The 459,313-nt window shown below is 45.0% G+C and carries 443 protein-coding genes, 4 tRNA genes, 1 other RNA gene, 2 pseudogenes, 5 riboswitches and 5 other annotated features (1 of these 460 cut by a window edge); of the genes and pseudogenes, 315 read left to right on the forward strand and 135 right to left on the reverse strand.

Annotation, left to right across the window (positions count from 1 at the left end; all coding sequences use genetic code 11):
* Window positions 1–115 precede the first annotated feature (115 nt).
* Window positions 116–811 carry an adaptor protein MecA gene (locus ACSYSL_RS00005; protein WP_491708655.1) on the forward strand — a complete coding sequence of 232 codons (696 nt, stop codon included), beginning with the start codon at window positions 116–118 and terminating at the stop codon, window positions 809–811.
* Between the two features lie 61 nt (window positions 812–872).
* On the forward strand, window positions 873–1,274 hold the full coding sequence (locus ACSYSL_RS00010) for a rhodanese-like domain-containing protein (protein ID WP_010691640.1): 402 nt from the start codon (window positions 873–875) through the stop codon (window positions 1,272–1,274).
* A 39-nt stretch (window positions 1,275–1,313) separates the two neighbouring features.
* Here ACSYSL_RS00010 and ACSYSL_RS00015 read toward each other — a convergent pair whose 3' ends face one another.
* Window positions 1,314–1,499: a DUF3042 family protein gene (locus ACSYSL_RS00015; protein WP_491708656.1), complete on the reverse strand. Its 186-nt coding sequence runs from the start codon at window positions 1,497–1,499 to the stop codon at window positions 1,314–1,316.
* An 82-nt stretch (window positions 1,500–1,581) separates the two neighbouring features.
* On the opposite strand from ACSYSL_RS00015, the gene miaA reads away from it, so the two are divergent.
* From miaA to lepA (ACSYSL_RS00140), 25 genes are all read left to right on the forward strand, one after another.
* Window positions 1,582–2,481, forward strand: coding sequence for a tRNA (adenosine(37)-N6)-dimethylallyltransferase MiaA (gene miaA, locus ACSYSL_RS00020; RefSeq protein WP_010691638.1), 900 nt, complete (start codon window positions 1,582–1,584; stop codon window positions 2,479–2,481).
* Between the two features lie 8 nt (window positions 2,482–2,489).
* On the forward strand, window positions 2,490–2,663 hold the full coding sequence (gene ykzS / locus ACSYSL_RS00025) for a protein YkzS (RefSeq protein WP_010691637.1): 174 nt from the start codon (window positions 2,490–2,492) through the stop codon (window positions 2,661–2,663).
* Between the two features lie 96 nt (window positions 2,664–2,759).
* Complete coding sequence (locus ACSYSL_RS00030) at window positions 2,760–3,767, forward strand: rod shape-determining protein (RefSeq protein WP_010691636.1); 1,008 nt, start codon at window positions 2,760–2,762, stop codon at window positions 3,765–3,767.
* 65 nt (window positions 3,768–3,832) lie between these two features.
* Window positions 3,833–4,687, forward strand: a complete 855-nt coding sequence (mreC, locus tag ACSYSL_RS00035) for a rod shape-determining protein MreC (protein WP_491708657.1) — start codon at window positions 3,833–3,835, stop codon at window positions 4,685–4,687.
* Entirely contained in the window at window positions 4,688–5,212 is a 525-nt protein-coding gene (mreD, locus tag ACSYSL_RS00040) for a rod shape-determining protein MreD (RefSeq protein ID WP_010691634.1), read from the forward strand.
* A 40-nt stretch (window positions 5,213–5,252) separates the two neighbouring features.
* Window positions 5,253–5,481 (forward strand) — a binding site (T-box leader).
* 48 nt (window positions 5,482–5,529) lie between these two features.
* Window positions 5,530–6,171: an amino acid ABC transporter permease gene (locus ACSYSL_RS00045; protein ID WP_187753162.1), complete on the forward strand. Its 642-nt coding sequence runs from the start codon at window positions 5,530–5,532 to the stop codon at window positions 6,169–6,171.
* Window positions 6,172–6,173: 2 nt separating this feature from the next.
* The gene (locus tag ACSYSL_RS00050; RefSeq protein WP_187753163.1) at window positions 6,174–6,812 is read left to right on the forward strand and encodes an amino acid ABC transporter ATP-binding protein; all 639 of its coding nucleotides are present in this window, start codon (window positions 6,174–6,176) and stop codon (window positions 6,810–6,812) included.
* On the forward strand, window positions 6,809–7,666 hold the full coding sequence (locus tag ACSYSL_RS00055; RefSeq protein WP_056994988.1) for an amino acid ABC transporter substrate-binding protein: 858 nt from the start codon (window positions 6,809–6,811) through the stop codon (window positions 7,664–7,666). The genes ACSYSL_RS00050 and ACSYSL_RS00055 overlap by 4 nt, the downstream gene beginning before the upstream one ends.
* Before the next feature lie 29 nt (window positions 7,667–7,695).
* Window positions 7,696–9,018 (forward strand): M16 family metallopeptidase, encoded by a 1,323-nt coding sequence (locus tag ACSYSL_RS00060; protein WP_491708658.1) that lies wholly within the window; start codon window positions 7,696–7,698, stop codon window positions 9,016–9,018.
* Complete coding sequence (yfmH, locus tag ACSYSL_RS00065) at window positions 9,015–10,295, forward strand: EF-P 5-aminopentanol modification-associated protein YfmH (protein ID WP_491708659.1); 1,281 nt, start codon at window positions 9,015–9,017, stop codon at window positions 10,293–10,295. The genes ACSYSL_RS00060 and yfmH overlap by 4 nt, the downstream gene beginning before the upstream one ends.
* The gene (locus tag ACSYSL_RS00070; RefSeq protein WP_010691628.1) at window positions 10,288–11,136 is read left to right on the forward strand and encodes a helix-turn-helix domain-containing protein; all 849 of its coding nucleotides are present in this window, start codon (window positions 10,288–10,290) and stop codon (window positions 11,134–11,136) included. The genes yfmH and ACSYSL_RS00070 overlap by 8 nt, the downstream gene beginning before the upstream one ends.
* 11 nt (window positions 11,137–11,147) lie before the next feature.
* Window positions 11,148–11,723, forward strand: coding sequence for a CDP-diacylglycerol--glycerol-3-phosphate 3-phosphatidyltransferase (gene pgsA, locus ACSYSL_RS00075; RefSeq protein WP_010691627.1), 576 nt, complete (start codon window positions 11,148–11,150; stop codon window positions 11,721–11,723).
* A 125-nt stretch (window positions 11,724–11,848) separates the two neighbouring features.
* Window positions 11,849–12,961, forward strand: a complete 1,113-nt coding sequence (gene recA, locus ACSYSL_RS00080) for a recombinase RecA (protein WP_491708660.1) — start codon at window positions 11,849–11,851, stop codon at window positions 12,959–12,961.
* Between the two features lie 180 nt (window positions 12,962–13,141).
* Entirely contained in the window at window positions 13,142–14,023 is an 882-nt protein-coding gene (locus ACSYSL_RS00085; protein WP_010691625.1) for a phosphate ABC transporter substrate-binding protein PstS family protein, read from the forward strand.
* A 16-nt stretch (window positions 14,024–14,039) separates the two neighbouring features.
* Entirely contained in the window at window positions 14,040–14,963 is a 924-nt protein-coding gene (gene pstC / locus ACSYSL_RS00090; protein ID WP_010691624.1) for a phosphate ABC transporter permease subunit PstC, read from the forward strand.
* On the forward strand, window positions 14,963–15,847 hold the full coding sequence (gene pstA / locus ACSYSL_RS00095) for a phosphate ABC transporter permease PstA (RefSeq protein ID WP_010691623.1): 885 nt from the start codon (window positions 14,963–14,965) through the stop codon (window positions 15,845–15,847). The genes pstC and pstA overlap by 1 nt, the downstream gene beginning before the upstream one ends.
* 85 nt (window positions 15,848–15,932) lie before the next feature.
* The gene (pstB, locus tag ACSYSL_RS00100; RefSeq protein ID WP_420889344.1) at window positions 15,933–16,697 is read left to right on the forward strand and encodes a phosphate ABC transporter ATP-binding protein PstB; all 765 of its coding nucleotides are present in this window, start codon (window positions 15,933–15,935) and stop codon (window positions 16,695–16,697) included.
* Entirely contained in the window at window positions 16,694–17,461 is a 768-nt protein-coding gene (pstB, locus tag ACSYSL_RS00105; protein WP_010691621.1) for a phosphate ABC transporter ATP-binding protein PstB, read from the forward strand. The genes pstB (ACSYSL_RS00100) and pstB (ACSYSL_RS00105) overlap by 4 nt, the downstream gene beginning before the upstream one ends.
* A 46-nt stretch (window positions 17,462–17,507) precedes the next feature.
* Window positions 17,508–18,182: a phosphate signaling complex protein PhoU gene (gene phoU, locus ACSYSL_RS00110; protein WP_010691620.1), complete on the forward strand. Its 675-nt coding sequence runs from the start codon at window positions 17,508–17,510 to the stop codon at window positions 18,180–18,182.
* A 103-nt stretch (window positions 18,183–18,285) separates the two neighbouring features.
* A complete protein-coding gene (locus ACSYSL_RS00115) occupies window positions 18,286–18,639 on the forward strand; it encodes a phage holin family protein (protein ID WP_491708661.1) in 354 nt (117 codons plus the stop codon).
* A gap of 4 nt (window positions 18,640–18,643) precedes the next feature.
* Entirely contained in the window at window positions 18,644–19,609 is a 966-nt protein-coding gene (hprK, locus tag ACSYSL_RS00120; protein ID WP_010691618.1) for an HPr(Ser) kinase/phosphatase, read from the forward strand.
* Window positions 19,602–20,612, forward strand: coding sequence for an NAD(P)H-dependent glycerol-3-phosphate dehydrogenase (locus ACSYSL_RS00125; protein WP_491708662.1), 1,011 nt, complete (start codon window positions 19,602–19,604; stop codon window positions 20,610–20,612). The genes hprK and ACSYSL_RS00125 overlap by 8 nt, the downstream gene beginning before the upstream one ends.
* Before the next feature lie 69 nt (window positions 20,613–20,681).
* Window positions 20,682–21,557 (forward strand): UTP--glucose-1-phosphate uridylyltransferase GalU, encoded by an 876-nt coding sequence (gene galU, locus ACSYSL_RS00130; RefSeq protein WP_010691616.1) that lies wholly within the window; start codon window positions 20,682–20,684, stop codon window positions 21,555–21,557.
* 95 nt (window positions 21,558–21,652) lie between these two features.
* Window positions 21,653–22,582, forward strand: a complete 930-nt coding sequence (gene trxB, locus ACSYSL_RS00135; RefSeq protein ID WP_491708663.1) for a thioredoxin-disulfide reductase — start codon at window positions 21,653–21,655, stop codon at window positions 22,580–22,582.
* Between the two features lie 152 nt (window positions 22,583–22,734).
* Window positions 22,735–24,528: a translation elongation factor 4 gene (gene lepA, locus ACSYSL_RS00140; RefSeq protein WP_491708664.1), complete on the forward strand. Its 1,794-nt coding sequence runs from the start codon at window positions 22,735–22,737 to the stop codon at window positions 24,526–24,528.
* A 98-nt stretch (window positions 24,529–24,626) separates the two neighbouring features.
* Here lepA (ACSYSL_RS00140) and ACSYSL_RS00145 read toward each other — a convergent pair whose 3' ends face one another.
* From ACSYSL_RS00145 to ACSYSL_RS00155, 3 genes are read right to left on the reverse strand one after another with little or no spacing between them, the layout of a single operon-like run.
* Window positions 24,627–25,010 carry a VOC family protein gene (locus ACSYSL_RS00145; protein ID WP_010691613.1) on the reverse strand — a complete coding sequence of 128 codons (384 nt, stop codon included), beginning with the start codon at window positions 25,008–25,010 and terminating at the stop codon, window positions 24,627–24,629.
* A 37-nt stretch (window positions 25,011–25,047) separates the two neighbouring features.
* Window positions 25,048–25,770, reverse strand: a complete 723-nt coding sequence (locus ACSYSL_RS00150) for a DUF6198 family protein (protein ID WP_010691612.1) — start codon at window positions 25,768–25,770, stop codon at window positions 25,048–25,050.
* 3 nt (window positions 25,771–25,773) lie between these two features.
* A complete protein-coding gene (locus ACSYSL_RS00155; RefSeq protein ID WP_010691611.1) occupies window positions 25,774–26,790 on the reverse strand; it encodes a zinc-dependent alcohol dehydrogenase family protein in 1,017 nt (338 codons plus the stop codon).
* A 385-nt stretch (window positions 26,791–27,175) separates the two neighbouring features.
* Here ACSYSL_RS00155 and ACSYSL_RS00160 point away from each other — a divergent pair, with 385 nt between their 5' ends.
* The 6 genes from ACSYSL_RS00160 to ACSYSL_RS00185 all read left to right on the forward strand — a co-directional run bounded on the left by ACSYSL_RS00160 (window position 27,176) and on the right by ACSYSL_RS00185 (window position 33,634).
* Window positions 27,176–27,832: a DedA family protein gene (locus tag ACSYSL_RS00160; protein WP_491708665.1), complete on the forward strand. Its 657-nt coding sequence runs from the start codon at window positions 27,176–27,178 to the stop codon at window positions 27,830–27,832.
* A 1-nt stretch (window position 27,833) separates the two neighbouring features.
* Window positions 27,834–29,540 (forward strand): phospho-sugar mutase, encoded by a 1,707-nt coding sequence (locus tag ACSYSL_RS00165; RefSeq protein ID WP_491708666.1) that lies wholly within the window; start codon window positions 27,834–27,836, stop codon window positions 29,538–29,540.
* A gap of 121 nt (window positions 29,541–29,661) precedes the next feature.
* Window positions 29,662–30,021, forward strand: a complete 360-nt coding sequence (rplS, locus tag ACSYSL_RS00170; protein WP_010691607.1) for a 50S ribosomal protein L19 — start codon at window positions 29,662–29,664, stop codon at window positions 30,019–30,021.
* A gap of 74 nt (window positions 30,022–30,095) precedes the next feature.
* The gene (gene dinB / locus ACSYSL_RS00175; RefSeq protein ID WP_491708667.1) at window positions 30,096–31,190 is read left to right on the forward strand and encodes a DNA polymerase IV; all 1,095 of its coding nucleotides are present in this window, start codon (window positions 30,096–30,098) and stop codon (window positions 31,188–31,190) included.
* A 69-nt stretch (window positions 31,191–31,259) separates the two neighbouring features.
* The gene (locus ACSYSL_RS00180; RefSeq protein ID WP_491708668.1) at window positions 31,260–32,222 is read left to right on the forward strand and encodes a DHH family phosphoesterase; all 963 of its coding nucleotides are present in this window, start codon (window positions 31,260–31,262) and stop codon (window positions 32,220–32,222) included.
* A gap of 53 nt (window positions 32,223–32,275) precedes the next feature.
* Window positions 32,276–33,634: a DEAD/DEAH box helicase gene (locus ACSYSL_RS00185; RefSeq protein ID WP_010691604.1), complete on the forward strand. Its 1,359-nt coding sequence runs from the start codon at window positions 32,276–32,278 to the stop codon at window positions 33,632–33,634.
* A gap of 55 nt (window positions 33,635–33,689) precedes the next feature.
* On the opposite strand, the gene ACSYSL_RS00190 is transcribed toward ACSYSL_RS00185, so the two are convergent.
* Window positions 33,690–34,517 (reverse strand): YslB family protein, encoded by an 828-nt coding sequence (locus ACSYSL_RS00190; protein ID WP_491708669.1) that lies wholly within the window; start codon window positions 34,515–34,517, stop codon window positions 33,690–33,692.
* A 96-nt stretch (window positions 34,518–34,613) separates the two neighbouring features.
* Here ACSYSL_RS00190 and murI point away from each other — a divergent pair, with 96 nt between their 5' ends.
* The 11 genes from murI (at window position 34,614) to ACSYSL_RS00245 (ending at window position 44,061) form a co-directional block, all read left to right on the forward strand.
* Window positions 34,614–35,441, forward strand: coding sequence for a glutamate racemase (murI, locus tag ACSYSL_RS00195; RefSeq protein ID WP_491708670.1), 828 nt, complete (start codon window positions 34,614–34,616; stop codon window positions 35,439–35,441).
* Window positions 35,442–35,451: 10 nt separating this feature from the next.
* A complete protein-coding gene (gene rdgB / locus ACSYSL_RS00200) occupies window positions 35,452–36,057 on the forward strand; it encodes an RdgB/HAM1 family non-canonical purine NTP pyrophosphatase (RefSeq protein ID WP_010691601.1) in 606 nt (201 codons plus the stop codon).
* Window positions 36,058–36,141: 84 nt separating this feature from the next.
* Window positions 36,142–37,197 (forward strand): Holliday junction branch migration DNA helicase RuvB, encoded by a 1,056-nt coding sequence (gene ruvB, locus ACSYSL_RS00205; RefSeq protein ID WP_010691600.1) that lies wholly within the window; start codon window positions 36,142–36,144, stop codon window positions 37,195–37,197.
* A 15-nt stretch (window positions 37,198–37,212) separates the two neighbouring features.
* The gene (gene queA, locus ACSYSL_RS00210; RefSeq protein ID WP_187753179.1) at window positions 37,213–38,274 is read left to right on the forward strand and encodes a tRNA preQ1(34) S-adenosylmethionine ribosyltransferase-isomerase QueA; all 1,062 of its coding nucleotides are present in this window, start codon (window positions 37,213–37,215) and stop codon (window positions 38,272–38,274) included.
* A gap of 143 nt (window positions 38,275–38,417) precedes the next feature.
* Entirely contained in the window at window positions 38,418–38,732 is a 315-nt protein-coding gene (locus ACSYSL_RS00215; RefSeq protein WP_491708671.1) for a hypothetical protein, read from the forward strand.
* A gap of 76 nt (window positions 38,733–38,808) precedes the next feature.
* On the forward strand, window positions 38,809–39,264 hold the full coding sequence (gene tsaE / locus ACSYSL_RS00220; RefSeq protein ID WP_010691597.1) for a tRNA (adenosine(37)-N6)-threonylcarbamoyltransferase complex ATPase subunit type 1 TsaE: 456 nt from the start codon (window positions 38,809–38,811) through the stop codon (window positions 39,262–39,264).
* Window positions 39,261–39,818, forward strand: a complete 558-nt coding sequence (locus tag ACSYSL_RS00225) for a GNAT family N-acetyltransferase (RefSeq protein WP_491708672.1) — start codon at window positions 39,261–39,263, stop codon at window positions 39,816–39,818. The genes tsaE and ACSYSL_RS00225 overlap by 4 nt, the downstream gene beginning before the upstream one ends.
* Window positions 39,815–40,348, forward strand: coding sequence for a 3'-5' exonuclease (locus ACSYSL_RS00230; RefSeq protein WP_491708673.1), 534 nt, complete (start codon window positions 39,815–39,817; stop codon window positions 40,346–40,348). Before ACSYSL_RS00225 ends, ACSYSL_RS00230 begins: the two co-directional genes overlap by 4 nt.
* Window positions 40,349–40,365: 17 nt before the next feature.
* Entirely contained in the window at window positions 40,366–40,554 is a 189-nt protein-coding gene (locus tag ACSYSL_RS00235) for a hypothetical protein (protein WP_491708674.1), read from the forward strand.
* Window positions 40,555–40,777: 223 nt separating this feature from the next.
* Window positions 40,778–42,943 carry a peptide cleavage/export ABC transporter gene (locus ACSYSL_RS00240; protein WP_491708675.1) on the forward strand — a complete coding sequence of 722 codons (2,166 nt, stop codon included), beginning with the start codon at window positions 40,778–40,780 and terminating at the stop codon, window positions 42,941–42,943.
* A 14-nt stretch (window positions 42,944–42,957) separates the two neighbouring features.
* The gene (locus ACSYSL_RS00245) at window positions 42,958–44,061 is read left to right on the forward strand and encodes a hypothetical protein (protein ID WP_491708676.1); all 1,104 of its coding nucleotides are present in this window, start codon (window positions 42,958–42,960) and stop codon (window positions 44,059–44,061) included.
* 47 nt (window positions 44,062–44,108) lie between these two features.
* Here ACSYSL_RS00245 and ACSYSL_RS00250 read toward each other — a convergent pair whose 3' ends face one another.
* Both ACSYSL_RS00250 and ACSYSL_RS00255 read right to left on the reverse strand, forming a co-directional pair.
* Window positions 44,109–44,927, reverse strand: a complete 819-nt coding sequence (locus ACSYSL_RS00250; RefSeq protein ID WP_491708677.1) for an exodeoxyribonuclease III — start codon at window positions 44,925–44,927, stop codon at window positions 44,109–44,111.
* A gap of 26 nt (window positions 44,928–44,953) precedes the next feature.
* Window positions 44,954–45,814: an NAD(P)H-hydrate dehydratase gene (locus ACSYSL_RS00255; protein WP_491708678.1), complete on the reverse strand. Its 861-nt coding sequence runs from the start codon at window positions 45,812–45,814 to the stop codon at window positions 44,954–44,956.
* Window positions 45,815–45,937: 123 nt separating this feature from the next.
* Between ACSYSL_RS00255 and pepV the strand changes: the two genes are divergently transcribed.
* Window positions 45,938–47,353, forward strand: a complete 1,416-nt coding sequence (gene pepV, locus ACSYSL_RS00260; RefSeq protein WP_491708679.1) for a dipeptidase PepV — start codon at window positions 45,938–45,940, stop codon at window positions 47,351–47,353.
* Window positions 47,354–47,431: 78 nt separating this feature from the next.
* On the opposite strand, the gene ACSYSL_RS00265 is transcribed toward pepV, so the two are convergent.
* Window positions 47,432–47,854, reverse strand: a complete 423-nt coding sequence (locus ACSYSL_RS00265; protein WP_010691588.1) for a GtrA family protein — start codon at window positions 47,852–47,854, stop codon at window positions 47,432–47,434.
* Window positions 47,855–48,033: 179 nt separating this feature from the next.
* Between ACSYSL_RS00265 and tig the strand changes: the two genes are divergently transcribed.
* The 21 genes from tig (at window position 48,034) to ACSYSL_RS00370 (ending at window position 68,081) form a co-directional block, all read left to right on the forward strand.
* On the forward strand, window positions 48,034–49,326 hold the full coding sequence (tig, locus tag ACSYSL_RS00270; protein WP_491708680.1) for a trigger factor: 1,293 nt from the start codon (window positions 48,034–48,036) through the stop codon (window positions 49,324–49,326).
* A 100-nt stretch (window positions 49,327–49,426) separates the two neighbouring features.
* The gene (clpX, locus tag ACSYSL_RS00275) at window positions 49,427–50,671 is read left to right on the forward strand and encodes an ATP-dependent Clp protease ATP-binding subunit ClpX (protein ID WP_491708681.1); all 1,245 of its coding nucleotides are present in this window, start codon (window positions 49,427–49,429) and stop codon (window positions 50,669–50,671) included.
* Between the two features lie 5 nt (window positions 50,672–50,676).
* Window positions 50,677–51,261 (forward strand): ribosome biogenesis GTP-binding protein YihA/YsxC, encoded by a 585-nt coding sequence (gene yihA, locus ACSYSL_RS00280; RefSeq protein WP_010691585.1) that lies wholly within the window; start codon window positions 50,677–50,679, stop codon window positions 51,259–51,261.
* Between the two features lie 103 nt (window positions 51,262–51,364).
* Window positions 51,365–51,901 (forward strand): peptide-methionine (S)-S-oxide reductase MsrA, encoded by a 537-nt coding sequence (msrA, locus tag ACSYSL_RS00285; RefSeq protein ID WP_010691584.1) that lies wholly within the window; start codon window positions 51,365–51,367, stop codon window positions 51,899–51,901.
* Complete coding sequence (gene msrB / locus ACSYSL_RS00290) at window positions 51,888–52,328, forward strand: peptide-methionine (R)-S-oxide reductase MsrB (protein WP_010691583.1); 441 nt, start codon at window positions 51,888–51,890, stop codon at window positions 52,326–52,328. Before msrA ends, msrB begins: the two co-directional genes overlap by 14 nt.
* Window positions 52,329–52,429: 101 nt before the next feature.
* Window positions 52,430–52,738, forward strand: a complete 309-nt coding sequence (locus ACSYSL_RS00295) for a PadR family transcriptional regulator (RefSeq protein ID WP_491708682.1) — start codon at window positions 52,430–52,432, stop codon at window positions 52,736–52,738.
* Window position 52,739: 1 nt separating this feature from the next.
* Window positions 52,740–53,306, forward strand: a complete 567-nt coding sequence (locus ACSYSL_RS00300) for a DUF1700 domain-containing protein (RefSeq protein WP_491708683.1) — start codon at window positions 52,740–52,742, stop codon at window positions 53,304–53,306.
* On the forward strand, window positions 53,299–54,006 hold the full coding sequence (locus ACSYSL_RS00305) for a DUF4097 family beta strand repeat-containing protein (protein WP_338344752.1): 708 nt from the start codon (window positions 53,299–53,301) through the stop codon (window positions 54,004–54,006). The genes ACSYSL_RS00300 and ACSYSL_RS00305 overlap by 8 nt, the downstream gene beginning before the upstream one ends.
* Window positions 54,007–54,105: 99 nt before the next feature.
* Complete coding sequence (locus ACSYSL_RS00310) at window positions 54,106–55,221, forward strand: AAA family ATPase (protein WP_491708684.1); 1,116 nt, start codon at window positions 54,106–54,108, stop codon at window positions 55,219–55,221.
* A 95-nt stretch (window positions 55,222–55,316) separates the two neighbouring features.
* Complete coding sequence (gene priA, locus ACSYSL_RS00315; RefSeq protein ID WP_491708685.1) at window positions 55,317–57,740, forward strand: primosomal protein N'; 2,424 nt, start codon at window positions 55,317–55,319, stop codon at window positions 57,738–57,740.
* A gap of 109 nt (window positions 57,741–57,849) precedes the next feature.
* Window positions 57,850–58,821 carry a methionyl-tRNA formyltransferase gene (gene fmt / locus ACSYSL_RS00320; protein ID WP_491708686.1) on the forward strand — a complete coding sequence of 324 codons (972 nt, stop codon included), beginning with the start codon at window positions 57,850–57,852 and terminating at the stop codon, window positions 58,819–58,821.
* The gene (gene rsmB, locus ACSYSL_RS00325; protein ID WP_491708687.1) at window positions 58,814–60,160 is read left to right on the forward strand and encodes a 16S rRNA (cytosine(967)-C(5))-methyltransferase RsmB; all 1,347 of its coding nucleotides are present in this window, start codon (window positions 58,814–58,816) and stop codon (window positions 60,158–60,160) included. Before fmt ends, rsmB begins: the two co-directional genes overlap by 8 nt.
* A 5-nt stretch (window positions 60,161–60,165) precedes the next feature.
* Entirely contained in the window at window positions 60,166–61,035 is an 870-nt protein-coding gene (locus ACSYSL_RS00330) for a PP2C family protein-serine/threonine phosphatase (RefSeq protein ID WP_491708688.1), read from the forward strand.
* Window positions 61,035–62,870, forward strand: coding sequence for a Stk1 family PASTA domain-containing Ser/Thr kinase (gene pknB / locus ACSYSL_RS00335; RefSeq protein ID WP_491708689.1), 1,836 nt, complete (start codon window positions 61,035–61,037; stop codon window positions 62,868–62,870). The genes ACSYSL_RS00330 and pknB overlap by 1 nt, the downstream gene beginning before the upstream one ends.
* Before the next feature lie 74 nt (window positions 62,871–62,944).
* The gene (gene rsgA / locus ACSYSL_RS00340; protein ID WP_491709088.1) at window positions 62,945–63,862 is read left to right on the forward strand and encodes a ribosome small subunit-dependent GTPase A; all 918 of its coding nucleotides are present in this window, start codon (window positions 62,945–62,947) and stop codon (window positions 63,860–63,862) included.
* Window positions 63,863–63,886: 24 nt separating this feature from the next.
* Window positions 63,887–64,543 (forward strand): ribulose-phosphate 3-epimerase, encoded by a 657-nt coding sequence (gene rpe, locus ACSYSL_RS00345; RefSeq protein ID WP_338342363.1) that lies wholly within the window; start codon window positions 63,887–63,889, stop codon window positions 64,541–64,543.
* A gap of 59 nt (window positions 64,544–64,602) precedes the next feature.
* The gene (locus tag ACSYSL_RS00350) at window positions 64,603–65,250 is read left to right on the forward strand and encodes a thiamine diphosphokinase (protein WP_491708690.1); all 648 of its coding nucleotides are present in this window, start codon (window positions 64,603–64,605) and stop codon (window positions 65,248–65,250) included.
* Window positions 65,251–65,253: 3 nt separating this feature from the next.
* Window positions 65,254–65,571, forward strand: a complete 318-nt coding sequence (trxA, locus tag ACSYSL_RS00355) for a thioredoxin (RefSeq protein WP_010691570.1) — start codon at window positions 65,254–65,256, stop codon at window positions 65,569–65,571.
* Between the two features lie 91 nt (window positions 65,572–65,662).
* Window positions 65,663–65,863 (forward strand): 50S ribosomal protein L28, encoded by a 201-nt coding sequence (rpmB, locus tag ACSYSL_RS00360; RefSeq protein WP_010691569.1) that lies wholly within the window; start codon window positions 65,663–65,665, stop codon window positions 65,861–65,863.
* 154 nt (window positions 65,864–66,017) lie between these two features.
* Window positions 66,018–66,377, forward strand: coding sequence for an Asp23/Gls24 family envelope stress response protein (locus tag ACSYSL_RS00365; RefSeq protein WP_029489887.1), 360 nt, complete (start codon window positions 66,018–66,020; stop codon window positions 66,375–66,377).
* 3 nt (window positions 66,378–66,380) lie between these two features.
* Entirely contained in the window at window positions 66,381–68,081 is a 1,701-nt protein-coding gene (locus tag ACSYSL_RS00370; protein ID WP_491708691.1) for a DAK2 domain-containing protein, read from the forward strand.
* Between the two features lie 49 nt (window positions 68,082–68,130).
* Here ACSYSL_RS00370 and ACSYSL_RS00375 read toward each other — a convergent pair whose 3' ends face one another.
* Window positions 68,131–68,358 carry a DUF4044 domain-containing protein gene (locus ACSYSL_RS00375; RefSeq protein ID WP_010691565.1) on the reverse strand — a complete coding sequence of 76 codons (228 nt, stop codon included), beginning with the start codon at window positions 68,356–68,358 and terminating at the stop codon, window positions 68,131–68,133.
* A 104-nt stretch (window positions 68,359–68,462) separates the two neighbouring features.
* On the opposite strand from ACSYSL_RS00375, the gene ACSYSL_RS00380 reads away from it, so the two are divergent.
* From ACSYSL_RS00380 to cls, 23 genes are all read left to right on the forward strand, one after another.
* Window positions 68,463–68,807, forward strand: coding sequence for a hypothetical protein (locus ACSYSL_RS00380; protein ID WP_491708692.1), 345 nt, complete (start codon window positions 68,463–68,465; stop codon window positions 68,805–68,807).
* Between the two features lie 163 nt (window positions 68,808–68,970).
* A complete protein-coding gene (mraZ, locus tag ACSYSL_RS00385) occupies window positions 68,971–69,402 on the forward strand; it encodes a division/cell wall cluster transcriptional repressor MraZ (RefSeq protein WP_187753201.1) in 432 nt (143 codons plus the stop codon).
* A 51-nt stretch (window positions 69,403–69,453) separates the two neighbouring features.
* Window positions 69,454–70,401 carry a 16S rRNA (cytosine(1402)-N(4))-methyltransferase RsmH gene (gene rsmH / locus ACSYSL_RS00390; protein WP_010691560.1) on the forward strand — a complete coding sequence of 316 codons (948 nt, stop codon included), beginning with the start codon at window positions 69,454–69,456 and terminating at the stop codon, window positions 70,399–70,401.
* Between the two features lie 59 nt (window positions 70,402–70,460).
* Window positions 70,461–70,829, forward strand: coding sequence for a cell division protein FtsL (locus ACSYSL_RS00395; protein WP_187753202.1), 369 nt, complete (start codon window positions 70,461–70,463; stop codon window positions 70,827–70,829).
* An 86-nt stretch (window positions 70,830–70,915) separates the two neighbouring features.
* Window positions 70,916–72,973 carry a penicillin-binding transpeptidase domain-containing protein gene (locus ACSYSL_RS00400; protein WP_491708693.1) on the forward strand — a complete coding sequence of 686 codons (2,058 nt, stop codon included), beginning with the start codon at window positions 70,916–70,918 and terminating at the stop codon, window positions 72,971–72,973.
* A 3-nt stretch (window positions 72,974–72,976) separates the two neighbouring features.
* Complete coding sequence (gene mraY / locus ACSYSL_RS00405) at window positions 72,977–73,930, forward strand: phospho-N-acetylmuramoyl-pentapeptide-transferase (protein WP_010691557.1); 954 nt, start codon at window positions 72,977–72,979, stop codon at window positions 73,928–73,930.
* A 55-nt stretch (window positions 73,931–73,985) separates the two neighbouring features.
* Window positions 73,986–75,344, forward strand: a complete 1,359-nt coding sequence (murD, locus tag ACSYSL_RS00410) for a UDP-N-acetylmuramoyl-L-alanine--D-glutamate ligase (RefSeq protein WP_338345719.1) — start codon at window positions 73,986–73,988, stop codon at window positions 75,342–75,344.
* Between the two features lie 3 nt (window positions 75,345–75,347).
* Window positions 75,348–76,445 carry an undecaprenyldiphospho-muramoylpentapeptide beta-N-acetylglucosaminyltransferase gene (murG, locus tag ACSYSL_RS00415; RefSeq protein ID WP_491708694.1) on the forward strand — a complete coding sequence of 366 codons (1,098 nt, stop codon included), beginning with the start codon at window positions 75,348–75,350 and terminating at the stop codon, window positions 76,443–76,445.
* A 9-nt stretch (window positions 76,446–76,454) separates the two neighbouring features.
* On the forward strand, window positions 76,455–77,156 hold the full coding sequence (locus ACSYSL_RS00420; protein ID WP_338342354.1) for a cell division protein FtsQ/DivIB: 702 nt from the start codon (window positions 76,455–76,457) through the stop codon (window positions 77,154–77,156).
* A 111-nt stretch (window positions 77,157–77,267) separates the two neighbouring features.
* A complete protein-coding gene (gene ftsA, locus ACSYSL_RS00425) occupies window positions 77,268–78,611 on the forward strand; it encodes a cell division protein FtsA (protein ID WP_491708695.1) in 1,344 nt (447 codons plus the stop codon).
* A gap of 21 nt (window positions 78,612–78,632) precedes the next feature.
* A complete protein-coding gene (gene ftsZ, locus ACSYSL_RS00430; protein ID WP_056994985.1) occupies window positions 78,633–79,901 on the forward strand; it encodes a cell division protein FtsZ in 1,269 nt (422 codons plus the stop codon).
* Between the two features lie 13 nt (window positions 79,902–79,914).
* Window positions 79,915–80,352: a cell division protein SepF gene (locus ACSYSL_RS00435; protein WP_010691550.1), complete on the forward strand. Its 438-nt coding sequence runs from the start codon at window positions 79,915–79,917 to the stop codon at window positions 80,350–80,352.
* Between the two features lies 1 nt (window position 80,353).
* On the forward strand, window positions 80,354–80,620 hold the full coding sequence (locus ACSYSL_RS00440) for a YggT family protein (protein WP_010691549.1): 267 nt from the start codon (window positions 80,354–80,356) through the stop codon (window positions 80,618–80,620).
* A 1-nt stretch (window position 80,621) separates the two neighbouring features.
* Complete coding sequence (locus tag ACSYSL_RS00445) at window positions 80,622–81,416, forward strand: YlmH family RNA-binding protein (protein ID WP_491708696.1); 795 nt, start codon at window positions 80,622–80,624, stop codon at window positions 81,414–81,416.
* 27 nt (window positions 81,417–81,443) lie between these two features.
* Window positions 81,444–82,157, forward strand: a complete 714-nt coding sequence (locus ACSYSL_RS00450; RefSeq protein ID WP_491708697.1) for a DivIVA domain-containing protein — start codon at window positions 81,444–81,446, stop codon at window positions 82,155–82,157.
* 264 nt (window positions 82,158–82,421) lie between these two features.
* A complete protein-coding gene (ileS, locus tag ACSYSL_RS00455; protein ID WP_491708698.1) occupies window positions 82,422–85,220 on the forward strand; it encodes an isoleucine--tRNA ligase in 2,799 nt (932 codons plus the stop codon).
* Between the two features lie 122 nt (window positions 85,221–85,342).
* Complete coding sequence (gene rpsP, locus ACSYSL_RS00460; RefSeq protein WP_187753209.1) at window positions 85,343–85,786, forward strand: 30S ribosomal protein S16; 444 nt, start codon at window positions 85,343–85,345, stop codon at window positions 85,784–85,786.
* A gap of 120 nt (window positions 85,787–85,906) precedes the next feature.
* Entirely contained in the window at window positions 85,907–86,425 is a 519-nt protein-coding gene (gene rimM, locus ACSYSL_RS00465; protein WP_010691544.1) for a ribosome maturation factor RimM, read from the forward strand.
* A complete protein-coding gene (gene trmD / locus ACSYSL_RS00470; RefSeq protein ID WP_010691543.1) occupies window positions 86,425–87,168 on the forward strand; it encodes a tRNA (guanosine(37)-N1)-methyltransferase TrmD in 744 nt (247 codons plus the stop codon). The genes rimM and trmD overlap by 1 nt, the downstream gene beginning before the upstream one ends.
* A 27-nt stretch (window positions 87,169–87,195) precedes the next feature.
* Window positions 87,196–88,146 (forward strand): ribonuclease Z, encoded by a 951-nt coding sequence (gene rnz / locus ACSYSL_RS00475; protein ID WP_491708699.1) that lies wholly within the window; start codon window positions 87,196–87,198, stop codon window positions 88,144–88,146.
* The gene (recJ, locus tag ACSYSL_RS00480) at window positions 88,139–90,169 is read left to right on the forward strand and encodes a single-stranded-DNA-specific exonuclease RecJ (RefSeq protein ID WP_491708700.1); all 2,031 of its coding nucleotides are present in this window, start codon (window positions 88,139–88,141) and stop codon (window positions 90,167–90,169) included. Before rnz ends, recJ begins: the two co-directional genes overlap by 8 nt.
* 19 nt (window positions 90,170–90,188) lie before the next feature.
* A complete protein-coding gene (locus ACSYSL_RS00485) occupies window positions 90,189–90,722 on the forward strand; it encodes an adenine phosphoribosyltransferase (protein WP_010691539.1) in 534 nt (177 codons plus the stop codon).
* A gap of 31 nt (window positions 90,723–90,753) precedes the next feature.
* Complete coding sequence (gene cls, locus ACSYSL_RS00490) at window positions 90,754–92,205, forward strand: cardiolipin synthase (protein WP_491708701.1); 1,452 nt, start codon at window positions 90,754–90,756, stop codon at window positions 92,203–92,205.
* 30 nt (window positions 92,206–92,235) lie between these two features.
* Here the strand turns inward: cls and ACSYSL_RS00495 are convergent, their stop codons facing one another.
* Window positions 92,236–92,970: a hypothetical protein gene (locus ACSYSL_RS00495; RefSeq protein ID WP_248656972.1), complete on the reverse strand. Its 735-nt coding sequence runs from the start codon at window positions 92,968–92,970 to the stop codon at window positions 92,236–92,238.
* Between the two features lie 73 nt (window positions 92,971–93,043).
* Here ACSYSL_RS00495 and ACSYSL_RS00500 point away from each other — a divergent pair, with 73 nt between their 5' ends.
* The 7 genes from ACSYSL_RS00500 (at window position 93,044) to asp3 (ending at window position 101,211) form a co-directional block, all read left to right on the forward strand.
* Window positions 93,044–93,718, forward strand: a complete 675-nt coding sequence (locus tag ACSYSL_RS00500; protein WP_010691536.1) for a uracil-DNA glycosylase — start codon at window positions 93,044–93,046, stop codon at window positions 93,716–93,718.
* A 61-nt stretch (window positions 93,719–93,779) separates the two neighbouring features.
* Complete coding sequence (gene pta, locus ACSYSL_RS00505; protein WP_491708702.1) at window positions 93,780–94,769, forward strand: phosphate acetyltransferase; 990 nt, start codon at window positions 93,780–93,782, stop codon at window positions 94,767–94,769.
* 25 nt (window positions 94,770–94,794) lie between these two features.
* Window positions 94,795–96,279, forward strand: coding sequence for a glycosyltransferase (locus ACSYSL_RS00510; protein ID WP_491708703.1), 1,485 nt, complete (start codon window positions 94,795–94,797; stop codon window positions 96,277–96,279).
* A complete protein-coding gene (locus tag ACSYSL_RS00515; RefSeq protein WP_491708704.1) occupies window positions 96,269–96,940 on the forward strand; it encodes a hypothetical protein in 672 nt (223 codons plus the stop codon). Before ACSYSL_RS00510 ends, ACSYSL_RS00515 begins: the two co-directional genes overlap by 11 nt.
* A 56-nt stretch (window positions 96,941–96,996) precedes the next feature.
* A complete protein-coding gene (gene asp1 / locus ACSYSL_RS00520) occupies window positions 96,997–98,415 on the forward strand; it encodes an accessory Sec system glycosyltransferase Asp1 (RefSeq protein WP_491708705.1) in 1,419 nt (472 codons plus the stop codon).
* Window positions 98,416–98,425: 10 nt separating this feature from the next.
* Entirely contained in the window at window positions 98,426–99,964 is a 1,539-nt protein-coding gene (gene asp2 / locus ACSYSL_RS00525) for an accessory Sec system protein Asp2 (RefSeq protein ID WP_491708706.1), read from the forward strand.
* The gene (gene asp3 / locus ACSYSL_RS00530) at window positions 99,964–101,211 is read left to right on the forward strand and encodes an accessory Sec system protein Asp3 (protein WP_491708707.1); all 1,248 of its coding nucleotides are present in this window, start codon (window positions 99,964–99,966) and stop codon (window positions 101,209–101,211) included. Before asp2 ends, asp3 begins: the two co-directional genes overlap by 1 nt.
* Window positions 101,212–101,248: 37 nt before the next feature.
* On the opposite strand, the gene ACSYSL_RS00535 is transcribed toward asp3, so the two are convergent.
* From ACSYSL_RS00535 to ACSYSL_RS00545, 3 genes are all read right to left on the reverse strand, one after another.
* Window positions 101,249–102,043 (reverse strand): sulfite exporter TauE/SafE family protein, encoded by a 795-nt coding sequence (locus tag ACSYSL_RS00535; RefSeq protein WP_491708708.1) that lies wholly within the window; start codon window positions 102,041–102,043, stop codon window positions 101,249–101,251.
* Between the two features lie 282 nt (window positions 102,044–102,325).
* Window positions 102,326–102,520: a hypothetical protein gene (locus ACSYSL_RS00540; protein ID WP_187753222.1), complete on the reverse strand. Its 195-nt coding sequence runs from the start codon at window positions 102,518–102,520 to the stop codon at window positions 102,326–102,328.
* A 168-nt stretch (window positions 102,521–102,688) separates the two neighbouring features.
* Window positions 102,689–102,772 (reverse strand) — tRNA-Leu (locus ACSYSL_RS00545).
* A 197-nt stretch (window positions 102,773–102,969) separates the two neighbouring features.
* On the opposite strand from ACSYSL_RS00545, the gene ACSYSL_RS00550 reads away from it, so the two are divergent.
* On the forward strand, window positions 102,970–103,932 hold the full coding sequence (locus ACSYSL_RS00550) for a phosphatase PAP2 family protein (RefSeq protein ID WP_491708709.1): 963 nt from the start codon (window positions 102,970–102,972) through the stop codon (window positions 103,930–103,932).
* A 112-nt stretch (window positions 103,933–104,044) separates the two neighbouring features.
* Window positions 104,045–104,767: a YebC/PmpR family DNA-binding transcriptional regulator gene (locus ACSYSL_RS00555; RefSeq protein ID WP_010691526.1), complete on the forward strand. Its 723-nt coding sequence runs from the start codon at window positions 104,045–104,047 to the stop codon at window positions 104,765–104,767.
* 52 nt (window positions 104,768–104,819) lie between these two features.
* Here ACSYSL_RS00555 and ACSYSL_RS00560 read toward each other — a convergent pair whose 3' ends face one another.
* Window positions 104,820–105,281 (reverse strand): flavodoxin domain-containing protein, encoded by a 462-nt coding sequence (locus ACSYSL_RS00560; protein WP_010691525.1) that lies wholly within the window; start codon window positions 105,279–105,281, stop codon window positions 104,820–104,822.
* Between the two features lie 587 nt (window positions 105,282–105,868).
* Between ACSYSL_RS00560 and thrS the strand changes: the two genes are divergently transcribed.
* From thrS to ACSYSL_RS00595, 7 genes are all read left to right on the forward strand, one after another.
* Window positions 105,869–107,833: a threonine--tRNA ligase gene (gene thrS, locus ACSYSL_RS00565; RefSeq protein ID WP_187753224.1), complete on the forward strand. Its 1,965-nt coding sequence runs from the start codon at window positions 105,869–105,871 to the stop codon at window positions 107,831–107,833.
* 69 nt (window positions 107,834–107,902) lie between these two features.
* Complete coding sequence (locus ACSYSL_RS00570) at window positions 107,903–109,285, forward strand: amino acid permease (protein ID WP_491708710.1); 1,383 nt, start codon at window positions 107,903–107,905, stop codon at window positions 109,283–109,285.
* A gap of 61 nt (window positions 109,286–109,346) precedes the next feature.
* Window positions 109,347–110,003, forward strand: coding sequence for a VTT domain-containing protein (locus ACSYSL_RS00575; RefSeq protein ID WP_491708711.1), 657 nt, complete (start codon window positions 109,347–109,349; stop codon window positions 110,001–110,003).
* A gap of 200 nt (window positions 110,004–110,203) precedes the next feature.
* Window positions 110,204–110,995 carry a nicotinamide mononucleotide transporter gene (locus ACSYSL_RS00580; protein ID WP_010691520.1) on the forward strand — a complete coding sequence of 264 codons (792 nt, stop codon included), beginning with the start codon at window positions 110,204–110,206 and terminating at the stop codon, window positions 110,993–110,995.
* Window positions 110,995–112,413: a nicotinate phosphoribosyltransferase gene (locus tag ACSYSL_RS00585; protein ID WP_187753363.1), complete on the forward strand. Its 1,419-nt coding sequence runs from the start codon at window positions 110,995–110,997 to the stop codon at window positions 112,411–112,413. The genes ACSYSL_RS00580 and ACSYSL_RS00585 overlap by 1 nt, the downstream gene beginning before the upstream one ends.
* Before the next feature lie 212 nt (window positions 112,414–112,625).
* Entirely contained in the window at window positions 112,626–113,489 is an 864-nt protein-coding gene (locus ACSYSL_RS00590; protein ID WP_010691518.1) for a fructosamine kinase family protein, read from the forward strand.
* Window positions 113,490–113,616: 127 nt separating this feature from the next.
* Window positions 113,617–114,216: an ECF transporter S component gene (locus tag ACSYSL_RS00595; RefSeq protein WP_491708712.1), complete on the forward strand. Its 600-nt coding sequence runs from the start codon at window positions 113,617–113,619 to the stop codon at window positions 114,214–114,216.
* 119 nt (window positions 114,217–114,335) lie between these two features.
* Here ACSYSL_RS00595 and ACSYSL_RS00600 read toward each other — a convergent pair.
* Window positions 114,336–114,408 (reverse strand) — tRNA-Arg (locus tag ACSYSL_RS00600).
* 137 nt (window positions 114,409–114,545) lie between these two features.
* Here ACSYSL_RS00600 and upp point away from each other — a divergent pair.
* Both upp and ACSYSL_RS00610 read left to right on the forward strand, forming a co-directional pair.
* On the forward strand, window positions 114,546–115,175 hold the full coding sequence (gene upp / locus ACSYSL_RS00605) for a uracil phosphoribosyltransferase (RefSeq protein WP_491708713.1): 630 nt from the start codon (window positions 114,546–114,548) through the stop codon (window positions 115,173–115,175).
* A gap of 62 nt (window positions 115,176–115,237) precedes the next feature.
* Entirely contained in the window at window positions 115,238–116,614 is a 1,377-nt protein-coding gene (locus ACSYSL_RS00610; protein ID WP_491708714.1) for a D-alanyl-D-alanine carboxypeptidase family protein, read from the forward strand.
* A 57-nt stretch (window positions 116,615–116,671) separates the two neighbouring features.
* On the opposite strand, the gene ACSYSL_RS00615 is transcribed toward ACSYSL_RS00610, so the two are convergent.
* Window positions 116,672–117,010, reverse strand: coding sequence for a hypothetical protein (locus ACSYSL_RS00615; RefSeq protein ID WP_187753228.1), 339 nt, complete (start codon window positions 117,008–117,010; stop codon window positions 116,672–116,674).
* 178 nt (window positions 117,011–117,188) lie between these two features.
* Between ACSYSL_RS00615 and map the strand changes: the two genes are divergently transcribed.
* The 9 genes from map to ACSYSL_RS00660 all read left to right on the forward strand — a co-directional run bounded on the left by map (window position 117,189) and on the right by ACSYSL_RS00660 (window position 126,265).
* On the forward strand, window positions 117,189–117,977 hold the full coding sequence (gene map, locus ACSYSL_RS00620; RefSeq protein WP_491708715.1) for a type I methionyl aminopeptidase: 789 nt from the start codon (window positions 117,189–117,191) through the stop codon (window positions 117,975–117,977).
* A gap of 27 nt (window positions 117,978–118,004) precedes the next feature.
* Complete coding sequence (locus ACSYSL_RS00625) at window positions 118,005–119,366, forward strand: RsmF rRNA methyltransferase first C-terminal domain-containing protein (protein ID WP_187753229.1); 1,362 nt, start codon at window positions 118,005–118,007, stop codon at window positions 119,364–119,366.
* Window positions 119,367–119,407: 41 nt separating this feature from the next.
* Entirely contained in the window at window positions 119,408–119,746 is a 339-nt protein-coding gene (locus ACSYSL_RS00630; protein WP_187753230.1) for a cysteine desulfurase, read from the forward strand.
* Complete coding sequence (locus ACSYSL_RS00635) at window positions 119,743–120,399, forward strand: histidine phosphatase family protein (RefSeq protein ID WP_491708716.1); 657 nt, start codon at window positions 119,743–119,745, stop codon at window positions 120,397–120,399. Before ACSYSL_RS00630 ends, ACSYSL_RS00635 begins: the two co-directional genes overlap by 4 nt.
* Window positions 120,400–120,449: 50 nt before the next feature.
* The gene (gene recD2 / locus ACSYSL_RS00640) at window positions 120,450–122,960 is read left to right on the forward strand and encodes an SF1B family DNA helicase RecD2 (protein ID WP_491708717.1); all 2,511 of its coding nucleotides are present in this window, start codon (window positions 120,450–120,452) and stop codon (window positions 122,958–122,960) included.
* A 78-nt stretch (window positions 122,961–123,038) separates the two neighbouring features.
* A complete protein-coding gene (locus ACSYSL_RS00645) occupies window positions 123,039–124,001 on the forward strand; it encodes a ribose-phosphate diphosphokinase (RefSeq protein WP_248656964.1) in 963 nt (320 codons plus the stop codon).
* Window positions 124,002–124,003: 2 nt separating this feature from the next.
* The gene (locus tag ACSYSL_RS00650; RefSeq protein WP_491708718.1) at window positions 124,004–124,936 is read left to right on the forward strand and encodes an SGNH/GDSL hydrolase family protein; all 933 of its coding nucleotides are present in this window, start codon (window positions 124,004–124,006) and stop codon (window positions 124,934–124,936) included.
* Window positions 124,937–124,948: 12 nt separating this feature from the next.
* Window positions 124,949–125,941: an aldo/keto reductase gene (locus tag ACSYSL_RS00655; protein WP_491708719.1), complete on the forward strand. Its 993-nt coding sequence runs from the start codon at window positions 124,949–124,951 to the stop codon at window positions 125,939–125,941.
* A 96-nt stretch (window positions 125,942–126,037) separates the two neighbouring features.
* On the forward strand, window positions 126,038–126,265 hold the full coding sequence (locus ACSYSL_RS00660) for a glutaredoxin family protein (RefSeq protein WP_010691506.1): 228 nt from the start codon (window positions 126,038–126,040) through the stop codon (window positions 126,263–126,265).
* 26 nt (window positions 126,266–126,291) lie between these two features.
* Here the strand turns inward: ACSYSL_RS00660 and ACSYSL_RS00665 are convergent, their stop codons facing one another.
* Complete coding sequence (locus tag ACSYSL_RS00665) at window positions 126,292–126,864, reverse strand: YiiX/YebB-like N1pC/P60 family cysteine hydrolase (protein ID WP_491708720.1); 573 nt, start codon at window positions 126,862–126,864, stop codon at window positions 126,292–126,294.
* A 138-nt stretch (window positions 126,865–127,002) separates the two neighbouring features.
* On the opposite strand from ACSYSL_RS00665, the gene brnQ (ACSYSL_RS00670) reads away from it, so the two are divergent.
* Window positions 127,003–128,373, forward strand: a complete 1,371-nt coding sequence (gene brnQ / locus ACSYSL_RS00670; protein ID WP_010692014.1) for a branched-chain amino acid transport system II carrier protein — start codon at window positions 127,003–127,005, stop codon at window positions 128,371–128,373.
* Window positions 128,374–128,410: 37 nt separating this feature from the next.
* Here brnQ (ACSYSL_RS00670) and ACSYSL_RS00675 read toward each other — a convergent pair whose 3' ends face one another.
* The gene (locus ACSYSL_RS00675; RefSeq protein WP_010692015.1) at window positions 128,411–129,361 is read right to left on the reverse strand and encodes a sugar-binding transcriptional regulator; all 951 of its coding nucleotides are present in this window, start codon (window positions 129,359–129,361) and stop codon (window positions 128,411–128,413) included.
* 288 nt (window positions 129,362–129,649) lie between these two features.
* Here ACSYSL_RS00675 and ACSYSL_RS00680 point away from each other — a divergent pair, with 288 nt between their 5' ends.
* From ACSYSL_RS00680 to ACSYSL_RS00735, 12 genes are all read left to right on the forward strand, one after another.
* A complete protein-coding gene (locus ACSYSL_RS00680; RefSeq protein ID WP_491708721.1) occupies window positions 129,650–130,798 on the forward strand; it encodes an NAD(P)-dependent malic enzyme in 1,149 nt (382 codons plus the stop codon).
* A 2-nt stretch (window positions 130,799–130,800) separates the two neighbouring features.
* A complete protein-coding gene (citC, locus tag ACSYSL_RS00685; protein ID WP_010692017.1) occupies window positions 130,801–131,865 on the forward strand; it encodes a [citrate (pro-3S)-lyase] ligase in 1,065 nt (354 codons plus the stop codon).
* Window positions 131,855–132,148: a citrate lyase acyl carrier protein gene (gene citD, locus ACSYSL_RS00690; protein WP_491708722.1), complete on the forward strand. Its 294-nt coding sequence runs from the start codon at window positions 131,855–131,857 to the stop codon at window positions 132,146–132,148. Before citC ends, citD begins: the two co-directional genes overlap by 11 nt.
* Window positions 132,148–133,059, forward strand: coding sequence for a citrate (pro-3S)-lyase subunit beta (gene citE, locus ACSYSL_RS00695; protein WP_248656963.1), 912 nt, complete (start codon window positions 132,148–132,150; stop codon window positions 133,057–133,059). Before citD ends, citE begins: the two co-directional genes overlap by 1 nt.
* Window positions 133,049–134,587: a citrate lyase subunit alpha gene (gene citF, locus ACSYSL_RS00700; protein WP_010692020.1), complete on the forward strand. Its 1,539-nt coding sequence runs from the start codon at window positions 133,049–133,051 to the stop codon at window positions 134,585–134,587. Before citE ends, citF begins: the two co-directional genes overlap by 11 nt.
* Before the next feature lie 151 nt (window positions 134,588–134,738).
* Window positions 134,739–136,151, forward strand: a complete 1,413-nt coding sequence (gene citX, locus ACSYSL_RS00705) for a citrate lyase holo-[acyl-carrier protein] synthase (RefSeq protein WP_491708723.1) — start codon at window positions 134,739–134,741, stop codon at window positions 136,149–136,151.
* A gap of 33 nt (window positions 136,152–136,184) precedes the next feature.
* Window positions 136,185–136,973, forward strand: a complete 789-nt coding sequence (locus tag ACSYSL_RS00710) for an alpha/beta fold hydrolase (RefSeq protein WP_491708724.1) — start codon at window positions 136,185–136,187, stop codon at window positions 136,971–136,973.
* 71 nt (window positions 136,974–137,044) lie between these two features.
* A complete protein-coding gene (locus ACSYSL_RS00715) occupies window positions 137,045–138,361 on the forward strand; it encodes a 2-hydroxycarboxylate transporter family protein (protein ID WP_010692023.1) in 1,317 nt (438 codons plus the stop codon).
* 181 nt (window positions 138,362–138,542) lie between these two features.
* The gene (locus ACSYSL_RS00720; RefSeq protein ID WP_010692024.1) at window positions 138,543–139,856 is read left to right on the forward strand and encodes a 2-hydroxycarboxylate transporter family protein; all 1,314 of its coding nucleotides are present in this window, start codon (window positions 138,543–138,545) and stop codon (window positions 139,854–139,856) included.
* A gap of 401 nt (window positions 139,857–140,257) precedes the next feature.
* The gene (gene dnaG, locus ACSYSL_RS00725; protein ID WP_491708725.1) at window positions 140,258–142,177 is read left to right on the forward strand and encodes a DNA primase; all 1,920 of its coding nucleotides are present in this window, start codon (window positions 140,258–140,260) and stop codon (window positions 142,175–142,177) included.
* A gap of 8 nt (window positions 142,178–142,185) precedes the next feature.
* Window positions 142,186–143,478: an RNA polymerase sigma factor RpoD gene (rpoD, locus tag ACSYSL_RS00730; protein WP_010692026.1), complete on the forward strand. Its 1,293-nt coding sequence runs from the start codon at window positions 142,186–142,188 to the stop codon at window positions 143,476–143,478.
* A gap of 131 nt (window positions 143,479–143,609) precedes the next feature.
* Window positions 143,610–144,164 (forward strand): QueT transporter family protein, encoded by a 555-nt coding sequence (locus ACSYSL_RS00735; RefSeq protein WP_010692027.1) that lies wholly within the window; start codon window positions 143,610–143,612, stop codon window positions 144,162–144,164.
* 98 nt (window positions 144,165–144,262) lie between these two features.
* On the opposite strand, the gene ACSYSL_RS00740 is transcribed toward ACSYSL_RS00735, so the two are convergent.
* On the reverse strand, window positions 144,263–145,297 hold the full coding sequence (locus tag ACSYSL_RS00740) for a branched-chain amino acid aminotransferase (RefSeq protein WP_491708726.1): 1,035 nt from the start codon (window positions 145,295–145,297) through the stop codon (window positions 144,263–144,265).
* 148 nt (window positions 145,298–145,445) lie between these two features.
* Here ACSYSL_RS00740 and recU point away from each other — a divergent pair, with 148 nt between their 5' ends.
* From recU to ACSYSL_RS00765, 5 genes are all read left to right on the forward strand, one after another.
* On the forward strand, window positions 145,446–146,105 hold the full coding sequence (gene recU / locus ACSYSL_RS00745) for a Holliday junction resolvase RecU (RefSeq protein WP_491708727.1): 660 nt from the start codon (window positions 145,446–145,448) through the stop codon (window positions 146,103–146,105).
* Window positions 146,102–146,671, forward strand: coding sequence for an SLOG family protein (locus ACSYSL_RS00750; RefSeq protein WP_010692030.1), 570 nt, complete (start codon window positions 146,102–146,104; stop codon window positions 146,669–146,671). The genes recU and ACSYSL_RS00750 overlap by 4 nt, the downstream gene beginning before the upstream one ends.
* Window positions 146,672–146,798: 127 nt before the next feature.
* Window positions 146,799–147,170: a cell division regulator GpsB gene (locus tag ACSYSL_RS00755; protein ID WP_010692031.1), complete on the forward strand. Its 372-nt coding sequence runs from the start codon at window positions 146,799–146,801 to the stop codon at window positions 147,168–147,170.
* A 38-nt stretch (window positions 147,171–147,208) separates the two neighbouring features.
* An RNA gene (gene rnpB, locus ACSYSL_RS00760) (RNase P RNA component class B) lies at window positions 147,209–147,573 on the forward strand.
* A gap of 134 nt (window positions 147,574–147,707) precedes the next feature.
* A complete protein-coding gene (locus ACSYSL_RS00765) occupies window positions 147,708–149,183 on the forward strand; it encodes an ABC transporter substrate-binding protein/permease (RefSeq protein ID WP_010692032.1) in 1,476 nt (491 codons plus the stop codon).
* A gap of 96 nt (window positions 149,184–149,279) precedes the next feature.
* Here ACSYSL_RS00765 and ACSYSL_RS00770 read toward each other — a convergent pair whose 3' ends face one another.
* Entirely contained in the window at window positions 149,280–150,311 is a 1,032-nt protein-coding gene (locus tag ACSYSL_RS00770; RefSeq protein WP_010692033.1) for a lactonase family protein, read from the reverse strand.
* Between the two features lie 128 nt (window positions 150,312–150,439).
* Here ACSYSL_RS00770 and ACSYSL_RS00775 point away from each other — a divergent pair, with 128 nt between their 5' ends.
* Together ACSYSL_RS00775 and ACSYSL_RS00780 are read left to right on the forward strand one after the other, a co-directional pair.
* Window positions 150,440–150,958 carry a tRNA (cytidine(34)-2'-O)-methyltransferase gene (locus tag ACSYSL_RS00775; RefSeq protein ID WP_491708728.1) on the forward strand — a complete coding sequence of 173 codons (519 nt, stop codon included), beginning with the start codon at window positions 150,440–150,442 and terminating at the stop codon, window positions 150,956–150,958.
* Window positions 150,959–151,090: 132 nt separating this feature from the next.
* A tRNA-Glu gene (locus tag ACSYSL_RS00780) sits at window positions 151,091–151,162 on the forward strand.
* A 346-nt stretch (window positions 151,163–151,508) separates the two neighbouring features.
* On the opposite strand, the gene ACSYSL_RS00785 is transcribed toward ACSYSL_RS00780, so the two are convergent.
* Window positions 151,509–152,204, reverse strand: a complete 696-nt coding sequence (locus ACSYSL_RS00785) for an ion transporter (protein WP_491708729.1) — start codon at window positions 152,202–152,204, stop codon at window positions 151,509–151,511.
* A gap of 228 nt (window positions 152,205–152,432) precedes the next feature.
* On the opposite strand from ACSYSL_RS00785, the gene ACSYSL_RS00790 reads away from it, so the two are divergent.
* Window positions 152,433–154,844: an FtsK/SpoIIIE family DNA translocase gene (locus tag ACSYSL_RS00790; RefSeq protein WP_491708730.1), complete on the forward strand. Its 2,412-nt coding sequence runs from the start codon at window positions 152,433–152,435 to the stop codon at window positions 154,842–154,844.
* 45 nt (window positions 154,845–154,889) lie between these two features.
* Here ACSYSL_RS00790 and ACSYSL_RS00795 read toward each other — a convergent pair whose 3' ends face one another.
* Complete coding sequence (locus ACSYSL_RS00795) at window positions 154,890–155,393, reverse strand: hypothetical protein (protein WP_010692036.1); 504 nt, start codon at window positions 155,391–155,393, stop codon at window positions 154,890–154,892.
* A 9-nt stretch (window positions 155,394–155,402) separates the two neighbouring features.
* On the reverse strand, window positions 155,403–157,061 hold the full coding sequence (gene ade / locus ACSYSL_RS00800; RefSeq protein ID WP_491708731.1) for an adenine deaminase: 1,659 nt from the start codon (window positions 157,059–157,061) through the stop codon (window positions 155,403–155,405).
* A 230-nt stretch (window positions 157,062–157,291) separates the two neighbouring features.
* On the opposite strand from ade, the gene glmS reads away from it, so the two are divergent.
* From glmS to glnA, 17 genes are all read left to right on the forward strand, one after another.
* Entirely contained in the window at window positions 157,292–159,100 is a 1,809-nt protein-coding gene (gene glmS / locus ACSYSL_RS00805) for a glutamine--fructose-6-phosphate transaminase (isomerizing) (protein WP_491708732.1), read from the forward strand.
* Window positions 159,101–159,235: 135 nt separating this feature from the next.
* A complete protein-coding gene (gene uppS / locus ACSYSL_RS00810) occupies window positions 159,236–160,027 on the forward strand; it encodes an undecaprenyl pyrophosphate synthase (protein ID WP_338344687.1) in 792 nt (263 codons plus the stop codon).
* A gap of 22 nt (window positions 160,028–160,049) precedes the next feature.
* A complete protein-coding gene (locus ACSYSL_RS00815) occupies window positions 160,050–160,853 on the forward strand; it encodes a phosphatidate cytidylyltransferase (protein ID WP_248656954.1) in 804 nt (267 codons plus the stop codon).
* Window positions 160,854–160,889: 36 nt separating this feature from the next.
* Window positions 160,890–162,146 (forward strand): M50 family metallopeptidase, encoded by a 1,257-nt coding sequence (locus tag ACSYSL_RS00820; protein WP_491708733.1) that lies wholly within the window; start codon window positions 160,890–160,892, stop codon window positions 162,144–162,146.
* 53 nt (window positions 162,147–162,199) lie between these two features.
* On the forward strand, window positions 162,200–163,915 hold the full coding sequence (locus ACSYSL_RS00825; RefSeq protein ID WP_491708734.1) for a proline--tRNA ligase: 1,716 nt from the start codon (window positions 162,200–162,202) through the stop codon (window positions 163,913–163,915).
* A 54-nt stretch (window positions 163,916–163,969) separates the two neighbouring features.
* Entirely contained in the window at window positions 163,970–168,283 is a 4,314-nt protein-coding gene (locus ACSYSL_RS00830) for a PolC-type DNA polymerase III (RefSeq protein WP_491708735.1), read from the forward strand.
* Window positions 168,284–168,389: 106 nt separating this feature from the next.
* The gene (locus ACSYSL_RS00835) at window positions 168,390–169,841 is read left to right on the forward strand and encodes an NCS2 family permease (protein WP_010692044.1); all 1,452 of its coding nucleotides are present in this window, start codon (window positions 168,390–168,392) and stop codon (window positions 169,839–169,841) included.
* Between the two features lie 107 nt (window positions 169,842–169,948).
* On the forward strand, window positions 169,949–170,164 hold the full coding sequence (locus tag ACSYSL_RS00840) for a cold-shock protein (RefSeq protein ID WP_010692045.1): 216 nt from the start codon (window positions 169,949–169,951) through the stop codon (window positions 170,162–170,164).
* A gap of 2 nt (window positions 170,165–170,166) precedes the next feature.
* Window positions 170,167–170,742: an NUDIX hydrolase gene (locus ACSYSL_RS00845; protein ID WP_338344680.1), complete on the forward strand. Its 576-nt coding sequence runs from the start codon at window positions 170,167–170,169 to the stop codon at window positions 170,740–170,742.
* The gene (locus ACSYSL_RS00850) at window positions 170,732–171,031 is read left to right on the forward strand and encodes a membrane protein (protein ID WP_010692047.1); all 300 of its coding nucleotides are present in this window, start codon (window positions 170,732–170,734) and stop codon (window positions 171,029–171,031) included. The genes ACSYSL_RS00845 and ACSYSL_RS00850 overlap by 11 nt, the downstream gene beginning before the upstream one ends.
* A gap of 9 nt (window positions 171,032–171,040) precedes the next feature.
* Entirely contained in the window at window positions 171,041–171,718 is a 678-nt protein-coding gene (locus tag ACSYSL_RS00855; protein WP_491708736.1) for a 5'-methylthioadenosine/adenosylhomocysteine nucleosidase, read from the forward strand.
* A 28-nt stretch (window positions 171,719–171,746) separates the two neighbouring features.
* Window positions 171,747–172,406: a YtpR family tRNA-binding protein gene (gene ytpR, locus ACSYSL_RS00860; protein ID WP_491708737.1), complete on the forward strand. Its 660-nt coding sequence runs from the start codon at window positions 171,747–171,749 to the stop codon at window positions 172,404–172,406.
* 11 nt (window positions 172,407–172,417) lie between these two features.
* Complete coding sequence (gene murC / locus ACSYSL_RS00865; protein ID WP_491708738.1) at window positions 172,418–173,752, forward strand: UDP-N-acetylmuramate--L-alanine ligase; 1,335 nt, start codon at window positions 172,418–172,420, stop codon at window positions 173,750–173,752.
* A 73-nt stretch (window positions 173,753–173,825) separates the two neighbouring features.
* Complete coding sequence (locus ACSYSL_RS00870; protein ID WP_010692051.1) at window positions 173,826–174,551, forward strand: Bax inhibitor-1/YccA family protein; 726 nt, start codon at window positions 173,826–173,828, stop codon at window positions 174,549–174,551.
* A gap of 76 nt (window positions 174,552–174,627) precedes the next feature.
* Window positions 174,628–177,318: a DNA polymerase I gene (gene polA / locus ACSYSL_RS00875; RefSeq protein WP_491708739.1), complete on the forward strand. Its 2,691-nt coding sequence runs from the start codon at window positions 174,628–174,630 to the stop codon at window positions 177,316–177,318.
* A 199-nt stretch (window positions 177,319–177,517) separates the two neighbouring features.
* On the forward strand, window positions 177,518–177,859 hold the full coding sequence (locus ACSYSL_RS00880; protein WP_010692053.1) for a MerR family transcriptional regulator: 342 nt from the start codon (window positions 177,518–177,520) through the stop codon (window positions 177,857–177,859).
* A 44-nt stretch (window positions 177,860–177,903) separates the two neighbouring features.
* The gene (gene glnA / locus ACSYSL_RS00885; protein WP_187753265.1) at window positions 177,904–179,253 is read left to right on the forward strand and encodes a type I glutamate--ammonia ligase; all 1,350 of its coding nucleotides are present in this window, start codon (window positions 177,904–177,906) and stop codon (window positions 179,251–179,253) included.
* A gap of 55 nt (window positions 179,254–179,308) precedes the next feature.
* On the opposite strand, the gene ACSYSL_RS00890 is transcribed toward glnA, so the two are convergent.
* Window positions 179,309–180,526 carry an MFS transporter gene (locus ACSYSL_RS00890; protein ID WP_010692055.1) on the reverse strand — a complete coding sequence of 406 codons (1,218 nt, stop codon included), beginning with the start codon at window positions 180,524–180,526 and terminating at the stop codon, window positions 179,309–179,311.
* A 266-nt stretch (window positions 180,527–180,792) separates the two neighbouring features.
* Between ACSYSL_RS00890 and ACSYSL_RS00895 the strand changes: the two genes are divergently transcribed.
* Window positions 180,793–183,030, forward strand: coding sequence for a RelA/SpoT family protein (locus ACSYSL_RS00895; RefSeq protein ID WP_491708740.1), 2,238 nt, complete (start codon window positions 180,793–180,795; stop codon window positions 183,028–183,030).
* A 22-nt stretch (window positions 183,031–183,052) separates the two neighbouring features.
* Window positions 183,053–183,625 carry a hypothetical protein gene (locus tag ACSYSL_RS00900; RefSeq protein WP_187753267.1) on the forward strand — a complete coding sequence of 191 codons (573 nt, stop codon included), beginning with the start codon at window positions 183,053–183,055 and terminating at the stop codon, window positions 183,623–183,625.
* A gap of 48 nt (window positions 183,626–183,673) precedes the next feature.
* Here the strand turns inward: ACSYSL_RS00900 and plsY are convergent, their stop codons facing one another.
* A complete protein-coding gene (gene plsY / locus ACSYSL_RS00905; protein WP_491708741.1) occupies window positions 183,674–184,282 on the reverse strand; it encodes a glycerol-3-phosphate 1-O-acyltransferase PlsY in 609 nt (202 codons plus the stop codon).
* A gap of 232 nt (window positions 184,283–184,514) precedes the next feature.
* Here plsY and parE point away from each other — a divergent pair, with 232 nt between their 5' ends.
* The 19 genes from parE (at window position 184,515) to ACSYSL_RS01000 (ending at window position 205,354) form a co-directional block, all read left to right on the forward strand.
* Entirely contained in the window at window positions 184,515–186,698 is a 2,184-nt protein-coding gene (gene parE, locus ACSYSL_RS00910; RefSeq protein ID WP_491708742.1) for a DNA topoisomerase IV subunit B, read from the forward strand.
* 34 nt (window positions 186,699–186,732) lie between these two features.
* Window positions 186,733–189,165: a DNA topoisomerase IV subunit A gene (gene parC / locus ACSYSL_RS00915; protein ID WP_491708743.1), complete on the forward strand. Its 2,433-nt coding sequence runs from the start codon at window positions 186,733–186,735 to the stop codon at window positions 189,163–189,165.
* Between the two features lie 72 nt (window positions 189,166–189,237).
* Window positions 189,238–190,143, forward strand: coding sequence for a manganese-dependent inorganic pyrophosphatase (locus ACSYSL_RS00920; RefSeq protein WP_338344663.1), 906 nt, complete (start codon window positions 189,238–189,240; stop codon window positions 190,141–190,143).
* 139 nt (window positions 190,144–190,282) lie between these two features.
* Entirely contained in the window at window positions 190,283–190,432 is a 150-nt protein-coding gene (rpmG, locus tag ACSYSL_RS00925) for a 50S ribosomal protein L33 (RefSeq protein WP_002815032.1), read from the forward strand.
* Complete coding sequence (rpsN, locus tag ACSYSL_RS00930; protein WP_010692065.1) at window positions 190,432–190,701, forward strand: 30S ribosomal protein S14; 270 nt, start codon at window positions 190,432–190,434, stop codon at window positions 190,699–190,701. The genes rpmG and rpsN overlap by 1 nt, the downstream gene beginning before the upstream one ends.
* Before the next feature lie 136 nt (window positions 190,702–190,837).
* Entirely contained in the window at window positions 190,838–191,335 is a 498-nt protein-coding gene (gene rimP, locus ACSYSL_RS00935) for a ribosome maturation factor RimP (protein WP_491708744.1), read from the forward strand.
* A gap of 29 nt (window positions 191,336–191,364) precedes the next feature.
* The gene (gene nusA, locus ACSYSL_RS00940) at window positions 191,365–192,537 is read left to right on the forward strand and encodes a transcription termination factor NusA (protein WP_010692067.1); all 1,173 of its coding nucleotides are present in this window, start codon (window positions 191,365–191,367) and stop codon (window positions 192,535–192,537) included.
* A 16-nt stretch (window positions 192,538–192,553) separates the two neighbouring features.
* Window positions 192,554–192,856 carry an RNase P modulator RnpM gene (gene rnpM / locus ACSYSL_RS00945; RefSeq protein ID WP_010692068.1) on the forward strand — a complete coding sequence of 101 codons (303 nt, stop codon included), beginning with the start codon at window positions 192,554–192,556 and terminating at the stop codon, window positions 192,854–192,856.
* Window positions 192,843–193,160: a L7Ae/L30e/S12e/Gadd45 family ribosomal protein gene (locus tag ACSYSL_RS00950; RefSeq protein ID WP_248656944.1), complete on the forward strand. Its 318-nt coding sequence runs from the start codon at window positions 192,843–192,845 to the stop codon at window positions 193,158–193,160. The genes rnpM and ACSYSL_RS00950 overlap by 14 nt, the downstream gene beginning before the upstream one ends.
* Entirely contained in the window at window positions 193,160–195,628 is a 2,469-nt protein-coding gene (gene infB, locus ACSYSL_RS00955; RefSeq protein ID WP_010692070.1) for a translation initiation factor IF-2, read from the forward strand. The genes ACSYSL_RS00950 and infB overlap by 1 nt, the downstream gene beginning before the upstream one ends.
* Window positions 195,629–195,645: 17 nt before the next feature.
* Window positions 195,646–196,005, forward strand: a complete 360-nt coding sequence (gene rbfA / locus ACSYSL_RS00960; protein ID WP_010692071.1) for a 30S ribosome-binding factor RbfA — start codon at window positions 195,646–195,648, stop codon at window positions 196,003–196,005.
* Window positions 196,006–196,176: 171 nt separating this feature from the next.
* Complete coding sequence (locus ACSYSL_RS00965) at window positions 196,177–197,349, forward strand: aminotransferase class I/II-fold pyridoxal phosphate-dependent enzyme (protein WP_491708745.1); 1,173 nt, start codon at window positions 196,177–196,179, stop codon at window positions 197,347–197,349.
* A gap of 118 nt (window positions 197,350–197,467) precedes the next feature.
* A complete protein-coding gene (locus ACSYSL_RS00970; RefSeq protein WP_491708746.1) occupies window positions 197,468–198,655 on the forward strand; it encodes an aminotransferase class I/II-fold pyridoxal phosphate-dependent enzyme in 1,188 nt (395 codons plus the stop codon).
* Window positions 198,656–198,718: 63 nt separating this feature from the next.
* On the forward strand, window positions 198,719–199,633 hold the full coding sequence (gene truB, locus ACSYSL_RS00975) for a tRNA pseudouridine(55) synthase TruB (RefSeq protein WP_491708747.1): 915 nt from the start codon (window positions 198,719–198,721) through the stop codon (window positions 199,631–199,633).
* 22 nt (window positions 199,634–199,655) lie between these two features.
* Complete coding sequence (gene ribF / locus ACSYSL_RS00980; RefSeq protein ID WP_491708748.1) at window positions 199,656–200,606, forward strand: riboflavin biosynthesis protein RibF; 951 nt, start codon at window positions 199,656–199,658, stop codon at window positions 200,604–200,606.
* Window positions 200,607–200,777: 171 nt separating this feature from the next.
* The gene (gene hrcA, locus ACSYSL_RS00985) at window positions 200,778–201,812 is read left to right on the forward strand and encodes a heat-inducible transcriptional repressor HrcA (protein ID WP_491708749.1); all 1,035 of its coding nucleotides are present in this window, start codon (window positions 200,778–200,780) and stop codon (window positions 201,810–201,812) included.
* A 12-nt stretch (window positions 201,813–201,824) separates the two neighbouring features.
* Window positions 201,825–202,403, forward strand: a complete 579-nt coding sequence (gene grpE / locus ACSYSL_RS00990; RefSeq protein WP_010692078.1) for a nucleotide exchange factor GrpE — start codon at window positions 201,825–201,827, stop codon at window positions 202,401–202,403.
* 98 nt (window positions 202,404–202,501) lie between these two features.
* Window positions 202,502–204,358, forward strand: coding sequence for a molecular chaperone DnaK (dnaK, locus tag ACSYSL_RS00995; RefSeq protein ID WP_491708750.1), 1,857 nt, complete (start codon window positions 202,502–202,504; stop codon window positions 204,356–204,358).
* An 87-nt stretch (window positions 204,359–204,445) separates the two neighbouring features.
* Window positions 204,446–205,354 carry a DnaJ C-terminal domain-containing protein gene (locus ACSYSL_RS01000; RefSeq protein ID WP_010692080.1) on the forward strand — a complete coding sequence of 303 codons (909 nt, stop codon included), beginning with the start codon at window positions 204,446–204,448 and terminating at the stop codon, window positions 205,352–205,354.
* A 74-nt stretch (window positions 205,355–205,428) separates the two neighbouring features.
* Here the strand turns inward: ACSYSL_RS01000 and ACSYSL_RS01005 are convergent, their stop codons facing one another.
* A complete protein-coding gene (locus ACSYSL_RS01005) occupies window positions 205,429–206,268 on the reverse strand; it encodes a MetQ/NlpA family ABC transporter substrate-binding protein (RefSeq protein WP_010692081.1) in 840 nt (279 codons plus the stop codon).
* Window positions 206,269–206,402: 134 nt separating this feature from the next.
* Window positions 206,403–206,653, reverse strand: a binding site (T-box leader).
* 108 nt (window positions 206,654–206,761) lie between these two features.
* Window positions 206,762–207,337, reverse strand: a complete 576-nt coding sequence (def, locus tag ACSYSL_RS01010) for a peptide deformylase (protein WP_491708751.1) — start codon at window positions 207,335–207,337, stop codon at window positions 206,762–206,764.
* Window positions 207,338–207,494: 157 nt separating this feature from the next.
* Between def and ACSYSL_RS01015 the strand changes: the two genes are divergently transcribed.
* The 4 genes from ACSYSL_RS01015 (at window position 207,495) to ACSYSL_RS01030 (ending at window position 210,605) form a co-directional block, all read left to right on the forward strand.
* Window positions 207,495–207,770, forward strand: a complete 276-nt coding sequence (locus ACSYSL_RS01015) for a UPF0223 family protein (RefSeq protein ID WP_010692083.1) — start codon at window positions 207,495–207,497, stop codon at window positions 207,768–207,770.
* Window positions 207,763–208,560 carry an inositol monophosphatase family protein gene (locus ACSYSL_RS01020; protein ID WP_491708752.1) on the forward strand — a complete coding sequence of 266 codons (798 nt, stop codon included), beginning with the start codon at window positions 207,763–207,765 and terminating at the stop codon, window positions 208,558–208,560. Before ACSYSL_RS01015 ends, ACSYSL_RS01020 begins: the two co-directional genes overlap by 8 nt.
* Before the next feature lie 54 nt (window positions 208,561–208,614).
* Window positions 208,615–210,456 carry a translational GTPase TypA gene (typA, locus tag ACSYSL_RS01025; RefSeq protein WP_491708753.1) on the forward strand — a complete coding sequence of 614 codons (1,842 nt, stop codon included), beginning with the start codon at window positions 208,615–208,617 and terminating at the stop codon, window positions 210,454–210,456.
* A 59-nt stretch (window positions 210,457–210,515) separates the two neighbouring features.
* Window positions 210,516–210,605: transfer RNA gene (locus ACSYSL_RS01030), tRNA-Ser, on the forward strand.
* Between the two features lie 638 nt (window positions 210,606–211,243).
* On the opposite strand, the gene ACSYSL_RS01035 is transcribed toward ACSYSL_RS01030, so the two are convergent.
* The 4 genes from ACSYSL_RS01035 to ACSYSL_RS01050 all read right to left on the reverse strand — a co-directional run bounded on the left by ACSYSL_RS01035 (window position 211,244) and on the right by ACSYSL_RS01050 (window position 213,754).
* Window positions 211,244–212,263, reverse strand: a complete 1,020-nt coding sequence (locus ACSYSL_RS01035) for a virulence RhuM family protein (RefSeq protein ID WP_491708754.1) — start codon at window positions 212,261–212,263, stop codon at window positions 211,244–211,246.
* 118 nt (window positions 212,264–212,381) lie between these two features.
* A complete protein-coding gene (locus tag ACSYSL_RS01040; RefSeq protein WP_491708755.1) occupies window positions 212,382–212,594 on the reverse strand; it encodes a hypothetical protein in 213 nt (70 codons plus the stop codon).
* 108 nt (window positions 212,595–212,702) lie between these two features.
* Window positions 212,703–212,966 carry a hypothetical protein gene (locus tag ACSYSL_RS01045; protein ID WP_491708756.1) on the reverse strand — a complete coding sequence of 88 codons (264 nt, stop codon included), beginning with the start codon at window positions 212,964–212,966 and terminating at the stop codon, window positions 212,703–212,705.
* 134 nt (window positions 212,967–213,100) lie between these two features.
* Entirely contained in the window at window positions 213,101–213,754 is a 654-nt protein-coding gene (locus ACSYSL_RS01050; protein ID WP_491708757.1) for a helix-turn-helix domain-containing protein, read from the reverse strand.
* Window positions 213,755–214,629: 875 nt separating this feature from the next.
* Here ACSYSL_RS01050 and ACSYSL_RS01055 point away from each other — a divergent pair.
* The 10 genes from ACSYSL_RS01055 (at window position 214,630) to ACSYSL_RS01100 (ending at window position 220,291) form a co-directional block, all read left to right on the forward strand.
* Window positions 214,630–214,875, forward strand: coding sequence for a hypothetical protein (locus ACSYSL_RS01055; RefSeq protein WP_491708758.1), 246 nt, complete (start codon window positions 214,630–214,632; stop codon window positions 214,873–214,875).
* Window positions 214,872–215,141: a hypothetical protein gene (locus ACSYSL_RS01060; protein ID WP_491708759.1), complete on the forward strand. Its 270-nt coding sequence runs from the start codon at window positions 214,872–214,874 to the stop codon at window positions 215,139–215,141. Before ACSYSL_RS01055 ends, ACSYSL_RS01060 begins: the two co-directional genes overlap by 4 nt.
* 258 nt (window positions 215,142–215,399) lie before the next feature.
* Entirely contained in the window at window positions 215,400–215,630 is a 231-nt protein-coding gene (locus tag ACSYSL_RS01065; protein WP_491708760.1) for a tyrosine-type recombinase/integrase, read from the forward strand.
* A gap of 167 nt (window positions 215,631–215,797) precedes the next feature.
* Complete coding sequence (locus ACSYSL_RS01070) at window positions 215,798–216,463, forward strand: hypothetical protein (RefSeq protein WP_491708761.1); 666 nt, start codon at window positions 215,798–215,800, stop codon at window positions 216,461–216,463.
* Window positions 216,464–216,706: 243 nt separating this feature from the next.
* Window positions 216,707–217,399, forward strand: a complete 693-nt coding sequence (locus tag ACSYSL_RS01075; RefSeq protein WP_010690932.1) for an AzlC family ABC transporter permease — start codon at window positions 216,707–216,709, stop codon at window positions 217,397–217,399.
* A complete protein-coding gene (locus tag ACSYSL_RS01080) occupies window positions 217,383–217,706 on the forward strand; it encodes a branched-chain amino acid transporter permease (protein ID WP_491708762.1) in 324 nt (107 codons plus the stop codon). The genes ACSYSL_RS01075 and ACSYSL_RS01080 overlap by 17 nt, the downstream gene beginning before the upstream one ends.
* 139 nt (window positions 217,707–217,845) lie before the next feature.
* Window positions 217,846–218,346 carry a YbhB/YbcL family Raf kinase inhibitor-like protein gene (locus ACSYSL_RS01085; protein ID WP_338342282.1) on the forward strand — a complete coding sequence of 167 codons (501 nt, stop codon included), beginning with the start codon at window positions 217,846–217,848 and terminating at the stop codon, window positions 218,344–218,346.
* A 50-nt stretch (window positions 218,347–218,396) separates the two neighbouring features.
* The gene (locus ACSYSL_RS01090; protein WP_010690928.1) at window positions 218,397–218,576 is read left to right on the forward strand and encodes a hypothetical protein; all 180 of its coding nucleotides are present in this window, start codon (window positions 218,397–218,399) and stop codon (window positions 218,574–218,576) included.
* Window positions 218,577–218,705: 129 nt separating this feature from the next.
* Entirely contained in the window at window positions 218,706–219,704 is a 999-nt protein-coding gene (locus tag ACSYSL_RS01095) for an amidohydrolase family protein (RefSeq protein WP_491708763.1), read from the forward strand.
* Window positions 219,704–220,291, forward strand: coding sequence for a uracil-DNA glycosylase family protein (locus ACSYSL_RS01100; protein WP_010690926.1), 588 nt, complete (start codon window positions 219,704–219,706; stop codon window positions 220,289–220,291). Before ACSYSL_RS01095 ends, ACSYSL_RS01100 begins: the two co-directional genes overlap by 1 nt.
* A 44-nt stretch (window positions 220,292–220,335) precedes the next feature.
* Here ACSYSL_RS01100 and ACSYSL_RS01105 read toward each other — a convergent pair whose 3' ends face one another.
* A complete protein-coding gene (locus tag ACSYSL_RS01105) occupies window positions 220,336–221,451 on the reverse strand; it encodes an SLC13 family permease (protein WP_491708764.1) in 1,116 nt (371 codons plus the stop codon).
* Between the two features lie 389 nt (window positions 221,452–221,840).
* On the opposite strand from ACSYSL_RS01105, the gene hisS reads away from it, so the two are divergent.
* The 3 genes from hisS to ACSYSL_RS01120 all read left to right on the forward strand — a co-directional run bounded on the left by hisS (window position 221,841) and on the right by ACSYSL_RS01120 (window position 226,061).
* Complete coding sequence (gene hisS / locus ACSYSL_RS01110; RefSeq protein WP_491708765.1) at window positions 221,841–223,148, forward strand: histidine--tRNA ligase; 1,308 nt, start codon at window positions 221,841–221,843, stop codon at window positions 223,146–223,148.
* On the forward strand, window positions 223,148–224,932 hold the full coding sequence (gene aspS, locus ACSYSL_RS01115) for an aspartate--tRNA ligase (protein ID WP_491708766.1): 1,785 nt from the start codon (window positions 223,148–223,150) through the stop codon (window positions 224,930–224,932). Before hisS ends, aspS begins: the two co-directional genes overlap by 1 nt.
* A gap of 262 nt (window positions 224,933–225,194) precedes the next feature.
* Window positions 225,195–226,061: a YitT family protein gene (locus ACSYSL_RS01120; protein WP_010690921.1), complete on the forward strand. Its 867-nt coding sequence runs from the start codon at window positions 225,195–225,197 to the stop codon at window positions 226,059–226,061.
* A gap of 42 nt (window positions 226,062–226,103) precedes the next feature.
* Here ACSYSL_RS01120 and ACSYSL_RS01125 read toward each other — a convergent pair whose 3' ends face one another.
* The gene (locus ACSYSL_RS01125; RefSeq protein WP_491708767.1) at window positions 226,104–226,532 is read right to left on the reverse strand and encodes a GNAT family N-acetyltransferase; all 429 of its coding nucleotides are present in this window, start codon (window positions 226,530–226,532) and stop codon (window positions 226,104–226,106) included.
* Window positions 226,533–226,592: 60 nt separating this feature from the next.
* On the opposite strand from ACSYSL_RS01125, the gene ACSYSL_RS01130 reads away from it, so the two are divergent.
* From ACSYSL_RS01130 to ACSYSL_RS01220, 19 genes are all read left to right on the forward strand, one after another.
* Window positions 226,593–227,000, forward strand: coding sequence for a MarR family winged helix-turn-helix transcriptional regulator (locus ACSYSL_RS01130; RefSeq protein WP_338342275.1), 408 nt, complete (start codon window positions 226,593–226,595; stop codon window positions 226,998–227,000).
* A gap of 81 nt (window positions 227,001–227,081) precedes the next feature.
* A complete protein-coding gene (locus tag ACSYSL_RS01135; RefSeq protein WP_491708768.1) occupies window positions 227,082–227,723 on the forward strand; it encodes a DUF6198 family protein in 642 nt (213 codons plus the stop codon).
* Between the two features lie 78 nt (window positions 227,724–227,801).
* Complete coding sequence (locus tag ACSYSL_RS01140) at window positions 227,802–228,989, forward strand: MFS transporter (protein WP_491708769.1); 1,188 nt, start codon at window positions 227,802–227,804, stop codon at window positions 228,987–228,989.
* A gap of 126 nt (window positions 228,990–229,115) precedes the next feature.
* Window positions 229,116–229,304, forward strand: a complete 189-nt coding sequence (gene rpsU / locus ACSYSL_RS01145) for a 30S ribosomal protein S21 (RefSeq protein WP_010690912.1) — start codon at window positions 229,116–229,118, stop codon at window positions 229,302–229,304.
* A gap of 89 nt (window positions 229,305–229,393) precedes the next feature.
* A complete protein-coding gene (locus ACSYSL_RS01150; RefSeq protein ID WP_491708770.1) occupies window positions 229,394–229,840 on the forward strand; it encodes a GatB/YqeY domain-containing protein in 447 nt (148 codons plus the stop codon).
* Window positions 229,841–229,921: 81 nt separating this feature from the next.
* Entirely contained in the window at window positions 229,922–230,809 is an 888-nt protein-coding gene (locus tag ACSYSL_RS01155; RefSeq protein ID WP_491708771.1) for a CvfB family protein, read from the forward strand.
* Complete coding sequence (gene xerD / locus ACSYSL_RS01160) at window positions 230,809–231,696, forward strand: site-specific tyrosine recombinase XerD (protein ID WP_187753298.1); 888 nt, start codon at window positions 230,809–230,811, stop codon at window positions 231,694–231,696. The genes ACSYSL_RS01155 and xerD overlap by 1 nt, the downstream gene beginning before the upstream one ends.
* Before the next feature lie 8 nt (window positions 231,697–231,704).
* On the forward strand, window positions 231,705–232,061 hold the full coding sequence (locus ACSYSL_RS01165) for a riboflavin biosynthesis protein RibT (protein WP_338342271.1): 357 nt from the start codon (window positions 231,705–231,707) through the stop codon (window positions 232,059–232,061).
* A gap of 61 nt (window positions 232,062–232,122) precedes the next feature.
* Window positions 232,123–232,833, forward strand: a complete 711-nt coding sequence (locus ACSYSL_RS01170) for a segregation and condensation protein A (protein WP_491708772.1) — start codon at window positions 232,123–232,125, stop codon at window positions 232,831–232,833.
* Window positions 232,811–233,434 (forward strand): SMC-Scp complex subunit ScpB, encoded by a 624-nt coding sequence (gene scpB / locus ACSYSL_RS01175; protein WP_187753300.1) that lies wholly within the window; start codon window positions 232,811–232,813, stop codon window positions 233,432–233,434. The genes ACSYSL_RS01170 and scpB overlap by 23 nt, the downstream gene beginning before the upstream one ends.
* Window positions 233,435–233,467: 33 nt before the next feature.
* Complete coding sequence (locus tag ACSYSL_RS01180; RefSeq protein ID WP_010690899.1) at window positions 233,468–234,217, forward strand: pseudouridine synthase; 750 nt, start codon at window positions 233,468–233,470, stop codon at window positions 234,215–234,217.
* Window positions 234,218–234,326: 109 nt separating this feature from the next.
* Window positions 234,327–234,460: riboswitch (FMN riboswitch) on the forward strand.
* Window positions 234,461–234,540: 80 nt separating this feature from the next.
* Window positions 234,541–235,128: an ECF transporter S component gene (locus ACSYSL_RS01185; protein ID WP_187753302.1), complete on the forward strand. Its 588-nt coding sequence runs from the start codon at window positions 234,541–234,543 to the stop codon at window positions 235,126–235,128.
* Window positions 235,129–235,199: 71 nt separating this feature from the next.
* On the forward strand, window positions 235,200–235,727 hold the full coding sequence (locus tag ACSYSL_RS01190; RefSeq protein ID WP_010690897.1) for a LysM peptidoglycan-binding domain-containing protein: 528 nt from the start codon (window positions 235,200–235,202) through the stop codon (window positions 235,725–235,727).
* 19 nt (window positions 235,728–235,746) lie between these two features.
* Window positions 235,747–236,427, forward strand: a complete 681-nt coding sequence (cmk, locus tag ACSYSL_RS01195; protein WP_491708773.1) for a (d)CMP kinase — start codon at window positions 235,747–235,749, stop codon at window positions 236,425–236,427.
* A gap of 187 nt (window positions 236,428–236,614) precedes the next feature.
* On the forward strand, window positions 236,615–237,805 hold the full coding sequence (rpsA, locus tag ACSYSL_RS01200; protein ID WP_056995005.1) for a 30S ribosomal protein S1: 1,191 nt from the start codon (window positions 236,615–236,617) through the stop codon (window positions 237,803–237,805).
* A 58-nt stretch (window positions 237,806–237,863) separates the two neighbouring features.
* Entirely contained in the window at window positions 237,864–239,174 is a 1,311-nt protein-coding gene (der, locus tag ACSYSL_RS01205; protein ID WP_491708774.1) for a ribosome biogenesis GTPase Der, read from the forward strand.
* 181 nt (window positions 239,175–239,355) lie between these two features.
* Window positions 239,356–239,631 carry an HU family DNA-binding protein gene (locus ACSYSL_RS01210; protein ID WP_010690891.1) on the forward strand — a complete coding sequence of 92 codons (276 nt, stop codon included), beginning with the start codon at window positions 239,356–239,358 and terminating at the stop codon, window positions 239,629–239,631.
* 149 nt (window positions 239,632–239,780) lie between these two features.
* The gene (locus tag ACSYSL_RS01215; protein ID WP_491708775.1) at window positions 239,781–241,124 is read left to right on the forward strand and encodes an FAD-dependent oxidoreductase; all 1,344 of its coding nucleotides are present in this window, start codon (window positions 239,781–239,783) and stop codon (window positions 241,122–241,124) included.
* A 147-nt stretch (window positions 241,125–241,271) separates the two neighbouring features.
* The gene (locus tag ACSYSL_RS01220; protein ID WP_491708776.1) at window positions 241,272–241,793 is read left to right on the forward strand and encodes an HdeD family acid-resistance protein; all 522 of its coding nucleotides are present in this window, start codon (window positions 241,272–241,274) and stop codon (window positions 241,791–241,793) included.
* Between the two features lie 55 nt (window positions 241,794–241,848).
* On the opposite strand, the gene ACSYSL_RS01225 is transcribed toward ACSYSL_RS01220, so the two are convergent.
* On the reverse strand, window positions 241,849–242,718 hold the full coding sequence (locus ACSYSL_RS01225; RefSeq protein WP_491708777.1) for a LysR family transcriptional regulator: 870 nt from the start codon (window positions 242,716–242,718) through the stop codon (window positions 241,849–241,851).
* Window positions 242,719–242,833: 115 nt separating this feature from the next.
* On the opposite strand from ACSYSL_RS01225, the gene ACSYSL_RS01230 reads away from it, so the two are divergent.
* From ACSYSL_RS01230 to ACSYSL_RS01245, 4 genes are all read left to right on the forward strand, one after another.
* Complete coding sequence (locus ACSYSL_RS01230; RefSeq protein WP_010690883.1) at window positions 242,834–244,174, forward strand: amino acid permease; 1,341 nt, start codon at window positions 242,834–242,836, stop codon at window positions 244,172–244,174.
* Window positions 244,175–244,273: 99 nt separating this feature from the next.
* Entirely contained in the window at window positions 244,274–245,044 is a 771-nt protein-coding gene (locus tag ACSYSL_RS01235) for a pyrroline-5-carboxylate reductase family protein (protein WP_491708778.1), read from the forward strand.
* A gap of 313 nt (window positions 245,045–245,357) precedes the next feature.
* Window positions 245,358–246,731: an MFS transporter gene (locus ACSYSL_RS01240; protein WP_491708779.1), complete on the forward strand. Its 1,374-nt coding sequence runs from the start codon at window positions 245,358–245,360 to the stop codon at window positions 246,729–246,731.
* 150 nt (window positions 246,732–246,881) lie between these two features.
* On the forward strand, window positions 246,882–248,225 hold the full coding sequence (locus ACSYSL_RS01245; RefSeq protein WP_338342265.1) for an MFS transporter: 1,344 nt from the start codon (window positions 246,882–246,884) through the stop codon (window positions 248,223–248,225).
* Between the two features lie 36 nt (window positions 248,226–248,261).
* On the opposite strand, the gene ACSYSL_RS01250 is transcribed toward ACSYSL_RS01245, so the two are convergent.
* Window positions 248,262–248,699: a MarR family winged helix-turn-helix transcriptional regulator gene (locus ACSYSL_RS01250; RefSeq protein ID WP_187753310.1), complete on the reverse strand. Its 438-nt coding sequence runs from the start codon at window positions 248,697–248,699 to the stop codon at window positions 248,262–248,264.
* A gap of 142 nt (window positions 248,700–248,841) precedes the next feature.
* A riboswitch (TPP riboswitch) is annotated at window positions 248,842–248,930 on the forward strand.
* Window positions 248,931–249,021: 91 nt separating this feature from the next.
* On the opposite strand from ACSYSL_RS01250, the gene ACSYSL_RS01255 reads away from it, so the two are divergent.
* From ACSYSL_RS01255 to ACSYSL_RS01340, 18 genes are all read left to right on the forward strand, one after another.
* Window positions 249,022–249,588, forward strand: a complete 567-nt coding sequence (locus ACSYSL_RS01255; protein WP_187753311.1) for an ECF transporter S component — start codon at window positions 249,022–249,024, stop codon at window positions 249,586–249,588.
* Between the two features lie 10 nt (window positions 249,589–249,598).
* Window positions 249,599–250,993, forward strand: coding sequence for an ATP-binding cassette domain-containing protein (locus tag ACSYSL_RS01260; RefSeq protein ID WP_491708780.1), 1,395 nt, complete (start codon window positions 249,599–249,601; stop codon window positions 250,991–250,993).
* A complete protein-coding gene (locus ACSYSL_RS01265; protein WP_491708781.1) occupies window positions 250,990–251,658 on the forward strand; it encodes an energy-coupling factor transporter transmembrane component T family protein in 669 nt (222 codons plus the stop codon). The genes ACSYSL_RS01260 and ACSYSL_RS01265 overlap by 4 nt, the downstream gene beginning before the upstream one ends.
* A 76-nt stretch (window positions 251,659–251,734) precedes the next feature.
* Window positions 251,735–252,382: a TenA family protein gene (locus tag ACSYSL_RS01270; protein ID WP_491708782.1), complete on the forward strand. Its 648-nt coding sequence runs from the start codon at window positions 251,735–251,737 to the stop codon at window positions 252,380–252,382.
* Window positions 252,379–253,836 carry a bifunctional hydroxymethylpyrimidine kinase/phosphomethylpyrimidine kinase gene (gene thiD, locus ACSYSL_RS01275; protein ID WP_491708783.1) on the forward strand — a complete coding sequence of 486 codons (1,458 nt, stop codon included), beginning with the start codon at window positions 252,379–252,381 and terminating at the stop codon, window positions 253,834–253,836. Before ACSYSL_RS01270 ends, thiD begins: the two co-directional genes overlap by 4 nt.
* Before the next feature lie 12 nt (window positions 253,837–253,848).
* Window positions 253,849–254,640, forward strand: coding sequence for a hydroxyethylthiazole kinase (gene thiM / locus ACSYSL_RS01280; protein ID WP_491708784.1), 792 nt, complete (start codon window positions 253,849–253,851; stop codon window positions 254,638–254,640).
* A gap of 71 nt (window positions 254,641–254,711) precedes the next feature.
* On the forward strand, window positions 254,712–255,104 hold the full coding sequence (locus ACSYSL_RS01285) for a tautomerase family protein (protein ID WP_010690866.1): 393 nt from the start codon (window positions 254,712–254,714) through the stop codon (window positions 255,102–255,104).
* A gap of 104 nt (window positions 255,105–255,208) precedes the next feature.
* Window positions 255,209–256,066 carry an alpha/beta hydrolase gene (locus ACSYSL_RS01290; protein ID WP_491708785.1) on the forward strand — a complete coding sequence of 286 codons (858 nt, stop codon included), beginning with the start codon at window positions 255,209–255,211 and terminating at the stop codon, window positions 256,064–256,066.
* Window positions 256,067–256,167: 101 nt separating this feature from the next.
* Window positions 256,168–256,890, forward strand: coding sequence for an ABC transporter ATP-binding protein (locus tag ACSYSL_RS01295; RefSeq protein WP_491708786.1), 723 nt, complete (start codon window positions 256,168–256,170; stop codon window positions 256,888–256,890).
* Complete coding sequence (locus ACSYSL_RS01300; RefSeq protein WP_491708787.1) at window positions 256,887–257,984, forward strand: ABC transporter permease; 1,098 nt, start codon at window positions 256,887–256,889, stop codon at window positions 257,982–257,984. The genes ACSYSL_RS01295 and ACSYSL_RS01300 overlap by 4 nt, the downstream gene beginning before the upstream one ends.
* A gap of 29 nt (window positions 257,985–258,013) precedes the next feature.
* A complete protein-coding gene (locus ACSYSL_RS01305) occupies window positions 258,014–258,658 on the forward strand; it encodes a TetR/AcrR family transcriptional regulator (RefSeq protein WP_491708788.1) in 645 nt (214 codons plus the stop codon).
* A 94-nt stretch (window positions 258,659–258,752) separates the two neighbouring features.
* A riboswitch (TPP riboswitch) is annotated at window positions 258,753–258,851 on the forward strand.
* 73 nt (window positions 258,852–258,924) lie between these two features.
* Window positions 258,925–259,494 carry an energy-coupled thiamine transporter ThiT gene (gene thiT / locus ACSYSL_RS01310; protein WP_491708789.1) on the forward strand — a complete coding sequence of 190 codons (570 nt, stop codon included), beginning with the start codon at window positions 258,925–258,927 and terminating at the stop codon, window positions 259,492–259,494.
* Window positions 259,495–259,788: 294 nt separating this feature from the next.
* The gene (gene brnQ / locus ACSYSL_RS01315) at window positions 259,789–261,129 is read left to right on the forward strand and encodes a branched-chain amino acid transport system II carrier protein (RefSeq protein ID WP_491708790.1); all 1,341 of its coding nucleotides are present in this window, start codon (window positions 259,789–259,791) and stop codon (window positions 261,127–261,129) included.
* A gap of 260 nt (window positions 261,130–261,389) precedes the next feature.
* Window positions 261,390–262,733, forward strand: a complete 1,344-nt coding sequence (brnQ, locus tag ACSYSL_RS01320) for a branched-chain amino acid transport system II carrier protein (RefSeq protein ID WP_491708791.1) — start codon at window positions 261,390–261,392, stop codon at window positions 262,731–262,733.
* Window positions 262,734–263,065: 332 nt separating this feature from the next.
* Window positions 263,066–264,205 carry an amidohydrolase gene (locus ACSYSL_RS01325; RefSeq protein ID WP_491708792.1) on the forward strand — a complete coding sequence of 380 codons (1,140 nt, stop codon included), beginning with the start codon at window positions 263,066–263,068 and terminating at the stop codon, window positions 264,203–264,205.
* 27 nt (window positions 264,206–264,232) lie between these two features.
* Window positions 264,233–265,057, forward strand: coding sequence for a MetQ/NlpA family ABC transporter substrate-binding protein (locus ACSYSL_RS01330; RefSeq protein ID WP_491708793.1), 825 nt, complete (start codon window positions 264,233–264,235; stop codon window positions 265,055–265,057).
* A gap of 111 nt (window positions 265,058–265,168) precedes the next feature.
* Window positions 265,169–265,510, forward strand: coding sequence for a PadR family transcriptional regulator (locus ACSYSL_RS01335; protein ID WP_491708794.1), 342 nt, complete (start codon window positions 265,169–265,171; stop codon window positions 265,508–265,510).
* Window positions 265,500–266,339 carry a DUF1129 domain-containing protein gene (locus ACSYSL_RS01340; RefSeq protein WP_491708795.1) on the forward strand — a complete coding sequence of 280 codons (840 nt, stop codon included), beginning with the start codon at window positions 265,500–265,502 and terminating at the stop codon, window positions 266,337–266,339. Before ACSYSL_RS01335 ends, ACSYSL_RS01340 begins: the two co-directional genes overlap by 11 nt.
* A 44-nt stretch (window positions 266,340–266,383) precedes the next feature.
* Here ACSYSL_RS01340 and ACSYSL_RS01345 read toward each other — a convergent pair whose 3' ends face one another.
* Complete coding sequence (locus ACSYSL_RS01345; RefSeq protein ID WP_491708796.1) at window positions 266,384–266,719, reverse strand: hypothetical protein; 336 nt, start codon at window positions 266,717–266,719, stop codon at window positions 266,384–266,386.
* A 162-nt stretch (window positions 266,720–266,881) separates the two neighbouring features.
* On the opposite strand from ACSYSL_RS01345, the gene ACSYSL_RS01350 reads away from it, so the two are divergent.
* The 3 genes from ACSYSL_RS01350 (at window position 266,882) to ACSYSL_RS01360 (ending at window position 268,707) form a co-directional block, all read left to right on the forward strand.
* Window positions 266,882–267,199: a carboxymuconolactone decarboxylase family protein gene (locus tag ACSYSL_RS01350; RefSeq protein ID WP_491708797.1), complete on the forward strand. Its 318-nt coding sequence runs from the start codon at window positions 266,882–266,884 to the stop codon at window positions 267,197–267,199.
* A 2-nt stretch (window positions 267,200–267,201) separates the two neighbouring features.
* A complete protein-coding gene (locus ACSYSL_RS01355) occupies window positions 267,202–267,606 on the forward strand; it encodes a cupin domain-containing protein (protein ID WP_491708798.1) in 405 nt (134 codons plus the stop codon).
* Between the two features lie 69 nt (window positions 267,607–267,675).
* Complete coding sequence (locus tag ACSYSL_RS01360; protein WP_491708799.1) at window positions 267,676–268,707, forward strand: zinc-binding dehydrogenase; 1,032 nt, start codon at window positions 267,676–267,678, stop codon at window positions 268,705–268,707.
* Between the two features lie 41 nt (window positions 268,708–268,748).
* Here ACSYSL_RS01360 and ACSYSL_RS01365 read toward each other — a convergent pair whose 3' ends face one another.
* A complete protein-coding gene (locus ACSYSL_RS01365; protein WP_491708800.1) occupies window positions 268,749–269,588 on the reverse strand; it encodes an SDR family NAD(P)-dependent oxidoreductase in 840 nt (279 codons plus the stop codon).
* A gap of 135 nt (window positions 269,589–269,723) precedes the next feature.
* On the opposite strand from ACSYSL_RS01365, the gene ACSYSL_RS01370 reads away from it, so the two are divergent.
* On the forward strand, window positions 269,724–270,380 hold the full coding sequence (locus ACSYSL_RS01370; protein WP_491708801.1) for a TetR/AcrR family transcriptional regulator: 657 nt from the start codon (window positions 269,724–269,726) through the stop codon (window positions 270,378–270,380).
* 58 nt (window positions 270,381–270,438) lie between these two features.
* On the opposite strand, the gene ACSYSL_RS01375 is transcribed toward ACSYSL_RS01370, so the two are convergent.
* Window positions 270,439–270,876: a MerR family transcriptional regulator gene (locus tag ACSYSL_RS01375; protein WP_491708802.1), complete on the reverse strand. Its 438-nt coding sequence runs from the start codon at window positions 270,874–270,876 to the stop codon at window positions 270,439–270,441.
* 92 nt (window positions 270,877–270,968) lie between these two features.
* Between ACSYSL_RS01375 and ACSYSL_RS01380 the strand changes: the two are divergent.
* From ACSYSL_RS01380 to ACSYSL_RS01400, 5 genes and pseudogenes are all read left to right on the forward strand, one after another.
* Window positions 270,969–271,721 (forward strand): annotated as a pseudogene (locus ACSYSL_RS01380) (SDR family oxidoreductase).
* 37 nt (window positions 271,722–271,758) lie between these two features.
* Window positions 271,759–272,631: an aldo/keto reductase gene (locus ACSYSL_RS01385; protein WP_491708803.1), complete on the forward strand. Its 873-nt coding sequence runs from the start codon at window positions 271,759–271,761 to the stop codon at window positions 272,629–272,631.
* Window positions 272,632–272,643: 12 nt separating this feature from the next.
* Entirely contained in the window at window positions 272,644–273,018 is a 375-nt protein-coding gene (locus ACSYSL_RS01390) for a DUF2255 family protein (protein WP_338344578.1), read from the forward strand.
* Window positions 273,018–273,872 carry an alpha/beta hydrolase gene (locus tag ACSYSL_RS01395; protein WP_491708804.1) on the forward strand — a complete coding sequence of 285 codons (855 nt, stop codon included), beginning with the start codon at window positions 273,018–273,020 and terminating at the stop codon, window positions 273,870–273,872. Before ACSYSL_RS01390 ends, ACSYSL_RS01395 begins: the two co-directional genes overlap by 1 nt.
* A 57-nt stretch (window positions 273,873–273,929) precedes the next feature.
* Window positions 273,930–274,133, forward strand: coding sequence for a hypothetical protein (locus ACSYSL_RS01400; protein WP_491708805.1), 204 nt, complete (start codon window positions 273,930–273,932; stop codon window positions 274,131–274,133).
* 25 nt (window positions 274,134–274,158) lie between these two features.
* On the opposite strand, the gene ACSYSL_RS01405 is transcribed toward ACSYSL_RS01400, so the two are convergent.
* Window positions 274,159–274,899, reverse strand: coding sequence for a DUF1003 domain-containing protein (locus ACSYSL_RS01405; protein WP_187753335.1), 741 nt, complete (start codon window positions 274,897–274,899; stop codon window positions 274,159–274,161).
* 50 nt (window positions 274,900–274,949) lie between these two features.
* On the reverse strand, window positions 274,950–277,520 hold the full coding sequence (locus ACSYSL_RS01410) for an AAA family ATPase (RefSeq protein WP_491708806.1): 2,571 nt from the start codon (window positions 277,518–277,520) through the stop codon (window positions 274,950–274,952).
* A 79-nt stretch (window positions 277,521–277,599) separates the two neighbouring features.
* Between ACSYSL_RS01410 and ACSYSL_RS01415 the strand changes: the two genes are divergently transcribed.
* Together ACSYSL_RS01415 and ACSYSL_RS01420 are read left to right on the forward strand one after the other, a co-directional pair.
* On the forward strand, window positions 277,600–278,571 hold the full coding sequence (locus ACSYSL_RS01415) for a S66 family peptidase (protein ID WP_491708807.1): 972 nt from the start codon (window positions 277,600–277,602) through the stop codon (window positions 278,569–278,571).
* Window positions 278,572–278,646: 75 nt separating this feature from the next.
* The gene (locus ACSYSL_RS01420; protein WP_491708808.1) at window positions 278,647–279,705 is read left to right on the forward strand and encodes a YdcF family protein; all 1,059 of its coding nucleotides are present in this window, start codon (window positions 278,647–278,649) and stop codon (window positions 279,703–279,705) included.
* A gap of 383 nt (window positions 279,706–280,088) precedes the next feature.
* Here ACSYSL_RS01420 and ACSYSL_RS01425 read toward each other — a convergent pair whose 3' ends face one another.
* Window positions 280,089–281,639 carry a multicopper oxidase family protein gene (locus ACSYSL_RS01425; RefSeq protein ID WP_491708809.1) on the reverse strand — a complete coding sequence of 517 codons (1,551 nt, stop codon included), beginning with the start codon at window positions 281,637–281,639 and terminating at the stop codon, window positions 280,089–280,091.
* Window positions 281,640–281,753: 114 nt separating this feature from the next.
* Here ACSYSL_RS01425 and ACSYSL_RS01430 point away from each other — a divergent pair, with 114 nt between their 5' ends.
* The 8 genes from ACSYSL_RS01430 (at window position 281,754) to ACSYSL_RS01465 (ending at window position 292,348) form a co-directional block, all read left to right on the forward strand.
* Complete coding sequence (locus ACSYSL_RS01430) at window positions 281,754–281,915, forward strand: hypothetical protein (RefSeq protein ID WP_010690826.1); 162 nt, start codon at window positions 281,754–281,756, stop codon at window positions 281,913–281,915.
* A gap of 111 nt (window positions 281,916–282,026) precedes the next feature.
* Window positions 282,027–284,804, forward strand: a complete 2,778-nt coding sequence (locus tag ACSYSL_RS01435; RefSeq protein ID WP_491708810.1) for a cation-translocating P-type ATPase — start codon at window positions 282,027–282,029, stop codon at window positions 284,802–284,804.
* 310 nt (window positions 284,805–285,114) lie between these two features.
* The gene (locus tag ACSYSL_RS01440; RefSeq protein WP_187753342.1) at window positions 285,115–285,531 is read left to right on the forward strand and encodes a MarR family winged helix-turn-helix transcriptional regulator; all 417 of its coding nucleotides are present in this window, start codon (window positions 285,115–285,117) and stop codon (window positions 285,529–285,531) included.
* Window positions 285,532–285,634: 103 nt separating this feature from the next.
* On the forward strand, window positions 285,635–286,342 hold the full coding sequence (gene budA, locus ACSYSL_RS01445; protein WP_338344556.1) for an acetolactate decarboxylase: 708 nt from the start codon (window positions 285,635–285,637) through the stop codon (window positions 286,340–286,342).
* A gap of 82 nt (window positions 286,343–286,424) precedes the next feature.
* Window positions 286,425–288,107, forward strand: coding sequence for an acetolactate synthase AlsS (gene alsS / locus ACSYSL_RS01450; protein WP_338342237.1), 1,683 nt, complete (start codon window positions 286,425–286,427; stop codon window positions 288,105–288,107).
* Between the two features lie 249 nt (window positions 288,108–288,356).
* Window positions 288,357–289,862 carry an FRG domain-containing protein gene (locus tag ACSYSL_RS01455; RefSeq protein WP_491708811.1) on the forward strand — a complete coding sequence of 502 codons (1,506 nt, stop codon included), beginning with the start codon at window positions 288,357–288,359 and terminating at the stop codon, window positions 289,860–289,862.
* A gap of 197 nt (window positions 289,863–290,059) precedes the next feature.
* Complete coding sequence (locus tag ACSYSL_RS01460) at window positions 290,060–290,968, forward strand: ROK family protein (protein ID WP_491708812.1); 909 nt, start codon at window positions 290,060–290,062, stop codon at window positions 290,966–290,968.
* Between the two features lie 27 nt (window positions 290,969–290,995).
* Window positions 290,996–292,348: a glucose-6-phosphate isomerase gene (locus ACSYSL_RS01465; protein ID WP_491708813.1), complete on the forward strand. Its 1,353-nt coding sequence runs from the start codon at window positions 290,996–290,998 to the stop codon at window positions 292,346–292,348.
* Between the two features lie 61 nt (window positions 292,349–292,409).
* Here the strand turns inward: ACSYSL_RS01465 and ACSYSL_RS01470 are convergent, their stop codons facing one another.
* From ACSYSL_RS01470 to ACSYSL_RS01480, 3 genes are all read right to left on the reverse strand, one after another.
* Window positions 292,410–293,009 (reverse strand): xanthine phosphoribosyltransferase, encoded by a 600-nt coding sequence (locus tag ACSYSL_RS01470; protein ID WP_491708814.1) that lies wholly within the window; start codon window positions 293,007–293,009, stop codon window positions 292,410–292,412.
* A gap of 41 nt (window positions 293,010–293,050) precedes the next feature.
* Complete coding sequence (locus ACSYSL_RS01475; RefSeq protein ID WP_491708815.1) at window positions 293,051–294,364, reverse strand: nucleobase:cation symporter-2 family protein; 1,314 nt, start codon at window positions 294,362–294,364, stop codon at window positions 293,051–293,053.
* A 302-nt stretch (window positions 294,365–294,666) separates the two neighbouring features.
* Window positions 294,667–295,947, reverse strand: coding sequence for an adenylosuccinate synthase (locus tag ACSYSL_RS01480; protein WP_491708816.1), 1,281 nt, complete (start codon window positions 295,945–295,947; stop codon window positions 294,667–294,669).
* 203 nt (window positions 295,948–296,150) lie between these two features.
* Here ACSYSL_RS01480 and purB point away from each other — a divergent pair, with 203 nt between their 5' ends.
* Complete coding sequence (gene purB, locus ACSYSL_RS01485) at window positions 296,151–297,446, forward strand: adenylosuccinate lyase (protein WP_491708817.1); 1,296 nt, start codon at window positions 296,151–296,153, stop codon at window positions 297,444–297,446.
* Between the two features lie 44 nt (window positions 297,447–297,490).
* Here purB and ACSYSL_RS01490 read toward each other — a convergent pair whose 3' ends face one another.
* Entirely contained in the window at window positions 297,491–298,447 is a 957-nt protein-coding gene (locus ACSYSL_RS01490; RefSeq protein WP_010690796.1) for a GMP reductase, read from the reverse strand.
* A gap of 413 nt (window positions 298,448–298,860) precedes the next feature.
* Window positions 298,861–299,107 (forward strand) — a binding site (T-box leader).
* A 64-nt stretch (window positions 299,108–299,171) separates the two neighbouring features.
* Between ACSYSL_RS01490 and ACSYSL_RS01495 the strand changes: the two genes are divergently transcribed.
* The 35 genes and pseudogenes from ACSYSL_RS01495 (at window position 299,172) to ACSYSL_RS01665 (ending at window position 334,322) form a co-directional block, all read left to right on the forward strand.
* Complete coding sequence (locus ACSYSL_RS01495; protein WP_491708818.1) at window positions 299,172–299,885, forward strand: aspartate/glutamate racemase family protein; 714 nt, start codon at window positions 299,172–299,174, stop codon at window positions 299,883–299,885.
* Window positions 299,886–299,969: 84 nt separating this feature from the next.
* Complete coding sequence (locus tag ACSYSL_RS01500; RefSeq protein ID WP_491708819.1) at window positions 299,970–300,554, forward strand: hypothetical protein; 585 nt, start codon at window positions 299,970–299,972, stop codon at window positions 300,552–300,554.
* A complete protein-coding gene (locus tag ACSYSL_RS01505) occupies window positions 300,551–300,895 on the forward strand; it encodes an Imm59 family immunity protein (RefSeq protein WP_491708820.1) in 345 nt (114 codons plus the stop codon). The genes ACSYSL_RS01500 and ACSYSL_RS01505 overlap by 4 nt, the downstream gene beginning before the upstream one ends.
* 327 nt (window positions 300,896–301,222) lie before the next feature.
* Window positions 301,223–303,052, forward strand: coding sequence for an McrB family protein (locus ACSYSL_RS01510; protein WP_491708821.1), 1,830 nt, complete (start codon window positions 301,223–301,225; stop codon window positions 303,050–303,052).
* Window positions 303,033–303,341, forward strand: coding sequence for a hypothetical protein (locus ACSYSL_RS01515; protein ID WP_491708822.1), 309 nt, complete (start codon window positions 303,033–303,035; stop codon window positions 303,339–303,341). Before ACSYSL_RS01510 ends, ACSYSL_RS01515 begins: the two co-directional genes overlap by 20 nt.
* Window positions 303,342–303,347: 6 nt before the next feature.
* Window positions 303,348–304,358: a 5-methylcytosine restriction system specificity protein McrC gene (locus tag ACSYSL_RS01520; protein WP_491708823.1), complete on the forward strand. Its 1,011-nt coding sequence runs from the start codon at window positions 303,348–303,350 to the stop codon at window positions 304,356–304,358.
* Window positions 304,359–304,529: 171 nt separating this feature from the next.
* Window positions 304,530–304,862, forward strand: a complete 333-nt coding sequence (locus tag ACSYSL_RS01525; protein ID WP_491708824.1) for a hypothetical protein — start codon at window positions 304,530–304,532, stop codon at window positions 304,860–304,862.
* A gap of 195 nt (window positions 304,863–305,057) precedes the next feature.
* Entirely contained in the window at window positions 305,058–305,594 is a 537-nt protein-coding gene (locus tag ACSYSL_RS01530) for a hypothetical protein (RefSeq protein WP_491708825.1), read from the forward strand.
* A gap of 202 nt (window positions 305,595–305,796) precedes the next feature.
* Window positions 305,797–306,012 carry a helix-turn-helix transcriptional regulator gene (locus ACSYSL_RS01535; RefSeq protein WP_338345281.1) on the forward strand — a complete coding sequence of 72 codons (216 nt, stop codon included), beginning with the start codon at window positions 305,797–305,799 and terminating at the stop codon, window positions 306,010–306,012.
* A 17-nt stretch (window positions 306,013–306,029) separates the two neighbouring features.
* Window positions 306,030–306,836 (forward strand): replication initiator protein A, encoded by an 807-nt coding sequence (locus tag ACSYSL_RS01540; RefSeq protein WP_491708826.1) that lies wholly within the window; start codon window positions 306,030–306,032, stop codon window positions 306,834–306,836.
* 534 nt (window positions 306,837–307,370) lie between these two features.
* Entirely contained in the window at window positions 307,371–307,667 is a 297-nt protein-coding gene (locus ACSYSL_RS01545; protein WP_491708827.1) for a hypothetical protein, read from the forward strand.
* Window positions 307,667–308,392 (forward strand): ParA family protein, encoded by a 726-nt coding sequence (locus ACSYSL_RS01550; RefSeq protein ID WP_491708828.1) that lies wholly within the window; start codon window positions 307,667–307,669, stop codon window positions 308,390–308,392. The genes ACSYSL_RS01545 and ACSYSL_RS01550 overlap by 1 nt, the downstream gene beginning before the upstream one ends.
* Before the next feature lie 2 nt (window positions 308,393–308,394).
* Window positions 308,395–308,658, forward strand: a complete 264-nt coding sequence (locus ACSYSL_RS01555) for a hypothetical protein (protein WP_491708829.1) — start codon at window positions 308,395–308,397, stop codon at window positions 308,656–308,658.
* Window positions 308,642–308,935: a hypothetical protein gene (locus ACSYSL_RS01560; protein ID WP_491708830.1), complete on the forward strand. Its 294-nt coding sequence runs from the start codon at window positions 308,642–308,644 to the stop codon at window positions 308,933–308,935. The genes ACSYSL_RS01555 and ACSYSL_RS01560 overlap by 17 nt, the downstream gene beginning before the upstream one ends.
* Window positions 308,936–309,045: 110 nt before the next feature.
* Window positions 309,046–309,252: a hypothetical protein gene (locus tag ACSYSL_RS01565; protein ID WP_491708831.1), complete on the forward strand. Its 207-nt coding sequence runs from the start codon at window positions 309,046–309,048 to the stop codon at window positions 309,250–309,252.
* 4 nt (window positions 309,253–309,256) lie between these two features.
* A pseudogene (locus ACSYSL_RS01570) lies at window positions 309,257–309,466 on the forward strand (DnaJ domain-containing protein); the annotation flags it as partial.
* Between the two features lie 351 nt (window positions 309,467–309,817).
* Window positions 309,818–310,456 carry a protein adenylyltransferase Fic gene (gene fic / locus ACSYSL_RS01575; protein ID WP_491708832.1) on the forward strand — a complete coding sequence of 213 codons (639 nt, stop codon included), beginning with the start codon at window positions 309,818–309,820 and terminating at the stop codon, window positions 310,454–310,456.
* Window positions 310,453–311,430: a hypothetical protein gene (locus ACSYSL_RS01580; protein WP_491708833.1), complete on the forward strand. Its 978-nt coding sequence runs from the start codon at window positions 310,453–310,455 to the stop codon at window positions 311,428–311,430. Before fic ends, ACSYSL_RS01580 begins: the two co-directional genes overlap by 4 nt.
* A 59-nt stretch (window positions 311,431–311,489) precedes the next feature.
* Window positions 311,490–316,232 (forward strand): SpaA isopeptide-forming pilin-related protein, encoded by a 4,743-nt coding sequence (locus ACSYSL_RS01585; RefSeq protein ID WP_491708834.1) that lies wholly within the window; start codon window positions 311,490–311,492, stop codon window positions 316,230–316,232.
* An 81-nt stretch (window positions 316,233–316,313) separates the two neighbouring features.
* Complete coding sequence (locus ACSYSL_RS01590) at window positions 316,314–316,541, forward strand: hypothetical protein (protein ID WP_491708835.1); 228 nt, start codon at window positions 316,314–316,316, stop codon at window positions 316,539–316,541.
* Window positions 316,542–316,628: 87 nt separating this feature from the next.
* Window positions 316,629–317,432 (forward strand): hypothetical protein, encoded by an 804-nt coding sequence (locus tag ACSYSL_RS01595; protein ID WP_491708836.1) that lies wholly within the window; start codon window positions 316,629–316,631, stop codon window positions 317,430–317,432.
* A gap of 2 nt (window positions 317,433–317,434) precedes the next feature.
* Window positions 317,435–317,746, forward strand: a complete 312-nt coding sequence (locus ACSYSL_RS01600) for a hypothetical protein (RefSeq protein WP_491708837.1) — start codon at window positions 317,435–317,437, stop codon at window positions 317,744–317,746.
* Window positions 317,747–317,748: 2 nt separating this feature from the next.
* The gene (locus tag ACSYSL_RS01605) at window positions 317,749–320,115 is read left to right on the forward strand and encodes a VirB4-like conjugal transfer ATPase, CD1110 family (RefSeq protein WP_491708838.1); all 2,367 of its coding nucleotides are present in this window, start codon (window positions 317,749–317,751) and stop codon (window positions 320,113–320,115) included.
* Window positions 320,116–320,129: 14 nt separating this feature from the next.
* Window positions 320,130–320,753 (forward strand): hypothetical protein, encoded by a 624-nt coding sequence (locus ACSYSL_RS01610; RefSeq protein WP_491708839.1) that lies wholly within the window; start codon window positions 320,130–320,132, stop codon window positions 320,751–320,753.
* Window positions 320,754–320,796: 43 nt separating this feature from the next.
* Window positions 320,797–321,012, forward strand: coding sequence for a hypothetical protein (locus ACSYSL_RS01615; RefSeq protein WP_491708840.1), 216 nt, complete (start codon window positions 320,797–320,799; stop codon window positions 321,010–321,012).
* Window positions 320,999–322,300: a hypothetical protein gene (locus ACSYSL_RS01620; RefSeq protein WP_491708841.1), complete on the forward strand. Its 1,302-nt coding sequence runs from the start codon at window positions 320,999–321,001 to the stop codon at window positions 322,298–322,300. Before ACSYSL_RS01615 ends, ACSYSL_RS01620 begins: the two co-directional genes overlap by 14 nt.
* 62 nt (window positions 322,301–322,362) lie before the next feature.
* Window positions 322,363–324,699, forward strand: a complete 2,337-nt coding sequence (locus ACSYSL_RS01625; protein WP_491708842.1) for a phage tail tip lysozyme — start codon at window positions 322,363–322,365, stop codon at window positions 324,697–324,699.
* 27 nt (window positions 324,700–324,726) lie between these two features.
* Window positions 324,727–325,257, forward strand: coding sequence for a DUF3801 domain-containing protein (locus ACSYSL_RS01630; RefSeq protein ID WP_491708843.1), 531 nt, complete (start codon window positions 324,727–324,729; stop codon window positions 325,255–325,257).
* A gap of 1 nt (window position 325,258) precedes the next feature.
* Entirely contained in the window at window positions 325,259–327,082 is a 1,824-nt protein-coding gene (locus ACSYSL_RS01635) for a VirD4-like conjugal transfer protein, CD1115 family (protein WP_491708844.1), read from the forward strand.
* A gap of 12 nt (window positions 327,083–327,094) precedes the next feature.
* Window positions 327,095–330,223: a toprim domain-containing protein gene (locus tag ACSYSL_RS01640; protein WP_491708845.1), complete on the forward strand. Its 3,129-nt coding sequence runs from the start codon at window positions 327,095–327,097 to the stop codon at window positions 330,221–330,223.
* A gap of 90 nt (window positions 330,224–330,313) precedes the next feature.
* Window positions 330,314–331,348 (forward strand): ArdC-like ssDNA-binding domain-containing protein, encoded by a 1,035-nt coding sequence (locus tag ACSYSL_RS01645; RefSeq protein ID WP_491708846.1) that lies wholly within the window; start codon window positions 330,314–330,316, stop codon window positions 331,346–331,348.
* Between the two features lie 129 nt (window positions 331,349–331,477).
* Complete coding sequence (locus ACSYSL_RS01650; protein WP_491708847.1) at window positions 331,478–331,759, forward strand: hypothetical protein; 282 nt, start codon at window positions 331,478–331,480, stop codon at window positions 331,757–331,759.
* Between the two features lie 219 nt (window positions 331,760–331,978).
* Window positions 331,979–332,332: a MobC family plasmid mobilization relaxosome protein gene (locus tag ACSYSL_RS01655; RefSeq protein WP_491708848.1), complete on the forward strand. Its 354-nt coding sequence runs from the start codon at window positions 331,979–331,981 to the stop codon at window positions 332,330–332,332.
* A 3-nt stretch (window positions 332,333–332,335) separates the two neighbouring features.
* Window positions 332,336–334,003 (forward strand): relaxase/mobilization nuclease domain-containing protein, encoded by a 1,668-nt coding sequence (locus ACSYSL_RS01660; protein WP_491708849.1) that lies wholly within the window; start codon window positions 332,336–332,338, stop codon window positions 334,001–334,003.
* A 10-nt stretch (window positions 334,004–334,013) separates the two neighbouring features.
* Window positions 334,014–334,322 (forward strand): hypothetical protein, encoded by a 309-nt coding sequence (locus ACSYSL_RS01665; RefSeq protein WP_491708850.1) that lies wholly within the window; start codon window positions 334,014–334,016, stop codon window positions 334,320–334,322.
* Between the two features lie 29 nt (window positions 334,323–334,351).
* Here ACSYSL_RS01665 and ACSYSL_RS01670 read toward each other — a convergent pair whose 3' ends face one another.
* Window positions 334,352–334,525: a hypothetical protein gene (locus ACSYSL_RS01670; RefSeq protein ID WP_491708851.1), complete on the reverse strand. Its 174-nt coding sequence runs from the start codon at window positions 334,523–334,525 to the stop codon at window positions 334,352–334,354.
* A 74-nt stretch (window positions 334,526–334,599) separates the two neighbouring features.
* Here ACSYSL_RS01670 and ACSYSL_RS01675 point away from each other — a divergent pair, with 74 nt between their 5' ends.
* From ACSYSL_RS01675 to ACSYSL_RS01695, 5 genes are all read left to right on the forward strand, one after another.
* Window positions 334,600–336,663 (forward strand): DNA topoisomerase, encoded by a 2,064-nt coding sequence (locus ACSYSL_RS01675; RefSeq protein WP_491708852.1) that lies wholly within the window; start codon window positions 334,600–334,602, stop codon window positions 336,661–336,663.
* A 32-nt stretch (window positions 336,664–336,695) separates the two neighbouring features.
* Window positions 336,696–336,905 carry a hypothetical protein gene (locus ACSYSL_RS01680; RefSeq protein ID WP_491708853.1) on the forward strand — a complete coding sequence of 70 codons (210 nt, stop codon included), beginning with the start codon at window positions 336,696–336,698 and terminating at the stop codon, window positions 336,903–336,905.
* A 414-nt stretch (window positions 336,906–337,319) separates the two neighbouring features.
* Window positions 337,320–338,636, forward strand: coding sequence for a Y-family DNA polymerase (locus ACSYSL_RS01685; RefSeq protein ID WP_491708854.1), 1,317 nt, complete (start codon window positions 337,320–337,322; stop codon window positions 338,634–338,636).
* Window positions 338,629–338,994: a hypothetical protein gene (locus tag ACSYSL_RS01690; RefSeq protein WP_491708855.1), complete on the forward strand. Its 366-nt coding sequence runs from the start codon at window positions 338,629–338,631 to the stop codon at window positions 338,992–338,994. The genes ACSYSL_RS01685 and ACSYSL_RS01690 overlap by 8 nt, the downstream gene beginning before the upstream one ends.
* On the forward strand, window positions 338,991–339,254 hold the full coding sequence (locus tag ACSYSL_RS01695; RefSeq protein ID WP_491708856.1) for a hypothetical protein: 264 nt from the start codon (window positions 338,991–338,993) through the stop codon (window positions 339,252–339,254). Before ACSYSL_RS01690 ends, ACSYSL_RS01695 begins: the two co-directional genes overlap by 4 nt.
* 54 nt (window positions 339,255–339,308) lie before the next feature.
* Here ACSYSL_RS01695 and ACSYSL_RS01700 read toward each other — a convergent pair whose 3' ends face one another.
* Entirely contained in the window at window positions 339,309–339,881 is a 573-nt protein-coding gene (locus ACSYSL_RS01700) for a hypothetical protein (protein ID WP_491708857.1), read from the reverse strand.
* Between the two features lie 245 nt (window positions 339,882–340,126).
* Between ACSYSL_RS01700 and ACSYSL_RS01705 the strand changes: the two genes are divergently transcribed.
* Entirely contained in the window at window positions 340,127–341,188 is a 1,062-nt protein-coding gene (locus ACSYSL_RS01705; protein WP_491708858.1) for an IS30 family transposase, read from the forward strand.
* Between the two features lie 423 nt (window positions 341,189–341,611).
* Here the strand turns inward: ACSYSL_RS01705 and ACSYSL_RS01710 are convergent, their stop codons facing one another.
* The 3 genes from ACSYSL_RS01710 to ACSYSL_RS01720 form a co-directional block, all read right to left on the reverse strand.
* Window positions 341,612–342,403 carry a Fic family protein gene (locus ACSYSL_RS01710; RefSeq protein ID WP_491708859.1) on the reverse strand — a complete coding sequence of 264 codons (792 nt, stop codon included), beginning with the start codon at window positions 342,401–342,403 and terminating at the stop codon, window positions 341,612–341,614.
* A gap of 8 nt (window positions 342,404–342,411) precedes the next feature.
* On the reverse strand, window positions 342,412–344,475 hold the full coding sequence (locus ACSYSL_RS01715) for a DNA topoisomerase (protein ID WP_491708860.1): 2,064 nt from the start codon (window positions 344,473–344,475) through the stop codon (window positions 342,412–342,414).
* Between the two features lie 196 nt (window positions 344,476–344,671).
* Complete coding sequence (locus ACSYSL_RS01720) at window positions 344,672–345,391, reverse strand: 1,4-beta-N-acetylmuramidase (RefSeq protein ID WP_491708861.1); 720 nt, start codon at window positions 345,389–345,391, stop codon at window positions 344,672–344,674.
* Between the two features lie 282 nt (window positions 345,392–345,673).
* Here ACSYSL_RS01720 and ACSYSL_RS01725 point away from each other — a divergent pair, with 282 nt between their 5' ends.
* Both ACSYSL_RS01725 and ACSYSL_RS01730 read left to right on the forward strand, forming a co-directional pair.
* Window positions 345,674–346,717 (forward strand): lactonase family protein, encoded by a 1,044-nt coding sequence (locus tag ACSYSL_RS01725; RefSeq protein WP_491708862.1) that lies wholly within the window; start codon window positions 345,674–345,676, stop codon window positions 346,715–346,717.
* An 82-nt stretch (window positions 346,718–346,799) separates the two neighbouring features.
* Window positions 346,800–347,336 carry a GNAT family N-acetyltransferase gene (locus ACSYSL_RS01730; RefSeq protein WP_491708863.1) on the forward strand — a complete coding sequence of 179 codons (537 nt, stop codon included), beginning with the start codon at window positions 346,800–346,802 and terminating at the stop codon, window positions 347,334–347,336.
* Window positions 347,337–347,371: 35 nt separating this feature from the next.
* On the opposite strand, the gene ACSYSL_RS01735 is transcribed toward ACSYSL_RS01730, so the two are convergent.
* From ACSYSL_RS01735 to lysA, 12 genes are all read right to left on the reverse strand, one after another.
* Window positions 347,372–348,931: a bifunctional metallophosphatase/5'-nucleotidase gene (locus tag ACSYSL_RS01735; protein ID WP_491708864.1), complete on the reverse strand. Its 1,560-nt coding sequence runs from the start codon at window positions 348,929–348,931 to the stop codon at window positions 347,372–347,374.
* A gap of 39 nt (window positions 348,932–348,970) precedes the next feature.
* On the reverse strand, window positions 348,971–349,765 hold the full coding sequence (gene phnE / locus ACSYSL_RS01740; protein WP_491708865.1) for a phosphonate ABC transporter, permease protein PhnE: 795 nt from the start codon (window positions 349,763–349,765) through the stop codon (window positions 348,971–348,973).
* On the reverse strand, window positions 349,762–350,544 hold the full coding sequence (phnE, locus tag ACSYSL_RS01745; RefSeq protein WP_010691651.1) for a phosphonate ABC transporter, permease protein PhnE: 783 nt from the start codon (window positions 350,542–350,544) through the stop codon (window positions 349,762–349,764). The genes phnE (ACSYSL_RS01740) and phnE (ACSYSL_RS01745) overlap by 4 nt, the downstream gene beginning before the upstream one ends.
* Window positions 350,544–351,341 (reverse strand): phosphonate ABC transporter ATP-binding protein, encoded by a 798-nt coding sequence (gene phnC, locus ACSYSL_RS01750; RefSeq protein WP_187753637.1) that lies wholly within the window; start codon window positions 351,339–351,341, stop codon window positions 350,544–350,546. The genes phnE (ACSYSL_RS01745) and phnC overlap by 1 nt, the downstream gene beginning before the upstream one ends.
* A 91-nt stretch (window positions 351,342–351,432) precedes the next feature.
* Window positions 351,433–352,383 carry a phosphate/phosphite/phosphonate ABC transporter substrate-binding protein gene (locus ACSYSL_RS01755; protein ID WP_010691656.1) on the reverse strand — a complete coding sequence of 317 codons (951 nt, stop codon included), beginning with the start codon at window positions 352,381–352,383 and terminating at the stop codon, window positions 351,433–351,435.
* A gap of 255 nt (window positions 352,384–352,638) precedes the next feature.
* Window positions 352,639–353,694: an aspartate-semialdehyde dehydrogenase gene (locus ACSYSL_RS01760; RefSeq protein WP_491708866.1), complete on the reverse strand. Its 1,056-nt coding sequence runs from the start codon at window positions 353,692–353,694 to the stop codon at window positions 352,639–352,641.
* A 10-nt stretch (window positions 353,695–353,704) separates the two neighbouring features.
* Window positions 353,705–354,892 (reverse strand): aminotransferase class I/II-fold pyridoxal phosphate-dependent enzyme, encoded by a 1,188-nt coding sequence (locus tag ACSYSL_RS01765; RefSeq protein WP_491708867.1) that lies wholly within the window; start codon window positions 354,890–354,892, stop codon window positions 353,705–353,707.
* A 17-nt stretch (window positions 354,893–354,909) separates the two neighbouring features.
* Entirely contained in the window at window positions 354,910–355,680 is a 771-nt protein-coding gene (gene dapB / locus ACSYSL_RS01770; RefSeq protein ID WP_491708868.1) for a 4-hydroxy-tetrahydrodipicolinate reductase, read from the reverse strand.
* Window positions 355,677–356,561 (reverse strand): 4-hydroxy-tetrahydrodipicolinate synthase, encoded by an 885-nt coding sequence (gene dapA / locus ACSYSL_RS01775; RefSeq protein WP_491708869.1) that lies wholly within the window; start codon window positions 356,559–356,561, stop codon window positions 355,677–355,679. The genes dapB and dapA overlap by 4 nt, the downstream gene beginning before the upstream one ends.
* Before the next feature lies 1 nt (window position 356,562).
* Window positions 356,563–357,720 (reverse strand): N-acetyldiaminopimelate deacetylase, encoded by a 1,158-nt coding sequence (locus ACSYSL_RS01780; RefSeq protein ID WP_491708870.1) that lies wholly within the window; start codon window positions 357,718–357,720, stop codon window positions 356,563–356,565.
* A gap of 4 nt (window positions 357,721–357,724) precedes the next feature.
* Window positions 357,725–358,429, reverse strand: coding sequence for a 2,3,4,5-tetrahydropyridine-2,6-dicarboxylate N-acetyltransferase (gene dapD, locus ACSYSL_RS01785; protein ID WP_491708871.1), 705 nt, complete (start codon window positions 358,427–358,429; stop codon window positions 357,725–357,727).
* Window positions 358,430–358,466: 37 nt separating this feature from the next.
* Entirely contained in the window at window positions 358,467–359,789 is a 1,323-nt protein-coding gene (gene lysA, locus ACSYSL_RS01790) for a diaminopimelate decarboxylase (protein ID WP_491708872.1), read from the reverse strand.
* A gap of 102 nt (window positions 359,790–359,891) precedes the next feature.
* Window positions 359,892–360,070: riboswitch (Lysine riboswitch) on the reverse strand.
* Window positions 360,071–360,244: 174 nt separating this feature from the next.
* Here lysA and ACSYSL_RS01795 point away from each other — a divergent pair.
* Window positions 360,245–361,618, forward strand: coding sequence for an aspartate kinase (locus tag ACSYSL_RS01795; protein ID WP_491708873.1), 1,374 nt, complete (start codon window positions 360,245–360,247; stop codon window positions 361,616–361,618).
* Window positions 361,611–362,594: a diaminopimelate epimerase gene (gene dapF / locus ACSYSL_RS01800; protein WP_491708874.1), complete on the forward strand. Its 984-nt coding sequence runs from the start codon at window positions 361,611–361,613 to the stop codon at window positions 362,592–362,594. The genes ACSYSL_RS01795 and dapF overlap by 8 nt, the downstream gene beginning before the upstream one ends.
* 173 nt (window positions 362,595–362,767) lie before the next feature.
* On the opposite strand, the gene ACSYSL_RS01805 is transcribed toward dapF, so the two are convergent.
* Together ACSYSL_RS01805 and proB are read right to left on the reverse strand one after the other, a co-directional pair.
* The gene (locus ACSYSL_RS01805; RefSeq protein ID WP_491708875.1) at window positions 362,768–364,009 is read right to left on the reverse strand and encodes a glutamate-5-semialdehyde dehydrogenase; all 1,242 of its coding nucleotides are present in this window, start codon (window positions 364,007–364,009) and stop codon (window positions 362,768–362,770) included.
* A complete protein-coding gene (gene proB, locus ACSYSL_RS01810) occupies window positions 364,006–364,797 on the reverse strand; it encodes a glutamate 5-kinase (protein ID WP_491708876.1) in 792 nt (263 codons plus the stop codon). Before proB ends, ACSYSL_RS01805 begins: the two co-directional genes overlap by 4 nt.
* Before the next feature lie 267 nt (window positions 364,798–365,064).
* Between proB and ACSYSL_RS01815 the strand changes: the two genes are divergently transcribed.
* Window positions 365,065–366,240 (forward strand): ammonium transporter, encoded by a 1,176-nt coding sequence (locus tag ACSYSL_RS01815; protein ID WP_491708877.1) that lies wholly within the window; start codon window positions 365,065–365,067, stop codon window positions 366,238–366,240.
* Window positions 366,241–366,299: 59 nt separating this feature from the next.
* Here the strand turns inward: ACSYSL_RS01815 and ACSYSL_RS01820 are convergent, their stop codons facing one another.
* Together ACSYSL_RS01820 and ACSYSL_RS01825 are read right to left on the reverse strand one after the other, a co-directional pair.
* A complete protein-coding gene (locus ACSYSL_RS01820; protein WP_491708878.1) occupies window positions 366,300–366,866 on the reverse strand; it encodes an NAD(P)H-dependent oxidoreductase in 567 nt (188 codons plus the stop codon).
* The gene (locus tag ACSYSL_RS01825) at window positions 366,863–367,564 is read right to left on the reverse strand and encodes a type 1 glutamine amidotransferase (protein WP_491708879.1); all 702 of its coding nucleotides are present in this window, start codon (window positions 367,562–367,564) and stop codon (window positions 366,863–366,865) included. Before ACSYSL_RS01825 ends, ACSYSL_RS01820 begins: the two co-directional genes overlap by 4 nt.
* Window positions 367,565–367,726: 162 nt before the next feature.
* Between ACSYSL_RS01825 and ACSYSL_RS01830 the strand changes: the two genes are divergently transcribed.
* The gene (locus ACSYSL_RS01830) at window positions 367,727–368,422 is read left to right on the forward strand and encodes a YjjG family noncanonical pyrimidine nucleotidase (protein WP_248657055.1); all 696 of its coding nucleotides are present in this window, start codon (window positions 367,727–367,729) and stop codon (window positions 368,420–368,422) included.
* Between the two features lie 37 nt (window positions 368,423–368,459).
* On the opposite strand, the gene ACSYSL_RS01835 is transcribed toward ACSYSL_RS01830, so the two are convergent.
* From ACSYSL_RS01835 to thrC, 8 genes are all read right to left on the reverse strand, one after another.
* Window positions 368,460–369,113: an SDR family oxidoreductase gene (locus tag ACSYSL_RS01835; protein ID WP_187753652.1), complete on the reverse strand. Its 654-nt coding sequence runs from the start codon at window positions 369,111–369,113 to the stop codon at window positions 368,460–368,462.
* 29 nt (window positions 369,114–369,142) lie between these two features.
* Window positions 369,143–369,868, reverse strand: a complete 726-nt coding sequence (locus tag ACSYSL_RS01840) for a 2,3-bisphosphoglycerate-dependent phosphoglycerate mutase (protein ID WP_491708880.1) — start codon at window positions 369,866–369,868, stop codon at window positions 369,143–369,145.
* Window positions 369,869–369,967: 99 nt separating this feature from the next.
* On the reverse strand, window positions 369,968–371,785 hold the full coding sequence (gene spxB, locus ACSYSL_RS01845; protein ID WP_491708881.1) for a pyruvate oxidase: 1,818 nt from the start codon (window positions 371,783–371,785) through the stop codon (window positions 369,968–369,970).
* Window positions 371,786–371,878: 93 nt separating this feature from the next.
* A complete protein-coding gene (locus ACSYSL_RS01850; RefSeq protein ID WP_491708882.1) occupies window positions 371,879–372,142 on the reverse strand; it encodes a hypothetical protein in 264 nt (87 codons plus the stop codon).
* Complete coding sequence (locus tag ACSYSL_RS01855) at window positions 372,129–372,527, reverse strand: hypothetical protein (RefSeq protein ID WP_491708883.1); 399 nt, start codon at window positions 372,525–372,527, stop codon at window positions 372,129–372,131. The genes ACSYSL_RS01850 and ACSYSL_RS01855 overlap by 14 nt, the downstream gene beginning before the upstream one ends.
* Window positions 372,520–373,857: a Y-family DNA polymerase gene (locus tag ACSYSL_RS01860; protein ID WP_491708884.1), complete on the reverse strand. Its 1,338-nt coding sequence runs from the start codon at window positions 373,855–373,857 to the stop codon at window positions 372,520–372,522. The genes ACSYSL_RS01855 and ACSYSL_RS01860 overlap by 8 nt, the downstream gene beginning before the upstream one ends.
* A gap of 139 nt (window positions 373,858–373,996) precedes the next feature.
* Window positions 373,997–375,058: an aspartate-semialdehyde dehydrogenase gene (locus tag ACSYSL_RS01865; RefSeq protein WP_491708885.1), complete on the reverse strand. Its 1,062-nt coding sequence runs from the start codon at window positions 375,056–375,058 to the stop codon at window positions 373,997–373,999.
* 11 nt (window positions 375,059–375,069) lie between these two features.
* A complete protein-coding gene (gene thrC / locus ACSYSL_RS01870; RefSeq protein ID WP_491708886.1) occupies window positions 375,070–376,530 on the reverse strand; it encodes a threonine synthase in 1,461 nt (486 codons plus the stop codon).
* Between the two features lie 133 nt (window positions 376,531–376,663).
* Here thrC and ACSYSL_RS01875 point away from each other — a divergent pair, with 133 nt between their 5' ends.
* From ACSYSL_RS01875 to ACSYSL_RS01885, 3 genes are read left to right on the forward strand one after another with little or no spacing between them, the layout of a single operon-like run.
* The gene (locus tag ACSYSL_RS01875; protein ID WP_491708887.1) at window positions 376,664–377,893 is read left to right on the forward strand and encodes a homoserine dehydrogenase; all 1,230 of its coding nucleotides are present in this window, start codon (window positions 376,664–376,666) and stop codon (window positions 377,891–377,893) included.
* A complete protein-coding gene (gene thrB, locus ACSYSL_RS01880; RefSeq protein WP_491708888.1) occupies window positions 377,890–378,765 on the forward strand; it encodes a homoserine kinase in 876 nt (291 codons plus the stop codon). Before ACSYSL_RS01875 ends, thrB begins: the two co-directional genes overlap by 4 nt.
* A gap of 20 nt (window positions 378,766–378,785) precedes the next feature.
* A complete protein-coding gene (locus tag ACSYSL_RS01885) occupies window positions 378,786–380,141 on the forward strand; it encodes an aspartate kinase (RefSeq protein ID WP_491708889.1) in 1,356 nt (451 codons plus the stop codon).
* A 98-nt stretch (window positions 380,142–380,239) separates the two neighbouring features.
* On the opposite strand, the gene ACSYSL_RS01890 is transcribed toward ACSYSL_RS01885, so the two are convergent.
* Window positions 380,240–381,064 carry a MetQ/NlpA family ABC transporter substrate-binding protein gene (locus ACSYSL_RS01890; RefSeq protein ID WP_491708890.1) on the reverse strand — a complete coding sequence of 275 codons (825 nt, stop codon included), beginning with the start codon at window positions 381,062–381,064 and terminating at the stop codon, window positions 380,240–380,242.
* 11 nt (window positions 381,065–381,075) lie between these two features.
* Window positions 381,076–382,236 carry a trans-sulfuration enzyme family protein gene (locus tag ACSYSL_RS01895; protein WP_491708891.1) on the reverse strand — a complete coding sequence of 387 codons (1,161 nt, stop codon included), beginning with the start codon at window positions 382,234–382,236 and terminating at the stop codon, window positions 381,076–381,078.
* A 44-nt stretch (window positions 382,237–382,280) separates the two neighbouring features.
* Window positions 382,281–382,524, reverse strand: a binding site (T-box leader).
* 390 nt (window positions 382,525–382,914) lie between these two features.
* On the opposite strand from ACSYSL_RS01895, the gene ACSYSL_RS01900 reads away from it, so the two are divergent.
* The 5 genes from ACSYSL_RS01900 to ACSYSL_RS01920 all read left to right on the forward strand — a co-directional run bounded on the left by ACSYSL_RS01900 (window position 382,915) and on the right by ACSYSL_RS01920 (window position 389,724).
* Window positions 382,915–383,709, forward strand: a complete 795-nt coding sequence (locus tag ACSYSL_RS01900) for a homoserine O-acetyltransferase/O-succinyltransferase family protein (RefSeq protein ID WP_491708892.1) — start codon at window positions 382,915–382,917, stop codon at window positions 383,707–383,709.
* A 51-nt stretch (window positions 383,710–383,760) separates the two neighbouring features.
* Window positions 383,761–384,006, forward strand: a binding site (T-box leader).
* Between the two features lie 73 nt (window positions 384,007–384,079).
* On the forward strand, window positions 384,080–386,347 hold the full coding sequence (metE, locus tag ACSYSL_RS01905; protein ID WP_491708893.1) for a 5-methyltetrahydropteroyltriglutamate--homocysteine S-methyltransferase: 2,268 nt from the start codon (window positions 384,080–384,082) through the stop codon (window positions 386,345–386,347).
* Window positions 386,348–386,349: 2 nt separating this feature from the next.
* Window positions 386,350–387,267 (forward strand): methylenetetrahydrofolate reductase [NAD(P)H], encoded by a 918-nt coding sequence (gene metF / locus ACSYSL_RS01910; RefSeq protein ID WP_491708894.1) that lies wholly within the window; start codon window positions 386,350–386,352, stop codon window positions 387,265–387,267.
* 50 nt (window positions 387,268–387,317) lie between these two features.
* Window positions 387,318–388,712, forward strand: coding sequence for a cation:dicarboxylate symporter family transporter (locus ACSYSL_RS01915; RefSeq protein ID WP_491708895.1), 1,395 nt, complete (start codon window positions 387,318–387,320; stop codon window positions 388,710–388,712).
* A 134-nt stretch (window positions 388,713–388,846) separates the two neighbouring features.
* A riboswitch (TPP riboswitch) is annotated at window positions 388,847–388,939 on the forward strand.
* An 83-nt stretch (window positions 388,940–389,022) separates the two neighbouring features.
* Window positions 389,023–389,724: a TenA family protein gene (locus ACSYSL_RS01920; RefSeq protein WP_491708896.1), complete on the forward strand. Its 702-nt coding sequence runs from the start codon at window positions 389,023–389,025 to the stop codon at window positions 389,722–389,724.
* A 51-nt stretch (window positions 389,725–389,775) separates the two neighbouring features.
* On the opposite strand, the gene ACSYSL_RS01925 is transcribed toward ACSYSL_RS01920, so the two are convergent.
* The 10 genes from ACSYSL_RS01925 to ACSYSL_RS01970 all read right to left on the reverse strand — a co-directional run bounded on the left by ACSYSL_RS01925 (window position 389,776) and on the right by ACSYSL_RS01970 (window position 401,487).
* Window positions 389,776–390,327: a 5-formyltetrahydrofolate cyclo-ligase gene (locus ACSYSL_RS01925; protein ID WP_491708897.1), complete on the reverse strand. Its 552-nt coding sequence runs from the start codon at window positions 390,325–390,327 to the stop codon at window positions 389,776–389,778.
* A gap of 14 nt (window positions 390,328–390,341) precedes the next feature.
* Entirely contained in the window at window positions 390,342–391,574 is a 1,233-nt protein-coding gene (gene glyA / locus ACSYSL_RS01930) for a serine hydroxymethyltransferase (RefSeq protein WP_491708898.1), read from the reverse strand.
* Window positions 391,575–391,734: 160 nt separating this feature from the next.
* Window positions 391,735–392,700 carry an asparaginase gene (locus tag ACSYSL_RS01935; protein ID WP_491708899.1) on the reverse strand — a complete coding sequence of 322 codons (966 nt, stop codon included), beginning with the start codon at window positions 392,698–392,700 and terminating at the stop codon, window positions 391,735–391,737.
* On the reverse strand, window positions 392,697–393,488 hold the full coding sequence (gene recO, locus ACSYSL_RS01940) for a DNA repair protein RecO (protein ID WP_491708900.1): 792 nt from the start codon (window positions 393,486–393,488) through the stop codon (window positions 392,697–392,699). The genes ACSYSL_RS01935 and recO overlap by 4 nt, the downstream gene beginning before the upstream one ends.
* 76 nt (window positions 393,489–393,564) lie before the next feature.
* Window positions 393,565–394,476 carry a GTPase Era gene (era, locus tag ACSYSL_RS01945; RefSeq protein ID WP_010691717.1) on the reverse strand — a complete coding sequence of 304 codons (912 nt, stop codon included), beginning with the start codon at window positions 394,474–394,476 and terminating at the stop codon, window positions 393,565–393,567.
* A gap of 3 nt (window positions 394,477–394,479) precedes the next feature.
* Entirely contained in the window at window positions 394,480–395,034 is a 555-nt protein-coding gene (locus ACSYSL_RS01950) for a diacylglycerol kinase family protein (protein WP_491708901.1), read from the reverse strand.
* Window positions 395,012–395,494 carry an rRNA maturation RNase YbeY gene (ybeY, locus tag ACSYSL_RS01955; RefSeq protein WP_491708902.1) on the reverse strand — a complete coding sequence of 161 codons (483 nt, stop codon included), beginning with the start codon at window positions 395,492–395,494 and terminating at the stop codon, window positions 395,012–395,014. Before ybeY ends, ACSYSL_RS01950 begins: the two co-directional genes overlap by 23 nt.
* The gene (locus ACSYSL_RS01960; protein ID WP_491708903.1) at window positions 395,494–396,495 is read right to left on the reverse strand and encodes a PhoH family protein; all 1,002 of its coding nucleotides are present in this window, start codon (window positions 396,493–396,495) and stop codon (window positions 395,494–395,496) included. Before ACSYSL_RS01960 ends, ybeY begins: the two co-directional genes overlap by 1 nt.
* Before the next feature lie 92 nt (window positions 396,496–396,587).
* Entirely contained in the window at window positions 396,588–398,006 is a 1,419-nt protein-coding gene (gene pyk / locus ACSYSL_RS01965) for a pyruvate kinase (RefSeq protein ID WP_010691725.1), read from the reverse strand.
* A gap of 94 nt (window positions 398,007–398,100) precedes the next feature.
* On the reverse strand, window positions 398,101–401,487 hold the full coding sequence (locus ACSYSL_RS01970; RefSeq protein WP_491708904.1) for a DNA polymerase III subunit alpha: 3,387 nt from the start codon (window positions 401,485–401,487) through the stop codon (window positions 398,101–398,103).
* A 185-nt stretch (window positions 401,488–401,672) separates the two neighbouring features.
* Here ACSYSL_RS01970 and ACSYSL_RS01975 point away from each other — a divergent pair, with 185 nt between their 5' ends.
* The gene (locus ACSYSL_RS01975) at window positions 401,673–401,855 is read left to right on the forward strand and encodes a YjzD family protein (RefSeq protein ID WP_029489907.1); all 183 of its coding nucleotides are present in this window, start codon (window positions 401,673–401,675) and stop codon (window positions 401,853–401,855) included.
* A gap of 76 nt (window positions 401,856–401,931) precedes the next feature.
* Here ACSYSL_RS01975 and pepT read toward each other — a convergent pair whose 3' ends face one another.
* From pepT to ACSYSL_RS02030, 11 genes are all read right to left on the reverse strand, one after another.
* Window positions 401,932–403,170, reverse strand: a complete 1,239-nt coding sequence (pepT, locus tag ACSYSL_RS01980) for a peptidase T (RefSeq protein ID WP_491708905.1) — start codon at window positions 403,168–403,170, stop codon at window positions 401,932–401,934.
* A 6-nt stretch (window positions 403,171–403,176) separates the two neighbouring features.
* Entirely contained in the window at window positions 403,177–403,968 is a 792-nt protein-coding gene (locus ACSYSL_RS01985) for a Nif3-like dinuclear metal center hexameric protein (protein WP_491708906.1), read from the reverse strand.
* Window positions 403,968–404,654 (reverse strand): tRNA (adenine(22)-N(1))-methyltransferase, encoded by a 687-nt coding sequence (locus ACSYSL_RS01990; RefSeq protein WP_491708907.1) that lies wholly within the window; start codon window positions 404,652–404,654, stop codon window positions 403,968–403,970. The genes ACSYSL_RS01985 and ACSYSL_RS01990 overlap by 1 nt, the downstream gene beginning before the upstream one ends.
* Window positions 404,655–404,751: 97 nt before the next feature.
* Window positions 404,752–405,516 carry a ribonuclease HII gene (rnhB, locus tag ACSYSL_RS01995; RefSeq protein ID WP_491708908.1) on the reverse strand — a complete coding sequence of 255 codons (765 nt, stop codon included), beginning with the start codon at window positions 405,514–405,516 and terminating at the stop codon, window positions 404,752–404,754.
* Window positions 405,509–406,354 (reverse strand): ribosome biogenesis GTPase YlqF, encoded by an 846-nt coding sequence (gene ylqF, locus ACSYSL_RS02000; RefSeq protein ID WP_491708909.1) that lies wholly within the window; start codon window positions 406,352–406,354, stop codon window positions 405,509–405,511. Before ylqF ends, rnhB begins: the two co-directional genes overlap by 8 nt.
* Window positions 406,355–406,367: 13 nt before the next feature.
* The gene (locus ACSYSL_RS02005; protein WP_010691743.1) at window positions 406,368–406,595 is read right to left on the reverse strand and encodes a YozE family protein; all 228 of its coding nucleotides are present in this window, start codon (window positions 406,593–406,595) and stop codon (window positions 406,368–406,370) included.
* Entirely contained in the window at window positions 406,588–407,160 is a 573-nt protein-coding gene (locus ACSYSL_RS02010; protein WP_010691744.1) for a YpmS family protein, read from the reverse strand. The genes ACSYSL_RS02005 and ACSYSL_RS02010 overlap by 8 nt, the downstream gene beginning before the upstream one ends.
* Window positions 407,161–407,186: 26 nt before the next feature.
* On the reverse strand, window positions 407,187–408,038 hold the full coding sequence (locus ACSYSL_RS02015; protein WP_010691745.1) for a DegV family protein: 852 nt from the start codon (window positions 408,036–408,038) through the stop codon (window positions 407,187–407,189).
* A gap of 9 nt (window positions 408,039–408,047) precedes the next feature.
* On the reverse strand, window positions 408,048–408,548 hold the full coding sequence (locus ACSYSL_RS02020; protein WP_338349496.1) for a dihydrofolate reductase: 501 nt from the start codon (window positions 408,546–408,548) through the stop codon (window positions 408,048–408,050).
* Window position 408,549: 1 nt separating this feature from the next.
* Window positions 408,550–409,752 carry a CCA tRNA nucleotidyltransferase gene (locus ACSYSL_RS02025; protein WP_491708910.1) on the reverse strand — a complete coding sequence of 401 codons (1,203 nt, stop codon included), beginning with the start codon at window positions 409,750–409,752 and terminating at the stop codon, window positions 408,550–408,552.
* 90 nt (window positions 409,753–409,842) lie between these two features.
* Complete coding sequence (locus tag ACSYSL_RS02030) at window positions 409,843–411,141, reverse strand: tetratricopeptide repeat protein (protein ID WP_491708911.1); 1,299 nt, start codon at window positions 411,139–411,141, stop codon at window positions 409,843–409,845.
* A gap of 167 nt (window positions 411,142–411,308) precedes the next feature.
* Here ACSYSL_RS02030 and ACSYSL_RS02035 point away from each other — a divergent pair, with 167 nt between their 5' ends.
* The gene (locus tag ACSYSL_RS02035) at window positions 411,309–411,860 is read left to right on the forward strand and encodes a helix-turn-helix domain-containing protein (protein WP_248657034.1); all 552 of its coding nucleotides are present in this window, start codon (window positions 411,309–411,311) and stop codon (window positions 411,858–411,860) included.
* Window positions 411,861–411,895: 35 nt separating this feature from the next.
* Here ACSYSL_RS02035 and ACSYSL_RS02040 read toward each other — a convergent pair whose 3' ends face one another.
* The 6 genes from ACSYSL_RS02040 to ACSYSL_RS02065 form a co-directional block, all read right to left on the reverse strand.
* Window positions 411,896–412,705, reverse strand: a complete 810-nt coding sequence (locus ACSYSL_RS02040) for a hydroxymethylpyrimidine/phosphomethylpyrimidine kinase (protein ID WP_010691751.1) — start codon at window positions 412,703–412,705, stop codon at window positions 411,896–411,898.
* 75 nt (window positions 412,706–412,780) lie between these two features.
* Window positions 412,781–414,871, reverse strand: a complete 2,091-nt coding sequence (topA, locus tag ACSYSL_RS02045) for a type I DNA topoisomerase (RefSeq protein ID WP_491708912.1) — start codon at window positions 414,869–414,871, stop codon at window positions 412,781–412,783.
* A 180-nt stretch (window positions 414,872–415,051) separates the two neighbouring features.
* The gene (gene codA, locus ACSYSL_RS02050; protein ID WP_491708913.1) at window positions 415,052–416,284 is read right to left on the reverse strand and encodes a cytosine deaminase; all 1,233 of its coding nucleotides are present in this window, start codon (window positions 416,282–416,284) and stop codon (window positions 415,052–415,054) included.
* Complete coding sequence (locus ACSYSL_RS02055; protein WP_491708914.1) at window positions 416,281–417,645, reverse strand: cytosine permease; 1,365 nt, start codon at window positions 417,643–417,645, stop codon at window positions 416,281–416,283. Before ACSYSL_RS02055 ends, codA begins: the two co-directional genes overlap by 4 nt.
* Before the next feature lie 183 nt (window positions 417,646–417,828).
* Window positions 417,829–418,704, reverse strand: a complete 876-nt coding sequence (gene dprA, locus ACSYSL_RS02060; protein WP_491708915.1) for a DNA-processing protein DprA — start codon at window positions 418,702–418,704, stop codon at window positions 417,829–417,831.
* A 67-nt stretch (window positions 418,705–418,771) separates the two neighbouring features.
* On the reverse strand, window positions 418,772–420,667 hold the full coding sequence (locus ACSYSL_RS02065; protein WP_491708916.1) for an ABC-F family ATP-binding cassette domain-containing protein: 1,896 nt from the start codon (window positions 420,665–420,667) through the stop codon (window positions 418,772–418,774).
* An 86-nt stretch (window positions 420,668–420,753) separates the two neighbouring features.
* On the opposite strand from ACSYSL_RS02065, the gene ACSYSL_RS02070 reads away from it, so the two are divergent.
* Window positions 420,754–421,602: an N-acetylmuramoyl-L-alanine amidase gene (locus tag ACSYSL_RS02070; RefSeq protein WP_491708917.1), complete on the forward strand. Its 849-nt coding sequence runs from the start codon at window positions 420,754–420,756 to the stop codon at window positions 421,600–421,602.
* A gap of 38 nt (window positions 421,603–421,640) precedes the next feature.
* Here ACSYSL_RS02070 and ACSYSL_RS02075 read toward each other — a convergent pair whose 3' ends face one another.
* From ACSYSL_RS02075 to xerC, 5 genes are all read right to left on the reverse strand, one after another.
* Window positions 421,641–422,438: a CPBP family intramembrane glutamic endopeptidase gene (locus ACSYSL_RS02075; protein ID WP_491708918.1), complete on the reverse strand. Its 798-nt coding sequence runs from the start codon at window positions 422,436–422,438 to the stop codon at window positions 421,641–421,643.
* Window positions 422,439–422,638: 200 nt separating this feature from the next.
* A complete protein-coding gene (locus ACSYSL_RS02080; RefSeq protein WP_491708919.1) occupies window positions 422,639–424,606 on the reverse strand; it encodes a KUP/HAK/KT family potassium transporter in 1,968 nt (655 codons plus the stop codon).
* A 221-nt stretch (window positions 424,607–424,827) separates the two neighbouring features.
* Window positions 424,828–425,736 carry a type I 3-dehydroquinate dehydratase gene (locus ACSYSL_RS02085; RefSeq protein WP_491708920.1) on the reverse strand — a complete coding sequence of 303 codons (909 nt, stop codon included), beginning with the start codon at window positions 425,734–425,736 and terminating at the stop codon, window positions 424,828–424,830.
* Window positions 425,737–425,772: 36 nt separating this feature from the next.
* Window positions 425,773–426,648, reverse strand: a complete 876-nt coding sequence (locus ACSYSL_RS02090) for an aldose 1-epimerase family protein (protein WP_010691775.1) — start codon at window positions 426,646–426,648, stop codon at window positions 425,773–425,775.
* Window positions 426,649–426,719: 71 nt separating this feature from the next.
* Window positions 426,720–427,643 carry a tyrosine recombinase XerC gene (gene xerC / locus ACSYSL_RS02095; protein ID WP_491708921.1) on the reverse strand — a complete coding sequence of 308 codons (924 nt, stop codon included), beginning with the start codon at window positions 427,641–427,643 and terminating at the stop codon, window positions 426,720–426,722.
* Window positions 427,644–427,772: 129 nt separating this feature from the next.
* Between xerC and ACSYSL_RS02100 the strand changes: the two genes are divergently transcribed.
* Window positions 427,773–428,021, forward strand: a complete 249-nt coding sequence (locus tag ACSYSL_RS02100; RefSeq protein ID WP_010691777.1) for a hypothetical protein — start codon at window positions 427,773–427,775, stop codon at window positions 428,019–428,021.
* 100 nt (window positions 428,022–428,121) lie between these two features.
* Here ACSYSL_RS02100 and ACSYSL_RS02105 read toward each other — a convergent pair whose 3' ends face one another.
* The 10 genes from ACSYSL_RS02105 to lepA (ACSYSL_RS02150) form a co-directional block, all read right to left on the reverse strand.
* Window positions 428,122–429,465, reverse strand: coding sequence for a PFL family protein (locus ACSYSL_RS02105; protein WP_491708922.1), 1,344 nt, complete (start codon window positions 429,463–429,465; stop codon window positions 428,122–428,124).
* 30 nt (window positions 429,466–429,495) lie between these two features.
* Complete coding sequence (locus ACSYSL_RS02110) at window positions 429,496–429,762, reverse strand: ACT domain-containing protein (protein WP_187753685.1); 267 nt, start codon at window positions 429,760–429,762, stop codon at window positions 429,496–429,498.
* Between the two features lie 55 nt (window positions 429,763–429,817).
* Window positions 429,818–430,261 carry a nucleoside 2-deoxyribosyltransferase gene (locus ACSYSL_RS02115; protein WP_010691780.1) on the reverse strand — a complete coding sequence of 148 codons (444 nt, stop codon included), beginning with the start codon at window positions 430,259–430,261 and terminating at the stop codon, window positions 429,818–429,820.
* Window positions 430,262–430,377: 116 nt separating this feature from the next.
* A complete protein-coding gene (locus ACSYSL_RS02120) occupies window positions 430,378–431,547 on the reverse strand; it encodes a hydroxymethylglutaryl-CoA synthase (RefSeq protein WP_491708923.1) in 1,170 nt (389 codons plus the stop codon).
* 51 nt (window positions 431,548–431,598) lie between these two features.
* Window positions 431,599–433,224 (reverse strand): ABC-F family ATP-binding cassette domain-containing protein, encoded by a 1,626-nt coding sequence (locus ACSYSL_RS02125; RefSeq protein ID WP_010691788.1) that lies wholly within the window; start codon window positions 433,222–433,224, stop codon window positions 431,599–431,601.
* 94 nt (window positions 433,225–433,318) lie between these two features.
* Window positions 433,319–433,702 (reverse strand): hypothetical protein, encoded by a 384-nt coding sequence (locus ACSYSL_RS02130; RefSeq protein WP_491708924.1) that lies wholly within the window; start codon window positions 433,700–433,702, stop codon window positions 433,319–433,321.
* 97 nt (window positions 433,703–433,799) lie between these two features.
* Window positions 433,800–434,540 carry an RsmE family RNA methyltransferase gene (locus ACSYSL_RS02135; RefSeq protein WP_491708925.1) on the reverse strand — a complete coding sequence of 247 codons (741 nt, stop codon included), beginning with the start codon at window positions 434,538–434,540 and terminating at the stop codon, window positions 433,800–433,802.
* Between the two features lie 9 nt (window positions 434,541–434,549).
* On the reverse strand, window positions 434,550–435,443 hold the full coding sequence (gene prmA, locus ACSYSL_RS02140; protein ID WP_491708926.1) for a 50S ribosomal protein L11 methyltransferase: 894 nt from the start codon (window positions 435,441–435,443) through the stop codon (window positions 434,550–434,552).
* A gap of 55 nt (window positions 435,444–435,498) precedes the next feature.
* Window positions 435,499–436,596: a zinc-binding alcohol dehydrogenase family protein gene (locus ACSYSL_RS02145; RefSeq protein WP_491708927.1), complete on the reverse strand. Its 1,098-nt coding sequence runs from the start codon at window positions 436,594–436,596 to the stop codon at window positions 435,499–435,501.
* Between the two features lie 115 nt (window positions 436,597–436,711).
* The gene (lepA, locus tag ACSYSL_RS02150; protein ID WP_491708928.1) at window positions 436,712–438,565 is read right to left on the reverse strand and encodes a translation elongation factor 4; all 1,854 of its coding nucleotides are present in this window, start codon (window positions 438,563–438,565) and stop codon (window positions 436,712–436,714) included.
* A 183-nt stretch (window positions 438,566–438,748) separates the two neighbouring features.
* Between lepA (ACSYSL_RS02150) and ACSYSL_RS02155 the strand changes: the two genes are divergently transcribed.
* On the forward strand, window positions 438,749–440,707 hold the full coding sequence (locus ACSYSL_RS02155; RefSeq protein WP_491708929.1) for a prolyl oligopeptidase family serine peptidase: 1,959 nt from the start codon (window positions 438,749–438,751) through the stop codon (window positions 440,705–440,707).
* Between the two features lie 143 nt (window positions 440,708–440,850).
* Here the strand turns inward: ACSYSL_RS02155 and ACSYSL_RS02160 are convergent, their stop codons facing one another.
* The 13 genes from ACSYSL_RS02160 to ACSYSL_RS02220 form a co-directional block, all read right to left on the reverse strand.
* Window positions 440,851–442,053 carry an MrcB family domain-containing protein gene (locus ACSYSL_RS02160; RefSeq protein WP_491708930.1) on the reverse strand — a complete coding sequence of 401 codons (1,203 nt, stop codon included), beginning with the start codon at window positions 442,051–442,053 and terminating at the stop codon, window positions 440,851–440,853.
* 186 nt (window positions 442,054–442,239) lie between these two features.
* Window positions 442,240–444,297: a glycine--tRNA ligase subunit beta gene (gene glyS / locus ACSYSL_RS02165; RefSeq protein WP_491708931.1), complete on the reverse strand. Its 2,058-nt coding sequence runs from the start codon at window positions 444,295–444,297 to the stop codon at window positions 442,240–442,242.
* Window positions 444,297–445,244, reverse strand: a complete 948-nt coding sequence (gene glyQ / locus ACSYSL_RS02170) for a glycine--tRNA ligase subunit alpha (protein ID WP_491708932.1) — start codon at window positions 445,242–445,244, stop codon at window positions 444,297–444,299. The genes glyS and glyQ overlap by 1 nt, the downstream gene beginning before the upstream one ends.
* A 10-nt stretch (window positions 445,245–445,254) precedes the next feature.
* Window positions 445,255–446,670, reverse strand: a complete 1,416-nt coding sequence (locus ACSYSL_RS02175) for a DUF2130 domain-containing protein (protein WP_491708933.1) — start codon at window positions 446,668–446,670, stop codon at window positions 445,255–445,257.
* 254 nt (window positions 446,671–446,924) lie between these two features.
* A complete protein-coding gene (locus tag ACSYSL_RS02180) occupies window positions 446,925–448,415 on the reverse strand; it encodes a peptidoglycan amidohydrolase family protein (protein WP_491708934.1) in 1,491 nt (496 codons plus the stop codon).
* A gap of 189 nt (window positions 448,416–448,604) precedes the next feature.
* Window positions 448,605–449,150 carry a ribosome recycling factor gene (frr, locus tag ACSYSL_RS02185; protein WP_010690702.1) on the reverse strand — a complete coding sequence of 182 codons (546 nt, stop codon included), beginning with the start codon at window positions 449,148–449,150 and terminating at the stop codon, window positions 448,605–448,607.
* A 2-nt stretch (window positions 449,151–449,152) separates the two neighbouring features.
* Window positions 449,153–449,878, reverse strand: coding sequence for a UMP kinase (gene pyrH / locus ACSYSL_RS02190; protein ID WP_491708935.1), 726 nt, complete (start codon window positions 449,876–449,878; stop codon window positions 449,153–449,155).
* Window positions 449,879–449,969: 91 nt separating this feature from the next.
* Window positions 449,970–450,848, reverse strand: coding sequence for a translation elongation factor Ts (gene tsf, locus ACSYSL_RS02195; protein WP_010690698.1), 879 nt, complete (start codon window positions 450,846–450,848; stop codon window positions 449,970–449,972).
* 86 nt (window positions 450,849–450,934) lie between these two features.
* On the reverse strand, window positions 450,935–451,708 hold the full coding sequence (rpsB, locus tag ACSYSL_RS02200) for a 30S ribosomal protein S2 (RefSeq protein WP_010690696.1): 774 nt from the start codon (window positions 451,706–451,708) through the stop codon (window positions 450,935–450,937).
* A 196-nt stretch (window positions 451,709–451,904) separates the two neighbouring features.
* Window positions 451,905–452,732 (reverse strand): SPFH domain-containing protein, encoded by an 828-nt coding sequence (locus ACSYSL_RS02205; protein ID WP_029489768.1) that lies wholly within the window; start codon window positions 452,730–452,732, stop codon window positions 451,905–451,907.
* Between the two features lie 44 nt (window positions 452,733–452,776).
* Window positions 452,777–452,986 (reverse strand): hypothetical protein, encoded by a 210-nt coding sequence (locus ACSYSL_RS02210; RefSeq protein ID WP_010690692.1) that lies wholly within the window; start codon window positions 452,984–452,986, stop codon window positions 452,777–452,779.
* Window positions 452,987–453,040: 54 nt separating this feature from the next.
* The gene (locus tag ACSYSL_RS02215) at window positions 453,041–453,337 is read right to left on the reverse strand and encodes a GIY-YIG nuclease family protein (RefSeq protein ID WP_010690690.1); all 297 of its coding nucleotides are present in this window, start codon (window positions 453,335–453,337) and stop codon (window positions 453,041–453,043) included.
* 11 nt (window positions 453,338–453,348) lie between these two features.
* Entirely contained in the window at window positions 453,349–454,116 is a 768-nt protein-coding gene (locus ACSYSL_RS02220) for a tRNA1(Val) (adenine(37)-N6)-methyltransferase (RefSeq protein WP_010690689.1), read from the reverse strand.
* Window positions 454,117–454,177: 61 nt separating this feature from the next.
* Between ACSYSL_RS02220 and ACSYSL_RS02225 the strand changes: the two genes are divergently transcribed.
* Window positions 454,178–454,807, forward strand: a complete 630-nt coding sequence (locus ACSYSL_RS02225; RefSeq protein ID WP_491708936.1) for a lysophospholipid acyltransferase family protein — start codon at window positions 454,178–454,180, stop codon at window positions 454,805–454,807.
* Window positions 454,808–454,856: 49 nt separating this feature from the next.
* Here the strand turns inward: ACSYSL_RS02225 and ACSYSL_RS02230 are convergent, their stop codons facing one another.
* Window positions 454,857–455,078, reverse strand: coding sequence for a YneF family protein (locus ACSYSL_RS02230; protein ID WP_010690686.1), 222 nt, complete (start codon window positions 455,076–455,078; stop codon window positions 454,857–454,859).
* A 196-nt stretch (window positions 455,079–455,274) separates the two neighbouring features.
* Between ACSYSL_RS02230 and lexA the strand changes: the two genes are divergently transcribed.
* Window positions 455,275–455,907: a transcriptional repressor LexA gene (lexA, locus tag ACSYSL_RS02235; RefSeq protein ID WP_010690685.1), complete on the forward strand. Its 633-nt coding sequence runs from the start codon at window positions 455,275–455,277 to the stop codon at window positions 455,905–455,907.
* A gap of 96 nt (window positions 455,908–456,003) precedes the next feature.
* On the opposite strand, the gene ACSYSL_RS02240 is transcribed toward lexA, so the two are convergent.
* The 3 genes in view from ACSYSL_RS02240 to argS are tightly spaced (at most 59 nt apart) and all read right to left on the reverse strand, a layout consistent with a single transcriptional unit that may run on beyond the window.
* Complete coding sequence (locus tag ACSYSL_RS02240; protein ID WP_010690683.1) at window positions 456,004–456,360, reverse strand: YlbF family regulator; 357 nt, start codon at window positions 456,358–456,360, stop codon at window positions 456,004–456,006.
* 43 nt (window positions 456,361–456,403) lie between these two features.
* Window positions 456,404–458,473 (reverse strand): PBP1A family penicillin-binding protein, encoded by a 2,070-nt coding sequence (locus ACSYSL_RS02245; RefSeq protein ID WP_491708937.1) that lies wholly within the window; start codon window positions 458,471–458,473, stop codon window positions 456,404–456,406.
* Window positions 458,474–458,532: 59 nt separating this feature from the next.
* A protein-coding gene (gene argS / locus ACSYSL_RS02250; protein WP_338342118.1) for an arginine--tRNA ligase crosses the window boundary here: on the reverse strand, window positions 458,533–459,313 show its 3' portion. The gene runs 911 nt beyond the window's last position; the window shows 781 of its 1,692 coding nt (coding positions 912–1,692); its start codon lies off the right edge, out of view — the gene reads right to left on this strand; it ends in the stop codon at window positions 458,533–458,535.

A 459,313-nucleotide genomic window follows, 5' to 3' on the forward strand; every position in this document is an offset into this window, starting at 1 on the left:
CAACAGTAGCACTGTATTTAGTGTTACTGTTGTTTTTTTGTTTTGTTTTGTTAGAATATAGTAAATACTTAGATTGTATCTGAAATCTTCAGAGAACAGAGGTGATCTGATGGAAATGGAACGTATTAATGACAACACTATCCGTGTGATGGTGGAAAATGATGACTTAAAAGATCGTGGAACATCCGTAAGGGATCTTTTGTCCGATCGTAGTAAGATTGAGACTTTTTTTTATAACATTCTTGCTGAGCTAGATACTGATCAAGACTTTGTTGACAATGAGAAGGTTTCTTTTCAAGTTTTACCAAATCAGAATGGTTTAGAATTATTCATTTCAAGATTGGACGATGATGATGCTTTAGGTGCCTTTTTATCGACTCTTGGTCAGGATGAAGAAAGTGTTAGCGAAAAGGCTGCCGATGATATGGCGCCAATTGATGACTTATCACTTGAGAAGAAGCAAGCCCTTCAAGAACGGGACAAGGAGTCGACTGTTTTGCCTTCTTCTTCTGTGACGGGTCGAATTGAGGTTGTGGAGCTTTCTGATTTTGAGGGTCTACTGTCACTAGTTGCTTTGTTGAATGAATTTGGTGGACGCAGTTCTGTTTATCTTTATCAAGGTCGCTATTATTTATCACTCGATGCTCGTTATCTTGAAATGACAAGCAATGAGATGAATGCGTTGATGGCAACCCTTGTTGAGTACGGTCGTTTTTCAAAGCTAAGTGATTCTTTTCTTGCAGAACATGGTGAGGTTTTGTTTGAGGGGAATGGTATTCATTCTTTAAACCGTATCTTTACACAGTCCTAAAAACTCTGCATAGAAGGATAAAGTTAGGTATAATGAACGTATCAATTTTTGGAGAGTTTTCATGCAAATTTTAAGCTTTATTACCTTAATTTTGACTTTTTTCCTGATTTTTTATGCAGTTTCTGCTATTTCATCGAACGTTTTAGCTCGTCGGCGAGCGACAGTTTTGAAATCTGATGCTTTTATTGAGCGTCAGCAAGCGACCCATGGCCAATTAATCGATGTTCGTGAAAAGGAACCGTTTAAACGTTCACACCTTAAAGGGGCACGGAACATGCCGGCTTTGTCTTTAGCCCAAGGAAAGTCTGGATTGCGACAAGATATTCCTGTTTTTGTTTATGGAGATACTTTGGCGAATGCATTGGGTGTCGCGAAGCGGTTACGGAAGGAAGGCTTTAATCGGTCAAATCTTTTTCTTATGGCTGGTGGTTTTCGTCAGTTTGCTGCAAAACAAAAGCGTTAAAAAAAGAATCGCTCTTGGCGATTCTTTTTGTTTGAAATATTAGAAGCGTGATTGGTGAGCAGCCTTCGAGCGACGAACTGCTTGTCGTGATACTTCTTCATACTCTTCTTCTGCCTTTTCTTGCGGGGCAACGACCGTCTTCTTGTAGCCAAAAGCTGCAGCTGTTGCGGCCAATGCTGAGCCAAGAATTCCGGCAGCTAAGCCTGTTTTAAATCCCTTTGCCATCATTTTCTCCTTTTCTACTTTGCTTCCTATTATCGTTGATTAAGCGTGTTTTGTAAACGGCTACCTGATGAAAGACTGACTGATGAATAAAATAAAAATAATCGTAATTGCTGGTCCAACTGCATCTGGAAAATCCGAACTTGCGATGGACTTAGCTGAAAAATTTAATGGGGAACTCGTGTCTGCTGATTCACTGCAGGTTTACCAGCAGTTGGATATTGGTACTGCCAAGGCAACGAGTGAAGAACTACAGCGAGTGCCACAGTACCTTATTGATTTAGTACCATATACAGCAAATTTTTCAGTAATCGATTTTGTTTCTGCGGCTGATGATGCCATTCAAAAAATAGTAAAAAAGGGGCGTCTCCCAATCATTGTCGGGGGAACCGGCTTTTACGTAAAAGCATTACTCGGCCAGCAAAGTTTTGATTACGCTGAGTCAGATTCAGACGAAGTAGCTCGTGCCATGCAGCGACCGCTTGAAGAATTAGTGGATGAATTGAAGAAGACGGCTAATTCGGAAATTTTGCAGCGAACGGATTTAAACAATAAAACAAGAGTTGTTCGAGCTTTGCAAATTACTAAGCATGGTCAAAAAAAGATGGAATCGACTCGTCCCGCTTATGATTCATTGGTTTTAGCCATTGAGTGGCCCAGGGAACTTCTTTACGAACGAATTAATACTCGTGTGCACCGGATGGTTGAAAAAGGATTAGAAGACGAAGCAAGGCTCTTATTTGATTCTGGTGGGTTAAATCTGCAGGCCGGGCGTGGTATCGGCTATAAAGAATTTTACCCATATTTTGCGGGACAGGGTTCGTTGAAAGAAGTGATTTCAGCCATCCAACAAGATTCAAGAAGGTATGCGAAAAGGCAGTTAACTTATTGGCGGCACCAGATCGATGGCCTACAGTGGATTGATTGGCAAAACCGTCAACAAAGTGCCGAGACTAAGGTTGCTGACTTTATTAAAAAGGAGTGAAGATACGAATGGATTACGAAAAAGCACTACTTGATTTGAAAAATGGTGTTATCGATGAAATCAATGTGGAACCAACTGATTTTCCAAGATTTCAAAAGGCTTGGTCTGACTTTCCCTTTCAAAATACCGTTCGTGGCATTGCGCATCGTGCTGGAAAAGTTACATATCAACGTGCAAAATAAGGTGTTCGTTGATGGCATTTGTGCTACAATATTAGCAAGTAAAATAAACTTAAAAAATGGCTAAGTTCGGCTTGGCTTTAATTGAGAGGCAAGATTGTGGCATTATCATTTGGACAACATAACGTCGGTATTGATTTGGGAACCAGCAACACTTTTGTGTATGTTGAAGGCAAGGGAATCGTTTTGCGTGAACCTTCCGTAGTCGCACGAAATACCGAAACAAACGAAATCATTGCCGTTGGTGAAGAAGCGCGCGCAATGTTGGGACGCACACCGGCTTCCATTGCGGCAATTCGTCCAATGCGTGACGGAGTGATTGCCGATTACGATACAACGGTCGCGATGATTTCTTATTACTTGAAGAAAGCATTAGGTGGTCGCGTTGGAAAGCCCTTTGTGACACTGGGTGTTCCAGCCAAGATTACGGCTGTGGAACGTCGTGCTGTGATTGACGCAGCGCGTGTGGCCGGGGCTCGTGATGCTTATGTACTCGAAGAGCCGTTTGCCGCTGCTATTGGTGCAGGTTTGCCGGTAATGGAACCAACTGGTTCGATGGTGGTGGATTTCGGAGCAGGGACTACGGACGTTGCCACGATTTCACTTGGAGGCATTGTTTCATCACGTTCGACTCGCTTTGCAGGTGATAAATTGAACGATGCCATTGTGTCTTATGTTCGAAACAATAACAATTTGGCAATTGGTGAAGCGACAGCTGAACGGATTAAGATTGAAGTTGGTACCGTTTCATTAGAAGAAGCCGAGACCCTACCACCTTCAACGGCTCGTGGTCGTGATTTGTTGACAGGGTTGCCAAAGACCATTGATGTGGCTGCTATTGATATTGCTCAGGCTATCCAAGATCCGATTAACGAAATCGTGAATGCAATCCGTGAAACCCTTGAATCAACGCAACCAGAAATTGCGGCTGATATTATTGATCACGGCATGGTGCTGACTGGTGGTGGTGCCCAATTAAACGGTTTGCCAGCCATGATTGAAGCTGTTACGAAGGTTTCCGTCATTGTCGCTGAGGATCCAATGGATGCCGTTGTTAAGGGTGTCGGTGAATCACTAAAGTCACTTGAAATCTTGCGTCGAAGCTAATGATAAAAAAGCGTAGCGCTTGCGCTACGCTTTTATTTTGTTGGTAAAGAAGGGAATGATAGAACATGCGTAAAATCTTTTCATCACGTACCGTTGTCCTATTGATTATCGGATTCTTGGTGGTGGTCGGCCTGATTACCGGTTCGAATTGGTTCGCAAAACGGACAAACACGCCACCTTTTTTTCAACGGGTTGTTAATGATTTGACTGGTGGGGTTGCTAAAGTCATTTCAATTCCTACCAATGCGGTGGGAAATCGGGCCAATTCGTTGGCTAATCTTTTGAATACTTTTTCAGAGAATAAAGCATTGAAGTCAAAATTGGATGGTTATGCACAGAACAAAGTAAAGTTGCAAACTGTTGAAGAAGAAAATCAATCGCTAAAAAAGCAATTGCAATTAAAAAACACACTGACTGATTATCAAACCATTTCAGCAGTGACCATTTCGCGCTCACCAACTACTTGGAATTCCCAATTAGTGATTGATAAGGGAGCGAAGTCTGGCTTGAAAAAAGGCATGCCCGTTCTGGGTGATTCCGGTATTATTGGCTTAATTACAGAGGTCAACACCGTCAATTCCAAAGTTAGTCTGATTTCAGATACTTCGGAAGATACGAATCACATTGCCATTACGGTTAAAGATTCGGCGGGGGATACGAATGGTATTCTAACGGATTATGATGCGGATAAGAAGTTGTTAGTCATGGGATCTGTGGCTAACCAAGCGACAATGAATAAGGGCGATATGGTTGTGACTTCTGGTCTTGGTGGTCTGGTGCCCGCCGGTCTGCTGGTTGGTAAAATCGCTGATGTAACAACCGATTCGTATGGTTTATCAAAGAAAATTTATATTGAACCAGCATCTGATTTATCCAAAATTACGTCGGTTCTAGTTGCAAAAAGTAGCGTGGAGTCTTAAATGGCAGGTTGGCAATTTTTACGATTACAATTTATTTTCCCGGTCGTTTTGTTGGTGCTGTTCCTTGTGGATGGTAATTTAGCTGCGTCCCTGGGACTTTTGATGAAGGAACCCATCCATGCAATTCCAATGTTGACTTTTACTTGGCTGTTTTACGCTATTCAGTTTGGCGTTATCGATCGTTTACCTTTTTATGTCTACGTTGTTGTCTTTGGGGTTCTGTTTGATATCTTTTATACCGGTATTCTCGGCACCTACACTTTGGCCTTTCTACTGGGAACGATTGTGATGGAAAAGTTACGACCATTCTTTGATGAGCGCCTAATGTCGGGGTTGTTACTTCTCCTAATTGGACAATTAGTGTACTTGTTGGTGACGTTGTTTGCTGGGATTATGATTGGAGCAGACAACCTTACGTTGCTACCGTTTTTTGTTTATCTGGTATTACCGACTATTTTGTTTAATTTGATTCTGGCGACGATTTTTTATTTCCCTTCTTGGTCGTTATTTCAACGACTGGGCTAAACTTGCAATGTTGGTCGCTCACCGTTATAATTAAATTCAAGTTAAATCGTTGATTAGGCAGTAGCACTTGAAGACTTTTCAGGAAGCTTACGTTTATTGGAAGTAAGCAAGTTTTAAGTGTGAAACACCCCTAGGAGTGTGTTGGCGAATTTTGTAGTAGTCAGCATCGGTTGTGCCCGTTATGCACGGATGTTTTTTTAAACGTCTTGAGACAGCGCCAGTGATGGTGTTGTAGTAATGAGGTGGGACCGCGTCTATTCGCCCTCTAAGCGCTTTGCTTGGAGGGCTTTTTTTATGTTTTTATGTTGGAGATTGAGATGGAAAATGTGATGACTTTCTTACCTGGTATTCTAGCTGGGCTACAAATGACACTTGGTGTGTTCTTTATCACCATTATCGGGTCTGTTCCGCTGGGCATTTTGGCTTCTTTGGCAATGAAGTCACCATACTTTACGATTCGGTGGTTAGTGAATGGCTACATTTGGATCATGCGTGGAACGCCCCTGTTACTTCAATTGATTTTTATTTACTATGGCCTGGCCATGGTCGGCGTGTCTTTTACACGTTTTGAAGCGGCGGCCTTTGCCTTTATTATTAACTACGCTGCTTATCTGGCCGAAATCTTTCGTGGAGGACTCCAATCAATCCCTCAGGGACAGTTTGATGCGGCTAAGGTTCTGGGTTTGTCAAAGGGCCAGACTTTTTTCAAAGTCATTTTGCCACAGGTTGTTAAAATCGTTGTTCCTTCCTTTGGAAACGAAGTGGTGAACCTAGTAAAGGACACGTCGTTAATTTATGTCATTGGGTTGGGTGATATTCTTCGCGCAGGTTCCATTGCGGCTGCTCGGGACGTGACCTTAGTGCCTTACTTAATCGTTGGGGTTTTGTACCTCATCATGACGGCGGTTGTCACGATTACGCTTCGTGCAAGTGAAAAGCGTTTGAATGTTTGGAGGTAAGCATGATTGAAATCAAAGGATTATCCAAGCAATATGGGGAAAAGGTTATTTTTCGTGACCTTTCATTAACTTTGAAAGATGGCGAGGTTTTGGCTATTTTAGGTCCGTCGGGTATCGGTAAAACGACATTGATTAAGACGTTAACTGGATTAGAGGCAGCACAATCTGGTGAAATTGAAATGGATGGTCAGTCCTATTCAATCTCAGACCCAGCCGTTACGTCAAAAATAGGGTTGATTTTTCAAGACTTTAACCTTTTTCCTCACCTCACTGTGCGTGATAATATTATTCTGGCTCCAATGAGCGTCAAGAAAATGAGTAAGGATGAGGCTAATCAGAAAGCGAATGATTTGTTGGCTAAACTTGGATTAACCGAGCAAGCTGATCTTTATCCTTATCAACTTTCTGGTGGGCAAAAACAGCGTGTGGGCATTGCCCGTGCTTTGGCAATGGATCCACAGGTTATCGCCTACGATGAGCCAACATCAGGATTGGATGAAAAGGCAACAGAACAGGTAGTGGCCATCATGCTATCGCTAAAAGCGGAAGGCGTCTCGCAAATAGTCGTTACCCATGACTTGCCATTTGCTGAAAAGGTGGCCGATGAGACTTTCGATTTTGAAAAAGAGGTTCATCGATGATTTCAAAAAAGAAAAAAATCACAGTCAATACGATTGTGGCACTTGTTTTTTTCGCTTTAATTGCATGGGCTGTCGTAATATTGCTAAAACCTAGTAACGGTAATGTCCAAGCAAAGGAAGACCAGTGGTCGGAAATTAAGGAAAAGAAGTCCATCACCATTGGGTTAGATGACACATTTGTTCCAATGGGTTTTCGGGATAGTGCTGGTAAAATTGTTGGTTTTGATGTTGATTTGGCGGAAAAAGTCTTTTCTAACCTGGGGATTAAAGTCAATTGGCAGCCAATTGATTGGTCCATGAAGGAAACGGAATTAAATACCGGTAATATCGATGCTTTGTGGAATGGCTATACAAAAACGCCTGAGCGGGCCAAACAAGTTGCTTTTTCAACGACCTACCACCGTTCTCAATTGGCATTGGTTGTTAAAAAGAGTTCAGGGGTGAAGCACTTCTCCGATATGCAGGGGAAGGTTCTTGGTGTGCAGACCGGGTCATCAGGCGAAACAGCGTTGAACAGTCAACCCAGTGTATTGAAAAAGTATATTGCTGGTCAAAAGGCGGTAGGTTATGATACTTTCGATAAGGCCTTTACCGATTTGAACGCCAACCGATTGACGGGGCTACTCGTTGATGAAGACTATGCCCGTTACTACATTAAGCAACAGGCGAACCCCAATGATTACGGGATTATGACTGGTGGTTTTGCAGTATCTGACGACGTGGTGGCCTTCCGAAAGGGTGACAATGGGCTACGTCGTGCAGTAGATCGTGAATTGGCAAAACTTGAAAAGTCTGGTTACGTTCATGAACTAGAATTGCGCTGGTTTGGGCAAAGTAGTCAGAATTTAACCTAGATTATCACTAGTAACAGTACTGAAGTCGCGTGCTAAAAGTTAGCCGCGACTTTTTTGTAAGGAGTTGTATGGCAGAGCAAATTCAAAATAAGATTGTTAATTCTTGGCATATTCATCAAGTGGAATCACAACAGTTTAATAGTAATGTCTTAATGCTTGGTTTTGTAGCACCTGTCCGTTTGAAACATATCAACAGTCGTGCCTTACTCTCTTATCTCATGGCAGTACATGCAAAAAAATATCCGAACCAACAGGCTGTATCACGTCGATTAATGGCTCTTTATGGTGCGAGTTATGCTGTTCGTGTATTGACCTACGGTAATCTTGATGTTTTGTTATTTCGAATAACATTTGCAAAAGGGAGTCGATTGGGAAAGGATGCTTTGGAATCGGAGCAAATGATTGAAGAAATCATGACTTTCATGAAGGAAATGATTTTCGGCCTCGATTTCGATTTTCTTTCAATCAATCAGCAGTTGATTGAAAATGAAAAAAAGAATTTGATTCAAGCAATTTTGGCAAGAGAAGATGACAAAGTTGCGCAGGCAATTGACCGTTCAAGAGAGTATCTTTTTTTAGACGAAGGACAACAGGCTTCGATTTTAGGTGATCCAAAGCAGATTGAGCGATTAACAATCCCTGAACTCAGTGGCAGCTACCAAGAGATGCTCGAAGAGAATCAGCGGTTTCTTTTCGCACACGGCGAATGGCCTGAGGGATTAATTGAAAAAGTCGTTCGTGCTTGGCCGGCTAGCAACGCGCCTATTCCTTTTCGTGCTGCTGAACGACCAGCCCTACAAAAACCAAGTAACCAGGTCGAATCGTCGCTTAGTATTGAACAGGCAGTGGTCATTGTTCAATACGAGTTGCCTGAGGATGAGAACGGAAGCTTTGAGGTTCTCGGTGTACTAAATGCACTTTTCGGTGGTGGCCCTGCTTCTCTGCTCTTTACCGAAATTCGAGAGAAAGCATCGTTAGCGTACAATATTTCATCGCGTGCTCAGTTTAGTGTCGGCCTATTAACCGTTATCGCCGAATGTGAGCCAAAAGAAGCACAAGAACTTCTCAAAAAAATTGACGATCAGTTGCAACGAATCATTGCGGGGCAATTCACCGATGAACAGTTTTCTCAGGCCAGAAAAACGGTTTTAGGTGAACGCTTCCGGACAGCAGATGCTGTTGAAAGTCTTGCTTTAGAAAAATTTTTGCAGTTGCTTAGTAGAGAACCAGTGGATGACCAACTTTTTGAGCAAAAGCTACCCTTAGTTACCAGAAAAGAAGTGATGGCTTCAGCTAAGCAATTGAAACGGCAATCAACCTTTATTTTAACGAAGAAGGAGCAGCCTTTATGAAAAAGAATTGGCTCAGAACTGGACAAGACCCTGTCGTGTTTTTGACGCTGCAAAACGGCCTGACTGTGAATCTAATCAACAAACCAGGTTACAAACAGACGGTTGCTTCACTCACGGTCAAATTTGGTTCTCTGACGTCTACTTATCAGGATCGCAAGGGCAAAACGAAAACCATACCTGCGGGGACTGCCCATTTCTTAGAGCATAAACTGTTTGATAAACCCGAAGGCGATGTCCTAATTAAAATGGCTGACTTGGGCGCTGATGGGAATGCTTTTACATCAAATCAAGTGACCTGTTATTATCTTGCCACTCATGAAAATCTTCGTGAAAATATTGAGTTGCTGCTGGATTTTGTACAGACACCCGTTTTTTCTGAGGAATCTGTGAAGCGGGAACGGGGCATTATCGAAGAAGAAATTGCTAGCTATCAAGACGATCCCGATTCGAGACTCTATCAGGGAATGTTAAGAACAGCTTACCCGAACAGCCAATTGGCAAAAGATATTGCTGGTGATGCTTTTAGCCTCCAAAAAATATCTTCTGAAGTTCTCTATGACGTTTATCATAACTATTATCGACCGGATAACATGGTGTTGACGGTTGTTGGTGATTTGAATCAAGACCAACTTTGCCAGTGGATTCAATCGAATCAGCAAGCAGGCGTGTTAACAAAAGCACGAAAAATAAGTGTTGACTTTGCCAATGGTCGACCAGTACAGGTTCGTCAAGATGAAGAAAAGCTTAATGTCAGTTTAGAGAGAATTGCTTGGCTAGGTGGACTTGAAATGCGCCCCAATCGATGTCTTGCTGAACAAGAACTACTGGCCGAATTTGTTTTGGAGCTTGTTTTTGGTGAACAAACGGATTGGTATCAGTCGTGTTATCAAGAGGGCGTTTTGGGGGATGACTTTGATTTTGAAGTTTCGATGATGCCCGGCTACGCCTACGTCATGTTTTTTTCATCGGGTCCCCGTGCCGAGGAGCAAGAAAAAGTCATTCAGACAAGGTTGAATTTGGTTGAGCAAATTCTAAGCGAAGACTCAACGGATTTTTCATTATTGAAACGAAGTTTGATTGGTGAGAAAATTCAGCAACAAGATCAGCTAACCAGCCTTGCCCTAGACGAGGATTTAGCCTTGTACGGTTTGTCACTCTTTGATAAAATGAACCTGTTGAATCAGTTAGAACAAAGGGACTTGGCAGACTATGCCAGGGTCACTTTTAAACGGAGCCAGTTGGCTCAATTTATTGTAAAGAAGCAAGATAATGGTTGAAAGTTTAACAAGTGAAGTAAGGCAAGAATTAAAAGAGGCTCGATTGGCAAAGGGATATACCTTTGAACAATTGGCAGAGCTGACAAAGATTCAGCCTAAGTTTTTAAAAGCAATTGAAGAGGACAATGAGGATGAATTGCCTAGTCCATTCTATACGCGTGCTTTCGCAAAAAAGTTTGCCAAAGCCGTTGGTTTAAATCCTGACGACTTATTTGATGAGGTAGCTTTTGATCCTTACGTTTCGTCAGATTTGTCCTACGCTCACCGTGATGATGATGGTGTTGTTCGCGCGGGAATGGGCACAAGTGAAACGGCTAAGAACCGTTTTCGTGGATGGATTCCAAAGATTTGGATGGCCATCCTCGCTTTGGTTGTGCTGGCTGTTATCTGGTTTGCGATGACGAGGATGAATCAAAGTAATAACAGTTCTTCTGATGATACGGTACATGTTTCATCATCTTCGGTACCACAGTCGTCATCTGTTTCCTCTTCATCGGCTAACTCATTAAAGCTGGAGAATCCCCAGACTGACACAACGAATAAGAAGACTACTTATAACATTGCGAATTCATTAGCTCAGGATCACAAGTTAGTGGCTAAGGGACAAAATGGCGATACCACGTTGAAAGTGACGGACGGCACGGGTAAAGTGCTTTTCAACAAGACAGTGGCAAAGGATGCAGAAGAAACGATTGATCTCCCTGCCAATACGGCAACCGTGACGGTCTTGGTTGGTCAGGTTAGTCATGTTTCGTTAACTTTGAATAATAATCATGTGGATGTACCAAGCTTACCAACTGGTGCAACGACTTGGTCCGTTATGTTGAATTTTAGTAAGTGAGGGTTTAAAAAGTGAATTTACCTAATAAATTAACAGTGTTTCGGATTATTTTAATTCCAGTTTTTGTTCTGCTCCTTTCATGGCCAGGACAAGATGCGACGGTTTTGTTCGGTAATCCAAGCCTGAACTGGGTAATGGCAGCGATTGTCTTTGCTGTCGCTTGCTTAACTGACTTTTTAGATGGACAAATTGCTCGTCGGCGTCATCTCGTGACTAATTTTGGAAAGTTTTTCGATCCACTGGCTGACAAGTTGCTTGTGATGACCGCCTTGATTTACTTAACGGCTTTTGGCGATGTTCCAGCATGGGTTACAACGGTGATTGTGATTCGCGAGCTGGCAGTAACGGGATTACGTACGTTAGTCGTTGAAAACAATGGCACCGTACTTGCAGCAGCTTGGCCAGGCAAAATTAAGACTTTCTCCCAGATGTTTGCTATTTTCTTCCTCTATTTGAAGGATTGGCCGTTCTCGTTGGTCGGTTTACCGTTTGGTGAAGGTCTTCTCTACATTGCCGTTTTCTTTACGATTTATTCCGGCATTGATTATTTTTGGCAAAACCGTTCCGTTTTTGCTGACGGATTATAAGCGCTTTAGGCGCTTTTTTCGTTATAATAATTGAAGGGGAAATGATGCGAACAAATGTTCGAAAAACACTTGCTTTTTCAATCGTAAATCCGTAAACTAGTGGATAGACAATAAGGAGTTTTCAAATGGTTGCAAAGAAGACGAGTGAAAAAAAGAAGGATGGCCGTCAGGCTGCCTTAAATGAAGCGCTCAAAAAAATTGAAAAGAATTTTGGTAAAGGATCAATTATGACCCTTGCTGATAACCAGACCACACAGATTGCGACATCACCATCTGGTTCTGTTAAATTAGACATTGCCTTAGGCGTTGGTGGGTATCCAAAGGGCCGAATTGTGGAAGTTTATGGACCAGAATCATCTGGAAAAACGACCATTGCCTTGCACGCAGTCGCTGAAATTCAAAAGGCTGGCGGAACTGCGGCCTATATTGATGCTGAAAACGCGTTGGATGTTAAGTATGCCGAGGCACTAGGTGTTAAGAAGGACGAATTGCTTTTGTCACAACCAGATACAGGTGAGCAAGGATTGGAAATTGCCGATGCCTTGGTTCAATCTGGTGCTGTTGACATGGTCGTGGTCGATTCTGTTGCCGCCTTGGTTCCACGTGTCGAAATCGAGGGGGAAATGGGAGACGCCCACGTTGGGTTGCAGGCTCGTTTAATGTCCCAAGCGCTTCGAAAGTTAGCGGGAACCTTAAACCGAACGGGAACGATTGCGATTTTTATTAACCAGATTCGTGAAAAAGTTGGAGTGATGTTTGGAAACCCCGAAACAACACCAGGTGGTCGTGCTTTGAAGTTTTATTCAACTGTTCGTTTGGAAGTCCGCCGATCAACGCAGATCAAAGATGGTTCGGATGTGATGGGTAACTTAACGAAGGTTAAGGTTGTCAAGAACAAGGTGGCCCCACCATTTAAGGTTGCTGAGGTTGACATCATGTATGGAAAGGGAATTTCACAGACTGGTGAAATCCTGGATCTTGCAGTCGACCAAGATATTATCGATAAAGCGGGATCATGGTATGCTTATCAAGGTGAGCGCATTGGTCAGGGTCGAGAAAAAGCAAAAGAATATCTTGATGATCCAGAACATGCAGAACTTCGTGAAGACCTCTATCGTCAGGTCCGGAATGCTTATGGCATTGGTGATGAAGTGGCAACTGAAGAAGGACCTGATGAAACTGATCAAGTGACAAAACCTGCTGAAGGTGATGATTTGACTGACGAACCAATTATTTAATAAGATACAGTGACAGATTAAGTTACTTTTAAAAAGCGTTGTTCAACGCTTTTTTTTGTTATAATGTCTTTGTTCCTTACTCGTTGAACGCTTGTTGAAAAAGCAATGTTTTCATTCTTGTACCGGAACATTTTTTCTGTTGTTAATTAATCTTTTGCACACAGTGGGGGAAAAACGCACATGCAAAGATCGCATCGCGGAGGCATTATAGCGTCTCTTGTCGTTCTTGTTATTGCTGGATTGCTCGTCTTTGCTTATCAAACACGAGATAAAAATGGGAATAATGCACCAATTACTGCTGTCGGATCTACAGCCTTGCAACCATTAGTTGAGGCTGCTGGAGAAGATTATCAGAAGAGCCATCCTGGAACATCGGTTACGGTGCAAGGCGGTGGTTCTGGAACAGGCCTTTCACAGATTGCACAGGGAGCCGTTTCACTTGGAAACTCTGATTTGTATGCTCAGGAAAAAAAGGGCATTAATTCAAAGAATCTTGTGGACCACCGGGTTGCCGTTGTTGGGATTATGCCAATTGTTAATCAAGAAGTTGGTGTCGATAATTTGACATTGGAACAACTCACCGCCATTTTCACCGGTAAAATTACAAACTGGAAGGATGTCGGTGGTAATGATCAAAAGATTGTTTTGGTCAACCGTGCCGCAGGTTCTGGAACACGAGCTGCCTTTGAAAAATGGGCAATGAATGGCGCTACTTCGAAAGAAGCCCAGGAACAAGACTCATCTGGAATGGTGAAGTCAATTGTCAAGAACACGCCAGGTGCCATTTCTTACGTCGCCTTTGCCTACAAATCATCAGATGTTACGTCGGTTAAAGTTAACGGTATCATGCCGACTGATGAAAACGTTGAAAATGGTTCTTATCCAATTTGGTCTTATGAACACATTTATACAAAGGGACAGCCAACTGCTGATACAAAATCCTTCTTGGAGTACATGCAGTCAACGGCTTTCCAAAAGAAGTATGTTGAAAAACTCGGTTATATCGCAATGAATAAAATGCAAATTGACCGTGATATTAACGGCCATGTTACCCACAAATAAGGGGATTGCTTGAACAATGGATTTAATTACTGAAAAAATTAAAAAAACGTCGTTATCAACGAAACAAGATCGTTTCGGAAAGTTCATCTCAGTTTCTGCTTTGGTACTCATCGCGGCGATTGTTGTGTTAATTTTTGGTTTCGTTTTGACGCGTGGATTAGCAACCTTTACAACCAATAAAATTTCGGTGAGTGACTTTCTTTTCGGTACGAACTGGAACCCAAGTGTTGTGGATAAGAAGACTGGGATGCCGGGAGTTGGCGCACTGCCATTGATTTTGGGGTCACTTGCAGTAACTTTTCTAGCAGCCATCATTGCAACACCATTTGCCATTGGGACTGCCGTCTTTATGACTGAAATTGCCAAGAAACGTGGTGCTAAAATCATGCAGCCGGTAATTGAATTATTGGTTGGTATTCCATCCGTGGTTTATGGTGTCATTGGCTTAACGGTTGTTGTACCTGCCATCCGTTCAATATTTGGCGGTACGGGACTCGGAATTCTTTCCGGTACAATCGTTTTGTTTGTTATGATTTTGCCAACGATCACGTCGATGACAGTCGACACACTAAAGGGTGTTCCACGACACTATCGCGAATCTGCTTTGGCGATTGGGGCTACCCGTTGGCAGATGATTTATAAGGTGATTTTGCGAGCGGCAACACCGGGGATTTTGACGGCCATCGTCTTTGGAATGGCCCGTGCCTTTGGTGAGGCGCTTGCGGTTCAAATGGTGATTGGAAACTCCGCAACAATGCCGGATTCCTTAGTCTCACCGGCAGCGACTTTGACATCGGTGTTGACGATGGGGATTGGTAACACGGTGATGGGCTCACTCCAAAACAACGTCCTCTGGTCACTTGCCATGATTCTATTACTGATGTCGCTCATCTTTAACATTGTGATTCGCCTGATTGGTCGTAAAGGAGAGCTGAAATAATGAAAGCAAAGACTGCAGATAAAATCGCAACGGGCGTCATCTATGGAATTGCCGCTTCGGTGGCCTTCGTTTTGATTGCCATGCTGGCCTTTATTTTGGTCCGGGGACTTCCGCATCTTTCTTGGCACTTCTTGACCGCTGCTGCTCGTTCCTTTGAGGCTGGTGGTGGAATTGGCATCCAACTCTTTAACTCCTTTTACTTGTTAATTTTGGCCCTGTTGATTTCATTTCCAATTGCACTGGGTGCTGCCATTTATTTGAATGAATATGCGAAACCTAGTCTTTTTATTACGATTGTTCGGACAGCGATCGAAGTAATGTCGTCGTTGCCTTCTGTTGTGGTTGGACTATTTGGTTTTTTGATTTTCGTCGTGAAGTTTCATTTAGGTTTTTCGATTTTGTCAGGAGCCATTGCTCTGACAATCTTCAATTTGCCGATTTTAACTCGCTCGATTGAAACATCCTTGAGTCAGATTCCTAACCTTCAGCGTGAAGCAGGTGCTGCACTTGGTTTGTCACGATTTGAGACCGTGATTCATGTCATTTTACCTGCCTCAGTTCCATCAATTGTTACTGGGGTCGTCATTTCAGCAGGTCGTGTCTTTGGTGAAGCCGCAGCTTTGATTTACACGGCTGGGCAATCGGCTCCGACACTTGATTTCACTGATTGGAATCCCTTTAACTTAGCGTCGCCACTTTCGCCATTCCGGCCAGCTGAAACTTTGGCGGTTCATATTTGGAAGATTAATTCCGAGGGAATTATGCCCGACCTTTCTGCTGTATCGGCGGGGGCCTCGGCTGTCTTAATCATTGTGGTTCTTTTGTTCAACTTCTCTGCAAGGCGTCTAGGCAACTTGTTGTATAAGAAGTTAACGAATTCGTGAGGTTAGCATGACAAAAAGAAGTCAAGAATTGAAACCAGTTTCCGAGTTTATTTCGGACAGTCGTCCGGAACGGTTTGTCTACCAAATGGATGGGGACCGACATGAAATTGCTTTATCGACTGAAAATTTGCAGGTTCGATACGGGGATAAGTTGGCACTGTCGGAAGGTGATCTGTCCTTTGAGAGGTATAAAATTACCTCGTTAATTGGTGCGTCTGGATCTGGGAAATCAACGTTTCTCCGTTCCTTGAATCGAATGAATGATGATGTGGCCAACGTGACTGGTAAAATTATGTATCGTGGGTTGGATATTAATTCCAAAGACATCGATGTTTATGAAATGCGTCGTCACATTGGAATGGTTTTTCAACGGCCTAATCCATTTGCTAAATCGATTTACGATAACATTACTTTTCCACTGACTCGTCGGGGTAAGTACACCAAAGAGCAGTTGGATGAAATTGTGGAAACGACTTTGAAACAAGCAGCTCTTTGGGATCAAGTGAAGGATGAATTGAATAAGTCCGCTCTTGCTCTTTCTGGGGGACAGGCTCAACGACTGGTTATCGCGCGCGCACTTGCCTTAAAGCCCGACATTTTACTTCTTGACGAGCCCTCTTCTGCCTTGGATCCGATTTCGTCTGCTAAGTTTGAAGACACGTTATTGGAATTAAAGAAGTACTACACCATTATTATTGTGACGCACAACATGCAGCAGGCTGCTCGAATTTCGGACTATACGGCTTTCTTCCACCAAGGAAAAGTCATTGAATACGATTTGACACGTAAAATCTTCACGCGCCCTAAGGTCAAGTTGACCGACGATTATATTTCAGGTAATTTTGGATGACAAAAGAGAATGAAACAATCTTAGAAACTAGTAACGTTAAGCTCTGGTATGGCAACAAAGAGGCTTTGCATGGGATTGATTTGAACTTTCCTGAGAAGGGAATTACGGCTTTAATTGGTCCGTCAGGATCTGGAAAGTCGACCTATCTACGTGCGTTAAACCGGATGCACGATTTGGAAGATAACGTGACCGTTACCGGATCGTTTAACTTCAAAGGGCAAGATATCTATGCACCAACAACGGATACGGTTGATTTACGTAAAAAAATTGGAATGGTCTTTCAGCAACCAAACCCTTTCCCATTTTCGATCTATGATAATGTAGCTTTTGGGCTGCGTTTGGCTGGTGTGAAGGATAAGGAAACGCTAGACCGTGCGGTCGAGGAATCCTTAAAGGCTGCTTCCATTTGGGAAGAAGTTAAGGACAACTTGAATAAATCGGCTCTCGGACTATCTGGCGGTCAGCAACAGCGTGTGTCCATTGCCCGTGTTTTAGCTACACAGCCAGACTTGTTGTTGCTTGATGAACCAACTTCTGCCTTGGATCCGGTGTCAGCTCATAATATTGAAGATACTCTTCTGGAATTACGCGATCAGTATGCCATGATTATCGTGACACACTCCTTGTCGCAGGCATCACGAATTTCTGATCGAACGGCCTTCTTCATGAACGGTAATTTGGTTGAAGTAGGGGATACGCGTAAAATTTTTATCGATCCAGAAAAGCAGGAAACGGCCGATTATATTTCTGGTCGATTCGGATAAAAATCGAACATAGCCATTGGGCTGTTAATTTTGAAAGGAAAATGCGATGCGTCGACTATTTGATGATGAATTAGCTGATTTGGACTCATCTTTTACTGAAATGGGTGAATTGGTGGCCAAGACCATCAAGGCAGCCGTACAGTCTTTTATTAAACATGACCGTGACGGTGCTCGAGGAATCATTGATAATGACTATAAAATCAATGAACGCGAAGCGGCTTTGGAAAAGAAGACCTTTGAAATGATTGCGCTTTATCAACCGGTAACAACCGACTTGCGTGAAATTGTTACGATTTTAAAAGCGGTTTCTGTCCTCGAACGAATGGGTGATCAAGCACGAAATATTGCCACTTCAACCATTCGTGTGAAGGGAACGAAGCATATTTTGTCCATTGAGAAACAATTGGGTGAGATGGGCGAATTAGTCGCAACTATGGTGTCCGAAGTCATGTCTTATTATGTGAAGAACGATGCCCTTGGTTCAGAAGCAATCGCAGCCAAAAATCACCAGCTTTCCAACGCGGCCGCCCAGATTCGGACAGAAGCGGTAAAAGGCATGAAGGAAGATCCTGAATTGGTTGATTCAGCTGCTGATTACCTTGTGATTGCCGGATACATTAAGCGAATCGGAGACTACACAACGGATATTGCTGAATGGATTGTCTACAAGCGAACGGGAAAGATTATTGAATTAAATCCCGGTTACAATTACTTTATTTAAACAGTAAAAGAGGCGCGAAATAGCGCCTTTTTTGTTGCTTTTAATTTATGGTATAAGGAGATTTTGCTATAATGGAAGGAGAAAAAGGATTAAGGGAGTGCCTATGCGTTTGATTATGCAGACAGCCGTGAACATGGCTGTCTTCCTCGCCTGTGCGTTATTATTTCCATCGGGCTTTATTTTAGCAAATATGACCGTGGCCGCGATGGCTGCCGTTGTATTGGCGTTTTTAAATCGCTTGCTCAAACCATTACTCATCTTACTGTCACTACCACTGGTCATTATTAGTTTGGGAGCCTTTTCCCTAATTATTAATGCTGCCATGTTGGAATTAACTGCTTGGCTAATTCCAGGTTTCGGTTTTGAAAGTTTTTGGTGGGCTTTTCTGGTGGCACTTTTGCTCACCCTTGCAAACTTGATTTTTGTTGATCAAGGAAGTATTCAAATTAGGAGGTAGTAACATGGCGACAAAGGCAGTAACTGTAAATGATTTGGTGAACCATACTCGTTTAACGATTGTATCTGGGCAGGAGTATTTAAATCGCCCAATCACAACGGCGGATATTTCACGTCCTGGACTTGAAATGACAGGTTATTTTACCTATTATGCACCTGAACGTGTCCAGTTATTGGGGATTACTGAAACTTCCTTTTCAGACCGAATGTCTCACGATGAGCTGTTGATGGTGTACCGCAAAATGGCGGATAAGCAGACGCCCGCCTTTGTTGTTTCAACGAGTCTTCCAATTGCCGATGAATTGAAACAGGCGGCAGAAGAAGCTCATATTCCAATTTTGACCACTCATTTGACTTCTTCACAGATTTTATCGAACATGACTTATTACTTGGGTGGTGAGTTAACGCCACGTCAAGCAGTACACGGTGTCTTGATTGATGTTCATGGGCTTGGCGTCTTGATTACAGGGGATGCCGGTATTGGTAAAACTGAATCAGCTCTTGAGTTGATTCAACAAGGAAAGGCACGTTTGGTTGCTGATGACCGTGTTGATATTCATCAAGAGGATGAACAACGGTTGATTGGACAACCATCCGAAGTGTTGCGTAATTTGATGGAAGTTCGTGGCGTTGGAATTATTGACGTCCAACAGGTTTATGGTGCGGTTTCGGTTCGCTCGCACGCCTCCGTTCGTCTAAACATTCATTTATCGAATGGTAAGATTGGCGAAGAGAACTTCGATCGTTTGGGCAATGAGGATGATACCCTTGAGATTTTGGGCGTCAAGATTAAAAAGATGGTGGTGCCCGTTACGCCTGGTCGTAATACGGCATCGGTCATTGATGCCGCCGCGGTCAAGTTCCGTACACAGAGCATGGGCTATGATGCCCTAAAGACTTTGCAGGAGCGGATGGATAAGGCAATGGCCGAAAACGAAAAAGAGGATGCAGAGGGAAAGAAGCATGACTAAAATTGCGGTCTTAGGTGCTGGTTCATGGGGAACCGCCTTAGCTAATACGATGGCTAAAAATGAAAATCAAGTCATGATTTGGTCACACAAAGAAGCTCAGGCGCAAGAAATCAACGCTCAGCACGAAAATCCCCATTATTTGCCTGGTGCAAAGCTCGACAATGCACTGCAAGCAACGAACAACATGGAAGAGGCGGTTCAGGGCGCTAGCATTGTTTTGATTGTTGTGCCAACAAAAGCCATTCGAACTGTTTCAAAGCAACTGGCTGAAACGCTCGCGAAGTCCAAGCAACGCGTTATTTTAGCCCATGCAGCCAAGGGACTTGAACAAAAGACCCATTTGCGCATTTCACAAATGATTGCTGAAGAAATTCCAGATCAATTCTATAGTGGTTTGGCCGTTATTTCGGGCCCGTCCCATGCTGAAGACGTCGTAAAAGGAGATTTGACCGCTATCTCCATTGGTTCCAATGATGAATCAGCAGCCAAGGCCTTACAAGGGGCATTGGCTAACGAACATTTCCGCCCTTATACGAATAGTGATCTCATTGGATCGGAGCTTGGTGGTGCCCTGAAAAACATCATTGCGATTGGCTCAGGAATGTTAATTGGAAAAGGGTATGGCGCAAACGCACAGGCCGCTTTGTTAACACGTGGTTTGGTCGAAATTCGCCGTGTTGGTCGAGCACTGGGAGCAAAGTCTGAAACCTTCCTTGGCCTAGCTGGTATCGGTGATTTAATCGTCACTGGAATGTCACCTAATTCCCGGAATTACCGAGCCGGGGTTTCTCTGGCGTCCGGAAAACCACTTGCTCAAGTAGAGAAAGAAATGGGAATGGTGATTGAGGGGGTGAACACGATTAAAGCTGTGGTTGACTTTGAAAAAACCTATGGTTTGGATCTACCCATTACAAGAGCCCTTTACCAAGTGATTTATGAAGGAAAGTCCATCGATGAAGGTATTGAAGAATTGATGACTCGCCCGCTTAAAGCTGAAGATTAGCGGAAATTTTGTTATAATGGTATCAAAGACGGTAGGGCAACACGACTGCCGATTAGAAAGTAGGATAGAATGAAACCTGTACGTAAAGCTATTATCCCAGCCGCTGGGTTGGGAACGCGTTTTTTGCCAGCCACGAAAGCATTGGCTAAGGAAATGTTGCCAATCGTTGATACACCAACGATTGAATTCATTGTTCGGGAAGCAATGGCTTCTGGTATCGAGGACATTGTTGTTGTCGATGGAAAGTCAAAGCGGTCAATCGAAGATCACTTCGATTCGAATCCCGAATTGGAAAATAATTTACGTGAAAAGAACAAGCTCGAATTGTTGAAGCTGGTTGAAGAAACCACTGACATTAACATGTACTTCATTCGTCAGTCTCATCCTAAGGGACTTGGGGATGCTATTTTGACTGCTAAGGACTTTATCGGAGACGAACCCTTCGTTGTTTTGTTGGGTGATGATTTGATGCAAGATGAAGTGCCATTGACCAAGCAATTAATTGATCGCTATCATGAAACTGGTGAATCAACATTGGCCGTGATGGAAGTGCCTCACGAACAAGTTTCGGAATACGGTGTGATTGATCCAGCGGCTAAGGTAAAGGAAGATGGTCTTTACCGTGTGAAGTCCTTTGTCGAGAAGCCCAAGCCTGAAGATGCGCCTTCTGATTTGGCCATTATTGGACGTTACCTTTTGACGCCTGAGATTTTCGAAGAGTTGGAAAAGACTAAGCCTGGCAAGGGTGGCGAAATTCAATTGACTGATGCGATTGACACGTTGAACAATCGTCAACATGTTTATGCTCACAAGTTTATGGGCGATCGTTATGATATCGGTTCGAAGATTGGTTTCTTGGAAACCAATATTGAATTCGGATTGAAGCACCCACAAGTGAAGGACGAATTACGAGCTTACATTAAGGAATTGGCTGCTAAGTTGTAATTTTTTTGGAAGAGGTCTAGTCCCTCTTCTTTTTTTGTTCGACAAATGTATTTTTAAAATATACAATGGAGACACTTGGTATAAGGAGGAGACTTATGGCAGAAGTCACACAGTATGACGTAGTTATTATTGGTGCAGGTCCAGCTGGGATGACGGCCGCAACCTACGCTTCACGTGCGGAGCTCAAAACGGTGATGATTGACCAGGGAATTTATGGTGGCCAAATGAACAACACTGCTGAGATTGAAAATTATCCAGGGTATGAAAACATTATGGGCCCCGACTTGGCTGAAAAGATGTATGCGTCATCCACGCAGTTTGGTGCTGAATACAGTTTTGGATCTGTTACTGGAATTGACGTTCTAGATAATCATGACAAAGTCGTCCACACGGATATGGGTGATTTTCAGGCACCAGTGGTGATTATTGCAACTGGATCTGAGCATATTCACTTGGGTGTTCCCGGTGAAGAGGATTACCAAGGGAAGGGTGTCTCATACTGTGCTGTCTGTGATGCTGCTTTTTTCAAAGGTGAGTCTGTTTCTGTTGTTGGTGGCGGGGACTCTGCCGTCGAAGAAGGCCTTTACTTAGCCAACATCGTGAAAGATGTGACGATTTTCGTCCGTGGTGATCGACTAAAGGCACAACCGATTCTACAAGAACGTGCTAAGAAGCAGGAAAACATTCGCTTTGTCTACAATACTTCAGTTACTTCGATTGACGGTAATGAAGAGGCTGTGCAGTCTGTGGGGTTGATTAATAATCAAACTGGTGAGAAATCGACCTTTGAAACGGCTGGGGTTTTCATTTATATTGGTCTTAAGCCAAATACCGCCCATCTGACGAACTTGGGTATCACGAATGAACAGGGTTGGATTATGGCAGATCAAAAAATGGCAACGGCTATACCAGGAATATTTGCTGCTGGTGATGTCTTGGCCAAAGAGCTTCGCCAAATTACCACTGCTGTTGGTGATGGGGGGCTTGCTGGACAAGCGGCTTACAACTACATCGCTTCATTATAATAGTGTAAAATATGAACAAGTAGATGATGCTACTTGTTTTTTGTTAAGGAGAAAAAGATGCCAATTCAATTAGTCGGGATTTCATTCTAATCGCTGAATGGAATTGAAATAATTTGGTTCCATTCTTGTTTACTTAGGAATGGAGAACTGAAATGAAAGAAAAAAATATACGTAACTTTGCCATTATTTCCCATATTGACCACGGGAAATCAACCTTGTCTGATCGCTTAATGGAAATAATGGGAACTGTTAATCAACGTGAGTCAGCGCCACAGCTTTTAGATTCACTAGCTGTTGAACAAGAACATGGCGTAACGGTTAAAGCTCGAACGGTTCAAAATATTTACGAGGATTCTAACGGTGAAAAATATCAATTGAATCTGATTGATACCCCGGGGCACGTAGATTTTAATTATGAAGTCAGTAAGAGTTTGGCTGCCACGGATGGCGTTTTACTTTTGGTTGATGCGACCCAAGGTGTGCAAGCACAAACGGTTGCCAATTGGCGTTTAGCGCATGATTTGGGATTGCCCATGCTGCCTGTCATCAACAAGGTTGATTCACCAAATGCAAAGATTGCTGAGGTTAAGCAGGAACTGCTGGATTTGGATGCTTCTTTGTCACAAAGGCCTTTTTATGAGGTATCCGCCAAAACTGGTCAAGGTGTGGCTGCTTTGATTGAAGGAATTGTTAAATACTTACCGGCTCCGGAGGGAGACGAAAACGCTCCGCTCAAGGCATTGGTTTATGATTCGGAGTTTGATCCCTATTTAGGTGTCATTGTTCAGGTTCGGATTTTTGATGGTAAGTTAAATAAAAATTCTAAATTGGAACTGATGGCTTCTGGCCGCTCCTTTAAAGCCAAAGAGATTGGTGTTTACCAGCCTGCAAGGTTGCCAGTCAAAGAGCTGATTGCTGGTGAAGTAGGATACTTGATAACCGGCATTAAGGAAACCGCTGATGTAGGGGTAGGTGACACTATTACGACGGTTGCCGACGGAATTAAGCAAGCTTTACCAGGCTTTGAAAAGCAGCAACCTTTGGTTTATGCTGGATTCTTTCCACAAGATGATTATCAACTCCTGAAGGAAGCACTGCAGAAGATTGCTTTGAATGATAGTTCCTTGGCAATTAGCGAGGAAAATTCAACCGCAATGGGTCCCGGTTTTCGAATCGGCTTTCTGGGAATTTTCCACTTAAAGATTATTCAAGAGCGATTAGAAGAAGAATATGGCCTAAAAGTAACCGTTACTTCACCCAACGTACCTTATGAGGTGCGGTTGAAAGACTCACAAGAAACTAAAATCATCACGAATCCAGCTCATTTTCCTAGCTTTGAAAAAATAGAAAGCATTGCCGAACCAATGATGACAGCCGTCATTGATAGCCCAGCTGAAAATCTGGATCGTGTGATGCAGTTGGCCGAACAATATCGGGGAACTTTTCAAGACATGGATAATGAAGGCAATCGAGTACGCGTTAACTATCGTTTGCCTTTAGCTGAAATTGCCCATGACTTTTATAACCAATTGAAATCAATTTCGCATGGTTATGCATCGCTTCAAACAAAACCGGATGGTTATGAAGTTAGTGATTTAGTTAAAGTTGAGATCCACATTAATTATGCTAAGGTAGATGCCTTAAGCTTCATCACTCACCGTTCTAAAGCCGCTGTTCTAACGCAAAAACTGGTTCACGAATTAAAGATGACGATACCTAGGCGTCTTTATCCGATGCCAGTTCAGGCAGTTGTGGAAGGGAAGGTACTAGCTCGTATTGATGTGCCACCCCTTCGTAAGAATGCAGCAGTTAATGGCGAGCAGCGTAGTATTTCAAAGAAGCAGGCCTTATTAAGGCGCCAAAACGTCAACAAACGAAGTGCTGCACATTCTGATATTGCGTTGCCTCAAGCCGTTTTTAATACGCTTTTAGCGTTGAAGGACTAATTCTAATTTTAGAAGGGCATCGATTAAAATCGATGTCTTTTTTATGTACAAAAAGAGCACCGCCAATTGGCAGTGCTCTTTCTTTTGAAAAAGACAGATTACTTAACGATTTCGCAGAACTCAACGATTTCGGCATCTGGTCCTTTGATGTTAAAGAACTTAATACCCTTGTCCCAGAATGGCAAGTGTTGTACTTCTGAGTCAATCATATCGAAGCCAGCAGCCTTAGCTTCCTTGAAGGCAGCGTCAGCATCGGTCGTGTTCATTGAGATGTGGTTGATTGCACCTGGCTTACCAGTAGCACTTTCATCATGCCAAGTTTCAATGGTCAAGTGACCGCGATTCATGAAGATAACTTCGTTTGAAGGAAAGTCACCAATCTTTTTGAAACCAAGTGATTCCCAGAACTTCTCGGCCTTAGCCAAGTCCTTCGTAGGAATACCGATGTGTTGTACGTCATCAAAATAATCAGTAAATGCCATGATTTTAACGTCCTTTCTAAGACAGTCAATCCATTAATTAAACTTCAGTTGAAGCGCTAATCCCTTGGTGCTTTAACTTAGGGAAGATATGCTTGTCACCCCAACCTGTGATGCTTCCTTGGAAGAGGAAGGCAAAGACAGTTCCTAAACCATAGTTTGAGAAGTTTGGTAGTGCAATCAAAGCGACAACCCCAATAATCGTTGGTGGAATATAGGAAACCCACATCGCGATTCCAGCGTTACCCTTGAAGTACTTGAAACGTAAGATCTGCATTAAGTCATCGGCAGGGTGCAAAACAACGTTTGCTCGCTGGTAAATTGAGATGGCAACAGCAATTAAGGAAACACCCAAGAAGTTTAGGAAGACGTAGAAGATAATCATTCCGAAACCATGCGCTTCTGGCATGATGCTGTTGAACCAGGTTGAAAAAACATTAATCAAGAGTGAGAACGGCACCATGAAGGCAATGTTTCCAAAGAACTTCCAGAGGTTAATTTTGCGGTCTAAAATCATGTTCAAAACGGCGATTAAAACACCAACGATGAAGAAGACCCAAGAAAGACCAGATGCTGTGTTGCCCATGAAAGACATGTTCCAACCGTTTTCAGCAGCCGTCCAGTAGGCAGAACCTAGGAAGGCCGGGTGAATTTTTTGACTAGTCGCAATTGTCAAGACGTTTCCCATCGAGTTAATCACAAGGGAGAAGGCGAAGTAAGCAATCGCTGTACCCCAGCTGATGGTACGGTTACTCTTCTGCATGGGTTAGGCCTCTTCGCCACCGACTTTAACAACGGCCTTTGAAACAACACCGAGACGTCCATTAACAAAGTCGTCAACTTGGTTGAAGTCTAATTCGTGTGACATCAATGGCTTAACGTTAAGCTTACCTGATGACAACAATGCCAATGAATCTTCGAAGGCGTTAGGGTTGATGAATGAACCTTGAATCGTCAATTCCTTTTGGAAGACTTCGTAAGTGTTCATTTCGAACTTAGCATCGGGTCCACCAACACCGAACATCAAAACTTGACCACCACGGGCAGCTGATTCGATAGCTGATTCTTGAGTTTGTGGCATTCCTACGGCTTCGATGACAACGTCGTAAGTAGAAGCAGGAATCTTGTCACCGTTCTTTGTGTTGTAAGTATTCTTAACACCGAATTGTTCCTTGTTCATCTTCAACTTTTCGTCAACAATTCCGGCCAAGTCAACTTGGTGAATACCATAAGCTTGCAAGATTTGAACAAACAATTCACCCATGAAGCCATCACCGATAACCAAAGCCTTTTGGTAAGGTGATACCTTCAACAACTTGATACCGTGAACGGCACATGAGATTGGTTCAACGATTGAAGCAGACTTCAAGTCAACGTTATCAGGGATTGGGTAAACAACAGATGCAGGTGCAGTGAAGTATTCTTCAAAACCACCATCGCGTGTAACACCAACGGCTGACAAGTTTTCACACAATTCTGGACGATCTGTGTGGCAGTACTTACATTGACCACAGTAAATGTTAGGGTCAACAGAAACGCGATCGCCGACCTTCAAGTTGGTTACGGCTGAACCAACTTCTGCAACGACACCAGAGTTTTCGTGTCCCAAAACGATTGGAGGAACAGCGTCGGCTGAACCAGGCAATCCTGCGTACAATGCGTGGTCGGTTCCACAGATACCAGCGAAGGCTGTGTGAATCAAAACCTCATTAGGCTTAACTTCTGGCTTATCAATGTTCTTGATTTCCAATTGCTTCTTACCAGTTAATACAAGTGCTTCCATGACTTGTCCTCCAATATTCTTTGTTCTTCTTTACACAATGTATGATAAACCTTGAGCAAGTGACTGTCAAGCAAATTCGCTTTTTTATTTTTATTTTTTTAAAGATGTATTTTGAGATTTTTTCTTCTATAAATAGGGTGAAAAAAACACATTAATCTGGTGTTTTGTTTAAAACTTTGGCCGAAAAGAATTTAATTGTTTAATTTTCTTAAAAAGGCTTTTCAAAAGCAGACTTTCCTATGGGCATAGGGTATGATTAAAGAAAGTCGTGTATTTTATCTCAAGTTAATCTAGTCAAAATAAGATAAATTTGAGAATATTTTACATTATCGATAGTTGTAGTTAGCTTAAAAGGGAGAGTGTGATGGTCTTAGCCTTAGATTTTATGGCTGATTGGTTAGCGCATATTGGTCAAGCAGAAGCGAATTTTTCCGTGACGGAATTGTCGATTTTGTTCTTACTTATTTTAATCGAAACGGGGGCGATTATTGCCGGATTCATCCCTGGTGATGCCTTAGTCATGACAGCTGCTGGTTTTGCAGGTAGGCACCATTCTCCGACAGAATTCATTGTGTTAGTTATTTTATTCACAGTTGCTTCCGCTATCGGGGATTCGATTAATTATTGGCTGGGCGCCTGGATTGTGAAACAGGTTGATAAAATTCCGTGGGTCAAACGGCACCTTAATGAAGATTTGTCGGATAAAATTGCCCACAACCTCAATCCAAAGCGTTGGTTACTCTTCATCATTATGGGCCGCTTTATTCCATACATCAGAACCATTGTGCCATTGTCAGCCCACCGTTTGAAGTTGCCCTTTAAAACGTACTTCCATATGTCGGCGCTCGCTTCATTTCTATGGGCTTTGACCATGGTGACGATTGGCTACTTTTTTGGTCACTTGACTTTGCCAAAGGGTGTATTACCGACTATTATTATCGTGGGACTGGTGGCTGCCATCTTAATCCTGCGTTCAAAGCGTTTTCGCCAATCCATTATTCAATTGATTACAAAACCTACTCAAGAGAAAGAGGAAAAATAACATGACGGATTACAAAGAGACCTTTCAGACATGGCGATCGGCCGACTTACCTGTTGATTTAAAAAACGACCTGGCTAACATGTCGGAAGAGCAGATGGAAGAGGCTTTCTACCAAGATATGGCCTTTGGAACAGCAGGAATGCGTGGCCACATGGGGGCCGGCACCAACCATATCAACGTTGTGACGGTCGCTAAAGTCACGGAGGCGTTGGCTCGCTACATTGATGAGCAGGGCCAAGCTGCGAAAGATCGTGGTGTGGTGATTGCCTTTGATTCTCGTCATCACTCAACGGAATTTGCCATTGAAGCCTCCCAGGTGCTTTCGGCACATGGTATCAAAGTCTATCGTTTCTCTTCTTTGCGTCCTACGCCTGAATTGTCCTTTGCGGTTCGTTTTTTAAAGGCCTTTGCCGGCATTATGATTACTGCTTCACATAATCCGAAGGAGGACAACGGGTACAAAGTCTATGGTGAAGATGGCGGACAGATGATTCCCGAAGCCGTTCAGGCAGTTATCGATGCACGTGCGGCGATTGAGAATCCTTTTGCCATTCAAAAGGATGTGAACGAAGAAAACGTTCAAATCATTGATGACATGGTTGACAATGCATACTTAGCAGAAGTAAAAACCATCTCGGTTGATCATGAATTGATTGAACGAGAAGGTGCCGCACTCAAGTTTGTCTATACGCCACTCCATGGGACTGGACAATACATTGGCGAAAAAGCCCTGCAGCAGGCAGGCTTTACCAACTATACAATCGTCAAGGAGCAGGCCGAACTCGATGGTGATTTCCCAACGGTTAAGAAGCCAAATCCGGAAGACCCAGCAGCGATGGCACTTGGAATCGAATACGCCAAGAAGGAACAAGCTGACCTAGTTGTCGCGACCGATCCGGATGCCGATCGAATGGGCGCCGCGGTTCGTCTGGCAGATGGTTCTTACCAAGTGTTGACTGGGAACCAGATTGCGGCACTGATGGTTAATTACCTGTTAACGGCAAAGAAAAAGACGAATACATTGCCTGACAACGGTGCAATTGTGACTTCAATCGTTTCTTCTCGCTTTGCTTCAGAGATTGCTAAATCATTCGGCGTAACGACTTTTGATGTTCTAACCGGGTTTAAGTACATTGCGGCCATGATTGACCGTTTTGAAGAGAAGAAAGATTACACTTATCTCTTTGGTTTTGAAGAATCATATGGCTACTTAATTAAGCCCTTTGCCCATGATAAGGATGCGATTCAGGCGTTAGTGCTCTTTGCCGAAATGGCCGCCTACTATAAGGAAGCGGGTCGGTCCTTTGCGGATGGCTTGAATGACTTGTATGAACAATTTGGTTACTTTGAAGAAAAGACCATTGCTTATGAGTTCCCAGGCGTTTCTGGCCACCAAGAGATGGTGGACTTGATGACAAAGTTCCGTAATGAAAAGCTCGAAAAAGTCGCCGGACAACTGGTTCTGGCTACACAGGACTTTGCGAGTCAGACTCAGATTGATCGAGTTGGTGCTAAAAAGAAGATGCCACAGCCCAAGGCCAACGTTTTGAAATACTGGTTGGCTGATGGTTCTTGGATTGCCTTGCGTCCCTCCGGAACGGAGCCAAAGTTGAAACTCTACCTGGGTGTGGTGGCTGATTCAAAGAAGGAAGCCGATGAGAAGCTGGCTGCCTATGAAAAGGAAATGGCTGCTAAAGTGCAGGGATAATCCCATTGCATAGCAAAGCATCCTTTGCTATACTAGTAAAAGGCAATAAGCCATAATTAACGGTAATCCGCTGTGCGTGAGTCGGTTCGGCAAGCATACGATTGGCGATTAGGAGAATGACATGCGTCAAAACATTTTGTTAGAAAAAGTTACCTCAGCTCAATTGCGGAACGATATTCCTGAATTCCGCGCTGGTGACACGGTTCGTGTCCACGCCAAGATTGTTGAAGGAACTCGCGAACGTGTTCAGCTCTTTGAAGGAGTTGTCATCAAGCGTAAGGGAACTGGTATCCAGGCCACTTACACGGTTCGTAAGATTTCTTCTGGTGTTGGTGTTGAACGTACCTTCCCAGTACACTCACCACGTGTTGAAAAGATCGAAGTAACTCGCTTTGGTCAAGTTCGCCGTGCCAAGCTTTACTACTTGCGTGCATTGCAAGGTAAGGCAGCTCGTATCAAGGAACGTCGTCGCGACGTTTAAGTTCGAGTTCGAGTCTCCACTACTTAGTGGGGACTTTTTCTTTTGAAAAAATGTTATTGAAAGGAGCCGATGTTATGGCGGAATTCTTACAGGCTAAGGATAATCGACGGATTTTACACGTTGATATTGATGCTTTCTACGCTCAAGTTGAAATGCGTGATAATCCGGCTTTACGTAAGGTTCCCCTTGGTATTGGTCGCGATCCGGACCTACACCACGGACACGGGGTGATTGCAACAGCCAATTACATTGCTCGTCGGGCTGGCGTTCATTCAGCCATGGGGTCCATTGAAGCCAAGCGGGCCTGTCCGAACTTAGTTTTTGTGGCACCTGACTTTGAAAAGTATCGAGCAATTTCTGGACAAATTCATCAAATATTTCATGAATTTACGGATATGATTGAGCCGGTGGCTTTAGATGAGGCTTACCTGGACGTGACGGCCAATAAAATGGCCGCCCCGACATTAGCGGCTCAACTGCGTCATCGTATCTGGCAGGAAACCCAGTTAACTTGTTCCGTTGGCGTTTCCTATAACAAAGTTTTGGCAAAACTCGGCTCTGAGCACCATAAACCAAATGGTGTGACCGTCATTCCCCATGAATTGGCACAGGACTTTGTGTTAAGCCTCCCGATTAAGGACTTCAGAGGGGTGGGTAAAAAGACCTTGGAAAAGTTCGAAAAATTGGGGGTGACGGATGGTCGTGACCTATATGCCATGTCCTTAGATGAATTACGTGTCCAGTTTGGTTCGTTTGGGGATGTTTTATACTGGCAGGCGCGGGCGACCCACTTTAGTCCAGTTAAGGACCGGTCGGTACGCCAGTCCGTGGGGAAGGAATCGACTTTTGAATTAGCCTTACATGATCGCAGCGAGGTGGAAATGACTTTTAAAACCTTGGCTGAAAAAGTCGTTTTGAATATGAAAAAGAAAAAACTACTCGGTCGGACACTCACGGTGAAGATTCGCGATGACGACTTTAAGACACAGACGAAAGGCATGACGCAGGCCGTTCCCTTTGAACTTGATGCCGCCTTTTTGGCTCGCCAAGCCATGCTGATTTTTGACGAAGCCTATCCTGATAATTTTTCTATCCGTTTACTGGGATTAACCTTCTCGAACATTGTTGAACAAAAATATGAAGCTGTTTCTCTTTTTGATTCGCTCTAGAACTGCTCTTTCTTTGAGGTGCTTTTCTAGGGTATAATGAAAGGTAGAGAAAAAAGCAAGGATAATAACATGGCAAGCATCCAAGAAGATATTTTGGCACAAATTAAGCGGTATGATACCATCATCATTCACCGTCATCAACGACCTGATCCGGACGCCTATGGATCGCAACTGGGCTTACAGGCAATTTTGAAAGCTTCGTTTCCCGAAAAAAAGATTTATGCAGCCGGAAAAGCGATTCCTGGTCTCGCATGGATTGGTGACGGGAATCCCATTGCGGATGAAGTGCCGGATTCTGCTTATAAGAAAGCTTTGGTGATTGTCGTGGACACGGCTAACGATCCTCGTGTGGACGATCAGCGTTGGCGCAATGGAATGGAAGTGGTCAAGATTGATCATCATCCAAACGTGGAACCGTATGGTGACTGGCAATGGGTCGAAGATGATGCGTCGGCAACGGCTGTTTTAATTTATAAATTCTTCGACCTATTGAAGAATCAGGGACTAAGAATGACAAAGGAAGCGGCTCGCTACCTTTACATTGGCATTATCGGGGATACTGGTCGGTTCATGTATTCATTAAACGACGAGGTCTTTGAAGTTGCCGGTAAGTTGGTCTCTTACGGTTTTGATTACCAAAGCATGTATACGCAGATGACGACTTTACCGGAAGCAGCGGTGAAATTGTCCGGATGGGTCATGCAACACATCACGGTGCTCGATTCAGGATTTGCCTACGTGGTCTTGAACCGTGATTTGCTCGATTCTTTTCATTTGGGGGATGCCGGGACATCATACACGGTCTCGATTCCCTCACGAATTGATCGCGTGAAGGCCTGGGCCATTTTTGAAGAACAAGATAACGGCGATTATCGGGTGCGTTTGCGTTCCCGTTCCATCGTAATTAACCAAATTGCACAAGATTTTGATGGTGGGGGGCACCCACTTGCTTCAGGAGCTTGGGCATATGGTAAAGAGCAGATTCAAGAGGTCATTGATCGTGTGGATACTGCCCTTAAAAATGAAAAGTAAGCTCAGCATTTGGAAAAATTCAATCACAGCTGAGCCAGAAAGTAAGGACAAATATGTCAGAAGAAAACCAACAATTTGGCCAGTTTAATTTAAAACCGGCTGTACTTGCTGCGTTGAAAAAAATTGGGTTTGAACACCCGACACCGATTCAATCAAAATTGATTCCAACCGTTTTACGGGGTGGTGATGTAGTCGGTCAATCGCAAACCGGTTCGGGTAAAACGCACACTTTTTTGGTACCAATTTTTAATCAATTAAAACCAGAGTTACAACGCACACAGGTGGTGATTACAACCCCGTCCCGTGAATTGGCTGCTCAAATTGCTAAGGCTGCTAGGACGTTTGCTGAAGCAATGGCAATGGAAAAGGTTTCTATTGTGGAATATGTCGGTGGAACGGATAAAGCTCGCCAGGTTCGTCAATTAGAAAAGCACCAACCACAGTTAGTGGTTGGGACACCTGGCCGATTGGCTGATCTGGTGAAGACGGGTGCCTTGGTGGTGAACCAAGTGAAGACCCTTGTGGTCGATGAGGCCGACATGACCCTGGACATGGGATTTCTGCCGGACGTGGACTTTTTAGCTGCTGCGATGCCAAAGGATTTGCAAACACTCGTCTTTTCTGCAACAATGCCTGAGAAACTCAAGCCGTTTTTACGGAAATATCTTGAAAATCCTTCCTTTACAACCATTCCTACGTCAGCAACCATTGCGGATACCATTGATAATTGGTTAATCTCAACGCGTTCCAAGGATAAGGAAGAAGTGATTGATCAATTGCTCTCGATTTTCAATCCATACTTAGCGCTGATCTTTGCTAACACAAAGGAACGAGTAAAGGAATTAGCTAAACACCTTCGTCATCAAGGACTAAAGGTTGCTGAAATTCATGGTGATATTCCACCTCGTGAACGCCGTCGCGTCATGAAGGGAATTATGAACCTCGATTATCAATATGTTGTGGCGACTGATCTGGCTGCTCGAGGAATTGATATCGAAGGGGTTTCGCACGTGATTAATGACGGGGTCCCTGGAGAACTCGAATTTTTCGTTCACCGTGTTGGACGAACGGGGCGAAACGGTTTGTCTGGAACGGCTGTCACTTTGTATGGACCAGATGAAGAAAATAAGATTGCTGAACTAGAAAAACTTGGCATTGTTTTTCAAAATAAGCAAATTAAAAATGGTGACATTGTGGCTGTCAAAGACCGGAAAGCCCGTTACCAACGTCAGGCAACGACGAAGAAGCTTGATCCTGAAATGGTCGGCATGGTTAAGAAAAAGAAGAAAAAGGTCAAACCAGGCTATAAACGTCAGATTAAGAATAATTTGAAGCGTAAGCAACAGATGGACCGTCGAATTGAACAACGGCAGGAAAGAAGAAACACTCGCCGGGAAAATAAACAGGGTTAGTTAAACCAAAAAAAGCAAGCCAATTGGGCTTGCTTTTTTGATGAATCAAGATTTTTTAGAAATCAATGGACGATGTAGAATCACGGTTTTTACGTAATTTCGGATCGAATGCTAGTAGAGAATTAGTAATGGATTGTTCGACCGATAGTTCGTCTTCTTCGGATTCAAGTGCTTGATGATCTTCATCAAGTGAAGGCGTTTCGACTTCTTCTATATAGGAATGATTGTCAGCGACTGGTTCATCGACTTCGGAATCCTCGATAACGGTTGTTTCGTTCGTTTCGGCAATGTCTGGGTTGTTGATTTTCTTATCCACGAAAGTCGTTGTTTGTGGCGCTTCTGCAGCTTGTTCAACGACGGCCTGTGATTTTTCGTTCTTATCTGCCATTGTGTCAAAGTAGGCATCGCGTAAGCTGACTTGTTCGGCAGCGGTAAGTGAATGAATCTTATGTTCATTATCAACCATAATGGTGATGGTGACGGCGTTTTTCCGTGTAATAACCTGAAAATAACCTTCCGAAACTGCTTCGTTTTGTAATTCAACTTGCTGAGCTAGGAAGCCGGTTTCAAGAGAAAAGTCCGCTTGTCGGTTTAGTTTTAAACGGTCTGCTACCACCGGTCCAGATAGTACCCACTGTTGTTCTGATTCGCTTTGGTAAATGATTTCCACTTGACCAAAAGCAGCGGTTTCGAAAAATTCGCTAACTTCGGTAATTGATTCTAGTGGAAACTGACGGGCAAGTTCTTTTCCAGCCCAGTAAGTAATGGTAGCGTAGTCATCAGTTAATAAGTTTTGAAGCAAGCCATCCCGTAGTAGGAGGGAGGCAAAGGCGTTTTCAGACCGGTTTGAACCGATGGTTTGATTGGCGTGATCATTTGTCATGTGGCAAAAATCCTTTCTTCTAAACATTATAACAAAAGGAAACCCCTACGAGCGGTCCTCTCTTGCTTTTTTTCTTGAAACAACGATAATAAGGGTATGAAAAAACGACAAAATGCAATTGGAATGATGGATTCTGGTATTGGGGGGCTGACCGTCCTAAAAGCCACGAAGGAGTTGTTACCAAACGAATCAATCGTCTTTGTTGGTGACAACGCTCGCAACCCGTACGGGCCACGCAATTCCGAAGAAGTAATTGAGTTTAGCCGGCAAATTGCCCGTTTTCTTGTCAAAGAGCACGATATTAAGGTGTTGGCCATCGCCTGTAATACAGCGACAGCCTGCGCACTTCCGGTTCTGCAGTCTGAATTAGATATTCCAGTAATTGGTGTCATTGAATCCGGTGCGAAGGCGGCCGTTTCGGCCTCTAGGACGGGTCGAATTGGCTTGATTGCAACGGAAGGCACGGTGAAATCGAATCGCTATCAAGAAGATATCAATGAATTAGAACCATCCGCAAAAATTTTTGCACAAGCTGAACCCGATTTTGTCCAACTTGTTGAAAAAAACCACTACCACAGTACTGAAGCGGAACGGTTGGTTGCTAGTCATTTGAAACAATTGAAAAATGACCAGATTGATACGCTTATCCTCGGCTGTACCCACTTCCCACTCTTGACACCTGCTATTCAACTAGCCGTCGGGAAAGGCGTATCGTTAGTTGACGCTGGTGCTGCTACGGCAAAGGATTTGGCTGACCGTTTGCGTCAATTGAATTTATTAGATGATGAACAAAAGCATTCGGTAAAGTACGAACTTTACACGACTGGATCTGTTTCGAACTTTAAGACCATCGCCACCGACTGGCTCGGGGTTGGTGATTGGCAGTTTGAACACCTATCATTGCAAAAGCTCGAAAAGGAATAGGAGAAGGTGAATGGCTCGATTGATTATTGCTAGCAAAAATGCACATAAAATCCAAGAGATTAAGGCTGCCTTAGCAGCAGCTACCATCAACTTGACGGTACTTTCGCTGGCCGATTTACCTGATTTACCCGACATTGTCGAGGATGGCAAAACCTTTGTGGAAAATGCCAGTAAAAAAGCTGAGACCATTTCGGCTAAGTACCCAGATGATTTCGTTTTGGCCGATGATTCTGGTCTAACAATTCCCGCTTTAAATGGTGAGCCGGGGGTCTATTCAGCTCGTTACGCTGGTGACCATGATGATGCCGCAAATAACCGAAAAGTCCTGGCAAAATTAGCGGGTTGTCGCGGGATTGAACGAGAAGCTTTTTTCACGACCGTGATGGTTATGGTTGGTCCTAACCGACGCAATTTAGAAACAGTTGGTCGTGTTGATGGCTTCATTACAGAAAGCTGGGATGGGCAAGCGGGTTTTGGATATGATCCGATTTTTTACTATGCCCCGGCTGAAAAAACCTTTGCAGAAATGACGCTTTCGGAAAAGAACAGCCTTTCACACCGGGGGCGTGCCTTGCAAGAATTAGTGAACGAACTACCGGCCTGGTTGGCCGAATAAAGTCGGGAAACCGACTTTTTTAATTTAGTCACAATAACGAGTCGGCAGTCCCAATCAACCCATAAATAAGCTATAATAAACATAATGACTGATGAAAATCCACAATTTAATGCCTGGTTTGAAGGACAAAATCAAACAGATGAGTTACTAAAAGATGCCAAGGCAAACCAAGAAGAGCAGGAAAGTGAGCTCTCGTTACGTCCCAAAAAGTTGTCGGAATACATTGGACAACGAGCGCTGAAAGAAGAATTGGCTGTCTACCTTCAGGCGGCTAAAATGCGCGAGGAAGCGCTGGACCATGTCTTGTTGTTTGGACCTCCAGGTCTTGGAAAAACAACTTTGGCTATGATCATCGCGAATGAATTAGGGGTGCACCTAAAAACGGCCTCAGGACCCGCGATTGAAAAGGGCGGGGACTTGGTCGCCTTGCTAAACGGATTGGAGCCTGGGGACGTCCTCTTTATTGATGAAATTCATCGCTTACCGATGAACATTGAAGAGATGTTGTACTCAGCCATGGAAGATTTTTACATCGACATCATGGTTGGACAAGGACCAACGGCCCGGGCCGTTCACTTTCCCCTGCCACCCTTTACGTTGGTAGGAGCCACAACCCGGCCTGGTATGTTATCGAAGCCACTCCGCGACCGGTTTGGTATCATTAATTCGCTGGCCTATTACGAGCCGGAAGACCTAGCCGAAATTGTCAGCCGAACGGCCGCGATTTTTGAAGCCCCAATTACCAAAGAGGGGGCGTTGGCAGTGGCCCTTCGCTCGAGAGGAACGCCACGAATTGCGAACCGTTTGTTAAAGCGTGTCCGTGATTTTGCTCAGGTTGCCGGCCAGTCCGCGATTGAACCGGAATTAGTGGATATGGCCTTGAATAAGTTGCGAGTTGACCAAAAGGGTTTGGATGAAACCGACCACAAACTTTTACTAGCCATGATTGATCTCTATCATGGAGGCCCAGTCGGCTTAGCCACAATTGCCGCTAATATCGGTGAAGAACAAGATACGATTGAATCGATGGTCGAGCCCTACCTGTTGCAAATTGGTTTTTTGAAACGAACGCCACGTGGACGCGTTGTGACAGAAACGGCTTACCATCATTTGAATCGACCATATGAACATCAAGATTAAAAAGGGGAAACTTCCATGGGGGATGCGCCACATTACCAATTATCAGACTTTGATTATGATTTGCCGGAAGAGCTGATTGCACAAACACCGTTGAAAGACCGTTCTTCCTCGCGTTTGCTGGTTTTAAATGCCTTGACTGGTAACTATGAGGATAAGCACTTTTATGATATTTTGGAATATTTAAACCCGGGTGATGCCCTGGTGATGAATAATTCCCGCGTGTTACCAGCTCGCTTGCATGGTGTTCGGCCAAGCACGGGTGGCCATGCGGAAGTTTTGTTACTACGTCAAGACCATGATGACGTCTGGGAAGTTTTAGTTAAACCGGCTAAAAAGTCACCAGTTGGTTCAACCATTGTCTTTGGAGATGATTCAAAGCACCCCGTTATGACCGGAACAATTGTGAAGGAACTGGACCACGGTGGTCGCTATATCCAATTCGACTATCGAGGAATCTTTATGGAACGTCTGGAGGAACTGGGTGAAATGCCGTTACCTCCATACATTAAAGAAAAGTTGGACGATCAGGAACGTTACCAAACGGTGTATTCCAAAGTCGATGGTTCGGCCGCTGCTCCAACTGCTGGGCTCCATTGGACACCTGAGCTACTTCAAAAAGTCGCTGATAAAGGTGTCGAATTAGTCGAGCTGACTTTGCACGTGGGACTCGGAACCTTCCGTCCGGTTGATGAAGAAAACATTGAAGATCATCAGATGCACTCGGAGTTTTACCAGTTATCAGCCGAAGCTGCGGCCAAGCTGAACAAAGTTCGGTCAAATGGTGGTCGAATCGTTGCCACGGGAACCACTTCGATTCGTACCTTGGAAACCATTGGAACAAAGTTTAATGGAGAACTGCAGGCCGATTCTGGCTGGACGGACATTTTCATTAAGCCGGGTTATCACTGGCAGGTTGTGGATGCTTTCATTACTAACTTTCACTTACCAAAGTCGACGTTGGTTATGCTAGTGGCCGCTTTCACTGGTCGTGATAATATTTTAAAGGCGTACCAACACGCTGTTTTGGACAAGTACCGTTTCTTCTCGTTTGGGGATGCGATGTTTGTCCACAAGTAATGGAAAAAAGGCCCCTTGGCCTTTTTTTATTGTCAAAATGCATCGGTAACTTTTGGAAGAAATTTGTTATACTGCAAGATAATGGGATTTTTTGGTTTCAATAAATTTTTTAGGATTGCTTTCTTAAATACGGGAGGGTAGGGATGTTAACATTAATCTTAAGAGTAGTTATTTCGTTATACGCCGTGGTCGTTTTCGTGGCAACGGTACATGCAAGTATTGTTGATGAAGATAAGTATTGGTTATTTTATGCCATCAATATTGCCAGTAGTTTGACCATTCTGTTCTTTGTTAGTCATTCATGGTCAACTTTTCGCTGGGTTGGCGGTCTTGGTATCGTCATTTATCAACTGCAGGGAGCCTATCGTGGCTATTTATTGGATGATTTTCAATTTCATCAGCATATGATTCGTTTGGCCATTAGCATGGCTTTAGTCATTGCGATTGCCTTTACCTGATTAGGCTGTGTGGCGTCTGTTCATGCGGTGGGTGCTCCGCAGCTCTTAAAAATCGGTACATGGTATAATAGAGGGTATGAAAAGATTTAAAAGCACAAATCCAGCCCAAACAAAGGAGCTGGCAAAAAAAATGGCTGCTTTAGCCGATGCCGGCCTAGTTATCACGTTAAATGGTGATCTTGGTGCGGGGAAAACGACTTTTACCAAGGGGTTTGCGGAAGCACTCGGTGTACTCGATCGGGTCAAGAGCCCAACCTTTAACATTCTGAACACCTACGATAGTGGTCGGCTTCCTTTGTATCATTTTGATGCCTACCGCTTGGAAGAGTCGGGCGCGGCTGACCAGGGCTTTGAGGACTACCTTGGCACGGACGGGGTAACGCTGATTGAATGGCCACAGTTCATGGCTGATTTGCTGCCTAACGATCGTTTAGTCATGACGTTTGAACGCACTGGTAATGGCGAAGATGAGCGTTTAATCACCATCAAGGGTTTGGGAAAAGTTGCCGAACTTGAAGAGGAATTATCATGATGGCGGAAAACCCGGATGAGAACAAGGTGACGTTGTCTTACAGTTTAAAGGTCCTTGACTTGCAACAAGCTGCCTTCGCACAGGAACTACTATCGGTCTTGAAAAAAGAGTCGGATACTTTTTTGTTAGCGGATGAGTTAGCACGGCAACAGTCAACGAGTATTGACGAAGAAAAGTTGGATGCTGAGGCAACTTTGCCTGCCAAAACCTGGCTTATCTGGGCAGAGACTTCCAGCAATAATGATTCTGAGGACGATCCAGCTGTGGCCTACCCAGTTGGTATCGGCTCCATATCAGAAGGGGAAGTGGGCATTGCGGTTTTAAAAGACTATCAGAATCAGGGATTGGGCCGCTTAACAATACAAGCCATGGTTGATTGGTCCGAAAAAGTCGGCTATGAGCGATTGTGGCTAGATGTGGATGTCACGAATGCGGCCGCCCGTCATCTTTATGATGAACTTGGCTTTGCTATTCAACCTGGCGGTGAACAAACGGTTGTCTTACCGACGGGTCGAACTGCCACGCTTGAACGAAGGGAATTGGTGCTAAGATGAATTTTGTTGCCATTGATTTTGAAACAGCGTCTGGCCAGCGCCACTCGGCTGTCTCGCTGGCCTTAGTCGTTGTTCGTAACGATGAAATCGTGGATCAATTCTATACGCTATTGAAGCCCGATACACCGTTTTCCGCACGTAATTCGCAAATTCACGGCATTTATAAGAAAGATGTCGTGAACGCCCCGACTTTTAAAGAAATTTGGCCTACCATTGCGCCGTTTTTTACAGAGGAGAAAATGGTGGTTGCTCATAACGCGACGTTTGATGTGTCCGTTTTAAAGGCGTGCTTGGATTATTACGACTTGCCAGATGCTCATTTTCAGGTTTTGGACACCTTAAAAACTTCACGGAAATTAATGCTTGATTTGCCTAATCACAAATTGAACACCGTTTCTGCTGCTCTTGATATCTCCCTCAAAAACCACCACAATGCGCTCGCGGATGCCATTGCCTGTGCTGAAATTTTAATTCGTCAGGGACAGCTCTTTGGAACGGAACCGTTGAAAAAAGCGGTCCGGTATAAGTAGAAGGAAAGCTTTCACAGATGAACGGTTTGAAACGAAAAAAAATAGCGAGAAATGTTCCAGCACTATTCTTAGTGCTGATGGCCTTCCACACAATGCTGACAACCGATAAACCAATTGCGGCTTTCTTTGCCGGCTTGGGGGCTGTCATGATTTTGTATGGACTGTGGCGGAATTCATCGTCATCATTTCTAAATAAAAGGCGCTAACAACGAAACGTTGTTAGCGCCTTTTTTCATGTCCATGAGGGCAAGTAATGACAAGGTAAATTTTGGAATTTACGAGGTGTTAATGGGGAAAGATTGTTTTGTTCATCGTGATCATTTGCTTTTGAGTGAGTATCATCCTTTTTACGTAATACTAAGTGAAGAAAACATTGATGAATCTAAGCGCTTTTGAGCAATTCATAATCCTTATTTGGAGAAAGTACCTATGCAACATTTTCGATACAGAGCACAAGTTGATGAACGCGATTGTGGCACTGCTTGTCTGGCCATGGTTGCGAAGACATACGGCCATGACGTATCCATTGCAAAAATACGTCGCTTAGCGAAAACTAACTTAGAAGGATCAACGGCACTTGGTCTAAAAAAGGCGGCCGAAAGAATGAACTTTGATGTAAAGGCCATTCGAGCGGATATGACTCTATTTGAGAAAGATAATCAAATACCCTTTCCATTTATTGTGCATGTCCAAAAGCCCGATCATGGTCAGCTACTCGAACACTACTACGTCGTGTACGGGATAACCAAAAATAAAATTAAAATTGCTGACCCGGATCCAGACGTCAAAAAGAGAACCATGACCCATGCCGAATTTGAAGAACAGTGGACAGGCGTGGCCCTCTTTTTTGCCCCCAACCCAGAGTTCAAACCAGAAAAAGAGAGTCGGCGTGGTTTCAGCGGTCTCTCATCCGTGATTATAAAGCAAAAAGGGTTAGTGACCAATATTGTGGCGGCTTCGCTGTTTGTGACCTTGATTAGCATTGTTGGCTCTTATTTTCTGCAACTCTTAGTTGATGAGTACGTTCCCAACAGTATGATGAGCACCCTGGCCATTGTTAGTCTTGGCCTGATTTCAGCCTATCTTTTGCAACAGGTCATGGTCTATGTACAACAGTATTTGCTTATTATTCTGGGACAGCGATTATCAATTGACATCATTCTTTCCTATGTCCGACATTTGTTTAAATTACCAATGAGCTTCTTTTACACCAGACGGGTTGGCGAACTAACTTCTCGCTTTAATGATGCCAATTCCGTGATTGAAGCAGTTGCTTCATCCATTCTGTCTCTATTCATTGACATGGTCATTGTGATCATTATGGCTGTTGTTTTATTGAGCTATAATGCTCAGCTATTTTTAATCACGGCTTTATCGATTCCTGTTTACACTTTTGTTATCTTGGTCTTTGTTAAAGTCTTTTCACGTTTAAATCACGAAACCATGCGCGCGGGAGCTAATCTAGAAGCAGCGGTTATTGAACGATTAACTGGCATGGAAACAATTAAAGCGCTTGGTGCTGAACAGTCTGGTTATGATGAAATTGATCAAAACTATGTCCGTTTTTTAAAGCTTTCTTTTTCTAAAGCACGCTTAACAGCGATTCAAGAATCCTTAAAGGGGAGCTTGAAACTTGTTTTTCAAGTCTTTGTTTTATGGTATGGCGCCAATTTAGTCGTGCAAAATCGTCTGACCATTGGGGAATTAATGGCTTATAACGCTTTGCTTAGTTATTTTACGGAACCACTGCAAACCATCATTAACCTACAAAGTAAGATTCAGTCCGCCATTGTCGCCGCTCACCGCTTGCAAGAAATCTATGCCGTTTCGTCTGAGTTTGACGGTGAAGAAAACCTGCAACCAATAGAAAAGCAGGATTTAACCATTCGCTTTGAAAACATTTCCTTTGAGTATCAATACAATCAACCAATTTTCGATCGCTTAGATTTAACCATACAAAACAATGAAAAAATTGCGCTGGTTGGCGTTTCTGGATCTGGAAAATCAACCTTAGCAAAACTGTTGGTTCGTTTTTTTGACCTCGAAGCCAATCACGGGAAAATCTCGATTAACCACCATGATATTTGCCAGTTTAAAAAGGAAACCCTTCGTTCAAGCATTACCTATGTTCCTCAGGAGGCCCATCTTTTTACTGGAACCATCATTGAAAACTTACTCCTAGGGGTTAAAGAGCCAGTCCAACCAGAAGCAATTTATCGAGCAGTAGAAATCGCTGGCATTAAAGAAGATATCGAAAAAATGGCACAGGGTTTTCATACTGAAATTAACGATGCGGGGACACTTTCCGGCGGACAGCGACAACGCCTCTCGTTAGCCCGGGCACTTTTAACTGATTCCCAGGTCCTTATTTTGGATGAATCCACTAGTAATCTTGATTTGCTAACCGAAAAGAAAGTGATTGATAATCTACTAGCTCTAGAGGATAAAACCATTATTTTTGTCGCTCATCGTTTAACCGTTGCCGAACGAGCGGACCGGCTGGTCATGTTAGATAATGGAAGAATCGTAGCGGATGGAAAGCATGCGGCCTTACTCGGGACTAACGAGGCCTATACAAACCTGGTACAGCAGTAAAGTGAGGAGACCAATTGTTTAAAGAAAATCAACTCGAAAGTGCTGAATTTTATAATCGTCGTTACGGGACTTTTACGACAAAACTGATTTGGCCAATCATGATTGCTGTACTGTTGACTGTTCTTTTCTTATGCTTTACAAAAAAAGAAATCACGGTAAAAGCTGTCGGGCAAATCATACCCCAAAGTACCTTAACCACAATTCAATCAGCCAATAATTCGGTCATCACTCAAAACAACCTGAAGGAAAACAAAGTGGTCCACCGTGGTGAAACCCTCGTCGTCTTCAATAATCAAGACACTACCATCAGCCAGATTAATAATCAGCAAAAAATTGATCGAACGAATCGCCATTTACAAGCGCTGAACACCTTTAAGAAAAGTGTTGAACAAGGTAAAAATTTGTTTACAACAAATGACGATTACGGCTACTCAGATTATCTAACTGACTATCAAAGCCAGTTAGATAATCTGAATCGGTCCAATCAGGAAGGTATTGACGAAATCAATCAAAGCGACGCAGAACAAAAGAATAAAGAAAAAAAGATTAATCAAAGTCAACAAGAAGCGAATCAAAAAATCCAATCATTAAAAGCTAAAACCCTAGCTAGCATTAATCAAGAAATTCAGAGCTTAAAGGACAGCAAACTAGATTTAAACAGTAACCAAATTTCGCTGGTAAATGCCGCGAATAATGCTGTCTTGAAAGCTCCAACGGATGGCGTATTACATTTAAAAGGGGCGACGACAAACTCTCAATACCTGCCAAGTGGGACGGAGATTGCAGAAATCTATCCTGTTTTGAATGAGCAGACCAAGCTTGAAGTTAGTTTTGTCGTTCCTGCTAATCAAATGAACAGCTTGAAAATTAATCAAAAAATTCGCTTTCACGCTAATCAATCCGGACCTAAGCCTCTTTTACTTAATGGAACCATTAATCAGATTGATGAAGCACCAACTAATACAAAACAAGGTAATGTTTACACTATTCGGGCTAGATTGATGCCGACACAGTCTGAACTTGAAGAGATTCGATATGGCGTGGTGGGAACGGTGTCGATTATCACTGGAAAGAAGACATGGCTAAATTATTTAAGAGAATTAATACTGGCGAAATAATTAGCATGCATTGCGTAAAAAAAATTCGCCAATATTTGGCGAATTTTTTACATTTCAATATCTAATTTCAAGGGAGCGTGGTCTTGGCGGGCGCCGGTGTCCACGACTTGAATCTTTTGAACTTTATCGGCAATGCGGTTTGACACGAGGTAGTAGTCAATCCGCCAGCCGGAATTGTTGATTTTAGATGTCTTAGAACGCTGTGCCCACCAAGAATAAATACCAGCCTCATTAGGATGCATCGCCCGCAACGCGTCTGTGTAGCCAGCATCAAGCAACTTTGTGAAGTGTGAACGTTCTTCGTCCGTGAAGCCAGCCGAATGGTGGTTGGCACTTGGATGCTTCAAATCAATTTCTTCGTGAGCGACGTTAAAGTCACCGGAGAAGATAACTGGCTTCTGCTCGTTTAACCCGTTGATGTACTGACGGTAGGCATCGTCCCAAAGCTGACGATCATCTAAGCGGGCAAGTTCGCCACCGGCATTTGGTGTGTAGACGGTTGAAACGAAGCAATCGTTGAATTCAGCGGTGACAATACGACCTTCCTGATCCATTTCGCCTGGAGCTCCAATTGCGGGATAATCAACGTTGAGGGGTTCTTCCTTCGTCATTAACATGGTACCGGCGTAAGATTTACGGGCAGACGATGAATTCGTGTAGAAATGATAGTCGGGAAAAAGAGCTTCCAGTGCAGCCTTTTGCTTCTTAGTTAAACCATCGACTTTTAATTTCGTTTCTTGGATGGCGACGACGTCGGGTTTTGCTTCTGCGATCTTTTCGAGAACGCCCCAAGTCATCAAGCCACGGTCGGATTTGTGCTCAACAGCTGCATTAATGGAATCGATGTTCCAGGAAATCAGTTTCATTTGCCTTTTCTTCCTTTAGTCAAAGTCTATTCTTCTTGCTTGGTATCAACGGGGTCCTTGCTGATGCTTTCTTGCGCCAACCGTTGCATGTAGGCCGGAATGGCGGCGGCAATCGTGGATGGTAGGGTAACGTAGGCTGTTTTGCTTAGGTCCTCTGCAATAGCAGAATGGCAATAAACAGCGGCCAGGACAGCTGGCCCCAGTGGTTGAAATTGTGCAGCAAAACCCGCAACCATTCCGGCTAGGGTGTCACCCATCCCACCGGTGGCCTGATAAGGACCGCCGACGGTTAGTTGATACATGTCATCCTTCAAGTATACCTGGGTAGCAGAAGATTTCAAAACGAGAATGGGTTCAGTTTTGAAATTAATGAGGGCCTCCCAGTTAGCATCTTCCCGGGCTTGATCAGCAATGGTGACTTCGCCGAAGCGTTGCCATTCCATTTGGTGAGGAGTCAGCACGACTTTGGCATTAGGGAGGGAAAGGTTTTGCTCAGCCATCATCGTCAGCGCTGATCCGTCGATAATCAAAGTTTGTTTTGGTTGAATATGAGCCAAGACTTGGTTTAAAACCCCAATTTCTTCGCCCAATCCTGACCCGACAAGGACGACGTCAGCCTTTTTGATTGTTTGTGTGAGGTCAGACTGGTAATCCACCACCATGACTTCGGGTAAGCGGGCGTGGATGGCTGTTTTATTGGTTAAGTCGGTGGCCACAGTGACGAGGCCAGCGCCCGATTGGACCGCCGCTTGTGCGTTCATAATAACGGCTCCGCCAAGATTGGCGTTGCCACCAACAATTAAAACGTGTCCGTACGTCCCTTTGAAACTATCGCGATTTCTGGGGGTGATGACATTTGCTGCGAGTTCATGGGATAGATTTATCATAAAAAAATTCAACCTCCTGCACACATTTTACCGCGGACTTGTGTATAATTAAAATTAAATCATTAGAAAATTATGAAAAAGTCCCGTGTGACTTTTCCGGAAACAATTAACGGAGGTATTTTCATGGTCGATTGGCAGTTGAAAGCAAAGGAAGAGGAAAGTGCTTATTTGGCAGATTTGGCTGATTATTTAGCCATTCCTTCCGTCAGAGATGATAGTATGGCAACCAAAGAAGCGCCATTGGGACCTGGACCAAAGGGCGCCTTGGAACACATTTTGTCGTTGGCAGATCGTGATGGTTTTGTGACAAAAAACATCGATAACGTTGTCGGTTACATTGAAATTGGGCCCAAGGACAGCGAGGAATATGTCGCACTCTTGGCCCACGTTGATGTGATGCCAGCTGGTGAAGGATGGAATACGGATCCCTTCACGGCCGTGATTGAGGATGGTAAAGTCATTGCCCGCGGTGCTTCCGATGATAAGGGACCTGGTCTTGCCGCCTACTACGCTTTCAAGATGATTCGCGATATGAACTTGCCTTTGAAGCGTCGTGTTCGTTTGATTTTCGGAACGGATGAAGAAAACGACTGGACGGGCATGACGCGTTACTTCGAAGTTGAACCAGCTCCGGCATTTGGATTCTCACCCGATGCTGAGTACCCCATCATCAATGGGGAAAAGGGGAATGTACAGGTTAACGTCACGTCTGAAGGGACGAACGGAGACAAGGCACAATTGCTGAACTTTGAATCAGGCTTACGGACAAACATGGTACCAGGTGTTGCCCGTGCCACGGTTGCCGGCTTGACTTTTGACCAAGTGGACGATGATTTTTCAAACTACTTAGCTGACCATCCACAGGTATCAGGAAAAGTCGCCGAGGATGGCGATGAGATTCAGTTAGAAGTGATTGGAAAACAGGTGCACGGTTCATTACCCGAAACGGGGGAAAATGCTGGAACCTACTTGGCCAACTTTTTGAATCGCTACGAATTTGGTGGTAGTGCAGCTGGTTTCTTGACTTATCTTGGTACGTGGTCACACGATGACCCAACGGGTCGTCAATTAGGCGTGGCGTACAAAGACGAAGTCATGGGCGCTTTATCCATGAATGTTGGAATTATTCGGTTTGATGAAGAAAACGGCGTCTTCATTAACTATAACTTCCGTTATCCAAAGGGCATTACGCCGGACTTTATCCGTGAACAATTGGCGAAGGCGATGCCGGAGTGGCGTCACAAGGCCGAGATTGGTGGCCATGCTCAGGTACCGCACTATGTTTCACCTAAGGACCCAGTAGTTAAGAGTTTGTTGAACATTTACCATGATCAGACTGGTCTGAAGGCTTACGATCAGGTGATTGGTGGGGGGACATATGGACGTTTGATGGAACGCGGTGTTGCTTTTGGAGCGCTGTTCCCGGATTCACCTGAAACGATGCACCAAGTCAATGAATTTGCCCTAGTTGATGATTTAGTTCGTTCAATGGGAATTTACGGTCAAGCAATCGTTGAGTTGGCAAATCTGCCAGAATAATGGGCTTCAATCCCGAAATTATACAAAAAAGCATGAATCGACTACTTGCGATTCATGCTTTTTGTTGTTTTCTGTTGCTTATTTTGCTGTGTTATTTTTCTTTTGCTTGTCGCGAAAAACGTAAAGCTTGGAGAGGTAGTAGTTTGGAATTAACAACATGGCATTACGTGCAATGTTAACGTAAAAATCATTGAAGGAAAGGTGTTTGACCCCAATCCACATAATTCCAAGGCCGAGCCAAAAAGTCAGGGCACGTGATAAATAGTAGTTCACAATTTCGGGGATAATTTTCCACCCACGGACTTTGGAATCAAAGACCCATTGACGGTTGGTCACGTAGGCGAACAGGACGGCGATTCCCCAAGCTAAGGTGTAGGAAATGGAATAGTTGGCGAATTTAGAAATGAAGCCGTAGGACCACATGTTCACAAGGAAAGTACCGAATCCTAAAACTAAGTATCGGATGATTCGATCATATTTTTTTAGCAGTCTTTTTAACATTGGCATTCTCTCTAACCATTGATGTTTCCAATATGATAACAAAGATGAATCAATTGAGCATTAAATTTAGATAAAAACATTTAATCCGTGTCCTTTTCTAAATTTCGTGAGTCAAAACCTTGTGAAAATCTGGTATTTAGTCTAAAATTAGTAGGAAGAAATGACTTGGAGGATTTGATATGTCTAAATGGACAGCAGCTACGGATGCAAACCGTGGTACGTTAGAATTTTCAATCGCACAAGAAGATGTGCAAAAGGGCTTAAAGGCAGCCTTTGAAAAGAACAAGGACAAGATTGCGGTTCCTGGTTTCCGTAAGGGAAAGGTTCCAATGGCACTTTTCTTGCAAAAGTTTGGTGAAGAAGCCTTGTACCAAGACGTCATGGACATTGTTTTGCCAGCTGCTTACCAAGCAGCCGTTGCCGATGCCGGCATTACGGTTGTTGGACAGCCTGACATCGCTCCTGTTTCAATGGAAAAGGGTGCCGATTGGGAAATGAAGGCCGAAGTTGCCGTTGCGCCTGAAATCAAGTTGGGTGACTACACTGGTTTGACTGTTGAAAAGCAAGATGCCAAGGTATCAGACGAAGATGTTGATGCTGAAATCAAGCGTATGCAAGAAAACCAAGCGGAATTGGTTTTGCAACCTGAAGGCACAAAGGCTGAAAACGGTGACACGGTCGTTATCGACTTTGACGGTTCAATTGACGGTGACCACTTTGAAGGTGGTCAGTCAAAGGACTACTCACTTGAATTGGGCTCAGGTTCATTCATTCCTGGTTTCGAAGAACAATTGGTTGGTCATGTGGCCGGCGATGATGTTGATGTGAAGGTTACCTTCCCAGAAGATTACCAAGCCAAGGATTTGGCTGGTAAAGAAGCTTTGTTTGAAGTTAAGCTTCACGAAATCAAGCGCAAGTCTTTGCCAGAATTGGATGATGAATTTGCCAAGGATGTTGACGAAGACGTTGACACGCTTGACGAATTGAAGGCAAAGACCAAGAAGAACTTGGAAGAAGCTCGCCAGCAAGCAGCAGACGATGCATTCGAAGACGCAGCCGTTGAAGCTGCTGTTAAGAACGCCGAAGTTGTTGGTGGTGACATTCCACAAGAAATGATTGACGAAGATGTTCATCGCCAGATGCAACAGTACCTTGGTCAATTGCAGCAACAAGGTATCTCACCACAAATGTTCTTCCAAATCTCTGGTCAAACAGAAGATTCATTAGAGAAGCAGTTTGCTGAAGGTGCCGATACTCGTGTGAAGACGAACTTGGTGTTGGAAGCCATCGTTAAGAAGGAAGATTTCCAACCTTCAGATGAAGAAGTTGCCGCTGAAGTAAAGGACTTGGCTTCACAGTACAACATTTCTGAAGAGCAAGTTAAGCAGTCATTGTCAGATGCTTTGTTGAAGCATGATATTGCGATGAAGTCTGCTGTTGATAAGATTGTTTCGACTGCAAAGGCAAAGTAAACAAGATGAAGAGCCCCTTGCGGGCTTTTTTTCTTAGAAAGACTTTGACAAACGTCGTGCTAAAACGGCGTTAATTTGGATAAAGCTGAAAGGATGATCAATGACTGAAGAAAATCAAGGACCAATGATTCACTGCTCGTTCTGTGGAAAAGGCGCCGATGAGGTTAAAAAACTGGTCGCTGGGCCTGATGGTCTGTATATTTGTAATGAATGTACGGATTTGGCTGAGCAAATCATCAAAGAAGACTTAGCCCTAGATGCAGAGGGTGAACAATTGGAATTGCCGACGCCAAAGGAAATTGTTGAATCACTAGGTGACTATGTAATTGGTCAAGAAGATGCCAAGAAGACCTTGGCCGTCGCGGTCTACAACCATTACAAGCGCGTTAACGAAAACGCGTTGAAGACGACGGATGTGGAGCTTCAAAAGTCGAACATCGCCTTGCTTGGTCCAACTGGTTCGGGGAAGACTTATCTTGCGCAATCGCTTGCTAAGATTTTGCAGGTGCCTTTTGCCATTGCCGATGCCACGACTTTGACAGAAGCGGGCTATGTTGGTGAAGACGTAGAGAACATCTTGTTGAAGCTGTTGCAGGCAGCCAATTTTGATGTTGAGACTGCACAACGCGGCATTATCTACGTTGATGAAATTGATAAGATTGCGAAAAAGTCTGAAAACGTTTCGATTACACGAGACGTTTCAGGTGAAGGTGTTCAACAAGCCCTACTGAAGATGTTAGAAGGAACGATTGCTTCTGTACCACCTCAGGGTGGTCGTAAGCATCCGAACCAAGAGATGATTCAGATTGACACTACTAACATTCTCTTTATTGTCGGTGGGGCCTTTGCCGGTCTTGATACGATCATTAAAGAGCGTTTGGGTAAGCGGGTGATTGGCTTTGGTTCTGCTTCTTCGGACAATGCGGAAGCATTGAGTAAGAAGAATATTTTACAAAACGTGGAGCCGGAGGACTTGTCGAAATTCGGGCTAATTCCTGAATTTATCGGTCGGTTGCCAATCATTACGGTTTTGGATGAATTGACTGTGGAAGACTTGACCCACATCTTGACGAAGCCAAAAAACGCACTGGTTAAACAGTATAAGGCCCTGCTTGGCTTGGACGGCGTGGATCTTGAATTCCAGCCAACGGCTTTGAAGGCGATGGCTGACTTGGCTATTGCGCGTGGAACCGGAGCTCGTGGACTACGTTCCATTATTGAGCAAGTGATGAAGGACGTGATGTACGAAATTCCATCACGTGATGATGTTGAAAAAGTTGTCATTACAAAGGCAGCCGTTGAAAACGGTAAGGAACCGAAGTTGGTTCTGAAAAAGGAAGGGTAAGCATCATGGATGTGCATAACGTCGAAATGGTCATGTCGGCCGTTTCACCAAGCCAATACCCAGAAGACGGGCGGCCAGAATTTGCGCTGGTTGGGCGGTCAAACGTTGGGAAGTCATCGTTAACCAACACGCTAATTAACCGTAAAAACTTCGCCCGGACTTCCGGGCAGCCGGGTAAGACGCAAACATTGAACTTTTACTCAGTTGAGGATGCCTTGTACTTTGTCGATGTCCCTGGGTATGGCTACGCTAAGGTTTCAAAAAAGAAACGAGAAGCTTTCGGCCAAATGATTGAAACCTATATTAGTACCCGTAAACAGTTACGGGGTGTGATTTCCCTTGTGGATGCCCGTCATAAGCCAAGCCAAGAAGACATCATGATGTACCAGTGGTTGGCTTACTACAACATTCCGGTGCTGTTGGTGGCGACCAAGGCGGATAAAATCGCTCGTGGAAAACTAAACCAATCAGAATCAATCATCAAAAAAGCAGTTGATTTCGATCCAAGTAATTCCGACTTCTGTTTCTTTTCATCGGTAACGAAATCCGGTAAAGAAAAGGTCTGGGAGTGGATTGAAAGTAAAATGTAATGTCTGGTTACTATGGATTTTATCAATTTGTTTTGAAAAAAAGCAACTAGACCATTGACGAAAAAGACCTTCTGAGTACAATAGTACTTAGGAGGTCTTTTACATGGCAGAAGATACAGCAATTTTTGCAGGTGGTTGTTTTTGGTGCATGGTTGAACCGTTTGATTCCTTACCGGGAATTGAGAAGGTTCGTTCCGGTTATACCGGTGGGCATGTTGCCAATCCAACCTACGAAGAAGTTTGTTCCCACACAACGGGACATACGGAAGCCGTTAAAATCTGGTTTGATCCAGATGTGATTTCCTACAAGGAGCTGGTTGATTTGTATTGGCAGGTGGCAGACCCAACGGATGCCACCGGTCAGTTTGCGGATCGCGGAGATAGTTACCGGCCAGTCATCTTTGTTAATTCACCCGAACAACGGCGGATAGCGGAAGAGTCCAAGAAAGAACTCGAAGAATCCGGTCGTTTTGATCGACCAATTGTGACGTCTATTGAAGACGCCAAGCCTTTCTACGAGGCCGAGGAGTATCACCAAGACTTTTATAAGAAGGACCCCCTTCGCGAAGCGATGATGATGGTTCCCCGCAAACGTTATCAGGAAAAGTATTGGGAGGATAAAGCACATGACGAAGTATAACCAAGAAGAATTAAAGGCTCGCTTGACACCAGAACAGTATGAAGTTACTCAAAACGCCGCAACGGAGCGTCCCTTTACTGGAAAGTATGACCAGTGGTGGGATGATGGCATTTTTGTTGACGTGGTTTCGGGAGAACCGTTGTTTTCATCAACGGATAAGTATGATTCTGGCTGTGGTTGGCCAGCCTTCACAAAGGGAATCGATGATGCTGATTTGAAGGAAGACACGGACCATTCGTTCGGAATGACCCGTACTGAGGTGCGTTCGCGTGATGCTAATTCCCACCTGGGCCACGTCTTTCCAGATGGCCCTCAAGACAAGGGGGGCTTGCGTTACTGCATTAACTCAGCCGCTCTGCGTTTCATCCCAAAGGCTGATATGGAAAAAGAGGGGTACGGTAAGTACCTGAAGTTGTTCGATAAGTAATGAAATAAAATTTTTGGTCCCGGCTTTGGCTGGGACTTTTTTATTTAGAAAAATTTTGTCTTCTATACTATATGTTATATAATATTGCCTGGAGGGAAGGTATGGCGATTAGAATTCCGAATCGAGTGCTGGAGGCTGTTGTGCTTTCGGTATTAAAAGAAGAACCACTGTATGGGTACGCACTGACCAAAAAGATTCAGTTGCAGCTACCAATTTCAGATTCCACTACTTATCCGATTTTGAGGCGTCTTGAGAAAAAAGATCTGGTGACGACCCGTTCAAAAGTCTTTGCGGAAAGAGTGCGAAAGTATTATGAGTTAACGGATAGTGGCCAGCTTTATTTGAAAGAAGCCTGTGCTGATTGGCAGCTTTTTTCTAATCAAATTAATGCACTGTTGGGAGAACACTAGGATGACCTATTTGAATGAACTCGAGCAGGCCCTGGTTGGTCTGCCCAAAAACGAACAAGAAAACATTATTGAGTATTACCGGAACTATCTAGCGGATGGCGGGTTGTCGGATGAAGAGGCGCGAGTGAAGTTGGGCAAACCCGCTGTCTTAGCCGAAAAATTGAAAGCTGATTTTGACCAAGAAGATGGGGATGAGGTTACCACTCGGGCAAAGCAGACACAACCGTTGACCCGTGGTCAATTTATCCTGGTTATTTTGACTTCCCCAATTTGGCTACTGGTTACGTTAATTAGCTTTCTTGGTATTGCGTCATTACCATTGTTGGCTTGGGGTATTGCCTTATCGTTAATTATCGTATCGGCGTTCTCAGGGATTGCCGGTGCCGTCGTGTTAACTCAGAATTTCTGGGGTGGCCTTTTCTACATTGGCATGGCCGTGATTTCAATTGGTTTGTCCATTATGTTTTCCCCATGTGCGACTTGGCTGGTCATGAAGGCGACGGACTGGACGAAGGCTCTTTTGCTGAAAATTCAACACACGGCAAGGAGGGTGCTGAATCATGAATAGTAAAATAATGACTGGTTTTTTCCTCGTGTTTGTCGGTTTAGCCTTATCGGCTTTTTCAGTCTGGAAGGGGGGCTTACCGGGAGAAGTCTACTGGAACAATGGTCCTGTCTACATTTCAGATCAAGACGAGCGCGGTAGTTTGGACATTACACCAGACCAAATTAGTTCGGGCAAACAAGAGGTGAAGAACCTGGTTGTGGCCACTAAAGAGGCTGATGTGGTGGTGGAGCAGGGGACCCGTTTCTCGATTTTAACGGATCCGGTAGAAAAGTCCTCGGTAACGGTTTCATCAAATGATGGTTTGGTCACCGTGACGGCTGAAGAGAAAAATAATTGGTCGTTTGGAATTAAAAACCGTAATAAACATCGGATTATTATTACAGTTCCGGATAAAATGACATTGGATAAATTATCGTTATCCAATGTGAATGGTTCGCTAAAAGTCAAAAACCAACACGGCAACGTTTTCTCCCTGACAAATGTGAATGGGGCAGTGACGGTGTTCGATAGTAAGCTGGAAAAGTCAGGGCTGATTGATAGTCGCAATGGTGATGTGACGATTCGTAAATCGACCCTCCCTAAATTGGCCACCGTCAGTCGCCAAGGAAATGTTCAGATTGATAAAGACTACCAAAATGTTCATTTGAACAAAGCAGACTTTATTATTCGCACAATTAATGGAGACATCGCCTTAAGATAATGAATGAACGAGTCGACCGCTGGTCGACTTTTCGTTTTAGTTGGTATTTTTGGTATAATGGGGTCAATTCAATCTAGTAATCAAAACAAGCGGGAGAACATGGTTAAAGCAAACTTAGTCAAAGACAATTTGATGGGCGATAAAATTGGTGTTTTTTTTGGAACCCTCGCGCCCATGCATATTGGGCATCAGGCCGAAATTTACAAAGCGGCGGCTCTAAACGATGGGGTGGTCGTGATTACCTCTGGCTACACTGGTGATCGTGGGGACCAGATTGGTCTTCCAGTTGAGAAGCGCTTTCGCTACCTTCGGGAAGCCTTTAATGACGAAAAAAGCATCAAGGTCGATTACATCAACGAAGATGACATTCCCCAGATGCCGAATGGTTGGCAAGAGTGGACGGATCGTTTGGTCAAAACGATTAAACGAAACATTAAAAATCCCAATGCCCACATCACTCTCTACACGGGAGAAGCCGATTATAAGTCAATGCTAGAAAAACTATTACCGAATGATGGCCATTGGTCCGTTTCATTGATGGATCGAACGATTTTGAAAGTTTCGGCTACGGCCGTTCGAAAGGATCCGCTTGGCAATTGGGATTACATTAACCGTGTCTTTCGTCGACATTTTGCGAAGAAAATCTTGGTCGTCGGGGCTCCACAAACTGGGAAGTCTACGTTAACTCGGCGTTTGGCCAGAACGTCGAACTCGCCGTTTTCATTGGAGTTTTCGAGGGCTTACCAGGAAAAGTCGAACGTGTTTGATTCAGAGCTGTTGTTAAAGGACTACACCCGCATTATTCAGGGGCAGTACGATGCGAACTCGGCTGAAATCAATTCACCGGCCAACAACGGACTGACTTTTTTTGATACCGATGCCATGGTGACCATGGCCGAAACAAGGGCTTGGTTACCGGACGAGGATGCGGCGAAGTTGAAGGCCCTCTTTGATAACACCATCGGGGAAGAAGAGCTGGATTTGATCTTGGTCATTCCGCCAGCCGTTGCGGTCACGAACGGGGCCGATGAAGCCCGGACAAAACTGTTTGATCAACACCTGTGGCAGGTGATTGAAGACTATGGTTTTGATGACAAAGCCGTTTTGCTTGACCGTGTTGGTGGGGCTGATGACCCTGCTGGCTACTACGCACGTTACTTACAGGCGTTAGAAATTATTGAAAAAAGAGTTGGGGTAAACCTGACAAAGGTTTGAGAAAGGTCTGCCGTTTGGCAGGCTTTTTAGCAGGCTTTTTATAAGAAATGAACGAAGGGGATGGTGAGTCACTCCCTTCGGGAAAGGAGGAAGTAATGGTCAAAAAGTACGCACAAGTTATCGTTGATGTGCCCACCCAGCAGACGAATCAACCCTATAGTTACTTGATACCTGCTGAATTGGCGGAGCAAGTACAAGCGGGTGTTCGTGTACTTGTGGCTTTTGGCCACCGGTCCGTTTTGGGCTACGTGGTTGGGTTGTCGGATGAGCTACCCAAGGATTTAACGGTTGATCAGCTGAAGGATGTGCTCACCGTCTTAGATGAACAGCCCGTTTTGTCAAAGGAATTGCTGGCTCTAGCCAAGGACTTGGCTGAAAAGAACTTTTCTTTTTGGGTTTCCTTCTTGGCGTTGATGCTGCCAACGGCGCTCAAAGCTGATTATCGGAAAGAATTAACGGCCCTTCCTGGGCTTTCAGATACTGATCGGGTGACTTATTTAGATGGCCAAAGTCGTCGTTTGGTGAAGACGAAGGACTTTTCGGCCAAGGGTTGGCGGACCATCCTTCGTTTGCAAAAGGATGGGGTACTGGCCGTTCGAAACGTCATCGAAAACAAGGGAAAGGTTAAGACACAATTAGCCTTTAAGGTGATCGATAATGAGGCTGAGTTAGCCGAAAAGGCTGACCAGATGAAGAGCGGGGCGAAGCAGCAACGGGCAATCTTGGACTTTGCCCTTGCCCATCCGGGTCAGACTTTTTCAAAGCAGGAATGGGGCGAATTGGTCGATGTTTCGCCTTCTTCATTAAATACCGCCGTTGGGAAAGGCGTTTTAGACAAGGTTCAGGTAGAAGTGAAGCGGCGACCGCTGGGCGCTGTTACCAGCCAAAAAGAAAGCGCTAAGACCTTAAATGACGAGCAGGAAAGAGCCTACACAAGGATTACAAAAGCCATTGAAAAAGACGACAACAAGGTTTTTCTCCTGGAAGGAATCACCGGTTCGGGTAAAACCGAAGTCTACTTGCAAGCCGCGCAAAAGGCCATCGATGAGGGAAAACAGGTACTGTTTTTAGTGCCGGAAATCGCCCTAACACCACAGATGCAAAAGCGTGTCCAGGACCGCTTCGGCGATCAGACTGCCCTCTTGCATTCGGGTCTTTCGAACGGTGAACGTTATGATGAATGGCGGCGAATCCAAGAAGGGGCGGTCCAAGTTGTTGTCGGCGCCCGTTCCGCGGTTTTTGCGCCACTGAATCGTCTTGGGCTGATTATCGTTGATGAGGAGCATGAAAGTTCCTACAGTCAGAGTGAAAATCCACACTATTCTGCTCGCGATGTTGCTTTCTGGCGGGCGAGTTATCACAATGCTCCGGTTGTTCTTGGTTCGGCAACGCCCTCCTTGGAGAGTCGGGCCCGGGCACAAAAGGGTGTTTATGACTTGTTGTCCTTGACGAAGCGGGCAAACCCGGAGGCACAGCTTCCCAAAGTTGACGTTGTTGATATGCGGCAAGAATTGCTGGACAATGGTGACACCAATTTTTCAAAGGAGTTGCTGGACAAGTTGAAGGAACACCTTGCTCGGGGAGAACAGGCGGTGCTCTTATTGAACCGGCGCGGTTTTTCCTCCTTTGTCATGTGTCGGGACTGTGGCTATGTTCCGAGGGATCCCAACTGTAATTTAGCAATGACTTTGCACATGGATACGCACACGTTGAAGTGTCATTATTGCGACTACCAGGCGCCAATCCCGCAAGTCTGCCCTGTCTGTGGTTCCAAACGGATTCGCTACTATGGGACTGGAACCGAAAAAGTCGAGGCGGAACTGCAAAAGCGACTGCCCGAATACGGAGTGATTCGCCTCGACCAGGACACAACCCGTAAGAAGGGGGCCATGGCTAAGGCGCTGGCTGACTTTGGTCAGAAGAAGGCGCAGATTCTCTTGGGCACTCAAATGGTGGCGAAGGGACTCGACTTTCCAGATGTGACCCTCGTTGGTGTGCTGAATGCCGATACGGGACTGGGATTACCGGATTTTCGGGCATCAGAAAAGACCTTCCAACTACTGACGCAGGTGGCTGGTCGAGCCGGCCGATCCAAGGCGCGTGGCGAGGTGGTGATTCAGACCTTTAACCCTGACCACTATGCCTTGAAATTTGCCCAGCAGCACGATTATGAAGGGTTTTACCGGCAAGAAATGGCCATTCGACATGCCGCGGAGTTTCCACCTTACTTCTACACGGTGCAAATCCAATGTTCGGATCCGGATGAGGCCAAAGTCGCCCTACAAAGTGCTAAAATCGCTGCCTGGTTGAAAAAAAGATTACCGGAAGATGTCTTGATTCTCGGCCCATCACCCCGTTCGATTGCCAAGCTAAAGGGACGGTACTTCTTCCAAATGATTTTGAAGATGAAGAAGCCGGATGAAGCGGATGAACAGTTACGAGAACTCGTTGATCGTTCGCAACATGCCGAGAAAGACTTTCGCTTGGAAGTTCGGCGGGACCCGGTTTCCTTTATGTAAGCGAAGACCTAAGGCTAGTCATTGTGCTGCCTTTGGGTCTTTTCTTTTATTTTTGTTATAATAAGAGCAAGTAAAATACTTGTAGAAAGCGTAATGAGGTTTCAAATACATGGCATTATCAATCGTTTTTATGGGGACCCCCCAGTTTGCGGTTCCAACTTTGGAGGCTTTGGCGGCCGATGATTCTTTTGATGTCTTGGCCGTGGTGACTCAGCCGGACCGCCCATTTGGTCGGAAGCGGCAATTGAAGGCGAGTCCAGTTAAGGAAGCGGCCTCGAAGCTCGGCTTACCAGTTTTACAGCCTGAAAAGATTTCGGGTTCTGACGAGATGGCAAAAATCATTGAATTGGCTCCCGACTTTATCGTGACGGCGGCTTTTGGTCAGTTCCTACCGGAAAAGCTACTGCACGCTGCCAAGTACGGTGCGGTCAACGCCCACGCCTCCTTACTACCTAAGTACCGTGGCGGCGCACCCGTCCACTACGCCATTATGAATGGTGACCAGGAAACCGGTGTGTCGCTGATGTACATGGTTAAAAAGATGGATGCTGGTGATGTTTTAGCAGTGGTTAAGGTGCCTATCACAAAAGACGATAATGTTGGGACGATGTTTACGAAGTTGGGCCAGGCGGCAGTCCACTTAGTGACCGATAATTTATCAAAAATCGCTAAGGGGGAGCTGAAGGGAACGGCGCAAAACTCTGATGACGTGACTTTTTCACCAAACATTGCACGTGATCAGCAGATTCTGCACTTTGATCGAGAAACCGCTCAGGAAATCGATTGGCATATTCGCGGTTTGTACCCAACCCATCCGGCGCACGCAGTGGCTGCTGGTCAAACCGTTAAATTCATTAAAGTGGCGCCTTTACAAGAAAAGACCGATGCAAAACCAGGTGTCATTACGCAAAAGGATAAGAAGCATCTACACCTGGCAGCTGCTGATGGCAGTCAATTAGCCGTTTTGGAGATACAACCGGCTGGAAAGGCTGCCATGCCGATTGCCGCCTTCTTAAATGGCGCTGGGCAGCACTTGGCGGTTGGCAATGCCTGGATTGATTTAGGAGAGGCCGATGCCTAAGAAAACGTTACGTTCCGATAATCCCCGTTTATTAGCTGCTGTGACACTGGCTAAAGTCAAAAACGGGGCCTATTCAAACTTACAATTAAACCAAATTATTAAGCAAAATCCCTTGAAGGACCAAGACAAGGGGTTGTTGACCTCGCTTGTTTATGGAACCATTCAATACCGATTGCTTCTGGAATATTGGTTGGCTCCCTTCGTTAAGGGTAAGAAAATGGAGCCTTGGTTGAAGGAGCTTTTGCTGACGGCGCTTTACCAGTGGCAAAAGTTGGACAGGATTCCCAAGCACGCCCTCTTTAACGAAACAATCGAAGTGGCGAAAACACTTGGTAACGTTGGGGCAGCGAAGTTCGTGACAGCGATTTTGCACAACATGGACCGTCATGGCCTACCTGATCCTGAAAAAATTCAAGATGACCTGAAACGGCTGTCCATTATCTATTCGGTACCTGTTTGGCTTGTCGAAGAATTACAAGACCAGGTTGGGACCGAAAAGACAGCCAGCATCTTGCAGTCCTTGAATCACGCGCCGGAGCAGTCGGTTCGTGTTAACACAGTCCGTGCGACTAAGGCACTGGTTCGAAAACAACTGGAAGATGAGGGATACACCGTCAGGGATGGCCAGTTGGCAACCGATGCATTGATTGTTTCTGGGGGTCATGTGGCTTCTTCGAAGGCTTATCAAGAAGGATTGCTAACAGTGCAAGATGAGTCTGCGATGCTACCCGTTGAGGCCATGCACATTGACCAAGGTGTGCGGTCTGTCTTGGATGCCGCGGCGGCTCCGGGTGGCAAAACAACGCAAATCGCACAGGATTTGCCTGAGGGAGCTTTTGTGACGGCTTTGGATATTCACCGACACAAAGTGCAGTTAATCGCGCAAAACGCTGCTCGCCTTGGTCTGGCTGATCGAGTGAGGGCGATGGAAATGGATGCCCGTGAAATTCCAGAAAAGTTAGCAGAAGACTTTGACCGAATTCTCGTTGACGCGCCTTGTTCTGGTTTGGGGTTGCTGCGTCGTAAGCCCGAGATTCGTTACGATAAAACGATGGATGATGTGCGTCATCTATCGAAGTTGCAATTGGCGATTCTTGAAGCAGCAGCCACAAAGTTAAAGAAGGGTGGGTACTTAGTTTACTCAACTTGTACCATTCTGAATCAGGAAAACGATGAGGTGGTGGCTGCCTTTTTGGCTAAACACTCCGACTTTATTCAGGTCAAGACGGAAACGAGCCGGTCTATTAAGCCTGCTCGTGAAACGCTGGCATTGAAACTCTACCCTGATGATTTTCAAACCGATGGTTTTTATATTGCAACCTTTCAAAGAAAGGACTAATCGCTATGGCAATTGCCTACCAAAGTGACAAGGGGCCGAAGCGCTCTGACAATCAAGATGCCGTGGGCGCTTTCTATAACCGCTCTGGCGATCCCTTAGTGTTGGTCGCTGATGGTGTTGCTTCACAAAAGGGCTCCAAAAAAGCCGCTCAATTAGTGATTCAAACGTTAGGGCGCGCCTGGGAACAGGTTACCTTCAGCGAAGATGAGCGGGTCAAGGAGTGGTTGATTCATCAAGCTGATTTGGCTAACCAAGCGATTCTACTGGTTGGCGAACACGATGAAGGGCGTAGCCAAATGGCGACCACTCTCGTTGTTGCCGTTTGTCTACCAAACAGAATCTTGGTTGCTAATGCTGGCGATTCGCGCGCGTACCTTTTGCGCCGGCACGAAGCGAAGCAGTTGACTTTTGACCATACATTGAAAAATGAGTTAGAAAGACAGTCTGGGCAACGTGTTTCTGAAAACATTCCTGAGAGTGATTCATTGACCCGTTACCTCGGTGTTAATCGTCAGGTTGATTTGGAATGGACGGTTGTGACGCCACAGGTGGGCGACTGGCTTTACCTGACATCGGATGGTTTGTCCAAAGTCCTGACTTTAGATGAGCAGCTCCAGATACTCCAACCAGGCATTCGCCGTCCTGGTAATCAGCCAGCGCTAGGGTCGGCGCTAGATATTGCCGAACGGTTAGCTGCGCTGACCAAAGCGGCAATTATGCGAAACGTTCCAGATAACGTCACCTCCTTGCTTGTCACGAACTTAACTGAAGACGAGCAAGACGGTCGCAAGCAGCAGTTAACCAAGACGGTTGAGGTCCCAAAGAAAGCAACGGAAGTGTTTGTTAAGAATGGATTGAAAGGAAGGTTGGACTAATGGAAGCAGGAACCATCATTGATAACCGCTATCAAATTGTTCGCCCATTGGGTGAAGGCGGAATGGCTAATGTTTACCAAGCTTTCGATACCTATTTGAAGCGAGACGTCACGCTGAAAATGATTCGCTTAGCCATTCAAAATAATCCGGAGGCCCTTCTTCGTTTTCAAAAAGAAGCCAAGGCGGCAACGGCACTGATAAATGACCACATCGTGCAGCTATACGATGCCGGGGAATCTGATGGTTGTCCATACTTGGTGATGGAATATGTGGATGGGATGGATTTGAAAGCCTATACCAAAAGCCATTTTCCAATTCCTTACCAAGAAGTGGTCGACATTATGGAACAGGTTCTTGACGCGGTTACCGCAGCCCACCAAGCGGGCATCATCCACCGTGATTTGAAACCCCAGAATATTTTAATCGATCAAAAGGGGCACGTTAAGATCACGGACTTTGGAATTGCCTTAGCTCAAAAACGAACGGGTCGACAGCAGGGACAGGAGCCGATTATTGGCTCAATTCACTATTTAGCACCCGAATTGACGAGGGGGCAGAGTGCCTCGCAGAAGTCTGATATTTATTCGTTAGGGGTGATTTTATACGAATTGCTGACGAATAAGTTGCCTTATCAGGGGGATTCCGCTGACCGTATTGCTTATCAACACGCCGAGGTGCCGATGCCCTATGTGCGTGACTTTGATCCGCAGATTCCGCAACCCCTTGAAAACGTTGTGCTCCGGGCAACGACTAAGGATGCTAAGGACCGATATTTTTCAACGAAAGCGATGGCGGAGGATTTAAAGACCTCGCTTTCAAAACGTCGGGCTGGTGAAGGGCGCTTTGTTCCGGAAGCTTCGGACGAAACGAAACTCGTCACACCAGATTGGACGGCCCATCCCTTTGTTGAGGGAGATCCGGACGATGCTGAAGCTGACGATGAGCAAGCGAACCGCGATGTGAAAGAGCAAATTATCGATCTCGGGAAACAGGGTTATTCTGTCAAGAACATTGCTGTTCGAGTCGATCGGACACCAAAATATGTTCGCCAGATTTTGAGTGAGAACGGAATTAAGTTCCGTTCAAACAAGAAATGGTACGTGCTCGGCTTTGTTGTTTTCTTGTTACTGCTTGGTCTCGGTAGTTTTGCCTATGCCGAGAATAATTATGTGACGGTACCAGATGTCACTAACCAAGCCGAAAGCACTGCCAAGAGTAAGTTGGGTAGTGCTGGTTTAGATGTATCATCCACGACAACGGCTAGTTCCAAGTCAGTGGACAAGGGGGATGTCATCAAACTAAGCCCTGGCGCTGGTCGTCACGTTAAGAAAGGCAGTTCGGTTCAACTGGTGATCTCATCAGGAAGTGCCACTATCACGTTATCGGATTACACGGGTTGGACCTATTCAAGTGCGGCTAATCAGTTGAGCAATAAGGGGATTACCGTCAAGAAGAAGACCGAAAATTCCAACAGTGTTGCTTCCGGTCAAGTGATTTCCCAGTCAATTGCCGCTGGGTCGGCCATTGATCCATCGGATAGCACTGTCACGCTGACCGTTTCAGATGGACCGAAGACCATTACTTTACCCGACCTTACGGGGCAAAGTCAGCAGGCGGTTCTTGATTGGGCAAACGATAACCAGGTGTCGTTGAATTTTGATATACAAGATTCGAATAAAACGGCGGGGACTGTTATTTCACAGTCACCAGTGGCAGGTTCAAAGTTTGGACTCGATAAAACATTGAAAGTCGTGATTTCTTCAGGAAGTAGCTCAAACTCGACAACTACTTCAAGTAGTAGTGCAAGTAGTTCAATGAGTACAACCAATCGTTAATTTTAAAAAGGATTCCCCATGGGGAATCCTTTTTTATTAGAATGCCAACTCCAGACCCATGGTATAATGGGGCTATGAAAACAGGAAGAATTATTCGGTCTTTGGCCGGTTATTATGATTTGATGCTGTCCGATGGGTCCGTTGAACGAACACGGGCTCGGGGACAGTTTCGCAAAAATGGTCAAAAGCCTTTGGTTGGCGATTGGGCCGATTTCGAATCTGAAAACGGGGAGGGCTTAATCTGGTCTTTACATCCTCGGGAAAATAGCTTGGTGCGTCCGCCTATTGCGAACGTTGATTTGGCCATCGTGGTGACGTCTGTCATTGAGCCGGCTTTTTCACAGAACTTGTTGGACCGACAGTTGGTGGCGCTTGAAGCCGCCAAAGTTCACCCGGTTTTGTACTTTTCAAAGCTGGATTTACTATCGGAAACGGACCAAGTGGCCTTTCAAAAGCAAGTTCAACTGTATGAAACGATTGGCTATACAGTGATCTTTTCAACGGATGATTGGCGAAATACCTTTCAGTCCTTACTAAAAAATCAAGTGGTCGTTGTCATGGGTCAAACCGGGGCTGGGAAATCAACGTTCCTCAATGAATTAGCACCAAATTTGAAGTTAGCGGTTGGTGAAGTTTCCCAAGCACTATCACGGGGTAAGCACACGACGCGTCAGGTTTCGTTGATTCCGGTAAAGGTTTACCAAACCTTAATCGCTGATACGCCTGGCTTTTCGTCCTACGAGGTCTTTGATTTTCCGGCGGAAGAACTGGGGGATTATTTCCCAGAAATTCGCCGAGTGGCACCGAACTGCCGTTTTCGAACTTGTTCGCATTTAAATGAGCCTGGCTGTGCCGTGAAAGAAGCGGTCGAGCTTGGCAGCATTAGTGCAGCGCGCTATAATAGCTATGAATTGTTTTACCAGATTATTAAGGGCAAGCGGCCTGTCTACCAGAAGAATTCTTCAAAGTGGAAACAGGATCGCTTAAATTAACTTTTGAGAAGAAAGAGGAAAGATATGGCTGGAATTATTGCTCCATCAATTTTGAGTGCCGACGTGACCAAGCTTGGCGATGACGTGACTTTGGTCGAAAAGGCTGGTGCAAAGTATTTGCACATTGATTTAATGGACGGTTCTTTTGTCCCTTCGATGGCTTATGGACCTGCATGGGTCAAACAACTTCGTCCGATGACTAACCTATTCTTGGACGTTCATTTGATGGCTGTTCACCCAGAAAACCATGTGGAAGCACTAGCTGAAGCTGGCGCTGACCTCATTGGGGTTCACGTCGAGGCAACGCCACACATTCACCGTGTCCTTCAAATGATTAAGAAGGCTGGCGTAAAAGCGGAGGTTGTGATTAATCCGGGAACGCCGGTGTCCGCCATTGTTCCCGTTTTGTCGATGGTTGATCAGGTATTGGTCATGACGGTTAATCCTGGTTTTGGTGGACAAGCCTTCCTGCCTGAAATGGTTGATAAAATCAAGGAATTGATGGTTTACAAGAAGGAACTTGGCTTGGACTTCGATATCGAGGTTGATGGTGGTATTAACAATGAAACGGCTAAGCTAACTGCTGATGCAGGAGCGAACGTTTTTGTTGCGGGTTCATACGTTTATGATAAAAAAGACCCAGCTGCTAAGGTGCAGACATTGTTAGAGGTCACGAAATAAAGAGCGCCATAAGGCGTTAGCGAACTGACTTTCGGTTCGCTTTTTTTCTAGGAGGAGTTATGCGAATTAATGTCTTGGCTGGTGGGCCAAAAGAAAACCGTCCTGATGATTTGTTTCAGCAACCTGGTGAGTGGGTTGGTGCTGATCGCGGTGCTTATTTTTTAATGGAAGCTGGGATTCATCCCCTCTTTGCAGTGGGCGACTTTGATTCGCTTTCGGAAAAGGAACGGCTTGAGTTAGCGGACTACCAACGCAATCGCGGTTTTGAGTCTTATCCGGCTAGAAAAGATTACACTGACACTGCCTTAGCGGTTCAGTATGCCATGAAAGCCGGGGCGGATGAGATTGTCTTGTATGGTGCAACAGGAGGGCGGTTGGATCACGAGCTTTCAAACTTAACCATTCCGTTGTTGCCTGGATTTGCTGGCTTGGTCGGCCGTTTTTCAATTGTGGATGCACAAAACACCATCACTTATGTCGATCACAGCCACAATGCTGTCAAACGACTTCCTGGTCACCATTATCTTGGTTTTATGCCATTAGGTATAGTTGATAATTTTTCAATTATCGATGCGGAATACCCATTGACCTTAAAGGAAAATAGCGGTATCATGTACTCATCGAATGAATTTGTTGGGGGATTGGTACATGTTTCGATTGAACGAGGCATCGTACTGGCGACCCAATCAACTGATCGGAGGTACTGATAAATGGCAGTAACAGCATTAACAGACGCGAACTTTGAAGAAAAGACAAAGACCGGTGTTTCAATCACTGATTTTTGGGCGGTTTGGTGTGGTCCTTGCAAGATGCAATCACCTGTAATGGATGCATTGTCAGAGGATGATTCACTGAAGGACGTCGCTTTTTACAAAGTCGATGTCGACGCCAATAAGCAGGTACCAGCTGACTTTGGTATCCGTGCCATCCCAACAATGGTGGTCATGAAGGATGGCCAGGCGGTTGAACGTTTGACTGGCTTTCACAACAAGGAACAGTTGAGTGAAATTTTGCATAAATATGCTTAATATCTTGCCAAAGTGCAAATGCTCTGGTAAAATACTGTATTGTTGATAAGAAGAGCAGGCACATCGTGCGGCTCGGATAGGAGGGTCACACATGGCAAAAGATGCAATTAACGGTGCACGTACCCGTTTTGGTAACCAACGTTCACACGCCTTGAACTCAAGTCGTCGTAGCTGGAAGCCAAACTTGCAAAAGGTAACGGTTAAGATTAACGGTTCCGCACCTAAGAAAGTTTACTTGACTGCACGTACTTTGAAGGCCGGTTTGAAGAACGGCTCAATCGAACGTGTATAAAAACCACTCCACTGGGTGGTTTTTTTATTTTATAAGACACACTGTCCTTTATGCTCTTTCGTTTTGGGGCTTTTCCCTAATCATGTTAAAATAAGTAGTAAGTAATTTGAAAGGAAAAGTGGAGCATGCAACACAGCTTCACACGACAAATACGATGGCAATTAAAATTCGAACAAAGAACGGTGATGTCACGGTTGGAAACGACGTAATCGCATCTGTTGTTGGTGGGGCAACCATTGCTAACCCTGGTGTGGTTGGTATGGCTTCTCGTTCCGCTTTCAAAGATGGCGTTAACCAGATTCTAAACCGAGAGAACTATGGTCGTGGTGTTGTGGTTTCACAGCAACCACAGGGGCTGACGATTGATGTCTATATCGTTGTGCAACACGGCATGAAGTTGGCTGACATTGCGGCTTCGGTTCAAAGTCGCGTGAAGTATTATTTAAATGCCTACCTAGGCCTACAAGTACCTGAAGTGAACGTCATTGTTCAAGGGATTGAAACCGAGGATTAAAAAATGACTGAAAAAATCACCACCATTACGCCGCTCGTTTACGGTAAAATGGTTAATGCGGCGGCAGCTAGGTTGTCTGCTAATGCTGAAAACATTAACAAATTAAACGTTTTTCCTGTGCCGGATGGCGATACGGGGACGAACATGGCGCTTTCGATGGCTTCTGGTGCCGAATATGAACGAGCATCGCAAGACCAAAGTGTTGGATTGCTCTCAAAAGCAACGGCTAAGGGCTTGTTGATGGGGGCTCGTGGTAACTCTGGTGTCATCTTGTCTCAAATTTTCCGTGGGATGGCTACGGCGATGGCGGACAAGGAAACTTTGTCAGCACGAGACATGGCCGATGCCCTGATGGAAGCGGCCAAGGTAGCCTATAAGTCCGTGATGAAGCCAACCGAAGGAACCATCTTAACGGTCATTCGAATGGCGGCCACCGAGGCCGATCAGGCAGCCAGTGCTGGCGATGATCTACCAACTCTAATGACAAAGGTGAAAGAAGCTGCTCAAAAAGCTTTGGATTCCACACCCGACCTTCTTCCCGTGTTAAAGGAGGTTGGCGTTGTTGATTCTGGTGGACAAGGGCTGGTGATGGTTCTTTCAGCCTTTACGGACGTGGTGTTGGGGACGTTTGATGATAAGAATCTAACAACGCCCGATAATGCTGAATTAGACCAAATGGTTTCGAAACTGCATGCTGGTGCACAGGCTGACGAATCGTTGAACCCTGAAGATATTAAATATGGTTACTGTACAGAAATCATGGTTGATTTGGCTGAGGGGACGACTTGGGACCACAAGTTTGATTATGATACCTTCTACAACTTCATCGCCGATAAGGGGGATTCTCTCCTTGTCATCAACGATGATGATGTTGTTAAAGTGCACGTTCACACCGAAGATCCTGGAACAATCATTCATTGGGGAACTGAATTTGGTTCCCTTCGCAAGGTCAAAGTCGATAACATGCGTGATCAGCAACAAGCGGTGATTGATCGACAGGAAGAAGAGAAGCAAGAAGAACGGGCGGAGGCTAAGCCTAAGAAGGCTCCTAAGCTAGCTGTTTTTGCTGTTGCTTCAGGAAAGGGAATCGAAAAGCTGTTTGATTCGCTGGGTGTCTATCAGGTGATTACTGGCGGACAGACGATGAATCCTTCTACGAAGGATTTTGTGGATGCGATTACGGCGTCTGGTGCCGAACAAGCCATTATTTTGCCAAACAATTCAAACATTTTCCTGGCTGCTGATCAAGCCAAGGAAGTGGCGGGCGTGCCCGTTTCGGTTGTTAAATCTCGCTCGATTCAACAAGGTTTGACGGCCATGCTAGGTTACAATCCCGACGCCACTCTGCTTGACAACGAGCAGGATATGACGGCGGAATTGGACACCGTTGTATCGGGGGCTGTGACGCAAGCGGTGCGCGAAACGACTTTGAAGGGTCATGACATTAAGAAGGGTGACTGGCTCGGCATGAAAGACGGCGAGATTGTTGTCGTTGGCAAGAAATTGGTCGAAACGGCGAAATCCCTTTTGGAACAGATGTGTGATGATGATTCTGAAATCGTTACCATTATCTCTGGTGAAGGTGCTAAACCTAAGGATGAAAAGGCCTTAGAAGAAGCGGTTTCCGAAATTGATGATGACCTTGAAATTGAAGTTCATGATGGTGGTCAAGCACTGTATCCATTCCTCTTATCCGTTGAATAAATTTATAAAAAAACAGGACGCGCGTTTTGCACGTCCTGTTTTTATTTTTTTAAAAAATGGCTGAAATGGCCGCGTAAATGGCGGTTCCAACGAAGACGATGACCATAAAAAGAGCCATGAAAAGCGTCCAGCGCTGGTAGCGGGTTTTCTTTTTCTTTTCGACCTTTGGAAGTGGCTTTTTGGCAAGTTGGCGGTTCACTTCGTCCTCTAGTGCCTGATCAACAGTGGGGGAGACAGGGGCCTTTTCGGCTACCTGTTTCTTTTTCTTCTTTAGCATAGTTTCGCAACTCTCCTGAATTTACTAGGATTATCTTAACATAGCTCCTCCTAAAATTGAAATTTACCGAACGGCTTGGTAAAGTGTTTACGAGGTGAAAACAAATGGTTTGGTATTTTTGGGCTGGTCTTTGGCTGGCGGTGTTACTGTTATTAATGATTTGGCGCTTTTTGTACCGTGCCTTTCCGTGGCTGTCTTTTGTTGATTTGGCGACTTTACCAACGTGGTTGGCCCTTTATTTTGTTGAGGGGGCGGCTTTTAACCGTTCGGATATTTTGGCGGTGATTGTGGCCTACCTCGTTATCGGTGGCTTCTGGGTCTTTTTACGTTTGGGAAAGAACGGACTAACGGTGACTGGCTTTCTTCACCAATTCTGGCGCATCTCAGGCCTGGTGGCGATACTACTGTTGCTGATCACCGTTTTTGCTTCATTGATACTGGTACATTAATTAAAATAGGGAAACTTCCCCACCTGGACAAAAAGTTGATTTATCAACCTTTTGTCCTTTTTTGTTGCCTTAATTTAAAAAAGTCTTAAAGAAAAGTGGTGGAAAGTGGGGGAATGTGGTAAATTGTATTTAAGTAATCCACAGAAGGGAGGAGTGGGCCATTATGTTCATGGGCGAATCAACACATAACTTAGATCCCAAGGGCCGGCTCACGATTCCTGCGAAGTTTCGAAACCAACTGGGTGAGACTTTCGTCATTGCGAAGTGGATGGAACATTCACTTCGCGCCATGCCTCTGGATGTATGGAATAAGCTGGAAGAACAGTTGAATAATTTACCAATCGGGAAAAAAGACGCCCGAGCTTTTAAGCGCTTTGTGATGGCTGGTTCCATGCAGGCGGAATTTGATAAGCAAGGGCGAGTCATTATTGCCTCGAATTTAAAAGAGCATGCCAAACTTGAAAAAGAAGTTGTGGTGACCGGTGTTGGCGATTCTTTTGAAATTTGGTCAGCTGATAATTGGCAGGCTTATACGGAAGAAACCGCTGAAAACTTCGATGACATCGCCGAAGGATTGGTTGATTTTGACTTTTAATGGGCAGTTGTCCCGTGACACCTTGTGACTGACTTTGAAAGGAGGCCGGCAATGACATTTGAACATATTACCGTTCTTCAAAAAGAGGCGGTCGATTTACTTGATGTAAAACCTGATGGTATTTACGTTGACGCTACCTTAGGTGGGGGTGGGCACACCGGTGTTGTGCTGTCACGGTTAACAACTGGACGCCTGTACTCCTTTGATCAGGACGAAACGGCCATTGCCTACAACAAGGAACAGTACAAAGATGAGATTGCAGCCGGTAAGTTGGTGTTAATCTTTAATAACTTTCGTACGCTCCGTGCTTCACTCGCTGACGAAGGGGTTGAGTACGTTGATGGTGTCCTTTATGATTTGGGCGTTTCTTCTGTTCAATTTGATCAAGGAGACCGTGGCTTTTCATACAACCACGATGCGCCACTTGACATGCGGATGGACCAGCGGCAGGAGTTGACGGCGAAGACGATTGTCAATGACTGGCCTTTTAATGATTTGGTCCGTGTGTTGACTCGTTATGGCGAAGATCGTTTTGGTAAAGCCATTGCTCGAAAGATTGAGCAAGCTCGCGAACAGGCGCCAATTGAGACAACTTTTGACTTGGTGGAAATCATTAAGGAAGCCATTCCAGCACCAGCTCGGCGACATGGTGGACACCCAGCGAAGCGGTCTTTTCAGGCGTTACGCGTCGCGGTTAATGATGAACTGGGTGCTTTGGAAGATTCCCTTGGCCAGGCGTTGGATTTGCTGGATCAGGGTGGTCGTATTGCGGCCATTTCCTTCCAATCGCAAGAAGACCGGTTAATTAAGCAAATGTTTAAAGAAAAAACACAGCTACCAGACTTACCGCGCGGTTTGCCGATTATGCCGGATGAAATGGCGCCTGACTATAAGCTCCTAACACGCAAGGCAATTAAGCCAAGTGAGAAGGAACAACGAGAGAACCATCGTTCCGCATCTGCTCAATTACGTGGTATTGAACGCCTACGGGTTCAATGAACGGGTAACTTTTGAAACAGAGAATGGCAACGACTATTGATTAAAAAGGAGAGAAGCGAATGGCACAAAACGCCTATCATTACCAAGATGCAGCACGCACAGTTCCCAAGCGACCTGCGCAAGTAAAAACAAAGGCTAGAAAACGTTATCAACCGGCCGTTTGGACTAAGCAAGAACGTTCGCTGGTCATTGTGATGGCGGTAACGGTTCTCTTCATGATGTTAGCGACGGTTTGGACCACGGTATCGATGCAACGTGTTGAGGCTAAAAACCAAGCCGTTAGCCAGAAAATCGACAAGGTAAAGGAAGAAAACGATTCCTACCGTGGGGATATTCAGGCAAAGACGAACAAAGATAACTTGGAAAAGGTTGCGAAATCAGCTAACATGGAGCAGAGCACCACGAACGTTCGCAATGTTAATCAATAACCATGAAAAAAAATAAAAGACGACAACTCGGAAAACGAATCACAGGTAACGCAAAAAAATTTGGTCTATTTTTAGGCCTTTTTTCGTTGATTATTATTGTGATAATGGGTGGTCGTCTTTTTAAAATTGCTGCCATTAAAAACGTCAACAACCATGACTTATCAGCGGCAACCCGTTTGACTTTCATGCAAAAGTCGACGGTACCAGCTACGAGAGGACAGATTCTATCCTCGAATGGATCAGTGCTTGCTGATAATTCAACTGTCTACGATATGTATGCTGTCTTAAATAAAAAGCAAAAAGTGAATGGTAAACCCGACTACGTCACGGATGCTAAAAAAACGGCTGCTGCATTGGCACCCATTTTAGGGGCGGATGAAAATGATTTGTACCAACAACTTTCGTCTAATAAGTTGCAAGTTGAATTGGGAACAAAAGCCAAGAATCTTTCGGTTGACCAATACAACCAAATTAAGAAATTAAAGCTGTCTGGAATTAAATTTACTGCACAACCCGCCCGTTATTATCCAAACAATCGAATGGCTTCCCATATCATTGGCTTAACGAATTCGGTTTCAAATAACGTTGGTCAGAAAACGTTGAACGGCGTTTTGGGGATTGAAGCCTATAAAAATAAGTCGCTGCGAGGTAAAGATGGACTGACCACGACTTTGGGATCAGAGGTTCAGGATAGCAAAAAGAACCAGGTTAAGAATGGCGATAACGTCACGCTAACCATTGACGAAAAATTGCAAGCGACGCTTGAAAACCGGATGGATGTTTTGTATGCCGGTACCAAGGCCAAGTCTGCTGCGGCTTTCGTTATGGAGGCCAAGACAGGTAAAATTGTGGCGGCCACCCAGCGGCCAAACTTTGACCCGAATACGCAAGATGGTTTGTCGGATGCTTGGGAAAACATGCTAAACCAGGCAGCCTTTGAACCTGGTTCAACAATGAAAACCATTACGTTGGCAGCTGCTATCCAAGAGAAAAAGTGGCAACCAAATGCCACCTACCAATCCGGTACTTTAAACATCGATGGTCAGAAAGTCACCGATGCCTTCGGTAACAATGCTGGTGTACTCACTTATCGTCAGGCCTTTGAACGTTCTTCCAACGTTGGATTTGCTAAGATTGAGCAATCATTGGGAGCCAAAACCTGGAAATCCTATCTTGATCGCTTCCACTTCCTCAAAAAGACGGGAATGGAATTACCAAATGAGCAAAGCGGATCAATTTCATTTGAACAGCCAATTGATCAGGCAAACACTTCGTATGGACAGGCCATTCGAACGACACCTGCCCAAATGTTGCAGGCGTATTCAGCTTTTGCAAATAAGGGGACGATGGTCAAACCATACCTCGTGCAGAAAACGACGGATCCAACGACTGGTAAGACAGTGTCTGCTGGTAAGACTGAGAAGGTGGGCTCGCCTGTCTCAGCAGCGACAGCCAAGGAAGTGCTTTCAAACCTTGAAGGGGTGGTCAATGCTGATGACGGAACGGCCAAGCAGTACTCCCTTTCGGATGCTGGTTATCAAGTAGCGGCGAAAACCGGAACGGCGCAGATTGCTGAAAATGGAAAATATCTGGATGGTTTGACGAATGCTGTTCACTCCGTCATGGCGCTGGTTCCAGGTGATGACCCACGTTACATTATGTACATCGTTGTCCGTCAGCCACAGGTCTTTCCAGATGCGAACATTCAAATTACCCTAAATAATGTCTTCCGACCAGTGATGCTTCAAGCCCTCAATGATGAAGATTCCACAGTGAAATCGGCCACCAAGACCATTGAAATGCCGGACGTTCGGGGGCAATCCGTACAGGATGCCGAAAAATCATTGAGCGATTTGGGCATGAAAGTTGCCTCAATTGGAAACAGCGGAAAGGTGACCGCACAGTCGATTAAGGGCGGTCAATCAGCCGTGAAGGGGCAACTTGTGTTGTTGACAGCTTCTGGTCAGTCGACAGTGCCAGACTTTACCGGTTGGACAAAAAATGAAATTTTGTCATGGGGAAACCTTGCGGGTGTTAAAATGAACTTATCTGGTTCTGGTTTTGCGACAAAGCAGTCCGTTAAAGTTGGAACGGAGACATTTGATAATCAAACCATTGAAATTACGTTTAAAGAGAAGGGTTAGGCAATGCTTGTATTAGAGTTTCTTTTGGGGATGGTGCTCACCGCAGTCATCATGCCAACGGTTATTAAAAAGTTGAAACAGAGTAAGGAGCAGGCGGTTATTCGTGTGCTCGGACCGGATCATCAGCAAAAAGCCGGAACACCGTCACTTGGTGGAGCGGTTTTCGGTCTGGTGACCTTAATTATCGTCTTTTGTTTGCCAAGTACTTATCATGATAGTCGTTCGTTGACAACTATTTTGGCTTTGTCTGTTGGCTTTGCTTCCTACGGATTAATTGGGGCCGTTGATGATGTTTTGAAGTTGGTTAATCACGCTGACGATGGTTTTGCTTTTAAGCCCAAGTTATTGGCTCAGACTGTTTCGGCCTTCTTGGTGATGCTGTTACTCTGGGCAATGCACGTGCCGGCCGGGTTAAACTTACCTTTCGTTGGGGTTGTTTATCTTGGTGTCTTTTACTTGGTCTTTCTTTGGTTCTGGTTGGTCGGCTGGTCAAACGCCACCAACTTGACGGATGGATTGGATGGGTTATTGACCGGCTTGGCCTTGATTGCCTACGGTGCCTACACCCTCATGGCCGTCCGTGCCGAAAATTGGGCAATGGTTTCCTTCAACATCGTTTTAATGGGGTCCTTGGTTGGTTTCTTGCTTTTCAACAAGCCAAAAGCAAAGATCTTCATGGGTGATACGGGTTCCTTAGCCATTGGGGCAGGTTTAGCGGTTGAATCAATCCAATTGCACGCCGTCATTTCCCTACTAATCATTGGTTTGGTCTTTGTCATTGAGACACTGTCGGTCATTATTCAGACCATTTCATACCACTTCTTCAAAGTGCGTGTCTTTCCGATGGCACCCATTCACCACTCCTTTGAGAAATTTGGTTGGTCTGAATGGCAAATTGACACAGCCTTTTGGCTCTTTGGATTGGGCTGCGCTCTAATTGGGTTATGGCTCTTCTAACTATAAGGTGGCTCGCCACCGTACATAATTGAAATAAAAAATAAGGGGGAAGTACATGACAGCCTTAGCGTTTCATGGGAAAAAAGTATTGGTTCTAGGATGGGCCAAGTCGGGTCGTGCGGCAGCCAACCGTTTGGTTCAGCTCGGTGCGAAGGTGACGGTGGCTAATCGCGATGCCATCAAGGAAGACGACGATGTGTTGGCTTTGAAAAAAGCGGGCGTGACTTTTATTGAAAACGATGGGCCAGATGCGCTAGTGGCAAACACCGATTACGTCGTTAAGAACCCAGGTATCTTTTATAATCACCCCTTAGTTGAAAAGGCTGAATCCTTGGGAGTGCCTGTCTTAACAGAGGTAGCGGTCGCACTCTCGACTTTTACAGGTCGTTTGATTGTCGTGACGGGATCGAACGGGAAGACGACGACCACTTCGTTGCTTGGTTTGATGCTTCAACATGATGCCAAACAGGGAAAAGTCGTGATTGCAGGAAACATCGGAACGCCGGTTTGCGATGTTGTTGGGGACATGACAGAAGCGGATACGCTAGTGCTTGAATTGTCGACTTTCCAGTTAGTCGGGATTCCAGAAATTGCACCAGACATTGCGGTGATTACCAACGTCTTTGCTAACCACTTAGACTTTCACCATAATCGAACCAATTACTTAGCGGCAAAGGAACGGGTTGCCATTCATCAACGGGCGGATCAAACCTTGATTTTGAACGGTAACGGTAAAGATACAGCGGCGATTGCTCAAGTGACGAAGGCCCAGGTTTTGACCTTCAATCCCGAAGACCAATCCGCCTATGCGCATGAAACGGCTGGGGACTTAATTTTGAATGGTCAGGATCTGATGCCCTTTGACCAAGTCAAGTTAGTCGGCCGGCCAAACTTGGAAAACGCCTTGGCCGCCACGGCAGCGGCGACTGTTGCTGGTTGTGATTTCGAAGCGATGCGCGCTGTGTTGAAGACTTTTGCAGGTGTGAAGCACCGTTTGGAGTTTTTGTTTAAAGATAATGGTGTGATTTATTACAACGACTCCAAAGCAACGGACATTGAAGCCACGCAGGCGGCTTTGTCTGCTTTTAAGGAACCAACCATTCTATTGGCTGGTGGCTTGGATCGTGGCGATGATTTGAACCGGCTCGTGCCGGATTTGGGGAATGTGACCCAGGTCATTGCTTTTGGGCAAACTAAGGACAAAGTAGTTGAGATGGCCAAGCAGGCAAATTTGCCGGTAACCGTGGTCGAAAACGTAGAAGAGGCAGCACCACTTGCTGTTAAGATGGCTCAGCCGGGTGATGTCGTTTTGCTCTCACCTGCTGCTGCATCTTGGGACCAATATCCCAACTTTGAAATTCGCGGGGACAAGTACGTTGCCGCATTGAAAAAAGCTTTAGGAAAGAAGGATTAATCGATGAAAGTCATGCTATCAGGTGGCGGTACTGGCGGCCATATTTATCCAGCTTTGGCACTTGCCGACGTGATTAAGGAAAAGGAGCCGGAGACAGCGTTTCTCTATGTTGGCTCTTTTCGCGGTGTTGAAAAAAACATTGTTCCTAAGACGGGTATTCCATTCAAACAATTACACGTGCAAGGCTTTAAGCGGTCATTGTCACTCGATAACTTCAAAACCGTTTGGTTGTTTTTGAAGGCGGTCAAGCAAGCGAAAAACATCATCAAGGACTTTCAACCAGATGTTGTTGTGGGAACTGGTGGTTATGTTTCGGGTGCGGTGTTGAAGGCAGCTCAGGAACTACATATTCCAACGGTCATTCACGAACAAAATTCAGTGGCTGGTGTGACGAATAAGTTTTTGGCAAAGGGTGCCACGAAAATTGGCATTGCTTTTCCAGATGCCGAAGCTTTCTTTCCAGCAGGGAAAACCGAGTTGATTGGTAATCCACGGGCCCAGGAAGTAGCGAAGATGCAGTCTGATTTTTCGTGGAAGACTTATGGCTTGTCCGATGATAAAAAAACGCTCTTGATTTTTGGCGGCTCTCAGGGAGCGCCTGCCATTAATTTAGCAACCCTAGAAGCCATTCCAGCTTTTAACAAACGAGACTACCAAGTGGTTTTGGTTGCTGGTCCAAAGCGCATCGATAACTTCATGCGCATGCTGGATGAGCAGGGAAAGATTTTATCCGCTAACATTAAAGTCCTCCCATACATCGATAACATGCCGGCCGTGATGCAGAAGGCCTCCGTCTTGGTATCACGTGCTGGTGCTACCTCGATTGCAGAATTAACTGCCTTGGGTCTGCCCTCGATTTTGGTGCCGTCACCATTCGTCACAGGTGATCATCAAACCAAAAACGCCAAGTCGCTTGTCGATGCAGGCGCCGCACTGTCGATTAAGGAACCTGATTTGAACGGTGAAAGCCTCGTGAAGGCTGCCGATGCACTATTAACCAATGATGCGCAGGCTAAGGCTATGGAAGGTCAATCGAAAAAAGTCGGTATCCGAGACGCGGGGGACCGATTCTACCACTTGATTAAAGAAGTGATTGATTAGGAGAAGACCGTGCAAGAAAACGTCCGTGGGATAACAAAAGAAAATTTCTTAACCAGTGCCTGGTGGGCCCTGGCTTTTTTTGCCATGGCAGGGATTTTACTTCTTGTTTGGCGTCCGTGGGCCACGATTACAACGGTTACAGTTGATTCAGGTAATATCCCAACTGAAACCATTGAAAAACAAATCGGTCTTCACCAAGGAAGTAAGCGCTATGGCGTTTATCTACAAGAGGGTTTTCTCGAAAGAAAATTGCAAAAAGCAAATAGCAAAGTGTCAAAGGCTGATGTTTCACTGAAGGGACAAAAAGTCACCATCACGGTTGCTGAAAAGATTAATGCAGGCTTTATTAAGGAAAAAGGTCACTGGTACCAGTTAGATTCGAACGGTAATAAGCAGCAGGTTGCTAAGCCAGATGGTCGTGGACCGGTATACACAGGCTTTAAATCAGACAGTCAGGTGAAGAAAGTAGCGAAATCTGTTTCGTCACTTGATAAAGTCATTCGGGATGACATTGGCGAGATTCAGTTTGCTCCTGACAGCAACAACGACAGCAAACTGATTCTTGTGATGAACGACGGGAACACCGTGTATGCTAGTCAAAAAACAATGGCGGAAAAAATGCGTTATTACGGTGGAATTGCCCAGTCGATGACTCAGTCTGGAATCATCGATTTACAAGTTGGTTCGTATTCCTATGCATACGGGTCGTGAAGGTGAGAAAATATCCAAGGAATTCGCTTGAAATCCTACCAGACCGGCTGTCAATATGTTAAGATTATCTTTAGGTTTAGTTTAAAATTTTATTAAAAAAGGGGTAAGTGCATGACCCAAGATGGCATGATAGTTGGATTAGATATCGGAACAACCATGGTGAAAGTGGTTGTTGCCCAGAATAATGGTGGCCGATTCAACGTCATTGCAACGGGTTCGGCAGCCGGAGCAGGTTTGAAACGTGGTGTAATCGTTGATATTAACCAAACGGCAGAAGCGATTAAGCAAGCCGTTTCCCAAGCAGCAGCAAAGGCAAATGTTCGTATTGACGAGGTGGTCGTTGGACTGCCAGCTAACCAAGTGACGATTCAAAAAGTTTCCGGCTTGGTTTCAATCGAAAACCAAAACAAACAGATTACAGGACAAGATGTCGTGAATGTGACGACGCAGGCTTTGGATTCACTTTCATTAGCCGAACAAACGCCGGTTGAATTCATTCCAAGCCAATTTGTCGTGGACGGTTTTGACGGCATTAAGGACCCAACGGATATGATTGGTGTCCGGCTTGAAGTTCAGGGCTTGGTATACTTAGCACCAAACAAAGTGGTTGATGGTATTAAGACAGCTGTTAAAAAAGCTGGCTTACACATTACTGCCCTTGATTTGGCGCCGATGGCTCTGGCACCTGCTTTTCTTTCCGACGCTGAACAAAACTTTGGCGCGATTTTAATTGATTTAGCCGGTGGACAATCAACCGCCTCTGTCATTCACGATCACAAGGTCAAGTACATGACGGTTGATTATGAAGGTGGTGTCTCAGTTACTAAAGACATTTCAACCGTTTTGAGTATTTCACAAAACGAGGCCGAAGCAGTCAAGGTAAAGTATGGATCAGCTGATCCTGAGCAAGCTTCACCAGAACAGATTTTTTATGTTGATGCTGTCGGTCGTTCCGAAAAGAAGCCGGTTGACGAACAATATCTTTCTGAAATCATGGCTGCCCGTTTTGATCAGATTTTTGATCGTTTGGATCAACAACTTGATAATGTCGGTGCCGATGACTTGCCGGGGGGTTACATCATCACCGGTGGCTCTGCCGCCACGCCAGGGTTACTGGCAAAAGCTCGTGAACACTTCGGCGAAAATGTTCAGGTGGCCCGGCCCAACCAAATTGGCTTGCGCCACCCATCATTTGCACGCGCATTGGCCTTTGCTTCCTACGAAGCATTTCAGTCAGAATTACAACGAACAATTAAAGCGGTCGTGATGGGCAAAAAGGGTTATCAAGCAGTTGAAGCAAAACCCTACCATCAACCCAATAAGGGTGAAGAGCTCATTCAAACGACTGAAAAAGACGAAACATATATTGACGAAGAAGTTCCAAAGGAAGGCATCTTTAAACGGATGAAAAATTCTTTGAGTTCACTATTTGCCGAAACAGACGACGAAGACTAACCATTCCAAAGGAGTATTTTCATGGACTTTACAATCGACGAGACGCAGGCATCAACCGGCGCGGTAATTAAGGTCATCGGTGTCGGTGGTGGTGGTTCAAACGCCATTAACCACATGATTGAAGATGATATCCAGGGAGTGGACTTCATCGTTGCAAACACGGATGTTCAGGCACTTGACAAGTCCGCTGCTAAGCAAAAGATTCAAATTGGTCCTAAGTTGACCGGCGGCCTTGGAGCTGGCTCAAACCCTGAACGTGGGGCGAAAGCGGCTGAAGAGTCGACAGAAGAAATTGAGGCGGCCTTAAAGGGCGCCGACATGGTCATTATCACTGCTGGTATGGGTGGTGGAACTGGTAACGGTGCCGCACCAATCGTGGCAAAGATTGCCAAGGATATGGGGGCTTTGACCGTGGCCGTTGTGACTCGCCCATTCGCATGGGAAGGCCCTAAGCGTTCCAAGTATGCTACTGAAGGATTACAGGCACTCTCCGAACAAGTTGATTCCCTCGTCGTGATTACGAACGAACGTCTGAAGGATCAAATTGACTTGAAGCTACCAATTATTGAAGCTTTCCGCGTTGTTGATGACGTTGTCGCACAAGGTGTTCGAGGAATTTCAGAGTTGATTACGAACCCTGGTTTCATCAACTTGGACTTTGCTGATGTGAAGACTGTGATGGAAGATGCGGGACCAGCCCTCATGGGTGTTGGAACGGCCACCGGTGAATCACGTGCTGTTGACGCAACGCGCTCTGCTATTTCGTCACCGCTACTCGAAGTTGATATGACGGGTGCTTCTGAAGTGTTGTTGAACGTTACCGGTGGTGCTGATTTGTCCGTCTTCGAAGCCCAATCGGCTGCGGACGTGATTAACCAAGAAGCTGGACGTGACGTGAACGTTGTTTTCGGAACTTCTGTTGATATGGATATGAACGATGCCATTCGTGTCACAGTGATTGCCACTGGCTTGCAGGATGGTAAGAAGGGCCCCGTTATTCACCAAGCGGCAGCTAAGAAAGAAGCAACTGCTGCACCAAAGGATCAAGAAAATGCTCAATCCGGTTTATTTGCACGAACAGCCGGAAACGGTTCAGAAGCATCTGACGCTAAGAATGATCCGTTTGCTGATTGGGACATCACGACGAAGCAACAAGCCAAGCAAGATGATAAGCAATTTGATGGCGTTCAAAAGCAAGCTTTTGACCCCATTGAACCAAAGAATCAAAATATTGATCTTGACTTATCCTCAGAAGATGACGACCAGCCACCTTTCTTTAAGAAGCGCTAAGAAGGAGTAATCCATGGCTTTTGATAAAATTAAAACACTCTTTTCTGGTGATGATGATTATTACGATGAAGAGTATGAAGAAGTGCAAGAACAAGAACCTGTTGCCAAGCAAGCAAAGCCAATGACAGCGGTCAAAAAGCAAGCCAAAACGGTAGCTAACCAGGGAAACGTTGCCGGTTCATCCACACGCATTGCGCTGTTTGAACCAAAGGTTTACGCTGATTCTCGTGCCATTGCATCACAGGTAATCGAAGGGGACGCCGTGATTGTTAACTTCTCCCAACTGGAAGAAGAACCTGCACGCCGAATTTTGGATTATATTGGTGGTGCTGTATACGCTGTCGATGGTTCGATGGAACGAATTGGTGAAAAGATTTTTCTATTGACGCCTTCTACCTATGAGGTGGCTGGATCAATGAGTGAAAACTTGGATAACCAATCGCGGTATTAATATGGCTTTATCAATTATTTTTATCGTTTTAGGTTATGCGATTCAGATTTATTCTTACGCCTTGCTGGTTTATATTCTGATGTCTTGGTTCCCTGGTCTTTACCATACTTGGTTTGGAAGGGAGCTCGGTAAAATTATTGAACCTTACTTAGCTATTTTTTCATTTGTTAAACCACTTGGGATTTTTGATTTTCGTCCTTTAGTGGCCTGGTTTGGTCTGCAAGGTTTGCTCTATTTGCTGGCTTATGTCAGCAATCTGGTGAGCTAATATGTCAGAAAATCAAGCAGTGGCCCAGCACTTCGATGATGAAGAGCGGGCCTTTGTTGCACAAGTACTTGATTGGTTAACACAGGCTAGTCAGGATTATCAGCTTGTTTTGACACATTTTTTAAACCCACGAGAACGACACATCGTTTCAATCATTGTTGGCGACCGAACGGATATCCAAGTTCGCTCTTATGGTATTTTTGACCGGGCTGAAAAGAAACGACTGGTCATTGCACCCGAATTCTTCGAAGTTGGTCGTCAAGATTTTGAAGAACTGCTTTTACAGATTCGTTTTGCCAAGAAGTTCATTAACTTACGCCATAAGGATCTACTCGGGGCTTTATTAGCCGCAGGGATTAACCGAAGCGTGATTGGTGACATTGTCGTTGATCAGGACCTTGGGTTAGCTCAGCTCGCTGTGGAGAAAAGTCATCAAATTTTTTTGACACAGACTGTTGATCAGATTGGAAAGGCCAAGGTCCATTTTGAACAAGTGGCTGATTCAAAGGCACTTGTGCCCGCTGTCGACGAGGAGGAACGATTTGTTTTAATTCCTTCTTTACGTCTGGATGCTGTGATTGCTGCTTGCTTTGGTATTTCACGAACGCAAGTTAGTGAGATGATTAGCAGGGGGTTTGTTAGCGTTAATTGGGTCAAAAATGACGACGCTAGTCGTCTAATGCATCGTCAAGATGTTGTATCAGTTCGAAAATATGGTCGAATTCGTTTACAAAGCTTGGCAGGGCAGAGTAAAAGGGATAAAATAAAGGCAGTTTTTCAAATCATTCACCGTTGAGTAGAATGATATAGAGAGGGAGACAACATGGCATTAACACCTGATGAAATTTTGAATCATGAATTTACCCGAAAGGGATCACGCGCTTATGTCGCCCGTGAAGTCGACTCATTCCTTGATGAAGTCAATAATGATTACCGGGCAATGATTGTTGAAAACGAAGAGCTGAAAAAGCAGATTCGTCAGCAGCAAGAAAAAATTGACCAGTTAGAAGGACAAAAGGATCAAGTGAATGAATCCATTCTTTTTGCCCAATCCGCGGCCTCTCGACTTCGTTCTGAAACGGAAGAGGAAGTGAAGATTCAGCTTGAAAAGGCACAACAAGAAGCGAAGGAAATTGTTGAAATGGCCCGTAATGAGGCAGAAGCAGAGTCACGACGTTTGGCGCAAGAAAACGTTGATTTAATTGACGAACAAAACGAACTACGTTCACACGTTGATTCCTTTAAGCAGTCCTTCATCCAATTAATTGATGAGCAAAAGGCCCTTTTGGAAAAGGATGAATTGGCGAAAGCCGTTGAGTCCTTGCCTGCTTCTGCTTTGTCAAACAAGGTCCTCGAAGAAACCGAAGAGTCGTTAGACTTACCAACTGATTTAACGGACATTCCTGACTTTGCTAAGGGACCGATTGAACCAGCCGGCAACGAAACGGTTAGTATTAGCGCAGAAGAAGCCAATGCGAACTCTGAAAAGTCTGCGGACCCAACGGTTGTTGTCTTCCCAGAATCAGAAGAGAAATAATTATTAAAGCGTGAGACGCGCATCACCTTAACATTGTAAGCGAGCCATGTCTGGTGGAAGATGGCCAATCCCTTAAGGTGGGGTATCACTGACGCAATTCCAGATCTGAACGAAGTAGGTTCTGGCGAAGGGCAGCCCGTTAGAGCTGCGTTGAGCACTGGTTTCACCAGTGAAAGAATAGGTGGTACCACGTTCATTCGTCCTGTTTACCGATGAGGTAGACGGGGCTTTTTTATTACAATTGATTAATAAAGGAGAAAGTTCATGAAGTACAAAGAGACATTGAACCTTGGCAAGACCGCTTTCCCAATGCGTGGTTCGTTACCTAAAACGGAGCCAGAACGTGAAAAAGTTTGGTTTGACGAAGACCTATACGGTCAACGATTGGCGCAAAATGAAAAGAAGCCCCATTTTAACCTCCATGATGGCCCACCATACGCCAACGGAAACATTCATCTGGGACACGCTTTGAATAAGATCACAAAGGATATCATAGTTCGTTTCAAGAACATGTCTGGCTTCTACGCACCATACGTTCCTGGCTGGGATACACACGGCTTGCCAATTGAGCAACAATTGACGAAGGCAGGCTACGATCGCAAATCAATGCCAAAGGCAAAATGGCGTAACTTGGCCAAGGACTTTGCCTTGGAACAAGTGGCGAAGCAGAAGAAGGACTTCAAGCGTCTTGGGGTTTTGGCGGACTGGGACCATCCATACATTACTTTGCAGCCGGAATACGAAGCAGCGCAGTTGCGTGTCTTTGGTGAGATGGCTAAGAAGGGTTATATCTTTAAGGGAGCCAAGCCGGTTTACTGGTCATGGTCATCTGAATCTGCTCTGGCCGAAGCCGAAATTGAATACCATGATTTGAAGTCAACGTCACTCTTTTACGCAAACCGTGTTAAGGATGGTAAGGGTGTCTTGGACAACGATACCTATCTCGTGGTTTGGACGACAACGCCATTTACGGTGACCGCTTCACGGGGTGTGACGGTCGGACCTGACTTTGACTATGTAGTAGTTAAGCCAGCTGGTCAAGACAAGAAGTACGTAGTGGCGAAGGACTTGCTTGAAACAGTGGCGCCGAAGTTCGGTTGGGAAGACTACGAAGTGCTCGAAGAGCACAAGGGTTCTGAACTTGAAAACATCACGGCCTATCACCCATGGGACAAGGACGTCGACGAAGTCGTTATGGTGGGTGATCACGTTACCCTTGATTCTGGAACTGGCTTAGTCCACACGGCGCCTGGTTTTGGTGAAGACGATTACAACGTTTCTAAGCCATACGGCTTGGAAGTGGCCGTGACGGTTGATGAAAAGGGAATGATGACCAAGTCAGCAGGACCCGACTTTGAAGGCCGCTTTTACGATGACGTTACCGGAACGGTGATTACCAAGTTGCAGGAAGCTGGGCTTTTCTTGGCTAAGGAAAGCATTACCCACTCCTACCCATTTGACTGGCGAACAAAGAAGCCAATTATCTGGCGTGCCGTTCCCCAATGGTTTGCTTCCATCGATGGCTTCCGTCAAGAAATTTTGGACCAGTTGGATAACGTGAACTTCTATCCTGCATGGGGTCAGAAGCGTTTGCACAACATGATTGCCGGTCGTGGGGACTGGGTCATCTCACGGCAACGTGTTTGGGGTGTTCCATTGCCAATCTTCTACGCGGAAGATGGAACCGCCATTTTAGATGCCGATGTAATTGAACACGTCGCTCAATTAGTTGCAAAGCACGGATCAAACATTTGGTTTGAAAAGGAAGCTAAGGAACTCTTGCCAGAAGGGTACACAAACGTGCACTCACCAAACGGTGTTTTCAAGAAGGAAGAAGACATCATGGATGTTTGGTTTGACTCTGGTTCTTCTTGGAATGGTGTCTTGCGTCAACGTCCAAATTTGGATTTCCCAGCTGACCTATACTTGGAAGGGTCTGATCAGTACCGTGGTTGGTTTAACTCATCATTGATTACCTCTGTTGCCGTTACGGGGCAGGCACCTTACAAGAACTTACTTTCCCAAGGGTTTACGTTGGATGGTAAGGGGAACAAGATGTCAAAGTCACTCGGTAACACGATTTCTCCTGCAGAAGTCGGTGACCAGCTCGGGGTTGAAATCCTCCGTTTGTGGACCATTACCGTTGATACGTCACAGGACATGCCGGTTTCGCAAGAAATTTTGAAACAGGTGGCCGATTCATACCGCAAGATTCGTAACACGATGCGTTTCTTGTTGGCCAACACGTCGGATTTCAATTACGCTAAGGACGCGGTCCCATTTGAGAAGCGCGAAGCACACGACAAGTATGCAACGATTGTCTTGAACGACTTGATTAAGGGGATTGAAGAGGCGTACGCTAATTACCGCTTTAACGATGTTTTCTCAAAGTTGATTAACTTTATTAACGTTGATTTGTCAGCCTTCTACTTGGATGTGGCCAAGGATGTCGTTTATGTGGAAGCACCTGACTCTAAGCAACGTCGTTCAATGCAAACGGTTTTCTATGAAACCGTGCAGGCTTTGACGAAGTTGATTTTGCCAGTCTTGCCACACACTGCTGAAGAAATCTGGACGTACTTACCAGACGATTCGACAAAGTTTGCCTACTTGCAAGATATGCCAGAGGCCAAGGAATTCCCAGAAGCCGATGATATCAAGTCAAAGTGGCAAACAATCTTTGCCATCCGTTCAGCGGCCAACAAAGCCATTGAAATGGCTCGTGAGGCGAACTTGATTGGTAAAAATGCAGAAGCAGCGATGACTTTGTATTTGTCAGATGAACAGTTGGCGACCGTCGAAGCCCTTGGGTTGGATCTCCGTTTGATGTTGATGGTTTCGCAGTTAGATTTGAAAAAGTCGAGCGAAGCTCCTGCTGATGTACCAAGCTTTGATGGCGTTCAAATTCAAGTTGAAAAGGCTCGTGGTGGTTTGTCACCACGTGACCGTCGCTACCACGAAGATTTGGGAGCAGACAGTGCTTTCCCAGAATTGGCAGCATATGAAGCAAAGATTGTTCGTGACTTTTACCCAGAAGCTGTTGAAGAAGGTTTTGAAAAGTAAGTATTTTAACGTTTTTTGCTAAAATAAAACCAAAGTTAAAAGCATGTCAAGTAATTTTACTTGACATGCTTTTTAATGTCTGGCATACTATAACTTGTAAAGAAATACGGAGGAAATTATTCATGGCAGTTAAAATTCGTTTGAAGCGCATGGGTGCTAAGAAGCGTCCTTTCTATCGTGTAGTTATTGCAGACTCACGTTCACCTCGTGACGGCCGTTTCATTGAAACGGTTGGAACTTACAACCCAATTACGGTTCCAGCAGAAGTTAAGTTGGACGAAGAAAAGATTATGGGTTGGTTGCAAAACGGTGCACAACCTTCTGACACAGTTCGTAACTTGTTGTCAAAGGCCGGCATCATGACTAAGTACGCTGAATCAAAGGCTGGCAAGAAGCCTGCTACTAAGAAGGCCGCTGCTAAGCCAGCCGCAAAGAAGGAAGCCGCTGCTTCATCTTCAAAGCCAACGACTAAGAACACTGTTGCAGAAATCAAGGAATACTTGGATGCAGCCGGTGTTAAGTACCCATCATCAGCTAAGAAGGCTGACTTGTTGGAATTGGTATAATTAAGTGATAAAAGAACTACCTTTCGGTGGTTCTTTTTTCTTTTGTATGTACACTAGCAGAAGATAAGCTGAACTGCTTTTGACAGGAGGAGTGGCGAATAATTTGCTATAATAGACGGTATGGAAACTGAAAACTATTTTAAAATTGGAACCATTGTCAATACCCACGGGATTCGTGGCGAGCTAAAGGTAAAAGCCATTACTGACTTTGGCGAAACCCGTTTTGCAAAGGGAGCCAAGGTTTATCGCCTGGCAGATGGAAAATATCACGAAGAAACCATTGAGAAGGCCCGTGTCCATAAGGGGATGTGGTTGCTGACTTTTAAAGGGGTGACCAACATTAATGAGGTGGAAGCCTACAAGGGGCAAGATCTTTTCGTGGCGGCCGAAGACCGAGAAGACCTGGACGATGGGGAGTATTACTACTCTGATATTATCGACTGCACGGTTCAAGATGAAAGCGGTCAAGTGATTGGTCAGGTCAAAGAAATCATGGAGACCGGTGCTAATGATGTTTGGATTGTGAAACGACCAAAGGGCCCAGATGCCCTAATTCCGGTAATCGCTGATGTTGTGAAAGATGTGAATATAGCGGATCAGGTCATTACGATCGATGTTTTGGAAGGATTGTTAGATTAATGAAAATTGATGTCTTATCACTTTTTCCAAAGATGTTCGCCCCAATGCAAGAATCAATCATCGGGAAGGCCATTGAACGAGGAGCTTTGTCTTTCAACGTGACGGATTTTCGTGACTATACGACCAATAAGCACAACAACGTGGATGATTATCCATTTGGTGGTGGTGCGGGTATGCTCTTAACGGCCCAGCCGATTTTTGATGCCATTGCTTCAATTAAGGAGCGGGATGAGACGCAGTCTGCTGGCCACGTGATTCTATTGGATCCTGCAGGGGCTAAGTTTGATCATCAGGTAGCAGAACGTTTGGCTAAGCATGATCACTTGACTTTTATCTGTGGCCATTATGAAGGCTATGATGAGCGGATTAAAACACTTGTGGACGAGGAACTGTCGTTGGGCGACTATGTCTTGACTGGTGGCGAACTGGGCGCCATGGTAATGATTGATGCCACGGTTCGCTTCTTACCCGATGTCCTTGGTAATCGTGAATCAGCCAGTGGCGATTCTTTCCAAGATGGTCTCTTGGAATACCCACAATATACTCGTCCGGCCGATTTTCGTGGGATGCGGGTGCCGGATGTTTTGATTTCTGGTAATCATCAGAAGATTGCGGACTGGCGTTTAAAAGAATCTTTGAAAAAGACGTACTTACGCCGACCAGATTTGCTCGAAAATCGCCAATTAACCAAGGAAGAGCGTGATTTGCTCGACGATATTAAAACAGAGTTGGCGGAAGAGTAAAGCATTCGTCAATAGGGAGATTGAAAGATGGAATTAGAATTCTTAGGGACCGGATCCGGTCAGCCATCAAAATTTCGAAATGTTGCCAGTGTCGCCCTTCGCTTGCTAGATGAGCGAAATGCCGTCTGGCTCTTTGACGTGGGTGAAGCAACCCAACATCAGATATTAAAGACAACGATTCGACCACGGAAAATCGAAAAAATCTTTATTTCTCACCTACATGGGGACCATATTTTTGGGTTGCCTGGTTTACTTTCTTCCCGTTCGTTTCAAGGAGCAGACCGGAATGAACCCTTGACCATTTATGGCCCTAAGGGTCTTCGTTCCTTTATTTCTGCTGCCTTACGTGTTTCTGAAACGCACCTCTCTTACCCCATTCACTACGTGGAAATTGAAGAAGGGGTCATCTTCGAAGACGAAACTTTCAAAGTCATTGCGGCACCGCTGCGGCACCGCATGGAGTCGTGGGGATTTCGTGTGGAAGAAAAGCCCCATCAAGGCGAGCTACTGATTGATAAAGTCAAAGCGGATAAAATCCCGGCTGGTCCGGTCTACGGACAATTGAAAGCCGGTGAAACGGTTCAGTTAGCAGATGGTCGGGTGGTAAACGGGAAAGACTACTTGGGACCTGAACAACCCGGTCGAGTGATTACCATTATTTTTGACACCATGCCCTCAGACAGTGAGTTGGCATTAGCCAAGGGGGCTGACGTTCTCGTTCATGAAGCAACCTATGGCATGTCGAAGGAAGAAGGAAAAATGGCCCGGGCCCACGGGCACTCAACCTCAAGAGACGCTGCCAACCTTGCGGTGAAGGCTGGTGCAAAGAAACTTGTCTTAACGCATATTTCGGCGCGTTACATCGGCCCGCTTCTTCAACGCTTCATTGGGGATGTTCACCATGTGTTTGGTCAGGCCTACGTTGCTCGTGACCTGGACGTGATTGATGTGCCATTTGAAAAGGAGCAGCATGACTAGAGAGTGGCAGGTGCTGGCGCAGCCAGACGAAAAAAAACGCCAACAATTACAAGAAAAATTAGGATTAGCGCCAGTTACGGCTGGTTTTTTGGTTCAAAAGGGAATTGACACGGTCGAAAAAGCGGAAGCTTTTTTGCACCCAACTTTTTCCCAACTACATGATCCTGCCGAGTTTTACCAAATGGATCAAGCCGTTTCGCGTATCCAGGAGGCTGTTTTTTCGGGAGAGACCATTTTAGTTTATGGCGATTATGATGTGGATGGTCTGACCGCTACGACCATCATGACGGAGGCGCTAGTTTCCCTCGGTGCTGACGTCGTTCCCTACATTCCGAACCGGTTTACGGATGGCTACGGGCCTAATCAGGCAGCTTATGAACGCTTAATTGAAGAAACGGGTGCTAGCTTAATTATCACGGTGGACAATGGTGTTTCAGGTAAAGAACCGATTGCCTGGGCGAAGGAACAAGGGGTTGACGTGGTGGTCACCGATCACCACGCCTTACCAGAGGAACTACCAGATGCCGTTGCCGTGATTCATCCACGGCACCCGGAGGGTCAGTATCCCTTTGGTGACTTATCTGGCGCAGGGGTCGCTTTCAAAGTCGCCCAGGCCGTCTTGCAAGACGGTATGCCAGCCGAAAGCCTAGCGGATTTGCCAACTGAATTTTTTGACCTAGTGGCCATGGGGGCAATCGCCGATGTGGTGTCATTGACTGATGAAAACCGTGCCTTTGTCATTTGGGGATTGAAGGAAATTGAAAAAAATCCACGACCAGGCTTAAAGGCCCTCTTGAAGTCTGCTAAACAGGCCAATGGCGCAGCAGTTCTCTCAGAAACCGTTGGGTTTAAAATTGCGCCACGGCTTAACGCTGTAGGTCGTTTAGGGGATGGCTTTCTAGGCATGAAATTGCTGCAGACAAAGGATGAGTCTGAGGCAAAAGCCCTGGCCAAACAGATTGAAGAACTAAATGATCAACGAAGAGAATTAGCCGATCGTGTTTTTGACGAAGCAAAGAGCCAGGCCGAACAACCTGAAATGGCAAACCAACCGGTGTTGCTGATTGCTGGTGAAGACTGGCACCAAGGCGTATTGGGCATTGCTGCAGCACGCCTGACAGAGCTATTTGCCAAGCCAGTGGTGGTGATGACTAAGGTTGATGGCGTTTATAAGGGGTCTGGTCGTTCGTACGGTGACTTTGATTTGCATGCTTTTTTGGCAGCGTTTGCTGATGATTATGCTTCCTTTGGTGGTCATGCAGGGGCCTTAGGAATTGCGATTGCAGAGGATAAGCTCACCGAGGTTCGACAAAAGATTAAGCAGGCGGGGGCTGACTTGCGTTTTGAAGAGGCGCCGTTGCCAATCAACCTTGTCATGGAACCCAGCCTGTTAACCAAAAACTTTTACGATGATTTGGTTTTGCTAGAACCGTTTGGTCAAGGCAATTCACAGCCCGTGATTGGCTTGAAAAACGTACCCTTAACAGGGGTGCAAGCCTTAGGATCTGAAAAAAAGCACCTAAAGTTAGCCTTTAATGGGGGCCGTGGTCCCGTGGAGGCCTTGGCTTTTAATCGTCCTAAACTCGTGGCGCAGGCAACTGATGTAAAACGTGCAACGATGGCGGGAACAGTTGGTTTGAATCATTTTGCTGGTCGAACAAGGCTACAATTAATGCTTGAAGATGTGACCTTTGAGGAGCAAAAACCTGAGTCTGAACCGGCTGTCGTACCCAAAAGAGCAGCTGTTAATAATCGGGCTAAGACGACTTTTAACGCGACAAAAGCGGATTTTACTCGCATCTATAAGTATTTGTATGGACATCAAGAGGAAAACTTGGTCGAAGGTCTTGATCAGGTCCTGATTGATGTGACCATGCAGGAAAAAGAATTTAAATTAATGATTCAGGTCTTTTTGGACCTCGGTTTTGTTAAAATGGAGACGGGCCGGATTCTTTGCGTGAAGCAAGAGGGGAAACGGTCGCTGTCTGAATCGCTTACTTACCAACGTTATTTTGCCGGTTAAACCGGTATGAGGAATTCTAATGACTAAGATTGATTTGCACGATTATGTGGCTTCTGTTAAGGATTATCCTGAAGAGGGTGTCACTTTTCGTGATATTTCGCCCCTGATGGGCAATGGCCAGGCTTATAAAGAAGCCATTGACCAAATTGTTGACTTTGCAAAAGATTTAAACGTCGATTTAATTGCTGGACCTGAATCACGTGGCTTTATTGTTGGTTCACCACTTGCTTACGCTTTGGGGGTTGGATTCGTTCCTGCACGTAAGGTTGGTAAACTGCCACGAAAGGCCGTTTCAGCTTCTTATACGTTGGAATATGGTGGTGTAAACGAGCTAGAGATTCATGAAGATGCCATTAAACCAGGGCAGCGCGTTTTAATTGTGGATGACTTGCTGGCTACTGGTGGCACAATCAATGCCACTCGTAAGATTGTTGAAGAGCTCGGTGGCGTTGTGGCTGGTGTTGCTTTCATTATTGAATTAGAAGCCTTGCACGGGCGTGAAAAAATCATGGAAGCCGGTCAAGTACCTTTCTTGGCTTTGATGGAATACTAAATCCTGTAAAGTCACAGGGAGGGGAGTCTTGATGACTTTAGCAATTACAATTATCATTGTGTTAAACACCCTGTTTGCCTTAATTACTGTTTTTAGAGAACCACGGGATATTGCGGCAACCTGGGCATGGATTTTGGTTTTGACCCTAATTCCTGTTTTCGGATTTGTGCTCTATTCGTTTGCCGGTCGAAAACTACCTGCGAGACGATTGTTTGCTTATCAGGGACAAGATGCTAGTGAAATGCTTCGTCGCATCCGTCAACTAGTTAATGAAGGACCTGGTCCGTCAGTTGATGAAGAGGTGGCCAAGTTGCCACGGTCAGCCCAATCATTGGTGACACTCTTCCAACGAATTAACCAGACACCACTGGCGACGAATAATGAAGTGCAGGTAATGACTTCAGGTCAGGACTTTTTCGAACGGTTGAAGCGTTCATTACGTCAGGCACAAGAAAGTATCAATCTTGAATTTTATACCTTTTACTCAGATGAACTAGGGCATGAAATTCGTGATATTCTGATTGAACGGGCGACGGCCGGTGTTCAAGTCCACGTGCTCTATGACTCACTGGGTTCAGCTGGAACAACGGCCAGATTTTTTGCACCCTTGCGGGCAGCCGGTGGGCATGCCGTTCCTTTCTTAAAACGTCGCTTCAACCTGATTAACTTTCAGTTGAACTTTCGAGATCACCGGAAGATTGTGGTTGTCGATGGTCGAGTGGGCTTTGTCGGTGGCTTTAACATTGGCGACCAGTATTTGGGTCGTAAGAAGAAGTTTGGTCACTGGCGTGACACCCACCTAAAGATCAAAGGGTCAGGTGTCTATTACCTGCAGGCGCATTTTCTGCTTGACTGGAATGCCTCGGCTTTAAAAAAGCCAATGAATGTATTGGATGAACAGTACTTTCCATCGTTGCCTAAGGAACGCCCAGGCAAAACGAATTTGCAAATCGTCACTTCGGGTCCTGATTCAGATGATGAACAAATTAAGATGGGTTATATCCGATTAATCCAATTGGCCAAAAAGCGTTGCTGGATTCAAACGCCCTATTTGATTCCGGATGATTCAACGATTGATGCCTTGCGAATTGCAGCTAATTCAGGGGTTGATGTTCGAATCATGGTTCCTTGCATGCCTGATCACATGTTTGTCTACCGAGCAACGCAGTACTTTGCTTCTCAGCTAGCCAAGGACGGGATTAAAGTCTATTACTACCAGAATGGTTTCTTGCACGCGAAGACAATGGTGGTGGATGACCAACTATCGTCGGTTGGTTCCGCTAACTTCGATTTTCGTTCTTTCAAGCTCAATTTTGAAGTGAATGCCTTCTTGTATGATGAAGGTATCGCCAAAGAATTAGTCGCTGTCTACGAAAAGGACATTCTCCAATCATCTGAACAGACGGTTGAAAGTTTTGAAGAACAAAGCCGTTGGTTGCGCTTCAAACAAGTTGCCTCACGACTGTTGGCACCAATCCTATAGATCAATAAAAAAAGCCCATGTGGGCTTTTTTTATTGGGCAAAATAGAGGGCGTCTTGGTAATCATCGAATGGTTGGTAGTGTTTATTTAACCGTTTGTCCTTCGTCAGTTGGGCCTTGGCCCAAAACGATTGGGAATTTGTATAGGGACCAGGTTCACCGATTACAATGAGGGTAAAAGGTAGTGCTGATTGTCGAAGAGCTTGTAAAATAGACCAATCACCCGCATTGCCATTTGGCCACCATGCCATTAAGAAAACGGGCAGAGAATCTTTTTTCCCCTGTTGAACCGCTTGTATCTCATTCATGACCCAGTCAAGTGCATCCAATTGTTCTACGGTGGTCCATGGTTCTGCCTGTTCAATGTCTTGTCCAACCCAATCCAAAGAATCCACAGCGACTGCGTGAGCACCAGCCGCTAGCAGACTCGCACTCAGTGCAGCGTTACCGGCTGCTAGTTCGACAAGTGGACGGCCAGCCAACCAGTCAGCAAGGTCTTGCACAAGGGTCTGATTTGGTAAGAACCATAGACCATATTCCTTAATTATGGTTTCGCGTAGTCCACCGAATGCCTGGTCTAGGGGTAGCAGGCTGGGGTCACGCATCAATTGTTTTTCTGAATAGAGAAGGGGAGGTAGCGGTGAGGCCGGAAGCCGTTGATTGGCCAGGTGAACGAGCGCCTGTGAAACGGCTTCGATTTGTGCTAGCTGCTTTGGCCTTTCCTGGTAGCGTGTTGTTAAATGATTTAATTCGTTTACCGTTAACAATTCGAACCTCCCGCAGTATGCAACGATTTTTGGTAAAGTAGAAACAGAGTTTATGACTAGGAGTTAGTATATCATGACAAATTTTAATTTAACCCATTCGAGTTGGGACCGGGCGATTCAACCGCTATTACCGGAAGGCTATCAAGAAGATGTCGAGCGTTTCTTAGCTAAAGTCTATGGGGAAACAAGCCCAACATATCCAGCACGTGACCGAGTATTTTATGCTTATCAAAAAACAGCCCTTTCCCAGACAAAAGTCATTATTTTAGGGCAAGATCCCTATCATCAACCTGGCCAAGCACAGGGACTGGCTTTCTCTGTTCCGGATGGCATGCAAACACCGCCGTCATTACGAAATATCTTACAGGAATTGGCAGACGATCTGGGTCAAGCCCGTTCACACCAAGATTTAACACCCTGGACGGAAGAGGGGGTCATGCTTTTGAACGCTGTTTTGACAGTTAAAGAGGGACAAGCCAATGCCCACCAGGGCATTATCTGGGAACGGTTAACCGATGCCACCATCGAAGCTGCTTCAAATGACGATTCGCCCAAAGTTTTCATTTTGTGGGGAGGTTTTGCACGTAAAAAAGCACGGCTCATTGATCAATCAAAACACTTGATTATTCAATCGGCTCATCCAAGTCCTTTGTCAGCTTACCGCGGTTTTTTTGGCTCAAAACCGTTTTCCCGCAGCAACGACTTTTTAAAAAAGTCTTATCTTTCGCCAATTAATTGGTTGAAGTAGCTTCATGAGCAGTGGACTTTGCTATAATTTAGACAGTAAAAACGTTAGAGGAGTAGTTAACATGGCCCTATTTGATGAATTAAAAGAGAAGATTCAAGACGAAAAGATTCGTTTAGTCTTTCCAGAAGGGGAGGACGCCCGCATTCAAGGGGCTGTCATTCGCTTAGCAGAAGAACAGTTGGTTGAACCGATTTTATTGGGTGACACAGCTGCCATTAATGAAAGTGCGGAAGCTTCCGGCTACAAGCTAGACAAAGTCCAAATCATCGATCCAGCAAAGCAGTCACCAAAGGAACACGAAGCCATGGTGATGGCGCTGGTTGACCGACGTAACGGCAAAACCGATGCTGAAACAGCTGCTAAATGGTTAAAGGACGTCAACTATTTCGGCACGATGATGGTGCAGATGGGCTTGGCCGATGGAATGGTTTCCGGAGCCGTTCATCCTACTGGTGATACGGTTCGGCCAGCCTTGCAATTGATTAAAACGGCAGCAGGATCGAAGCGAATTTCTGGGGCATTCTTCTTACAAAAAGGCGATCAGCGTTATGTCTTTGCTGATTGTGCGATTAACATTGAGCTCGATGCACCAACGATGGCACAGGTCGCGATCCAGTCTGCTCGTACCGCGAAAGCCTTTGGTGTTGACCCTAAAATTGCCATGCTATCCTTTTCAACAAAGGGTTCGGCAAAGGGTGAAATGGTCGATAAAGTCGTTGCAGCAACCCAATTGGCGAAGGAAATGGCCCCTGAATTAGCAGAGGTCATTGATGGTGAATTGCAGTTTGATGCCGCGCTTGTTCCGGCTGTGGCTGCAGCAAAGGCGCCTGGATCAAAGGTTGCCGGTCAAGCCAATGTCTTTGTTTTCCCAAGCCTTGAAGCGGGAAACATTGGCTATAAGATTGCGCAACGTTTGGGTGGTTTTGAAGCCATGGGTCCCATTTTGCAAGGGTTGGCCAAGCCAGTTTCTGACTTGTCTCGTGGTTGTTCAGAAGAGGATGTTTATAAGGTGGCCATCATTACGGCCATTCAGGCTCAAAATCAGAATTAAGACTGATTGAATCACGGAGGACGACATGAATTTCTTTCTGAATGAAGGCTTTCGGTCAGTTAATTCTGGCGTTGAACATGCCGAACGTTATCGTTTGGCAATCTTTGATGAACTGAAAGAAGAAAGTCGTCTTGTGTTGACAGAATTACTACCCAAGCTACCAACAGACTTGGAGCAGTGGCAAATTCCTGTTAATAAAGTCATTAACCTCTTTGATTTTTTGATGGCGGATTCGCCAGATGACTATTTAAAACATGGTCTTGTTGTGGATGACCTGGTTGAATTTAAAGAGACGGCCTTATTAGATGATTCCGGGATGCGTCGCCTTGTTACTGAGCAAGCAATGGCGGGGTATCAAATTAAAAGACGAAAAGATTGTTTTCCAGATGATACGAATCAGCAAACAGTAGTACGAGATGCCCACGTTGAATTAACGAGGGGTTGTCGCCGACTATCCTGGTCGTATCAAAAGGAAGGTCATCATCTGAAGATGACGGCGATTCATTTGGAAAATTTTTTGGGTAAAAATAAATACTTCCAGAATTTTGAGCAATTACTGGCCTTTTTTATGGCCGCCATTCAAGACTGTTTTGGTGCGAGTCGTTATTTTATTGACCGTGGGCTGGCCTATCATGAGTATTTTGTTAATCATGAAAAGCAGTACGAAAACGATTATCTGGCAACGGTGATCCATGCTAATCATCGAGTAGCAATGGCCGGGGACCGGCCAATATTCAACCAATTTTATCAGTATCCCATTCAACATTTAGACGTTTATGATGCTCTGATTTGTTCAACATTCTTGCAGGCACATGACCTAAAAGAGGATTTGCAACAAACTGGAGCAAATGAAGCATCGCTTAATAAAATCTTGACACTCCCCGTTGCTTTTTGCTTACCTAGTAGGCAACAGCAACAGAAAGGGCAAATTGATACTGCTAAAGGAGAAACCCTTCATTTGGTCACGGCTTCTCGTTTGCACCAGGAGAAGCACTTGGATGAACTGCTGCTGGCGCTTCCTCGGCTAAAGGAGGCTGGACTGGCCGTGACGTTGACCATTTTTGGTGAGGGCCCTGAAAAAGCCACGCTTCAGGATTTAGTGAGGGATGAGGAATTGGAAGAACAGGTGACTTTTGCTGGCTGGTCTAGACAATTAACGGACGATTTAGCTAGTTTTGATCTGTATCTCTCTACCTCTTATTCCGAGGGCTTTGGATTGACTTATTTGGAAGCCCTGGGGCAGGGTCTTCCGCTCGTTACCTATGCAAACCGTTATGGTGCCGAAGAATTGATTCAAGATGGTCAAAACGGTTTGTTAGTTCCCTTTATTAAGGGAAAGGAACCGGCTGTTCGGAAACGAAACGCCAAGCAATTGGCAGCAGCCGTTTTACAAGCGGCTGATCGGTTGAATGAGTTGACTGCCCATAGCCGGGAATCAATTAAAGCTTATGACCTGACGTCCGTTGCGTCGACATGGCAAACGTTGTTGGAGGACTGGCATGAAGGCTGAATTAATTAAATCGCTTGATCAGCGTAATGAACCGGCTGTGGCTTGGCAAATTGAACAAGTTCGGTTGGGAAAAGCGGATTGTTTGTTGATTTATACGCCCCATGAGGATGCCGTTGCCATTGTGACTGCTCTTGGATTAAAAGTTGAACAGGTGATTGATTTGGCTAGTCAGGCTATTCTGGCTGCAGAAGCAACGGGAAAGGGTCAGTTTCTTTTTGACTACCCCGTTCCCAACCAAGGACGTATTGAAGCAGGCCCAAATGGGACAATCCGTTTCGAATCGGCAGGCTTTGAAATCGCGCAAGTAATCCTCTATTCAGATAGTCCTTACTCGATTCAATCAATCACCTGGTTGACAACAGGGGGACAAGCAAGCCGGAAAACCATTTATCAACGGAACGGTCGGTTATTTGCACAACAATACTATAGGCAGGGAAGGTTGCTGCAATCAGACTTTTACTTTGGTCATCACGAACCATTCCTCTCGAACTTTTATCAGAATGGTCAAAACGACTTAACCGTTGTCAAAGACCAAAAGTATCCGCACTATGATGCCGTTGTATCGGCGTACTTGGAAAAGCATTTTGCCGGTACTCTGGTTGAAACGACGGATGATTCGCTGTTAAATTTGTCGCCGGCAGTTACCCACCGGACAAGTTAGAAGTTATTTATTTTGAAAAAATGAGTAGTCCAAAAACGTGTGAAAGAAGGACGAACGTGTCATTAATTATTATGCCAAATTGGTCTGATCATTTTCAGGCCAGCCAAGATGAAAAAGAAGTTAAAGCAGTTATTGATCAGTTGAAAAACGTGGCTGATCCTTTTTTGCTATTATCAACTTACTTGCCAAAATGGCGGAGCTACAGTCGTCAACTTGGCCTAGATGACTTACCTAGTTGGTCGGTTTTTGATGCCCTACAACGTGTTCATTTAAGGGTAAAAAAACCAATGCAGCTCGATGATCTGAGTTGGCCAAAGGGAGCACAATTCATTCGTATGTTCGATCGAGTGGTGGTGTTGGTCAACTTGTCGCATTATGCCAGCGTCTTTTTCACTTACCCAAAGGCTAACCAGATTGACCGAATCGATCGTTACGCGAAGGGGCAACTGATTCAACAGTTGACGGTGGACGACCGGGGCTTTATTTCCCGTGTGCTTGACTATCAAGAAGGGGTCTTGGTTAAAGCCTCCTACCTTTCCCAATCAGGGGCCGTTGTGGCGGAGGAAGATTACCAGAGCGGTCAGGTCCAATCACTCCTACCCGATGGTCGTGTGGCAAACTATGACGAGATGCAAGATTTGTTAGTCGAACTCATGGCTGCTTACTTGCAGTCTGATAAAGTCCGTCAGCTGTTGGTCGTTGACTCGCCGGATAATCGGGCAGTGGCCGAAAAAGTCCAGATGGAGCATCTCTTTGTTTGGCTGGGGCAAGCCAAGAAAGAGGAACTTGTGGAGGCTGAACAGTTTTGGTCAGGAAAAGCTAAGCTCCTCCTTGGTCAACGTAACGTTGAGCAAGAAACGCTGGGTGAGTTGTTGCCACCATACCCGGTTGTTGTGGCCAATCAGCAAGCACAGCGGAAAAACCAAACCCTCTTGTACTTTCAACTGGCGCAAATGACGGAAGAAAAACAACATTCTTTGCTCGCTCAGGTACTGCCCTTCATTTTGGCTGATGAAAATCGAACGGTTGTTTTTGAGGCAGGAAACAAGGCGACTTTGACGAAACAATTGGCTGATGGGGTGAAGGAATTGGCTTCCACTTCCGAAAAAAGTCTTGAAGAGTGGTTGGCCCACTTTGTTTTTTTGCCAGCCCAACGAAAAGAAAAGCGACGGGAGCACTTATTAACGGCTTGTTTGTACGCTGATTTGGCTGAAAAGCCGGATTTGGCGATCATTGCCGAAGCGGTGGGACTGGGTGTACAGGTTGCAACAACAGTTGTCACTGCCTATACACCGGAAGAGGATCGATCGGTCATCCCGCTTGATCAATTAGAAGATTTTTTGGCGAAAAAGGTCCAGAATCAGGAAACATTGAGCACTGACCAGGAACGCTCTTTGCAAGAATGTTTGTCTGAGCCAGAGCAAATGAAAAATTGGCAAGAACGCCTGGTGATCAAGGCGACAGAAACCAAGTAGGGGAAGAATCATGGCAAAACAAATCGCCATTTTACAAATTGGCGCAACGGATTGGACAGAACAAGTTAAAGATGAACCTGTCGACTGGACCTTTTGTCAAGGCATTGATTTACCGGTTTTATTGGCGCGCCAAGAACAGCCCAAAAAACTAGAAGCCGATTACGTCCTGTTAACGGATCCCACTTTGGATTCCGTGATTTTAGCGCGGCAAATTCGTGACTGGCCAGCTTACCGGGTCATCTACCTTGGTGATTTTTCAAGTTTTTCACCCGTTGTGCAGCAGGCCTTAGCTGACCGGGGTGCCTTTTATTTTGAAGAACAAACTGCTGAATCGGTTGTTAATCGCATTTTAAGCGATCTCTTTAAGGGGCAGGTTGGTTTTGCTAGTCGTTTTTCGGAGAAGCAGTTTATACTGGAAAACAATTGGGACTGGCACTGGCAGCGAGCGGGTCGTTTTGATACTAGGGTTAGTGGCGACTTTGGGGATGATTTTCAACAAATTGGTACGCTAAAAACTTTTCAAACGGACTTTCAGGCGGGTCAAGAGAATTTAATTTATGCGGATTACAGCACAACGGGCACTGCCGAACTGGCGCTTGCCTTTGTTTTCTACCAAAACGGTGGTTTGCAGCAATTAAAGCTCTTTCAAAATCCTGATATTAGACAGATGCCAATGGTTCGTGCTCCAAAACAGTATCTGGATTACCAGATACTCGTGTTGGCTAAGGGAAACGGTGAACTAACGTTACGCAATCTTCATCAACGAAAGTCACGTCACGGTCTGGGCTATTTTTTGCCTGGTAGTGAACGATTATTGACTGAGGACAACCAAGAGGTGAACTGCTACTTTAATCCGGGGACGAAGAAGGGACCGTTAGTCGTTGCCTTTGCCGGCGCTCGTTTGCATGTTGAAGGCTTTGAAATGATGGGCCAACTTGATCATCTTGGTTACCCATACTTACTCTTCACGGATACTCGGGCAGCTGGCGGGGCCTTTATGGTTGGGAGTCAGGCTTTTGAAAACTTGGTGATTGCTCGGATTAACGAAGCGCAGATGACTTTGAAACAGGAAGCAGCCGATACCATCTTTGTTGGCTACTCAATGGGTTCATATCCCGCGATGTATTATGCTGGTCGCTGTCAAAGTCAGCACATCGTCATTGCCAAGCCGATTATCAATATCGGACGCTTTACGCAAAACGGGGCTCTTGCTCATCAGGGCGAAAACTACGACTGGCCTTTAGATGTTCGCCAAGTGTTGACTGGTCGATTGGATTTGCAAGATAGCCAGCAATTGGATGAGAAGCTTTGGTCCTCTTTGGCTAACGTTGATTGGCCGAAAGCCCGCGTCGATTTGTTTACCATGCTGGCTGATGAGTATGATGGTGGGTCACTAGGGGAATTACTGACTTACTTCAATGAGCGTGGGGCGAAGATTCGGCATCAGGAAGTGCCGGGTCACCATGATGAAAAAATTAAGGAAATGCTGACTTTCATCGAAGAAGCCATTCAAAAACAAGGGCAAGAGGAGCGGGGGTTGTTCTACTAATGCAATATCAAATTTATTGGACGCCTCAAACTCAGCTTGACGAGTTGCAAGGGGCGGTCCTCGACTTTAAAAAAGAAGATGAAGTCACGTACAAGAATGATTTTTTGCCTTCGGGTCAACGAATTGTTTCTTGGACGGATTCGGACAATTACTTTCAAAATAAACGAATTGGTCAATTGCCACAGTTGGTGGCTGGCAAGTCCTATCGCTCGCGACTCTTTGTTACAAATTCAGACCGGATGCACGCCTATTTGTCATGGGTTTTTTACGATGAAAAAAAGCAGGTAATCCAAAAACACTACCAAAACGTCTTTGAAGAAACGTTTACCGTACCAGAAGGCTATGCCAGCTACCGAGTGGCGTTGCTTTCAGCAGGAACGGGTCAATTTGCCTTTCACAAAATTACTGTGAGTCCAGTGGTCGATGGTGAGTTGGTCTCAGGGGACCAACGAGTCAATGATCATCTGGTGGCCTATCGCCAACAGCCTTCTCAGTTGACGTCAAAAACACTGCGCGTCATTTTGGCAGAACCACGTTATCAATTGATGGATTTACCAATTCAAGCTGTGCAGCCATCACCACAAGCAGTTCTTTTTTTGACTATTGATTTTTTGAAGAGTGCTGAATACTTTGATGAAGCTGTGATTCCTTTTCTTCAGGAACAACGTAAGGCAGTGAAAGCGAAGAGATTTGAATTTGTTGGCTACGGCCCCATCTCGACTTTTGCTGCTTTGAAGTACAGGGAAGCCATGAAGGAGGAGGCAACGGTTGTCATTCCGGAAAGCAATGACTTGGTGTTGCCTGCTGGTTATGATCGCCACCATCCTGCGCTCCAGACTTTTCTACAAGCGTTGCCCGATCAGATTCAAGCACTGCAAAAAGAAAGCGATGTTCGGTTAAAGAAACCGTCTCTTGGTCCCAACCCGTCGAGCCTGCAGGCAGTCGGTGGGCAAGAAGAACTCCTACGCTCCTTAACTTATCTCGATTGGCCCGTTGATAAGAAAAAGGTTAAGCAAGTGAAGAAGGAGAAGAAGCAGCAGGAGGCCCGACGTAAAAAGTCGCCGGACCATCCAAGTGTTGACACAAAGCCGCTGTCATCTGCACCTGGTAAAGAGGCTGCTAAACAAAAGGAAGAACACCAACATGGTGAGCGAAAGCGGCAACTGGTCAAAGCTAGCCATGGCGAGAACGAAAAGCGTAATTCTTCACAGATGCTCCAAGACTTTTTCACTAAAAATCGTCATTAAAAAAAGACATCCGTTTGGATGTCTTTTTGATATGGCATTAGAAGTAGGCCTTCACGAAGAGATCAATGGCCAAGGCAATGGCTGCCAGCGAAATCGCAATTTTAAGAATCTTTTCGGGAATGATTTTGACGATGTGTGGGCCAATCCAGCCCCCGATGAAGAGGCCAATGCCCATTGGAATAACGAGACTCCAATAGATATGAGAAGAAAAAATGTAAATGATGGTCGCAATTAAGTTGGCGCCACCCAGTGATAAGTTCTTCAGGGCATTGTATGAAGCAAAGGGCATGGTCGTCGTGGCGGAAAGGATAGCTAAAAGAAGCACACCACCTGCTGCGCCAAAATAACCACAATACATTCCAACCAAGAGAATACCAATGGAAACAAAGGTCCGATACACAGGGTGTGAGCTATCGTTTTCAATGGAGTCTTCACGGGTTAGGTTTGTTTCCGCATTCTTTGATTTATTGACCTGGGACATGAGAAGGAGTCCGGCGACCAGAACAAAGAAGGAAACAGCTTTTTCAAAAGTTGCCGCTGGCGCCGATAAAAGGAGCCAAGCACCGATAACGGAACCGGCAAGCGTGAAGGGCAAGATCTTAATCAGTTCCTTCTTATGTTCGCCTAAGTCCTTCCGTGACGACACCGTGGCGCCCAGCCCAGTCATTACCAAGGCCGCCGTGTTCGTAACGTTGGCAAAAAGTGGTGGAATGCCAACTGCCAGCAGTGCCGGATAGGAGACCAAGGATGCCAGTCCAGCCGTTGTTGATACAATGCCGGCTAAAATACCCATGGGAAGAAGAAAGATAAAGTGCTGCCAATAATCACTCATAATGCTAACGATACCTCTTTTTAATCAGATTCATTCAAGATAAAAGCTCTAAATAACAGCTTCTAGTATAGTCTTGATTGGAAAGAGACGCAAGCAGCACAAAGCACTTGTTAACTTTTATTAAAAGATGTTAATTTTATAAATCTAGCATTTATGGGAAGTGTGGGGGTCATGGCGTTTAACGGTAAGAAAACGGTGAAAATAAAAAACGTTCACTACTGGTTTATTCAGTAGTGAACGGCAAAGTGGCTATGATGGCCATGTTGATCAGAAAACGTTTGGTTAATCCAAGTTGAGCTTAGCCAAAGCCGATTGGTAGGTTGCCAGATACAAGTCAAGGGACGTGTTTTCGTCAATGTTCATTTTGGCGGTACCGGCATCTTCAGCGTCACTCTTAGCCAGTTCCATGGATGTGTCCGTGAATGATTTGGTAATCATCATTGCTAGCTCATGGGCTCGTTGTTCTTTTGAAAGCATGTTGCATCTCCTTTTAACTAATTAGTCATAAAATGCTAGTGAGTAAAGGATAACAAAAGGAAGTAGCTGTTGCATAGGTTAAGAAAAAAGAATATTAAAAAAGCGTCTAGAACGTTGTTTTACCAAGGTCCTAAACGCCTTTTCTGTTTCATATTCAAAATATCTTGATGCCGCTGACAGGGATCGAACCTGCACGGAGAAATCTCCATACCGACCTGAACGGTACGCGTCTGCCAGTTCCGCCACAGCGGCATGAAACATACACTATTATATCGTTTGCCTGAAGAACTGACAAGGAAAATTTTAATTAAACGTGATGGGAATGAAAATGGAGGCAGCCAGCCACAAAATAAAAAAGTCGAGATATGATACATATTGGTCCGCGCGGTGTCTGTGCAGCACCTTTGGGGCATTATATAATGGTGGTAACAATATAAAGGAGACTAGCCATGAGCCACCGACCACCAAACAGTTTTTCCCGCCTGAAAGGTGCACCTGACTTTAAAACCAGCAAACCTGAACGTCTCGCCCTGATTATTTTTTATTTAGTTGCTGGATTGATTTTGCTTTTTGCCACCTTCTTTGACCGTGAGGTTAGTTCGACCTTCATGGATCGCTCTTCCATCGTGGGCTGGTTCTTTCAAAACTACGGAACGAGAGGGCCGAATATTGTTCTTTTTGTTTGTTTTCAAACTATCGCCTGGGTCACTTATTTTGCAAGAAACCGGGGTGCGCTCCGTTGGGTTTTAACGACCTTTTTCTTGATTTTAGCCATGAACCAATTGTTACTCAGTTTGAATGGTTATTTTGCCTATACGCTGGCCGTTTTATTAAATGGTGAAGTGAAGCAAGTGGCCAATCCTGGTGTGAGTCAGTTAATCTGGTCATTGCTCATTACTTTTGGCTTGTCCATTATCTTTTACCGGTATATCGATAACCGTACAGAAGAAGAGCGGCAGTACTTATTACGGGCAGCCGTTATGGGGATTGCCTTAGTCTTCGTTGTCAGTCTAATCATTGGTGATCTGAAATTGCACTGGGGCCGTTACCGTCCTTTCCAAATGGATGCTGACATGGGTCGTTTTACTCCTTGGTACCATCCGAATGGTTCGAACGGGCACTATTCCTTTCCATCAGGACACACCACGTCGGGTTGGTTACTTCTTTATCTACCGTTTCTGCTGCCCCGCAGTTGGCGGACAGCCCAGAAGTATTTGGTCATCCTAACCGTTACCATTGCGATTTTAACTGCACTTAGTCGTGTGCGCTACGGTGCTCATTGGTTATCGGATGTTACGGCCGCCAGTATCATTGTTTTTTCAACCATTTTTCTCTTTTCAAGGGTTTTGGAAGCTCATTTTGTGGAAGACCAACCTTCTGACGGTTGGCAGATTCGCAAAAGAGAGTCATAAAATAAAAAATGCCCCTTTCCAAGATGAAACATCTTTCTCCTTAAATCGCTAGTAATACTTAACGAACTTTGTTACAATGTATAAGATTTTTAAATTTTAAGGAGAAGACACAATGTCAGGACATAGTAAATGGCATAACATTCAAGGTCGTAAAAACGCCCAAGATGCTAAGCGTGGAAAGATTTTCCAAAAGCTTGCGCACGACTTATATGTTGCAGCAAAGGCTGGCGGTGCTGATCCCGAAATGAACGCTTCACTCCGTTTGGTAGTTGATAAGGCCAAGGCCGCTAACATGCCAAAGGATAACATCCAACGTGCTTTGGATAAGGCTTCCGGTGCCGGTGGCGCAAAGTTCGAAGAAGTAACCTATGAAGGTTACGGTACTGCAGGTGTGGCCGTTTTGGTGGAAGCTTCAACGGACAACATTAACCGAACAGTTTCATCTGTTCGTAACTCATTCAAGCACTTCGGTGGTTCACTTGGAACTTCTGGTTCTGTTGCCTTCCAGTTCGATCGCAAGGGTTACTTTGCCATCGATCGTGAGGCAAATCCTGATTTGGATGAAGACACGATTTTGGAAGCCGCTTTGGAAGCGGGGGCAGAAGACGTGCAAACGTCAGACGAAGCCTTCGAAATCTACACTGCTCCATCTGATTTCCAAGCTGTTGAAGCTGCTTTGACTGAAGCGGGTTACGATTTGGCTGAAGCCGAAGTAACGATGATTGCTCAAAACCCAATGAGTATTTCAGACGAAGACCGTGAAAAGTTGGATAAGCTGGTCGATGAATTAGAAGATAACGAGGATGTTTTGGCTGTTTATACAACGGCTGAATAATCTGAAAAAAGTCGCAAAGTCAGGTTTCTGACAATGCGACTTTTTACTTTGCTTATTTTTTAGTGGCTGCGATGGTTTCGTCGACTAGAGAAACTAAGCGCTCTTTATCCTTTGGCGAAGGGTAGAGGTTAATCCGGACGAGGTCGGCAACCCGTTTGGCACCGGTCTTTTTCATTTGGTTGTCGAACTTGTCTAAGGCGAGGCAGTAGTAGCCTTCGTAAAAGGTGTCGCCGGACCCGGCAATACCGTAAGTTAACCCAGGAAGTTCAACGTCGGCTAAATCATCGAAGTAGTCAAGGCCTTCGTCAGGTAGGGAGCCTTCATCATAAGTATAGGGAACTAAAAAGGCTAGATCGTAATCAGCCAATTCTTCTGGTTCTGTTTGTGAAATTTCGCTTTTCTTAACTTGAACGTTTCGTTCTTCTAGGATGGAAATGATGTTATCTGCCACCGCTTCATTATTACCTGTAATGGTGGCAAAGATAACTTGTGCCTTTAAATTTGTTTCTGCCATGGTGGCCTCCTGAAGCATCGTTTTTATCCATTATACTAGAAAAGTGTGTCGGAACTTGAAAAATCGGTTACCTGTCTGGTATTTTACCTGTAGCTGGCATATAATGGTCACAAATACTTGGAGGAAAGAACATGGCATTATCAAAAGAACAGGTAGCAGCCTTACAAAACGTTTATGATCACGGGATTTTGGATCACGATGACAAGGCTCGCCAAGCACTTGCCCAGGTTTTAGAGGATAATAAGTAATTTCTTGTAACTTGTCGTAAAGTGTGCAATAATAAGAACAATAAATTGCTGATGGGGATAACCTCACTTGTTGATGTTAGCAAAGAGAGCCGACGGTTGGTGTGAGTCGGTCTAACGGCAGGTACTGGACTACCTCGGAATGGCGGAGAAGTAAGGAATGAAACTTCGCCCGGGTGACACCGTTAAACGTTTCTTGAGTCTGAGTTTTGCTCAGAGAAATGGGTGGTACCACGGTTTAGCGTCCCTTCGTGTTTTTAAAGCACGGAGGGGCGCTTTTCGTTTAGCACCTAAACGATAACGGTTCACGTCAGCAAGAGAGAAAAGAAAGAAGGTAGTAAAATGGCAGAAATTACACTAACCTTTCCTGATGGGGCGCAAAAGTCCTTTGAAGAAGGTGTTAAGCCAATTGAAGTTGCTGAATCAATTGCAAAGTCATTGGCGAAGAAGTCTGTATCTGGAAAGTTAAATGGGGCATACGTCGGGATGAATGATCCAATGACCACCTCTGGTGACTTTGCCTTGATTACCAAGTCGGATGAGGAAGGGTTGCAAATTCTTCGTCATTCTACCGCTCACTTGCTGGCACAAGCATTGCGCCGGATGCCAAAGTTTGCTGATATGCACTTTGGTGTTGGACCAGCCATTGAAAACGGCTTTTACTACGACACCGACAACGGTGCGGGTAAGCAAGTTTCCGTTGATGACTTTCCTGAAATTGAAGCCATGATGAAGAAGATTGTCAAAGAAGATTTGCCAATCTTGTCTCACCAGGTGTCAAAGGAAGAGGCCTTGGACATGTTCAAGGACGATCCATACAAGGTCGAGTTGATTAACGATTTGCCTGATGGTGAAAAGATTACCGTTGCCGTTCAGGGTGAACATGTTGAATTGGACAAGGGTGGCTTGGTTCCATCAACCGGTTGGATCAAGCATTTTAAGTTGGTTTCTGTTGCTGGTTCATACTGGCGCGGTGATTCTGACAAGGCCGTGATGCAACGTATTTACGGAACAGCTTTCTGGACGGCTGAAGCGCTTGAGGAAGACTTGCAACGTCGTGCGGAAGCTAAGGAACGTGACCACCGAAACATTGGTCGCGACTTGGACCTCTTCTTTACGAGTCAAAAAGTCGGCTCTGGTTTGCCCGTCTGGTTGCCAAATGGTGCAACCATCCGTCGCCAAATCGAGCGTTACATCGTTGACAAGGAATTGGCCAACGATTACTTGCACGTTTATACGCCAGTTTTGTCAAATTTGAATCTTTATAAGACGTCTGGTCACTGGGACCACTACCGTGAAGACATGTTCCCACCAATGGACATGGGCGATGGCGAATTCCTCGAATTGCGACCAATGAACTGTCCTTCACACATTGCGGTTTACCAGCATAAGCCACGTTCATACCGTGACTTGCCAATGCGTGTGGCCGAATTGGGCATGATGCACCGTTACGAAAAGTCCGGTGCCTTGACTGGTTTGTCCCGTGTTCGCGAAATGACGTTGAACGACGGCCACACTTTCGTTGCCCAAGAACAATTGGAAGAGGAATTTAAGTCCATTTTGGCCATGATGATGGAAGTCTACGATGACTTTAACATCACGGACTACCGTTTCCGTTTGTCATATCGTGATCCTGAGAATACGCAAAAGTATTTTGACGATGATGAGATGTGGGAAAAGTCCCAAGCGCAGTTGAAGCGGGCCATGGATGACATGGGCTTGGATTACTTCGAAGCGCCAGGGGAAGCTGCCTTCTACGGTCCTAAGTTGGATGTCCAGACGAAGACAGCCCTCGGTGGGGAAGAAACTTTGTCAACGATTCAATTGGACTTCTTGTTGCCAGAACGGTTTAACTTGACTTATGTTGGCGAAGACGGCCAAGATAACCACCGTCCAGTAATGCTCCACCGTGGAATCGTTGGAACGATGGAACGGTTTACGGCTTACTTGATTGAAATGTACAAGGGGGCTTTCCCAACTTGGTTAGCGCCAATGCAAGTGCAGATCATTCCAGTTAACGTCGAAGCGCACGGCGCCTATGCCAAGAAGATTCAACAAGACTTGGCCAAGGCTGGCTTGCGTGCCAACATTGACAACCGATCAGCTAAGATGGGTTACTTGATTCGTGATGCCCAAACGAAGAAGATTCCGTACACGCTTGTGCTGGGAGACCAGGAACAAGAAAACGGTACGGTAACGGTTCGTCGTTACGGTCATCAAGAAACCGAGTCAATGCCTGCAGAAGCCTTTAAGTCATTGATTGAAAAGGACGTGGCCCGTTATTCACGTCCAGACGAAAACGCATAAGTTTAAATGAATAGAAGGAAGACACCTAAACGTTTGGGTGTCTTCTTGCTATGTTTGAAAGGAAGTACGATGTCACAAGAAAATACGCACATCGAGGAACAACAGCTCTCGAAGGGGTTGCAAAACCGCCACGTACAGTTGATTGCCATTGGTGGAACAATTGGAACCGGACTCTTCATGGGTGCTGGTAACTCGATTCACTTTGCCGGCCCTGGTATCTTAGCCGTCTATGCCATCATCGGTGCCATGATGTTTATCATGATGCGTGCCATGGGCGAGATGCTCTATCAAGATCCCTCGCAGCCAACTTTTATCGCTTACATGACGAAATACCTTGGTAACCGGGTGGGCTTCTTTGCTCGCTGGTCCTACTGGCTAACGATGATTTTCTTTGGAATGGCTGAATTGACGGCCATTGGAAAATACGTGCAGTTCTGGTTCCCAAGCATGCCGGAATGGTTGATTCAGATCATTTTCTTGGTTGCTTTGACTGGGGTAAACTTGATTGCCGTTTCCCTCTTCGGTGAAATGGAATTTTGGTTCTCAATGATTAAAGTCATTGCCATTCTGGCCTTGATTGTCACTGGTTTGATGATGGCCTTTGGGCATTTCCAAACACCAGTCGGTACTGTCTCATTTGGGAACGTCTTTAACCACTTTAGTTTGGTGCCAAATGGTTGGGGAAACTTTGTTAACTCCTTCCAGATGGTGATGTTTGCCTTCGTTGGAATGGAATTCATCGGAATGACGGTTGCTGAAACGAAGAACCCACGTAAGATTTTGCCTAAGGCAATTAACCAGATTCCTTTCCGTGTTCTCTTCTTCTACCTGGGTGCACTTTTTGTTATCATGACGATTTACCCATGGAAGCAGATTCCAGCACACCAATCACCATTTGTCATGGTCTTTGAATTGGTTGGCTTGAAAGGCGCCGCTGCCATCATCAACTTTGTTGTGTTGACGGCCGCTGCCTCATCATTCAACTCCATCCTTTTCTCAACTTCACGTAACTTCTACTCACTGGCCAAGGAATCACGGGCTAAGTTCTTGCAACCATTTACGAAGTTATCTTCGCGTGGCTTGCCATCTAAGGCCTTGCTCTTCTCATCATTGATTTCCGTTTCATCTGCTGTCATCTCATCAATTCCAGCCATTAACGATGCCTTTGTCTTCGTGACGTCGGCAGCAACGGATCTTTTCTTGATGATCTATATTATGATTCTCTGGGCCTACTGGGAGTACCGCAAGTCATCAAGCTACATGCCTGACGGCTTCTTGTTAAAGGCGCCGAAGTTCTTCGTGCCATTGGCAGTTATTTTCTTTATCTTTGTCTATGTCACACTCTTCTTCAACGATTCTTCCGTTGTTCCCGCCATTGGTGCGACGGTTTGGTTGGTGGCCTTTGGAATTGTTTCCTACTTCCAGCCAAAGAAGGCCGTTTCAGAAGAATAGTTTTCTTTTCGTTTAATGCCCGTCACGTATACTAATTAAAAATTAGAATTGGAGACCGTGAATGTCCTTTTTGATCAACTTTATCTTGCATATTGATCACCATATTGCCAGTTTAGTTCAGCACTTCGGCGCTTGGACTTACTTGATTCTGTTTGCCATTATTTTGGTTGAGACGGGGGCCGTTGTGCTACCGTTCTTGCCTGGCGATTCTCTGCTCTTTGCGGCCGGGGCGATTTCGATGACCCCCGCTGGTCAAGCGGCTGGTTTGAATCATTGGGTTTTCATGATTGTCTTCTTTATCGCGGCGGTTGTCGGTGATACGACGAATTACTTCATTGCCCGAGAGGGGGGCCGGGCGCTTTTGCAACGAAGGCCTTTCTCTTCACTGGTGAAACCAAAGAACATTGAAGAGGCGGACGCCTTCTTCAAGAAGCACGGTGGGGCAGCCATCATCATGGGGCGTTACATTCCCATTATTCGAACGTTTATGCCCTTTGTGGCTGGTCTTTCGGCCTTCTCATTCCGACGTTTCATGGAATACACGCTCTTAGCGGCCTTCTCTTGGTCATTTCTGATGACCGGGGCGGGTGCGCTCTTTGGTAACATTCCCTTCGTTGCAAACCACTTCTCGGCGATTATTCTTGGGATTGTCTTCGTGACTTTGTTACCATCCATCATTGCGGTGGTTAAGTCCTTGCTTGGCAAGAAAAAGAAGTAAGAGAAATGACATGAATCAAAAGCTCATCATCCAGACAGGGTGGTGGGCTTTTTTGTTGAAAAAGGTCTTTGTCTAGCAAAAAGTCGGTCAGTCAGTTATAATGAACGCAAGTCCTAATGATTCGTTGAATGAGAAAGGACTCACCAGAGCGTTTGTGCCATCTGCGGCTCTGTAAAAAAACAAAGAGGAGCAAAGCCATCATGCTTTCAAAAACTGCCAATAACATCCGTCAGAGTCGATTCTTCCAATTTTTTTTGAGGGTCGACTATTTTGATATTCTGGGTGTTGTCATTGTCTTAGGGACGTCACTCGTCCTACACTATTGGTCAAAACCCTTATCGGCCTCCTGGTTCTTTCATGGCGAGTCAAACGCCTTTACCAGGTTGCCGCTACTCGGGCTGTTTGCCACCGCCTCCGCCGTGGCTTCGATTCTGTCAACCCGCTTTATTGCCAAGCAAAAGGCGCTTGGCAACACGATTTCTTGGATTAACGTTGTGGTAGCTGGCGTTGTTGACTTTTTCAACGGGAACGTTGGAGCCTTTTTAACCTACCCGATTTCAATGGTCACGAATTGGCTGCCTACCAAAACGTGGAGTCGATACCAGCGAGTGGGACGGGTGAAGCCTTTCATCCTGATTGGGTTGATTTTGCTATCCATTACCGTTTCCTTCGGGTTAAACGCCTTTGCCTTTCGTTTTTCTGGTTGGGGATTGGATGCGATGTATTGGTTCTCATCCACGACTTTTGCCCTGGCTTTGACAGCGGATATCCTAAATATTTTCCGCATCAAGGATCAGTGGTATATTTGGTCGGTCTACAACGTTGCCAATTTGGGGAAAGCATTAATTCAAGGCAATTTTGCAAACGTTGGTAAGTATAGCTATTACATTATCAATTCCCTGATTGCCATTCTAACTTGGACAGTTAAAAGAGAAGCCAAAAGCAGACCAAACCATCTCAACCACACAGAAGCAGCCATCGAGGGGGAATGATGACCATGAATTTGATTCTAGCTACTGATGCTTATAAATTAACGCACCATTTACAGTATCCGCAAAACATTAACAAACTTTATTCATATGGGGAAGCCCGTGTCGGCGGAAAGTACCCAACCATCTCTTGGTTTGGTCTTTCCATGATTTTGCACGATTATTTTCAAAGTCAAATTACGACTGAGATGATTGATGAAGCCGAAAAAGTTGCTGAAGAGACCTTTGGCACGAAGGCTTATTTCAACCGTTCTGTTTGGGAAAAGGTTCGTGACTTGGGCTACTTCCCAGTGCGAATCAAGGCCTTGCCAGAGGGGATGGAAGTGCCAACGGGGACGGCCCTCTTCACCATCGAGTCGACCGAAGATTGGTTTGCAACGTCGCTCAATGCTTTAGAAGTGGTCTTGATGCATGTTTGGTATCCAACGACCATTGCAACGAACTCCCTCTACATTAAAAAGCGGTTGTTGCCCCTTGTTGAAAAGACCGGGTCGGTGGATTCGCTGCCACTAATGGTCAATGACTTTGGCCTGCGTGGTGCGACCTCGCTTGAATCTGGTGAACGTGGTGGTGCAGCACACTTGTTGCATTTTCGCGGGTCTGATAACCTAGCGGCCTCTAATTACTTTGCTAAAGTCTACGGGCAAGAGGGACGGGCTTTGTCGATTTGGGCAACGGAGCATTCCGTAGCGACGGCCTATGGTTCTGGCCAGGGTGAATTTGATTATTTGAACGCCCAGTTGGACCGAACACCAGATGATGCACCAGTCTCCATTGTCATTGATTCATATGACACCTTTAACTTCGTGAAACACGTGGTGGGGTCACCAGAAATGGTGAAGCGGATTCAGGAGCGTGAGGGACGCGTTGTCCTTCGTCCTGATTCTGGCGACCCCATTACCATGGATTTGGCCGTGCTTGATATTTTGGCTGACATCTTTGGCACCGAAGTTAACGACAAGGGTTATAAGGTTCTTCGACATAACGTCGGCTTGATTCAAGGTGACGGAATGAAGGCCGATACGATTATCAAACTCTATGAAGCGTTAATTGATCGCGGTTGGTCGACGGACAACCTGGTTGTCGGTTCCGGCGGTGGACTACTTCAAGAAGGCTTTACCCGTGATACGGAACGTTTTGCGATTAAGGCAGCTTACGCCCACACGAGCGATGGGGCGGACTTGGCCATTAAAAAGCAACCGAAAACGGATCCGACAAAGGCTTCCAAGGCTGGCTTACTAAAAGTCATTGTGGATGAAAATGGTCAATTACAAACCGTTCCACAACAGACAGCTGGCAAAGATTTGCTGGAAACGGTTTATGAAAACGGTCAAATTACAGCGGCACCAATTGCTGATATTTTTGAACGTGCGGAAAGACATTTGAAGGATAATCGTCAGTTGGGTCGTGTGAACGGTTAATTGACGATGCTTCACAAAATTTATTTTATAAAATAAGCCCCTTCTCTTTTGTTCTGTGGTAAAGTGGAATTAACGATAGGAGGGCCAGATGGAAAGACAACTCAGTCAATTCGTACTTGATGAACTTGTTCAACTTGAGGCCCTTATTTGCTCAAAAACAGCTTCCGTGTCATAACGGGGGCTGTTTTTTATTGATTTTAGGAGGTTATTCTATGCTGTCATCAGCTGATTCGAATGTCATTGATCAAGACTTTTTGTCGCGATTAAATTTACAGAATCCACACGATTTGAAGGCTGTTTCGGGTGGGGATGTTAACATGGCGTTTTCACTTTATTCAGGTTCTGATCGCTACTTTTTAAAGGTACAACCAGATCATGATCGTCATTTCTTTGACGCCGAAGTTGCTTCTTTGAAGGCATTAGGGCAATATGTGACGGTGCCAAAAGTAATTAAACAAGGGGAGACACGGGGCTTTGCTTACTTACTTTTGTCATGGGTCCCCTCTGGTCCGGCCAAACAGGGTGATTTAGGGCGTGCGCTCGCTGTTTTACACCAAGCGCATGGTGACCGCTTTGGTTTCGACGTATCGAATCCATACGACTTTGTGCCAAAAGATAATACTTGGAATGATTCCTGGGGTGATTTCTTCGTACATCAACGACTCGAACCATTGATGAAGCAAGCCATTAAGAAGGCGTTCTGGCTGACCCAACGTGGTGACCATTTTGAAAATTTGAAAAAGACGATTTTAGCAGATGAGCACGTGAAAAACGTTCAGCCCTCGTTATTGCACGGCGATTTGTGGGCGGGCAATTTTATGTTTGATGCTTCGGGACAACCGGTCTTTATCGATCCCAACGCCTTCTATGGTGACCGTGAATATGATTTGGCGGTTTCCAAAGTCTTTCCTGGCTTTAACCAATCCTTTTATGACGCTTATGAGAAAGCCTATCCTTTGGACGAAGGTTATGAAGAGCGCTTCAAATGGTATGAGTTCTACTATATTTTGATGCACTTTGTTCGCTTCGGCGATATTTACGCACCACGCTTGAACCGTTTGCTTTTGCAATTTTAATTAAATAGGGAAATCAGAGAAGCTGTTTTCATGCCCATTTGTGGCAAGAAGTTGACAGCTTTTTTTTAACTCGTTATACTATAAAAATGACGCTTGTGTCATTTTTTAATGATGAGGAGTATTTGAAATGAAATCAAAGCAAAAAAACCAACTTTTCGTTGCTACCACCATGTTTGTGGCCATCATCTTGTTGCAATCGATGGTACCCTTCCTAGGGTATGTGCCGCTTGGTGCTGTGGTTGTCGGGGCCTCTGCCGTTATCTTACCGGCGACTGCTGCCCTTGCCGGCGTTGCCTTAGGACCACGATCAGGTTTCGTGGTGGCCTTTTTCTGGGCGACGTATTCCTGGTTACATGCGCTAACACACCCCGGAACTTTTGGCGCGCTTCTATTTTCAAACCCCTTGGTGGCCTTTGTACCCCGTTTGTTGGTGGGGGTCATCATTGGCTATTTGGCCAAACGTTTTTTCATTGACCGCGAAAAGCCGGTCTGGTTTCTCTTTACGATGGGGGCATTAGCGGCTTTCATCAACACCTTCATGGTGATTTTTCTTTCTTGGTTGTCACTGACCTTAATGCCATATAGTGGCTATGGCATTCCGAAGGAAAATCTTTTTCTTTGGTTGGCCGGTATCTTAGCCCTTAACTTTGTTTTTGAGTTCTTGGTAAACGGTCTCTTGGTGGCTGCAATTGGGCGGGTGTTGTTGAAGCGCTTGCCAAAGCTTTAGTGAAAGTGGCTTGATACGTTCATGCTAAAAAAACACCCTCGTCTCGTGATGGAGATGGGGGTGTTTTTTATTGATTGTATCAAATAGTGCGTAAACGTTGGTATACCAACGTTATACCATGCATCCACCCAGACTCGAACTGGGAGCAAAGACTTAGGAGGTCCCCGTTTTATCCCGTTAAACTATGGATGCCGAATATTTCTTATTATAGCGAAGTTGCTCCCTAAAGACAATTGTCACGATTGTCTAATTTACAGCGAATATTTTTACGAACAAAGTCGGTATTTTTTGCTACACTTAGAGTTAGTAGAAAATGGAGGTACAAACCTGTGGCTGAGATTACTGAAGTGAAGCACCCGTTGGTGCAACATAAGTTGACGATGATCCGAAACAAAGAGGTGGGAACAAAGGACTTTCGTGCCCTTGTTGATGAGTTAGCGATGTTATTGACCTATGAGGCTTCCCGCGATTTGCCGGTTGAAACGGTTGAAGTGGAAACCCCCATTCAAAAGACTGAGTCTAAGTCCTTGGCGGGTAAGAAGTTGGCGGTTGTGCCGATTTTGCGTGCCGGTTTGGGAATGGTTGATGGCATTTTGCAGTTGATTCCAGCTGCCAAGGTCGGCCACATTGGGATGTATCGTGATGAAGAGACCTTGGAACCGGTTGAATACTTCGTTAAGTTGCCAGACGACATTGAACAACGAGAGGTACTTTTGGTTGACCCAATGTTGGCAACTGGTGGTTCAGCAATCGACGGAATTGCTGCCTTGAAGAAGCGGGGAGCGACCCAAATTAAGTTAATCACTCTGGTTTCTTCACCGGAAGGGTTGGCTGCTGTTCAAAAAGCACATCCTGACGTGCCAATTGTGACGGCTTCAATTGACGAAGGCTTGAACGACGATGGCTACATTGTGCCTGGATTGGGCGATGCTGGTGATCGCTTGTTTGGTACTCATTAATAAATTAGAATGATTGAATCATGCATGTAAAACATCCTTTTGAGCGAAAAACATCATTCAAAATGCGTTTTTCCTCACTCCACCCACATGATAAAGAAAATAAGGAGCAGCGTCGCTTTTGGTGGCGTTTGCTTTTTTCGCTATTAGCCGTCATTCTACTGGTGATTGGCTGTTATGCGGGGCTTGCCTATTGGAATAATCGTAATCAAGTTGTTGCTTCTGGTCACAAAGTCGATGGTTCGCCTGTCGCCTTAAAAGTGAACGCTCGCTCGGCCTTGGTCATTGACGCTTCGACGGGCCAAATTTTGGGGCAGAAAAATGCTAATCAAAAGGTTGGCATTGCTTCGCAAAGTAAAATGTTGACGGCCTATGCTGTTTTACAGGCAATTAAAAAGGGTGACTACGATTGGAACACCCCCGTGAAGGTGACCCAGTCCTCTGACTGGTCGGACAAAGACAATGCGATGTACGCTCACCTCGAAGTCCATAACGGCGAGACTTTGACCGTCAAAGAACTGTTTGACGCTATGTTTACCACTTCGGCCAACGATGCCTCCTTGGCCTTAGCCGACTTTGCTAAGAAAAAGTCCGAAACGCAACAGGAATTCCTACAGCGTTGGGCAAAGAAACTAGGTTTGACCAACAGTGACTGGTACAATGCTGCCGGGCAAGTGAATGATGATGCCTTTGACTACCGAGTGAAGTCCGCAAGCGCCACTGCTGAAAACCAAGCAACACCCAAGGATTTGGCTGTTTTGGCTTATCAGATTGTCAGCGCCGACCCCGATGTACGAAAATACTACGACAAAGTCGGATTGGTTTACCGTCCAAATGCTAACGAGGCTGCCACCAAGATTAAGCTGACTGAAGGTGGTAAGTTTGATCAAGAAATTAAGGGGAAGCTGAACAACCCGAACAACTTGACGGTTGAAGGATTGAAGACGGGTTCGACACCAAGTTCTGGTGGGGGACTGACCGGCTTAATTAAAGATCAAAATGGGCACGAATTTATTACGGTTGTTTCCGGGGCTGGCAAGTACACGGACTCAAAGGAACGGTACCAAGTGACCTTGGATGCGGTGAATCAAGTCCTCAATGAGCAGCAGCCCATCACGGTGGCAAAAAACACGAAGGTGTCTGGTCAAACAAAAAACGCCTGGTCCAAGACGGGCAGGGTTCAGCTCGTCGCTAAAGAAGCACGGACCTACTGGGTTAAAAAAGCGACAAAGGTCAGTTCTTTGTCCTTTGCACACGTTGCTCGTCAAAACAGTCAATCGTTAAGTGATGATGAAACCGTCCGCTGGCTGTCACCTGAACTGAAGGCAAGTTATTTACCGACTGTTTCAAAAGAAGTTCACGATTTACCATTAAGCAATCAAGAAATGATGGAACAGACCACTCGTTGGGGCTATTACCGTCACTGGTTATTCAATTGGTGATAGAAAGCAATATGTTGACACAAAAAAAGAGGCCTGATGGCCTCTTTTTTAATTGCTTTAGTCAGCAACACCGTTGTTTGCTTCAGTGGCGCGTTCTTCCAAATCGGCCAATTGCTCGTCCAATGAGTGTTCTGCGTCATCCTTCTTAGCAGCAGCCTTGCCCTTCAGTTGAGCAAACTTACCCTTTGCTTCTTGCGCCTTGCCCTTACCAACTTCAGTCAAATCGGCGGCCTTTTGCTTACCATAGCCAACGAATTCCTGAGCCTTAGACTTGCCAGAACCGGCAACATCGTTTGCCTTTTCCTTAAAATCAGCGACGCGGTCATCATCCTTCAACAAAAGGTAAGCCAAAGCGGCGTTACCAAACAATGAAACACCAAGTAAAAAGTTCTTCATGTCAGACACACTCCTTTTATATTCTTATCCCATATTATGGGGTGCGACTTTAGAAAAGTCAATTGAACAGCCGATAAATAACCATTCTTTTTTAGGATGGGTACCGACCGTTCACAAAGGACAAGAAGGACCAACAATGTTATAATGAAAGTACTTTAAAAATGAGAAAGGGACATTCATGATTAGTTTGAAATCACCACGTGAAATTGAAGCTATGCGCAAATCCAGTGCCATCATTGCCGGAATGCATCACATGCTTCGCGATTTGATCAAGCCCGGTATCGATACCTGGGAGATTGAAACAAAGTGTAAGGCATATATCGAGGACCACGGTGGCGTTCCTTTACAAATCGGGTTCGAAGGGTTTAAGTACGCGGTAACGGTTTCGGTTAATAATGAAGTGGCCCACGGATTGCCTCGCAAGGGCTTGAAGTTGAAAAACGGGGATTTGGTCAAAGTTGACACTGTTGTTGGATTAGATGGTGCTGTTTCGGACTCCGCTTGGTCTTATGCCGTCGGCGAAGTATCACCCGAAGTTCAAAAGCTAATGGACGTCGCTAAAAAATCGCTTTACTTGGGGATTGACCAGGCAGTTGTTGGTAACCGTGTGGGTGACATTGGGGCGGCCATTCAAAAGTATGCCGAGGACGAGATGGGCTATGGCGACGTTCGCCAGTACATCGGACACGGTGTCGGCCCAACGATGCACGAAGACCCAGCCATCCCCCACTTTGGAAAAGCAGGGCATGGGCTCCGCTTAAAGGAAGGGATGACGATTACCATCGAACCCATGATCAACATGGGCGGCTGGGAAGTGACGACGGACGAAACCCCCGAAGACGGTTGGACGGTTCGAACGGCTGACGGTTCATGGTCAGCTCAATATGAGCATACTTTGGCCATCACGAAGGACGGACCAAAGATTCTGACTTCTCAGGATCCAGTTGAAGACGCAAAGTATTTGTAAGAGACACAGTCTCAAAACGAGGTAAGCATGGCACTACCAAAGGCTTTCATCGCAAAATATCAAGACCTGCTCGGAAACGAAAGCGGGCCTTTTTTTGAGGCCTTGTCAGGCCCAGTCCATAAGGGCTTTCGAGTAAATCCACTAAAAGAGAGTCAGACCTTAGTTGATTTAGAAAAAGACCAGCCGATTCCGTGGTCACGCGATGGTTATTTTGGTCAGGTTCTTGGTCGAGGAATCGACCATACAACTGGTCTTGTCTATTCCCAAGAACCCTCTGCTCAGTTCGTGGCAGAAGTTTTGTCAGCCCAACCAGGGGAGCGTGTTTTAGATTTGGCGGCGGCTCCCGGTGGCAAGTCTACTCAGTTGGCTGCGCAAATGAATGGACAGGGGTTGCTTTGGACGAACGAAATTTTCTTTGGAAGGGCGAAGATCCTGTCAGAAAATATCGAACGGTTTGGCGTTGCCAATGCCATTGTTTCCTCGGCCGACTCAAGGGACTTGGCCGAGCAATTGCCTGCCTACTTTGACCGTGTGTTACTTGATTCTCCCTGTTCAGGGGAGGGGATGTTTCGTAAGGATCCCGAGGCGATTACTTATTGGTCAGAGGATTATCCACGCGAGTGTGCGGAGCGTTCCGAAGCGATACTTGAGAACGCCGTGAAAATGCTTCGACCAGGTGGGGTTTTAGTGTATTCAACGTGTACCTTTGCCCCCGAAGAAGACGAACAGATCATTGCCTGGCTACTCGATCGCTATCCCGAAATGGCCCTGCTTCCAATCGATAAAGTCGCGGGATCGGGCATTGCTGATGGTCGTCCTGAATGGGCAGATGGTAATCCAGACTTGGCGTTAACCGCACGACTTTGGCCGCAAGATTTACCTGGTGAAGGGCACTTCGTGGCGAAGCTGAAAAAGGCCGACGATGCCGATGCTGGTAAAAAGGTGAACGTACAAAAACCGAGCCATCTATCAGCTGAAGAAAGTGCTTTGCTAAACGACTTTTTGGCTGAAACGGTTCCCGGCTTGGCCTTTTCTGAAGAACGCTTAATCACTTTTGGTGATCGGGTTTTCTTGCTGCCGGATAACTGTCCAGCTTTCGGTCGGATTAAGATTTTGCGTGCCGGGCTGTGTCTCGGAACATTCAAGAAAAAACGTTTTGAACCAGACCATGCCTTGGCGTTAGCCATTCACCCCAGCCAAGTCGCTCAGTCTTTTGCCATCGATGATGAACGGCAGTGGACGGCCTATACCCATGGTGAGGCGCTTTCGACAAAGGCCGATTTAAAAAAGGGCTTTGTTTTGATGACGGCCGGGGGTAACGGAGTTGGCTGGGCGAAGTATGTGAATGGTCAACTAAAGAATTTTTATCCAAAGGGTTTGCGTCACTAGTTTGACTTTTTATTTTTAAACAGACGATGGAGGAGAAAACCATGGCTTTCCAAACAAAAGTAGCAGTAAATGGTGTTGGTAATTTTCAAATTAGCTCATCGATTAAGAAGTTCACCCTAATTGATTTGGGTTTTGTGACTAATAACGCCGGTGCCTATATTTTGAAGCGGTCGCTTCAACCGGAGCAAGCACTCGACCAGGCAATTAGTCTAAAGGTTGTCTTTAAGAAGGACTTGGGGGGCATGAAGATTGAAACGGTTGGTGCGGCTGGTGGACCAGTTGATGTGACAAAACGCGCTGATGCAAAAGAAATCGAAAAATTAATGACTTTCTTTTTGAATGAGATGGTTGACCGACAGGTCTTGGAGCAGGTAGCATGACGACTTTTTATTTTGTACGACATGGTCAAACAGAGTGGAACCTGGAGAAGCGTTTCCAAGGGGCCCATGGGGATTCCCCCCTCTTGCCGACTTCATATGAAGACATGGATAAAGTCGCGACTTTTTTAAAGAATAAAGACATTCACCGGGCCTTTGCTTCACCACTGCCACGGGCACAAAAGACGGCCCAAACCATCGTGCGACAGTTGCCAGGTGAACCGAAACTTTCCCTGCACTCCAACATTGTCGAGGTTGGCCTAGGCGATTGGGAAGGAATGAAGAAAGAGGAGGTCGCTCGTCTTTACCCGGAGGCCTTTGATACCTACCGCAACCATCTAGAAGACTTTGATGGCGAGGGCTTCCACGGAGAAGGATACGTGAAGGCGGTTCAACGCTTTCGCCGGTTAATTGAACAGATTGCTCAAGACTATCCGGACGACTCAGTCTTGATTGTGGCCCACGGATTAATCCTAACCTTTGGAATGTCGAACTTGCTCGGTGTTAATCGTGCAGACATTCGTGAAGAATTAGGTGGACTGTCGAACACATCGACAACAACGATTAAAACGACCGCTGATCACCAATTTCAGTTAGTGCAGTGGAATCAAACGGATTATTTGGGGAAGGCGCAGGACGCCTCAACTACGATTTAATCATCTGGTGCGATTTTCGTACCGTACATATGTAAAAAGAGTAAGGAAACATGGCACGAACGATTTCTGAGGACAATCAAGTAAAGGGCGTCTTGCAAAATGTGATTTTTGCAGCCAAGGATTCCTATTTCAAAATTCTTTCCGTCCAAGTTGAATCGGATGACTTTGATTGGGATGAAGACGAACTGATTGTTACCGGGACCTTTGCATCCGTGAAGCCTGGTTCTACCTATGCCTTTTTTGGTCAACTAGTGACCCATCCCCGCTACGGCCAACAGTTTCAGGCTGCTCGCTATGAAAATCAAGTGGCAACCGATGAAAAGGGGCTGGTCGCCTTCTTTTCCTCCGGTGATTTTGCAGGAGTTGGCAAGAAAACCGCTCAAAAAATTGTGGATGCTTTAGGGGCCGAGGCCCTCGATAAAATTTTGGCCGATCCCAAGGTCTTACAGGGTTTGGTTAAGCCAAAAGTAGCTGACAATTTGGTTGAAACCCTGCAAAACAACATGGGTTTGGAGCGCCTTTTTGTCCTTGGACACAAGGTCGGTCTTTCTGCTGATTTAGCTGGCAAGCTGTTTGATCGTTATGGGGAAGAGGCCCAGAATATCTTGCAGGACGATCCCTACCGACTCGTCTATGAAATGGAAGGCTTGCCTTTCAAAAAAGTCGATGCCATTGCTCAACAGGCGGGTTATACACTCGATTCGAAGGAACGAATCAAAGCAGCGGTCTTTGCGGCCATTCAAAATGCTTGCTTTGCCCATGGGCACACTTTTCTGACAATCGAACAGGCGAAAAACGCCAGCTGGTCCTTAATTGGACATGACGTAACCAATCCAGCTGAGATCATTGATCAGGCTTTAGGTGCGCTTGTCGCAGAGGGACGTTTGGTTTTTGATCATGATAGCTACCAACCCCGAGAATTAGCGTTAGCGGAGCAGACGGTGTCCAATAAGATACAGGAACTGTTTCAAAAAAAATCCGACGTTCAGTTTACCCAACAAAGCATTGACGATGGTTTTGTTCTGCCAGGGCGGTTAACCCTTGATAATGTTCAAGAAGCTGCCGTAAAGCAAGCGTTGTCGAGTCAACTCTTTGTTTTGACGGGAGGACCAGGCACCGGGAAAACAACCGTCACCAAAACGCTGGTTAAGACCTGGGAAGCGCTGGTGCGTTCCCAAGCCGAACAACAAGGGCAGAATCAAGAGTGGCTGAAGGAACACCGAGTCCGTTTGGCATCACCGACTGGTCGAGCTGCTAAACGAATGACGGAAATCACTGGTTATGAAGCGACAACCATCCACCGTCTCCTGGGTATTTCGGAGGGGGATGATGCCGAATTTGATGCTGACAACCCGTTGAGTGGGGGACTCTTAATTATCGATGAGGCGTCTATGTTAGATATTTCCCTGGCCGCTGCGCTCTTTTCGGCAATTCCAAAGACGATGCACGTCGTGTTGGTTGGGGATGCAGATCAGCTCCCTTCCGTGGGACCCGGCAATGTCTTGTTTGATTTGATACACAGTCAGCAGGTGGCTCACGTTGCGCTCGAACATATTTACCGGCAGGGGAAGGGTTCTTCGATTTCGACATTAGCCGCATCGATTAATGATGGCCAGTTACCCTCGGACTTTCAGGACAAGAAGCGGGACCGGTCGACTTTTCTGACTAACGCAAGTCAGGTTCCGTCTGCCGTTGGGCAGGTCTTACAATCGGCGATTAAAAAAGGCTTTACCGCTGATCAAGTACAAATATTGGCGCCAATGTATAAAACGGCGGCCGGGGTGAGGTCTTTAAACCAGATTGCACAAGACCTCTTTAACCCCGTTGAGCCCGGACAGAAGACACTCCAGTATGGGGACACGGTCTTTCGTTTAGGGGATAAAGTCCTACAGCTCGAAAACGATACGGAACGCGATATTTACAACGGTGATATGGGAGAAGTCGTGGCCATTCACAACCAATCAGACGGTGCGGGCAAGGCCGATGCATTGGTCGTCGATTTCGCCGGACAAGAGGTATGGTATACGCCAAAAACCTTAAATCAACTGACTTTGGCCTATGCAACAACGATTCATAAGGCACAGGGAAACGAATTTAAGCTGGTCATTTTAGTGCTGACCTCGCAGTTTAAAATTATGCTGAATCAGAATTTGATTTACACGGCGATTACGCGAGCCAAAGAGGCGTTGGTGATGGTCGGTGATTACGATGCTTACCAATACGCGGCCGAGCACGAGGTGCCTCACCGACAGACCCATCTCTTGGCCGACCTGGATTCAGGAGCGAATGGGAACGCGATAGAGAGTGCTCCCCCTCAAAAGAAAACAGCAAAAGCGCTGAATGCCGGCCTTTCACAAGAAGTGCCCCATGATCTTTCGGATTCAGCCAAGGTCAAAATTGAACACGCTTCTGACCAAACGCCAGTTGAAAAAAAGCCAGTGTCTTCCAAAAAGTTCTTGCCAGAAGACACGCTAACAGCGGCTCATCTTGCTGAGGGAATTGATCCCATGATTGGCATGGCCGAACTAAGTCCTTTGGATTTTATGCCAGTTGACCAATAAAATTTAGTATAATGAAGATAGTGGGGTGGCAGGCAGCTGCTACCCAATGATATTGAATAAATTCACCTGGAGCTAACCATGACTGCTAACCCAAAATTTCGTCTTTTTGATTTAGGTATTAACACCGCCCTTTCGACAAAGGTGGCGGAACAACTTGGTGTTCCACTATCACCAGTTGAAATTCGGACCTTTGCTGACCATGAAATTTATGAACGAATTGTTGATTCAGTGCGAGGAATCGATGTTTATGTGATTGCGCCCATCGCCGATCCAGTCAATCAAAATTTCATGAAATTGATGATTTTTATTGATGCGGCGAAACGGACGTCGGCTAAATCGATTAACGTGGTCATTCCCTACATGGGCTATGCCCGTTCGGATCGTAAAACCCGTTCCCGCGAACCAATCGTTGCCCGCCTAGTCGCTGACATGCTGGAGAGTCAGGGGATTAAGCGCGTGATGACGATGGATCTGCACACGCCACAACTGCAAGGGTTCTTCGACATCCCAGTTGACCACTTGATTGCTTTACCGGCACAAGTTGACTTTTTAGAAAAGGCTGGCTTAGTTGGACAAGAAGTTGTTTGTGTGGCTTCCGGTCCGTCGACTTTGAAATTAGTGCAACGGTTGGCCACCGAAATTAATAGTCAATGGGCCATCATTGATGGTAACCGTGACCCCAAGCAACCGGCTCGTGTGACGGGAAACGTGGCGGGAAAGCATGCCATCATTGTTGCCGACATGGTTGATACCGGGCAAACCATGATGAAAGCGGCCACTGCCTTAAAGAAGGCTGGTGCCGCTGAGATTGATGGCCTGGCAACTCACGGCGTCTTTTCTGAACAAGCGTCAGAAAACCTGCAAAATTCCGATTTAGACCATCTCTTTGTTTCAGATACGGTTGCAATTCCAGAAGAAAAGCAATTCCCAAAGCTCCAAGTCATTTCGGTCGCTTCCCTCTTTGCAGAAGGGTTGAAGCAGGTCATCGAACAAAAGTCGCTGGCTAAGGTCTTAAAACCGAAAGAGGAGAAGGAGGGCTAGTCGTGGAAGAAGAATCACTACTGACCCTCGCTTCGCCTGAATGGTCCAAAAATCCCGATGGCGACGGCGTGCTTTGTTCGCAATACGGTGCTTACTTTGCTTTTCATTATGAAGGGCAGGGGGGACAGCTTCTCCTTTCCTTTGGACAGGAATATCCTGACATGCGCTGGACGCTAAATGTCGATGGCTCTGACCAACAAACATATTCGTCTGATGGAGAAGAACTCACCATTGATTTACCAGCCGGTCAACACGATGTCGAGCTCGTTCTCGATCAATGGGCAACGGGACAAGTTGCTTTTTGGCAGAGTGGGCTAGTTGTTCAATCAATTCGAGTGACTGGTGCTGTCCAACTAACGAGTACACTACCGAATGATGAAGATAAAGAGGCGACGCCCTATTTGACTTTTGTCGGTGATTCTATCGTTGCCGGTGAGGCGATGATGGGAGCTAGCCATGATCAACATCGTCCTAGTCAGTCGTTTCCGGCCATAGTTGCCCGAGCCAAGAAACAGCCACTCAACCGGATTGCCTATGGTGGCACTGGTTTAACGACTTCGGCCCCTTTTCAGGAACCAAAAGCCATTGACGCCTTGTGGCGAGTGCGAGATGATGTAGCCAGACGGCGGGTTCACAGTCAGCAGGTGGTCGTGGCCTACGGCTTAAACGATGCCAACTACGGCGCCAGCGAAGAGGACTTCGCCTTTGGTCTGCGTGTCTACTTACTCGAATTGGTGAAACGTTTCCACCAAGCTCATTTTTATTTATTGACGCCCTGGAACGGGCGCTTTAAAGACATTTTTATGGCGGAAGCGAGTCGCTTTGATTGTTTCACGGTGGTGGATACCAGTCCCTGGCAGATTAGCACGCGGCCCCATCATCCGGGTGTGGCTGATCACCAGAAAATTGCAGCAGAACTTGAACGGATTTTATAGGAGGAAAACGAAATGGTTTACCAAGCAGCAGAAGATCGTTACGAGAAATTGCCTTACCGACGCGTGTCGGATTCAGGATTGATTGTGCCGGCCGTTTCCTTTGGCCTTTGGCGTAATCTTGGGGATACAATGCCTCTTGAAAATTCTCGAAAAGTCATTTTGAAGGCTTTTGACTCAGGTATTTTCTCTTTTGACAACGCTTTCAATTACGGTCCGAACAACGGAACCGCTGAAGAGACGTTTGGCCAAGTTTACAAGTCTGACTTGAAGCCTTATCGAAATGAATTGGTAATTACGACCAAGGCTGGTTACCACATGTGGCCTGGACCAATGGGCGAGTTTTCCGGCCGAAAGACCTTGATTAACGCCCTTGATACCTCCCTTCAAAAGATGAACTTGGACTATGTGGATATTTTCTACGCCCACCGTTTTGATCCAAATACTAACTTGGAAGAAACGGCCCGTGCTTTGGATCACTTGGTAAAGCAGGGAAAGGCGCTTTACGTTGGCGTATCTAACTATACAGCAGAGCAAACAAAGGCCATTGCCGAAATCTTCAAAGAATTGGGAACGCCCTTTATTGGTAATCAAGTTTCTTATAACCTATTGAACCAGCAAGAAAAGGAATCTGGTTTGTTGGACATTCTGGATGAGCATCATTCTGGCTTGTTTGCCTATGGGCCATTGGCGGAAGGCTTGTTGACGGATCGTTACCTGAAGGGAATCCCTGAGGACTTTCCAATTCACAAGACCAACGGTTTCCTCTTTGATAATGGCCGAGAAGCTTTGGTTCACAAGTTAAACGCCTTGAACGATATGGCCAAAAATCGTAACCAGACATTGTCACAAATGTCTTTGGCTTGGCTATTGCAGGACAAACGAGTGGCTTCTGTAGTGATTGGAACTTCTTCTGTTGACCACTTATCGGATAATCTAGAATTCACGAAGAACCTTGATTTTACGTCTGATGAATTGTCTGCCATTGAAAAAATCATTAAGGGTTAATAAAAAGGAGCGGGCGCTCCTTTTTTGTTAAATCATGAAAAAGTCATCTGCTTCATTAAAAGTGGAGAAAAGTTAATTACGGTGAGGTAATGGTTGATGATTAAAATATACACGCGAAAGACCTGTGCTGAATGCGCGGCAACGAAACTTTATCTGAAGACGCGTAAAGTTCCTTACCAGGAAATCTCACTAGATAAAAATCCTGAACTCTATGATCGGTTTAAGGCAGAGGGGAAGAAGCGAACACCAATTGTTGAATCGTCAATTGGTGACTGGTTGGGCTTTTCTTTGACTAAACTCAATGAGTATGCAAAAACAATCTAAAAAAGCCTGCCGGAAGGCAGGTTTTTTTAGATGGCGTCAATGAGTTTTAGTTGGTTAGAGGCAATCAGACTATTTGGTGATGATCCTTTTTCATTTTGCGGAATGTCTTTGCCTAATTTTTGATAGTAATGAATCCAATGGGGAAGGACGGTTCCCTCAGGACCGAATGACAGCGGCTCTTCATGAAAAAGGTTTTCCTTTTCAAAACATTTGAGCACCAGTTGTGAACAGTACAGTCCCGGGCCCTTTTCGAAAAAGCCATGGTTGTATGGTTGGCCAAGTTGTGTTTTAGCCATCTGGATAATTTTTTCAGGGTGTTGAAGCACTTTTTTAGAACGGTAGATGGCAATGGCCTGCTGATGTTCGTTGATGAATTCTTGGAAGGGGCGCCGTATCACGCCTCTTTTCCCTGTGGATTCAATGACGAATAGATAGTCATCACTTGTTCTTTCCAAAATCGCCACGTGAACAAAGCGTTTATTCGTCTGACTGTTACGACTGGCTGCGATGGCTCGATCCATTGCTTGACGACCTTCGACAACAAAGGCGAGATCAGCGTTTTGATAATGGTTCATTTTCTTACCTCGTGCTCCTAGCATAGCAGAATTTGAAATGAAAAGCTTCCTTAATGACGTTAGCTTTTCTACCAATAGTCATGGCGCAAAGTCAGAAAAAAAGGTACAATGGTTAACTGTGAGTAAACTTTGACCACGATTAATTAAATTGGAGAGTCGCAAATGGAAAAAAAGTTAACTTGGCGCCAGAACCTACTGATGGTGTCATTAATTTTTGGTATGTTTTTTGGCGCGGGAAATTTGATTTTCCCGGTTCACCTTGGACAATTAGCTGGTGCTGCATGGGGACAAGCGACTTTTGGCTTTATCTTGTCGGCCGTCTTGTTACCACTGTTGGCCTTAGTGGCACTTGGCGTGACTCGCTCGAGTTCTGTTTTTGATTTGATAAAGCCCCTCGGTCCGCGAGTCTCTACCTTTTTTGTTGTTGTGTTGCACTTTTGCCTGGGGCCTCTGGTTGTGGCTCCGCGTACGGCTACCGTTGCTTATTCATTTTCTCTGGAAAACTGGTTGCCAGCAGGTAGCCAACAGCTTGGCTTGGTGATTTTTTCATTTATTTACTTTGTTCTTGTCTATTGGGCTTGTCTGAAAGCTGACGCCATCACGTCAGTCATTGGTAAGTACTTGAACCCGGCCTTTTTGATTTTGTTGGCTGTTGTCTTCATTCTTGCTTTAGTATGGCCGATGGGGGATCTTCATCAGCACGTTACGACGGCTTACCGGTCAACGCCGATTCTGTCCTCTGCAATTGAGGGTTATAACACAGTCGATGCCTTGGCCTCCCTAGTTCTGGGTGTGGCCATCGTTCACGCCATCGAAAACATGGGTTACCGTAAACCCGCCCACGTGGCGAAGATCATCGTGAAGACGGGGACTTGGGCCTTGATTGGTTTGTCGCTCGTATACGTCGGGCTGATTATGTTAGGAACGACTTCGCTTGGAAAGGAAAGTCTTTCCTTGAACGGGGCCATTGCGCTAACTCAAATCATGACGAACTACTTTGGTTCTTTTGGACAAGTTTTTCTGGCCGTGATGGGTCCCGTGGCGGTCTTTACAACGGCAATGGGGGAGTCGTCGTCCTTTGCCCACGACTTTCACCGTGCCTTTAAAAAAGTCTCGTACGAACGTTGGTTGGCTTTAGCAGTCGGCATTGCCTTCCTAGTGGCCCTACTTGGTTTGGATAAAATCATTGAGTGGGCAGTACCGGTTCTCCTAATCATGTATCCAGTGGCCATTATCCTCATTTTCTTGAACCTTGTTTCACCCTGGATTGGTCGGACAACCGTGCTCTTTAACTGGGCCATTGGCTTGACGCTCATTGGATCGATTGGTGATGGGTTAACCCAAGTGCCGTTTGCGAAAATGTTGAACGGTTTTGTTACCTACACGGCAAATGGCAGTCAACACATTGGTTGGTATCAGGCGCACGTGCCGCTCGCCTCAGAAGGTTTTTCCTGGATTTTGTTTGCCATCGCTGGTTTGATGATTGGTTTTGGACTTCAAATAATGACAAAGGCAGTCTCTGTTGATCAATAATAAAAAAGCTCCTCGCCATCAGCTGGCGAGGAGCTTTTTAAATGCCTTCTTCTTGATTTAAAATACGGTAAGCGAGTGATTCGGACATGATTAAATCGGTTAATAGCTTGCCACGCAATGCACCGATGGCAGCGCTTGCCTTGGACTTCGACCGGACAACACCGATTCGTTTTTTAACGCCCAGAATGGTGTTTAGGGAAAGACCCACGGTTTTATCTGACTCGGTATTTAAAATGTTACCATTGATGTCATAGGGACGGCCGTAGACCATGCCGGCCACTTCGCCGAGGCGCACATCAGGGAACAGAAGGTTCAGATTTTGATTCCAGATTGCAATGGATTCAAGGGAAGCAATTGTTCCCAAACCAGTTAAGATGGTATCCATTTGCTTGGCCACATCGAGCGTCCGTTTAATCGAAGCTGCCTCGTAAAGGCCATTACGAATGGTATCATCTGAAAGGTAAAGGGGCGCTGGCAAAGTCAAAAATTCACCTGCGACTTTTTTAGCAGCACGTTCGACGATGCGAACAGATCCAGCAGTGGAGTTATACTTCATGTTTTCTCCAACAAACTGTGTAAATTTAACCTGGTCCAAAGGATTTGAGGTGATGGCATCAATCAGGGAATACATGGTTTCACCCCATGTCATTCCGACGATGTGTGGATCCTTCTCAAGGTGTTTAATGACAAAGTTTGCAGAATAATTTGATAATAATTCTTCAGTGGCGGTTGCGGTCGTATCGTCTTGAATGATGTAACAAGACGTTTCCGGAAACTTTTCCTTGAAAACCTGTTCTAACTGCGAATTTCTAGAAGCAGTTGATGCAATTTCAATTTTAACTACCCCTGTCTTCACCGCTTCGGTTAAGTACTTATTAATGAGATAGCGAGAAACTTGATACTTTTCAGAAATTTCACCAAAGGAAAGTTTGTTCAAATAATAATCTTCTGAAATTTGTGCAAGTAATCCTGGATCTGTTGCTGGCATATTGTCCTCTTTATCAATTTATTAATAATGTTCTGTAATAAAGTAAAAAAGTACTCAATAAACAGAATCAGTTAAATATATTTTACACTATTTTTGAATATTTTTACAATTTTTTCCTATTATTTCTTATTTATGACCTGATTCAAAAAAATCCAATCATTTTAAAAATTAAAAATAAAAGATTTTTTGTTGGTTTTTATAAAAAAATTGCCAAAAAATCTTTACTTCACATGGGGAACGTTTTACAATGATTCTAGTATCACTTTTATGGTGAATCAAGGAGGTCATATGGTTGACATGAACGATGTGCAGAAGTTGCACGAAGAACACACTGGTGTTTTGGAAGTTCAAGGAACTTTCGATATTAAGACACCCTCAGATTTGGGGAAGGCTTATACGCCAGGTGTTGCAGGCTTATCAAAGGATATCGAAGCACATCCTGAAGACAAGGCAAAGTATACGATGTCTGGAAAGTTGATTCCGGTGATTACGGATGGAACGGCTGTTCTTGGTCTGGGAAACGTTGGTCCTGGTGCCGGTTTGCCAATCGTTGAAGGGAAGGCATTGATTTACAAGTCCTTTGCCGGCGTTGATGCCATTCCGATGGCATTGAACCAAGTGTCTGTTGATGACATTGTGAAGACTATTGAAACGATGGCACCTTCATTTGCTGGTATTCACTTGGAAGACATCGCCGCACCACAGTGTTTTGAAATCGAGCGTCGTTTGTCTGAAGATCTTGATTTGCCAGTCTACCACGATGATCAAACGGGAACTGCCATTGTTGTTTTGGCTGGTTTGATTAACGCCGCTAAGGTTGTTGGTAAGAAGTTGGAAGACTTGAAGGTTGTCATGAACGGTGTTGGTGCTGGTGGTGTTGCCACAACCAACTTGCTGATTGCTGCGGGTATCAAGCATATTACCCTGGTTGACATCAACGGTGTCGTTCGTGCGGGTGACAAGTCTTATAACCACTTCCAAACAGAATTGGCTGATCAAGTTGTACAGGCTGATGGAAAGACTTTGGATGACGTTATTGATGGTCAAGACGCCTTCATCGGTTTGTCTGATGCCAATGTTTTGTCGAAGGACCAAGTAAAGCGCATGGCCGATTCACCAATCGTCTTTGCCTTGGCTAACCCTGTGCCTGAAATCTCACCAGACGATGCACATGAAGCGGGTGCTGTTGTCACGGCGACCGGTTCATCGCAATGGCCAAACCAAGTCAACAACATTTTGGCTTTCCCAGGTTTGTTCAAGGGATTGCTCCAATCCGGTTTGAAGCATGTTGACATGGATTTGCAAGTTAACGTTGCACAAGGTTTGGCAGGATTAGTTGACAATGTCGCTGCTGATAAGATTGTGCCTTCAGTCTTTGATGATGGTGTTGTTGACGCCGTCACTAAGGCAGTAATGGACTACGCAAAGAAGGCTTAACGATGGCTGATCAGATTAAAGACCTCTATTTGTTCAATCCCAATGTAAAAAAGCAGTGGGAGAACTTTTTGATGGAAAAAGGGATTTCGGTTTTTTCCGATCAGGAAGTGCAAGCAATTGACCAAACCATTGGTCTCTTTGATGATCAGGGTCAGTTAGTCGGAACTGGTTCAATTGCTGGAAAGACCATTAAGTACATCGCTGTTTCGGATGATGGGTCCGGGGCTTCTGGTGCTCGTTTCAACCAAGTTGTTTCCGCCTTGGAAATGGATTTGGCTGAGGCTGGACACTTCCAAATTTTTGTATTTACAAAGCCTCAGTACCAAGCATCATTTGAACACGTTGGTTTCCACACGTTAGCAAAGACGGATTACGGCTTGATTCTCGAGAAGGGGACGCCAAACATTGAGACCTACCGTGCATCGCTGGAAAAAAAGCCGGCAGATGCTAAGACGGTAGCTGCCATTGTGATGAATGCTAACCCCTTTACTAAGGGACATCGTTATCTCGTCGAACAAGCTGCTAAGGAAAACGACTGGGTGTATGTCTTTGTTGTCAATCAGGACGTTTCGCTCTTTACGACGGCCGAACGTACCATGTTGGTTCGAGAGGGAACAAAGGACTTGAAGAACGTTGCCGTTGAAAACGGTGGCGACTACATGGTTTCCTATTTGTCCTTCCCCGCCTACTTTATTAAGAATCAAGATACTGCGATTAAGTATCAAACCGCTTTGGATGCCACGCTCTTTAAAGAACAATTGGCAAAGCCTTTGGGCATTCAAAAGCGTTACTTGGGCACTGAACCCAAGTCGCACACTACCGCACTTTACAATGAGACCCTAAAGACCATCCTGCCACCGGAAGTTCAGGTCGTGGAAATTCCACGCTTGACCCAGGGTAGCGGGCAAGACGTGGTTTCGGCGACCGAAGTCCGGGCAGATATCAAAGCCGACCAGATTGATCAATTGACCAATTTGGTACCGGAAACGACTTTTGCCTTTATCAAGGATAAGAAAACCGAATTACAGGATCGTATTTCGAAAGGACAGAAAATCAATGGAAATTAAGCAAACGGCCATGGCCGGTACGCTGGAATCTTCTGATCTCCAAATCGTACTTAGTCAGGGTACAAATGGAATTGAGTTTGACTTGACGTCAGACGTTGCCAAGCAATTTGGTAACGACATCAAGGCAACCATCAAGTCAGTTTTGGATGCCTACGACATCGAAAACGCATCAGTGAAGGTTGTTGATAAGGGTGCTTTGACACCCGTTATCAAGGCCCGTGCTATCACGGCCGCTCAACGTGCCTTGGACTTGAAAGATCAACCAAACTGGGAGGTGCTCTAATGGCTGCAGACGAACGTTTACGCCGAACAATGATGTTCGTGCCTGGTAACAACCCAGGTTTGATTAAGGATGCTGGTATCTTCGGTGTCGACTCAATCATGTTTGATTTGGAAGATGCTGTTAACATGAACGAGAAGGATTCTGCTCGTTACTTGGTATACGAAGCATTGCAGACTTTTGATTATGGAAACGCCGAATTGGTTGTTCGTATCAACGGTTTGGACACACCTTTCTACGAAAACGATATCAAGGCCATGGTTAAGGCCGGTATCGATGTTATTCGTTTGCCAAAGACGGAAAACGCTGACATGATTCATGAATTGGAAAACTTGGTTGAAGCTGCCGAAAAGGAATTCGGCCGCGAAGTTGGTTCAACTCACTTGATGGCTGCCATCGAATCAGCCATGGGTGTTGTGAACGCTTATGAAATCGCCTCAGCTTCTGATCGTATGATTGGTATTGCGTTGTCAGCCGAAGATTACACGACTGATATGAAGACGCACCGTTACCCTGACGGTCAAGAATTGCTTTACGCTCGTAACGCCATCTTGCACGCCGCTCGTGCTGCTAAGATTGCCGCCTTCGATACGGTCTTCACGAACTTGGACGACGAAGAAGGCTTTATCCGTGAAACAAAGTTGATTCACCAACTTGGATTTGATGGTAAGTCATTGATTAACCCTCGCCAAATCGCACCGGTTAACAAGGTTTACGCACCAACTCAAAAGGAAATCTTGAACGCCCAAAACGTGATGGCTGCTATTGAAGAAGCTAAGCGTAAGGGTTCTGGTGTTATCGCCATGAACGGTCAAATGGTTGACCGCCCTGTTGTTTTGCGTGCTGAGCGCGTGATGATGTTGGCAAAGGCTAATAACCTGATTGATGCGGAGGGAAATTACATTGGAGAATAAAGTCAACCGGGAGATTCCGGACCAAATTTTAAACGATTATAAGTACGAAGGTTTCAAGACGACCGACTTTGGTAACCCTGAAATCCAACGTGTTGCTCCTAAGGTGACGGCACAAGTTGGACCTTCAAAGGTTGTTGAATCAGTCAAGAAGGTTGTTTCAGAAACGCTTAAAGATGGCATGACCATCTCATTCCACCACCACTTCCGTGAAGGTGATTTTGTCTTCAACATGGTGATGCGTGAAATTATCGATGCAGGTTACAAAGATTTGACTTTGGCGCCTTCATCATTAACAAACGTGATGAACGATATTGTTGTTGAAGCCATCCAAAAGGGTGTTGTCACAAACATTACGTCATCAGGTATGCGTGGTTCATTGGGTGACGCTGTTTCTCACGGTGCCTTGAAGAACCCAGTTATCTTCCGTTCTCACGGTGGCCGTGCACGTGCCATTGAAGAAGGTAAGGTAAAGATTGACGTTGCCTTCTTGGGTGTACCAAACGCCGACGAAATGGGTAACGCCAACGGTATGAATGGTGATGCTGCCTTTGGTTCATTGGGTTACGCTTTAATCGATGCCCAATACGCAAACAAGGTTGTCTTGTTGACGGACAGCTTGATGCCATACCCAAACACACCTGCTTCAATCAAGCAAACGCAAGTTGACTACGTTGTGAAGGTTGATAAGGTTGGAGATCCTGACAAGATTGGTTCTGGTGCCACTCGTTTCACGAAGGACCCTAAAGAATTGCAAATTGCGCAAATGGTTAACGACGTTATCGTCCACTCACCATACTTTAAGCAAGGCTTCTCATTCCAGACTGGTTCTGGTGGGGCTGCCTTGGCTGTTACGCGTTTCTTGCGTAAGGCAATGATTGAAAACCAAATCAAGGCATCCTTTGCCCTTGGTGGAATCACAAAGCCAACGGTTGATTTGTTGAATGAAGGCCTTGTTAGCCGCATCATGGATGTGCAAGACTTTGATAAGGGTGCCGCTTCTTCAATGAAGAACGACGCTAACCAGCAAGAAATCGATGCTTCATGGTATGCTGATCCTGCAAACAAGGGTGCCATGGTTGACAAGTTGGATGTTGCCATTTTGTCTGCTTTGGAAATCGATACGAAGTTCAACGTTAACGTTATGTCTGGTTCTGACGGTGTTATCCGTGGTGCCATTGGTGGGCACCAAGATGCCGCTACTGCAAAGTTGACAATCATCTCTGCACCATTGGTTCGTGGACGTATCGCAACGATTGTTCCTGATGTAACGACGGTTATCACTCCTGGTGATTCAATCGACGTTGTGGTTACTGAACTTGGTATTGCCATCAACCCTAAGCGCAAGGACTTGATTGATTCATTGTCTAAGGTGCCAGGTTTGCCTATCTTCACTATCGAAGAATTGCAACAAAAGGCTGAAAAGCTTGTTGGTAAGGCAGAACCATTGCAATTCACTGATCGTGTTGTTGCTTTGGCAGAATACCGTGATGGTTCATTGATTGATGTTATCAAGCAAGTGAAGGACTAATCACTATTAAAAATGGGCCAGTGTGAACTGGTCCTTTTTATATGAAACAAACGGGGGCTTTTCCCCGTGTACATAGCTTTCTCATTTCTTATCAAAAAATTGGTCGATCTTTGCTATATTAAAAGTGAACCTGAAGCAAACGGAGAAAAACATGGAAACAGTGGATGTATTTAAAAACGGGCCCGAAGTAAGCCTTGAGCAGGTCCTGGATAACCGGGAATGGCGTTCTGCTAAGCAGACAAAGCTGGAAAATGACTTTCCAAGAGCGACCATTGTGGCGGTTAAATTAAATTTACCAGGCAACGTTAAAAATTCAGCAAAGATTCAGCAATTCTTTAACGCTGGCTGGCGTATCTTGCTTGCTTCATTAAACGGTTGGCCCATTCAAAGCATTGAACTAGACATTAGTCGTCCTACTGGTCCAGAAGGTTTTGTTGTGGTGTCAAAAGACATTAACAGTGTCAAGCAAGTGGCCATTCGTTTTGAAGAATCTTTTCCTTTGGGACGTTTCTTCGATTCAGATGTCATGGCAAAAGAAGCGGAAGGGTACCAATTATCGCGGCAGGAACTCGGTTTCGAGGCACGACGTTGCTTTGTTTGTGATGAGAACGCCAAGGCCTGTGCCAAAGCCGGGCGGCATTCATTTGATGAATTACGTCAGGCTGTTAACCATGCCTATGAACAGTACTTTGTTCAGGACCCCTTTCTCCCGTACTGGGACGAACGGTCGGTTGTTGAAGCGGCGACTTTTGCCTGTTTGGCAGAGGTTGTGACCAACCCCAAGCCGGGATTAGTTGATCCCGTTTCCATGGGAGCTCATGATGATATGGACGTTGATACCTTTATTGATTCTTCGCTAGCCCTCCAACCATATTTTAAAGAGTGTATTACGGCTGGTCGTACCTTTAAAAAGGAACAACTGACCGAATTGTTAGCGTTAATTCGACCAGCCGGTTTGGCGGCTGAACAAGCCATGAAGGTCGCAACCAATGGGGTGAACACCCACAAAGGCGCCATCTTTACTCTCGGAATTTTAATTGCGGCTTATGGCTACTGTACTCAGGATCAAAAAAGCACGACGCTGTCTTTCGTGCAAAAAGCAGTGTCTGCCATGGGTGCACATTTACTTTTGGAAAATGAAAAAGTCGCGGATAGAAGTAGTCAAGAATTAACCGCTGGTCAAGTGCAATATCAAAAGTACCGTTTAGCCGGCGTGCGTGGGGAAGTATATGAAGGATTAGTGCCTCTATCGGACGTCGCGTTGCCTGCACTTCGAAAGAGTGAAGGGACAACCAATGAACGCTTGTTAGACACACTCATGGCCATTGCAGCGGCTATTACGGACTCGACTTTGGTCAAGCGTGCCGGCGATCCAGCGATTAATCAAGAAATGATTGCGTGGGTTGCTGATTTTCAAAAATTAGGTGGGGCACAAACGAGTGCCGGGATGACTTTTTTAAGTCATCTTGATCAAACGTTTATTTCAAGGCATCTATCAATTGGTGGTGCGGCGGATTATTTGATTTTAACCGCCTTTGTTGCACGGTTAATGGGACTAATTTAATTCAGATATTTTCGAAAAAGTGAGGAAGACAAGATGTCATTTTTTAAGACAAGCGATGGCGTGTCCATTAATTACGAAGACCGTGCTGGAGAGGGCCAGACGGTCGTTTTACTTTCAGGCTTTTCAGGCATTCAAGCAGAATGGGAAAACCAAATAAAGCTACTGCAAGGCAAAGGATACCGGGTGGTCACGATGGATTGGCGTTCCCACGGGCGGTCCGAGCGAACATCTAAAAACCTACGCATCGGTCGGCTGGCGGCTGACCTGCATGAACTATTTGAACTTTTGGATTTAAACGAGCTTGTTTTAGTTGGCCATTCAATGGGCGGTGCCGCGTCCTGGGCCTATCTATCCCTTTTTGGTGAAAAGCGCATTGCGAAAGTGGTGATTATTGATGAATCCCCCAAACTTGTCAATGATAACGAATGGTCGGCTGGAATCCTTGGCATGAATTGGAATACCTTTCCTGTGATGGTTAGCACATTCTTTCAACAGCGATTGACCGTTTCGCCCGTCTCACAAAGTTTAAAAGATAACTTGCAAATTGAGAAGAATAAGGCGCCTTTTAACTTCGATTTGGCTCTACCTTTGCTAAAAGATCACGTTTTGGCCGACTGGCGAGAAAATATTTATGATTTGAGCAAACCCTTTCTATTCGTTGCTGGAGAAGAGTCGCCACTCTGGAAAAGTCATTACTATGACGATTTTAAGGCCATGATGGGGGAGGCAGACCAATTGGCTGTTATTCCCCATACCGGGCATTTGCCACATTTAGAAAAACCTGACGAATTTAACGCTATTTTTATAAAATTCTTAATGTAAATCGTCACAAGAAGTGGTAAACTATTTTAGTGATTGAATTATAGAATTTTGTATTTGAGGAGCAAAAAATCATGAATGAAAACGCTTCGAACCAGAAGGGGTTCTGGTCGAAATTAGAAAATAAATGGAACGTTGATGGAATTGGTGGTGTTGCGTTCATCATCATGTTGATCCTTCTCGTTCTTGTTTTGCGAATGAAGGTCTTGCCAAACACAATGATTGGCGCTTTGTTTGTACTTGTAACCATGGGTGGTATCTTGTACTACCTTGGTTCTCACTTGCCAATCTTTAAGTCTTACCTTGGTGGTGGATCTGTTTTCGCCACGATTGGTGGAGCCATCTTGGCAGGAACTGGTGTGGTGCCACACGCTACGATTGTGACGGTAAAGTCCTTTATTTCAACTTCTGACTTTTTGGACTTCTATATCGTTTCATTGATTATTTCCGCCATCTTTAAGATGGACCGGAAAATGGTCTTGAAGGCTGCGGTGCGTTTCTTGCCAGTTGCCTTCTTGACGTTGATAATTACTTTCTTCATCGTTGGTGGTGTTGGAATGTTGTTGGGTATGAAGTTCTCACACACGTCACTCTTCGTGACCTTCCCAATGATGGCCGGAGGTGTTGGTGCCGGAATCGTACCATTGTCAAAGATTTATGCGTCGACGATGCATGCATCTTCAGGTACTATTTTGTCACAGCTCTTTCCACCATTGGTTATGTCGAACTTGCTGGTTATCATCGGAGCCGGTTTGTTGACTCGCTTTACTGAAGGTAACTCAAAGTTGAACGGAAACGGTCAGTTAATGCGTGAAACTGGCGACGCCAACTCTGAAGGAATTAAGATTCCTGATTTGAACGTTCAGCAGTTGCTTGTTGGTATGATGACGTCCTTCTCATTCTTCATGGTTGGTACCATCCTGAATAAGTTGGTCCCTCAAATCAACGTCTTTGCTTTCTTGATTTTGCTTGCCATCATCATCAAGGCCTTGGGAATTGTTCCAGCATATTACGAAGAATCTTCTGTTATGTTTGGACAGATGATCGTTAAGACGATGACGCACGCTTTGCTTGCTGGTGTTGGTCTTGCTTTGCTTGACTTGACACAGTTGATCTCAACGTTCTCATTGCCATTGGCAATCTGTGTTGTTGTTTCAGTTATTTCCGTTACGGTTGTTGGTGGATTCCTTGGAAAGCTCTTTGGATTCTACCCTGTCGAATCAGCTGTTGCAGCTGGTATGGCCAACAACTCAATGGGTGGAACTGGAAACGTTGCTGTTTTGTCAGCAGCCAACCGGATGAACTTGATCGCCTTTGCTCAGATGGGTAACCGTATCGGTGGTGCCCTTGTCTTGGTTATCGCCGGTTTCTTGGTTACCATTTGGGGCTAAGTTTTCTTAATAATTCAATAAAATCACTTAAAATAAAAAAGTCACCCATTCGGGTGGCTTTTTTATTGTTTTGCCTCATAAAACTACACTTTTGAAAAAATGTCTGCTTTATTTTCTTAATTGAGATGTTATACTAGCCAAGTATTTTTTATACATCAAACGAAAATTAAAGGAGTGTGACATGTCTGAGAATTCTTCAGAAAAAAGCGCTGGCCTACTAGCGAAAATGAATGAAAAAATTCAAGTGACGAACATTGGTGGTGTTTTCTTTATCATGATGTTGTTACTTTTGGTTGCGGTGATGACCATCAATGCCTTGCCAGAAAACATCGGTGGTGCTTTGTTTGCCCTCGTTATCTTAGGGGGCGTTTTCTTCTATGTGGGAAACAATACGCCGATTTTAAAGTCCTACTTGGGTGGGGGTTCAGCACTTGCTGTTGTGGCTGGTTCTGCTTTGACCGCCATGGGTGTGGTGCCCCATGCAGCAGTCGTCAACATTAAGACTTTTATCTCAAACGATAACTTTCTTGAATTCTATATTGTTGCCTTGATTTGTTCTGCCATCTTGAAGATGGACCGGGACCTCTTGCTGAAGTCTGCGGTGCGTTTCTTGCCGGTTGCCTTTGGTGCGATGATTATTACTTTCTTCGTCGTTTCATTGTCTGGAATGGCCCTTGGCTTTTCGTTCAAGCATGCGGCTCTATACGTGGCATTTCCAATGATGGCGGGTGGTATTGGTGCCGGAATCGTTCCGCTTTCGGCCTCCTATGCTTCAGCCCTCCATCAATCAGCTGGGGATATTTTGAATCAATTGTTCCCAGCAGTGGTGATTGCCAACTTGCTGGCCATCATTGGCTCATCGCTATTGGTTAAGTTCACTACTCATTCTAAAATGAATGGGCACGGTGCCTTGCTGAAGACCGATGAACAGGTTGGTGGAAAGCAATCAGCCGCGCCAACAATGAATAACAAACAATTGTTGAACGGTATGATGGTGGCGCTTTCCTTCTACATCATGGGAAACATTCTCTTCCACTTCATTCCATCAATCAACGCCTTTGCCTTCATGATTTTGTTAGTTATTTTGGCAAAAGCCTTTAATTTGGTACCGAAGTTTTATGAAGAATCTGCGGCCATGTTTGGTGGTATGATTACTTCGGCAACGACTCCTGCTCTTTTAGCTGGAATCGGTTTGGCTCTTGTTGATATGAACAAGTTGCTTCAGACGGTTACTTGGCAGCTGGTTCTTTGTTCGTTGATTTCGGTTGTGACCATTGGTATTGCCGGTGGCTTGCTTGGAAAGCTCTTCGGACTGTATCCTGTCGAATCAGCCATTGCTGGTGGAATGATTAACAACTCAATGGGTGGTACTGGAAACGTTGCTGTTTTGTCTGCCTCTGATCGGATGGGCTTGATTGCCTTTGCTCAAATGGGGAACCGAATTGGTGGTGCGATTATCCTTGTTTTGGGTGGCTTACTCATTACCATTCTTTAATCACTTCAAAAACATCATGTGCAAGCATGGTGTTTTTTGATGACAAAAACAACGCCTGCCGAAGTGGACAAGCGCTGTTAGTGGAAAGGAGGTGTGATGCTCATCGGATTGATGAGCAAGACTTAAAGAAAGGAGGTGCTGAGTGGGAGAGTCACTCAACCTGATGAAGTTTTCAGTTGTTGAAAACCTCACTTGCATTGTAGCAGGCCATCGTTGGTCTTGTTATGAATATTCGGAATATTTTTATTTACAACCAGACCAAAAAAGTTCTTTTTTAGAGATGGATAGTCAGAGTAGCGTTGATGACTTTTGACAGGGGCTAGGGTGTTCTCGTATAATAGTAAATAGACGTTTGACAGAATTTACGGGTGGAATGCGCCCAAAAAAGCAAAGGAGGGGCCATGGCAGAACGAATCCCGCAGCAAGTCATTGATGAAGTTCGTGCACAGACCAATTTGGTTGATTTGGTCTCTCAGTATACGGAATTGGTGAAACGCGGTCGTGAATGGAACGGCTCGTGCCCCTTCCACGAAGACCGCCGTCCCTCGTTTTTCGTCGACGATAAGAAGCAGGTTTTTCATTGCTTTTCTTGTGGGAGATCCGGCACTGCTTTTTCTTTCTTAATGGAAAAAGAAGGGTATACCTATCCTCAAGCAATTTTAAAATTAGCCGAAGAAGAGGGAATTACCGGCTTAGCGAAATATCAAGGGAAGCCATCGGCAAGGCAGGAAAAATTCCAAAGGATTTATGAGCTCTACAACGCCGCCCAAAAATTGTATACGCATATTTTGCTCAATACCACTGCAGGCGAACAGGCTCTTCGTTACTTGCTCAAAGAGCGTGAATTAGATGAAGAAACAATAAAAAAATACGGATTAGGCTTTGTACCTAGCAATAATGTCTTACTGTCCTATGCCCGGGAACACGACGTAGATGAACCAACCATGAAGGCAGCCGAGCTGTTCCTTGAACGCGATGGGGAACTTGTTCGCGACCGGTTTAATAATCGAGTGGTTTGGCCAATTAAAAACGAACGAGGTCAGGTTGTTGGTTTTTCTGGTCGTTCCCTTGACCCGGATAATCCAGCGAAGTACATGAATTCTCCGGAGTCGCCCTTCTTTAACAAGGGGAAGCTGCTTTATAACCTTGATTTGGCAAAGGGACCGATTCGCGCAGGCCAACCGGCGATGATCTTTGAAGGATTTATGGACGTTATCTCGGCCGCTATGGCTGGGGCTGAAGGTGCCGTTGCCACGATGGGAACGGCTTTGACGGAAGACCACGTTCGTAGTTTGGCCAAGCTAACTGAACGGATTATCTTGGTGTACGATGGCGATGCCGCGGGTCAGAAGGCGGCGAAACGGTCGATTCCCCTTATCAAAACGGTGGCGCCAAAAGTCGAGATTGGTGTGATTGCTTTAGCAGATAACCGTGATCCGGATGAGGTTCGACGCGAATTGGGACTGCCAGCCTTGAAACAGGCTTTGGAACAGTCGACGCAGACACCAACCGAATATTTGTTTAACGCTGCTAAGTTGGGGAAGAATCTTCAAAACCAAGCGCAGTATCTCGACTTTTTAAAAGAGGTCTGGCCGATTTTAGCGGATGCCTCACCCGTTGAACAGGATTACTTTTTACAAAAGCTGGCGGAAGAATACGGCTCCTCTATGGAAGCTCTTCGTTCCGAATTCGAAGACTATCAACGTCGTCATCCTGTGCCTACTAATGGTGTTTTTTCATCAAATGCCAACGGCCCCGCCAGTTCGGTTAATTCTAGTTGGGATGACCAACAATTCCCGGATGTTGCACCAGATCATGGTGAGCATTTTAACCAGTCAGCCAACATGGCGCCAGTTGATTGGCAAGCAGCACCACGGGCTAAACTTTCTCGAGTTGAGTTAGCCGAAGAGGGCTTGCTAATGGCGATGATTAAGAATCGTAACATGGAAGAATTGGTCGAACGACAACCAAATTTTTCGTTTATTCACCCGCAGTATCAACTACTGTATTTACTCTATGATGCCTATCGAAAGGAACATGGGGAAGGTGACTTTGACCTGGCTGCCTTTATGGATTATGTTCAAAAACCTGAACTCAACCAGAAGTTAATGTCCATGGATCGGACTTTTGCTTCCATGGATGTTCAAATGGAGGCTGTTAAGGATTACCTGAGGGTCATCATTGAAGAAGCGCCTTATGAGGAACAGGTGAAAAGCCTCCAGCAAAAGATTTCACTCGCGAAAAACCAGCACGATGATGCCGCGCTGATTACATTAATGACAGAACTCATCAATCTGAAAAAAGAGCATTTTCAGCAATAGGAGAAAACATGGCAAAGATTACAAGTTCAAGTAAGATTTCCGATATTAAAGCATACCTAGATGAGCAACATATTGCTTATCACGGCCGTGCTCGTAAGGCAGAATTGTTGGCCTTAGCTGAAGGTAAGACACCAGAGGAAGCGGCCGAGATCGCTGCTAAGGAGCCTTCCAAAAAGCCAGCTAAAAAGTCTGGCCCCATCAAGTCAGCAGCATATGATAAGGCCGTTCGTGAATTGTTGAAGGAATATAAACCAGCAAAACAAATTGTTTACGCTGATTTGGCTAAGCGAATCACTGAACCGTTCCGCTTGGACGGCGAAAACATTGAACGATTGATGGAAAAAGTCGAAGATGCCGGAATTGCCATCGTTGACGAAAAGGGTGAACCAGCTCCTGAAGTATTGAAGGCCAAGCAAAATAAGCCTTCAGAAGAAGAACGCGAGGCTGCTGACGCGGCCACTGGTATTAAAATTAACGACCCCGTTCGTATGTACCTGAAGGAAATCGGTAAGGTGCCGTTGCTAAAGGGTGACGAAGAAATCGAGATTTCTAAACGAATCGAAGCTGGTGACGAAGAAGCTAAGCAGGAATTAGCTGAAGCGAACCTTCGTTTGGTTGTTTCCATTGCCAAGCGTTACGTTGGCCGTGGTATGCAGTTCTTGGATTTGATTCAAGAAGGGAACATGGGCTTGATGAAGGCCGTTGATAAGTTCGATTACACGAAGGGTTTTAAGTTCTCAACCTATGCCACTTGGTGGATTCGTCAGGCGATTACACGTGCCATTGCTGATCAGGCCCGTACCATTCGAGTGCCCGTTCACATGGTTGAAACCATTAACAAGCTGATTCGTATCCAACGTCAGTTATTGCAGGACCTTGGTCGTGAACCTTTACCTGAAGAAATTGGGGCAGAGATGGATTTGACTGGGGACAAGATTCGTGAAATCTTAAAGATTGCCCAGGAACCAGTTTCACTTGAAACGCCAATTGGTGAAGAGGACGATTCACACCTTGGTGATTTCATTGAAGATAATGAAGCGGTTTCGCCTGCTGATTCCGCAGCCTATGAAATGCTTCGTGAGCAGCTGGAATCCGTGTTGGATACGTTGACTGACCGTGAAGAAAACGTGCTTCGTTTGCGCTTTGGACTCGAAGACGGTCGTACGCGTACGTTGGAAGAAGTGGGGCGTGTCTTTGGTGTTACTCGTGAACGAATTCGTCAAATCGAGGCCAAGGCACTTCGTAAGTTGCGCCATCCATCCCGTTCAAAGCATTTGAAGGACTTCATGGACGAAAATTAATTTTCGAATGATTTTATTATCCGACTTTTGTCGGATTTTCTTATGACTAAAAGGGGGTTAACGTCCCTTTTTGGTCTCAAACAATCACGCGGTTCATCAACCATCCCGCGAGAACAAAACTAGGAGTAATGATGAATAATTTGAACCAACGTCCGCATTCGCGGACAACGAACCTGACCTTAACTGCCGTTGTGGCTGCTTTGTATGCTGCCATCACCATGATGGTGGCACCAATTGGCTTCGGACCAGTTCAGCTGCGTCTGTCAGAGGGATTGAATCACTTGGCTGCTTGGAATAAGCGCTACATTTTGGCGCTTTCTCTGGGTGTTTTGATTGCCAACTTATTCTCCCCGATGGGCTGGATTGATTGGGTCTTTGGTACGCTCGATACAGTGATTATGACGAGTTTGACTTATGTATTGACTCGTAAAGTCGCTTCGGCATTAATGAAGATTATTATTTCGACGATTTCTGTTTTAACCGTCGGAATGGCCGTCTTGGCAGCAGAATTCACTTTTGCCTTTGCCATTAAAGCAACTGGGTCGTTTGCCCCAGACCATGCTGGAACCATTTGGGAGAATTGGCTCTCGTACTACATCATGTTGGTGCCAGGGGAACTGGCATCGCTTGTCGTTGGTGGTGTGGTGATTTACGCACTATCTAAGTTTGTGAACTTAGCGAAGTAAAAAAAACTCATCTTAAATGACTGAAACCCCGAAAGTTATTCTAACTTTTGGGGATAGCTGTCAAATAAGATGAGTTTTTTATTTAGCAATTTGCTTATTTAATCCAAGGAAACATCCACTGCCCAGCCAGCAGGTCCCTTTTCATCGCCGTATTGGATGGCAATGAGTCGGTCATACAAGGCTTGCGTCTTTGGACCAACCTCTGTTTCGGAGTAGAAGACATGCTTGTTGCCCTTATGGGTGATGGAGCCAACTGGTGAGATGACGGCAGCGGTTCCCATGGCACCTGCCTCAGCGAATTGATCCAATTCATCGATGGCAATTGGAGTTTCAACTGGGTTCATACCCATTTCATCAGCCAACTCGAGCAAGGAGTACTTCGTGATGGACGGAAGGATGGAAGGGGACTTTGGTGTCTTAAACTGGCCATCCTTTGTGATACCAAAGAAGTTGGCCGAACCCAATTCTTCAATATAGTGATGTTCACGTGGATCCAAGTAGACGACGTCAGAATAACCTGCCCGGTGGGCTTCTTCACCTGGCAACATCGAAGCAGCATAGTTACCACCGACTTTGGCCTGACCGGTTCCACCATGAGCGGCACGGTCGAATTCGGAAGTGACAAAGGCAGTTGGGGTCAAGCCACCTGGATAGTAAGCGCCAACTGGTGTGGCGTAGACGCGGAAAGTAAAGTCTTGACCAGCATGAACACCAACGATGGGTGAGGTTCCGATCATGAATGGTCGGATGTAAAGAGAGCCTCCGGATTCGTATGGTGGGATAAAGTCTTGGTTAGCGCGGACCACTTCCTTCACGGCTTCAATAAAGTCAGCCTCTGGGTAACCGGGCATTAACAAACGTTCTGCTGAGTTTTTCATTCGCTTTGCGTTGCGATCAGGCCGGAAAAGATTCACACCGCCATCCTTACGACGGTAGGCCTTCAATCCTTCGAACACTTCTTCACCATAGTGCAAGGCGACGGCAGCTTCTGAAATATTCATGCTGGAGTCGGTCGTTAACTTTCCCTTGCCCCACTTACCATCATGGTATTCGGCTTCATAACTATAGGGAAGGTCTCGATAGGAAAAGTCAAGATTATCAAAATCGAGATCCTTTGCATCAACTTTTGTCATAATTCACTCCTTTTTATCCTGTTTCGTTGTGTTTATATTAAAATAAAATGAGAAAAAGTCAAGGACTTTTTATAAAAAAGATGAAAAAGTTGTGGCAGCCATTGCTATGTTAAAATGGATGAGAAGAATTTTACTGAAGGAGAACGAAATGGTTAATTATCCAAAAGGTGTCCACCAGGGCCAATCGGCCATTTCAAATCAAATGAAGGTTGGGAAGGGAACAAAGCGTGGTCTGACTTTTGGCAAGCGAGGAATGGGCTTAGAAGATGAAATTAATGCCGCAAACGACTACTACTTAGCCGATCATCTTGCGGTTATTCATAAGAAACCAACGCCAGTCACCATTGTGAAAGTCGATTACCCGGCCCGTTCGGCCGCAAAGATTACGGAAGCGTATTTCCAAAAACCATCGACGACCGATTACAATGGCGTGTATCAGGGACGTTATTTGGACTTTGATGCAAAGGAAACCAAAAATAAGACGGTTTTTCCCATGAAAAACATTCACGAACACCAAGTGCAACACTTGGCCAACGTGGTATCACAAGGTGGCATCGGCTTCCTGTTAATAAAGTTCACAACGCTTAACCAGACCTACCTGTATCCTGCACCCGAATTGGTGGCAGCCTGGATGCAGCAAGAAGGTCGCGGTTCCATTCAGTTGAAAGAACTTGTGCAACAAGCTTACTTAGTTAAGGCGAGCCTCAATCCTTCCTTAGATTACCTAACAGCGGTCGATGATTACTTGGCCGATTTAGAAAATGGCCGGCGTTCTGATCGGCCACAAGCGAGGGGGAACCACTCGTGAGTCGAATTTGGGTGACGGGTTATCGTGCATATGAACTGGGCGTTTTTAAGGATAATGATCCCAAGGTTCAGGTGATTAAGTATGCCTTAAAGAAACGATTAATTGAACAGATTGAACAGGGAATGGACTGGTTAATAACGGGTGGACAGCCAGGCATTGAACTGTGGGCAGCCGAGTTAGCCGTTGAGTTAAAAGCCGATTATCCTGCGCTTCGTTTAGCAATTTTTGTTCCTTTTGAGGGATTTGGTAAAAATTGGAAAGAGGCGAATCAAGAAAAACTGAATAAGGCCAAGGGTAGCGCTGACTTTTACGCTGCCACTTTTAAAGGTGACTACCAGGGACCCTTTCAATTGAAGGGCTACCAAGAATTTTTACTCAACCATACGGATGGTGCTTTGTTGGTTTATGACAGGGAGTTTGAAGGTAAGTCCACTTATGATGATCAAGCAATCCAGACTTTTAAAGAGCAGGTGCCGTACCCACTCAGTCGCATTGACATGGAAGACCTACAGGAATATGCCAACGATTATCAAGAAATGATCAACGAGGAACATTGGAACAGTTGAGTGCTTTAGCTTAATTTAATCTAACTATCGAATAATAAATGAATGACTTAGCAGCTTGCTTGCGACAGCAAGCGTTTACTGGTATGATAAAGTCAATTCGAAAATAGAATTCAAAGGAGCAGCTCTTTTGGCACAAGTAAAGTATACTCAAAAAGATATTTATGATCGCGTCTTTAAGACAAAGCGTATGGGTGGTGGATATGACCCAGAAGACGTCGATGATTTCTTGGATGGCATCATTGCTGATTATGGTGTTTTCACAAAGCGCATCAAGGAATTGCAGGAACAGGTCGGTCAATTGCAAACGGCTTTGCAAGCGGCTCAAGATGAATTAGCCCACACATCAACGGCTACGGAAGCTCCTGTTCAGCAACCTGTTGCACCTGTGGAAGAAACACCCGTTGCTCCTAAGCAAGAAGAAACGCCAACGAACCTTGATTTGATCAAGCGCGTGGCGAACTTGGAACGGGCCGTCTTCGGAACGGACCACCAAGCTTAAAGTTGAAGGCTTGTCGATGATAGTCGACGGTCGAGGCAGGTATTGAGTAATTGCGCATCGGTTATCCGGTGTGAGGAAGGTCCATGCTCGCACACTCTGCGATGAGTGTAGTGTTTGCGCTGGGATAAGAAATAAACCCAGGCGTACTTTGTACGACGGCAACTGAAACGGCTAAGGTTTTCTATGTCGGAATAGGTTTGAAAGTGCCATAGAAACGTATTTCCAAGTGAAAATTTGGAACTTGAGACGAGGTAAACCCCGCAAGCGGGCAACCCAAACTTTGGTAGGGGCGGCTGACCTAGTGAATTGAAACGATGGTCGGTAAGGCGGTAACGCTTAGATAGATGATTACTGAAGGCTAGTATTCCCCAAGACTAGCTGGAACAAAACATGGCCTACAGATACCTGTCGGGGAGCCCGCTAACGCGGGCTTTTTTTATTGGATAAAAAGGGGTAGGCACTCTGAGGGGCAGACAAAAGGCTAGATATTTTGTATAATGATTGAGATTGTAATTCGAAGAAACTAAAGGAAAAAACATGGCTGGAAAGAAAGTTATTAATTGGTCGAGCCTCTGCCTGGTTTTGGCTTTGCTGTTAACAATGTTGGCAGCACCGCTCACTGCTGGTCGGGCTTCGGCGTCAGAAAGCGATCCGACTTTGGAAAAGATTCAAAAGCGTGGGACGTTAGTAGTCGGTCTGTCAGCTGATTACGCACCTTATGAATTTCATACCCAGGTGAACGGGAAGGATGAAATCGTCGGCTTTGACGTTTCACTTGCCAAGGCGATTGCTAAAAAGCTAAACGTTAAGCTTGAAATTAAGGATATGGGGATGGATGCCCTCCTTGGTGCCATGAAGACTGGCAAGATTGACATGATTGTTTCCGGTTATTCCGCCACCGAGGATCGGAAGACCCAGGTCGACTTTTCAGATGTTTACTTAAAAGCACCCCAAACCATGTTGGTTTTGAAGAAAAACGCCAAAAAATATGACACGTTGTCAGCCTTTTCTGGTCAAAAAATCGGAGCCCAGACGCAAACAATCCAAGAAGACGAAGCCAAGAAGATTGATGGGGCTTCCGTTGTTTCTTTGCAGAAGTACCCGAACTTAATTTCGCAGTTAACTCAGGGTGTCATTGCAGGGGTTGTTGCTGAAAAGCCAATTGCTGAGGCTTATGCCGAACAGAACAAGTCCTTGGCCGTTGTTAATCCGGGCTTTTCAGCTGATGCTACAGGGGCCTCGGCAGTTGCTGTTCCAAAGAATTCGCCGGTGCTTTTGTCAAAAGTGAATGCGGTTGTTGATAAAGTAACGACCGATGGAACTTTTAAACAGTGGCAAAAAGAAGCCAATAAAACCATGTTCTCCGGACAGAATAAGTCCTATTGGGACAAGTATGGACACTACTTCGTTTCAGGAACGTTGATTACCTTGGCACTGGCCGTGGTAGCCGTTTTGATTGGAACAACGTTAGGGACACTCTTTGCTCTCATGAAGTTATCGTCTGTTTTCGTTATCAAAGCCATTGGTAACATTTACGTTGAGTATGTCCGTGGAACTCCTCTGCTGGTTCAGGCTTTTATGGTCTTCTTCGGTGCCCAAGTGCTTGGGCTAAACCTTTCGGCCTTTGCTTCCGGTGCCCTGGCGATGGGATTGAATTCGGCCGCTTACGTAGCCGAAATCATTCGTTCGGGAATCGAATCCGTTTCCGATGGTCAGATGGAAGCAGCCCGCTCTCTCGGCTTTACGAAAAACCGGGCAATGCGTTTGGTTATCTTACCCCAAGCGATTCGAACCATTTTGCCAGCCCTTGGTAACGAATTTGTTTCTGTTATTAAGGAAGGGTCCGTTATTTCGGTCATTGGCGTTGGGGAACTGATGTACGAAACGTCGGTTGTGCAGGGGGCTTCTTTTGAACCCTTTGTGCCATTGATTATTACGTCCATGATTTATTTTGTTTTGACTTTTTCAATTTCACGCGCACTTGGCTTTGCCGAGAAGCGGATGAATCGTTAATTATTGTATAAAAAGCCTTACAACAGTTTGTCTGTTGTAAGGCTTTTTTAGTTAATAAAGTCAAAAAAAAAGACCAGCATAACTGGTCTTTTTGGCTTAATCTTCAAAGGCGACACGAACGCCTTCTGGAATGACAAAGTCCTTTTGAACAAGAGAAAGTTCGCCACTTTCGGCATCGCGAGCAAAAACAGAAACGTTATCTGTGTTTTGGTTTGCAACGACAAGGTGTTTTTCTTCTGGGTCAAAAGCCATGTCCCGTGGGAAAGATCCTTCAATCGAAATGTTTTGAATTAATTCAATTTCGGCGCCAAGGTTTGAGGTTTTAAAGACGGCAATAGTGTCGTGTCCTCGGTTTGATGTGTAAATGAAGCGACCATCCTTTGAGATACGAATGGCGGCAGCACCATTGTGGTCATCCCAGTCACTTGGAATGGTTGAGGCTGTCATTAGGTGGTCAAAGGATCCGTCTTCTGCATTGTACTTGAGAACGGACAACAGCGAGGAAAGTTCGCCGAGTAGGTAGGCGTATTCACCATCCTTTGAGAAGCGGATGTGGCGAGGGCCGAATCCGGCAGTCGTCTCGAAACGAGCGGCTTCGTTGAGCTGACCATCCTCTGTAACGTCAAAGGTAATGACTTCATCAGTCCCAAGGTCGACAACAACTAAGCGGTTGTCGGGGGTGAGGTTGGCAAAGTGAACGTGTGATGATTGTTGTTCAGGACGTGGGCCGGAGCCTTCGTTTTTCCAGGTATCGCGAATCTCCAGTGAACCATTGTCAAGAATCTTGTAGGATTCAACGGTACCACGGTGGTAGTAGCCGGCAAAGACGAGTTGACGATTCTCATCAACACCGATGTAAGCAGGGGTTGACCCTTCCGTCATGTTGGCGCCAATTTCAGCCATTGGACGTTTGCTGTTATCGGTTGCGGCAACGCCACCTAAATCGCCACGCTTGTCAACGATATAGGCCCGGTTAGCCTTTGACAAGGCTAAATAGGTAGGGTTAGTTGCTTCATAGACCAGTTTTGCATTGCTTAACTGACCCGTTTCAGAATCAAAGGCGGCTTCATAGACACCCTTTGAAGTTTTCTTAGTATAAGTACCAAAAAGTACGTGGTGAACAGACATGTTCAGAAACACTCCTTTGCTTTTTTAATATCCTTGTCATTATAACATGGAAAAGTCAGTCCTGATGGTGGACTGGCAATCTGTGCTAAAATAGGGGAGTTGACTTTACAAGAAAAAGGATAAGATAAATGACCAATCATATTGTATTATTTGAACCGGTTATGCCTGCTAACACGGGTAATATTGCCCGAACAGCTGCTGGTACAAACGCTATTCTACATTTAATCGAACCACTTGGTTTTGATATTTCGGATAAGGCCGTGAAGCGTGCTGGTTTGGATTATTGGGACCACGTCCAGTTAGTGACGCATCCATCGTTACCGGATTTTTTGGAAACACTTGGTGACAACGACTCCCTCTACTTGGTGTCGAAGTTTGCTAACCAGGATTATACGGACCCTGACTACCGTGAACAGGAGGGTAAAGGGGACAATTACTTCCTATTTGGTAAGGAAACAACGGGTTTGCCTGAAGTCTTTATGCGTCAAAATCCAGAAAAGGCCATCCGGATTCCGCAAAACGATCAAAACATCCGCTCCTTAAACTTGTCGAATACTGTTGCTATCGTGATTTTTGAGGCTTTGCGACAACAAGACTTTGCTGAGCTCGATAAAATTCACACCTATGAACAGGATAAGTTGAAGTAGGCTACAAGTTGTGGTGCAAAGCAAGTAATGGCAAAAAAATAAAAAAATAATCAGAAAAGTCTTGCCTTGGTCAGAATTCCTTGCTATACTAACATAGTTGTTTGATAGAAATGTTGAACAACAACTGACCATGGCCCGTTGGTCAAGTGGCTAAGACGCTGCCCTTTCACGGCGGAATCGAGAGTTCGATTCTCTCACGGGCTACTAAAAAGGTTTCACATCATTTATTGGTGTGAAGCCTTTTTTGTTTGTCATAGCGAGTACGTTTTGATTACTGATGCAAGTATTTTCTTGCATTCGCGTAAATGGATAAAATAAAAAGCCTATTGGGCTTATTTTTTTTTATTTTTTAATTGTTGGTAAACGATATAAAAGCAACCTGCTGAAAGAGCAAATAACAGAATAACCAAAAAGGTCCAACTGAATAGGAAGCATATCACTGAAATAAAAATCCATATCAGAATCAGCCGTGGTAAAAACGTGGTTAAAAATTCCCAAACAATAAACAAGCTAATTAGAAATACAGCAATAAATCCAATTAAAATCATCCCTATTCTCCTAATTTCTGCTCGATTTTTTTCAGTCGATCACTGATTTCATCCAGTTTGCCATTTAATTCCTCATCAAACTTATCTGATTGTTGTTGTGTGAAGAATGAGGTGACAGTACTAGTGATTGTACCGATTAATCCAATACCAACAAACATAAGGACAATGGCAACACCACGTCCGATAGGTGATGTTGGAGAAATATCACCGTATCCAACAGTCGTAGCGGTAACAATTGTCCACCAAAGTGCGTTACCGTAATTAATATCTTCAGCTAAAGAGTAAATGCCAGCTGAAATAAGTACTAGAATGATTGCAAAGCTCATTAGATATATAAAGCCGTTTGTATTGATGAATTTATTCAGATTATTTTTAAAACGTCCGGCGAAGCCAATAATCCTTACAAAGCGTAATAGCTTTAATAGACGAACCGTACGGACAATTCGAAACATGGAGAAGACTGAATCGAAAGGAACAATTGCTAATAAGTCGAAAATATTTGACTTAAAAAAGCGCCACTTATTTGATGAGAGTGTGAATCTTACTACGTAGTCTATCCAGAAAAAGATGAGAATAAAACGATCTATAACTAGGTAAGGTGCATGATTAATTGATATAAGTCCACCAATGTCCAGGCCAGCTAATGCGACGGAAATGATAGCCAGCGTGAAAACAGCAGCAAAATATAGTTTTTTCATTTAAGTGTCCCTGGTGATATTATGAAAAGTCGAACGAGCATTCATTGGGTAACAAATACATTATAGATGCTTATTAAAATATTGGAAATAAAGCGAATAGAGTAGCTAGATGATTTCTTTGTCATGCTTTTTTCGAGGGTAGAGCCTTCTTTTGGCATGTGCTAAGATAGGTAATGTAAGAATTTTGACTTTGCGGGTGTCTGAACCTGCGTTTAAGAGGAGTTTGTGATGGCGAAGCAGGCTAAAAAAAGAGGGCAAAAAAATAAGAAAAAGAATCAAAAAATGACCCGTTCTGGTGCAGCCAGTCAGGTCATTGCTTTAGTGACGATTCTGATTCTATCCGTTTTTGCCATTTTCCAGATTGGTTTGTTTGGCGTTTATTTAGCTGACTTTGTCCGGTTCTTCATTGGTAATCTTTATCAAGTGACGTTGGCGGTGGGCATGCTGTATGCTGGCTATTACTTGGTGATGGACAAAGTCTTACCTGTTCCAGGTCGCGTTTATGCTGGTGGTGGCATGCTTTATTTAGCTGCTTTGTTACTGTCGGCCTTGCTTTTTAATACCGGCGCGGATTTGCCCGATGGTAGTCCGCTGTCGCAGGTGACGCGAATCATTGGACAGGAATTGACGAACCAGACTGCTCACACCCCTGTTGGATCGGGAATCATCGGGGCCGCCTTTTACCAGCTTACCAGCACCTTTCTGTCAAACGTTGGGACCATCATCATTATCGTTGTTCTCCTCGTTGCTGGGTTGATTGTGACTTTTAAATTGCCCGCTCGTGATATGGCTCAAAAGTCAGTTCAAAAGGCGCAAGAAAAGGCCGTTGAAATTCGGGAAAAGCAGGAAGCTCGTCGTGATCAGCGGGCGCTGTTGACCAAAAAAGAGCGACAGGATCTAACTGATTTTGGCGATGATCCTTTTGGTGGAGCGAAGACGGAACCAAAATCCATGGTAGAAGATCCTTTTGCGCCGGTTGTGGAGGATGAACCGAAAACGACCGAGCCGGAAGAAACAAAATTGGAAGAGCCGCAAATTAATTGGCAGCAACCAGACGTGGGTAACGAAGAGCCAGTCGTGGATGGAACGCACGGGATTGAGCACGTGCTGCCGAATGTGAATGCTTCCAAACCCTCTAATGAAACAAGTGACCAGAAAACGGCTAGTGGTTTTGATAGCGAACAAGCAAACCTATCCGATGACGATTACCAGTTGCCATCGACTTCTCTGTTGACAAAAACAAAGGCAACGGACCAAACGAAGGAAGCGAAGAGCTTGAACGCTAAATCTCGCTTGGTTCACGATACATTAAAGTCATTCGGGGTGGAGGCCACGGTTTCCTCCGTTTCATTGGGACCAACTGTGACCCAATATGAATTGAAGCCGGGGCAGGGGGTTAAAGTAAACCGAATTGCGAATTTGGCTGATGATTTAGCACTTGCTCTAGCTGCGAAATCCATTCGAATTGAAGCACCAATTCCTGGAAAACCCTATGTTGGAATTGAAGTGCCAAACGATACGCAGGCTGTCGTTGGCTTTCGAGATATGATTGAGCAATCAAACACCTTAAATGAGGGGCTACTAACCGTGCCCCTCGGTCGTGACGTGTCAGGCAAGATTGTCTCCGTTGACCTTGCCGCGATGCCTCACTTATTGATTGCCGGTTCGACGGGTTCTGGTAAGTCGGTTGGATTAAACGGCATCATTGTTTCGCTTTTGTTAAAGGCCAAGCCATCGGAAGTGAAGCTCATGATGGTTGATCCGAAGGTGGTGGAGCTTTCCATTTATAACGGCATCCCTCACTTGCTGACGCCAGTTGTGTCAGACCCTAAAAAAGCTGCTAAATCTCTGAATAAATTGGTCGAGGAGATGGAAAACCGCTATGACTTGCTCGCTCAGTTTGGCAAGCGTAACGTTGGTGAATACAACGCGGCGGTTGAAGAAAACAATGCCCATGCTAAGGAAACGGGAAACGCCTTGATGACCAAATTACCTTACATTGTGGCCGTAGTTGATGAGTTTGCTGATTTGATGGCAACGGTGGGTTCTGAAATTGAAGTTTCCATTGCCCGTCTTGGAGCGAAGGCCCGTGCTGCCGGGATTCACATGATTTTGGCTACCCAGCGTCCGGATGTGAAAGTCATTAACGGAACAATCAAGTCCAATATACCGGGTCGAATTGCCTTTCGGACGGCCTCCGGTATTGACTCTCGAACGATTTTGGACACGAACGGTGCTGAAAAATTGCTCGGTCGGGGTGACATGATTTTTGCACCACCTGGAAAGGCGCATAAGCGTTTGCAGGGGGCTTTCATATCTAACGCTGACGTGACGGCAGTTGTCGACTTTGTTAAGGACGAACAAACGGTCGCTTATGATGATAAGATGACGGTGACGGATGAAGAAATTGCGCAAGACGAAGCAGGCGTTGCTGGTAATTCAGATGATGAGCTCTTTGACGAAGCGTTGGAGTTTGTCATCGACCAACAAAAGGCCTCGACTTCGCTTCTGCAACGACGTTTCCGGATTGGTTATAATCGAGCTGCTCGATTGATTGATGACCTTGAAAATGCTGGTTACATCGGACCAGCAGACGGGGCAAGGCCACGACAAGTCAACGTGGCGAAAAAAACTGAATAGTGATATAAAAACCTCCTTGCTGTATAGCAAGGAGGTTTTTTAGTATTACTGATTTGAAAAAATTGGGCGTAATTGCTTTTTGAACTGCTCGTTAGGGTCGTTCACAAAGTTGGCATAGGCGGCCCAGTAAGCGTCTTCAATGAGCAGTGGCTTGGCGATTTCGTCTGGAACCTGGTTGCTTGGAATGCGACCGTTGGCATCACGTGGCCCTTTGTAGGACTTAGTAAAGTCCTCAAATCGCTTTTCTAAAACAATGGCTTCCGGACCAAACCAGTTATGGGGTTCAGCCGTGAGAAAGGATTCATCAAACTGGTAGGGTGTCCAGATTGGTTGATTGACTGCGACCCGTAGGGGGTGAACAAGTTTTTGCAGTTGAACATGACCAAGGGCAATATCGGCTACGGCTGCCGCCATTGCTGAAGGTAGACCCTCGTCATGGTTTTCTTCGGCGACTAATAGAAAGCTGCCTTGGATAGTTTGATCAACGCTGACGTCTTGACCAACGAGTACTTTGATTAATTCATTTGCTGGAATATTAATTGCTTGCATTTTTGTCTCCTAATCCTGAATATGAATAAATTCAAATTTCTCAACATCGAAGAGACCTTGATCGGTTATTTTTAGACTCGGTATGACAGGGAGTGCCATGAATGAGAGCGTCAAGAAGGGATCAAAAGCCAAATCCGAAATTTTTGAAAAGGCAGTATTTAAAAGATTTTGTTCTGAGATGAGCTCTTCATAGGATTTGTCCGACATTAAGCCACCAATTGCCAGAGGCAGAATGGTGACGAGGCCGTTGTCAACGACCACTTGTCCGCCTCCAACCTTCTTCAGTGTCTGAACAGCGAGCGCCATGTCTTGGTCGTTTTGGCCGGCTACAATGACGTTATGGGAGTCGTGGGCAATTGTTGAGGCAATGGCGCCTTGTTTTAGGTGCAGCCCCTTGATGATACCAACGCCATGACCTAAGTCGTGGTAACGCTCGACTACTGCGATTTTGGCAAATTCTTCGTTTGGTGCAAACTGGCCGTTTTCATCAACTGGCACTTGTTCGATGCTGTGTTTTGTGGTGATGTGGTGCGGTTCAATTTCAATGACGTGGGCGGGCTTGTTAGCATCTAATGGTAATGATAAATCACCTTCGCTAAAGCTAAGGTTAATTTGTTGCCCAGGGAGCCAAAGGACCTCTTCTTTTTTGTCCTCAAAGAACTGACCACTCACCATGGTTTTGACGACTGAAACCTGTTCGGGATTATCTAGAATCAGTAGATCGGCGACAAAACCGGGCGCAATGGCCCCAACGTTTTGGAGATGGTGTGCCTTGGCTGCATTCAACGAAGCCATTGTATAGGCTAACTCTGGCTGCAAGCCTTCATGGATGGCTAAGGCAACGTTAAAGTTAATGGACCCTTCCTCTTGAATGTCTTTTGCGGACTTGTCATCTGTTGCGAAGGAGAAGTGGTTTTGGTTGGCTGCATTGACGGCGGGTAAGAGTGCGCTTTCATCCCGTTCCACGGTACCTTCTCGAATGAAGATGTTCATTCCAGCAGAAATACGGTCTAGCGCTTCTTTAACCGAGGTTGCTTCGTGATCGGTATCAATGCCATAGGCGCGGTAAACGGCTAATTCAGCAGGACCAAGACCAGCCCCGTGACCGTCGACGTGTTTCCCAGCCTTTTGCGCATCACTGATTTTTTGGAGCATGTCTTCGTCATGATTTGCAACCGCAGGATAATCCATCACCTCAGCCAAACCAGCCACTTCCTGGTGTTGGTAGAAGGGTTTTAATGCTTCGGCATCCAAAGTCGCACCGGCGTGTTCGAAGTTTGTAGCAGGTACTGATGACGGTAGCATATAGTGAATATGCAACGGGGTTTTCTTTGCTGAATCGAGCATGTATTGGATGCCTGAAACACCAGCAACGGAAGCAATTTCATGGGGATCGGCGAAAATGCGCGTGACGCCTTGCTTTAATGAAAGTCGACCAAATTCGGATGGTGTTAATAGTGATGATTCAATATGGAGATGGGCATCGATGAGACCCGGTACTAGGTAGCGTCCTGAACAGTCAATCTTATCTTTTGCAACGTATTGTTCCGAGGGACCGACGAAAACCACGCGGTCCTCTTTAATCCAAACGGTCTTCTCTTCGAACTCCTGAGTAAAAACGTTTAAAACGTATCCGGAATGTAGACAATAATCGACAGGGATTGACATGAAATGCTCCTTTTTAATCGGTAAATTTTATTTATTTTAGCATATTTTGCCTTCATTATTCGGTTTTTATTTCATTTTTATGCCTTTTGGCTGTTTTGGCTACCATGGGGTGTTGATGTCTATACCAATCAGCAAATTTTCCTTTTACTTCCCGTGTGACCTTGATAGAATAAGGGCTGTAATAAATTTAAATTAATTAAACCAATTGATATGAAAGTGAGATTCAAACCATGTGTGGAATTGTTGGTGTTACTGGGGTCGGGGATGCACTACCTTACCTCTTGCAAGGATTACAGAAGTTAGAGTACCGTGGCTATGATTCAGCCGGCGTCTACTTGGCTAATCCTTCTGGGCAGGATGCCTTGATCAAAGAAAAGGGCCGGGTGTCCAAGCTAGCTGAAAAAGCCATTGCTGAAACCAAAGGTTTTCAGGCAACGGCGGGAATTGCGCATACTCGTTGGGCCACGCACGGTAACGTGACGGTTGAAAATGCGCACCCTCAAAAATCTGAAGATAACCGTTTCTTCTTGGTTCACAACGGTGTCATTGAAAACTATAAAGAATTGACGGAAACTTATTTGCAGGGTGTTCACTTGGTATCCGAAACGGATACCGAAGTGGCTGTTCAATTAGTAGATAAGTTTTCAAAGGACGGATTGACCACGGCTGAAGCTTTCCGGAAGATGATTTCATTGCTAGATGGTAATTCTGCTTACGGCTTTCTTCTTGTGGATCAAAAAGATCCTGAGACTTTATACGTGGCTAAAAAGAAGTCACCATTGCTGGTTGGTATTTCGGATCACGGGAACGCCGTGACGTCGGATGCGGCTGCAATGATTGATTTGACGAAGGAATTTATTGAGTTGCGGGATGGAGACATGGCCCTCGTTCGTCCCGATTCAGTGACAATTTATGATGCCTCTGGCAAGCAAGTTGAGCGGAAGCCATTTATCCTAGAGATTGATCCTGAAGATACTGATAAGGGTGCTTATCCATACTACATGCTGAAGGAAATCGACGAACAAGCTGTGGTTGCTCGTAAGATTGCTGGGCACTACTTTGATGAAGACGGCAATTTACAGGGGATTCCTTGCGCCGTGACGGACACGATTCAAGAGGCTGACCGTCTTTATATTGTGGCAGCTGGAACTTCTTACCATGCTGGTTTGATTGGTAAGCGCTATTTCGAACAGTGGGCGAAGATTCCGACGGAAGTGCACATTGCTTCTGAATTTGCTTACGACCAACCAATGCTGTCTGAAAAGCCATTTTTCATCTTCCTATCGCAGTCTGGCGAAACGGCCGACTCACGTGAGGTATTGGATAACGTTAAGAAGCAGGGGTATCCAGCCTTGACTTTGGCCAACGTGATGAATTCTACTTTGACCCGTGAAGCTGACTTTGCGCTGCCAGTTTTAGCTGGCCCTGAAATCGCCGTGGCTTCAACGAAGGCTTATACGGCTCAAGTGTTAGTTCAAGCCATTTTGGCGGCAGCACTTGGTAATCCCGGCTTTGATCTGAAGGCCGAACTTGCTAAAGTTGCCGTTGAAATCCAAGCGATTACGGATGAAAAGGAAAGCTTCAAAAAGATTGCTGAAAGCGCATTGAAGGATCAGCAATCGGCCTTTTACATCGGTCGTGGCTTGGACGCCGCTGTTGCGCTAGAAGCCGCTTTGAAGTTGAAGGAAATTTCCTATGTTCAAACGGAAGGCTTTGCCGCTGGGGAGTTGAAGCACGGAACCATTTCTCTGATTGAAGAGGGAACGCCAGTCTTTGCTTTGCTAACGCAAAAGAAGACGGCTGGTTTGCTTCGTGGTGAAGTTGCACAGGTTGCTGCACGTGGTGCCAACACCGTTGTCTTTGCATCCGAGAGCTTGACACAGGATGGGGATGCCTTTGTTTTGCCAGAAGTAAACGAACTTTTGATGCCTATTTTGGCCGTTATTCCAGCCCAACTAGTTGCTTACTATGCTACGTTGGACCGTGGTTTGGACGTCGATCGTCCTCGTAACCTAGCAAAGTCTGTGACGGTGCAATAAGCTTGTTGTAGAGGACTTTTTATTCTTAATAGGTTCAGCATAAAAGCCGGTGAAAATTCACCGGTTTTTTTGTTTGTCTTCTTTAATTCTGGTAAACTAATGAAGAGTATTTTTTCATGTATAGGAGTGACTTTTATGTCGATCTTTTCTGGACTTTTTACACCAAAAAAATCCGAACAAAATAGCCAGCCATCTTCCTTGGATGCTAGTGAATATAAAGTCCCAAAGCACCTGGCCATCATTATGGACGGAAACGGCCGTTGGGCGAAGAAACGCCATCTGCCTCGTGTTGCTGGACACAAGGAAGGGATGGAAACGGTTAAACGAGTCACAAAATTGGCCAATCAAGCCGGCGTGAAAGTGTTAACCGTTTATGCCTTTTCAACAGAGAACTGGTCTCGTCCAGAAGACGAAGTGAAGTTTTTAATGAAGTTACCAGTGACTTTTTTCGATACCTTTGTGCCTGAATTGCTTGAACAAAATGTTCGGGTGGAGACAATCGGGGATATTGACCATTTGCCTGCTGCTACAAGGCAGGCCGTGCTCGATGCAAAGGCGGATACCGCGAAAAACGATGGCCTGATTTTGAACTTTGCTCTGAACTATGGTGGTCAACAAGAAATCGTTGATGCGGCGAAGAAACTCGGTCAGCGGATGCTTGATGGTGAGCTAGCCATCGAACAAATTGATGCGGATACCCTGGCTTCTGAATTAACAACGGCCTTTCTTGGCGACTTAGCCAATCCCGACTTAATCATTCGCACGTCTGGTGAAGAACGTCTTTCGAACTTCTTGCCTTTCCAGGCGGCCTATTCAGAGTTCTATTTTACCGATGTTTTGTGGCCTGATTTTGCTGAAGGTGATTTCAAAGCCGCACTGGCAGCGTATACGAAGCGTGATCGTCGTTTTGGTAAAGTAAAAGCTTAAATTTTGAAAGTGAGAATTTGCAATGCAAACGCGCATTATTACGGCCATTGTGGCCCTCTTGGTTTTTGTTCCCTTGGTAATTATCGGACACATTCCCTTGCTACTGCTCACCATTGCGCTGGGTTGGGTCGCAATGGGGGAAATGCTCCGAATGACAAAGACACTTTTGGTATCTTTTGAGGCAATTCTTTCGTTGACCGGGGTCGTTGCTTTGATTTTGCCACAGCATTTTTGGTTGTGGGTTTCGGATAACTGGCCAATGACGGTTGCTTCGGATACCGTCGTTTACGCCATTGCCTTTTTGTTTTTGTTACGGACAGTTCTTTCCAAAAAGTCCTTTAACATTAACGATGCTGGCGTGCTTTTCCTTTCGATGGTCTATATTGGAACTGGTTTCCATTACTTTTACCTCGCGGATCAGCGTGGGCTTGCCGTGCTTTTCTTCGGAATGTTAACGGTATGGATAACGGATTCCTTTGCCTATTTCTGTGGAAAAGCATTTGGAAAGCACAAGTTAGCCCCCAACATCTCACCTAATAAGACTTGGGAAGGTTCTGTTGGTGGGTCGCTCATTGCGATTGTTGTGATGTCAACGATTTATGGTTTGACTGGTTGGTTGCACCGACCAATTCTTGAAATTATTTTGGCTGTTGCTCTTCTATCACTAGGGGGTCAGTTAGGGGATTTGATCGAGTCTTCCTTCAAACGGCACTTTGGCGTGAAGGATTCGGGCAAAATTTTACCCGGACACGGTGGTATTCTTGATCGATTCGATTCGATGTTGGTTGTGATGCCGTTACTGTCAATTCTTGGCTTTCTTCGTTAAGCCATCGCCAGTTTTTGTAAAGGAGGGGAAAGCACCATGTCGTTGACTGCCATACTAGCTTTTATTGTCGTTTTTGCTTTGCTTGTTTCCTTTCACGAATTTGGTCATTTTATTGTGGCCAAGAAAACGGGCGTGCTCGTTCGAGAATTTGCCATTGGAATGGGACCCAAGCTATTCTCTTGGTATCGAAACAGCACGTCTTATACCATTCGGTTACTACCGGTGGGTGGTTATGTTCGAATGGCTTCGGAAGAAGACCACGCCGAATTAGTGGCCGGTCAACAGGTTTACCTCGAACAGGATCCTGATGGTCTAGTGGTAAACATCGATTGTCAGGCTGACCGGGAGGAAGCGGGTTTTCTGTTTCAAATCGATCAAGCAGACTTGGTTGATGGTTTGGTGTTGACCGGCTACCGGAATGGCAGCAATGTGATGGAAACGTTGTTTGTTGCCCCAACCGCGCTAATAATTGATGACTCCGGTCAAGAAACACGGATTGCGCCACGGTCAAGTTGGATTGAGTCTGCATCAGCCTTGAAACGCCTGGCCATTAACCTTGCTGGGCCAGTGATGAATTTTGTGCTTGCTTTGCTGGCCGCCATGGTTTTGGCCTTTTCCCTAGGTCAGGTTTCAACAAATACACCGGTGTTGGGCCAAGTAGTGGCTCACCAACCAGCGGCTGAAGCTGGTTTAAAAGCAAACGATCGAATCCTTTCGGTTGATGGTCATTCGGTAAAGACCTTTACCGACTTTGCCAGTCGAGTAAACAAAGCTGGTCAAAGTGCGCTGTTCATTTCTTACCAGCGATCCGGCGTCACCAAGTCGGTAAAGGTAACCCCAGAAGCAGTTGCTGTTTCTGGTCAAAAGACCTATCGAATTGGGATTGTGGCGAAGGAAGAAACTGGTTTTACTAACCGTCTTCAGTATGGGTTGACCATGACTGGCTCCTGGTTTACCCAAGTGGGTCGTGGCATTCTTGATTTATTCACATCCACTTTCTCACTCAATAAATTAGGCGGTCCAGTCATGTTAGCCAAAGCAACGTCAACGGCTAGCAATCAAGGATTCTTGACTGTACTGGCCTTACTCGGTTTCTTGTCAGTAAACCTCGGTTTGATTAACCTACTACCGATTCCACCATTGGATGGCGGTAAAGTCTTCTTAGACTTATATGAAACGATTTTCCGTCATCCGTTCCCTAAAGCACTTGCCAATGGGATCATGATGGTTGGGACAGTCGCCTTACTCATTTTAATGGTTTTGGTCACTGCTAAGGATTTGCTGCAATTTTAACTAGAAGGGGAGGCTTCCCCGTACATAACTAAGTCATAGGAAAGAAGGAAATTATGAAACAAACACAGCTCTTTATGCCAACTCTGCGAGAAGTGCCAGCGGATGCCGAGGTCAAGTCGCATCAGTTATTACTAAAAGCAGGGTACATCCGTCCCGTATCTGCTGGGGCTTTTGCCTACTTACCATTGGCTAAGCGTGTCTTGAACAAAGTCGAAAGCATTGTCCGTGAGGAAATGGCTGCCGTGAACGCCAATGAAATGCTGGTTCCCGAAATTTTACCTGCTGAACTCTGGCAACGTTCAGGTCGTTATGCGACATATGGTCAAGATTTGTACAAGTTTAAGAATCGTCAGGATCGCGACTTTATCCTGGGACCAACGCACGAAGAAACGTTTACGGAATTGATTGGGAACGACATCAAATCCTATAAGAAATTGCCATTATTGGTTTACCAAATTCAATCGAAGTTCCGTGACGAAGGACGACCACGTTTTGGTTTGTTGCGAACACGTGAATTTATTATGAAGGATGCGTATTCCTTTACAAGTGACTACGAAGGCCTTGATCGCATCTTTAACCAAATGGAAGCCGCTTACCGTCGGATTTTTGATCGCGTCGGCTTGGACTACCGTGTGATTGTTGGGGATGCAGGTGCCATGGGTGGTTCCGACTCGAAGGAGTTTTCTGCTCCGGCAGCAGCTGGTGAGGATACCATCGTCTATTCAGAGGGTTCGGATTATGCGGCTAACTTGGAGATGGCACAAGACTTTTATGAACGAGTGGACCGTTCTGCTGAACCAAAGCAAGAACTGAAAAAGATTGATACACCAAACGCGAAGACAATTGACGAACTGTCGCAATTGCTTAACCAACCTGCCGACGAACTGGTCAAGACCATTATCGTTCAGGGACCGGAAGGTGAGTTAGCGGCCGTTGTGACGACCGGTGATTTCGAAGTGAACTTGGTCAAGGTGCAAAACTTCTTGGGCTTGCCTGAAGTTGAACTAGCTGACGAAGCAATGGTAAAAGAAAAGCTCGGAGCCTCTTTCGGCTCACTTGGACCGATCGGCCTGCCAGATGATGTTCGACTTTTGGTTGATGAACGAGCGGCTGATTTGGTTAACTTCGCAGCCGGTGCTAATGAAGACGGCAAACACTACATCAACATTAACTGGGATCGTGATGTCGCACTTACGCCTGAACAAGTGGGGGATTTCCGCACGGCTAAAGAAGGTGAACTGGCTGTTGATGGAAGGGGTAAATTAGCCTTTACAAAGGGAATTGAGATTGGTCATATCTTTAAGCTAGGAACCAAGTATTCAGAATCATTGGGTGCCAAAGTCCTTGATCAGAACGGTCGCTCCGTTGATATTATCATGGGAAGTTACGGCATTGGGATTTCTCGTCTTTTGGCTGCTGTTTCGGAACAGAAGGCAGACGATAAGGGCTTGGTCTGGCCAGCATCAATTGCACCATATGATGTTCACATCGTGCCAATTAACCTGAAGGATGATGACCAGGCGGCGTTGGCTGCTGATTTGGACAAGCAGATCCAAGCAGCTGGATACGATGATTTAATTGATGACCGTAAGGAGCGCGCGGGTGTCAAGTTTGCGGATGCTGACTTGATTGGTTTGCCAGTTCGCATTACGGTTGGTAAAAAAGCCAGCGAAGGAATCGTCGAAGTTAATCTCCGTGAAAGTGGCGAAAGCTTTGAAATACCAGCGGCAGACGTGGTTGAACGCCTTGGTGAATGGCTACAAAAGTAATCTTTAAAAGTCGGCGCTTCGTCGGCTTTTTGACTTTTAATCGAGGAAGGTATCATGGCGCTTAGTCAAAGAGAACAATTAGAAAAATTGATGGAACAGGCTCAATTACCTGATAACCTGAAGGCGGTTTTAAACGATGCTTCCTTGTCATCAGTGGTGGTTGATCCGGTAGCCAAGACATGGCGCTTTATCCTAGAAACGGACCGTGTACTGACTTTTGCGGCTTATCTGGCTTTTTATCAGGGATTGGCCGCTAACTTCAAACAGGTTAAGGCGGTCTACTTAAACGTCGAACCAAGGGAAGCTGGCTCTACTGAGGAAGAAGTGCAGGCTTACTTCCACTTTGCCTTAACACAGGGGAACCTGTCATACGCTTTGGTTCAGCAGTTAGCCTCAGCTTCACGAATTGAATTAAAAGATCAGCAGCACGTCGTCATTGCAACGGCCGCACCGACTTTGGCAGGAGCGTTAACAGAGCAAACACTGGCTGATTTATCGAAGAGTTATGCTGATTTTGGCATGTCTGGGTTGCAGTTTTCGGTCGTTGTTGATGAAGATCAACAACAAAAGCTCCAGGAACATTTTGATTCACACCAACAACAGGTTCGCCAAAATATTAACCAAGCCATCGAACGGGCTGAAAAGGCGACGCCTAAAAAAACGGCTGACGGGGTTCCACTTCGTTTGGGAAGAGCAATCAACCCTGATGCCGAAGTTACTCGCCTGGCTGAAATTGACGGGGAAGAAGCAAATGTGCTCATTGAGGGCTATGTGTTTGCTGATGAAGTTCGGGTGCTCCGTTCAAAACGGCAATTGTTAAATTTGAAGATTACCGATTATTCCTCTTCAATTTCGGCCAAAAAGTTCTCAAACAATGAACAGGATGAAGCAGTTTTTGAACAAATTAAAGCTGGTTGCTGGGTTAAGGTTCGTGGGAAAGTCCAAGAAGATACTTATGCACGTGAGCTTGTATTGAATATTTATGACTTACAAGTCGTTGACCATCAGGACCGTCAGGATAGTTATCAGGGTGACGAAAAACGGATCGAACTCCACACCCATACCAACATGACGGGAATGGATGCAGTGACTGACTTTGGTCAAGTGGCCAAGTTGGCGAAGTCCTGGGGACAGGAATCCTTGGCAGTGATGGACAACGGGAACGTCCAAGGTTATCCACAGGCGATTGCAGCTGGTAAGAAAAATGATTTGAAGATCATTTATGGAATGGAAGCGAATGTTGTTGAAGATGGCGATCCCATTGCGTACAACACAAACGATCAGGTCTTAGAAGATTCGTCATTGACCTACGTGGCTTTCGATTTGGAAACAACGGGACTTTCGGCTGTTTCCGATCGAATTATCGAACTTTCGGCCGTGAAAATGCAAATGGGTAACGTGATTGATAAGTTTTCAGAGTATATTAATCCTGGGTTCCCATTATCTGAGTTTACGACCAATCTGACTTCAATTACTGATGCGATGGTGGCCAATGCCAAGCCAGAGCAAACGGTCATTAATCGTTTCCGGGAGTGGATTCAGGGATCGGTATTGATTGGGCACAATGTGACTTTTGATGTTGATTTTATGAACGCTACCTATGCCAGGTATCAAGAGGGGCCAATCAAAGAACCAGTTATTGATACCTTGCCCTTCACTCGTTGGTTATATCCCGATTATAAATCCTACCGTTTGGGGACTTTAGCCAAGAAGTTTGGAATTGAGTTGGAACAGGCTCACCGAGCCATCTATGATGCCGAAACAACTGGTCATTTAGGTTGGAAGCTGATTAAAGAGGCTAAAAAGACTCACGATGTAACGAACTTGGATGAGTTGAATGACCACATGCTGGATGGTGGCGCTTGGCGGCATGGCCGTCCATTCCACGCCTCGTTGTTGGTACAGAACCAAGTTGGGCTGAAGAATCTTTATCGTTTGGTTTCGGAATCAAACGTCTCTTACTTTAATAAAGTCCCAAGAATTCCTCGCTCCGTTTTGGAAAAGTTTCGAGAAGGGCTCATCGTTGGTTCAGGAGACACCGCGGGTGACCTAATCGTGACATTGATTGAAAAGGGTTATGAACTTGCTAAAAAGAAGGCGGCTTTCTATGACTACCTTGAGATTCAGCCCTTGCCAAATTATCAGCCTATGCTGGATAGTGGATTGATTGCAGGACCGAATAAGCTGAAGAAGATTTTGGCCGACATGGTTAAAATTGGTGACGAATTAGGGAAACCCGTGGTAGTAACCGGGGATGTGAAGTACACGAATCCAGAAGATCATATTTACCGTGATATTTTGATTGGTTCTCAACCAGGTAATCCACTGAACCGACAAAAGCTGCCAGAGGTTCACTTCCGAACGACCGCTGACTTGTTAGAGGAATTTGACTTTTTGGGCGAGGAAAAAGCAAAAGCCGTTGTCATTGACAATACCCATGTAGTGGCTGATGAGTTGGATGACATTCAACCTCTGAAGGAAGGTTCCTATCCGCCACAGATTCCAGAAGCCGGGGATGAGCTACGTGAAAAGACGTTGGCGGCGGCCAAGGCAATGTATGGCGATCCGATACCAGAGCCCATCCAGGAACGAATTGACAAAGAGCTGAAGGTCATTATTGGACACGGATTTGCGCCACACTACATGATTTCGCAACGATTGGTGGCGAAGTCCAATAAAGACGGCTACTTGGTTGGTTCCCGTGGATCGGTTGGTTCTTCCTTCGTGGCCACGATGTCTGGGATTACCGAGGTAAATCCATTGCCACCGCACTACCGCTCTGCCCACGGTGACTATTTTGAATTGGCCGATCCTAAGAAGTATGGATCCGGTTATGATTTACCAGATAAAGAGGATCCGAACCATCCAGGTGAGCTACTAATCGGAGACGGTCACAACATTCCCTTTGAAACCTTCATGGGCTTCACGGGAAACAAGGTGCCCGATATCGATTTGAATTTCTCGGGTGATTACCAACCGATTGCTCACGATTACATGAAAGTCATGTTCGGGGTTAAAAAAGTCTTCCGTGCTGGAACCATTGCCACGGTTGCCGAAAAAACCGCTTTTGGTTACGTCAAGGCCTATGAGCGTGATCATGAAAAACAGTACCGTAATGCGGAGGAAGAGCGCTTAGCACAAGGTGTGACTGGCGTTAAGCGAACAACGGGACAGCACCCTGGGGGAATTCTGATTGTTCCTGCCGATTACGATATTTATGACTTTACGCCAGTTCAGTACCCAGCTGATGACCAGAACGCACTTTGGCAAACGACCCACATGGATTACCATTCGATTCACGATAACCTCTTGAAAATGGATATTCTGGGTCATGATGATCCAACGATGGTTCGTACGTTAAAGGATTTATCTGGTATTGATCCAACGACAATCCCGGCAAATGATCCCGGTGTTCTGGCGCTTTTCACATCAACCGAACCACTAGGGGTTACGCCGGATCAAATATATTCCAATACCGGAACGCTCGGTCTGCCAGAGTTTGGAACCGGCTTTGTCCGAAACATGTTGGAAGATACGCAGCCTCATACCTATTCGGAGCTGCTACAGATTTCTGGTCTTTCCCACGGTACGGACGTGTGGCTGGGCAACGCCCATGACTTGGTTGAAAACGGTACGGCGACGATTGCTACGGTGATTGGAACCCGTGATAAAATCATGACGGATTTGATTAACTGGGGCTTGCCTGCCGATGCTGCCTTTAACATCATGGAAAAGGTTCGTAAGGGAAAGGGCATTACGGATGAATACCAGAAGTTAATGCGTGATCATCAAGTGCCGGAATGGTATATTGAGTCCTGTCTCAAAATCAAATACATGTTCCCCCGTGCCCACGCGGCGGCCTATGTCTTAATGGCTTTGCGAATTGCCTACTTTAAGGTCTACTTCCCAGCCATTTACTACGCAACCTACTTCACGGTTCGTGCAAACGCCTTTGATGTGGTGGCCATGGCCCGTGGAAAGGAAGCGGTTAAGGCAGCGATTGCCAAAATTAAAGACCTGGGCAACGAAGCAACGAAGGGCGACCAGGACCTACAGACCGTGCTCGAAATGGCGAATGAGGCACTTGAACGTGGTATTTCCTTTAAGATGGTTGACCTCAATCGTTCAGAAGCAACCGAATGGGTGATTGACGGTAATGAACTGATTCCACCGTTTTCCGTTATTCCGGGCTTGGGGGATAACGTGGCGAACCAAATTGTTGCCTCGCGTGCTGAAAAGCCATTTATTTCAAAGGAAGATTTGAAGAAACGGGGAAAAGTCTCGCAAACCATCATTGATTTCTTGACGCTGCACTCGGTCATTTCAGATTTGCCAGATGAAAACCAATTGTCACTCTTTGACTTTTAAACGGTTAAAGAAACTTGCTGTTTTAGCGTGACCGCTTCATTGGAGCGATTGTCGACCAGCAAGCCAAACTAAAAACTAAAAAGGAGTGGGCGAAAGCCCTCGTAAAATGGAAAATTTTTTCAAATTAAAAGAGAATCAAACGACGGTTAAAAAGGAAGTGATTGCCGGCCTAACGACTTTTGTTTCAATGGCTTACATTTTCTTTTTAAACCCGCAGATTTTATCTCAGGCAGGAATGTCTCAGTTAGCCGTTTTCATTGCCGCCATTATTGTGGCTGTCTTTGGGACGCTTCTGATGGGACTTTATGCCAACGTACCCTTTGCTTTAGCACCCGGTATCGGAATGCAGGCCTATTTCACTTACACCATCGTCTTTGGCTTTGGCTTTAAGTGGCAGCAAGCCCTGGCCATCGTTTTCATGGTCGGCCTCTTAGACATCGTGATTACTTTGACCCATGGTCGTCAGGCTATCGTGAAAGCCATTCCGGAAGAATTGAAGGCCGCCATTGGTGGTGGTTTGGGTGTTTTTGTGACCTATATTGGTCTGAAGAACGCCGGTTTTATTAATTTCGTCGTTTCTGGATCGTCAATCATGACGGTCAATGATAAGCCTTATTCTGGTGGTGCTGTCAAAGGCGCTCTCGATTCGATTCTGGCTTCCGGTTCCGTTACCCCTGAATTAACCCGCTTTACACAGGCATCTGCCTTGTTGGCCTTGATTGGCCTCTTAATTTTGACCTTCTTGGTGATTAAAAAGGTGCCGGCTTCATTCTTGATTACTCTGATTTTAACGACTTTGATTGGAATCCCAATGGGGGTTACGAGTACCCACTTGTCAGCCGCAACGTCATTACCAAACGCCTTTGCTGACTTTACGAATGCCTTTGGGGCCGCCTTTGGTTCAAACGGGATGGGTTCTCTCTGGTCATCTTGGTCAAAGGCTTCGCTTGCCATCGTGACGGTCTTTGCCATGGGCTTGACTGGTTTGTTTGATGCCATCGGGACTTTGATTGGAATCGGGAACCAAACGGGCATCTTCTCAAAGAAGGACCAAGAAGCCTTCGTTGCCGATAATTCCTTCAACTCAAAGATGGACAAGGCCTTGGTTGTTGATACCTTTACGACGACTTTGGCAGGGGCTGTTGGAACGTCAAACACGACAACCTTGATTGAGTCCGCAACCGGTGTTGCCTCAGGTGGACGAACTGGCTTGACCAACGTTGTGACGTCAATTGGGTTCTTGGCCATGCTTGTTTTGTCACCATTGGTCTCCATCGTGCCGACGGCTGCGACGGCGCCAATCTTGATTATGGTCGGAATCATGATGATGGGTGAATTCAAGAAAATTGATTGGTCTGATTTGGCGGTTGCCATTCCGGCCTTCTTCACTTCAATTTTCATGGGCTTCTCCTTCTCCATTTCCTATGGAATCGCTGCTGGATTCATTTTCTACATTCTTGTGAAAGTTGCCCAAGGTAAGTGGAAGGAACTGTCACCCATTCTTTTGATTATCACAGGGTTCTTCTTGGCAAACTTTGTATTGTTGGCCTTTATTTAACTCAGTATTTCCTTAAGAGGAGTGTCATCGTTTGATGACACTCTTTTTTGTCAAAAGGTTCCAAGCAAATTCACCTAGTCTAGTCCAATTTTTGCTATAATAGAGGTATGAAAAAAGGTACAGTAAAAATTTGGCAAAAAGACCGTGGTTACGGTTATATCACTCCGGATGAAAAAGGCGATGACGTTTACGTTCATTTCAACGGAATTGCAGGAGAAGGCTTTAAGTCCTTACATCCTGGTGAACGAGTGCAGTACGTGCTCGTACAGGGAAAGGATAGCTTTCAAGCTGCTCAAGTTTCGCCAATTCAAGAGGAGGCTTAAGCATGGTGGAGAAAGAAACTTGCGTTTCAAACGACATCAAATACGAGGGGCCAATCTTTAAGATTGATTCCCGCCGGGTTAAGTTGTTTGATGGTAGTTTGGCCCAGCGTGACGTGGTTACACGTGGTCCGGCTGTTGGTATTCTCCCTCTCATTGACGAGGACCACGCGGTGTTTGTAAAGCAGTGGCGTGAACCGGTTCAGGACTTTGTTTTAGAAATCCCAGCTGGCAAAGTTGATGCGCGTGATCATGGTGACATTAAAACCGCTTGCCGGGAAGCTGCCATTCGCGAATTAAACGAAGAGATTCGCATTCATCCTGGAAAATTGGAAGCGTTTGCCGATGGGTTTGAGGCGGTTGGCTTCACCGATTCGAAGATTGCCCTCTATGTGGCAACGGAATTGACGCACCTCGATGGCGCCAATCAGCTTCCACGTGATGAAGGAGAATATTTAGATGTTGTGACCATTTCTTATGATGAAATGACGTCTTTATATGAAGCTGGTCAACTAAATGATTTGAAGACAATCACTGCCTATTTCCATTGGACAATTCGGAGATTAAAGAATGGTCAATAGTTTTTTCTCTCGTAGTAAAGAGAGTCGTGAACAAAAAAATCGAGCACGTCAACGTCGACAAGTTGAACGTGAATATGCCAAGGCACATGAGGATGAAATTACCGTTGTTGAGCCAGCAAATCGAGCAGAAATGCGATTGACGCACAAGGGCAAGTTTGAACTTGGCTCAGACGGTCAGCTCACCCAAAAAGGAAAGATGGACCGACTTTCGTGGCGATATAACCGCGGCATGATTTTTGTTGGGGTTGTAACCGTTTTGATGTACGTTCTTTTCTTTGTTTTGCCATAGGAGGCTGTTATGAAAATTGGAATTATTACGCCGATGGCCGAAGAAAAGAAGGCCCTGACTGCGGCCTTAAAGGATGCGGAAACCGTTGCCTTTTCTGATTTGGAAGTTTTAGTTGGCCAATACAATGGCCAGGATGTTTTTTTGGCTGAATCAGGTATCGGTAAAGTGGCCGCAGCCACTGCGACAACCATTCTGACTCAGGTTTTCGATGTCGACCTCGTGATTAATACTGGATCAGCTGGTGCTCTCCAAGAGGGACTTTCGATTGGTGATTTGGTGATTGGTAGTGAGTTGGCTTATTTTGATGCCGATGTGACGGCTTTTGGCTATGATTATGGCCAACTCCCAGCTCAACCTGCTCGTTTTCAAGCTGATTCTTCCCTCGTTTCGGCATTCGAAAAATTAACTGATGCCAAAAAAGGACTGATTGTTACTGGGGACACGTTTGTTCAACAGTCGATGAAGGAAAAGATTTTACAAAACTTTACGGACGCTCAATTAGCTGAAATGGAAGGAGCGGCGGTTGCCCAAGTGGCAACACGCTTTAAAAAGCCATTTATTGTCTTACGTGGGGTGTCGGATCAGGCAGACGGTGAATCGAACATCGACTTCGATGAGTACGTTGTGAAGGCCGGTCAAAAGTCAGCTGAACTCTTATTAGCTTATCTTGACACTATAGATGAATAAGTATACTTATAGGAAAGGGAATTGATTCATGATTTCAGTCTTTAATCCCGCCGCGACGGGTGATGTGTTGATGTTGACTTTTGCACCATCAACTGGACATCAAGAAGTGGACACAAAGGGAAACGTAACGGTGGTAAAAAACCCTGAAAACGGGGATGTCGTTGCCATTAATCTCGCTAATTTAGCTCAGGAATTAGGCTTGTCGACCAATAAGGCCGGTCAAGTATTTTTGACGGAAGAACAGGTTGACTTAATCAATCAAGAATTGGGAAAGGTTGGCATCGATTTCAAAATTAACACTGATCCTTCAAAGTTGGTGATTGGCGTTGTTGAAGAGATGACAGAACATCCTGATTCCGACCATTTGCACGTTACCAAAGTGGATGTTGGGGGAAATGATCGCTTACAGATTGTTTCCGGTTCACCAAACATGGCAACCGGCATTAAGGTGGTGGTTGCTCAACCAGGAGCAATGATGCCTTCCGGTGAAATTATCTGGCCTGGTGCGTTGCGCGGTGTTCCATCTGCCGGTATGATTGTTTCCGGTCGTGAACTACAGTTGGCAGGGGCTCCTGATAAACCAGGTGCTTTGGTCCTACCGGATGATTTTGGTTCAATTGGTGAGGTGTTCGACTTTGATCAGGCGAAAGACCTCTATAATGACGGTCGGATTGATACGAATTATTAAAAAGAGAGACTATGTCAAAGAAATATTATTTCATCGGAATTAAAGGCACGGGTATGGGGCCGTTGGCTCAGATTTTACACGACCAAGGAAATGAGGTTGTGGGTTCTGATATTAGTAAGTTCACTTATACGCAGGCCCCCCTTGAAAAGGCCGGAATCACGATTTTACCTTTTGATGCAAAAAACATTGAGAAGTATCAGGACTACACTTTCGTTCGAGGCAACGCTTTCGAAGATGATCAGGTTGAAGTGAAAGCGGCACTTGATGCTGGTGTCAAAATGATAACCTTCCCTGAGGCCGTGGCGGAACAAATTGCGCAGGCAACGACAATTGCGGTTGCCGGTGCACACGGGAAAACATCGACAACAGGTATGCTGGCCCACGTTATGAAGAATGTGGCACGGACTTCATATCTAATTGGGGATGGTACGGGACACGGTGTTGAAAACTCCGAATTCTTTGTTCTGGAAGCCGATGAGTATCGTCGTCACTTCAAGCCATACCACCCTGACTATGCAATTTTGACGAACATCGATTTCGATCATCCTGATTACTACAAGAATTTAGAGGATGTCTTTTCTGCATTTGAAGACTTTGCGAAGGGCGTTAAGAAGGGGATTGTTGCCTGGGGTGACGACCCATCATTGCAGAAACTTTCAGTGGACGTGCCACTCTATTACTACGGTGATGTTTCAGGTCGTGATGACTTCTTAATCCAAGACGTTGATAAGGAGACGAACGGCTCCACTTTTTCAGTTTCCTTCCGTGGTCAGGATTTGGGACGTTTCTTTATTCCCATCTTTGGACAACACAATATCTTTAACGCGACGGCTGTTATTGCGGTTGCTTACTTAGAAGGACTCGATTTGGATGGTGTTCGTGAACATTTGAAGACGTACCCAGGAGTGAAGCGTCGGTTCTCAGAAAGAAAAGTCGGGGCGGCCACTATCATTGATGACTATGCCCATCATCCAACTGAGATTAAGGCAACACTTGACGCTGCCCGACAGGAACATCCCGATAAAGAAATCGTGGCGGTTTTCCAGCCACATACCTTTACCCGAGTGATTGCCTATAAGGATGAGTTCGCTAAGGCTCTTTCAAAGGCTGATACGGTTTATCTAACCCCAATTTTTGGCTCCGCCCGTGAAGCCAGTGGGACCGTTTCAGCTGAAGATATTGCGAAGGAAATTCCAGGTGGGGCAACGATTATCTCAGAAGATAACTTATCACCACTGTTGGCACATGATGACGCCGTCTTTGTCTTTATGGGGGCAGGGGATATCGAAAAGTATGAATTTGCTTTTGAAAAACTACTCGGGCAGATTCAACCGGACCGTTCATAATTTTTAATGTTAAATTAACGTGTCTAGGTTATAATATTTAAAATTGATTTTAAGTATTTATAGGAGGTATGAAATGAATAACTTTGATTTCAACACACGTCGCGATGTGACGGGTGCTGATAATGGGATGAAGCTTTTCTTTCAACGAGTATACGGCTTTATGGCAATTGCATTAGCGGTTACCGCCGTTTCTGGCTTTGTGGTTCAGAACTTCTTCTTGCCACAGGTTGTGTCGCTTTTTGCTGGTTCATGGATTGGGACTATCGCCGTTGTAGCCGTTGAATTGGTTTTGGTTGCGATGATTCGTGGGGCTTCGTTGCGAAATAATCCTTCAAAAGCCTTTGGTTTGTTAATGGCCTTTGCGGTTGCGCAGGGATTGACACTTGGCATTTTGCTGGCCTACTATACGCAGGCATCTGTTTTAGCAGCCTTTGGTTCGACGGCCGCTCTGTTTGCCGGAATGGCAGCCTACGGTTTCTTTACTAAGAAGTCCTTAGCTGGCATGGGACCCATCTTGTTTGGATTGTTGATTGGATTGGTTGTTGCATCCATCATCAACATCTTTATGGGTTCAACCGGTTTCCAGATGCTGGTGTCGTTTGCTTCTGTGATTATCTTTGCCTTGTACACGGCATATGATAACAACATGTTGCGTCAGAATTACGAACAAATGGCTGGACAGGGAGCAGGTGATGCTCAATTGACTGGAATGGCTGTTATTGGTGCCTTGATGCTCTATCTGGACTTCATTAACATCTTCTATTCATTGCTGCAGCTTTTTGGCAACCAAAGAGATTAAGTTGAATACAAAAGACGCTCGCTTCGGCGAGCTTTTTTTATGCTAAACTACAAGAAGATGAAACAAGGGGAGCAAAATGAGTAAAAAAATTCTACTAATTGACGGTAATTCGTTGGCTTTTCGTGCCTTTTATGCGATGTACCAGCAGCTCGACCGAATGGTAACACCGGAGGGCCTGCATACAAACGCCCTCGTTGCCTTCAATAACTTCTTGGAGTCGATTGTTTTGCCCATGCAACCCGATATGGGGTTAGTGGCTTGGGATGCTCGATCAGGTCGAGAGACTTTTCGTGGGGACTTGTATGCTGATTACAAAGCCGGTCGCGATAAGGCTCCGGCCGAGTTTAAGGAACAGTTTCCGTACCTCCGTGAGATGGTGGAGGCCCACGGTCTCCACAACTATGAACAAGTTGGTCTAGAGGCTGATGACATCATTGGAACGCTTTCGCGGATTGGGCAGGCAGCCGGGGATCAAGTGATTATCATTACTGGTGATCAGGATTTGACTCAGTTAGTGACGGATGATGTGACGGTTAAGCTAACCAAGAAAGGGGTTAGCCAAGTCGAGGTTTACACGCCTGATTTTATTATGAACGAGTTTGGAATTACACCCGAACAAATCATTGATAAAAAAGCATTAACTGGGGATACATCGGATAACTACCCGGGGGTAACCAAGGTCGGTGAAAAAACTGCGCTGAAGTTATTGAAACAGTACCACGATTTGGATAATCTCTATGCCCATGTTGATGAGATGAAACCTTCCAAAATGAAGGAAAACCTAATTAACGATAAGGAACAGGCCTATCGGGCACAGAAGTTGGCGACCATCATTACGGATGCTAAGTTGTCCATTGGATTAAAAGACATTACTTACAATGGTCCTGAGGAAAAGGGATTGGTTAACCTTTTTGAAAAGTTGCACTTTAAGCAGGCACTAAATAAGTTACGCGCCCACACACTTTTTGACGATGTTGGTCAAATTGCCGAAGAATCCGAAAAAAAACAAGGCGACTTTCAAACAGTCCATCCTTTGTCAAAAGCCGCGCTGGAACGGTTAGTTAAGGAAGATTACCTGGCCTTTCATATTGAAACGTCTGGCGAAAATTATCATCAAGCTGATATGCTCGCTTTTTCTATTGGGAATGACGAAGTTGGCTACTATGGTTCCCGCGACTTTACCTTCTTTGATAATGATTTGTTACGGCAAATTGTTGAAGGGAGTCAAACAAAGTTACGGGTCTTTAATGCGAAGGAACACTGGGTACTTCTGCATCGATTAGGACTGACGTTAGGGGCTGTTGATTTTGATTTCTTGTTGGTAGCCTATTTGTTAGACACGGTTGGTAATGATAATGTTTTGTCAACTTTGGCCGGACGTTTTGGACGTTACTTGGCTTCTGATGAGGAAGTTTATGGTAAGGGAGCTAAATTTACCGTTCCCGAAGAAGAAAAAGTCTTGATTGACCACGTTGGGCACAAAGCCGAAACAATTTTTGGTTTGCGTGACCAAGCCTTTTCAGACTTGGATGAGCACGAACAGAGTCATCTATACCGCGACATTGAATTACCTCTTTCCTTTGTTTTAGCAAAGATGGAAGCCCAAGGATTTAAGGTGAACGAAGCCCGTTTAGAGAAGATGGGCCAGGAAATGGACGAGCAGATTGCTTCTCTAAAGCAAGAAATTTACCAAATGGCTGGTGAAGAGTTCAACATTAATTCAACGAAACAACTTGGTACGTTACTTTTTGAAAAAATGGGTTTGCCGGTTATTAAGAAAACCAAGACCGGTTATTCGACTGCGGTTGAAGTTCTTGAGAAGTTGGCCCCAGAAGCACCAATTGTTGAACATATTTTGGCTTATCGTCAATTGGCTAAGTTAAAGTCCACCTATGTCGATGGCTTGTTGTCCGTTGTTAATCCAGCAGATCAAAAAGTCCACACGCGTTTCTTGCAGACATTGACGCAGACTGGCCGACTTTCTTCCGTGGATCCAAACCTCCAAAACATCCCCATGCGAACAGAAGCTGGTCGAAAGATTCGTCACGCCTTTGTTCCATCACACGATGGCTGGCAAATTTTTGGGGCTGACTATTCCCAAATTGAGCTCCGTGTACTGGCTTCCATTACCGGTGATCCGGCTATGGAACACGCCTTTGTTGAAGATGAAGACATTCACGCCGAAACGGCACGTAAGGTCTTTGGGCTACCAGAGGATGCGCCAATTGATCCAGATCAGCGACGGACAGCTAAGGCGGTCAACTTTGGAATTGTCTATGGAATTTCGGATTATGGTCTTTCCAAGAATTTGAACATTCCCCGTAAGGAGGCCAAGTCTTTCATTGAAACTTACTTCAGGGAATTTCCGCGTATTCATCAATGGATGGGACAAATCAAGGAAAGAGCGCACAAGGACGGTTTTGTTGAAACGATTGAGCACCGTCGTCGCTATCTGCCAGACATCAATGCTAAGAATTTTAATACCCGCTCTTTTGCTGAACGAACAGCCATGAATTCGCCCATCCAGGGGTCGGCTGCTGATATTATCAAAATTGCGATGATTAAAGTTAGCCAGGCCATTGAGGCGAAGGGAATGGCGGCTAATATGCTCGTTCAGGTGCATGATGAACTCGTTTTCGAATGCCCTGAAAGCGAACTAGACGAACTACGTGATACCGTGACAAAAGTCATGGATTCAGCCGTTAAGTTGGCTATCCCGCTGAAGGTGGAATCACATTCAGGACCAACTTGGTACGAAGCAAAGTAAGAGGAGTGAAGGAGTCGGTAACGACTCCTTTTTACTAAGAAAAAAGGAACCGGTAACCTTTTGATTAATGCGAGTCGTTTCCTTTGTTAACTAGACCAATTCTAGTACCAATTTTGCTAGTTAAGTCAAGAAACCTAACCAATTTTTAGACAGTTTTTATTCTTTCAGCTATTATCATTAGCAAGGGGGATGGTGAATCGTGAAAAGTTCTGAATTACAACGAAATAAAGCTGTCTTGCCGATGTCGGTTGTCCGCGAACTGACTTTGCTATCCGATCGTCAAATTCGTTATTACGAAGAACACGGGTTAGTGAAGCCAGAACGGGGGAAGGGTGGCCAGCGACGCTTCTCTTTAAACGACATTGACCAACTCTTACGAATTAAAGACCACTTAGATGCTGGTGATTCAACCAAGGATATTAAGGAGCTCTTTGATAAGGCAGAGCGCCTGCAGAAGGCCCGCGAAGAGGATGTCAATTCATCACTTCGTCGCTCTTTGCAAGATGAATTTGCCCAAATTGCCCGCTTTAATCAGCCTTGAGTTGATTGACCAAATCAGACGAAAAACACGACATGGGGGATATGATGACACAGAAGTTCATGACAAAAGAAGAAATTAAGGCGCGTGTTGCAGAAGAAAACGTGGAGTTTATCCGTGTGACTTTTACTGACGTGTTAGGAACCATTAAAAACGTGGAAGTGCCAACGTCACAATTGGACAAAGTGCTCAATAATGACCTAATGTTTGATGGTTCATCCATCGAAGGATTCGTTCGAATCAATGAATCGGATATGTACCTTTATCCCGACCTTTCGACTTTTTTAATCTTCCCATGGGCAACTGACGGTCACGGCGGTAAAGTCGCTCGTTTAATTGCCGATGTATACAATAAGGATCGAACGCCATTTGCTGGTGATCCCCGAATCGCCTTGAAGAAAGCTGTGAAACACGCGCAGAAACAAGGTTTCACGGAATTCAACATTGGACCTGAACCCGAATTCTTCCTCTTTAAGTTGGACGAAGAGGGTAAGCCGACGATGGAATTAAATGATCATGGTTCCTACTTCGATTTGGCTCCCCTGGACCGTGGCGAAGATGTCCGTCGTGAAATTGTGTTGACTTTGGAAAAGATGGGCTTTGAAGTGGAAGCAGCCCACCACGAAGTGGCTGCGGGACAGCACGAAGTGGATTTCCGTTACGATGATGTTTTGGATGCCGCTGATAAGATTCAGACTTTTAAGCTGGTTGTGAAAACCATTGCCCGTGAAAACGGCTACTATGCAACCTTCATGCCAAAGCCAATTTCTGGTATTAATGGATCGGGTATGCACATCAACATGTCATTGTTCAATGAAAACGGGAACGCCTTTGCGGGCCAAGACGATGACTACCTTGGATTATCAGACACGGCCTTGAACTTCTTGGGTGGTGTTTTGAAACACGCGCCGGCCTTGACGGCCATCGCCAACCCAACGGTTAACTCCTATAAGCGTTTGACACCTGGTTTTGAAGCGCCCGTTTACATCGCTTGGTCCGCTTCAAACCGTTCACCAATGGTTCGTGTACCGGCTTCGCGTGGATTGGCTACCCGTTTGGAACTTCGAACAGTTGATCCAACAACGAACCCCTATACTTGTTTGGCGGCCATCCTTTCAGCCGGCTTGGATGGAATTGAACAACACTTGGAACCAACGGCTTCTGTTGATAAAAACATCTACTTGATGGATGAAAATGAACGGAAGAAAGCGGGTATTAAGAATCTTCCGGACACTCTGCTCGATGCTTTGGAAGAGTTGGAAGAAGATAACGTGATTATTGATGCAATTGGTACTCATATCATCGATAAGTTTACTGAAGCAAAGCGCATTGAGTACACGTCTTACCGTCAGTACGTGTCAAAGTGGGAACTAGATAACTACTTTATGAACTACTAATAACCATTAAAAAAGTCGTCTGGATAAGTGTCCAGACGACTTTTTAAGTTAGCTACTAATGAATCTTCTCGTTACGGTAAATATTGAAGTAGAAGAGTGTACCGTTAATGGCCATAACGGCGGCAGTAAAGAGGAAAATTGCGCGATAATCAAAGGCAGAAGCAATCAGGGTTCCACACATTGGGCCAAGAACGGATCCAATTGACTGGAAGGATTGGTTGTAGGAAAAGACACGGGAAACCATGTCATCCGGGCTATTACGTGAAATCAATGTCTGGATAGCCGGTAGAAGGGTGGCATCGGCAATTCCAATTGAAAAGCGGAAGAAGAGTAGCCAGAAAACGGTCGTGACGAAGGCTGTCGGTACGAAAGCAATCACAGCAAGGACAAACCCCATCTGAAGCATGAATTTGGTACCAATTCGATCGCCAAGACGACCAAACCAAGAGGCGAAGATAAAGGTGGCACAACCTGGCATAGCCGCGACGACGCCCGTAATAAAGGTGACGTTACCGTGACCAGCAAGCACTTCACGGACGAAGAGCGCAACAATCGGGTTGATGGCCATGTTAACGATTTGAACTAACATCGTGGTGACGAAGAGCGCCAGGAGAATCCTCCGGTTTGGTAAGTCACGAAAACGAACGGTTGGTTTCTTCGCTTTTTCATCATCACTTAACTGGTCTGGACGTTCTTCTTGAACAAGTAGCCAGATGAAGAAAAAGACAATGACAAAGATGGTGGCAGTAATAAAGAAAATCTGTCGGTAGGATAGGAAGGTTGCGAGTGAGCCCCCAATCAATGGGCCAATTAGAGTACCACCGGTGAAACCAGTCACGACAATGCCAAGCGCACGTCCCACCTGATCTTTTGGTGTTTGCGTTGCGATGAGGGCGTTGGAATTTGACACAAAGCCACCTAGGGCGCCCTGCAAACCTCGTAGGAGAATCAGTTGCCAGACGTTTTGACAAAGACCGGTCAACGCCATCACCAAACCCAGTCCTAGCGCTGCTCGCATCATCATGAGTTTTCGACCACTTTTATCAGCTAGCTTCCCCCAGAGGGGTGAAACAATTGCCGATACTAAGAAAGTCACGGCGAAGGCCGCTCCCGAATAAAAGTTTAACTGATCTTTTGTAAAGGAACCCATGCTTTCGATGTAGAGGGAAAGAAAAGGAATGATTTCGGAAAAGGCAGCACCAGTCATCATGACGGCCAACCAAATAATCCACATGTTGCGTTTCCAATCAATCGTTTTGCTTGTATTTGTCATGATGCCTCCAAAAAATGAATTCACTATTCCACTATCTTACTCTTTTTATTGTGATTTTTCATGGAGGACGACGGTTGAAAACAAAGTGAAATGACGGTCTTTTATACAGCAGTTGTTGCTCCCTGTTTATAAAAAAAGTCGTTTCAAGGGCGACACATCGACAAGGTGTCAAACGGGACAATTCCTTGCTTGTGTCTCTTCTTTTATTCGCTTATAATGAAGATTATCTAAAAGTTAATGGCAAAAGCCGTTTGAAAGGGGGTTCCATGACAAAGCATAAGGATTACCAAGCGAAAGATGTCTTGACCATGGTCGCCGATTACCTGCCAGAGGACCAAGTAAAAGCAGTTACCGAAGCTTATGATTGGGCCAGCGAGCTACATAAGGAACAAAAGCGACAATCGGGCATCCCCTATATCGCACACCCTATTCAAGTGGCAGGCATTCTTGCTGAATTAAAGATGGATGGTCCTACCATTGTGGCTGGCTTCTTACACGACATTGTGGAAGATACACCCGTGACTTTGGAAGATGTCGTTGATAAATTTGGTCCAGTGGTGGGTCGAATTGTTGATGGGGTCACCAAGATTTCCAAAATTAAGTACCAAGACTCCAAGGTACAGTTGGCCGAAAACCACCGCAAGCTTCTTTTAGCGATGGCAAAAGACATCCGCGTGATTATCGTTAAGTTAGCGGATCGTCTGCATAATATGCGCACGCTGGATGCCCTTCGTCCTGACAAGCAACGGCGAATTTCACAAGAAACGCTTTCGATTTACGCACCATTGGCTGACCGTTTGGGTATTTCCGCCATTAAGTGGGAACTAGAGGATCTCTCCTTGTCATACTTGGAGCCGGATGCTTACCATAAGATTGCCAGTATGATGTCCATGAAGCGCGATGAGCGAATGGCTGTTATCCAGGAAGCCATCGATCAAATTGAAGAAAGCATTGACGAATTGCACATCGAGGATGTTTCGGTATATGGACGTCCAAAGCACATTTACTCCATTTATCGTAAGCTTGTCGATAAGCACAAGTCCTTTGATGAAATCTATGATTTGTCAGCAATTCGGGTGTTAACGGAAAACTTAACGGATACTTACGCCGTTTTGGGGGCCATCCACGCACATTGGAAACCCTTACCAGGCAGGTTTAAGGACTACATCGCCTTACCAAAGCCAAACGGCTACCAATCATTACATACAACGGTTATCGGACCTTCTGGTCGCCCCTTAGAAGTACAGATTCGGACGTACAAGATGCACCAAGTCGCTGAATTTGGTGTGGCTGCTCATTGGGCCTATAAGAAAAATAAAGGTTCTGATCAACAGGCCAACGTGACTGACCAATCCGAGCAGGTCTTAAACATGATTCAGGGAATCTTGGAGTTCCAGGAATCAGCAGAAGATGCCCAGGACTTCATGGATTCTGTGCAGACCGACCTTTTTGTTGATCGCGTCTATGCCTTTTCACCGGCTGGGGATGTTTATGAACTTGCGCAGGGAGCAGGTCCTTTGGACATGGCCTTTGCCATTCACTCAAACGTTGGCGCTCACACGACTGGCGCGAAGGCAAACGGTCGCATCGTTCCCTTGGATTACCAAATCCAAAACGGTGATATCATGGAAATCCTGACCAGTCCGAACGCGCAACCGTCGCGTGACTGGCTTGACTTGGTTAAAACAAGAAAAGCTCGCCATAAGATTAAGTCCTCTTTGAAGAAAAGAGATCGTGCTGATAACATCCAATCTGGTTTGGATGCTGTTACCAAAGAGCTCTTTGACCAGGGTTATGAGGCCAACGACTTTATTAGTGATGAAAAGTTGCAGGCTGTTGCGGCTACTTTCCAGTCCGGGACAAAGGATGATTTGCTAGCAGCCGTGGGTTACGGAGATTTGACACGCTTGGCGGTTGTTCGTGAGCTGACTAAATCACACCGTGAGGCCTTAGAGGCGAAGGAAGCCGCGGATCTTGAGAAGCGTTTGCTCGAAGAGGGTGGCGCCATTAAAAAAGAGAACCAGCCCTCCAAAGGAAAGCAACGGGAGGCTGAATCAGATGTGGTGATTGCCGGTATTGATAGCCTACTCGTTCACTTGGCTAAGTGTTGTACGCCGGTCCCAGGGGATTCGGTCACGGGTTACATTACGCAGGGGCGTGGTGTGGCAGTTCATCGCTTTGACTGTCCAAACATTCATGCTGCGCAAAAGGCGGGCGAACGACTGGTTGACGTTGTATGGGCAGACCCCAATGGACAAAGGCCTGACTACACCGCTGATTTAACGATTCATGCTGAAAACGAACCCGGTATCTTAAATACGATTTTGAAATCCTTAAATGCCAAGACCCGTTTCATCAAAGAGATTAACGGGCACGTGACGCGCGGTGGCATGGTCCAAGTTCAGGCTTCACTCGGGGTTTCAAACTTGGCGCAACTAAATGGCATCATTGATTCCCTCAGTGCAACGCACTCTGTTTATGATGTTAAACGAACCATTCACTAACGATTAAAGGAGAAGGCCCTTGTTGACCCACCCGATTCGCTTGATTCCCATGAAGGTGGGAAAGTCACGAAAAATGATTTATTATGCCAGTGATGATAAACAATATTATCAAGGGGAGATTACACCGAAAACTGGCTATGATCTCGCGTTATTCATTTCTTTTCTGACTTCGGCAATTATTGGCACGGTGCTCTGGTTAGGCAAGTTTTTCTTTCCAATTCCCAAAATCACGGTGAGTAATCCAATTCTTTGGTGGTTTGGATTCGTTGTGACGACCATTTTACCTGCCTTTTTCTGGTGGATGGCCTATCGAGCGGCGAAAAAAAGGGTTGATAATCATCTTAATTTACAGCTTTTTCAACCAAATGATCAGCAAAAACGTTATTTAAAGGGCAAATGGTCGTTCGAACGAGCATGGATTCTTTTCGTTTTGCTTCTGTTACCACCAACCACTTTACTCTTCTTCGTTCTTTACCTGGTTAAAATGAATTTGATTGACGCGGTCCTACTGACACTTCACGGGACGCTCTTTCTTAGACGTTTGCAGCCAGGGCTGTTGGAACGGTTGAAATTAGCTAGTCACTATTTGATGTAATAAAAGGCCCACCGGAAATATTTTCCGGTGGGCCTTTTTGAATATTCATTATTTTTTCAGCCAGTAAACTAAGCCAAATGGAATGGTGGATTCCTTTCCAGAAAGGATACGACCGATGTTTTGACGGTGTCGGTAGAAGACAAAAATGGTCAAAACGATGGCAATAATGGAAAGAACCAGATCATGGTAATAGAAAACGGACATGATCGTGGCAAAGGTGAAACCGACCATGGAAGCAACGGATACCATGGAGAAGAGTAACAGGCAGGAAACAAAGACGGCACAAACCATCCAGAAGAGCGGCCCGTTGTATACGGAAAGCACACCGGCAGAGGTAGCGACGGCTTTTCCACCTTTAAAGCCAATCCAAAAAGAAAAGGTGTGACCTAGAATGGCAAAAAGGCCAACGAGCATAACGTTGATGTTCAGTCCGAAAAAGCTTGGCAGCATGGCGGCCAACGCACCCTTAAGGATGTCTGCAGCAAGCACCACTGTGCCAGCTACTGGACCAAGAATTCGGAAGGCGTTCGTCGTTCCGATGTTACCAGATCCTTCTGTACGAATATCTTTATGGAAGAAAAGCTTGCCAATCCAATAGCCAGGGACTAATGAACCAATGAGGTAGGCAAGGACAAAAACCATGATTGTTTTTTCCATTTTAAAAAACTCCTTTTTGAAACAGCAGCTAATATTTTACCATAAAAAACGTAGTATTTGCGGAATGGAAGGGGAGGTGGCGGTAATTAGCCTAGTTATGAAATAAAGGACATTGAAAAAACTGATAAAATTTTCTTGTTGTCAGTTTTTAATTTTTAATCTATTATTAAGTAGATTGCCAAAAGTGCTAGCTGGGCTGGCCTTTTGAAAACGAAGATAAAGGATGATTACTGTGACAGAGCAAAGACATTACGATTCTGATTCAATTAAAATCCTAGAAGGACTGGAAGCCGTTCGGAAACGGCCAGGCATGTACATCGGGTCAACTGACGGCCGTGGGTTGCACCACCTCGTATATGAAATCGTCGATAACGCTGTTGACGAAGCATTGGGGGGCTACGGAAACGAAATTGATGTCACGATTGAAGAAAATAACGCGATTACGGTGTCTGATCAAGGAAGAGGGATGCCGGTTGGCATGCATGCTTCTGGGAAGCCGACTCCTGAAGTTATTTTGACCGTTCTCCACGCTGGTGGAAAGTTTGGCCAAGGGGGGTATGCAACCTCTGGTGGGCTACACGGTGTTGGCTCTTCCGTTGTTAATGCCCTGTCAGAATCTTTAAAGGTGACAATCGTTCGTGATGGTCACCGCTTTGAAGAAACCTTTGAAAAGGGTGGCAAGCCGGTTGGCACACTAATTGACTTGGGTGCAACAAAAGATCATACGGGAACAACAGTGACTTTTAAGCCGGATGCTTCCATCTTTTCCACAACGGTCTTTAAGTTTGACACGTTGGCCGAACGCCTTCGCGAAGCTGCTTTTTTGATGTCAGGGGTGCGTTTTACTTTGACGGATAAGCGTGTCGATCCCGTTCGCCAGGAAGTCTACCATTATGAACATGGGCTTCAATCCTTCGTTGATTTTTTGAACGAAGAAAAGGAAGGCCTTGGACCGATCATGACTTTTGAAGGGGAAAGCGACGGCATCGTCGTTGACGTGGCTGCTCAGTATAACGATGGCTATTCTGAAACCCTCTTATCCTTTGTTAACAACGTTCGCACGCAAGACGGTGGTACTCACGAAGCTGGGTTCCGGGCCGCTTGGACGAAGGCCTTTAACGAATACGCCCGCCGCGTAAACTTGTTGAAGGAGAAGGATAAGAACCTGGAGGGCTCCGACGTCCGTGAAGGGTTGTCAGCGGTGATCTCCCTCCGTGTCCCAGAAGAAATTTTGCAGTTCGAAGGACAGACCAAGGATAAGTTGGGGACAACGGAAGCTCGTGGTGCCGTTGATTCTGTTGTGAATGACACGTTAGCCCGTTTCCTACTTGAAAACGGGGACTTCGGACAGAAGATTGTTCGCAAGGCGCTCCGTGCTCGTGAAGCTCGTGAAGCGGCCCGTAAGGCCCGTGAAGAGTCTCGAACTGGTAAATCTAAGGGCAAGAAGGAACGTCTTTTGTCCGGTAAGCTGGCGCCTGCCCAATCGAAAAACGCCGACAAGAACGAACTCTTCTTGGTCGAGGGTGATTCGGCCGGTGGTTCGGCTAAGCAAGGTCGTGACCGTAAGTTCCAGGCCATCTTGCCACTGCGTGGGAAAGTTTTGAACACCCAGAAGGCCAAGTTGGCCGATATTTTGAAGAATGAGGAAATCTCGACTTTGATATACGCCATTGGTGCGGGTGTTGGGCCTGACTTTAACATTAAGAACGCTGCTTTTGATAAGGTCATCATCATGACCGATGCCGATGACGACGGAGCACACATCCAGACACTCCTGCTCACTTTCTTCTATAAGTATATGCGACCTTTGATTGAAGCCGGTAAGGTCTATATCGCTTTGCCACCGCTTTACCGTGTGAAGTACCGGGGCAAGAAAGCCGATTCCTTTGCCTGGACTAACGATGAATTGGCTAAGATTACTTCCGAAGCCAAGGTGAAGTACGAACTGACCCGTTTCAAGGGGCTTGGTGAAATGAACGCAACCCTGCTTTGGGAAACAACTATGGATCCCGAGTCCCGGACCTTGATTCGCGTGAAGATTGATGACGCCATGTTAGCCGAAAAGCGCGTGACAACTCTGATGGGTGATAAAGTCGACCCACGTCGTCAGTGGATTGAAAAAAACGTCCAGTTTACCCTTGAAGAAGAGGGATCCATTTTGGACAACGTGGCAGGAGACTCTGATTCAAGTCAGGTCTTCGACCAAGTGATGGCTGGTAAGAATCCGCACGTCGAGAGCGAAGCTGCGGAAGTCGAACGGATTGCTGAAAATAGTCCAGCAGCACAAGCTGAAAGGGCCGAAGAAGAAAGTATTTCAAAGCAGTCATCTTCAAATAAGTCAACTGATAAAAAGGATGATCGTCATCCCCAAAACAAGAAGGATCCCGAAAATTTCGAGAACCTTGACCTGTTTTAATTACTAAAAAACGAAAGGATAGGGAAATCTCCATATGGCAGACCGCATTACTGAGCTTTCATTAGAAGCCGTCATGGGCGAACGCTTCGGTCGCTATTCGAAATACATTATTCAGGAACGAGCCCTGCCCGACATTCGTGATGGATTGAAACCAGTTCAACGTCGTATTCTCTACGCAATGGATCAGGATTCAAATACTTATGATCATCCATACCGAAAGTCTGCTAAGGCCGTTGGAAACATCATGGGTAATTTTCACCCGCACGGTGATTCGTCAATTTACGAAGCCATGGTTCGACTTTCGCAAGACTGGAAGGTTCGCGAACCACTGATTGACATGAATGGGAACAACGGATCGGTTGATAATGATCCGGCCGCAGCCATGCGATACACCGAGTCTCGTTTGGCCAAGATTTCTGGCGAAATTCTAAAGGATTTGGCTCAAGATACCGTCGAAATGGTTCTGAATTTCGATGATACGACCTATGAGCCAACCGTCCTCCCATCTCGTGTTCCTAATCTTTTTGTGAACGGCGCAACGGGAATTTCTGCTGGTTATGCGACGGATATTCCACCACACAATTTAAAGGAAATTAACGATGCGTTGATTTACCTGTTGGATCATCCTGGTGCTTCTTTGGATAAGTTAATGGAATTTGTAAAGGGTCCTGACTTTCCAACTGGTGGCATTATTCAGGGTGTTGACGGCATTAAGCAAGCTTATCAAACTGGGCGTGGGCGTGTGGTTGTCCGTTCTAAGACCGAAGTTACCCCGCTAAAGGGTGGTAAGCAAAAGATTGAAATCACTGAGATTCCGTACGAAGTGGTGAAATCGAACTTGGTCGCCAAGATTGACGGCATTCGTTTAAATAAAGAAGTGGCTGGTATTTCCGAAGTTCGGGATGAATCGGACCGAGAAGGAATGTCCATTGTCATTGAATTGGCAAAGGATGCCTCGGCTGATGGTATTTTGACCTACCTCTTTAAAAAGACGGATCTACAAATTTCATACAACTTCAACATGGTGGCGATTCACGATCAACGACCGGTTTTGGTTACCTTGCAAAATGGCTTGACGGCCTTTTTGGATTTCCGAAAGGACGTTGTTTTAAAGCGTTCGGCCTATGACTTGAAGAAAGCGCAGGCTCGTCAACACATTGTTGAAGGGTTAATCCGAATGCTGTCGATTCTAGACGAAGTGGTGCAAACCATTCGCTCGTCAAAGAACCGCAAGGATGCGACGCAAAATTTGATTGACCAGTATGACTTTACAAAGGCCCAAGCCGAAGCCATCGTGACGCTACAGCTGTATCGTTTGACGAATACTGACGTGACACAACTACAAGATGAGCACGATGAACTAGCAAAGAAGATTGCAGACTTGCAAAAGATTTTGAATGAAACAGCTGCTTTGCATAACGTGATTCGGAAAGAATTGCGGGCAGTATCGAAGGAATATGCCACGGAGCGACAAACGGTCATTGAGGACGAAATCGAGTCGTTAGTCATTGATACCGCCGTGACAGTTCCGGATGAAAACGTACGCTTGTTGCTTTCGCAAAATGGGTATGTGAAGCGTTCATCATTACGCTCCTTTAAGGCATCTGCTGCTGAAAACGGATTAGCTGATGATGATCCGGTTATCTTAAATGAAACGGTCAACACCACCCAACACTTGTTGGCCTTTACCAACATGGGGAACCTGATTTATCGTCCCGTTTATGAAATTGCCGATTTCAAGTGGAAGGAACCGGGGGAACACTTCTCACAGACTTTGTCAAATTGGGATTCTGATGAACTCATTTTGTCCGCGATGGTTGTCGATAATCCTGAAACTGATCAGCACTTGCTGATGGCATCAAACGACGGCTACATCAAGCAATCAGTTCTGAAGGATTTAATTCCAAAGGCCTATAAGAAAAAGTCCGCCGTGGTCATGAAGCTGAAAACGGCTGCTTCTCGCTTGATTCAGGTACAAGTTGTCAATGATAAGCAAGAAGTCATGACGTTATCCACCAATGGCTTAGCCCTGCGCTTTGCAGTTTCGGAAGTGCCTGTTGTCGGGGCCCGTACCGCTGGTGTAAAGGCGATGAAGTTAGTCGCTGACGACCAGGTAGTCGCCGCCTTAGTGCTCACTAGTCAGTCATCTTACTTGGCTTTGGTAACCAACCAAGGAACCTTCAAGTACTCACGATTGGACGAAATTACACTGTCCCATCGAGCAAACAAGGGAGTGCAGGTATTATCGCCACGTAAGACGGTTCACTATGCCATTGCTGCTGCGACGGTTATTCCTTCTGACCAGTCTGTTCTAAGAATTACAACAGACCGCCTAAAGACTTTTGACATCCAATTGCAAGACCACGGTCTATCCAACCGAACGGCGAACGGTTCGGCTTTGTTGAAACCATCGTCGGATGGCCAGGCACTGTCAATTGAACCCTTAGATTTACAAGAAGAGGGCTAGAAATTCGGTCGCTTTTCTTGATACAATAGGGATGTAATGATGCGGGTAACCGCAATGAGGAGAAAATTTTTCATGGCAAAGATTCAAGTTTTTGGACACAAGAGTCCGGATACGGATACCATTGCATCAGCAATGGCAGCCGCTGATTTATTGGCACAGCAAGGTCTCGATACCGAAGCCGTTGCACAAGGTAAGCCCAACCAAGAAACGCAGTATGCGTTAGACCACTTTGGCTTGCAAGCCTTGCCAATTATTGACAAGGCGACGACGGAAGAAGTTGTCTTGGTTGACCATAACGAAGCAGCACAGTCAGTGGATAACTTGGCTGATGTGACGGTTTATGGCATTTATGATCATCACAAGTTTAATTTTCAGAACGCCACGCCTTTGTACATTACAGCAAAGCCATGGGGATCTGTATCAACCATTTTGTACTACGAATACCTCAAAGCTGGACTGACCATTCCAGCAAAAATTGCCGGTATGTTGGTTTCTGGTTTGATTTCGGACACCCTCTTGTTGAAGAGCCCAACCACAACGGATGTAGACCGTGCCGCCTTGCCTGAACTGGCTAAGATGGCGGGCATTGATGATGTTGATGCCTACGGATTAGCCATGTTGAAGGCAGGAACTGACTTGTCTTCAAAGTCCGATGAAGACTTGTTGGAAGGGGATGCCAAATCCTTTACGATGGGCGACCATGACTTCCGAATTGGTCAAGTCAACACGGTTGACATTGATGAAGTGTTGAAGCGACAAGCTGACCTTGAAAAAGCGATGAAAGCTTCTGGCTATGAAAACTTCTTGTTGGTCATTACTGACATCTTGAATTCAAATTCTAAGGCGCTTTACCTTGGGGATACGGCCACTGCCATCGAAAAGGCATTCGGTAAAAAGCTCGATGACAACGTGATTGACTTGCCAGGTGTTGTTTCACGTAAAAAGCAAGTGGTGCCACCATTGCAAAAGCAATTCTAAGTTGTTATTTGTGGGTAACTTTTTAAGAAAAAGTTAAAAAGACCCCTTTACAGTGTGTAAACAAGCATGTATAATACTATTTTGTATTGACAAGCAAATAAATTTTTTATCAAAATTCTAAAATCTGAGGAGCTGGACTATGCGTATTCATGTCGTATTAGGCAATGACGAAACTGGGGAGCGTATTTACTTGACGTCAAAGAACCGTCGTAACACGCCTGACCGTTTGGAGTTAAAGAAGTACTCACCAAAACTTCGTAAAGTTGTAACGTTTAAGGAGATCAAGTAATGGCTAAGAAATCAAAGATTGCAAAGGCAAAGCAACGTGAAGCAATGGTTGCCAAGTACGCTGACAAGCGTGCTGCTTTGAAGGCTGCCGGTGACTATATTGGTTTGGCTAAGTTGCCAAAGGATTCATCACCTGTCCGTGTTCACAACCGTGACCGCATTGATGGCCGTCCACACGGTTACATGCGTGAATTTGGTTTGTCACGTTTGAACTTCCGCCAATTAGCACACAAGGGTCAAATTCCTGGTGTTCGTAAGGCTTCTTGGTAATTTGAATGTTAACCACAGCCTTGCTGTGGTTTTTTCTTTACTTCCTTGCTTTTCGGTCGTAAATCAACTATTATAAGGGTAAGTTAATTTACAGTCGTAAATGAGCGGGTCGAGCAGATTGACCGGCTCATTTTTTATGGCAAGAAATCGAAAGGGAGATCAAATGGTACAAGCAAAGAACCAAGCCCTTATTGACCTTGTTCAACCAATTATTGATGAACAAGGGCTACTATTATGGGATTTGTCCATTAAGAAGGTTGCTGGACAAAAAACAGTTGAGCTGCTCGTGGATTTGCCAGCGCATGAAAACATTTCAATGGCACAAATCACGACTTTTACACAGGCAGTCAACGAAGCACTTGACGGAGCAGCTGTTGACCCTGTACCGGGTGAGTACATGTTAGACATCGCCTCACCTGGGATGGATCGGTCGTTAAACGAACCCTGGCACTTTGCCTGGGCTAAAGAAGCCGGCGATCCAATTACCATTGCGCTTTTTGCCGCTAAAGACGGGCAGAAGAAGTGGACCGGTCTGATTAAAGCAGTCGATGAGAAACAGTTAGTTCTGACCGTCGACGGTGAAGACAAGTCATTTTCCTGGGATGAGATTGCCAAGGCAGTCGTTTCAATTTAATTTTGTTTAATTAACAGTGGAGTGAGTACATGAGTAAAGAACTAGTACAGGCCCTAGATGCCTTAGAACAAGAACGAGGGATTGATCGCGAAGTTGTGGTTGAGGCTTTGGAAAACGCCTTAAAGGCTGCCTACAAGAAGCAGTACAACGCCAACCAAAACGTTGAAGCGACTTTCGACGATAAGAAGGGCAAGATGACCATTAAGCAGGTGAAAACCGTTGTGCTTGATGACGACCTCTTGGATCCGGATACTGAAATTTCGTTGACGGATGCTCAGGCAATCAATAAGGCCTACGAACCCGGTGATGAAATTCGTTTTGATGTAACGCCTAAAGACTTTGGTCGAATGGCCGCACAAGCTGCTAAGCAGGTTATCGTGCAGAAGATGCGTGAGGCGACTCGTCAGGCTGTTTATAACCGTTACAAGGACTACGAAGGCGAAATTATTACCGGAGAAGTTGAACGTCAGGATAGCCGTTTCTTGTACGTCATGTTGCCTGGTAAGCAAGAAGCCGTTATGACTCCTGGTGACCAGATGCCAACGGAGCACTACCGGATGCGCGACCGTATCAAGGTCTTAGTTTCAAAGGTCGATGATTCACTGAAGGGACCGCAAATCTTCGTGTCACGGACAGCACCTGGCTTGGTTAAGCGACTTTTCGAGCAGGAAGTACCAGAAGTGTACGATGGAACGGTGGAGATCGTTTCCGTTGCTCGTGAAGCGGGTGACCGTTCAAAGATTGCCGTCTACACGCACGATGCCGACTTGGATCCCGTTGGGGCCCTTGTTGGACAGCGTGGTGCCCGTGTCCAAGCCGTGGTAACGGAACTTGGTGGTGAGCATATGGATATCGTGGAATGGGTGGAAGACGAAGCGCAATACATTGCCAATGCCTTAAACCCGGCCGAAGTGACGGATGTTATTTTCGACCCTGAAAATGATCAAGCTGTGACGGTGATTGTACCTGACGACCAGTTGTCATTGGCAATCGGTAAGAAGGGGCAAAATGCCCGTTTGGCTGCTCGTTTAACCGGTGTTAAGATTGACATCAAGCCTGAATCGGAAGCGGCTGATCTTGCCGTTTCGATGGATGAAGCTTCGGACGATGCGTTTGATGACGCAGCAAACGATGCGGAAGACACAAACTTAGATGACAGTGTTGATGCCATGGTCGACGATAGCGAAAATCCTGAAATTTAATTTTTGGAGGTGCCTCATGAAGACACGGAAAATTCCAATGCGAAAGGACATCGTTTCTGGTGAGATGGTGCCAAAGAAAGAACTTGTTCGGGTTGTCCGAAATAAGGAGGGGGAGGTCTCCCTTGACCCAACGGGAAAGAAAAACGGCCGTGGGGCTTATATCGCTTTAGACCGTGAAATTGCTAAGAAGGCCCAGCAACAAAAGGTTTTCGAAAAGGCATTTTCACAAGCGATTGATCCAGCCTTTTACGAGGAACTGTACGCCTACGTCGATCACCAACAAGCACGAAAAGAGCTTTTTGAAAATGATGCCGACTAAGGAATTGAGTCAACTCCTGGGTCTAGCAAGACGAGCCAATAAGCTCGTGTTAGGGTCTGGCCCAACGCTAAAAGCCATCCAGAATCAGACGGCAAAAGTTGTCTTCTTTCCAAAAGATGGTGGCACTAGTCAGCATAAAAAATTTTCAGACAAAAGTCAGTATTACGGTGCCCAATTTATTGACACCTTAACGAGAGATGAAATTAGTCAAGCAATCGGGTTGAACCGATCGGTTCTGGCTGTTTCAGACGCTGGCTTTGCTAAAAAAATCAATCAACTACTTGAAGAAAAGGAGCGGAATTAATGGCAGAAGAAAAGAAATTCTCCGGTTCAAACCGCAAAACCCGCAAGATGGCAGTACCTGAACGAAAGGAATTGCCAGCATCGCAACGACGCCATGCGGCCAAGTTATCAGATGGTGCGGCAAAGCCAGCATCACCAGCGCGTCCACGTCCAAAGTCAAATGGGCCACGAACTGAACATAATGGTCACAACGGACAAAACCGTCAACAGGGTGCTAATAATAACGGACGTCCTGGACAAGGTGGCGGCTCACGCCGTCCAAATAACCGTTCCAACAACAGCACGGGTCGTCCAATGATTCGTGAAAAGAAATCATGGTCAACAAAGCCACGTGAAGGCCAGATTAATTACTCCGCAAAGAAGGATGATTCTTTGAAGGAGTACGTTGCTGAAAACAAGCGTGCCAAGGTGGAAGCACAAAAGAAGGCCGAACAAAAGGTCGCAAAGAAGGCAGCGGCTAAACCGGCAGCCAAGCCTGCAGCAAGTACGACCGCTAAACCTGCGGCTGGTAATGGTGCTGGTCGTTTCGGTGGTTCACTGGCTTCTGGAAACAATTCCGCCCGTAACAACACGCGTAAGCGAAACACAAACGGGACTGGTCAGCAAACGCCACGCCGTAATGACAAGCCACACGGTTCAAAGAAAGCTCGTCGTATTGCGGCAAAGCAAGCGCCAAAGAAGGCACCAACGGTTCGTAAGGAACAGCCATTGCCAGAAGTACTGGAATACAAGGTTGGCATGAACGTGCAGGACCTTTCAAAACTCTTGCACCGTGACACGGCTGAAATTATCAAGAAGCTTTTCTTGCTTGGAATCGTTACGAACCAAAACCAATCGTTGGATGAAGATACCATCGAAATTTTGGCGGCTGACTACGGTATCGAAGCTAAGCAGAAGGAAGAAGAAGACTTGGCTGACATTGACCGCTTCTTCGACGATGAAAAAGTCAATGAAGAGAACTTGGAGCCACGTGCACCAGTTGTGACCATCATGGGACACGTTGACCACGGTAAGACGACTTTGTTGGATTACTTGCGTAAGACGAACGTTACGGAAGGTGAAGCTGGTGGAATCACACAGCACATCGGGGCTTATCAAGCTCGCTTGGATGGTCGTTTGATTACCTTCTTGGATACCCCTGGTCACGCGGCCTTTACTGAAATGCGTGCCCGTGGTGCCAACGTTACCGACATTACGGTTCTGGTTGTTGCCGCCGATGATGGTGTTCAACCACAGACGATTGAAGCAATCAACCATGCCAAAGCTGCTGGAACGCCAGTTATTGTAGCCGTGAATAAGATTGATAAGGAAGGGGCAAACCCTGACCAAGTCATGAACCAATTGATGGCCTACGACTTGGTACCTGAAGAATATGGTGGGTCAACCATCTTCGTTAAGATTTCGGCTAAGTTCGGACAAAACGTTGACCAATTGCTTGAAATGATTTTGCTTGAAGCTGATGTTTTGGAATTGAAGGCCGACCCAACAGTGCCAGCCCGTGGTTCCGTTATTGAAGCTCGTTTGGATAAGGGCCGTGGACCGGTTTCAACGGTCTTGGTTCAACAGGGAACGCTTCATGTTGGGGACCCCGTGGTTGTTGGAAACACTTATGGTCGTATTCGTACGATGCAAAATGAAAATGGTCAAGACTTGGATGAAGCCAAGCCAGCAACACCTGTTCAAATCACTGGTTTGAATGCGGTGCCAGCTGCTGGTGACCGTTTCGTGGTGATGGCTGACGAAAAGTCCGCCCGTGCCGCTGGTGAAGAACGTGAAAAGCGTGCTCGCGAAGAAGTTCGTAATTCATCATCTGTTGTTACTTTGGATACGCTCTTTAACACAATGGCTGAAAAGGCCATGAAGACGGTGCCAGTTGTTGTGAAGGCCGATGTTCAGGGTTCTGTTGAAGCCTTGGTTGGTTCATTGAAAAAGATTGAAGTCGACGGTGTTCGTGTGGACGTTGTCCACGCCGCCGTTGGTGCCATCAACGAATCCGACGTTTCCCTTGCGGAAGCTTCTGGAGCCTTGATCATCGGATTCAACGTTCGCCCAACGCCGTTTGCAAAGAACCAGGCCTCGGCTGACCACATCGACATGCGCTTCTACTCCGTTATCTATGACGCCATTGATGACGTGACGGCAGCCATGAAGGGTCAACTTGAACCTGTCTACGAAGAAAAGATTATTGGACAAATCGTTGTTAAGGAGCTCTTTAAGTTCTCTAAGGTTGGAACGATTGCCGGTGCCACGGTTGAAGAAGGTAAAATTACCAAGGACTCAAAGGTCCGCATCGTTCGTGATGGTACAGTGATCTACGATGGTGAATTGGCTTCCTTGCAACGCGGTAAGGATGCTGTCAACGAAGTCAAGTTCGGCTACGACTTTGGATTTACAGTTAACAAGTTTAACGACATTAAGCCTGGCGATGAGGTCGAAGCCTACGTCATGGAAGAAGTTAAACCTAAGTAATTTTTCAGGAGGTAGCGATGGCAAATGCACAACGCGCTGGGCGTTTGGCCCAGGAAATTCAAAAAGATGTGTCTGATTTGCTTTTGAAGCGGGTCAACGATCCACGGGTTCAAGACGTCACGGTGACTTCCGTTGATGTTTCCGGTGACTTGCAGATCGCTAACATCTACTATTCCATTCTTTCGGATTTGGCTTCTGATCGTAAGAAGGCTCAGGCCGGCTTGGAAGCGGCTTCTGGACTGATTCGGCGTGAACTCGGTTCACGTTTGACGGTTTATAAAATTCCAGAAATCCACTTTATTTTGGATAATTCGATTCAATATGGTGATCATATCGAATCCTTGATTCGGGATTTGCACCGTAAAGAAGGAAAATAATTAGCTGAAAAGAGCAACACAAAGAGTGTTGCTCTTTTCTTTTGGTTTCATCATGAATATTTTTCACTTAAAAATTCCATACTTTCATCTTTTTCACCTTTAAATGGTAAAGTCGAAAGTGTAGACTAAACATAACGATTTCCACAATTTGTTCTCGAAAGGATAGAGTCCATGACCCAGCCATTAAACCCCCTTGTTACCGGACTTGAACCAGATCGCATTTTGACTTTTCAAAAGTCACTGAGCAACTACTCTGATTTAGTTTATTTAACTTTTGGTGAACCAGGCTTTGCTAGTCCGAAAGCTGTTAAGGAGGCGACAAAGAAGGCTATTGATGATGATCGCTCCCACTATGGCAACTCACAGGGCGAACTGGCATTACGTCAGGCAGCCCTGGCTTATTTGAAGGACCGCTACCAACTAAACTATCCAAGCATCGACAATTTAATTATGACGGCTGGGGTTACGGAAGGCATTCAGGCAATTTTTAAGACGCTGCTCACAGCTGGAGATGGCTTGTTGATACCGGATCCGGCTTATGGTTCATATTTTGCCGCGCTGTCTTTGGCGGGTGGCGTCGCTCTGCCAATCAACACGGCAAAGGCCGACTTTAAATTGACACCTGCCTTAGTCGATGAAGTGATTGCGAGTGCGACCGTTCCGGTTCGGGCCATCTTGTTTAATTATCCAAACAATCCAACTGGTGTGAGCTATTCATTAGCAGAATTACAGGCCTTGGCTGACTGTTTTGAACGGCACGATTTGTGGGTGATTTCAGATGAAATCTATGCGGAACTAACCTATGAAGGGCACCATCAATCAATGGGAAAGTTACTGCCTGAGCGGTCGATTGTTGTGAATGGCTTATCCAAGTCCCATGCCATGACGGGCTACCGGCTTGGGTTGATTGCTGGTCCCTTAGCGCTCATTGAAGAAATCCAGAAGGTTCATGGCTCGTCGGTTTTTTCTCTGCCGACTTTTGTACAAGATGGAGCGGTAGCCGCTTTTAAAATGGACAGAGACGAACTGGCCTATATGATTGATGGTTATCGAGAACGCCGCGACTTTGCAAAAAAGGAACTGGAAGAATTGGGCTTTGAAGTGGTTTCTCAAAAGGGAGCGTTCTATCTTTATGCGAAATTGCCGGATAAAGTCAACTTGGACGCCCAGGACTTTGCTTTGGATTTAGCAAAGAACGGCGGCGTTGCGATTATTCCTGGAACGGCTTTTTCTCTCTTTGACGAGGCGAAGCGCTACGTTCGGTTGTCCTATGCTGCTGATATGGCAACACTAAAAGCTGGTTTAGCACGGTTGAAAAAATATTTAGCCAAGCAAAAGGATTAAAAAATGAGTAAAGATGGGTATCTTTACTCATTTTTCTTTCATAATCATCTTTTGTTTTTAGTCTGACTGCGTTAAAATGTAACTACAATGTTGTTAGTTAAACGAAAGAAGGCCGTCTATGTCAAGTGAGATTCCAGCTTTAAATCCTGAAGTAACCGAAATTCCTGCTGATAAGCTCCTGGGCTTCCAAGCAAGTATCCAGGGTATTGATGATTTAGTTTATTTAACCTTTGGGGAACCAGGTTTTGACACGCCGGAGGCGGTTAAACTGGCAACGATTAAGGGAATTGAAGATAACCATTCACATTACGGCGATTCACAAGGAACTCCCGCGCTGCGCCAAGCGGTTTTGGATTATATGAAGGACCGCTACAACCTTGATTATGCTTCCATTAATCAGGTGATTGTGACATCAGGTGTCACCGAAGCCATCTTTGCGATTTTCAAAGCCCTCCTGTCAACCGGTGATGGAATTTTGATTCCGGATCCAGCCTTCGGTTCTTACTTTTCTTCGATTGCCATGGCGGGCGGCGAAGCCATTTCAGTCGATACGTCAAAGACTGGCTTTAAGCTGACTCCTGAATTGGTGGCAACGTCCATTAAAAATGCAACAGTACCTGTGAAGGCCGTTTTGTTCAACTATCCAAGTAACCCAACGGGTGTAACTTATACGAGAAAAGAACTGGAGGCTTTGGCCCAAGCATTTGAAAAAGCTGGTATTTGGGTAATTTCAGACGAAATTTACTCCGAATTGACCTATGGTCAAAACCACGTGTCCATTGGTGAATTTTTACCCGAACGGGCCATCGTGGTGAACGGTCTGTCAAAGTCCCATGCGATGACTGGCTATCGAGTTGGTTTCGTCTTGGCACCGGGAGACGTTGCCGCTCAAATTCAAAAGGTTCATGCAACCTTGGTCTATGCCATTCCAACCTTTGTTTATGATGGTGCGTTGGCTGCTTTACAAATGCCTAAAGAAGCGCTGAAGCCAATGATTGATACTTATCAAAAGCGCCGTGACATGGCGGTCCAAGTGTTGCGTCATTTGGGCTTTGATGTCTTGTCACCCGACGGGGCTTTCTATATTTTTGCGAAGTTACCAGCAGACATCGAAGAAGATGGCTGGACTTTTGCTGAAAAGTTAGCAAAGGATGGCAAAGTCGGGGTAATCCCTGGCGAAGCCTTCTCCCAGTTTGATGGAGCAAAAAACTACCTACGGCTATCCTATGCTGGCGACACCGACCAGTTGAAGGAAGGTCTGAAACGTATTCAAGCATACATTGAAAAGCGCCGGGCAAACCGGTAAAATAAAAGCCGACGATTTCACGATGAATGACCGGCTTTTTTGGTTGATTGAAAGGCGAAGGACATGACCAAGCAAACGAGTAATTTAACCGGCTTATTAGTGGTAAACAAACCAAAGAACATGACTTCCTTCGGTGTCGTGGCACGGTTACGACGAATTTCCGGGCAGCGGAAAATCGGCCATGCCGGTACGTTAGATCCGAATGTCGACGGCGTTTTGGTTGTGGCATTAGGGAAGGCCACAAAGCTCATTGATCTTTTGCAAAGTCGGCCGAAAACCTATACCGGGACCGTCACCTTTGGCTTTGCCACCGAAAGTCAGGATGCGGATGGAGCCGTTGTTGCAAAAGAGCCGCTGACAGCAGCCATCGATGGGGAAAAATTAGCAGCGGCTTTTCAGAGTCTAGAAGGTGATATCATTCAAATTCCACCGATTTATTCGGCCGTTAAGGTGAAAGGAAAGCGTTTGTACGAATATGCTCGAGCCGGTGAAACGGTGGAACTTCCAGAGCGAGCGGCCACCATTTATCATTTTAAGCCGACTTCGTCTTTAAGATGGGTGGCTAATCAGCCCTATCAAGCTATCGACTTTGAAGCAACGGTTTCAAAGGGCACGTATATTCGAACGCTTGCTTATGATTTGGGCCAGAAGCTCGGTTTACCGGCAACGATGACGGCTTTAACCCGACAGTCAGGATCCGGCTTTTCGATTGGGGAAGCGACGGACCTAGCTGAATTAATGACACTTGATGAAAGCGGAATTGAGGAAAAGTTAAAGCCAATTGCTGATGTTTTACCCTATGAACGACGGGAACTAACGGACGAAGAGTTTACCTGGGCAAAGAATGGTCGTAAGATTAGTAGCTGGCCTAAAAATCAGGATGGGTATTATCAGTTACATTACCAAGGAAAGTTAGTGGCAGTGTATGCCTATTCCGATGAGGAAGCACTTTGGCGTTCCCGCTATTATTTCCTATAAGAAAACGTGTATAATCAAAAACATGACAGAGTTAACGAAGCTTCACTATCCATTGGATAACAATTTGAAAGTCACCGAGCCCCAAGTACTTGTGATGGGCTACTTTGATGGTGTGCATTTGGGCCATCAGGCAGTGATTAAAAGAGCAAAGGAAGAAGCTGAACGGCTTGGCTTACCGCTGGCCGTGCTGACGTATACTCCTTATCCCGGTCTTGTCTTTCAAAAGCTTCCGCTACCTTGGCACGATTTAACACCATTAGATGAAAAGGTAGCGCTACTTTCAAAATTAGGTGTGGCACGTGTTTATTGCCTGAACCTGACTTCAATGCTGTCAGAGTTAGAACCGCAAAGCTTTGTAGACGAAGTGCTCATGCCACTTTCACCAAGGGTGGTGGTGGCTGGTTATGACCACCTGTTTGGTGCTCGTGAAAAGCAGGCGGACATGGCGCACCTATCAAACTACGCTAGGAATCGATTTGACGTGGTGACAGTCGAAAAGACGGCTTTAGCTGGTCAGAATCACAAAATCGCTTCACGTGATATTCGGGCTGCCTTGGCCGATGGGGACCTGGACTTTGTTAAGGCAAGCCTTGGTCGTTATCACGAAACGTCGGGCGTAGTGGTTCATGGCGATGCGAGAGGGCGGACGTTAGGCTTTCCCACCATTAACATTTGGACACCGGAGCAAGAGTCTCTGCCAGCCATCGGTGTTTATGTTGTCTCTGTGACAATCTTAGGTCAACAGGTGATGGGAATGGCGTCGATTGGCCGTAACGTGACTTTTGGTAAGGACCGACCGGTAACTGTTGAAATTAACTTACTGGACTTTGACCAAGCCGTCTACGGGGAGCCGGTCCGTGTGAAGTGGTTGCAACGGCTGCGTGGGGAAGTGGCTTTTGAGTCGGCCGAAGCACTGACTGAGCAACTGGAACGAGATCGACAAGATACCAGAAATTATTTTGAAAAAGACTAGTCTGAGGACTGGTCTTTTTTTTAGGTATTATTTTTTACAACTCACATATAATTACAATTAGCAGTCAGATAAAAAGAGTGCTAAAAGGGGTTGCATTCTTGAAAATCATCTGTATAATAAGAATTAGCAGTTGAGGTAATCGAGTGCTAATTGAAGAAAGGCGGTGATTGGGTGTTAACTGAAAGGCAACAGCGGATACTCGCTGCAATCATTTACCAGTACACGCAAACCGCCCATGCTGTCGGTTCGAAGACGTTGCACGACGAATTAGATTTAGATGTATCGCCTGCGACAATTCGAAATGAGATGTCTAGTCTTGAGTCGGCTGATTTGATTAAGAAGTTACATACTTCTGCCGGGCGAATTCCTTCTTTAGAGGGTTATCGTTATTACTTAGATCACCTAATGGGTAGCGATACCGTTTCAAATGAAGAGATTCAGTCGGTGGCTCGGCAAATTCGAGGAAACTTTCATGAATTAGACGAGCTCTTGGACCAAACGGCCAAGCTTTTGGCGAAGGAAACCGGGTTAACGGCTTTGGTATTAAAGCCCAAGCCCATTAATCTGAAGATTTCTTCCTTTCAGCTCATTCCGATGGAGAACCGGCAAGTGATTGCCGTTCTTGCTACATCGGATGGCAAGGTCACTTCACAGACTTTCCGATTGCCGAAGGAATTGCCGCTTGAATCGCTGTCGAGCATGGTGGCTTACATCAATGCCTCGATGGTGGGCCGACCGGTTCACGAAGTTCTTTCCTTAATGACTTCAGAGCAGTTGCCGGTTTTGCTCTCGCGAAACATTGAGAGTCCGGCGGCTTTCCTTCAGTTGTTTGGGGACGTCTTAGCCCGCTCGGTGGAAGAAACGGTTCACCTTGGTGGTCGCTTTAACCTACTGGAAGTGGCTGATGACGCGTATCTTGATGTCAAAGCCGCTCGTAAAATCTTGGAGCTCTTTGATTCCCCAGATGCGGTTCGGCACTTAGCCAAGGCTGAGAGTGGTCGTGTCAACATCCGCTTGGGTGATGAGTTACACACGCCCGTCTTAAATGACTTTGCCATGTTGGCGACGGCCTTTACCGTAGGTCAGGATAACAGTGGTGTGATTGCCCTGGTTGGTCCGATGCGAATGCCTTATGCACAACTATCAAAGTTGCTTCTGGCATTTGCTCAAGCACTCGACTCAAAGCTAATTGAATACGAAGCATAAAAGGAGGCTCTTGTGGCCAAGAAAGATCAAGAACAGCAAATCGATGAACAAGAAATCCTTGAAGAGGAAAAGGCTCAGGATTTCGCTGGTGAAAATCCAGAAAAGGTTCAAGATGACTCAAAGCAGGAAGATGAAACGAATCCGCTTGACGAGTTAAAGAAGCAGTTGGCTGACAAAGACGATGCCTTACTTCGTGCGCAAGCTGAGATTCAAAACATTCAGACGCGTAACGCCCGTGAGATGGCCAACGTTCGCAAGTACGATGGTCAGAAATTGGCAACTGCCATTTTACCGGTCGTTGATAACTTAGAGCGTGCCTTGGCCGTTGACGCAGGCGACGACGAAAAAGTCGCCCAGGTCCACAAGGGTGTTCAGATTACCCTGAAGACCTTGAAGGCGGCCCTAACTGAAAACGGGATTGTTGAAGTTGGTCAGGTTGGCGACGACTTTGACCCACAGACAATGCAGGGTGTTCAAACGGTGCCCGCAGAAGGTGAGTTGAAGGCCGACCAGGTTGCTTCTGTTCTGCAAAAGGGCTACATGCTCCATGATCGGGTGATTCGCCCGGCCATGGTGGCGGTTGCTCAGTAAGTAAACTTACATAATTGAAAATATGGTGACTCAGCGTTTGACGCACCACACCGAAAAAAGCTAAAAATGTTGATTAAAAATCAAAGGAGTATCGATACATGTCAAAGATTATTGGAATTGATTTAGGAACGACGAACTCTGCTGTTGCTGTTTTGGAAGGTGGTAAGCCAAAGATTATCACCAACCCTGATGGTGGTCGGACAACACCTTCTGTTGTCTCATTTAAGAACGGGGAAACCCAAGTTGGTGACGTGGCCAAGCGCCAGGCCATCACGAACCCGGACACGATTTCATCAATCAAGTCACACATGGGTGAGGCTGGTTACAAGGTTAAGGTTGGCGACAAGGAATACACGCCACAAGAAATCTCAGCCATGATTTTGCAATACATCAAGGGCTATGCAGAAGACTACTTGGGTGAAAAAGTTGATCAGGCCGTTATCACGGTCCCTGCTTACTTTAACGATGGACAACGTCAAGCAACCAAGGATGCTGGTAAGATTGCCGGATTGAAGGTAGAACGTATCATCAACGAGCCAACGGCCGCTGCTTTGGCTTATGGTTTGGACAAGTTGGACAAGGATGAAAAGATTCTTGTTTACGATTTGGGTGGTGGAACCTTTGATGTTTCCGTCCTCGAATTGGGTGACGGGGTCTTTGAAGTTTTGTCAACGAACGGTGACACGCATCTTGGTGGTGATAACTTTGATGAAAAGATTATCGACTACTTGGCTGACGAATTTAAGAAGGAAAACGGCATTGATTTAAAGCAAGATAAGTTGGCCTTGCAACGTTTGAAGGATGCTGCCGAAGCTGCTAAGAAGACCTTGTCTTCTGCAACGGAAGCACAAATCGACTTGCCATTTATCGCCTCTGGTGACCAAGGACCTTTGCACTTGCAAACGTCTTTGACTCGTGCAAAGTTCAACGAATTGACGGCTGACTTGGTTAAGAAGGCTGAACAACCTGTTTTGAACGCTTTGAAGGATGCTGGTTTGTCATTCTCTGACATCGATGAAGTTATTTTGAACGGTGGTTCAACTCGTATCCCAGCTGTTCAAGAATCAGTTAAGAAGTTGACTGGTAAGGAACCTAACCACTCAATCAACCCTGATGAAGCCGTTGCCCTTGGTGCCGCTGTTCAAGGTGGTGTGATTACTGGTGACGTTAAAGACGTTGTCCTCTTGGATGTTACGCCATTGTCACTTGGTATCGAAACGATGGGTGGTGTCTTCACGAAGTTGATCGACCGTAACACGACGATCCCTACGTCAAAGTCACAGGTATTCTCAACGGCCGCTGATAATCAACCAGCCGTTGATATCCACGTCTTGCAAGGTGAACGTTCAATGGCTGCCGACAACAAGACCTTGGGACGCTTCCAGTTGGCTGACATTCCTGCAGCCCCACGTGGTGTTCCTCAGATCGAAGTTACCTTCGATATTGACCGTAACGGTATCGTCAACGTTTCTGCTAAGGACCTTGGTACTCAGAAGGAACAAAAGATTACCATCCAAGCTGCCGGTGGTTTGTCTGACGAAGAAATCGAAAAGATGATGAACGACGCCAAGGCAAACGAAGAAGCCGACAACAAGAAGAAGGAAGCTGTTGAAACGCGCAACAACGCGGATCAATTGATCTTCCAGACGGAAAAGACTTTGGAAGAAGTTGGCGACAAGTTGTCTGAAGAAGACACAAAGCCAACGAAGGATGCTTTGGAAGCCTTGAAGAAGGCCAAAGAAGACGCCAAGGACGAAAACGCCGACTTGACAGATTTGAAGGACAAGTCTGACGCCTTGTCAAAGGTTGCACAAGAATTGGCTGCAAAGCTTTACCAACAGGCACAACAAGCACAAGGTGGTGCTGCTGGCCAAGAAGCTGGTCAAGGACAAGCAAAGGATGACAACACGGTTGACGGTGACTTCGAAGAAGTCAACGATGACGACAAGAAGTAATTCGATTTTTTAGTCCAGCTTTTCAATACAAAAACAGGCTAGGGGAACCTAGCCTGTTGTACATACTAAGAAATAAAGGAGCTGCTTGTGAATAATACGGAATTTTATGATCGACTCGGCGTTTCAAAGGACGCTAGCCAAGACGAAATCAAAAAGGCTTACCGAAAATTATCCAAGAAGTACCACCCCGATTTGAACCATGAGCCTGGGGCTGAGGATAAGTATAAGGAAGTTCAAGAGGCTTGGGAAACCTTAGGTGACCCACAAAAGCGTCAGCAATATGATCAATTTGGTTCAGCTGGGGCTAACGGGCAAGGTGGCTTTGGCGGCTTCGGTGGCGCACAAGGTGGTTTCGGCGGTGACTTCTCCGACTTGGGCGATATTTTCTCGCAAATGTTCGGTGGTGGTTTCCAGCAGGATCCAAATGCGCCGCGCAAGGGCCGTGACTTGCAGTACCGGATGCACTTGACTTTTGAAGAGGCTATTTTTGGTACCGAAAAGCACGTGAAGTACACGCAATCCCAAGGGGATGCTAAGCAACACGAAGTTAAGGTTAAGGTGCCGGCTGGAGTTGAAACCGGCCAGCAGATGCGTTTAGCAGGTCAGGGTGAAGCCGGTGTAAACGGTGGTCCTCATGGGGACCTCTTCGTGGTCTTCACAGTTGGCGCTTCAAAGGAAGGCTTCGAACGTGATGGGGCTGATATCTACGTTCAACAGGATATCGACTTCTTGACAGCCACGCTGGGTGCAGAGATTCCGGTGAAGACGGTCCACGGTGATGTGAAGTTGAAGGTGCCTGCTGGTACCCAAAACGGTCGCCGCTTCCGTTTGGCCGGTAAGGGAGCACCGCGCCTCCACGGCTCAGGCTTTGGAAGTGAGTTCGTGATTATCAACGTTGTTGTGCCAACGAAGTTGAATAAGGGACAAAAGATTGCCCTTGAAGAATTTGCCAAGGCTTCTGGTAAGTCAGCGGCGAAAAAGGGCATGTTTAAGTAAACATTATGAATAAAAGCAGGTCGAGTGTTTTACTCGGCCTGCTTTTTTAAACTTGATTTGCTGGATTGCTTGTATTACTTGACTTCTGGGGCTCCTTTCCAAACGGCGATTTCGCCCGTGCCACTCTTATTGTCAATATAGTCGGCAACGTTCTTTGATTGGTAGGCTTTGACGAATTTTTTGATGGCCTGACTGTTCTTTTTAGCCTTCGTCGTGGCAATGATGTTGATGCCATCATGTTGGCTCTTATCGATTGGACGAACATAGATAGCAGACTTGATGGATCGACCAGAACCAACAATGAAGCTTGGGTCAACAGAGGCTAAGTCAACTTCAGGTAGCACCCGAACGAGTTGATCAGTGCCAACTTCTTTGAATTGTAAGTTCTTAGGGTTGTCGGTAATATCTTTCAAAGTCGGATCCTTCACACCGTCAGCGATTTTAATCAGACCGGCTGCTTGAAGAAGGAGCAGTGTTCGTCCTTGTGTAATCTTTGAATTTGAAATGGCGACAGTACCACCATTTGGAATTTCACTCAGTTTCTTGTGCTTGTCAGAATAAAGACGACCGGCAACGATGATGGTTTCCCCAACTGGGACGATGTCCGATTTATGTGTCTTATTCCAGTCGTTTAAGAAAATGTAGTGCTGAAAGGCGTTCACGTCGATGTCTCCGGAGGTCAATGCGGCGTTAGGCTGCGTGTAGTCGGTGAAGGTTTTGATTTTAAGATTCAAACCTTCTTTCTTTGCATTGGCTTTAATGATTTTCCATTGTTCATCCGTTCGCTTATCGCCAGCCATAATTCCAACGGTTAGGGTTTCTTCCTTAGCGCTAGCTTCATGACGACCGAAGCTGAAGTAGCCAATCCCGAGCAAAATAATAAGGGCGATGACCCATTTAAGTGATTTTTTCATGTTTTCTCTCCATTTTATGATTATTCGTTCAATTGGTTGTGAACCAATTTGGCGGGTCTTTAACGGAACGGGCTGTTCGTATATTCATTTTGTTTTCTCCTTTGCGGCATAAAAAAAGTCCCGTAGTCAAAAGACTACGGGACGATTGGATCGCGTTACCACCCTGGTTTTGTCTAACATCACTGGTAGACACTCAACAAGTACGTCAATAAAGAGATACTCTAACGCGGTAACGGGCGCACCCGAAGTTGGCTAATTGCGGACAACTCACCAACTTATTGAACTCCGAGACCATTTTCGTCTTCTAAGCATGTCGGACTTTCACCAAAATATCCGCTCTCTAATGCATGCCGCTGAAAATTACTTATCTCATCAACGTATCTGATGTCTAAAACAATACCTAGTGAATCATTTTTTGTCAATAGTTTTTATCATTTTCTTTTAATATTTTTCATAAATCAATCAAAAAAGGACTCGCAAGAGTCCTTTTTTATTAAACATACTTTGTTTCATCATCAACGTGCCATGGGTCAGTCTTATCGATGTGATCGTAATATAACTTGCCATGGAGGTGATCAATTTCGTGCTGGAAGACAATCGCGGGGTAATTGCGCAGGGTAATTTCCTTTGTTTCGCCACTTTCATCTTGGTAGCGAACCTTGATTTTCTTCGAACGGGGGACAAAGCCGGGTACGTCTTGGTCAACTGACAGGCATCCCTCACCCGTTTCAAGGGCGGTCCGGCCAACCGTTTCTGAAATAATCACGGGGTTGAAGATAACACCCTTGAAATAGGGCTGTTCGTCTTCTTCAGCGGGATCTTCAGAAGGGATTAAAATAGCGCTCATTTGAAGTGATTCACCAACTTGATTGGCTGCTAGTCCAACGCCTGGACGAAGCCCGTAGGGTTCGTTTTTTTCGGGGTCTTGTGAGACAACTAAGTAGGTCATCATGTCCTTTGCCAACTGACGGTGTTTGTCAGAAAGCGGGAAGGGTACTTTTTCGGCTGTTTTCCGCAGGACCGGATCGCCATCCTTTGTAATTTTGTCCATTGTAAAGCGGATTGTCATGGGCATCGCCACCTTTCTTTTCGTACTTTCCAGTATAGCAAAAAATCAGGAGATTGTGGATGGTCTTCTCTTTGACTTTTTAATGCTCAATTCCTAGCAATCAGGGGGTTTCCTTGTTAAACTAAAGAGGTAAAAGTCGAGTAAATGGGAGGCCAATATGGCAGATAACTATCAGTTACCAATTGACGGCAATTGGGATGTCCAAGACATGGTTGCCGTGTCGAACCTAGTTGATGCTGTTTTACAAGTGTATGAGGGCGGCTGTGATCGAAACCTGCTCTTGGAAAACCACCGACAATTTTGCGAGGTGATTCCTTCCAAATCAGAACAGAAGAAGTTTGACCGTGATTTTGAAGAGCAGACTGGTCGTTCCATTTATCAGACAATGAAGCTAACCAAAGACGGCAATAGCCGGGTGATTGTCCGTGATTAAGTTAAGTGATAAAAACCAATTAATCAAATTGGATGAACAGGTCTCTTCCTGGATGAAACGCTTAGCCCAACAAACGAAGGAAGAACGGCAAAAACAGGCACCGGATGTTTCGTATAAAAATGGCGACCGGAGAAACCTAGTGACGGACTTGGACCGGGCCAATCAACGAGTCTTGATTGAAAAGGTTCAAAGCCTGGATCCCGAGGCTCGTTTCGTCTGTGAAGAGGCTGGTGAAAGACGGGCAACCACGATGGCCGGGCAGGTCTGGTTCATCGATCCAATTGACGGGACCTTGAACTTTGTCTTGGAGGACCGTGACTACGCCATCATGATGGCTTTATATCAGGATGGGGAACCGGTTCTAGGCTGGATTTGTGATGTCCCCGCTGGCCGACTTTTTCACGGGGGAAAGCAAACGGGTGTCTACATGGATAATCAGGCCCTGTCAGTGGTGAAGGACCAATCACTGAGGGATGCCGTTGTCATCGTTTCAGGACGGCGATTGGTTGTGGGGGAGAAGCCCTATGGCGAAATGGCTTTACAAGCCCGTGCCGTTCGCGTGATTGGTTCCGCCGGCATTTCGTTTACCAGACTGTTTACTGGCTCAGCGCAGGCTTATTTATCGAAACTATCGCCCTGGGATTTAGCAGCGGGTCGGGCACTGGCAGAAGGGTTGGGTTATATAGTAAAAAACCTTGACGGAAGCCTTCCAAATATGCTATTATCAAACTCAGTATTAATCGCTACAAACGAGATTCATCGCGAAATCAGCAAGATGGCAAAAGACTAGGGGATTTCCTCCTAGTCTTTCTTGTGAGTAGCTAAGTAAAAGGAGCACAAGAAATTGGCAAAACTTCGCGAAGATATTCGTAACATCGCTATCATCGCCCACGTCGATCACGGAAAGACGACGTTGGTGAACGAATTGTTGAAGCAGTCCGACACAATGGACGCCCGTAAGGAAGCATCCTTGGGCGACCGTGCCATGGACACGAACGACATTGAAAAGGAACGTGGAATCACGATCCTGTCAAAGAACACGGCTGTCCGTGTTGGCGACAAGCAAATTAACATTTTGGACACCCCAGGTCACGCCGATTTTGGTGGAGAAGTTGAACGTATCATGGGAATGGTTGACGGTGTTCTCTTGGTTGTCGACGCCTTTGAAGGAACGATGCCTCAGACTCGTTTCGTTTTGAAGAAGGCCTTCGAACAACACTTGACACCAATCGTTATCGTGAACAAGGTGGACCGTCCCGGTGCCCGTCCGGCAGAAGTTGTCGACGAAGTCTTGGACTTGTTCATCGAATTGGGTGCCGACGAAGACGACTTGGACTTCCCAGTGATTTTTGCTTCTGCCATGAACGGAACGACGTCATTGGATCCTGAAGTTGACACGCAAGAACACACGATGAAGCCAATCTTTGACACGGTCTTCGAAACGATTCCTGCTCCAGTGGACAACTCAGACGAACCATTGCAGTTCCAAGTTGCCATGTTGGACTATAACGACTTCGTTGGTCGTATCGGTATCGGCCGTGTTAAGCGTGGAATCATTAAGGTTGGTGACAACGTAACGGTCATGAAGTTGGACGGCACGACGCAAGACTTCCGTGTTACGAAGTTGGCTGGGTTCATTGGTTTGGACCAGGTTGACATCCAAGAAGCCAAGGCCGGTGACTTGATCGCCGTTTCTGGTATGGAAGACATCAACGTTGGTGAAACGGTTGTTGATCCTGCTCATCCTGAAGCATTGCCTTTGCTTCGTATTGATGAACCAACGTTGCAAATGACTTTCCGTCAAAACGACAGCCCCTTTGCTGGTCGTGAAGGAAAGTTCGTGACGGCTCGTCAAATTGAAGATCGTTTGCACCGCGAATTGCACACGGATGTGTCATTGCGTGTTGAAGACATGCCAACTGCCGGAACATGGCTTGTTTCTGGTCGTGGTGAATTGCACTTGTCAATCTTGATTGAAAACATGCGTCGTGAAGGCTTCGAATTGCAAGCCTCACGTCCACAAGTTATCTTCCGTGACATCGATGGTGTGAAGTCTGAACCATACGAATCCGTTCAAATCGATACACCTGATGAATATGCTTCATCAGTTATTGACTCTTTGAACCAACGTAAGGGTGAAATGCAAAACATGGAATCCGTTGGGAACGGCCAGACTCGTTTGACTTACATGGCCCCATCACGTGGTTTGATTGGTTATTCAACGGAATTCATGACGGCAACGCACGGTTATGGAATCTACAACCACACCTATGCAGAATACCGTCCAATGGTTAAGAACTGGGCGCCAGGTCGTCGTAACGGTGCCTTGGTTTCAATCAACCAGGGACAAACTACCAACTACGCCATCATGGGTGTGGAAGACCGTGGTCAAATGTTCGTCGGTGCTGGTGTTGACGTGTATGAAGGTATGGTTGTGGGTATGAACGCCCGTGATAACGATATCTCAGTTAACGTTACGAAGATGAAGCCACAGTCTAACGTTCGTTCATCGAACAAGGATCAAACGGCTTCAATCAAGACGCCACGCGAAATGAACTTGGAAGCTTCTCTGGAATTCTTGAACGACGATGAATACGTTGAAGTAACGCCAGAAAACGTTCGTATCCGTAAGGCTATCTTGAACACTGGTGAGCGTGAAAAGGCTGCTAAGCGCAAGAATAAGTAATTAAATTTAAACCTTGTCTGCCCGCTTTTACTTATGGTAAAATTCTAGGGCGGACTTATGGAGATATGGCACAATCTGGTACTGCAGCGGACTCGAAATCCGTCGAGCCGTCGTATGGCGGTGTGCGGGTTCAAATCCCGCTATCTCCTTTAGAATAATCAAGAGAGGGTAAGAGGGGTTAAAAATCCCGGTCTTATCCTCTTTTTGTTTTTTACGATGTCTATGGAAAGCAAGAGAAAGCAAGCAAAAAGGCAGAAAAAAGGCAGATAAAAAAATAGGTGTCCTACTGATAGGGACGGCCTTTGTGCCGTCTCTTTTGTTTTGAAAAGGAAGAAAAAAGACAGATAAACAGCAATTACCCATATCTGGGGTACTAAATCGGTACTTTAGCAACTAAAAGGCGTATTCTTTGCCAGTTATGGCAAAATGCTAAGCATCCTCCAGGGTGGTCAAAATTGCCCGGAAGTGGTCAAGTTCTCCAGATTTAGAAAATATGTCCAACCTAAAAAGCGTTGCAACGTTGCAGAAAGTGTAGCAGAAAACGTTGCAACCTTTTTAGATCCAAATAAAAAAGACCGGTTGACCAAAGGTTTACCAGTCTAGAAAGTTGTACGGTAGCTTCAACAACGTAAGTACATAAAAATAACTCATATAAGACCCGTAGAGGTCTTTTTTGTATTGAGTATAAAATCACTCGAAAACGAAAAACAATCCCCACATAGGCTAAAAGAGTGTTATATAAAAGAGTGTTATATAAAAGAGTATTACTATATAGGAGGGGATGGCCTTAATTTTTATGTTCTTCTTTCATCGCTTGAACTTGCTTATCGAAATCAGACACGATCTTTTGGGTAGGATTAAAAGCTATATATTCTTTGCTGGCTTTATCTTTTGCCCGTTTCATTGAAACAGTACCATTACCCTCAAGCACCTTATAATCACGAAACTCTAAAAACTTATCAATACTATTTGCTAAATCGCTCATAGTAAAAGCATTACCTCGTTCTATCCTATCCTCAAGGTAATCAAAATATCCAGTTACATTACGCTCAAGCTGGCGTATCTGATCTTCTTTTAGGTAATTCTTAGCTATAGAGGTGTCGCTCTTTAATATACGGCCATCAGGACTATTCTTCCATGTTTGTAAACCCATATTAGGCTGATTATGGTCTGCGTGGTTATAGACAATCTCGGCCGCTGTGCTACCAGTTATGGCGTAATGAAACTTATTTTGAACTGTTGCATAAAAATACTTACTCTCTTCACTGTGTGGATCATAGTCGGTACTTATTTCAGCAAAGATGTCTGTAACCTGTTGCCATATACGTCTTTCACTGGCACGTATTGACCTAACACGCTCAAGAAGTTCTTTGAAGTAGTCCTTGGTAAATAGTCGTTCGCCTTGTTTAAGTCTCTCATCGTCCATGGCAAAGCCCTTTATCATGTACTCTTTGAGCACGGACGTAGCCCATTGACGAAAACGGGTCGCTTTTTGGGAGTTCACACGGTAACCAACGGAGATAATAGCATCTAGGTTATAGTAAGTTACCTTGTGGGTTTGCTCCTTTCCAGATATAGCCCCATGTTGAGTGGTATTTTCCATTTTGGAAACAACCACTTCTCTTTGAAGTTCATCACTGTCAAAAATATTAGTAAGATGTTTGCTGATAGCAGGAACCCCAACTCCAAATAAATCAGCCATTGCCTTTTGAGTGGCCCACACGGTTTCATCTCTTACAATTACATCAACGCTTTGGCCGTCGTTATCAGCTTTATATATTAAAAATTGTAGTTCTGGACTTGGCATGTTCACTCCTGTAGTTTGGTGCTTCGATTTTCAATTAGGTGAGTTAATTCGTCTAATTGTAATTAGCTTTTAGTTTATGAACAAAAGACCTCAACTCTGAGTTCTGTGGCCTTATTTTTTATAATTCTTTTCTTCGTTCTTCGATTAAGCTGGTTAGTTCGTCCAGGTCGTCAGCAGTCGCTAACTTCCGGATAAAAGAACGTGAATAAGTACGATACGAAAGGTACTTCTTGTGCTCTTTATTCTTTTCAGCCCAACGCTTGTTAGCTTCGTTCTGTGTAGTGGTGGAACTTTCGTGTGTTGCTGGGCATCCTAGCTTTTTCTCTGTCATGTCATGCTTCTTATTAAATAAACAATGCGATAACTGCAACAATGAGTGCAAGCACGCTGATTCCTAGCGTTGTGTAATTGTATTTTGTTTCTTTATCATTCTTAGTTGTCATTTTATTACTTCCTTCTTCACTACACGACTGTAAAAAGCGTGTGTCAACGTATCAACAGCCCATGCGATTAATACAAATTCTAATGTATTTAATAATATATTTCCGGTAAACCATTTCTCATAGACAAACAGCCAGATTACAAGCCCTAATGTTATTGAAGACAATAAATCCTGTAAAAATTCTTTTTTCTCTCTTTTTGTTGTTCGCTTGATCTCGATTATTGTGTGTGATCCGTTTTTGCCAGTGTATTCTTTTTTCATTGTTGTATCTTTCTGTTAGTGAATAATTACAAGCCTTATAGAGGCCGGTTTATTTTGCTAATGGGCAACCTTACTATAAAACACTACAGGTATTCCCATGAATCCTAAAAAGCAAATAAGAAAATAATAGTAATTTATTTTTCGGGTATGTCCCTGTCAGTATAGTTTGTGTTATATTCCCATTTTGCAACTTCCTCAACTTCTTCTTTTTCTTTTTGATAACCATTCGCAATAGAGTTAAAAACTTCTGAAAATTGGCTTATTGTGTTTTCTTTTAACTCCTTTGAATTATCCGAAAAAGCGTCCTGTAACATACTCATTACTGACGCCATCTTTTGAACGTCTTCCTGATTTAATAAGTGCATTAACTCAACAAGCTCAGATATATAACGACGCTCTTGGGTACTGAAATAGTCGTGATCAATTCCCTTTTTTAATGTATCAACAGCGTCATCAGCTCTATCAAAATCAGACAAGTCACTTTCTACTGTCACTTCTTCTAAAGCTAGCCATGCGTTCTTTTTAGCGGTTTCATTTTCGGCATTTTTGAAAGCTTTTTTCATCTCTTTAAAGCTTATCTCTTCAAAACCTTGTAAATACCATACTGGAACATTGAAAAAATTAGCTAGTTTTTCCCATGTAGCAAGTTTCGGTTCGCGTTTACCATTTTCGTAATTTGAAATAGTGGCATCACTAATTTTATCAAAGTAGCCTTTTTTAACGAGAGCATCAGCTAGGCCACTCATTGAATAGTTATTTTCTTTTCTTAATTTTGCTAGTCGGTTCATGGGCAGGCTCCCGTTTGTCCTTGTAACTAAATAAAACAATATTATAGCACTAACAAAATGTAAAGAAATACTTGAATTAACAAAATGTAAGTGATATATTTTGTTAGTGTACTTACAAAACGTTAGTAAAAAGGGGCCAGCTAATGGTACAACATTTACAATACCTTACGCCAGATACACAAAAGGCAATTAGGCGAAAGCGTGGAGAGTTGGCGCTTACTAAAGCGAACTTATCTAAACAGTTAGGTGTTTCTCGTCCTATGCTAAACAGAATTGAAAGCCAAGCGAACGGGGTCGCTGTTCATATTGATATTTATAAGCGGCTATCTAATTGGCTTGTTGAACATGTATAGGAGGTATAGCAATGCTAGAAGAACAAAAAGCAAAAGCAGAGGCACGACAGTAAGACACAGAGTTAGCTGTTAAGTAACCAATGTGGATGAACCTAAAGGAGTCAGCTAAGTACTGTAATGTTGCTATTGGAACGTTTAAGCGTTATCTGGTAGCCACAGGGAAAGTAAAGCCGACAGTTACAGACTTTGGCAAGCGCTATAACAGAGCAGAAATCGACCAAGCTATTAAGGAATGGTACTAGAAGGGGGGAATACTTATGGAACTACTTGGAACTATTGCACGCTAGGAACACTAGTGTGCATCGGGTGCGGTGGCTACTTTCTAGGATACACAGTGACAGAAGAACAAGAGAAGCGTAAGGCTTAATGGAGGGACTGCACAGCATGAATAACAGAGAATACAGCATGGAAGTGCTTGCATCTATCCACTATTACCAAGATGAATTGCACAAGGTGGTAACCATCCTAGACGGGTCTAAACTGCCATGACGTGAACCCAATCATAAAGAACTATTACTTTCAATGCGACTAGCACAAAATAAAGTAACTAACATACTGACAGACTTGGCCACTGTAGAGGATATTACTAGAGACCACTTAGCTAAACATACAGAAGGGAGAGCAGTAAGAGGCTCTCAAGGCATAAAAAAAGAGTGTCCCTATACTCGCCAAAGTAAACAAGGAACACTCAAACAAAAAACAGCAAAATATCTTATTAGCTTGTTGAAACAGCCCAAGAGAGCCTTTTATATTGCTAATTTAACATGAAAGAACAACAAAACGACGATACTTTACTACTTCTTAGGGACAGCCTTGGCGAGATACATGGGCGTATGTGTATGTTTGCCGATTATATCGATCTATTAACTGATCGACTGGAAGAAGTCACTAAAAACGGGTGGCAAAAAAATATGATCCACAAGATTGAACAAGCTAATGGCGAGCTGACGGGAGAACTACAGGACATGGCTTATATATTGGATAACCCAGACGACCCACAACAGAAGAAACGAGGGGAAGAACATGCCGAGTAATAAAGTACTGTGTTCAAGCTATGAAGAAACTAAGAGGTCAAAAAAATCTTGCTGATACCATCAGCATGGACAATTTAGCAAAGGGTATTCACATATCAAAGTGCCAATGTCATCTTCAAGCTATCAAACGATTAAAGTAGCATCTGGTATACTTAGAGTGTTGGTCAGCTACTATGAAGCTAGCGAGTATAAACACACCTCTGACTTTGTATTTAATACGGATGGGCATTTTGTTCAGCAACACTTCCTAGAAAATGGATGGATGATGCTAAGAGGCGCTTTGATGTTGCCAAAGGCATAACACCACACGGCTTGCGACATACATGGGCTACTTTAGCACTGGAACGTGGTGCAACCGTCAAACGAGCCCAGACCTATTTGGGTCACGCTGATGCTTCAATTACTTTGGACATATACAGCGAAGTAACAAAAGAGGCCAGTGAAAAAACTGGAGATATCCTAGATGGAATTGCTCCAAAAATAGGATAAAAAGACAGAAAAAAGACAGATAAATGCCAAAAGGCTGATAAATCAACGTTATTCGGAGACCCGCTATCTCCTTTAGGATAGAAGAGGGTAGGTGGACGAAAGGTGCTACTTGTCCCCTTTTTCTTTACTGGTAAAATCAATCGAGAAAGGAATGGGAGTATATCGCAATGAAAAAATACTGGAAGATAATACTAGCCTTTATTGTTGTTCTTTACTGGAGTAGTCCGCAAATCGTCTATGCTAGCTTTGGCGGTGGTCATGGCGGAGGTGGCCACAGTGGTGGTTCGAGCTCAACACCAACTGGTAGTGGGGGTGGCCATTCGCGCTACAGCTATATTATCACTGTGGTTAGTATTTTCATTGCCATTCGAGCGATTAAGTGGCTGAACCATCTGGGTAACCGAAAGTTGGCCAAAGAAATCCAGTTTAACCAGTGTTACCGAAGTGATTTAACCGCTTTGTTTATTCGTTTTCAGCGTGCATGGTCAAATGGAAACCTTCAGCCAATTGAAGGTGAAATGACAGACTTCCTTTATGAAAAAAATCTGAAAATCCTGAAAGGTTATGGTGAAAAAGGGATTGAAGCCAGAACAACAGATGTCACGGTTCAAGGTCTTTATCCTGTTTCTAAATTAGGTAATTTACTAACCGTTGAATTCGTTGTGAAAGCGCGCGATTACTTTGTTAGTCACGAAAATCATCAGGTTGTTAACGAACTGGGCGCCAAACTCAGGTGGCAAAGAAAACCGGCGAAGGTTTCCTTTACGGAATCATGGGTGATTGATATTTCAGAGCCCGGTCACTATGTGGTGCGTTCTGTTGAACGAAAATAAGCCTTCTCGATTGATCAGTAATGCTGAGGACGTTGTTTTGATTGTCAATTGGTAACTGGCTTGCATTGTGATATAGCAAGAATATGGTTCGTTTTATGCAAAAAAGAGGATGAGTTAACCGCAGAACGGGTACTTATCCTCTTTTTATTTGTTAATGCCACAAAACTTTTTTCAAAAAAATTTCTGACTGATACCACTAGCTTGGCTTTTACTGTATGATAAACAAATGAGAGGAGACCGGAAATGAGCCAAGAATTTTCTTTTGCCTTTAAGAAGACCCTGCCGATTATGACGGGATTTTTGTTTTTGGGCCTAACTTATGGAATCTATATGAATCAATTGGGCTTCAATTTTCTCTTTCCCACGTTGATGGCGCTGACCATTTTTGGTGGTTCAATCGAGTTCGTGATTGCTAACGCACTCTTGAAGCCCTTTAATCCATGGTTGATTCTTTTTTTAACGTTGGTTATTAATTCGAGGCACCTCTTTTATGGTTTGTCCATGTTGGAAAAATACAAAGCGACCGGCTGGCGGAAGCTTTACCTGATCTTTGGAATGTGTGATGAGTCTTTTTCAATCAATTTTGCCACCAATGTCCCAAAGACGGTGGACAGACAGGGATTCTATTTTTACGTTACGCTACTCAATCATTTTTATTGGGTACTCGGTGCCTTTCTTGGTGGTATCTCTGGTTCTTTCATTACTTTTCGGATTAAAGGGATTGACTTTGTTTTGGTGGCCCTTTTTCTGGTTCTCTTCATCAGTCAGTACCAGGTCAAAGCAAACCGATTGGTTGCGCTACTTGGCGTCATGGTTGGCTTGTTCGCGCTTTTTGTTTTCGGCGCGCAATTCTTTTTACCCCTGGCTTTATTGCTGATGGTGATTATCTTATGGTTCGCCTACCGAAGGGAGAAACAACATGAGCTTAACGAATGAAATCATGACGATCAGCATTGCTGCCATTGCAACTTTTGCAACTCGTTTTCTGCCCTTTATCGTGTTTTCCGGTAAGAAAGAAACACCACCCTTTATTGTGTATCTTGGAGAACGTTTACCATCAGCGATTCTCGGTATTTTGGTCGTGTACTGTTATAAAAGTCAGTTGTTGCAGCCAAGCCAAGAAACGCTTTTTGCTCTAGTTGCAGGGACAATGACGATTGCTATCCAATTTTGGCGTAACAACATGCTGTTGTCGATTTTTGTTGGTACATTAATTTACGTGTTTTTTGGTTATATTTTCTAGGTGACTGTACAGTTAGTTAGCGTTGGTATTTGCCAACTTGTTAAACAGAATACTGAATTGTATTTAGCCATTAAACTGCTAAAATAGGGGTAAGGATTCAGAAATTCAGCAGCAAACCTGCCATTGATAAGGGGGATGTATGAAAATTCAAACACCATTTCAGGGGGCTTTACCGGATAAATATGGTAAGCAAGCACCAGAGAATTTCCGGATAGAAGGAATTCCTGCCTGTTCATTTCCGTTTGAACTAGCCGACTTGCCCAACGGAACGAAGGATTTGGCCATCACGTTTATCGATTATGATGCAGTTCCCGTGACCGGCTTTCCATTTATTCATTGGATTGCCACTGGTTTTGGTCCAGTTACGGTGGTACCGGAAGACATTAGTCAAACGAGTCAAACCCTTTTGCAGGGACAGAATAGCTTTGGTTCAAAGTTTTATCCGGATTATGGAAAAGATATCGTGGAACACTATGGTGGTCCGATGCCGCCTAACAAGGATCACGATTATACGTTAACCGTTTTTGCGCTGGATCGGCCACTAGAATTGGCTAACGGCTTTTATCTAAATGATTTACTCCGTGCCATGAATGGGCACGTCTTGGATCAGGCGCAGATTCAGGTGCTGGCGAAGGCCTAGTACTTAACTCAAACAAATCATAACCCTTGATAATGAATAGGAGATCGAAAATGATCGGTTTAATTGGTTTAGCATTGGTAATTATTGGAATCATCGTGTTGATTTTTGGAAGCACAGCGCCACTCTTGCGTCTCTACTTCGGTGACCGGTCGGTTATTTCACAATTGCTGTGGGGAACGTTTATTTTCGCCATTGGTGCCGTTGTCTTAATTTTCCAAGCCATCCAATAATCAAAATTAATTGGTTCTCTTTCCCGGTTTTTGCTGGTGAAGGGGAACTTTTTTAGTTAATTCGTTCAAAAGTCTTAACTTATGCCTTAGAAAGCGTACAATGAAATTAGAATTTAGCAGGAGGTCATGATGAAGAAAATTGATGGACACTTACACTTGGTTCGGACCATTGCTGGATTGAACGGGAAGGGCCGTTTAAACGCTCTGGGTGGCGGTAAAGCCATCTGGGATGATGGAACGGTCATTCAGTTGATTCCTCAGGGTTCTGGTGAGGACTCCTTTACTGCCGAAGCCGCTCTCCAACTTATGGATGGTGCGGATGTTGAAAAGGCCGTGTTACTCCAAGGTTCATTAAATGGGTACCAGAATTACTATAGCTACCAAATGGTAAAAAAGTACCCTGAACGTTTCATTGCGGCTTTTTCAGTTGATCCTTTTGCAGACAACGCCATGACCATTGTAAAACGCCAGGTGGAAGAACTGGGCTTTCGGGCCATTAAGTTTGAGATTTCGCAGGGGGGTGGCCTCCATGGCTATCACTCTGAAAAACCTTTCCGGCTTGATACCGATGCCAAAGTCGGGGAAATTTTCCACTATTTAGCCGATTACCCAGGTTTCACCGTCACTGTTGATTATGGTTCGTCCGACCAGGTCTCCTACCAGCCAGAGGCGATTGCCAACTTGGCTGCCCGTTATCCATTGATGGATTTCGTTGTCTGCCACTTGTCCTTCCCTTCAGTTGACCACCTAAACCGATTGAAAGCGGCATTGGAATTATTTAAGCCATTTTCAAATATTTATACGGATTTGTCCGCCATTCAAGACATTGTGGGGGAGCGCGACTTTCCATACCCAAATTGCCAGAAAGTGTTGAAGGTAGCCAAGGAAATCCTTGGAACCAAGCGCTTAATCTGGGGAACGGACTCACCTTGGTCAGCAACGTTCAATTCTTACGACGACTTGGCTAGCTGGTTGGCGGCGAGTGGTCGACTCACTGATGAAGAGCTGGCTGATGTCATGTACAATAATGCCGAACGTGTCTATTTTAAAAAGTCAGCAGTACAGGCGGCTGCCGAAGCAGATGACCCCGTCTTGCTGTTTGATGAAGCCCAGAGGGAGGACAAGTGATGTCAATTTTCGATGAAATTAAAGCAGACCCAATGAACAAAGCCTATACCGAGAAGGGCTGGGATCCTATTTTCAATGCGCCGAAAACGGCTAAGATTGTCATTATCGGTCAAGCCCCGGGCTTGAAAGTGCAGAATTCCGGTATTATGTGGAATGATGAATCGGGCGACCGCCTTCGCGAATGGTTGGGTGTTAGTAAGGAAGAATTTTATGATTCCGGTGATATTGGTGTCATTCCAATGGATTTTTACTACCCTGGTAAAGCCAAGTCAGGTGACATGCCCCCAAGAAAAGGGATTGCAGAAAAGTGGCACCCAGCATTACTGAAGCAAATGGCGGACCGACAACTAACCATTTTGGTTGGTTCCTATGCGCAACATTACTATCTGCACTTAAAGTCTTCGGCGAAGATTACCGATACGATTCGTAATTACGAAGAATACTGGCCAAAATATTTCCCAATCGTTCATCCGTCGCCACGTAACAACATCTGGTTGGCGCGCAACCCTTGGTATGAAAAAGACGTTGTGCCCGCCTTACAAAAGCGAGTTCGTGACATTCTTGGTCCACAAAAAACAACCGATTAAACCAAGTAAAAAGATGCCTTCTGACGAGAAGGCATCTTTTTTGTTCATAAAATGAGAAGGATGATCCAAGCGAATACAATCCCGAGGAATAAAAAGAGCAAGTTGTACTTTGTAAAGGAAAAGAAAAAATTACGGTGCAGTGGCGCTTCGGCGTTTGCCTTGATTTGACGGAAGGCCAAGAGATTAGCCAGTGAGGCAACGAGCGTTCCAAAGCCACCAACCGATACAGCCAGATAAAGGGCGGTGAAATGAGTGGTGATTGGGGCAAAGAGTGCCGCAGCAGGAACGTTGGAAATTAACTGACTCGATAGTACGCCGGCAAGTAAGACGTGAGTGGACGAACGACCAACATCGCTCAACCAGCTAGCGACGGCTGGCAAACGGATGAGGACGCTGACCAGCAAGAAGAAGTTGATGATGGAAAGCACCACACCGTAGTCAATTTCTTTAAAGGAGGCTGAATCATAGAAGAAAATCAGCAGACCAATCAGTACGACGGATTCAAGCAGGTTGCTTTGCGTAACCAGTGATAGCAGGATAATGATGCTTCCAAGACCCAGAAAGATTTTTTCAAAAGACGAGAAGGAGCGGAGGGTGCTGCTTTTTTGAATGGGTTTGATGGAAGTTTTAGGAATGGTTTGGCCCAAAAGTAGCATGGAAATCAATCCAAGCAAAAGGAGAAGAAAGGCCGGAACGGCCATCGCCAAAAAATTGAGTCGGTAATGGGCCAATAAATAGATGTTTTGTGGATTACCAATTGGTGACACAGAGGATCCAAGGTTGGCATAAATGGTAATTAGAACAGCGACTTTGATAACCGGCAGCGTGATTTTTTTAGCCAGGGCGAAGGTCAGGGGAAGGAAAGTCAAGATGGCGACGTCGTTGGTGACGACCATGGCGGAGAAGAAGGTGAGTAAAAAGATGGCTAGGATCAGGGAACGGGTTGTTTGGGCTTTTTGAATAAAGTAGTCAGCTAAAGCATCGATGAAGCCCAGTGACTGAAAAAGCGTGACGAGGCCGAGTAAGGCGGAGAGAGAAAGCACCGTTGGCCAAGAGATGCTGTTCCAAGAAACAAGACCGAATACACTAGCCAGCATGACCAGTATCGTTGTCACGATGAAAAGAGTATCGTGACGAAGTTTATGGATGATTTTCTGCATGTTTTGCCTCCCTGATAATCGAATAGAACGGCGTTTGAATACTTTCATTATAACGGAAGCAGGTTGCTATTGACATGCGTTGTTGAACTGCTAAAATGAAGATAACGAATAACCGATGAGTAGGGAAAGAGCGTTTATCCTCGAAGAAGAGACCTGACGGTTGCTGAGAGTCAGGCGAGGACGCGGTCAAGACACCTACACAGGCGCTGTTAACCCAGCCGTCTTCCCGCGTTAAGGGAGATTCAGCGTGTGCATGCACACGAAATTAAGGTGGTACCGCGCCCAAGCGCCCTTAGGAGATGTTGTCAAAGCAGCATTTCTTAGGGGCGCTTTTTTGGTTACTGGTTTGAAATTTGATGGAGGCGACGCAGAGGCGTCGATTAGCAGATATGGCAAAAGCGACTTTTCAAAAGCCTAAGGGAACGGCTGACCTATATGGTCAAAACGTTCTGGCATGGCAAAAAATTGAACAACAGGCACGGTTGATTTTCTCCCGCTATGGATACGGCGAGATTCGGACGCCCATCTTTGAATCTTTTGATCTTTTCTCACGTTCGGCAGGGGATACTTCTGACGTGGTGACGAAGGAAATGTATGACTTCTTTGATAAGGGTGACCGCCACATGGCACTGCGACCAGAGGGAACGGCCGGGGTGGTTCGTGCCTTTGTCGAAAACAAGCTCTTTGGTCCGGAACATGAAAAGCCTTATAAGACTTTTTACATGGGGCCGATGTTCCGTTATGAGCGGCCACAGGCGGGGCGTTTCCGCCAGTTCCACCAAATTGGAGTCGAAGCCTTTGGCTCAACGGAACCAAGCCTTGATGCCGAAGTGATTACAATGGTGGTTAAGTTCCTCGATTCACTTGGTTTGAAGGATTTAAAAGTCGCGTTGAACACCCTGGGTGACCAAGAATCGCGGGCTGCTTATCGACAGGCTTTGATTGATTATTTAAAGCCGCACGAAGCAGAACTGTCCAAGGATTCTCAGGTCCGTTTGGAAAAGAACCCGTTGCGTGTTTTGGATTCAAAGGACAAAAACGACCAGGTCATTGTCCAGGGGGCGCCGACAATCTTTGATTACCTTTCAGAGGAGTCAAAGGCACACTTTGAAGCGGTTAAGGGATTCTTGAATGACTTGGGCATCCAATACGAAATCGACCCGGCCATGGTTCGTGGTCTTGATTACTACAACAACACCATTTTCGAAGTCATGACGACCGACCCACACCTCAAAGGGGCTGCTACCATTGCCGGGGGTGGTCGTTACTCTGGTTTGGTTGAGGAATTTGGTGGACCCGAAACACCAGGGATTGGCTTTGGGCTCGGAGTGGAGCGTTTGATTGCGCTATTAACAGCACAAAACCAGTTGAACCTGGAAGAGAGCGGCCTGGACTTTTACTTGGCCCACATCGGGGATGCTAGTCAAGCACTGACGCTCGAATTGGCGACGAAGTTGCGTGACCTTGGCTTTTCGGCCGATTTGGACTTTGCCGGACGTTCCGTGAAGGCCCAGTTTAAGACGGCGAACCGTCGTCAGGCCCGCTTTGTCATCACGATTGGGGATGAGGAAGTGGCGACGAAGCAGGTCAAAGTCAAGGACATGGTTACCGGTAAACAGGCGGCCATGGACCTTTCCAAGATGGACGAACAAATTGAAGCCGTCATGGCTGAATTAGTGGCAGAGGAGGCAGAATAATGGAACGAACAACGTATGCAGGTTTAGTAGATGAAAAGTACATTGGCCAAACGGTTAAGTTGGCTGGTTGGGTACAGAAGCGCCGTAATTTTGGGGAATTGGTCTTCGTTGACTTGCGGGACCGTGAAGGAATTGTGCAGTTGACTTTTTCAGCTGACCAAGAATCCGCGCTTGAAATTGCCCAAAAAGTTCGTAATGAATACGTGATTGCCATCGAAGGGGAAGTGGTGGCCCGTGCCGAAGGACAACGCAATGAGAAAATTAAGTCCGGGGGTATCGAAGTTAAGGTTACGAAGGCTGAAATCTTGGCTGACTCCAAGACGCCAGTCTTTGATATTGAAGACAACGTGAACGCTGGAGAAGAATTGAAGCTACAGTACCGATACTTGGACCTGCGCCGTCCACAGATGCAACACAATCTGCGCGTACGTTCAAAGATTATGTCTTCAGCCTACCGCTTCATGGAAGAACACGGCTTTATCAACATTGAAACGCCATACTTGGCCAAGTCAACGCCGGAAGGGGCCCGTGATTACTTGGTTCCTTCACGTATCTATCCTGGTTCCTTCTATGCGTTGCCTCAGTCACCACAGCTCTTTAAGCAATTGTTAATGGGGGCCGGTTTTGACCGTTACTTCCAGATTGCCCGTTGTTTCCGTGATGAAGATTTGCGTGGTGATCGCCAGCCCGAATTTACCCAGCTCGATTTGGAGACTTCTTTCTTGAGTGCACCAGAAATTCAAGACTTGGTGGCTCACTGGGTGCAACAAATTATGAAGGATGTCGTCAACTACGACTTGAAGGTGGAAGATATCGAGCGGTTGACTTGGCAGGAGTCAATGGATCGTTTTGGAACGGATAAGCCGGACTTGCGGATTCCGTTTGAAATTAAGGACTTGTCAGACGTTGTTAAGGATTCCGACTTTGGCGTCTTTAAAAACGCCGTCAAGGACGGTGGCGTTGTCAAAGCGTTGGCCGTACCAGGGGCTGCCGATCATTACTCACGTAAGGAAATTGACAAGCTTGGTCAATACATCGAGCGTTTCGGTGCCAAGGGATTGGCCTGGTTGAAGGTTGAGGAAGAAGGGCTGAAGGGACCAATTGCTAAGTTCTTTGACGAAAAAGCGGCTTCCGAATTGATGGAAGCCACTGGTGCCAAAGTCGGTGACCTCATGCTCTTCGGTGCTGGTCGTGCTGATATCGTTGCCGCCTCACTCGATGCCTTGCGTCGTCTGACGGCGAAGGAACTGAACTTGATTGACCAAACGACACCATGGCGCTTTGCCTGGATTGTTGACTGGCCACTCTTCGAGTATTCCGAAGACTTTGACCGTTGGATTGCGGCCCACCACCCATTCACGATGCCAAACGAAGAGGACTTGCACTACTTGAACGAAGGCGAAGACCCACACAAGGCTCACGCACAGTCTTACGACTTGGTTTTGAATGGTTATGAATTGGGTTCCGGTTCTATCCGTATTCACCGAATGGATATTCAAGAGAAGATGTTGCGTGCCCTGGACTTTACACCAGAACAAGCACAGGAAGCCTTCGGCTTCTTGCTTGAAGCCATGGAATACGGCTTCCCACCAATGGGTGGAATCGCTCTTGGTTTGGACCGTTTGGCCATGCTCTTGGCTGGCCAGGACAACATTCGTGAGGTGATTGCCTTCCCTAAGAACTCGAAGGCCACGGAGCCAATGACGGAAGCACCAACACCCGTTGACGCTAAGCAGTTGGCTGAATTGGGATTGGAAACTGATCCAGAAGATACTAAGAAGTAAGTTTACTTATTAATTGATGCAAAAAAGTCGCTTTATACCGATCAGGATGATTGGCAGAGCGACTTTTTTAATGCTGACGAAGTACGCGAGGGGAAAAATTTTGGTTAAATCGGTATTTTTATTCCCAATTTTAATCTAATCTTGTTAGAATATAGAAGTAGTTCACACCTATGGTATGAACCAGCTAAGGACCAGGCTGCTATTTGGTCAAATGATGCTAGGGACTAACGGCTATACGCCCAAGTTAACTTAGCAAAAGACAATGATTGCAAAACTCGAAAAAAAGTTAGATCACTACTATTATCACCAGTTTGCAGGAGCCGTTTTGTACGGCGTCATTTTGGCCATTGCCCTGAATTATTTCTGGAAACCCGGGCACATTTATTCTTCTGGATTTACTGGATTGGCCCAGTTAATCGATACGGTGACCAACGGTCGAATCTCGGTATCCTGGGGAATTGCAGCTGCTAATTTACCACTGCTAGTTATCGCTGCCTTAAAATTATCTAAGCGTTTTGCGATTTTTACCGCACTGGCAGTTTTACTCTCAGCGCTCTTTGTTCCCGTTTTTGCGACTAAAACGGTGCTAACGAGTGACCCTCTTATTTGTGCCATTTTTGGTGGGGGATTAAACGGGATGGCTGTCGGAACAGCCCTTCGCTTTGGCGTTGGAACAGGTGGTTTAGATATCATTGGTATGCTTTTTAAGATGAAGTTTCATACCAAAGTCGGCTCAATCAACTTGGCCTTTAACTCATTAATTATGATCGGGGCCGGTCTCACCTATGGTTGGGAATACGCGCTTTATTCAATCATTGGTGTTGTTGTTTCGGCCCACTTTATCGATGTTTTCTACACACGTCAGCAGCAAATTCAAGAGATTATCGTGACGAACAAGCCCGAGATGATGTGTGAGCACATCCAAAATAAGATGCGGCGCGGGGTTACGATTATTGATTCGGCTCACGGAGGTTACACTGGAAAAGACAAATCTGTCTTGTTGACTGTTGTAACGCAACACGAATTGGGTGATTTACGGGAGGCCATTCATGAAGTGGATCCCCACGCCTTTTATTCCGAATCCAAAGTTGAACACACGGGTGGTCGATTCTTTGAACCCGAACCCTAATTCAATAAAAAGAGGAGGCTAGTTTGTAACTAGCCTCCTCTTTTATTTTTTGATCATTTTTTGATGGGGCGTTCCTTCCAAAATAAAGAGTTCGCCGACAGATTCGAAACCATATTTTTCGTAGAGACCGACCACTTGTTCCTGAGCCTCGATTTCAATTGTTCGTCCAGGCCATTTTTGGTTGCAGAAAGCTAAAATTTGTCGAATGAGTTTGCCACCATATCCTTCGCCACGAACAGAAAGAGCGGTGGCGACACGACCGAAGTGAAGGGTAGCAGCGTTTTCGAAGATTCGAGCATAGGCCAAGCAACGACCATTTTCGAGGTAGGCTAAGTGAAAAGCATTCAAGTCGATGTCGTCTAAATCATGATAGTTCCGTTGCTGTTCGACAACGAAGGTATCGATCCGTAATTGCGCCATGGCGAAGAATTCCTTGGCAGTTAAATCGTTTAATTGCTTGTTAATCCACATGTTTGATTGCCTTTCTTGTATACTAAAAGTTGCAAATACAACTATTGACTGGAGGTAATGATGACCGAATTTGAAATTTTCCGGCAAATGGGGGCCGTCTCGCGTCAGGCAACAATGGCCATGAATGAAGCGGCCCGAAAATACGAACTTGAAAACAACCTTTTTCTATACCTCATTCGAATTGTTGAAAACGAAGGACTAACGCAATCCGATCTGGCTAAGCTAATTCAAGTTGATAAAACAACACTTAGTCGAGCCCTGCGAAAATTGGCTGAACGACAGTACATCGTCAAAGTCGTTGGCGAAGAGAATCGAAAGTCCAAACAGTTATTCCCAACGGAGAAGGGGCGACAAAGCTACCAATTCCTTGAAAAAATCGAGAAGGAATATGTCCATGAGCAGATGGCTGACTTATCAGCAACTGAGCAGACTGAGTTATTGCGGTTGCTAACGAAGGTCGGCCAATAACTGTAAGATTATCCTAACAGCATATAGTTGCAAATGCAACTATATGCTTTATAATTGTTTCAAAAGGATTGGAGAAGACGATTGAAGAACGGGCTGTTGACGCGAAGTATCTTTTTTATTTTGGGCTTACTCTTAGTGACGTTAGGGAATGCTTTAACCATTTTATCAGGTGAGGGGAACGGGATTTGGACGGCTGCTTCCCTGAGCTTAGCGACTTTAACTAAGCTACCCCTGAACTGGGTTATTATTTTAGTTGGCTTATTGGTGATTGTGGCCAACGTTTTGCTGCTGGATCATTTTTCTTGGTACCATCTGGCTGGTTCCGTTTTATTTGTTTTTTTCTTTGGAGAATTTATTCAGTTATTTGTTCATCAACTTGCTTTTCTAAAAGACAGTTTTTCAAGTAATTTTGAAAAAATTTTTCTGGTTGTCTTTGGGATTGTGATTGTCTGCCTAGGGACTTCCTTTTATCAGCGAGCTAACCTATGGATGTATCCAACGGATTATTTAACTGATATCTTGGCCCTTCGTTTTTTTTCAGGAAGTGTTTTTAAGGGACAGCTACTTGCTTTTGTGCCCGCTTTGCTTATTATTTGCTCGGCCTTTTTAGCTACTGGGCACTTGATTGGCATCCAAATTGGAACGGTGCTGGCTTTATTAGCGAATGGTGAACTCATTGGCTTTTTCCATCGTTATGCTTTTCCAGTTTTGAAGCACAACTAAAAACGGGTTGAATTGACCATGCTTTTGGCTAAAAGAGCGGTACAATAGAGGGGAATTTACTTTTGAGAGGAGTTTTAGATGTCAGATAACCAGTCAAACTGGGACCCCAAAACGGGCCTGCATCGTTTTTGGATTCTAGCTGTTTCATTAGTCATCACTTCCGGTACGGCGATTTCGCCTGCTTTGCCAACCATGCAATTGACTTTTTCATCGTACCCAACGACCTTGGTCAACATGGTGGCTACCATTCAACAAGTGCCTGCCTTCATCGTGCTGCTCTTTTCTAGTCAATTGGCTAGTAAGTATGGCATTAAGCGTATTGTTGGCATTGGCATGCTATTAATGGGGATTGCAGGAGTTGCGCCAGCGCTCTTATCCAACATTTGGTTGGTCCTTTTAGCGCGTTTGATTTTTGGCATTGGCATTGGCATGACCAATTCACTTGCCATTACCCTCATTAACCTTTATTACGATGGGGGTGATCAGGCGCAGATGCTCGGGGAGCGATCGGCTTTTGAGCCAATCGGTGTCTGTGTCATTAACCTGCTAGCTGGTCTGCTCCTCAGTATTTCCTGGCAGGCTTCGTTTCTAGCTTACGCGTTCATCTTTGTTGTTCTGGTCGGCTTCTGGAAAGTCGTTCCGGAATATCATTTTTCAAGACAGGAAAAACGGGGCAGTGATCGTGTAAAGCTGTCTTGGCCCATTGTTTGGTCTGCTGTCTTCTGTGGTACGTTGACGGTCGGAATGGCCATTGTGAATGTATTGACTCCTTCAGTGGTGGTCGCTAACCACATGGGCGACGGGACAACCGCTTCCTTTATTATCACCATCTACACCATTGGATCGATGGTGATGGGCTTCCTCTTTGGTGCTATTTTCAAAGCTTTTAAACGGTATGTCTTATTAGCCGGTTTGCTTTGTATGGGATTGGGGACCTTATTGATGAATAGCGCGGATAATGTTTATACCTTGACCATTGCCGTTGTCATCATCGGCTTTGCCTACCCCTTATCGGGAACCTATATTTTCAATACCATTGATAACCGCATTCCAAAGGAAGCAGACGGGTTGGCCAATTCCATTCTGTTGGTTGGCTGTAACGTTGGGACGGCTTTTGCACCGGCAATTGTGTCTTTCTTAGGGATCTTTTCACCATTCAATGGTCAAAATCCTGGAATTGGCATGTATGGTTTATTGATTTTAATCATGACGGTTGTCTTCTTCTTGTTAATGATTGGGCCTAAAAACCACCGCCATTCGAAGTAGTTCTGAATTATCCTTTCTAAAATATCACGGTTTTTCTTGACTTTCTGATTTGCCCTTGAGATAATAACAAGGTTCAAGTGCATATCGTTTCAACGAAATAAAATGCCAGGAAGGAGGGGAATCGACATGGCAAAGGTTATTGTTCGCAAGAATGAATCTTTGGATGATGCATTGCGCCGTTTCAAGCGTGGTGTTTCTAAGGACGGTACTCTCCAAGAATACCGAAAGCGCGAATTTTACGTTAAGCCTTCAGTAGAACGTAAGTTGAAGTCTGAAGCTGCACGTAAGCGCAACAAGAAGAAGAACAAGCGTTAATTCGTTTGTAAAAACGCCAGTTGATGGCGTTTTTTTTGTGCCCTCGTGGTAAACTGTTTACATAGAGAACTTTCAAAAGGAGCGGGAAAATGAGCTTATTAGCGCAAGTACAAGATGACATGAAGACGGCCATGAAGGCAAAGGACAAGAAAACATTGGCGGTGGTCCGTCAAATCAAGTCCGCGGTCATGAACGAACAGATTAACCTTGGTCATGATTTGACTGAGGAAGAAGAATTGAGCGTGTTGTCACGCGAAGTAAAGCAACGTAAGGAATCAATCGCCGAATTCGAAGAGGGCGGCCGTGAGGACTTGGCGAAAGACACACAGGCTGAATTGGATGTTTTGGCAAAGTACTTGCCTGCTCAGCTTTCAGAAGACGAGATCAAGCAAGTGGTTACGGCTGCCATTGAAAAGACAGGGGCCACGTCACCAAAGGACATGGGGAAGGTGATGGGCATTGTCTCAGCTCAAACAAAGGGCCGCGCGGATGGTAAAGTCGTTGCCGATACAGTTAAGAAGGCCCTGGCTAACTAAAAGGCCTTACGGAGTCAGACGGGAAAGCAGGATTAATCTTGCTTTTTTGACTTGAGTATACGAAGAAGTTTGGAGAAAATCATGAATGAACAATTAGGACAAATCATCAAGGCCAAGGTCACGGATGAAAACGGCGACTACTTTTATGCGCAAACGGACGGTGGCCACACCTATGAAATCGATAAGGATGAATTGCAGAAACCATTGAAAATTGGTGGTTTTGTCACTGGTTTTGCTTATCAAAACGAAGACCATCGTTTGCAAATTACAAAGGCCGTACCCGATGTGCAAAAAGATCAGTACGCCTGGGGGAAAGTCGTTCAAGGACGTTCTGACTTGGGCGTTTTCGTCGATATTGGCCTCGCTAATAAGGACTTGGTTGTTTCGCTGGATGATTTGCCAACGATTCATGATCTTTGGCCAAAGAAGGGCGATTGTCTGTTATTGGCGATTAAGGAAGATAATAAGGGTCGTCTTTGGGGGCAGCTTGCGCAGCAAGACATTGTCAAAGCCGTTTCCCGTCAAGCTCGTTTGGGAGCTGGAATTAAGAAGGGCGATAAAATTAAGGCAACGGTCTACCGGAATAAGTTGGTCGGTACCTTGGTCTTAACGGATAATTATTGTCTTGGTTTCATCCATCCTTCTCAACGAGACGTGGAACCACGCCTTGGTGAAGTGGTCGAAGCCCGCGTATTGGGCGTCAATGAACACGGTGTGATTAACCTATCGTTGAAGCCCCTGGCCTACCAGGTCATGGATGAAGATGCGCAGTTCTTGTTGTTGCAATTGCAACGTAAGCCCGAACACTTCTTGCCATTTAACGACAAGTCCGCTCCCGATGCCATTAAAAAACAATTTGGTTTTTCAAAGTCACAGTTTAAGCGTGCCTTGGGCCGCCTTTATAAGGAACGAGTAATTGAACAAGTTGACGATGGCATCCGTTTAACTGCTAAAGGATTGGCCGGCTAATGTTGCCTTCAGAGATGGCCGACTATCTGCGGGTCATTCGAGTTGAGCGAGGCTTGTCAGCCAATACCATCACGGCCTATCGGCAAGATTTAACGACTTTTTCAAAGTTTTTAGATAAGCAAAAAAGGGATTTGGGTTCAGTGGACCACTTGTTGGTCTTGCGTTTTTTGAACCAATTACGGACGGCTGGAAGGGCCAACACGTCCATCGCCCGAATGGTCACGACACTAAGAAAGTGCTTTGCTTATCTAAAAAAAGAGGGTGTCGTTGCTCATGACCCAATGCAAACGATTAAGCCACCGAAAAAAGCACAACACTTACCGGCCGTTTTGACAATCAACGAAGTGGATGATCTTTTGGCAGTGCCCGATGTCGAAAAACCACTTGGGATTCGCAACAAGGCCATGCTTGAGTTAATGTATGCCACCGGTTTACGCGTTTCTGAGTTAGTTCATTTGAAATTAACTGATTTACACCTTGATTTGGCCATGCTTCAAACGATTGGAAAAGGGGATAAGGAACGGATTATCCCGGTTGGGGAAGTGGCGATTGATTGGCTAAAGACCTACCTACGGGATTCCCGACCAAAGCTCTTAAAGGGGCAACAGTCTGAGGCTGTTTTTCTAAATGACCACGGTCGCCCAATCAGCCGACAGGGTGTTTGGTTACTAATTAAGAATTTGGTCAAGGCGGCAGGTATCCAAAAAGATGTGTCGCCCCATACTTTGCGGCATTCATTTGCCACTCATATCTTGGAGAACGGTGCGGATTTGAGAATTGTTCAGGAATTGCTGGGACATTCCGATATTTCGACAACACAAATTTACACTCACATCTCGAAGAAACGCCTCACTGAGGTTTACGATCAGTTCCATCCACGTGCATAGGAGGACGTATGTTAATACAACCGAGAGCAGACGATGAAAAGACCATCATGGGCCTTTTTTCTTTGGTACCTGATTTAAAGGATGTCAATCATCTCAACGCAGCCATGAAAGCTTATAAAAAAGAAAACTACTTTTTGTATTTTTTCCAAGATGAGCCTCATGACCCAATTACTGGCTTACTTGGCTATGAATTGTATCAAAAGCAAGTGATCTTAGTTCGTCGTGTGATTGTGACTCCTGGTTCGCCTAAAAAGGCAACGCAGGCACAAATGCTCACGGACTTGCAAGAACGTTATCCAGAAAAGACCCTTGTTGGGACTTTTGATACGCAAACGGCCATCGATAAATGGAGAAAGCACTATTAATCCGGTCAATCTGACAATCAAAATTACCGACTTTGAAGGGCCGCTCGACCTGCTGCTGCATTTGATCAAAAAACATGAAATGGACATTTTGGCGCTGCCCATTGCCCAAGTGACGGAGCAGTACTTGTCTTTTATTAAGGATCAGCAAGCCATGCAATTGGACGTGGCGGCTGAGTACCTTGTGATGGCAGCCAAGTTGATCCGCTTGAAGTCAAATGACCTGCTCCCGCAACCAGAAATTGAGGATGAGCAGTTAGAAGACGATGGTGAATTGGATCCTAAGCAGGAGTTGATTAATCGTTTGCTCGTTTATCAGCGTTATCAGCAAGCAGCGACTTTTTTCGATGAACGGCAAGAGGTGGGGATGAAGTCCTTTGGACGTCCTGCCATGGTTGAAGATGAGGAACAGACGGACAGTCGCCAACTCACCTTGGCACCGGGCCTTTCATTGGTTGATTTGCAGTTGGCTTTTGACAATGTCATTGCCAGACAGAAAGACTTGGTCCCTCGAAAACGGCAGGTTCGCTCTGAATCGTTCACGATTGGGGATGGCATTCGTACCATCAAAGAAAAGTTAGTGGCGATTCCAAAGAATGAATCGCTCACCTTTACCGCTCTTTTTGATGGGCTATACGATGCTGAGCGGTTAGTAATGACTTTTTTAGGTTTGTTAGAGCTGTCCAAAGAAAAGCAACTGACTATCTGGCAAGCTGAATTACGAGACGAAATTTTAATTAAAGCGGTGGAACATGAACGCGATTTCGCAAATTGAAGCCCTGCTCTTTGTGGCAGGGGAGGACGGCCTTTCGGCTGCCGAACTAGCTAAGTTAACTGATTATGATAAGGGCGCTATTCCAGGCTTGGTTGACGAACTTTGGCAAAAATTAAATGACAACGAGGGGCCACTGACCATTCGATCAGCCGATGGTCGTTATGTTTTGGTGACCAAACCGGCTTTTGGAAAAGTCGTTTCGGCGTACTTTGATTTGCCTGTTAACAGTAAGTTGACGCAACCACAGTTGGAAACGTTAGTGATTATTGCCTACCAGCAACCCATTACCCGTGTGGAAATTGACCAAATTCGTGGCGTGCGGTCAGCTGGTACTATCCAGAAATTACAGTTACATCAATTAATCGAGGCGGTCGGCCGTAAGGAAGAAATTGGTCGACCAATTTTATACGGAACAACGGCTGATTTCTTGGACTACTTTGGTTTAGGTTCATTGGGTGATTTGCCCGAACTTCCCGATATACATGATGTGATTTTGTCTGATGAACAACGAGATGAACTCGCGCTCTTTGATGATATCGATGAAAATGGTGATAAATTAGCTGATGAAAAAGAGTCTGAGCAGAGCCGTGAGTCAGACTAGGCGTTCGGTTTCGAACAGACGAGAGGAAGAAATATGCTTGAAAAAGAAGAACGTTTGCAAAAAGTGATTGCTCAGGCAGGGATTGCTTCGAGACGAGCAGCGGAAAAAATTATTTTAGAAGGACGTGTGGCTGTCAACGGTCAGCAAGTGACCAAGCTTGGAACGAAGGTTCGTCATGGCGATGAAGTGAAGGTAGACGGTGTCCCATTGGATGGTTCAGAGAAAAAAGTCTATTATCTACTGAACAAACCCCGTGGTGTTGTGACAACTGCTTCGGATGACAAGGGGCGACAGACAGTCGTCGATCTGTTAACGGATGTTGATGCCCGGGTCTATCCCGTTGGTCGGTTAGATTACGATACAACGGGTGTCTTGATCATGACAAACGACGGCGACCTGGCCAACCAGTTGATGCACCCTAAGGGCAAGGTTGACAAGGTTTATACGGCTAAGGTAAAGGGGTTAGCGAACATGGCCGACTTGGCTCCGCTTAAGCGTGGAATCATGCTGAACGGTCGCAAAACGGCTCCAGCTCGCGTGGCGATTGAAAAAGTCGATCAGGATCGAAAGGTTTCGTTTATTACCATTACCATTCATGAGGGGCGTAATCACCAAGTGAAGGATATGCTCCAAAAGGTGGGGTATCCAGTTGAGAAGTTGCGTCGTGACCGCTACGCCTTTTTGGATTTAATGGGCTTACAAGCTGGGGATTACCGTGATTTAAGTCACGATGAAGTGAAGCGACTAAAGTCCGGGGACTACCGTTACATGCGTCGGAAGTAGTTAATCGATTCTTATTTGATGAAAAAAAGATGCTAGTTAGCGTCCTTTTTTCATTGATTTTGTCTTGCACTTTTGCAAAGGTATGCTAGACTATTATTTGTTCAACTAAATAGAACTTCGGGGTCGGGTGCAAGTCCCAACCGGCGGTGATGCAGTTATACTGATAAGCCCGTGACCTGCTTTTGCAGTTGATTTGGTGAGAATCCAGAGCCGACCGTACAGTCGGGTATAAAGAAGTTTAAAGACAGTCTTTTTTGGCTGGCCTTTATTTTGCCCCGCGTGAGATCAAGGCCATTTTTTTATGGCTAAAAAAGGAGTATAAAATGAACAATCACGCGACAAAACGGTTAACGATTCTCTCGGTCTTAACGGCGATCTCTTTTGCCTTGACCATTTTCCCCAAGGTGGCAATTCTGCCGGCTGCTTCGTTTTTGAAAATTGACTTTTCAATTGTGCCGGCCTTTCTCGCCTTAACTTGGTATGGGATTGGCTCAGCAACTTTGCTCCTGATTGTCAGGACTTTGCTGAAAGTCATTATTTTTAATGAGGGTGTTAATACTTATATTGGTATGCCAATGAATTTCTTGGTGGCTTGGGCCTTCCTATTGGCCTATGTCATTGTGCTGGCATTGCCCGTCATCAAGGAACAACGCCCAGTTGTTAAGCAAAGTCTTGCCCTACTAGTGGCCATTGTGTTCATGACGTTGATTGCCATTGTGGCTAACATCGTTTGGGGGATTCCACTGTATTCCTCAATGGCCCACTTCGATATTGCAAAGTTTATCGGTATTCCACAGTACCTGTGGGGAATGGTGCTTCCCTTTAATTTGATCGAGGGGCTGGTTTGGGCAGTCGCTAGTTTAGCGGTTGTAAAGGCCTTGTCACCTTTTAAGAAAACGTTTCAACCTTAAGAAAAGGTTATCAATTTCCTTTGAAAATTCGTGTTAGACTAAAAGCACGAATGAAATTGGAGGGATAGCCAATGAATAACGATGGCGCAACGGTTCTATCACGTAAGAACCGCTTTGATGAACCCAAAAAAGAAAAGAAGCCAACAGGAAATAAGAATCATGGAGGACTGTTAGTTTTTCTAGTTTTTCTTTCACTTTTCCTTTTGGCCTCTGCACCAGTCTATGGCATGGTTAAGAACCAGCCAAAGTTAGCGAAGTCAACGACTAGTTCAACAAAGAAAACCGATAAGCAAAACGCTAAGAGCCAGTCTGCCACTAGCCAAGATAATGACCAAGCAGATAGTCAGAGTGCTGTTTCATCGGCTGAATCCTCATCGAGTTCAGCTGCCGAATCATCGTCTGCAGCCGCTGCCTCTTCACAAAGCCAAGAAGCTGCCGCTTCTGCTAATGCCAATACGGCGGTCTTGGGTACGGGCCAAACGCTTTACAACTTTGCCATTACCCATAACACTTCACCGGCTAACATTGTAGCGTTGAACCCAGGTGTGACGACGACGAACTATTCACAGTATGCCGGACAGTCCTTGCGAATTAAGTAATTGAAAGCAGTAAATAATCATGACAAAACCCTCTTTTTTTCAAGTTGCCATTGATGGGCCAGCCTCGGCTGGTAAGTCAACGATTGCTAAAATACTTGCCCAGAATCTCCACTTTGTTTATGTGGATACCGGTGCCATGTATCGAGCAGTCACCGTGGCTGCTAAAAAAACGGGTCTTTCTTATGAAGACGAGGCAGGTATTACCGCTTTGTTGCCTAAAATTACCATTGAATTCAAGCCCGGAACCCCTGTTCAACGCGTTTTCTTGAATGGACAAGAGGTGACCGATGAAATTCGCTCAACGGAAACCACCAATAACGTTTCGCTCGTTTCTTCCTACGCTGCTGTTCGAAAAGACATGGTGAATAAGCAACGTGAAATGACGGAAAAAAATCCAGTCATTATGGATGGCCGTGATATCGGAACGACGGTTTTACCCAATGCTCAAGTTAAGATTTTCCTCGTGGCCTCTGTTGATGAACGAGCCGAGCGCCGCTATAAAGAAAATAAGCAAAAGGGAATGGCAGTTGACCTGAAGACGTTGAAAGAGGAAATTGAAGCACGTGATTATAAGGATTCACACCGTGCCATTTCACCGTTAACGAAGGCTGATGATGCGATTGTTGTTGATACAACTGGTATTGGCATTGATCAAGTTGTTGCTAAAATTAAAACGATTATCGAGGAGCACCAGAGTTGATCTGGTGCTTTTTTATTTGGCAATAGTAGTTGAACCTGCTAGAATAGTAGTAATAAGTGTGTTTGAGGGGAATTGGCTGGAGTCTAAAAAAGGACTTCGAATAATTTTTTCTATTTTTACTAGGAAAAGTTAGCAAGCTCTGATAGAATACCCTTATAAGTGTAAATGTAGGAGGACGTTTGACGTCATGAGTGATACAAACAGCGAATTACTAGCAGCTCTGGAAAGTGCTGATCAAATTAAGGTGGGCGATGTCGTAACTGGTGAAGTTTTGGCCATCGACAACGATAACCAAGCAGTTATCGGCTTGCATACCGGTGAAGAAGGAGTTGTGCCAGCGCGTGAGTACTCTGACGATCGTAGCGTCAACTTGGCCGACGACTTGAAGGTTGGCGACACAATCGAAACGGTTGTCGTTTCAAACGTTACGTCAGACAAGGAAGGGGTTGCTTACCTCTTGTCAAAGAAGCGCTTGGAAGCCCGTAAGGCTTGGGAAAAGCTTTCATTTGGCGAAGGTGACGTTGTTGACGCCACTGTATTGAACGCCGTTCGCGGTGGTTTGATTGTTGATGTTGCTGGAATCCGTGGATTCGTGCCTGCATCAATGGTTGCAGAACGTTTTGTGTCTGACTTGAACCAATTCAAGGGACAAGACATCAAGGCAGAAGTAATCGAAATCGATCCAGCCAAGGCTCGTTTGATTTTGTCACGTAAGGCCGTTGCTGCACAAGAACGTGCTGAAAAGTTGCAAGAAGCCTTCTCACGTTTGACGGTTGGTGAAGTGGTTGAAGGAACAGTTGCTCGTTTGACTGACTTTGGTGCTTTCGTTGACTTGGGCGGCGTGGATGGTTTGGTTCACGTTTCAGAAATCTCACACGACCGTGTGAAGAACCCAGCTGACGTTTTGTCAAAGGGTGAAAAGGTTAATGTTAAGATTTTGGCCTTGGACACTGAACGTGGCCGTATCTCATTGTCAATTAAGGCAACACAACCAGGACCATGGGATGAAGTTGCTGAAAAGGCACCTGCTGGTACTGTTCTTGAAGGAACGGTTAAGCGTGTTAAGGACTTCGGTGCATTCGTTGAAATCTTCCCAGGTATCGAAGGTTTGGTTCACGTTTCACAAATTTCACACAAGCGTGTTGAAAACCCAGCTGACGTTTTGAAGTCAGGTGACAAGGTGAAGGTTCAGGTCTTGGACGTTAAGCCACAAGAAGAACGTATCTCATTGTCAATGAAGGCTTTGGAAGAAAAGCCTGCTAACAAGCGTGAAGATAACGAAGATTCACACGGTGCTTCACGTGCCGATGTTGCTGCTTACCAACAAGAAGACGAAGGCGCCGCTACTTTGGGCGACATCTTTGGCGACAAGTTGTAAGATGACATAAAAAGGCTGGCTTGCCAGTCTTTTTTTATTGAAAAGAAAGGAGCAGATTATGGCAGCACCAGTTGTAGCTGTTGTCGGCCGACCAAACGTCGGTAAGTCAACGCTCTTTAACCGTATTGTCGGGGAACGAATGGCCATTGTTGAAGATAAGCCAGGGGTAACCCGTGACCGTCTGTACGCTCGCGCAGAATGGTTGAACTACGACTTTCGTGTAATTGACACCGGGGGACTAGAGATGGGGAATGCCCCGTTTCTAACGGAGATTCGTGGTCAAGTTGAAGTGGCCATTGATGAAGCGGACGTCATTGTGATGGTCGTTTCTGGACGGGAAGGATTAACAGCGGATGATCAAGCCGTTGCTAACTTGCTATACGGAGCGGATAAGCCCGTGGTATTGGCCGTTAACAAGGTAGATAATCCTGAAATGCGTTCAGATATTTATGACTTTTATTCCTTGGGATTAGGCGATCCTTATCCTGTCTCTGGTTCCCACGGAATTGGATTAGGGGACGTGCTAGATCAGGTTGTTAAAAACTTTCCTGATGAAGCAGCGGTTCAGGATGATGAAGCTGTTCGCTTCTCCATTATTGGACGGCCAAACGTTGGAAAATCATCGATTGTTAACGCTATCCTTGGCGAAGACCGGATGATTGTTTCCAATATCGAGGGAACGACCCGTGACGCCATTGATACCCGTTTCATGACCCCAGAGGGTGATGAATTCGTTATGGTTGACACGGCTGGTATTCGTAAGCGTGGAAAAGTGTACGAAAATACTGAAAAGTACTCCGTAATGCGTGCGATGAAAGCGATTGACGATTCTGAAGTTGTCTTGATGGTTTTGGATGCAGAAACGGGTATTCGCGATCAAGACACGCACGTGGCTGGCAATGCCCATGATGCTGGTAAAGCCATTGTGATTGTCGTCAATAAGTGGGATGCAATTGAAAAAGACACACATACCATGCAAGATTTTGAAAACATGATTCGAGATCGATTCAAGTTTTTGGACTATGCACCGATTGTCTTTGTTTCCGCTAAAACCAAGCAACGTTTGGATCGATTGCCTGATTTGATTTTGTCAGTTAACGATAACCATAATAAGCGAATTTCTTCTTCGATGTTGAATGATGTTTTGATGGATGCCTTGGCAACGAATCCGGCACCAACGGACAACGGACGACGCTTACGTGTATACTATGCTACGCAAGTTGCCGTGGCGCCACCAACCATCGTGGTCTTTGTTAACGATGTGGAATTAATGCATTTTTCATATCAACGTTTCTTGGAAAACCAAATCCGCTCGGCATTTGACTTTTCAGGTACGCCAATTAAGTTAATTATTCGGCAACGAAAGTAAAATCGACCGAAAAGCCTGTTAAATTAACGTTTCAAGTGTTAAATTTATGGGTTTATGCTACACATTTTAATTTAGTTGTGCTAAGCTTGTCATATGGAAGTTGCTACGGTAGCGTTCCCAGCTCGCGGACGATTGTCACGCCGTTGAGTATTCTAAATTAAGTATTTCAAGGAGATTAGGAATGGCAAACAAGCAAGAATTGATCGATTCAGTCGCAATGAAGACTGGTTTAACTAAGAAGGATGCAGACAAGGCTGTTGCCGCTGTCTTGTCATCAATCGAAGACGCTTTGAAGAAGGGCGAAAAGGTTCAATTGATTGGCTTCGGTAACTTCGAAGTTCGTGAACGTGCAGCCCGTAAGGGACGCAACCCACAAACAAAGGAAGAAATCCAAATTCCTGCATCAAAGGTTCCTGCATTCAAGCCTGGTAAGGCATTGAAGGAAGCTGTTAAGTAAAAAATTCTTTTTTCTGAGTACCCATTCCGGGTGCTCTTTTTTTATGCAAAGTTATCTTTGTGAATGCTAGTGAAAACATTGACAAAGTGTTTTCAAATTGTATAATTAATTTAACAAATGTAAAGAATGTAATTCCAAAGGAGTTCGTTATGAAAGTTGCTGTTATTGGTGCCACGCACGCTGGTGTATTTTCTGCTAAGCAGATTAAAGCAGAGCATCCTGATGCTCAGATTGATGTTTTTGAGAAGAATCACACTGTTTCTTTCTTGTCATGTGGCATTGCTCTTTGGATTGGTGACCACGTTTCATCACCAGACAAGATGTTTTACGAATCACCAGAATCACTAACTGCTCAAGGCATTACGATGCACATGGGGACGGAAGTGACGAAGGCTGACTTGGCTGCAAAGCACTTGGTCTACAAGGACTTGGATTCCGGTAAGGAACAGGCTGCTGATTACGATAAAATCGTGATTACGACTGGTTCGAAGGCGATTAAGCCAAACTTACCAGGTATCCATTCTGACAAAGTCTTTGATTCTAAAAACTGGGATAACGCCAACGCTTTGAAGAAGGTGACACCAGGTATTAAGTCCGCAATCGTTATCGGAGCTGGTTACATTGGGGCTGAATTGGCCGAACAGTTGTCCGTTAATGATAAGGACGTGACCTTGATTGATGGGTTGGATCGTGTATTGGCTAAGAACACTTCTTCTGAATTTTCAAACGTCTTTGAATCAGCTTATCAAGAGCACGGTGTGCAGTTGGCTTTGAACCAGATGGTTGAATCGTTTGAAGAAACGGCCAACGGGATTAAGGTAAACACGAACAAGGGTTCATATGAAGCTGATATCGCCATCCTAGGAATTGGTTTCTTGCCAAATACGACTTTGTTCAAGGGCCAGGTCGATATGTTGGGCAACGGTGCGATTGAAACGAACGAATACATGGAGACTTCGGTTCCAGGCGTATTCGCCGCTGGTGACGCTGCAACGGTCTTTTACAACCCAACAGGCAAGTATGACTACATTCCATTGGCAACCAATGCCGTTCGTCAAGGTGTTCTAGTTGGAAAGAACATCGAAAAGAACACGGTGGCTTATCAAGGTACACAAGCAACGTCAGCTGTGGAATTGTATGACTTGGCCTATGCCGCTACTGGATTACCAGCAGAAGCTGCTGAAAAGAAGGGGCTGCAGGCTGATTCGGTTACAATTGAAGAGGACTACCGTCCGGACTTTATGTTGACAACAACCAAAGTGAAGGCTTCCTTGACTTGGGAAAAGGGGACTCGCCGGATTATTGGTGCCGCCTTCCTTTCTGAACACGACATTTCACAGGCAGCGAACGTTGTTTCATTAGCCATTGAGAATAAGATGACGATTGATCAATTAGCAATGACGGATTTCTTCTTCCAACCAAACTTTGATCAACCAATTAACTATGTATCATCCGTTGCTATGGCAGCAGCTGCTAAAGCATCTGAAAACTAATGTTGAACAGTCCCTTTTAGGGACTGTTTTTATTTCTTTTCTAAAGAAGGTTAACAATTTCGACTTTTCGTTCTACAATGAGGGGGTAAAGAAAAAGAATAAGCAGACGAAGTAGTGACTACTTCGAAAGGATTGAGAGGAAGTACCATGCAAAACTATAAGGGTCAACGGAACTGGTGGACAATTGGAGTAGGTGTTCTTTTCATTGTCATGGCGATTGCCATCTATGCGCAACCTCTGTCAACGTTGGTTTCGTTGTCATATCTATTTGGAATTCTGGCTTTAATTCACGCGGCCGTTGTTGGTTATGAAGTCTGGTCAGACCGTAAAATGGCACAGTCAAGTTCAGGCTGGTGGTTAGCAACAGTGATTTTGGATGTTGTCATTGCCGTGCTCTTTATCGGACACGTGGGCGTTGGTGTTTCAGTAATTGGTATCTTCTTTGCCATTTGGTTCATTTGGGATGCCATTTTTGAAATCTACATGGTCCGTGCCGTTCGCGATTTGAGTCGTGGTATGGCCTTTTGGACAACTGTTCTTGGTTGCCTGTCAGTCTTCTTTGGTTTCTTGATGTTGTTTTCACCAGTATTGGCAGCATCAGTGATGGTTTGGTTAATTGCCTTTTACCTTTTCTTCTTTGGTGTACTGACAATTGCCCGTTCACTTTAAAGAAAAAACATACATGTTAAAACGAAAAGAGGAAAGCGCTCGCTTTCCTCTTTTTTTATGCTTGAATATAAGATAAAATTTCTTTCTTCATTCCTTGGACCAGTGGGTCTTCACTGGCGGAATGGTTGGTGATGAGTTCAAGATGGCGGAAGTAGGGGGTTTCGAAAGGGAAAGATTGAACAGCGCCTGAAAGACGTGTTAAGGCCAAATCTGGAAGGATGCCCCAGCCCAATCCTGCTTCTACCATTGCGAGAATGGATTGGTCATCAATGGAATAATTGATGGCCTGAGGCTTCACATCGAGTTCGTCCAGAGCGACTTTTGTATCGGAATCATAATCGGCCCGCTGGAGAATAAAATGTTGATTTTGGAGATCGTCTTTTGAAATGGACTCGCCGTTTTTGGGTATAAAGTCGTTCTCGGTAATGCACTTGATTTCATCATCAATGAGCGGACAGCTATCCAACCGCTCATCAACAGGATAGGCAGAAAAACCGATATCAATTCGCCCGAGGTTAACTCCCTGTTCAATTTCTTTGAAGGAGCCTTGAAAAATGGTAATGGCGACTTCTGGATGCTTTTCCTTAAAACGGTGGATGATAGTGGGGAGCCAGGCAATACAAACCGATGAAATAGCCCCAATCCGAATGGTGCCGCCAGCTAGACCGGAGATCTTAGCAGCACGGGTATGGATTTGACGATCCTCGTTCAGTAACCGTTCCACCATCGGGAGTAGTTCTTTGCCGGATTGGGAAAGAGCCATTTCAGAACGATTGCGAATGAGTAGGGTAATACCCAGTTCGCGCTCCATGTTAGCAAGGGCGTGGGAAACGGCTGAAGGGGTGATGTTGAGGGCTTGAGCTGTCTTTTTAAAAGAACCAGTTTCTGCCACGGAGGCAAAGATTTGGTAGGTAAAAGTTTTCATGGCTGTCGAAATATCCTTTGATGAATGTTTTTCACTTTTGATTGAAAAGGTTTAGTTTTACTTGTTTATGAAGATAGTATAAACTACTAAAGAGGAAATACAAAGGAGTATTTGAATGTCAGAGGAACAACAGGGTTTTGCCCGGACCTTATCCCACCGACACGTGGCCATGATTGCCCTCGGTGGAACCATTGGAACAGGTCTTTTCTTAGGGGCCGGTTCATCAATTTCAAAAGCCGGACCAGCCATCTTATTAATCTATATCGTGACGGGACTCTTTGTTTTTGCCATGATGCGCGCATTGGGTGAACTGCTCATTTCGGATGATTCAAAGCCAGTTTTTATTGACTTTATGACGCAGTACTTGGGGAAGAAGGCCGGTTTTGTACTCGGCTGGACCTACTGGATTGGTTGGATTGTCATCGCCATGACGGAATTGACGGCCATTGGGACCTACATGCATTTTTGGTTCCCAAACATGGCGACTTGGCCATGGGAATTGGCCTTTCTAATCGTTCTTTACCTCGTTAACATCATTGCGGTTCGTGCTTTCGGTGAAGCAGAATTTTGGTTTTCAATGATTAAAATCATTGCGATTTTGGCCATGATTGCGACCGGCTTAATTTTGGCCCTTGGTCAAATTAAGACTCCAATGGGGAAGACAGAATTTTCGACGCTGTGGTCACACGGTCTGGTTGCCAACCACGGGAAGACATTGCTCGCTGCTTTCCAAATGGCCTTTTTCTCCTTCTTAGGGGTTGAATTTGTGGGTGTTACAGCAGCCGAAACGAAGGATCCGCTCCAAACAATTCCAAAGGCCATTAATTCGATTGTCTTTCGAATTTTGGTCTTCTACATCGGTGCCTTGTCAGCCATCATGATTATTCAGCCTTGGACGAACTACCAAGCTGGTGAATCACCATTCGTTCAAGTTTTCTCTGGAATTGGTGTTCAATCTGCTGCGGCTTTGATCAATTTCGTTGTCTTGACAGCGGCAGCATCCGCCATTAATTCGGCTTTCTTTACAACGGGACGAATGCTTTATTCACTTGCTGGACCGAAGTCGCGCTTTGGTCAGCTAGATCATAATCATATTCCACGAGCGGCCATCAACTTGTCAACGTTGATTGTCGGACTGTCAGTGGTAGTGAACTACTTCTTCCCAACGGATGCCTTTAACTTGATTTCATCAACTGCTTCCGCTACGTTCTTGGTTATTTACATGGCTTTGATGGTGACACACTTGGTCTACAAGAAGAAGCAAAAGAAAGGCGCCATTGAAAAAGTCAAGGGCTTCAAATTACCATTTGCTCCATGGTCGAACTATTTGACCATTCTCTTTTTAGCTCTGATTTTTATCTTAATGCTGCTTTCGAGCGGTACGATGTTTACCACTATTTTGGCAATTGTTTGGTTACTCATGATGACCATCGTTGCCTTTGTTAAAAAAATATAAGTTACAAAAGTCCTGGGAAAAACCTAGGACTTTTTTAGTTGAAGTATCTTGGAAATCTTATGCTAAAATGGTGAAAGAAATGGAAACGGAGGTCAGGAAATGAAAATTGGTATTGTGGGGTTAGGGCACATGGGAACGGCCATTGCCAAAGGTTTGGTAAGACAGGAAAGCTTACCCAACCTTACGGTTTGCGCCCTGTCTTCCAATTTGAAAAAGGCTAAAGAACTGTCGATTACTGGCTTTGAGGAGCCCCGTGACTTTTTAGCTGATAACCTCGATTTATTGATTCTAACGGTCCCTGCTAAAGTGACGGTAGCCGTTCTTGAGCAGCTAAAAGCAGCCGGCCTTCGTCATGATACGATCATTTTGTCGGCAGCTGCTGGTGTTTCTCATGCAGATTTGGCGGCTGTGATGAATAAGAGCGCAATTTTTCCGTTTATTCCAAATATTCCGGTTGCCGTCAATGCTGGTACCATTGCGCTGTCAGTGGCAGATGACGTCTTAGAAGGGCAGCTTGCCACGGTGTCAATGGTCCTTAAAAGTCTTGGTGATGTCTTACGGGTACGTGAGGACCAGTTAGGGATTTCGGGTGTTATCGGCGGTTGTGCGCCGGCCTTTATTGATGTCATGATGGATGCGATGGAAGATGCTGCGGTTGCGAAAGGGTTAGACCGAAAAACAGCGGCCGAGGTGATTGCCTCAGTTGTTCGTGGAACAGCCAGCTTGGCTCAGCAATCGCCATTATCCGCCGCTGATTTAAAGGGACAAATTACTTCACCTGGAGGCACGACGATTCAGGGTGTTTTGGCGTTGGACGAGCATGGCTTCCGTCATGCAGTTCAGGCGGCTATTTTAGCCGCAGATCGCTGATTAAATGAATCAATTGATGCTGTCCTGTCACTACGTGAACTTGAATCGAAAAAGAGTAAAAAGCACTTGAGAATTCAAGTGCTTTTTTGTTTAGTTGTTAAGTAAAACACGTTGTCGAGTGAGAAAAGAAACATTTTATTTTAAAATGTATAATATTTAAAGTTAATTTTAAAATATTTGACAAATTCGGCTGAATTCTATAAAATAAACGCAGTTAGGAAACGTGTAAGCGTTTTCATTTAATGTGCTAAGAGGTTAAATTCACTAACAATCGGATTACATCCTCTTGATTTATAGAAAGCAGGTTCGCAATATGTTTGCAACGAATGGGGTTAAAAAAGTACCTAACCAGGAGGCGGAATATCACCGCCGTCAAATTGGTGTGCTTTTAGCAACATCTTTTTCATACATTGGTTATTACGTGATTCGTTTGGTTTTCACAACCGAACAGGTTCGAATCATGAAGGTATACGGTTTTGATATTGGTCAAGTAGGGCTGATTCTGTCGACATTTGGCGTTGGTTATGGCATTGCTAAAATTTTCATGGGCGCTTTAGTCGATCGATTAAACGCTCGGTGGTTCTTAGCGATTGGGCTTTACCTTTCAGCTTTTTTTAACTTGTTAATTGGCTTTACCAAGGATTTCAAGATCATTTTGCTATTAATGCTACTGATTGCGGTGACGCAATCAATGGGGGCACCCGCTTGTCAACGACAGATCTCCCTTTGGTTTTCCAAAAAGAAGCGCGGTACGACTTTTTCAATTTGGGCTTCGGCTCATAACGCCGGTGCCTTCTTCTGCGTTGCCTCGATTCAATTGGCAACTTTTCTTTTCTCTGGGTCGTTAACAATGGTGTTTGTCGTCGCTTCGGCTTTTTCTGCTTTAATTGCGACGTTGATGCTCTTGATTAATACGGACACTCCGGAAAGTGTGGGATTACCAGACATCGGGACTTATTCAGGTTATGTTGAGGTCGATGCAAAGGGAAGGGCCTGTACTGAAAAGAAAACAGAGTTGTCCATTCGTCAGGTTTTCCTCCACAGTATCCTTTTAAACCGTGTTGTCTGGTTGGTGACGCTAACGTCGATGTCGATTTACATTGTTCGTTACGGCATTTTATCTTGGATTCCATCCTATCTACCAACAAAGGGCTTTTCAGTTACCTGGGCAAAATGGTTTGTTGGCATTTTTGAAGTTTCTGCAGTACCCGGTGTGATTGCGCTGGGCGCGTTATCTGACTACCTTGATGGCCGGCGAGCAATGATTTGTTTGGTATCCGTACTCGCCATGTTAGGCTGTTTAGTCATGTATTTTACAACCAGTAATCGTGTCCTTTTAATTGCCGTTCTTTTCTTATTAGGCACACTTATCTACACACCTTTGTCGTTAGTGGGCTTGATGGTTAATGAAGCCGTTCCGAACTATGCCCTGGGATTATCAACTGGGTTTATGGGCTTTTTCCAATATATCTTTGGTGAAACAATCGCAACGGCATTGATTGGCCTTCTGGTAAAGTCATTTGGATGGCAGATGGGAGCTAACGTTATTTATTTAGCCGGATTGATTGCGCTGATTCTTTTGCTTCGTTTGGTTGTTGAGGAACGGCATTTACGGTTAATTGAAAAAACGACCAATCAACAACTTGCGAGGAAAAATAACCGACATTGTGATGAGGGTAATTTCTAATTGTAAATGCTTACATTGTTTATATATAGGCGTTTTAGTTAGAGGGTTTAGTTGACAGTTTCCTTCTTTTTGTCTAGAATAAAAGGTGGCAATTCGAAATGAAAGGTTTCTAGTGGTTGCTAATCCATTTATTTAGAGATGAGGATAAGGATGTTTTCTTTCAAGAGTAAAGGAGCGAATCGCTCACTTTCGCCAGATCAGGTTAAAACTGAATATAAGCGCCGTCAATTAGGTGTCTTACTGGCAACGTCGTTTTCATATATTGGGTACTACATCATTCGTTTGGTATTTACAACCGAACAAGTGTCCATTATGAAGAATTATGGTTTTGACATTGGTCAGGTAGGGCTAATCTTATCGACCTTTGGTGTTGGGTACGGTATCTCAAAAATCTTCATGGGAGCGCTGGTTGACCGGCTAAATGCACGTTGGTTCTTGGCCGCTGGGTTATACCTATCTGCCTTCTTTAACTTATTGATTGGCTTTACGCAATCATTCCCGGTCATTTTGGTATTGATGACGTTGATTGCCATTACGCAAGCAATGGGGGCTCCAGCCTGTCAACGCCAAATTTCTATTTGGTTTTCCAAGAAAAGTCGTGGGACGGCTTATTCCATTTGGTCTTCTGCCCATAACGCCGGTGCCTTTTTCTGTGTCCTATCAATTGAAATGGCGACTTTCTTATTTGCTGGGTCGTTAACGGCCGTCTTTATTGTCGCATCTGTGATTTCAGCTGTTTTAGCGACGTTGATGCTTTTGATTAACACGGATAAGCCTGAAAGCGTGGGCTTGCCAGATATTGGGACTTATTCTGGCTATGTTGAAGTGGACGCAAACGGTGAAAAAGCAACAAAAGATACAGCTTCTGTGCCATTTATGCAGACTTTTGTTCATAGTATTTTGTTGAATAAAGTCGTTTGGCTGGTGACGTTGGCTTCCATGTCCTTTTACATCGTGCGGTATGGGGTCATGTCGTGGATTCCTTCTTACTTACCAACGAAGGGCTTTTCCGTTACATGGGCAAAGTGGTTTGTTGGAATTTTTGAAGTTTCCGCGGTTCCCGGTGTGATTGCACTTGGTGCACTATCTGACTTTTTCAACGGACGGCGTGCCTTAATCTGTTTGATTTCAGCGCTGGGATTGCTAGGCAGCTTAGTTTTGTACTTTACGACTGCTAACCAAGCCGTTTTGGTGGTTGTTCTCTTCTTAATGGGAACGTTGATTTATACACCAATAACCCTTGTTGGTTTGATGATTAATGAAGCGGTGCCTAACTATGCTGTGGGGTTGTCAGCCGGATTCATGGGCTTCTTCCAGTACATTTTTGGTGAAACAATTGCGACGGCATTGATTGGGTCTTTGGTTCGTCAACACGGTTGGTCCATGGCGTCGAACGTCATCTATGGAGCGGCTATCTTTGCAATTGTACTTTTGATTTTCTTGGTTTTCCAAGAACGTAGGGTACGAGCACTCGAAGCGTCGGTTAATCAATAAAAATAAAAAGGCTGAGCGAAAGGCTCAGCTTTTTTACTACAATCGATTTTTAACATCCTGCATTAATGCCCGACGATTGGGGTTTTGGTCTTTCCAATAGTCTTTTTCAAAGTCATGGAGAATTTGGAGAGCTTCTGCTAGTCGTTTTTGACCGTTTTGATTAATCGAGAGGGCTTTTGTTCGCAACTTCTTTTTACCAGGAAAACGATCAAGATAATCTGCCCGAGCTAATTTAGTAATGATGGCAGAGGCCGTCATGGGATCAATGTTGGCAGCCTTGGCAACCATAACCTGCGTCACTTCTTCTTCGTGATTATTGAGGTCCTGCAGGGCGGCTAATACCTGGACCTGTGGATGGGTGAGTCCGATGCGACGGAGTTGTCTTTTAATTTGACGAAACCAGTCCGTATAGAGGGCGAAGAAGACCTGAGAATTGGAGTTTTGAAATGATTGTAATTCATCGTTGAATGTCATTTTAGTAGCACCTTTAAAAGAATAAGTATGCTTATAATATAATGCTTTCCCTTTGACTTTTCAAGCCGTTATGAAAAAATATTTCGTTGGAAAACTTGTTAACGTGGTGGCTTCTTGGTATATTAAGTCTGTATTTAATTGCATACAAGAACTGGGGTACCTTTTTGGTTGAGATAAGACCCATTGAACCTGTTGGTTAATACCAGCGTAGGGAGTTCGCACAAGCTTTTTTGAGATCACTCGTGCTGGATTCCGTCCAGACGAGTGATTTTTTTATTGCATTGCGTTGTCAATGGTCCCCCTGATAAAAAAGGAGGAAAGCATGAAAAATACACAGTGGAAATTACGGGATGCCATCTTATTGGCTTTGATTGGGATTATTTTCTCGGTCATTTACTTTTTGATGGATCCGATGTATCAAATTATCTCCGGCGCATTAACGACCGTCGGCTTACAGGCCTTTGCTGGTGAACTAACCATCGGGGTTTGGATGATGGCTGGTCCCTTGGCGGCCTATGTTTTGAAAAAGCCGGGAACGGCTTTGTTAGCTGAAATGATTGGGGCGGCCGGAGAAATGTTCCTCGGTGGTTACTGGGGTGTTGCGACTTTGCTTGCTGGGTTGATCCAGGGAGCGGGTTCTGAACTTGGTTTCACCCTAACGGCCTATAAGAACTGGAAGCTTGGTCTCTGGTTGTCAACGCTGACGGGAACGGTTGTGACCTTTGGCTGGCAGTATCTTCAGTCAGGTTTCGGTAACTACCACTTCGGAATGCTGCTTTTGCTCTTTGCTGTTCGCTACCTCTCCATCTTCTTCTTTGCAGGTGTTTTGGTGAACTGGATTGAGAAGTTGTTGGATCGTTCAAAGTTTCTGCGTACGGATAACGATTAAGGGGAGAGTGATGACCCTAAAAGTTTCGGATGTTTGTTTTACTTACCGTAAAGAAACGCTTTTTTCAGACTTTTCGATTGAAATGGCTAGTGGGGACTTTATTTTATTGATGGGTCCATCTGGCTGCGGTAAGTCTACGTTGTTAAAAACGATGGCCGGACTGTACCCCCAGTATGGGGGTAAAATTACTGGTCAAGTCACCATCGATGGACAGGCGTTGACCGACATTCCTGCCAATAAGCGGGCCGGTTTGGTCGGACTATTGTTTCAAAACCCACGCGAGCAATTTGCGATGACAACGGTTGAAGAAGAGTTTATCTTCACCATGGAAAACCTGCAGCTGGCTCCTGATACGATGTCCAACAAGATTGATCGGGTACTGACTAAAGTAGGCCTGACTGGTTTTCGCAAACGATTGTTAAGTGAGTTATCAGGTGGTGAGCTTCAAAAAGTCGCGTTAGCGGAGGTCCTTTTAACAGGAGCAAAATACCTCCTGTTGGACGAGCCTTTTGCCGCCATTGATCCACAGGCAAGGGTGGAGCTTCAACAGCTACTGAAATCTTTGACTAACGAAGGCTATGCCATCTTTGTTTCTGATCATGACGATCATGGTTATTTGGATAAAATGACGGCTTTCTATCAATATCAAAAACAGCATTTTACCGAAGTTGCTCAGGCAGATTGGCCAAAGAAAGTGGCCAGTCAAGTTGTTGCCGTCCAAAAGGAAACACTGGGTCGACCAATTTTCCAGCTAAAACAACTGGTATTGGAAAATGATCAGCGCTTGCTCATTGAACAGGCACAGTTAGAAATGAAGTCCGGCGAATGCACGTTAATTACTGGACCCAATGGTTCTGGTAAGTCTTCTTTCCTGAAGGCCTTAGCCCGACTCCAAAAGGCAGAGGGGCAATTAACTTACCTCGGCCAGGACTTTCACCGTTGGAAGAAAAAAGACTATTATCGGCAAGTGACCTTAGCTTTTCAAAGTGCACTTGACCAGTTTTTAGACATTACAGTATCTGAAGAGCTTCAACAGGTGCAAAAAAACACCTACCAAAAGAACTACTGGTCGACGGAAAGAATCGAAAGAAGCCTTCATGCACTCGGCTTAGCGGGACTAGGTAATCGATCGGTTTACACACTTTCCGGTGGGCAACAAAAAAAGCTCCAATTGCTTTTAATGCTCGTGATGGCTAGTCCCGTCTTACTATTGGACGAACCCTTTGCTGGCTTAGACGAACAATCCGTTGGGGTCGTTTTGGCTCTCCTTAAAGAAGTGAGGCGAGACCTAGACGTGACGTTGGTTATTGTTTCACACCAAATCGCTCCGCTAGCTCCGATTGTGAACCGGCACTTAGCGCTTGAAAATGCGGAGTTCGTGGATAAAGAGGGGGTGGCCATATGATGAATGCCAGTCAGCGGTTATTCTTAGCCTTACTACTGTCACTTGAAATTGTGCTAACCAACTCGCTTTCTTTCAATGTGATTCTCTTGCTGTTCTTTAACGGCTTGATTTTGTACCAGGGCTTGCCATTGAAACGCTATTTGTATTGTTGGGCGGTTGGGTTTATTCCGGCCATTGGATCATTCTGGTCCTTTTACCTATACGCACAGGGTGATTTGAGTCATCGATTGCACGTTGGGTTGGTCATGGGGTCCCGTGTCTTCCTGCTCATTTTTGTAGGCGCTTGGTTGGTCAATAAGACAAAAGAGGCGGTTTTACTTCAATCGCTTCAGCAAAACCTCCACTTATCGAATACCTTTATCTACGGATTGATTGCGGCATTGAACTTTATGCCACGATTCAAGCAAGCCTTCCAAAATATTCAAGCGGCCAGCCAAATGCGTGGTGTTAGCCTACACTGGTACCAGCCGACCCTGTATTTCAAGGCGCTCATTCAAGCCATTCAGTGGTCTGAATCGTTGGCAATGGCCATGACAGCCCACGGATTTCAAGAAGGTGCGGAGCGGTCTGTGTATCAGACTTATCCATACAAAAAAGTCGGGTTTGCCTGGTTAGCCTTGGTGCTCATATTGACCATTGGGCTACTTCGACTGCTACCGTATTAGCATATGAAAACATTAATTAATAGCAAGAAATACGTAAGTTCGCTTATTTAATTACACAAGAATATAGGAGAATGAGATGACTTTTATTGAACAGTTTAAGAAGATTATGCAGGACGCCATGCCGGCTTTTTTGGCCAATCCTTTTATCAAGGATTGTGAAGCAGGACGTATCGATGCCCGGGCACTCTATACCTATATCTATCAAGACAACATTTACTTGGATGTCTACTTGCCGCTCTTTTCAAAGGGCTTGGATAACTTTGGTATTGATTCAGAGTCTTTGCGCCAGTTTGAGGGTGACCAAGAAACCGAACCACACTTGATGTTGCAAAAGTTGGCGGATGAAAAGGATCCGGCTGCTAAGGCGACCATCACCAAGGAATGGCTCCCGGCAACGACCGGTTACCTGAAGCATATTCAGGATAGCCAAAAGGAAGGCGACTTTATCTTCCTGTGTTCACTGGCTGCCTGTCCCTATGTATACGGTTACTTAACAGAAAAGATGATTGAGAGTGGGCAGATTAAGAAGGACAATCCGTTTTACCCTTGGTTTGACTTTTACAAAGGGACGGATGGTCAATTAACGGTTGACTTCATGAAGGTCTTGGAAGAAGAAGCTGACAAAGTCGATGAGGAAATGCAATCGCGGGGATTAACCGCCTTTTACCAAGCCGTTCAGTTTGAAAACGATTTCTTCGCACAGTCATTGGAGAAAGAGGGATGAGGGAAGCACAACAATACCCAACTGCTTTGACCATCGCCGGCTCGGACTCTGGTGGCGGTGCTGGCATGCAGGCTGATATTAAGACGATGCAACACTTTTCCGTTTTTTCGACCAACGTGGTGGTTGGTTTGACGGCACAAAACACATTGGGGGTCCAAGGGGCTTATCCAACGGATCCAGTGGCCATTGCCGCCCAGTTTGAGTCGGTGATGTCTGACTTTGATATCAAAGCAGCTAAAACCGGTGCTCTTTTTGACGGTGTCCGTGTGTCCGAGGTCGCCAGGAACGTGGAACGTTTTCACATTAAGCAACTAGTCATTGATCCGGTAATGGTGGCCAAGGGTGGTGCACCGTTATTGGACAAAGAAGGGGTGGCAGCCATGAAAAGAGAACTGCTACCAAAAGCGTTACTTGTGACGCCGAACATCCCCGAAGCCGAATTATTGGCCGGTTTGACAATTCAAACAGAAGCTGACATGGCAGAGGCAGCCCACCGGATTCAAGAACTTGGGGTTCCCAATGTCTTGGTGAAGGGGGGCCACCTCGAAGGTGATGAAGTGTTGAACTATGCTTTGTTGGGCGATGATTCCTTCGTTTTGAAGGGAAAGAAAGTCCACACTGTCCGAAAGCATGGAACCGGTGATACCCTATCGGCAGCCATCACGGCTATGTTGGCACGGGGAATTAGCCTTAAGCGGGCCATCCTGATTGGTAATGACTACATGAACAATATTGTTGCCCAGCCACTTTTCATTGGGCATGGACATGGACCACTTAACCAAGCACTTTGGCCAAATCCCAATCAACGCTTTAACAATACGAACGAGCTGGACTTTTCCTGTCAACTCGTGGTTGGGTTGGAAAACGTTGGTGGGGACCGTGCCAAACTTTTTTCCCTAGTTAAGGAAGCCTGTTTAGCCGGTGTGACGGTTGTCCAGTACCGGGAAAAAGGAGCGGTTCGACCAAGTTTTTTAGAAGAACTTGCCGTGGCTAGAGTCTTGAAAGAAATCTGTCAAGAAACCAAAACATTGCTCTTCATCGACGATAATGTCGATTTAGCGATTGCCGCTGATGCGGATGGTGTCCACGTTGGTCAGGATGACGCGAGCGTCCAGTCCATTGTGAAAAAAGCGCCAGAATTGCTAATCGGACTTTCCATTTCTACAATGGCGGAATTAGAAGCCAGCCAAGCGGCGATGCCGGACTTGGCCTATATTGGCGTTGGACCGGTTTTCAAAACGACAACTAAGAAGGATGCGAAGCCAACCATTGACCTTGAAGGGTTACGGGAAATTAAAGAAGCAGCAACGGTTCCGGTGGTTGCCATTGGAGGCATTAATGAAGAACGGGCTCAGGCCGTTTATCAACACGGAGCGGATGGCTTAGCGGTCATTTCTGCCATTACAAAAAGTACAAACATAGCAAAAACTGTCCAACGACTTAGCAAAGATTAGGAGGAATAGCGCATGTCTCTTTTAGAACAGATGCACCGACAACCAGCAATGGTTATTATGAATGGTAACCACGTCACGGAGCAATTGGTTGCTGACGTGATTTCATACTTAGGTGGTTCGCCATTGGTTGCTGAAGATTTTCGCGATGACGAAGCGCTGGTTCCCCTAGCTTCGGCTGTTGCCTTAAACATGGGAACGGTGTCGGAGGAAAGCCACAAGCGGTTAATTCATCTTGGTCGCTTTGCCAATCAGAATCAAAAACCAGTCGTTTTTGACCCCGTTGGTGCCGGTGCTTCGAAATTACGGAAAGAACAAGCATTGGCCATTATGGAAGCCGTGTCTGTCAAAGTCGTTCGCGGAAACTTAAGTGAAATTGCTGCTCTCTTGTCTGGGGAGCAGTCCCGACTGGGAATCGACTCGACTAGTGAAGCCGATGCCGTCCAAACTGCTTTCGATTATGCTCGTTGCAGCAAGGCTTGGGTTGTGATTTCAGGAGCAGTCGATACAGTTAGTGATGGTCAACGCGTGTTCCAAATTGACAACGGACATCCGTACTTGGCTAAAAACGTGGGGATGGGGGATGCTTTGGATGGCATTTTAGCCCTCGGGTTGGCGCAAACAGTGACTTTCGAAGCGTTCGTTCGAGTTGCAGCTATTTTGCCGGTGGCCGCAGACTTGGCCATGAAGGAAGGAACGGTTGAGGGACCAGCCTCCTTCAAGACTTCCTTACTGGATCACCTCTACCAACTCAATGACGACGAACTAACAAAGACGGCTAAAATTCAAGAAGTTTCGCTCGCTTAGCTGATTTCGTGCGTCAGTTTCCCAACTTTGTGTTAGTCTAGAATTAATTGAAAAGATAAGGGGAATCGCACATGCCATTAATGAAAATTGATATGGTTAAGAACCAATATAAGCCAGAAGAGATTAAGGAATTGATGCAACTATCGTTTGATGTTGCCAAGGAAACCCTTTCACTGCCAGATCGTGATCGTTTTCAAATTGTGACGCAGCACGAAGATTATGAACTGAACTTCCAAGACGTTGGTCTGGGTTACGAACGAACGGCCAAGGCATTGTTCTTTACCATCTTGTCAACGCCACGACCAATGCCAGCAAAGAAAGCCTTCACTAAAAAATTAGTGGCGACTTTGTCAGATAAGGCCGGGGTGCGTCCCGAAGACGTGATTATTACTTTTGCTACCAATCATGCGGAAGATTGGTCATTTGGTTTGGGAAAGAATCACTTCCTAAACGGCGAATTGTAAAAAGAGTTTCATAAAAGCAGGGTTAACCGAAAGGTTAACTCTCTTTTTAATATGAATGATAGTGATGAAGGCGTTACAATAAAAGGGTAAGGAGTAACTATTTTATGAAAAAAACGCATGGCATTATCGGCCTTTTAGTGATTATTTTGTTGGTCTTAATTGGCTACGCGGTCTTCCAATCACTGAATGCGCAACACAAAACGGCGACAAATTCCTCAACTGCTTCTGGTAAAACCGCCACGGTTTTTTTCCATGGTTACGGTTCATCACGCAATGCTGAAAAGTCAATGGCCCAGTATTTGGTTGACCAGGGTTATTCGAATCGGCGCGTGAACGTGACGGTTAAGGACAATGATCAGGTTGAAATGGGTCGGCGCATTCAAAAAGAAGACAAAAACCCGCTCATTTTGGTTCAATTTGATAATAACAAGAACCAAGATTTCACCAAGACGGCCGCTTGGGTGCAGACCATCATGACTAATTTAAAGAAGCAAGGGGTCGACCAGGTTAACTTGGTGGGACACTCCATGGGGAACATGGCCATTGCCTACTATTTGATGGCAACGGCTGATCGTAAGAGCGATTCGTTGCCAGTAGTTAAGAAACAAATTGACTTAGCCGGTACCTATAACGGTTTAATGTTAACGGAGCCTGAATCCGATTCTTCCCTAAAAGACGACGGGCAACCAGTCAATCAGTCTACGTACTACAAACGTTTATTACCCCTGCGTGAGTATTATCAAAAGCACCAGGTTCAGGTGCTGAACATTTATGGTAATTCGCAGGGTTCTGGTAATAACGATACGACGGTTTATAATAATTCGTCTAAGTCCTTAAAGTACTTGGTTCAAAGTCCTTCGACTTATGAGGAAAAACTGATTACCGGTGCGGATGGACAGCATTCCAAGTTGCATGAAAATAAGGCAGTTGATGCGGCTATACTGGCGTTCTTAAAGAAATAAAGAAAAAAGACGGCTTTGCCGTCTTTTTTTGTTGACAGTGTAAAAAGTTGGTGTATATTAGTGAGTGAGTAATCACTCGCTATGCGTAAAAGGAGTCCATTATGGAAAAAGTCATTTCTTTGGAAAAAGTTGCCAAGTCCTTTGGTAGCCTAAAAGTCCTGAAGGACGTTGACCTGTCGTTGGGTCGGGGAGAAATCCTCGGTTTGCTCGGTCCATCCGGAGCTGGTAAGTCAACGGTCATCAACGTGACTTTGGGTGTCGAAAAGGCGGATTCTGGTACCGCTTATGTTTTCGGTAAGGTGATGCCAAATCGCGAACTACTTGGCCAAATGGGATATATGGCACAATCTGATGCGCTGTACGAATCGTTAACGGCTCGTGCTAACCTAAAGTTCTTTGCCGAGATGCGAGGCATCGATAAGGAAGTCTTGGAGCAAGAGATTGAACGAGTGGCGAATGTTGTTTCACTTGGTGACAAGCTCGACCAATATGTGTCTGGCTTTTCAGGGGGAATGAAGCGTCGTTTGTCATTGGCCATTGCCCTACTCGGCAACCCATTACTACTTGTTTTAGACGAACCAACAGTTGGAATTGATCCAGCGTTGCGCCGTCAAATCTGGTCCGAACTTCATAAGATGAAGGAAGCGGGACACGCTATCTTGGTCACCACCCACGTAATGGACGAGGCTGAATTGGTTGACCGGGTTGCCCTACTAATGGGGGGACGGGTCATCGCCAATGATGCACCAAAGAAGTTGGAGGCCGATTACGGCGTACCAAGTATCGAAGACGTCTTCTTGAAGGCAGAGGAGGAATTGTCATGAGCCGAACATTAGCCATTGCAAAGCGAATTTTGATGGAAATGATGCGCGATAAGCGGACTTTAGCATTGATGTTTTTAGCGCCTGTTTTAATCCTGTCGCTCTTGAACTACGTCTTTACCATTAACTCAACACCCTCCGTTGAAATTGGAACGGTCCGTGTGGAACAAGTGGTGAGCCAAACCCTTGATCAAACAAGCCACGTTTCCACCAAAGCTTATTCTTCCGATAGCAAGGCTAAATCAGCTTTGAAGGACAAGGACATTGATGCCGTCCTGACGCAAACGGGGAACAACCAATTTGAAATTCGTTATGCCAACATCGATGCTTCCAAAACAGCAATGATTCGTCAAGTTGTGAACGGCACCTTCAGTAAGATAAAAGTCGGGGCGATGGCCCAGCAAAACGTTGCGTTAGCCACACAAGCTGGGCAGCAACCGGCTACGCAAGTGAACGTGTCCCTTTCTGAAAAGTACAATTATGGCGGTAAGGACACGAGCTTCTTTGACACAATTATGCCGATTTTCATGGGCTTCTTCGTCTTCATGTTCGTCTTCTTAATTTCAGGAATCTCACTGTTGAAGGAACGAACAAAGGGTACGCTTTCCCGGTTGTTAGCAACGCCGGTTCGCCGTTCTGAAATCGTTTTTGGTTACATGTTGTCTTATGCGCTGATTGCGGTTTTGCAGACGGCCGTGATTGTATCCTTTACGATTACACTGCTTCACGTTGAGGTGCTTGGTTTTGTTTGGTTACTCTTCCTCATCAATGTCTTGTTAGCAATGGTTGCCTTGGCGCTGGGGCTCTTAGTTTCAACGCTGGCCGCGTCAGAGTTCCAGATGATTCAATTCATTCCAATCGTTGTTGTGCCACAAATGATTTTCTCAGGAATTATTCCGTTTGATTCCATGGCTTCCTGGGCACAAGCCATTGGCGATATTTTGCCAATGAAGTACGCAGCTGATGCAATGAACACTGTTGTTCTTCAGGGACAGGGTTTCTCAGCCATTTCTGGACAGATTGTCGCCTTGGTTATTTTCTTAGTCGTTTTGACGGCATTGAACATCTTTGGTCTGCGTCGTTATCGTAAGGTATAATGGATTCAGTCTGAAAAAGGGGTGGCAAAATGGATCAAATTGTTCAAGATTTTGTGAAGCTATCTGAAGAAAAAAAGGTGACCCCTTCTCAAAAGAAAGTTCTTCAAGCAGCCATTCAATTGTTTGCGAGCCAAGGGTACGCCAGTACATCGACTGCGGCCATCGCCAAGGAAGCTGGTGTTAGTCAGGCAGTCATCTTCAAGTACTTTAAAAATAAAGAGGGGTTGCTCGACCAGATTTTAAATTTGGCCATTGAAAATCTGTTGCCAAAGTATGGTGATGAATTTGTTGCAAAATTACAGGATGCAGCTGGGCACGAGTCATTTGAAGAATTTTTATCCTTTGTTTTGCATGACCGCTTTCGGTTCATGGATTCCAATCAAGATGTCTTGATTATCTTAGTTGCGCAATTAATGGTGGACGAGACTTTAATGAAAAAACTAGAAAATGCGTTGACGGATAAGTTTTGGTTCATTACTAAAATCATTGAGGAACTAGCTGGCCCGGATGCTAAATTATCAGGGCAGGATATCCTTCGCTTGGTTGCCTCACAGATGTTACTCATCTTTATTGAGGAGCAGCGCATGGGTCTACAGTTGTCGGGATCTGCTATTGAACAGCGACTGGAGCAAACACGTCAAATTATTTTAGCGGGAATTTATCAGATTAATTAGACGGAGTCGGTTGCAAAAGCAACCGACTTTTTTATTGTGTGATGGCTTGTCAAAAGCGCTTGGACCTGGTTATAATGGTGATAACAAATAAATAACGTCCGTTTAGGGGAGCTCTTTGGAGCTGAGAGTGCGCAAGCCGACCCTTCGAACCTGTTGTGTTAAGACACGCGTAGGGAAAACAGAAAAGATTAAGACAACCGTCCGTTCGCTTTTGCTGTTTCGGATGGTTGTTTTTTTGTGGACTGATGCACTAAGAGGAGAAAAAAATGCAGAACACGCAGTCGCAAAATTTACGTTTTATCACGGAATTGGCGCTTTTCATCGCCTTATCCGTTGTCTTGAGTTTCTGGTCAATTCGTCTTTGGGGTGAGGGTGGCTCCATTTCATTTCAAATGGTACCAACGATGATTATGGCGTATCGTTATGGCTATAAGGGTGGTTTAACAGTCGGAATTCTGTTTGGACTCATCAAGTTAATCTTAGGTGCCTATATTTTGACACCTTTTCAGGCGTTCCTGGATTACCCATTGGCTTTCGGGTTGGTCGGTTTCACAGCTGTGACTGTCCCAATGGTTAAGAAGGCCTTTGTGAACAAGGAAATGGGAAAGGGGACGCTCTGGTTGATTGCTGGGGTCTTCGTGGGATCTTTCCTGCGTTTCTTGTCCCATATGCTGTCAGCCGTCATTTTCTTTGGCCAATACGCACCAAAGGGCGAGGGTGTTTGGTTGTATTCCACTCTTTATAACGGATCGTACATGTTACCATCCTTTATTGCCTCAGCAGTTGTCTTGGTCATCATTGCCCGTGTTTATCCAAAGATGATTACGGTTGATTGAGCTTTCATGACTTTAGTAAGCACATTTTCATAAAAAGTCTTGACAAGGCAATCTCATTTTGTTTTAATGTGAGTATCAAATGAAACGAGAAAAATCATGAACAATTTTTTGACTCACAATTCAGCCGTCGTCGTCAGCGTCGTTATCCGTTAGGATAGGGTGCTGATTTTTGGCCTGCCTATCCGACATTAGGATGGGCAGCTGATTGAGTCATTGACGAAGCCAGTTGCTTAACGCAACTGGCTTTTTTGTTTGTTTTGATTAACGAGTTTCAAAAAAATGAGGAGTATTACCATGCAAGAACAACGAGCGAGTAAGCGACAGCTCTTACTAATCACATCACTAATTTTCGGTCTCTTTTTCGGGGCTGGCAACCTAATTTTCCCCGTTCAACTGGGACAGTTGGCGGGTGGCCACGTCTGGCCCGCCATCTCTGGTTTCCTTTTAACCGGGGCTTTGCTACCATTCTTGGCAATGCTCGGGATGGCTTTGACCAAGTCAACGTCGGTTTTTGACATAGCCAAGCCAGTGGCTCCTTGGTTTGCAACCATCATGGTTGTGGCCATTCACTTTTCATTAGGGCCACTCTTTGCCACGCCACGTACGGCGGCCACGGCCTTTGCTATGGGAATTGCGCCATTGATTCCAACGGCCTATCAGCAACTCGCCATGTTGATTTTTTCAGCCATCTTCTTCTTGATGGTTTACCGATTGACTTTGAAAGAGTCGAACTTAACGAAGTGGGTTGGTAAGTACTTGAACCCACTGTTCTTGATTCTGTTGGCAGTGATTTTACTGCTTGCCTTAATCATGCCGATGGGTGGCTTGGACCAGAAGGTGTCTGGTGCCTACAAAGTCGCTCCAGCCTTCCAAGGAATCCTGGAAGGGTATAACACAATGGATTGTTTGGCCCTCCTAGCCTTTGCGGTTTCAGTTGTTTACGCCGTTAAGAACATGGGGTTCTCCGACAAGCAGGTACCAAAGCTTCTGGCTAAGTCAGGATTGCTGGCCATCTTATTAGAGTCACTGATTTACATCGCCACGGCACTCTTAGGAGTAACATCATTGGGCATCATGCCAGTTTCTGATAATGGGGGAACGGCTTTATCGAACGTTATCATTCACTACACGGGAAACGTCGGTATTTTGATGACGGGTCTGATTGTTACATTAGCTGTTTTCACGACGGCGATGGGCTTGTCAGCTTCCTTCTCACAAGATTTGCATAAAGTCTTTCCAAAGATTTCATACAAAAACTGGTTGCGTGTTATCACCATCGGATCGTTTATTACTGCAAATGCTGGTTTGACTAAAATCATTGCCTTTTCAATTCCTGCCTTGATGATTATCTATCCATTCACACTGGCGCTAACCATCTTGGCCGTTTTGAATAAGTGGGTGAAGCAAAGCCCCATCATGTACCGGACGGTGATGGCCTTCATTACCATCCCGGCTTTGCTAGATGGTTTGTTGGCTTCACCCGCCAAGTCAACCAATTGGGCGCTTCAGGTGGCTGATGTTTACCATGCCATCATTCCATTGGCTGCTGAAGGCTTTGGCTGGGTACTACCAGCGATTATTGGTGCTTTGGTAGCCATGGTATGGCAGACCATTCAACGGAAGCAAACCGCCTAAAGAATTGACAAGTTTTTCTCATTATGTTTTAATTGATTTATCAAATTAAGTGAGTAAACAAATGACGAATTCATTCCAAAACAACCAAGCCATTATTATCAGCATTATTATTCCATAGGGATAGGTGCTGATGTTTTGGTCTGCCTATCCAAAAACGGATAGGCGGCTGAGCGAATGAATGTTGACCAGCTGCGTTTTGCGTAGCTGGTCTTTTTATTTGTCAAAAAACTTAAGATGAAAAATTAAAGGAGTTTTTCATAATGGAAAATCAGAAATTAACAACGAAGCAGCTCTTCTTGGTTGCTTCGCTCATCTTCGGTATGTTCTTTGGTGCCGGAAACTTGATCTTCCCAGTTCAATTGGGACAACTCGCCGGTCATAACTGGCTGCCCGCCGTGCTTGGCTTCCTTTTGACAGGTGCCTTGTTGCCATTCCTGGCCATGTTGGCGGTTTCTTTAACGGATTCCAAGTCCGTCTATGACATTGCCAAGCCAGTCGCCCCTTGGTTTGGAACGGTTGTGCTGGTGGCAATCCACTTCACCATCGGTCCACTCTTCGGAACGCCACGTACGGCGGCCACGGCCTTTGCCATGGGTGTCGCACCGTTGGTTCCTGCTCGTTACCAGCAATTGGCCATGCTTGTTTTCTCAGCCGTCTTCTTTGGACTGGCCTACATCTTAACGGTCAAACAGTCCAACTTGATGAAGTGGGTCGGCAAGTATCTAAACCCCATCTTCTTGGTACTTTTGGGCTTGATCTTGGTTTTGGCCCTGGTTTTACCAATGGGGGACTTGAGTCAACGCGTGGCCGCGGCTTATCAGCACCACGCGGCTTTTCAAGGAATCTTGGACGGTTATAACACAATGGATGGTCTAGCGCTCTTAGCCTTGGCCGTTTCCGTTGTCTACGCTGTTCGCGCCCTTGGCTTCACTGGAACAAACGTTTCGAAGGTCTTGGCCAAGTCAGGTCTGGTTGCCATCTTGATGGAATCACTAATCTACGTAGCCACGGTTTTGCTCGGCGTCTCCTCGCTTGGAACAATGAAGGCTGCCGCCAATGGTGGAACGGCCTTTTCTGAAATCATCACGCATTACACGGGAAACGTCGGTGTTCTTTCAACCGGTGTCATCGTGACTCTGGCCGTCTTCACGACCGCCATGGGGCTTTTTGTTTCCTTTGCTCAGGACTTGCACCGCGTCTTTCCAAAGGTTTCTTACCTCTGGTGGTTGCGTCTCATCGCCTTTGGTTCCTTTGTAACGGCCAACGCCGGTTTGACGAACATTATCGCCTGGTCAGCCCCCGTATTGATGCTCTTGTACCCATACGCCCTGACTTTGACTTTGTTGGGAGTGTCGAACAAGTGGGTGAAGCAAGACGGTACGATGTACCGCTTTGTGGTTGCCGCAGTGACGGTGCCCGCCTTCTTGGATGCACTGGCTGCCTCACCATTGGCTAGCCAAGCCTGGGCCGCAAACGTGGTCAAGGGCTATACGACCAACTTGCCGCTGGCTGCCGAAGGCTTCGGTTGGGTATTGCCCGCACTGGCTGGTGTCGTTCTGGCACTGCTCTGGAAGTTCTTGAAGAAAAAGGAGCTTGGAAAGTAAGTTCACTTATAATTGTGGACTATAAAGGTCGGCTCAGATTAGGGTTGGCTTTTTTATTTGTTTGACAGTGAAGAATTTCATGCTAAACTTATAACAAGATAAAACGAAGGGATGATTCACGATGTCAATGAAGCAGATGAACTGCTGCTGTTACGAAAAGTAAGAGCTAGCAATCGAAATCCAATATGAACGATTGATTAGCTCCTGTCCAAGGTGACTTTTTAGCGTTCATATTGCATCAACTTGACTATCTTCGTGGCTATAATGCCCATTAAGTGCCAGTTTTTCAGTATGACGATACTGAAAAACTGGCTTTTTTTATGGAGGAAATGATGTTAACAGAGGAAAAATGGGAAGACTTATACCGCTTCCGTCACAACTTACATAAGCATCCAGAATTGCCGATGCAAGAATTTGAAACAACAGCACGTATCGAAGAACGCCTTAAGACCCTAGGTCTTGAAATCATAACACCCACCTTAATGAAAACCGGAGTAGTAGCTGCTTTTGGCCCAAAAGAGGCACCGGTTATTGTGCTACGAGCCGATATTGACGCCCTGCCCATACAAGAAAAAACAGCGCTTCCGTATTCCTCAGTTGCTCAAGGAATCATGCATGCTTGTGGTCATGACTTTCATACCGTCAGTTTGCTTGCGGCGGCCGAAAGGATAAAGGAAATGGAAGACAGTTTGAACGTACGTGTTCTTTTTGTTTTCCAGCCTGCAGAGGAAACGCATCAAGGTGCCGAAGTGGTGCTTCGTTCTCACATTTTAGATGATGCTCAATTCATCATTGGGTTTCATAATGATCCAGCAATGTCAGTCGGCACCCTTTCGATTGAAGGAGGGGCTCGAAACGCGGCGGTTGACCAATTTAAAGTTAGGCTCCACGGAAGGGGCGGACACGCTGCTCATCCAGATAAAAACGTGGACCCTGTTCTTGGAATGGCCAACATTATCTCGTCTTTGCAAAGCGTCGTGTCACGGAACATCGACCCGCAGCACGCTGCTGTGCTGTCCGTCACCCATGTTGAGGCTGGGTCAACATGGAATGTTATTCCTGATGATTCTTGGTTTGAAGGCACGATTCGAACATTTTCAACCACTGACCAAACGTTGGCCAGAGAGCGATTCGAGCAGATTGTTAAACTGCAAGGCGAAGCATTTGGGCTGTCCTCTGAAATTGATTGGATTTCTGGACCACCTGTTTTATGGAACAACGTTGATTTAGCAAAGCAAGTGCAGGATTCATTGAGGAAGAAGTTGAACATTGTCGAAAACGCACCATCAGCGGGGGGAGAAGATTTTGCTTTTTATAGTCAATCAATTCCAGCGGTGTTTGCTGAAGTTGGGTCAGGAATAAGCACTGGTCTTCATCACTCAGATTTAAAAGTCGATGATGAAGGACTGAAAACGGCAGCCGCTTGGTACGTTGAAACGCTTCAAATCCTGTCAAAAAAATTAAGTGCTTAAAAATTAAGTTGCTAAAGGAGAAGGCAAATGACAAAAAAGAAAATGATTTGGCTGATTGTAGGTTTAGGTATTTTGTTACTGGCTTTTCTTTCATTTGGTCCAAAGCATAAAACGAGTAAAAGCAAAGTGATTACAGTTGCAACGGCCCCCGGGCCTTACAGCGAATTATTCATGAACGGCATTAAACCCATCCTTGAAAAGGAAGGTTATACCGTTAAAAGTAAAAATTTTAGCAACTTATTAAATGCCGACATTGCCCTTGATAACAATGAGGCGGATCTAAGCGTTGACCAACACAGTGCTTATCTCAAAAACTTTGACAAAGAGAAAAAGGGTGAACTGACTGGCATTATTAAGATTCCAACGATTCCGATGGGACTTTATCAAGGTTCGAAGAAGAGTCTGGCAGATCTTCAGGATGGCGATCGAATTGCCGTGCCTGAAGATGTCTCGAACAAGGCACGAGCTTACCGAATCTTGGCTCAGAACGGACTGATTCGTTTGAAAGCTGGTGTTAACGAAGTGACTGTGACGCAAAAAGATATTGCGGATAATCCGAAGAACTTACAGTTCACAGAAATTGATTCATCGACAATTCCACGCGTGAAGGACGAATTCGACTACGTCGTTTTACCCGGTTCAGTTGCTTACGCTGCCAAAGTACCTGTAAAGGAGAATCTATTAAAAGAAAAAGTGATGGATGATTATTACTTGGTCCTCACAGTGAACAAGGTAAACAAGAACAAGAAGTGGGTCCAGAATGTAAAGCGCGCCTATGAATCGGAAGAGTTTAAGAGGTACTTCGAAAGTAAAAACCAGGACAATTCCTGGGTAACGGCTGATAAAAACTGATTTTTACGAAACGAGTAAAAGACTCGTTTTTTTTAATGGTTAACTAGTATGCTTTACAAAGTAGTCAGTATCTTGTAGACTATCGTTATTGAATAAAAAGGGGCCAGGGAAATGGCGCAGACAATTTCCAGTCAACTATTAAAAGGATTTCTTCAGGGAATTCTGTTGAGCATATTAGAAAAACAGCCGAACTATGGCTACGGAATCACTGTTGCTCTTGACGAGATTGGACTTGGACAGGTTCCAAAGGGCACAATTTATCCGTTATTAGCGACCATGGAAAAGAGGGGCTTGCTCACATCGGAGAGCCGCCCTTCGCCTGATGGACCCGACCGGAAGTATTATTTGCCAACGCAGGTGGGAATTGAAGCCAAGCAAGACTTTTACAATCAATGGCACCAGTTGGAGAAATCGATGGGCTTCATGATGACAGGAGAAACAAATGACAATTGATCAATTAATCGAACGAAATAATGAATTACGACAAGGTTTGAACGATGAAAACGAAGCCTTTTACACCGATTTCATGATTTATGCGCGAACAACCAATTGGTTTAAGGATAATCAAGCAATTGAAGAGCAGTTGCTGGCAATTCTCCAAGACATCTTACAAGCTCAAAAGAATGGCCAATCGGCTGCTGATTACTTCGGGGCTGACCCAAAGCGGGTGGCTGATTCATTGCTAAAAAACTTACCAGTTAAAGTATCTTCTTTCTTTAGTTTGATTTTTTATGTCTTCTTTGGTTACTTCGCCATTGCCTTTATTCCAGCCATTTCGGTTCCTGGCAAAGTCATTGACTTAGGTGACTACATGCTGGCGGGGATTTACTTGACTGCTGCTGGTTTTCTGGCGACCTGGCTGATGGGTGAAGTCATCTATCTTTTCAAGAAGAATCCGATGAAAAAGTGGCTGAAGTATCTATGTACTTTCCTTGTTTTTCTGGCTCTTTTGTTCCCAGCACTTGCGATTAACATTTGGGTCAAAACACCATTACGACTGAGTTTTGACGGTTGGGTTGGGATTGCTGCCATTGTGATCATGCTGATTATCCTGGCGATTTACCAAAAAATTTCAGTGACTAGCCAAGTTATTAACCGTCCCATTTATTACTACATTGTTTTCCAAGCAGTGGTTGGCATTGTGACCCGTTTACCATTTCTTGAAGGAGTGATTGCCACAAAGAATGGTAAAATCATTTTGGCAGGCCTATTAGGATTTGGGCTAGTTATCTTTTGGTTTGTGTCTTGGCGGATGTTAAAGAAAATCAAGAATGATGATTAATTAAAAAAACGGACATCCAACGATGTTCGTTTTTTATTTGGCTTTTAAATTGACGGGAACGAATGGCAATGACAAAGCCCCCCGTCAACGAGGTAGTGCTTCTCTTCTTGAACTCGTTCCTGCAATGATTCCGTCGATGTTTGCAATTTATGGTAGACCCGTAAAAAATACAAGCGAATGGCCAAGAGTACCAGGTAATAGGCACCAAAAGCGAGAAACCAGAAAGAAAAGTAAAAGAGGCCAACGCCAATTTTAAGGCAGGAAAAGAAGGTGTTGGGAATCGTGTTGACGGCCGAATAGAGGATAATTCGATCGGATTTTTCTGCAAAGTGTCGTTTAATTAAGTGGAAATGACTGGTTTGTTTGCTAACTATGTTCATCTGTAAGAAAACTTTTTATGAATACGTTTAGTTTAGCAGAAATCATGAAAGAGAAGAATGAAACAAAAATCTCCTTTTTATCCTTGACCTCGAGTACACTTGAGGGTTTAAAATTGTGTTGTTTTAGTTGAACAAGAATGAATTTAAATTAGGAGGCAGATGATGAGTGAAAAAGTAACGGCTGGACGCGATCGCTTGGGTGAGATCGCCCCTGACTTTGCCCGGTATAACGACGATGTTTTGTTTGGCGAGGTTTGGGCGGATGACACGTTGAGCCATAAGACTCGTAGTATTGCAACGGTCTCAGCGCTAATGGCAATGGGTGCCTTCGAACAGTTGGAACACCATATGGCCCGCGCCAAGGACAACGGCGTGAGGGAAAAAGAAATGGCGGCTTTGATTACACAACTGGCCTTCTACACTGGTTGGCCAAAGGGTTGGTCAAGTTTTAATCTTTTGAAGAAAGTCTATGGTGAATAATCATGACAAAATTTAACGAATTGGAAAAAGGTGGCATCTTTGGCAAAGGCATTGCCAACCCTTATGGTAAGTTCTTTGAGGGAGATACTTTTTTAAAGGCACTTGCTACAAGTCCGGACGAAAAAGTTTCGGTTGGCACGGTGACCTTTGAACCGGGTGCCCGAAATAACTGGCACATCCACCACGATGGCTACCAGATTTTACTCGTGACCGATGGTGAAGGTTGGTATCAGGAAGAGGGAAAAGCAGCCCAATCCTTAAAGCAGGGCGATGTCATCGTGACAAAAGACGGTGTCAAGCACTGGCACGGTGCCAAGGCCGACTCCTGGTTCGAACACATTGCCATCACGACCGGGACGCCTGAATGGTTGGAGCCAGTAAGTGACGAAGAATATTCGAAGTTGTAATTTTCTGTTATTTTACAAGAGACAATGAAACGTCCATAATGGATATAAGAAAAGAAGGAGGCAGTATTCATGAAAGCAGCTGTTTTTGTTAAACCTGGACAGGTTGAGATGCAAGAAGTTGAAAAGCCAAAGGTTCAAGGCCCAAAGGATGCCGTGATCAAGACGGTTCGAGCATCCGTTTGTGGTTCCGATTTGTGGTTTTACCGTGGGATTTCAAAGCGCGAATCCGGCTCACAAGTTGGTCACGAAGCGATTGGAATCGTCGAAGAAGTTGGTTCGGAAGTAACGAACGTCAAGCCTGGTGACTTTGTCATTGCGCCGTTTACCCACGGATGTGGAAAGTGTCAAGCCTGCTTGGCCGGCTTTGATGGCGACTGCCTGGATCCAAATAAGGGTGGTTCGACCGGTTATCAAGCCGAGTACATCGGCTTTAAGAATGCTGACTGGGCCTTGGTTAAGATTCCTGGACAACCGGAAGATTATACGGACGACCAATTGAAGTCCTTCATGACTTTGTCAGACATTATGGCCACTGGTTACCACGCCGCAGCCACTGCCGAAGTGAAGGAGGGTGACACAGCGGTTGTTATGGGTGACGGGGCCGTTGGTTTAGCTGGTGTGATTTCAGCTAAGTTGCGTGGTGCCAAGCGAATCATCTTGATGTCCCGCCACGCTGATCGTCAAGCATTGGGTAAGGAATTTGGCGCAACGGATATCGTGGAAGAACGTGACCAAGCGGCCATTGACCACGTCATGGAATTGACTGGTACCGGAGCCGACGCCGTTTTGGAGTGTGTCGGTTCTGAACAGGCGGTTGCCACAGCCGTTCAGTTGGGTCGCCCAGGTGCCGTTGTTGGTCGCGTGGGTATTCCACAAGACCCAATGATGAACACAAATAACCTATTCTGGAAGAACATTGGTCTCCGTGGTGGCATTGCAGCCGTAACGACCTATGACCGAGCATCGCTCTTACAGGCGGTTTTGGATGACAAGATTAACCCCGGTAAAGTCTTCACTAAGCAATTTGATCTGAAAGATATTCAAAAGGCCTATGAAGCAATGGACAAGCGCGAGGCGATTAAGTCCTTGCTGGTCTTCTAATTACGAAATAAAAAAAGGCGCGATAGGGCGCCTTTTTTTATTTAGAAATCAGCACTAGCTGCTAAATCTGCTAGCTTTTCAAAATTAGCCGTTTCTTGTTTCAATGTTGCGGGAATATATTGTCCCGCAGCTTTTCCAAGTGGTAACTGGGTAGGGAGTTTGTCGAAGTTGTTTTCGATTTGATCAAAAATAATCGCTGCTGCCTTCTTTGGATCACCGGGTTCAGAACCAGTGGCTGATTTTCCAGCTGTGATCGTTTGGTTAGCAGCCTTGTAGTTATCAGGGAATTTTGTTGCTACTGATTGAGAAGAAGAACCACTCCAATCAGTTCTAAATGAACTTGGTTCAACAGTCATGACTTTGATATTGTCTTCAACCAATTCCTTTGAAAGGGACGCCATGATTCCTTCAACCGCAAACTTGGTTCCGTTGTAGAACGATAGTCCAGGAATACCTACAATTCCTGCCATTGATGAAATGGACGAAATGACGCCTGATTGTTGCTTACGCATAATGGGTAAAACAGCCTGAGTCATTTCGATCAGGCCCCAAACGTTAACTTCAAACATATTGCGCACAATCTTCTCTTCTGCCTCTTCAAAAGTCGAGAAGTAGCCAAATCCTGCATTGTTTTCAAGTACATCGATTCGTCCAAACTTATCGAACGTCTTGGAAACAGCTTTTTTAATGTCGTCTTGGTTAGCCATATCAACTTTTAATTTTAAGATTTTTTCTTGATTGAATTCGTCTAAGTAAGACAAATCATTGAGATTTCGAGCGGTTGCAGCTAAATTCAAATTAGGGTTTTTGGCAACAAGTAAAGCGAGTTCCTTACCAAAGCCTCTGGACGTCCCTGTAATCAACCATGTTTTGTTAGTCATGAATAATATCTCCTTTTTTATCTGTGGCGAGTATAGTTTTTTTTTTACCAATAGTCAACCTAAAAACACTAAAAATGTTTTTTTAGTATTTTTAATTTTGTTATACTAATAGTGTTTAAAAGAAGGGAGCATGATATGGGGAAGACGGTTGATTCAAAAGCGATTAAGCATTCAGTCTTGAAAGCTGTTGCACCATTAATTCATGAAGCTGAAGAAATTGATAAAATTAATATCGATAAAATCACCAACTCATTAAATATTAGTAAGTCTACTTTATACAAAGTGTTTTCAAGTAAAGAGGAGATTTTTAAAACCTTTGTCAATAATCTACTTGATTATTTTGAGGAGAATAGCTGGCAAGGTAGACCGGAATCATTAGAGGACTTTCAAAAATTTTATAACTATAGTTTTTATCAAGAGGTAGCGCTTGCAATTTATTTACCGGAGCACTTTAGGGATTTTTTAAAAAGGCAGTATCCAAATTTGATGAACCGAATCAATGGCTTTTTATTAGAAAGAGAAAAGCAGCAGAATCATTTTATTCAATCAGGGATTGAGTTGAAAATAATTAAAGATTCATTTGATCCCAGGATTAGTAATTATCGAGATTTTCTATTACTTTCAAGCATTATTTCTGGTAATAAGTTAGTTGATTTAGATTTAACGGCTAAACAGTTTTTGACAAAATTGTATTACATGAATCAGGGGGAAATGTTCATTCATCCCTATACTTTTTCGTCTTTAAATAAAGAAATTATTGACCCTCTACTTAGCAAGTTAAGAGATTTGTAATATAACCTTATTCAAAAAAATCTTTTTAGAAGCCTAAAAAATCAATCTAAGTAAGCAATTAATGTTCAAATGGAAAGTTTTCTTGAATTTTCTTTGGTAATTCATCGAAAGGGATGGCTTGGACTTCTTCTTCGGAACCGCGTTTCATTGCTTCATCGTAATACCAACATTTATAGTTCAGTAAGTTCGAAACACGTTTGAGTTCAGCCATTTGCTGTTCGACCTCAATTTTTTGTTCTTCAAAGAGGGTTTTGCGCTTAGCAAAAGTCTTCGAACCTTCAGTTGTCCAATCCATAAATTGTCGAATTTCGGGAATGGAGAGGCCGGACTTTTTCAGGCATTCAATAACCTCGAGGGCGTTCATTTCCATGTCGGTAAATTGACGAATGCCTGATGTTCGTTGTAAATCAGGAAATAATCCCTCTTTATCATAGTAGCGAATGGTCGAGATGGACAAACCAGATTTTTTGGATACTTCACCAATTGTCATTTTCATCAAATTGCTCCTTTACCTAAAGTCAACTTTAGGGTTTAACATAAAATATGTTAACAGAATAAATTGAGAATGAAAAGAAATGAGGTTTTTAGATGGCAATTAAAAACAAAGTCGTGATTATTATGGGCGCAACTTCCGGAATGGGGCGTGCAACTGCTTTGAAGTTAAATAAAGAAGGAGCAAAAGTCTTTATTTCCGGTCGTCGAAAAGAGCGCTTAGAAGAAATTGCGAAGGAAGTGGCTTACCCAGAAAATCTGAAGTACTTAGCAGCGGATGTTTCACAGCCCCAGGAAGTGCGGGCGGTGATTGACCGGGCAATTGCTGACTTTGGTCGTGTCGATGTTCTCTTTAACAACGCGGGTGTGATGCCGCTTGGACAATTGTCAGATCCAAATTATGATATCTCGGTTTGGAAGCGTATCTTTGACACGAATTTGATTGGTGTACTAAACGGTATCAAAGCTGTGCTACCACAAATGCAAAAGCAGCAGAGTGGCCTGGTTATTTCGACTTCATCCGTTGTTGGACATGTCGTCATGCCCGCTGGTGCCGCCTACTCCGCATCAAAGTTTGGCGTGCGTGCCATTATGGAAACATTGCGGCAAGAAGAAAACCAGAACGGGATTCGTTCGGCCATTATTTCACCAGGTGCAACGAATACAGAACTAATTCATTCAATTGGTAACGAAGCCATTGAATGAAATTTATCTGAGTCATTCGGTAATGATGCGGATTATTCACTACGAGCAGAAGACATTGCCAACGCTGTTGCCTACATGGTTGACCAGCCAGAACATGTCGATGTTAACGAGATGATTATTCGTCCACGAAAGCAAGAGATTTAAAATAATTTCTTTTGGATAAAAATGAAAGGGGATTAAAGTGAATAATTTTCAGACATTAAGGAACGGCGTTAAAATGCCCCTAGTTGGATTTGGCGTTTTTCAAATCAGTGATTTAGATGAGACACAACAGGTAGTTGAGCTGGCGATTAAAAATGGTTATCGATTAATTGATACTGCTTCGTCATATGGAAATGAAGAAGCGGTTGGCCGTGCGATTCAAGAATCTGGCGTCGACCGAAAACAACTATTCATTACAACAAAGGCATTTGTAAATGAAATGGGTTATCGACAGACAGTTCAGGCCTTTTATCAATCACTTGACAAGTTAAAGCTTGATTATATTGATCTCTACCTCATTCATATGCCATTCGGTGATTATTATGGCTCTTACCAAGCAATTATTGATTTATATAAGGCTGGTAAAATCCGCGCTATTGGTGTCAGCAATTTTGATGAGGCAAAATTAATTGATCTAGTTAAAAATGTCGAAATACTACCACATGTTAATCAAATTGAACACCATCCTCACTTTCAACGGCCCGAGTTACTCAAGTTTATGGCAGAAAATAAGATTCAACCAGAAGCTTGGGCACCCTTTGCTGAAGGGATGAATGGGATGTTTACCGATCCGGTTTTGACTGAAATTGCTCAGGCACATGAAAAATCAGTCGCACAAGTGATTCTTCGCTGGAATATTCAGCAAGGGATTATCGTTATACCAAAATCAACACATGAAAACCGAATTCAAGAGAATTTTTCTGTTTTTGACTTTGAGCTAACACAAGACGAAATGACGAGAATCAATCAATTGGATTTGAAGAAACCATCAATGTTAGATGTTAACGACCCGGCTGAAGTTGAGCGTGTTTATCACTATCTCGAAAATCCGGTCGTTACAACGTTAAAATAATAAGGAGAATTTATGATCTGGACAACCGAAACACTGAACCGCATTAACCAAGCCGACGACTTGCACATCGCACCATTCCGTGCAAACGGGATTGCAGGAACCCCAACCTGGATTTGGGAGGTTGTTGTTGACAATCGCTTGTTTGTTCGTGCCTATAACGGCAAGAAGTCATCGTGGTATCAAAGCGCGATAGCAAACAAAACAGGAATTATTCAAGCAGCTGGTCAGGACTTTGACGTGTCTTTCCAGCCAATTGATGATGCGTCCTTGCTAAGCAAAATTGATGATGCTTACCAGGTAAAGTACGCACCATCCCCATACGTTGCCCCGATGATCGCTGAGCAATCACGGCAGGCGACCGTTGAAATTCAACTGAAAGATAAATAATGAAAAAATACAAAAAAGTTCTACTCATCTTGATTCCAATCCTAATTGTGGTGGTTGCTGCCGCGGCCTTTCTTTATCAACGGCAACAGAACCAAACGAAAAGCAATGAGCCCAAGCCAACGGAAGCAACAGTGTTCTTCCACGGGTATGGTTCGTCACGCAATGCTGAAAAGTCAATGAGCAATTATTTGGTTAAGGAAAAAGTCTCCAACCGTAAGATTAATGTCACGGTTTCAAAGAACGGAAAAGTCGACTTTTCAGGCCAGGCCAAGGCGGGTGACAAGAACCCAATTTACCTCGTTCAGTTTAATGATAATAGCAATGTTGACTTTGCCAAGACGAATCAATGGGTGACGACCATCATGACACAACTGCACAAGCAAGGTATCAAATCCGTCAACTTGATTGGTCATTCGATGGGAAACATGGCCATTGTCTATTATCTGAAGAATCATGCGCAGCAGAGTAGCCAGCTGCCAGCGGTTAAGCGCGAAATTGACATTGCTGGTCACTTTAACGGTTTGAACCGTCAAGAGGCGGCTTTCTCGTCATTGAATGAACAGGGACAGCCTAGTCAGGAAACCGACTCCTTCAAGGCCTTAGCTGGATTGGAAAAGTACTATCAGAATAACTCAACGAAGGTGCTAAACATCTACGGGAACAGTACAGGATTGACACAGTCCGATTCGACGGTGCCAAACAATTCTTCCAAGTCGTTGAAGTATTTTGTGCAAACACCAAGCACTTACCAGGAACGGTTAATTTCAGGCAAGAATGCTCAGCATTCGAAGCTTCACGAAAATCAAGAGGTAGATGAGTTATTAGTCAAGTTTTTGACGGATAAACTATCGTAATTCATTTAATAAGGGACAAACATTTATTGTTTGGCCTTTTTTAATTTGCCCTCACACATGACTGATTCAAAGATTCGTGAAAATGCCGAAAAAAACTACGAAGAATATGCGATTTCAGCCGAACGCATTGCATTGGTGGTCACCAATGTATTGGATATGCCAGTCGATGCTGCGTTGAACGATATTACGATTCGTCCAATTAATCAGGTGCAGCAATCAGCCCAAATTCTTATTAACACAAAAAAAAGACGCTCAAACTGAGCGCCTTTTTGTTTGCTTATTTTTCTTATTTGTCACTTGCATCTTCTTCCTTTGTCAGCAATGCAAGTTGTTCATTGATGGAAGCTAGCATCTCCATTTGCATCTTTTGAATTTGCATGCTGTTTGGTTGATCTTGTTGGATGAGGTGGTCGACTTTGGCGTGTAGAAGGCGAATTTCTTCTTCAGACTTCAAGTTCACGTGGTAATCGTTTTTTGATTCCATCCGATCATAGTCAGAAGCACGATTTTGCGCCATCATGATTAAGGGCGCCTGAATGGCAGCGACCATTGACAGGAACAAGTTCAATAGGATGAAGGGGAAGGGATCGAAGTTTGCGCCGAAGACGTGCGTCACGTTGATGATGATCCAACCAAGCATGATAGCGACAAAGGAAATCACGAATGGCCACGAACCACCAAAGTGGGCAACACCGTCCGCAATCTTTTGTCCAAGGGTATAGGTGTTTTCGAGCTTCTTACCAACATCGATAATCTTGTAGTTATCGTTGTCGAGAACACGGTGCATCTTTTGGTGAATTTGCTTGTTCTTTTTCTTATCCTCTTGAATCATCTTATCAAGTTTTTGAAGACGATATTTTACCAAGTGTTCAGAACAGATAAAGCTCTGATCAGAAGCTTTCGGATGATCGGCGATAATTAATTTCTTAGTTTCCGGATCTAATTCGTGTAAGAAAGCACCACCCGCAAAGTCGTATTCCGCGTGGTCAATTAAGCATTGAAAGAGGCTGTCCTGTTCTTCTGCCATGCTAGCTCCTTTAGTTTATATTTATGAAGTATTTAAAACGAATACTCTCATTATAAACGTTCGTTATCTAACTTTGAAGAACTTTCACTAAAAAGGTGAAATTTTTCGAAATGTTCGTGTAAATACTGTGTTGTTAAACTGTCGGATTGCTCAGCTAATTCTTTTGGTTGGCCCATCGCCATGACACGTCCCCCCTGGTCACCACCGCGAGGACCGAGGTCGATTAACCAATCAGCATTGGTCATCATATCAAGATCATGAGTGATAATGACGATAGTTGCGCCCTTTTCTTTAAGTCGGTTCAAGACACCGAGCAGTGTCTGAACATCTAAGGGGTGCAAGCCAATCGTTGGTTCATCAAAGACAAAGAGACTGTTCTTTTGACTTTTGTGTAGATGGGAAACAAGCTTCAGACGTTGTGCTTCACCACCAGAAAGAGAAGGCGTTGCCTGTCCAAGATGGAGGTAGTGAAGCCCAATCTCATCAAGTAGTTTTAGCTCTTGTTCAATCTTTTCTTCACCCTGAAACAGGGGAAGGGCCTCTTTAACTGACAAATTCAAGATGTCGACGATTGAATGTTCCTGCCAGAAAATGGTCTGGATTTTCTCGTTGTAACGACCCCCGTCACAAGTTGGACAGGTCTCAACGATGTCTGGTAGAAACTGCACGTCCTCCGTAATTACGCCTAACCCTTGGCAGGTTGGACAGGCTCCGGACTTGTTATTGTAAGAAAAGTCGCTTTGTGTGAGGCCGGCTTGTTTCGCCGCTGGTTGAGCTGCAAAAAGTTCCCGAAGACCATCCATAATGTTGGTATAGGTCGCCAAAGTCGAGCGGGCATTCCGACCGATTGGTTTGGCATCAATGGCGACCGTGTTCCTAATTGACGTTGTCAGTTCACTTACCGTTTTTGGTAACTCGCCCCCAGCTTTTTTGGCTTGAATGGCCGGTATGAGGTTATCCAAAATCAGGGACGTTTTACCGGCTCCTGAAAAGCCCGTGATTGTCGAAATTTCGTGTTCTGGAATTTTTACCGAAACGTTGTTGAGATTATGAAAATGATCAACCGTGAGCGTTGTCCAGCCCTGACCCTGTGCATTGACTTTTTGATGGAGGATGTCGGCTTTCCCAGTCAGGAAGGGCGCAATGAGTGATGCTGGCTTCTTGGCTAACTCACCTGGTGTTCCGGCATCAATGACGTGACCGCCAGCCTCACCAGAACCTGGACCGATTTCGATAATCCAGTCGGCTGCTGCAATGAGGTCTACCTCGTGGTCGACTACGACGAGCGAGTTGCCTTGTGCAATCAGTTGTCGAAAGACTTTGATAAGGCCCTGAATGTTATCCGGGTGTAGTCCAATGGATGGTTCGTCCAGGACATAAAGAACACCGGTAGTCTGGGCTCGGATTGTTTTAGCCAGTTGTAACCGTTGTAACTCTCCGGTTGAAAGTGATGCACCGGGTCGTGACATGGTTAAATAGTCCAGACCGAGTTCAAGGATTGGGCGCAACGTTCCCGTTAAGTTTTGAAAGAGCGTCTTGGCCAATTTTGTCATGTTTTTAGGTAGGGAAGAAAGGGTCTGTGTTGCCCAGCCTTCTAATTTTCCTAGTGGTAAATTGGACACCTGCACGATGCTTTGCCCGTCGACCGTCTGTTTTAACAAAGCCGGATTTAACCGTGAACCATGACAAGTTGGGCAGATGGAGAAATGGTAGAATTTGTTCAGTTTCTTGAGCGTTGCCTGACTTTTGACGTTGGCGAGTGAATCCGTGACCGCATCATAGGCGTTTTCATAGAGGGAACCGTCCGAGTGGTAGACGCGACCAGTTGAGGTATGAAAGTCAACCGGGTAGAGTTTCTTTTCCCCGTGTAAGACAATCTGCTTTTCTTTGTCCGATAAATCCTTGTAGGGGACATCGATATGAACACCCAAAGTCTGGGCAATTGAGGGCATGAAATTACGACCAGGCAGGTGCCAAGAAGCGACGGCTCCGTCCTTGATGGATAGATTCTCATCCTTAATCAACTTCTGTTCATCTAGTTCACGAACCTGTCCGGTACCGTGACAGGTGGGACAGGCACCCGTGCTATTAAAGGAAAAGTCTTCCGCTGAAAAGGCCGTAAAATGGACGCCACAAACGGGACAGGTGAGTTGCCCTTGGTTATGGTGTTCACCCGGTTTTTCGGCGTCGTTCATGGCTTGAGCAATGGCAAGGGAAGGGGCCATTCGGTGGCCGTTTGGACAAACTGGCGAACCTAAGCGTGAAAAGATTAGCCTAGTGATATTGGCTAGTTCGCTAATGGAGCCCAAAGTCGATCGTTCCCCCGGCGTTGCCGGTCGTTGCTTTAAGGCAATGGCTGCCGGTATGTATTGAACCGAATCGACTTCTGCCGCTACATCCTTGCCCATTCGATTTTGGGTATAGGTGGATAAGGATTCCAAGTAGCGCCTGGACCCTTCTGAAAAGAGGATGCCCATGGCCAGGGAGGATTTACCAGAACCCGAGCGTCCCGAAATGGCCACAAACTGATTGAGTGGAATGTCCACGTTGATGTTTTTTAAATTATGTACTCGGCCGCCACGAACTTCAATTTGACTGGGGATGGATGGATGTTTGGTCATGTTGCCTCCTAATTAGCCTTTTCTTTTCGGATAGTTCAAGTATAGTACAATTAAGTAACTTTTGATTGGGAGTGTGTAGATGATTAAGCGACCGACTTTATTGAACAAAGGGGATGAAATCCGGATTATTTCGCCCAGTTCATCCATCGCCCGTGTTGGTGGATTTAATGAAAATTTACGGGCAAAGAAACGTTTGGCAGCACTGGGCTTTCGGGTCAGCTTTGGACAGCATATTTTGGAAAACGATGTCTTTTACTCAAGCAGCATTGCCTCCCGTGTTGCAGACTTGCACGATGCTTTTCTTGACGAGCAGGTGAAGGCCGTCATGACGACCATTGGAGGTAACAACTCGAACGAGTTATTGCCATACATTGACTATGATTTGCTTGCAAAACATCCTAAGGTCTTTTGTGGTTATTCAGATACGACGAGTTTGCATAATGCCATCCGAGCAAAAACTGGCCTGGCGACTTTCTATGGTCCGGCCTATTCCTCCTTTAAAATGGACGAGTTGCAGGAGTATCAAAGTCAGTCTTTTCTTGAAGCAGTCAGCCACCATTCTTTTGAATTAAAGCCGAGTGCTTCCTGGTCATCCGATGCGTGGTTCGATTCTTCCGTTGCACGACAGCTGAAAGCAGGGGAGTGGAAAGCCTACAATGAGGGTTCGGCTAGGGGCACTTCAACAGGTGGCAATATTCAAACTTACAATTTGCAGGCTGGGACCACTTATTTTCCTGAAGTAGCTAATCCCGTTGTTTTTGTTGAACAAGCAAAAGGGGGCAGTCCGCTTGAGTTTTCGAGTCAACTAGCACAGATTTTGCAACTTCATCCCGATCTTGCTGCTTTGGTCATTGGACGTTTTCCAGTGATAAATCAAATGTCTGAGGAGAATCTGCAATTAATCCTCGACAAATATCCCGTTTTGCAAACCATCCCCGTTCTTTACGACGTGGATTTTGGACACACACAGCCGATTTTTACCCTACCTCTGGGTACTGACTTCTACGTCAAGGCCAGCAAAGACGGCAACAGCAAACTTACTGTTTTGTAAGGTCGTGCTTCTTATCATCCTGACTTAAATGCCTTATAATGAACTTACAAAGATAAAGAACTGAAGGAGCTGTTCATGTCTCGTTTATTTAGCCAGGTGGCTGGTCCATTGATTTTTTCGCTCATTTTGTCGGCCATCCTAACCTATGTTTCCCATCATTTAATTCAAAAAAATCGCTACCGGCTGCTCTGTGGAATTGTTGTCAACATCACCATTCTTGCTTACTTTCTAACGCTGACGCTACTTTTGGTTTCGCTTAATCAGCCAACGCTGCTGAGTGGCTATCTCGTCCTCTTAGTCATTATTGCGATTCCAATTTTCTTGTTATTGGCAACGTCGGCCTACCTATTTATTTTTAACGGCTTGATTGTTTGGCGCCGGGAAAGTCATTCATTGGGGAATGTCTTAACCTTGATTATTGGCTTTCTTTTAATCATTGTGCCAGCCGGCTTCCGTTTGCTAAACAGCTGGTGGCCAAATTCGAAGCCAATCGCCTTTTTACAGAACGTTTCGATTCTTTTTGTTCTCTACCTGCTCTTTTGGGTGCTGACTTTCTTAACCTCTTTTTTCATCACCAAAGTCTTTCGACCAAAAGATGACCAGGAATACGCCATCGTATTGGGCTCTGGCTTGATTGGTGGTACTAAGGTGTCGCCATTACTGGGATCACGAATCCAGGCCGCCATTGATTTGCAAAAGAATCAGTTTGAAAAGACGGGTAAGCTATTGACGATTGTTATGTCTGGTGGACAAGGTGGTGATGAGAAGCTGCCCGAAGGTGTTGCTATGAAAGAATACGCCATTGAACACGGTGTGCCCGCCGACAAGATTTTGGTCGATGACAAGTCCAAAAACTCCTATGAAAACATGCTCTTTTCAAAGCAATTACTGGAAGCACACGGCTTTGATATCAGTAAGGGAATTTTTGCCACAAACGATTACCATGTCTTTCGTGCAGCGGGGTACGCCCGTTTGGTTGGTTTAAATATTAACGGTATTGGTTCGAAGACTTCTTCTTACTTCCTGCCAAACGCGTTGATTCGTGAATACATTGCCATCTTGCTCAATCACAAGCGCTTTCACGTTGTGATGGTGGCGTTGATTGTGGTGATGAGTGCGTTGATTTTTATTTGAAAATGATGATAAGAAAGGTTCTTGGTGATTAATTCCCAAGGCCTTTTTTATTATTTGTCCTAAGTAGCATCAAAAGTAGCTAATAATGAAAGCAGTATGGATAATGAAGGTGAGAATTTAAAAAATAGTCAGGAGGAATTCCATTGAAAAGAGTTTCGTTGATTCAAGCAGAGCAATTATTAATAATTTATATGAACTTAGTTAAACACACTCATCAACCCATTTTAATTGAAGATGGTTCGAATTCCGCCATTTTATTGAACAAAGCTGATTACGAAGAACTGTCTCAAAATGCTCATTGACTTAGCTAAAACATAGCATACAAAAAGCACGCCCAGACTTTTACATCTTGGCGTGCTCTTTTTTATGTGCTTAAGGAAAGCTTAGCACATGTCCATGCCCATCTTCTTGTAAGATTCAAGGCTTGAAATCTTTAATTCGCTGACTTTGCAGCCGCGTTCCTCGGCGAGGGCGTTCATTAACGTGTCCATGGCCATTAGGTCGTACTTCTTTTCAGGTTCTTCCTTGGTCCAAACTTGCATCTGGGCCATCATACCGCCGTCTTCGTGTTCGATGATGTGGCAGTGGTACATGAAGACACCTTCGTAGTTGAACTTCATCTTGATTCGAACCGTTTCACCAGGGTTAACGGAAACCGTGTCCTTGTAGCCTAATTCGTTAGGGTAAGGGGCTTCACCGTTACGCGAAACAATTTGGAAGGAGCCACCGTGCATGTGGTAAGGGTGAAGCATTCCGCCACAGCAGTCGTTGGTGTTGGTAATATCCCAGTACTCGGACTTGCCAAGTTCTTGTCGGTCATCAATCCGCATCATACCGAACTTTTTACCGTTCAACATGACTTCTTCATCCGTTCCAGACATCACCACTTGGTGCACGTGAGCGTTTGGTTCTGGATCAGGGTAGGCTGTATCGGCCAAGTGCTCTGGAATTTCGGTGTCATCCTTGGCGAATTCCTTGATGTTGAAAGTCAAGATTGGCATGTCATCGGAGTACAGGCTGACTTTGTCACCAGGCTTGTAGTCCTTAAAGTCCAAGATAAATTCGGCACGCTCGGCACAGGTAATCATGAACTTCGTCATCTGAACGGGTTCTGGCAAGAGTCCACCATCGGAGGCGATTTGGGTCATGACCAAGTCGTCAGATAGGTGCAAGCGCCATTCGCGACGGTTGGAACCATCCAAGAAACGAACGCGCAGCTTTTGGGTTGTGACATCAAATTCAGGGTTGACGGTTCCGTTTAACATGGCTGTTGGACCGGCGGTTCCATCAGGATCGTAGTCGCCATCATAGTCCCACTGGTTATCCTCATGGAAACGACGGTCTTGTAAGACAACAGGGATGTCATCGACACCATAGTTGTGCGGAATTGGCAAGCTTGCTTCGTGCTCATCCTTGACGTAGGCCATGGCAGCGAGTCCGTGCCAAACGTCCCAGCCAGTCAATGGACATGGGTGGGCGTGCAACCATGTAGTTGACGCGGGTTGGTCGACTTTGAACGTGATTTCCTTTGCTTCACCGGGGTAAACGGGGGCATGACAACCACCATCGATGAAGGGTCCGGGTACGTCCAATCCGTGCCAGTGGAAAGTCGTGAGTTCCGGCAAGGTGTTCTTCAAAGTTACGTGGTAAGTCTTACCACTCTTAAAGACAATCGTCTTACCGAGCAGGCTTTGGTTGTAGCCCCAAGTCTTGGTCTTTGGACCGGGAACAATCTGGGTTTCACCAGGTTGGGCGTGAACGGTCAACCAAACATCGGTATCGGTTTCCTTATCCGGCTTTAGGATTTCTGGAATGTTTAGCGGTACCGTTGGGGAATCATACTTCTCCAAGGGTACATAGCCACCATCGTGGTAATCGTAGGCTGATTCGTTAAAAAAGTAGTCGTTATAGATCGGCTTTTTTGATTCTGTCATCATATTTCCTCCTCTATCTACGGATAGTATACAAGAATAGTTCTAATTTGTGTAATAAATATGTTATGATTTAGTCACACAAGTAGTAATCATCAAAAAAGAGGAGCGGGAGACATGTCATTTAATCGAATTTTCCATTTCATTATGGCCTTAGTTTGGGTTTACACGATTTATCTTTTAGCCAGTATGCAGGGGATGTTAGCCATGTACGTCATGGCTGGCGGTATGCTAGTTGATTCAGTTTACGCCATGATTTCGAATGGGAAGGGCTGCTAACTTCTTAGCCCACTAGTGGACAAACAAAGCCTACAGAATGGGTATTCATGGTCAAAATGAACATGGTTAGTTATTCTGTGGGTTTTTTAACTATAAAGGAGGGTGAAAACGATGCCTAGTCAAAAGCAGAGTTCCGATCAATTGGCACAAATGCCCATCGACCAGTTCTATCAAACAGTAGCAAGTAGTGACAATGGGCTAAATGCCAATCAGGTGAAAACGCAAGAGGCAAAGTATGGGCCGAATGTCATTACTGCCGCAAAGGGTCAAAATAAACTGTGGCAGTTTTTGAAGAACTTCACCAGTTTAATGGCCATTCTACTCTGGGTTTCTGGTTTCATCGCCATCTTTGCCCAAATGTTGGAATTGGGAATCGCCATCTGGGCTGTCAACATGATTAACGGGCTCTTTAGTTTTTGGCAAGAGAACCAGGCCCAGAAGGCTTCGGATGCTTTGAAGAAAATGTTGCCAACCAAGGCAACGGTTATTCGCGACGGCCAGTCACAGCAAATTGACACGGCGGCGATTGTGCCGGGTGATTTATTGGTCATTTCTGCGGGCGATAGTATCTCCGCCGATGCCCGGGTCATTTCTTCCGATTCGTTGCAAGTTGATGAGTCCGCCTTAACCGGTGAGTCTGACCTGACCGACAAAAAAGCAGACTACCACCATGGAGAGGGCAAGTTTGCTGAGCAAAATTTGGTTTATGCTGGAACAGTGGCCTCTGCTGGTTCTGCCAAAGTCATGGCTATCAACACGGGAATGAACACGGAATTTGGACAAATTGCCAAGTTAACTCAGGGACAACAGTCCAAGCCATCCCCACTCGAAATCGAATTGAACCGTTTGACCCGCCAACTGTCCATTATCGCCATTTCAATCGGGGTTGCCTTCTTCATGGCAGCCATCTTCTTTGTTCATTATCCGGTGGCCCAGTCCTTCATCTTCGCCCTTGGAATGGTTGTGGCCTTTATACCCGAGGGCTTGCTCCCCACGGTGACTTTGTCATTGGCGCAGGGGGTCCAGCGAATGGCCAAGAAGCATGCTTTGGTTAAGAACCTAAACAGTGTCGAAACACTGGGTGAAACGACCGTCATCGCTTCGGATAAAACTGGAACGCTCACGCAAAACCAGATGACCATTAACAATGTCTGGCTTCCCGATAAAGTCTATACGGTGTCTGGCGAAGGTTACGTCAATAACGGTCAGGTGATGGATGGGGATCAACCTGTAAAAGTAGGTAAAAATGCTGATTTGGACCTATTGTTAAAGGCAGTGACCTTAAACAACGACACAGCGGTTAAAGCAGCGAACAAGCCCGATGGCCAACCACAAATCGTGGGGACGCCCACCGAAGCCTCACTCGTGATTTTGGCTCAAAAGTATCAGCTGAACAGCGACGAGCTGAACGCTCAAAATCCTCGTCAGAAAACGTTGGTATTCGATTCCGATCGAAAGCGGATGTCGACGATTAACAAAAACGAGAAGGGGCAACTGACCCTCTACACGAAAGGTGCCCTGGACGGTGTCTTGGCCAAGACCAAGTCCATTTTGACGAATGGTCAGGTTCGGGACATTACGGACAATGATGTTCAACAAATTCAAGCGGCCAACGAGTCCTATGCAAAGCAGGGACTCCGTGCTCTAGCGGTTGCTTACCGTGATTTGTCAGACAATGAAAGTCAGGATTTATCGAAAGCCACTGCCGAAAATACTGAACAGAATTTGACTTTTGTCGGCTTGACCATCATGGCCGATCCACCACGTCCTGAAATCTATGCAGCGGTGAAGAAGGCCCACCAAGCCGGTATTCGCATCATCATGGTTACAGGTGATGGACCAATCACTGGAAAGTCAGTGGCCGTCAAAATTGGTTTGGTATCCAATCAGGCCCGCGTGGTTACGGGAGATGAACTAACCAACATGTCCGATGATGACCTACGCGAGGCAGTCAAGGGTGAAGTACTCTTTGCTCGCGTGGCTCCTGAACAGAAATACCGCATTGTGAAGGCTAACCAAGCGAACGGTGAAATTGTGGCGTCGACGGGGGATGGTGTCAATGATGCCCCAGCTTTGAAACAAGCTGATATTGGGATTGCCATGGGCGCTACCGGAACCGACGTCGCCAAGGAAGCGGCCGACATGATTTTGACGGACGATAACTTTGCATCGATTATTGCCGCCATTGAAGAAGGCCGAACGGTGTACAGTAACATTCAAAAGTTCTTGCTTTACATCTTGAACTCGAACGTCCCTGAAGCCTTCCCATCCGTTCTTTTCCTCTTTTCTGGGGGCTTAATCCCATTGCCACTGACAGTTATGCAGATTTTAACCATTGATTTGGGAACGGATATGCTTCCAGCGCTGGGATTGGGCTCTGAAAAGAGTGAACCTGGTGTTATGCAGGAACCCCCACGTTCACGAAAAGCACACCTACTGAATAAGTCCATTATTTGGAAAGCATTCGCGCTCTACGGGTTGGTCGCTTCCTTAATTTCATCGGCTGCCTACTTCTTTGTGAACTACGCCTATGGTTGGCCCAAGCACGCGCTGTCAGCCTCTGGTTCCGTCTATGCCGAAGCAACCACCATTACCTTGGCGGCCATTGTGTTCTGCCAGATCGCTGCGGCCATGAACGCTCGTACCAAGTACACGTCTGTCTTTAAGATTGGCCTCTTCAGTAACCGACACATTATCACGGGAATTATCTTCGAAATCTTCCTGATTTCACTGATTATCTACGTACCATTCTTACAGGGCGTCTTTAACACACACGCCCTAGGTGTGGCTGAATGGCTCTTCTTGATTGCCATTCCAATCCCATTGGTTCTCTTAGAAGAATTACGGAAGTGGTTTGTCCGGAAGTATTTCATGAAGTTGAGTCAATAAGAGAGGTTTAAATGTTAACAAAGCTATTTTCCACACGTTTTAAATCAGATGAATATTTTGAGAGCGAATTGAATAAGGTCTTGGAAGGCCTCCAGAATCACAATCACGAAATCGTGGATGTTAAATTCAATCGCTGGGCTCGTCATTTGTCGGCCTTGATACTATATAAATAAAAGCAAAAGCAGTTCAATTGTGGACTGCTTTTTTCTATTAAGTGGACGTGTACATTTTGACGAATCCAGAAAGAAAAGGCGTTTTGTGCTAGTATTTAGCTAACGAAATGATGAGGAAGTGGAAGGGTTAGGTTACCATGGTAGAGAAAATTAAAGAGTCCAATATTGCGATGATTTACTTCGCCTATCAGGACTTTTCACAAAACATTGATTTGGAGCGTTTTCACATTACCAAAACACAGCACCGGATTCTTTTTTTGGTGAGTCACTTAACAAAGCCGACCATTAAAAAAGTCTTGAAAATCATGGGGATTAGCAAGCAAGGCTTTATCAAGCCCTACAAGGACTTGGAAGAACGAAATCTATTGGAAACGAGGCCATCACAGGATGATCCCAGGATAAAAGACCTGTACTTGACTGACGAAGGACAGGCCATGATTACCGAACTAAACCGCGACCAGAGCAAAAAGATTAATCACTACTTAGAAAAGCACGATGGTGATTGGCAAAAGGCATTAGAAGACATGGTGACTCATTATTTACAAAGTTTTTAAAAATTAAAAATAAAGTCTTTTATTAACAATATTGACAAGAATGTGTTCGGAGGAGTAGACTTTATAGGTAAACTTAGTTGACCAATAAAGATAGGGGTAATACATGAAACCAGTTGTACAATTTGGAACGATGCAAATGTTGGTTGAGAGTCTTCTCGACGGTTTTGTCACGGCTAAAGATGTGTTAGCTTCCGGTAATACTGGAATTGGAACGGGTGCTGGTGTCGATGGTGAGTTGATCATGTTGGACGGTGTGGCCTACCAAGTCGACGTCCACGGACACGTAAACAAGGTTGCTGATGACTTTCCCATCGCTTTCGGTGATGTTCATCAAGCAGATTTCAAGCCACTGAAGCACTTTGACAACATTACGCTTGACGATTTGCAAAAGGAAATTCTGAAGGAAGTTGGCACTGAAAACCTCTTCTTCGCCGTTAAGATGACCGGTGAATTCAAGACGGTTGAGACTCGTGCCGCTGCCAAGTCCGAAAAGCCTTACCCAGGCCTTGGCGAAATTGCCAAGACGCAGGTTATTTTCGACAAAGATGACGTGAAGGGGACGATGGTTGGTTACTTCACACCGCTTGTCTTCCAAGGTGTCGGCGTTCCTGGTTTCCACCAGCACTTCTTATCTGACAATTTGGACTTCGGTGGTCATGTCTTAGGCGCCACGCTCAAGTCCGTTGACGTTTCCATTCAGATTTTGTCTGGTGTCACGATTAACTTGCCAACGAACAACGAAGATTACAAGAAGGCCGACTTAACGGACCTCTCAAGCTTAAACGGTGTCATTGCTGACGCAGAATCATAAGCAAAATCCCTTATAAATTAGAATGTAAATGAAAGGAAACATGGGTTTCGACTTTTCTCTCATCAAAACCCATAGTAAAAACATGTCTGAACAAAAATTTGGTGCTGATATTGTCACCGACAGCCTTGTCAACCACGACGTTGACATTGTCTTTGGTATCCCAGGTGCAAAGATTGACCGTTTGTTTGAAACTTTGGATCACCCAAAGCCAGGGCAAAAGGTGCCCAAGTTGATCGTGACTCGTCACGAACAAAACGCGGCTTTCATGGCGCAAGCTTTCTCACGTATCACTGGTAAGACCGGTGTTGTAGTTGTCACTTCTGGCCCAGGTGTCGGAAACTTGGTTTCTGGTTTGATGACGGCTAGTGCTGAAAACGACTCTGTTTTGGCCATTGGTGGTCAAGTGCCACGTCGTGACTTGAACCGTTTGACTCACCAGTCAACGGATTCTGTGTCACTTTTCAAGTCGATTACAAACTACAGTTCTGAAATTCAAGATCCAAACAACATTTCAGAAATCATCGCCAACGCCTTTGCTGCTGCAAACGGTGCAAAGCGTGGGGCTGCCTTTGTTTCATTGCCACAAGATGTCGATGATTCACCGGTTTCAATCGAAGCTTTACCTGAAGTGCCTGCTGCTAAGCAGGGAGCTGCTTCATTAGAAGACTTGAAGTGGTTGGCTGAACAAATTAAGCAGGCTGAATTGCCAGTTCTTTTGGTCGGTGCTCGTGGTTCTGATGATGACACGGTTGACGCTTTGCACGCTTTGTTGGGTGACACAAAGTTGCCAGTTGTTGAAACTTACCAAGGTGCCGGTGTTATTTCACGTGATCTTGAAAAGGATTCATTCTTTGGTCGTATCGGACTTTTCCGTAACCAAACAGGTGATAAGCTCTTGTCAAAGTCCGACTTGGTTGTGACGGTTGGTTACGATTCCATCGAATACGAACCACGCAACTGGAACAAGGAAAACACCTTGAACATTGTGGCTTTGGATACAACGCCTGTCGAAATCGACAACAACTTTGTGCCAAAGCGTCAATTAATTGGTGATCTTAGTCAAAGCTTGAACCTGTTGGCAGAAGACATCAAGGGATACGAAATTCCAGCAGCCGGACAAGCTGTCTTGAAGGAAATGAAGGAAGATTTGGCTGAAGCAGATAAGCCTACTTACACGCCTGCCTCTGAAAACTTGAGCCATCCGTTGGATGTCGTGGAAGCCATCCAAAACCACGTAACGGATGACATGACGGTTTCAACGGATATCGGTTCCCACTATATCTGGATGGCCCGTCACTTTAAGTCATACGTGCCTCGTCACTTCTTGATCTCAAACGGTATGCAGACACTCGGTGTTGGTTTGCCATGGGCCATCACGGCTGCCATGGTTCGTCCAGGTGCCAAATCTGTTTCCGTTTCTGGTGATGGTGGTTTCTTCTTCTCCGCAATGGAATTGGAGACGGCGGTTCGCTTGAACTTGGATACAGTGCACATCGTTTGGAACGATAACGCTCACTACGACATGGTGAAGTTCCAAGAAGAAATGAAGTACGGCGAATGTGCCGGTGTTGACTTTGGTAACATCGACATCGTTAAGTACGCCGAGGCATTCGGTGCCAAGGGTCTTCGCGTTGATAAGCCTGAAGATTTGAACAAGGTGCTTGACGAAGCCTTCGCTGCCCACGGTCCAGTTGTTGTGGACGTGCCAGTTGACTACACACACAACTACGAACTTGGTTCACAGTTGATTGAATCAGAAGGGTAATGAATTCATAAAGTGATATGACTTCAAAATGAAAACCTATTTTTCTATATTAATGAAGGCAAACGTGTGATGCTTAATCGACGTTTGCCTTTTTAATTTTTTTTAATTTTTTTGAATGTTCTATTTTGTCGTTTTGAACATTTTTTGTAAGTAATATTTTCTATAATTAATTGATTTCCTTGGATTTATTGTTGCTTTTGTATTAAAATTGAAACACGATATTAATATTTTATTAAGGATTAAAGTTAAATGGCAGAAATTGAAATTAAATCTTTAGCTGATTTTGTTGAGAAGGTGAGCGATTTTGGTGAAAATAAAGAGCTATTTTTTCGAGGAGAAAACAGATATTTTAAAGATAGAATTCCCTCAATTTACCGAATAGAGCCTGGCGTGGTGGCCCAACGGAGTAAGGAATACTACGAGAGAATCTTTACTGAAAGTGAAGAAATCCATTTTGATGAATTGCCTCCTTTTAGAAAACTTTCTGAATTACAACATTTTGGAGGATTAACTCGATTTCTAGATATTACAAAAAATTCTCTTGTTGCATTATATTTTGCAGTCGAAAAAATGGATGAAGATGGTTATGTTTACATATATAGAAATTCATCATTGAAAACCGACGTTAATGATACTGCCTATCTCAAAGCCTCTGTTCATTTTATCGATACAAAGGTAGTTAGAGATTTTATAAATATCACCGAGATTAATTCAGCATTGGAGGACCCCAATAAACCCGAGTACAATATGATTGAAACTTTTAAAGAAAAGTTATTTTATGTATTTCCGCAAGGTGGTAGAGATTTTAACAAATTTGAACAAATACAGAATGATTTGAAAGAGGCACAAATTATCATCGCTTCAAAATCTAACAATCGAATTGCTCATCAACAGGGAGCATTCATTACACCAGCTTTTGAAGGAAGTACTGATTATAAGGATACGATTACTGAAGTTGCAGAATCAATTAATAAATTATCCCTTTTAGATGATGATCAAGAACCTATTTTTTTTCGCATCCCTAGACATATCAAGAATGATTTACTGAAAAGTTTAGCTAACATGGGAATTAATGCAGGTACGGTGTATCCTGACATACAGCACCAGTCAACTAATTTAGTTAAAATTTTAACTAACTATCGGTTAAATTTACCTGATGTCGATGTTGTAAACCCTAACATTGAAGATCAGATAGAAGAAAGCATAAAGAGGAATGGTCAAAGATTTTCACCTACTGCAGCGAATTTAATTGACGGTGAAGAACAACAATTTATATCCAAATTTCATACACAAAAAGTATGTATGATTACAAAGAATGATGATTACTTTGCTGGTATGAGAGCAGACAACTTTGTAATTGAAATCGGATATTCGGAAGAGCAATTTGATGAAAATCAGAGTTATATTGATGATAATCGTTTTGCAGTTATAACTGCAAATCATAAAGGTATGAGAACAATCTCGGTTGTTGATTTACATATCAAGGAAACAGTATCTGAAGTGGACAAATTGATTGATTCGTTAAGACAATCACCAAACTTTTCAACAACACATGCTATTATAGGAAGATTAAGTGAATTTTCAACTTTTGAAAATAGTCAAGTTGAGGAACTTGCCGAAATTTTACAGACGAATACTCAAGTAAGATGGTTAAGTAATGATAGTGATGTTTTCGACTTTTATACGAACCTGATTGAGAAAAGTAATAGTACAAATACACATGTTAAAGAAGCTAAAAAAATTCTTCAAGAATGATTGTGTCCAATTTTAAAAAAATATGTTAATACGTTTTTCGACCAGCGACATTAATCTGAATAACTTTTTATAAGCTTATAAAAAGTCTAGCTCTCCAAAACAAAGCTAGACTTTTTATTTAATATTTTATTGAAAGCGCTTTCATTTATAACAAAAGAGTGCTACTATATAGACATAGACAATAGGAGGAAAACAATATGTTGCTTGGAAGTGTTGAAGCTGGTGGAACAAAGTTTGTCTGTGCCGTTGGCGATGAAAATTATAAGGTTATTGATCAGGAAACCTTTCCGTCAAAGGATCCCAAAGAGACGTTACAACGAACGGTCGACTTTTTTAAACGTTTTCCGGAACTGGATGCCATTGGGATTGCGGCATTCGGTCCTGTTGAAGTCCGCCTGAACCATCCCGACTACGGTGTGATTACGAAAAAAACACCGAAAGTCGCCTGGCGGGGGATTAACATTGTTGATAAAATTAAAAATGAAATTAACGTGCCAATCTTTTTGACGTCGGACGTCAATGGCTCGGCCTATGGCGAATATGTTTCGGCAAAAGGTCATGACGAAGGCGTTGAGAGCGTGGTTTACTATACGGTCGGAACCGGTGTGGGTGCTGGAATCGTGATTGATGGCCACTTTATCGGGGCCCTCGGTTTGCAGGAGATGGGCCACGTCAAAGTTAAGCGCCATCCAGCCGACTTGGCCTTCAAGGGCATCTGCCCACACCACGGTGACTGTTTGGAAGGCTTGGCTTCCGGCCCAACTTTTGACGCTCGTCTTGGTAAGAACGGAAAAGAAGTTCCAATTACTGACCCAACCTGGGACATCATGGCTTATTACTTGGCCCAAGCTGCCGTGCAAACAACTTTGACGGTTCGCCCAAACAAGATTGTTTTTGGTGGTGGGGTGATGTCACCGGAGTTCTTGAACATGATTCGCGAGCACTTTGCTGATGAGTTAAACGGTTACGTCGACGTACCACCTTTGGACGAGTACATCACGATGCCAGAGATTGAGAACAATGGTTCGGCTACACTTGGTGACTTTACCTTGGCTAAGAAAGTCGTAAAAGTCGGTGAGGGCCACGCCTTTGCCATCGACCGTTGATGGATTAAGGAAGCGAGGAGAGAAAGAATGTCTTATATTACCTTTAATAGCGACAGTGTGAAAAACTTTGTTGCGGATCATGAATTAGACGAAATCCAGCCATTGGTATCGGTTGCCCACGAGCAACTCGAAAACCGTTCAGGTGCGGGTGCCGACTTTACCGACTGGGTCACGTTACCAACGGATACAAAGCAGGCTGACCTGGACCGCGTCAAGGCTGCTGCTCAGCAGATTCAGTCCGATTCTGACGTCTTGGTGGTCATCGGGATTGGTGGTTCTTACCTCGGTGCCAAGATGGCCATCGATTTCTTGAACCCAATGTTTAACAACGAATTGGCCAAGGAACAGCGCAAGGGTGTCAAAGTCTACTTCGCCGGAAACTCCATGTCGTCTGCTTATTTGATGGACCTCATCCGTACCATCGGCGATCAGGACTTTTCCGTGAACATCATCTCCAAGTCCGGAACGACGACTGAACCCGCCGTTTCCTTCCGTGTCTTCAAGGAATTGTTGGAAAAGAAGTACGGCAAGGAAGGCGCTAAGAAGCGCATTTACGCTACGACTGACGGTCAACGTGGCGCGCTTCATAACGAAGCCGAAGAAGCTGGTTACGAGACTTTTGTCATTCCCGACGGTGTCGGTGGCCGTTTCTCTGTCTTGACACCAGTTGGTCTTTTGCCAATCGCAGCCTCAGGTGCTGACATCGATGCCTTGATGCAAGGGGCTAGGGACAGCGAACGAGAATACGACAATGAGGATTTGAAGAAGAACGACGCTTACCGTTATGCCGCTTTGCGTCGAATCCTCTACGACAAGGGCTACACGAGTGAATTGCTGACAAACTGGGAACCAAGCATGCAATACCTGTCCGAATGGTGGAAGCAGTTGATGGGTGAGTCAGAGGGTAAGAACCAGAAGGGAATCTACCCAACGTCTGCCAACTACTCAACCGACCTTCACTCACTCGGTCAATACATCCAAGAAGGTCGCCGTGACCTCTTCGAAACGGTTGTCAAATTGGATAACCCAATCGTTGATATGCCACTCCCTACCGAAGAGGGTAACAACGACGGGCTTCACTATCTCGAAGGGAAAACCATCGACGAAGTGAACACGAAGGCTTTCCAGGGTGTCGTCCTTGCCCACGTCGACGGGGGTGTGCCAAACCTCGCCGTTCACTTGCCAAAGCAAGACGAGTACACACTTGGTTACTTGATCTACTTCTTCGAAAAAGCCGTGGCCATTTCCGGCTACCTCTTCGCCGTCAACCCATTCAACCAGCCAGGTGTTGAAGCCTACAAGACGGCCATGTTTGCCCTCCTAGGCAAGCCAGGCTATGAGGAAGAAACAAAAGAATACTCAAAGCGCTTGGGAAAGTGAGATAGTAAAGTAAAAGGCAGTCCGTGTTGATAACGGGCTGCCTTTTTCATCTATGATTCTTTTAACAATCTACTTCCTCATCCTCTTCGTTCATAAAGATTACCTGTCCATCTTCAAAAGCCGCAATGCGTGCCAGTGAATGAATATTAGTAAGTCCTGCGTCAAGGACGTTTTGCCGACCCGGTTGGAAGGATTTTTCAATCATGATGCCAGCGCCAACGATGCCGGCATTCGCTTGCTCAGCAATCGTCTTTAATCCTAGAAGAGCCTGACCGTTTGCTAAAAAATCATCGATTAGAAGTACGCGGTCGTCTCCTATTAGAAAGCGCTTATCGACGCGAATCTGGTTTGTCGTCTGCTTGGTGTAGGAGTATACATCAGCCGTAAAGGCGTCATCCGTTAAGATTCGTGATTTACTCTTACGGGCGAAGACAACAGGAACGTTCAGCGCCAGTCCCGCCATGACAGCAGGTGCGATACCAGAAGCCTCAACCGTTAAAATCTTCGTCACCCCCTGGTTGGCGAAAAGGCGAGCAAATTCATTCCCCATATCCTGCATCAACTGGGGATCGATTTGGTGATTTAAAAAGGAATCGACTTTTAAAATATCTTTCCCAAGCACACGACCATCGGCTTGAATTCTCTTTTCTAGTTCTTTCATGGTAACTCCTTCAACTAATTCATGATTTTTTTATTTTATCATTATTGACGATTTGTTTTGTTTTTCTGATTGTTGTCTGGGCAACCATTCAAAAAGATGTTCAATAAAACGGCAATAATCGTTGTCACAACAACACCGTTTGTTAGGATTAACTTGAAAGCCTCAGAAAATTGGTTGAGAAAAGTCGGGACAGCACCAATCCCAAGTCCAGCGCCAATTGAAAGAGCGGCGGTCAACAAATTGCCTTCTTTAGTCAGATCGACTTTTCCGAGAATTTGAACCCCTTGAATCGCAATGGTAGAGAACATGACCATCATGGCGCCACCAAGAACAGCACTTGGAATGATGGTGGCTATCGCGCCGAATTTTGGTAACAGCCCGAGAACGAGTAGGAGGCAGGCTGCGTAGTAAATCGGCTGTTTCGTTTTCACACCAGACAGACGGATAACAGCCACGTTTTGAGAAAAAGTCGAGTAGGGAAAGGTGTTAAAGATACCTGAAAGGATGGCAGCAAGTCCTTCTGCTCGATAGCCTCGGGCGAGATCTTTTTGACTAAGATTTTGCCCAGTGATTTCAGCGAGGGCAAAGTACACGCCGGTTGCTTCAATCATGGCAGTCAGGACGATCACAATCATTGTTAAGGAAGCGGACCATGAAAAAGTCGGCATACCTAGAAAGAAAGGGGTTGGTAAGTGGAACCAAGCGGCATTTCCGACCGGCTTAAGCGAAACAGCGCCGAAAAAGGCCGAAAAAATCGTACCTAAAACAATCCCAAGTAGAATCGAAATGGCTTTCAAAAAACCTTTAGCAAATTTCATCAAGATCAAGGTAATCATGATGGTGATCAGGCCAATCATCAAGTTTTGATAGGAACCGAAACTTCTCGCAGTTGTTGTGCCGCCACCCCAATTTTGAAGAGCAATCGGTGTTAGACTTAACCCAATCACGGTAATCAATGAACCAGTGACGACGGGTGGGAAAAAGCCACGTAAGCGGGAAAAGCTACCAGCAACCAGCATGACAAATAGTCCTGCAACAATCGTCGCGCCGTACATAGCACCGTATCCAAGTGTGGAACCAATGTTAATTAACGGAGAAACGGCTTGGATTGAAGAACCAAGGACGACTGGTAAGGCAATTCCGGTAACCGGCGTTTGTTTTAGTTGAAGCAAAGTTGCCAAACCCGTGCAGAAAATATCAACGGAAATCAAGTAAGCTAACTGAGTGGCGGAAAAGTGCAAAGCTGTTCCAATTAATAAAGGAACTAAAACTGAACCGGCGTACATCGCTAGAACGTGTTGGAGTCCAAGCAGGAGCGCTTGGACTTTAGGAAGTGGTTTTGTTGGGTTTTCCATGATATCTCCTTGAGTTGGTGAAGTCCTGTCATACTCGATTTTAAAAATGACACACCGAGCCCTCTATCGGGAGAAACAAAAAAGCGCGTAAAGAATTCCAAGCGCGCTTTAAAACCCTTGGTGATAGTCGTCCTTTTTGCCGGACGGTAGAAACTCGGTTAGCATTAAAAACCGGATATAACGCCAAAATAGTGAATGTGTTGTAATATGAAAACGAATGTTTTTATTTCAATTTTTAAAAAATAGCAAACGTTAAAAATAATTCCTGTCTTGTTCTTTCTAACAAATATGGGCTTTTTTTCTTACCAAATTTTTGTTAGAACATGTGTTGCTTCACGTTCAGGACCAACGGCAAAGGTGTGAAGGGGGAGACCAACGATTTCAGAAATCCGAATTAAATAATTCTGAGCATTAATTGGTAAGTCCTGAATATTGGTGACACCCGTGATGTCTTCTTCCCAGCCGGGTAGTTCTTCGTAAATTGGGATACAACGGGCAACTTCTCGGTTATTAGCCGGGTAGTGGTCAATGATTTTACCGTCTAAATTATAGGCAACGGCGATTTTAATGGTCTTAAAACCGGTCAAGACATCTAAACAGTTTAAGGAAAGTTGTGTCATTCCAGAAATCCGAACCGCATGGCGAAGAACAACGGTATCCAACCAGCCAATACGACGTGGACGCTTGGTCACGACACCATATTCATGAGCCACTTCGCGAATGGTGTTTGCTATTTCATCGTGAAGTTCGGTCGGAAATGGCCCTTCACCGACACGGGAGGTATATGCTTTGGAAACCCCTACAACCTCGTTAATACGGGTTGGTCCAACTCCCGTGCCAATAGTTGCGCCACCAGCAATGGGATTTGATGAAGTGACAAAGGGGTATGTTCCTTGGTCGATGTCGAGCATGGATCCCTGAGCTCCTTCGAAAAGGACCTTTTTATTTTCATCTAAGGCTTTGTTAATTAAGTAAGATGTATCCGTTACCATGGGCTTCATCCGCTCACCGTAGGACTTATATGTCTCATAAATACTATCAAGATCGAGTGCTTGCTGACCGTACAGCTTCGTTAAGATTTCGTTTTTAGCTGCTAAAGTCGCTTTTAAACGAACTTTTAGAATCTCTGGATCAATCAAATCACAAACACGAATCCCAATCCGCTCGACTTTATCCATGTAAGCAGGACCAATTCCCTTTTGAGTCGTCCCAAGTTTATGACTCTTTTTTTCTTCCTGCAGCCGGTCGAGTAAGCGATGGTAGGGCATAATGACCTGTGCCCGGTCTGAAATTACAAGATTTTTTGTATCGATTTCGTATTTAGCTAGGTAATCGATTTCGTTAAAAAGGGTTTCGGGATTCAAAACCACCCCGTTACCAATGACATTTTGGACATTTTCCAAGAGGATTCCCGACGGAATCAACTGTAAGTGAAGCTTTTGATCGTCGAGTACAAGGGTGTGCCCAGCATTATCACCGCCGGAATAACGGACAACAAAATCAGCTTTTTGGCTAAGAAAGTCCGTGATTTTTCCTTTTCCTTCATCTCCCCATTGACTTCCAACGATAACAGTTGCTGGCATGATTCACTCCTTGCTTTCTTCATTCATTCGATGCAACAGGACCATCATAACGAACGTTAAAATAAAAAACAAGGTTATTATACGAATATTATTCGTTTTATATGATTAAATATTAAAAATATATTGATTTATACGCATTAAAAGCGAACGATAAGGTCCTTTTTGTGATAAAATTTAGTTATTCGAGAAAATGGGGGAATATGATGCTAAATCGTTATGCACGCCCGGCCATGGCACAAATATGGTCGATGGAGAACCAATATAAAGCGTGGCTAAAAGTTGAGATTGCCATTGATCAGGCCTGGGCCGAACAGGGACTCATACCATCTGATGATTTAAAGGCGATAAAGGAAAACGCTTCTTTTAGTTTGGACAGAATCAAAGAAATCGAGAATCAGACGCACCATGACGTTGTCGCCTTTACAAGGGCAGTTTCGGAAACGCTTGGTGCAGAGAAAAAATGGATTCATTACGGTGTCACGAGCACCGATGTCGTTGATACGGCAAACGGGCTACGTTTAAAACAAGCCAACCAAATCATTCTAGAAGATTTAAAGAAACTTCACGCACTGTTAAAAGAGCAGGCCGTTCAATTTAAAGATACGGTGATGATTGGTCGCACGCACGGTGTCCATGCTGAACCGACCTCTTGGGGATTTAAATTAGCACGCTGGTACGACGAAATCGGACGGCATATCAACCGTTTCGAACGGGCTTCTTCCGCAGTAGAAGTTGGTCAAATTTCTGGTGCAGTGGGGACTTTTGCAAACATCCCACCGGTCATCGAAGAATCAGTCTGTGACTTGCTTGGCCTCAAGAACCAACCAATTACCAGTCAGGTTTTACCACGTGATTTACACGCCGATTATCTTTCGACGATTACCTTGATTGGCTCTTCTTTGGAAAACTTTGCCACTGAAATCCGTTCCTTACAACGAACTGAAATTCGTGAAGTTCAGGAATTCTTCGACAAAAAACAAAAGGGTTCGTCCGCCATGCCTCACAAGCGAAACCCAATCGGTTGCGAAAATATCTCTGGTTTGGCACGGGTTCTTCGCGGCTACCTCGTTCCAGCCTATGAAGACATTACACTCTGGCATGAACGGGATATCTCACACTCATCCGTCGAACGCATCGTTCTCCCCGATGCAACAACCTTGATTGACTACATGTTAACCCGTTTTACTAAAATTTTAGCCCAGCTTGAGGTTTACCCAAACCGAATGAAAGAAAACTTAAATAAGACAGGTGGTTTGATCTACAGCCAGCGTGTCTTATTGAAATTAATTGACTCAGGATTGAGCCGTGAAGCAGCTTATGACTTGGTTCAGCCATTAACTGCTAAGGCGTGGGACGAGGGCATTTCATTTGAGAAATTAGTCAAAGAGTCGCCGGAAATTAAGCAAAGGTTGAGCTCAGATAGCTTGGCAGATGCCTTTGATTATAATTACCACCTCAGACGAATTGATGAGGTTTTTAAGCGCCTAAAAATTAACTAGCATCGAATAAAAAGAAGCACCTGCATTAGCGGGTGCTTTCTTGTTTAGTAATCCGTTAAAACGACGTAATCAACCGTTTTGAGGCTGGTCAGACTTTTTCCTCCAGCATATGATATTGCAGAGGATAGGTCTTCCTTCATGGCTTTTAAAGTCTTTTCGAGGGGACCTTTGTATTCGACTAAGAGGCTTTGACCCTCAACATTGTGTTCATTTCCCTTTTGACGAGCTGAAGCAGAACCGTAGTAGGCTTTATAGGCTTTGCCGTTTTTTTCGATAACTTCACCTGGCGTCTCATCATGACCGGCAAACATGGAACCAATCATCACCATGGTTGCACCAAAACGAATCGACTTAGCAATGTCACCGTGATGACGAATACCGCCGTCTGCAATAATCGGTTTCGTCGCAACCTGTGCACACTGAGAAAGGGCAGCAAGCTGCCAACCATTGGTCCCAAAGCCGGTTTTATCCTTTGTGATACATGCTTTCCCTGGGCCAATGCCAACCTTTGTTGCATCGGCTCCAGCCGCTTCTGCTTCGACGATTGCTTCAGGCGTCCCCATGTTACCAACAATTAGGAATGTTTCTGGCAACTTTTTCTTGATGTAAGCAACCATTTGAAAGACATAATCGGAGTGACCATGGGCAACATCAATGGTGATGTATTCCGGTATAATATTCTTTGATTTAAATAAGTCAATTAATTCATATTCTTCCTCTGTAATGCCAAGACTGATTGATGCAATTAATCCTTTTTGTTGCATTGATTGAACGAAGTCAAAGCGCTGGTTCGGATTGAAACGGTGCATAACATAAAAGTAACCACGAGCGGATAACCACTCAGCTAGGTTTTGATCAATGACGGATTCCATATTGGCAGGCATCACTGGAATCCGAAACGTGTGCTGACCGAGTTGAACGCTTGTATCTGCATCTCTTCGACTTTTTAAAATGCTTTTTTTAGGTAAAAGTCGAACTGTGTCATAATCAAATGTCTTCATAATTTCTCCATTCCTTCAGGGAGCTACAACGATCAAAGGGGATTTTCCGTTTAATTAACGCATCACATTGAAAAAAAATATGTTTTTTTAACCTTTTCGGTTACCCCATGTATTAATATACGGTTTTAAACAGATAAAGACAAATAATCCCTCTTAAGTAAGCATTTTTTAGTTGAATATTCTTAATTTAAGATGGATTCAATTGATAATGTTCGTTTTTTTGTTTTATAAAAGCATATATTTAAAATCACTAGAGTATATACCAGTTCTTATCTTAATTTTGGTACTCATATACAATGACTTGCGGGGGGACCGATTAACTATGGCTAGTACAAATGAACTAAAGAAAGTTGGGGCGTCGTTTCTCGTTGACTTTTATTGACATTCAAACAGAGGACTGCTATTCTTTTGGTAACCGAACATCGACAGGAAGAGTAAAAAACGGCGGTTCCACAGCGAGTCAACGTCTGGTGCAAGTTGACGATCCTAAGTTTTTGAACATGGTCCTTGAGTTCTTCGCGCTGGTGAGCAAACCGTTAGCCAGCACCGGGTGCGCCCGTTATCGCGTCAGGGTATCTCTTCATTGACGTACCTATCGAGTAGCCAGTAGTGATACTGGTTAGAATTCAGGGTGGTAACACGATTTTATTCGTCCCGTAGTCTTTTGACTACGGGACTTTTTTATTACCCAAAAACGAAACAAAGCAATCGAAAGGGGTCTCATATGACTATCAAGCAAAACCACAACCGCCATCCATTTGCCGGATACACCATCGGCATCCTTGCACCAAATCTCGATTACGAGAAGACGCTCGGCAACGTTGCTAACGCCGAGACTTTCGACTTTCCCGTTCTTTACGAGGTTGTCGACATCGACCTGGAACTACTTTTTCAGGGCGACGAATCACTAAACGAAACCATTGTCGCTGCCGCTCAAAAACTCGAAGCCAGCGGCGTTCGAGCCATCATCGGCGCTTGTGGTTTCTTTGCCAACTTTCAGAACTTGCTCAAAGAAGCCGTGAACATTCCAGTCTTCACATCAAGTCTGTTACAAGTACCTCTGATTGAAAACTCACTAGCACCCAATCAAAAAATCGCTGTTTTCGCTGCCAACGGTGAAAACATCCAACACGCACTTGCTGCAGCCGGAAACACTAATACCGATCGCTACGTGCTAGTCGACGTTAACCAATTGGAAGAGTTCGCTCCAATCCGCTACGGCAAGAAGCCACTCGACAACGAAGCCCTCGAACGGGCCTTATCTGACTTGGCCAAGGAAACAGTTGACAGCGACCCAAGTATCGGCGCCATCCTACTCGAATGCTCCGATCTGCCCCCTTATGCCAAAGCCGTGCAGGAAAAGACTGATTTGCCAGTCTTTGACTTTCTAACGTTAATCAACTTTGTTCATCAGGCGGTGAAGCAGAGGAAGTATTGAGATTGTTATTAGGTATATTCGTCTGGCTTCTTTAGTAATTCACCATGTTATAATTTGTTCAAGAAGTGAAGGGGAGAAGTGAGTATGTTTTTTAGACGTAAACGAAAAAAAGAAAAAGAAACAGCAGAAGCAGCAGATTACTTAATGGATATGATTAATCGCTATTATCATCGAAATACGATACTCGATCGTTATTGCTTCAAGAATGAGGTTGATAATGGCTGTTTTTTCTCAGATACAGAGAACAACGTACCATACGAACAACGTGGATTACCATATCCTAAGGAAACACAGGAATATCACCAATACCTTGTTAAAGACCTTATTAATAATGAAACAATGAAAAAAGCATATGAACGTCTGTCTGATAAAGAAAAATATGAATTTTCAATTACTGCAAAGCGTTGGCATACAACAGTTGAAGGACTTTTAAATGAGAAAATAGTTGAAGGACGTATTGGTCCCGCATTCGGCTATGATGGTAGTAATCCTGATGCTCGACAAATAGTTACACCAATTAGCGTCAGTTGGTTAGAAGCAATGGGATTTTTAGAAGAAGTAGATGGTACCACTCATCAAATCATGACAAACGCTGGTATTAATCCAGAAAAAGAAGCAGAGGTTGCGGAAATTTTAAAGAAACTTGGCTTAATAAAGGAAATCGAATGAATATTAATGAAGAACGAGAGTGGCTAGAAAAAATTGTTAATGAACGAGGATACAATCACGATAATCTTCATTACAGTATTTTTTCACCTGGTAGAAATATTTATGAGGTTCGGATTGATCTTCTCGACAATAATCAATATTTTGTCAATTGTACAAATGAACGAGCTTGGTTTGTTGATTTTGAAGGATCACAAAAAACTTATGATTCTTTCAAAGATGCTGCTGATGACTTCCTTAACCGTTTGGATGCGGTTGTTGAATATAATCGGCTTGCCGTTAAGCCTAATACAATACCGACTATTGATTATCATTCACCGTTGTGGGATGAGATGGAAGGCTAATTAAGCGTAAGCATTTGTAATAAAATATTTTTAAAAATAAACCCTGGAATTTACTTGGACTTAAATTCCAGGGTTTTATAGTGGAAAATATCAAATGATTAAGAAAACGAATTATATTCATGCAAACAATATTAGATTTTATTGCATTTAGTTTCACATGTCAGGTCTATTCCGTAAACTAATGATAAAATGTAAATAACTATTGTTCTATTTTGAGAAGCAAGTTTATCAAAAGATGCACTACAAATAGAGATGAATGATATCTAACAGTCCCTTTTTACATAGTTAGATTCAGTTAGTAAGCATCAATTAAGGAAACTATTTTATATGAGTGTTCAAAATCAAGAGAAGTTCAAACTGATAATTACAGCTAATGACGTTACATCAACTGATGAAACATTTACAATGGATAATTTAAGCCTGGGTGACCACTACAAGTCTTTAGATGCTATTTATAAAAGAGGGAATGGCGAAAAAATTACTCGAAATCGTGTTAAGTGGGAGCGCAGTGCTTCCAATCAGGCCTTACCTCGTTTGGCTTGTCAGGTATTTGAACAACAACTGACACAGTTATCAGAAGAGGAAAAGAAAAACTTTCCTATTTATCGATATACATTAAATTCGGAGGTTATCCGCGGTATTTTCCCGAGTGAAAAAGCGTTTAAACAGTATAAAAACACGTTTGAATTCGTTAAATATTATTATGGCGAAAATCAACAGTTTGTTCTTTATTGTTGGAATGCTTTTTCAACCATTATTTTCGTACAAGAATGTCTAAAACGTTTCGGTGAATCTGGAGACCAGTTTGTACTTACCTATCGACAGAAAAATAGCAAAGAAGTTAAACAGGATAACGTGCAACAAAAAATGAAAAAATCAAATAACTATTTAAGTCAGTATTCTAACAATCTTATTGAATCTAAAAACATTATTTTCCGTGGCGCTCCTGGAACAGGGAAATCCTATTTGGCAAAAGAAATCGCAGCGGACATCATTAGTGAAGGGCACGTTAACGACTACAATTCACTTACCGACGAGCAGAAGAAACAAGTCGAATTTGTTCAATTTCATCCAAGTTATGATTATTCTGACTTTGTTGAAGGATTACGCCCAAGAACAAATGATAACGGCACCATGAATTTCCAATTGGAAGATGGTATTTTCACTAAGTTTGTCAAAAAAGCGCAGAAAAACATTGATAATGCCACTAAAAATATCGATACGCTGGAAAAAGAAACCTCAGCTAAAGATATTCTAGATGAGTATCTTTCAAGAATAGATTTTGGCGTTGAGCAATTAAAGATTGCCAGTGGTAACAGATTCTATATAACTGCTTTTGACGAAAATTATATTTATCTATCGATTCCTGATAATACAACCATTAACGAGTTGAAGCTTAACAAAGGCGAACTGTTATCGATGCTAGAATCTGGGAAAGATTTTATTAAAAGTAAAGAACTTACTGACTTCTTTGGAAAGACACATGGAACCCAAGCGTACTCTTATGATTTAGCAATTTTTAAAGAAATAAAATCACAGAAAATTTCTTCGCCAAAAACAAAAGTAGAGCAAGAAGGGGAGAAACCCTTTATCTTCATCATCGACGAAATTAATCGTGCTGAAATCTCAAAAGTCCTTGGGGAACTGTTCTTTTCGATTGATCCTGGTTATCGTGGTACAGCCGGCGAGGTCTCTACCCAATATGCCAGCCTACATGAAGATCCAGAAAAGAAGTTTTCAATTCCTAAGAATGTCTATATTATCGGAACCATGAACGATATTGATCGTTCGGTTGATAGTTTTGATTTTGCCATGCGCCGACGATTCCGTTTCATTCAAATTAAGGCCGAAGACCGGTTAGAAATGTTGGATAGCTTGGGTGATAAATTAAAAGAAGAAGCTATTAACCGAATGGAAGCCCTAAATAACGAAATATCAACCGTCGATGATCTAAATGAAAATTACTTCGTTGGTGCCTCCTATTTTTTGAAGTTGAAGACTCTGACTTTCGATCAATTATGGGAAGACTATTTACTTCCTTTACTACAAGACTATGTTCGTGGTATGTACGATGAAGCGGGCATCTTAGCACGGTTTGCACGAGCATACGGCTACCCCTCAATAACAGGTGATGTCTATGAAAACATTGAGGGTTAAAGATAACGCATCATTGTTGAAAGAAGATTTCAATCCAATCTCTGGGCTAGTTAACCGGGTTAGTGATAAAACCTTGGGCCAACTTGAAAAAGAGGGTGTTTTTGTTTTCCCGGATTTGATTAAGGATGCAGAAGACATTACAAGAGAACAAATGATTATCAAAAGTAAGGATAATCGTTATGAAACAAGTAATGTAATGGGTTTTCTTGGATATGGAGACGACCAGCTAATTATTGATTCAAGATTCAGCACTAACGGACAAGATTATTTTTTACAATATATGTTGTAAAAAGTAATGGATTTTCCAAACATACTGGAACTTAATACAAGCGCTAACCAGGAAAATCACCTATTTAACTTACTTGTCTTTTTGTTCCCGTGCTACCTAAAATCAGCAATGAGAAAGGGTGTATTTAAGACATATATCCATAACAACTATAATGATTCGAACATCAAGGGAAAGATTGATATTCCCCGCCATATCAAGGAGAATACACCATTTCTTGGAAAAGTCGCCTATAGCAAACGTGAGTTTTCATACGATAATTATTTGATGGAACTTATCCGTCATACCACTGAATTTATAAAACATCAGGCCTATGGCAAGACTTTGCTGAAAAAAGTTAAAAAAGAAGTTGATTCGATAGTTGAAACAACTAAAAATTATTCTCCTCAAGAAAAAATCAAGATTATTCAGATAAATAAGAAAAAGCCAATCACACATGCTTTTTATCATGAGTATCGATCACTGCAACGACTCTGCATTATGATCTTACAGCATGAAAAACATCAGATTGGCTCCGGTACGAGACAGGTCCATGGCATTCTCTTCGATGGCGCATGGCTATGGGAAGAATATGTCAACTCGCTTATCAAAGATAAGTTCTATCACCCAATGAATAAAGGCGGAAATGGTGCCCAGTGGTTATTCTCTACAAAAAATAGCAAGGCTGGCTTAATTTATCCAGATTTCATCAGTAAAGATACTGTCAATCGAATCATTGCAGACGCTAAATACAAGCCTATTAACAACATCGGAAATCGTGACTATTTGCAAGTCCTAGCTTATATGTTCAGATTTGATGCACGTAAAGGTTATTTCTTATATCCTGATCAGAATGGTAAGGATTCATTACAGTTGAGGTTGAATAAAGGAATGACGTATGAAAATAATATCCATCCAAGCGAAGATATTATAGTGACAAAGTGTGGGCTAACGATACCTGACGATGCGACGTCTTATGAGGATTTTGTGTGGAAGATAAAGATGAAGGAGAGGGAGTTTGTTGATAAGATTGTAAGTTGAAATAACAATCTTGAACTCTCCTTATTTTGGACAAAATAAGGAGAAACGACCTATGTGATTTCTAAGTAGTGAATTAAATTTCACATTAAATATCTCAAATATATTTTTAAATTCGTAGCATGATTTTCTCACTAATAACTAACAGTAGCTAAAAATTTCGAGAAGGTCATTATGTACACTTATAAAATATTTACATTAGGCGATCAATATAATATTCTTTCAGAAGTAATTCAACAATTGTCTAACTTTTCTGAAAGAGAAATGTTTTTGGAATTACTTGGAGAATATACTGAAACAAAAAGAGAGTTAAAAGAAGCATCAATAGATTATTATGAATTAAAAAATGGATTAATACCACCTGATGGTAAAAAACATTTTGATTACTATTTCTTATTTGATATTTCTAAAATAAAAAATAATTATTACGGTGGTGTTATTTACAAGAAAATTTTTGAATTATTGAAGGATAACCTTTTTGACAAAAGCTGTAATAGTGTTTTGTAATAGTGTTTTTAGTGGTGATCTAATTCAAGATTCAAAATCTTATTTAAATATCATCAAAAGCATAAATAGCCAATTAAATGTAAGCATTGAACCATATAAATCTGATTATTTTATATTATTAATTTCAAACATCTCAAAAAACAAAAGGAATATATAGACTATAATTTAAAAAACGAAGAGTTTTATATTGGGGCAATGAATTGGACATTCAGAAATGAATTTTTGAAGTCTGGGTTATTACTTCCTGCTCAATGTTTAAAGTTGAAAAATAATATAATTATGCCATCTGTTGAAAAAGGCTACGTCTCAATGCTGGAGGAATTTTTATCAGAGTATAATTGTCTTTATATTCCTGAATACTTATATTCACGATTTTTAACATATAATTATTTTTTAACAGTTTACAGTATTAATAAAAATTACGCATTGAATTTTATAGATTCTGATAATCCCACACCAATTCCAGAATGTGCGATACGTGTTGATGATGATAAATTTTATAGATATATGCAGACGAAAAAAAATCATGTTCTAAAAATCATGGGAATATCTGACAAGCAAGATTTTATCAACGCTATCAAAAATTCAATATCAAATCATATTTTTAATATTGAGTTGAATTCGAACGTTTTAAAATTCAATACTGTAATCGATGAAAAGAATCAACGGTTTTATTTTTCATTCGAATATTTGAAAAGCACCCATGAAATCAGATTAATAACTGCTTATTAGTACATCTAACGGAACTCTATGATATCAAATTAACATAAGGTTATCGTATCTTGTAATATAAAAGTTAACAAGGGAGCTTTAAACCATTGTCCAGCAACGGTTCTCATCGACTTAGGTGTGATGAATAAGCTACTTTGTTAGCTTATTTTTTTTGCACTTTTTTATCGAAAAATAATTACATTCTAACTAAGGATTACAGGTTATGAAACAACATATTGGGGTATTTGTTAAGGAATATCGTCAGTCTCACGCACTGTCACAAACTGAGTTTGCTAAGAGTGCAGGGACGACGCAGAGTTTAATCTCTGCTATCGAGCAGAACAATTATGGCCGGCATTTAAACATGCGAAATGCTGAGAAATTGGCGAAGGCTATGAATATGACTTTAAGTAAATTACTAGAAAAAGTTGATTTTTAGATCAACAAAGGTCCGTTATGATGCAGCGAATATCGTTAGAACAAGTTAAAACATTTGAACAGTTTTATCGCCTTCCAAAAGTCTTTTTCACTTCTGAAAAATATCAAGATATGAAGCTGGAATCAAAAATAGCCTATGCGATTTTGCGCGACCGATTCGAGTTATCACTCAAAAATGGTTGGATTGACGAAGAACAAAATATCTATTTTGTTTTTACGATTGCTGCTCTTCAAGAAATCTTGGGTTGCGGTAATAAAAAAGTTATTGCAATTAAACGCGACCTGACTAAATTCGGTCTTCTAGAAGAGGTTCGTCAAGGGCTAAATAAACCAAATCGACTCTATCTTGGAGTCGCTAACGATGAAAATCCTCTAATAAAAAGTGGAGAAGCCTTGGGAGAAGCGGAAGTGTCAAAACGACACTTCAAGAAATGTCAAAATGACACTTCAAGAGATGTCAAAACGACACTTCAAGAAGTGTCAAAACGACACTCTAATGATACTGAGTATAGTGATACTGACTTAAATCATACTGAGATTAATTCTATTGATGATGAAGATGATGACTATGTATATACGCAAGCGCACACGGACATGGATTTACTGGTTGATCAATACATCGAAGAAGCTGAGTCTAAAATGTCGCAAGTTAAAAAACGGACGCTTGAACAGCTAAAGAATCAATACGGCGCCCTGCTTGTCAGTGAAGCAATCACAAAAGCGGCTAATAATGATTCGGCAAACATGGTTTATATCCAGCGTTGTTGCGAAACACTTGACCTTGAAATGAAAAAGAACTTCCCGGAGTCGGAGCCATTTGAATAGACCCTGTGATTGAACAAATCAATTATCCATAAAGATAGGTCTTCGGACACATACAAAGCAAAACTTGCAACGATTGATGGGGGAACAGTTATCTTCAGTAATTCGAATCGTAATCATTCAAGAATGATTATTGTTCTGAAGAATGGTGATCAAATAAAGCGCAAAAATGGTGTTATCAATAACACCAAAGAAGATTCAAACGACAATATAACACCGATTATTGTCCCTGGTTAACCTTACAATTTGATAGATTCATGCCCCGGGGAAGGCTTTAAAAGCCGTCCATGAACATTGAAAACTGATAAAAACCATCGTCCTGATTAGTGCTGCTATGGATAAAGTGAATAGGGGAGATGGATGCTGAGCCTAATCGCTCAGTCCAGCAGCCAACACCAAAGAAAATTTGGGGAGTTTGCCGTTACTAGACTATAAAACGGTATGTAAAAAACGCAGTCGCCTTGCTGATAATTATTAGTCAGTCAAGAGCATAGCTAACGCCATAATCATGGCCGTGTATGCCTAAGGAGGTATCAAATGCACGAATTAACCATTAACGATCTTCGTCGTTTAGGACGTATTGGGAACGTGGAAGGAATCTTGAAGAACGGGAAAAAGGGGAAGTTAAAAGCCGATGGCTTTTACTTTATCCGAACAGACGCCGTCATTAATGGCATGTCTGCCTCGGTTGCCTTCAAAATGCCCTTTATCAAGGCACTTTCGCAGCTGTATACATTGACACAAGGCCACAAAATTGTGGCTAAACGTCATGCGGGGCATTTGATTGCCACGAGAAACTATGGTACCCGACGCGCACCTAAAGGAGATTTATGATGAAAATAATTACCGTCAATGTCAATAAGGGTGGTGCTGGTAAGACCACACTAGCTTTTAACTTAGCTGAATACTTAAAAAAAGAACATCGCGTCTTGTTATTAGATTTTGATGACTCCACCAACCTAACCAATCGCTATGGTTCTTACACTAATTTGAATAATACAGTCGTCAATTTATTTGAAAATGGTGACGTCTCACCAATTAACTTATCAAAGAATCTCGATTTAATTGCTGGTCATAGTTCCGTCGAGCAGTTAAAGGAACGTTTAAACTCAAGACGCCGTCGAGAGTATATCTTTGGCAAATGGTTAGCGCTTAACGAAACAGAGTTGACCAAAAAGTATGATTACATTGTGATTGATACTGAGAATGATGAGGGGATTTTAACTCAAAACGCCTTGATTGTTTCGGACCTTGTGCTAGGTGTGGCCGAGGCCTCTAAAGATTCTTTTTTGGCTTTAGTGGCCTTAAAGAAGTTTGTGCATGACTTAAACGATGATTTCCAATCAGAAGCAAAGTTGGCACTGATTGCCAATAAGATTAACTTATCTGAAAATGCTTCAAAAGATCTCTTAGTTGAGTTGCAGAAATACCCAGAGTATCTCGGCTATCTGCCTAGAAGAACAAAAATCGCTGACGATAAAGCAATCTTTGATACGTCCGATGTGAACTTAAAGGACCAGATTCGAGATATTTTTGAAAAAGTGATTGAGGAGGCATAACCATGACAACGACGAATAACAAATTTGGACGCTACTTGGAAGACAAGGTTGACAATGAATCTGAAAGTCGGGCACCCTTTTCGACTAAAAAAGATTCACCAGCCTTTTCTGCGGCAACTGGTACAAAGTCTGTTCGGATTAGCACCCAATCTTACGATCAATTAATGCAATTGAAACGTGAATCTGGTCTGTCCTTAGTACGACTGTTGGATCAAGCCATTAGCCTACTATATGAACAGGAGAAGAATCATGAACAATCAAAATGAGGGGGTCAATAAGACCCTGCGCTTAAAGGATATTCGACAAATTGCCTATACTCAAAACATCACGCCAACCGCTAAATTAAACGATGGTATCATTTATGATCTGAGAGCAGATCGCCTGGTTGGGCCAATTCAAATTGGTATCATTCACGGTAAAGAGCACGAGGTACGGATGGCCTTTAAATTGTCAGAAAAATGGCAAGAGATTCAATCTATCAAGGTTGGCAAGAGGTTAGTTGCTTTAAGAAATGACAGTGGCCAATTAGTTTTGAAGGATTAGCATTGTTCTCTCATAAAGTCGTCAGTTAAATATTTTTGATAAGTACACTATTGACAATGAAGCCAATATATCATATAATCATTATTGAACATATTAACTGAGGTAAAACAATGAGTTCAAAATTAAGACAAGAAGTTGAAAGAGCCTTAAAGAGTGATTTGACTGGTTACGAGCTAGGGAAACGTTCCGCTATGCAACCATCTAGAATCTATCGGTTACGCAACGGTTCCATTAATCTCGACAACTTAACGTTAAAAAACGCAGAGAAACTTGCTTCCGTCATGGAAGAGATTGATAAGCAGCAGCTGAAGGGATAAGACTATGAGCAGTTTAGAGTCACTAAACTACTATGAGCGTTTGGAAGTTTCAAAGAAAGCTAGTCTGGAAATGATTAAGCTCTCGTACCGAAACTTATCCAAACGATTTCACCCTGATCTTAATCAGGAACCGGACGCCGAGCGAAAATACTTGCTCATTCAAGAAGCCTATGAGACCTTGAGTGATGATCAGAAACGAAAGAGTTATGACCAAACGATTAGCTCAGACGATTTTTGGTCCTCAGTTGAAGGAATGCCAAATGATCTCGATCATTGGGACTTCCCGGAAGAAACCCAGCCGACTAAAAAAAGAAAATGGTCGGTTCCTAGTTTTTACTTAGACTGGAGTTGGGATTGGTATGATGTTGTCGGGGCTATTTGGTGGCTGATATGCTTGCCTTTCCGGCTGGTTGTTTGGATTGCCATTGGGATTTATTTGCTCTTTCAGTTCATTTTAGGATTAGCCGCCTTAGCTCTCATGCTTTTCATCGCCGTGCCAATTATCATTTATGTCTTTTGGTTCTGTGTTCACTCAGTCTTTCCAAACTTCATGTAGGGGGTTTCAATGCTTAAAAATAAATTAGGTATTAATAACTCTGCCGAGTTAGCGGAGGCTGAGGAACGTTTAACCAAGCAAAGAGCCATTGAGTTATACGATACTGGCCAAATTGAAAGTATTCCGGTTGGAAGCTATCAAGGCCTTTCCGAAATTCATTATGCTTTGTTCCAAGATATTTATGACTTTGCCGGCCAGTTACGAACGGAAAACTTGGCCAAAGGAAACTTTCGCTTTGCACCCGTTTTATACTTGCCGGAGGCCATTGAAGCCGTCGATAAACTGCCTCAAGATAGTTATCAAGAGATTATTGCTAAGTATGTGGAAATGAACATTCTTCACCCCTTTAGGGAAGGTAATGGTCGCTCGAGTCGTATCTGGCTGGATCAAATGCTAAAAGCTGCTTTAGGCAAGGTGGTCGATTGGTCCAAAATTCCAAAAGATGATTATCTCTTCGCCATGGAGCGTAGCCCAGTTAAAGACCTCGAGATAAAATCCCTCATAGCTGACGCCTTGACCAATCAAACAACGAGTCGAGCCGTCTTTATGAAAGGTCTTGATCAATCTTATGCCTATGAAGGTTATCAGGTTTATTCTTCAACAGAACTTACTAAGTATTCAGAAAAAAGAAAAAGGTTTAAACGATGACATTTGACGTATCAATTCTTACCAAGAAATTATCATTTCTGCTTGCCGGTGCAGCCGCCGCTGCGGTCTTTGCCGGAACAACGGCTAACGCAGCCGATAATCACGCAACCGGCTATGTTTATTCACCAGAAGTCTCAACTGCTAATGGTGGCTGGAACTGGCTTGAAGATGGAAAACCATATACAGGGTTCCGCTATCACGCGGGTACCTTCTATTGGTTTGTTGATGGTGTTCGCCAAAATGAAGGTTGGCGCCAAGCATGGGGCTTGACTTACTACACGGATCAAGATGGCCGTGCTGTTCAAGGAAACCGTATTATAGCAGGCCAACTTTTTAACTTTGGTGATGACAACACTTACTACAAGCGTCCCTTGCAAGGTTATCTTTGGGATAACTCACCACAAAATGGTGGGTATCGTTGGTATGAAGATGGTGAACTCTACACAGGGTTCCGCTACCATACCGGCACTTATTACTGGTTTATTAATGGGGTTCGTCAGAATGCTGGCTGGCGTCAAGCATGGGGGCTGACTTACTACACTGACCAAGATGGTCGTGCGGTGCAAGGTCAAGTAACTATTGACGGCACGAACTATGATTTTGGAAACGATGGTACTTTCTATCTTCGAGTTCCAGGTACTAAGACAGCGACAACCCCTGGTTTTGGTGGTGCACCGGAAGCTGATAAGAGTCCAGCTACGATTGCGGCTACTGTCACAACAGCGCCAGAACCAGAAAAAAAGCAAGAAACAGCGCAACCAGCAGCTACTAACACTAACCAAACAACCGCCCCTACCACTTCAACAACAGCCCGTACCTATACTGGTTGGGTTAAGAATGAAAAGGGTGATGTTATTTGGACAAAAACGGACTTTAACACAATGAAGGACGCTGAGACCACCACCACTGACTATATGAATACCCACATGTGGGATAAAGGTGATATGGAACCTTATAGTTATGGTGCATATTAATAATTAGCTTACTTAAAGACACTCTATGGAGTGTCTTTTTTATTTGAAAGGAATTACTTATGGAAAACGCACAACCACGACAGCACTATAAGCTGTATAAGTCAGGAAAATTTTGGGTAACTGCGATGGTATCCAGTCTTTTCTTGGCAACGATTGGCGCTATTAATGGTGGGCCGACTCATGCCGATGAGTTGCCACAAGATGGCAAGGTCTCCTTTGCCAGCCCGCACCCAATTCAAGGGCATATTCAATTCTCTGATGGACACAATGACCCGGTTTTGAATATTCGAGTGAATGATCAAGTTGTCTTTTGTATCAATCCTTTTGCTCACTTGAAGGGTGGCGAATACGCCTCAAGCGCCCAGGGGCAACAAGATTTAACTGCGAACTATTGGCAATCATTGACCAAGCAACAACAGAACTTGATCAACAACGCTGCCTATTTAGCGCAAGCTCAAGGTGCAGCGCATGACAGTGAGACTTATTTCGCTGGACAATTGGTTGTTTGGTCCATTATCACTGGCCAAAATGGTATTCCAGGTGTAATGGCTGGTTCCGATAAAATTGACTCAGCCGATATGCACAATGCCATTGGCGCGACCATTACTGGTTGGGATTCCAGCGTTGTCGGTGCTGGTGCCATTACTAAGGCCGAACAGATTTTGAACAATGCCGCCGCCATGGGACAACGTCCTAACTTCTCTCCGGCACCATTGAACATCTTAGCCGGTCAGTCCAGTACTGTGACGGATACTAACGGTGTTTTGCAACAGTTTAAGAACATTGATGGATCTAATGGACTTTCTGCTTCCATTAGCGGAAACGACTTAACCGTCAATGCTACTACTGACGCACAGAACGGTTCAATCCGCTTAAAGAATACAGCGCGAGATTTATCCGATCAACCTTATTATGTATATGGAACTTACGTCGGCAACGACTTGTCTAACCCACAACAGCCAGTCTTTGCTGCCAAAGATCCTAGTCGTAATTCTGCAGATCTACAAGTAAATGTAAAAAAAGCCAACTTGAAGATTGATAAGTCAATTCTCAAGAATGGTGGTGTTTCGACTAAGGACCTGACAAATGGTAGCTATTCATTGGCGAACAACGTCTTTGAAGTCCATAAAGACGCGGCTGATGGTGAAGTTGTTTCAACAGTCACCACGGACGCGAACGGGAATGCAGAAACTGGCTCAATTCTTGCGGCTGGGAAGTATGTGGTTACCGAAAAACAAGCTTCTAATGGTTTGGCAAAAACCTTCCAACCTGTCACGGTCAACGTTGACTCAGTGGACAATTTGGAAGTTAAGGCTTCTGGAACGAATGCTGAAGTTACCGGTGGTATCAGCATTCAAAAGAAGGGTGCCGAAACCGGTACGCAATTGTGGAATGACAATTATTCACTAGCTGGCAACGTCTTTAAGATTCATAAGGGCGACATCAATGGTGAAGTGGTGGATACGGTTACTACTGATGAAAACGGCTATGCCAAGACCCGTGAAGACTTGCCGCTTGGTCGTTATGTAGTCGAAGAAGTTCAAGCCTCAAAGGGCTTCCAAAAGACCTTTGAACCAAAGACCGTTGACATCAACTATGAAGGCCAGGACAAGCAAGTTGTTTTGTCGATGACTGATGGAACCAATCAGGAAACGAAGGGTCGTGTTCTGATTGATAAGTCTGGTGAAACAACCGGTAAGAACATGATCAATGAGCACTACACCTTGGCAGGTAACGAATTTGATGTGATTGACACAACTGGAAAAGTTGTGGACCATGTCACGACTGACGCCAATGGTAAAGCTGCCTCAAAGGACTTGCCATTAGGTAAGTACACGGTTGTTGAAACCAAGGCGTCTGAAGGTTTCGCCAAGACGGCGACGCCTAAGGACGTGCAGTTGAAATACAACGGTCAAGATATGCCAGTAGTATTTGATACCGCCTTTGAAACGAACAAGGAAGTAAAGGGTGCTATTCGCATTCAAAAGCAAGGTGCCGAATCCGGTACCTCAATGTGGAATGCCAACTACTCGCTGAAAGATAACGTCTTCCGAATCCATAAGGGCGATATTAATGGTGAAGTCGTTGAAGAAATCTCAACGGACGCCAATGGTTTGGCTCAAACAACCAAGGACTACCCACTTGGACGTTATGTGATCGAAGAAGTAAAAGCGTCTAATGGCTACCTCAAGACCTTTGTGCCACAAACGGTGGACATTAACTATGAGGGGGACCAAAAGGAAATCGTTATTGCTTCAACTGGTGGTACTAACCAGGAAGTGAAGGGTCAGTTGATTATTGATAAGTCCGGCGAGAAGTCAGGCAAGAACATGATCAATGAACACTACACCTTAGCTGGCAATGAGTTCGACATTTTGGACGAACAAAACAACGTCGTTGACCATGTGACAACAGACGCCTCTGGTAAAGCTTACTCAAAGTCTGACTTGAAGTTGGGTAAGTATACAGTTGTTGAAACGAAGGCCTCTGAAGGATTTGCCAAGACGGCAACGCCACAAAAGGTACAACTTACCTACAATGGTGAGCAAACGGCCGTGGTGTTTGATACTGCCTTTGAACAGAACAAGGAAGTCACGGGTAGCATTACCATTCAAAAGACCGGAGCTGAAACCGGTACGCAAATGTGGAATGACAACTACTCACTAGCGGGAAACGTCTTCAAGATTCATAAGGGCGACATCAATGGTGAGGTGGTGGCGGAAGTTACTACCGACGCCAATGGTTATGCGCATACCCGCGAAGATCTCCCATTGGGTACTTATGTAGTTGAAGAAGTACAAGCTTCTAAGGGCTTTGTAAAAAGTTTTGAACCTCGTACGGTTGAAATTAAGTATGCCGGACAGGATAAGCAGGTTGTGCTCTCGATGACTGATGGGACTAACCAAGAAGTGAAGGGGAAGATTGTCGTTGACAAGTCTGGAAAGGAATCAGACAAGAAGCTATGGAATGGGAATTACTCACTAGCTGGCAACGAATTTGACGTTCACGAAAACAATGAACTTGGTAAGGTTGTCGCACACATCACGACTGATGAAAATGGTCATGCTGAAACGGACGCTAACTTGCCACTTGGTGATTACGTTGTCACTGAAAGTAAGGCTTCCAAGGGCTTTGTGAAGACCTTTAAACCACAGAAGGTGACCTTGAAGTATCTGGGACAAACGGTGGCTTTGGTTGCTGACTTGGCTCGCGATACGAACCAAGAAGTAACTGGTTCAACGTCTGTAATTAAGCAAGACAAGCAGACCGGTGATAAAACACAAGGGAAAGCGACCTTTGCTGGGGCAGAGTATACGCTCTATCACGCTGATGGTACGCCGGTTAAGTGGAACGAAGCCGGACAGCCGACCCCTGAAGTATCAGTGGGTAAGAAGGTCAGCCGTGACAATGTTACCTTGCGCATTGATGAGGACTTGAACCAAGCTGGTGTTAAGCACTTAGCACTGGGTGATTATTACTGGCAAGAAACCAAGGCGCCTGAGGGTTATCAAAAAGATAAGGAACAATACAAGTTCTCAATCAACTACCAGGACGAGTACACGCCGGTTGTAACCAACGAGGAAACGTCTAAGGAACAAGTGATTAACTTCTCCTTCGATGGTTTCAAGTACACACAGTCGCCAAGTGGTAAGTCTCAGTCTGGTTATGATGGTATCCAACTTTCTCTGATCCCAATTAACGGCACAAAGGGTGAGAAACAAACAGTTACAACTCATACGGACGCAAATGGCTATGATGGATACTACAAATTCGACAATATCTCTTACGGTGATTACGAATTGTGGGAAGAAAATGCGCCTGAAGGCTACCAGCATATTGATCCGCTCTATGTCCATATTGAGCTAAATGCGGACAAGACGGCTTATGTCTTTACTGTGACGGAAAAGGGACAGTCTACTCCGCTAAAGAAGATGACGGTCCCTGTTTCTAAGATTGATGAAGGCACAGGTAATGTCTACCTGTCAAAGTTGTTCCTCTTCGATAAGTCAGAAGACACGAAGAACTGCAATGGTGGTGGCAACAATCAACCGGTTATTAACATCACCAATAATAACCAGTCGAATGCAACCGCTAACCCAGTGGTGAATAACAACAATAACAATCAGCAACAGCAAGACCAGAAGCAGGATCAAGATCAAAAGCAAGACGGTAAGACTGACCAAACTCAAAAGGGCGGCGATACCAAGGTTGATCAGAACCAGCACCAAGATGGTGGCGACACGAAGGTTGAAACCCACCAGGAACAGCAACAACAGCAACAGCAGCAACTAGAGCCAACTGCTAAGCCTGCCGAAACGAAGCAATCTGTGACAAATCCTGAAACGGGCACTTCAAAGCAGACGCAGACTCAAGATACAACGGGACAAAAGCAAACACAGACCCAGGACACAACAAGTCAAAAGCAAACGCAAGCTCAAGAAACTCCTGCACCATCGCAACCGGTGGTCACACCAACAACACAGGTGGAAACTGCTAAGCCAACAGAAGCCACGCCAGTCAAGACCTCGGTGCAATCGGTAGCTGAGCAACAAACAGCGCCAGCAGCCGAATCAGTGGGCCAGACTGGTAAGTCTACTTACTCAACGCCGGCCACTGCTACAAAGTCAACACGTAGCGCTGCTCTTCCATCAACGGGAAAGAAAGATTCTAACCAGAAGGTTACGCTGCTGGCACTGGCAACGGCTACAGCGGGCGCAATTTTTGTCTCAGGTAACTTTGCCAAAGTTAAAAAGTTGAAGCGTAAGAAAGCACGTTTGGCTATGACTAAAAAAGCTGCCTAAACAAGCCTCACAATATTACTCAAAGCAACGAATAAATTATTCGTTGCTTTTTAATTTGAAAAGAAAGAGAGTTTTAACCTCATGGAACTTGTTACACGTTTAATTGGTATTACCGGAAGTGTCTTGGTTGTTATTGGATTGGCCGGGGTGCTCTTTGGTTACCAAAAATGGTCTGAAGGAAACAAGAACGACGATCCCAATAAGATTGATTCTGGTTTGAAAGGAATGATTAACGGTGGGGTCATGGCCGCTATCTCAACGGGTGTCACGGCAAGTATCATTGCCACACTCAGTTCGATTAGTTTCTAACACATACAAGATACAGGACGGTTCCTTAAAACCCGCACGGGGTGAGAGGCCCGTGCTACATAAGCATGAAGAAAGGAATGAGAATGTATGCTTTTATTTAAATCGACCATCAGTAAAGATGAGTTAAATAACTTAACGTCATCAATGGCTGAATATAACTCAAATACCAATGATTGGGTGCAAGCCATTGCCCACTCGATGATTCCAATTGCCTTGGCCATTTTAGGCGTCTGTTTTTTAGTCGAATTCACTAAAACGAGTGAGCGCTTTCGCGAAACACAGGGGACACCCATTGACTCAGAAATCATTATGCAAATGGCACTCAAGTATGTCTTAACCTTTCTCGCCATCATGTTGGCTTCTCAAATCATTGACGCAGTGCTTTGGGTGACGAATGTGATTGGTAAGAATGTGGCCACAACCGGTGGCTTATCCGGACACAATGGTCCCGAAGAAAATGCCTTGTTTCAAGCGTCGAAAGTGAAAATGAACTGGGCACAAAAGCCCTTGTTCTATACGATTTTTGCCTTGCACACTTGTGCCTTTGTGGGTATTGCTTTGCTGGCGAAGATCCTGATTTTCCTGCGTTTTATTACCCTTTGTATTTTCAAGGCGATCTCGCCGATTATTGTGTCACTGGGTATGACGACGGACTTCAAGTCGGTGGTCATCAACTTCTGGAAACAAATTATGGCCATCTCTTTACAAAGTGTGGTCTTAATTATCGTCTTGAAGCTCTATCCAATGTTTCTATCAGATGACAGCCTTTCGGAAACCGTTACTTTCGGAGAATGGGTTCCGGTTGCCATGGGGGCATTCTTGAAATTGATTGCCGTCGTCTTTGTCATCATTGGATCACAAAATCTTAGTCGCCGACTGTTAGGAGTTTAATCATGGCCCAAAGTGAATTTTATACTGACTTATCGAAATACGAGACGCGTATGTTTAATGGCTTAGTCACCAAGCAACAATTTAAATTAGGGCTGAAGGCCTTGCCAATTTGTGCGGCCATTGTTGTTGACGAAATCTTTGTTCCACCACTTTTGCGTCACTTCACCGCCTTTATTCTGGCCATCTTTTTCCTACTACCCGTCATGTTGAAGTGGGTTGGCTATTGGCCCAAAATCAAACGAAGTCTGGATTTTTACTTCATCGTCAAAGAACGACGCTTTCGATCAACTGAAAAAAATAAAGGAAGGGATTAATCGTGTTTACCAAGAAAAAAAAGAAACAAAATAAGCCCCGCTTATCCGCAAGAGAAGCTCGAAAAAAGGCACGTCTTGAGAAATTAAAGCCCAGTACCCAAGATACCTTGCGTTTTGAACGGCTCTACGATAACGGTCTAATTAAAGTGGCTGAAAATCAATTTTCACGTCAATATCGACTAAACGATGTGGCTTATGAAGCTGCCGGCGAGACTCAACAAGATGGTGTTGTTTTATCTTATGCCAAAGCGCTGAACTCCTTAGATCATCATGACGCTTTTGAACTAACGGTTGTCAACGAACGAGTGGGGGAACGAGCCATTCAAAACCTGCTCATGCCTTTGACTGGTGATGAAAATGACGTTTATCGTTCCGAAATCAATCAAATTATGGCGCAAAAGTTTACGACGTCTGAAAACGAATTCCAAGTTCGCCGGTATATTACGTTGTCCGCTGATTCACGGACTGCTGAAGAGGGCGAAAAAGATATTAACAAGGCCGCTAAGGACTTTACTCAACGCTTTCAAGAAAACGGAATTGATCTTCGTTTTGAAAGTCTCAATGGTAAGCAACGCGCGCATGTTCTGAACTTCATGACTAACCCTGGCGACGAGTTACCAATTCGGTCGCTGGACATGGCCACCAGTAATAAGGACGCGGTTGCCTCTAAGACGATGGACATTGACTCAGGCTATCTGAAGATAAATGAGAAATTTGCCCGAATTATGTATATCCATGATTACCCCAAGCTGATGGAAGATAAGTTAATCCGTGAGTTACTAAGGTTGAACCGTGAAATGGTCATCTCAATTCATGCAGAACCATACAACATGCAAGAAACTAAGCGGAAAGTTAATTCGATTGCCACGCAAAATAAGATTGATATGCGCCGGCAACAAAAAGATAACTTTAAAGACGGAATTGGCGAAGACATGCTTTCGGGCGCTGCTTTGGAAATTAAAGACTCGACGGCAGCCTTGCAGGCCGACTTTAAGGACAATACGCAAAAGCTCTTTTCTGGAACCTTTACAATCATGGTCTTGGCTGATTCCAAAGAAGATTTACGCACCGCAACCACCGATATTAAGGGAGTTGGGCAAGGGCAGGGAGTTAACATTGAAAGTGTATACAACTATCAAGAAGAAGGCTTTAACACCGTCTTGCCTATTGGTCACGCGGTGTTAGACAAGCTGCCAACAAAAGAGTTCATGCGGGACATGACTACCTTGAACGTGGCCACTCAGGTTCCTTTTACCTCTGTGGAATTGCAAAGTCCCCATGGTGAGTTCTTTGGTCAAAACCAAATCTCAAAAAACTTGATTACCATTGACCGAAAGAACCGAGACGAATTGATCACTCCATCTGGATTGATTTTGGGGTCCTCTGGTTCTGGTAAGTCAGTGGCCACCAAGTATCAAATCCTGAACACTTTGCTGAACCACCCCGATGATCGAATTGTTATTGTGGACCCTGAATCCGAGTATCTGCCAATTGGACGTGCTTTAGGCGCCGAGATCTTGGATATTTCGACCGGAACTGATAATCACTTGAATATCTTAGACTTGCCCAACCGTGATGACCTCGATAGTGAAGATCGTAAGTTGGACCTTTACAAGGAAAAGACTAACCTGTTAATCTCGTTGCTCTCTGATGTCATGCCTTTGACTCCTAGTGAACGAGGAATTATTGATCGCGTCACTCAAATGACCTATGAACGCTATCCTAAGCCAACCTTAATGGATTGGCAGGACGTTTTGGACCAGCAACAAGATGAAGCTGCCGGCGAATTATCAAACGCCATGTTTCCTTACACCAAGGGGGCGCAGAACATTTTTGCTTACGAAACGAATATTGACTTGTCCAACCGCTTTATCATTTTCAACACGAAGAGTTTGGACTCGACGATGAAACCCTTTGCTATGAAGGTTATTTTGGATCAGATTTGGAAACAAGTGGTGTCTTACCAAAACAAAGCCACCACTTGGCTTTACTTTGATGAAATTCAAGTTAATTTTGAAACCGACGCCAATGCCCAATGGTTTACAAACCTCTGGGCGCGTGTCCGAAAATATGGTGCCATTCCAACTGGTATCACGCAAAATATCATTACTTTGCTGAGCAAGGACGCTGGTCAGAAGATGGTATCGAACACCGAGTTTATGATTTTGTTACGGCAAAAAGGTCCTGACCTACAAATGATGTCAGAAACCTTAGGCTATGATTCAGTTCTACTAAGCCAATTCTGTGGTGGTCGTCCACCAAAGGGAACGGGCTTAATTCAGGTTGATGGAATCATGATTCCTTTTGAAAATGAGATTCCAAAAAATACACAACTCTTTGAGTTATTAAATACCGATATTCGTGTTTAAGAGAGGGAAGAATAATGTTAGATAAAAAGAAACTCAATTTGAAAGCCAAGGTTAAGACCATTTGTACTTTATTCTTGGGCTTGGTTCTAGGAGTGGCCTTTACCAGTGCGGTGATTACGCCGTCGCATAAGTCTAGTTCTAAAACAACTAGTACGAAAACGACCAGTTCAACAGAGCTTAGCTCTAAGAACGTCAAGAATTTTTTGATGGCTTATTATACGCGGAAGGATTTAGGTGAAAACCGTAGTCGCTATCAAGATTACATGACCAAAAACGCCTATCAGAACGCGGTCAAATCAGAAGACCAGCCAACCAACGCGGTTTATAAAGGATTTGTCGTCGACCAAGAATTTGAAAGTGCTGATATTTTCATTGACGCTGATAAGAATCAAGCCATCGTAACGGTTAATTATGTGAACCAATCATTGACGAAGAAAGATGATCGTTCAACTGGCGTTCGTCAACACAAGACGGCCACGCTACTTTTGACCTATGTTAACGAAAACGGCAAGTTGAAGGTCAATGATATTCGCCCTAAGAAATTGACGGATAACACCGACACGCAGAACCAGCAAAATGTTCAACAAGAACGGAACAATGCGCCGGTCAAAGATGACAACAACGATATAGCAGATTAAGTCAGACTCAATTTGAATTGAGTTTTTTTTATTGGAGGTAAAGATGGCGAAGAAGTCAGGACGCACCTTGTCCAAGAAACAACGAGTTGACAAAGAAGTCGAGCAGTTGGAAGAAAGGCTAGAACTTAAGAAGCAAGAACAAAAAGAACTAAACGAACAGTTGCTGCAAGAAACCATGGCCGAAAACGATATTAAGCCAGAAGACTTGTTAGCGATTATTGAAGAGAAGGCAAAGGAGCGAGCACATGGGGCTGATTAGTTGGCTATTCCCGGGCGTAGGAAGCAAGGGTAAAAAGAGTAAGAAGAACAAGAAGCGTGGCGATGACGTATGGACCTATTCGATTCGCTTTGGACGAACGGTGGAAGATTTTGATTTTCCAAGTCCGGAGGACCTCGCCAATGAAATTGAAAGCTTGAGTCAGCTTCTGGAACGTTCCAACGAGACGGACCAAATCGTGGCCAAGAAAGAAAATCAAGACGGCGTCGTGATGTTTGCCGAACTGTTCAACTTACCGTTAGAAGTGGAAGTTGACGAACTCATGGATGGCTTTTATGGCAAAGAACGTCTGCCTTATGATAAGCGCTTGATTCATGGCATTCCCGATGACAGCAAGATTGACCCTTATGAACCCGAAGAAGTCGATCAAGAGGAAGCGGACCGTAAGTTCAAAGAACTGATCTACTATGCGCAAAAACCAAAGCCCACTGATGACGACGAGCCTGTACAACAGAGTGAACCGAAGTCAAACGCTGATTGGTTACTAGCAAAGAATGAAGAGGAAACACAGGTGGGACAAGACGGACCCTTTGAGGAAGAAATACCACAAAATACCACAAATGTAGCGGAAGTACCACAAAGTGCGACAAATGTAGCCGGCGCTTCTAATAACGATGAAAAAGAATCAGAAATTGAAAGCTTGCGTCGCCAGGTTACCGAGAATGAAGGCAAGGAATTAGAAGCGCTGCGCCGCCGCGTGCGGGAACAAGAAGAAATCATTCGTTCACAGGAACCATTAAAAGCACCACAAAGCGCGACAAAAGTGGAAGAAATACCACAAAGTTCCACAAATGTAGCAGAAGTACCACAAAGCGCGACAAATGTGGAAAGGGGACAAGACCAGATTCTCGATCCTGAAAACGATGTAGTCGCCAATGTGATTAAGTCCCTAAAGGCTGAACAAAATAAGTTGGCCAAAGAGATTGACGTTGATCGTACGGCAGAAATTCGCGAAGCAGTGAAACTGGAATCGGCCGAAGCATTGCAACAGGCCCAACATGAAGCTGAAGCTGAGATTGAACAGGAACGTCAAGAACGAGTATCTAGTGAAAATGCTCGCCACGACAATGCCATCGGTCAAATTGAAGCTGACGCCGAAAAGCGTTTAACAACTTTGAAGAAGAACTTGCCGATTGAGCTTGCTGATAAGGCAGCCATCACGCTAAAACAACGTTTGGCTGATGAAGAAAAGGCACAAGCACAACGTCAGAAGGAAAAGGAAGTGCTTGAACAAAAAATCAAAGACGCACTGGCGTTATTTAGTCATTAAACACAGTAAAAAGGCAGCCTATGGCTGCTTTTTTAATACATAAAAAAGAGGGAGACGAGACCGTGAAATCAGAAAAGGATAATAGGATCAAACGTAAGTTTTCAAGCCGACGCACGCAAAAGCAACGGCTGGAACGACGGTTAAAAGATATTGATGGCGCGAGTCCACGTCAATCTCGATTAGAAGCAAAAGCCGAATTTAAAAAGCGACGTAAAACCCGTAAAGAACGGGAAAAAGAGATTGTCAAACGACATGGTCTTGACGCGGTTAAAAAAAGAAACGTCTTTAGCAATATGGAAACGAAAAATGCTAAGAACGTCAATAAGCGCCTCAAAAAACAAGATGATACCTATTTAGGCAATCGGATTAAAACTAGTATCAAGACGGGGGTGCAACATAAGGTCACCAGCTCTTCTGCGCAAAAGTTAAAAGCCCAATTACGAAACGATGACATCTTAGCTGAAGGAGTCGATACTTACGATAAGGTTCAACAAGGAAAATATTATGGGCGGGTAGCCAAAAGTACCGGAAAGGTGACTGGTAAAGTTGGAAAAAACCTCGTCACGATTCCTTATGATGGGGCTGTTCGAACCAAGAATCTATTACGCGGTCGCGGCTTTCAAAAGACACCTTATGAAAAACAATTTTTTGGCTTGCGCAAGCAGACCAGCCAAGCCCGTCGGAAGTTGCAAGTCAAAATGCGACGACAGGCACGCCGTTTTGCTGGCCGGTACAAGAAGACGACGAAAATTGGACGCTTCTTGGGTCGGCGTTTTAAAAACATTTTTGGCGATCTATTTGGTAAGGGGCTTCTAAAATCTAAAATTGTCTGGGTTTTCATTGGAATTTGTACTTTCTTTTTGATTTTAGCCGGTGCAACTGGTATGCCTGGTCTTAAACAGGATAATCAAGAGATTAACGAAACCTGGTTAGCTCTGACAAAAGAAGACGCTGAACACACTGATAAAACACACCGTTACTTTACCGATTGGCAGCCTTTTATGTTCCAGTTAAACGGTATGTTTGGTGACTTCGATCCAAAGGATACTAACCAGGGCGCGGGTTACCAGAAACTGCGCAAGTTCGATGATAAGGGGACTTACCCGGTTGTCTTAACTAAGCTCTATGAAGAAACACACAAGAAATCGAAAGTGCTGACCTCACAGGAACTGATGGACGGTAAAAATGAGGACGGCGAAAAGGCGGCCGACATTATCCAAAATCCTTGGTTTATCATGAGCTCCGACACTCGTGATGACATCGACGCCTCCCGTCGTATGGGATTTTCGGTTTTGGGACATGAACTGGCAGACATGCAGGATAATCCAGAAGATAAGCCGGTCCAAATTGCTCGTCGTTATGGGTATGAAAAGGTCAACGACAAAACTGAACTCCATGATGGCAACACGATTGTTGTGACTCCTAATCAGGCTGTTAAGGCGCCAGTGGCTGGTAAAGTCTCGGTCTTAAATGACCATGCCATTAAGATATTCCTCGATAAAAGCCATGACTTAGTGGTTGATGGTTTGACCAACTTTAGGGCTTATGAAGGTCAAGAAATTCAAGAGGGCGACTTACTAGGTGACGCTAGCTCCAATCAGCTAGAGCTGCAGTACAAACTTTGGAACGGTTATGAAAAGGAATGGTTCTCAGCCAACGTTGGTTTTTATTTTAGAAACGTTGAGTTCTTGCAGTTTACGTCGGTTGTTGATGATGACTTTGACCCATCTTCCAAGACTGAAGACCGTGCCCTCACTATTTGGCAGCACTTAAAAGATAAGGGCTACTCCATGGAAGGGGTCGCAGCGATGATTGGAAACTTCGCTGTTGAAAGTAACATCAATCCAAAGCGTGCGGAAGGTGATTATCTGAAAGCGCCAGTGGGTTCCAGTGATAATTCTTGGGACGATGATAACTGGTTGAACATGGGGGGCCCTCAAATTTATGATGGCCGTTTCCCAAATATCATTCATCGAGGCCTAGGTCTTGGACAATGGACGGACGTGGCCCCAGGACCTGGTGGCCGAAACACGGCTTTGCGGGAATACGCTAAATCCCAGAACAAGAAATGGTATTCTTTGACCCTACAAATTGACTTCATGCTAGAGGCGGATAGTGGTGCCAACGTTGCTAAGAGTATCCTTTCAACTAAAAACACCGACGTCGGCGCCTTGGCAATCCAGTTCCAACAATCTTGGGAAGGAAACCCAGGAGACAAGACACAAGAACGTGTGCAAGCAGCCTTAAACTGGTTCTCTTACTTGCAGACCCATGGCGATGACAAGACAGAGGCCGACAAGAAGAAGTCTGAAGAAAAGAAAAAGTCTGAAAAGAAGGCAGACGAAACCATTAAGGAAGTCGAAGACGCCGAGAAGGACAATCGAACCGTGTCTTGGTAAGACCTTTATTATAGAAAGGAAATTCTAATGGAACAACAACAAGTAATGAACCGTTTCTTCTCAGTAGGAGAGACCTCGATTAAAGGCATTTTAGAGGCCCTAGCAAAATTGACTAAATTGGAACTTCGGGATCTTACTCGTGTTCTTTGGCTAAAGGCGCGCCCGATGGAAGGTGAACAGAAACTCTATCGTTTTATGGCTGAAAAGTCGATGAAAGATGTGGTAACTTTGCCAGATAGTTTTAACACCTCGGCTAACTTGGAAGAATTGAAGAAATATTTAGCGAAAAAAGGGGTTCCCTTTGCCTATGCCAAGAATGGGGACCGAACAGAGCTCTTCTTTCAAGTACGCAATGAACGAGTAATTCGTTCGGCCCTGGCCGACATGTTAGAAGATATTCAAAATACAGACCACGACTTGTGGGAATGCTTAAATAAAAAGAGTCCAATAACTGCCGCTGATCGTGTCAAGGAAGCACGAGCCGAACGAGCTGCCCAGCCGCACAAACAAGCTGCGCGACCAAAGCAACCCATGCGGCAAACGATGAAAGGAAGATAAGATGGACCCACAACGACCTTATAAAAAACGACTACGACCACACTTGATTTTGGGCGGCTTCCTAGCTGTCCTTTTTTATTGGGCAGGTAATTTTGTCAGTCACATACCAGGGCAAACCTTTGGTGAAAAAGAGATGGCCCTGTTTAGTTACACATTAGAAGTACGAAACATGTTGGCTCATTGGCCCCTTTATCTCATGCCAACACTTGCCGGAATTATCACGGCGATGTTGGGCTTTTTGTTGGGTCTCATGCTCTATGCCCATGGCAATGATCGTGGGATTTATCGAAACGGGGAAGAACATGGTTCGGCCCGTTACGCCACCCAAGCTGAAATGGACCGGCTCAAAGACCCTGTACCAGACAATAATTTGATTTTGTCACAACACGGTCGTATGGGTTTGTTCAATCGAAACCTACCACGACCCGAACAGCGCAACAAAAACATGTTTGTGATTGGTGGGGCTGGTTCGGGAAAGACTTTTACCTTCTTAAAGCCAAACCTAATGCAAATGAATTCGAGCTTTTTGGTCACCGACCCCAAACGTCTCTTAGTCCGTGAGCTTGGAACCATGTTGCGGGAACAGGGCTATCAAATTAAGGTCTTTGATCTTTCTCGTTTAACGGATTCGGACCAATTTAATGTTTTCAACTACATGCCCACTGAACTTGATGTCGATCGGGTTTTGGACAGTATCTCCATTGCAATCCAAGACTCAGACCGTAAGAAGGATTTTTGGCAACTTGCCTCGGATATGTTGGTGCGTTCTTTGATTGCCTTACTTTGGTACGACTCACGGGATAATCACTATCAAGCAGACATCTCCATGGTGACCGAACTTTTGCGTGGCCTGCAAAAAGACGGCGATGATGAGGAACCTAGTGATACGGAATTGTTGTTCGCTGAACTGGAAAAGTCCCACCCTAATAACTATGCGGGAAAACAATTTAAGAACTTTAAGTCGATTGCCGCAGCACCAGAAACACAAGCTGGTGTGATTGGGAATGCCGTTTCGGTCTTTGCTAGTTTCGATCATCAGCAAGTCACCGACATGATCAACAAGGACACCATGGACATTGAGTCTTGGAATGAAAAGAAGACGGCGGTCTTTGTGCATATTCCAGAAATCTCAGCTTCTTATAACTTCTTGGCCTCACTGTTAGTAACCACCTCGATAACGGTTTTGTCTCGAAAGGTTGATGAAGTCAACGAAGGGATTCGGCAGACCAAAGATGATAAGCCATTATTGCATTTTCGTTATTGGCTTGATGAGTTTGCCAACATTGGGAAAATGCCCCATATCGACAAAGCCTTGGCCACCTTACGATCACGTGAGATGTCTTTGGTGATTATTTTGCAGGCCTTAGACCAGTTAAAAACGATGTATCAAAAGGGCTGGGCTGGACTTTTAGCGACCGCCGACACTTTAATTTTCCTAGGTGGTAATGAAAAAGAAACCACTGAGTATCTATCCCAGCGTGCTGGAAAGCAAACCATCAATATCCGAAATCACTCGATTAACAGCGGACGAAATGGTTCCGAAAACCGACAAACGCAAGCCCGTGACCTTTTGACGCCAGATGAAGTAGCCCGGTTAGATAACCGAAAAGCACTGGTCTTTGTCAATGGCCGCAATGTTTATATGGACGATAAATATGACACACTGGAACACCCACGTAAGGACTTATTAGCTAATAGTCCAAAGGATAAAAACTGGTATCGCTACAAGCGCTTTAAAGATGATTATGAGCGTATGAAATATGCCGCTGTAACTGACCCAACCATTGGTTTTGTCGATATGGGTCAGGTCAGTGGAGTTAAATAACAAGGAGATGATATGAATTTTAAAGAACGTAGTGAACTAATTGAACGGGCCAAGACAATGTCCATCATCGACGTCGCCAAGCAGTTAGATATGGAACTCGAAAAGACTGGGCGTTCCTATCAATGGACTGAACATGACTCACTAGTCCTTGTGCCCGACAAGAACAACTTTTATTGGAACTCACGCAGTGATGGCGGCGACGCCTTAAAGCTGGTCCAAATGGTTCGCGACGTTGGCTTCATTGAGGCCACGGAGATTCTGGGTGAGATGGAAGGAATTCCTTCTGCTCAGGCTAACCAAGCAGCAACCCCCCGAGCGCCCTTTGAATACAAACTTAAAGAACACAAGGTCATGAACGCTGGCGAAAAGTACCTGACCGAAGAACGGGGCTTAACGCAAGAAACCATCGACTTCTTCAAGGAACAAGGGGTCTTAGCCCAGGCCTCTTACACAACAGATTTTGAAAAGAAAAAGTCCGAACCGGTGTTGGTCTTTAAAGGACTATCAAATGGAGAAGTGGCTGGTGTTTCCTTGCAAGGCGTTTGGAAGAACGAAGCTTATGGCAAACGAGAACACCTCAAACGCAATCTTGGTAACGGCTATGCTGGTTTTCGCGTCGCCATTGGCTCACCGTCAAAGAACCCTCAAGAGCGACCTTTAAAGGTAAAAGCCTTTGAGTCGCCCATCGACTTGATGAGCTATTATCAACTTCATCGAGCAGACATACAAGATACTTTGTTAGTGTCCACTAATGGCCTCAAGAAAGGCGCAATTAGTTATGCCGTGGCGGACTGGTTGAACCCGTCAATGGCCAATGAACAGAAGAGTCGTTTACTTGATTTTCTTAATGACAAGCAAACCTACGAGAAGGAAGCGATTCAAGTTGACTTGGCCGTTGATAATGATCAAGCTGGCCAGCAATTTACGGAAAATATTGGTTGGAACAATTTGGAAGTATCGGCTGAGGTCCCACAAAACTCAGGACAGGAAAACGTGAAAGACTGGAACGACGTCGTAAAACTAGCGAAGCGGGACAAGAATCCAAAAATCCTTGATTCTGAAGACTCAATAACTGACGAGTATCTTGAATCAAAAGGATTTAATAAAAGTACCTTAGAGGGAAACGTGAATTCTCTTTTTGAGACTACTTTTGAAGACGATGATTATATCGTTTTGCTTAACGAACACCTCGATCTAGATAGGCTGTATAGAGATGTCAGAGCTGAGTTCGTAAAGAGGCTTCCTGATGAACCCGACTTTAACATGGACGTCTACACCGATGAACTATTCGCGGATAGTGCCGCAGTAATCACTAACCACTATGTAAACTTACCAGCAGAAGAATTTCTGCAAAGCGCGACAAATGTAGATGAGTCTGAACAAAACGTACTTAGCGAGGCCATAAAAGCGGGTTTTGACCCAGAATATATGGCCGATGATGGGTATCGTTACACTATTAGCCAACTAAGTGAACTGAACGGCGCTGTCGCAGAAGAATTTTATGATCAAATTGATTGGAAAAAGGTAGCCGAGGCGGACGCGGTCGATTTTATCGAGTATGCTAAAACATTTGATCCCAAGATACAACTTTCATCGGAGGCGTTATCGGAGAATTATACAGACCAACAGAAACTGCTTTTTTCTTTTCATGATCAACAGATTCGTAAAGACAAGCGTTCTGCCTCTATGCTAATCAAAAATTTTGGCGTGAAAGGTTTAGAAGAAGAGTACCAGCAGAAAGTGAGTAATGAACCGATGACAAGAGGAACGAACAAAGAACTCTTTACGGACTACCAGCAAGCCTTTAAGGACGTTCAAAGCTACACCAAGACTGAACAGGCAAAGTGGTTACTCGATTTGGCCAAACAGCCAATGGATCCAGTTGTCTATGAGGACTTTCTTTACTCCGAGGGTATGGTGCCAGAAAATTGGCCTGTGAAAGCTGGGGTGGCTTTTGATGAAGCAGCCAATCAGCAACAGGCCATTTTGAAAGCCATTGATGTGACCGCTGACACGATGGCAGACCCTGAGTTTGTTCAAGGATTAGAACTTGGAAACAGACCTCACCCAGCCACGGCCAGCGAAATCTACCAAGAACCTAGTCAGTTTTTCGATGACAATGGTGATCTCTATAATGATGAAATGGCTATGGGCGACCTCTTAAATGACATGAAGGACTATTTAAACCCACCCGTTGAACTGACTACCCAAGAAGCCGCCATTCTTAGTTCCGTTGACCCTCGTTTGATAAGCAATACTCATCAAGAGACCGTCAGTCCTGAAAAGGTGGCAGGGCATCAAAAGGATTTTGCAATGGATCCACAAAGTCGCAAGGTCTTGAAGAGCATGAAGAAGGCTATTGTTGAAGCCGGCGCCCTGTCTATTGGTTACTTTCAAGGGGTTAAGGCCAAGATGTTAGAACTAGACCCTGACATTTTGAAGAAGACGATGGCCAGCGCCGGTGGCTGGGTTGCCGAAACCTTGACTACAAACGCCGACCTGGCCATGGGGGATAAGCCTAATGAGTTTGATAACGTATTAGTCACGGAAATGGTCCGCAACTTGAACTATCAAGACTTCAAAGAGGTAGCGCCATTTTTCTTTAACTACCAAGTGAGCCAGGAGGATATTTTGGCAACACCAATGGAAGCTAATCCACGTAATAAGATGGCGATTGAGAACGGTGGTTTAACTGACCACATTCGTTTCAACCTACCAGAGAGACTGATACAAGCTAACGAAGGACTGGAACAAGGTGAAAAGAATATTCTTGCTTATAATCCATTAACCGATGATATTTTAGCGATGGAAGGGGGCCGACCTGATCTATTTATCATGAACAGTCAGTGGGAAGAGGAAGGTTCAATTGCACTTAGTGCCAGTGACCTCTTAGAGCACTCGCAAGTGGGTATTCAAGATAAGGCCTTCCAGTTACTTGAGCAACATGGTGATAAGCAATACGCCAATGACTTTATTTCGATGAATGAGGCCTTACAGTTGGAACATTCGGATCTGACATTCTCAGATGACGAAATGAAGACGGCACTACAAGAGGTTGACCGCAACAAGGCCTTTGACGATCTCATTGACGGCAAAAAAGCCCAACAGCAAGTAACACGTAAGCGTGGGCTGAGAATGTAAGTTGTTTTAGTCAATTAGGCAAAAAGTCGATTATTAGGTTCTCAAAAGCTCTCAAAAACAATCAACAATGTATTACATGAAAGGATAGTTATGCCAGAAGAAAAATCACTACAAACTTTGATTAAAGAGAAGGATACAAAAGGAGTTAGTGCACACATAAAGGCAGGTATGGCAGACTACCTAAAGTCTGACCAGTTCGCTTCCTTTCTGCGTTTTTCTAATCGTTTTCCAAACTACTCAAGTCGAAATCGTCTCTTAATTCATCGACAAAATCCAGAGGCCGCTCATGTTGCTTCTTTCAAAAGATGGAAAGAAATGGACAATCCCGTTAAGAAAGGAGCGAAGTCAATTCGCGTTTGGGCACCCGTTCAATATCGGGTGAAAGACAAGAACGGAAAAGTAAAACTCGACGAAAATGGTGAAGCAATTGTTCGTAAGACCTTTCGTTTAGTACCGGTTTTTGACCAAACCCAAGTCCAACACCCCGAAAAGATCGTCAGTCCGGTTAAGGATTTAGAGGGTGATTTGGAAACAGGTAAGTCTTCTTTTGAGTCAATCATGAAAGTACTCGATGAAGAAACTGACGCAAAGATTACCATCGGACAAACGGAGCGTCCGGAGGTAAAAGGCTTCTATCAACCATCGAATAACTTAATTGTTTTACAGGCGGGTATGGGTGAAAAGCAGACCGTCAAAACGGCTATTCATGAGATTGCCCACAGCAAGTTACACAAGAATGATAAGAACCGTTATGGCTCACAAGACTATGCCAAGAATGAGTTTGAAGCAGAAAGTATTGCCTATATGGTGTCGAACAAACTTGGTATTGATTCGTCCGATTATTCATTTGGTTACTTAAAAAACTGGCAACCAAATGAAGAAGATTTGCAATCTTTGTCGGATAGTTTTGAAACAATTACCGCCGTTGCAAGTGAAATGATTGACGATATTGATAGCCGAATTGAGAAAGTTCAAGTCGAATCGGTGCAACATTTTTCGCCACTCAATCGAGTGAGAAATCGTGGAAAGCAATCCAATTCTAATACCAAAAATGAACAAAAGACAGCCCAACCGAACCAAGAAAGTGAGGCAAAACAATCAAAAAGGAAGGGGCCTCAGCGATAAAAAAACAGCAGATTGGTGCTGGGGCCCACTTAAATCGAGCCAATGAAGAACGCAAAAAACAGGTTGCACAAGCCAACAAAAAATCAAAAAATTACACACGAAAAAGAACTTTGGAAGGACTTGATTTAAATGAATAATGCAGAAAAAGAACTCATCATTGGTGTCATTGTTGAAGAGACAACGGTTGATTTTAGTCAAACTGTTTTAGACAAAAACGATGTCAAACCGGATCGAGTTGGCATGTTACATTACCTCGAAAACGCTCTCGAAGGTTACGAAAAAAGTGACATTAATTTTGAAAAAGATGATCTAAAAAAGGTCATTACTTGGTTAAGAAACGAAGAAAAAGAAGCGAACTATGACGAAGTTCTTGCAGAAATTTTCGAAAATTATGAACTAAAAACGTTTTAAAAAATGACGCAGACATTACCGGGGATTGGGGTGAAACCCCAAAATTTAGCAAGCAAAAAGAGGCCGAAGGAAGGCCTTTTTTTGAGCGGTAATGTCGCAAGTGTGCAAACACTTGCTGTACTTGCAAAGATAACTTTACGCTTTTCTGCAATGAAAATCGCCTTGGTTTTTTAGTGTCGAATTTTTTCATTATTCTATTGCTGGAAAAGGAGGAAATAAATGAAAATTGATAAAAAAAGAAGAAGAACTATTAGGAAAGTGATTAGTTTAACCGAAAAAGAAAACGCTGCGTTAGATAAAAAAATCAAGCGGAGTGGTTACGAAACCTTTCAAGCTTTCGCCTTCATGATGTTGTTTGATGGCGAGGTTTTTTTTCAAGATTTTTCGGAACTAAACAATCTAAATTATGAAATTGGAAAGCTCGGAAATAATATTAATCAGTTAGCCAGAGCCGCCAATATTTATAAACAAGTAAGTCCAGATGATGTGCAAGAATTGACGGACGAACTAGAAAAATTACGCGAATTAGTCGAGGAAAAGTTAAACAATCTAACCAGGAGAAAGCGAGAATGAGGAGTGGTTTATACAAAACATAAAGTGATTCATTCGTTCAACCAGTTACACAATACTGATCAATATATCAAAGACGAAGCGAAGGTTACGGTTGAGAAAACAAACCATCTTGAGAACGCTGTTGATTATATTATCAATTCGCATAAAACGAATGAGCAACAATTCGTTAGTGGGCACTTACTTGCCAATCTTGACAAATCAACTGACGAATTTACTCGGACAAAGTTCATTGCCGCATTGGCAAAGGGGCGGGGCATTGAAATAGATCAAAATGACAAAGTTGCCCCCTTTCAATTTAGTGATTTTGAAAAAGAGTACGAACGAGGTAAGACAGCATTAGCCCATCATTTGATTCAATCATTTAGCCCTGATGATAATTTAACACCAGAAGAAGTTCATGAAATAGGACGACAAACCGTCATGGAATTAACGGGTGGCAATCATCAATTTGTTATAGCCACTCACTTAGACAAAGAACACTTACACAATCATATCATTTTCAATTCAACCAACTCAGTAACTAACAAAGCGTTTCGCTGGCAGAAAGGAACGCAACGAGTTTACGAAAATATTAGCAACAAAATTGCCAGTCGTTATGGTGCAAAAATTATTGAAAGGCGACCGGGAAATAATCATGCGCAGTATACAAAGTGGCAAGCCCAAAATATTTTCAAGAAAAAAATTAAGCGCCGACTTGATTTTTTAATTGCTCGATCAAACGCGAAAGAGGACTTTTTGGAAAAAGCCGACTCTCTATCCTTGGAGATTAACGACAAGGGAAAGCACACAAAGTTTCGTTTGAAAGACCGTGATCAACACCAATGGACCCGTGCACGAACCTTAAACAAAAATGACCCAGATTACTACCAACTCGACCACATTGTTAAGTTGGTCGAACAAAATAATCTTGATGTTTCTGTGGACGATGTCTTTGATGAATACATTGATACTGTTCAAGAAACCAGCCAAGATTATACCTGGCGAGTTGAAATTGAACCTTTTCAAATTGACTCATCGAATGAGCATGGTCTTTATTTAAATGTTGACTTTGGTGTTGATCGACGCGGACAGGTGTTTGTACCGGGACGCTATTTGGATCCGCTGGAGAACGGTAACTACCTCTTTTTCTTAAAGGACGATGACTTTTTTGAGCTAACAGAAAACCGAACTGAGAGACCAGAAGCTAGCTTCAACGGACAGAATAAGACGCCACGGTACATGAAAGGAAAGACGCTGGTACGCCAGTTCTCTACCCAGAACGGAAAACAACCGGTCCGGAAAGAACCGGTCTTAAATACCATCAATGATTATTTACGGGCGCTCGACTTCTATGCAAGCCATGGTGACGGGACCTTGCAAAGCGGCCAGGCTAAACAGATTGACCAGAAACTAACAGAATCGCTTAGCGAATCTAAGTCCAAACTCTTTGAACTTGACCAAAAGATTGTGGAATTGAAACAGGAAATTGCTAAAGACCTGACCAATCCAAGTATTGTTGAGGGTTATAAACGAGAATTGGACGCCATCATGGAAAGCCGTGACTTACTCAACACACAATACGAACAAGCGGTTCAAAATCTCGATTACTATCGAGGGATTGAGTCTAAGTATCACAGCGAAAATCCAGAACAAACGCAAAAGACCACGAAGAGTCGTGGCCCAGCATTATAGGAGAATTAACATGAAGCAATCAGGATTAACGACGGCATGCAATGTTTGTAAACAGTTAGGATCATCTTGGTGGCGCTGGGCACAACGTTGTTCCTTTGGAATGGTCCTTCTCTTATTTTGGGGAAGTTTACAAACGGCTTCCATTGAGCAAAATCAGTCGACTCAGTCGGTGGCTCTACCCGCCGAACAGTTAGGCGAATTTTACACCTTATTTAGCTGGTTACTATTAACAGCCTTACTTTGGCTACCCCTTTTGATCGCTTTAATTGAAGTCTTGATCGACTCATTGACGAAAAGAAAGTCAAAAATCAGCAAATAAAAAGCGCCAAAACCGCATGGTTAAGGCGTTTATGGCATAATATTAGCATGCAAACAAGTGAAGATGGTGGCGATCCTGTATGTTCCATTGGTTTCTTTGACATATGACACAGGGCGTTCATACTTGATTTCAAGGTCTACCTCATCATTTTCTTGCAGATTATTAACATGATACGCTTCAACCGCACCAGATAAATCATTCAAGACAACTTGATGTGTAAATATGGGCGTCTTTTTTTTTAACTATATAAATCAATAACACGAAAGGAAATATTCTTATGGCAAAATATTTAATTATTACCGAAAAGCCTTCGGCACGAAAGAATTTTGAAAAAGCACTAGGGGGGCTGACAGGTCACGTTGCAAATTATGACTATGAGCTGACTAATCTACGTGGTCATGTCATGACCTTAAAAGATCCGCAAGAACAGGTTCCAGCTGACCTAAAGGAAAAGTACGGATCTTGGAAACTAAAGGATTTACCGTGGAATCTAAAAGACCTATCATGGAAGCGTACTTACTTAAAATCTTGGAACCCTCGTTCAAAAAAGATGGAGAGCACCAAAAATCTCGTCGATGACTTGAAGAATAAGGCAGCGACTGCCGACGCTTTAGTCATTGCCACCGATACGGACCCATCTGGTGAAGGTGATTTACTGGCCTGGGAAGCCATTGACGCAATCAAATGGACAGGTCCTGTCTACCGAGCAAACTTCGCTGATGAAAGCCCTAAGAGCTTACTGAAGGCCTTAAATAGCCTAAGACCTATCGAGAATAAGGAGAAGCATGGGGCTTATCAAAAGGGCCTGGCCCGCAATAAGTGGGACTTTGCCTCAATGCAATTGACCCGTGCTGCCACAACCCTAACCCGTGGGGAAGGGTATTCACTGGTCTCAAGACAAGGCCGCTTAAAGTCAGCCATGTTACTCAAGATTTACAAACAACTGGAAGCAATCAAAAACTATGTCAAGGTGCCTTACTTTGAGTATCGTTTTAAAGACGAAAACGGCAATGTTTTCGCCCGTAAAGCACCCGACAAGGGGGAAGAGGTTGCCTTTCGTTATGCAACTAAGGAAGCTCTAACAGCCGCTGAGAGCTATCAAGAAAGCAGTGCAGTCCAGCAATTATCTGTCACTGATAAGAAGACCGTACCACCCAAGCTTTTAGATCTGGCCTCATTGTCGGCAATCCTATCCAAAGAAGGTTTTAAGGCAAAGGAAGTCTTAGCGACTTATCAGAAATTGTATGAGGCACAGATTGTTTCTTACCCACGAACGGAAGATAAAACGATTACACCAGAGCAGTTTCAAGACATGTTGCCTTTAGTCAATCAGATTGCCGGCCTGGTTGGAACTGATCAGGCACTGCTTACTCATCGTCAACCACGTCCTAGCCATGTGAAAGAGCAAGGTGCTCACGGCGCTAACCGTCCCGGAACTAAAGTGCCGAAGAATTTAGATAGCCTTAGTTCTTTTGGCGAATCTGCTAAGCGAATTTATGAGGTCTTAGCTAAGAACTTCTTAGCCATGTTCGCTGAGGATTACCATTACCAGCAAGTTAAAGCCGCTTTACAAGATTATCCGGACTTCACCACAACGCTTAATCTGACGACCAAACTGGGCTGGAAGGCCGTCTATCAAGACCAGGATAACGAAGAGGAAGACAAAACCAGTAAAGGACTTGGTACCCTGGGACACTTGTTTGTTCATGAGGGACAAAATAGTAAGCCAACAGCGCCGACCTGGAAATGGCTGAAAACCTTCTTGGAAAAAAACAATATTGGAACCGGTGCCACAAGAACTAGTACCTATGGAGAACTTTCAAGCGGTAAGAACGCCTATATAATTGATAAAAAAGGTAAGATTGACTTAACCAAGGACGGGCAAGCAGTAGCCATTATGGCACAACGTACATGGCTAGCAGATCCTCGTACCACGAAGCGGGTCTTTGAGATTTTTGATCAAGTTGGCCGGTTTGAAGTAAGTGCTGATCAAGCGATACACTCGATTGTCTTGACCGTCAAACATGATATTCCTGTTATGACTGAAAATGCCAAAAAACTAAAAGACAGCCTTGGTGCCCCCCAAAAAACTAGGAAACAATCCAAAAGTCCGGCTAAGGAAAAGGTAACTGGCCTTTGGCGGGACAAAGAAGTGTCCTTCTCAAGCGAATTTTCTGGCCACAAATTTACTGAACAAGAGATTGAAGATTTACTTGATGATCAACGAATTGCTTTCAAGACAAGAAGTAAAAAGGGGAAGTCCTTTGAAGTAGCGGGAAAGCTTGAGGTACAAACATACAAGACCAGTAAGTTTGTTGGTTTCAAACCAGAATTTAAATAGAAAGAGAGATTGATATGAAAAAGATCAGAAAAATGGATATCAATGAAAAGCGTATTTTTAAAATAGTAAATGAAAAACGAATGTCTGAAGATGATCGTTACATTCTCAAGGAAGCTATCCGTGGCTGGATTAAGTCAATTGACCCTTTATTTGTGGAAGAAATACCACAAAATACCACAAATGTAGCGAAAGTTCCACAAAGTGCGACAAATGTAGAAGAAATACCACAAATCATAGTATAATAAACCCCCGGTGGCTTGCTACTCGCTTTAACCGATGACCACCACTTAAAACTATTCTTGTTCTGAGTAGTAAGCTGCCTTTTAGCCTACTGGTCAATCTTTAACCATTGATTGTCTGATACTTCTTGGCCAGTAGGCTAGTCCTTTCCTGTCTTAACGATAAGAGAGGGCTTTTTATTTTTAAACAATTTTTCGATAAAAATGTTAAAGGATTACTTGATTTATTGCGATTCGATCACGTCTTATAACCAATGAACAATTTACTTCTCTCTTTAAATACATGTTCTATCAATAAATCAGAAGTCCTTTACTTATCAAAGTGGGGGCTTTTTCTTTGTCTCTCTTCACACTTTTCTCTTGATAATACGAACATATGTTCGTATACTATTCTTAGGTTTTCAAGAGGTGAACAAGATGAGTGTTGAACAAGTACAAACAGTCTATGAAAAGGAAGCACGACGAGTCTTCTTTCTCATTGACTCAAAGAGTTTTTATGCCAGTGTGGAATGTGTCCAACGAGGTTTGAACCCACTAAAAGCTGAACTAGTCGTCTTGTCAGAACAACGCAATACCAATGGCGGGCTTGTTTTAGCAGCCTCACCAATGGCCAAGAAGCACTTAGGGATTAGTAATGTTACTCGCAAACGAGAACTGCCTAACACCTCATCATTAATAATGGTCAACCCAAGAATGAACCTCTATATTGAAAAGAACCTGGCCTTAAACGAAATCTTTTTGGAGTTTGTTGATCAAGACCACGTTTTACCTTATTCGATTGATGAATCCATTTTAGACATGACTAGTTTCTGGCACTTGTTTGGTCGTAGTCCTGAAGAAGTGGCCTTGAGAATCCAAAAAGAAGCACGTCAACGCATGGGCCTTTATTTGACCGTCGGGATTGGTGACAGTCCTGTTTTAGCTAAACTAGCCTTAGACATTGATGCCAAGCACGCCAAAGATTTAAAAGGGACTTGGCATTATGAAGATGTCGAGGAAAAACTTTGGCCTATCACGAAGCTCACTGATGTCTGGAGTATTGGTAAACGAACGGCTAAAAAGCTAAATAACTGGGGTATCAACTCGATGGGTGATTTAGCCAGCTATGATCCCTATCGTTTGAGAGAAAAAATGGGTTTGATGGGTGAACAGCTATATGCTTTAGCTTGGGGAATTGACCGTACTGAATTAACAGAAAAACTGACAGTCAAAAATAAGTCGTACAGTAATTCGCAAGTTTTGCCCCGTGATTACCGTAAACAAGAAGAAATTGAAGTGGTGCTTAGTGAGTTAGCTGACCAAGTCGCTGCCCGTATTCGGCACCACAAGAAGCAAGCCCGCCTTGTCACCCTGAGTATCGGCTACTCTTATTCGGCTATTGAAGAGGAAGGTACCAATGGTTTTCACCAAACGGTTCGGATAGACCCAAGCAACCACAGCCAAATTTTGATAAAAGCTGTCTTGAGTATTTTCCGCAAGAATTGGCCAGGGGCAACAATCCGAAACATTTATGTGGCTTATGGTGATCTGGTCGATGATAACCAAGAGCAAATTGATTTATTTAGTCCCACCACAGAAGAAGCACCTAATCATGTCGAACAACTACTGGATCAGTTACGAGATCGTTTTGGTAGTACCGCTGTTATGCGAGCCATCTCTTATGAAAAAGGAGGCACTGCCCTAGAACGTGGCAACCTTGTTGGTGGCCATAATGGGGGCAATAGTTATGAATGAGGAAGCGATTCGGCGTGCTAAGGTTTTCTTTGAACAAGATTACCGGGAGCGCGGTAAAATAAAGTGGAACGGCTTCTTTCTTTCGGATCATACTCAGAAAATCAATCATACTAAAGAGGCTGGACAAGAACAGCGCACTTGGTTAGAAGAAACGCCGATTCATGACATGCAGTTGCTCTGTCAGGAAGCTTTCGCTAATCATCGAAGGGTGCTTGTACAGGTTAATAGGACCTCAACAGACCAAGAACCGTCAAAGTACGTCATCGAAGAAGTGACTGCCTTTGATGAACGTGGTTTTTGGTCAGAAAATAAACATTATGATTACGAATTTGTTCGACACTTAGAGGTTATCAAATGACAATGGAATCTATCAAAGCGGAGATTTTAAAAGCCATCACACCACTTTGGCATAAAGCGCCAAATACACTTTATGTTTTGCGGGTTGTTCTACCTCAATTTGATAACCCGGTTGGTCTTTTCTTTGAGTGGAATAAAATTGGACGGGCAACCCACTCACAACCGATTGCTTCTTATCCAGCCGAACAAGCCGAGCAGGTACTGCTAGCAGTTGAAGAGATGAAGAGAGAGCATGGTTTAACAGTCGTAATTTTCAAGTAAGCGCCAGGGTGTGGGCAACGCCCACAAGCGCTGCGAAGCAGCTTCAAAACGGTTTTATTCATAAGGCCGTTTTGGAAGAAATACCACAAAGCGCGACAAATGTAGCGTAAATACCACAAAGCGCGACAAATGTAGCGTAAATACCACAAAGCGCGACAAATGTAGCGTAAATACCACAAAGCGCGACAAATGTAGCGTAAATACCACAAAGCGCGACAAATGTAGCGTAAATACCACAAAGCGCGACAAATGTAGCGTAAATACCACAAAGCGCGACAAATGTAGCGTAAATACCACAAAGCGCGACAAATGTAGCGTAAATACCACAAAGCGCGACAAATGTAGCGTAAATACCACAAAGCGCGACAAATGTAGCGTAAATACCACAAAGCGCGACAAATGTAGCGTAAATACCACAAAGCGCGACAAATGTAGCGTAAATACCACAAAGCGCGACAAATGTAGCGTAAATACCACAAAGCGCGACAAATGTAGCGTAAATACCACAAAGCGCGACAAATGTAGCGTAAATACCACAAAGCGCGACAAATGTAGCGTAAATACCACAAAGCGCGACAAATGTAGCGTAAATACCACAAAGCGCGACAAATGTAGCGTAAATACCACAAAGGTAGCTAAAAGACTACCTTTATGTTACGCGTTTTTTTAGCCTCGTTATCTTGTTTATCATCGTTGTTTTGGCCACTTATTGAAACATTTGATATAATTTTATGGACGTTGCTACCGAGCGTCACTTCCATTTGCGTCTAGCCCCTGGCCAGACGCTTTTTTATTGTGCCATGACTTCCCTACTCGATAGAGTGGGGGACTTACTGTTAGAACTACTGTGAGCCAGAGCGAGGAAACAAACAATGGGCCAAAAGCATTTAAATCTTGGTGATCGTGTTAAAATCGAGACTTTAATCCGTGAACACTATAACCTCAGTGACATTGCTAATCAATTGGGTTATTCAAGAGCAACCATCACAAAAGAGATTCAACGTGCAACAAACCACGCCACCATGGGCATGAAAGTGAGTACGAGGATTTCAAGACGTATGTACAATGCGCTTGAAGCACAAACTTTAGCAGAACAGAAACAAAGGCATAAAAAGCTAGCACCGAGCAAACTGACAAAACGCCGACAAGAGCTGATTAAAGACTACATCATTAACAAAAAATGGTCACCAGAACAAATCGCCAACGGACCGTTACGTGCTGGTGTTTGCTTTAAGACTATCTATAACTGGGTCAACCGTCGAAAAATTAAAGGGTTAGACTATTACGCTTTAAGGACGCGCGGGAAACGTCAACGGTACCACAAGCGAGCGTTAAGCTGGAGTGAACGAAAAAGTATTTATCTCAAGAAAGAAGATAAAAAGCGAATGACGCACCAATATTCCATCGACTTTCGACCAATGGTGATCAATAATCGGAACCGCTTTGGTCACTGGGAAATTGACGGAGTTGAGTCCCGTCAATCCAATCATCTACTGCTAACATTCGTGGAGCGGTTTAGTCGTTATGCTGTCTCAATGGTGATAAAAGATAAGTCCGCTTATACAGTTAGTAATGCTATTGAACAATTCTGCAAAAAATACAAAGGCTGCGTCGATAGCGTTACTTGTGATCGCGGGTCTGAGTTCATCGCTTTACAGACTAGACAGATTCTAAATAAAAATAAAGTCAAATATTACTTTGCCCATGCGTATTCACCATACGAACGTGGATCCAATGAAAACTTTAATAAGCTCTTACGGGAGTATTATCCAAAAAAGACAGACTTCGCTAAAGTAAGCCAGTCTGAGCTTAATGAAAGCGTCATGAGTATCAACAAACGTCCAATGCGTATCCATCGATATATGAGCCGTTTACAGGCTTTTAAGCGTTATTGTCAGTATCGCAACATCAATCTAGCAACGATACTGAGTTAAAGGCATACCAACACCAGTACATAAAGAAAACCCAGTCAAAGATGGCTGGGCTTTTTGCGTTGGTAATCCGAACAGATACTCGATATAATAAGTTATTCCAAGTGATAAAGAATGCTTATATAAAATTCTTTATCGCACCAAATTTTCACTCAGTTACAAAAGAGTGTGACAACAGGCCCATAACACAGGCATTTTAAACGAATAATAAAAGTTGTTAATTTAGGGGTTGCAATTCACCATTAGCAGTTTACTTTACATAATATATATTATCGAAAGTAACATATTTATTGCATTTGGCATCACCTGTTAAGTTTTATATTTTTATTGCACGTAGAGTCTCGATACTTCCATGTGCTTTTTATATAATGTCGTTTCTTTAAATAAAACCCAAATGAAAAAAGCGCTAAATTTTTAGCGCTTTTTTCATTTATCGATTAATTCAAGATATTTTTCTTTCCCAAGCAATCCTTTAGCGCCCAGACCCTTAAATTTTTTGAGCATCTTTTCATATATATTTGCATAAGCAACTGTTTGATGATCTGGTTCATAAAACGTTTTGCCGTCAAAATCAGATATTGCAATTTTCTTCAGTACTTCAACAATTAGTCGGTCATCATCAGTGTAATAATAATCTCCAAGCATATGGAGAAAAGTATCCATAGCTATCTCTGGTATATAAAAAACACCAGCACCTTGTTGTAATAATGGAATATTTGCTGCTAATAAGGCAGTCCGCTTATTAGTATCATTAAATAACTGAGAACGTGATAAAAAACAAAAAATTTTGGCTGCCTTTGATTCTGCATCCAATTCAGTCGTGGTTAATAACTTGTTAAAGGTTTCTCCAGCAACACCAGGATTGACTTCTGGTGGGTAGAATACACCACGAGTAGTGTTAACGCCGCCTTCCCCAGTTCTTAATTGACCTGGATTTGGTGCATCACCATGGCCAGTGATTTCATGAAGTTCTTTTAGATTTTGAAAATTAAAATGTTGATAATGGTCAGACACATAATGTGCACCGAGATGCATTTGGTGGATAGCAATAATGTCTGCTGGTTTAACGTGACTGACTTCTTGATTATTAACGATTTTTTCGGTTTGTAGAATCGTCAGTGCCATTCCTTCAAATTGCGCAGCGTTAAGAAGGATTAGTGGCCAAGCTTTACGGAATAAAAGCTTTTCCGCTTTTTGCTCTAATTTGTACTTATTCATACTATCCCTCACTTAAACTCCGGCTTAAAGCCCACGTACTTACGTTTACGGTAGATCTGGTTCGCCAGTTTTCCTGAGATATTGAGCACCTTTCCTCGCTTGCTTTTGGCGTTGAAAGAAATGGTTTGGTCGTTTAGTAATGCCTGCACCTCTTCTGGCGTGAACTTGTGGCCAGAAAATTCACTGGTAAAGATCACCTCTTGGCCACGCCAGGTACCGCTGACTTTGTCTTTTGGAGCAACCTTTTTACGGGTTCTTTTCTTAGGTTCGCCGAGCACTTGTTTGAGTAACTTGGCGTTTTCAGTCATGACTGGGATGTCGTGGTCAACGGTTTTAACGATGGAATCAAGGGCTTGGTCGGCGGTCATTTCGAACTTGCCGACCTGATCAAAGATGTCAAAGACCCGTTTGGTAGTTTTGGGGTGTGCTAACCAGGTGTTTTGAGCCATGATGGCGACGGCGACGCCATCGTTTGTAAGGGTAATTTTACCCTTTTTGTCTTGGATATAGGCCTTTTGACCACTGGAGAGTTCGCCATAGGTACTGGTTCGAGTGGCACCGGTCCCAATATTGTATTTTTCAAGGAAAGTCTTCAGCCACTTCCAAGTTGGTGTGGCAGGCTTTGGGTTCTGTCCTTCGTATACAAAAAGATGCCCTGTTGTACCTAATTGCTTGGTTGTTGTCTCACTTTCTTGATCAGCATTTTGATCGTCATAAATCTGTTTCCAGCCCATTGCAATCGGCGTGTTAACGGTAGTTTTGAAGGCTGGGTAGTCCACTAATGAGCCGATGACTTGCTGGTAACGGTAATCTTCTGCGAACATGGCTAAGAAGTTCTTACCAAGTACCTGGTAGATTCGTTGAGCCGATGGGCCGTAAGACCGAAGCGAGTCTAGAGACGTCGGTACCTTAGGACCTGGTCGGTTGGCACCGTGGGCACCCTTGTCTTGAACGTGGGTCGGCCGTGGTGTGCGGTGCGTGAGTTGACTACTGTCGGCATGAACAACTGCGGCGATTTTGTCTACTAATGGCAGCATATCGTTAAACTGTTCTTTGGTAATTGTCTTGTCTTCCGTACGGGGATAGGAGACAATCTGTGCCTCGTAGAGCTTTTGATAGGTCGCGAGAACTTCCTTAGCCCTGAAGCCCTCTTTAGCCAGAATGGCCGATAACGAAGACAAATCGAGGAGCTTGGGAGGCCGTGTGACTTTATTCTTACGTGAATCTTCTTGAACGGCTGACTGTTCGTTAAAATGCTCGTTGTCCTTTAACGCGGCTTCACTTGGATAACGAAATGGCACGGTTTCAGCTTTAGCATCCACCTTACGGGCGTAAATATTACCTTTGTCATCCTTAAAGCGATACTCAAAGTATGGCACTTTCACGTAGTTTTGGATGGCCTGCAGTTGCTGATAAATTCGCAAGAGCATCGCTGATTTCAGCCGGCCCTGTCGTGACACGATTGGATAGCCTTCTTTTTTGGTTAAAGTAGTGGCGGCACGGGTGAGCTGCATGGAAGCAAAGTCCCATTTGTTTCGGGCCAGTCCTTTCTGGTAAGCACTGTGGGTGGCTTTACTTTCGATTGGCTGAAGGTGGGTCAGCGCGTTAATCAAACTTTTGGAACTTTCATCTGTAAAAGTCGCACGAAAAACGGGCCCCTGCCACTGAATGGCATCAATGGCTTCCCAGGCAAGCAAGTCCCCCTCCCCCGACGGATCGGTATCGGTCGCGATAATCAGCCCGTCGGCGTTTTTTGCTTGCGACTTTAGTTCATCGATGATTTTCTTGGTGCTTTCAGTCCGTTTACTATGCGAATTATAGGCCTTAATATAAGTACGCTTCCATGATAAATCGCTTAGGTTCCATGGTAGATCCTTTAATTTCCAAGAGGCATACTTATTTTTTAAATCGGCTGATACCTGTTGCTCCGGTTCCTTCAAGGTCATCAGATGACCACGTAAATTTGTCAGTTCAAAGTCGTAATCGGCCAAATGGCCACGTTGCCCGCCGAGTGCCTTCGCAAAATTTTTGCGTGCACTCGGCTTTTCTGTGATGATTAAGTAACGTGGCATGTTGACCTCCTAGGATGAATTTAGTGCTCTTTTGGACTGATGCTATAACCATTATATAAGAAAAGCGGTGCTGCTGAAACAACACCGCTTCTCTAACTTGTTTGCATCATCTGATTATAGCATGGTGTCAGCGAGCATCCCTTTTGATAAAAAAAGCAGTGTTGCCTTCACAACACTGCTTTAATTGGCATCTACCTCAAAGATTTGGTACCCAGCCATGTTCGGTTGGACTCAAGTAGGCACCACCGAATCCTGGATTAAGGGGCTCATTCGTTTGGGGATTACGCATATAGTAAGTATTATCGTTACCAAAGTAATACGTTGTGCCGTGAATATTTTGGTAACCCTGGACTGCGCGGCCATCCTGATCCGTATAGTAGGTCAGTCCCCATGCTTGGCGCCAGCCTTCGTTTTGGCGGACACCGTTAACGAACCAGTAATAGGTTCCTGCATAGTAACGGAAACCAGTAAAGAGCTGACCATTTTCATACCAACGGTAGCCACCGTTTTCAGCAGAACCATCCCAGACATAGCCTTGAACTGGACGTTCGTAGTAGGTATTATCGGTTCCAAAGTTGGCGACTTTACCATCAATAACGCGTGTTCCTTGAACTGCGCGACCATCCTGGTCTGTATAGTAAGTTAAGCCCCACGCCTGGCGCCAACCCTCATTTTGGCGCACACCGTTAACGAACCAGTAGTAGGTTCCAGCATGGTAGCGGAAGCCAGTGTATGGGTGACCGTTCTCCAGCCAATTCCAACCACCGTTAGCTGTCGACACGTTTGGTGAGTAGACGTAACCGCTTCGAGTATCATCGGCGCTGGCTTTTCCAGCAGACAATGTGATAACCAGAGCTGCGAGAGCCAGTAGCCCAATTAGCATTGTCTTAACTGTTTTCTTTTTTCTCAATAACATTTAGTGCCTCTTTCTTTTTTATTTGTTTTAATTATCACAAGCATCTTTTCAAAAAACCTCTACTCCATTGTTATAGCAAATTATTTATGGAAAAAGTGTTCTTTGCGTTCGTTTTAATAGAATAGACAATAACGTTATTTTTTCTTATACATTAACGACGTGTAACTACCTGATCCAGGACACATTCTTTTGTTTTAATAACTACCCCTCCCCTAATGGGTCCAACTAGCGTACAATATACATAAGTCAAAGATATGTTCAGTATTGAACAGGAGGTAGCCCATGATTGAAAAGTTTTTAATCGGTACTTATACCATTAACGATAGTGAAGGAATTTTTGCAGTCGATCTTGATACTGACCGCAAGGTCTTGCAGAACGCCCACTTAGTGGCCAAGATTGATAGTCCAACCTACTTGGCTGAGTCAAAGAAACACATCGTCTATGCCGTTGACCGGAACATGGCAGAACCCGACCTGCGTGGTGGTGTGGCGACTTTTGACTTTAACCAGACACCAGCCGAACTGTTACAAGAAGAAATCGAAACGGGCACGTCGGATGCCTACGTGGCGATTGATGAAGAGCGACAGTTAGTTTTCACGGCCAACTACCACATGGGCTACGTTTCGGTCTACGCAATTCAAGACGATGGTCGCCTTCGTCTAGCTGACCGTGTACAAAGTCTTGGGGACGTTGGACCACGACCACAGCAGGCTGATGGTGCCCACCCCCACTATGCCAACCTAACGCCGGACGGTCGCTTGATTGTTTGTGATTTGGGAACGGACCGCGTGCACGTTTATGATATTTCAGACGAAGGTAAATTAACAGCGGTTTCCGAACTGAAAACAACCCCTGGTTTTGGTCCACGAAACATTTCCTTTGTGAATGAAACGAACCTAGGCTACCTCGTTGGAGAGCTGGCCAGCCAAGTCTCGGTCGTTCGCTACAATCCTCAAGATGGTTCGCTAGCGATTTTAAACACCTATTCCACGATTCCCTCCGATTGGACAGCCCACAACGGCGCTGCGGCAATCAAGATTAGCCACGATCAGCGCTTTGTCTACATCACAAACCGTGGCCACGATTCCATTGCTGTCTTTGCGATTGTTGGGGATGGTGAACTGGCCCTGGTGGAACGGACGTCGAGCGAGGGAGAATTCCCGCGCGACTTTAACTTCAGTGCTGATGAAAGTCTGTTGATTGTCGCCAACCAAAACTCTGATAACATGGCCCTTTTTGAGCGTGATCAAGCCACTGGCCGCCTCACGCTTTGCCAAAAAGATTTCGCCGTTCCTGAAGGCACGTGTGTCATGCGCCGTCTGTAAGCTAGCAAAAGGATTGAATCCTTTTGCTTTTTTTATATTTCTTTTAGTAGAATAGGGATAAATTACCTGAGGGAGAAGACAAATGTTCATTCGAACGGCAAAAGTAACCGACGCGCAAGAACTAGTGGCCATTTATCGACCATATGTTCAACAAAATACAACGAGTTTTGAATATGAAGTCCCTTCGGTTGCTGAATTTGAACGGCGAATTAAACAGACACTCATTGCCTATCCTTACCTTGTGGTGGAGGAAGACGGCCGAATCCTTGGTTACGCCTATGCCCATCCCTATGGTGAACGCGCAGCTTACCAATGGGCAGCTGAAGTGAGTGTCTACGTCGGTCAAGCGACTCAGAAAAAGGGCGTTGGCAAGGCGCTCTATCTCGCCATCGAAGAGCTTTTAAAAAAGCAGCACGTTGACACCGTAACGGCCTGTGTGACTGGCAAGAACCAAAACAGCATTGCCTTTCACCAGCACATGGGGTACGCCATCGTGGCAAACTTTCAGAAAATTGGCTTCAAGGACGGTCAGTGGCTGGACACTTACTGGTTACAAAAACGCTTATCAGAAGATGACAAACCGCAACCCTTCCTCCCCTTTTCAGATCTGTCACAATAAGAAACAAAAAGTCCGGTATTGCATACCGGACTTTTTTAATAGTCAATGTGAAAGTGTCTTTGTTTAGTCGAGAAGATCTCGTCGTGATTTTGAAAATAATTTTCAATCAGTTCACTAATGGTTTGACTGCCTTCCGATAGGACTTTCCCCTCTTTAAAAACTTGGTTACCGGCACCTGTGGCACGGTAGTTATTGACAACGACTCGATAGGTTTTATAAGGATCAAAGGGCTGTTGTTGGATGGATTCAATCGTCACTCGTTGACCGATGGGTTTGGTGAGATCAAAACGGTAGTCCAGTCCTAGCCAAAGATCGTAATTATAGTCTTGTTTCTTTGAAAGGTGGTAGGCCGGGTTGACAGCAATCTGCTGATTGACAAGAGTAAAATAAGCTGCATTGGTTTCAAGTGCTTTCTGGACTTGCTTTCCAGTCATGGCGATTGTAACCAGTGTATTGGGAAAGGGATAATTACCCAAAATGCTACGCCGGGTGATGGTGTGACCGAAACCGGCTACTTCATCATTGAAAAGCGCGGTCGCTGAGAGATCGGCCCCAGTTGCTTCCAGTTGGATGTGATTAATCAAGTCAACAAAGGGATGTCCCGTTTGACGGGCCCGGGGGACTGACTGAATGGTCAGGTCGATTCCGGAATTCGCGAGGACTTGGTCGAGCCAACCATCCAGTTCCTCTTTTAGCGTTTGATACTGTGCCAGTAGTTTGGCATCTTCTGGCCAATTATTCGTGTGAATCAGGTTAGCGACCGCCGGTTGTGTTTGCCCCTTCTGATTTTTTTCATCAGTAAAAGGGATGGTTAGTTGCCCCACGGCTTCAGCACGATAGCCAGGCTGACTAACCGGGACACCGTTGTAGACTCCGGCAATTTGGCGGTGTTGATGCCCCGTGACTAAGGCAGATAATCCAGGAAGCTTCAGTAACTCATTCCCCTGGTTTTCTCCCGTTTCGGGTTCAAGGATGACATCGGTCGTCAAATCTCTGGCAAAGCCACCATGATAGGCAATGACGATGGCATCGACACGACTTTTTAATTGTTTGATTAATCCTTTGGCCACTTGAACAGGATCAACAAATTCGATTCCTCGAATGTTTTCAGGCTTTTCCCAGTTCGGCACGTACTTGGTTGTTAAACCAATGACGGCGACTTTTTTACCTTTTTTTTCAAAGATTTTGTAGGCTTGCCCGATAAATGGTTGACCAGTTTCTTTATCCAGCACATTGGCGTTTAATAGTGTCTGATCGTCTTCAAAAATCCTCTTTAGATAGTCGATTCCAAAGTTGAATTCATGGTTACCTAACGTGCGAACGTCATAGGCGATTTGCTTGGGCAACTCACTGAAAATCGTTGCTTGATCAGGGGCCGATTCAGCAATGTAGTTTCCCAACAAGGGTCCCTGAATGAAGTCGCCATTGTCAATTTTAATTAGAAAATCACCGTTTTTTTCGGCATCTTTCGTTATTGTCGAAAGCACACTTGCTGCCCGGAACAATCCGTATGGTGCCGCAACGTCCTTTGCAATGGTTTCCTCTCCCCACCAAAAAGTATGGCTATCCGATGTCGAAAGAATCTGTAAATTCATCTTGTTCTCCTGTAGAAAGCAACACCTGCTTGCCCTTTTTTATTTCAGTAGGTGCTTTCGAATGGCACCGGATAACCAATCAATGACCGTCACCATTAAGATGATGCCAATCAAAATGATCCCAACGCGTGACCAAGAACGGTTAGACAGGGCGAAAATCAAAGGAGCCCCGACACCACCTGCACCAACAATTCCAAGAATGGACGCTGAACGGACGGCAATCTCAAACCGGTAAAGGGTGAAGTTAATGAATTCCGGTAAGACGGCTGGTAAAGTCGCCCAACTTAATGCATCGAGCCGGTTCCCACCTGCTGAAATGATGGCTTCTTCCGGACCGCGATCAATGTTTTCAATTGCTTCAGAGAAGAGTTTTCCCATCATTCCAATTGAGTGGACCCCCATTGCCAAGACACCGGCAAAGGCTCCTGGCCCAACGGCTTTAATGAACATAATGGCTAAAACAAGTTCAGGAAAAACACGAATCAGTGTTAATAAGAATTTACCAGTGGTTGACCGGACGGAAAATTTCTTACTCGTTTTCGCTGCCCAAAAGGCGAAAGGAACGGCAATGAATGACGAAATAATGGTGCCAAGAAAGGCGATTGCTAGCGTTTCAAACAGTGCCGAGACGAGGTCTTCCCCATGGCCACTGTAAACATAGGACCAATCAGGATTAAAAAGACCAGCAAAAATGGCGCCTAAAATCTGGCCGGCTGAATCCTTCATGCCCTTAAACTCAATTCCTGAAAGGGCCCAAATAACAATGATTAAGGCAATGACTCCTGCCGCATAGGGCTTCAGGCGACTAGATAATGAGCGTTTTTGAACCATCATGAGAGCGCCTCCCTGAGTTTATTTGACAGTGCATCGACCAGGACAATAACCACTAAGATGGCGAGAATCACAACGGATGTTTGATCGTAGCGGAATGTGTCCAAAGTTGTGTTCAAGTATAAGCCAATCCCACCAGCACCCAGATAACCAAGCACGGCCGAAGCGCGAACGTTGATTTCCAGTGTGTAGAGGAAGAAAGACAAGTATTGGTTTAAGACCTGAGGGATGACGGCGAAAACAATGACCTGGGAGCGTTTACCGCCGGCCGCTCGCATGGCTTCGATTGGTCCTTGGTCAACCGTTTCAATGGCCTCGTACAGTAACTTAAACATCATCCCAAACGAGAAAACGGCCAAGGCCAAGACACCAGACAAGGTCCCAATGCCGACAACAGCGACGAATAGCGCAGCTAACAGCATTTGTGGAATGGAGCGAATCAGGTTCATCACAAAGCGAATGATACCCCGAACAAAGGCGTTCCGCACAATGTTACTGGCGGCTAAAAAAGCGAACGGAATGGCGGCAATGCCGCCAATTAAGGTTCCCACGATGGCCATTTGCACGGTTTGAGCTAAGGGAGTCAACACCCTTGGCAGATAAGACCAGTCTGGGTTTGCCATTTTAATCCAAAGATCAGCAAACTGCTCCATTGAAAAGTCCTGCCCGACCTGAGTGGCTTGAGCGGATAGCACCACGGCAATGAAGAGCAGCAAAAAGACCGTGAAACCCGTGACGTGCCACTCCTTCATAAACGGGCGTTTTGGTATCGATTTATTCATTAATCTTCCTCCGCCTCGTCGGCCGCCGTTGCGTGGTCATCCCCCGCTTCCCGGTAGATTTCCTTAAAGTCGCGTTTGTCCACTTCGGCAATTGGCTTGTCGTAAATAATCTGACCATCCTTTAGGCCGACAATGCGACTGGCATACTTCAAGGCCAAGCCGATGGAGTGAACGTTTAGAATGATGGTCATGCCATCTTCTTCATTTAATTTCTTCAAATCGTTCATAACGACTTTTGTCGTCTTCGGATCCAACCCGGAAACGGGTTCGTCCGCCAGAATAACAGAGGGTTCCTGCATGAGCGCTCGGGCAATGCCAACACGCTGTTGCTGACCACCGGATAGGTCCCTTGCCTTGACGTAGTACTTATCGAGCAGGTTGACCCGGGCCAGGTTCGCAGCGGCCATTTCCTGGTCTTCCTTCTTAAAAAGACCAAAAGCGGCTTGCCAGGCTGGATAGTAACCCACTCGTCCCGACATCACGTTACGGTAGACCGAAGAGGTCTTCACTAGGTTGTAATTTTGGAAAATCATGGCAGCAGAGCGACGAATCTTGTGGAGCTTGTCACCCGATGCCTTCGTGATGTCTTGACCATCAATAAGAATCGCACCTTCCGTGACATCGTGAAGCCGGTTGATGGCCCGTAGCAAAGTCGATTTACCAGAACCCGATAAACCAACGATCATGACGAATTCACCATGGCCAATGGTCAGGTTAACGTCCTTTAACCCAACGACCCCGTTTGGATAAACCTTCGATACGTCTTTTAACTCAATGTTTCCCTTTTTGTCTAACATAAGAACCTCTTCAGCGCTGCTACCAGCGTTTTTTTTCATATAAAATGGCTACCAGCCCATCGGCGGTAACCATCTAAGACTTTATTAGTGATTAGCGCAACTTTTCAATCTGTTGATTGTGCTTGCGAACGGTATCAAAATTAGCATCCTTGGAATCGGAAACACCATCCCATGAATAGATGTTATGCAGGATTTGCTTTCCTTCATCCGTCTTGGCGATTTCTTTCATCGCTTCTGCAATCTTTTTTGAATCCGCCGATGAAACGCCCTTCCGAAGGGAAATGGTATCATTTGGAATGTTGTCCGTCGTGTACAGGATGCGTGTCTTATCAAAGACGTCCGGTTGATCCTTCTTCACAACGTTTCGAGCATCCCCAAAGATAAAGGCGGCGTCTGTGTCGCCATTCAAGACGGACAGAACCGCTTGATCATGTCCCTTAATTTGAACGAGTGTTGAATCTTTAATTACGTTGATGCCCTTCTTGTTCAATTCGTCAATTGGATAGACATAGCCAGCAGCCGATGTTGGGCTCTGCACCGCAATCTTCTTACCCTTCAAATCCTTTGCCGACTTGATGTTTGAGTCTTTCTTAACGATAATCATGGACTTATAGTGGTCAACTAACTTACCCGTTGAACCACCAGTGTTATCGTCTTTGATGCCGTAACGTGTCGATTGCAAAATGACTTTGGTACCATACTGCTTATGCGCAGTGACGTAAGCGTCGGGTGACAAGAAGCCCATGTCAATCTTCTTTGAACCCATGGCTTCAATCATGGAGTTTGTATCCGTTGATAGCGAAACGTGAACCGGAATGCCCAGTTGCTTACTCAAAAGTGTTTCCAATGGCTTAGCTTTTGCCAGCAAAGTACCAGAATTAATGGAGGGAGTGAACTGAACGTTCAGTTCCTTTAAGTCCATTTTAGATTCGGTCTTACTAGATGATTGGCTCGAATCTGATTTTTTTCCACCCATGGTAAAGGCGAAGAAACCACCAATCACAATGACGAAAACAGCAGCAGCGACAAGAAATTTTTTCATGTTCCTTTTCTCTCCTAAATAAACAACATCATGTTTATATTGTTCGTGTTTATACTCGAAAACATTTCCCCAAACGTTTTTCGTTCGGTACTTAAACAGTATCACGTATTTTTATCGGACAATCAACCCAATATTTGAAATTTAAATCAAAAATAAACGAACATTAAATTAAAATTTATATAATAATCAGTGAATACCGAACGTTTTCGATTATTGAGCACTAAAAAAGTCGAGCACATTTGCTCGACTTTTTTATCAGTTTTTTAATAGTTTTTCGGCAACCAAACGTTCAGCAATTTCGACCGTATTCCATGCCGCTCCCTTGAGTAGGTTATCCGAAACAACCCAGAGGTGAAAGGCGTTTGGATTCTCTTGATCAGCTCGAACACGTCCAACAAACGTTTCACGCTTTCCCTCAGCTGTTAGCGGCTGCGGGTAGAGCTGCTGACTGGGATCGTCTTGGAGGACCAGGCCCTCCCCTGCAGAAAGAACTGAGCGAATCGCTTGTGCGGTTGCCTTTTCATCGTTCACTTCAATGTAGACGGATTCACCGTGTGAAATAGGCACCGGCACCCGAACACAGGTTGCCGTCACTTTAAGGTCTTCGGCATCCATGTCGTTCAACAAAATCTTCTTTGTCTCATGAATCATCTTCCACTCTTCATGGGTGTAACCATCTTCCTCGAAGACATCAATCTGTGGCAGGAGGTTAAAGGCCAATGGATAGTGTTTTTTGTCACTGGCCGTTGGTAAAATATTGGCCGTCATTTCCTTTCCGGCAAGATAGTCACGGCTTTCTTGGAAGAATTCGTTAAGAGCTGATTGCCCGGCTCCTGAGGCTGCTTGATAAGTAGAAACAATGACCTGCTTTAAGCCAAAACGTTCGAAAATTGGCTTCAAGGCCACGACCATTTGAATGGTCGAACAGTTCGGGTTGGCAATGATTCCCTGGTGATTTCGGAGTTGTTCCGGATTCACCTCTGGGACAACCAGTGGAACCGTTGGGTCCATTCGGAAGGCGGATGTGTTATCAATGCAGACCGCCCCGCGTTTCACTGCTTCCGGTAATAAACGCTTGGAAACGGCGCCTCCTGCAGAGGCCAAGACAATGTCAACACCGTCAAAGGCGTCAGCTGTTGCCTCCTCAATCACAACGGCTTTTCCCTTAAAAGGCAAGGTCTTTCCAGCTGATTGCGCTGAAGCGAGGAGTTTGATGGTTCCGACCGGAATCGTTGATTGCTCGAGCTGTTCGATTAGACGGGTGCCAACGGCGCCTGTTGCGCCAAGAATAGCGACGGTGTATGTTTTCATTTCTCTTCTCCTAGTTTAGTAATCCTGTCGAAAGCGCCGTTCTTATCCTTCTCAACGCCTCCTTGATGTTGGTCATTGAAGCAGCATAGGACAGCCGGACGTACCCGCGGCCCCCTTTCCCAAAGGCAGAGCCAGGAATCAGTCCGACTTTGGCAATCTGGGCCATGTGCAGAGCAAAGGCTTCGTCGTCATTTCCGAACTGTTCGGGGATCTTCACGAACAAGTAGAAAGCTCCGTCAGGATAGAGTGCTTTGAGTCCAATGTCAGTCAAGCCCTGATAAAGAACGTCACGCCGCTCTTGGTATGTCGCAAGCATGGCTTCAATGTCGGCGTCGCCGTTTTCAAAGGCTTCGGCGGCGGCCGCTTGATCAATGGATGATGGGCAGGTCACCATGAAGGCGTGCACTTTTCGAAGTCGGTTAATGAAAGCAGCAGGGGCTGCCACAAAGCCAACCCGCCAGCCGGTCATGGCGTAAGATTTGGAAACGCCCGAAATATAGACGGTTTGCTCCGGCAAGTCCCGGGCAATGGAATAGGGTCGCTGGTCATAAGTCAAATCACTATAAATCTCATCCGTGATAACGAAAAGATCGCGATTCTTCACCACCTGGGCCAGTGCATGCACTTCTTCTTCTGACAAAGTCACACCCGAAGGATTGTTCGGGTAACTGAGCATGACTGCCTTAACCCTTTTATTTTCGGCCAACGTCTTTTCCAAAATGGTGGGATCCAATTTAAAGTCGCTGGTTGAGGTATCGATGTCAATCACTTCCCCACCAAGCAGCGTGATGATGGGCTCGTAAAGGGCAAAGGCGGGTGTTGGAATAATGAACTGATCACCGGGATTGATTAAGGTTTCGAGTACGCCATAAATGGCCTCAGTAGCACCAACCGTAACCAAAATGTCCGTTTCGTCTTGATAATTCAAGCCATGGTTGCGCCTTAGGTATCCAGTGATGGCTGATTGAAGCTGTTTGGTTCCCGCCTGTGCCGTGTAATGGGTTTGGTTTTGGTCCATTGCGGAAACAACGGCTTGTTTGATGTGGGCAGGGGTATCCAAATCGGGTTCCCCAATCGTTAGCTTCACCAATCCAGGAATATTGGAAACTTGGTTATCGAAGGAACGAATCTTGGAAGCCTTGACCAAATCGAGTCGCTGGTTATAACTTTTCTGGAGCGTCTTTAGTAATTCTGGCATATTAGACATTCTCTCCTTTACATGACGTGTTCAAGACCCACGCATAGTTGGTCCAACTGTCCGACTTTTTCAATGGCCAGCACAACACCCTTCATGAATGACGAACGGCTGAAACTATCTTGGCGTATCGTCAGCGCTTCCCCTTCGCCACCAAACAGGACTTGTTCATGAGCAACGTAGCCCGGCAAGCGAACGGCATGAATCCGGATTCCATAGTAATCTGCCCCACGGGCACCGGGAAGTGTCTCTTTTGAGGCACCCTGTTCGTGTGCTCGGCGTACCTGGTCGATTCGTTTGGCCGTCATGAAAGCCGTTCCGGAAGGCGCATCCTTTTTATCCTCATGATGCATTTCAATCACTTCCACTTCGGAGAAGTAATGGGCAGCCTCCTCCGAAAACTTCATTAACAAAACGGCCGACAAAGAGAAGTTGGGGACAATTAAACCAGCGACGCCCTTTTCTTTTGACAACGACAGTAGCTCGTCTTCTTCAGCATCGCTTAAGCCAGTGGTTCCAATGACGGGCTGGATGCCATGCTCAATGGCGAAGCGTGTGTTTTCAAACACGGCCACTGGAGTCGTGAAGTCAAGCCAGACATCAGCCGGCACGTCAATTTCGGACAATTGCTGGTAAACTTGTACGCTTTCGTCCAGACCGTAGGCCGTTGCCTGTTGGTCGGCGTGGGGGGAATAGACCGCCACAACCGTCATGGACTTTTGCTGGGTAATCGTTTGAATGGCTTGCTGGCCCATGGAACCTAAGAAACCGGCGACAATGACTTTAATCATGAAAATGCTCCTTCTGTCTTCAACGCATCAAGTAAGTGTGCTTGTTCATTTTCATCAAGCGGTAGAATTGGTAACCGGCAAGCGCCAACTTGGTAACCGGCTGCATTCAGCATTGCTTTGACGGGCGCTGGGGATGGGTACATGAACAAGGCCGCCATCTTTGGGGTCAGCCAACGCTGCAATCGACCGGCTTCTTGAAAGTTGCCAGCGTAGAAGGCATCATACATGCCCCGCATTTGACTCCCATAAAGATGGGAAGCCACGGAAATAACACCACGTGCGCCAATCACCAGGGCAAAGAGTGCTTGGGCGTCCTCACCAGAGTAGACCGCGAAGTCGTCTTTTACATGGTCAACTAAGTATTCTAAATCCGCCATGCTAGTACACTGCTTAACACCCGCGATGTTTGTGTGGGCAGAGAGTGCGACAATGGTGTCGTTTTGCATCGTCACGGCCGTTCGACCGGGAACGTTATACATCACAACTGGTAACCCTCCCTCTTCGGCAACCGCCAGGTAGTGCGCCATCATCCGCCGCTGATCAGGTTTGTTATAGTAAGGAACCACCACCAAGGCGGCATCTATACCAGAAATTTGACTCACTTCTTTTGTAAAGGCAATGGTTTCGGCCGTGTTGTTCGAACCCGTACCAGCAATGATGGGTACTCGACCGTTCACAATTTCGGCAAAGCCTTGGTAAAGAGCCAACTTTTCTGCGTGACTCAAGGTAGGCGTTTCACCCGTCGTACCACCGATTACAAAGCCACGATGTCCTTCCTCGAGATACCGTTCCGTTAGGGCGGCTAGGCTGGCAAAGTCAATTTGGTTGTTTTCATCAAACGGGGTTACAATAGCGGTCATTAAATCGGCATTTTCAAACATATCATTCTCCTTCTTCCTGCAACATGCGGAACGTTAAAAAGTCGCGAATCGTTGAAACAGCAGGTGCCAGTGCTTCTTCCTTTGGCGAAAAAGCCGCAGAGTGCAATGGATGTTCATCCTCAACCCCCAGCCAAAACATGGTGCCGGGAATTTTTGATAATAAGTACCCAAAGTCCTCACCAGTCATCGCTGGTTCCGTCAGCTTGAATTGCTCAGGATGCTTAGTCTCCATGAAATCGATGAAATTCTTTGTCAGTTCCGGTGTGTTCTCCACGGGAAGATAGCCGCCCTGCGTGAAGGTTGGCACGACCTGACAACCGTAACTCTTCGCAATCCCTTGAGCAATCGCTTTAATCTGTTCCATTAAGTCAACTAACATCGTCTGTTCCAAGCCACGAATGGTGCCTTCCAAGCGGGCAGAGCCAGCAATTACATTTCGAATGCTACCGGCGTTGAAACGGCCAAAGGTGATGACACCAGACCGAATGGGATCAATCCGACGGGCAACAATGCTTTGAATCTGTCCAATAAAGGCTGCAGCGGCCACGACCATGTCGTTGGCATCCTGTGGAAAGGCAGCATGACCACTTTTACCGATAAAGTCGATATCGACTTCGGCTGAACCAGCGAATAAGGTCCCCATCCGGCACCCAATTGTGCCGGCGGGCAAGTTCGGCGTATCGTGGAGGGCGTAAAATTCATTAGGCCGCCATTCTCCTTCAAAGACACCGCGTTCATACGCAAGTAACCCACCGTTTTCTTCTTCCTCTGCTGGTTGAAAAAAGAAGAGAAGATTATCTTCTGGCTGGTTTTCGGCAAAATAAGCGATTAAACCAAGGGCGACTGTCATGTGCATGTCATGACCACAAGCGTGCATCCGCCCTTCATGAGTTGAAGCAAAAGGCAAATCGGTGTCCTCCGTAACAGGCAAAGCATCGATATCGGCACGGTAGCCAATGGTTCGCTTTGGCTTGGAACCAGCAATTCGAACCAATAAAGCAGTCGGAAGTTCTTCAATTTCTCGAATCGTTAGGTGCTCCTGATTAAAAGAGCGCACCTTATCGAATAAATAGGCATGTGTTTCGTGCTCGGCCAAAGCCAATTCGGGAATTTGGTGTAAATCACGGCGAATCTGAATCAGATCGTTTTCGGTTAACATAGCATCACAACTTTCTTAAATCATCTTCCAAAGTCGTCTTTGACTCGGTCTGTGCATCAACGTCCTTGACTTTGCGGGCAGGATTACCAGCTACCACGGTGTGTGGCATAACATCCTTCGTCACGATGGAACCAGCGGCAACAACCGCCCCTTCGCCCACTCGAACTCCCTCAATCACAACGGCATTGGCCCCGATTAAGACATTGTCTTCAATAACGACTGGCTGGGCGGAAGCGGGTTCAATAACCCCTGCCAAGACGGCGCCTGCACCAATGTGAGCGTGCTTACCAACGATGGCACGGCCACCCATGACAACGCCCATGTCAATCATGGAATTTTCGCCGATTTCACAGCCAATGTTGATGACCGCCCCCATCATGATCACTGCATTGTGACCGATTGTGACCTGGTCTCGAATGACCGTCCCTGGTTCAATCCGGGCATTAATGTTCTTTAAATCAAGGAGGGGCACGGCCGAATTACGTGCGTTGTTTTCAATTTCGTAATCGGTAACGCCCTGCTGCTGCAAAACCGCAGCCAGGTCGGCCCAGTCACCAAAAATCGTTGCCACCCGGTCATCACCAAAGACTTTCACCGTATTTGGATAAGTCAACTTACTTAAATCACCCTTAATATATGCCTTTGTCGGTGTTTTCTTCTTTGCGGAACCAATGTATTGGATAATTTCTTCTGCGTTCATTTCTGTCATTGTTCTTCTCTCTTTTTTTCGTTTTCTTCTATAAAAGCTATGCTCGTGAGCTACCATCCAAATTAAAATCAAGTCGTTCAAGATCGTCAATTCGTTCACGGCGTGTGACTAGGGTACTTCGACCGTTTTCGACAAAGACAACCGCTGGCTTAACATTCAAGTTGTAATTGGAGGCCATTGAATAGCCATAGGCTCCGGTATTCAAAATTGCCAAAATGTCGCCGGGCTTCGTTTGCGGCAAGGCTTGTTCCTGAATTAAAACATCTCCTGATTCACAATATTTACCGGCCACTCTAACCGTCTCCATTACTGGTGCCAACGGATTGTTGGCCAAAACAGCTTCATACTTAGCATCATAGAGAGCGGGTCGAATGTTATCGCCCATCCCACCGTCAACGGCGAGGTATGAACGAATTCCCTGCACATCCTTTCGTGCCCCAACCGTGTAAAGACTGTAGCCAGCAGGACCGACAATGGACCGGCCCGGTTCAATCCAAATGGCGGGTGTGGGGATGTTCAACGACCTTGTCCGCTGTTTAACAGTTTGAATAATTAGATTGACAAAGTCTTGTGGAGCAAGTGGTCGATCGGCACTCACATAGCGAATGCCAAAACCGCCCCCAACATTTAAAATTTTGGTTTGATAGCCATAATCCCTTGCCCACCGGGCGGCCAAGTCGACTAACTTTTCGCTTGCCCCTTCAAAACCCGCTAATTCAAAGATTTGTGAACCGATGTGGGCGTGAATCCCAAGCATGGTCATCCTTGGTTCTTGTAAAACTCTTTGTAAGGCTTCATCAGCTTGCCCGGAAGCCAAGTCAAAGCCAAACTTACTATCAATCTGTCCGGTTTGAATGTACTCATGGGTGTGGGCCGAAATCCCTGGTGTGATGCGTAGAATGACGTTAGCCCGTCCTCCTGTTTCCTCTAGTAAACGATGTAACAAGGCAATTTCATGAAAATTGTCTAAGGCAATGAGCCCGATTCCGACTTTTAAAGCCAGTCGCAGCTCCTCTTCGGATTTATTATTGCCATGAAAAGTCATTTTCTTTGCTGGAAAACCTGCATGCAGGGCCATTTGAATCTCGCCTGCTGACACGACATCGACATGCCCATTCATTTGGTTGACGAGTTGGTACATGGCCGTATTGGCAAAGGCCTTACTGGCGTAACAAACGGCGTAATCGACTTCGTTTTCTTCGAAGACCTCTTGGAAAGCTCGAATCTGGTGGCGTATTTTTGCCGTATCGTAGACGAGAACCGGTGTGCCGTACTCGTCTGCTAGAGCCACGGCATCACAGCCGCCAATCGTCAAATGGCCTGAAGCGTTGATTTGATTTCCCTGTATTTGTTCGTTCATCCGTTCTCTCCTTGTCAAAATGGCATAAAAAAAACTCCTGTACGAAGTGGTTAACACTTCATACAAGAGAATCCAATGGTTCACAAAAAATTAACTGGTTTCAAATGTCGAAAGCGCAACACGATTAAATCGTGACAGTCCATCGCCTATTGAACGATGTCCCAGCTTACCCCAGCCTGTGTTGCTGAAGCGCTTCGGCAACCTTGCCTTTCGGTTAGCGTTATCGTCCACACAGGAACTCGACTAACTTACTCATCGCGGTTGCAACCTCTTCGATGTCTCAAATAGTAAACTAATTTTTTAATCTCGTCAACCCTTTTTATTAAAAAGTTTTTAATCATTTTTCTTCATATACTGCCGCAAAAAAAGACGTTTTTTAGGCTTTTTTCTATCTTGTTTTTTCAAAAAGTGCTGATACAATGCAAACAAATTAAAAACAAAAGGAGCACAAGAAAATGACAAGGGTTGTGAAATTTGGGGGTTCTTCCCTGGCAAACGGACCACAGTATGAGAAAGTTACTCAGATTATCATGGCGAATCATGAGCGCCGAATTGTGGTGGTTTCTGCACCAGGTAAACGAGACGAAAATGATCAAAAAGTCACCGATCTCTTAATCCAATATGCGACTTTATCAGAACTAGACCAAAATATTGAAAACATTCAAAAAACACTGGTTGCGAGATACGAAACGATTGCTCAGTATTTTCAGATATCCCCCAGTGATTTCAAAACAATTCGGAAAACAATCATCCAATTGCCTCGTCTCTTTTCTGGACAGGAAAATTACCGTCTTGCTTATTTTAAAGCCCATGGTGAGAAATTAAATGCGATGCTAATGGCCCTTATTTTGCAAAAACTGGGCCAACGGGCTCGTTTTGTGGACCCAGCCGAGCTGGGGTTGGTTGTGACCGGGAAACCCGACAGTGCAACCATTACAGAAGAAAGCTATACCAACATGAAACATTTCAAAAGGAGTGACGATGAAATCTTGGTGATTCCTGGCTTTTACGGCGTGACCAAAAAAGTCGATATGGCCACCTTCGCTCGTGGTGGTTCGGACATTACTGGTTCCATTGTGGCTAGAGGGTTTGGTGTTCATTTGTACGAAAACTTTACGGATGTCTCTTCGGTTTACGCAGCGAATCCGAACATCGTCGACCGGCCAGTCGCCATCGAACAAATGACGTATCGTGAAATGCGAGAGCTTTCCTATGCGGGCTTCTCCGTTTTTAACGATGAAGCCATTATTCCAGCCATTCAAGGACAGGTCACCATCAATGTTAAGAACACCAACCGTCCCAGCGATCCTGGAACACGAATTATTCCCGAACACGACTTTCACCCGAGCCATCCCATCACCGGTGTCAGCAATTCCGATCACTTTTCAGCCTTGTACTTGCACCGCTACTTACTAAACCAAGAGGTCGGTTTGACGCTCAAGTTACTCCAAATTTTTTACCGCTATAACATCTCTTATGAACACATGCCTTCTGGAATTGACGATTTAACCATTATTTTTGATAATCGGCAGTTAACGGAGGATAAAATTCAAGCACTTTGTGCCGATATCGAAGAAACGCTTGAACCGGATGCCATGCAATGGATTGAAGATTACACGATCATCATGATTGTTGGTGAGGGCATGTTTTTAAAGCCAACAACCGTTGCTGAAGCCATTTCGGTCCTAACAATGAATGGCATCGAGGTGAACATGATTAACCAAGGTGCCTCTCAAATTTCAGCCATGATTGGTACGAAGAAAAAGGACGCAAAACGTGCCGTTGCCACAATTTACCAGCATTTCTTTCAGGAGAATAACCATGACTGAACTTATCCATGTCCACGGATCCAATAATTCTTTTTACCTCTTAGACCAGACGTTATTCGAAACACCCTTGTCGCATAAACAGTTAATCCAACTTGCTCAAAAACTTTGTCAGCAAAAAGGCAATTGGCCAGGTGCGGACGGCTTACTCGTCGTCGATGAGCCAACACATGCAGGTCCCTTGGGCAAAATGACAGTCGTTAATGCCGATGGTAGTATCGCTTCGATGTGCGGCAATGGACTACGGACGGTGGCTCGCTACTTATCAGAACGCGAGGGCCAAACGACTTTTACTGTTGAAACGGCTGAAAGTGATTTAAAAGTCCGACAGGAAGCTGACTTTGCGACCGGGGTACCGGCGTTTTCCGTTGAGATTTCACCGATTCGCTTTAACAAGAAAGCTTTCCCATTTGACCATTTGGAAATGGAAAGAATCTTTAATACAAAACTTCCCGTTTTACACGATTATTTGCACTTTACCGCCATTGCCGTCCCCAACCCCCATTTGATTAGTTTTGTTGAAACGGATGAGGACTTAACGGATACCCTCGGTCAACTGGGTCAGCGTTTAAATGCAGAAAATCCCTACTTCCCGGATGGCGTCAATGTCAATTTCGCCAAAATTTTAGACAAAAATATTTTATTCGTTCATACCTATGAACGGGGCGTCGGCTTTACCAACGCCTGTGGTACTGGTATGTCCGCCACTTCCTATGCCTTTTCCATGATTCATCCCGAACTAGTCGATGTAAGTAAGGAACTGACGATTTATAATCCGGGAGGCATGGTAAAGACACGAATTCATCAAGATAAAGAACAACCATGGATTGAATTAATTGGTAATGCAACGTTTATTGATAAAGTCACCATTCCAGAAGAATACCTGTCCAGTGGTCATTTTGATTTAGCCCAGTTGAGGCCTGTTCAAACGGGCGAAGAAACAAATTATAACCGTTTTGTGGCCAATCTACACCACTAAAGTTAAAAGAGCGCCAGTCATCCGTTTTGATGACTGACGCTCTTTTTTCAATTAATTATTTCATTTTCTTGAGGAATTTCTTTTGTGTTTTAACCTCGGTAAAGCCAATATGTCGGTAAAAGTCATGGGTACAAGATATTGCAACGAAACGAATAATCATGTGAAATCCTTTTTTACTCTCTCACTTGTCCGTCACCAAACACTTCATACTTAATGGTGGTTAGTGCAGCAAGTCCCATTGGTCCGCGGGCATGTAGTTTTTGCGTTGAAATACCGATTTCCGCACCGAAGCCAAATTCAAAACCATCCGTGAAACGAGAAGAAACGTTCTGATAAACAACGGCGGCGTCCACTTGATTCATAAAGTTTGTCACATTTTGAACGTTTTCAGATAAAATTGTCTCGGAATGATGGGTTGTGTGCTCGTTAATCCAGTCGATAGCTTGCTCGCAGTCCTCCACTACTTTGATAGCCATAATCAAATCGTTATATTCCGTATCCCAATCCTTTTCATTGGCTGCTAAAATCCGATCATCAATCGTCCGTGACTGCTCATCACCACGCAACTCAACGCCTTTTTCAATCAAGGCTTGCACAACCTTCGGTAAAAAGTCCTTCGCAATTGCCTCATGAACCAGCAACTTTTCGGCTGAATTGCAGACTGCTGGTTTTGACGTTTTAGCGTTTACAATCACAGAAATTGCTTGGTCTTGATCTGCTGATTCATCCACAAAAATATGGGTATTGCCAGCACCCGTTTCAATCACGGGAACGGTTGCATTTTGAACAACAAAGTCAATAAAGGCTTTAGAACCACGTGGAATAAGTACGTCAACGTACTTGCGCATACCTAATAATTGGTTAACGCTCTCATGAGAAGTATCTTCAATTAGTTGAATGATGTTACGATTCAGACCATTGTCAGACAGCACGTTCCGCAAGACTTTTGCTAGTACTTTATTCGTTCGAATGGCCTCCTTGCCACCCCGTAGAATAACTGCGTTACCAGATTTAATGGCCAAGGCGGCGGCATCAACCGTCACATTTGGACGCGCTTCATAAATCATGGCCACCACACCAAGTGGGACCGTTTTCTTGGTTATTTTAAAACCCGTTGAATGCTTCCAGGAATCGTATGAACCAGCTAGTGGATCTGGTAAAGTCGCCACCGCGCGCAGAGACGCGGCGATGCCTTGAATGACTGATTGATTAACGGTTAGTCGATTCCGCATGGGACCAGACAAGTCACTAGCAGCCGCCAAGTCTTCATCATTAGCCCGAATAATTTCTTCCTGTTGGCTAAGCAAAGCCGTTGCCATTGCTTGAAGTAGCTGGTTTCGCTCTTCGTTTCTCAGTTGGGCAGCCGCCTGGCTGGCAGCCTTTGCTTGTTGCCCAATCGTTTCCATCGTCATCATGCTTGTTCTCCTTGAAAATGTGTTCCAATTGCCTTACCTTCAATCACTGCACGAATATTTTCTGGATTGTTTCCGTTGACTAGGACCATTTTCCGACCATGGGTCATCATGTAATCAGCCGCTTTTAACTTGGTTGCCATCCCGCCGGTGCCGAGTCCAGAAGACGATCCAGTGGCTGCTTGCCTGATGGCATCCGTCACTTCATGAACCTTTCGTAAGGGCTTAGCCTGCGGATTGGTGTTCGGATTAGCAGTATACAGCGCATCTACGTCCGATAAGACAATCAGATTAGCACCCATTTCTTCTGCCAATAAGGCAGCCAACCGATCGTTATCACCAAAAGAGTGCTGATGATCAAGCTCATCCACGGCAATGACATCGTTTTCATTAACTATTGGAATCACCTTTTGCATCAGCAACTCATTGATGGCAGCCTTCGTATTAGCTAACATCGCCGGGTTTTCAAAGACATCATACGTCAGTAAGACCTGACCAACGAGTTGCTGGTAGAAAGCAAAAGCCTGATTATAGATAGTCATTAAGTACCCCTGACCAATGGCAGCTAAGGCTTGTTGTTGCGGAATCTCCTTTGGCCGGCTGTCGAGGCCCATTTGATCAATGGCCACCCCAATGGCCCCTGAAGTGACAAAAAGGATTTCGTGTCCATCTTTTTCCAAAGTCGTCAACACCTGCGCTAAGCGGTTAATGACTGGATAGTTTACCTGTCCAGTCGAATCCACAATGGTGCTCGTTCCAACCTTTACAAGAATACGTTGCCAATCTGCCATGAACTTTCCCTCAATTGTTTTTCTTTCAATTATAGCAGTAAATAATTCTTAAATTAATCATTTCAGAAAAAGTCGTTCGACTGCCATTAAAAGGAGTGGCAATCAATCGTTCGTTCCAAAACCAATCAACGGCCTGACGATTCAAGACTATTTTAAAAATTACGTATCGTAAGATGTTAGAAAAGTTATCAAGATTTAATTGGTCTAATAAAAAAAGACGTAAACTAAAAACAATGTTAATCAAGAACTTTCGAAAGGAATTTACTTATGCAGGCTGGAGACATTGCTTTTATATTGATATCATCGCTTTTAGTTTGGTTAATGACCCCTGGACTGGCTTTCTTTTATGCCGGTGCGGCTGATGAAAAGAACCGTTTATACATGTTACGACTCGGTCTAATTATAATTGGTCTAGTCAGTATTCTCTGGTTTGCCTTCGGCTATTCCTTTGCCTTTACCGGTAGCGAGAACTTTTCAAAAGTGTTCAACCAACTTTTCTTTAATGGCGTTTCATTTACTCATTCCACACGTGAGCTAACCATTCCAGACGACCTCTTCGCCTTCTTTCAAGGCACCTTCGCCATGATTACGGTGCTCATTATTGTTGGGTCAGTTCTTGGTCGAATGAAAACAAAGGCCCTTTTGCTCTTTCTCAGCTTCTGGTTGCTCGTTGTTTATGCGCCCTTAGCTCATATGGTTTGGGATAACGGCTTTATCGCACGCCTGGGAGCCATTGACTTTGCCGGCGGGACCGTTGTCCACATCTCGTCAGGTGTGACGGGATTGGTCTTAGCGCTAATGCTTGGCCGTCGTCGCGATATGAAGGTAATCCCCGCTAAAAGTTCATACACCTTTATTGGCGGTCTCCTACTTTGGCTCGGTTGGTTTGGATTCAATGGTGGTTCTGCCTTAGCAGCAAACGGACAGGGAATCCTGGCCATGTTTAACAGTGCCATTGCCTCGGCCGCAGGTCTTCTTGGCTTTTCTTACTGTGCCTATCGAAAGCAAAGCAACATCACAATCAGTGACCTATTCAACGGTGCACTGGCTGGATTGGTTGCCATCACACCAGCAGCCGGATTTGTGGCACCTTGGGCAGCCTTGCTCTTTGGTATGGTTGCAGCGCCCGTTATCTATTGGTCACTTTCAACTTTGAAAACGAAGTGTCAGTATGACGACACGCTCGACGCCTTCGGCATTCACGGTGTGGGCGGCATCCTCGGCGCCTTACTAACCGCTATCTTCGCGGATAAATCCTTCTTCTCCCCCGTCCAAGGTGTCATCCATGGCAATTGGACCTTACTGGGCGAACAAGCTCTGGCTGTCCTGTTGACGGTTGCATTCACCGCCGCTCTTTCCTACCTCCTTGCAAAAGTCGTTGCACTGTTTACCAACGGCTCACTCCGTGTCTCGGCAGCTATTGAAGACCGTGGCTTAAATTAATTAGGTGAAACAAAAATCCTAGTAACGTATCGATTTAAACACGTTACTAGGATTTTTTATTAGTCGATATTCGCTGCACAACACTTGATAAACTCTTTTCGCTGTGCTTCCGTACTTTTCTGAGTATTCATGTTCCCAAGAACCAAAGTTTTGGTGACCTTGATGCCACAGAAGCCAAGGACAAGGTGCTTCCAACGGTAAACAACGCTACCGTAAATGGACTTTGTAAAGAAAGCTGGACCACGACTCGTAATGAAGAGTTTGGCCGTTTTGCCAGTTAGCAGCTTATCAATTTTGGTTGCTGATTGATAGTGATAGGCGAAGTGCGGTGTCAACGTGCGATCCAAAAAGCCCTTTAACATGGCTGGTTCGGCCCCCCACCATGTTGGAAAGAAGAAGACTAGCTGATCGGCTTCTTTAATCAGTTCCTGATAGTGGTTAGGCTTACTTTCATCTTCCATGTGCTGACGGAAGCCGTATTCAAGATTTGGATTAAAGTCCTCTTCTGCTAAATCAATCATTTTGACCTCGTGACCGACCGCTTGTGCTTTTTCGTAATAATTAACGGCGTTAGCGTGGTTAAAGGACTGACTATCAGGATGTCCTTGAATGATTAATAGTTTCATCTAATCTCTCCTTTTTGTGCCACTACCGGTTGCTTAACTAAGTAATCCAGGATTTTAGCTAAGACGACCTCATTTTCTTCAGGCACACCATGTGTCAAGAGGTCATTAGCAGTTTGGCGTAAGTCATTCCCTTCATTAGCATATTGACCGTCGTTTGCCACCATTTCACGAACAGCATCCGCATCCGGCTCAAAGTGAAACTGTAAACCAACAACGTTGCCCATGACAAAACCTTGGTTCGCCACTAAATCAGAAGAGAAAAGTAACTCCGCTTCCTTTGGAATGGCAAACTGATCTTCGTGCCAATGTAAAACGGTCATTTGATCAGGTAAGCCTGGAATTCGATTACTCTGTCGGCGAACTGGCGCCCAGCCAACTTCTTTATGGGCAGCTTTGCTGATGGGATAACCCAGCACTTTGACAATTTGTTGCGCGCCATAGCAGATGCCAAGAACGGGCTTCTCAGCAGCTAACATGTCAGCAATCAATAGTCGTTCGTTTTTGATATAGTCATCCAAATCGTTCGGTGACTGCGGGCTGCCGAGTACGACCAAAAAGTCCGTTTGTTCTTCCTTTGGCAACACACCTAAGAAATGGACCGGATGGTAAACCGTCATTTCGTGACCATTTCGCTTCGACCAATCAGCGATTGTGCCAGGGCCTTCGTCTGGTGTGTGCTGTAAGACATTAATGCGCATAAAAAAACCTTTCCATCGACGGCAATTTGATATGGGTTTCGCCTGCATCTGCCCTTATTTGCCTCTATTATAGCAGAGAACGAAAAAGTGTCTAATTTATTTAGCGATTATTCATGCGACTGTTATAATATCACTAGCCTTTTATAACTTTTGGAGGAAAACATGTCGATAAAAAACCTTATTTTTGACCTCGATGATACCCTACTTGACTTTAAGGGTGGCGAAGTGGCCGACATCAAAGAACTTTTTGCTACTCATTGTCACTTAGAGGGGCCAGCACTAGAAAAAGCCTTAGCAACTTATCAGGGCATTAACAGCCGACTTTGGTATCAGTATGAGATGAAAGAAATTGATCGAGAAGAAATCTTTACTAGCCGCTTCCCCAAAACCTTGGCCGCTCTCGGCCTGACAGAGCAAGCTGACGCTAAACAACTGGAAGAAGACTACGCCTACTTACGTGATCATAACTACCGCATGCTTGACGGGGCAAAGGAGCTTCTCGAAACCCTTAGCAAGCGTTATACGCTCTTTGCAGGGACAAACGGTCAGGAAGAAACCCAATACCGCCGACTGAAGGCAACGGGCTTACTCCCCTATTTTACTAAGGTATACACTTCCGAAGGCTTAGGGGTTGCCAAGCCGGATGCCAGCTTCTTTGAAAAAATTTTTAGTGCCGAAACAGCCGTTCAAAAAGAGGAAACCATTATGATTGGGGATGGCCTCTATTCGGATATATTAGGTGGACAAAATGCTCAGATGGCTACTATCTGGGTGAACTTAAAACATAAGGAGTTACCAACCGATATTCATCCTTCCAAGCAAGTGCATTCACTGAACGAATTAGCAGAAATTCTCTAAAAAAACGACACCCGAAAAGGTGTCGTTTTTTATTTCTTTAAAAGACGGAAGAAATGTTTTCATCACCCTGTTCAAAAGTGATGATTCGGTGCATGGCCTTATCGTCGTGTAAGGCTGCAACAATCATTGCTGCCACGTCGGCGCGGCTGACTGTGCCTGCTCCGGCTTCCTGGTCCGTAATCTGCTTAATCTTACCAGTCCCAGCCTCATCAGTTAGCGTCGTTGGTCTGAGAATGGTGTAGTTCAATCCAGATTGCTGCAAAAGTCGATCGGCATAGTGTTTCATCATAAAGTAAGTGTAAATGCCAGACTTAACCCAGACCGCCCGGTTATCTGCCCCGGCAGCCGACACCATGACGAATTGCTGAACATCCGCTTTCTTAGCAGCTTCCATCGACTTGACAGCACCGTCCAGGTCAATTTCCGTTGTCCGTTCTGCGCCGCCCTTACCGCCAGCACCAGCCGAAAAAACAACCTGATCAATCTGATAATCCGTCATGATTTTGGCCATTTCATCAGCTGACTTCGTCAAGTCGAAGAGTACGGGATTCAACCGATCTTCCGTTGCTAAGTCATCGAACTGGTTAGGGTCCCGAAAACCAGCGTAAACATGATCACCGGTAGCAGCCAAATCAGCGGCTGCCAATGAACCGACTTTTCCGTGTGCACCAATTACTAAAATATTTGCCATAGCAAACTCCCTTCTTTTGTCTTAAATAATCACCTTACTGATTCTTCGGTCAACACCGTTTTTTGACGAATTTGTAAATCATCCGAAAAGTCATAAAGAATCGGCTGACCATTTGGAATCTCCACCTTCGTCACTTCCTCAGCTGTTAAACCTTCAATGAGTTTCGTTAGTGCCCGAATGGAGGTGCCGTGAGCGACAACCAGCACATCCTTTCCCTGTTTCAAATCGGTTAAAATACCACTTTCAAAAATTGGTCGGACACGATTTTCAGTTGTCTGGATGTTTTCACTCTTTGGTAAAAGACCGTATGGTACTTTCGCATAGCGATGATCAAAGGCAGGATAGGTTTGACCATCAATCGTGACCTTGGGGTGGATTCCTTCGGCGTCTGGTGGCAGAACCGAATAGGAACGACGCCAAGTTTGCACTTGGTCCCGACCATATTTTTGTCGCATCTCATCCTTATCCTCGCCTTGAAGAATCCCATAATGGCGTTCATTTAATCGCCAACTCTTTCGTTGCGGAACAAATGATTGCCCTAGCTCCTCAAGAACCCGGTTAATCGTCATAATGGTCCGTGATAAAACGGACGAATAGGCACTCGAAAACTGCAGACCTTGATCTTGCAAAAGGCGGCCAGCGTTTCTCGCCTGTTCCTTTCCCGTTTCTGAAAGCTGCGTATCAATCCACCCATTGAAACGGTTCGATTGGTTCCATTCGCTTTGACCATGACGAATTAAGACAAGTGTTGGCATAAGTAACTCCTTTTATTCTGCCCTATTTTACACTTTGGGAACCCGTAGGGACAAGTCCCTAAATAGAAAAAGACGCCGCAGCGTCTTATTCAATCGGCATTACAACTTAACACCGTATTCTTCAAAGAATTCAGGTAAGGTCTTCAATGACTGGCCGTCGTATGAATCAAGGAAGTCACGAACATTCTTAGCCTTTGGTACATCGAAGTTTGCATTGTAACTTGGGTTAAGCGTTTCAACGTAGTGATCGCCTTCTGGCTTCAACTGAAGCTCTTCAACTGGCAAGGCACGCTTTGGCGAAATCTTGACGTCAATCAAGAATGGCCGACCCGCTTTCGTCACTTCAACCGCCTTGTCAAAGGCAGCTGGCAACTCAGCAGGTTCCGTCACTTGAACTGACTCAACACCCATTCCTTCAGCAATCTTAGCAAAGTTCTGATCTTCCAAATCAATTCCTGAACGGTGCATGGCCACATCATCTTGTTCGGACTTGATAAAGTCAAGTACTTTGTTCGATGTAATGACGTTAATGATTGGCAACTGGTACTTCCGCTCCGTAATGAGGTCTTGCATAATCATCGAGAAGGCACCATCACCGGCAACTTGAATTGCTTGACGGTCAGGGAAAGATAACTTTGCGGCTAGAGCACCTGGAAGTCCCGTACCCATTGATGCAAAGAGTGCTGAAATGACCATCTTTTGCTTCTTTGAAACCTGTAAGTGGCGGAAGGCATTGATAATGTTGTCCCCGACATCGATGGAGAAGATGGCGTCATCTTCAGCAATCCGGTTAATCTGCTTGTAAATAGCGGCTGGATTGATTGGATCAGCCTCACTATTTTCTTGTGCCTTCATGTATTCTTGCCAGTTCTTGTTATCCGCAATGGCCGCCTGCATGAATGGACGTTCAGGAACCTGATTTGCTTTCGCAAGAGCTGCCTCAACGAAGGCCGTTGCATCTGCCCAGATACCAAAGCCAAGGTTGTGGTGACGGCCTAATTCGACACGGTCGTTATCAACCTGGATGAATTTAAATGGATGGGTCGTGTAGATCAAATCAGCAAACGGGAAGTCCGCTCCGATGGTAATCACCAAATCGGCACTTGCCATGATTTCATCGGCTGCCTTGTGAGCAGCACGGTTGGCCATTCCTAAGTTTCCCTCGTAGGCTTCGCTGATGTGCCCCTTAGCCAGTCCAGTCATCACAATTGGAATCTGTAGCTTCTTTGACAATTCGATGATGGCATCACCGCCGTCTTGAATTCCACGACCAACGTGGAAGACGGGGCGCTTTGCTTCAGCGACCATTTCAAGGAACTTGTCGATTTCCTTTTCAGTTGGTTGCACAACCGGTACTTGTTTGTCATCACTAGGTCCATGAGAACCGTATGCCAAATCGGGAATCTGAACATAGCCCAAGTCGTTTGGAATAATTACAACGGCGACACCACGGTGCTTGTAAGCTTCGCGAATCGCTTGATCAACAACGTGTGGCAGGCTTTCAGCAGTCATCACCGTCCGGCAGTAGACGGAGACATCTTCAAAGATGGGATCTTCATTAAACTCCTGGAAGAAGTTCGAGTTCATCACCTTTGTGCCTGTTTGACCAACCAAAGCCAGAACGGGTGCGTGATCTTCACGTGCATCGTATAAACCGGTCAGCAGGTTGGTGGCGCCTGGTCCAGCAGAACCAAAGGCAACACCAATTTTGCCAGTTAACTTGGCATCGGCAGATGCGGCCATCGCGCCAACCTGTTCGTGACGAATCTGAACGTATTGCAAACGTTCTTTTTCATCGGCTAAAGCAGCCATTGTTGAGTTAAAAGAGCCACCAGGATAACCATAAATGTGGTTAACACCCCATTCTTCCAATACCTTTAACATGGCGACGCTTGCAGCTACAGTGTTCTCAGACATTAGACATCTCCTTTTTCCTTTTTTGTTACCCACAGTATAGTCGTTTACTACACATATGTGAAGTAAAGTTTTAAAAAGTTTTGTCAATTTTCATTAGGCCATTAAACAAACTGCTATTCCTAATTGTTTGGCTAATTCTTCCTTTAACTGCACTGCCTGCTTTTCGGTCACATGCTGAACGGACTTAATTTGTCTAGAGACAGTAGCGTGACCAATCCGCCCCCACTCAAAGAAAACGTTTAACTCGTGGGAGAACGGTTGAATAACGAGATGAACTTCGTAAATCACGTTTCGCTTTTTTTCAAATAGCGGATCAATGAGGCGCAAAATATCGGCTACTAGCTTAGTGTTGACCACGTTGCACCTCCGCAAAACGGATATTTGTCCATTCCACTTTTGACTCTCCAAGACAAAAACCACCATCGAAAAAGTCGGTGACGACACCGACCATGGGTAGCGGAATCTGACGATTAGCATCGACCGTATTTTCTTGTAACCGTAATCGCCAACCATATTGAGAAGCGAGCAGTACTTGTTCTCTAATCAGCGTCAGTGGTTGCTTTTCCAACCAACTAGCTCGCTCCTGATTTTCATGAAGCAGACTATCCTTTTTCAATTTTGCCGTATGATCGGATAAAAAGAAGCCGTTCCACTTAATTTTGCCGCGCTCACGATAGTCATTTCGAAAATAGCAATCAACAGTTTGAATCCAATCATCTTCTTCCAAAAAATCACTAGTCATAAGCATTTCCTCCGTTATGTCCACCAACTAATCCCGCTCGCTCAATGGCCCGTGCACCGCGCTCAAGGGATAGGGACCGGACGATGGCAGCCGAGCCAAAGCGTTTTCGTAGTTGATCCACCACTCGATCAATCGGATCCTGTTCTTCTGTTTCAGTGAGCGGTGCTTCCTCAAAGAGGGAAATTAGTTGGACTTTATCGCTAGCCAAATCACTCATCGCTACGCCGATATGTCGGACAGGGCGGCCGTTCCAATACTGATTAAATATTTTTTCTAAGACGCTCATCATGGTTGTGCTTCGATTGCTCGGATCAATTCGAACCGTTTTGTGTAGACCGGTCGAACGGTCGTGACGTTCATCGAAATCAATCTTTTGTTCGGCATAACCAAGGTAGAGCGAAACGAGAGCTGCTTGTACTCCGTGGGCCCTCAAACGCGAAGCCACCTGATCCGCCATTTCTAAAATCACCACCCGAATCGCTTCCCGATCTCGATAGTTGTAAGGTAAAACCTGCGAATTACCGTAGGATTTATTTTTAACTTGAATTTTTTCAGTGAGGTCAGAGCGGTCAATTCCCCAGGATAAGGCGAAGAGTTGTTCACCCATCAGACCTAGCTTCTTCCTTAATTGATAAGGGTTGTAATGGGCAAGGTCGCCCATTGAATTGATTCCCCAACTCTGCAGTTTCTTGGCCGTTTTTCGACCAATCGACCAGACCTTGCCAAAATCCGTAACCGGCCATAGCTTGTCTGGTACGTCTTCATAATGCCATTCTGCCAATAAGTGACGAGCAGATTTCGCCTCCAAATCAAGCGCCAACTTAGCCAGTGCCGGACTGTCTCCAATCCCAATGGACAGGTAAATGCCAGTTTCTTTAAGAACGTGCTTTTGAATCCGTTCAGCCACTGCTTTTGGCGAATCGCCAAAAAGTGGCCAAAAGTTTGTCATATCGAGAATGGATTCGTCAATGGAATACGGAAGCAAATGCGCCTCATCCACATACTGCTGGTAAATGGCGTTAATTTCCAGATTCTTTTTGATGTAAAGATTCATCCGCGGTTCAGCCTTAATCAACTGGGGAATATCCGGGACGTCCTTTTGTCTGGTAACGTTGGAGATTCCTAACATTTTCTTAGCCATGGGAGAAGAGGCCAGTACGAGCCCCCCTTTCAGGTTCTCCTGATGGGACATGACGACAAGCAAGGCTTTCAATGGATTCAGCTTTCGTTCCACGCACTCCACGCTCGCATAAAAGCTCTTCGAATCAATTAGAAAAACGACTCGTCGCTCTTCATTTGCGTAAATCGTTTCAAGCGCTTTGTTGACCATTCTCGTTCACCTCCGTAACTGCTCACTCAATTATACGAACAGATGTTCGTATTTTCAAGCAAAAAAAGGCATCGACCAAAATAATTTAATCGATGCTGATTTATTTATTGTTTTATTGTAAGTGAACTTACTTTTTTGACTATAGCAGGTTCATTTCGACCATTTTTTCGGCAATTTCAACGGTGTTCCAAGCCGCACCCTTCAACAGATTGTCCGAAACAATCCAAAGGTGAAAGGCGCCTGGATTTTCCAAATCGGCCCGAATACGTCCGACGAAAGTCTCCCGCTTTCCTTCCGCTTCAACCGGCTGTGGGTAAACCTGGTGCGCCACATCATCTTCCAAGACAACGCCAGGAAAATCAACCATCAACTGACGAATGTCAGCTACCGTGGCTTGTTCATCCCCCGTCTGCACATAGACACTCTCCCCGTGCCCGATAATGACTGGAACACGTACGGCAGTTCCCGTGACTTTCATTGCCGCGCTATCCTTATCATCCAAGAGGATTTTCTTCGTTTCATGGATCATCTTGTATTCTTCATGCGTGTAGTCCCCGTCCTCAAAGACATCAATCTGAGGCAGTAAGTTAAAGGCCAGTGGATAGTGCTTTTTATCGGACTTAACGGGTAGAATCTTAGCATGTTCAGCCATTGATTGACCGTCCAACCGAGCCTGTGCCTCCGCTTTAACTTCATCAATCGCCGCTTGACCAGCACCAGATGCCGCTTGGTAAGTTGAAATAATCACCTGGTCCAGGCCAAAACGATCATGAATCGGCTTTAACGCCATGACCAGCTGTGTCGTTGAACAGTTGGGGTTGGCAATAATGCCCTTATGATGAAGCAGGGCTTCGGGATTAACTTCCGGCACCACTAAGGGCACGTTGTTATCCATGCGCCAGTAGGAAGAATTATCAATCACAACGGCCCCAGCCTTGACTGCAGCCGGTGCCAAGTTCTTTGAAACCGAGCCGCCAGCCGATGCCAGAACAAGGTCAACCCCTTCAAATGAGGATGGTGTTGCTTCTTCCACCGTAAGAACTTCGTGTCCAAAGGGCACTTTTTCACCAGCAGACTTCGCCGATGCGAGTGCCCGAACAGTCCCATAAGGAATGGTGGACTGCTGTAATTGATCCAAAATGCGGCGACCAACGGCACCAGTGGCACCTAAAACCGCAACGGTTAACTTCTTCTCTGACATGCTTTTTCTCCTTAGTGCTTAAAGGCAGCTTGAATCGTTGCCTTAATTTGCTCCGTCGTAATGACTTGGCGGTGCCGAATTGGCCGTTCATAAAGGTTCGCCATCTGAACGGGAATCGTGGTCTTGGTTGCTTCCGATAGGGCCACCAAACCGGCTTGGCCCGCTACCGCTTCTTTACCCAAAGCAGTTAATACCGTCTGGGCAAACTTATAAGGGCTTGCCGTTGACGCCAGCAACGTGTGTCGACTACCCTCGTTGTACAAGGCCTTCGCAACGGCCGTGTGGGGATCAATGAGGTAATGATCTTTTCCATAGGTTTCTTGTATTGTTTGCAAAACCGTTTCTTGACTAGTCCAACCCGCTGAAAAGTCTTGCAGAGCAGTGCGACTTTCGGCTGGTAAGTGATACTGGCCCTTTTCTTGTAGATCCGTCATTAATTGGCGAACAACGTCGCTATTGCGGTCAGTGGCAAAATACAGCAAGCGTTCTAGGTTTGAAGAAACCAAAATATCCATGGCCGGTGCGTTGGTCACCTTGAAATCCCGTCGCCGGTCATAGACACCTTGATTGAAAAAGTCGGTCAGCACATTGTTTTCATTTGAAGCAACGGTAAAGTGGTGAACTGGTAAACCAACTTGACTAGCATAATAGGCCGCCAGCATATTACCGAAGTTTCCCGTTGGGACAACAATATCAATCGCTTCCCCGGGTGCAATATCTCCCTTAGCAATCAGTTGCCCATAGCCGGCAAAATAGTAAACAATCTGAGGAATGAGTCGCCCGATATTGATGGAATTGGCCGATGACAATTGAATTTGTTCTTTCTCGAGAAAGTCGTGAAAGCCAGCGTCTGACAATAGTTCTTTGACCGCCCGTTGTGCCTGGTCAAAATTACCTTCCAATCCATAAACATAGGTGTTTTTACCAGGCTCGGACTGCATTTGCTGCCGTTGGATGTCGGATATGCCCTTCTTAGGATACAAAACAGCAATTTTTGTCTTAGGAACATCCGCGAATCCGGCCATGGCTGCCGTTCCTGTGTCACCGGACGTTGCCGTTAAGATGGCAATCTCTTTGTCTAATCCTTCTTTTTTAGCCGCTAATTTTACAAGCTGTGGCAAGGCCTGTAGCGCCACATCTTTAAAGGCCATGGTTGGTCCATGAAACAGCTCCAAATAGTGTAAGTGACCAAAATCAGCTAAGGGTACAATTTGCTCGTTTTGCCATTGTGAGCCATAGGCCTTTCGAATGGCTTCGTGAAGGTCTTCTTCCGCAAAATCCGGTAAAAAGGCAGTGAACACCTTCACGGCGATTTCTTGGTAAGACAGACTTTTTAAGTCGGCCAGGGTCAAATCAAGGGTTGGCCAAGCGTCCGGTACGTACAAACCACCATCATCGGCCAAGCCCTTCAAAATTGCTTGAGCAGATGAAACGGCTGGGCTGTTCCCCCGCGTTGAAATATAAGAAATCATACATGCCTCTCAATCTATTTTGATTTCATTTTCTTATCATAATTTAGGTTATTTTATCATAATCGAACGTTTCATTCCATTACCTAGCATGGTAAGCTATGATAAATTAAAAAAACAAGTAAAGGATTAACTTATGACAATTCATGTTGGATTGATTGGCCTTGGCACGGTAGGACAAGGTTTGCTTACCCTACTCGATCGAAACAAAGATTACATCCAAAATAAGCTTGGTGAAGCCATTCAGGTTGACCAAATTTTAGTTCGAAATTTAGAAAAGAAACGTGACAACTTACCCAAAAACGTCTTGCTTACGGATTCCTTTAACGACTTTACTAAAAATTCGAACCTCGATATTATCATTGAAGTGGCCGGTGGCATTCATCCCGCTAAGGAGTGGCTGCAATGGGCACTGGAAAACGGCCGGTCCGTTGTCACGGCAAATAAAGATCTCATTGCCAGCCATGGGAGTGAACTGATTGCCCTTGCCAAGCAAGAAAAAGTCGGCCTTGCCTATGAAGCGGCTGTGGCTGGTGGCATTCCAATTATTGCTAATTTAACGGACTATTATGCCACTGACCAGATTCACTCACTGGCTGGAATCGTCAACGGCACCACGAACTACATGCTTAGCCAAATGAGTCAAAAGGGCTGGGATTACGAGCAGGCCTTGACGAAAGCACAAGAATTGGGCTTTGCTGAAGCCGACCCTAAAAACGACGTCGAGGGAATTGACGCCGCCTATAAGGCCATCATTCTGGCACGCCTCGTCTTTGGCCTTGATTTATCACTCGCAGACTTTCCCATTGAAGGAATCACCGCCGTGCACCCAACTGACCTAGCAACCGCCGAACAGCTTAATGGCAAAATTAAACTCATTTTTGCCATTAACCAAACACAAAACGGTGTGAGTGTTTCGGTTCGCCCCCATTTCTTACATCAAGATAACCTGCTAGCCTCAGTGGAAAATGAAAATAACGCCATCTTAATCAATAGCCAAAGTCTGAACAACACCCTGCTCTTTGGGCCCGGTGCAGGCGCACTGCCAACCGCTCAAGCGGTACTAGCCGACGTATTGGCCACTGCCGAAAGGCGCTTCTATCCGGCACTGCCCCGTCAGGGTGAGTGGCAGTTCCAACATGAAACAAGGCAAAGTCACTTGTTCCTATTGACTACTAAAAACGGCGAAACCCTTTTCAATCAGTTACCAATCAACCAAGTTCTCATTGACCACACCGTTTGGGTACCGGAGCAAAAACAACTGGCCATCTTCACGAAGGTGATTAGCCAACACGACTTTGAAGCGGTTCGTGACCAACTCCAATCAACGAATACTGGCGTAAAGGAGTATCCAATTTACCAATGATTACCATAAAAGTCCCGGCGACATCCGCCAACCTCGGTCCAGGTTTCGATACACTCGGCCTAGCTCTTGACTCCTATTTGGAACTAACGATTGAACAAGAAAGCCCAAACTGGTTCATCAAACACGCCTTTGGTCCCCATATTCCAACAGACGAGCAAAACCTAATTGTCTCTGCAGCTCTTTCGATAGACGCTAACCTACCCGCCCATACCTTACAGGTTCACTCGCCCATCCCCCTTGCCAGAGGGCTGGGCTCTTCTTCATCAGCCATCGTAGCCGGCATTGTTTTGGCCCATGTGCTAAAAAACGAAACCGTGAGTCGACAACAGGTTTTTCAAGAAGCAGCGGCCATCGAAGGCCATCCCGATAACGTAGCGCCCGCTGTTTTTGGTGGCCTACAGCTTTCTTCAGTCACCGAAGAGGGGCGCTTTTCAAGCACGACCCTTCCTTTTCCCGAAGAATTAATCGGGTTGGCACTCATCCCCGACTACGCCGTCTCAACTAAGAAAGCACGGGCCATTTTACCGAAAAAACTCCGCTACAAGCAGGTGGTCCAACAGGGAAATGCTTTGGCTCGCCTGATTGCAGCCTGTTATACCACCGATGCTGAATCAATTCGCCAACTTGTCGAGGAAGATCAAATCCATGAGCAGTACCGAGCACGACTTTGTCCAGCCCTTCCGAAAGTGCGCGAATTGGAAGCCAACATGGGGATTCATGGATCCTATCTTTCGGGAGCTGGTCCAACCATCATGACCCTGGCTACGGCAGACGAAATCAAGCGACTAGAAGCACCATTGGCTGAGCTCCAAAAAGACGCAATCGTTCAAACGATGGCGATTAGTCAGCAAGGTTATCAAATCATTCAATAGTGAAAGGCAGTTAATTGAATATGAAAGTCATTAAATTTGGTGGTTCATCATTGGCCAACGGACAGCAGTTTGAGCGTGTCGTAAACATTATTCGAGAAGACCCCCAAAGGCGGGTTGTCGTCACCTCCGCTCCTGGAAAATCCGCCACCGAATCAGTCAAAGTCACGGACATGCTGTTACAATACGCCGAATCTTGTATTAGCGGTCATCCCGATGAGCAGCTACTCAAAGCGATTAAGGCGCGTTACCGTCAAATTGCCGACAGCTTTGCCGTTAGCGAAGCAGATTTAGCCACGATTACCGACCAATTGGATGCACTGAACCAAGCACACTACCCTAGTTATCGACAACTATGCGAATACTTTGCTGCCCATGGCGAACTGCTCAACGCCCAGCTGTTGGCACTAATTCTTCAATCACAGGGCGTGCCGGCACGCTTCGTTTTACCCACCCAGATTCGTTTCGAATCAAAAAAGAATGATGAAGCCGTCTTTGATGAAGAAAAAAGTTTGGATCGTTTGGCTACCTTCCCTGTGGAAAAAGACGTGGTCTATGTCTTTCCTGGTTTCTTTGGTTTCGACCAGCACAGTCGCATTCGGACTTTTTCACGCGGTGGTTCGGACATCACGGGTGCCATCCTCGCGGAGGGATTGCAGGCTAGTTTATACGAAAACTTCACCGATGTTTCAGCCATTGCGACGGTTGACCCAAACGTTATTGCCAATCCAGAGCCGATTAAGGCCATGTCTTATTCCGAAATGCGGGAACTTTCCTACGCCGGCTTTAACGTCTTTCACGACGAAGCCATTATCCCAGCCATTCATGGTCAGGTACCGATTTGCGTCAAAAACACCAACGATCCAGATGCCTTGGGTACTTGGATTGGGCCGGCCAGTCAACTCAAGGATTCTCGTAACATTACCGGGATTGCCTGCACCAAGCACTTCGCTGCCCTCTACTTGCATCGTTACTTGCTAAATCGTGATAGTCAGTTTACCCGCCGACTCCTTGCACTCATGGCTGACTACAAGATTTCTTATGAGCACATGCCCAGTGGAATTGATGATTTAACGGTTATTTTCAACCGCGAAAACCTCAGCGAAAAACAGCTCCAAGAATTTGTGCAGGCCGTTCGGCAAGAACTGGCTCCCGATATCATCCGTTTACACGACCAACTCGCCATCATTATGGTCGTTGGTCAGGGAATGAAGAACCGGTCCGGTGCTCTTGAACAAATCATTGCCCCACTGGCAAAGGAAAAAATTTCCTTGCAAATGGTCAACCAGGGCGCTTCCGAAATTGCCATTATGCTAGCCGTCGACGAAGAGGATGCAAAACGGGCCATTAAGGCCATTTACGACTCGGAGTTTGTTTAAATTTAACTCCTGATTACTAAAACAGCCGATGCGTTTTAACTAACGCATCGACTGTTTTTTATTCGGCTCATCATCGAAAGATGTTTTCACCACATTTTCTATTGTTTCGGCACAACCCAATACTTCGTATCATTATGTTTTTGAACAAATTCTGCAAATTCTTTTGATTGGTAAGCCTTTTTAACCGCTTTTGCCCATGCCTTATTTTTATCCTTTTGGTTGACCGTTGCCACGAGGTAGTAAGCATCCGCCAACTTCTCTTGATAAAGAATATCTGAGGATGGCACCTTAGCAGGATAGGAATCCGAACCAGGCAAGACCACGTAGGCAAATTCGTTTCGAACGCGTGGAATTGTGTATGATTCCATTTCCTTAAACTTCAATCCATTTGGATTTTCAGCAATATCCTTTTGGGTTAACTTGATTTCGTTAACACCCGACTTTAACTTAATTAAGCCAGCCTGGGCAAGCAATCGGTAAGCACGTGACATGTTGGATGGATCGTTTGGAATGGCGATGGTATCGCCTGCTGCTACATCGTTTAAACTGTGTTTGGCCCCGGTATAAAGTCCCATTGGTACTGTCGGAATTTTGACAATAGCTGTTAAATGACCATGCTTCTCTTTATTAAAATTATCGAGATAGGCAGTGTGTTGATCAACATTTAAATTGGCTTCGCCATTATTTAAAGCAATGTCGGCGTTCAATAGCACACTAAAATTCTTTGAACGAACTTGATACCCCTCTTTCTCAAGGATTGGTTTCACCCCGTCCAAGAACATTTCACTATAGGGACCCGGTGAAGTGGCAACGGTAATGATTTTATCCGCATTTTTTTCGTGCTTAGGTGCAAAAGAAAGGTAGGCCGCCCCAACTAATACGAAAGCAGCAAGGGCACTAAAAATGATTTTTTTCTTACTCATCTCTCCCCCTCCTAATTCTGTGCAACTTGAAAGGCCTGTTCCAAATCGGCAATCAAGTCCTCAGGGTCTTCCAAACCAACGGACAGCCGGACCAAATTCGGCTTAATACCGGCTTTTTCCCGTTCTTCAACGGGTAGTTCGAGATGGGTCATGAAGTATGGCAGCTCAATCAGACTTTCGACTGATCCAAGGCTGACGGCAAGCCAGATTAACTTTGTATTGTTCACCAACTTCTTAGCATCAACCCCTTCCTTTACTTCAAAGGAAATGACACCCCCAAAACCACGCAGTTCCGTCCTAGCAATCTGGTCTGATTCATCACCAGCCTGACCAGGATAATAAAGGTTATCAATGACATCCGTTCTTGTTTCCAAATAGTCCAATACCCGACGTGCATTTGCTAAATGGCGGTCCAAACGCACTGACAACGTCTTGATTCCGCGAATAACAAGGGCCGAGTCTTGCGGTGACAGAATACCCCCAATGGCGTTTTGCGCAAAGTAAAGTTGATCACCGAAATCTTGATCATTTGTCACAACTAATCCAGCAATCACGTCAGAGTGACCAGCCAAGTACTTAGTAGCCGAGTGAATGACCACGTCAGCACCCAGTTGCAGTGGCTGTTGCAAGTATGGCGTCAAGAAGGTATTATCCACGATGACTTTGGCAGAACGGGCGTGGGCAATGTTGGCAATCTGGCGGATACTCGTGACTTTCAAGAAGGGATTGTCAATCGGCTCAAAGTAAACCGCCTTGGTGTTTTCTTGGAATGCATCCGCCACTTCTGCCAGATTCTGCGTATCGACGGCCGTAAAGTCGATGTTCAACTTCGTCAAGTAGTCATAAATTAAACGAAACGTGCCACCATAAATGTGCTTAGCCACGATGATGTGGTCACCGGGCCGAAAAGCTGAAAAAGTCGCGTGAATGGCCGCACTCCCTGAGGCAAAGGCAAACCCCCGGCTAGCCCCTTCGAGAGTGGCAATTTGGTTTTCCAAATATTCTCGCGTGGGATTAAGAGACCGTGAGTAATCATACTTATTCACCGCATCAATATCTTTAAATGCAAAAGTCGATGAATGATAGATGGGAACGTTTACCGCGCCCGTATTGTTATCCGTTAACTTATTCAAACCCTTACCAAAAATGAGCTTCGTGTTAAATCCTGTCATGTTTTTCTTTCCTTTCTAACTAAAAAAGTCCCGTAGTCAAAAGACTACGGGACGACTAAATCGTGTTACCACCCTGATTCTAATTAGCATCACTACTAATCACTCAATGGGTACGTCAAAAAGAGATACCCTAACGCGATAACGGGCGCACCCGGTACAGGCTAGCATTCACGCTCACCCATACAAAACTCGAGGACCATTTTTCAAAGGTTTTCGTTCATCAACTCACACCAACGTTGATTCTCTGGGCAACGGCCACCTTCTACTTTTTCCTGTCGCGGTTTGTTGAGGACAGTCTATCAAGACTTTTTTCATTTTGTCAAGTTAAAAATTAAAATAAAATGATAGTTGACAATTTTAAATTTCATGTATAGAATAACTCACAATTTCATAAAATGAACTTTTTTAGAGAAGATTTCTTTGGAACATTAAGGTTAAAGTGAGCGTCGCAAAGTGAGAAGGCGTCCTTATACTGAAGAATGGATGAACTCAATCATTAAAGGCAGACTGTGCAAGCAGCTGTCCGGTAGGAACCGTTATTTTCCCTGACATGTTTGTGTTGTAGAGGCTCGCACTGCAAAGTGCCAGCGAAATTGGGTGGTACCACGAAAGCATTCGTCCCATGGTTTAAAAATCATGGAATGACTGCTTTTTTTATTTGTACGTAAGGAGAAACAAATGGGACGAATCAACATTTTAAATGGCTATAACAAGAACTCGGATGAACGGGAAAAACGGGCAATTGACCTCGTGATTGTCAATTTAATGCCGACTCGGGCAGAAACCGAACACCAATTTATTTCGGTTTTGAAGTTAACACCCTACAACTTTAACCTGACCTTTGCTGGGATGGCCACTCACCATTACCGACATTTTGAACGAGACATTCGGTCAATTTACACAACTTTGGATCAAATTCGTGACCAAAAGTTCGATGCGCTGATTGTAACCGGTGCGCCCCTCGACCAAATCCCCTTCTCAGAAGTCGATTACTGGGCTGAGTTTCAAGAATGGGTGAATTGGCGGAAAGAACATGTTCGAACGTCCCTCTTTACCTGTTGGGCCGCATGGGCAGCAGGCGAAATTGACCAGCTTTTTAAGGGACAAACGCTTTCACATAAAATTTGCGGTATCTACCAAAGCGACGGCTACACCATCCCCCATTCCCGCTATTTTACAATTGACCAAAATAGTATCGCCCATTCCGCAACGGTACTTGCTGGCACAAAAAAATTGGGTGCGACAATCGTTAAAGAAGAACAAAGTGCCAGTTATTATGTGACTGGACACTTGGAATACAGTACCCAAACCCTGGCCAATGAATTTGCACGGGACCAAAAACGGCAAAAGAACGTCAACGCGCCAGAAAATTATTTCTTGTTACGAGGGCAACCGAAAAATACCTGGCAGCGCTCAACCAGACGCTTTTTTCGTGAATGGCTAGCTCCTTTTCTAGAACTAAAATTAAAATAAATTAATTTTTTGTTGACAAACGGATGATATGCCGGTATATTTTTGGTAAATTATGAAACGTTGATGAGATAAGTAAAGTTCAGCGGCAAGTAAAGAGAGCCAACGTTTGGTGAAAGTTGGCCTTGTCAAGAACTTGAAAATGGTCTTGGAGTTGTGTAATCAGGTGAGTTTTGACATGAGCCTGATTCGGGTGCGCCCGTTATCGCGTTAGGGTATCTCATTTTGACGTACCTATCAAGTAGTTAGTAGTGATGCTAACTAGAACCTGGGTGGTAACACGATTCCGTCGTCCCGTAGTCTTTTGACTACGGGACTTTTTTATTGCAAGTAGTTAGCAGAAAAACTGAAGAAAACCTGAGGAGGTTAGGAAATGGCTACAACAATTATTGGATTCCCCCGCATTGGAGAAAATCGCGAATTGAAGCGTGCCCTCGAAAAATATTGGAAACGAGAAATCAATCAAGCTGAATTGAAGCAAGTGGCGCAGGAATTAAAAGAGAAAAACTGGCATAAGCAAGCGGAGGCCGGCTTATCATACGTTGCCGCTGGTGATTTTTCTTTCTTCGACAACCTGCTCGATTTAGCTAACCTGCTGAATATTGTGCCTAAGCGCTACCAAGAATTGGGTCTGGATGCATTGGACACCTACTTCGCCCAGGCACGTGGTTACCAATCGAAACAAGCATCGGTGAAGGCTTTACCCTTAAAGAAGTGGTTCAACACCAACTACCACTACTTAGTTCCTGAATTTGACGATCAGACGACCATCAAAATTCAAGACAGTTTCTTCTTCGAAGACATCGAACAGGCCCTAGTCCAACACAGTCAGGTGAAGGCTTCACTAATCGGACCATTCACGCTGTTAAAACTTGCCAATTTTACAGGTCAGAAACAGGCAAACGATTTCGTACCAGCAATCATTCAGGCTTATCAAGACATCTTTAAGCGACTCAGCCAAACGAAATTGGCCTGGTTACAGATTGATGAACCAGCATTAGTCTTTGATTTAACAAAAGAAGATCGCCAGTTGTTTAATAAGCTTTACCAGGAATTATTATCCGAACAGCACTCGTTCAAAGTCAATTTGCAAACTTACTTCGGGGACGTCCGCGACGTCTACACGGATTTGTTGGCTTTGGACTTTGACGGTATTGGCTTAGATTTTGTCGAAGGAAAGGAAAGCTTAGCGCTCGTTCAAAAGCACGGTTTCCCGGCAAATAAAACACTCTTTGCCGGTGTCTTGAACGGAAAAAACATTTGGCGCAATCACTATAGCAAAACCGTCAACTTGCTAAAAGAGCTGCCAGTTCGTAATAACTTGATCATCTCCACTTCGTCTTCCTTGCTCCATGTTCCCTACAATGTTGAAAACGAAAGTGAGTTGTCAAAAGACATTAAAGGCCACCTTTCCTTTGCCTACCAAAAAATAACTGAATTACACGATTTAGAAGGCATTTTCTTCCGCGGGGAAACGGAAGCGCAATTCAAAAATGACCAGTTGTTTCAAAACATTAAGCACCCCACTAACCAGAACGTTACAACTCGTCTACAACAATTAACGGAGGCAGACTTTATTCGCCAACCAGAACGTGCCAAACGCGAAGTGGTTCAAAAGAAACGTTTTGGCTTGCCAGAGTTACCAACCACAACGATTGGCTCTTTCCCGCAAACACAAGATGTGCGGACAAACCGTTCTCGTTTCCGTAAGGACGAAATTAGCCAAGCCGATTACCAGACTTTCATTGATGAAAAAATCAAACGCATCATTAATTGGCAAGAAGAGGCTGGCTTTGATGTCTTAGTTCATGGTGAATACGAGCGAAATGACATGGTCGAGTATTTCGGCGAAAACCTCGATGGTTTTGTCTTCACGAAGAAGGCCTGGGTCCAGTCATACGGTAGCCGTGCCGTTAAGCCACCAATTATTTGGGGAGACGTTAGTCGGAAAAAAGCCATTACAGTCGCTACCTCTGTTTACGCACAATCCCTGACGAATAAGCCTGTGAAAGGAATGTTGACTGGACCCGTTACCATCTTCAACTGGTCCTTCCCCCGCGAGGATATTTCTGCCAAAGAATCGGTTACTCAAATTGCGTTGGCCATTCAAGACGAAGTCTTAGACCTGGAAAAAAACGGCATTGCCATCATTCAGATTGATGAAGCCGCCCTTCGTGAGAAGCTACCCTTGCGCAAAACGGATTGGTACAGCCAATACCTCGACTGGGCCATCCCCGCCTTTAAGTTAGTCCACAGCAAGGTCCAGGACAGTACGCAAATCCACACGCACATGTGCTACAGCGAATTTAACGATATCATTCCCGCCATCGATGCACTCGATGCCGACGTCATTTCTTTTGAAGCATCGCGATCTGATTTGTCTATTATTGATGAGCTTAAGAAGCATCATTTTGAGACAGAAGTTGGACCAGGTGTCTATGATATTCACTCGCCCCGTATTCCAAGTGCCGCAGAAATTCATGGTATTATCCAAAACATTCTCGCAAAGTTACCAGTTTCTAAAGTCTGGATCAACCCAGACTGTGGTTTGAAGACCCGTGCCGAGGCCGACGTCTTTACAAGTCTCGAAAACTTAATCACGGCAACACGGGAAACACGGGCGGCCCTCAGAAAGGATTAGCAATGGATGTGTCCGAACTTTTTAAAAACAAGACGGTCTTTTCAATCGAAATTTTCCCACCAAAAACAGCTGTGGGACGCGAAAAATTAATGACTTCTCTTTTAGAAATTAGAGATATTCACCCGGATTTCATTTCAATCACGCAATCAGCGACCGCCTGTTTTAACGAGCAACGGACGCTAGCCATTGCTCAAGCAATCCAGCAAAAACTGGGTATTGCGACCATTGCTCACGTCCCCTGCCTTTACCGAACGAAAGAAGAAGTCAAAGACTACCTAACGGACTTAGAGGCAGCAGGTGTGCAGAATATTCTGGCACTGCGTGGGGATGCCGGCAATCAGCAAATTTGTCCCGGAGACTTTACCTATGCCAGTGATCTCGTCAACTTCATTAACAAGAACGGACACTTTGACATTTCTGCTGCTGCCTACCCGCAAAAGCACCCCGAATCAAGTGACATTGTGTCCGACACACTGCATCTAAAGGAAAAGGTGCAGGCAGGAGCCAAGCACTTAATCACCCAAATGGTTTTTGATAACCAAGATTACTGGGATTTTAAGGAGCGACTGGCCCTTGCTGACATTCATGTTCCAGTTGAAGTGGGCATAATGCCCTGCACCAACTCCAAGCAAATCAAACGAATTACCGAAATGTCTGGCATTAAACTACCCCAAAAATTCCTGGCCATTACCGAGCGTTACGCAGACGACCCCGTCGCCATGCGCGATGCGGGGCTCGCCTACGCAATTGACCAAATTGTTGACTTGATTGCCAATGGCGTTGACGGAATTCACCTCTATACCATGAACAACATGGAAAATACTCGACACATTTGGAATGCTATCAAAAACCTACTTCCCGACCAAAAGGTTAGTCAAAACCAAAGGACTTTTGTTGAAAAAGAACGTGTTCATGGCTAGGTTCAGCATTCCTCGTACAGTTATCACTTGAAAAAATAATAGGAGCACCTATGTCCATTACAACCACAATCATCATCGTCAGTGCGGCCATTCTCATTTTATTTGGGTTGGCCGCTTTACAAAAGAAAGGCGTCAGTTTTAATCGAATCGTACTACTGGGTTTGGTGCTAGGAATCGCCTTTGGCATCGTGACTCAAATCATTTGGGGAACCAAAAATCAAAGTGTCTTGCAAGCTGTCGATTGGATTAACATCGTTGGCAACGGCTACCTAGCCCTCCTGCAAGTACTGGTTGCTCCGTTGATTTTGATATCGATCATTGCTGCTTTTACAAAACTCGACACAAATAAAAATTTCTTGAAGATCACATTAAACGTTCTCTTAGTTTTGTTAGGAACTACGGCCATTGCTGCCCTAATCGGCACCCTTTCGGTCAGTCTCTTCCATTTGAAGGGCTCGTCGTTTATCAGCCACGCGGCAAACTCTGACACACTCGCCGTCCTTAGCCAAAAGCAATCGACTTTAACTGAGCAAACGGTGCCACAAAAAATCGTTTCTTTCCTTCCCAAAAACATTTTTGCAGATCTGTCAGCAAGCCGAGTAACCAGTACCATCGCCATCGTTATTTTTTCCTTTTTGGTTGGCCTTGCTTACCTTCGGTTACGAAAGGAAAACGAAAAGTTAGCGAATTCCTTTGCCTACGGTGTTGAAGTGATTGACGGAATTATAACAAAATTGGTGCGCATCATTATTTCGTTAACACCATACGGTATCTTTGCGTTAATGACCAAAACCGTAGCAATTAGTAGCCTGAAAACGATTACTAGCCTTGGTATTTTCATCATTACGGTTTACTTCGCCCTAGTCCTTGTTTTGGTTGTGCATACCGTGCTCCTCATCTTGAACCACATTAACCCAATCATTTACTATCAGAAAGTCTGGCCAGCACTAATTTTTGCCTTCACCTCACGTAGTTCGGCCGGCGTCCTCCCATTAAATATCGATATTCAAAAGAATCAACTCGGCGTGAATCCCGGCATTGCCGACTTTTCAGCCAGTTTCGGCTTGTCAATCGGTCAAAACGGTTGCGCTGGTATCTATCCAGCTATTCTGGCTGCCATTTCCGCCACCCTTTCTGGAACGAACATTCTCTCCCCACAATTTGTGATCACGTTGGTTGCTGTCGTAACCGTCGCCTCCTTTGGTGTTGCTGGTTCAGGGGGTGGTGCTACCTTCGCCAGTCTGATTGTCCTAGGAACACTGAATCTTCCTCTCAGCATCATGGCATTGGTCATCGCTGTTGATCCAATTGTCGACATGGGTCGGACCTTAGTGAACGTAAACGATAGCATCATCGCTGGTTTATTAACCGCCAAACACAACCACTTACTTGATACGAAAGTATTAGAAGAGGCCCAATCCAAGTCAACACTTATCATCGATTAATGTCACTGAAAAAAGCCACCGTCGTGGTGGTTTTTTTGTTATTGCAAAAAGTCTGTCTCAACCCTTCTAAAAAACAGTCGACAAAACCATCTTGAATATGCTATCTTAATGGAGTAGCAAAGCTACAAAATAAAAAATGTCCACTGGGGTGCCAATACGGCTGAGATGATACCCATTGAACCTGATTCTAGTTAATACTAGCGTAGGAACGTGGTCACTTGATCTTTTTTGAATGGATTCAGTGTCAGCACTTTCTGCCAAGCGTGGAAAGTGCTTTTTTGCGGCTACCCGTTGGACAGACGGAGGAAACATGAAATTTTCAGAACAACTACAGGCACAGGCCAAGCCGATTATGGATGCCATCAACAAGCATCCTTTCGTCGAAGGATTGGCTAAGGGCGACCTTCCAAAGGAAGCGTTGATTAGCTACGTCCAACAGGACTATCTCTTCTTAAAGAAGTTGCGCGAAGTTTGGGCTTCGGCCATTCGAATGAGCAAAACTGACGAACAAGTTCGCTTTTTCTGGGGAATTATTGAAGTCATTTTGGACGCCGAGTGTGATGCGTACGATACGTTCTGTGAGCAAGCGGGCGTCAAGATGGAAGACATGAAAAACGCCATCCCTTCTCCCAAAGCCTATTTGTATGAAGCCCATTTAGATCAAGCCGTTCTTTCAGGAAACATGTTCTACTTGTTGGCTGCCTTTGCCCCAACACCATGGACCTATCTTGAGTTTACGAGACACATTTTGGATTCAGATGCCGACATGACCGACAATCCATTCAAGCCTGTCTTGGACTTTTACCTGAATGAAGAAAACTATGCTGGTCCGACGTTCAAGTTTATCGATGAAATGGCTGAAACGGCAACTAAGGAAGAATTAGCCGAAGCTAGCCAATTCTTTTTGAAGACTTGCGAATTAGAGTGGCAATTCTGGGAACAGGCCTATTACCAACAAGACTGGCACTTCAAAGAAGTATTAGAGGCTAGTCGTCTAGAAATGACTAAATAACGAATTCAGTCAAAAAGAGCAGAAACATTGATATGTTTCTGCTCTTTTTGTCTACTTAATTAAATACTGGACTGCCTGATCATGCTGGTTAATCGGCCAAGTCAAGCCGCTTTGTTCCTCAAGAACTAATCCAACAGAAGCCCCCTCGTAATCAGATAGGAAGCAATCATAATAACCGCCACCGAAGCCTAACCGATGGTGGCTAACAATGTCAAAGGCCAGTGCCGGCACAATGACTAAATCCAGATTATCTTTAGCAATGGTCACTTCGCTAGCCGGTTCCCATAAGCCAAGCTTTCCTGATTGAACCAATGGCGTTTCCCTTGTCACTAAGCGAAATGACAAGACTCGGTTTGCTTCGACTTTGGCAAGGTAGACAAACTTTCCCTCTTGCCAAGCCCTCTGAATAATTGGTTCTGTTGCGACTTCAAAAGCCATGGCGTGCGTCAAAGCGACGTGGTGGGCCTGCTGCCAGAACGAACTGGCGAAGAGTTTTTGGTGCAGTTGCTTTTCTTCTGCCGCCTTTTTGTCAGGATGATCAGCTACCAGTTTTTTTAAACGGTTTTGCTGATGTCGCCTGGCTAATCCTTTTGATTCAAACATTTTAATCAGTTCACTTATGGCATACCGTGCATCATGGCAAGTTTTTCAGCATCTTGCTTAATTCCCTTCAATACCTTTTGGTCTTCAGGGTTTTCCAGAGCGCCGACAATTAAACGGGCGACCTTTCGAGCAGCTGCCTCGTCAAAGCCACGTGTCGTAATGGCCGCAGTTCCGATTCGAATACCAGACGTCACGAATGGTGACCGCTGTTCGTTTGGCAAGGCTTCCTTATTCGTTGTAATGGCGACCGAATCAAGTAGCTCTTGCGCTTCCTTCCCCGTCAAACCCGTTGCTGTCAAATCCAGGTTGAAGAGGTGGTTATCCGTACCACCAGCAACCACTCGGATAGTTGGGGCTTCGTGAAAGACTTCAACCATTGCCTGAGCATTTTTAATGACCTGTTCTGCATAGGTCTTAAAAGCCGGCTGCATGGCCTCCCCAAAAGCAACGGCTTTGGCTGCAATCACGTGCTCCAAAGGTCCACCCTGAGAACCAGGGAAAATGGCGGAATTTAACTTCTTGGCATACTTTTCCTGCGACAAGATGACCCCACCTCGTGGTCCACGAAGGGTCTTGTGTGTCGTGGAAGTCACCACGTCCGCAATGCCCACCGGGTTTTGGTGCAAGCCTGCAGCAACCAAACCAGCAATGTGCGCCATATCAACCATTAGGTAGGCACCGACTTCATCTGCAATATCTCGGAACTTTTTAAAGTCAATGGCCCGTGAGTAAGCCGAAGCGCCAGCCACAATCAGTTTAGGCTGAACCGCCTTGGCCTTGGCCAAAATGGCTTCATAATCTAATAACTCGGTTTCGGGATCCAAACCGTACGTTTCTGAATGATAGACTTTACCAGAAAAAGAAACCTTTGCGCCATGTGTTAAATGACCGCCTGCGTCCAAATCCATTCCAAGAATCGTATCACCCGGATTCAAAAAGGCCATGTAAGCTGCCGCATTGGCTTGTGAACCAGAATGTGGTTGTACGTTTGCGTATTCAGCACCGAAAAGCGCCTTCAAGCGGTCAATGGCTGCCTGTTCAATCACATCGACGTATTCCGTTCCACCGTAGTAGCGCTTGTAGGGATAACCCTCCGCATACTTGTTGGTTAGCACAGAGCCTTGTGCTGCTCGTACAGCTGGTGAGGCAAAGTTTTCAGAAGCAATCAATTCAATCGTTCGATTCTGGCGTGCTGCTTCCTGTTCAATTCCCGAAAAAATCAAGGGATCTTGTTCCATAAATGTCATTTACTTTTCTCCTACGTGTATGTGGTCCGGACAAAATGACTGAACACGATTGTTCAATCCTTTAAAAACATATGTTTAGTATACGATATTTATCCATTTACCAGGGTCTTTTTGAAAAATAAATTCGCTGCTAATTCACTGTTGAAAGGCAATCAGATGGTTAAAATTCATGCAAAAAGTTGGTTAATGCCGACGCAGACAAACCGTTCTCTAATCCAATCAACAATTTCAATCGAGCCTTTTGACCGTTGACCGCTCGTGCAAAAATAGCACCTGCCTTTTCTAATTGAATTCCACCACCTAGGTAGTCATAGACGGGTTCGGCAATGCCGTTATAAGAACGAGAAACAATAACAACTGGAATATCAGCGTCTAATAACTTCTGCACCCCACGGGCCGCGTCCTCCCCTAAATTACCAGCACCCAAGGCTTCAATAATGATGCCATCGATATGTTCACTTTCAGCAAAAAGCGAGAGAATTTGACCATCCATTCCCGCGTATGCCTTCATGACCGGAATTTTCTTGCTAACATCAGCAATCGGATAGGTCATCGTCTTTGGCAGATCGTAGAAGAAGATAATTTGACGCTTCGTAATCATCCCCATTGGTCCCGAAATGGGTGATGCAAAAGTCGCCACGTTCGTGGCATGCGTCTTGGTGACGAAGCGGGCCGCATGGATTTCATCATTCAACACGACCATGACCCCACGGTTGGCCGCTTCGCTATCAATCGCAACCCGAAGCGCTGATTGAAAATTATAAAGACCGTCTGAGCCAAGTTCATTCGAGGAACGCATGGCACCGGTCATCACAATGGGAATGGACAAGTCGAGTGTTTTATCCAGGAAAAAAGACGTTTCCTCGAGCGTGTCCGTTCCATGTGTAATCACAACGCCGTCATAGTCCTTGTCAGCATCCTTTAGACGGTTATAGAGCTGCAACATGTGCTGGGGCGTAATGTGCTCTGAGGGTAAATTAAAGATGTTTTCAATATCAAGGTCGACAGCGGGCAAATCAAATTGTGCTTGATTCAATGGGTTCTCAACCCCAACTTCAACATCGCCGTCTTCATCAGCGTGCATGGCAATGGTCCCACCAGTATGCAAAACTAGAATTTTTTTCATGATTCGTTCTCCTTTGGACGTGGTTTAAGCGTTAATTGCCCTTCAAAAGCAGCCATTTTCTGAATAAAACGCTTTTCTTTTGGTTGAAAGCCAAGCTGTCGGTCATATAAATAGTCCACAACTCGTTGAATGCCACGCTTGGTAACCGGTGACAAATTGACTTTTCCCATCTTTGCAAGATCAATTGTTGAAAAAAGTCGCAAGTAATAAACTGTTTTTTGGTCTAAATGAAGGCGGTGGTCATCCATGTCAAAATGGGCCTTCTCAATAATCCCATTGTATTTTTCTGAATAATCAAAATCGCCGGTCTGTGCTCCAGACAATGGATCCCGCTGCCAATTTGGTGAAATGCCAAAAACCGGCAATAGTTGCAACTCCACAACGTTGGCAATCACCTGGGGATCCTTTTTTGCATTTAGTTGGTCAAAGGCGGCCAACGTCTTAGCATACCATTCTGGCTGCGGCACGTTTTCTTCGAACGCCACGGTCAAATCCTTTGCAATCAGAGCCGCGTAGGCCGCAGTGGTGAGGTCCACTACCACGTTTTTATAAATACGACTTTCCTGAACAGAATTAATGAAGGCCAAGCCCTGTTGATTTTTAGGGTAAGCCCCATCTACCACCAACCAGGTGAAGGGCTGACTCACTGCCGCCAACTGCGATTTTTGTTTTTTGGCACCACGTGCCATGGCCGTGATGATTCCCTGCTCCTTTGAGAAAATTTTGACTAGCAGATCATTTTCTCGATATGGCATAGTGTTTAGAATAAGTCCTTCAATCAGTGCCATGGCTGTCCCCCCCTTCAAAAATGATAATGTACGAAAAAGCGGCCAGTGTGCGACCAGCCGCAATGTCTTATTTAATTTAAAAGTCGTCCTTGCGATAACCAAGTGACTGCAAGGCCTGTGGACGGTCACGCCAGCGTTCTTCAACCTTCACCCAGGTTTCCAAAAAGACACGTGAACCGAGCAAACGCTCGATATCCTTACGAGCACGGGTTCCGATTTGTTTAATCATCTTCCCCTGCTTACCAATCACGATGTTCTTTTGCGTTGGTCGCTCCACGATAATGGAGGCTTGAATGTGGACAATCCCATCGGCTTCCGTCGCAATTTTGTCAATGACCACGGCCACCGAATGAGGCACTTCTTGTTGCGTTAATTGCAAGACTTTTTCACGAATCAATTCCGAAATAACGAACCGCTCTGGGTGATCCGTCAACTGATCAGAATCAAAGTACTGTGGACCTTCGTCCAGGTCCTTGATGACCGTTTCTAGCAATTCAGGAACGTTGTCACCCTCAGTTGCTGAAATAGGGAAAATTTCCGTCCATTCAGGAGCATCTTCTTGGTAAGTCTTAATGACTTCAAAAAGGTCTTCCTTCTTTAACAAGTCAACCTTGTTCACCAAAAGAAAGATTGGCGTATTCTTCACTTCTTTCAAGCGATTAATAATAAAGTTATCACCCGCCCCACGCTTCTTTGAAGCATCGACCACAAACCAAATGGCATCGGCTTCATGAAGGGCAGAAAAGGCAGACTTCACCATGTAATCACCCAATGAATTTTGTGGCTTATGAACACCGGGTGTATCAATAAAGACAACTTGGGCGTCATCTGTCGTGTAGATTCCCTGAATTTTATTACGAGTGGTTTGCGCCTTGTTCGACATGATGGCAATCTTTTCACCAACAATGCGATTTAGAAGCGTTGATTTACCAACGTTTGGCCGACCAATGATGGCCACGAAACCGGATTTAAATCCTTCTTTTGTCATGAATTATCCTTTCAAACGATGAATGAAACGTGAAAAATCAGTTTGGATACCGAAGAAATGCCAGAGATGGGGCTGGAAAATGATGAAGAGAATCACCATTTCGGCAGCAACCGAAACCACGACCATTCCTGCGGAGACATCTTTCACCAAACCAGCGAGGGGATGGTAGCGTTTATCAACCATGAGGTCAATCACTGCTTCCACAACCGTGTTAACAAATTCGCCGTAAATGGCCAGAAAAACGCCTATGACCACCCACAACCATTCAGAACGGTTTAACCCAAGGTAGAGGCCACCAGCCAAGACAACGAGGGCAAAGCCGACGTGAAAGCGCATGTTGCGCTCCCGTACAAGAACGAGGAAAATCCCCTTTAGTGCATTAAAAAGCGATTTAAAAAAGTTACGATTACGACCAGTTTCACGCCCATGCTCCGAAGAAACCTCCACTTGTTGGCTCTTCTGTTGAACCTTGTTTGCTGAGTCCAGTTCGTCTTGGAAAGTCGCAAGTTCGTCACGTTGGAGGTTATTCCCCCGCTTAGCGTCGGAGTCCATAGTCATCTAAAATATTCCTTTGCAAATCAAACATTTCTTTCTCTTCTTTTTCACCCAACATATGGTCATAACCATTAAGGTGTAAGAACCCATGAACGACAAGGAAACCCAATTCCCGCTCAAAGGAATGGCCGAGGTATTCAGCCTGACTCTCAATAATGTCAACGGAAACTAAAATATCGCCAATGTTCTTAGCAATTTCTTCATCCATTTCTTCGTCGTCCAAAATTGGGCTATCATCGCCGTCTTCTTCAATGGCGAAGGAAATGACATCTGTTGGCTTATCAAGTCCGCGATAATCGCGGTTATATGCCTGAATGGCATCGTTATTCATAAACGTCACGGACATTTCAGTATTGTCAGGCAATTTTAAATATCGACCGGCATAGTCTAAAACATAAGTCACCAAGTCTCTATGGTACTGCGTGACCCCGTCTTTGGTTTGATCAATTAACGCTAAATCCATTATGCTTTTCCTTCTTCACGTGCTTGTTTTAAAGCTTTGATTTTTTCATCTGCTTCGTCGTAGGCAGAAACTATCTGGCCAACCACTGGGTGTCGAACGACATCTTGACTGTCAAAGTGGACAAAGTCAACCCGATTCAATCCTTGCAAGATTTTTTGGGCTGCTAACAAGCCGGACTTCACGCCCTTTGGTAAATCAATCTGCGATGGATCGCCATTGACAACCATTTTAGATTGGAATCCTAAACGAGTCAGCACCATCTTCATTTGGGCGTTCGTGGTGTTTTGCGCTTCATCAACAATAATAAAAGCATCATCGAGCGTTCGACCACGCATGTATGCCAGTGGCGCAATTTCTAAGACGCCTCTCTCAATTAAGCGCTCCACATGTTCGGCACCAATTAAGGTATTCATCGCATCATAGATTGGCCGCATGTATGGGTCAACTTTTTCTTTTAAATCACCTGGCAAAAAGCCAAGTGACTCACCCGCCTCGACAGCCGGTCGAGCAATAATAATTCGCTCGACGTCGCCTTTTTTAAGCGCGGCCACGGCCATTGCCACGGCCAAGAACGTCTTACCAGTACCAGCAGCCCCAATCCCAAAGGTTAAGTCATTGTGCTTGATGGCCGAAACATACTGCCGCTGACCATAGTTTTTCACACGAATGGCACGGCCACGTCGGTCTTTTAGAATGGATTCTTGGTAAAAGTCCAAGAAGTACTCCAACGTTCCCTTCTTAGCCATTGTTGTAGCAGAAACAACATCAGCCGGGCCAACCAACACCTGCTTTTTTACTAATTGTGTTAACACGTTCAAAACAGAAAGCGCCTTCGATACAGCCTCCTCATCACCTTCAATGGCGACTTGGGTACCACGAGTGTGCAGGGAAACTGCTAATGCTTCCTCAATCAGGATGAGCAGTTGATCGTTAGCACCAGTTAAGGCGCTTTGCTGTTCAACGTTTTGAAAGGTAAAAATCTTTTCGTTTTGTTTTGTCAAAAATCATATCCCTCATTTGCTTGGAACTTTCTTCATTTTAACACAAAAAAAGCCCGACAGAGTCGGACTTTTCGTGATTTTTACAGCTTTAATTAGAGTGTTTCAACAGAAACGTTGTTAGCTGACTTTGTCTTGTCAAGTGGGGCAACTGTCATCACAACAATCTTGTCACCTGATTCGGCCAAACCTTGGTCCTTTGCAACTTGCTTAGCTTCAACAATCAAGTCATCAACTGACTTTGGTGTTTCGGCCAAGATAGGAAGAACGCCGTTGTTCAAAGTCAAACCACGTTGTACGCGTTCTTCAGCAGTCAAGGCAACGATTGGTGCCAATGGACGGTGCTTTGAAACCATACGTGCTTCGTAACCAGTGTCAGTCAAAACAACAACGGCCTTGGCTGAAACTGAATCAGCCAAACGAGCAGCTGCTGAAGCAACTGATTCAACTGAATCGTTGTGGTAGAACGTGTCTTGGTGACGTGAGTAAAGAGGCAAAACAGTTTCTGCCTTTTCATCCAACTTAGCCATCATTGTAACAGCTTCAACTGGGTATTCACCGTTAGCTGATTCACCAGACAACATCGTTGCATCAGTACCATCCCAAACAGCGTTGGCAACGTCAGATGCTTCGGCACGTGTAGGACGTGGGTTGTCTTCCATTGAGTCAAGCATTTGAGTGGCAGTGATAACTGGCAAACCACGCTTGTTCATGTTAGCCATCATTTCCTTTTGAATCAAAGGAACGTTTTCGGCAGGAATTTCAACACCCATGTCTCCACGAGGAATCATCAAACCGTCAGATACGTCCAAGACAGCATCCAAGTTGTCGATACCTTCTTGTGACTCAATCTTAGGAATGATTTGAACATGTTCCATGTTCTTTTCCTTCAACAAAGCACGGATTTCCAAAACATCTTCAGGCTTACGAACGAATGAAGCCGCGATGTAGTTGATTTCGTGATCCAAACCGAAACGAATGTCATCAGCATCCTTTTCAGTGATACCTGGCAAGTTGATTGATACGCCAGGGGCGTTAACACCCTTACGTGAACCAAGCAAACCATGGTTATCAGCCTTTACGACCAATTCCTTGTTAGCTTCGTCCTTTTCCATGATAGTCGTTCCAAGCAAACCATCATCAAAGAGAACCTTTCCGCCAACCTTTACATCATCGAACAAACCTGGGTAAGTAACGGCGATCTTGTCGTGTGTACCTTCCAAGCTTGCGTCCATTGAGATGCGGAATACATCACCAGTGGCGAATTGAATCTTACCATCTGCTTGCTTCGTGGTACGGATTTCCGCACCCTTCGTGTCAAGCAAACGTCCAACAGTCTTACCAGTAATCTTTTCGGCTTCAGCCACCTTTTGCATGCGGCCCAAGTGTTCTTCATGATCACCGTGGGAGAAGTTGAAACGGAATACGTTAGCACCAGCTTCAATTAACTTCACAATGGTTTCGACATCATTTGATGACGGACCAAGCGTTGAGACGATTTTCGTCTTTTTCATGGGTATATTGCTCCTTTGATATCTTGGTGAGTTGCGACAAACAACTTCCTACAGACATTGTAATACACTAGGCAACCATTTCACAAGCTAGAATCTAACCTTTTTCTTTAAAAAGGACATTTTTCTCGCCAAAGATGCTTTTTAGTTGGTTAAAAACCATGCTGTCATTTGATAGTGCATATTGACTTGGTAAATTTTGTCGCTTACGAGTACTTGGCCAGTAAAGAGTAACCAGATGATGACCAGCATGGCGCTTCATTAATTCCCAAAGCGCTGCCTTCTGCTTTTCTTCGACCGTTTCATCAGTCAAACGCAGAAACCAAGTGCCCCCTTTTCCGGAAGTTTCCGCCTTTTTTACAAGGTCATCCGAACTTCGTTTAGCGTTCCCCTCATCAGGATTAGCAACTTGTATTTGATTCGCAATCAAGGAAAGTCCCTGCCGTTGCTCAGTCTTTCCGGCAACTTTCAGAACACGACCGACTTTTAATTGTTCCGCCAAACGCTCGTACATTTTCGGAAAGACCGTGACATCGATGGAACCCGTCATATCAGAAACGGAAAGGAAGGCCATTTGGTCCCCTTTCTTCGTTTTAATCACCTTAACTTGTTTAACCAAGCCGTAGATTTTAACTTGCTGATTCGACTGCAAGTCAGCGATAACCTGCACTTCATTTCGATCATAGTCACTTTGAAAGGCTTCCGTCGGGTGTCCCGATAAATTAAAGCCAAGCACCTCTTTTTCCTTTTGCAAGCGTTCAACCAAACCAAAGTCCGGTAAAAGTTTCATCTTGGTTTCTTGCAAAACCTGATCACCAAAGGCAGCGGCAGTCAACAAATCCTGCCAATTACCAATTAATTCAGCCCGATTAAAACCAAAGTGATCGAAGGCACCGGCGTAGGTTAGCAGATTAAGAATTTTTTCTTTCCGCCATTTTTCAGGAAGAGCCAGCAAAAAGGCATGCAAAGTCTTAAATGGTCCTAACTGCTCACGAATTTGCAGAATATCTTGAACAAAAGGTGACGGCAGTCCAGCAATATTACCTAGCCCCATTTGTAAGGATTGGTCATCAATGGACCAGTCCGCTTGCGAACGATTGATGTCCGGGCCGAGGACCTTGATTTGACGTCGCCTTGCTTCTTGAAGATATCCCTGCGCTTTCGCTGCTCCTCCCTGATGGGCATTTAGAAGAGCGGTGTAGAAAGCCAAGGGTGCATGGGCTTTTAAGTAGGCAAGGGAAAAGGATAATTCCGAATAAGCAACGGCATGGGACTTGTTAAAGCCATAGTTAGCAAACTGATCAATATAGGCAAAAAGTCGTTCCGCCTCCTGCTCACTATGTCCTTTCTGCTTGGCCCCCGCTAAAAAGCTTTCCTTTGCTTGCGCCATTTGCTTCAGCTTCTTTTTTGACATAGCCGACCTTAAAAAGTCCGCCTGGGATAAGCTAAACCCTGCATAAGCTTCGGCAACCTGCATCACTTGTTCTTGATAGACCAAAATACCGTAGGTATCGGCCAAAATTCGGTCCACAACAGGATCCGACTTTGGCACCGCCTCTTGACCCAGCCGGCGCTTAATAAAGGTTTCGATGTGCTGACTAGGACCCGGACGATACAGTGCAGTCGAGGCCGTAATCAAGGAAAAACGGTCAATTTTTAAACGGCGTAACATTCGCTGCATTCCGGGCGATTCAAATTGGAAGACGCCGTTTGTTTGACCCGACGCAAATAAGGCCAATGTTTCTTTATCCTCAAAGGAAATCTTTTTAATATCAAAGTCTTGACCAAGCACCGGTGCGGCCAACGCCACGCCCTTCGCCAATATCTTCAAAGTCGTCAGACCAAGTACATCAATCTTTAACAGACCAAGCTCTTCAACCGGCCCCTTCGGTAACTGGGTCATTAAATAGCCATCATTTCCGCGTTGAACTGGTAGCGTATCCACTAATGGCGAATCAGACAACACGACACCGGCAGCGTGCGTCGAGTAGTTACGCGGCAGATTTTCCATCTTAATGGCTGTCTTTAACAGCAAGTCGCCAAATTCAAACTTTCGTAATTCAGGTTCAAGTCGGTTTTTGGGATCTGACAGGGTCTCATTTAACGAGACTTTTCGACCATTTTTACCAGCTGGTATGGTGTCCGTTAGTCTTTTTTGCGCTTTAGCGTCGAGTCCAAAAACACGGCCCACATCACGAAGAACTTGCTTTGCTGCCAAAGTACCAAAGGTGATAATTTGGGCAAAGTCTTCTTGACCGTACTTATCATGCAGGTAAGCCAACAATTCATCCCGCCGATCGTCTGGCCAATCAATATCAATGTCTGGCATTTGTGCACGTTCAGGATTCAAAAAACGTTCAAAAAGCAACCCAGAGCGAATCGGGTCAACATTGGTAATTCCCAAGCAATAGGCAACGAGTGAGCCAGCGGCAGAACCACGACCGGAACCGGTTTGTACGTGTTGGTTTCTGGCGAACTTTAAAATATCCCAGACAATTAAGAAATAGTCAGCAAAGCCCAAGTCAATAATGGCTGATAATTCCCGCTCTAAACGAGCTAAATAGGGTTGTGCATCTGAAATACTATCCAAGGCCATCCGCCTTTTCAAACCAGCTTGTGCTAGTTCCCGTAAAAAGTCAGCAGAAGACAAGGTGGAATCCTGCTGATAATGAGGTAAGGCAGGTTTTTTAAAGGTCAAAGAAACCGCCACCGAAGCAACAAAAGCCTCGTTGTTCTCGTATGCTTTTTTTAGGTGAAGGGTTTGTTGATACTCCTGTGCCAGTGTTGCTTGGTCTTTTAAGTAAAAAGCGCCTTTTTCGTGTGATAAACTGGGTAAGTTTTCAAGCTTTGTTCCGGTATCAACGGCCCGAAGTACCTGAGTCGTAAAGGCATCTTCTGGGTTCAAATAATCAACACGGTCCCAGGCAATCAGTGGCAACTTCTTTTTATCTGAATAAGCCGTCAAAGACTTTTGCTGAACGAAGGAAAGTTGCGGATTAATACCAAGGTACTGTTTTTCGACTGAACCAATCTGGCTGGTCAACTGTTCCAAATAACGGTCAGCAGCGGGATCGGACGAAGTAATGAGTTGCCCTAATTCTGATTCAGGCGTCAAAATGAGCGCCACCCCTTCGAGGTGCTTGGCCAACATCGACCAAGTCATAGGCTGGTCATCAAGGGTCATCCTTGTTGAGGATAGATACAGTAAGTTTTGGTACCCCTTTTGGTTGTAGGCCGACAACAAAACCGGAAAGGTCGTTGCCAAGTTCACGAGACCGTTCACCATCAATTGGACAGAAAAAATGGGGAGCACGTCCCGTTTCTTGGCTTCCTTGTAAAAGTCAACGAGCGAATACATGACGTTCTTTTCGGCCAATGAAACTGCTTGGTACCCACGTGCCTTGGCCGTTTCAACGATTTGGTTGACACTACTAGGACTTTGCAGTAATGAATAGGCGCTTTTTACCTGAAGCGGTGCGTACATGGGAACCTCCAATAAAAATAGACAATTAGCTATGTTTATTATACCGAAATTTTGTTCTCATCGTCGGTCAATCTCTGGTCAGTGCACTTGAAATCAATTGTTTTTCACCCTCTTTTTGACAAAACAACTTGACCAATTCTAAAAGAGGCGTAAGATTGTCAGTAAATAAAAAAGGTGGTGAAAAAATGCGCTATATCGTAACCGCAATCTGGTCGGCACTCTTTGGATTGCTGCTCGGCTACTTAATTGCTCAGATGACCAGTGTTGCTTATAATCCGGCAATGTCTGCACTCGTTACCATTATTATTGGTGAATTGGCAACGGTTGTAGTTCCCGCCATTTCAAAAGAAAAGAAGACAGCAAAATAAACTATTTAATTTAAAAAGGACTTTTTGAGAAAATAATCTCGAAAAGTCCTTTTTTGTGTTTCAAATCACGGTGATTTTATTGAACGGCCTGCTGAACAATTTCTAACAAAACAGCTGTTGCTTGTTCCATTACTTGTTCAGAAACAAATTCAAAGCGACCGTGCATGTTTTCACCACCAGCAAAGAGGTTGGGGGTTGGTAAGCCGAGGTAAGTAATCTTTGAACCATCGGTTCCACCACGAACTGGTTCAATCTTTGGTTCGATGCCGAGCGCCTTCATCGCGCTCTCAGCTAACGCGACGACTTCTTGATGATCTTTCAGTACATCCCCCATGTTATAGTACTGATCTTGTATGTCCACATGCACTCGTTCGGTTTCAAAACGTGTATTGAGTTCATCGACAATCAAGCGTAGCCCTTCTTTTTTGGCTTCAAACGCTTTTTTATCGTGGTCACGAATGATGTAGGCCATCGTTGCTTCATCTGGTGTACCATCTAGTGAGCAAAGATGGTAAAAGCCTTGACGCCCTTCCGTCTTTTCAGGTCGCTCATCTACAGGTAATTCATTGTGCAAATCAATGGCCAATTGCAAGGCATTAACCATGGTATCTTTGGCCGTACCTGGATGAACGTTGCGACCCGTAATATTAATCTTGGCACCCGCAGCGTTAAAGGTTTCCCATTCCAGTTCACCAAGTGGACCACCATCCACTGTATAGGCAAAATCAGCGCCAAAACGCTCCACATCAAACTGGTTAGCTCCCCGACCGATTTCTTCATCCGGACCAAAGGCAAAGGCCAAAGGCCCGTGCTTGACTTCTGGGTGGGCCATCAAGTAATCAATTAATGCAAAAATTTCAGCGACACCCGCTTTATCGTCGGCGCCAAGTAACGTCCGGCCATCAGTCGTAATTAAATCGTGTCCCTTATAGTTTTTCAAATTAGGAAAATCTTTTGGATCAAGAACATATCCAGAATCGCTCAATGAAATAATCGAAGCTCCGTCATAATTCTTTACTTCTTGTGGCTGAACGTTCCGGCTTTCAAAGTCGGCTGTATCAACGTGTGAAATGAAGCCGATGGTTGGCACGGCAGCACTGTCGACATTTGCCGGTAATTTTGCAAAGACGTAGCCGTCAGCCATGGTTTGCACATCGCTTAACCCAAGGACCCGCAATTCATCGGCTAGCTCTTTCAAAAAAGCCACTTCTTTAGGATCAGATGGCGTACTCGTCGACTCCTCGTTCGAGCGAGTATCCACCTTAACAAAACGCTTAAATCGTTCAATTAACTTCGGAAACTTTTCAGGCATCATAACCTCCTACAGGTATCGATATGGGTCAGTGTTTACTTGGCTAGTCACAACAGACAAATCCTGGGAAAACCACTCACGGACTTTTTCTGCCATGGGTTCTTTGGCAATGGCTTCCATGTGGTGGTCCGGGTCCAAAACGGCAAAGTCCTCAGCCAAGACATCATGGCCAACGTGATAATACAAATCAGCCGTGACGTATAGGTCAGCACCCGCTGCCTGTGCTTGAGGCCAAAACTTGCCTCCGTCCCCACCAAGAACGGCGACCCTTTGAATCATTCGGTTAGGATCATTGGCGATTAATCGAACGGCCGCTACCCCACACTTACTTTTGACTTGCCGTGAATAATCCGCCATCGAAAGCGGCTTTTTTAAGGTCCCGATTCGACCTAAGCCTGCTTTTGGATTCCGCTCATCGACTACTAGTGGTGTTGCATCCTCAATTTCAAAAGCCGTACAAAGCCAATCATTCAATCCACCAGCTGCCGCATCTAAGTTGGTATGGGAAGAATAAACCACAATGTTTTGTTTGATTAATTCAGCGTACATCTTGTTTTGCGGATTCGACAAATCCAGATTTTTGGCCGGAAAAAACATTGGTTCATGGTGCGCCCAAATAAAATCGACTTGCTGCTCAATCGCCTCCTGAACCGTTTCCGGCCGTACATCCAAAGTCGTCATCACACGGTGAATGGCTTGTTTGGGATCCCCAATCTGTAAACCAGTTGGGTCCCCCTCTTCCGCCAGCTCTTTCGGTGCGAAAGATTCGATTTTTTGAATTAAATCGCTCGCTAAAATCATTAATCAAGCTCCTTTTCAATCTGACCAACCGCCCGTTTTACTTCCGCGTATTTCATACTGTTGGTCTGCTGGGCTTCTTCGAGTCTGTTCAAAACCAACGCTAATCTGTCTCGCTCATGCTGCCACTTGGCCACAAAAACCGGTCCCTTTTCCTTTCTCAAAAAAGGACCAAAAGTCAAATCTTCAGCAGATAGTTTCTGTTGTCCAGGATGCGCCACGATGATTTCATAGCGATGGACACCCTCAGCCACCATTTTTTCTTGAGAAATCCGGTACCCATTCTGAACTAACCAAGCCCGCAGAGCATCCTGATCAGTGTTTGGTTGGAGAACAAGTTGCTGAAACGGTCCGAGTGCCCGACCATCTTCTAGAATTTTTTTAATTAACAAGCCACCCATGCCGGCAATGACAACCGTTTCCACCTCGTCTGTTTTCGACAGAGCCGCTAGCCCATCGGCTAAACGACAATCGATTGAGCCAGTCAGTCTCTGTGACGAAACAGTGGATTTAGCGTTTTGTAAAGGACCCGCCGCCACTTCACCAACGATGGCCTTGGCGACTTTTCCTTGTTCGACCAATGCACTGGCTAAATAGGCGTGGTCCGAACCAATATCGGCCATCTTTTGCTTCGCTTCGACCAATTGGGCGACCGCTGCTAGACGCGGGCTCAACTTAATGTGGGACATGGATATTCTCCTTTAATTATTCACTTTATTATACTGTTTACCTAGGCAAACGACAAGGTAAATGAGAAACAAATTAAAAAACCGCTTACGCGGTTTTTTAAGACAATAAATTCTTAACGGGTGCAAAAGTCTTTCGATGAATCGGGGTTGGTCCTAGTGTTTTTAGGGCCAGCAAATGCTTTTTTGTTCCATAACCATCGTTGTTAGCAAAGTCGTACCCCGGATACTCTTTATCGTAGGCCACCATGATGGCATCACGCGTAACCTTCGCTAAGATTGAGGCTGCACCAATTGTATTGGAGCGCGCATCGCCCTTAATTAGCTTCAATTGCGGAAGAGGGACATCCACAACCATGGCATCAACCAGCAAATAATCAGCCGGAACCGCCAAAGCTTCCACCGCCTGCTTCATTGCTTCACGACTCGCCTCATAAATGTTAATTTCATCAATCCGTTCAGCAGAAACGATACCCACACCGTAGGCAATCGCCTTTTCTTTGATTTCGTTGACAAGAAGATTCCGCACCTTCTCGGATAGCTGCTTTGAATCAATAACACCGTAAACATCAAAGTCCCTTGGCAAAATAACGGCCGCCGCTACCACTGGACCTGCAAGCGGCCCCCGTCCCACTTCATCGGTACCTGCCACTGCTTGGTAGCCCTGCTCCCAAAGTTCGGATTCAAAGGAAAACCGAGTCATGAAATCACCTTTTTGTTTGGCTGATCTTTCAATCCGCCGGTCAAAAGAGCGGAGTGCCGATTGAACCCCTGCACGCGGATCCAAACGCCAAGCGGTCAATCGTGGATCATCATGTTGGGCAGTTTTTAAAGCCGTTCGAATTGTCGTAATGGTTTCAGTCATGTTCGCGATCCAATGTATAGCGCCCTAATTTCCCTGAGCGAAGGTCGTTTAACATCCGGACAGCGGCCTTATCATAGTCGTCCTTAAAGCCGAGCTTCTCCGTGATGGTCAACAAAAGATCAACATCCGATAAATCAAAGGCGTCGGCATTCAAATGATAACGGTCAATGATGGCCTGTTGATTGTAATTTCGAAAATAGGCCAGCATCGAAAGCGCTGCATCATCTTTTGCAAAAATTGTATCCTTGACCGCACCAGTCAAGGCCAACCGTTGCCCAATCTTTTGATCTTCAAACTTCGGCCAAAGAACACCTGGGGAATCCAAAATTTCGAGACCCGTTGCCGTTTTTAACCAAGCGACTTTTTTGGTTACCCCCGGTTTATTGGCCGTAATGGCGACGTTCTTTTGCACGAGGTGGTTTAACAAAGTCGATTTACCGACATTTGGAATACCAGCCAGCATGACACGAATTGGCCGGTTCTTAATGCCTTTGGCTTCTTGTGCGGCCAACTGTTCTTTCAACACCTGCTTGGCGGCCTTTGTCATCACCTGAGCTGTTTTTGGACCACGAGTATCTAGTACAACAACGGCTAAGCCCTGTCGTTCAAAGTACGCTTTCCAAACACTGGTCTCCTTTGGATCGGCCAAGTCAGCTTTCGTTAAAACAAGCAAACGTGGTTTCTTTTCAATGAGTTTATCCACTTCGGGATTACGTGAGGAAAGCGGTAAACGGGCGTCAACAAGTTCAAAAACAATATCGACCAGTGAAAGGTTTTCACGCATTAAACGAAAAGCTTTGGCCATGTGGCCAGGATACCATTGAATATTTTGTCCCATAATTCCCCCAAAACTAACGAGAAGCCTGGTACTCCGACCAGGCTTCATCAAAAATCGTCATTGACATTAGGTAAGGTGCATCCGTTTCCAAATAGTTCGAAATTTCATCAAAATCGGTTGATTGTTTTGGAAAAGAAGCATCCAAAAAGGCGTTATTTGCAAACTGTTGAATTTCAGTCGCAGCCACTGAATTACGGTTTGTCATCAACCAACCGTAAAAGCTTCGCGAACGACTAGGCATTTTGCATCACCCCAGTGAAGGTAAAGCGGTTGCCCTTTACGTCCAATTGATCAGCACGAACGGTCCAACCATTCTTCTTCGTCAATTGGTTCAAATCCAGGGCAATTTGCTGCTGATCAGGCTGAATCGTCACGCCCTTTGGACCAGAATACATGGACTTGATGTAGCCCATTGCCACGTTAACCGGCAAGTCCAACTTGCCTAACTCGACCTTCTTAACCGCCATTACGACGTTGCCATCAGCCGTTGTTTGAGGATCCATCGTTAACTTAGCATCCATCTTTTGACCAAAAATCGTTACGGTTGTCTGAGCCAAAACATCCTGGTCCGTTACTGTGACCGTGTACTTACCATTCGTTTCGTCTGTCAAATAAGTTTTTGACAAAGCGTTAATTTGATCGCGATTTAGCGTCAAATCAATATTCGTTGTCTTGTTATTGGTAACTGCCGTGTAATTAGCACGGGTTGGCACCAACGCCAAGTAGGCCGTGTAGGCACTCCCTGCTAAAATTGCTAGAACTAATAACCAAAAGAACCAAAACCATACGGAACGGCGCTTCTTCATAATCAAATACTCCTTCTTTTCCTTACTTATTCTGCTTCGAACAAAATGGCCAAAGCACCCAAACCAGTGTGTGTTGAAATGAGCGGAGTGGCGACCGAAACTAAGATATCAATATCCGGCCAAATTGCGTTTAACCGTTCAGCCATGGCTTGGGCTTCTTCAGGAATTCCGGCATGGGTTACACCAATGCCCTTCATCTGTTTGAAACCCTTCATCTTTTCAATCACGTCGTCGTTAAACTTGTTCAAAGTCTTCATCCCGCGGCCCTTAACAGCCACATCGACTTTTCCTTCCTTGTCAACAAAAGCACCGACCTTGATATTCAACAAATTACCAATTAAGCCCTGTGTTTTAGACAAACGACCACCGGCCACCATGTTATCAAGATTTCGGAAAGATAAGTAAATGTATGCATTGGCGCGGGCTTTTTCGGCAGCAGCCAACACTTCTTCCATGCTTCCACCGGCCTGGGCTACCCGGGCAGCAGCCAATACGACAAAGCCTTGTGAACGGTCCGCCGAATACGTATCAAAAGTCACGACTTCGTTCTTAACCATCGTGGCTGCCTGGTGCGCCGCATTCACGGTCCCGGACAATCCGGAAGAAATGTGCATGGACAGGATTTGAACGCTGTCATCACCGTCAGCTGCTTGCTCGTAAGCTTCTTGAAAAGCACCGATTGGAGGTTGAGAAGTCCTAGGAATCTCCTTACTCTTGGCCATCTCATCCAAAAATTCCTCGGGTGTTATCGTTACACCATCCTGGTAGATCGTACCATCAATTTCCACAGATAATGGAATAACCGGAATGTCAAAGTCTTTTAATTCTTGTTTTGTCAGTTTTGCGCCTGAATCAGTTACAATCTTAACCTTCGTCATTGCTGCCTCCTAGGCTTTCCGTTTATAAGTCAAAAATTTGATTTCATGTCCATTATCCTGCATCTCAACCTGATTAACCAGTGTGAAATCAGCAAAATTAATGGGCTCCATAAAAGTGTCTCCATCAAAGTCGCCCGCGACTTTGGTGATGGAAAGTTCCGTTGCCATGGGCAGCAACGCTTTGTAAAGCTGTGCCCCACCAGCAACGGTTACTAGGTGATCCTTTGCCCACTCAGCGCGAATCAATCGTTGCAATTCTTCAAGAGAATGGACAACTGTCACTTCATCAAAACCAGGATCAAAATCCTGCTGTCTCGTTAACACAACGGTATGGCGGTCCTTCAATGGACGACCGATGCTATCCCAAGTCGCCCTCCCCATCAACATTGTTGAATGAAGTGTTTCGTTTTTAAAGTGTTTCAAATCAGCGGGAATCCGCCAAGGTAATTGACCATCTTTCCCGATGGCATGTCGATCATCTTCGGCCCAGACCATCCGCAATACTGGCATTCTACTGCTCCTTCACAAAGTCAAAAATGGCTTCTTGTTCGTTTTCTAGTCGACCCTCCACAACGGCCAGCTCGATGGCAGACAGTTGCTTGCCCAACAGAGGACCAGGCGTGGCAAGACCAGCTTTGATCAACTGTCCGCCGTTCACAGCCAAGTCCTTTGCCGACCGAATGGGAAGATTGAAAAACAGCTCCTCAATTTGTCGGAGGAGTGTTGAAGAAAATGACAAAATCTTCAAAACAGCCAACAAAGTCTCAGCTAAATCATTGATTTGATAGACGTCCCAAATGGTTAACGAATCAGCCTTTTGAATAGCCGGTGCTAACCGTCCAACCGTCGCCATGATTTCTCGTGAGAGCTTCCAAGAACGGAGTTCCTTCTGCAAGTCCACAGCGGGTCGCACTATCGTCGCTAAATAAAGAGTCCAGACTTGGGCAAGCGATTGAGGCTGCCTGTTTTGTAAATGGGAAGCTAGGTACAATAAGTGTTCATTTGTAACGAATTCCGCTTGACCAGGCAAATATGGCAACAGGTCAACTTCTACCATCGTTAATAAGGCCTGACCTGCTGCCTGCCCCATTAACATTTTTTCAAATTCAACTTGGATCCGCTCGACAGCAATCTTTTCGAGATTGGGCGCTAATGCTTCCAGAGCCTCCAGCGTTTTCTCCTCGATGGTAAAGTCAAGTTTCGAGGCGAAACGCAGCGCCCGCATCATGCGCAAGGCATCTTCTGTAAACCGCTCCTTGGCATCCCCAACGGCCCGAATCTGCTTTTTTTCCAAATCTCCCAAGCCATTGAACAGGTCAATGACCTGACCATCCGCGTCCAAGGCAAAGGCGTTAATGGTAAAGTCGCGCCGTTTCAAGTCCTCTTCAAGTGAACGAACGAACGTCACCGAATCCGGTCGTCTAAAGTCCGTATAGGTGGATTCAGTTCGAAAAGTCGTGATTTCATACCCTTCGCCGTGATCTAAGACCATCACCGTCCCGTGTTGGATACCGGTGTCAACGGTTTTGTCAAAAATTTGTTTAATCTCTTCAGGGTAGGCCGAACTGGCGATATCAACATCATGGAGTTCTTGGCCTAAAATCATGTCGCGAACACAGCCGCCAACAAAATAGGCCTCATAGCCGGCCTGATTGATTTTTTCTAAGATCGGTTTGGCTGCCACTAACTGACTAGGTAATTCATCAAAATGCATACGCCACCTCAACTGTTCATTCTTACCAATATCTTAGCAAGAATTCAAGACAAATGCACGATTACCACTCGATTACTCAGGGAAAAATGCTTAGTAATCAGCTTCTAACTCTGCTAATCGATTAGCCAGTTCCATTTCCTCAGGATTTAGTCGAACCGCTTCGGCCAAGGTTTCTCGCTCAGCCTGAACCTGACCACTTTCATGGTACCAATCGGCTAAATCATGCAAAAAGTCAACATCCTCAGGGTAATCATTCTTTGCCTGCTCAAAGTAGCCTGCAGCCTTATCATCCTCTTCCTTAGCATGGTAGGCACGCGCCAAATCCCAGTTAAATTTGGGGTCAACCAGATCTTTCTCGTTCGCTTCTTCAATTGTCTTAATGACGGCATCGTAATCGTGTTGGGCCAAGTAAAAGTCGGCAAGTGCTGCAATACTGGTCAAATCCAAGTCGTCTAACGCCAGTGCTTTTTGGTAAGAAGACTCGGCCAATTGATCATCACCCGTTTGAAAAGCTAAGTTACCAGTTAAACGGTACAAGATTGGGTTCGTTTGATCGTAGGACAAGCCAGCTTGATAGGTCTGTAAAGCAGCCTTTTGTTCCCCTGACTTTTCCTGTGCTTGACCAAGCAATGGATATACGGACGTGTAATGCGGATCCTGTTCGAGGATTTCCTCATACAACTTAATGGCCTGATCAATGTCACCCTTCTCTTGATAAAGGAAAGCCAATTGAAACTTTGTATCAGTTGTCAAATCAATCGGTTTAATTTGTTCCAAATAGGCAATCGCATGGTCGACATTGCCCACGGCGGCGTAGGCGGTTCCAATCCGTGCCGCCATATCAACTTGTGCGATCCGACGTTGACCTTGTAGAAGCAGTTCACGGTAAAGCGCAATGGCTTTGTTATATTCACTCATGGCAAAATAAAATTCGGCTAGAGCAAAGGTAACGACTGGCTCATCAGGCGCAAGTTGGCGCGCTTGCTTTAAGGCAAACTCGGCGGATTCTTGTAACCCTTCTTGTTGGTACAAGTCAGCCTTAACCAACAGTGCCTGAAGATAAGCGGGTGAATCAGTCGGAATTTGCGCCAAATATTCTTGCGCCTCCTCCAACTGATCTTCTTCAATTGCAAGCTCGGCAAGAGCGGATTTCAACTGGTCCTCTTCTGGATGCTTTTCTAAAAGCTGTTGGTAGGCCCGTTTTGATTCTTCGACAAAGCCCATCGCATACAAATCTTCGGCGAGTGAAAACACCAAATCATCGGCATCCTCTTTCAAGGATTGTTCGAAGGCACGGTGGGCGCGATCAACCTGCCCAAGGTTTAAAGCACTCATCATTTCCTCTGCATTGCTTGTCATGTGCGCTTTCCTCTTTTCATTTTTAAACAAAAGTCTACAACCATTATAGCCTGTCAATCGTTAAGTATAAAGCATGGATTGCCACAATCCTTCCACCTAGACAAGGGACCAATTACCAAATAGACCAATTCATGTTAAACTATAAATGAACGTGCTGTGGCTTTTGTTAGCACCAAGCATTATTGAAAGGAGATGCCATGTACTCACTAACCAAAAAACGTTGGCAAGCAATCAACGATCGAGATGGCGATTATGATGGCCGTTTTATCTACGGTGTCATGACCGACCACCGGGTATGTTGCCCATCTTGTCAACGTGAAAAAGACTGTTCACCTGAAGATATTCGTATTTTTAAAACAAGTGATGAGGCGCTCTTTGAGGGATTCATCCCCTGTCCGGATTGTCATCCTTTCGGGGATTTGTCCGAAAAGGCTGAATTGGTCAATCAGGTGAAAGTTTACTTAGCCCATCATTACCAAGATCGAATCACCCTTGAATCATTGGCTGAAGCGTTTCAGGTTTCGACCGGCGTTCTTCACCGTGCCTTTATGACCCTTACTGATGAGAGCCCCCAAGCGTACCTTGTCCGTCTTAGGATGTACCACGCTAAGAAAATGCTACGTGATGGAAACGAAGCCGTCGCACTCATTGGCCTAAAAGTGGGCATTCCGAACCTCTCCTACTTTAACACCGTGTTCAAGCAACAGGTTGGGCAAACGGCGGTTCAATATCGAAAAAAAAATAACTAAGCAAAAAGCGACTCACCTGTTCGGTGAGTCGCTTTTTAGTCATCATTTGCTAGTGACCAGTTAGGAAAGACATTGCCCTCCTCACGGTCTGAAGAAATCGTGTAACCATGTAGAATCGATTGTCTTGCAAAGTCAATCGACGTTTTCGCAGCATCTTTCAGTTCTTCATTTTGGGCCAGTCGAGCCGTTAACATGGCAGCCAGTGTGCAACCCGCACCATCCCGATAGTCGGATTGAATGAGCTTGTGACGGATAACAGCGGGATGCCCCTCTTCATCAACTAATAAGTCAACGAATTGGTCAGCCAAGACCTCGTCGCCAGCCTTAAACAAAATGGCACAACGCGCGGACAAACTTAACTGCTTCGTAAAATTCAAAGCCGCTCCCTTGGACTTAGGAATTTCGTCTTCTCCTAGAAGAGACATGGCCTCTCGCAAATTGGGAGTTGCGACCGTTGCTAACGGAAATAGCTGCTCAATATAGGCCTTAATGATGGAACGTTCCAAAGTCAAATTACCCTCTTTAAAGAAAAGAACGGGATCAACAACCACTGGACCAATGTAATCTTTTAAGAAACGAACAACCGAATGGATTTGTTCCAGCGAACAGAGTAAGCCGACTTTGATGGCATCAAAGTGATCCACTTGTCCAACCGAAGCCAATTGGGCATCAAAAGTCGACTGATCCACCGGCTTAATCCGAACGCCATCTTTTTCAATAATCGCTAAGGATGAAATAACGGAGAAGCCAGCCACGCCTTGCGTCGCAAAAGTCGCTAAATCAGCTTGGAGCCCACCCCCTGAAAGGGAATCAGACCCTGCAATTGTCAAGACTTTTTTGACCATACTTACCTTCATCCTCCGATAAAAAACGAGCTAAAGGGCCCGAAACTGTTGATTCACTACCGCCAACCAGCAACATTATTGCTTGCTGGTTTCTTTCTTAGACGGCTTGTCACCGTTTTTCTGATCATCGCTATCTGCCTTCGGCTTTTCCCATGAGACAAAGTCACAGTCAGGGTAACGGGAACAACCATAGAACTTTCGACCACGTTTGGTCTTACGTTCAACGACCTGACCCTTGTGGCACTTCGGACATTCAATGCCAATTTCTTGGACAATGGCTTTGGTATTCCGGCAGTCAGGGAAACGGGAACAGGCGTAGAACTTGCCATACCGTCCCATCTTAACGACCATCGGTGCGCCGCAGACTTCACAATCCATTCCAGCCAGTTCATCATGCATGGTGATTTTTTCAAGCGTTTTCTCGGCCGATTCGACTTCCTTTGAAAACGGCTTGTAGAACTCATCGACAACCGGTACCCATTTTTTATCGCCCACTTCAATCTCGTCAAGTGAGTGTTCAACTTGGGCAGTAAACTTGGTATCCGTAATGTCTGGGAACTTATCATCCACAATGTTTTGAACGATTTCACCCAGTTCCGTGGGAACAAATTTACGGGCATCAACTCGAACATAGTTCCTTCGCTGAATCGTATCAAGCGTTGGCGCATAAGTTGATGGACGACCAACCCCGTTTTCTTCTAAGGCTTTAATCAAAGCCGCTTCCGAATAACGAGCTGGTGGCATCGTAAAGTGTTGCTCCGGGTCCGTCTTCGCCAAATCAACAACGTCCCCCTCTGCCAAATCCGGCAGTAAGTTATCTTTCTCCTTAGCAGCAGGATACGCTTTGGTGAAACCAGGGAACTTCGTCTTTGAGCCATTGGCGTGGAAAAGCACCCCGTTTTGCTCAACCGTGACGGCCATTGTATCAAGAATTTCAGGTGTCATCAAGGAGGCAACAAAACGAGACCAGATCAGGGAATAGAGCTTGAATTGATCCGGGGTCAGCTTGTCCTTAATCGATGACGGTGTCTTGGTCACATCCGTAGGTCGGATGGCTTCGTGGGCATCCTGGGCCCCTTCCTGTGGGGTCCCCGCAACGGGTTTATGGCTTGAATACGCCTCACCCCATTCATCATGAATGTACTGCGCTGCTGCGTTTTTTGCCACGGCAGACAGACGGGTCGAATCAGTACGCATATAGGTAATCAGTCCAACCTGGCCCAAACCACGGCCGAGGTTAATTCCTTCATACAGTTGCTGCGCCGTCATCATGGTTTTCCGTGTTCGAAACTTCAACTGCGTGTTAGCCGCTTGTTGCATCGTTGAGGTTGTGAACGGTGGTTGTGGTGAACGCTTTCGTTCCTTAGCCTTAACGGCCGAAATCGTAAAGGGCTTTTCTTGATCAAGCTGTTTCATCACGCTCTGAACGGCTGCATTGTCGGGCAAGGGTTGTTTCTTGCCAGCAAAGCCGTAGAAGTTGGCTTTGAACTTGGAACGGCCCTTCTTAAATTCGGAATCCAAGGTCCAATACTCTTCCGGTCGGAAGGCCTGAATCTCTTTCTCACGAGCAATAATCAAGCCCAAAGCAACTGATTGAACGCGTCCTGCAGAAAGGCCTCGCTTCACCGTCTTCCATAGCACGGGTGAAATGGAATACCCAACCAGTCGGTCAATAATTCGACGTGCCTGCTGCGCATCCACGAGGTCTTGGTTAATCGTCCGTGGTTCCTTAAAGGCGTTTTTAACGGTGTCTTTTGTAATTTCATTAAAAACAACCCGGTTGGCCTGTTCAGGATCCAAGCCAAGGATGTACTGCAAGTGCCAAGCAATGGCTTCCCCCTCACGATCCGGATCGGATGCGAGGTAAACTTGCTTTGCATTCTTGGCAGCCTTCTTTAGGTCCTTAATGACAGGACCCTTTCCCCGAATATTAATGTACTTTGGTTGGTAGTTATCTAGAACGTCAACGCCTAAAGTTGACTTTGGTAAGTCACGGACGTGACCGATTGAAGCAACCACTTGATAAGTCGACCCAAGGTACTTTTCAATGGTTTTTGCCTTCGAAGGTGACTCAACAATCACCAGTTTTTTATTCTTAGCAGTCCTTGTTTTTTTGGCTGCTGTTTTCTTACGAGTCGTCGTCTTGCTCGTTTTCTTTTCTGCCACGACAGATCCTCACAGTTCTTCAAATTATCTGCATTATAGCATAGAAAGCGCAGAAACAAAGGCTCTTTCATCAGAATATTATAAAATAAAGGAGCAAAATTGCCAATTAAGCTCAGCATTTTACCCCTTTCCTTTTAATTGATGACGAGGGTGCTCAAGGAACACCTCGTCCATTTTTATTTAATAATTAATTCGTTGAACCATCGGTTGCTTTTCGACCAGGCACCGACCCTTTCGAAATGAATACAGCATCGTTCGGCGTTCGTTCAAAACATCGTAAAAGTTTTCGGCGTCGTAGACCAAGAAGCTGGCCTCCTTACCGACTGCGAGTCCATAGCCTTCCGCCCGATGCAAAGTCTTAGCCCCGTTGATTCCAATCAATTCGTAGGAAGAAAGAATTTGTTGATAGCCCATTAAGCCACTGGCTAAAATACCAACGTACAAGCTATCCAGTAAATTACCATCCCCCATTGGATACCAGGGGTCCTTAACATCATCTTCCCCAAACGAAACATTAATGTGGTTTTCGAGCAACTCCTTCACCCGCGTTAAGCCCCGGCGCTTTGGATACGTATCAAAACGGCCACCCAAGTGCAGGTTAACTAGTGGATTGGCCACCATATTAATTTCTGAAAGTCGTAATAGGCGCATCAATTTATAGGCGTAAGCATCGTTAACAGAACCCAGCGAAACGGTATGGCTTGCGGTCACCTTATCCTTCAACCCACTTTCAAGAGCTAGAGTTGCCAAAACTTCTAAGTGCCTTGAGTTCGGATCATCAATTTCGTCACAGTGAACATCCACCAGTAAGTTGTTCTTCTCCGCTAAGTCAACAAGGTAGGCCAACGAATCGTTACCGTATTGCTGATTAAATTCGTAATGCGGGATGCCGCCAATACCGTCGACACCAAGTGCAACGGCTTTTTCCATCAATTCTTTGCCGTTTGGAAAGGACAAAATGCCTTCTTGTGGAAAGGCAATTAACTGTAAATCAATGAAGGGCGCCACTTCTTCTCGAACTTCGATTAGTGCACGCAGAGCGGTTAGCGATGGATCCGTCACGTCCACGTGACTCCGGACATATTGAATGCCGTGACTAGCCATTTTTTTGAGTGTCTCGGTCGCTCGTGTTTTCACGTCATCTCGATTTAGACTTTTCTTCCGTTCCGACCAAATCCGGATGCCATCAAAGAGCGTTCCGGTTTCATTCCACTCCGGCTGCCCAGCTGTTAACGTCGAATCAAGATGAACGTGTGAGTCAACAAAGGGTGGAATCACTAACTTTCCTTTTAAATCAATGACTTGATCGGCACCTGCAGACAACGTTGGCGCCATCTCGATAATCCGACCATCTTTAATCCGAAAGTCGGTCGTTGTCTTGGCATTTTCAATCCGTGCGTTCTTAATAATCATTGCTTTGCCTTTCGCTTACTTTGATATTGGAGCAGGCCATAGTACAGTAAGGCCACAATGGCCATAACAATAAAGGTGGCACCCGTTGTTTCCTTCAAAAAGGCAACGTTTGACAAAATGAGGTACAGAAGAACGCCGAAGGCAAAGAGAATAATAACCGGGTAATTGAAGCCCCCCTTGTACCAGAAGGCGCCCCGCTCTTGTTCGAAGTTTGGCTGAACGTACGTTTCTTTGTCATAAAAATAGTCCACCACCATGATTGCAATAATTGGTCCAAGCAACATCCCAATGTAGTCCAAAAACGCGGTAAAGACGGCAAGAAAATCCCCATTAATTAGTGGGATAAAAGTCAGCAACGTCGCAATGACCGTCGCAATTAACAATGATGAACGGAGTGACAACCGACTAAAGAGGTTGTTCAGAGCCGATCCAGAAGCTTGCAGGTTCACGGCGTTTGACGTCATGCTCGTCAACACAATCACCACCATGGCCACTGTTCCCAACCCTAGTTCATTGGCAACGGTACTGGGATCAGAATTATCAGGGTTATAAATTCCGGATGTGAGTGCAATACTAATGGCCGTACTCATGCCCATGGCTGCAAAGGAAACAACCCCCACAAGCGCTCCCCAAAAAGCAGGAACTGTGGAAACGCTTTTCGTCTTTGCAAACCTTGAAAAGTCCGCTGCCGACGTAACCCATGCTAAGTTAAACGCCGCCAAAATATCAAGCGCCGCCCCAAATGGCATCCGGTCCTTAACCGGTACCGTCCAGTTAAGTAATTCATGGAAGGACACATGCCGGAAGACAACGATTCCTTCCCATAGGACAAAGAAAATTACCAGAATGATGCCGACACGTTCGATAATGCGGACGGACTTTTGACCAGAAATAATACTCAAGATGTGCAAAACACTCATAATCAAAATTCCGACAATCAATCCCTTGTTACCGCCACTTTGACCAAAAAGTGGCCAACCAAAGAAACTGTGGAAAATAAAAGATAACGAGGTGGCAGCAATAAACGTGTTCACCGCCGTCCAGCCCATGAACATGATGAAGTTAATGACCGAAGGAATCACACTGCCACGAATACCGAAACTAGCTCGACTCAAGGTTGTCGTAGACAATCCGGTTTCATAACCCATCAATGAAACTAAGCTCAAAAATAAGTATGAAATTACGGAGGCAATCAGCATTGCCCAGAAACCACCGACTAAGCCACAAGCCGCAATAATTCCCCCAATATACCAAGTACCGTTATTTGCGTTAGCCCCAAACCAGGTCGCAAACATATCCCAACGACCTAAGTTTCGTTGACCTTTTCCAACAGGATTTACCTGAAACCGCTTTTCTGCCATTTTAACCCCTTTCTTCTCCATCAAAAAAACACCCCAAACAATAATTGCTCAGTGTGTCATCAAAAAGCAGGGAATAAGCCCCTATTCATCCAATTTATGACAACTTTTGATTTCTCTGAACCAATTAAAGTTTAATCAAGGATAACATAATTAATGTTACAAATAAAAAAAAATTTATTCAGGTTAGAAACCTGAAAGATTAGCGAGAATATCACTGGTTGATTGAACAACGGTTGCCCCGGCTTGAATCAGTTCATGACAACCACTGGATTCATCAGAAAAGATTGACCCTGGAACCGCGAGCACGTTCCGGTTATTTTGCAACGCACTATTGGCCGTAATTAACGAACCAGAATGTTGCTTTGCTTCCACCACCATGGTTGCAGAGGCCAAACCAGCAATAATTCGATTTCGTTCTGGAAAATGTCCCCTATGGGAGGGCACGTCATCAGGGTATTCAGACAAAAGGAGTCCCTGTAGCGCGACCTCCTCTTGTAGCTGACGGTTTCGAACCGGATAGGCATGGTTTAGGCCACTACCAATAACAGCAACCGGAACCCCTCGGTTTGAAAAAGTCACCTGATGGGCCATCACGTCGATTCCCCTTGCCAAACCTGAAACGATGGCAACACCGTGCTCAATCACTCCAGGAAGTAGTCGGCGCAGGCAGGAAAAGCCGTAAGGCGTTGCCGTTCTAGTACCAACAACGGCAAGCGCTGGAAGACGCAAAGCGCGCAGGTCCCCGCGATAAAACAAAATCAATGGTGGCTGAAAGATTTGCCGTAATTGTTCGGGGTAGGCATCATCAAAATAAGTAACATAGGAGAACACCTCCCGCTGCTCCTCGACACGTCGAAGGGCCGCCCGGTAGGCGCCTGCAATTCGAGCAAAAATCTGACTCGTCGGATCAAGACCAACGATGACGGCTAAAGTCATTTCAGACCATGGATAACCAGTTGGTGCCCGTTTTTCTTCAATTCCCTTAATGATTTGTGCCTTACGAGCCAAACCTAAGCCTGTGGTGAGCTGTATTGCCAATAAAAAATCTCTTTCTTCCATACCGCCCTCCTTCATAAAGTATCACGAAGGACAACGGTAAAAATCAAACAAAAAAGGATAGAAAATTCTATCCTTCAACAATCTCAGACAACTCAGCCCAACGATCCATTTTTTGTTCGAGGACTTGTTGCTTTTCTTCCAACTCCGACTGGAGACTCACGACTTTTTCGTAGTCAGAACCATTGTCAGCCATGGCTTGATTCAATTTCTCAACCGCCGCTTCCAGTTCAGCAATTTCATCCTCAATTGTTGACCATTCCTGTTTCTCTTTATAAGTCAACTTACGTTTCTTGCTTCCCGGCTTTGGTTTTTCCGCTTTCTGATCATTGGTCGTCTTCACCTTCTTATCGGTCGTCTCCTTGGGTAAGATTACATCTGTCAAATAATCAGAAAAGGCACCGTTATAGCGATCAACTTGACCGTGGCCCGATAAGTAATAACCATAGTCAGCGACTGAATCAAGAAAGTAACGATCGTGTGACACCGTGACGATGGTACCGGAAAACCGGGCTAAAAATTGCTCCAAAACAGTCAGTGTTCCAATGTCCAAATCGTTTGTCGGCTCATCAAGGAGCAAAACATTGGGCGCTTGCATTAGAATCTTCAACAGGTAAAGTCGCCGCCGTTCGCCACCCGATAGCTTTCGAACCAATGTGCCGTGCATGAAGGAAGGAAAAAGGAACTGTTCCAACAAGTCTTTAGCAGAGACGGATTGACCATTTTCGTCTTGAATTGTTGACGCAACGTCAGTTAAGTATTCAATGACCCGTTTATCATCCGGAATCTCTTCCGTAACCTGAGTGTAGTAGCCGATTTTAACCGTCTGACCGATTTCATAAGTACCATCAGTCAGTGGTAGTCGACCAGCCAAAACATTCAGTAAGGAAGACTTTCCCACGCCATTCGGACCGGTGATACCGATTCGGTCACGCTGGCCAAGTAGCATGGACAAATCCTTGAAAATCAGTCGATCGCCAAAGGAAAGCGTGGCATGGTCTAATTTCAAAACCTTTTTCCCAAGGCGCGATTGGCCAAGTGAGAGCTCGATGTCTTCGTCTTGTTTGACCTGTCCCATGGACTCTTCTAACTTCGCGAAGGCTTTTTCACGTCCCTTTTGTTTCGTTGTTCGGGCACGAGCGGACTTATTCATCCAGATTTTCTCTTGCTCGTACTTCTTTTCTCGTTTGTGTTCAGCGAGTGCTTCGTCAGCCTGTCGTTCAGATTTACCACTTAAGTAGTCTTGGTAATTGCCTTCGTACTCGTATAGTTTCCCAAACGAGAGCTCAAAAATACGATTCGTCACCCGATCCAAGAAATAGCGGTCGTGCGTCACGGTTAACAGGGCGCCCTTGTACTTGGCCAAATACTGCTCCAACCAAGCGATGGAATCAAAGTCTAGGTGGTTGGTTGGCTCGTCCAAAATCAGTAAATCAGGCTCTTGAATCAACACTTGCGCCATGCCGACGCGTTTTTTTTGACCACCGGACAAGTTTTTCACTTCGGCCTTCAAATCGGTTAAATGCAATTGTGTCAAAATCGTTTTAATCTGCGATTCAATTGTCCATGCATCATCACGATCCATGGCTGCCTGCGCCTTTTCGAAGCGGTCGGCCGCCTTTTCATCCTCTGGATGTAACGAAAAGAAATCCAGTGCCTCTTGATAATGACGAACCGTTTGAAAAATGGGCTGGTCACCAGAATAGACGGCATCAAGGACGGTTAAATGACCGTCTAGGTTTGGTTCTTGCTCCAAATAGCCAATTCGATAGTCGTTTTGTGTCGTAATGGTTCCCTTGTCTGCGGGATGTTTTCCAGACAAAGCGTTGAGCAGTGTGGTCTTCCCAGAGCCATTCACGCCAACTAATCCAACCCGATCACCGGAAGAAATCAAAAAAGAAAGGTCGTCAAACAAGACCTTTTCGCCATAAACTGATGTTAAGTTATCAACTCGAAATTGTTTCATACTCTTATTATACTGAAAACCAACTAGTTTTGCCGATTATCGTGGTAAACTATTGAAAGAAAAGTTCACCAAAAACGGGACAGATTATGATTAATAGTATCCAAAAAAATAAAATCGGCTTATCCGTTCTCGCCTTGATTAGCCTAGCGACTTTCCTGCTAGTTCTTTCTTTAGCTCAACAGAACCAGCTAACCACTAGACCAGACGACGTGCCTTTAAGAAATGAACCAAATCGAACCAGTAAAAAAATTGTATCCTTAAAGTCCGGCACCAAACTAACCGTTTTGAAGCGCCAGAACGGTTGGTGGTACGTACGCGATTCCAAGGATGACACTAAGGGATGGGTGGCTTCCTGGGTAGCCAACAACACCTTCTTAAAAAAGCCAACGCCCCTTTCAGAAGCGACCATCGTCTTGGATCCGGGCCATGGTGGTAGTGACACCGGTGCCCTATCCTACAACAATAAGTATTACGAAAAAACCTACACACTCAAAACAGCCCTCGCCACCCGTAAAGAATTAGAAAAGACAGGGGCCCGGGTATTCATGACTAGAACCACCGATGTTGTTGTTCCCCTTCTATACATCCCCCGACAAGCTGAAAAGTATCAGGCAGACGCCCAAATTTCCTTCCACTTTGATGCTTCCGGCACTCATAACTCAGCTTCTGGCATTTCACAGTATTACTACAACAGTAACTCCCTCGCCTTGGTTAAAAGTCTTTCCTCGTCGTTAAACAACCTTCCCTTAGAAAACCGCGGCTATGATTCAACCCCCTACCTAGTGATTAAGGACGTCAGTCGTCCAGCCGTACTTCTTGAACTCGGTTTTATTGATTCCGACAAGGATCTTTCCTACATCAGATCAAGCACCTATCAAGAAAAGGTCGCAAAGGACATCCGGAGTGGTTTAATGAACTACATTCAAAGCAACTAAAAAAGTCAGTCGAATCAATCGACCGACTTTTATTATGCTCATGGTTGTAAGACAGTGGCTTGCTTTTCTTCGACCGAACGATCGAGATAAAAAAGTAAGAACAAGGAAAGGATAACGGACGGTAAAAAGGATACTAACATCTCCGTCCAGCTACCGACAACGAGGGGTTGCACGATGTTATCTTGCAAATCAAAGAGAAAGTGGGCTATTGCAAGTGGCCAAATTTGGTTGCTAACAATCCGGAGTGTTACAAAAATCATCCCAATGGCGAAAGTATACACAACCTGCTGTGCCACGGCTTCGGCCGGTTCATCAGCCAAATTCGCTAAGTGTAGCAAACAAAAGAGGAAGCTAGTGACCACCGCAATAATGGTTAAGCGATGCTGCTTCACTTGGTAGCGATTCAACATTCGCTGAACTAAGTTGAAAAGATAGCCCCGGACAAAGTACTCCTCAAAGCAGCCGGCCCCAATGGCAATAAAGACACAACTCAAAAGAATTTTCATGGGCGATCGAAAGACATTTAGACCACTCTGAATGTTGCCATTCATCAGATAAAGAAAAAGAAAGTACAAGACCAGAACGACTGCGAGTCCCCTTTCTTTTCGATCCAGTGAAAGGCGGGTAGCAAAAACCTTTTCATGGTTTGTCACTCGCCGAACTAACCAGATAAATAGCACAAGAATAACGGACAAGATAACGCACAAGAAAACGGTTCCCTGTAATGATATTACTGTCGGGTAATTTGGATAAAAGGTTAACCCCAAAATGAACAAAAATAAAATGAGCACACCGTGGTGCTTTTTATTGCTTTTCCGTTTTTTAAATAACGACATCGTACTGCTTTCTCCCTTACTGTTTTTCGATAAGTAGATTGTCTAGGACACTGACTTTTACAGTATAGCAAAATCATTTACCATCCGCTGCATGCTCTCCAATCCATTTAGAAGTAAAAAAGCCATCAGTTTTTCACTGATGGCTTTTTTGCTCTTTATTTATCTTTTAACTTCGTTCTTCACAACAAGTTGCTTCAGCTTCATTCTTGGTTGATGTTCAATAAAGAGAGGCACGACCTCCTCAATGGTATCCGAACGGCGCAGACGGTAGAAATAGCGCAGGTGAACCGAATGGATTGTAACCAAATCCGGCCGCCGATTAGGAAGCGGTCCCAAGAAGAGATTTGGGAAACCGTCTTCAAGTCTGTGTAGTAGTTATTGGTCAATACGTACTTAAAATCACCGATGGCCCGGTTTTTGTCCAAACCATAACGAACTTTTTGCGGTTCCAAGTATCCTTGTTTCATCAGTGATTTGGCAATTTGCCGAATGTAGTATTCCACTTGGGGATCGACTTTAAAACCAAGATTCAAGACAACTCGAACCATGTTTGTACTGCCCATAAAATCAACAGAATAAGATTTTTCGTATGGGTTAATCGATTCCTTAATGGTGACAAACCAGTAAAGTTTTGCCCGCTTTGGCCGAGCGCCTAACAAGGAATAAATCACTGATTTTTTAATCCGATAATCATCATGAACATTCACGATGTAGACCAGATTATTAGCCATTAACGGCTCTTCTGGATCGGTCGATAGCTGCATCAATTGACGACGATAGTCCTTTAGGGAAAGGTAATCGTTATTAAAGGACAAGGCCTCCCGCCGCTTATTACCGTAGTACCAAAAGACCATCACTGAAAGAATGACAAGCATCAAAATGATTGTGAAATAGCCGCCATGAATAAACTTCGTTAAGCTAGCGAACAGGAAAAGACTTTCGATTGAGGCAAAGACAACGGCGAACAAAACGGCGTACACTAACTTTGTCTTCGAACGAATGAATTCAAACAGGAGCAGCGTCGTCATTAACATGGTCACTGTAATGGCCAAACCGTATGCCGACTCCATGTTGTGGGAGGTTTGAAAGAGCAAAACCACAGCACAACCTGCTAAAAAGAGCAGCCAATTGACAAATGAAATGTACATTTGTCCACGAAACGCATTGGGGTATGCAATTCGGAGGCGGGGCATCATTTTGAGCGAAATGGCCTCCGATACCAAAGTGAAAGCCCCAGTAATCAAAGCCTGAGATGCAATCACAGCAGCAATCGTACTTAAGACGACGCCGACTAAGCGCCAGTTATTGGGCAGAATATCAAAGAAAAGGTTGAGGTTTGTCCCACTGGCTTGATGCAAGACGACCCAGGCCCCCTGCCCCATGTAATTGAGGACCAACATGGTGTAGACGAAGGGCCAGCTAAAGTAAATGTTTTTCTTTCCCACGTGCCCCATATCTGAGTAAAGGGCTTCGGCCCCCGTCGTTGCCAAGAACACATTACCAAGAATCAATAGTCCCAACTGGTTATCAGGTGAAAAGAGAATTTCAAGCGCATAGACCGGTGAGAGCGCCTTTAAAATTTCAGGGTATTGGATGACCTGTAAAAGTCCAAAAAAGCCGATGAAGGTGAACCAAATCAGCATCAAGGGGCCAAACAACTTACCAATTTTGGTTGTCCCCTTTCGCTGTAAGGCAAAGACGACGAGTAAGATGATCAAAACAACTGGCACAACAAAGTCAACACCAGTCGGAAAAACGAGGTCACCAAAGCGCTGGCCAGCCAATCCCTCAACTGCCGAGGTAACGGTCACGGCCGGCGTCAACGCTCCGTCAGCTAGTAAGGCCGCCCCACCAATCATCGCTGGCAGGATAAGCCACTTTAATCGACTAGTTCGAACCTTGCTATATAGCGAAAAGATGCCACCTTCGCCGTGGTTATCTGCTCGTAAGGCGATGAGAACGTACTTAACCGTCGTAATCAGCATTAACGTCCAAAAAACCAGTGAAATGGAACCAATGACAAGGGCCTTTAAATCGGCAGTGTGGGCATTCCCGGCAATAATGGCATTCATCGTATAGAGGGGCGATGTTCCGATATCACCATAGACAATTCCAAGTGCAATTAGGAAGGCGGCGTATTGAAAGCCTGTTTTCTTCTCTTTGACCATGTTTGCTTCTCCAGAATCCAATTAAATCGTTCGATAAAAATGAGTCAGTTTTGATTTGACTTTTTTGATTCGAGATTCAGTCTAACGCTAGTTATCACAGAAAACAATCATTTCAAACAAAAAAGAATAAAAAAAACGGCACCCATACGGGTGCCGGGTAGGTAGATAGATACTACCCAGTTGGTCAAGAACTAGTATACCACATTTTTAGCAAAACGCCCTTAATCCCAGCCCAATTCTTTAATCGTTGATTTAATTTTTGGCGTTTGGTAATTCGCTGAGAGGGCCAATGTGACAAGCGCCGATGGTAAAATCAACCAGGTTTCAATCTGATCCTTCGACAACTGCCCCGTCAGGGTTAACATAACGTGTAACTGATCAGCAGCAGGCCGGTTCATCAAGTCGACCAAAGCGGCATCCAAATCAGCCGGGTCAATTTCAGATACAGAAGCAGCCGCCATTTCAAGGTTTAAGAGATTCGCCCTCTTATCAGCAGCGCCGTCAAAGGCCTTTGTTAATTCCGCTTCCGTCAACTCCTGAAGCGTCGTTGTCCGGATTACTAAAGTTCCCTGTTTCTGAGCGGCTTCTTGTACTTTTTCTTGCAGGTTTTCGTCCAATAATTCTGGGATAAAGACGGCGGAAAAGGGACCCTTACTCTCATTCAGAGCCGTTGTTAAAAAGAAAGCCTGATCAGCAGGGCCCATTTCACCAAGCCCCCCCTCCGCCTTAGTTGAATAGGCAAGAAAAAGGGAGCGTTCTCCAGCAGTTTCCTTGGCATTTTGCACTAATTCCTGCACAATTTGCTTTTGAATACCTGGCCAATTCGCGAGAAATTCCTGGTGTGCCTGGTCCAACTCGGACTTTAACGCCGCCTTTTTCATCGCTGATAAATCACCTTCGTCAACGGCTTGGGCGCCCCCCTGCTTGACCTGGTCCCAAATGACCTCTTTGGAAAAGTCGTCCGCAATGGCATCGGCTTGCCAGATTACCACATCAGGATTTTCCTCGTTTAACAAGTTCTTATAGGGGGTAAACTTGTCATTTGGTCCCAGAGCCATCGGTACGGCCAAGGCCGCTTGGTTAATTGTTTTCTTCTCGTTTAGTAAAGTCAAAAAATCCATTTTTATCACACAAAAGCCAGGTGCAAAGCGCCTGGCTTTCCTTTTTTAAAAGAAGTTCATTGAATAGGTACCATTGAATGTGTCGCCGGCGGCTAACACATTGTTACCGAACTTTTCCTTGAAATTACCTGTGGCATCAACCGTGTCCGCGATTCCCCACCAAGGTTCAACGGCGATGAACGGTGCATCTTTCCCAGCGGGCGTCCAAATTCCGAGGTATTGAGCGTTGTCGACCGTCATTTCCATGCCGTGCTGATTGGCCAGACGGGCTAATAGAAAAGTCGTCTTTTGTCGATCGAGCTTCAAAATAATGGCATCGTCATGGTAGTCTTCCTGCCGCAGGCGCAGTGGGATATCTGCGTTAAACGGTGTCGGCATGTTCGGGTTTGAAAACGGACCAACTAAGCGAAGACGGTCATACACCTTCTCGGGCTTAACCGACAAATAGTAATCTGAGAACTTCCCACCGTCTAGCGGCAAGTTAAAGGCGGGATGTCCCCCGACGGAAAAGAAAAGCGATTTCTGCTTGTCAGGGTTATGTACCTCATAGTCAACAAACAGTTCCGTTCCCTTTAACCGGAAAATAACATCAAACCGAAAAGCAAAGGGATAGATTCGCCAAGTTTGTTCAGAATCAGAAAGCGAAAAACGAACGTAATCAACGTCGTGGTCAACAATTTCGAAATCCATGTTTCGAGCAAAACCGTGTTGGTTCATGTAATAAGTTTGACCGGCGAGATGGTATTGATCGCCCTGGAGTCGGCCAACAATTGGAAAGAGATTCGGCGCGTGCCGACCCCAGTACATGGGGTCGCCATACCAAATGTACTCGAGCTTGGCCTCTTTATTCCAGGCTGAAACAAGCTCAGCACCGTGCTGGTTAATTTTTACGATTAATTGGTCGTTTTCTAGAGTTATCATAATTCTATTTTACTACCTCTACTGAGTTCTGACAATAATAATCAACGCCTTTAGATAGGAATTGAAAGCGGTTACTCTGAATCTCGTTTTGCTCGTGGAAAATAGCTTTGATAGGAGGATTGCAACATGGCTTTTGACACGTGGGTGTAGATTTGTGTCGTTGATAAATTGGCATGCCCCAATAGCTCTTGAACCGTTCGCATATCAGCTCCTCGATTGAGCAAAGTCGTGGCAAAGGTGTGCCGCAACATATGGGGATGAATTTTGGCCGTTAGCGCCGTTTTGTTCATCAACTCTTGAAGAATATAGGTGATGCCAGCTGGCGTTAACGCCCCACCGTGTACATTTAGAAAAACCTCTTCTGGTGGCTCGGCTGTTTTATTTTTGGCCAATAACGCGGGTCGGTCGTTTTCCAGATAATTTTTTAAAGCCTTTTTGGCCATTGTGCCAAAGGGAACGTAGCGATCCTTGTCCCCTTTCCCATGAATTAAAACAAGCTGATTGTTTAGGTTCAATTGCGCAATGGTTAAATTGGCTAACTCTGAAACACGGACCCCAGTAGCAAAAAGAAATTCTAACAGTGCAGCATCTCGAAGATATTGGGGATGGTCAGCTTGATCGTAAGCAACCTTGAAGAGCGCTTTCAATTCATTATCGTACAGAAATTCCGGTAAGTGAGCCTGGTGTTTGCGAAGCGTCACACCCTCAAAAGGATTATCTGTTGCGAGGTCCTCCTTGACCAAGTACGAATAGAAGTTTTTCAGACTCGAAACCTTCCGTGCAATGGTTGTTCTCGCCAGGTTTTGTTCATAAAGACTGCTTAAATAAACCCGGACATCGAGCGGCTGAATGTTTTGAAAAGTCGTAAAGCCACCGTTGTCATTTAAATAGGCCACAAAAGCCAGAATATCCTTTATATAGGCCTTAATGGTCAACGGCGAATAGCCTCGTTCGGCTGATAAATAAGATTGGTATTGTGTGACTTCCTCTTGCATAACTTCATTATACGCTAAAGTAATTCTTAAGAAGAAGTAAAGACCCTTACGATTCATCAAAAGCACAACATAACGAGTAAATCACGCGGTATAGTGAACATAGTTTAACAAGTGCTAGGAGGCAAAAACATGAACTTACCAATGAATTCAAACACGGACTACTTGCGTCACAATCTCGAAATGAAGCGGGTTAAGTTTTCTGCCTTCTTCCTCCGTTTTCGTGACAATATCCTAAACAACCGTGACAAACGTGTTGCTCTTGAAGCTGGCCGGCAATACGAAGCGAAGCATCACCAAGCAGATGACTTGCTCACAAAGCGCGTGATTGCGGCAAACGATCGTTACGCTTATGGTTCACGTGCCACACGCCGTCATTAAGATTACAAAGCCCCTTTATCGGGGCTTTTTTATTTGCAAATTCATATACAAATAAAAACGATTCGTTTAAGATAAACGAATCGTTTTTTATAGTCACTATTTAGTTCTTAAAGGAATGAATTGGCGCTGGTACGTGTCCCCCACGGTTGATAAATGCAGCAGAAGACTTTTCCACCACGGGCATAACCGGTGCAGTACCAAGTAAACCACCATAGTCAACCATGTCGCCGACCTTGGTACCGTTTGTTGGCAAAATACGAACAGCCGTAGTCTTATTGTTTTGAATACCAATGGCTGCTTCATCCGCAATCATCGCAGAAATGGTCGTGGCTGGTGTTTCACCAGGAATAGCAATCATATCCAACCCAACCGAACAAACGGAAGTCATCGCTTCCAATTTCGCTAACGAAAGTGTTCCGGCCTTCACGGCGTCAATCATGCCGGCATCTTCGGAAACTGGAATGAAAGCACCAGACAAGCCACCAACACCCTGAGCAGCCATCACGCCACCCTTCTTAACGGCATCGTTTAGAAGCATCAATGCAGCCGTAGTACCATGCGCACCAACTTGTTCCAATCCAATGGCTTCCAAGACTTCGGCAACCGAATCCCCACGGGCCGGTGTTGGCGCCAAGGAAAGATCAACGATGCCAAATTCAACCCCGAGGCGTTCGGCGGCTAAGGAACCAACCAATTGGCCAACTCGAGTAATCTTGAAAGCCGTCTTCTTGATGGTTTCGGCCACCGTTGTAATGGACTGTCCCTTGACTTTATCCAAGGCACGCTTAACAACACCGGGACCTGAAACCCCAACATTAATCACAACATCTGGTTCCGTTACACCATGAAAGGCACCAGCCATGAAGGGATTGTCTTCCACGGCATTGGCAAAAATAACCATTTTAGCGTTAGCTGTATCCGAAAGGTCGGTAGTCTTCTTGACCGTTTCGCCCATCAACTTTACCGCATCAAGGTTCATTCCAGCCTTAGAAGAACCAATGTTCACCGATGACATGACCAAATCCGTTTCAGTCAAAGCCCTTGGCAACGACTTGATTAACGCCAAGTCCCCGTGTGAAAAGCCTTTTTGAACAAGGGCTGAGTAGCCACCAACATAATCAACACCAACGGTCTTAGCTGCATCGTCAAGTGCGTGCGCAAGGAGCAAAATCTCTTCCTCGTTAGCAGAACCAGCCACCAAGGAAATTGGCGTGACCGAAATTCGCTTATTCGTGATGGGCACACCGTACTCACGTTCAATTTGTTCGGCAACCGCCACTAAATCTTTAGCGTAAGTGGTAATTTTTTTGTAAATGTTTTGAGCCGTTTCTTGGACAGATCCGCCGACAGTGTCAAGGAGAGAAATCCCCATCGTCACCGTTCGAATATCAAAATTGTCCTCTTCGACCATCTTAATGGTTTCTTCAATTTGCGTCGTTTCCATGACAGTTATCCTTTAGTTTGCTTCGCCGACTTAGATATGGGCCATTGCGTCAAAAATTTCTTCTCGCTGAACGTGAACTGACACGCCCATGGCCGTTCCCTTTTCCTTCAAAGCAGCGTGAATTTCGTTAAAGGAATCCTCACCCGCAATTTCCACCAACATGGACATTGTGAAGGTTGACGACATAATTGTCTGGGATAAATCCAAAATATTCACGCCATGGGTAGCTAGCTCAGTGGCAATTCCGGCCACGATTCCGGCCTTATCTTGTCCAACAACGGTTACAACAGCTTTCATTCTTTCTCCGCCTTTCGGTCGTATGTAATTAATGGGTAGCAAACAGGTCGTTTGATTAGACGACTGCTCCATCGTAAGGAATTTTTTCGAGTTTTTCAAAGTCATAGTCGGCCACGTCTTCGACTGAGTGCAAATAAGCCGTTAACGCCTGGGCAATCATGAGGTTCAACGTTACGTCGTCTTCTTTAATGACAATCACCGGGATTTTCTTGGCATAGGCATAGCCTAATTCCCAGGCCGTTCCAGAATCAGCATCGGCACCGTCAAAGTCAGACAAGGCAACAACCAAATCGCAATCATCAATTGCCTGAACGTCTGAAGCGTAAGTCACCTTCTGCCATTCCGGTGAAAACATTTCGTACTCCTCGTGTTGATGCTTACGTGGAGAGAAAACATCACCGATTTGGGGATGTTCAGCTAACACTTTTTCCAAACGCTCGACCTGTGCGACCTGCGTTTTTGAAAAAAAGGGACCAGCTAGATAAACTCGTTTTGCCATGATAAACTCCTTCTTTCTGTCTTGAAACTAGTTTATCAAAAAAAACGATGTCAAGGCGATGACTTTCGCAAAAAATTGTAACAAAAAAGTCGGCAAACCCGACTTTTTTACTTACCCTATTTTTTGTATTGGTACTGACGGTAATGCCCCTGCCAGCCCAGAAACTCACAACGACCCGTCTGACCAGGTGCTTCTGATCGGACATCCTCACTTGAATCAAAGAGCTGACTTGTAAACATGGTTTCGTATTCAAAAAGCGATAACTGTCGCCGCTTATCCAGCATTTCTTGGACATTCTGCTGCGACAACACTTTCTGATAGCCAATCGTCAACGTTAGGGAGAAGAGTTCCGCTTCGGCACCAGAGCCAAAGGAGAAGAGTCCAATCCGATCACCGGCTGCCAGCTCCTCCGAACGGTCCAAGAGAGACAAAAGCGATAGATACAAGGAACCAGTGTAAAGATTTCCCACCAAACGGTTGTAGTACTGGGATTCCGTCAATCGCTTTCGTAATGCCACTTGTCGCTCCTCATCCACTTCTGGCAGGATTTGTTCGAGGGCTTTCTTCCCCATCTTGGTATAGGGCAAATGGAAAGCAAAACCGGCAAAATCGGACAAAGAACGCTGGTTTTGTACTTTATAGCGTTGCCAAAGAGCCAAAAACATGTCCTTATAAACATCGGTTGACTGATGACCATCCACTAGGGCAATGCCAGAGTCAATTGGTCGCCAAAAGTCAGGTTCGTCTTGCACCATATAAACGCTGTCATCGTTAATTTCCGCAATCTTTGGATCAGTCGAAATCAGCATGGCCACCGCCCCAGCTCCCTGGGTAACTTCGCCCGGTGTGTGTAAGCCATAACGCGCGACGTCCGCCGCAATCACCAGGACTTTTTTATCGGGATGAAGCGAAACAAAGTCTTTCGCCTGCATCAGGGCAAAAGTACCGCCGTAACAGGCCTGTTTGACCTCAATCGCCCGGATGTCATCCTTTAGACCGAGAAAATTTTTCGCAAAGATAGCAGCCGACTTGGAATTATCGACGCCCGATTCCGTTCCAAAGAGGAGCATCTCGATGTCAGCGGTTGAAACCGTTTTTAACAAAGTCGCTGCCGCATTGACCCCCATCGTCACCACGTCTTCATAGTTTGGTAAAACGGACTGTTGACTTTGCCCGATACCGATTGTGTACTTATCGGGTTCTTCTCCCCGGGCTTTCGCTAACTCAACCATGTCGAGCGAAAAGCCTGGCGTATAAAACGTCATTTGTTCGATTCCAACAGTCATTTTAACAATCCTTTCAATACAAAAAGGGCTCATGAGCCCTTGCCGTATTTTTTAATCGTAAAGTGCTTTAACCTTTGCTTGGATAGCATCAGAAGATATAAATTCATCATAAGTGGTATCCAAACGATCCACCACGCCCTTGTTCGAAACTTCAACAATGTGGTTAGCCGTCGTTTCCAAGAATTCGTGATCGTGTGACGTCATGATGACGGAGCCCTTGAAGGCTGTTACGGCTTCGTTCAACGACTGGATGGATTCCAAATCCAAGTGGTTCGTTGGGTCATCCAGTAGCAAGACATTGGCCTTCAAAAGCATCAACTTGGCTAAGACGATGCGGACCTTCTCACCTCCGGATAATACCTTGATTTGCTTCAAGGCATCGTCACCCTTGAAGAGCATTTGACCAAGCATACCGCGCAGCGAGGTGTTGTCCTTTTGTTCTTCTTCGGCAAAGTCGCGCAACCAATCCAAGATGACCTTTTCCTGATCATCAAAGTTGTCATTCAAATCTTTAGCAAGGTAGGACTGGGACGTCGTCACACCCCAGGTAACCGAACCAGTATCCGGTTCCATTGTACCGGCAAGAATTTGCATCAAGGTCGTCGTGGCCAAATCCGAACGGGACAAAATGGCAATCTTATCACCAGGACGGCCGGTAAAGCTGATGTTGTCCAAGACTTTTTCGCCATCGATGGACTTTGAAATGCCTTCGACTTTAACCAAATCGTTTCCCATTTCTCGGTTAATTGGGAAAGAAATGTAAGGATACTTACGTGATGAAGGCTTGATATCATCCAAAGTAATCTTATCCAGCTGCTTCTTACGAGCCGTGGCTTGCTTGGACTTCGACGCGTTAGCAGAAAAACGGGCCACGAATTCTTGCAACTGCTTAATTTGCTCTTCCTTCTTGGCGTTTTGCTGTGAAGCCAAACGTTGGGCCAGCTCAGCAGACTCACGCCAAAAGTCATAGTTTCCAACGAATGGCGTAATCTTGCCATAGTCAACATCCAGGATGTTTGTTGAAACCACGTTCAAGAAGTGTCGATCGTGGGAAACAACAATAACCAGGTTTTCAAAGTCAGCTAGGAAGTTCTCTAACCAGGCAATGGTTTGCACGTCCAATCCGTTAGTCGGCTCATCAAGAACCAGAATGTCTGGATTGCCAAACAAAGCTTGTGCCAACAGCACCTTCACCTTGTCGTTTTCAGTCAACTCGCCCATCAACGTGTAGTGCATGGATTCATCGATGCCCAGTTTCGTGAGCAGCTGAGCTGCTTCCGCTTCGGCATTCCAACCATCCAACTCTTCGAATTCGGCTGACAAGTCTCCGACGCGAACACCATCTTCATCCGAAAAATCGGGCTTTGCATAAATGGCATCCATCTCCGTCTTCACTTCGTGAAGGCGCTTGTGCCCCTGAATGACAGTATCCAATACCGTATATTCATCAAAGGCAAAGTGGTCCTGTTGCAAGGACGACATACGAGAACCCGCAGTAATGTTAATCGAGCCCTCGGTTGGTTCCAACTCACCCTGCAAGAGCTTTAGAAAAGTCGACTTACCAGCACCATTGGCACCGATAATGCCATAAGTGTGGCCCGGAACTAATTTTAAGTTCACGTCCTGATAGAGCTTCTTACCAGAAAATGAAAAAGACATATCTGAAACTGTAATCACGGTGTTTCCCTCCGTATTCAATAAATGTGATATTAACCTTATAATAGTCTAACAGAAAAGCGCCCTTAATTGGGCGCTTTTCTCAATCGAATCATTAAATATCGCGGTAGCCACCATCGACGGGTAGCTCGTTTTCGTCAGGATCATCACTCGTGTTTGCCAAATAGGTAAAGAAAGTGAGTACCAGATACAAAAAGGCCAAATAATAGCCATAAGTGTCGTTAACTAAACTAAAGAACCAATTTGACAAAAGAGCAAAAACCAATGGCTGGACAAAGACATAGTAAAAGCGAAAGCCGCGTTTACGAATGGCGTAGCCAAAGGCTAATGCAAAGCCACCATTTAGAAAAAAGTACACAAAAGTGACCTTTGTCAGGGTTGACCAATCAAAATAGGAAGCAATGAAAGGCAGAACGAGCGTCACAACGAGAAGCCCCAACAGCCAATTCCCTACCTTATTTCGAAATAACTTGTTCATGTTCATTTGCATCAACTGTCCCCGTTTACTCTTGTTTATTCGTTCTCCATTATATGTGCTTTCAACTGACGGGGCAAGCAAATCATGAAATCAACAGTTAATCTGCTAACTCCCAAACCACGGATAACGCACTCAGTGTATACAATGGTGCCGTTTCTGCCCGAAGAATTCGCGGACCAAGCCCTGCCGGCTGAAAGCCCTCCTGTTGGAGTTGCGCCACTTCCACTTCCGAAAGACCACCTTCCGGACCAAATAGAACCGCCAATCGCTGACCGGCTTGGGCCAACTCAGCGACTTTTAAAAGCGTCGCCTTCTCCCCTTCCTTCGCTGATTCTTCCCAGGCGACTAAGCCCAGGTCTTTGTCAGTTTGCAAAGCGTCCTCATAGGACATAAAGAGAATGTCAGGAACCACGAGCCGGTGCGATTGTTCGGCAGCGTTCAAAGCGATTTTTTGTAGTCGTGCCAGCTTTTTTTCCTGCTGCTTGCCCCAATCCACGACCGTCCGCGCCATCTTGGTTAAAACAATTCGGTTAACGCCCAATTCCGTCGCCTTTTGAACAAACCAGTCCGTTCGGTCGTTTTTGACCGGTGAAACAATGAGGGTCACATCAACCGGTAGTTCGACCGACTGCTCTTTCTCTTCGAGTACCGTTACCTCGGCTTCATCGCCTGACAAAGTCGTTAATTCAGCAATCACTAATCGCTGGTTACTATCCACAAATTCAGCCTTCGTTCCGACTTTGGCACGGCGCACTCGGACCAAATGATGGAAAACCGGCTGGTTTTTATTCAAATGAATGACTTGTTCAATTGGTTCATCTAAGAAATATCGGTGCATCTGTTTCTCCTAGGCCATCACGTCTTCTGGCAACCGGCAAATGAAGGCGTGCCAAGTGGCGGACTGCATCTTTTGTTCAATCGCGAAACCGGCGTCTTGCAGCGCTTGTTCAATCGCCTCTTCGACATCGTCATAAATCCCAGAAACCAAGAACAAGCCGCCCTTTTTGATGACCTGACGAACTTGCGGAATTAAAGGCAAAATGACGTCCGCTAAAATATTCGCCAACACCAAATCGATGCCGGTATTAATAAAGTCGGTTGGAACGTCTTGCATCAAATCCGAGGCAACCACTTGAACATCTTTTGCCACTGGATTGAGTGCCAAATTTTCCTCAGCCGTTTGGACCGCCGCCGCATCGATATCGGTTGCCAATAACTCACCAACGCCAAGGTACTTGGCGGCCACGGCCAGAACGCCAGACCCAGTCCCCACATCAATGGTTTTTTCACCACCGCGAACGACCGTTTCCAAGGCTTGCAACATCAGTGCCGTCGTTGGGTGCGTACCAGTCCCGAAGGCTTGGTCTGGATCCATGACAATCAGTTGTTCGCTCGCTTGTTCTGGTTGATATTCTTCCCATTTGGGCACCACCGTGAAACGATTAGTTACCCGACTGGCATGGTAATAATTCTTCCATTCGTTTTCAAAAGTCGTCGACGACAGCGCTTCATTGACCACTGGCTTTGATTGAACAGCCAAGCCCTGCTCTTCCAATAACCGTAAGCCAATTTGGTAGGCCTGTACACGCTCCTGCCAACCTTCTTTACTCTGATCCTCGTAAATCGTCAGCTTTTGCTCGTCCTGTTGTACCCCATCGGCACCTAAATCAATTAACACGGAGACAACAAAATCCTGTAACTCCGCCGGCACTTTCCAAGTAACTTCTTGATACGTGGCCATTAAGGTCCTCCTTGACTGAAAAAAGGGACCAACTGTCCCTTCTTCGTTTTGCATCCTAGTCTTTGTTTCTTTCTTTAGCTTCTACACCATCCGTTGCCACATCGATAACGACTTTGCCCAGACTATGGTGACTGGCCACGTCTTGGAAGGCCAAACGAACGTTATTGACTGATAAGCCAGCGTACACCTTCGTCACCGTTGAATGGAGAACGCCCTGATCAAAGAGCGTCGCCATTTGTTGCAGCATTTGTCCCTGTTCGGACAAAAAGAGGTCGTTATTACCGCGAGCCAACATGAAGACCCAGGTAAAACTAGCGGACTTAGGTTTCAACTCCCCCAATTCCAATGGCAAAGTCGATCCCACAATGGCCGCAATCCGACCGTAAGGACGAATCAACTGCACCATGGCGTCCCAATAGGTCATGGTGTCTTGTAGATTAGCAATGTAATCAACCTGGTGGAAACCAGCATCAGCCAGTTGTGTTGGCAAATCGTCATGATAATTAACGACAAAGTCGGCTCCCATTTGCCGCACCCATTGCGTTGATTCCTTTTGACCAGCCGTCGCAATGACCGTTAAGCCCGTGTATTTAGCTAGTTGAATCAAGATTGAACCAACACCGCCGGCTCCGTTGATCACAAGCAACGACTGTCCCTTGGCCGCGTCTTTTTCCACTGGAAGACTAAAGCCATGGTGCAAAATATCATGGGCCGTAATCGCCGTCAAAGGCATCGCAGCGGCCTCACTGTCCGACAAGCTCTCGGGGGCCTTGGCGACCATTTGGTAATCAATCACTTGATACTCAGCATCAGCGCCCTGCTTTTGCTGCTTACCAGCGTAGTAGACGCGGTCACCAATGGTAAAGCCGCTTACATCCTGCCCCATTGCCACGACACGGCCAACGACATCCAAACCGAAAATGCGGAAGTCGCCCTTTTCCTTATAACCCGACCGCATTTTAACGTCGACCGGGTTCACTGAGGTGGCCAAAACCTGAACGAGTAGCTCATTGCTCTTCGGGTCTGGTACGGGTAGTGTTCGTTCACTAAATGATTCCTCATCAGAAAGTGGACTTACGTGGGTAATCCCAACAGCTCGCATCTTTTGGTGAAAGCCACCCATTATTGTATTCATAACATTTTTAAAAGGCATGGTTCACTCCTTTAAAATATTCATCCAGATTGGTCAATTTTAACCCAGTTCCCAGTCTTTCTTGTTTTCCTTTTGCCAAAGTCAACGCCGTTTGCTCACGTTGCCAGCAATCCGCTTAGTTTCCTTTGGCGTACTTTTCATCATCTTCCGTCTTCAAAACTGCCATGAAGGCTTCTTGTGGAACGGAAACCGTTCCAACATCCTTCATTCGGGCCTTACCTCGCTTCTGCTTGTTCAAGAGCTTGGCACGACGGTCGGGATCCCCCGTGTGAATCTTCGATGTGACGTCCTTACGATAAGCCTTGATGTTCGTTCGGGCCAAAATCTTGTTACCAATGGCAGCCTGTACTGGAATTTCAAAGTTCTGCCGAGGAATAATTTCCTTTAACTTTGACGTAATGATTCGACCACGCTCAGCAGCAAAGTCGCGATGAACGATAAAGGACAAAGCATCCACTCGGTCCCCATTCAACAGAATATCAATCTTGACCAAATCAGCTGCTCGATAGCCAGACAGTTCATAGTCCAACGACGCGAAACCGCGGGTTGAGGACTTCAACTTGTCGAAGAAATTAAAGATAATTTCAGACAATGGCAGGTAATACTTCACGTTCACCCGGCTATCATCAAGGTATTCCATGGTGTCAAATTCACCACGCTTCCGTTGTGCCAACTCCATGACGGCACCGACATAATCGTTTGGCACCATAATCTGGGCGTGCACATAGGGCTCTTCAATCTGACGAATGTTTTGCGATTCGGGTAACTCTGATGGGTTTTCTATCATCAAAGTCTCGCCGTCCACCGTTTCGACTTTATAAGTCACGGAAGGCGCCGTCGTCACGAGGTCCAAATCGAACTCTCGCTCGAGTCGTTCCTGAATGACGTCCATGTGCAACAGCCCAAGGAAACCAACACGGAAACCAAAGCCCAATGCCTGTGACGTTTCCGGTTCAAAGGTCAAAGCCGCATCGTTTAGTTGCAACTTTTCCAAGGCCTCACGTAAATCACCGTACTTGGCGTTATCAGCTGGATAAAGTCCAGAGTACACCATTGGCGTCATAGGCTTATAACCGGGAAGCGGTTCACTTGCCGGATTATTGACCAAGGTCACCGTATCCCCAGAATGCGTCGTCGAAATATCCTTAATGGCAGCTGTCAGATAGCCAACATCCCCCGCCATCAGATAATTACGCTTTTGGGCGTTTGGCGACATCACTCCGACCTCGGTTACTTCGTACTCCGCACCGGTATTCATCATGCGTACCTTATCGCCGGGCTTAACCACCCCTTCGCGAACACGAAGGTTAATCACAACCCCACGGTAAGGGTCATATTGTGAATCAAAAATCAACGCACGTAAGGGGGCATCCAGGTCTCCATCAGGTGCGGGAAAGTCAGAAACAATTCGTTCCAACAGTTCGGGAATCCCAATGCCCTTTTTGGCTGAGACCAAGACAGCATCTTCAGCATCCAGTCCAATCATGTCTTCAATTTCTTTTTTAACCTTTGGAACATCGGCTGATGGCAAATCAATTTTGTTTAAGACCGGCAGGATTTCCAAGTCGTTATCAATGGCCAAATAAACGTTAGCCAAAGTTTGCGCCTCGACCCCCTGTGCCGCATCCACAACCAAAATGGCCCCTTCGGCAGCGGCCAACGAACGCGACACTTCGTATGAAAAGTCGACGTGTCCCGGCGTATCAATTAAGTGGAAAATATATTCCTGCTCATCATTGGCCTTGTAGTTCACCTCAACGGCATTCAACTTGATGGTAATTCCACGTTCACGTTCGAGTTCCATGGTATCCAACAACTGATTTTGCATATCGCGTTCGGCAACCGTTTGCGTCTGTTCCAAAATTCGATCAGCAATCGTGGACTTCCCATGGTCGATATGGGCCACAATCGAAAAATTACGAATACGCTTCTGTCGTTCTTTTAATTGGTCAATTGTAAAATCAGCCATGTTTACCTGCTTTTTAAAGAGTTTTAGTCCTTTTTATTTTACACGAAAAAGGCCGTCAAAAAAAGAGCTTACGGCGGAAGTATGGATTTTAATCATCCTTGAATTTCTCTCATTATTTTCACATAAAACGCCGTTACTTTGTTAAAATAGGACAAAGAATTCAAGAAGAAAGCGAGTAACGACATGACAGCTATCCAAATCACCGATCTCTACAAGCTCAAAAGTTTCAGTCAGCCTTTTGGGACGCCCGACCGTACCTTCTTTGTTCAAACCCAGATGAATAAAGAAAAAAACGACTACCAAGCAAACATCTTGGCAATTGAAGAAAATGGTACAGTTCAGCCCTACACCAACGGTGGAAAGAATCTGCAACCCATCGTTGTTGGCAACAGCCTTTACTACCGCCATCAAGATAATCAGGGCCACTACCAGCTGATGAAAATGCCTGTGGACGGCGGTGTTGCCACACCAGTCACAAAGGAAAACGGCTCTGTCGACGACCTACGTTTTAGTCCAGATGGAACGTTAGCTTTCTTAAAAGTCACACTCAGTCCGGAAAAAGATGAAGAAAAAGACCAAGGTTTAACGCCCCGGCATCTCACCAAAGTTCAAAACAAGGCCGACGGGATTGGCTGGTTACCAACTGAAAACGTATACGAATTGAAGAGCTTTGATTCCGAAACCGGTGAAACAAAACTAATTAAGAGTTTTTCCCATGACTTTCACCTACAGGACGTTTCAGCCGACACCCAAGAGGTTGCCTACCTTGCGGCTGAGCACCCCGACTGGACCGACAAATTTGATACCAGTCAGGCCGTTTACGCATACAACCGCCAGACGGATCAAACCACCTGGGTAACTGCAAGCATCCCCAACGGTGTTTTCACCGATGCCGCCTTTTCGCCTGACCAAAGTCGGATGGCCATCATCGGTTCGGATTACCACGCCTATTCAGCGACGGTTAACCAGCTCTATGTCTATGACACCAAGAGCAACGAACTGACAAAACCGGCACAAGACGAACAGGTCAACGTTGGTTATGGTAATCCAATTGCAGACGATTGGACCCAGAACCCTAGCCATGTCTCCGGTTTCTGGGTGGATAACGATACCTATCTCTATACAGCCGTTCACCATGGCCATAGCCAGCTCTATCGATATCACGCCCAAGAAAATACCACAGAAAAGGTTCATGAAGCCGACCGCCACATTGTTGACTTTGCCATGATTGATAACCAAAACATTGTTTTCGTTCATTCGACAGCCGAAAAAGCCGGCGAAATTCGGGCCCTGAACATTGAAACAAAAGCCGAACGGGTACTAGCCAATCCAAACGCCGACTATGAATCAACGCACCAGTATGCCCCAACCGAATCCTTCTACTACAAAACGGCGGATGGCAAAGCCGAGGTTCAGGGGTGGTTTACCAAGGCACAGACGAACAATGACACCGCACCACTCATTCTCTACATTCACGGTGGCCCACACGCTGCCTTCGCCAACACCTTCTTTCAGGAGTTCCAAGCACTTGCTGGAGAAGGCTTCAACGTGCTCTATGTTAACCCTCGTGGTTCGACATCCTATGGAGAAGACTTTGCCACCGATGTCATGGGCCATTATGGCGAAAACGACTATGCCGATGTTATGACCGCTGTGGACTACGCCCTCACCCACTTTAAGGGAATCAACCCAGACAAAGTCTTCGTCGCCGGCGGTTCTTACGGTGGCTTCTTATCAACCTGGATCATTGGTCATACCGACCGCTTCCAGGCAGCCATTGTGCAGCGCCCCGCCATCGACTGGTTCAACCTCTACCACAATTCTGACATTGGCGTTCCCTTCGTCACCATGGAACTCGGTGCCGACCTTTACAAGGATAAGGCTTATCAACTCTACTGGGAAAAGTCGCCCTTGGCCTATGCCGACAAAATCACCACGCCAGTCCGTATTCAACACGGTGAAGCTGACCGACGCTGTCCTCCTAGCCAAAGTGAAGCGCTCTTCACCGCCATTAAGCGTACAGGGACTGAATGTGACTATATCCGTTACCCCAAGTCTTTCCACGGCTTCTCGCGTAACGGAAAGCCTTCCCTCCGTGTCCAGCGGATGCAAGACATTGTGGATTGGTTTAAGAAGTTTTAATCAGATTGACTTGACCACAAACAGTCAAAAAGCCCTCATCAAATTGATGAAGGCTTTTTTCATACTCAAATCATTTTTTTGATGGGTCGGTCTCATTAACAATGAGGTCAAATAAAAAAGACCTTTACGGTCAATTAGAACAATTATTTCAAATTTACTTGATAAGCTGCAGGTGTGAGATTAAGTTCATGTTCAATATTTTGTCCTTGAATCTTGTAGAACTTGACTTGGTCAATATTTTTCTTTGCAAGATCTGTGAACCGATAAAGTCGATAAATAACGTAGTCCTCTTTGTTTTCCAACGCAAACGCATACTCGTTTTGACTCATAAAGAAAGGAGTCGTTGCCCCATGATTCGTGGTCTTCACCTCAATATAGAGCGGACTACCGTCGAAATTAAAGGAAAAGATATCGTAACCATCTCCGTCCCCTTCTTTTGAAACACGCTTCACCTTATCTTGTAACTCAGGATAATTAACGAGCCGTTCTTTTTCATACTCAAGAACTAACTTCTCACCGCTCAAACCTAACTTTTGGTTTCTTTCTTGTTCTGCTAGGTAATCTATCTTTCGTACTGTTCTCTTCTTATTCTTTGTAGGCTTTAACTTTTCCCGGAGGGTAGGGCGCTCCTTTTCAATAAGTGACGCGTGCTCCAGCTTGTCCGTGATCGCTTCAGCTTCTTCAGCATTATCCGTATAAGTGGTAGTGCATTGGTAATTTAAAATATAGGTCGCGCTTTTTTCAAGATCCTTCGTGTCTTGCATCATGGCCTTAACACTCATGAGCTTTGACCACATCAACTCAATATCTTTCACAAGTTCGGTATTTGTGGGAAGTTGATTGGCGTCATATTCAATACTATAGATCTCTCCCGCCTCATAACCAAAGGCCAGGTTGTTGTGTTTCGAGTCATCTGATGAAAGCTTCATTGGAAGCGCAGTATTTCTGATTGATAATTCATTTTGAAAATACAAAGCAACTGTCCTTGCTTTTTCTTCAGCAGTCATATCAATCGTTTCATTTTTAAATTCTTTTTCCCAGAAGGTCCAGCCTTGGTTAAGTGAAAGATAAACACGTTTCATATCTTCAGAGAAGAGATAAACCACGAAGAAGCCACGTTGAACTGATTTCGTAATATCGGTATCACAAACTGCAATCCAAGGGGCTGCTGCCCACAGGCCTGTTCCACCTGATCCATATATCTTTACGTTATCTGCATTAAAGAACAACTCATCTGCATCAAATCCTTGCCGCAAAGTTGCTGCTAACCAGTTGGCCTTAAACGGCTTCTCCTTTTCTGCCAAATAATTATTAAATACCGTTTCCAGCGTATCGTGTATGTTCATCTTCTGCTTCCTCTTATACTTTTCTAGAATTATTGTATAACAAATAATGAATTCTAGAATAAAAGAAGTTGATTAATTGACCAGGGATACCCCATTTTGATTAGTCTATTTTATTAGTTGCTTCATATTTTGATCAACAAAAAGTCGGACTCTTTCGAGTCCGACTTTTTTCACAGATAGATAAAATTACTTAATCACAATTTCCTCAATATCACCCAGACCATCAATTAAGGTTTTGATGGCACCCAATTGGGCGTAACGGTTGTTTTTGATGGTTTCATCATCATCATTCACCATGGTGTTATCGAAGTAGGCAGCGATTGGTGCCTGCAAGGCGGCCAAAACTTCATAGAGGGCTTCGGCACCTTGGGCTTTCAGAGCTTGCAAGGATAGATTCTTAGTATCTTCGTACAAGGCTTTTTCCTGATTGTTGGCCAACAAGCTTGGGTTAACCGGTGTCATGACGGGCACCTTCTTAGCCAAGCGAGTGACACGTGACAGGGACTCCATCACGTCACGGAAGTTCGCATCCGTTGAATGGGCAGCCAAGACTTTGGTCCGGTCAGCGACATAGACGTAATCGCCGATGACAACGTTTGCTGTTCCAGCAGAAACGATATCCTTACGGATACCGGCATCAAGTGCTTGCTTGCGGACACGGTCCGTTAAGAAGGCCAAAACAAGGTCCAAGTTTGCATCAGCAACTTGACCGTTCTTTTGCTTAAAGCTCGTCAGAATGTCCAAGAGGTTGAAGTGCCAGTCAAAGGCTTCCAAAGTCCGAACAACCCCTGTGGCTGCACGGCGCAAACCGTAAGGGTCATTGGCCCCTGAAGGCATCATGTCGTGGGCAAAGAACGTCACGATGGAATCAAGCTTGTCGGCGATGGCCAAAACGGCACCGACCTTCGTTTGCGCAACTGCCCCATCGGCAGAGGTTGGCAGGTAGTGCTCGTAAATGGCTTTGGCAACGGCATCGTTTTCCCCAAAGAGCTTGGCGTAATGTTCACCCATGACACCCTGGAGTTCGTCGAACTCACCGACCATTCCCGTCATCAAATCAAACTTGTAAATTTGGGCTGCCCGGTTCAAGTCCGCTTGCTCGTCCTTTGACAAGCCCAAGGCCTGTGCCAACTGTGCAGACAAGCCCTGAACACGTTCCATGTGCTCGTATACCGTTCCGATCTTCTCGTGGAAGACCAACTTCTTAACACGGTCCATGTAGTCGTTGATGGACTTTTCTTGGTCCTCCTTGTAGAAGAAGGCCGCATCTTCCAAACGAGCAACCAAGACTTTTTCGTTTCCACGAGCCACGTTTTCAATGTGGTCGGCGTTTCCATTACGAACGGAAAGGAAGTGTGGCAAGAGGTCACCCTCCTTGTTCGTGACGAAGAAGAAGCGCTGGTGGTCACGCATGGAAGTAATCAAGACTTCCTTTGGCAATGCCAGGTACTTCTTATCAAAGTCACCGGAGAAGGCCGTTGGCCATTCAACGATGTTGTTAACTTCTTCTAGAAGGTCCTTGGCCATCTCGGATTGCAAATCCAACTGCCAGTCGTGATCTTTGGCAATGGTGGTCAATTGGTCTTTAATGGTTGCCTTTCGCTTGCCGGCATCGGCCATCACGAAGGCATCCATTAACGTCTGTTCATAATCCTTTGCGGCTGGTATGACCACGTGGTCCGTTGACAAGAAACGGTGACCGCGTGTTGTCTGTCCGGCTTTGACATCAAGCACCGAAAATGGCACCACTTCGTTATCCAAAATTGAAACCAGCCAACGAATCGGACGGATGTAGTGAAAGGAATGGTTACCCCACTTCATGTAAGTGGTAAAAGTCATTTGCTCAACCACTTCTTGACCAATCTTAGACAAGATTTCCTTGGCGGGCACGCCAGGAATCTCCTTTTTAGCCCAGAGGTAACCATCCTTTTCGGTCAGTGCTTCTGGGGTTGTGCCCTGGCCGCGGGCAAAGCCCTGCGCCGCCTTTGACCAGTTTCCTTCATCATCCTTGGCCCGGTCAACGGCCGGTCCACGTTTTACTTCGGAAACGGATTCTGATCCATCCGCTAGTCCAGAGAGTTCAACGGCCAACCGACGTGGTGTTGAAAAAGGCTTAATTTCTTGAACAGCTAGACGATGTTCGTCCAAAAAGTCCTTTACGCGCTTGACCAACTGCTTTTCAGAAGAGGTTACCAAGTGTGCGGGCATCTCTTCCAATCCAATTTCTAAAATATAGTCTGCCATTAGTCCTGGTCCTCCTTCTTCGCGTACTTTCCCTTTTCACCAAGGTACTTTTCACGCAGTGCATCATCCTTCAACAGTGGGAAACCGAGCTTTGCTCGTTCCTCAATAAAGACTTTGGAAACCTGACGGGCCATCGTCCGGATACGGTGCAGGTAACCAGCACGCTCCGTTACGGAAACCGTTCCACGAGCGTCCAAAAGGTTGAAAGTGTGCGATGACTTGAGAATGTAGTCATAGGCTGGGTGCACAAGTCCGAGTTCCAAGCAGTGCTTGGCTTCGGCTTCGTAATCATCGAAATGGCGGAGCAACATTTCTTGGTTTGATTCCTCAAAGGCATACTTTGAGTGTTCGTATTCCGGTTCCTTAAAGATGTCACCATACAAGACACCGTGTCCCCATTCGAGGTCGTAAACCGTTGGAACGTCTTGGATATAAGAAGCTAAACGTTCCAAACCGTAAGTGATTTCTGAGGTAACTGAATCAACCTCAATCCCACCAACTTGTTGGAAGTAAGTAAACTGCGTCACTTCCATACCGTCTAACCAGACTTCCCAACCGATACCGGCGGCTCCCATTGAAGGGTTTTCCCAGTTATCTTCCACAAAACGAATATCGTGTTCCAAGGGATCAATTCCCAAGGCTTCCAAGGAAGCCAGGTAAAGTTCCTGAATGTTGTCAGGTGAAGGCTTCATCACCACTTGGAACTGGTGGTGTTGGAAGAGTCGGTTGGGATTATCCCCATAACGGCCATCGGCGGGGCGACGAGATGGTTGTACATAGGCAGCCGCCCATGGCTCCGGACCATTAGCACGTAAGAATGTGTACGGACTTTGCGTTCCGGCACCCACTTCATTATCATAGGCCTGCATGAGGTTAGCACCCTTTGCTGCCCAGAATTCTTGCAAAGTCAGGATAATATCCTGTAATGAAAGTTTTTTATCAGTCATAATTACTTCGTTAATCCTTTTCTTTTTTTAATTCGTCAAACTTAGCTTTCATGGTTGGATTACCACGGGTCAATTTCTTGACGGAAAGATCATCCAGCTTATTGTTAGCCAAGCGCAGCTGGTTTTCGGAGGTCGTCAACTTCTTCTTGACCTCCTCCATCCGCCGAATGGCTTTATCAATTTCATCGATTGCCTGCTGGAAGTTGTTTGAGTATGACAGGTAGTTCTTAGCAAACTTGTCCTTAAAAGTGCTGATATTATCCTCGAAATTGGTAATATCGACGTTTTGCTCCTTCGCCTCTTCCAGCTGTTTCTTATACTGAACAGAATCTAAAGCAGCGTTTCGTAACAACCCAATGAAATGCACAAAGAACTGCGGTCGAATGACGTACATCTTTGGGTAATCCGGTACTTGCACAATCCCGGTGTTATAGTAGTCATTATCGCTTTCAAGTAAGGAAACCAAGACAGCATATTCTGTCTCTTTTTCACGACGATCCTTATCAAGTTCCTTGAAAAAATCGGCGTTCTTGTGCTTTTTCTCGGTTGTGTCCGCTTCGTTTTTCATGTCAAACATGATGGAAATAAACTCAATGCCATCATCGTAATCGCGGAAGATAAAGTCTCCCTTCGAACCTGTTTGCTTCGAAACTTCGTTATCCTTTTCAAAGTAGGCGTTTGGAAAGGCGTAGGGCCGAATCTTATTGAACTCTTGATGAGCGTAGACTTCGAGTGACTCCCCAATTTCTTTGGTGGACTGCTTGGCTTTAAAATCCTTCCAGAACTCAACCTTTTCTTCTGCCGCTTTCAGTTGAACCTCATACTCCGATTTGGTTTGAGCCAATGCCAACTCTTTGTCACGGTCTTGGTTCTGTACCTGATTTTCGAGTGCCAGCTTTTGCTTTTCAAGCGCTTGCTTTTCCTGATTTGCCTTTTCCTTTTGTTCAGCTAAATCCCTTTGCAGTTGCGCTTGAACGTCCTGCAGTTCCTTTTGCAGTTGTTCCTTTTCAGTGGCCTGCTTTTGAACCAGTTCTTCCCGCTGCTTTGAAAGTGCTAGCTCCTGCTGGTTTCTTTGCTGCGCCTGTTGACTCTTCAACGCTGCCTTTAGCTCGGCTAATTCCTCTTGCAGCTTACTCTGCTCTTGCCGTGTCTTCTCGGCAACCGCCTGTTTTTCCTTTTCCAAAGTCAAACTGGCTCGCTGCTTTTCTTCCGCTAATTTCGAATCAAGGAGAGCCGCATGACTCTTTTCCCAGTCATCCTTCTCTTTTTTCAATCGCTCATCGAGACTGTCTTGAAGTGCCCTGGAGAGTGTATTCGTATCGACTTCTTGCTTATCCTTCAGATCAATCAGGTCGCCGACCTGACCAGCTTCTTGAAGTTCCAAGACCGTCTCAGACTTGACACTGTACTTTAGCTTCTTTGCCATCGTCCCTCCTTTATGCGACAAAAAACCGCGCCAAACGGTCCAATGCCAAATTTTCTTGACATCAGGACGCTTGCGCGCGGTTCCACCTGATTTCCAGGGTATTTTTACCCTGACACTTTCGTTTTCCTTCATCACTCACCGGGTGCCAAACCGGGTCATTGCAATCAAGTTGCTTACCCATATTATGCTATTTTAAAGAAAAAAAGGCAAGTAAAAAAGGATACTAACCAATCAAATGTTAGCATCCCTTTTACTTAGGCATGACGATAAACGTAGAAGTATGGATAATCATTTGCCGCAGCATAGTAATTATAATCATGTTCGGAAACCGCGGAATTATAACCACCGTTGGTCCAGTAATCAACCGAAATTTCGCGAGCACCAGAACCATTGCTGTTGTCAGCTTGATTAATCACCATGATGTGTCCGTTTGCACCACCTGAATTACCGCGCTTACCCCAGACCACAATGTCGCCGACCTCTTTATTGACTTTGGTATTTTCTGCTACTAACTGGTAGCCATTCGCCTTTAAGTAGTCATGAATACTGTCCGTGTTGTAGATATAGGCTGGCTTCGTGGCTCCGGCCTCAACGAGCGCCTGAACCATGGCCCCGGAACAGTCCGCCGTGCCGTCAGATCCAGTACGAGAACCATACATGGAGTAGGTAATTTTACCGTAATTTTTATAGAACCAATTGGCCACTTCACTCGAGGCAAAACGACGGTAGTAAGTACCGTCATCACCGAAGAAATACCACTGGCCATCAATGTATTGCGAACCTTGAACAGCACGACCATCGTTATCCGTATAATAAGTCAGACCCCAAGCTTGTCGCCAGCCAGCGTTTTGTCGAACACCGTCGATGAACCAGTAATATGTGCCGGTATAGTAACGGAAGCCGGTGTAGAGCTTTCCATCTTCGTACCAACGGTAACCACCGTTTTGGGATGAACCATCGTAGATGTAACCTGTCCAGGGTACGGATTGACCATTTTGATCAGTGTGATAGACTTTGCCATCAACCGTGTAAGAAGCGTCTTCGCGGAGGTAGAAAGTGTTGTCATCACCAAAGTTATACTGCTTGCCGTCAATGGTTTGAATGCCTTGGACGGCTCGGCCATCGGCATCCGTGTAGTATTTATGACCCCAGGCTTCACGCCAACCAGCGTTTTGCCGAACGCCATCAACAAACCAATAGTAAGTGCCTGTGTAATAACGGAAACCCGTAAAGAGTTGGCCATTTTCATACCAACGGTAACCACCATTTTGGTCCGAGCCATCGTAAAGATAGCCTGAGGTACGCAAATAGAAGGTGTCGTCATCACCAAAGTCGAACACCTGACCATTGATTGTCTGCTTTCCTTGCACAGCACGACCATCATTATCCGTGTAGTACTTATTTCCCCAGGCTTCACGCCAACCTGCATTTTGCCGAACACCGTTCACGAACCAGTAGTAACTACCTGCGTGAAAGCGAAAACCAGTAAAAAGTTGGCCGTCTTCAAACCAGTTGTAACCACCGTTTTCAGTGGAAACTTCTGGTGAGTAAACATAGCCGGAGGTGTGTTCAGCAGCAAACTTAGCTAGTGCTGCATCACGTTGACTCTGTTGATTGGCGACTTCCCCATTTTGATTCGTGTTGTCATCGGCCGAAGCTTGTTGTTGGTTAAAAGCAGAAAGACTAGTAGCGGCAACTGCCAGACCAAACCAGGCTTTCCCATTTAGATTATTTTTATTTGTCATAAGAAAATGCCTACTTTTCCTTGTCATTCTTTGTATCCATTAAAGATACTTTCAAGAATAAATATAACACAAACAGAAGAAATCGGCTAAATTCAACAACTACTTTTGCCAGTCTTAATGGCTTTTACGTTATTTTAATAATTAAAACAACTAAAAAAAGATGGATAGAATCCATCTTTTTTTCGGAAATTAAATCGTCATCAATTCTTTTTCCTTATCTTCAGCAATCTCGTCAATTGCCTTGATGTTGTCATCCGTTAACTTCTGAACCTTGTCTTCTGATTCGTGAACTTGGTCTTCCGTTAGTTCCTTGTCCTTCTTGATGGCGTCCATTGCATCACGACGAACGTTACGAACCGCAACCTTGGACTTTTCAGCTTCGGCCTTAACTTCCTTAACCAATTCCTTCCGTCGCTCTTCCGTCATTTGCGGGATAGCCAAACGAACGATATTCCCATCAGAAGCTGGGTTCAAGCCCAAATCTGAAACGTTAATCGCCGTCACGATTGCTTCCAAAGCGCCCTTATCAAAAGGTGTGATCAACAGCAAACGCGCTTCTGGTACTGAAATAGAGGCCACCTGGTTTAATGGCACCATGGCACCGTAATATTCAACCTGCACACGGTCCAAAATACGTGGGTTGGCACGGCCAGTACGGATTTCACCCAATTCACGACGAAGCGCGTCTTGCGCCCCCTTCATCTTTTCAGTTGCTTGATTAAAATCAATCGCCATGTTTATTCTTCTCCCGTTACAGTGGTTCCGATATTCTCACCGGCAATCACCTTTTGAATGTTGCCAGGTTGGTTCAAATTAAAGACAACCAGTGGCATGTTATTATCCATGGACATCGTTGAAGCCGTAGCGTCCATCACCTTCAATCCCTTTTGGATAATATCCAAATGAGTCAAATGACTGAATTTCTTAGCTTCTGGGTTTGTCTTTGGATCAGCATCGTAGACACCATCGACACCGTTCTTTGCCATCAAAATGGCATCGGCATTGGTTTCGTTTGCACGAAGTGCAGCCGTTGTATCCGTTGAAAAGTATGGTGAACCAATTCCAGCAGCAAAGATAACAATGCGTCCTTTTTCAAGATGACGAATCGCACGACCACGAATGTATGGTTCTGCAATTTGTTGCATCGTAATGGCTGTTTGGACACGAGTCTGCACACCAGCACGTTCCAAGGCATCCTGCAAAACCAAGGCGTTCATGGTCGTCCCAAGCATTCCGGTATAGTCTGCTCGTGAACGTTCCATTCCAACCTTAGAAGCCGGTTCGCCACGCCACAAGTTACCACCACCAACAACGATGGCAATTTCCGTTCCCATGTCGTGAACGGCTTTAATCTCGTTGGCAATGGACGAAACTGTCTCCAAATCGATGCCCTGTCCCTTTGAACCCGCCAAGGCTTCCCCGGACAACTTCATTAGAACACGTTTGTATTTCTTTTCAGTCATGGTGTCTCCTTTTTCTTACCATCCATTATAGCAAAGGATTGGCCTTCCGTCCTCAAAAAAAGTGCCCAAAACGGACACTTTTTGTTTGGTCTTATTGACCGATTTGCTTGGCAACTTCATCAGCCAAGTTTGTTTGTTGCTTTTCGATTCCTTCACCAACTTGGTAGCGAACGAATTCCTTGACCGTCAAACCGTTTTCCTTTGCATACTGAGCAACCTTTTGGTCACCGTTCTTCACAAATGGTTGGTCCAACAATGAGATTTCAGCCAAGAACTTCTTGATACGGCCTTCAACCATCTTTTCCTTGATGTTGTCAGGCTTACCGTTCAAGTCTTCAGAAGCCAATTGAACTTCCTTTTCCTTTGACACAACTTCGGCAGGAACATCTGCATCGGAAACGTATTGTGGTGCAATGGCCGCAATGTGCATGGCGATGTCACGAGCAGCTTCAGCGTTCGTACCATCAAACAATGCCAAGGCAGAGATTGAACCACCCATGTGTGAGTAGGCACCAAAGACTTGGTCATCGTTCTTTTCCATCGTTTCAAAACGACGCAACGTAATCTTTTCACCAGTAATCTGGGAAACGTTGATGATCATGTCGTTAACCGTACGACCATCTTCGCCAGGCAAAGCCAAAGCAGCTTCAACATCCTTTGGTTGTGCTTCCAAAATGATCTTCGTCACAGCAGCCAACAAGTCGTTAAATTCCTTGTTACCGGCAACGAAATCCGTTTCAGAGTTCAATTCGATGATGGCTGCCTTGTTGCCTTCTTCCATGACATAAGTCATTCCTTCAGCAGCGACACGGTCACCCTTCTTAGCGGCCTTTGCCATTCCCTTTTCACGCAACAAGTCGATTGCCTTTTCGATGTCACCTTCAGCTTCAACCAAAGCCTTCTTGGCATCCATCATTCCAACAGACGTCTTGTCACGTAATTCCTTAACCATCTTTGCTGTAACAGCCATAAATGTGTGCTCCTTTTTTCAAATAAAAATGCCGTACCAGCGTCCCAAGCAGGTCCACCGGAACGGCAAATCAGATAACAAATCGCTTAGTTGTTCTTTTCAACAATTTCAGTGATTTCTTCAATTGATTCTGTGTTTTCGTCGCCTTCGATGAAAGCATCTTCAGCTGCTTGGTCTTGACCTTGACGGCCTTCGATCACAGCGTCAGCCATCTTTGACGTAATCAAACGGATGGCACGGATTGCATCGTCGTTTGCAGGAATCTTCACGTCAACAACATCTGGGTTGGCGTTCGTGTCAATCATGGCAACAACAGGGATGTTGAGCATGTTGGCTTCCTTAACAGCGATTTCTTCCTTCTTAGGGTCAACAACGAAGAGCACGTCAGGCAAGTCCTGCATGTCTTCGATTCCACCCAAGAACTTTTCCAACTTGGCTTGTTGCTTCTTCAACAAAACAACTTCCTTCTTTGGAAGACGATCAAAAGTGCCATCTTCGGCCATCTTCTTCAAGTCCTTCAAACGACGGACACGAGTCTTGATTGTGTTCCAGTTGGTCAACGTTCCACCCAACCAACGGTGGTTGATGTAGAATTGACCGGCACGCGTTGCTTCTTCAGCGATTGCGTCTGAAGCTTGCTTCTTCGTTCCAACAAACAAGATGTTTGCGCCATCAGCTGATGCGTTACGCATAAAGTTGTAGGCTTCATCAACCATCTTCACCGTCTTTTGCAAGTCGATGATGTGGATGCCGTTACGTTCCGTAAAGATGTATGGTGCCATCTTTGGGTTCCAACGACGTGTTTGGTGTCCGAAGTGAACTCCTGCTTCGAGGAGTTCTTTCATTGAAATAACTGCCATTATAGGCCTCCTAGGTTATCCTCCGACCGATTCAAGGTTCGCATGAACATTGCTGCACCTCTGCGTTCTCCTCGGTCGTGTGTATTTTTGTTGCTCACACAACGGTTATTAGTTTACAGGATAGTCACCTATCTGACAAGCTTTTTACAGGAATTCTTTAAGAAAAAAGCCCGCCAATGTTGTTGGCGGGTTTCCGTTAATCTTCTTGCTTCATTTCTTTGGCTAGTAACTTTGCCAAAGTCGCGTTTTGACCAGTCTTGTCCAAATCATTCCCGTTAGTAACAATCAGGTTTGTGTCGGAACTAGCTAAGGTTTCAAAGGCGTTGATTGATTGGTTATTAAAGTAGTTTTGGTCGGCATTTTTTAGAGCCGTTTGTACTTTATCAATCCGGTAAGCTTCGGCATCGGCACGGGTTTTCGTCGCTTCGGCATTGGCCTTTGCGGTTGCCACTAAGGCATCGTTGTTGGCCTTAGCCCGTAATTCGATGGACTTGGCCTCCCCTTCCGCTTGTGAAATGGCAGCCACTCGTTCACGATCCGCCTTTAACTGCGTATCCATGGATGACTGGATGGCAGCTGAAGGCTTCAACTCGTCAATGTTAATCCGATCAACGTTAATCCCATAGGTGTTTGTTAAATCGCCAATGGCATCGGCCAAGTCCTTGTTAATTTTTGACGTTGAACCAAGCGCTTCGTTCAATTCCATTCGTCCGATGATATCACGAAGGTGCCCACGAACCAACTGCTGCATGGACTCAATGGAATTCGTGTTTTCGTAAAGATACTTTACTGGATCGGTCACGTGGAAGTTTAGGGTGACCGTGGCACCAATGTCGGCGTTATCCTTGGTAATCACGGAATAACCTGCCAACTTCAAAGGTTGCAAAGCCAGTGACACAACCCTGATTTTTTGAATCACGGGCAAGCGGAAGTTCAACCCAGTTGAACGGGTCGATGAATACTTCCCCAACGTTTCCAAAAGGCCCACCGTGTTTTGGGGAACAATCCGAAAACACGTGAACATAATCAAGATGATAATAACAATAATCGAAACAATTACGAGCATGTTTATCCTTTCGCTTCTACTTTTTCGACGACCAGCTGGTTGCCATCTGCTGCTTTTATCCGGTAGTCCGCATTCGGTTGCCAGTTTTGGCCAGCCACCAAGCGGTAGTGATAAAAGTTGCCGATGACCTCAACGAGTCCCTCACGCGAGTCAAAGGAACTTGCCGGCAGTACCTGACCGACAATGTTTTGTTTTTCAAAGTTTGCAAGCATGCACAAATTCCTCCCTCACCATTAGTTTACCAAGAATTCCACAAACTCGTCGACTCATTTCTCCCATACCGTTGCCGGAACCCCTCGTTCGACTAAAAAGACTTCCTTTTTCTCACGACTTAGCCTTTTAAAAGTCGCCTCCGCATGCATCGCATCGTGCTTGCTTTCAAAAGTCGCATAGTAAATCAATTGCAGGGGGTGCCGTGACTTTACCCGGGTGAACTTCGCACCCTTCCCGGATTCGTGGACGTGAAAACGACGGATGGCATCGTCAGAATAACCACCATAAAAATAGCCATCCGCCGTGTAGAGTACGTAAAAATCATAGGTTTTACTTTTTTTGTCCGTCATAAAAAGCACTCCTATTCAATTGTCCAGGGTTGTCCATAGAGAATCTCTTCCACCTGCTTGGTGTAATCATTGGTTGCCGTGTAGGCGACGATGGGTGGTAGTACACGTACGCCACCAGCACGCCCCTGTTTAATCGCTTCAACCAGCACCATGTTTGCTTCTCGATCAGCTTTGCCGTAGACGAACTGAATGTGTTTGACTTCTAATCCCCTGGCAGTCAGTGCAGCAAAAATATCGGCCAGTCGTTCCGGTCGGTGCACCATGAAAAACTTCCCCTTGTTCTTCAGCAACTTATTGGCGGTTTGTGCTAACTTCGGCAAATCAATGGCCACCTCGTGCCTGGCAATCTGGTAGTGCTCATCCTGATTTTGCTTGGTCGTTTCCTTGACCGGAAAATAAGGTGGGTTACAGAGCACGGTGTCAACGGAACCAGGCTTAATCTGGTCAAAAACTTCTTGCATATCCGAATGAATCACGGAAACCCGGTCGTCAAGCTGGTTCAACTTCACCGACCGTTCGGCCATTTTAGCCAAATCGGCTTGTATTTCGACCAACATGACCCGTCCCGTGACTTTCTTGGCATAGAAAAGGCCCACGGCACCCGTTCCCGCTCCGAGGTCCACCGTCACCCCTCTTCCCTTCTTATTCGGCTTAGCAAAGTGGGCTAAAAGGACTGCATCCAACGAATAGGAGAACATGTCGGGGTTTTGAATCACGTTCACTTGCTGCGATGGTAGACCATCGAGCCGTTCGCCAGCCTGTAAATTCGCTTCTGTCATTTGCCTTTGTCCCCTTTTATAGTAAAATTAAACAGTTAAATCATATTGAAAGGACAAGCTTATGCTTTATCGCTTTATCCGGGTCTTCGTTGTGACCTTGGTTTCCATTATAAACGGACGTACTTATTATTTGAACAAAAATCGCTTGCCGAAAGAAGACAATTACATCCTCGTGGCGCCCCATCGTACCTGGTGGGATCCCGTTTGGTATGCCATGGCGGCCTACCCCAAACGTTTTATCTTTATGGCTAAGAAGGAATTGTTCAAGAACTTTTTCCTGCGCAAGCTAATCGTTTCGTTGGGTGCCTTCCCGGTCGACCGTAAGAACGTCGGTCCCGATGTGATTCGCAAACCCGTCAGTGAATTAAAGACGGGTGACCGTTCCCTCATCATGTTTCCCTCCGGTTCAAGGCACTCACAGAAACTCAAGTCTGGTTCCATCTTGATTGCCAAACTGTCTAAAAAGCCAATCGTACCCGCCGTTTACCAGGGACCTGTCAAGTTTTCCCACCTTTTCTTGCGTAAGCGCGTCACAATGAACTTCGGTGAACCCATCGTTATCGATCCGAAAGTGAAATTAACTGACGACGTGATTGCGGAATACAACGAAAAGATTGAAGCAGCCTTTGCCCAGCTCGATGATGAAATCGACCCAAATTGGGTCTACGTCGATCCAAAAGCCAAGCAATAATAAAAAGTCCCGAAGAATTCATCTTCGGGACTTTTTTAGATGAGCAAAATTACTTCTTTTGTGCCTTTTGGCTTTGTGCCTTCATCTGGCTCATCATTTGATTCAACTTCTTCTGTGATGGCTTTTGACCCATCGACATCATCATTGACTTCATCATCTCTTCTGAGATTGGTGGGTTCTTGGCCAAATATGACTTCATCGTGAAGCGCGCCAAGAAGAATCCACCAACCAGCCCAACAACCAGGGCCAAAAGTCCTACTAGTACAAGCATAGTGGTCTCCTTTACCTCTAAAAATCTAATGATAAGTATACCACAAGCAATCACCATCCGTTTCGACTTTTTAATCTTCATTTCAAAATACTTAAGAGTGAGGGTCAAGCTTAAGAAAATCTTACGAACATGCGTTTGCTTTTTCGCCTTATTTTCGCTAGAATAATAGCAGATTTAATGAAATGGGAAGAACACTATGGAATCGGATTCAAAACAAATTCAGGTACTCCGCTTCATTCACGAGTACCAATCAAAAAACGGCTTTCCGCCGACCATCCGTGAGATTGGTGAGTCAGTTGGCCTTTCGTCTTCTTCAACCATCCACGGTCACATTTCCCGTCTGATTAAAAATGGTTATCTCTTAAAGAAGGGTGAGAAAACGAAGGCCCGTGCCATCGAAGTAACCGCTAAGGGATTTGAAATGCTTGGGATTTCATCTAACGCTGGTAAGATTCCAGTGCTTGGTTTGGTCACCGCTGGTCAACCTATTTTGGCAGTTGAACAGGAAGCAACGGAATTCTTCCCTATTCCCGAAGATTTAATTCCCTACGACGGTGATCTCTTCATGCTAAACGTTCGCGGTGAATCCATGATTAACATCGGGATTCTTGATGGCGACAAAGTGATTGTCCGCCGTCAACAAACCGCCGACAACGGCGATATCGTCGTGGCGATGAACGAGGACAACGAAGCAACCGTCAAGCGTTTCTTCCGCGAAGCTGGCCACTACCGCCTGCAACCGGAAAACGATACCATGGCCCCCATTATTTTGGACCAGGTATCCATCCTCGGTAAGGTGGTATCACTCTATCGCGATGCCATCTACTAAAAACTACTAAAAGATCAGCATTTTGCTGGTCTTTTTCTTTTGCCATTACACAAAAAAAGACGACACTTCTGTGTCGTCTTTTTCATTTTCTACTGCTTATGCCTTATGAGCTGCTGCATAGCTTTCTGAAACAGGCTTTGTCACGATGTCGTTAATTTCACCAAGCAACGTGTTCAAAACTTGTTCAGCAGCCATCAAGGCCTTGATCTTTTCGTCAGCTTGAACATCCTTCGCAATGGCGTCCCATTCCTTCTCCTGTTCAGGAGTTGGTGTCTTTTGGGCCTGCATCATTTGTTGCACCGTCATTTGAATCGTTTGGAATTGCTTGAAGAGTTCCTTTGACTTGTCATCGCCTTGAACATCCTTGAAAGCCTTTTCCCATGATTGGTATTGCTCAGTTTGCGTCAATACCTTTGCCATCTCGTTTGCGTTATCGTAAATATTTACTGCCATTTATGTCAGTCCTTTCTTATCTAAACAACTTCAACTACTTTTACTAGTTGAACCATCCTGTTACAGTATCCCATACTTTATTAGCACCAGCAACCGTTGTGTCCACCCCGTTCTGAATGTTCTTCTTCGCGTTATCCGCCCATGAATTACCATCAGATGATGAACTGGCTGAACTCGTGGTCTTATTAGCGTCCGATACCGTAAAGGAGCTTTCTTCGGTGTTTGGTAAAATCTGCCCCATCGAAGTTTTGACCAGGTTTCCAATTGTTGACATTAAGCCAATTGGGAGTGAACTTGAACTATTGCCTTCAATTCCTTCCCATGAAACTTGGACCACATCGTTGGTATAGGCAACTGCCCATGAATCCTTTGATGAGTTCGAATTATTGGTCGAATTAGGGTTTTCCGTTGTTCCGGTCTTTCCAGCAATCGTATAGCCAGTTGGTGTGGCCCCCTTACCAGTACCGTTGGTATAGGTACCAAGCATCATCTTGGTCATCTTGTCGGCAATCGACTTGGAAATTAATTGTGTTTGCTTAGCCTTTGGTTTAGCCACGATTGTCTTACCCGAAGCATCCACAATCTTAGTGATGTAATGGGCCTCTGACATCTTTCCGCCGTTTGCAAAAGTCGTGTAGGCAGCAGCCATTTGCTGTGGTGAAACACCCTTTGTCAAACCACCAAGTGCCAGAGCGTAATTCTTATCGGAAGAAACCAAGTTCAAACCAAACTTCTTACCCCAAGTATAACCAGTATCCACCCCTAACTTATCAAGCAAGTAAACCGCAGGAATGTTGTACGAATGCTCGAGGGCTTCGTACATCTTCACATTACCCGTTTCAACGTTCAAGGCGTTGTTTGGCGAGTAGTTATTCGTACCGAAACTCATCTTTTTGTTTGGTAACTCGGTATTAATGGAATAGCCATTGACTAAGGCCGGCGTGTAGACAACCAATGGCTTAATAATCGATCCTGGTTGGAGCTGTGACTGGTTGGCGCGGTTAAAGCCACGGTATGTGTGGGTCGTTTCCCGACCACCAACGACTGCACGAACACCACCTGTTTTGGCATTTAAGACGACCGTAGCGGCCTGTGCCTCCGACTGATTACCGAAGAGCGAGCCCTTCTCGTAATCGTTTTGTAGGTTTTCCTGATCCTTTTGGTTCAGCGTTGTATAAATCTTATAGCCCTTATTCATGATGTCTTTTTCGGTCAAGCCATAAGTATTAATCGCTTCATTAATGACCGAATCAAAGTACCAAGGGTAACGATAAGATTCATCGCCCGTGTAATTATCAGAAAGCGTGATGTTCGTTGCCTTTGCAGCAGTAGCTTCCGACTTGGTGATCTTCTTATTTTCAACCATTGTTTCGATAACTAGGTTTCGACGAGCCTTTGACCGGCCTGGGTTATCAATTGGATTAAAGCCAGAAGGATTGGTGAGCATTCCCGCCAGCGTTGCCGCTTGTTCGGTATTCAACTCCGAAGCATGAACACCAAAGTATTTTTCAGAAGCATCCTCAACACCCCAGACACCATGACCAAACCACGCGTTGTTCAGATACATGGTCAAAATGTCGTTTTTCGAGTAAGTTTTCTCAACCTGAACAGCTAGGAAGATTTCCTTAAACTTACGCGTAAACGTCTGTTCCTGCGTCAAGTACGCATTCTTCACCAATTGTTGCGTCAAAGTCGATCCACCACCAGAAATGGTTTCGGAACCCGTCAACTTATTCTTAACTAGCAAGAAGGCTGCGCGGGCCAAGCCCTTGATTGAAAAACCAGGTTCCTTATAGAAGTTACGATCCTCAATCGAGAGCACCGCGTTTTTCATCGAAGGAGCAATTTGATTATATTTGACGTAGGTTCCCTTTTGCGAATAGAGTGAACCGGCTTTATCACCCGAATTATCGTAAACGTCAGTCGTCTGTGAAAGCGACTGCTGCAAAGATGAAACGTGGGCCGTCTTCGCGTTCACAATGCCATAGGCAGAACCCGCCAAGAAAAGGGTCATGACCATTAAAATCAACAAACGACCAATCTGATAGCGATTCCACACTGGTGCAATTTTTTGCCAACCAGCCGTCTTTTTAATTGAAAATTTTCTGTCCATTTCGTTTCCTAGAGCTAGTTGCTCGACTCAGCATGAAGCATGTTTCGCTGTCTGCTTTCTTACATTTCCTTTGGTGCCTTTACCCCAAGAATGGACAAAGCCACTGTCAATGTTTCGGAGACGGCAGCCACCAAAGCAAGGCGGCCATTCTTGTTATCGTCGTCAGTCAAAATCTTAGAGTTGGCGTAGTACTTATTAAAAGCACGGGCCAAACCAAGGGCGTATTTAGCCACCACAGATGGTTCGCGATTCAAAAAGGCACGACGCACCGTTTCAGGGAAGGCATTCAAGGCCGTAATAATTTCCCAAGTGGCGGGATCGTCCAAGTGAATCTTGTCCTGATCGACCGTTACCCCAGCCTTACGCAAAATGGACTGCGCACGCGCGTTGGTATACTGCACGTAGGGACCGGTATCGCCTTCAAAACGCACCACTTCGTCAATCTTAAAGTCAAAGTTATTCGTCCGATCGTTCATCAGATCGTGGAAGACAACGGCACCAGCACCGACTTCTTCTGCAACCTGGTCCTTGTTGGCCAAGGTAGGATTCTTTTCTTCAATTTGCTTCAAAGCCAACTCATGGGCATCGTCCAAGACGTCCTTCAACAAAACCACGTCACCCTTACGAGTCGACATTTTTTTACCGTTAAAGGTAATCAACCCAAATGGAATGTGTTCAACGTCATCTGCCCATGGCAAATCGAGGAGTGACAAAACGGCCTTCAATTGCTGGAAGTGCTCGCGCTGTTCACCACCAACGACATAGAGAGACTTGGCGAAATGATAGGTATCCTTACGGTACATGGCCGCTGCCAAATCACGGGTCATGTAGAGCGTGGCC

Source organism: Fructobacillus sp. ESL1129, from assembly GCF_058507945.1.

What these genes read in the sequence shown, in the direction of transcription:
- ACSYSL_RS00005 (WP_491708655.1), top strand. Translation starts at nt 116, where the DNA reads ATGGAACGTATTAATGACAACACTATCCGTGTGATGGTGGAAAATGAT.
- ACSYSL_RS00010 (WP_010691640.1), top strand. Translation starts at nt 873, where the DNA reads ATGCAAATTTTAAGCTTTATTACCTTAATTTTGACTTTTTTCCTGATT.
- ACSYSL_RS00015 (WP_491708656.1), bottom strand. Translation starts at nt 1,499, where the DNA reads ATGGCAAAGGGATTTAAAACAGGCTTAGCTGCCGGAATTCTTGGCTCA.
- miaA (WP_010691638.1), top strand. Translation starts at nt 1,582, where the DNA reads ATGAATAAAATAAAAATAATCGTAATTGCTGGTCCAACTGCATCTGGA.
- ykzS (WP_010691637.1), top strand. Translation starts at nt 2,490, where the DNA reads ATGGATTACGAAAAAGCACTACTTGATTTGAAAAATGGTGTTATCGAT.
- mreC (WP_491708657.1), top strand. Translation starts at nt 3,833, where the DNA reads ATGCGTAAAATCTTTTCATCACGTACCGTTGTCCTATTGATTATCGGA.
- mreD (WP_010691634.1), top strand. Translation starts at nt 4,688, where the DNA reads ATGGCAGGTTGGCAATTTTTACGATTACAATTTATTTTCCCGGTCGTT.
- ACSYSL_RS00045 (WP_187753162.1), top strand. Translation starts at nt 5,530, where the DNA reads ATGGAAAATGTGATGACTTTCTTACCTGGTATTCTAGCTGGGCTACAA.
- ACSYSL_RS00050 (WP_187753163.1), top strand. Translation starts at nt 6,174, where the DNA reads ATGATTGAAATCAAAGGATTATCCAAGCAATATGGGGAAAAGGTTATT.
- ACSYSL_RS00055 (WP_056994988.1), top strand. Translation starts at nt 6,809, where the DNA reads ATGATTTCAAAAAAGAAAAAAATCACAGTCAATACGATTGTGGCACTT.
- yfmH (WP_491708659.1), top strand. Translation starts at nt 9,015, where the DNA reads ATGAAAAAGAATTGGCTCAGAACTGGACAAGACCCTGTCGTGTTTTTG.
- ACSYSL_RS00070 (WP_010691628.1), top strand. Translation starts at nt 10,288, where the DNA reads ATGGTTGAAAGTTTAACAAGTGAAGTAAGGCAAGAATTAAAAGAGGCT.
- recA (WP_491708660.1), top strand. Translation starts at nt 11,849, where the DNA reads ATGGTTGCAAAGAAGACGAGTGAAAAAAAGAAGGATGGCCGTCAGGCT.
- ACSYSL_RS00085 (WP_010691625.1), top strand. Translation starts at nt 13,142, where the DNA reads ATGCAAAGATCGCATCGCGGAGGCATTATAGCGTCTCTTGTCGTTCTT.
- pstC (WP_010691624.1), top strand. Translation starts at nt 14,040, where the DNA reads ATGGATTTAATTACTGAAAAAATTAAAAAAACGTCGTTATCAACGAAA.
- pstA (WP_010691623.1), top strand. Translation starts at nt 14,963, where the DNA reads ATGAAAGCAAAGACTGCAGATAAAATCGCAACGGGCGTCATCTATGGA.
- pstB (WP_420889344.1), top strand. Translation starts at nt 15,933, where the DNA reads ATGGATGGGGACCGACATGAAATTGCTTTATCGACTGAAAATTTGCAG.
- pstB (WP_010691621.1), top strand. Translation starts at nt 16,694, where the DNA reads ATGACAAAAGAGAATGAAACAATCTTAGAAACTAGTAACGTTAAGCTC.
- phoU (WP_010691620.1), top strand. Translation starts at nt 17,508, where the DNA reads ATGCGTCGACTATTTGATGATGAATTAGCTGATTTGGACTCATCTTTT.
- ACSYSL_RS00115 (WP_491708661.1), top strand. Translation starts at nt 18,286, where the DNA reads ATGCGTTTGATTATGCAGACAGCCGTGAACATGGCTGTCTTCCTCGCC.
- hprK (WP_010691618.1), top strand. Translation starts at nt 18,644, where the DNA reads ATGGCGACAAAGGCAGTAACTGTAAATGATTTGGTGAACCATACTCGT.
- ACSYSL_RS00125 (WP_491708662.1), top strand. Translation starts at nt 19,602, where the DNA reads ATGACTAAAATTGCGGTCTTAGGTGCTGGTTCATGGGGAACCGCCTTA.
- galU (WP_010691616.1), top strand. Translation starts at nt 20,682, where the DNA reads ATGAAACCTGTACGTAAAGCTATTATCCCAGCCGCTGGGTTGGGAACG.
- trxB (WP_491708663.1), top strand. Translation starts at nt 21,653, where the DNA reads ATGGCAGAAGTCACACAGTATGACGTAGTTATTATTGGTGCAGGTCCA.
- lepA (WP_491708664.1), top strand. Translation starts at nt 22,735, where the DNA reads ATGAAAGAAAAAAATATACGTAACTTTGCCATTATTTCCCATATTGAC.
- ACSYSL_RS00145 (WP_010691613.1), bottom strand. Translation starts at nt 25,010, where the DNA reads ATGGCATTTACTGATTATTTTGATGACGTACAACACATCGGTATTCCT.
- ACSYSL_RS00150 (WP_010691612.1), bottom strand. Translation starts at nt 25,770, where the DNA reads ATGCAGAAGAGTAACCGTACCATCAGCTGGGGTACAGCGATTGCTTAC.
- ACSYSL_RS00155 (WP_010691611.1), bottom strand. Translation starts at nt 26,790, where the DNA reads ATGGAAGCACTTGTATTAACTGGTAAGAAGCAATTGGAAATCAAGAAC.
- ACSYSL_RS00160 (WP_491708665.1), top strand. Translation starts at nt 27,176, where the DNA reads ATGGCTGATTGGTTAGCGCATATTGGTCAAGCAGAAGCGAATTTTTCC.
- ACSYSL_RS00165 (WP_491708666.1), top strand. Translation starts at nt 27,834, where the DNA reads ATGACGGATTACAAAGAGACCTTTCAGACATGGCGATCGGCCGACTTA.
- rplS (WP_010691607.1), top strand. Translation starts at nt 29,662, where the DNA reads ATGCGTCAAAACATTTTGTTAGAAAAAGTTACCTCAGCTCAATTGCGG.
- dinB (WP_491708667.1), top strand. Translation starts at nt 30,096, where the DNA reads ATGGCGGAATTCTTACAGGCTAAGGATAATCGACGGATTTTACACGTT.
- ACSYSL_RS00180 (WP_491708668.1), top strand. Translation starts at nt 31,260, where the DNA reads ATGGCAAGCATCCAAGAAGATATTTTGGCACAAATTAAGCGGTATGAT.
- ACSYSL_RS00185 (WP_010691604.1), top strand. Translation starts at nt 32,276, where the DNA reads ATGTCAGAAGAAAACCAACAATTTGGCCAGTTTAATTTAAAACCGGCT.
- ACSYSL_RS00190 (WP_491708669.1), bottom strand. Translation starts at nt 34,517, where the DNA reads ATGACAAATGATCACGCCAATCAAACCATCGGTTCAAACCGGTCTGAA.
- murI (WP_491708670.1), top strand. Translation starts at nt 34,614, where the DNA reads ATGAAAAAACGACAAAATGCAATTGGAATGATGGATTCTGGTATTGGG.
- rdgB (WP_010691601.1), top strand. Translation starts at nt 35,452, where the DNA reads ATGGCTCGATTGATTATTGCTAGCAAAAATGCACATAAAATCCAAGAG.
- ruvB (WP_010691600.1), top strand. Translation starts at nt 36,142, where the DNA reads ATGACTGATGAAAATCCACAATTTAATGCCTGGTTTGAAGGACAAAAT.
- queA (WP_187753179.1), top strand. Translation starts at nt 37,213, where the DNA reads ATGGGGGATGCGCCACATTACCAATTATCAGACTTTGATTATGATTTG.
- ACSYSL_RS00215 (WP_491708671.1), top strand. Translation starts at nt 38,418, where the DNA reads ATGTTAACATTAATCTTAAGAGTAGTTATTTCGTTATACGCCGTGGTC.
- tsaE (WP_010691597.1), top strand. Translation starts at nt 38,809, where the DNA reads ATGAAAAGATTTAAAAGCACAAATCCAGCCCAAACAAAGGAGCTGGCA.
- ACSYSL_RS00225 (WP_491708672.1), top strand. Translation starts at nt 39,261, where the DNA reads ATGATGGCGGAAAACCCGGATGAGAACAAGGTGACGTTGTCTTACAGT.
- ACSYSL_RS00230 (WP_491708673.1), top strand. Translation starts at nt 39,815, where the DNA reads ATGAATTTTGTTGCCATTGATTTTGAAACAGCGTCTGGCCAGCGCCAC.
- ACSYSL_RS00235 (WP_491708674.1), top strand. Translation starts at nt 40,366, where the DNA reads ATGAACGGTTTGAAACGAAAAAAAATAGCGAGAAATGTTCCAGCACTA.
- ACSYSL_RS00240 (WP_491708675.1), top strand. Translation starts at nt 40,778, where the DNA reads ATGCAACATTTTCGATACAGAGCACAAGTTGATGAACGCGATTGTGGC.
- ACSYSL_RS00250 (WP_491708677.1), bottom strand. Translation starts at nt 44,927, where the DNA reads ATGAAACTGATTTCCTGGAACATCGATTCCATTAATGCAGCTGTTGAG.
- ACSYSL_RS00255 (WP_491708678.1), bottom strand. Translation starts at nt 45,814, where the DNA reads ATGATAAATCTATCCCATGAACTCGCAGCAAATGTCATCACCCCCAGA.
- pepV (WP_491708679.1), top strand. Translation starts at nt 45,938, where the DNA reads ATGGTCGATTGGCAGTTGAAAGCAAAGGAAGAGGAAAGTGCTTATTTG.
- ACSYSL_RS00265 (WP_010691588.1), bottom strand. Translation starts at nt 47,854, where the DNA reads ATGTTAAAAAGACTGCTAAAAAAATATGATCGAATCATCCGATACTTA.
- tig (WP_491708680.1), top strand. Translation starts at nt 48,034, where the DNA reads ATGTCTAAATGGACAGCAGCTACGGATGCAAACCGTGGTACGTTAGAA.
- clpX (WP_491708681.1), top strand. Translation starts at nt 49,427, where the DNA reads ATGACTGAAGAAAATCAAGGACCAATGATTCACTGCTCGTTCTGTGGA.
- yihA (WP_010691585.1), top strand. Translation starts at nt 50,677, where the DNA reads ATGGATGTGCATAACGTCGAAATGGTCATGTCGGCCGTTTCACCAAGC.
- msrA (WP_010691584.1), top strand. Translation starts at nt 51,365, where the DNA reads ATGGCAGAAGATACAGCAATTTTTGCAGGTGGTTGTTTTTGGTGCATG.
- msrB (WP_010691583.1), top strand. Translation starts at nt 51,888, where the DNA reads ATGACGAAGTATAACCAAGAAGAATTAAAGGCTCGCTTGACACCAGAA.
- ACSYSL_RS00295 (WP_491708682.1), top strand. Translation starts at nt 52,430, where the DNA reads ATGGCGATTAGAATTCCGAATCGAGTGCTGGAGGCTGTTGTGCTTTCG.
- ACSYSL_RS00300 (WP_491708683.1), top strand. Translation starts at nt 52,740, where the DNA reads ATGACCTATTTGAATGAACTCGAGCAGGCCCTGGTTGGTCTGCCCAAA.
- ACSYSL_RS00305 (WP_338344752.1), top strand. Translation starts at nt 53,299, where the DNA reads ATGAATAGTAAAATAATGACTGGTTTTTTCCTCGTGTTTGTCGGTTTA.
- ACSYSL_RS00310 (WP_491708684.1), top strand. Translation starts at nt 54,106, where the DNA reads ATGGTTAAAGCAAACTTAGTCAAAGACAATTTGATGGGCGATAAAATT.
- priA (WP_491708685.1), top strand. Translation starts at nt 55,317, where the DNA reads ATGGTCAAAAAGTACGCACAAGTTATCGTTGATGTGCCCACCCAGCAG.
- fmt (WP_491708686.1), top strand. Translation starts at nt 57,850, where the DNA reads ATGGCATTATCAATCGTTTTTATGGGGACCCCCCAGTTTGCGGTTCCA.
- rsmB (WP_491708687.1), top strand. Translation starts at nt 58,814, where the DNA reads ATGCCTAAGAAAACGTTACGTTCCGATAATCCCCGTTTATTAGCTGCT.
- ACSYSL_RS00330 (WP_491708688.1), top strand. Translation starts at nt 60,166, where the DNA reads ATGGCAATTGCCTACCAAAGTGACAAGGGGCCGAAGCGCTCTGACAAT.
- pknB (WP_491708689.1), top strand. Translation starts at nt 61,035, where the DNA reads ATGGAAGCAGGAACCATCATTGATAACCGCTATCAAATTGTTCGCCCA.
- rsgA (WP_491709088.1), top strand. Translation starts at nt 62,945, where the DNA reads ATGAAAACAGGAAGAATTATTCGGTCTTTGGCCGGTTATTATGATTTG.
- rpe (WP_338342363.1), top strand. Translation starts at nt 63,887, where the DNA reads ATGGCTGGAATTATTGCTCCATCAATTTTGAGTGCCGACGTGACCAAG.
- ACSYSL_RS00350 (WP_491708690.1), top strand. Translation starts at nt 64,603, where the DNA reads ATGCGAATTAATGTCTTGGCTGGTGGGCCAAAAGAAAACCGTCCTGAT.
- trxA (WP_010691570.1), top strand. Translation starts at nt 65,254, where the DNA reads ATGGCAGTAACAGCATTAACAGACGCGAACTTTGAAGAAAAGACAAAG.
- rpmB (WP_010691569.1), top strand. Translation starts at nt 65,663, where the DNA reads ATGGCAAAAGATGCAATTAACGGTGCACGTACCCGTTTTGGTAACCAA.
- ACSYSL_RS00365 (WP_029489887.1), top strand. Translation starts at nt 66,018, where the DNA reads ATGGCAATTAAAATTCGAACAAAGAACGGTGATGTCACGGTTGGAAAC.
- ACSYSL_RS00370 (WP_491708691.1), top strand. Translation starts at nt 66,381, where the DNA reads ATGACTGAAAAAATCACCACCATTACGCCGCTCGTTTACGGTAAAATG.
- ACSYSL_RS00375 (WP_010691565.1), bottom strand. Translation starts at nt 68,358, where the DNA reads ATGCTAAAGAAGAAAAAGAAACAGGTAGCCGAAAAGGCCCCTGTCTCC.
- ACSYSL_RS00380 (WP_491708692.1), top strand. Translation starts at nt 68,463, where the DNA reads ATGGTTTGGTATTTTTGGGCTGGTCTTTGGCTGGCGGTGTTACTGTTA.
- mraZ (WP_187753201.1), top strand. Translation starts at nt 68,971, where the DNA reads ATGTTCATGGGCGAATCAACACATAACTTAGATCCCAAGGGCCGGCTC.
- rsmH (WP_010691560.1), top strand. Translation starts at nt 69,454, where the DNA reads ATGACATTTGAACATATTACCGTTCTTCAAAAAGAGGCGGTCGATTTA.
- ACSYSL_RS00395 (WP_187753202.1), top strand. Translation starts at nt 70,461, where the DNA reads ATGGCACAAAACGCCTATCATTACCAAGATGCAGCACGCACAGTTCCC.
- mraY (WP_010691557.1), top strand. Translation starts at nt 72,977, where the DNA reads ATGCTTGTATTAGAGTTTCTTTTGGGGATGGTGCTCACCGCAGTCATC.
- murD (WP_338345719.1), top strand. Translation starts at nt 73,986, where the DNA reads ATGACAGCCTTAGCGTTTCATGGGAAAAAAGTATTGGTTCTAGGATGG.
- murG (WP_491708694.1), top strand. Translation starts at nt 75,348, where the DNA reads ATGAAAGTCATGCTATCAGGTGGCGGTACTGGCGGCCATATTTATCCA.
- ftsA (WP_491708695.1), top strand. Translation starts at nt 77,268, where the DNA reads ATGACCCAAGATGGCATGATAGTTGGATTAGATATCGGAACAACCATG.
- ftsZ (WP_056994985.1), top strand. Translation starts at nt 78,633, where the DNA reads ATGGACTTTACAATCGACGAGACGCAGGCATCAACCGGCGCGGTAATT.
- ACSYSL_RS00435 (WP_010691550.1), top strand. Translation starts at nt 79,915, where the DNA reads ATGGCTTTTGATAAAATTAAAACACTCTTTTCTGGTGATGATGATTAT.
- ACSYSL_RS00440 (WP_010691549.1), top strand. Translation starts at nt 80,354, where the DNA reads ATGGCTTTATCAATTATTTTTATCGTTTTAGGTTATGCGATTCAGATT.
- ACSYSL_RS00445 (WP_491708696.1), top strand. Translation starts at nt 80,622, where the DNA reads ATGTCAGAAAATCAAGCAGTGGCCCAGCACTTCGATGATGAAGAGCGG.
- ACSYSL_RS00450 (WP_491708697.1), top strand. Translation starts at nt 81,444, where the DNA reads ATGGCATTAACACCTGATGAAATTTTGAATCATGAATTTACCCGAAAG.
- ileS (WP_491708698.1), top strand. Translation starts at nt 82,422, where the DNA reads ATGAAGTACAAAGAGACATTGAACCTTGGCAAGACCGCTTTCCCAATG.
- rpsP (WP_187753209.1), top strand. Translation starts at nt 85,343, where the DNA reads ATGGCAGTTAAAATTCGTTTGAAGCGCATGGGTGCTAAGAAGCGTCCT.
- rimM (WP_010691544.1), top strand. Translation starts at nt 85,907, where the DNA reads ATGGAAACTGAAAACTATTTTAAAATTGGAACCATTGTCAATACCCAC.
- trmD (WP_010691543.1), top strand. Translation starts at nt 86,425, where the DNA reads ATGAAAATTGATGTCTTATCACTTTTTCCAAAGATGTTCGCCCCAATG.
- rnz (WP_491708699.1), top strand. Translation starts at nt 87,196, where the DNA reads ATGGAATTAGAATTCTTAGGGACCGGATCCGGTCAGCCATCAAAATTT.
- recJ (WP_491708700.1), top strand. Translation starts at nt 88,139, where the DNA reads ATGACTAGAGAGTGGCAGGTGCTGGCGCAGCCAGACGAAAAAAAACGC.
- ACSYSL_RS00485 (WP_010691539.1), top strand. Translation starts at nt 90,189, where the DNA reads ATGACTAAGATTGATTTGCACGATTATGTGGCTTCTGTTAAGGATTAT.
- cls (WP_491708701.1), top strand. Translation starts at nt 90,754, where the DNA reads ATGACTTTAGCAATTACAATTATCATTGTGTTAAACACCCTGTTTGCC.
- ACSYSL_RS00500 (WP_010691536.1), top strand. Translation starts at nt 93,044, where the DNA reads ATGACAAATTTTAATTTAACCCATTCGAGTTGGGACCGGGCGATTCAA.
- pta (WP_491708702.1), top strand. Translation starts at nt 93,780, where the DNA reads ATGGCCCTATTTGATGAATTAAAAGAGAAGATTCAAGACGAAAAGATT.
- ACSYSL_RS00510 (WP_491708703.1), top strand. Translation starts at nt 94,795, where the DNA reads ATGAATTTCTTTCTGAATGAAGGCTTTCGGTCAGTTAATTCTGGCGTT.
- ACSYSL_RS00515 (WP_491708704.1), top strand. Translation starts at nt 96,269, where the DNA reads ATGAAGGCTGAATTAATTAAATCGCTTGATCAGCGTAATGAACCGGCT.
- asp2 (WP_491708706.1), top strand. Translation starts at nt 98,426, where the DNA reads ATGGCAAAACAAATCGCCATTTTACAAATTGGCGCAACGGATTGGACA.
- asp3 (WP_491708707.1), top strand. Translation starts at nt 99,964, where the DNA reads ATGCAATATCAAATTTATTGGACGCCTCAAACTCAGCTTGACGAGTTG.
- ACSYSL_RS00535 (WP_491708708.1), bottom strand. Translation starts at nt 102,043, where the DNA reads ATGAGTGATTATTGGCAGCACTTTATCTTTCTTCTTCCCATGGGTATT.
- ACSYSL_RS00540 (WP_187753222.1), bottom strand. Translation starts at nt 102,520, where the DNA reads ATGCTTTCAAAAGAACAACGAGCCCATGAGCTAGCAATGATGATTACC.
- ACSYSL_RS00550 (WP_491708709.1), top strand. Translation starts at nt 102,970, where the DNA reads ATGAGCCACCGACCACCAAACAGTTTTTCCCGCCTGAAAGGTGCACCT.
- ACSYSL_RS00555 (WP_010691526.1), top strand. Translation starts at nt 104,045, where the DNA reads ATGTCAGGACATAGTAAATGGCATAACATTCAAGGTCGTAAAAACGCC.
- ACSYSL_RS00560 (WP_010691525.1), bottom strand. Translation starts at nt 105,281, where the DNA reads ATGGCAGAAACAAATTTAAAGGCACAAGTTATCTTTGCCACCATTACA.
- thrS (WP_187753224.1), top strand. Translation starts at nt 105,869, where the DNA reads ATGGCAGAAATTACACTAACCTTTCCTGATGGGGCGCAAAAGTCCTTT.
- ACSYSL_RS00570 (WP_491708710.1), top strand. Translation starts at nt 107,903, where the DNA reads ATGTCACAAGAAAATACGCACATCGAGGAACAACAGCTCTCGAAGGGG.
- ACSYSL_RS00575 (WP_491708711.1), top strand. Translation starts at nt 109,347, where the DNA reads ATGTCCTTTTTGATCAACTTTATCTTGCATATTGATCACCATATTGCC.
- ACSYSL_RS00580 (WP_010691520.1), top strand. Translation starts at nt 110,204, where the DNA reads ATGCTTTCAAAAACTGCCAATAACATCCGTCAGAGTCGATTCTTCCAA.
- ACSYSL_RS00585 (WP_187753363.1), top strand. Translation starts at nt 110,995, where the DNA reads ATGACCATGAATTTGATTCTAGCTACTGATGCTTATAAATTAACGCAC.
- ACSYSL_RS00590 (WP_010691518.1), top strand. Translation starts at nt 112,626, where the DNA reads ATGCTGTCATCAGCTGATTCGAATGTCATTGATCAAGACTTTTTGTCG.
- ACSYSL_RS00595 (WP_491708712.1), top strand. Translation starts at nt 113,617, where the DNA reads ATGAAATCAAAGCAAAAAAACCAACTTTTCGTTGCTACCACCATGTTT.
- ACSYSL_RS00610 (WP_491708714.1), top strand. Translation starts at nt 115,238, where the DNA reads ATGCGTTTTTCCTCACTCCACCCACATGATAAAGAAAATAAGGAGCAG.
- ACSYSL_RS00615 (WP_187753228.1), bottom strand. Translation starts at nt 117,010, where the DNA reads ATGAAGAACTTTTTACTTGGTGTTTCATTGTTTGGTAACGCCGCTTTG.
- map (WP_491708715.1), top strand. Translation starts at nt 117,189, where the DNA reads ATGATTAGTTTGAAATCACCACGTGAAATTGAAGCTATGCGCAAATCC.
- ACSYSL_RS00625 (WP_187753229.1), top strand. Translation starts at nt 118,005, where the DNA reads ATGGCACTACCAAAGGCTTTCATCGCAAAATATCAAGACCTGCTCGGA.
- ACSYSL_RS00630 (WP_187753230.1), top strand. Translation starts at nt 119,408, where the DNA reads ATGGCTTTCCAAACAAAAGTAGCAGTAAATGGTGTTGGTAATTTTCAA.
- ACSYSL_RS00635 (WP_491708716.1), top strand. Translation starts at nt 119,743, where the DNA reads ATGACGACTTTTTATTTTGTACGACATGGTCAAACAGAGTGGAACCTG.
- recD2 (WP_491708717.1), top strand. Translation starts at nt 120,450, where the DNA reads ATGGCACGAACGATTTCTGAGGACAATCAAGTAAAGGGCGTCTTGCAA.
- ACSYSL_RS00645 (WP_248656964.1), top strand. Translation starts at nt 123,039, where the DNA reads ATGACTGCTAACCCAAAATTTCGTCTTTTTGATTTAGGTATTAACACC.
- ACSYSL_RS00655 (WP_491708719.1), top strand. Translation starts at nt 124,949, where the DNA reads ATGGTTTACCAAGCAGCAGAAGATCGTTACGAGAAATTGCCTTACCGA.
- ACSYSL_RS00660 (WP_010691506.1), top strand. Translation starts at nt 126,038, where the DNA reads ATGATTAAAATATACACGCGAAAGACCTGTGCTGAATGCGCGGCAACG.
- ACSYSL_RS00665 (WP_491708720.1), bottom strand. Translation starts at nt 126,864, where the DNA reads ATGCTAGGAGCACGAGGTAAGAAAATGAACCATTATCAAAACGCTGAT.
- brnQ (WP_010692014.1), top strand. Translation starts at nt 127,003, where the DNA reads ATGGAAAAAAAGTTAACTTGGCGCCAGAACCTACTGATGGTGTCATTA.
- ACSYSL_RS00675 (WP_010692015.1), bottom strand. Translation starts at nt 129,361, where the DNA reads ATGCCAGCAACAGATCCAGGATTACTTGCACAAATTTCAGAAGATTAT.
- ACSYSL_RS00680 (WP_491708721.1), top strand. Translation starts at nt 129,650, where the DNA reads ATGGTTGACATGAACGATGTGCAGAAGTTGCACGAAGAACACACTGGT.
- citC (WP_010692017.1), top strand. Translation starts at nt 130,801, where the DNA reads ATGGCTGATCAGATTAAAGACCTCTATTTGTTCAATCCCAATGTAAAA.
- citD (WP_491708722.1), top strand. Translation starts at nt 131,855, where the DNA reads ATGGAAATTAAGCAAACGGCCATGGCCGGTACGCTGGAATCTTCTGAT.
- citE (WP_248656963.1), top strand. Translation starts at nt 132,148, where the DNA reads ATGGCTGCAGACGAACGTTTACGCCGAACAATGATGTTCGTGCCTGGT.
- citX (WP_491708723.1), top strand. Translation starts at nt 134,739, where the DNA reads ATGGAAACAGTGGATGTATTTAAAAACGGGCCCGAAGTAAGCCTTGAG.
- ACSYSL_RS00710 (WP_491708724.1), top strand. Translation starts at nt 136,185, where the DNA reads ATGTCATTTTTTAAGACAAGCGATGGCGTGTCCATTAATTACGAAGAC.
- ACSYSL_RS00715 (WP_010692023.1), top strand. Translation starts at nt 137,045, where the DNA reads ATGAATGAAAACGCTTCGAACCAGAAGGGGTTCTGGTCGAAATTAGAA.
- ACSYSL_RS00720 (WP_010692024.1), top strand. Translation starts at nt 138,543, where the DNA reads ATGTCTGAGAATTCTTCAGAAAAAAGCGCTGGCCTACTAGCGAAAATG.
- dnaG (WP_491708725.1), top strand. Translation starts at nt 140,258, where the DNA reads ATGGCAGAACGAATCCCGCAGCAAGTCATTGATGAAGTTCGTGCACAG.
- rpoD (WP_010692026.1), top strand. Translation starts at nt 142,186, where the DNA reads ATGGCAAAGATTACAAGTTCAAGTAAGATTTCCGATATTAAAGCATAC.
- ACSYSL_RS00735 (WP_010692027.1), top strand. Translation starts at nt 143,610, where the DNA reads ATGAATAATTTGAACCAACGTCCGCATTCGCGGACAACGAACCTGACC.
- ACSYSL_RS00740 (WP_491708726.1), bottom strand. Translation starts at nt 145,297, where the DNA reads ATGACAAAAGTTGATGCAAAGGATCTCGATTTTGATAATCTTGACTTT.
- recU (WP_491708727.1), top strand. Translation starts at nt 145,446, where the DNA reads ATGGTTAATTATCCAAAAGGTGTCCACCAGGGCCAATCGGCCATTTCA.
- ACSYSL_RS00765 (WP_010692032.1), top strand. Translation starts at nt 147,708, where the DNA reads ATGGCTGGAAAGAAAGTTATTAATTGGTCGAGCCTCTGCCTGGTTTTG.
- ACSYSL_RS00770 (WP_010692033.1), bottom strand. Translation starts at nt 150,311, where the DNA reads ATGTCTGTTCACCACGTACTTTTTGGTACTTATACTAAGAAAACTTCA.
- ACSYSL_RS00775 (WP_491708728.1), top strand. Translation starts at nt 150,440, where the DNA reads ATGACCAATCATATTGTATTATTTGAACCGGTTATGCCTGCTAACACG.
- ACSYSL_RS00785 (WP_491708729.1), bottom strand. Translation starts at nt 152,204, where the DNA reads ATGAAAAAACTATATTTTGCTGCTGTTTTCACGCTGGCTATCATTTCC.
- ACSYSL_RS00790 (WP_491708730.1), top strand. Translation starts at nt 152,433, where the DNA reads ATGGCGAAGCAGGCTAAAAAAAGAGGGCAAAAAAATAAGAAAAAGAAT.
- ACSYSL_RS00795 (WP_010692036.1), bottom strand. Translation starts at nt 155,393, where the DNA reads ATGCAAGCAATTAATATTCCAGCAAATGAATTAATCAAAGTACTCGTT.
- ade (WP_491708731.1), bottom strand. Translation starts at nt 157,061, where the DNA reads ATGTCAATCCCTGTCGATTATTGTCTACATTCCGGATACGTTTTAAAC.
- glmS (WP_491708732.1), top strand. Translation starts at nt 157,292, where the DNA reads ATGTGTGGAATTGTTGGTGTTACTGGGGTCGGGGATGCACTACCTTAC.
- uppS (WP_338344687.1), top strand. Translation starts at nt 159,236, where the DNA reads ATGTCGATCTTTTCTGGACTTTTTACACCAAAAAAATCCGAACAAAAT.
- ACSYSL_RS00815 (WP_248656954.1), top strand. Translation starts at nt 160,050, where the DNA reads ATGCAAACGCGCATTATTACGGCCATTGTGGCCCTCTTGGTTTTTGTT.
- ACSYSL_RS00820 (WP_491708733.1), top strand. Translation starts at nt 160,890, where the DNA reads ATGTCGTTGACTGCCATACTAGCTTTTATTGTCGTTTTTGCTTTGCTT.
- ACSYSL_RS00825 (WP_491708734.1), top strand. Translation starts at nt 162,200, where the DNA reads ATGAAACAAACACAGCTCTTTATGCCAACTCTGCGAGAAGTGCCAGCG.
- ACSYSL_RS00830 (WP_491708735.1), top strand. Translation starts at nt 163,970, where the DNA reads ATGGCGCTTAGTCAAAGAGAACAATTAGAAAAATTGATGGAACAGGCT.
- ACSYSL_RS00835 (WP_010692044.1), top strand. Translation starts at nt 168,390, where the DNA reads ATGGAAAATTTTTTCAAATTAAAAGAGAATCAAACGACGGTTAAAAAG.
- ACSYSL_RS00840 (WP_010692045.1), top strand. Translation starts at nt 169,949, where the DNA reads ATGAAAAAAGGTACAGTAAAAATTTGGCAAAAAGACCGTGGTTACGGT.
- ACSYSL_RS00845 (WP_338344680.1), top strand. Translation starts at nt 170,167, where the DNA reads ATGGTGGAGAAAGAAACTTGCGTTTCAAACGACATCAAATACGAGGGG.
- ACSYSL_RS00850 (WP_010692047.1), top strand. Translation starts at nt 170,732, where the DNA reads ATGGTCAATAGTTTTTTCTCTCGTAGTAAAGAGAGTCGTGAACAAAAA.
- ACSYSL_RS00855 (WP_491708736.1), top strand. Translation starts at nt 171,041, where the DNA reads ATGAAAATTGGAATTATTACGCCGATGGCCGAAGAAAAGAAGGCCCTG.
- ytpR (WP_491708737.1), top strand. Translation starts at nt 171,747, where the DNA reads ATGATTTCAGTCTTTAATCCCGCCGCGACGGGTGATGTGTTGATGTTG.
- murC (WP_491708738.1), top strand. Translation starts at nt 172,418, where the DNA reads ATGTCAAAGAAATATTATTTCATCGGAATTAAAGGCACGGGTATGGGG.
- ACSYSL_RS00870 (WP_010692051.1), top strand. Translation starts at nt 173,826, where the DNA reads ATGAATAACTTTGATTTCAACACACGTCGCGATGTGACGGGTGCTGAT.
- polA (WP_491708739.1), top strand. Translation starts at nt 174,628, where the DNA reads ATGAGTAAAAAAATTCTACTAATTGACGGTAATTCGTTGGCTTTTCGT.
- glnA (WP_187753265.1), top strand. Translation starts at nt 177,904, where the DNA reads ATGACACAGAAGTTCATGACAAAAGAAGAAATTAAGGCGCGTGTTGCA.
- ACSYSL_RS00890 (WP_010692055.1), bottom strand. Translation starts at nt 180,526, where the DNA reads ATGACAAATACAAGCAAAACGATTGATTGGAAACGCAACATGTGGATT.
- ACSYSL_RS00895 (WP_491708740.1), top strand. Translation starts at nt 180,793, where the DNA reads ATGACAAAGCATAAGGATTACCAAGCGAAAGATGTCTTGACCATGGTC.
- plsY (WP_491708741.1), bottom strand. Translation starts at nt 184,282, where the DNA reads ATGGAAAAAACAATCATGGTTTTTGTCCTTGCCTACCTCATTGGTTCA.
- parC (WP_491708743.1), top strand. Translation starts at nt 186,733, where the DNA reads ATGGCAGACCGCATTACTGAGCTTTCATTAGAAGCCGTCATGGGCGAA.
- ACSYSL_RS00920 (WP_338344663.1), top strand. Translation starts at nt 189,238, where the DNA reads ATGGCAAAGATTCAAGTTTTTGGACACAAGAGTCCGGATACGGATACC.
- rpmG (WP_002815032.1), top strand. Translation starts at nt 190,283, where the DNA reads ATGCGTATTCATGTCGTATTAGGCAATGACGAAACTGGGGAGCGTATT.
- rpsN (WP_010692065.1), top strand. Translation starts at nt 190,432, where the DNA reads ATGGCTAAGAAATCAAAGATTGCAAAGGCAAAGCAACGTGAAGCAATG.
- rimP (WP_491708744.1), top strand. Translation starts at nt 190,838, where the DNA reads ATGGCAAGAAATCGAAAGGGAGATCAAATGGTACAAGCAAAGAACCAA.
- nusA (WP_010692067.1), top strand. Translation starts at nt 191,365, where the DNA reads ATGAGTAAAGAACTAGTACAGGCCCTAGATGCCTTAGAACAAGAACGA.
- rnpM (WP_010692068.1), top strand. Translation starts at nt 192,554, where the DNA reads ATGAAGACACGGAAAATTCCAATGCGAAAGGACATCGTTTCTGGTGAG.
- ACSYSL_RS00950 (WP_248656944.1), top strand. Translation starts at nt 192,843, where the DNA reads ATGATGCCGACTAAGGAATTGAGTCAACTCCTGGGTCTAGCAAGACGA.
- infB (WP_010692070.1), top strand. Translation starts at nt 193,160, where the DNA reads ATGGCAGAAGAAAAGAAATTCTCCGGTTCAAACCGCAAAACCCGCAAG.
- rbfA (WP_010692071.1), top strand. Translation starts at nt 195,646, where the DNA reads ATGGCAAATGCACAACGCGCTGGGCGTTTGGCCCAGGAAATTCAAAAA.
- ACSYSL_RS00965 (WP_491708745.1), top strand. Translation starts at nt 196,177, where the DNA reads ATGACCCAGCCATTAAACCCCCTTGTTACCGGACTTGAACCAGATCGC.
- ACSYSL_RS00970 (WP_491708746.1), top strand. Translation starts at nt 197,468, where the DNA reads ATGTCAAGTGAGATTCCAGCTTTAAATCCTGAAGTAACCGAAATTCCT.
- truB (WP_491708747.1), top strand. Translation starts at nt 198,719, where the DNA reads ATGACCAAGCAAACGAGTAATTTAACCGGCTTATTAGTGGTAAACAAA.
- ribF (WP_491708748.1), top strand. Translation starts at nt 199,656, where the DNA reads ATGACAGAGTTAACGAAGCTTCACTATCCATTGGATAACAATTTGAAA.
- dnaK (WP_491708750.1), top strand. Translation starts at nt 202,502, where the DNA reads ATGTCAAAGATTATTGGAATTGATTTAGGAACGACGAACTCTGCTGTT.
- ACSYSL_RS01005 (WP_010692081.1), bottom strand. Translation starts at nt 206,268, where the DNA reads ATGAAAAAATCACTTAAATGGGTCATCGCCCTTATTATTTTGCTCGGG.
- def (WP_491708751.1), bottom strand. Translation starts at nt 207,337, where the DNA reads ATGACAATCCGCTTTACAATGGACAAAATTACAAAGGATGGCGATCCG.
- ACSYSL_RS01015 (WP_010692083.1), top strand. Translation starts at nt 207,495, where the DNA reads ATGGCAGATAACTATCAGTTACCAATTGACGGCAATTGGGATGTCCAA.
- ACSYSL_RS01035 (WP_491708754.1), bottom strand. Translation starts at nt 212,263, where the DNA reads ATGCCAAGTCCAGAACTACAATTTTTAATATATAAAGCTGATAACGAC.
- ACSYSL_RS01040 (WP_491708755.1), bottom strand. Translation starts at nt 212,594, where the DNA reads ATGACAGAGAAAAAGCTAGGATGCCCAGCAACACACGAAAGTTCCACC.
- ACSYSL_RS01045 (WP_491708756.1), bottom strand. Translation starts at nt 212,966, where the DNA reads ATGAAAAAAGAATACACTGGCAAAAACGGATCACACACAATAATCGAG.
- ACSYSL_RS01050 (WP_491708757.1), bottom strand. Translation starts at nt 213,754, where the DNA reads ATGAACCGACTAGCAAAATTAAGAAAAGAAAATAACTATTCAATGAGT.
- ACSYSL_RS01055 (WP_491708758.1), top strand. Translation starts at nt 214,630, where the DNA reads ATGCGACTAGCACAAAATAAAGTAACTAACATACTGACAGACTTGGCC.
- ACSYSL_RS01060 (WP_491708759.1), top strand. Translation starts at nt 214,872, where the DNA reads ATGAAAGAACAACAAAACGACGATACTTTACTACTTCTTAGGGACAGC.
- ACSYSL_RS01065 (WP_491708760.1), top strand. Translation starts at nt 215,400, where the DNA reads ATGGATGATGCTAAGAGGCGCTTTGATGTTGCCAAAGGCATAACACCA.
- ACSYSL_RS01070 (WP_491708761.1), top strand. Translation starts at nt 215,798, where the DNA reads ATGAAAAAATACTGGAAGATAATACTAGCCTTTATTGTTGTTCTTTAC.
- ACSYSL_RS01075 (WP_010690932.1), top strand. Translation starts at nt 216,707, where the DNA reads ATGAGCCAAGAATTTTCTTTTGCCTTTAAGAAGACCCTGCCGATTATG.
- ACSYSL_RS01080 (WP_491708762.1), top strand. Translation starts at nt 217,383, where the DNA reads ATGAGCTTAACGAATGAAATCATGACGATCAGCATTGCTGCCATTGCA.
- ACSYSL_RS01085 (WP_338342282.1), top strand. Translation starts at nt 217,846, where the DNA reads ATGAAAATTCAAACACCATTTCAGGGGGCTTTACCGGATAAATATGGT.
- ACSYSL_RS01090 (WP_010690928.1), top strand. Translation starts at nt 218,397, where the DNA reads ATGATCGGTTTAATTGGTTTAGCATTGGTAATTATTGGAATCATCGTG.
- ACSYSL_RS01095 (WP_491708763.1), top strand. Translation starts at nt 218,706, where the DNA reads ATGAAGAAAATTGATGGACACTTACACTTGGTTCGGACCATTGCTGGA.
- ACSYSL_RS01100 (WP_010690926.1), top strand. Translation starts at nt 219,704, where the DNA reads ATGTCAATTTTCGATGAAATTAAAGCAGACCCAATGAACAAAGCCTAT.
- ACSYSL_RS01105 (WP_491708764.1), bottom strand. Translation starts at nt 221,451, where the DNA reads ATGCAGAAAATCATCCATAAACTTCGTCACGATACTCTTTTCATCGTG.
- hisS (WP_491708765.1), top strand. Translation starts at nt 221,841, where the DNA reads ATGGCAAAAGCGACTTTTCAAAAGCCTAAGGGAACGGCTGACCTATAT.
- aspS (WP_491708766.1), top strand. Translation starts at nt 223,148, where the DNA reads ATGGAACGAACAACGTATGCAGGTTTAGTAGATGAAAAGTACATTGGC.
- ACSYSL_RS01120 (WP_010690921.1), top strand. Translation starts at nt 225,195, where the DNA reads ATGATTGCAAAACTCGAAAAAAAGTTAGATCACTACTATTATCACCAG.
- ACSYSL_RS01125 (WP_491708767.1), bottom strand. Translation starts at nt 226,532, where the DNA reads ATGTGGATTAACAAGCAATTAAACGATTTAACTGCCAAGGAATTCTTC.
- ACSYSL_RS01130 (WP_338342275.1), top strand. Translation starts at nt 226,593, where the DNA reads ATGACCGAATTTGAAATTTTCCGGCAAATGGGGGCCGTCTCGCGTCAG.
- ACSYSL_RS01140 (WP_491708769.1), top strand. Translation starts at nt 227,802, where the DNA reads ATGTCAGATAACCAGTCAAACTGGGACCCCAAAACGGGCCTGCATCGT.
- rpsU (WP_010690912.1), top strand. Translation starts at nt 229,116, where the DNA reads ATGGCAAAGGTTATTGTTCGCAAGAATGAATCTTTGGATGATGCATTG.
- ACSYSL_RS01150 (WP_491708770.1), top strand. Translation starts at nt 229,394, where the DNA reads ATGAGCTTATTAGCGCAAGTACAAGATGACATGAAGACGGCCATGAAG.
- ACSYSL_RS01155 (WP_491708771.1), top strand. Translation starts at nt 229,922, where the DNA reads ATGAATGAACAATTAGGACAAATCATCAAGGCCAAGGTCACGGATGAA.
- xerD (WP_187753298.1), top strand. Translation starts at nt 230,809, where the DNA reads ATGTTGCCTTCAGAGATGGCCGACTATCTGCGGGTCATTCGAGTTGAG.
- ACSYSL_RS01165 (WP_338342271.1), top strand. Translation starts at nt 231,705, where the DNA reads ATGTTAATACAACCGAGAGCAGACGATGAAAAGACCATCATGGGCCTT.
- scpB (WP_187753300.1), top strand. Translation starts at nt 232,811, where the DNA reads ATGAACGCGATTTCGCAAATTGAAGCCCTGCTCTTTGTGGCAGGGGAG.
- ACSYSL_RS01180 (WP_010690899.1), top strand. Translation starts at nt 233,468, where the DNA reads ATGCTTGAAAAAGAAGAACGTTTGCAAAAAGTGATTGCTCAGGCAGGG.
- ACSYSL_RS01185 (WP_187753302.1), top strand. Translation starts at nt 234,541, where the DNA reads ATGAACAATCACGCGACAAAACGGTTAACGATTCTCTCGGTCTTAACG.
- ACSYSL_RS01190 (WP_010690897.1), top strand. Translation starts at nt 235,200, where the DNA reads ATGAATAACGATGGCGCAACGGTTCTATCACGTAAGAACCGCTTTGAT.
- cmk (WP_491708773.1), top strand. Translation starts at nt 235,747, where the DNA reads ATGACAAAACCCTCTTTTTTTCAAGTTGCCATTGATGGGCCAGCCTCG.
- rpsA (WP_056995005.1), top strand. Translation starts at nt 236,615, where the DNA reads ATGAGTGATACAAACAGCGAATTACTAGCAGCTCTGGAAAGTGCTGAT.
- der (WP_491708774.1), top strand. Translation starts at nt 237,864, where the DNA reads ATGGCAGCACCAGTTGTAGCTGTTGTCGGCCGACCAAACGTCGGTAAG.
- ACSYSL_RS01210 (WP_010690891.1), top strand. Translation starts at nt 239,356, where the DNA reads ATGGCAAACAAGCAAGAATTGATCGATTCAGTCGCAATGAAGACTGGT.
- ACSYSL_RS01215 (WP_491708775.1), top strand. Translation starts at nt 239,781, where the DNA reads ATGAAAGTTGCTGTTATTGGTGCCACGCACGCTGGTGTATTTTCTGCT.
- ACSYSL_RS01220 (WP_491708776.1), top strand. Translation starts at nt 241,272, where the DNA reads ATGCAAAACTATAAGGGTCAACGGAACTGGTGGACAATTGGAGTAGGT.
- ACSYSL_RS01225 (WP_491708777.1), bottom strand. Translation starts at nt 242,718, where the DNA reads ATGAAAACTTTTACCTACCAAATCTTTGCCTCCGTGGCAGAAACTGGT.
- ACSYSL_RS01230 (WP_010690883.1), top strand. Translation starts at nt 242,834, where the DNA reads ATGTCAGAGGAACAACAGGGTTTTGCCCGGACCTTATCCCACCGACAC.
- ACSYSL_RS01235 (WP_491708778.1), top strand. Translation starts at nt 244,274, where the DNA reads ATGAAAATTGGTATTGTGGGGTTAGGGCACATGGGAACGGCCATTGCC.
- ACSYSL_RS01240 (WP_491708779.1), top strand. Translation starts at nt 245,358, where the DNA reads ATGTTTGCAACGAATGGGGTTAAAAAAGTACCTAACCAGGAGGCGGAA.
- ACSYSL_RS01245 (WP_338342265.1), top strand. Translation starts at nt 246,882, where the DNA reads ATGTTTTCTTTCAAGAGTAAAGGAGCGAATCGCTCACTTTCGCCAGAT.
- ACSYSL_RS01250 (WP_187753310.1), bottom strand. Translation starts at nt 248,699, where the DNA reads ATGACATTCAACGATGAATTACAATCATTTCAAAACTCCAATTCTCAG.
- ACSYSL_RS01255 (WP_187753311.1), top strand. Translation starts at nt 249,022, where the DNA reads ATGAAAAATACACAGTGGAAATTACGGGATGCCATCTTATTGGCTTTG.
- ACSYSL_RS01260 (WP_491708780.1), top strand. Translation starts at nt 249,599, where the DNA reads ATGACCCTAAAAGTTTCGGATGTTTGTTTTACTTACCGTAAAGAAACG.
- ACSYSL_RS01265 (WP_491708781.1), top strand. Translation starts at nt 250,990, where the DNA reads ATGATGAATGCCAGTCAGCGGTTATTCTTAGCCTTACTACTGTCACTT.
- ACSYSL_RS01270 (WP_491708782.1), top strand. Translation starts at nt 251,735, where the DNA reads ATGACTTTTATTGAACAGTTTAAGAAGATTATGCAGGACGCCATGCCG.
- thiD (WP_491708783.1), top strand. Translation starts at nt 252,379, where the DNA reads ATGAGGGAAGCACAACAATACCCAACTGCTTTGACCATCGCCGGCTCG.
- thiM (WP_491708784.1), top strand. Translation starts at nt 253,849, where the DNA reads ATGTCTCTTTTAGAACAGATGCACCGACAACCAGCAATGGTTATTATG.
- ACSYSL_RS01285 (WP_010690866.1), top strand. Translation starts at nt 254,712, where the DNA reads ATGCCATTAATGAAAATTGATATGGTTAAGAACCAATATAAGCCAGAA.
- ACSYSL_RS01290 (WP_491708785.1), top strand. Translation starts at nt 255,209, where the DNA reads ATGAAAAAAACGCATGGCATTATCGGCCTTTTAGTGATTATTTTGTTG.
- ACSYSL_RS01295 (WP_491708786.1), top strand. Translation starts at nt 256,168, where the DNA reads ATGGAAAAAGTCATTTCTTTGGAAAAAGTTGCCAAGTCCTTTGGTAGC.
- ACSYSL_RS01300 (WP_491708787.1), top strand. Translation starts at nt 256,887, where the DNA reads ATGAGCCGAACATTAGCCATTGCAAAGCGAATTTTGATGGAAATGATG.
- ACSYSL_RS01305 (WP_491708788.1), top strand. Translation starts at nt 258,014, where the DNA reads ATGGATCAAATTGTTCAAGATTTTGTGAAGCTATCTGAAGAAAAAAAG.
- thiT (WP_491708789.1), top strand. Translation starts at nt 258,925, where the DNA reads ATGCAGAACACGCAGTCGCAAAATTTACGTTTTATCACGGAATTGGCG.
- brnQ (WP_491708790.1), top strand. Translation starts at nt 259,789, where the DNA reads ATGCAAGAACAACGAGCGAGTAAGCGACAGCTCTTACTAATCACATCA.
- brnQ (WP_491708791.1), top strand. Translation starts at nt 261,390, where the DNA reads ATGGAAAATCAGAAATTAACAACGAAGCAGCTCTTCTTGGTTGCTTCG.
- ACSYSL_RS01325 (WP_491708792.1), top strand. Translation starts at nt 263,066, where the DNA reads ATGTTAACAGAGGAAAAATGGGAAGACTTATACCGCTTCCGTCACAAC.
- ACSYSL_RS01330 (WP_491708793.1), top strand. Translation starts at nt 264,233, where the DNA reads ATGACAAAAAAGAAAATGATTTGGCTGATTGTAGGTTTAGGTATTTTG.
- ACSYSL_RS01335 (WP_491708794.1), top strand. Translation starts at nt 265,169, where the DNA reads ATGGCGCAGACAATTTCCAGTCAACTATTAAAAGGATTTCTTCAGGGA.
- ACSYSL_RS01340 (WP_491708795.1), top strand. Translation starts at nt 265,500, where the DNA reads ATGACAATTGATCAATTAATCGAACGAAATAATGAATTACGACAAGGT.
- ACSYSL_RS01345 (WP_491708796.1), bottom strand. Translation starts at nt 266,719, where the DNA reads ATGAACATAGTTAGCAAACAAACCAGTCATTTCCACTTAATTAAACGA.
- ACSYSL_RS01350 (WP_491708797.1), top strand. Translation starts at nt 266,882, where the DNA reads ATGAGTGAAAAAGTAACGGCTGGACGCGATCGCTTGGGTGAGATCGCC.
- ACSYSL_RS01355 (WP_491708798.1), top strand. Translation starts at nt 267,202, where the DNA reads ATGACAAAATTTAACGAATTGGAAAAAGGTGGCATCTTTGGCAAAGGC.
- ACSYSL_RS01360 (WP_491708799.1), top strand. Translation starts at nt 267,676, where the DNA reads ATGAAAGCAGCTGTTTTTGTTAAACCTGGACAGGTTGAGATGCAAGAA.
- ACSYSL_RS01365 (WP_491708800.1), bottom strand. Translation starts at nt 269,588, where the DNA reads ATGACTAACAAAACATGGTTGATTACAGGGACGTCCAGAGGCTTTGGT.
- ACSYSL_RS01370 (WP_491708801.1), top strand. Translation starts at nt 269,724, where the DNA reads ATGGGGAAGACGGTTGATTCAAAAGCGATTAAGCATTCAGTCTTGAAA.
- ACSYSL_RS01375 (WP_491708802.1), bottom strand. Translation starts at nt 270,876, where the DNA reads ATGAAAATGACAATTGGTGAAGTATCCAAAAAATCTGGTTTGTCCATC.
- ACSYSL_RS01390 (WP_338344578.1), top strand. Translation starts at nt 272,644, where the DNA reads ATGATCTGGACAACCGAAACACTGAACCGCATTAACCAAGCCGACGAC.
- ACSYSL_RS01395 (WP_491708804.1), top strand. Translation starts at nt 273,018, where the DNA reads ATGAAAAAATACAAAAAAGTTCTACTCATCTTGATTCCAATCCTAATT.
- ACSYSL_RS01400 (WP_491708805.1), top strand. Translation starts at nt 273,930, where the DNA reads ATGACTGATTCAAAGATTCGTGAAAATGCCGAAAAAAACTACGAAGAA.
- ACSYSL_RS01405 (WP_187753335.1), bottom strand. Translation starts at nt 274,899, where the DNA reads ATGGCAGAAGAACAGGACAGCCTCTTTCAATGCTTAATTGACCACGCG.
- ACSYSL_RS01410 (WP_491708806.1), bottom strand. Translation starts at nt 277,520, where the DNA reads ATGACCAAACATCCATCCATCCCCAGTCAAATTGAAGTTCGTGGCGGC.
- ACSYSL_RS01415 (WP_491708807.1), top strand. Translation starts at nt 277,600, where the DNA reads ATGATTAAGCGACCGACTTTATTGAACAAAGGGGATGAAATCCGGATT.
- ACSYSL_RS01420 (WP_491708808.1), top strand. Translation starts at nt 278,647, where the DNA reads ATGTCTCGTTTATTTAGCCAGGTGGCTGGTCCATTGATTTTTTCGCTC.
- ACSYSL_RS01425 (WP_491708809.1), bottom strand. Translation starts at nt 281,639, where the DNA reads ATGACAGAATCAAAAAAGCCGATCTATAACGACTACTTTTTTAACGAA.
- ACSYSL_RS01430 (WP_010690826.1), top strand. Translation starts at nt 281,754, where the DNA reads ATGTCATTTAATCGAATTTTCCATTTCATTATGGCCTTAGTTTGGGTT.
- ACSYSL_RS01435 (WP_491708810.1), top strand. Translation starts at nt 282,027, where the DNA reads ATGCCTAGTCAAAAGCAGAGTTCCGATCAATTGGCACAAATGCCCATC.
- ACSYSL_RS01440 (WP_187753342.1), top strand. Translation starts at nt 285,115, where the DNA reads ATGGTAGAGAAAATTAAAGAGTCCAATATTGCGATGATTTACTTCGCC.
- budA (WP_338344556.1), top strand. Translation starts at nt 285,635, where the DNA reads ATGAAACCAGTTGTACAATTTGGAACGATGCAAATGTTGGTTGAGAGT.
- alsS (WP_338342237.1), top strand. Translation starts at nt 286,425, where the DNA reads ATGTCTGAACAAAAATTTGGTGCTGATATTGTCACCGACAGCCTTGTC.
- ACSYSL_RS01455 (WP_491708811.1), top strand. Translation starts at nt 288,357, where the DNA reads ATGGCAGAAATTGAAATTAAATCTTTAGCTGATTTTGTTGAGAAGGTG.
- ACSYSL_RS01460 (WP_491708812.1), top strand. Translation starts at nt 290,060, where the DNA reads ATGTTGCTTGGAAGTGTTGAAGCTGGTGGAACAAAGTTTGTCTGTGCC.
- ACSYSL_RS01465 (WP_491708813.1), top strand. Translation starts at nt 290,996, where the DNA reads ATGTCTTATATTACCTTTAATAGCGACAGTGTGAAAAACTTTGTTGCG.
- ACSYSL_RS01470 (WP_491708814.1), bottom strand. Translation starts at nt 293,009, where the DNA reads ATGAAAGAACTAGAAAAGAGAATTCAAGCCGATGGTCGTGTGCTTGGG.
- ACSYSL_RS01475 (WP_491708815.1), bottom strand. Translation starts at nt 294,364, where the DNA reads ATGGAAAACCCAACAAAACCACTTCCTAAAGTCCAAGCGCTCCTGCTT.
- ACSYSL_RS01480 (WP_491708816.1), bottom strand. Translation starts at nt 295,947, where the DNA reads ATGCCAGCAACTGTTATCGTTGGAAGTCAATGGGGAGATGAAGGAAAA.
- purB (WP_491708817.1), top strand. Translation starts at nt 296,151, where the DNA reads ATGCTAAATCGTTATGCACGCCCGGCCATGGCACAAATATGGTCGATG.
- ACSYSL_RS01490 (WP_010690796.1), bottom strand. Translation starts at nt 298,447, where the DNA reads ATGAAGACATTTGATTATGACACAGTTCGACTTTTACCTAAAAAAAGC.
- ACSYSL_RS01495 (WP_491708818.1), top strand. Translation starts at nt 299,172, where the DNA reads ATGACTATCAAGCAAAACCACAACCGCCATCCATTTGCCGGATACACC.
- ACSYSL_RS01500 (WP_491708819.1), top strand. Translation starts at nt 299,970, where the DNA reads ATGTTTTTTAGACGTAAACGAAAAAAAGAAAAAGAAACAGCAGAAGCA.
- ACSYSL_RS01505 (WP_491708820.1), top strand. Translation starts at nt 300,551, where the DNA reads ATGAATATTAATGAAGAACGAGAGTGGCTAGAAAAAATTGTTAATGAA.
- ACSYSL_RS01510 (WP_491708821.1), top strand. Translation starts at nt 301,223, where the DNA reads ATGAGTGTTCAAAATCAAGAGAAGTTCAAACTGATAATTACAGCTAAT.
- ACSYSL_RS01515 (WP_491708822.1), top strand. Translation starts at nt 303,033, where the DNA reads ATGAAAACATTGAGGGTTAAAGATAACGCATCATTGTTGAAAGAAGAT.
- ACSYSL_RS01520 (WP_491708823.1), top strand. Translation starts at nt 303,348, where the DNA reads ATGGATTTTCCAAACATACTGGAACTTAATACAAGCGCTAACCAGGAA.
- ACSYSL_RS01525 (WP_491708824.1), top strand. Translation starts at nt 304,530, where the DNA reads ATGTACACTTATAAAATATTTACATTAGGCGATCAATATAATATTCTT.
- ACSYSL_RS01530 (WP_491708825.1), top strand. Translation starts at nt 305,058, where the DNA reads ATGAATTGGACATTCAGAAATGAATTTTTGAAGTCTGGGTTATTACTT.
- ACSYSL_RS01535 (WP_338345281.1), top strand. Translation starts at nt 305,797, where the DNA reads ATGAAACAACATATTGGGGTATTTGTTAAGGAATATCGTCAGTCTCAC.
- ACSYSL_RS01540 (WP_491708826.1), top strand. Translation starts at nt 306,030, where the DNA reads ATGATGCAGCGAATATCGTTAGAACAAGTTAAAACATTTGAACAGTTT.
- ACSYSL_RS01545 (WP_491708827.1), top strand. Translation starts at nt 307,371, where the DNA reads ATGCACGAATTAACCATTAACGATCTTCGTCGTTTAGGACGTATTGGG.
- ACSYSL_RS01550 (WP_491708828.1), top strand. Translation starts at nt 307,667, where the DNA reads ATGAAAATAATTACCGTCAATGTCAATAAGGGTGGTGCTGGTAAGACC.
- ACSYSL_RS01555 (WP_491708829.1), top strand. Translation starts at nt 308,395, where the DNA reads ATGACAACGACGAATAACAAATTTGGACGCTACTTGGAAGACAAGGTT.
- ACSYSL_RS01560 (WP_491708830.1), top strand. Translation starts at nt 308,642, where the DNA reads ATGAACAATCAAAATGAGGGGGTCAATAAGACCCTGCGCTTAAAGGAT.
- ACSYSL_RS01565 (WP_491708831.1), top strand. Translation starts at nt 309,046, where the DNA reads ATGAGTTCAAAATTAAGACAAGAAGTTGAAAGAGCCTTAAAGAGTGAT.
- fic (WP_491708832.1), top strand. Translation starts at nt 309,818, where the DNA reads ATGCTTAAAAATAAATTAGGTATTAATAACTCTGCCGAGTTAGCGGAG.
- ACSYSL_RS01580 (WP_491708833.1), top strand. Translation starts at nt 310,453, where the DNA reads ATGACATTTGACGTATCAATTCTTACCAAGAAATTATCATTTCTGCTT.
- ACSYSL_RS01585 (WP_491708834.1), top strand. Translation starts at nt 311,490, where the DNA reads ATGGAAAACGCACAACCACGACAGCACTATAAGCTGTATAAGTCAGGA.
- ACSYSL_RS01590 (WP_491708835.1), top strand. Translation starts at nt 316,314, where the DNA reads ATGGAACTTGTTACACGTTTAATTGGTATTACCGGAAGTGTCTTGGTT.
- ACSYSL_RS01595 (WP_491708836.1), top strand. Translation starts at nt 316,629, where the DNA reads ATGCTTTTATTTAAATCGACCATCAGTAAAGATGAGTTAAATAACTTA.
- ACSYSL_RS01600 (WP_491708837.1), top strand. Translation starts at nt 317,435, where the DNA reads ATGGCCCAAAGTGAATTTTATACTGACTTATCGAAATACGAGACGCGT.
- ACSYSL_RS01610 (WP_491708839.1), top strand. Translation starts at nt 320,130, where the DNA reads ATGTTAGATAAAAAGAAACTCAATTTGAAAGCCAAGGTTAAGACCATT.
- ACSYSL_RS01615 (WP_491708840.1), top strand. Translation starts at nt 320,797, where the DNA reads ATGGCGAAGAAGTCAGGACGCACCTTGTCCAAGAAACAACGAGTTGAC.
- ACSYSL_RS01620 (WP_491708841.1), top strand. Translation starts at nt 320,999, where the DNA reads ATGGGGCTGATTAGTTGGCTATTCCCGGGCGTAGGAAGCAAGGGTAAA.
- ACSYSL_RS01630 (WP_491708843.1), top strand. Translation starts at nt 324,727, where the DNA reads ATGGAACAACAACAAGTAATGAACCGTTTCTTCTCAGTAGGAGAGACC.
- ACSYSL_RS01635 (WP_491708844.1), top strand. Translation starts at nt 325,259, where the DNA reads ATGGACCCACAACGACCTTATAAAAAACGACTACGACCACACTTGATT.
- ACSYSL_RS01640 (WP_491708845.1), top strand. Translation starts at nt 327,095, where the DNA reads ATGAATTTTAAAGAACGTAGTGAACTAATTGAACGGGCCAAGACAATG.
- ACSYSL_RS01645 (WP_491708846.1), top strand. Translation starts at nt 330,314, where the DNA reads ATGCCAGAAGAAAAATCACTACAAACTTTGATTAAAGAGAAGGATACA.
- ACSYSL_RS01650 (WP_491708847.1), top strand. Translation starts at nt 331,478, where the DNA reads ATGAATAATGCAGAAAAAGAACTCATCATTGGTGTCATTGTTGAAGAG.
- ACSYSL_RS01655 (WP_491708848.1), top strand. Translation starts at nt 331,979, where the DNA reads ATGAAAATTGATAAAAAAAGAAGAAGAACTATTAGGAAAGTGATTAGT.
- ACSYSL_RS01665 (WP_491708850.1), top strand. Translation starts at nt 334,014, where the DNA reads ATGAAGCAATCAGGATTAACGACGGCATGCAATGTTTGTAAACAGTTA.
- ACSYSL_RS01675 (WP_491708852.1), top strand. Translation starts at nt 334,600, where the DNA reads ATGGCAAAATATTTAATTATTACCGAAAAGCCTTCGGCACGAAAGAAT.
- ACSYSL_RS01680 (WP_491708853.1), top strand. Translation starts at nt 336,696, where the DNA reads ATGGATATCAATGAAAAGCGTATTTTTAAAATAGTAAATGAAAAACGA.
- ACSYSL_RS01685 (WP_491708854.1), top strand. Translation starts at nt 337,320, where the DNA reads ATGAGTGTTGAACAAGTACAAACAGTCTATGAAAAGGAAGCACGACGA.
- ACSYSL_RS01690 (WP_491708855.1), top strand. Translation starts at nt 338,629, where the DNA reads ATGAATGAGGAAGCGATTCGGCGTGCTAAGGTTTTCTTTGAACAAGAT.
- ACSYSL_RS01695 (WP_491708856.1), top strand. Translation starts at nt 338,991, where the DNA reads ATGACAATGGAATCTATCAAAGCGGAGATTTTAAAAGCCATCACACCA.
- ACSYSL_RS01705 (WP_491708858.1), top strand. Translation starts at nt 340,127, where the DNA reads ATGGGCCAAAAGCATTTAAATCTTGGTGATCGTGTTAAAATCGAGACT.
- ACSYSL_RS01710 (WP_491708859.1), bottom strand. Translation starts at nt 342,403, where the DNA reads ATGAATAAGTACAAATTAGAGCAAAAAGCGGAAAAGCTTTTATTCCGT.
- ACSYSL_RS01715 (WP_491708860.1), bottom strand. Translation starts at nt 344,475, where the DNA reads ATGCCACGTTACTTAATCATCACAGAAAAGCCGAGTGCACGCAAAAAT.
- ACSYSL_RS01720 (WP_491708861.1), bottom strand. Translation starts at nt 345,391, where the DNA reads ATGTTATTGAGAAAAAAGAAAACAGTTAAGACAATGCTAATTGGGCTA.
- ACSYSL_RS01725 (WP_491708862.1), top strand. Translation starts at nt 345,674, where the DNA reads ATGATTGAAAAGTTTTTAATCGGTACTTATACCATTAACGATAGTGAA.
- ACSYSL_RS01730 (WP_491708863.1), top strand. Translation starts at nt 346,800, where the DNA reads ATGTTCATTCGAACGGCAAAAGTAACCGACGCGCAAGAACTAGTGGCC.
- ACSYSL_RS01735 (WP_491708864.1), bottom strand. Translation starts at nt 348,931, where the DNA reads ATGAATTTACAGATTCTTTCGACATCGGATAGCCATACTTTTTGGTGG.
- phnE (WP_491708865.1), bottom strand. Translation starts at nt 349,765, where the DNA reads ATGATGGTTCAAAAACGCTCATTATCTAGTCGCCTGAAGCCCTATGCG.
- phnE (WP_010691651.1), bottom strand. Translation starts at nt 350,544, where the DNA reads ATGAATAAATCGATACCAAAACGCCCGTTTATGAAGGAGTGGCACGTC.
- phnC (WP_187753637.1), bottom strand. Translation starts at nt 351,341, where the DNA reads ATGTTAGACAAAAAGGGAAACATTGAGTTAAAAGACGTATCGAAGGTT.
- ACSYSL_RS01755 (WP_010691656.1), bottom strand. Translation starts at nt 352,383, where the DNA reads ATGAAAAAATTTCTTGTCGCTGCTGCTGTTTTCGTCATTGTGATTGGT.
- ACSYSL_RS01760 (WP_491708866.1), bottom strand. Translation starts at nt 353,694, where the DNA reads ATGAAAACATACACCGTCGCTATTCTTGGCGCAACAGGCGCCGTTGGC.
- ACSYSL_RS01765 (WP_491708867.1), bottom strand. Translation starts at nt 354,892, where the DNA reads ATGCCAGAATTACTAAAGACGCTCCAGAAAAGTTATAACCAGCGACTC.
- dapB (WP_491708868.1), bottom strand. Translation starts at nt 355,680, where the DNA reads ATGATTAAAGTCATTGTCGCCGGTTTCTTAGGTTCCATGGGCCAGCAA.
- dapA (WP_491708869.1), bottom strand. Translation starts at nt 356,561, where the DNA reads ATGTTTGAAAATGCCGATTTAATGACCGCTATTGTAACCCCGTTTGAT.
- ACSYSL_RS01780 (WP_491708870.1), bottom strand. Translation starts at nt 357,720, where the DNA reads ATGTTAACCGAAAACGATCTGATTCAGATTCGCCGTGATTTACACCAA.
- dapD (WP_491708871.1), bottom strand. Translation starts at nt 358,429, where the DNA reads ATGACAGAAATGAACGCAGAAGAAATTATCCAATACATTGGTTCCGCA.
- lysA (WP_491708872.1), bottom strand. Translation starts at nt 359,789, where the DNA reads ATGAACGAACAAATACAGGGAAATCAAATCAACGCTTCAGGCCATTTG.
- ACSYSL_RS01795 (WP_491708873.1), top strand. Translation starts at nt 360,245, where the DNA reads ATGACAAGGGTTGTGAAATTTGGGGGTTCTTCCCTGGCAAACGGACCA.
- dapF (WP_491708874.1), top strand. Translation starts at nt 361,611, where the DNA reads ATGACTGAACTTATCCATGTCCACGGATCCAATAATTCTTTTTACCTC.
- ACSYSL_RS01805 (WP_491708875.1), bottom strand. Translation starts at nt 364,009, where the DNA reads ATGATGACGATGGAAACGATTGGGCAACAAGCAAAGGCTGCCAGCCAG.
- proB (WP_491708876.1), bottom strand. Translation starts at nt 364,797, where the DNA reads ATGGCAGATTGGCAACGTATTCTTGTAAAGGTTGGAACGAGCACCATT.
- ACSYSL_RS01815 (WP_491708877.1), top strand. Translation starts at nt 365,065, where the DNA reads ATGCAGGCTGGAGACATTGCTTTTATATTGATATCATCGCTTTTAGTT.
- ACSYSL_RS01820 (WP_491708878.1), bottom strand. Translation starts at nt 366,866, where the DNA reads ATGAAACTATTAATCATTCAAGGACATCCTGATAGTCAGTCCTTTAAC.
- ACSYSL_RS01825 (WP_491708879.1), bottom strand. Translation starts at nt 367,564, where the DNA reads ATGCGCATTAATGTCTTACAGCACACACCAGACGAAGGCCCTGGCACA.
- ACSYSL_RS01830 (WP_248657055.1), top strand. Translation starts at nt 367,727, where the DNA reads ATGTCGATAAAAAACCTTATTTTTGACCTCGATGATACCCTACTTGAC.
- ACSYSL_RS01835 (WP_187753652.1), bottom strand. Translation starts at nt 369,113, where the DNA reads ATGGCAAATATTTTAGTAATTGGTGCACACGGAAAAGTCGGTTCATTG.
- ACSYSL_RS01840 (WP_491708880.1), bottom strand. Translation starts at nt 369,868, where the DNA reads ATGCCAACACTTGTCTTAATTCGTCATGGTCAAAGCGAATGGAACCAA.
- spxB (WP_491708881.1), bottom strand. Translation starts at nt 371,785, where the DNA reads ATGTCTGAGAACACTGTAGCTGCAAGCGTCGCCATGTTAAAGGTATTG.
- ACSYSL_RS01855 (WP_491708883.1), bottom strand. Translation starts at nt 372,527, where the DNA reads ATGACTAGTGATTTTTTGGAAGAAGATGATTGGATTCAAACTGTTGAT.
- ACSYSL_RS01860 (WP_491708884.1), bottom strand. Translation starts at nt 373,857, where the DNA reads ATGGTCAACAAAGCGCTTGAAACGATTTACGCAAATGAAGAGCGACGA.
- ACSYSL_RS01865 (WP_491708885.1), bottom strand. Translation starts at nt 375,058, where the DNA reads ATGTCAGAGAAGAAGTTAACCGTTGCGGTTTTAGGTGCCACTGGTGCC.
- thrC (WP_491708886.1), bottom strand. Translation starts at nt 376,530, where the DNA reads ATGATTTCTTATATTTCAACGCGGGGGAACAGCCCAGCCGTTTCATCT.
- ACSYSL_RS01875 (WP_491708887.1), top strand. Translation starts at nt 376,664, where the DNA reads ATGACAATTCATGTTGGATTGATTGGCCTTGGCACGGTAGGACAAGGT.
- thrB (WP_491708888.1), top strand. Translation starts at nt 377,890, where the DNA reads ATGATTACCATAAAAGTCCCGGCGACATCCGCCAACCTCGGTCCAGGT.
- ACSYSL_RS01885 (WP_491708889.1), top strand. Translation starts at nt 378,786, where the DNA reads ATGAAAGTCATTAAATTTGGTGGTTCATCATTGGCCAACGGACAGCAG.
- ACSYSL_RS01890 (WP_491708890.1), bottom strand. Translation starts at nt 381,064, where the DNA reads ATGAGTAAGAAAAAAATCATTTTTAGTGCCCTTGCTGCTTTCGTATTA.
- ACSYSL_RS01895 (WP_491708891.1), bottom strand. Translation starts at nt 382,236, where the DNA reads ATGACAGGATTTAACACGAAGCTCATTTTTGGTAAGGGTTTGAATAAG.
- ACSYSL_RS01900 (WP_491708892.1), top strand. Translation starts at nt 382,915, where the DNA reads ATGGGACGAATCAACATTTTAAATGGCTATAACAAGAACTCGGATGAA.
- metE (WP_491708893.1), top strand. Translation starts at nt 384,080, where the DNA reads ATGGCTACAACAATTATTGGATTCCCCCGCATTGGAGAAAATCGCGAA.
- metF (WP_491708894.1), top strand. Translation starts at nt 386,350, where the DNA reads ATGGATGTGTCCGAACTTTTTAAAAACAAGACGGTCTTTTCAATCGAA.
- ACSYSL_RS01915 (WP_491708895.1), top strand. Translation starts at nt 387,318, where the DNA reads ATGTCCATTACAACCACAATCATCATCGTCAGTGCGGCCATTCTCATT.
- ACSYSL_RS01920 (WP_491708896.1), top strand. Translation starts at nt 389,023, where the DNA reads ATGAAATTTTCAGAACAACTACAGGCACAGGCCAAGCCGATTATGGAT.
- ACSYSL_RS01925 (WP_491708897.1), bottom strand. Translation starts at nt 390,327, where the DNA reads ATGTTTGAATCAAAAGGATTAGCCAGGCGACATCAGCAAAACCGTTTA.
- glyA (WP_491708898.1), bottom strand. Translation starts at nt 391,574, where the DNA reads ATGACATTTATGGAACAAGATCCCTTGATTTTTTCGGGAATTGAACAG.
- ACSYSL_RS01935 (WP_491708899.1), bottom strand. Translation starts at nt 392,700, where the DNA reads ATGAAAAAAATTCTAGTTTTGCATACTGGTGGGACCATTGCCATGCAC.
- recO (WP_491708900.1), bottom strand. Translation starts at nt 393,488, where the DNA reads ATGGCACTGATTGAAGGACTTATTCTAAACACTATGCCATATCGAGAA.
- era (WP_010691717.1), bottom strand. Translation starts at nt 394,476, where the DNA reads ATGACAAAAGAAGGATTTAAATCCGGTTTCGTGGCCATCATTGGTCGG.
- ACSYSL_RS01950 (WP_491708901.1), bottom strand. Translation starts at nt 395,034, where the DNA reads ATGACTATGGACTCCGACGCTAAGCGGGGGAATAACCTCCAACGTGAC.
- ybeY (WP_491708902.1), bottom strand. Translation starts at nt 395,494, where the DNA reads ATGGATTTAGCGTTAATTGATCAAACCAAAGACGGGGTCACGCAGTAC.
- pyk (WP_010691725.1), bottom strand. Translation starts at nt 398,006, where the DNA reads ATGAAAAAGACGAAAATCGTCTCAACGCTTGGTCCGTCATCAAATGAT.
- ACSYSL_RS01970 (WP_491708904.1), bottom strand. Translation starts at nt 401,487, where the DNA reads ATGTACGCACCGCTTCAGGTAAAAAGCGCCTATTCATTACTGCAAAGT.
- ACSYSL_RS01975 (WP_029489907.1), top strand. Translation starts at nt 401,673, where the DNA reads ATGCGCTATATCGTAACCGCAATCTGGTCGGCACTCTTTGGATTGCTG.
- pepT (WP_491708905.1), bottom strand. Translation starts at nt 403,170, where the DNA reads ATGATGCCTGAAAAGTTTCCGAAGTTAATTGAACGATTTAAGCGTTTT.
- ACSYSL_RS01985 (WP_491708906.1), bottom strand. Translation starts at nt 403,968, where the DNA reads ATGATTTTAGCGAGCGATTTAATTCAAAAAATCGAATCTTTCGCACCG.
- ACSYSL_RS01990 (WP_491708907.1), bottom strand. Translation starts at nt 404,654, where the DNA reads ATGTCCCACATTAAGTTGAGCCCGCGTCTAGCAGCGGTCGCCCAATTG.
- rnhB (WP_491708908.1), bottom strand. Translation starts at nt 405,516, where the DNA reads ATGACTGAAACCATTACGACAATTCGAACGGCTTTAAAAACTGCCCAA.
- ylqF (WP_491708909.1), bottom strand. Translation starts at nt 406,354, where the DNA reads ATGGGACAAAATATTCAATGGTATCCTGGCCACATGGCCAAAGCTTTT.
- ACSYSL_RS02005 (WP_010691743.1), bottom strand. Translation starts at nt 406,595, where the DNA reads ATGCCTAGTCGTTCGCGAAGCTTTTACGGTTGGTTGATGACAAACCGT.
- ACSYSL_RS02010 (WP_010691744.1), bottom strand. Translation starts at nt 407,160, where the DNA reads ATGAAGAAGCGCCGTTCCGTATGGTTTTGGTTCTTTTGGTTATTAGTT.
- ACSYSL_RS02015 (WP_010691745.1), bottom strand. Translation starts at nt 408,038, where the DNA reads ATGACGAAGGTTAAGATTGTAACTGATTCAGGCGCAAAACTGACAAAA.
- ACSYSL_RS02020 (WP_338349496.1), bottom strand. Translation starts at nt 408,548, where the DNA reads ATGCCAGTATTGCGGATGGTCTGGGCCGAAGATGATCGACATGCCATC.
- ACSYSL_RS02025 (WP_491708910.1), bottom strand. Translation starts at nt 409,752, where the DNA reads ATGCATTTTGATGAATTACCTAGTCAGTTAGTGGCAGCCAAACCGATC.
- ACSYSL_RS02035 (WP_248657034.1), top strand. Translation starts at nt 411,309, where the DNA reads ATGTACTCACTAACCAAAAAACGTTGGCAAGCAATCAACGATCGAGAT.
- ACSYSL_RS02040 (WP_010691751.1), bottom strand. Translation starts at nt 412,705, where the DNA reads ATGGTCAAAAAAGTCTTGACAATTGCAGGGTCTGATTCCCTTTCAGGG.
- codA (WP_491708913.1), bottom strand. Translation starts at nt 416,284, where the DNA reads ATGATTATTAAGAACGCACGGATTGAAAATGCCAAGACAACGACCGAC.
- ACSYSL_RS02055 (WP_491708914.1), bottom strand. Translation starts at nt 417,645, where the DNA reads ATGGCAGAAAAGCGGTTTCAGGTAAATCCTGTTGGAAAAGGTCAACGA.
- dprA (WP_491708915.1), bottom strand. Translation starts at nt 418,704, where the DNA reads ATGGAAGAAAGAGATTTTTTATTGGCAATACAGCTCACCACAGGCTTA.
- ACSYSL_RS02065 (WP_491708916.1), bottom strand. Translation starts at nt 420,667, where the DNA reads ATGAAACAATTTCGAGTTGATAACTTAACATCAGTTTATGGCGAAAAG.
- ACSYSL_RS02070 (WP_491708917.1), top strand. Translation starts at nt 420,754, where the DNA reads ATGATTAATAGTATCCAAAAAAATAAAATCGGCTTATCCGTTCTCGCC.
- ACSYSL_RS02075 (WP_491708918.1), bottom strand. Translation starts at nt 422,438, where the DNA reads ATGTCGTTATTTAAAAAACGGAAAAGCAATAAAAAGCACCACGGTGTG.
- ACSYSL_RS02080 (WP_491708919.1), bottom strand. Translation starts at nt 424,606, where the DNA reads ATGGTCAAAGAGAAGAAAACAGGCTTTCAATACGCCGCCTTCCTAATT.
- ACSYSL_RS02090 (WP_010691775.1), bottom strand. Translation starts at nt 426,648, where the DNA reads ATGATAACTCTAGAAAACGACCAATTAATCGTAAAAATTAACCAGCAC.
- xerC (WP_491708921.1), bottom strand. Translation starts at nt 427,643, where the DNA reads ATGCAAGAGGAAGTCACACAATACCAATCTTATTTATCAGCCGAACGA.
- ACSYSL_RS02100 (WP_010691777.1), top strand. Translation starts at nt 427,773, where the DNA reads ATGAACTTACCAATGAATTCAAACACGGACTACTTGCGTCACAATCTC.
- ACSYSL_RS02105 (WP_491708922.1), bottom strand. Translation starts at nt 429,465, where the DNA reads ATGGAAACGACGCAAATTGAAGAAACCATTAAGATGGTCGAAGAGGAC.
- ACSYSL_RS02110 (WP_187753685.1), bottom strand. Translation starts at nt 429,762, where the DNA reads ATGAAAGCTGTTGTAACCGTTGTTGGACAAGATAAGGCCGGAATCGTG.
- ACSYSL_RS02115 (WP_010691780.1), bottom strand. Translation starts at nt 430,261, where the DNA reads ATGGCAAAACGAGTTTATCTAGCTGGTCCCTTTTTTTCAAAAACGCAG.
- ACSYSL_RS02120 (WP_491708923.1), bottom strand. Translation starts at nt 431,547, where the DNA reads ATGACTGTTGGAATCGAACAAATGACGTTTTATACGCCAGGCTTTTCG.
- ACSYSL_RS02130 (WP_491708924.1), bottom strand. Translation starts at nt 433,702, where the DNA reads ATGAACAAGTTATTTCGAAATAAGGTAGGGAATTGGCTGTTGGGGCTT.
- ACSYSL_RS02135 (WP_491708925.1), bottom strand. Translation starts at nt 434,540, where the DNA reads ATGCACCGATATTTCTTAGATGAACCAATTGAACAAGTCATTCATTTG.
- prmA (WP_491708926.1), bottom strand. Translation starts at nt 435,443, where the DNA reads ATGGCCACGTATCAAGAAGTTACTTGGAAAGTGCCGGCGGAGTTACAG.
- ACSYSL_RS02145 (WP_491708927.1), bottom strand. Translation starts at nt 436,596, where the DNA reads ATGCCTTTTAAAAATGTTATGAATACAATAATGGGTGGCTTTCACCAA.
- lepA (WP_491708928.1), bottom strand. Translation starts at nt 438,565, where the DNA reads ATGGCTGATTTTACAATTGACCAATTAAAAGAACGACAGAAGCGTATT.
- ACSYSL_RS02155 (WP_491708929.1), top strand. Translation starts at nt 438,749, where the DNA reads ATGACAGCTATCCAAATCACCGATCTCTACAAGCTCAAAAGTTTCAGT.
- ACSYSL_RS02160 (WP_491708930.1), bottom strand. Translation starts at nt 442,053, where the DNA reads ATGAACATACACGATACGCTGGAAACGGTATTTAATAATTATTTGGCA.
- glyS (WP_491708931.1), bottom strand. Translation starts at nt 444,297, where the DNA reads ATGGCAGACTATATTTTAGAAATTGGATTGGAAGAGATGCCCGCACAC.
- glyQ (WP_491708932.1), bottom strand. Translation starts at nt 445,244, where the DNA reads ATGACTGATAAAAAACTTTCATTACAGGATATTATCCTGACTTTGCAA.
- ACSYSL_RS02175 (WP_491708933.1), bottom strand. Translation starts at nt 446,670, where the DNA reads ATGGCAAAGAAGCTAAAGTACAGTGTCAAGTCTGAGACGGTCTTGGAA.
- ACSYSL_RS02180 (WP_491708934.1), bottom strand. Translation starts at nt 448,415, where the DNA reads ATGACAAATAAAAATAATCTAAATGGGAAAGCCTGGTTTGGTCTGGCA.
- frr (WP_010690702.1), bottom strand. Translation starts at nt 449,150, where the DNA reads ATGGCGATTGATTTTAATCAAGCAACTGAAAAGATGAAGGGGGCGCAA.
- pyrH (WP_491708935.1), bottom strand. Translation starts at nt 449,878, where the DNA reads ATGACTGAAAAGAAATACAAACGTGTTCTAATGAAGTTGTCCGGGGAA.
- tsf (WP_010690698.1), bottom strand. Translation starts at nt 450,848, where the DNA reads ATGGCTGTTACAGCAAAGATGGTTAAGGAATTACGTGACAAGACGTCT.
- rpsB (WP_010690696.1), bottom strand. Translation starts at nt 451,708, where the DNA reads ATGGCAGTTATTTCAATGAAAGAACTCCTCGAAGCAGGAGTTCACTTC.
- ACSYSL_RS02205 (WP_029489768.1), bottom strand. Translation starts at nt 452,732, where the DNA reads ATGTTCACGTGTTTTCGGATTGTTCCCCAAAACACGGTGGGCCTTTTG.
- ACSYSL_RS02210 (WP_010690692.1), bottom strand. Translation starts at nt 452,986, where the DNA reads ATGCTTGCAAACTTTGAAAAACAAAACATTGTCGGTCAGGTACTGCCG.
- ACSYSL_RS02215 (WP_010690690.1), bottom strand. Translation starts at nt 453,337, where the DNA reads ATGACGGACAAAAAAAGTAAAACCTATGATTTTTACGTACTCTACACG.
- ACSYSL_RS02220 (WP_010690689.1), bottom strand. Translation starts at nt 454,116, where the DNA reads ATGACAGAAGCGAATTTACAGGCTGGCGAACGGCTCGATGGTCTACCA.
- ACSYSL_RS02225 (WP_491708936.1), top strand. Translation starts at nt 454,178, where the DNA reads ATGCTTTATCGCTTTATCCGGGTCTTCGTTGTGACCTTGGTTTCCATT.
- ACSYSL_RS02230 (WP_010690686.1), bottom strand. Translation starts at nt 455,078, where the DNA reads ATGCTTGTACTAGTAGGACTTTTGGCCCTGGTTGTTGGGCTGGTTGGT.
- lexA (WP_010690685.1), top strand. Translation starts at nt 455,275, where the DNA reads ATGGAATCGGATTCAAAACAAATTCAGGTACTCCGCTTCATTCACGAG.
- ACSYSL_RS02240 (WP_010690683.1), bottom strand. Translation starts at nt 456,360, where the DNA reads ATGGCAGTAAATATTTACGATAACGCAAACGAGATGGCAAAGGTATTG.
- ACSYSL_RS02245 (WP_491708937.1), bottom strand. Translation starts at nt 458,473, where the DNA reads ATGGACAGAAAATTTTCAATTAAAAAGACGGCTGGTTGGCAAAAAATT.